Origin of the sequence: Paenibacillus sp. FSL R5-0713, from assembly GCF_037973325.1 — a bacterium.
In the GTDB taxonomy this organism is placed as follows: domain Bacteria; phylum Bacillota; class Bacilli; order Paenibacillales; family Paenibacillaceae; genus Paenibacillus.
Genome location: NZ_CP150229.1, coordinates 1499459 through 1960831 on the forward strand (window position 1 = coordinate 1499459; position 461373 = coordinate 1960831).

The 461373-nt window shown below is 46.0% G+C and carries 474 protein-coding genes, 7 tRNA genes, 4 pseudogenes and 3 riboswitches; of the genes and pseudogenes, 383 read left to right on the plus strand and 102 right to left on the minus strand.

Features of this window, described 5'->3' with window-relative positions; genetic code table 11:
* Positions 1 to 56: 56 nt before the first annotated feature.
* On the plus strand, positions 57 to 1613 hold the full coding sequence (locus MKZ12_RS06560; RefSeq protein WP_339259442.1) for a 2-isopropylmalate synthase: 1557 nt from the start codon (positions 57 to 59) through the stop codon (positions 1611 to 1613).
* 571 nt (positions 1614 to 2184) lie between these two features.
* Here the strand turns inward: MKZ12_RS06560 and MKZ12_RS06565 are convergent.
* Positions 2185 to 4143 carry an ABC-F family ATP-binding cassette domain-containing protein gene (locus MKZ12_RS06565; protein ID WP_339240314.1) on the minus strand — a complete coding sequence of 653 codons (1959 nt, stop codon included), beginning with the start codon at positions 4141 to 4143 and terminating at the stop codon, positions 2185 to 2187.
* A gap of 280 nt (positions 4144 to 4423) precedes the next feature.
* Between MKZ12_RS06565 and MKZ12_RS06570 the strand changes: the two genes are divergently transcribed.
* The 11 genes from MKZ12_RS06570 (at position 4424) to MKZ12_RS06620 (ending at position 12541) form a co-directional block, all read left to right on the plus strand.
* Positions 4424 to 5062 carry a 5-formyltetrahydrofolate cyclo-ligase gene (locus MKZ12_RS06570; RefSeq protein ID WP_339240315.1) on the plus strand — a complete coding sequence of 213 codons (639 nt, stop codon included), beginning with the start codon at positions 4424 to 4426 and terminating at the stop codon, positions 5060 to 5062.
* Between the two features lie 15 nt (positions 5063 to 5077).
* Positions 5078 to 5581, plus strand: a complete 504-nt coding sequence (gene moaC / locus MKZ12_RS06575) for a cyclic pyranopterin monophosphate synthase MoaC (RefSeq protein WP_223869015.1) — start codon at positions 5078 to 5080, stop codon at positions 5579 to 5581.
* Between the two features lie 37 nt (positions 5582 to 5618).
* Complete coding sequence (locus MKZ12_RS06580) at positions 5619 to 6104, plus strand: MogA/MoaB family molybdenum cofactor biosynthesis protein (protein ID WP_017690080.1); 486 nt, start codon at positions 5619 to 5621, stop codon at positions 6102 to 6104.
* Positions 6105 to 6306: 202 nt separating this feature from the next.
* Positions 6307 to 6555, plus strand: coding sequence for a twin-arginine translocase TatA/TatE family subunit (gene tatA, locus MKZ12_RS06585; protein WP_036611264.1), 249 nt, complete (start codon positions 6307 to 6309; stop codon positions 6553 to 6555).
* Between the two features lie 78 nt (positions 6556 to 6633).
* Positions 6634 to 7416 (plus strand): twin-arginine translocase subunit TatC, encoded by a 783-nt coding sequence (gene tatC, locus MKZ12_RS06590; RefSeq protein WP_339240316.1) that lies wholly within the window; start codon positions 6634 to 6636, stop codon positions 7414 to 7416.
* Between the two features lie 481 nt (positions 7417 to 7897).
* Positions 7898 to 8179, plus strand: coding sequence for a co-chaperone GroES (gene groES, locus MKZ12_RS06595; protein ID WP_153977313.1), 282 nt, complete (start codon positions 7898 to 7900; stop codon positions 8177 to 8179).
* A 73-nt stretch (positions 8180 to 8252) separates the two neighbouring features.
* Positions 8253 to 9887, plus strand: coding sequence for a chaperonin GroEL (gene groL / locus MKZ12_RS06600; RefSeq protein WP_094939589.1), 1635 nt, complete (start codon positions 8253 to 8255; stop codon positions 9885 to 9887).
* Between the two features lie 265 nt (positions 9888 to 10152).
* Entirely contained in the window at positions 10153 to 10584 is a 432-nt protein-coding gene (locus MKZ12_RS06605) for a hypothetical protein (protein WP_339259443.1), read from the plus strand.
* A gap of 7 nt (positions 10585 to 10591) precedes the next feature.
* A complete protein-coding gene (locus tag MKZ12_RS06610) occupies positions 10592 to 10834 on the plus strand; it encodes a hypothetical protein (RefSeq protein WP_339259444.1) in 243 nt (80 codons plus the stop codon).
* 227 nt (positions 10835 to 11061) lie between these two features.
* Positions 11062 to 12105, plus strand: a complete 1044-nt coding sequence (locus tag MKZ12_RS06615) for an NAD(P)/FAD-dependent oxidoreductase (RefSeq protein WP_339259445.1) — start codon at positions 11062 to 11064, stop codon at positions 12103 to 12105.
* Between the two features lie 88 nt (positions 12106 to 12193).
* Complete coding sequence (locus MKZ12_RS06620; RefSeq protein WP_339259447.1) at positions 12194 to 12541, plus strand: hypothetical protein; 348 nt, start codon at positions 12194 to 12196, stop codon at positions 12539 to 12541.
* Positions 12542 to 12665: 124 nt separating this feature from the next.
* Here MKZ12_RS06620 and MKZ12_RS06625 read toward each other — a convergent pair whose 3' ends face one another.
* Together MKZ12_RS06625 and MKZ12_RS06630 are read right to left on the minus strand one after the other, a co-directional pair.
* Positions 12666 to 13235 carry a hypothetical protein gene (locus MKZ12_RS06625; protein ID WP_339259449.1) on the minus strand — a complete coding sequence of 190 codons (570 nt, stop codon included), beginning with the start codon at positions 13233 to 13235 and terminating at the stop codon, positions 12666 to 12668.
* 400 nt (positions 13236 to 13635) lie between these two features.
* The gene (locus MKZ12_RS06630) at positions 13636 to 16755 is read right to left on the minus strand and encodes a glycoside hydrolase family 2 TIM barrel-domain containing protein (RefSeq protein ID WP_339259450.1); all 3120 of its coding nucleotides are present in this window, start codon (positions 16753 to 16755) and stop codon (positions 13636 to 13638) included.
* Positions 16756 to 16881: 126 nt separating this feature from the next.
* Here MKZ12_RS06630 and MKZ12_RS06635 point away from each other — a divergent pair, with 126 nt between their 5' ends.
* Positions 16882 to 17715: an AraC family transcriptional regulator gene (locus tag MKZ12_RS06635; protein ID WP_339240326.1), complete on the plus strand. Its 834-nt coding sequence runs from the start codon at positions 16882 to 16884 to the stop codon at positions 17713 to 17715.
* 5 nt (positions 17716 to 17720) lie between these two features.
* Here MKZ12_RS06635 and MKZ12_RS06640 read toward each other — a convergent pair whose 3' ends face one another.
* Positions 17721 to 19775 carry a helix-turn-helix domain-containing protein gene (locus tag MKZ12_RS06640; RefSeq protein ID WP_339259451.1) on the minus strand — a complete coding sequence of 685 codons (2055 nt, stop codon included), beginning with the start codon at positions 19773 to 19775 and terminating at the stop codon, positions 17721 to 17723.
* Between the two features lie 497 nt (positions 19776 to 20272).
* Here MKZ12_RS06640 and MKZ12_RS06645 point away from each other — a divergent pair, with 497 nt between their 5' ends.
* The 7 genes from MKZ12_RS06645 to MKZ12_RS06675 all read left to right on the plus strand — a co-directional run bounded on the left by MKZ12_RS06645 (position 20273) and on the right by MKZ12_RS06675 (position 26025).
* On the plus strand, positions 20273 to 21493 hold the full coding sequence (locus MKZ12_RS06645) for an amidohydrolase family protein (protein WP_339240328.1): 1221 nt from the start codon (positions 20273 to 20275) through the stop codon (positions 21491 to 21493).
* Positions 21494 to 21555: 62 nt separating this feature from the next.
* Positions 21556 to 22722, plus strand: coding sequence for a hypothetical protein (locus MKZ12_RS06650; protein ID WP_339259453.1), 1167 nt, complete (start codon positions 21556 to 21558; stop codon positions 22720 to 22722).
* A gap of 215 nt (positions 22723 to 22937) precedes the next feature.
* Positions 22938 to 23873, plus strand: coding sequence for a helix-turn-helix domain-containing protein (locus tag MKZ12_RS06655; RefSeq protein WP_339259455.1), 936 nt, complete (start codon positions 22938 to 22940; stop codon positions 23871 to 23873).
* A 31-nt stretch (positions 23874 to 23904) separates the two neighbouring features.
* Positions 23905 to 24393, plus strand: a complete 489-nt coding sequence (locus MKZ12_RS06660; protein WP_339259457.1) for a DinB family protein — start codon at positions 23905 to 23907, stop codon at positions 24391 to 24393.
* A gap of 187 nt (positions 24394 to 24580) precedes the next feature.
* Entirely contained in the window at positions 24581 to 24868 is a 288-nt protein-coding gene (locus MKZ12_RS06665) for a hypothetical protein (RefSeq protein WP_339240332.1), read from the plus strand.
* 154 nt (positions 24869 to 25022) lie between these two features.
* A complete protein-coding gene (locus tag MKZ12_RS06670) occupies positions 25023 to 25379 on the plus strand; it encodes a DUF3021 family protein (protein ID WP_339242952.1) in 357 nt (118 codons plus the stop codon).
* Between the two features lie 127 nt (positions 25380 to 25506).
* Positions 25507 to 26025 (plus strand): GNAT family N-acetyltransferase, encoded by a 519-nt coding sequence (locus MKZ12_RS06675; RefSeq protein WP_339259458.1) that lies wholly within the window; start codon positions 25507 to 25509, stop codon positions 26023 to 26025.
* Positions 26026 to 26060: 35 nt separating this feature from the next.
* Here MKZ12_RS06675 and MKZ12_RS06680 read toward each other — a convergent pair whose 3' ends face one another.
* Both MKZ12_RS06680 and MKZ12_RS06685 read right to left on the minus strand, forming a co-directional pair.
* A complete protein-coding gene (locus MKZ12_RS06680) occupies positions 26061 to 27305 on the minus strand; it encodes a hypothetical protein (protein ID WP_339259460.1) in 1245 nt (414 codons plus the stop codon).
* A gap of 14 nt (positions 27306 to 27319) precedes the next feature.
* The gene (locus MKZ12_RS06685; RefSeq protein WP_339259462.1) at positions 27320 to 27670 is read right to left on the minus strand and encodes a hypothetical protein; all 351 of its coding nucleotides are present in this window, start codon (positions 27668 to 27670) and stop codon (positions 27320 to 27322) included.
* 437 nt (positions 27671 to 28107) lie between these two features.
* Between MKZ12_RS06685 and rhaD the strand changes: the two genes are divergently transcribed.
* The 7 genes from rhaD (at position 28108) to MKZ12_RS06720 (ending at position 41329) form a co-directional block, all read left to right on the plus strand.
* A complete protein-coding gene (gene rhaD, locus MKZ12_RS06690; protein WP_339259463.1) occupies positions 28108 to 28953 on the plus strand; it encodes a rhamnulose-1-phosphate aldolase in 846 nt (281 codons plus the stop codon).
* A 326-nt stretch (positions 28954 to 29279) separates the two neighbouring features.
* Positions 29280 to 31097 carry an APC family permease gene (locus MKZ12_RS06695; RefSeq protein WP_339240338.1) on the plus strand — a complete coding sequence of 606 codons (1818 nt, stop codon included), beginning with the start codon at positions 29280 to 29282 and terminating at the stop codon, positions 31095 to 31097.
* A gap of 344 nt (positions 31098 to 31441) precedes the next feature.
* Positions 31442 to 32404, plus strand: coding sequence for a sugar ABC transporter permease (locus tag MKZ12_RS06700; RefSeq protein WP_339259465.1), 963 nt, complete (start codon positions 31442 to 31444; stop codon positions 32402 to 32404).
* Positions 32401 to 33222 (plus strand): carbohydrate ABC transporter permease, encoded by an 822-nt coding sequence (locus MKZ12_RS06705; protein ID WP_339259467.1) that lies wholly within the window; start codon positions 32401 to 32403, stop codon positions 33220 to 33222. Before MKZ12_RS06700 ends, MKZ12_RS06705 begins: the two co-directional genes overlap by 4 nt.
* 388 nt (positions 33223 to 33610) lie before the next feature.
* Positions 33611 to 34969 (plus strand): ABC transporter substrate-binding protein, encoded by a 1359-nt coding sequence (locus tag MKZ12_RS06710; RefSeq protein ID WP_339259468.1) that lies wholly within the window; start codon positions 33611 to 33613, stop codon positions 34967 to 34969.
* Between the two features lie 432 nt (positions 34970 to 35401).
* On the plus strand, positions 35402 to 40978 hold the full coding sequence (locus MKZ12_RS06715) for a 5'-nucleotidase C-terminal domain-containing protein (protein ID WP_339259470.1): 5577 nt from the start codon (positions 35402 to 35404) through the stop codon (positions 40976 to 40978).
* A gap of 132 nt (positions 40979 to 41110) precedes the next feature.
* Complete coding sequence (locus MKZ12_RS06720) at positions 41111 to 41329, plus strand: immunity 17 family protein (protein ID WP_339240345.1); 219 nt, start codon at positions 41111 to 41113, stop codon at positions 41327 to 41329.
* Positions 41330 to 41797: 468 nt separating this feature from the next.
* Here MKZ12_RS06720 and MKZ12_RS06725 read toward each other — a convergent pair whose 3' ends face one another.
* Both MKZ12_RS06725 and MKZ12_RS06730 read right to left on the minus strand, forming a co-directional pair.
* Positions 41798 to 44386 (minus strand): glycine betaine ABC transporter substrate-binding protein, encoded by a 2589-nt coding sequence (locus MKZ12_RS06725; RefSeq protein ID WP_339259471.1) that lies wholly within the window; start codon positions 44384 to 44386, stop codon positions 41798 to 41800.
* The gene (locus MKZ12_RS06730) at positions 44352 to 45581 is read right to left on the minus strand and encodes a glycine betaine/L-proline ABC transporter ATP-binding protein (protein ID WP_339240348.1); all 1230 of its coding nucleotides are present in this window, start codon (positions 45579 to 45581) and stop codon (positions 44352 to 44354) included. Before MKZ12_RS06730 ends, MKZ12_RS06725 begins: the two co-directional genes overlap by 35 nt.
* A 501-nt stretch (positions 45582 to 46082) precedes the next feature.
* On the opposite strand from MKZ12_RS06730, the gene MKZ12_RS06735 reads away from it, so the two are divergent.
* Complete coding sequence (locus tag MKZ12_RS06735) at positions 46083 to 46658, plus strand: GbsR/MarR family transcriptional regulator (RefSeq protein ID WP_339240349.1); 576 nt, start codon at positions 46083 to 46085, stop codon at positions 46656 to 46658.
* Positions 46659 to 46786: 128 nt separating this feature from the next.
* Here the strand turns inward: MKZ12_RS06735 and MKZ12_RS06740 are convergent, their stop codons facing one another.
* Together MKZ12_RS06740 and MKZ12_RS06745 are read right to left on the minus strand one after the other, a co-directional pair.
* A complete protein-coding gene (locus tag MKZ12_RS06740; RefSeq protein ID WP_339259472.1) occupies positions 46787 to 48412 on the minus strand; it encodes a helix-turn-helix domain-containing protein in 1626 nt (541 codons plus the stop codon).
* Between the two features lie 187 nt (positions 48413 to 48599).
* Positions 48600 to 49886, minus strand: a complete 1287-nt coding sequence (locus tag MKZ12_RS06745) for a DUF5050 domain-containing protein (protein WP_339259473.1) — start codon at positions 49884 to 49886, stop codon at positions 48600 to 48602.
* Positions 49887 to 50152: 266 nt separating this feature from the next.
* Between MKZ12_RS06745 and MKZ12_RS06750 the strand changes: the two genes are divergently transcribed.
* A complete protein-coding gene (locus tag MKZ12_RS06750) occupies positions 50153 to 51139 on the plus strand; it encodes a Gfo/Idh/MocA family oxidoreductase (protein WP_339261339.1) in 987 nt (328 codons plus the stop codon).
* Positions 51140 to 51142: 3 nt separating this feature from the next.
* Here the strand turns inward: MKZ12_RS06750 and MKZ12_RS06755 are convergent, their stop codons facing one another.
* From MKZ12_RS06755 to MKZ12_RS06765, 3 genes are all read right to left on the minus strand, one after another.
* Entirely contained in the window at positions 51143 to 51937 is a 795-nt protein-coding gene (locus MKZ12_RS06755; protein ID WP_339259474.1) for a MurR/RpiR family transcriptional regulator, read from the minus strand.
* A gap of 88 nt (positions 51938 to 52025) precedes the next feature.
* Positions 52026 to 52859 carry an ABC transporter permease gene (locus MKZ12_RS06760; RefSeq protein WP_339259475.1) on the minus strand — a complete coding sequence of 278 codons (834 nt, stop codon included), beginning with the start codon at positions 52857 to 52859 and terminating at the stop codon, positions 52026 to 52028.
* Entirely contained in the window at positions 52852 to 53757 is a 906-nt protein-coding gene (locus tag MKZ12_RS06765) for an ABC transporter ATP-binding protein (protein WP_339259476.1), read from the minus strand. Before MKZ12_RS06765 ends, MKZ12_RS06760 begins: the two co-directional genes overlap by 8 nt.
* 328 nt (positions 53758 to 54085) lie before the next feature.
* Between MKZ12_RS06765 and MKZ12_RS06770 the strand changes: the two genes are divergently transcribed.
* Positions 54086 to 55921: an HSP90 family protein gene (locus MKZ12_RS06770; protein ID WP_339240356.1), complete on the plus strand. Its 1836-nt coding sequence runs from the start codon at positions 54086 to 54088 to the stop codon at positions 55919 to 55921.
* The gene (locus MKZ12_RS06775) at positions 55921 to 56976 is read left to right on the plus strand and encodes a hypothetical protein (RefSeq protein WP_339259477.1); all 1056 of its coding nucleotides are present in this window, start codon (positions 55921 to 55923) and stop codon (positions 56974 to 56976) included. The genes MKZ12_RS06770 and MKZ12_RS06775 overlap by 1 nt, the downstream gene beginning before the upstream one ends.
* Positions 56977 to 57136: 160 nt before the next feature.
* Here MKZ12_RS06775 and MKZ12_RS06780 read toward each other — a convergent pair whose 3' ends face one another.
* The 4 genes from MKZ12_RS06780 to MKZ12_RS06795 all read right to left on the minus strand — a co-directional run bounded on the left by MKZ12_RS06780 (position 57137) and on the right by MKZ12_RS06795 (position 61835).
* Positions 57137 to 59344, minus strand: a complete 2208-nt coding sequence (locus MKZ12_RS06780) for a serine hydrolase (RefSeq protein ID WP_339259479.1) — start codon at positions 59342 to 59344, stop codon at positions 57137 to 57139.
* 51 nt (positions 59345 to 59395) lie between these two features.
* Complete coding sequence (locus MKZ12_RS06785) at positions 59396 to 60166, minus strand: DUF3169 family protein (protein WP_339240360.1); 771 nt, start codon at positions 60164 to 60166, stop codon at positions 59396 to 59398.
* A 1-nt stretch (position 60167) separates the two neighbouring features.
* The gene (locus MKZ12_RS06790) at positions 60168 to 60377 is read right to left on the minus strand and encodes a helix-turn-helix transcriptional regulator (protein WP_017690042.1); all 210 of its coding nucleotides are present in this window, start codon (positions 60375 to 60377) and stop codon (positions 60168 to 60170) included.
* Positions 60378 to 60539: 162 nt separating this feature from the next.
* Positions 60540 to 61835 (minus strand): MFS transporter, encoded by a 1296-nt coding sequence (locus MKZ12_RS06795; RefSeq protein WP_339259481.1) that lies wholly within the window; start codon positions 61833 to 61835, stop codon positions 60540 to 60542.
* A gap of 129 nt (positions 61836 to 61964) precedes the next feature.
* Between MKZ12_RS06795 and MKZ12_RS06800 the strand changes: the two genes are divergently transcribed.
* Positions 61965 to 63851, plus strand: coding sequence for an ABC transporter substrate-binding protein (locus MKZ12_RS06800; RefSeq protein ID WP_339259482.1), 1887 nt, complete (start codon positions 61965 to 61967; stop codon positions 63849 to 63851).
* Between the two features lie 62 nt (positions 63852 to 63913).
* Here MKZ12_RS06800 and MKZ12_RS06805 read toward each other — a convergent pair whose 3' ends face one another.
* Positions 63914 to 65407, minus strand: a complete 1494-nt coding sequence (locus MKZ12_RS06805; protein ID WP_339259484.1) for a serine hydrolase — start codon at positions 65405 to 65407, stop codon at positions 63914 to 63916.
* Between the two features lie 248 nt (positions 65408 to 65655).
* Here MKZ12_RS06805 and MKZ12_RS06810 point away from each other — a divergent pair, with 248 nt between their 5' ends.
* From MKZ12_RS06810 to MKZ12_RS06835, 6 genes are all read left to right on the plus strand, one after another.
* Positions 65656 to 66855: a DUF4367 domain-containing protein gene (locus tag MKZ12_RS06810; RefSeq protein ID WP_339240365.1), complete on the plus strand. Its 1200-nt coding sequence runs from the start codon at positions 65656 to 65658 to the stop codon at positions 66853 to 66855.
* Between the two features lie 393 nt (positions 66856 to 67248).
* Positions 67249 to 68436 (plus strand): alanine racemase, encoded by a 1188-nt coding sequence (alr, locus tag MKZ12_RS06815; protein ID WP_339259486.1) that lies wholly within the window; start codon positions 67249 to 67251, stop codon positions 68434 to 68436.
* 260 nt (positions 68437 to 68696) lie between these two features.
* Complete coding sequence (locus tag MKZ12_RS06820; protein WP_017690037.1) at positions 68697 to 68978, plus strand: ribbon-helix-helix protein, CopG family; 282 nt, start codon at positions 68697 to 68699, stop codon at positions 68976 to 68978.
* A gap of 3 nt (positions 68979 to 68981) precedes the next feature.
* Complete coding sequence (locus MKZ12_RS06825) at positions 68982 to 69332, plus strand: type II toxin-antitoxin system PemK/MazF family toxin (RefSeq protein WP_024630714.1); 351 nt, start codon at positions 68982 to 68984, stop codon at positions 69330 to 69332.
* Positions 69333 to 69566: 234 nt separating this feature from the next.
* Entirely contained in the window at positions 69567 to 71756 is a 2190-nt protein-coding gene (locus MKZ12_RS06830; protein ID WP_339259487.1) for an alpha-galactosidase, read from the plus strand.
* A gap of 469 nt (positions 71757 to 72225) precedes the next feature.
* Entirely contained in the window at positions 72226 to 74445 is a 2220-nt protein-coding gene (locus tag MKZ12_RS06835; RefSeq protein ID WP_339240369.1) for a Tex family protein, read from the plus strand.
* 180 nt (positions 74446 to 74625) lie between these two features.
* Here the strand turns inward: MKZ12_RS06835 and cmpA are convergent, their stop codons facing one another.
* Both cmpA and MKZ12_RS06845 read right to left on the minus strand, forming a co-directional pair.
* A complete protein-coding gene (gene cmpA / locus MKZ12_RS06840) occupies positions 74626 to 74769 on the minus strand; it encodes a cortex morphogenetic protein CmpA (protein ID WP_017690033.1) in 144 nt (47 codons plus the stop codon).
* A gap of 180 nt (positions 74770 to 74949) precedes the next feature.
* Positions 74950 to 75306: a hydrolase/acyltransferase gene (locus MKZ12_RS06845; protein WP_339259489.1), complete on the minus strand. Its 357-nt coding sequence runs from the start codon at positions 75304 to 75306 to the stop codon at positions 74950 to 74952.
* Positions 75307 to 75425: 119 nt separating this feature from the next.
* Here MKZ12_RS06845 and MKZ12_RS06850 point away from each other — a divergent pair, with 119 nt between their 5' ends.
* The 3 genes from MKZ12_RS06850 to MKZ12_RS06860 all read left to right on the plus strand — a co-directional run bounded on the left by MKZ12_RS06850 (position 75426) and on the right by MKZ12_RS06860 (position 76151).
* Entirely contained in the window at positions 75426 to 75887 is a 462-nt protein-coding gene (locus tag MKZ12_RS06850; RefSeq protein ID WP_036669054.1) for a SprT family protein, read from the plus strand.
* Positions 75888 to 75980: 93 nt separating this feature from the next.
* Positions 75981 to 76056 (plus strand) — tRNA-Asn (locus MKZ12_RS06855).
* A 6-nt stretch (positions 76057 to 76062) separates the two neighbouring features.
* Positions 76063 to 76151, plus strand: a tRNA-Ser gene (locus tag MKZ12_RS06860).
* A gap of 36 nt (positions 76152 to 76187) precedes the next feature.
* Here MKZ12_RS06860 and MKZ12_RS06865 read toward each other — a convergent pair.
* The gene (locus MKZ12_RS06865; protein WP_339259491.1) at positions 76188 to 76343 is read right to left on the minus strand and encodes a hypothetical protein; all 156 of its coding nucleotides are present in this window, start codon (positions 76341 to 76343) and stop codon (positions 76188 to 76190) included.
* 33 nt (positions 76344 to 76376) lie between these two features.
* Positions 76377 to 77075: a winged helix-turn-helix domain-containing protein gene (locus tag MKZ12_RS06870; protein ID WP_339259493.1), complete on the minus strand. Its 699-nt coding sequence runs from the start codon at positions 77073 to 77075 to the stop codon at positions 76377 to 76379.
* 127 nt (positions 77076 to 77202) lie between these two features.
* Here MKZ12_RS06870 and MKZ12_RS06875 point away from each other — a divergent pair, with 127 nt between their 5' ends.
* Positions 77203 to 77850 (plus strand): flavin reductase family protein, encoded by a 648-nt coding sequence (locus MKZ12_RS06875; RefSeq protein ID WP_339261341.1) that lies wholly within the window; start codon positions 77203 to 77205, stop codon positions 77848 to 77850.
* Between the two features lie 282 nt (positions 77851 to 78132).
* Positions 78133 to 78804 carry an MgtC/SapB family protein gene (locus tag MKZ12_RS06880; RefSeq protein WP_339259495.1) on the plus strand — a complete coding sequence of 224 codons (672 nt, stop codon included), beginning with the start codon at positions 78133 to 78135 and terminating at the stop codon, positions 78802 to 78804.
* Positions 78805 to 78870: 66 nt separating this feature from the next.
* On the opposite strand, the gene MKZ12_RS06885 is transcribed toward MKZ12_RS06880, so the two are convergent.
* Together MKZ12_RS06885 and MKZ12_RS06890 are read right to left on the minus strand one after the other, a co-directional pair.
* The gene (locus MKZ12_RS06885) at positions 78871 to 79767 is read right to left on the minus strand and encodes a Cof-type HAD-IIB family hydrolase (protein ID WP_339240373.1); all 897 of its coding nucleotides are present in this window, start codon (positions 79765 to 79767) and stop codon (positions 78871 to 78873) included.
* 4 nt (positions 79768 to 79771) lie between these two features.
* A complete protein-coding gene (locus tag MKZ12_RS06890; protein ID WP_339259497.1) occupies positions 79772 to 80548 on the minus strand; it encodes a DeoR/GlpR family DNA-binding transcription regulator in 777 nt (258 codons plus the stop codon).
* A gap of 306 nt (positions 80549 to 80854) precedes the next feature.
* Between MKZ12_RS06890 and MKZ12_RS06895 the strand changes: the two genes are divergently transcribed.
* From MKZ12_RS06895 to MKZ12_RS06910, 4 genes are all read left to right on the plus strand, one after another.
* Positions 80855 to 80926 (plus strand) — tRNA-Glu (locus MKZ12_RS06895).
* 106 nt (positions 80927 to 81032) lie between these two features.
* A tRNA-Lys gene (locus tag MKZ12_RS06900) sits at positions 81033 to 81108 on the plus strand.
* Positions 81109 to 81125: 17 nt separating this feature from the next.
* Positions 81126 to 81208 (plus strand) — tRNA-Leu (locus MKZ12_RS06905).
* 172 nt (positions 81209 to 81380) lie between these two features.
* Positions 81381 to 81806, plus strand: coding sequence for a helix-turn-helix domain-containing protein (locus MKZ12_RS06910; protein ID WP_339240376.1), 426 nt, complete (start codon positions 81381 to 81383; stop codon positions 81804 to 81806).
* 111 nt (positions 81807 to 81917) lie between these two features.
* On the opposite strand, the gene MKZ12_RS06915 is transcribed toward MKZ12_RS06910, so the two are convergent.
* The 6 genes from MKZ12_RS06915 to MKZ12_RS06940 are packed head-to-tail and all read right to left on the minus strand — an operon-like array spanning position 81918 to position 86701.
* Complete coding sequence (locus MKZ12_RS06915; RefSeq protein ID WP_339259499.1) at positions 81918 to 82901, minus strand: urease accessory protein UreD; 984 nt, start codon at positions 82899 to 82901, stop codon at positions 81918 to 81920.
* On the minus strand, positions 82795 to 83514 hold the full coding sequence (gene ureG, locus MKZ12_RS06920) for an urease accessory protein UreG (protein ID WP_017690021.1): 720 nt from the start codon (positions 83512 to 83514) through the stop codon (positions 82795 to 82797). Before ureG ends, MKZ12_RS06915 begins: the two co-directional genes overlap by 107 nt.
* Before the next feature lie 33 nt (positions 83515 to 83547).
* A complete protein-coding gene (locus MKZ12_RS06925; RefSeq protein ID WP_339259500.1) occupies positions 83548 to 84243 on the minus strand; it encodes an urease accessory UreF family protein in 696 nt (231 codons plus the stop codon).
* A 33-nt stretch (positions 84244 to 84276) separates the two neighbouring features.
* On the minus strand, positions 84277 to 85995 hold the full coding sequence (gene ureC / locus MKZ12_RS06930) for an urease subunit alpha (RefSeq protein ID WP_339240379.1): 1719 nt from the start codon (positions 85993 to 85995) through the stop codon (positions 84277 to 84279).
* Positions 85992 to 86381 (minus strand): urease subunit beta, encoded by a 390-nt coding sequence (locus tag MKZ12_RS06935; protein ID WP_339240380.1) that lies wholly within the window; start codon positions 86379 to 86381, stop codon positions 85992 to 85994. Before MKZ12_RS06935 ends, ureC begins: the two co-directional genes overlap by 4 nt.
* A gap of 17 nt (positions 86382 to 86398) precedes the next feature.
* Positions 86399 to 86701, minus strand: a complete 303-nt coding sequence (locus MKZ12_RS06940) for an urease subunit gamma (RefSeq protein ID WP_253431836.1) — start codon at positions 86699 to 86701, stop codon at positions 86399 to 86401.
* Between the two features lie 261 nt (positions 86702 to 86962).
* Here MKZ12_RS06940 and urtA point away from each other — a divergent pair, with 261 nt between their 5' ends.
* The 5 genes from urtA to urtE all read left to right on the plus strand — a co-directional run bounded on the left by urtA (position 86963) and on the right by urtE (position 91873).
* The gene (gene urtA / locus MKZ12_RS06945; protein ID WP_339259502.1) at positions 86963 to 88213 is read left to right on the plus strand and encodes an urea ABC transporter substrate-binding protein; all 1251 of its coding nucleotides are present in this window, start codon (positions 86963 to 86965) and stop codon (positions 88211 to 88213) included.
* A gap of 196 nt (positions 88214 to 88409) precedes the next feature.
* On the plus strand, positions 88410 to 89315 hold the full coding sequence (urtB, locus tag MKZ12_RS06950; protein WP_036610830.1) for an urea ABC transporter permease subunit UrtB: 906 nt from the start codon (positions 88410 to 88412) through the stop codon (positions 89313 to 89315).
* A gap of 21 nt (positions 89316 to 89336) precedes the next feature.
* Positions 89337 to 90428, plus strand: coding sequence for an urea ABC transporter permease subunit UrtC (urtC, locus tag MKZ12_RS06955; RefSeq protein WP_062833123.1), 1092 nt, complete (start codon positions 89337 to 89339; stop codon positions 90426 to 90428).
* On the plus strand, positions 90391 to 91200 hold the full coding sequence (gene urtD, locus MKZ12_RS06960) for an urea ABC transporter ATP-binding protein UrtD (protein ID WP_339259503.1): 810 nt from the start codon (positions 90391 to 90393) through the stop codon (positions 91198 to 91200). The genes urtC and urtD overlap by 38 nt, the downstream gene beginning before the upstream one ends.
* Entirely contained in the window at positions 91178 to 91873 is a 696-nt protein-coding gene (gene urtE, locus MKZ12_RS06965) for an urea ABC transporter ATP-binding subunit UrtE (RefSeq protein ID WP_339240386.1), read from the plus strand. The genes urtD and urtE overlap by 23 nt, the downstream gene beginning before the upstream one ends.
* Positions 91874 to 91902: 29 nt before the next feature.
* Here urtE and MKZ12_RS06970 read toward each other — a convergent pair whose 3' ends face one another.
* The 3 genes from MKZ12_RS06970 to MKZ12_RS06980 all read right to left on the minus strand — a co-directional run bounded on the left by MKZ12_RS06970 (position 91903) and on the right by MKZ12_RS06980 (position 93747).
* Positions 91903 to 92538, minus strand: coding sequence for a hypothetical protein (locus MKZ12_RS06970; protein WP_339259505.1), 636 nt, complete (start codon positions 92536 to 92538; stop codon positions 91903 to 91905).
* A 27-nt stretch (positions 92539 to 92565) separates the two neighbouring features.
* Positions 92566 to 92775 carry an XRE family transcriptional regulator gene (locus MKZ12_RS06975; RefSeq protein ID WP_339259507.1) on the minus strand — a complete coding sequence of 70 codons (210 nt, stop codon included), beginning with the start codon at positions 92773 to 92775 and terminating at the stop codon, positions 92566 to 92568.
* Positions 92776 to 93045: 270 nt separating this feature from the next.
* A complete protein-coding gene (locus tag MKZ12_RS06980; RefSeq protein WP_339259508.1) occupies positions 93046 to 93747 on the minus strand; it encodes an urease accessory UreF family protein in 702 nt (233 codons plus the stop codon).
* A 444-nt stretch (positions 93748 to 94191) separates the two neighbouring features.
* Between MKZ12_RS06980 and MKZ12_RS06985 the strand changes: the two genes are divergently transcribed.
* Positions 94192 to 94274 (plus strand) — tRNA-Leu (locus MKZ12_RS06985).
* A 147-nt stretch (positions 94275 to 94421) separates the two neighbouring features.
* On the opposite strand, the gene MKZ12_RS06990 is transcribed toward MKZ12_RS06985, so the two are convergent.
* Positions 94422 to 94901: a glutathione peroxidase gene (locus MKZ12_RS06990; protein ID WP_215076520.1), complete on the minus strand. Its 480-nt coding sequence runs from the start codon at positions 94899 to 94901 to the stop codon at positions 94422 to 94424.
* Between the two features lie 371 nt (positions 94902 to 95272).
* Positions 95273 to 95448: riboswitch (cyclic di-AMP (ydaO/yuaA leader) on the plus strand.
* Positions 95449 to 95563: 115 nt separating this feature from the next.
* On the opposite strand from MKZ12_RS06990, the gene MKZ12_RS06995 reads away from it, so the two are divergent.
* Both MKZ12_RS06995 and MKZ12_RS07000 read left to right on the plus strand, forming a co-directional pair.
* Positions 95564 to 95962, plus strand: a complete 399-nt coding sequence (locus MKZ12_RS06995; protein ID WP_339240389.1) for a hypothetical protein — start codon at positions 95564 to 95566, stop codon at positions 95960 to 95962.
* A 329-nt stretch (positions 95963 to 96291) separates the two neighbouring features.
* Complete coding sequence (locus MKZ12_RS07000; RefSeq protein WP_339259509.1) at positions 96292 to 96975, plus strand: HAD family hydrolase; 684 nt, start codon at positions 96292 to 96294, stop codon at positions 96973 to 96975.
* 135 nt (positions 96976 to 97110) lie between these two features.
* On the opposite strand, the gene MKZ12_RS07005 is transcribed toward MKZ12_RS07000, so the two are convergent.
* On the minus strand, positions 97111 to 98463 hold the full coding sequence (locus MKZ12_RS07005) for an Nramp family divalent metal transporter (RefSeq protein ID WP_339240391.1): 1353 nt from the start codon (positions 98461 to 98463) through the stop codon (positions 97111 to 97113).
* 329 nt (positions 98464 to 98792) lie between these two features.
* On the opposite strand from MKZ12_RS07005, the gene MKZ12_RS07010 reads away from it, so the two are divergent.
* The 8 genes and pseudogenes from MKZ12_RS07010 to MKZ12_RS07045 all read left to right on the plus strand — a co-directional run.
* Entirely contained in the window at positions 98793 to 99212 is a 420-nt protein-coding gene (locus tag MKZ12_RS07010; RefSeq protein ID WP_339259510.1) for an organic hydroperoxide resistance protein, read from the plus strand.
* Between the two features lie 217 nt (positions 99213 to 99429).
* A complete protein-coding gene (locus MKZ12_RS07015) occupies positions 99430 to 99675 on the plus strand; it encodes a zinc ribbon domain-containing protein (RefSeq protein WP_036610816.1) in 246 nt (81 codons plus the stop codon).
* 99 nt (positions 99676 to 99774) lie between these two features.
* Entirely contained in the window at positions 99775 to 100053 is a 279-nt protein-coding gene (locus MKZ12_RS07020) for a hypothetical protein (protein ID WP_253431871.1), read from the plus strand.
* 169 nt (positions 100054 to 100222) lie between these two features.
* Entirely contained in the window at positions 100223 to 100645 is a 423-nt protein-coding gene (locus MKZ12_RS07025; protein WP_339240394.1) for a thiol-disulfide oxidoreductase DCC family protein, read from the plus strand.
* 61 nt (positions 100646 to 100706) lie between these two features.
* Positions 100707 to 101570: a DUF6612 family protein gene (locus MKZ12_RS07030; protein ID WP_339259512.1), complete on the plus strand. Its 864-nt coding sequence runs from the start codon at positions 100707 to 100709 to the stop codon at positions 101568 to 101570.
* A 218-nt stretch (positions 101571 to 101788) separates the two neighbouring features.
* On the plus strand, positions 101789 to 102172 hold the full coding sequence (locus tag MKZ12_RS07035; protein WP_339240396.1) for a VOC family protein: 384 nt from the start codon (positions 101789 to 101791) through the stop codon (positions 102170 to 102172).
* A 160-nt stretch (positions 102173 to 102332) separates the two neighbouring features.
* Positions 102333 to 103550, plus strand: a complete 1218-nt coding sequence (locus tag MKZ12_RS07040) for a ParA family protein (protein ID WP_339259514.1) — start codon at positions 102333 to 102335, stop codon at positions 103548 to 103550.
* Positions 103547 to 104455, plus strand: a pseudogene (locus tag MKZ12_RS07045) (ATPase, T2SS/T4P/T4SS family); the annotation flags it as partial. The gene MKZ12_RS07040 and the pseudogene MKZ12_RS07045, both read left to right, overlap by 4 nt.
* A 21-nt stretch (positions 104456 to 104476) precedes the next feature.
* Here MKZ12_RS07045 and MKZ12_RS07050 read toward each other — a convergent pair.
* Both MKZ12_RS07050 and MKZ12_RS07055 read right to left on the minus strand, forming a co-directional pair.
* A complete protein-coding gene (locus tag MKZ12_RS07050) occupies positions 104477 to 105958 on the minus strand; it encodes a recombinase family protein (protein ID WP_339259516.1) in 1482 nt (493 codons plus the stop codon).
* 84 nt (positions 105959 to 106042) lie between these two features.
* On the minus strand, positions 106043 to 106645 hold the full coding sequence (locus MKZ12_RS07055) for a hypothetical protein (RefSeq protein WP_339259518.1): 603 nt from the start codon (positions 106643 to 106645) through the stop codon (positions 106043 to 106045).
* Between the two features lie 166 nt (positions 106646 to 106811).
* On the opposite strand from MKZ12_RS07055, the gene MKZ12_RS07060 reads away from it, so the two are divergent.
* The gene (locus tag MKZ12_RS07060; protein ID WP_339259519.1) at positions 106812 to 107150 is read left to right on the plus strand and encodes a LytTR family transcriptional regulator DNA-binding domain-containing protein; all 339 of its coding nucleotides are present in this window, start codon (positions 106812 to 106814) and stop codon (positions 107148 to 107150) included.
* Positions 107151 to 107348: 198 nt separating this feature from the next.
* Here MKZ12_RS07060 and MKZ12_RS07065 read toward each other — a convergent pair whose 3' ends face one another.
* Entirely contained in the window at positions 107349 to 107570 is a 222-nt protein-coding gene (locus MKZ12_RS07065; protein ID WP_339259520.1) for a helix-turn-helix transcriptional regulator, read from the minus strand.
* A gap of 101 nt (positions 107571 to 107671) precedes the next feature.
* On the opposite strand from MKZ12_RS07065, the gene MKZ12_RS07070 reads away from it, so the two are divergent.
* From MKZ12_RS07070 to MKZ12_RS07400, 67 genes and pseudogenes are all read left to right on the plus strand, one after another.
* Complete coding sequence (locus MKZ12_RS07070; protein ID WP_339259522.1) at positions 107672 to 107845, plus strand: hypothetical protein; 174 nt, start codon at positions 107672 to 107674, stop codon at positions 107843 to 107845.
* A gap of 522 nt (positions 107846 to 108367) precedes the next feature.
* Positions 108368 to 108595 carry a helix-turn-helix transcriptional regulator gene (locus MKZ12_RS07075; RefSeq protein ID WP_211081011.1) on the plus strand — a complete coding sequence of 76 codons (228 nt, stop codon included), beginning with the start codon at positions 108368 to 108370 and terminating at the stop codon, positions 108593 to 108595.
* A gap of 15 nt (positions 108596 to 108610) precedes the next feature.
* Positions 108611 to 109369 carry a phage antirepressor gene (locus MKZ12_RS07080; RefSeq protein WP_339259524.1) on the plus strand — a complete coding sequence of 253 codons (759 nt, stop codon included), beginning with the start codon at positions 108611 to 108613 and terminating at the stop codon, positions 109367 to 109369.
* A gap of 77 nt (positions 109370 to 109446) precedes the next feature.
* Positions 109447 to 109578, plus strand: a complete 132-nt coding sequence (locus MKZ12_RS07085) for a hypothetical protein (RefSeq protein WP_339259525.1) — start codon at positions 109447 to 109449, stop codon at positions 109576 to 109578.
* Positions 109571 to 109786: a hypothetical protein gene (locus tag MKZ12_RS07090; RefSeq protein ID WP_339259526.1), complete on the plus strand. Its 216-nt coding sequence runs from the start codon at positions 109571 to 109573 to the stop codon at positions 109784 to 109786. Before MKZ12_RS07085 ends, MKZ12_RS07090 begins: the two co-directional genes overlap by 8 nt.
* Positions 109776 to 110000: a hypothetical protein gene (locus MKZ12_RS07095; protein WP_339259528.1), complete on the plus strand. Its 225-nt coding sequence runs from the start codon at positions 109776 to 109778 to the stop codon at positions 109998 to 110000. Before MKZ12_RS07090 ends, MKZ12_RS07095 begins: the two co-directional genes overlap by 11 nt.
* 84 nt (positions 110001 to 110084) lie before the next feature.
* Positions 110085 to 110261, plus strand: a complete 177-nt coding sequence (locus MKZ12_RS07100) for a hypothetical protein (protein WP_339197778.1) — start codon at positions 110085 to 110087, stop codon at positions 110259 to 110261.
* A gap of 37 nt (positions 110262 to 110298) precedes the next feature.
* Positions 110299 to 110580, plus strand: coding sequence for a hypothetical protein (locus tag MKZ12_RS07105; protein ID WP_339259529.1), 282 nt, complete (start codon positions 110299 to 110301; stop codon positions 110578 to 110580).
* Positions 110522 to 111274, plus strand: a complete 753-nt coding sequence (locus tag MKZ12_RS07110) for a Rad52/Rad22 family DNA repair protein (protein WP_339259531.1) — start codon at positions 110522 to 110524, stop codon at positions 111272 to 111274. Before MKZ12_RS07105 ends, MKZ12_RS07110 begins: the two co-directional genes overlap by 59 nt.
* An 89-nt stretch (positions 111275 to 111363) precedes the next feature.
* The gene (locus MKZ12_RS07115; protein WP_339259533.1) at positions 111364 to 111765 is read left to right on the plus strand and encodes an HNH endonuclease signature motif containing protein; all 402 of its coding nucleotides are present in this window, start codon (positions 111364 to 111366) and stop codon (positions 111763 to 111765) included.
* Between the two features lie 3 nt (positions 111766 to 111768).
* Positions 111769 to 111927, plus strand: coding sequence for a hypothetical protein (locus MKZ12_RS07120; RefSeq protein WP_339259535.1), 159 nt, complete (start codon positions 111769 to 111771; stop codon positions 111925 to 111927).
* A gap of 29 nt (positions 111928 to 111956) precedes the next feature.
* Positions 111957 to 112187, plus strand: a complete 231-nt coding sequence (locus MKZ12_RS07125) for a sporulation protein Cse60 (RefSeq protein ID WP_339259537.1) — start codon at positions 111957 to 111959, stop codon at positions 112185 to 112187.
* Positions 112188 to 112228: 41 nt separating this feature from the next.
* Positions 112229 to 112402: a hypothetical protein gene (locus tag MKZ12_RS07130; RefSeq protein WP_339259538.1), complete on the plus strand. Its 174-nt coding sequence runs from the start codon at positions 112229 to 112231 to the stop codon at positions 112400 to 112402.
* A 1-nt stretch (position 112403) separates the two neighbouring features.
* Complete coding sequence (locus MKZ12_RS07135; RefSeq protein WP_339259540.1) at positions 112404 to 113588, plus strand: phosphoadenosine phosphosulfate reductase family protein; 1185 nt, start codon at positions 112404 to 112406, stop codon at positions 113586 to 113588.
* Between the two features lie 61 nt (positions 113589 to 113649).
* Positions 113650 to 114126: a hypothetical protein gene (locus MKZ12_RS07140; RefSeq protein WP_339259542.1), complete on the plus strand. Its 477-nt coding sequence runs from the start codon at positions 113650 to 113652 to the stop codon at positions 114124 to 114126.
* A 263-nt stretch (positions 114127 to 114389) separates the two neighbouring features.
* Positions 114390 to 114584, plus strand: a complete 195-nt coding sequence (locus MKZ12_RS07145; RefSeq protein ID WP_339259544.1) for a hypothetical protein — start codon at positions 114390 to 114392, stop codon at positions 114582 to 114584.
* Entirely contained in the window at positions 114577 to 115059 is a 483-nt protein-coding gene (locus MKZ12_RS07150; RefSeq protein ID WP_339259545.1) for a hypothetical protein, read from the plus strand. Before MKZ12_RS07145 ends, MKZ12_RS07150 begins: the two co-directional genes overlap by 8 nt.
* Positions 115056 to 115193: a hypothetical protein gene (locus tag MKZ12_RS07155; RefSeq protein ID WP_339259546.1), complete on the plus strand. Its 138-nt coding sequence runs from the start codon at positions 115056 to 115058 to the stop codon at positions 115191 to 115193. The genes MKZ12_RS07150 and MKZ12_RS07155 overlap by 4 nt, the downstream gene beginning before the upstream one ends.
* A 37-nt stretch (positions 115194 to 115230) precedes the next feature.
* The gene (locus MKZ12_RS07160; protein WP_339259547.1) at positions 115231 to 115668 is read left to right on the plus strand and encodes a hypothetical protein; all 438 of its coding nucleotides are present in this window, start codon (positions 115231 to 115233) and stop codon (positions 115666 to 115668) included.
* A gap of 18 nt (positions 115669 to 115686) precedes the next feature.
* Positions 115687 to 115962, plus strand: a complete 276-nt coding sequence (locus tag MKZ12_RS07165; protein WP_339259548.1) for a hypothetical protein — start codon at positions 115687 to 115689, stop codon at positions 115960 to 115962.
* Between the two features lie 59 nt (positions 115963 to 116021).
* The gene (locus MKZ12_RS07170) at positions 116022 to 116399 is read left to right on the plus strand and encodes a hypothetical protein (RefSeq protein WP_339259550.1); all 378 of its coding nucleotides are present in this window, start codon (positions 116022 to 116024) and stop codon (positions 116397 to 116399) included.
* A complete protein-coding gene (locus MKZ12_RS07175; protein ID WP_339259552.1) occupies positions 116392 to 116691 on the plus strand; it encodes a hypothetical protein in 300 nt (99 codons plus the stop codon). Before MKZ12_RS07170 ends, MKZ12_RS07175 begins: the two co-directional genes overlap by 8 nt.
* Positions 116688 to 116894, plus strand: a complete 207-nt coding sequence (locus tag MKZ12_RS07180) for a hypothetical protein (protein WP_339259554.1) — start codon at positions 116688 to 116690, stop codon at positions 116892 to 116894. Before MKZ12_RS07175 ends, MKZ12_RS07180 begins: the two co-directional genes overlap by 4 nt.
* Positions 116891 to 117346, plus strand: coding sequence for a YopX family protein (locus tag MKZ12_RS07185; RefSeq protein WP_339259556.1), 456 nt, complete (start codon positions 116891 to 116893; stop codon positions 117344 to 117346). Before MKZ12_RS07180 ends, MKZ12_RS07185 begins: the two co-directional genes overlap by 4 nt.
* Positions 117343 to 117753, plus strand: a complete 411-nt coding sequence (locus MKZ12_RS07190; RefSeq protein WP_339259558.1) for a hypothetical protein — start codon at positions 117343 to 117345, stop codon at positions 117751 to 117753. Before MKZ12_RS07185 ends, MKZ12_RS07190 begins: the two co-directional genes overlap by 4 nt.
* A complete protein-coding gene (locus tag MKZ12_RS07195; protein ID WP_339259560.1) occupies positions 117743 to 117940 on the plus strand; it encodes a hypothetical protein in 198 nt (65 codons plus the stop codon). The genes MKZ12_RS07190 and MKZ12_RS07195 overlap by 11 nt, the downstream gene beginning before the upstream one ends.
* Before the next feature lie 131 nt (positions 117941 to 118071).
* On the plus strand, positions 118072 to 118785 hold the full coding sequence (locus MKZ12_RS07200; protein WP_339259562.1) for a hypothetical protein: 714 nt from the start codon (positions 118072 to 118074) through the stop codon (positions 118783 to 118785).
* The gene (locus tag MKZ12_RS07205; RefSeq protein ID WP_339259564.1) at positions 118742 to 119572 is read left to right on the plus strand and encodes a DnaA/Hda family protein; all 831 of its coding nucleotides are present in this window, start codon (positions 118742 to 118744) and stop codon (positions 119570 to 119572) included. The genes MKZ12_RS07200 and MKZ12_RS07205 overlap by 44 nt, the downstream gene beginning before the upstream one ends.
* A 121-nt stretch (positions 119573 to 119693) precedes the next feature.
* Positions 119694 to 119987 carry a hypothetical protein gene (locus MKZ12_RS07210; protein WP_339259565.1) on the plus strand — a complete coding sequence of 98 codons (294 nt, stop codon included), beginning with the start codon at positions 119694 to 119696 and terminating at the stop codon, positions 119985 to 119987.
* Positions 119984 to 120346, plus strand: a complete 363-nt coding sequence (locus MKZ12_RS07215) for a DUF1064 domain-containing protein (protein WP_339259567.1) — start codon at positions 119984 to 119986, stop codon at positions 120344 to 120346. The genes MKZ12_RS07210 and MKZ12_RS07215 overlap by 4 nt, the downstream gene beginning before the upstream one ends.
* 334 nt (positions 120347 to 120680) lie before the next feature.
* Entirely contained in the window at positions 120681 to 121712 is a 1032-nt protein-coding gene (locus MKZ12_RS07220; protein WP_339259569.1) for a hypothetical protein, read from the plus strand.
* The gene (locus tag MKZ12_RS07225) at positions 121712 to 121951 is read left to right on the plus strand and encodes a hypothetical protein (protein WP_339259571.1); all 240 of its coding nucleotides are present in this window, start codon (positions 121712 to 121714) and stop codon (positions 121949 to 121951) included. Before MKZ12_RS07220 ends, MKZ12_RS07225 begins: the two co-directional genes overlap by 1 nt.
* The gene (locus MKZ12_RS07230; protein WP_339259572.1) at positions 121948 to 122256 is read left to right on the plus strand and encodes a hypothetical protein; all 309 of its coding nucleotides are present in this window, start codon (positions 121948 to 121950) and stop codon (positions 122254 to 122256) included. The genes MKZ12_RS07225 and MKZ12_RS07230 overlap by 4 nt, the downstream gene beginning before the upstream one ends.
* The gene (locus tag MKZ12_RS07235; RefSeq protein WP_190945479.1) at positions 122216 to 122674 is read left to right on the plus strand and encodes a sigma-70 family RNA polymerase sigma factor; all 459 of its coding nucleotides are present in this window, start codon (positions 122216 to 122218) and stop codon (positions 122672 to 122674) included. The genes MKZ12_RS07230 and MKZ12_RS07235 overlap by 41 nt, the downstream gene beginning before the upstream one ends.
* A 312-nt stretch (positions 122675 to 122986) precedes the next feature.
* Entirely contained in the window at positions 122987 to 123217 is a 231-nt protein-coding gene (locus tag MKZ12_RS07240) for a hypothetical protein (RefSeq protein WP_339259574.1), read from the plus strand.
* A gap of 133 nt (positions 123218 to 123350) precedes the next feature.
* The gene (locus MKZ12_RS07245) at positions 123351 to 123515 is read left to right on the plus strand and encodes a hypothetical protein (protein ID WP_339259576.1); all 165 of its coding nucleotides are present in this window, start codon (positions 123351 to 123353) and stop codon (positions 123513 to 123515) included.
* A gap of 6 nt (positions 123516 to 123521) precedes the next feature.
* Positions 123522 to 123680 (plus strand): DUF3797 domain-containing protein, encoded by a 159-nt coding sequence (locus tag MKZ12_RS07250; RefSeq protein ID WP_339259578.1) that lies wholly within the window; start codon positions 123522 to 123524, stop codon positions 123678 to 123680.
* 17 nt (positions 123681 to 123697) lie between these two features.
* Positions 123698 to 124090 (plus strand): terminase small subunit, encoded by a 393-nt coding sequence (locus MKZ12_RS07255; protein WP_339259580.1) that lies wholly within the window; start codon positions 123698 to 123700, stop codon positions 124088 to 124090.
* A complete protein-coding gene (locus MKZ12_RS07260) occupies positions 124077 to 125555 on the plus strand; it encodes a PBSX family phage terminase large subunit (protein WP_339259582.1) in 1479 nt (492 codons plus the stop codon). The genes MKZ12_RS07255 and MKZ12_RS07260 overlap by 14 nt, the downstream gene beginning before the upstream one ends.
* Complete coding sequence (locus tag MKZ12_RS07265) at positions 125549 to 125740, plus strand: hypothetical protein (RefSeq protein WP_339259584.1); 192 nt, start codon at positions 125549 to 125551, stop codon at positions 125738 to 125740. The genes MKZ12_RS07260 and MKZ12_RS07265 overlap by 7 nt, the downstream gene beginning before the upstream one ends.
* A complete protein-coding gene (locus MKZ12_RS07270; RefSeq protein WP_339259586.1) occupies positions 125740 to 127497 on the plus strand; it encodes a hypothetical protein in 1758 nt (585 codons plus the stop codon). Before MKZ12_RS07265 ends, MKZ12_RS07270 begins: the two co-directional genes overlap by 1 nt.
* A gap of 64 nt (positions 127498 to 127561) precedes the next feature.
* Complete coding sequence (locus tag MKZ12_RS07275) at positions 127562 to 127918, plus strand: hypothetical protein (RefSeq protein ID WP_339259587.1); 357 nt, start codon at positions 127562 to 127564, stop codon at positions 127916 to 127918.
* Positions 127919 to 127999: 81 nt separating this feature from the next.
* On the plus strand, positions 128000 to 128797 hold the full coding sequence (locus tag MKZ12_RS07280; protein ID WP_339259588.1) for a hypothetical protein: 798 nt from the start codon (positions 128000 to 128002) through the stop codon (positions 128795 to 128797).
* 14 nt (positions 128798 to 128811) lie between these two features.
* Entirely contained in the window at positions 128812 to 129786 is a 975-nt protein-coding gene (locus MKZ12_RS07285; RefSeq protein WP_339259590.1) for a N4-gp56 family major capsid protein, read from the plus strand.
* Positions 129787 to 129831: 45 nt separating this feature from the next.
* Entirely contained in the window at positions 129832 to 130164 is a 333-nt protein-coding gene (locus MKZ12_RS07290; protein WP_339259592.1) for a hypothetical protein, read from the plus strand.
* 43 nt (positions 130165 to 130207) lie between these two features.
* A complete protein-coding gene (locus MKZ12_RS07295) occupies positions 130208 to 130789 on the plus strand; it encodes a hypothetical protein (protein ID WP_339259593.1) in 582 nt (193 codons plus the stop codon).
* Positions 130789 to 132180 carry a hypothetical protein gene (locus tag MKZ12_RS07300; RefSeq protein ID WP_339259595.1) on the plus strand — a complete coding sequence of 464 codons (1392 nt, stop codon included), beginning with the start codon at positions 130789 to 130791 and terminating at the stop codon, positions 132178 to 132180. Before MKZ12_RS07295 ends, MKZ12_RS07300 begins: the two co-directional genes overlap by 1 nt.
* An 11-nt stretch (positions 132181 to 132191) precedes the next feature.
* Positions 132192 to 132572 (plus strand): hypothetical protein, encoded by a 381-nt coding sequence (locus tag MKZ12_RS07305; protein ID WP_339259596.1) that lies wholly within the window; start codon positions 132192 to 132194, stop codon positions 132570 to 132572.
* 1 nt (position 132573) lies between these two features.
* Positions 132574 to 132741: a hypothetical protein gene (locus tag MKZ12_RS07310; protein ID WP_339259598.1), complete on the plus strand. Its 168-nt coding sequence runs from the start codon at positions 132574 to 132576 to the stop codon at positions 132739 to 132741.
* The gene (locus MKZ12_RS07315) at positions 132722 to 134113 is read left to right on the plus strand and encodes a hypothetical protein (RefSeq protein WP_339259600.1); all 1392 of its coding nucleotides are present in this window, start codon (positions 132722 to 132724) and stop codon (positions 134111 to 134113) included. The genes MKZ12_RS07310 and MKZ12_RS07315 overlap by 20 nt, the downstream gene beginning before the upstream one ends.
* Positions 134113 to 134736, plus strand: coding sequence for a hypothetical protein (locus MKZ12_RS07320; protein WP_339259602.1), 624 nt, complete (start codon positions 134113 to 134115; stop codon positions 134734 to 134736). The genes MKZ12_RS07315 and MKZ12_RS07320 overlap by 1 nt, the downstream gene beginning before the upstream one ends.
* Positions 134737 to 134803: 67 nt before the next feature.
* On the plus strand, positions 134804 to 135316 hold the full coding sequence (locus MKZ12_RS07325) for a hypothetical protein (protein WP_339259604.1): 513 nt from the start codon (positions 134804 to 134806) through the stop codon (positions 135314 to 135316).
* A gap of 57 nt (positions 135317 to 135373) precedes the next feature.
* Entirely contained in the window at positions 135374 to 137092 is a 1719-nt protein-coding gene (locus tag MKZ12_RS07330) for a hypothetical protein (protein WP_339259606.1), read from the plus strand.
* 59 nt (positions 137093 to 137151) lie between these two features.
* Entirely contained in the window at positions 137152 to 137487 is a 336-nt protein-coding gene (locus tag MKZ12_RS07335) for a transglycosylase SLT domain-containing protein (protein WP_339259608.1), read from the plus strand.
* 12 nt (positions 137488 to 137499) lie between these two features.
* The gene (locus MKZ12_RS07340; RefSeq protein WP_339259610.1) at positions 137500 to 141102 is read left to right on the plus strand and encodes an LPD38 domain-containing protein; all 3603 of its coding nucleotides are present in this window, start codon (positions 137500 to 137502) and stop codon (positions 141100 to 141102) included.
* Positions 141103 to 141320: 218 nt separating this feature from the next.
* Positions 141321 to 142559, plus strand: coding sequence for an N-acetylmuramoyl-L-alanine amidase (locus MKZ12_RS07345; protein ID WP_339259612.1), 1239 nt, complete (start codon positions 141321 to 141323; stop codon positions 142557 to 142559).
* A gap of 12 nt (positions 142560 to 142571) precedes the next feature.
* The gene (locus tag MKZ12_RS07350) at positions 142572 to 142943 is read left to right on the plus strand and encodes a phage holin, LLH family (RefSeq protein ID WP_079351084.1); all 372 of its coding nucleotides are present in this window, start codon (positions 142572 to 142574) and stop codon (positions 142941 to 142943) included.
* Positions 142944 to 143007: 64 nt separating this feature from the next.
* Entirely contained in the window at positions 143008 to 143181 is a 174-nt protein-coding gene (locus MKZ12_RS07355; RefSeq protein ID WP_339259615.1) for a hypothetical protein, read from the plus strand.
* A 59-nt stretch (positions 143182 to 143240) separates the two neighbouring features.
* Positions 143241 to 143645 (plus strand): annotated as a pseudogene (locus tag MKZ12_RS07360) (CpaF family protein); the annotation flags it as partial.
* A gap of 40 nt (positions 143646 to 143685) precedes the next feature.
* The gene (locus tag MKZ12_RS07365; protein WP_339261344.1) at positions 143686 to 144429 is read left to right on the plus strand and encodes a type II secretion system F family protein; all 744 of its coding nucleotides are present in this window, start codon (positions 143686 to 143688) and stop codon (positions 144427 to 144429) included.
* 12 nt (positions 144430 to 144441) lie between these two features.
* Positions 144442 to 145311, plus strand: a complete 870-nt coding sequence (locus MKZ12_RS07370; protein WP_339259617.1) for a type II secretion system F family protein — start codon at positions 144442 to 144444, stop codon at positions 145309 to 145311.
* Positions 145312 to 145322: 11 nt separating this feature from the next.
* Positions 145323 to 145511, plus strand: a complete 189-nt coding sequence (locus MKZ12_RS07375) for a Flp1 family type IVb pilin (protein ID WP_339259619.1) — start codon at positions 145323 to 145325, stop codon at positions 145509 to 145511.
* Positions 145495 to 146169, plus strand: a complete 675-nt coding sequence (locus MKZ12_RS07380) for a TadE/TadG family type IV pilus assembly protein (RefSeq protein ID WP_339259621.1) — start codon at positions 145495 to 145497, stop codon at positions 146167 to 146169. Before MKZ12_RS07375 ends, MKZ12_RS07380 begins: the two co-directional genes overlap by 17 nt.
* 91 nt (positions 146170 to 146260) lie before the next feature.
* The gene (locus tag MKZ12_RS07385; RefSeq protein ID WP_339259623.1) at positions 146261 to 148378 is read left to right on the plus strand and encodes a hypothetical protein; all 2118 of its coding nucleotides are present in this window, start codon (positions 146261 to 146263) and stop codon (positions 148376 to 148378) included.
* A gap of 29 nt (positions 148379 to 148407) precedes the next feature.
* Entirely contained in the window at positions 148408 to 149439 is a 1032-nt protein-coding gene (locus tag MKZ12_RS07390; RefSeq protein ID WP_339259625.1) for a pilus assembly protein, read from the plus strand.
* Positions 149440 to 149455: 16 nt separating this feature from the next.
* Positions 149456 to 149965 carry a prepilin peptidase gene (locus MKZ12_RS07395; protein WP_339259627.1) on the plus strand — a complete coding sequence of 170 codons (510 nt, stop codon included), beginning with the start codon at positions 149456 to 149458 and terminating at the stop codon, positions 149963 to 149965.
* 156 nt (positions 149966 to 150121) lie between these two features.
* Positions 150122 to 151900 carry a DUF6382 domain-containing protein gene (locus MKZ12_RS07400; RefSeq protein ID WP_339259629.1) on the plus strand — a complete coding sequence of 593 codons (1779 nt, stop codon included), beginning with the start codon at positions 150122 to 150124 and terminating at the stop codon, positions 151898 to 151900.
* A 24-nt stretch (positions 151901 to 151924) separates the two neighbouring features.
* On the opposite strand, the gene MKZ12_RS07405 is transcribed toward MKZ12_RS07400, so the two are convergent.
* Together MKZ12_RS07405 and MKZ12_RS07410 are read right to left on the minus strand one after the other, a co-directional pair.
* A complete protein-coding gene (locus MKZ12_RS07405; protein WP_339259631.1) occupies positions 151925 to 152836 on the minus strand; it encodes a TIGR01777 family oxidoreductase in 912 nt (303 codons plus the stop codon).
* A gap of 156 nt (positions 152837 to 152992) precedes the next feature.
* Positions 152993 to 153460 carry a DUF2621 domain-containing protein gene (locus tag MKZ12_RS07410; protein ID WP_339259632.1) on the minus strand — a complete coding sequence of 156 codons (468 nt, stop codon included), beginning with the start codon at positions 153458 to 153460 and terminating at the stop codon, positions 152993 to 152995.
* A gap of 170 nt (positions 153461 to 153630) precedes the next feature.
* On the opposite strand from MKZ12_RS07410, the gene MKZ12_RS07415 reads away from it, so the two are divergent.
* Together MKZ12_RS07415 and purU are read left to right on the plus strand one after the other, a co-directional pair.
* Complete coding sequence (locus MKZ12_RS07415; RefSeq protein ID WP_149846393.1) at positions 153631 to 154737, plus strand: deoxyribonuclease IV; 1107 nt, start codon at positions 153631 to 153633, stop codon at positions 154735 to 154737.
* 43 nt (positions 154738 to 154780) lie between these two features.
* Entirely contained in the window at positions 154781 to 155674 is an 894-nt protein-coding gene (gene purU / locus MKZ12_RS07420) for a formyltetrahydrofolate deformylase (RefSeq protein ID WP_339259633.1), read from the plus strand.
* Between the two features lie 73 nt (positions 155675 to 155747).
* On the opposite strand, the gene MKZ12_RS07425 is transcribed toward purU, so the two are convergent.
* The gene (locus tag MKZ12_RS07425; protein WP_339259635.1) at positions 155748 to 156224 is read right to left on the minus strand and encodes a hypothetical protein; all 477 of its coding nucleotides are present in this window, start codon (positions 156222 to 156224) and stop codon (positions 155748 to 155750) included.
* Positions 156225 to 156656: 432 nt separating this feature from the next.
* Between MKZ12_RS07425 and tkt the strand changes: the two genes are divergently transcribed.
* From tkt to MKZ12_RS07450, 5 genes are all read left to right on the plus strand, one after another.
* A complete protein-coding gene (gene tkt / locus MKZ12_RS07430) occupies positions 156657 to 158699 on the plus strand; it encodes a transketolase (RefSeq protein WP_339240415.1) in 2043 nt (680 codons plus the stop codon).
* 268 nt (positions 158700 to 158967) lie between these two features.
* Positions 158968 to 159285 carry a pyrimidine/purine nucleoside phosphorylase gene (locus MKZ12_RS07435; protein WP_105408176.1) on the plus strand — a complete coding sequence of 106 codons (318 nt, stop codon included), beginning with the start codon at positions 158968 to 158970 and terminating at the stop codon, positions 159283 to 159285.
* Between the two features lie 188 nt (positions 159286 to 159473).
* Positions 159474 to 160829, plus strand: a complete 1356-nt coding sequence (locus tag MKZ12_RS07440) for a glucose-6-phosphate isomerase (protein WP_017689982.1) — start codon at positions 159474 to 159476, stop codon at positions 160827 to 160829.
* 176 nt (positions 160830 to 161005) lie between these two features.
* On the plus strand, positions 161006 to 161638 hold the full coding sequence (locus tag MKZ12_RS07445) for a YigZ family protein (RefSeq protein ID WP_253431918.1): 633 nt from the start codon (positions 161006 to 161008) through the stop codon (positions 161636 to 161638).
* Positions 161639 to 161643: 5 nt separating this feature from the next.
* On the plus strand, positions 161644 to 162252 hold the full coding sequence (locus MKZ12_RS07450) for a TetR/AcrR family transcriptional regulator (protein ID WP_339240417.1): 609 nt from the start codon (positions 161644 to 161646) through the stop codon (positions 162250 to 162252).
* 189 nt (positions 162253 to 162441) lie between these two features.
* Here MKZ12_RS07450 and MKZ12_RS07455 read toward each other — a convergent pair whose 3' ends face one another.
* Positions 162442 to 162843, minus strand: coding sequence for a secondary thiamine-phosphate synthase enzyme YjbQ (locus MKZ12_RS07455; protein ID WP_339240418.1), 402 nt, complete (start codon positions 162841 to 162843; stop codon positions 162442 to 162444).
* A gap of 499 nt (positions 162844 to 163342) precedes the next feature.
* Here MKZ12_RS07455 and cysT point away from each other — a divergent pair, with 499 nt between their 5' ends.
* The 11 genes from cysT (at position 163343) to MKZ12_RS07510 (ending at position 172376) form a co-directional block, all read left to right on the plus strand.
* Positions 163343 to 164158, plus strand: coding sequence for a sulfate ABC transporter permease subunit CysT (gene cysT, locus MKZ12_RS07460; RefSeq protein WP_017689978.1), 816 nt, complete (start codon positions 163343 to 163345; stop codon positions 164156 to 164158).
* Entirely contained in the window at positions 164155 to 164952 is a 798-nt protein-coding gene (locus MKZ12_RS07465) for a sulfate ABC transporter permease subunit (protein WP_339259636.1), read from the plus strand. Before cysT ends, MKZ12_RS07465 begins: the two co-directional genes overlap by 4 nt.
* 1 nt (position 164953) lies before the next feature.
* Complete coding sequence (gene cysA / locus MKZ12_RS07470; protein ID WP_339259638.1) at positions 164954 to 166018, plus strand: sulfate ABC transporter ATP-binding protein; 1065 nt, start codon at positions 164954 to 164956, stop codon at positions 166016 to 166018.
* 24 nt (positions 166019 to 166042) lie between these two features.
* Positions 166043 to 167107 (plus strand): sulfate ABC transporter substrate-binding protein, encoded by a 1065-nt coding sequence (locus MKZ12_RS07475; RefSeq protein ID WP_339240420.1) that lies wholly within the window; start codon positions 166043 to 166045, stop codon positions 167105 to 167107.
* A 157-nt stretch (positions 167108 to 167264) separates the two neighbouring features.
* Entirely contained in the window at positions 167265 to 167711 is a 447-nt protein-coding gene (locus MKZ12_RS07480) for a hypothetical protein (RefSeq protein ID WP_339259640.1), read from the plus strand.
* Positions 167712 to 167905: 194 nt separating this feature from the next.
* The gene (locus MKZ12_RS07485) at positions 167906 to 168700 is read left to right on the plus strand and encodes an MBL fold metallo-hydrolase (RefSeq protein ID WP_339240423.1); all 795 of its coding nucleotides are present in this window, start codon (positions 167906 to 167908) and stop codon (positions 168698 to 168700) included.
* A 112-nt stretch (positions 168701 to 168812) separates the two neighbouring features.
* Positions 168813 to 169682, plus strand: a complete 870-nt coding sequence (locus tag MKZ12_RS07490; RefSeq protein WP_339259642.1) for an RNA polymerase sigma factor — start codon at positions 168813 to 168815, stop codon at positions 169680 to 169682.
* An 18-nt stretch (positions 169683 to 169700) separates the two neighbouring features.
* Positions 169701 to 170282, plus strand: a complete 582-nt coding sequence (clpP, locus tag MKZ12_RS07495) for an ATP-dependent Clp endopeptidase proteolytic subunit ClpP (RefSeq protein ID WP_307538868.1) — start codon at positions 169701 to 169703, stop codon at positions 170280 to 170282.
* 228 nt (positions 170283 to 170510) lie between these two features.
* On the plus strand, positions 170511 to 170885 hold the full coding sequence (locus MKZ12_RS07500) for a GntR family transcriptional regulator (RefSeq protein WP_339242960.1): 375 nt from the start codon (positions 170511 to 170513) through the stop codon (positions 170883 to 170885).
* Positions 170886 to 170890: 5 nt separating this feature from the next.
* Positions 170891 to 171757, plus strand: a complete 867-nt coding sequence (locus tag MKZ12_RS07505; RefSeq protein WP_339261346.1) for an ABC transporter ATP-binding protein — start codon at positions 170891 to 170893, stop codon at positions 171755 to 171757.
* Entirely contained in the window at positions 171750 to 172376 is a 627-nt protein-coding gene (locus tag MKZ12_RS07510) for an ABC-2 transporter permease (protein WP_339259643.1), read from the plus strand. The genes MKZ12_RS07505 and MKZ12_RS07510 overlap by 8 nt, the downstream gene beginning before the upstream one ends.
* A gap of 92 nt (positions 172377 to 172468) precedes the next feature.
* On the opposite strand, the gene MKZ12_RS07515 is transcribed toward MKZ12_RS07510, so the two are convergent.
* Positions 172469 to 173890: a PLP-dependent aminotransferase family protein gene (locus tag MKZ12_RS07515; protein WP_339259645.1), complete on the minus strand. Its 1422-nt coding sequence runs from the start codon at positions 173888 to 173890 to the stop codon at positions 172469 to 172471.
* A 121-nt stretch (positions 173891 to 174011) separates the two neighbouring features.
* On the opposite strand from MKZ12_RS07515, the gene MKZ12_RS07520 reads away from it, so the two are divergent.
* Positions 174012 to 174950: an EamA family transporter gene (locus MKZ12_RS07520; RefSeq protein WP_339259646.1), complete on the plus strand. Its 939-nt coding sequence runs from the start codon at positions 174012 to 174014 to the stop codon at positions 174948 to 174950.
* A 64-nt stretch (positions 174951 to 175014) separates the two neighbouring features.
* On the opposite strand, the gene MKZ12_RS07525 is transcribed toward MKZ12_RS07520, so the two are convergent.
* The gene (locus tag MKZ12_RS07525; protein ID WP_339259647.1) at positions 175015 to 175584 is read right to left on the minus strand and encodes a TetR/AcrR family transcriptional regulator; all 570 of its coding nucleotides are present in this window, start codon (positions 175582 to 175584) and stop codon (positions 175015 to 175017) included.
* Positions 175585 to 175740: 156 nt separating this feature from the next.
* On the opposite strand from MKZ12_RS07525, the gene MKZ12_RS07530 reads away from it, so the two are divergent.
* Together MKZ12_RS07530 and MKZ12_RS07535 are read left to right on the plus strand one after the other, a co-directional pair.
* Positions 175741 to 177267, plus strand: coding sequence for an FAD-dependent monooxygenase (locus tag MKZ12_RS07530; protein ID WP_339259648.1), 1527 nt, complete (start codon positions 175741 to 175743; stop codon positions 177265 to 177267).
* Between the two features lie 40 nt (positions 177268 to 177307).
* Positions 177308 to 177487 carry a hypothetical protein gene (locus MKZ12_RS07535; RefSeq protein WP_339240437.1) on the plus strand — a complete coding sequence of 60 codons (180 nt, stop codon included), beginning with the start codon at positions 177308 to 177310 and terminating at the stop codon, positions 177485 to 177487.
* 114 nt (positions 177488 to 177601) lie between these two features.
* On the opposite strand, the gene MKZ12_RS07540 is transcribed toward MKZ12_RS07535, so the two are convergent.
* Positions 177602 to 178405 (minus strand): Cof-type HAD-IIB family hydrolase, encoded by an 804-nt coding sequence (locus MKZ12_RS07540; protein ID WP_192134328.1) that lies wholly within the window; start codon positions 178403 to 178405, stop codon positions 177602 to 177604.
* Positions 178406 to 178684: 279 nt separating this feature from the next.
* Complete coding sequence (locus tag MKZ12_RS07545) at positions 178685 to 179689, minus strand: lipoate--protein ligase (RefSeq protein WP_339259649.1); 1005 nt, start codon at positions 179687 to 179689, stop codon at positions 178685 to 178687.
* A gap of 189 nt (positions 179690 to 179878) precedes the next feature.
* Here MKZ12_RS07545 and cobD point away from each other — a divergent pair, with 189 nt between their 5' ends.
* From cobD to MKZ12_RS07600, 11 genes are all read left to right on the plus strand, one after another.
* Positions 179879 to 181069, plus strand: a complete 1191-nt coding sequence (cobD, locus tag MKZ12_RS07550) for a threonine-phosphate decarboxylase CobD (RefSeq protein WP_339240445.1) — start codon at positions 179879 to 179881, stop codon at positions 181067 to 181069.
* Positions 181066 to 181896 (plus strand): adenosylcobinamide amidohydrolase, encoded by an 831-nt coding sequence (locus MKZ12_RS07555; protein WP_339259650.1) that lies wholly within the window; start codon positions 181066 to 181068, stop codon positions 181894 to 181896. The genes cobD and MKZ12_RS07555 overlap by 4 nt, the downstream gene beginning before the upstream one ends.
* Positions 181897 to 181940: 44 nt before the next feature.
* A complete protein-coding gene (cbiB, locus tag MKZ12_RS07560) occupies positions 181941 to 182921 on the plus strand; it encodes an adenosylcobinamide-phosphate synthase CbiB (RefSeq protein ID WP_339261347.1) in 981 nt (326 codons plus the stop codon).
* The gene (locus tag MKZ12_RS07565; protein ID WP_339259652.1) at positions 182912 to 183574 is read left to right on the plus strand and encodes a histidine phosphatase family protein; all 663 of its coding nucleotides are present in this window, start codon (positions 182912 to 182914) and stop codon (positions 183572 to 183574) included. Before cbiB ends, MKZ12_RS07565 begins: the two co-directional genes overlap by 10 nt.
* 174 nt (positions 183575 to 183748) lie before the next feature.
* Positions 183749 to 183894: riboswitch (cobalamin riboswitch) on the plus strand.
* Between the two features lie 442 nt (positions 183895 to 184336).
* A complete protein-coding gene (locus tag MKZ12_RS07570; protein ID WP_339259654.1) occupies positions 184337 to 185335 on the plus strand; it encodes an ABC transporter substrate-binding protein in 999 nt (332 codons plus the stop codon).
* Entirely contained in the window at positions 185332 to 186378 is a 1047-nt protein-coding gene (locus MKZ12_RS07575) for an iron chelate uptake ABC transporter family permease subunit (protein WP_307414522.1), read from the plus strand. The genes MKZ12_RS07570 and MKZ12_RS07575 overlap by 4 nt, the downstream gene beginning before the upstream one ends.
* Positions 186375 to 187187, plus strand: a complete 813-nt coding sequence (locus tag MKZ12_RS07580; RefSeq protein WP_339259656.1) for an ABC transporter ATP-binding protein — start codon at positions 186375 to 186377, stop codon at positions 187185 to 187187. Before MKZ12_RS07575 ends, MKZ12_RS07580 begins: the two co-directional genes overlap by 4 nt.
* A gap of 45 nt (positions 187188 to 187232) precedes the next feature.
* Entirely contained in the window at positions 187233 to 188354 is a 1122-nt protein-coding gene (gene cobT, locus MKZ12_RS07585) for a nicotinate-nucleotide--dimethylbenzimidazole phosphoribosyltransferase (protein ID WP_339259658.1), read from the plus strand.
* Positions 188351 to 188911: a bifunctional adenosylcobinamide kinase/adenosylcobinamide-phosphate guanylyltransferase gene (cobU, locus tag MKZ12_RS07590; protein WP_339240453.1), complete on the plus strand. Its 561-nt coding sequence runs from the start codon at positions 188351 to 188353 to the stop codon at positions 188909 to 188911. The genes cobT and cobU overlap by 4 nt, the downstream gene beginning before the upstream one ends.
* Positions 188908 to 189798: an adenosylcobinamide-GDP ribazoletransferase gene (gene cobS, locus MKZ12_RS07595; protein ID WP_339259659.1), complete on the plus strand. Its 891-nt coding sequence runs from the start codon at positions 188908 to 188910 to the stop codon at positions 189796 to 189798. Before cobU ends, cobS begins: the two co-directional genes overlap by 4 nt.
* A 129-nt stretch (positions 189799 to 189927) precedes the next feature.
* Positions 189928 to 191472: a cobyric acid synthase gene (locus MKZ12_RS07600; protein WP_339261348.1), complete on the plus strand. Its 1545-nt coding sequence runs from the start codon at positions 189928 to 189930 to the stop codon at positions 191470 to 191472.
* Between the two features lie 265 nt (positions 191473 to 191737).
* Here the strand turns inward: MKZ12_RS07600 and MKZ12_RS07605 are convergent, their stop codons facing one another.
* Positions 191738 to 193438 (minus strand): methyl-accepting chemotaxis protein, encoded by a 1701-nt coding sequence (locus MKZ12_RS07605; RefSeq protein ID WP_339259660.1) that lies wholly within the window; start codon positions 193436 to 193438, stop codon positions 191738 to 191740.
* Positions 193439 to 193789: 351 nt separating this feature from the next.
* Between MKZ12_RS07605 and MKZ12_RS07610 the strand changes: the two genes are divergently transcribed.
* The 3 genes from MKZ12_RS07610 to MKZ12_RS07620 all read left to right on the plus strand — a co-directional run bounded on the left by MKZ12_RS07610 (position 193790) and on the right by MKZ12_RS07620 (position 196809).
* The gene (locus tag MKZ12_RS07610) at positions 193790 to 195187 is read left to right on the plus strand and encodes an L-cystine transporter (protein ID WP_339240459.1); all 1398 of its coding nucleotides are present in this window, start codon (positions 193790 to 193792) and stop codon (positions 195185 to 195187) included.
* 375 nt (positions 195188 to 195562) lie between these two features.
* On the plus strand, positions 195563 to 196246 hold the full coding sequence (locus tag MKZ12_RS07615; protein ID WP_339259662.1) for a queuosine precursor transporter: 684 nt from the start codon (positions 195563 to 195565) through the stop codon (positions 196244 to 196246).
* Positions 196247 to 196455: 209 nt separating this feature from the next.
* Positions 196456 to 196809, plus strand: a complete 354-nt coding sequence (locus tag MKZ12_RS07620; protein WP_339259664.1) for a hypothetical protein — start codon at positions 196456 to 196458, stop codon at positions 196807 to 196809.
* Between the two features lie 287 nt (positions 196810 to 197096).
* Here the strand turns inward: MKZ12_RS07620 and MKZ12_RS07625 are convergent, their stop codons facing one another.
* A complete protein-coding gene (locus tag MKZ12_RS07625) occupies positions 197097 to 198185 on the minus strand; it encodes a Xaa-Pro peptidase family protein (protein WP_339259667.1) in 1089 nt (362 codons plus the stop codon).
* Positions 198186 to 198456: 271 nt separating this feature from the next.
* Between MKZ12_RS07625 and MKZ12_RS07630 the strand changes: the two genes are divergently transcribed.
* Positions 198457 to 199671 (plus strand): PQQ-dependent sugar dehydrogenase, encoded by a 1215-nt coding sequence (locus tag MKZ12_RS07630; protein WP_339259669.1) that lies wholly within the window; start codon positions 198457 to 198459, stop codon positions 199669 to 199671.
* Positions 199672 to 200280: 609 nt separating this feature from the next.
* Here MKZ12_RS07630 and MKZ12_RS07635 read toward each other — a convergent pair.
* Positions 200281 to 201012 (minus strand): MBL fold metallo-hydrolase, encoded by a 732-nt coding sequence (locus MKZ12_RS07635; RefSeq protein ID WP_339259671.1) that lies wholly within the window; start codon positions 201010 to 201012, stop codon positions 200281 to 200283.
* 56 nt (positions 201013 to 201068) lie between these two features.
* Positions 201069 to 201611: a hypothetical protein gene (locus MKZ12_RS07640; RefSeq protein WP_339259673.1), complete on the minus strand. Its 543-nt coding sequence runs from the start codon at positions 201609 to 201611 to the stop codon at positions 201069 to 201071.
* A 103-nt stretch (positions 201612 to 201714) separates the two neighbouring features.
* Here MKZ12_RS07640 and MKZ12_RS07645 point away from each other — a divergent pair, with 103 nt between their 5' ends.
* The gene (locus tag MKZ12_RS07645; protein WP_339259675.1) at positions 201715 to 202578 is read left to right on the plus strand and encodes an SDR family oxidoreductase; all 864 of its coding nucleotides are present in this window, start codon (positions 201715 to 201717) and stop codon (positions 202576 to 202578) included.
* Positions 202579 to 202625: 47 nt separating this feature from the next.
* Here the strand turns inward: MKZ12_RS07645 and thrS are convergent, their stop codons facing one another.
* The 3 genes from thrS to MKZ12_RS07660 form a co-directional block, all read right to left on the minus strand.
* Positions 202626 to 204626, minus strand: coding sequence for a threonine--tRNA ligase (gene thrS, locus MKZ12_RS07650; RefSeq protein ID WP_339259677.1), 2001 nt, complete (start codon positions 204624 to 204626; stop codon positions 202626 to 202628).
* A gap of 473 nt (positions 204627 to 205099) precedes the next feature.
* The gene (locus MKZ12_RS07655; RefSeq protein ID WP_339259679.1) at positions 205100 to 206860 is read right to left on the minus strand and encodes a HAMP domain-containing sensor histidine kinase; all 1761 of its coding nucleotides are present in this window, start codon (positions 206858 to 206860) and stop codon (positions 205100 to 205102) included.
* Positions 206857 to 207618, minus strand: coding sequence for a response regulator transcription factor (locus tag MKZ12_RS07660; RefSeq protein WP_339259681.1), 762 nt, complete (start codon positions 207616 to 207618; stop codon positions 206857 to 206859). The genes MKZ12_RS07655 and MKZ12_RS07660 overlap by 4 nt, the downstream gene beginning before the upstream one ends.
* A 221-nt stretch (positions 207619 to 207839) precedes the next feature.
* Between MKZ12_RS07660 and MKZ12_RS07665 the strand changes: the two genes are divergently transcribed.
* Complete coding sequence (locus MKZ12_RS07665) at positions 207840 to 208940, plus strand: M23 family metallopeptidase (RefSeq protein WP_339259683.1); 1101 nt, start codon at positions 207840 to 207842, stop codon at positions 208938 to 208940.
* Positions 208941 to 209237: 297 nt separating this feature from the next.
* Positions 209238 to 209741: an N-acetyltransferase family protein gene (locus tag MKZ12_RS07670; protein WP_339259684.1), complete on the plus strand. Its 504-nt coding sequence runs from the start codon at positions 209238 to 209240 to the stop codon at positions 209739 to 209741.
* 133 nt (positions 209742 to 209874) lie between these two features.
* Here MKZ12_RS07670 and MKZ12_RS07675 read toward each other — a convergent pair whose 3' ends face one another.
* Positions 209875 to 210366 carry a DinB family protein gene (locus tag MKZ12_RS07675; protein ID WP_339259686.1) on the minus strand — a complete coding sequence of 164 codons (492 nt, stop codon included), beginning with the start codon at positions 210364 to 210366 and terminating at the stop codon, positions 209875 to 209877.
* A gap of 284 nt (positions 210367 to 210650) precedes the next feature.
* Between MKZ12_RS07675 and MKZ12_RS07680 the strand changes: the two genes are divergently transcribed.
* The 10 genes from MKZ12_RS07680 (at position 210651) to MKZ12_RS07725 (ending at position 220655) form a co-directional block, all read left to right on the plus strand.
* Complete coding sequence (locus MKZ12_RS07680) at positions 210651 to 211070, plus strand: hypothetical protein (RefSeq protein WP_339259688.1); 420 nt, start codon at positions 210651 to 210653, stop codon at positions 211068 to 211070.
* Positions 211067 to 212356 carry an ammonium transporter gene (locus tag MKZ12_RS07685; protein ID WP_339259690.1) on the plus strand — a complete coding sequence of 430 codons (1290 nt, stop codon included), beginning with the start codon at positions 211067 to 211069 and terminating at the stop codon, positions 212354 to 212356. Before MKZ12_RS07680 ends, MKZ12_RS07685 begins: the two co-directional genes overlap by 4 nt.
* A 149-nt stretch (positions 212357 to 212505) precedes the next feature.
* Positions 212506 to 213447 (plus strand): YwqG family protein, encoded by a 942-nt coding sequence (locus MKZ12_RS07690; protein WP_339259692.1) that lies wholly within the window; start codon positions 212506 to 212508, stop codon positions 213445 to 213447.
* A 391-nt stretch (positions 213448 to 213838) separates the two neighbouring features.
* Positions 213839 to 214297: a DinB family protein gene (locus MKZ12_RS07695; protein ID WP_339259694.1), complete on the plus strand. Its 459-nt coding sequence runs from the start codon at positions 213839 to 213841 to the stop codon at positions 214295 to 214297.
* 107 nt (positions 214298 to 214404) lie between these two features.
* Positions 214405 to 215361: an aminoglycoside phosphotransferase family protein gene (locus MKZ12_RS07700; RefSeq protein WP_339259696.1), complete on the plus strand. Its 957-nt coding sequence runs from the start codon at positions 214405 to 214407 to the stop codon at positions 215359 to 215361.
* On the plus strand, positions 215358 to 216092 hold the full coding sequence (locus MKZ12_RS07705) for a response regulator transcription factor (protein ID WP_339261349.1): 735 nt from the start codon (positions 215358 to 215360) through the stop codon (positions 216090 to 216092). The genes MKZ12_RS07700 and MKZ12_RS07705 overlap by 4 nt, the downstream gene beginning before the upstream one ends.
* A gap of 55 nt (positions 216093 to 216147) precedes the next feature.
* The gene (locus tag MKZ12_RS07710) at positions 216148 to 217281 is read left to right on the plus strand and encodes an ATP-binding protein (RefSeq protein ID WP_339259697.1); all 1134 of its coding nucleotides are present in this window, start codon (positions 216148 to 216150) and stop codon (positions 217279 to 217281) included.
* A 99-nt stretch (positions 217282 to 217380) separates the two neighbouring features.
* Positions 217381 to 218121 carry a hypothetical protein gene (locus MKZ12_RS07715; RefSeq protein ID WP_339259698.1) on the plus strand — a complete coding sequence of 247 codons (741 nt, stop codon included), beginning with the start codon at positions 217381 to 217383 and terminating at the stop codon, positions 218119 to 218121.
* Positions 218115 to 219983, plus strand: a complete 1869-nt coding sequence (locus MKZ12_RS07720; protein ID WP_339259699.1) for a PBP1A family penicillin-binding protein — start codon at positions 218115 to 218117, stop codon at positions 219981 to 219983. Before MKZ12_RS07715 ends, MKZ12_RS07720 begins: the two co-directional genes overlap by 7 nt.
* Positions 219984 to 220103: 120 nt before the next feature.
* Entirely contained in the window at positions 220104 to 220655 is a 552-nt protein-coding gene (locus tag MKZ12_RS07725) for a DUF2569 domain-containing protein (RefSeq protein WP_339259701.1), read from the plus strand.
* Positions 220656 to 220756: 101 nt separating this feature from the next.
* Here MKZ12_RS07725 and MKZ12_RS07730 read toward each other — a convergent pair whose 3' ends face one another.
* The 13 genes and pseudogenes from MKZ12_RS07730 to MKZ12_RS07790 all read right to left on the minus strand — a co-directional run bounded on the left by MKZ12_RS07730 (position 220757) and on the right by MKZ12_RS07790 (position 230948).
* On the minus strand, positions 220757 to 221215 hold the full coding sequence (locus tag MKZ12_RS07730; RefSeq protein WP_339240493.1) for a threonine/serine exporter family protein: 459 nt from the start codon (positions 221213 to 221215) through the stop codon (positions 220757 to 220759).
* Between the two features lie 18 nt (positions 221216 to 221233).
* The gene (locus tag MKZ12_RS07735) at positions 221234 to 221995 is read right to left on the minus strand and encodes a threonine/serine exporter family protein (RefSeq protein WP_339261350.1); all 762 of its coding nucleotides are present in this window, start codon (positions 221993 to 221995) and stop codon (positions 221234 to 221236) included.
* A 244-nt stretch (positions 221996 to 222239) separates the two neighbouring features.
* Positions 222240 to 222545: a hypothetical protein gene (locus MKZ12_RS07740; RefSeq protein WP_091015194.1), complete on the minus strand. Its 306-nt coding sequence runs from the start codon at positions 222543 to 222545 to the stop codon at positions 222240 to 222242.
* Between the two features lie 64 nt (positions 222546 to 222609).
* Positions 222610 to 223653, minus strand: a complete 1044-nt coding sequence (locus tag MKZ12_RS07745) for a S66 peptidase family protein (protein WP_339259702.1) — start codon at positions 223651 to 223653, stop codon at positions 222610 to 222612.
* Between the two features lie 97 nt (positions 223654 to 223750).
* Complete coding sequence (locus MKZ12_RS07750) at positions 223751 to 225085, minus strand: DUF4179 domain-containing protein (protein ID WP_339259703.1); 1335 nt, start codon at positions 225083 to 225085, stop codon at positions 223751 to 223753.
* Positions 225082 to 225597 carry a sigma-70 family RNA polymerase sigma factor gene (locus MKZ12_RS07755; RefSeq protein ID WP_339240499.1) on the minus strand — a complete coding sequence of 172 codons (516 nt, stop codon included), beginning with the start codon at positions 225595 to 225597 and terminating at the stop codon, positions 225082 to 225084. The genes MKZ12_RS07750 and MKZ12_RS07755 overlap by 4 nt, the downstream gene beginning before the upstream one ends.
* A gap of 222 nt (positions 225598 to 225819) precedes the next feature.
* A complete protein-coding gene (locus tag MKZ12_RS07760) occupies positions 225820 to 226347 on the minus strand; it encodes an ankyrin repeat domain-containing protein (RefSeq protein ID WP_339259704.1) in 528 nt (175 codons plus the stop codon).
* A gap of 32 nt (positions 226348 to 226379) precedes the next feature.
* Positions 226380 to 226784 carry an NUDIX domain-containing protein gene (locus MKZ12_RS07765; RefSeq protein WP_339242972.1) on the minus strand — a complete coding sequence of 135 codons (405 nt, stop codon included), beginning with the start codon at positions 226782 to 226784 and terminating at the stop codon, positions 226380 to 226382.
* 141 nt (positions 226785 to 226925) lie between these two features.
* Positions 226926 to 227414: pseudogene (locus MKZ12_RS07770) on the minus strand (GNAT family protein); the annotation flags it as partial.
* A 148-nt stretch (positions 227415 to 227562) separates the two neighbouring features.
* A complete protein-coding gene (gene flgB, locus MKZ12_RS07775; RefSeq protein WP_253432078.1) occupies positions 227563 to 227973 on the minus strand; it encodes a flagellar basal body rod protein FlgB in 411 nt (136 codons plus the stop codon).
* Between the two features lie 184 nt (positions 227974 to 228157).
* Positions 228158 to 228973 carry an adenosylmethionine decarboxylase gene (speD, locus tag MKZ12_RS07780; RefSeq protein ID WP_253432081.1) on the minus strand — a complete coding sequence of 272 codons (816 nt, stop codon included), beginning with the start codon at positions 228971 to 228973 and terminating at the stop codon, positions 228158 to 228160.
* 167 nt (positions 228974 to 229140) lie between these two features.
* On the minus strand, positions 229141 to 229719 hold the full coding sequence (locus MKZ12_RS07785; RefSeq protein WP_339261351.1) for a DUF1273 domain-containing protein: 579 nt from the start codon (positions 229717 to 229719) through the stop codon (positions 229141 to 229143).
* Between the two features lie 80 nt (positions 229720 to 229799).
* Complete coding sequence (locus MKZ12_RS07790) at positions 229800 to 230948, minus strand: RluA family pseudouridine synthase (RefSeq protein ID WP_339259706.1); 1149 nt, start codon at positions 230946 to 230948, stop codon at positions 229800 to 229802.
* A gap of 188 nt (positions 230949 to 231136) precedes the next feature.
* On the opposite strand from MKZ12_RS07790, the gene MKZ12_RS07795 reads away from it, so the two are divergent.
* The gene (locus MKZ12_RS07795) at positions 231137 to 231544 is read left to right on the plus strand and encodes a hypothetical protein (protein WP_339240503.1); all 408 of its coding nucleotides are present in this window, start codon (positions 231137 to 231139) and stop codon (positions 231542 to 231544) included.
* Between the two features lie 226 nt (positions 231545 to 231770).
* On the opposite strand, the gene MKZ12_RS07800 is transcribed toward MKZ12_RS07795, so the two are convergent.
* Positions 231771 to 232481 carry a GT-D fold domain-containing glycosyltransferase gene (locus MKZ12_RS07800; protein WP_339259707.1) on the minus strand — a complete coding sequence of 237 codons (711 nt, stop codon included), beginning with the start codon at positions 232479 to 232481 and terminating at the stop codon, positions 231771 to 231773.
* Positions 232482 to 232808: 327 nt separating this feature from the next.
* On the opposite strand from MKZ12_RS07800, the gene MKZ12_RS07805 reads away from it, so the two are divergent.
* The 5 genes from MKZ12_RS07805 (at position 232809) to MKZ12_RS07825 (ending at position 238802) form a co-directional block, all read left to right on the plus strand.
* On the plus strand, positions 232809 to 233498 hold the full coding sequence (locus MKZ12_RS07805) for a glycosyltransferase (protein WP_124113485.1): 690 nt from the start codon (positions 232809 to 232811) through the stop codon (positions 233496 to 233498).
* Positions 233499 to 233515: 17 nt separating this feature from the next.
* Complete coding sequence (locus tag MKZ12_RS07810; protein ID WP_339259708.1) at positions 233516 to 234505, plus strand: SDR family NAD(P)-dependent oxidoreductase; 990 nt, start codon at positions 233516 to 233518, stop codon at positions 234503 to 234505.
* A 63-nt stretch (positions 234506 to 234568) separates the two neighbouring features.
* On the plus strand, positions 234569 to 236095 hold the full coding sequence (locus MKZ12_RS07815; protein ID WP_339259709.1) for a nucleotide sugar dehydrogenase: 1527 nt from the start codon (positions 234569 to 234571) through the stop codon (positions 236093 to 236095).
* The gene (locus tag MKZ12_RS07820; protein WP_339259711.1) at positions 236082 to 236834 is read left to right on the plus strand and encodes a methyltransferase domain-containing protein; all 753 of its coding nucleotides are present in this window, start codon (positions 236082 to 236084) and stop codon (positions 236832 to 236834) included. Before MKZ12_RS07815 ends, MKZ12_RS07820 begins: the two co-directional genes overlap by 14 nt.
* A gap of 837 nt (positions 236835 to 237671) precedes the next feature.
* A complete protein-coding gene (locus MKZ12_RS07825) occupies positions 237672 to 238802 on the plus strand; it encodes a glycosyltransferase family 2 protein (protein ID WP_339259713.1) in 1131 nt (376 codons plus the stop codon).
* Between the two features lie 383 nt (positions 238803 to 239185).
* Here the strand turns inward: MKZ12_RS07825 and MKZ12_RS07830 are convergent, their stop codons facing one another.
* A complete protein-coding gene (locus MKZ12_RS07830; RefSeq protein WP_339259715.1) occupies positions 239186 to 239710 on the minus strand; it encodes a DUF5412 family protein in 525 nt (174 codons plus the stop codon).
* Positions 239711 to 240045: 335 nt separating this feature from the next.
* On the opposite strand from MKZ12_RS07830, the gene recQ reads away from it, so the two are divergent.
* The 6 genes from recQ to MKZ12_RS07860 all read left to right on the plus strand — a co-directional run bounded on the left by recQ (position 240046) and on the right by MKZ12_RS07860 (position 250004).
* Complete coding sequence (gene recQ / locus MKZ12_RS07835) at positions 240046 to 241926, plus strand: DNA helicase RecQ (RefSeq protein WP_339259716.1); 1881 nt, start codon at positions 240046 to 240048, stop codon at positions 241924 to 241926.
* A 521-nt stretch (positions 241927 to 242447) separates the two neighbouring features.
* Positions 242448 to 244490, plus strand: a complete 2043-nt coding sequence (locus tag MKZ12_RS07840) for a B12-binding domain-containing radical SAM protein (RefSeq protein WP_339259718.1) — start codon at positions 242448 to 242450, stop codon at positions 244488 to 244490.
* Between the two features lie 693 nt (positions 244491 to 245183).
* On the plus strand, positions 245184 to 246308 hold the full coding sequence (locus MKZ12_RS07845) for a GntR family transcriptional regulator (protein ID WP_339259720.1): 1125 nt from the start codon (positions 245184 to 245186) through the stop codon (positions 246306 to 246308).
* Positions 246309 to 246838: 530 nt separating this feature from the next.
* Positions 246839 to 248140: an ABC transporter substrate-binding protein gene (locus MKZ12_RS07850; protein WP_339259722.1), complete on the plus strand. Its 1302-nt coding sequence runs from the start codon at positions 246839 to 246841 to the stop codon at positions 248138 to 248140.
* Between the two features lie 74 nt (positions 248141 to 248214).
* The gene (locus MKZ12_RS07855; RefSeq protein WP_339259724.1) at positions 248215 to 249150 is read left to right on the plus strand and encodes a sugar ABC transporter permease; all 936 of its coding nucleotides are present in this window, start codon (positions 248215 to 248217) and stop codon (positions 249148 to 249150) included.
* Positions 249151 to 249167: 17 nt separating this feature from the next.
* Positions 249168 to 250004 carry a carbohydrate ABC transporter permease gene (locus MKZ12_RS07860; protein ID WP_091015157.1) on the plus strand — a complete coding sequence of 279 codons (837 nt, stop codon included), beginning with the start codon at positions 249168 to 249170 and terminating at the stop codon, positions 250002 to 250004.
* A 410-nt stretch (positions 250005 to 250414) separates the two neighbouring features.
* Here the strand turns inward: MKZ12_RS07860 and MKZ12_RS07865 are convergent, their stop codons facing one another.
* The gene (locus MKZ12_RS07865; protein WP_339259726.1) at positions 250415 to 251029 is read right to left on the minus strand and encodes a hypothetical protein; all 615 of its coding nucleotides are present in this window, start codon (positions 251027 to 251029) and stop codon (positions 250415 to 250417) included.
* A 287-nt stretch (positions 251030 to 251316) separates the two neighbouring features.
* Here MKZ12_RS07865 and MKZ12_RS07870 point away from each other — a divergent pair, with 287 nt between their 5' ends.
* The 14 genes from MKZ12_RS07870 (at position 251317) to MKZ12_RS07935 (ending at position 265141) form a co-directional block, all read left to right on the plus strand.
* The gene (locus MKZ12_RS07870) at positions 251317 to 251901 is read left to right on the plus strand and encodes an AAA family ATPase (protein WP_339259728.1); all 585 of its coding nucleotides are present in this window, start codon (positions 251317 to 251319) and stop codon (positions 251899 to 251901) included.
* Between the two features lie 11 nt (positions 251902 to 251912).
* Positions 251913 to 252191: a hypothetical protein gene (locus MKZ12_RS07875; protein ID WP_339259729.1), complete on the plus strand. Its 279-nt coding sequence runs from the start codon at positions 251913 to 251915 to the stop codon at positions 252189 to 252191.
* A 137-nt stretch (positions 252192 to 252328) separates the two neighbouring features.
* On the plus strand, positions 252329 to 253369 hold the full coding sequence (locus MKZ12_RS07880; RefSeq protein ID WP_339259731.1) for an iron-siderophore ABC transporter substrate-binding protein: 1041 nt from the start codon (positions 252329 to 252331) through the stop codon (positions 253367 to 253369).
* A 1-nt stretch (position 253370) separates the two neighbouring features.
* Positions 253371 to 254147 (plus strand): (2Fe-2S)-binding protein, encoded by a 777-nt coding sequence (locus MKZ12_RS07885; RefSeq protein WP_339259732.1) that lies wholly within the window; start codon positions 253371 to 253373, stop codon positions 254145 to 254147.
* A 45-nt stretch (positions 254148 to 254192) separates the two neighbouring features.
* Positions 254193 to 255920, plus strand: a complete 1728-nt coding sequence (locus tag MKZ12_RS07890) for a helix-turn-helix domain-containing protein (RefSeq protein WP_339259733.1) — start codon at positions 254193 to 254195, stop codon at positions 255918 to 255920.
* Between the two features lie 298 nt (positions 255921 to 256218).
* The gene (locus MKZ12_RS07895; RefSeq protein ID WP_339259735.1) at positions 256219 to 258993 is read left to right on the plus strand and encodes an S-layer homology domain-containing protein; all 2775 of its coding nucleotides are present in this window, start codon (positions 256219 to 256221) and stop codon (positions 258991 to 258993) included.
* Positions 258994 to 259319: 326 nt separating this feature from the next.
* Positions 259320 to 259628 (plus strand): hypothetical protein, encoded by a 309-nt coding sequence (locus MKZ12_RS07900; protein ID WP_339259737.1) that lies wholly within the window; start codon positions 259320 to 259322, stop codon positions 259626 to 259628.
* 250 nt (positions 259629 to 259878) lie between these two features.
* A complete protein-coding gene (locus MKZ12_RS07905; protein ID WP_339259738.1) occupies positions 259879 to 260208 on the plus strand; it encodes a hypothetical protein in 330 nt (109 codons plus the stop codon).
* Between the two features lie 442 nt (positions 260209 to 260650).
* Positions 260651 to 261160 carry a hypothetical protein gene (locus MKZ12_RS07910; RefSeq protein WP_339259740.1) on the plus strand — a complete coding sequence of 170 codons (510 nt, stop codon included), beginning with the start codon at positions 260651 to 260653 and terminating at the stop codon, positions 261158 to 261160.
* Positions 261161 to 261242: 82 nt separating this feature from the next.
* The gene (locus MKZ12_RS07915; RefSeq protein ID WP_339259742.1) at positions 261243 to 261692 is read left to right on the plus strand and encodes a hypothetical protein; all 450 of its coding nucleotides are present in this window, start codon (positions 261243 to 261245) and stop codon (positions 261690 to 261692) included.
* Between the two features lie 95 nt (positions 261693 to 261787).
* A complete protein-coding gene (locus tag MKZ12_RS07920) occupies positions 261788 to 262018 on the plus strand; it encodes a hypothetical protein (protein ID WP_339259744.1) in 231 nt (76 codons plus the stop codon).
* An 88-nt stretch (positions 262019 to 262106) separates the two neighbouring features.
* Positions 262107 to 262742, plus strand: a complete 636-nt coding sequence (locus MKZ12_RS07925; RefSeq protein ID WP_339259746.1) for an AAA family ATPase — start codon at positions 262107 to 262109, stop codon at positions 262740 to 262742.
* A gap of 105 nt (positions 262743 to 262847) precedes the next feature.
* Entirely contained in the window at positions 262848 to 263222 is a 375-nt protein-coding gene (locus tag MKZ12_RS07930; protein WP_339259748.1) for a hypothetical protein, read from the plus strand.
* 119 nt (positions 263223 to 263341) lie between these two features.
* Positions 263342 to 265141: a serine hydrolase domain-containing protein gene (locus tag MKZ12_RS07935; protein ID WP_339259750.1), complete on the plus strand. Its 1800-nt coding sequence runs from the start codon at positions 263342 to 263344 to the stop codon at positions 265139 to 265141.
* A gap of 188 nt (positions 265142 to 265329) precedes the next feature.
* Here MKZ12_RS07935 and MKZ12_RS07940 read toward each other — a convergent pair whose 3' ends face one another.
* Complete coding sequence (locus tag MKZ12_RS07940) at positions 265330 to 265716, minus strand: hypothetical protein (protein ID WP_339259752.1); 387 nt, start codon at positions 265714 to 265716, stop codon at positions 265330 to 265332.
* 115 nt (positions 265717 to 265831) lie between these two features.
* Between MKZ12_RS07940 and MKZ12_RS07945 the strand changes: the two genes are divergently transcribed.
* The 10 genes and pseudogenes from MKZ12_RS07945 to MKZ12_RS07990 all read left to right on the plus strand — a co-directional run bounded on the left by MKZ12_RS07945 (position 265832) and on the right by MKZ12_RS07990 (position 277654).
* The gene (locus tag MKZ12_RS07945; protein ID WP_339259753.1) at positions 265832 to 266290 is read left to right on the plus strand and encodes a tyrosine-type recombinase/integrase; all 459 of its coding nucleotides are present in this window, start codon (positions 265832 to 265834) and stop codon (positions 266288 to 266290) included.
* 345 nt (positions 266291 to 266635) lie between these two features.
* Complete coding sequence (locus MKZ12_RS07950; RefSeq protein ID WP_339259755.1) at positions 266636 to 267466, plus strand: phospholipase D-like domain-containing protein; 831 nt, start codon at positions 266636 to 266638, stop codon at positions 267464 to 267466.
* Positions 267467 to 267719: 253 nt separating this feature from the next.
* Positions 267720 to 268224 (plus strand): annotated as a pseudogene (locus MKZ12_RS07955) (diadenosine tetraphosphate hydrolase).
* 1015 nt (positions 268225 to 269239) lie between these two features.
* Positions 269240 to 269971, plus strand: coding sequence for a restriction endonuclease (locus tag MKZ12_RS07960; RefSeq protein ID WP_339259757.1), 732 nt, complete (start codon positions 269240 to 269242; stop codon positions 269969 to 269971).
* A gap of 127 nt (positions 269972 to 270098) precedes the next feature.
* A complete protein-coding gene (locus MKZ12_RS07965; protein WP_339259759.1) occupies positions 270099 to 271061 on the plus strand; it encodes a DUF4365 domain-containing protein in 963 nt (320 codons plus the stop codon).
* Between the two features lie 428 nt (positions 271062 to 271489).
* Positions 271490 to 272158: a hypothetical protein gene (locus MKZ12_RS07970; RefSeq protein WP_339259761.1), complete on the plus strand. Its 669-nt coding sequence runs from the start codon at positions 271490 to 271492 to the stop codon at positions 272156 to 272158.
* Between the two features lie 372 nt (positions 272159 to 272530).
* Positions 272531 to 273685 carry an HNH endonuclease signature motif containing protein gene (locus MKZ12_RS07975; protein ID WP_339259763.1) on the plus strand — a complete coding sequence of 385 codons (1155 nt, stop codon included), beginning with the start codon at positions 272531 to 272533 and terminating at the stop codon, positions 273683 to 273685.
* Between the two features lie 384 nt (positions 273686 to 274069).
* Positions 274070 to 274366: a hypothetical protein gene (locus MKZ12_RS07980; protein WP_339259765.1), complete on the plus strand. Its 297-nt coding sequence runs from the start codon at positions 274070 to 274072 to the stop codon at positions 274364 to 274366.
* 198 nt (positions 274367 to 274564) lie between these two features.
* Entirely contained in the window at positions 274565 to 275245 is a 681-nt protein-coding gene (locus tag MKZ12_RS07985; RefSeq protein WP_339259766.1) for a hypothetical protein, read from the plus strand.
* A gap of 192 nt (positions 275246 to 275437) precedes the next feature.
* On the plus strand, positions 275438 to 277654 hold the full coding sequence (locus MKZ12_RS07990) for an AAA family ATPase (protein WP_339259767.1): 2217 nt from the start codon (positions 275438 to 275440) through the stop codon (positions 277652 to 277654).
* A gap of 571 nt (positions 277655 to 278225) precedes the next feature.
* On the opposite strand, the gene MKZ12_RS07995 is transcribed toward MKZ12_RS07990, so the two are convergent.
* Positions 278226 to 278477 (minus strand): helix-turn-helix transcriptional regulator, encoded by a 252-nt coding sequence (locus tag MKZ12_RS07995; protein ID WP_310852334.1) that lies wholly within the window; start codon positions 278475 to 278477, stop codon positions 278226 to 278228.
* Positions 278478 to 278641: 164 nt separating this feature from the next.
* On the opposite strand from MKZ12_RS07995, the gene MKZ12_RS08000 reads away from it, so the two are divergent.
* Together MKZ12_RS08000 and MKZ12_RS08005 are read left to right on the plus strand one after the other, a co-directional pair.
* The gene (locus MKZ12_RS08000; protein ID WP_339259771.1) at positions 278642 to 278830 is read left to right on the plus strand and encodes an aspartyl-phosphate phosphatase Spo0E family protein; all 189 of its coding nucleotides are present in this window, start codon (positions 278642 to 278644) and stop codon (positions 278828 to 278830) included.
* A gap of 33 nt (positions 278831 to 278863) precedes the next feature.
* Positions 278864 to 279190 carry a hypothetical protein gene (locus tag MKZ12_RS08005; protein WP_339259772.1) on the plus strand — a complete coding sequence of 109 codons (327 nt, stop codon included), beginning with the start codon at positions 278864 to 278866 and terminating at the stop codon, positions 279188 to 279190.
* A 103-nt stretch (positions 279191 to 279293) separates the two neighbouring features.
* Here MKZ12_RS08005 and MKZ12_RS08010 read toward each other — a convergent pair whose 3' ends face one another.
* The 3 genes from MKZ12_RS08010 to MKZ12_RS08020 all read right to left on the minus strand — a co-directional run bounded on the left by MKZ12_RS08010 (position 279294) and on the right by MKZ12_RS08020 (position 285306).
* Positions 279294 to 280973, minus strand: a complete 1680-nt coding sequence (locus MKZ12_RS08010) for an ABC transporter substrate-binding protein (RefSeq protein ID WP_339259774.1) — start codon at positions 280971 to 280973, stop codon at positions 279294 to 279296.
* Positions 280974 to 281454: 481 nt separating this feature from the next.
* Positions 281455 to 283065, minus strand: a complete 1611-nt coding sequence (locus MKZ12_RS08015; RefSeq protein ID WP_339259776.1) for a response regulator — start codon at positions 283063 to 283065, stop codon at positions 281455 to 281457.
* 429 nt (positions 283066 to 283494) lie between these two features.
* On the minus strand, positions 283495 to 285306 hold the full coding sequence (locus MKZ12_RS08020) for a histidine kinase (RefSeq protein WP_339259777.1): 1812 nt from the start codon (positions 285304 to 285306) through the stop codon (positions 283495 to 283497).
* A 448-nt stretch (positions 285307 to 285754) separates the two neighbouring features.
* On the opposite strand from MKZ12_RS08020, the gene MKZ12_RS08025 reads away from it, so the two are divergent.
* From MKZ12_RS08025 to MKZ12_RS08045, 5 genes are all read left to right on the plus strand, one after another.
* Positions 285755 to 286612: an ABC transporter permease subunit gene (locus MKZ12_RS08025; RefSeq protein WP_179086446.1), complete on the plus strand. Its 858-nt coding sequence runs from the start codon at positions 285755 to 285757 to the stop codon at positions 286610 to 286612.
* Between the two features lie 16 nt (positions 286613 to 286628).
* Positions 286629 to 287501 carry a carbohydrate ABC transporter permease gene (locus tag MKZ12_RS08030; protein WP_339240582.1) on the plus strand — a complete coding sequence of 291 codons (873 nt, stop codon included), beginning with the start codon at positions 286629 to 286631 and terminating at the stop codon, positions 287499 to 287501.
* Between the two features lie 178 nt (positions 287502 to 287679).
* Positions 287680 to 288231, plus strand: a complete 552-nt coding sequence (locus tag MKZ12_RS08035) for a copper amine oxidase N-terminal domain-containing protein (RefSeq protein ID WP_339259778.1) — start codon at positions 287680 to 287682, stop codon at positions 288229 to 288231.
* Between the two features lie 93 nt (positions 288232 to 288324).
* On the plus strand, positions 288325 to 288945 hold the full coding sequence (locus MKZ12_RS08040; RefSeq protein ID WP_339259780.1) for a zinc dependent phospholipase C family protein: 621 nt from the start codon (positions 288325 to 288327) through the stop codon (positions 288943 to 288945).
* Between the two features lie 291 nt (positions 288946 to 289236).
* Positions 289237 to 289878, plus strand: a complete 642-nt coding sequence (locus tag MKZ12_RS08045) for a FusB/FusC family EF-G-binding protein (RefSeq protein WP_339259782.1) — start codon at positions 289237 to 289239, stop codon at positions 289876 to 289878.
* 188 nt (positions 289879 to 290066) lie between these two features.
* Here the strand turns inward: MKZ12_RS08045 and MKZ12_RS08050 are convergent, their stop codons facing one another.
* Entirely contained in the window at positions 290067 to 290654 is a 588-nt protein-coding gene (locus MKZ12_RS08050) for an NAD(P)H oxidoreductase (protein ID WP_339261352.1), read from the minus strand.
* 246 nt (positions 290655 to 290900) lie between these two features.
* On the opposite strand from MKZ12_RS08050, the gene MKZ12_RS08055 reads away from it, so the two are divergent.
* From MKZ12_RS08055 to MKZ12_RS08100, 10 genes are all read left to right on the plus strand, one after another.
* On the plus strand, positions 290901 to 291299 hold the full coding sequence (locus MKZ12_RS08055; protein WP_091015098.1) for a helix-turn-helix domain-containing protein: 399 nt from the start codon (positions 290901 to 290903) through the stop codon (positions 291297 to 291299).
* Positions 291296 to 291790, plus strand: a complete 495-nt coding sequence (locus MKZ12_RS08060) for an NUDIX domain-containing protein (RefSeq protein ID WP_124113552.1) — start codon at positions 291296 to 291298, stop codon at positions 291788 to 291790. Before MKZ12_RS08055 ends, MKZ12_RS08060 begins: the two co-directional genes overlap by 4 nt.
* Before the next feature lie 509 nt (positions 291791 to 292299).
* Complete coding sequence (locus MKZ12_RS08065) at positions 292300 to 292815, plus strand: hypothetical protein (RefSeq protein ID WP_339259785.1); 516 nt, start codon at positions 292300 to 292302, stop codon at positions 292813 to 292815.
* A 28-nt stretch (positions 292816 to 292843) separates the two neighbouring features.
* Positions 292844 to 293707 (plus strand): DUF4085 family protein, encoded by an 864-nt coding sequence (locus tag MKZ12_RS08070; protein ID WP_339259786.1) that lies wholly within the window; start codon positions 292844 to 292846, stop codon positions 293705 to 293707.
* A gap of 33 nt (positions 293708 to 293740) precedes the next feature.
* Entirely contained in the window at positions 293741 to 294181 is a 441-nt protein-coding gene (locus MKZ12_RS08075; RefSeq protein ID WP_339261354.1) for an oxidoreductase, read from the plus strand.
* A gap of 421 nt (positions 294182 to 294602) precedes the next feature.
* Complete coding sequence (locus MKZ12_RS08080) at positions 294603 to 295151, plus strand: HAD-IIIA family hydrolase (protein WP_339259788.1); 549 nt, start codon at positions 294603 to 294605, stop codon at positions 295149 to 295151.
* Between the two features lie 21 nt (positions 295152 to 295172).
* Positions 295173 to 295646 (plus strand): NUDIX domain-containing protein, encoded by a 474-nt coding sequence (locus tag MKZ12_RS08085; RefSeq protein WP_339240596.1) that lies wholly within the window; start codon positions 295173 to 295175, stop codon positions 295644 to 295646.
* Between the two features lie 78 nt (positions 295647 to 295724).
* Entirely contained in the window at positions 295725 to 296588 is an 864-nt protein-coding gene (locus MKZ12_RS08090; RefSeq protein WP_339259790.1) for a phosphotransferase, read from the plus strand.
* A gap of 421 nt (positions 296589 to 297009) precedes the next feature.
* Positions 297010 to 297426 carry a MerR family transcriptional regulator gene (locus MKZ12_RS08095; protein ID WP_253432318.1) on the plus strand — a complete coding sequence of 139 codons (417 nt, stop codon included), beginning with the start codon at positions 297010 to 297012 and terminating at the stop codon, positions 297424 to 297426.
* Positions 297427 to 297456: 30 nt separating this feature from the next.
* Entirely contained in the window at positions 297457 to 298428 is a 972-nt protein-coding gene (locus MKZ12_RS08100) for an aldo/keto reductase (RefSeq protein ID WP_339259793.1), read from the plus strand.
* Positions 298429 to 298674: 246 nt separating this feature from the next.
* Here MKZ12_RS08100 and MKZ12_RS08105 read toward each other — a convergent pair whose 3' ends face one another.
* Positions 298675 to 299103, minus strand: a complete 429-nt coding sequence (locus MKZ12_RS08105; protein WP_253432325.1) for a hypothetical protein — start codon at positions 299101 to 299103, stop codon at positions 298675 to 298677.
* A 353-nt stretch (positions 299104 to 299456) separates the two neighbouring features.
* Positions 299457 to 300428, minus strand: coding sequence for a cation diffusion facilitator family transporter (locus MKZ12_RS08110; protein WP_339259795.1), 972 nt, complete (start codon positions 300426 to 300428; stop codon positions 299457 to 299459).
* A gap of 291 nt (positions 300429 to 300719) precedes the next feature.
* On the opposite strand from MKZ12_RS08110, the gene MKZ12_RS08115 reads away from it, so the two are divergent.
* The 10 genes from MKZ12_RS08115 (at position 300720) to MKZ12_RS08160 (ending at position 307884) form a co-directional block, all read left to right on the plus strand.
* On the plus strand, positions 300720 to 301397 hold the full coding sequence (locus MKZ12_RS08115) for a response regulator transcription factor (RefSeq protein ID WP_339259797.1): 678 nt from the start codon (positions 300720 to 300722) through the stop codon (positions 301395 to 301397).
* Positions 301394 to 302770 (plus strand): HAMP domain-containing sensor histidine kinase, encoded by a 1377-nt coding sequence (locus MKZ12_RS08120; RefSeq protein WP_339259799.1) that lies wholly within the window; start codon positions 301394 to 301396, stop codon positions 302768 to 302770. Before MKZ12_RS08115 ends, MKZ12_RS08120 begins: the two co-directional genes overlap by 4 nt.
* A 67-nt stretch (positions 302771 to 302837) precedes the next feature.
* Positions 302838 to 303968: an ABC transporter permease gene (locus tag MKZ12_RS08125; protein ID WP_339259801.1), complete on the plus strand. Its 1131-nt coding sequence runs from the start codon at positions 302838 to 302840 to the stop codon at positions 303966 to 303968.
* A complete protein-coding gene (locus MKZ12_RS08130) occupies positions 303965 to 304642 on the plus strand; it encodes an ABC transporter ATP-binding protein (RefSeq protein WP_339259803.1) in 678 nt (225 codons plus the stop codon). Before MKZ12_RS08125 ends, MKZ12_RS08130 begins: the two co-directional genes overlap by 4 nt.
* A gap of 126 nt (positions 304643 to 304768) precedes the next feature.
* Entirely contained in the window at positions 304769 to 305344 is a 576-nt protein-coding gene (locus MKZ12_RS08135; protein ID WP_339259805.1) for an NUDIX domain-containing protein, read from the plus strand.
* Between the two features lie 46 nt (positions 305345 to 305390).
* Positions 305391 to 305903, plus strand: a complete 513-nt coding sequence (locus tag MKZ12_RS08140) for a DUF4275 family protein (protein ID WP_339259807.1) — start codon at positions 305391 to 305393, stop codon at positions 305901 to 305903.
* A gap of 27 nt (positions 305904 to 305930) precedes the next feature.
* Entirely contained in the window at positions 305931 to 306524 is a 594-nt protein-coding gene (locus MKZ12_RS08145) for a DUF4304 domain-containing protein (protein ID WP_339259809.1), read from the plus strand.
* 40 nt (positions 306525 to 306564) lie between these two features.
* Positions 306565 to 307230 (plus strand): phosphotransferase, encoded by a 666-nt coding sequence (locus MKZ12_RS08150; protein WP_339259811.1) that lies wholly within the window; start codon positions 306565 to 306567, stop codon positions 307228 to 307230.
* Between the two features lie 24 nt (positions 307231 to 307254).
* Complete coding sequence (locus MKZ12_RS08155; protein ID WP_339259813.1) at positions 307255 to 307572, plus strand: hypothetical protein; 318 nt, start codon at positions 307255 to 307257, stop codon at positions 307570 to 307572.
* Between the two features lie 18 nt (positions 307573 to 307590).
* Positions 307591 to 307884, plus strand: a complete 294-nt coding sequence (locus MKZ12_RS08160; protein WP_339259815.1) for an RNA polymerase alpha subunit C-terminal domain-containing protein — start codon at positions 307591 to 307593, stop codon at positions 307882 to 307884.
* 18 nt (positions 307885 to 307902) lie between these two features.
* Here the strand turns inward: MKZ12_RS08160 and MKZ12_RS08165 are convergent, their stop codons facing one another.
* Positions 307903 to 308847, minus strand: coding sequence for a hypothetical protein (locus tag MKZ12_RS08165; RefSeq protein WP_339259817.1), 945 nt, complete (start codon positions 308845 to 308847; stop codon positions 307903 to 307905).
* A gap of 333 nt (positions 308848 to 309180) precedes the next feature.
* Between MKZ12_RS08165 and MKZ12_RS08170 the strand changes: the two genes are divergently transcribed.
* From MKZ12_RS08170 to MKZ12_RS08200, 7 genes are all read left to right on the plus strand, one after another.
* Positions 309181 to 309687 carry a DUF2569 domain-containing protein gene (locus tag MKZ12_RS08170; protein ID WP_179198456.1) on the plus strand — a complete coding sequence of 169 codons (507 nt, stop codon included), beginning with the start codon at positions 309181 to 309183 and terminating at the stop codon, positions 309685 to 309687.
* Positions 309688 to 309829: 142 nt separating this feature from the next.
* Entirely contained in the window at positions 309830 to 310444 is a 615-nt protein-coding gene (locus tag MKZ12_RS08175; RefSeq protein ID WP_339259818.1) for a histidine phosphatase family protein, read from the plus strand.
* 104 nt (positions 310445 to 310548) lie between these two features.
* Positions 310549 to 311205, plus strand: coding sequence for a pyridoxal 5'-phosphate synthase (locus MKZ12_RS08180; protein ID WP_339259820.1), 657 nt, complete (start codon positions 310549 to 310551; stop codon positions 311203 to 311205).
* A 78-nt stretch (positions 311206 to 311283) separates the two neighbouring features.
* A complete protein-coding gene (locus MKZ12_RS08185; protein WP_339259821.1) occupies positions 311284 to 311862 on the plus strand; it encodes a GNAT family protein in 579 nt (192 codons plus the stop codon).
* A 191-nt stretch (positions 311863 to 312053) separates the two neighbouring features.
* Positions 312054 to 313010: a radical SAM protein gene (locus MKZ12_RS08190; RefSeq protein ID WP_339259822.1), complete on the plus strand. Its 957-nt coding sequence runs from the start codon at positions 312054 to 312056 to the stop codon at positions 313008 to 313010.
* A gap of 297 nt (positions 313011 to 313307) precedes the next feature.
* Entirely contained in the window at positions 313308 to 314321 is a 1014-nt protein-coding gene (locus MKZ12_RS08195) for a phosphodiester glycosidase family protein (protein ID WP_339259825.1), read from the plus strand.
* The gene (locus tag MKZ12_RS08200; RefSeq protein ID WP_339259827.1) at positions 314318 to 315331 is read left to right on the plus strand and encodes a bifunctional glycosyltransferase family 2/GtrA family protein; all 1014 of its coding nucleotides are present in this window, start codon (positions 314318 to 314320) and stop codon (positions 315329 to 315331) included. Before MKZ12_RS08195 ends, MKZ12_RS08200 begins: the two co-directional genes overlap by 4 nt.
* Before the next feature lie 152 nt (positions 315332 to 315483).
* On the opposite strand, the gene MKZ12_RS08205 is transcribed toward MKZ12_RS08200, so the two are convergent.
* The 3 genes from MKZ12_RS08205 to MKZ12_RS08215 are packed head-to-tail and all read right to left on the minus strand — an operon-like array spanning position 315484 to position 318355.
* Positions 315484 to 316938, minus strand: a complete 1455-nt coding sequence (locus MKZ12_RS08205) for a PTS transporter subunit EIIC (protein ID WP_339259829.1) — start codon at positions 316936 to 316938, stop codon at positions 315484 to 315486.
* Between the two features lie 29 nt (positions 316939 to 316967).
* Entirely contained in the window at positions 316968 to 317474 is a 507-nt protein-coding gene (locus MKZ12_RS08210) for a PTS glucose transporter subunit IIA (RefSeq protein ID WP_339259830.1), read from the minus strand.
* The gene (locus MKZ12_RS08215) at positions 317471 to 318355 is read right to left on the minus strand and encodes a PRD domain-containing protein (RefSeq protein ID WP_339259831.1); all 885 of its coding nucleotides are present in this window, start codon (positions 318353 to 318355) and stop codon (positions 317471 to 317473) included. The genes MKZ12_RS08210 and MKZ12_RS08215 overlap by 4 nt, the downstream gene beginning before the upstream one ends.
* A 297-nt stretch (positions 318356 to 318652) precedes the next feature.
* On the opposite strand from MKZ12_RS08215, the gene MKZ12_RS08220 reads away from it, so the two are divergent.
* The 41 genes from MKZ12_RS08220 (at position 318653) to MKZ12_RS08420 (ending at position 344077) form a co-directional block, all read left to right on the plus strand.
* Positions 318653 to 319363 carry an AAA family ATPase gene (locus tag MKZ12_RS08220; RefSeq protein ID WP_339259833.1) on the plus strand — a complete coding sequence of 237 codons (711 nt, stop codon included), beginning with the start codon at positions 318653 to 318655 and terminating at the stop codon, positions 319361 to 319363.
* Positions 319364 to 319436: 73 nt separating this feature from the next.
* On the plus strand, positions 319437 to 319925 hold the full coding sequence (locus MKZ12_RS08225) for an isochorismatase family cysteine hydrolase (RefSeq protein ID WP_339259835.1): 489 nt from the start codon (positions 319437 to 319439) through the stop codon (positions 319923 to 319925).
* A 257-nt stretch (positions 319926 to 320182) separates the two neighbouring features.
* The gene (locus MKZ12_RS08230) at positions 320183 to 320710 is read left to right on the plus strand and encodes a GNAT family N-acetyltransferase (RefSeq protein WP_339259837.1); all 528 of its coding nucleotides are present in this window, start codon (positions 320183 to 320185) and stop codon (positions 320708 to 320710) included.
* A 187-nt stretch (positions 320711 to 320897) separates the two neighbouring features.
* Positions 320898 to 321362: an NUDIX domain-containing protein gene (locus MKZ12_RS08235; RefSeq protein WP_339259839.1), complete on the plus strand. Its 465-nt coding sequence runs from the start codon at positions 320898 to 320900 to the stop codon at positions 321360 to 321362.
* Between the two features lie 379 nt (positions 321363 to 321741).
* Positions 321742 to 322053 (plus strand): hypothetical protein, encoded by a 312-nt coding sequence (locus MKZ12_RS08240; RefSeq protein ID WP_339259841.1) that lies wholly within the window; start codon positions 321742 to 321744, stop codon positions 322051 to 322053.
* Positions 322040 to 322444 carry a hypothetical protein gene (locus MKZ12_RS08245; protein ID WP_339259843.1) on the plus strand — a complete coding sequence of 135 codons (405 nt, stop codon included), beginning with the start codon at positions 322040 to 322042 and terminating at the stop codon, positions 322442 to 322444. The genes MKZ12_RS08240 and MKZ12_RS08245 overlap by 14 nt, the downstream gene beginning before the upstream one ends.
* A gap of 1 nt (position 322445) precedes the next feature.
* Positions 322446 to 322949: a DUF4188 domain-containing protein gene (locus MKZ12_RS08250; protein WP_339259845.1), complete on the plus strand. Its 504-nt coding sequence runs from the start codon at positions 322446 to 322448 to the stop codon at positions 322947 to 322949.
* Positions 322950 to 322974: 25 nt separating this feature from the next.
* Positions 322975 to 323286 carry a hypothetical protein gene (locus MKZ12_RS08255; RefSeq protein WP_339259847.1) on the plus strand — a complete coding sequence of 104 codons (312 nt, stop codon included), beginning with the start codon at positions 322975 to 322977 and terminating at the stop codon, positions 323284 to 323286.
* Positions 323287 to 323303: 17 nt separating this feature from the next.
* A complete protein-coding gene (locus MKZ12_RS08260) occupies positions 323304 to 323474 on the plus strand; it encodes a hypothetical protein (RefSeq protein ID WP_339259849.1) in 171 nt (56 codons plus the stop codon).
* Positions 323475 to 323683: 209 nt separating this feature from the next.
* Positions 323684 to 324130 (plus strand): LytTR family DNA-binding domain-containing protein, encoded by a 447-nt coding sequence (locus MKZ12_RS08265; RefSeq protein ID WP_339259851.1) that lies wholly within the window; start codon positions 323684 to 323686, stop codon positions 324128 to 324130.
* Positions 324127 to 324537 (plus strand): hypothetical protein, encoded by a 411-nt coding sequence (locus tag MKZ12_RS08270; RefSeq protein ID WP_339259853.1) that lies wholly within the window; start codon positions 324127 to 324129, stop codon positions 324535 to 324537. The genes MKZ12_RS08265 and MKZ12_RS08270 overlap by 4 nt, the downstream gene beginning before the upstream one ends.
* A 15-nt stretch (positions 324538 to 324552) precedes the next feature.
* Entirely contained in the window at positions 324553 to 324951 is a 399-nt protein-coding gene (locus MKZ12_RS08275; RefSeq protein ID WP_339259855.1) for a hypothetical protein, read from the plus strand.
* A 40-nt stretch (positions 324952 to 324991) separates the two neighbouring features.
* Complete coding sequence (locus MKZ12_RS08280) at positions 324992 to 325384, plus strand: hypothetical protein (protein ID WP_339259857.1); 393 nt, start codon at positions 324992 to 324994, stop codon at positions 325382 to 325384.
* A 5-nt stretch (positions 325385 to 325389) separates the two neighbouring features.
* Entirely contained in the window at positions 325390 to 325737 is a 348-nt protein-coding gene (locus MKZ12_RS08285) for a hypothetical protein (protein ID WP_339259859.1), read from the plus strand.
* 372 nt (positions 325738 to 326109) lie between these two features.
* Positions 326110 to 326952 carry an adenylyl-sulfate kinase gene (locus MKZ12_RS08290; RefSeq protein WP_339259861.1) on the plus strand — a complete coding sequence of 281 codons (843 nt, stop codon included), beginning with the start codon at positions 326110 to 326112 and terminating at the stop codon, positions 326950 to 326952.
* A 42-nt stretch (positions 326953 to 326994) separates the two neighbouring features.
* Entirely contained in the window at positions 326995 to 327246 is a 252-nt protein-coding gene (locus tag MKZ12_RS08295; protein WP_339259862.1) for a hypothetical protein, read from the plus strand.
* A gap of 372 nt (positions 327247 to 327618) precedes the next feature.
* The gene (locus MKZ12_RS08300) at positions 327619 to 327804 is read left to right on the plus strand and encodes a hypothetical protein (RefSeq protein ID WP_339259864.1); all 186 of its coding nucleotides are present in this window, start codon (positions 327619 to 327621) and stop codon (positions 327802 to 327804) included.
* A gap of 53 nt (positions 327805 to 327857) precedes the next feature.
* On the plus strand, positions 327858 to 328370 hold the full coding sequence (locus tag MKZ12_RS08305; RefSeq protein ID WP_339259866.1) for a phosphoglycerate mutase family protein: 513 nt from the start codon (positions 327858 to 327860) through the stop codon (positions 328368 to 328370).
* A gap of 74 nt (positions 328371 to 328444) precedes the next feature.
* Positions 328445 to 328969 carry a GNAT family N-acetyltransferase gene (locus tag MKZ12_RS08310; RefSeq protein ID WP_339259867.1) on the plus strand — a complete coding sequence of 175 codons (525 nt, stop codon included), beginning with the start codon at positions 328445 to 328447 and terminating at the stop codon, positions 328967 to 328969.
* 16 nt (positions 328970 to 328985) lie between these two features.
* Positions 328986 to 329360 (plus strand): hypothetical protein, encoded by a 375-nt coding sequence (locus MKZ12_RS08315; RefSeq protein WP_339259869.1) that lies wholly within the window; start codon positions 328986 to 328988, stop codon positions 329358 to 329360.
* A 41-nt stretch (positions 329361 to 329401) separates the two neighbouring features.
* Positions 329402 to 329944 carry a GNAT family N-acetyltransferase gene (locus MKZ12_RS08320; RefSeq protein ID WP_339259871.1) on the plus strand — a complete coding sequence of 181 codons (543 nt, stop codon included), beginning with the start codon at positions 329402 to 329404 and terminating at the stop codon, positions 329942 to 329944.
* A gap of 20 nt (positions 329945 to 329964) precedes the next feature.
* Positions 329965 to 330630 (plus strand): Type 1 glutamine amidotransferase-like domain-containing protein, encoded by a 666-nt coding sequence (locus MKZ12_RS08325; protein WP_339259872.1) that lies wholly within the window; start codon positions 329965 to 329967, stop codon positions 330628 to 330630.
* Complete coding sequence (locus MKZ12_RS08330) at positions 330623 to 331516, plus strand: PhzF family phenazine biosynthesis isomerase (RefSeq protein WP_339259873.1); 894 nt, start codon at positions 330623 to 330625, stop codon at positions 331514 to 331516. The genes MKZ12_RS08325 and MKZ12_RS08330 overlap by 8 nt, the downstream gene beginning before the upstream one ends.
* A gap of 25 nt (positions 331517 to 331541) precedes the next feature.
* On the plus strand, positions 331542 to 332303 hold the full coding sequence (locus tag MKZ12_RS08335; protein ID WP_339259876.1) for an aminoglycoside adenylyltransferase domain-containing protein: 762 nt from the start codon (positions 331542 to 331544) through the stop codon (positions 332301 to 332303).
* 4 nt (positions 332304 to 332307) lie between these two features.
* Complete coding sequence (locus tag MKZ12_RS08340) at positions 332308 to 332562, plus strand: hypothetical protein (RefSeq protein ID WP_339259878.1); 255 nt, start codon at positions 332308 to 332310, stop codon at positions 332560 to 332562.
* Positions 332546 to 333544 carry a phosphotransferase gene (locus MKZ12_RS08345; RefSeq protein WP_339259880.1) on the plus strand — a complete coding sequence of 333 codons (999 nt, stop codon included), beginning with the start codon at positions 332546 to 332548 and terminating at the stop codon, positions 333542 to 333544. The genes MKZ12_RS08340 and MKZ12_RS08345 overlap by 17 nt, the downstream gene beginning before the upstream one ends.
* Before the next feature lie 48 nt (positions 333545 to 333592).
* Positions 333593 to 334432: a GNAT family N-acetyltransferase gene (locus MKZ12_RS08350; RefSeq protein WP_339259881.1), complete on the plus strand. Its 840-nt coding sequence runs from the start codon at positions 333593 to 333595 to the stop codon at positions 334430 to 334432.
* Positions 334433 to 334462: 30 nt separating this feature from the next.
* A complete protein-coding gene (locus tag MKZ12_RS08355) occupies positions 334463 to 335053 on the plus strand; it encodes an HD domain-containing protein (protein ID WP_339259883.1) in 591 nt (196 codons plus the stop codon).
* A 39-nt stretch (positions 335054 to 335092) separates the two neighbouring features.
* Positions 335093 to 335425: an HIT domain-containing protein gene (locus MKZ12_RS08360; protein WP_339259884.1), complete on the plus strand. Its 333-nt coding sequence runs from the start codon at positions 335093 to 335095 to the stop codon at positions 335423 to 335425.
* A 179-nt stretch (positions 335426 to 335604) separates the two neighbouring features.
* Positions 335605 to 335748: a hypothetical protein gene (locus tag MKZ12_RS08365; protein WP_181155325.1), complete on the plus strand. Its 144-nt coding sequence runs from the start codon at positions 335605 to 335607 to the stop codon at positions 335746 to 335748.
* Positions 335749 to 335855: 107 nt separating this feature from the next.
* A complete protein-coding gene (locus tag MKZ12_RS08370; RefSeq protein ID WP_339259885.1) occupies positions 335856 to 336635 on the plus strand; it encodes a hypothetical protein in 780 nt (259 codons plus the stop codon).
* Positions 336636 to 336765: 130 nt separating this feature from the next.
* Positions 336766 to 337446 (plus strand): zinc dependent phospholipase C family protein, encoded by a 681-nt coding sequence (locus tag MKZ12_RS08375; RefSeq protein WP_339259886.1) that lies wholly within the window; start codon positions 336766 to 336768, stop codon positions 337444 to 337446.
* Positions 337447 to 337539: 93 nt separating this feature from the next.
* Positions 337540 to 337962, plus strand: coding sequence for a hypothetical protein (locus MKZ12_RS08380; RefSeq protein ID WP_339259888.1), 423 nt, complete (start codon positions 337540 to 337542; stop codon positions 337960 to 337962).
* A 27-nt stretch (positions 337963 to 337989) separates the two neighbouring features.
* Complete coding sequence (locus tag MKZ12_RS08385) at positions 337990 to 338568, plus strand: GNAT family N-acetyltransferase (RefSeq protein ID WP_339259889.1); 579 nt, start codon at positions 337990 to 337992, stop codon at positions 338566 to 338568.
* 142 nt (positions 338569 to 338710) lie between these two features.
* Positions 338711 to 339208, plus strand: a complete 498-nt coding sequence (locus MKZ12_RS08390; RefSeq protein ID WP_339259891.1) for a PH domain-containing protein — start codon at positions 338711 to 338713, stop codon at positions 339206 to 339208.
* Positions 339205 to 340767, plus strand: a complete 1563-nt coding sequence (locus tag MKZ12_RS08395; RefSeq protein WP_339259892.1) for a PH domain-containing protein — start codon at positions 339205 to 339207, stop codon at positions 340765 to 340767. The genes MKZ12_RS08390 and MKZ12_RS08395 overlap by 4 nt, the downstream gene beginning before the upstream one ends.
* 75 nt (positions 340768 to 340842) lie before the next feature.
* Entirely contained in the window at positions 340843 to 341619 is a 777-nt protein-coding gene (locus tag MKZ12_RS08400; protein ID WP_339259894.1) for a Cof-type HAD-IIB family hydrolase, read from the plus strand.
* Between the two features lie 109 nt (positions 341620 to 341728).
* On the plus strand, positions 341729 to 341899 hold the full coding sequence (locus MKZ12_RS08405; protein ID WP_339240672.1) for a YHYH domain-containing protein: 171 nt from the start codon (positions 341729 to 341731) through the stop codon (positions 341897 to 341899).
* A 35-nt stretch (positions 341900 to 341934) separates the two neighbouring features.
* Entirely contained in the window at positions 341935 to 342597 is a 663-nt protein-coding gene (locus MKZ12_RS08410) for an HAD family hydrolase (protein ID WP_339259896.1), read from the plus strand.
* A 297-nt stretch (positions 342598 to 342894) separates the two neighbouring features.
* Positions 342895 to 343419 (plus strand): NUDIX domain-containing protein, encoded by a 525-nt coding sequence (locus MKZ12_RS08415; RefSeq protein ID WP_339259897.1) that lies wholly within the window; start codon positions 342895 to 342897, stop codon positions 343417 to 343419.
* Positions 343409 to 344077 (plus strand): DUF3298 domain-containing protein, encoded by a 669-nt coding sequence (locus MKZ12_RS08420; RefSeq protein ID WP_339259899.1) that lies wholly within the window; start codon positions 343409 to 343411, stop codon positions 344075 to 344077. The genes MKZ12_RS08415 and MKZ12_RS08420 overlap by 11 nt, the downstream gene beginning before the upstream one ends.
* A 111-nt stretch (positions 344078 to 344188) precedes the next feature.
* On the opposite strand, the gene MKZ12_RS08425 is transcribed toward MKZ12_RS08420, so the two are convergent.
* Positions 344189 to 345349 carry a glycosyltransferase family 1 protein gene (locus MKZ12_RS08425; RefSeq protein WP_339259900.1) on the minus strand — a complete coding sequence of 387 codons (1161 nt, stop codon included), beginning with the start codon at positions 345347 to 345349 and terminating at the stop codon, positions 344189 to 344191.
* 427 nt (positions 345350 to 345776) lie between these two features.
* Between MKZ12_RS08425 and MKZ12_RS08430 the strand changes: the two genes are divergently transcribed.
* On the plus strand, positions 345777 to 346346 hold the full coding sequence (locus MKZ12_RS08430) for a hypothetical protein (protein ID WP_339240681.1): 570 nt from the start codon (positions 345777 to 345779) through the stop codon (positions 346344 to 346346).
* 27 nt (positions 346347 to 346373) lie between these two features.
* Complete coding sequence (locus MKZ12_RS08435; protein ID WP_339259901.1) at positions 346374 to 346658, plus strand: hypothetical protein; 285 nt, start codon at positions 346374 to 346376, stop codon at positions 346656 to 346658.
* A 153-nt stretch (positions 346659 to 346811) separates the two neighbouring features.
* Here MKZ12_RS08435 and MKZ12_RS08440 read toward each other — a convergent pair whose 3' ends face one another.
* On the minus strand, positions 346812 to 347585 hold the full coding sequence (locus MKZ12_RS08440; protein ID WP_339240684.1) for a sporulation protein: 774 nt from the start codon (positions 347583 to 347585) through the stop codon (positions 346812 to 346814).
* A gap of 184 nt (positions 347586 to 347769) precedes the next feature.
* Between MKZ12_RS08440 and MKZ12_RS08445 the strand changes: the two genes are divergently transcribed.
* From MKZ12_RS08445 to MKZ12_RS08545, 21 genes are all read left to right on the plus strand, one after another.
* Positions 347770 to 348210: a cupin domain-containing protein gene (locus tag MKZ12_RS08445; RefSeq protein WP_339259902.1), complete on the plus strand. Its 441-nt coding sequence runs from the start codon at positions 347770 to 347772 to the stop codon at positions 348208 to 348210.
* 19 nt (positions 348211 to 348229) lie between these two features.
* Positions 348230 to 348778, plus strand: coding sequence for a hypothetical protein (locus MKZ12_RS08450; protein WP_339259903.1), 549 nt, complete (start codon positions 348230 to 348232; stop codon positions 348776 to 348778).
* Positions 348778 to 349317, plus strand: coding sequence for a GNAT family N-acetyltransferase (locus tag MKZ12_RS08455; protein WP_339259905.1), 540 nt, complete (start codon positions 348778 to 348780; stop codon positions 349315 to 349317). Before MKZ12_RS08450 ends, MKZ12_RS08455 begins: the two co-directional genes overlap by 1 nt.
* A 45-nt stretch (positions 349318 to 349362) precedes the next feature.
* On the plus strand, positions 349363 to 349887 hold the full coding sequence (locus MKZ12_RS08460; protein ID WP_339259907.1) for a YfiT family bacillithiol transferase: 525 nt from the start codon (positions 349363 to 349365) through the stop codon (positions 349885 to 349887).
* Positions 349888 to 349921: 34 nt separating this feature from the next.
* Positions 349922 to 350437, plus strand: a complete 516-nt coding sequence (locus MKZ12_RS08465; protein WP_339240689.1) for a GNAT family N-acetyltransferase — start codon at positions 349922 to 349924, stop codon at positions 350435 to 350437.
* Positions 350438 to 350466: 29 nt separating this feature from the next.
* Positions 350467 to 350548: riboswitch (ZMP/ZTP riboswitch) on the plus strand.
* Between the two features lie 153 nt (positions 350549 to 350701).
* Positions 350702 to 351175, plus strand: coding sequence for a GNAT family N-acetyltransferase (locus MKZ12_RS08470; RefSeq protein WP_339259909.1), 474 nt, complete (start codon positions 350702 to 350704; stop codon positions 351173 to 351175).
* Between the two features lie 258 nt (positions 351176 to 351433).
* Complete coding sequence (locus tag MKZ12_RS08475) at positions 351434 to 351817, plus strand: VOC family protein (RefSeq protein WP_339259910.1); 384 nt, start codon at positions 351434 to 351436, stop codon at positions 351815 to 351817.
* Positions 351818 to 352036: 219 nt separating this feature from the next.
* Positions 352037 to 352756 carry a class I SAM-dependent methyltransferase gene (locus MKZ12_RS08480; protein WP_339240693.1) on the plus strand — a complete coding sequence of 240 codons (720 nt, stop codon included), beginning with the start codon at positions 352037 to 352039 and terminating at the stop codon, positions 352754 to 352756.
* Between the two features lie 69 nt (positions 352757 to 352825).
* Positions 352826 to 353551: an SDR family NAD(P)-dependent oxidoreductase gene (locus MKZ12_RS08485; protein WP_339259912.1), complete on the plus strand. Its 726-nt coding sequence runs from the start codon at positions 352826 to 352828 to the stop codon at positions 353549 to 353551.
* A 25-nt stretch (positions 353552 to 353576) separates the two neighbouring features.
* The gene (locus MKZ12_RS08490; protein ID WP_091033021.1) at positions 353577 to 354266 is read left to right on the plus strand and encodes a response regulator transcription factor; all 690 of its coding nucleotides are present in this window, start codon (positions 353577 to 353579) and stop codon (positions 354264 to 354266) included.
* Positions 354263 to 355261, plus strand: a complete 999-nt coding sequence (locus MKZ12_RS08495) for a sensor histidine kinase (RefSeq protein WP_339259913.1) — start codon at positions 354263 to 354265, stop codon at positions 355259 to 355261. The genes MKZ12_RS08490 and MKZ12_RS08495 overlap by 4 nt, the downstream gene beginning before the upstream one ends.
* A gap of 116 nt (positions 355262 to 355377) precedes the next feature.
* Positions 355378 to 356133, plus strand: a complete 756-nt coding sequence (locus tag MKZ12_RS08500) for an ABC transporter ATP-binding protein (RefSeq protein WP_339259915.1) — start codon at positions 355378 to 355380, stop codon at positions 356131 to 356133.
* Positions 356130 to 358055 (plus strand): ABC transporter permease, encoded by a 1926-nt coding sequence (locus MKZ12_RS08505; protein ID WP_339259916.1) that lies wholly within the window; start codon positions 356130 to 356132, stop codon positions 358053 to 358055. Before MKZ12_RS08500 ends, MKZ12_RS08505 begins: the two co-directional genes overlap by 4 nt.
* 194 nt (positions 358056 to 358249) lie before the next feature.
* Positions 358250 to 358789, plus strand: coding sequence for a CDP-diacylglycerol--glycerol-3-phosphate 3-phosphatidyltransferase (gene pgsA, locus MKZ12_RS08510; protein WP_339259919.1), 540 nt, complete (start codon positions 358250 to 358252; stop codon positions 358787 to 358789).
* A gap of 182 nt (positions 358790 to 358971) precedes the next feature.
* Positions 358972 to 361641 (plus strand): LuxR C-terminal-related transcriptional regulator, encoded by a 2670-nt coding sequence (locus tag MKZ12_RS08515; RefSeq protein ID WP_339259920.1) that lies wholly within the window; start codon positions 358972 to 358974, stop codon positions 361639 to 361641.
* Positions 361642 to 361776: 135 nt separating this feature from the next.
* A complete protein-coding gene (locus tag MKZ12_RS08520) occupies positions 361777 to 363849 on the plus strand; it encodes an S-layer homology domain-containing protein (protein WP_339259922.1) in 2073 nt (690 codons plus the stop codon).
* 156 nt (positions 363850 to 364005) lie between these two features.
* Complete coding sequence (locus tag MKZ12_RS08525) at positions 364006 to 364431, plus strand: GNAT family N-acetyltransferase (protein WP_339259924.1); 426 nt, start codon at positions 364006 to 364008, stop codon at positions 364429 to 364431.
* Between the two features lie 40 nt (positions 364432 to 364471).
* Entirely contained in the window at positions 364472 to 364906 is a 435-nt protein-coding gene (locus tag MKZ12_RS08530) for a GNAT family N-acetyltransferase (protein WP_339240711.1), read from the plus strand.
* Between the two features lie 291 nt (positions 364907 to 365197).
* Positions 365198 to 365620 carry a hypothetical protein gene (locus tag MKZ12_RS08535; RefSeq protein WP_338592731.1) on the plus strand — a complete coding sequence of 141 codons (423 nt, stop codon included), beginning with the start codon at positions 365198 to 365200 and terminating at the stop codon, positions 365618 to 365620.
* Positions 365621 to 365800: 180 nt separating this feature from the next.
* Positions 365801 to 367021 carry an RtcB family protein gene (locus MKZ12_RS08540; RefSeq protein WP_339259926.1) on the plus strand — a complete coding sequence of 407 codons (1221 nt, stop codon included), beginning with the start codon at positions 365801 to 365803 and terminating at the stop codon, positions 367019 to 367021.
* A 50-nt stretch (positions 367022 to 367071) separates the two neighbouring features.
* Positions 367072 to 368250, plus strand: a complete 1179-nt coding sequence (locus MKZ12_RS08545; protein ID WP_339259927.1) for a DUF4272 domain-containing protein — start codon at positions 367072 to 367074, stop codon at positions 368248 to 368250.
* Positions 368251 to 368400: 150 nt separating this feature from the next.
* Here the strand turns inward: MKZ12_RS08545 and MKZ12_RS08550 are convergent, their stop codons facing one another.
* Positions 368401 to 369441, minus strand: a complete 1041-nt coding sequence (locus MKZ12_RS08550; RefSeq protein WP_339259929.1) for a LacI family DNA-binding transcriptional regulator — start codon at positions 369439 to 369441, stop codon at positions 368401 to 368403.
* 524 nt (positions 369442 to 369965) lie between these two features.
* Here MKZ12_RS08550 and MKZ12_RS08555 point away from each other — a divergent pair.
* The 9 genes from MKZ12_RS08555 to MKZ12_RS08595 all read left to right on the plus strand — a co-directional run bounded on the left by MKZ12_RS08555 (position 369966) and on the right by MKZ12_RS08595 (position 382866).
* The gene (locus tag MKZ12_RS08555) at positions 369966 to 371348 is read left to right on the plus strand and encodes an extracellular solute-binding protein (protein WP_339259931.1); all 1383 of its coding nucleotides are present in this window, start codon (positions 369966 to 369968) and stop codon (positions 371346 to 371348) included.
* Between the two features lie 125 nt (positions 371349 to 371473).
* Entirely contained in the window at positions 371474 to 374398 is a 2925-nt protein-coding gene (locus MKZ12_RS08560; RefSeq protein ID WP_339259932.1) for an extracellular solute-binding protein, read from the plus strand.
* A 75-nt stretch (positions 374399 to 374473) separates the two neighbouring features.
* Positions 374474 to 375385: a sugar ABC transporter permease gene (locus MKZ12_RS08565; protein WP_091032984.1), complete on the plus strand. Its 912-nt coding sequence runs from the start codon at positions 374474 to 374476 to the stop codon at positions 375383 to 375385.
* Positions 375386 to 375388: 3 nt separating this feature from the next.
* On the plus strand, positions 375389 to 376252 hold the full coding sequence (locus MKZ12_RS08570) for a carbohydrate ABC transporter permease (RefSeq protein ID WP_017689719.1): 864 nt from the start codon (positions 375389 to 375391) through the stop codon (positions 376250 to 376252).
* Between the two features lie 11 nt (positions 376253 to 376263).
* Positions 376264 to 377730, plus strand: coding sequence for an NHL repeat-containing protein (locus MKZ12_RS08575; protein WP_339259933.1), 1467 nt, complete (start codon positions 376264 to 376266; stop codon positions 377728 to 377730).
* Entirely contained in the window at positions 377711 to 378331 is a 621-nt protein-coding gene (locus tag MKZ12_RS08580; protein WP_339259934.1) for a YIP1 family protein, read from the plus strand. Before MKZ12_RS08575 ends, MKZ12_RS08580 begins: the two co-directional genes overlap by 20 nt.
* A gap of 14 nt (positions 378332 to 378345) precedes the next feature.
* Positions 378346 to 380931: a DUF5696 domain-containing protein gene (locus tag MKZ12_RS08585; protein ID WP_339259936.1), complete on the plus strand. Its 2586-nt coding sequence runs from the start codon at positions 378346 to 378348 to the stop codon at positions 380929 to 380931.
* Entirely contained in the window at positions 380928 to 381827 is a 900-nt protein-coding gene (locus MKZ12_RS08590; protein ID WP_339259938.1) for a sugar ABC transporter permease, read from the plus strand. The genes MKZ12_RS08585 and MKZ12_RS08590 overlap by 4 nt, the downstream gene beginning before the upstream one ends.
* A 28-nt stretch (positions 381828 to 381855) precedes the next feature.
* A complete protein-coding gene (locus tag MKZ12_RS08595; RefSeq protein WP_339259939.1) occupies positions 381856 to 382866 on the plus strand; it encodes a carbohydrate ABC transporter permease in 1011 nt (336 codons plus the stop codon).
* A 142-nt stretch (positions 382867 to 383008) separates the two neighbouring features.
* Here the strand turns inward: MKZ12_RS08595 and MKZ12_RS08600 are convergent, their stop codons facing one another.
* Positions 383009 to 383275, minus strand: a complete 267-nt coding sequence (locus MKZ12_RS08600; protein WP_339259941.1) for a hypothetical protein — start codon at positions 383273 to 383275, stop codon at positions 383009 to 383011.
* A gap of 108 nt (positions 383276 to 383383) precedes the next feature.
* On the opposite strand from MKZ12_RS08600, the gene MKZ12_RS08605 reads away from it, so the two are divergent.
* Both MKZ12_RS08605 and MKZ12_RS08610 read left to right on the plus strand, forming a co-directional pair.
* A complete protein-coding gene (locus MKZ12_RS08605) occupies positions 383384 to 383926 on the plus strand; it encodes a hypothetical protein (RefSeq protein WP_339240729.1) in 543 nt (180 codons plus the stop codon).
* 94 nt (positions 383927 to 384020) lie between these two features.
* Positions 384021 to 384629 carry a DUF1349 domain-containing protein gene (locus tag MKZ12_RS08610; protein WP_339259943.1) on the plus strand — a complete coding sequence of 203 codons (609 nt, stop codon included), beginning with the start codon at positions 384021 to 384023 and terminating at the stop codon, positions 384627 to 384629.
* 27 nt (positions 384630 to 384656) lie between these two features.
* On the opposite strand, the gene MKZ12_RS08615 is transcribed toward MKZ12_RS08610, so the two are convergent.
* The 3 genes from MKZ12_RS08615 to MKZ12_RS08625 all read right to left on the minus strand — a co-directional run bounded on the left by MKZ12_RS08615 (position 384657) and on the right by MKZ12_RS08625 (position 387232).
* A complete protein-coding gene (locus tag MKZ12_RS08615; RefSeq protein WP_339259945.1) occupies positions 384657 to 385763 on the minus strand; it encodes an MFS transporter in 1107 nt (368 codons plus the stop codon).
* Positions 385764 to 385852: 89 nt separating this feature from the next.
* Entirely contained in the window at positions 385853 to 386383 is a 531-nt protein-coding gene (locus tag MKZ12_RS08620) for a TetR/AcrR family transcriptional regulator (protein WP_339259946.1), read from the minus strand.
* A gap of 78 nt (positions 386384 to 386461) precedes the next feature.
* Positions 386462 to 387232, minus strand: a complete 771-nt coding sequence (locus tag MKZ12_RS08625) for a DeoR/GlpR family DNA-binding transcription regulator (RefSeq protein WP_339240735.1) — start codon at positions 387230 to 387232, stop codon at positions 386462 to 386464.
* Between the two features lie 352 nt (positions 387233 to 387584).
* On the opposite strand from MKZ12_RS08625, the gene MKZ12_RS08630 reads away from it, so the two are divergent.
* The 4 genes from MKZ12_RS08630 (at position 387585) to MKZ12_RS08645 (ending at position 390997) form a co-directional block, all read left to right on the plus strand.
* On the plus strand, positions 387585 to 388550 hold the full coding sequence (locus MKZ12_RS08630) for a metallophosphoesterase family protein (protein ID WP_339259947.1): 966 nt from the start codon (positions 387585 to 387587) through the stop codon (positions 388548 to 388550).
* A 42-nt stretch (positions 388551 to 388592) separates the two neighbouring features.
* A complete protein-coding gene (locus MKZ12_RS08635) occupies positions 388593 to 389450 on the plus strand; it encodes a DMT family transporter (RefSeq protein ID WP_339259949.1) in 858 nt (285 codons plus the stop codon).
* A gap of 213 nt (positions 389451 to 389663) precedes the next feature.
* Entirely contained in the window at positions 389664 to 390212 is a 549-nt protein-coding gene (locus MKZ12_RS08640) for a nucleotidyltransferase family protein (RefSeq protein ID WP_339259951.1), read from the plus strand.
* A 53-nt stretch (positions 390213 to 390265) separates the two neighbouring features.
* Positions 390266 to 390997, plus strand: coding sequence for a YdcF family protein (locus tag MKZ12_RS08645; RefSeq protein ID WP_339259953.1), 732 nt, complete (start codon positions 390266 to 390268; stop codon positions 390995 to 390997).
* A gap of 126 nt (positions 390998 to 391123) precedes the next feature.
* Here the strand turns inward: MKZ12_RS08645 and MKZ12_RS08650 are convergent, their stop codons facing one another.
* Positions 391124 to 392476 carry a M56 family metallopeptidase gene (locus MKZ12_RS08650; protein WP_339259954.1) on the minus strand — a complete coding sequence of 451 codons (1353 nt, stop codon included), beginning with the start codon at positions 392474 to 392476 and terminating at the stop codon, positions 391124 to 391126.
* Positions 392477 to 392485: 9 nt separating this feature from the next.
* Positions 392486 to 392860, minus strand: a complete 375-nt coding sequence (locus tag MKZ12_RS08655) for a BlaI/MecI/CopY family transcriptional regulator (RefSeq protein WP_339240744.1) — start codon at positions 392858 to 392860, stop codon at positions 392486 to 392488.
* A gap of 167 nt (positions 392861 to 393027) precedes the next feature.
* Between MKZ12_RS08655 and MKZ12_RS08660 the strand changes: the two genes are divergently transcribed.
* From MKZ12_RS08660 to MKZ12_RS08745, 18 genes are all read left to right on the plus strand, one after another.
* Positions 393028 to 393549, plus strand: coding sequence for a hypothetical protein (locus tag MKZ12_RS08660; RefSeq protein ID WP_339240745.1), 522 nt, complete (start codon positions 393028 to 393030; stop codon positions 393547 to 393549).
* A gap of 117 nt (positions 393550 to 393666) precedes the next feature.
* Positions 393667 to 394557: a TIGR01777 family oxidoreductase gene (locus MKZ12_RS08665; RefSeq protein WP_339259956.1), complete on the plus strand. Its 891-nt coding sequence runs from the start codon at positions 393667 to 393669 to the stop codon at positions 394555 to 394557.
* 381 nt (positions 394558 to 394938) lie between these two features.
* Positions 394939 to 395940 carry a beta-ketoacyl-ACP synthase III gene (locus tag MKZ12_RS08670; RefSeq protein WP_339259958.1) on the plus strand — a complete coding sequence of 334 codons (1002 nt, stop codon included), beginning with the start codon at positions 394939 to 394941 and terminating at the stop codon, positions 395938 to 395940.
* Positions 395930 to 397222 (plus strand): ATP-grasp domain-containing protein, encoded by a 1293-nt coding sequence (locus tag MKZ12_RS08675; protein ID WP_339259960.1) that lies wholly within the window; start codon positions 395930 to 395932, stop codon positions 397220 to 397222. Before MKZ12_RS08670 ends, MKZ12_RS08675 begins: the two co-directional genes overlap by 11 nt.
* Positions 397219 to 398214 carry an NAD(P)-dependent oxidoreductase gene (locus tag MKZ12_RS08680; protein WP_339259962.1) on the plus strand — a complete coding sequence of 332 codons (996 nt, stop codon included), beginning with the start codon at positions 397219 to 397221 and terminating at the stop codon, positions 398212 to 398214. The genes MKZ12_RS08675 and MKZ12_RS08680 overlap by 4 nt, the downstream gene beginning before the upstream one ends.
* Positions 398208 to 399068 (plus strand): MBL fold metallo-hydrolase, encoded by an 861-nt coding sequence (locus MKZ12_RS08685; protein WP_339259964.1) that lies wholly within the window; start codon positions 398208 to 398210, stop codon positions 399066 to 399068. The genes MKZ12_RS08680 and MKZ12_RS08685 overlap by 7 nt, the downstream gene beginning before the upstream one ends.
* Positions 399065 to 400381, plus strand: a complete 1317-nt coding sequence (locus tag MKZ12_RS08690; RefSeq protein ID WP_339259966.1) for a F390 synthetase-related protein — start codon at positions 399065 to 399067, stop codon at positions 400379 to 400381. Before MKZ12_RS08685 ends, MKZ12_RS08690 begins: the two co-directional genes overlap by 4 nt.
* Before the next feature lie 37 nt (positions 400382 to 400418).
* Complete coding sequence (locus MKZ12_RS08695) at positions 400419 to 401357, plus strand: SDR family oxidoreductase (protein WP_339259967.1); 939 nt, start codon at positions 400419 to 400421, stop codon at positions 401355 to 401357.
* A gap of 60 nt (positions 401358 to 401417) precedes the next feature.
* Positions 401418 to 401564, plus strand: coding sequence for a hypothetical protein (locus MKZ12_RS08700; protein ID WP_339259969.1), 147 nt, complete (start codon positions 401418 to 401420; stop codon positions 401562 to 401564).
* An 18-nt stretch (positions 401565 to 401582) separates the two neighbouring features.
* Entirely contained in the window at positions 401583 to 402164 is a 582-nt protein-coding gene (locus tag MKZ12_RS08705; RefSeq protein ID WP_339259970.1) for a DJ-1/PfpI family protein, read from the plus strand.
* The gene (locus MKZ12_RS08710) at positions 402161 to 402694 is read left to right on the plus strand and encodes a GNAT family N-acetyltransferase (RefSeq protein ID WP_339259972.1); all 534 of its coding nucleotides are present in this window, start codon (positions 402161 to 402163) and stop codon (positions 402692 to 402694) included. Before MKZ12_RS08705 ends, MKZ12_RS08710 begins: the two co-directional genes overlap by 4 nt.
* A 39-nt stretch (positions 402695 to 402733) precedes the next feature.
* The gene (locus MKZ12_RS08715; protein WP_339259974.1) at positions 402734 to 403615 is read left to right on the plus strand and encodes a serine/threonine protein kinase; all 882 of its coding nucleotides are present in this window, start codon (positions 402734 to 402736) and stop codon (positions 403613 to 403615) included.
* Positions 403616 to 403707: 92 nt separating this feature from the next.
* Entirely contained in the window at positions 403708 to 404079 is a 372-nt protein-coding gene (locus MKZ12_RS08720; RefSeq protein ID WP_339259976.1) for a hypothetical protein, read from the plus strand.
* A 2-nt stretch (positions 404080 to 404081) separates the two neighbouring features.
* A complete protein-coding gene (locus MKZ12_RS08725) occupies positions 404082 to 404801 on the plus strand; it encodes a GNAT family N-acetyltransferase (RefSeq protein WP_339240765.1) in 720 nt (239 codons plus the stop codon).
* Positions 404798 to 405268, plus strand: coding sequence for a GNAT family N-acetyltransferase (locus MKZ12_RS08730; protein WP_339259978.1), 471 nt, complete (start codon positions 404798 to 404800; stop codon positions 405266 to 405268). The genes MKZ12_RS08725 and MKZ12_RS08730 overlap by 4 nt, the downstream gene beginning before the upstream one ends.
* Positions 405269 to 405337: 69 nt before the next feature.
* A complete protein-coding gene (locus tag MKZ12_RS08735) occupies positions 405338 to 405724 on the plus strand; it encodes a hypothetical protein (protein ID WP_339259979.1) in 387 nt (128 codons plus the stop codon).
* 244 nt (positions 405725 to 405968) lie between these two features.
* Positions 405969 to 406751: a glutamate racemase gene (murI, locus tag MKZ12_RS08740; protein ID WP_339259981.1), complete on the plus strand. Its 783-nt coding sequence runs from the start codon at positions 405969 to 405971 to the stop codon at positions 406749 to 406751.
* Positions 406752 to 406789: 38 nt separating this feature from the next.
* Positions 406790 to 407341, plus strand: a complete 552-nt coding sequence (locus MKZ12_RS08745; RefSeq protein WP_339259984.1) for a histidine phosphatase family protein — start codon at positions 406790 to 406792, stop codon at positions 407339 to 407341.
* 69 nt (positions 407342 to 407410) lie between these two features.
* Here MKZ12_RS08745 and MKZ12_RS08750 read toward each other — a convergent pair whose 3' ends face one another.
* Both MKZ12_RS08750 and coaA read right to left on the minus strand, forming a co-directional pair.
* Positions 407411 to 407773: a DUF423 domain-containing protein gene (locus MKZ12_RS08750; protein WP_307538348.1), complete on the minus strand. Its 363-nt coding sequence runs from the start codon at positions 407771 to 407773 to the stop codon at positions 407411 to 407413.
* A 66-nt stretch (positions 407774 to 407839) separates the two neighbouring features.
* Positions 407840 to 408769 carry a type I pantothenate kinase gene (gene coaA / locus MKZ12_RS08755; protein WP_339259986.1) on the minus strand — a complete coding sequence of 310 codons (930 nt, stop codon included), beginning with the start codon at positions 408767 to 408769 and terminating at the stop codon, positions 407840 to 407842.
* 194 nt (positions 408770 to 408963) lie between these two features.
* Between coaA and MKZ12_RS08760 the strand changes: the two genes are divergently transcribed.
* From MKZ12_RS08760 to odhB, 7 genes are all read left to right on the plus strand, one after another.
* Positions 408964 to 409752: a DUF3891 family protein gene (locus MKZ12_RS08760; RefSeq protein WP_339259988.1), complete on the plus strand. Its 789-nt coding sequence runs from the start codon at positions 408964 to 408966 to the stop codon at positions 409750 to 409752.
* 230 nt (positions 409753 to 409982) lie between these two features.
* Positions 409983 to 410492 carry an 8-oxo-dGTP diphosphatase gene (locus MKZ12_RS08765; RefSeq protein WP_339240777.1) on the plus strand — a complete coding sequence of 170 codons (510 nt, stop codon included), beginning with the start codon at positions 409983 to 409985 and terminating at the stop codon, positions 410490 to 410492.
* 26 nt (positions 410493 to 410518) lie between these two features.
* A complete protein-coding gene (locus tag MKZ12_RS08770; protein WP_339259990.1) occupies positions 410519 to 410884 on the plus strand; it encodes a nuclear transport factor 2 family protein in 366 nt (121 codons plus the stop codon).
* 241 nt (positions 410885 to 411125) lie between these two features.
* Positions 411126 to 411623: a GNAT family N-acetyltransferase gene (locus MKZ12_RS08775; protein ID WP_339240779.1), complete on the plus strand. Its 498-nt coding sequence runs from the start codon at positions 411126 to 411128 to the stop codon at positions 411621 to 411623.
* Positions 411624 to 412058 carry an NUDIX domain-containing protein gene (locus tag MKZ12_RS08780; protein WP_339259992.1) on the plus strand — a complete coding sequence of 145 codons (435 nt, stop codon included), beginning with the start codon at positions 411624 to 411626 and terminating at the stop codon, positions 412056 to 412058.
* A gap of 634 nt (positions 412059 to 412692) precedes the next feature.
* Complete coding sequence (locus MKZ12_RS08785; protein WP_339240783.1) at positions 412693 to 415566, plus strand: 2-oxoglutarate dehydrogenase E1 component; 2874 nt, start codon at positions 412693 to 412695, stop codon at positions 415564 to 415566.
* A gap of 5 nt (positions 415567 to 415571) precedes the next feature.
* On the plus strand, positions 415572 to 416843 hold the full coding sequence (gene odhB / locus MKZ12_RS08790) for a 2-oxoglutarate dehydrogenase complex dihydrolipoyllysine-residue succinyltransferase (protein WP_339259994.1): 1272 nt from the start codon (positions 415572 to 415574) through the stop codon (positions 416841 to 416843).
* 128 nt (positions 416844 to 416971) lie between these two features.
* Here the strand turns inward: odhB and MKZ12_RS08795 are convergent, their stop codons facing one another.
* The 4 genes from MKZ12_RS08795 to MKZ12_RS08810 form a co-directional block, all read right to left on the minus strand.
* Positions 416972 to 417952 carry an alpha/beta hydrolase gene (locus tag MKZ12_RS08795; protein WP_339259996.1) on the minus strand — a complete coding sequence of 327 codons (981 nt, stop codon included), beginning with the start codon at positions 417950 to 417952 and terminating at the stop codon, positions 416972 to 416974.
* 41 nt (positions 417953 to 417993) lie between these two features.
* Complete coding sequence (locus tag MKZ12_RS08800; protein WP_339240789.1) at positions 417994 to 418971, minus strand: type I phosphomannose isomerase catalytic subunit; 978 nt, start codon at positions 418969 to 418971, stop codon at positions 417994 to 417996.
* Positions 418972 to 419160: 189 nt separating this feature from the next.
* Positions 419161 to 419745, minus strand: a complete 585-nt coding sequence (locus MKZ12_RS08805; protein ID WP_339259997.1) for a class I SAM-dependent methyltransferase — start codon at positions 419743 to 419745, stop codon at positions 419161 to 419163.
* Positions 419746 to 420699, minus strand: coding sequence for a TIGR01212 family radical SAM protein (locus tag MKZ12_RS08810; protein WP_036610193.1), 954 nt, complete (start codon positions 420697 to 420699; stop codon positions 419746 to 419748).
* A 317-nt stretch (positions 420700 to 421016) separates the two neighbouring features.
* Here MKZ12_RS08810 and MKZ12_RS08815 point away from each other — a divergent pair, with 317 nt between their 5' ends.
* The gene (locus MKZ12_RS08815) at positions 421017 to 421217 is read left to right on the plus strand and encodes a hypothetical protein (RefSeq protein ID WP_036610190.1); all 201 of its coding nucleotides are present in this window, start codon (positions 421017 to 421019) and stop codon (positions 421215 to 421217) included.
* Between the two features lie 152 nt (positions 421218 to 421369).
* Positions 421370 to 422125 carry a tRNA (guanosine(46)-N7)-methyltransferase TrmB gene (gene trmB / locus MKZ12_RS08820; RefSeq protein ID WP_339240792.1) on the plus strand — a complete coding sequence of 252 codons (756 nt, stop codon included), beginning with the start codon at positions 421370 to 421372 and terminating at the stop codon, positions 422123 to 422125.
* A gap of 119 nt (positions 422126 to 422244) precedes the next feature.
* On the opposite strand, the gene MKZ12_RS08825 is transcribed toward trmB, so the two are convergent.
* A complete protein-coding gene (locus tag MKZ12_RS08825; protein WP_339259999.1) occupies positions 422245 to 424497 on the minus strand; it encodes a helix-turn-helix domain-containing protein in 2253 nt (750 codons plus the stop codon).
* Between the two features lie 408 nt (positions 424498 to 424905).
* Between MKZ12_RS08825 and MKZ12_RS08830 the strand changes: the two genes are divergently transcribed.
* From MKZ12_RS08830 to MKZ12_RS08840, 3 genes are all read left to right on the plus strand, one after another.
* Positions 424906 to 425811 carry an ABC transporter permease subunit gene (locus tag MKZ12_RS08830; protein ID WP_017689672.1) on the plus strand — a complete coding sequence of 302 codons (906 nt, stop codon included), beginning with the start codon at positions 424906 to 424908 and terminating at the stop codon, positions 425809 to 425811.
* Between the two features lie 30 nt (positions 425812 to 425841).
* Positions 425842 to 426771, plus strand: coding sequence for a carbohydrate ABC transporter permease (locus MKZ12_RS08835; RefSeq protein ID WP_339260001.1), 930 nt, complete (start codon positions 425842 to 425844; stop codon positions 426769 to 426771).
* Between the two features lie 100 nt (positions 426772 to 426871).
* Positions 426872 to 428425 (plus strand): extracellular solute-binding protein, encoded by a 1554-nt coding sequence (locus MKZ12_RS08840; RefSeq protein WP_339260003.1) that lies wholly within the window; start codon positions 426872 to 426874, stop codon positions 428423 to 428425.
* Positions 428426 to 428565: 140 nt separating this feature from the next.
* On the opposite strand, the gene MKZ12_RS08845 is transcribed toward MKZ12_RS08840, so the two are convergent.
* Positions 428566 to 429717, minus strand: a complete 1152-nt coding sequence (locus tag MKZ12_RS08845; protein WP_339240798.1) for a glycosyltransferase — start codon at positions 429715 to 429717, stop codon at positions 428566 to 428568.
* 50 nt (positions 429718 to 429767) lie between these two features.
* The gene (locus tag MKZ12_RS08850; protein WP_169478872.1) at positions 429768 to 430295 is read right to left on the minus strand and encodes a phosphatase PAP2 family protein; all 528 of its coding nucleotides are present in this window, start codon (positions 430293 to 430295) and stop codon (positions 429768 to 429770) included.
* Between the two features lie 711 nt (positions 430296 to 431006).
* Between MKZ12_RS08850 and MKZ12_RS08855 the strand changes: the two genes are divergently transcribed.
* From MKZ12_RS08855 to MKZ12_RS08895, 9 genes are all read left to right on the plus strand, one after another.
* Positions 431007 to 432245, plus strand: coding sequence for a glycosyltransferase family 2 protein (locus MKZ12_RS08855; RefSeq protein ID WP_339240801.1), 1239 nt, complete (start codon positions 431007 to 431009; stop codon positions 432243 to 432245).
* A 344-nt stretch (positions 432246 to 432589) separates the two neighbouring features.
* On the plus strand, positions 432590 to 433084 hold the full coding sequence (gene infC / locus MKZ12_RS08860; RefSeq protein WP_062833422.1) for a translation initiation factor IF-3: 495 nt from the start codon (positions 432590 to 432592) through the stop codon (positions 433082 to 433084).
* 24 nt (positions 433085 to 433108) lie between these two features.
* Positions 433109 to 433312: a 50S ribosomal protein L35 gene (gene rpmI, locus MKZ12_RS08865; RefSeq protein ID WP_017689665.1), complete on the plus strand. Its 204-nt coding sequence runs from the start codon at positions 433109 to 433111 to the stop codon at positions 433310 to 433312.
* Between the two features lie 88 nt (positions 433313 to 433400).
* Positions 433401 to 433760, plus strand: a complete 360-nt coding sequence (rplT, locus tag MKZ12_RS08870; RefSeq protein WP_017689664.1) for a 50S ribosomal protein L20 — start codon at positions 433401 to 433403, stop codon at positions 433758 to 433760.
* A gap of 582 nt (positions 433761 to 434342) precedes the next feature.
* Positions 434343 to 435383 carry a BMP family ABC transporter substrate-binding protein gene (locus tag MKZ12_RS08875; protein ID WP_339240803.1) on the plus strand — a complete coding sequence of 347 codons (1041 nt, stop codon included), beginning with the start codon at positions 434343 to 434345 and terminating at the stop codon, positions 435381 to 435383.
* 185 nt (positions 435384 to 435568) lie between these two features.
* Positions 435569 to 437107 (plus strand): ABC transporter ATP-binding protein, encoded by a 1539-nt coding sequence (locus MKZ12_RS08880; protein ID WP_192134643.1) that lies wholly within the window; start codon positions 435569 to 435571, stop codon positions 437105 to 437107.
* Entirely contained in the window at positions 437100 to 438179 is a 1080-nt protein-coding gene (locus tag MKZ12_RS08885) for an ABC transporter permease (RefSeq protein ID WP_339240805.1), read from the plus strand. The genes MKZ12_RS08880 and MKZ12_RS08885 overlap by 8 nt, the downstream gene beginning before the upstream one ends.
* Positions 438180 to 439142 (plus strand): ABC transporter permease, encoded by a 963-nt coding sequence (locus tag MKZ12_RS08890; RefSeq protein WP_339240807.1) that lies wholly within the window; start codon positions 438180 to 438182, stop codon positions 439140 to 439142.
* A 216-nt stretch (positions 439143 to 439358) separates the two neighbouring features.
* A complete protein-coding gene (locus MKZ12_RS08895; RefSeq protein ID WP_339260004.1) occupies positions 439359 to 439748 on the plus strand; it encodes a hypothetical protein in 390 nt (129 codons plus the stop codon).
* A gap of 6 nt (positions 439749 to 439754) precedes the next feature.
* On the opposite strand, the gene MKZ12_RS08900 is transcribed toward MKZ12_RS08895, so the two are convergent.
* On the minus strand, positions 439755 to 440201 hold the full coding sequence (locus tag MKZ12_RS08900) for a GNAT family N-acetyltransferase (RefSeq protein ID WP_339240811.1): 447 nt from the start codon (positions 440199 to 440201) through the stop codon (positions 439755 to 439757).
* A 600-nt stretch (positions 440202 to 440801) separates the two neighbouring features.
* On the opposite strand from MKZ12_RS08900, the gene ilvB reads away from it, so the two are divergent.
* The 4 genes from ilvB (at position 440802) to MKZ12_RS08920 (ending at position 445967) form a co-directional block, all read left to right on the plus strand.
* On the plus strand, positions 440802 to 442553 hold the full coding sequence (gene ilvB, locus MKZ12_RS08905) for a biosynthetic-type acetolactate synthase large subunit (protein ID WP_339240813.1): 1752 nt from the start codon (positions 440802 to 440804) through the stop codon (positions 442551 to 442553).
* Positions 442550 to 443032 carry an acetolactate synthase small subunit gene (gene ilvN, locus MKZ12_RS08910; RefSeq protein WP_339240815.1) on the plus strand — a complete coding sequence of 161 codons (483 nt, stop codon included), beginning with the start codon at positions 442550 to 442552 and terminating at the stop codon, positions 443030 to 443032. Before ilvB ends, ilvN begins: the two co-directional genes overlap by 4 nt.
* 261 nt (positions 443033 to 443293) lie before the next feature.
* Positions 443294 to 444286 carry a ketol-acid reductoisomerase gene (gene ilvC / locus MKZ12_RS08915; protein ID WP_192134654.1) on the plus strand — a complete coding sequence of 331 codons (993 nt, stop codon included), beginning with the start codon at positions 443294 to 443296 and terminating at the stop codon, positions 444284 to 444286.
* Positions 444287 to 444425: 139 nt separating this feature from the next.
* A complete protein-coding gene (locus MKZ12_RS08920; RefSeq protein WP_339260005.1) occupies positions 444426 to 445967 on the plus strand; it encodes a 2-isopropylmalate synthase in 1542 nt (513 codons plus the stop codon).
* A gap of 225 nt (positions 445968 to 446192) precedes the next feature.
* Here the strand turns inward: MKZ12_RS08920 and MKZ12_RS08925 are convergent, their stop codons facing one another.
* Complete coding sequence (locus MKZ12_RS08925; RefSeq protein ID WP_339260006.1) at positions 446193 to 447173, minus strand: aldo/keto reductase; 981 nt, start codon at positions 447171 to 447173, stop codon at positions 446193 to 446195.
* A 234-nt stretch (positions 447174 to 447407) separates the two neighbouring features.
* Here MKZ12_RS08925 and leuB point away from each other — a divergent pair, with 234 nt between their 5' ends.
* From leuB to abc-f, 11 genes are all read left to right on the plus strand, one after another.
* Entirely contained in the window at positions 447408 to 448493 is a 1086-nt protein-coding gene (gene leuB / locus MKZ12_RS08930; RefSeq protein WP_339240821.1) for a 3-isopropylmalate dehydrogenase, read from the plus strand.
* Between the two features lie 278 nt (positions 448494 to 448771).
* Positions 448772 to 449311: a peroxiredoxin gene (locus MKZ12_RS08935; RefSeq protein WP_091032840.1), complete on the plus strand. Its 540-nt coding sequence runs from the start codon at positions 448772 to 448774 to the stop codon at positions 449309 to 449311.
* Between the two features lie 357 nt (positions 449312 to 449668).
* Entirely contained in the window at positions 449669 to 450085 is a 417-nt protein-coding gene (locus MKZ12_RS08940) for a hypothetical protein (RefSeq protein WP_017689649.1), read from the plus strand.
* 449 nt (positions 450086 to 450534) lie between these two features.
* Positions 450535 to 451641 (plus strand): PAS domain-containing sensor histidine kinase, encoded by a 1107-nt coding sequence (locus MKZ12_RS08945; RefSeq protein ID WP_150364819.1) that lies wholly within the window; start codon positions 450535 to 450537, stop codon positions 451639 to 451641.
* 121 nt (positions 451642 to 451762) lie between these two features.
* Positions 451763 to 452728 carry a MoxR family ATPase gene (locus tag MKZ12_RS08950; protein WP_339260008.1) on the plus strand — a complete coding sequence of 322 codons (966 nt, stop codon included), beginning with the start codon at positions 451763 to 451765 and terminating at the stop codon, positions 452726 to 452728.
* A gap of 4 nt (positions 452729 to 452732) precedes the next feature.
* Positions 452733 to 453848 (plus strand): DUF58 domain-containing protein, encoded by a 1116-nt coding sequence (locus MKZ12_RS08955; protein WP_339260010.1) that lies wholly within the window; start codon positions 452733 to 452735, stop codon positions 453846 to 453848.
* Entirely contained in the window at positions 453845 to 455158 is a 1314-nt protein-coding gene (locus tag MKZ12_RS08960) for a hypothetical protein (protein ID WP_339260011.1), read from the plus strand. The genes MKZ12_RS08955 and MKZ12_RS08960 overlap by 4 nt, the downstream gene beginning before the upstream one ends.
* A gap of 83 nt (positions 455159 to 455241) precedes the next feature.
* Positions 455242 to 456198 (plus strand): aldolase catalytic domain-containing protein, encoded by a 957-nt coding sequence (locus MKZ12_RS08965; RefSeq protein ID WP_339198382.1) that lies wholly within the window; start codon positions 455242 to 455244, stop codon positions 456196 to 456198.
* A gap of 290 nt (positions 456199 to 456488) precedes the next feature.
* On the plus strand, positions 456489 to 458615 hold the full coding sequence (locus tag MKZ12_RS08970; RefSeq protein WP_339260013.1) for an EAL domain-containing protein: 2127 nt from the start codon (positions 456489 to 456491) through the stop codon (positions 458613 to 458615).
* A gap of 161 nt (positions 458616 to 458776) precedes the next feature.
* Positions 458777 to 458847: transfer RNA gene (locus MKZ12_RS08975), tRNA-Gly, on the plus strand.
* Positions 458848 to 459363: 516 nt separating this feature from the next.
* Positions 459364 to 461256 carry an ABC-F type ribosomal protection protein gene (abc-f, locus tag MKZ12_RS08980; RefSeq protein WP_339260015.1) on the plus strand — a complete coding sequence of 631 codons (1893 nt, stop codon included), beginning with the start codon at positions 459364 to 459366 and terminating at the stop codon, positions 461254 to 461256.
* Positions 461257 to 461373 lie beyond the last annotated feature (117 nt).

Consider the following 461373-nt stretch of genomic DNA (forward strand, 5'->3'; position numbering starts at 1 on the left):
TATGGCTCGTGGATCGTAACAAAAATGAATATAAAATTTGATGGAGGTTGATGAATATGACAACGATTAATAACAAACGCATGATTGAGATTTTTGATACAACGCTGCGCGATGGAGAACAGGCACCGGGAGCGAGTCTGCAACCCGAGCAAAAGATCGAACTGGCACACCAACTGGCATCTCTGGGGATTGACGTCATTGAGCCTGGATTCCCGATCTCCAGTCCAGGTGAGTTCGCGGCGGTTCAGGCGATTTCGAGACAGTTGCAGGACGTGGAGATCTGTGGATTCGCGCGTGCGGTCAAAGGTGATATTGATGCAGCCGTTCAAGCAACAGCGGATGCAGCACGGCGCCGAATTCACCTGTTTATCTCTTCCTCGGATATTCATATAGAGCATCAGCTGCGCCGTCCGCGTAGTGAAGTGGTGGCTACCGCTCGTGAGATGGTATCTTATGCGCGTCAGTTCACGGACATCGTAGAGTTCACTGCTATGGATGCGGCTCGTACCAAGATGGACGATCTGATTGAAATGGTTGAAGTCGCTATTGAAGCTGGAGCGAGTATTATCAACCTGCCGGATACCGTTGGTTATGCTCTTCCACATGAGTATGGTGAGATGTTCCGCCGGGTACGTGAGGGTGCAAGAGGCGGCGATCAGGTTCGCTTTAGTGCACACTGTCACAATGATCTGGGTCTGGCCGTAGCCAATAGTTTGGCTGCAATTGCCAATGGGGCTTCCCAGATTGAAGTGACGATTAATGGTATCGGAGAACGGACGGGGAACTGTGCACTGGAAGAACTGATTATGGCTCTGGAGACCCGGGGAGATGCAATTGGTGCAACGACCAACATTAAGCTGAACCAGCTGTATGAGACTTCTCGTCAGATTAGCCGTGCCATGCACTTCCCGATTGCATACAACAAACCGGTGGTGGGACGTAATGCATTCCAGCATGAATCCGGCATCCATCAGGATGGTCTGCTGAAGAATCGGAGCACTTATGAGATTATGGACCCGGAAGCGCTGGGTATCCCTCGCAGCATGATTATTCTGGGCAAACACTCTGGTCGTCACGCCCTGAAGGATCGGGTTCGCAAATACGGTTTTGAGCCGGATGAGCAACAAATGGAGCAATTGTATGAGGTGTTCAAAGAAACCGCAGACCAGCAAAAAGTGGTCAGTGACGACCAGTTGCTGCAGATGGTTAGCCAGACCATGAATATTCCCGCACAGGATTATGAGCTGGTTGAATTGCAGGTGACGGCGGGCAGCATGACAGATCGAATGGCCGCCGTTCGTATTCGCACAAGTGCTGGAGAACAGTCTTACTCTGCCGTTGGCGGGGGTCCAGTGGATGCGACCATTCGTGCGATTGGTCAGAGTATTTCGGATGACATTGCTTTTGTTGATATGGAGATGCATGCCTTGAGCGGTGGAGAGGGTGCAAGTGCGGAGGCTGTAGTTACCGTGGAGCGTGCAGGACGTGAGTTCCGGGGAACGGCAACACATAATGATATCGTCATGGCTGCCGGTTTGGCTTATGTGGCGGCTTGCAATGCTGCTGGGCTGAAGGCGGAGCCTTCCGAACATCATGAACAAGCACACGCGTAGATCATCTGGGTCAGATCGTATGTGCAGCAGGGCTAGTACCCATCGCGATTCGATTTGATCTACATTGCATCATGTGAGTAAACAACGAGCAGGCCTTGAACGACAGAGGTCTGCTTTTGTCTTTTTATGGAGGAAGTATGAAGAGAGGGAAAGTCTATTTGTCAAGGTGTGACTATAGTTATCCACATATCCAGTGAAAATTGTGGGTAACTGGGATAAAGTCAAACCAGTGCAGTTTTCGAAACGAAAAGGGTTTAGGGGATAGAACGACTCCATACTATCCACAAACTTGTGGATAACGTGGATAACTTGGTGGATAAATATGGTTTTTGTGTATAAAAGGCTATTCTACCGCTGTATAATTAAGGTTATTAATGTGCTTGCTATCTTGCTTTGCTGTGGATAAGTATGAAAGATGGGCGTATAAAAATATTTCTCCTCATTCGAGTGAATTTGACAAAATCCAAAACAAGTCACCCCAACTTAAACAAAAAGCTGATCCCAGTAAGGAATCAGCCGAGGTACAACTATATTTGTAAGGACTTGTTCAAGCCATGTTTCTCAATTTGGGCTATTCCATAGCTAGTTCTTCCCACTCCTCATACGCCTTGGTGAGCTCTGCTTTGCGCTCCTCCGATTGTTGCTGGAGTTCTTGCAGCTTCATATAATCCTGGTAGATTTCAGGCAGAGCCATCTGCTCCTCAAGCTCTGTAATTTTTGTTTCCAGTTCCGCGATCTGTTGTTCCAGAGCTTCCTGCTTGCGTTGCCGGTTACGTTCTTCACGCTTTGCTTGTTTTTCCGCTTCGAACGAAGCCGCTCCAGATTTTTCGGTTGTTGCTGTACTCGGATCGGATTTGGAAGAGTTCTTGGATGAAGCTTGACGTGCCTCAGCAGCTTCGCGTGCGATGTCCTCAAGCTCCTGTTTCTTCTCCACATAATCATCATAATTTCCGAGATAGTGTTCTGTTCCACCTGGATGAAGCTCGACAATGCGCTCGGCCATTTTGTTGAGGAAGTATCGGTCATGGGAAATGAACAGCAGGGTACCTTCATAATCCATTAACGCCGCTTCCAGCACCTCTTTGGCAAACAGGTCGAGATGGTTCGTAGGCTCGTCCAGAATGAGCATATTGGCTTCCTTCAGCATCAGCTTGGATAGAGAGACACGTGCTTTCTCGCCGCCGCTGAGGGAAGAGATTTTCTTGAGCACATCGTCACCGCTGAACAAAAAGTTCCCCAGTACGGTACGAATACGTGCTTCTTCCATCCCCGGATAGGCACTCCACAGTTCTTCCAGAACCGTGTTGGACGGATTGAGCCCCGTCTGTTCCTGATCATAATAGCCAATCTGGACTTTCGTTCCCCATTGGATATCCCCGGATACCGGACGTAAACTTCCGGTGAGACACTTCAGCATGGTGGATTTGCCGATACCGTTTGGACCGATCAGAGCAACGGTTTCCCCGCGCCGCAGATCGAAGGATACATTGCGGAACAATGGAGAAGCCTCGTCATAAGCGACAGACAGTTGATCCACACGAAGCACTTCTTTGCCAGACATCACGGCTGTTTCGAAGGAAAAATGAGCTTTTTTCAAATCTCCCATCGGCTTATCTAGGCGCTCCATTTTTTCGAGGGCCTTCCGGCGACTTTGAGCCCGTTTGGTCGTCGATGCACGTACAATATTTTTCTGGACAAAATCTTCCATCTTCGAGATTTCACCCTGTTGTTTCTCATATTGCTTCATCTGCGTCTCATATTCGGCAGCCTTGAGTTCCATATAACGGCTATAATTGCCCGTATATTTTTTGGAGCGATGCCGTTCGATCTCTACGATGGTCGTTACGAGCCGATCGAGGAAGTACCGGTCATGGGATACCACGAGCAATGCGCCTGAATAACCTCTCAGATAATCTTCCAACCAGGTGAGGGTGGCGATATCGAGATAGTTGGTAGGCTCGTCCAGCATGAGCAGATCGGGTGCCTGAAGCAAAATGCGAGCAAGTGCAAGGCGTGTCTTCTGCCCGCCGCTCAGCGTAGCAATGGGGGTATCCGGCGAAAATTCCCCGAATCCCATCCCGTGCAATACGCTGCGAATGCGGGTTTCCATCTCATAACCGCCATGGTCCTTGAACCAGTCGGAGCGTTTCGCATAACGTTCCAGCAGGTCCGCGTACTTTTTCTCGTCTTCCATCTGGGCAGGGTCGGCAATATCGCGCTCCATCTGACGCAAATCGGCTTCAGCCTGTGTCAGGTGAGCGAACACGTTCATCATTTCTTCCCAGATGGTGCGATCGGATTGCAGCCCGCTATTCTGAGCCAGGTAACCCAGCGTCGTTTCTTTGGATTTGAAAATCTGTCCCCCGTCATAAGACATTTCACCAGCTACAATTTTGAGCAAAGTGGATTTTCCTGCACCGTTTACACCAACGAGGCCGATGCGCTCGCGTTCTAATATTTGTAAGTTCACGCCGTCCAAGATTGGATCGACACCAAAACGTTTGATAATTCCGGATACTTGCAGCAGCATAAAATTAAGTTCCTCCATAGGTCCAGTTCTTGATATGACAACTATATCCCAGTTTACATGAAATACAGAGCAATTGCACCGATTGGGAACGCATGGGGCATGTAGTCTTTTTGATCAATCAATGATAAACTGAAAGAAGGCATGTTATTACATGAGGATTTTGCAGAAAATGAATCATTTTAACCTTTTCAACAAGATGACAACTGGTCATAACATATAAATTGTTTTTCAATGAGCGCTTTTTTGTACCTTCCCTATCAACAGGAGGTTATTCAAGGATATGCAGGATCATGCGGAACTGAAAAGCCAGCTTCGATCCAGACTGAGACAGAGCCGTGATCTGATGGATGCGAGCATGCATCAGCAGGCGATGACTAAGATTAACGTTGGAATGAGGCGTGAGCTGGATCGCCTTAGACAGGCCAAGAGTAAGGTCATGAACAGACCACTCGTCATATTCAGTTATCTGTCCTATGGAAGCGAAGCATCCACAGCTTTTCTTTTTCAAGAGGGCTGGAATCATGGAGATGTGATGTATGCACCGAAAGTGTTGGCGAACCCACCTCGAATGGAGCTACGGCGAGTGACCGGAGAACGGGATCTGGAGCCAGGCATATGGGGGATACCGGAACCTAAGGATTCCTGTGAAGTTCTCAAGCCTGAAGATTGGCCGGATATCGATCTCGTACTGGTACCGGGGCTTGGTTATGATCTGCATGGGGGGCGTATTGGTTACGGTGGCGGTTATTATGATCGTTTTGCCGAGACGCTTGCAGCAACATGTGTGATGACGGGCAAGAAACCTTTGATGGCTGCGATGGTATTGCCGGGTCAGTTACAAGAGGAGATCCCGATGGACCTGCTCGATCTGCGGATGGATCTGTTGATAACAACCGAAGGTATATTACATATCGAATAAAGGGTTGTGATGTGATTGAGTTCAGAAGTGAACAACGGCCAGGCTTCGGGTGGAAAACTGACCCATTTTAATGAACAGGGGCGGGCCCGGATGGTTGATATTTCGGGTAAGGAAATTACCGTGCGTACGGCTGTGGCCGTAACCAAGGTGACGATGAATCCAGATACACTGGAAGCGATTCGGGAGGGCCGAATCGGCAAAGGTGATGTTCTGGCTGTGGCTCAGATTGCCGGGATTCAAGGCGCGAAGAAAACGTCGGACTGGATTCCGATGTGCCATCCGCTGGCACTGACGGGTGTGGATATTCGTTTTCATGATAACGGAGTGGATGAATTACACATTGAAGTTACTGTCAAAACCGAAGGTAAGACGGGTGTTGAGATGGAGGCGCTCACGGCTGCCTCGGCTGCAGCACTGACGGTCTATGACATGTGCAAGGCCATGCAAAAAGATATGATTATCGGTCCAACCATGCTGAATTCCAAGAGTGGTGGCAAAAACGGTGATTACAGCCGATAGACAATATTTATTTTCATAGAGGAGAAGGGTGATCTTTATGGTGTGGAGAACAGCAATCCTGACAGCCAGTGACAAAGGAGCCCGCGGGGAACGTGAGGATACGAGTGCACAAGTCATTCGGGAGCTGGTGGAAGAAGAGCTGGGTGGTCAAATCGTGGAGTACCGTATCGTTCCGGATGAACCCGATGAGATTATCGCGGCTTTGATTGAGATGACGGATTATTTTCACGCCGATCTGGTGCTGACTACCGGTGGAACGGAGCTGGCCATTCGTGATATTACTCCAGAAGCGACCCGGCGCGTAATTGAACGGGAAGTTCCAGGGATGGCAGAGGCCATGCGGTACAGTGTAATGAGCAAAAACCGTTCTGCCATGCTGTTCCGTGGGGTCTGTGGCATTCGTGGTCGCACGCTGATTGTCAATCTCCCAGGTACGCCAAAGGGTGTGCACGAACATCTGGCTGCCATTATGGATCAGCTTCCGGAAGCGCTGTTGATGGTTACGGGTCAGTTCAAGCAATAAGCGAGTACGGACTCTCGTGCATGATATCCGATTAGACATAAACCATTGTTCAGGTAATATCTCTTATTTGTGAATATTGCGGGTTATGTAAGTGGTTACATCTGTGGTATGATGGGCTTAAATTAAGAACGACGCAGAAGACATCTATGAACATCTGGCCGAATATGCGCATCTTTGAAGCTTGAGACGAGGAGGAATATCAATGTTAAGTTCCATTGGACCAACGGGTTTTATTTTGCTGGCCGTGATTGCATTGTTGTTGTTTGGACCCAACAAACTTCCGGAACTGGGACGTGCAGTTGGGCGTACCTTCCGTGAATTCAAAGAGGGCGCTCGCGAGATTATCTCTGAGGATGACTCGTCCAATCGCAAAGAGCAGGAGAAGGCAAAACCACTGGCGGCTGAGAGCACACCTGCAGACAAGCCTGCTGATAAACGCCTGCCGGAATAATCTTGACGGCAATGAAAGAGAAATCCCTTCCTGCCGGAAGGGTTTTGTATTTTAAGCTGGCAATAATGGGGGGCAGGCATGACGCAGCAAATGGAAGAAATGTCGATTACGGAACATCTGAGTGAGCTGCGGAAGCGGCTGATCTACGTATTAAGTATTTTTGTGCTGGGACTGATTGCAGGATTTTTTGTAGCGGACCCGGTATACCAATATCTGACCAAGTCAGAGTCGGCCAAAGGTTTTGTATTGCATGCCTTCTCGTTCTGGGACGGGATTGGCATTTACATGAAGATTGCGGGTTTATTTTCACTTATCATTACGCTGCCGTTTACGGTGTATCAGATCTGGAAGTTTGTTAGTCCGGGGCTTAAACCGCGCGAACGAAAAGCAACGCTGAAGTATGTGCCTTATGTATTTCTGTTATTTCTTATAGGGATGGCTTTTTCGTATTATGTTATATTTCCGATGGCACTCGCCTTTACAACAGCGATTACGGAGAAGATGGGGCTTGTGGAGACCTACGGGATGAAACAGTATTTCAGCTTCCTGTTTGGCATTGTGCTGCCTGTGTCCCTGTTATTCGAGCTTCCTTTACTTATTATGTTTCTGACAGGACTGCGGATTCTGAATCCCATTCGTCTTCGCAAGATGCGCAGAGTTGCTTATTTTGTCCTGATCTTCATTGCAGTGGTGATTACACCTCCAGACTTCATATCCGATCTGCTGGTGATGATTCCCTTGCTTCTGTTATATGAAATCAGTGTGTTATTATCCGCAATTGTATACCGCAAGCAGCTTGCGGCCGATGAAGAGATCGAATCCCGTTACGTCCGTGCCGAGGATAAGAAGCATGCAGGTTAGAACATAAGATGGTATCAAAATGGAACACAGGATATCTCATTCATTGTGGCTGGTATATGACTGGTATGCGTGTGAGTGAGGATGATCAGTAACTGTAATGTGCCCGGAGAAGACGGTTTGTTCTTTTCCGGGCTATTGTTGTAGATTGTTCCACAGCTAGGCAGGACAAGCAGGCATATTATGTTCAACAATGGATACAATGGGAAAGGGACTGTCTGCTAACGTTGCAGAAGGGCTCAAGAATTTCGTAAAATAAGAATAGTGAATTTCCACATAGAACCAGGCACAGCCAGTGTACTTTGGCTATGTTCGTGTAAATTCAACGTAAATTCTCACAGGAATTCGTCAAAAGGACTTGAAATCATGCTTCAAGTTGAGTATCATAAAGTTGGTTGTTAGCACTGAACACTGTCGAGTGCTAATACATATGGCTACAACCTACAATGTAACGTTATATAATTTCAAAAGGAGGCTATTTTTCATGATCAGACCTTTAGGTGAACGCGTATTGGTAGAACCACTGGAGCAAGAGCAAACAACTTCTTTCGGGATCGTACTCCCGGACTCCGCCAAAGAAAAACCGCAAGAGGGTAGAATCATTGCAGTTGGTGCTGGAGCATTGAAAGACGGCGTACGTGTGGCTCTGGAAGTGAAAGAAGGAGATCGCGTTATTTTCTCCAAATATGCCGGTACAGAAATCAAGTTCGAAGGTAAAGAATATTTGATTATGAAAGAAAGCGATATTCACGCGATTCTCGACTAATTCAAATTTAATCGGATAACCGAACCATATAGCAATACCATTTTCCAACAAAAACTAGGGAGGTTTTCTTAACATGGCTAAAGACATTAAATTCAGTGAAGACGCTCGTCGCTCCATGCTTCGTGGTGTGGATGCATTGGCTAATGCAGTAAAAGTAACACTCGGTCCTAAAGGCCGTAACGTGGTTCTGGAGAAAAAATTCGGAAGCCCGCTCATCACTAACGATGGTGTAACGATTGCTAAAGAAATCGAACTGGAAGATGCATTCGAGAACATGGGTGCACAACTGGTTAAAGAAGTAGCTACTAAAACCAACGATGTTGCCGGTGACGGTACTACAACAGCAACTGTACTCGCGCAAGCGCTGATCACAGAAGGTCTGAAAAACGTAACTGCAGGTGCTAGCCCAATCGGTATCCGTAAAGGGATCGACAAAGCGGTTAAAGCTGCGGTTGCTGAATTGCAATCCATCTCCAAACCGGTTGAAACCAAACAATCCATCGCACAAGTTGCAGCAATCTCTGCAGCTGACGAAGAAGTAGGCGAACTGATCGCTGAAGCTATGGAAAAAGTAGGTAAAGACGGCGTTATCACTGTAGAAGAATCCCGTGGATTCGCTACGGAGCTTGAAGTGGTTGAAGGTATGCAATTCGACCGTGGATACATCTCTCCTTACATGATCACAGACACGGACAAAATGGAAGCTGTGTTGGACAATCCGTACATCTTGATCACAGACAAAAAAATCTCCAGCACGCAAGACATCTTGCCATTGCTTGAGAAAATCGTTCAACAAGGCAAACCGCTGGTATTGATCGCTGAAGATATCGAAGGCGAAGCACTGGCTATGCTGGTTGTGAACAAATTGCGTGGTACATTCAATGCTGTAGCTGTTAAAGCTCCAGGATTCGGTGACCGTCGTAAAGCAATGCTGCAAGACATCGCTGCCCTCACTGGTGGCCAATTGATCACGGAAGAACTGGGTCTGGACCTGAAATCCGCTGTTGTGGAACAACTGGGTACAGCTCGTCAAATCCGTGTAACTAAAGAAAACACAATCATAGTTGACGGTGCTGGTAACAAATCCGATATCGATGCACGTGTTAGCCAAATCCGTACACAACTGGAAGAAACAACTTCCGAGTTCGACAAAGAGAAACTGCAAGAGCGTCTGGCTAAATTGTCCGGCGGTGTAGCAGTAATCAAAGTCGGTGCGGCTACTGAAACAGAATTGAAAGAACGCAAACTTCGCATCGAAGATGCCCTGAACGCAACTCGCGCTGCGGTTGAAGAAGGTATCGTATCCGGTGGTGGTACAGCGCTCATGAACGTATACAACGCGGTTGCAGGCGTAGCCCTGTCCGGTGACGAGCAAACAGGCGTAAACATCGTCCTGCGCGCTTTGGAAGCACCAATCCGTACAATCGCAGCTAACGCTGGCGAAGAAGGTTCCGTAATCGTGGAACGTCTGAAAAAAGAACAAACTGGCGTAGGCTTCAACGCTGCGACTGGCGAGTGGGTTAACATGATCGAAGCAGGTATCGTTGACCCTGCGAAAGTAACACGTTATGCATTGCAAAACGCTGCTTCCGTAGCAGCAATGTTCCTGACTACTGAAGCGGTTATCGCTGACAAACCAGAACCAGCAGGTGCTGGCGGTGGAATGCCTGACATGGGCGGTATGGGTGGAATGGGCGGCATGATGTAATAAAGGTGTAAAAACCTTAAATGCATCATGTGCCTGGCAGAGCGAATTCTCGTTAGATGTAACGAGAATTCGTGAAGCAGCCAATATTAGAATGATAAATAAAACAATGACCACTTCTTAATATCTATTAAGGAGTGGTTTTTTGTGTTGTTGAGTATTTTCATAATAAGTCACTAGCATTTACCTTATATATAGTTCCTATTGCATAGGAGATATTTACAGTTGTATGATGAAGGTTAGTATTGAGATTTGGGGGCCATATATCATGAAGCATATTAGAAAAATGATAGTGGCAGTTCTTGTTTCTGCTGCGGTTATCATCTTAATCTACAATTTCACTTCCCAAGATGAAGAGAGATTCGTAAAAGCGAATGAATCTATAAGTACTTCATTAACAGTAATCAATAATGAGGATTTCGCGGGTACTGCAAATATGCATCGGTTTGATATTGCAGCAGGATCTGCATTGGTGAAAGTGAGTTTTACAAACACGGGTTCGAAACACTTTACGTTCACCATTAATGAAGGATCGACTAGTGGAGCGAAGATCTTGTCTGGCAGTATTCCGGCTGATGGAAAAGAGCATACATATTATAGTGACAAAGCGCTGTCGACGGGTGGGTATTATGTGAATACCTCTTCTGCACAAGTGATGTCTGGCATATTGAATGTTTCTCTGGAAACAAACGCTAATTAAGGAGGAAATGATTTTGAGAAAGGGTACGAAATGGACATTGTTGATTCTGGGCTTGATGCTCGCTGCAATATTTATCAACTTCTTCATGAATCTATATAGCTTTGCATATGCACTGATTACGGTGCTGCTACTTGCTTTTATGGGCTGGGGATTCTTAGCGAAGTTAAAGAACGATGTCCGTCAGCACGAAGATCACCATAGAAGAGAGCACGAGTCAGCGATGGATGACATTGACCGATACACCAGGTAATAACTAACGGGTAAACAAAATATCATCATATTTAGGTTCAAAGTTACGCTAGATCGAACCCACAGCTGAAATATGTAAAGGCTCCCGCGAGGGAGTCTTTTTAATGATTTTTTGAAAAAAAGGCAGTGATGATTTCTTCACTTGCTAAACAGCCAACTCTTAAGTAAAATAAACATATGAATAAGTGCTCATATATTAATACATAAATGATATTGGAGATGATTCATATGTACGATGCATTGGTTATCGGAGCTGGGCAAGCAGGATTGGCAGCAGGTTACTATCTTCAGAGGTCGGGCTTAACCTTTGTAATCGTTGACGCTGCTTCATCTGTCGGGGAATCTTGGCGTAAACGGTACGATTCCTTGCGTCTTTTTACTCCACGAATGTATGATGGGTTACCGGGAATGCCGCTTGGTGGAAACGAAAATGATCTGCCAAGCAAAGATGAAATTGCAGATTATTTTGAAAGTTACGCCAAGCAAATGCATCTTCCCATAAAGTTAAACTGTTTAATCTCCCGTCTCTCCAAGCAAGATGAGGTGTACTATGCTGAAACCAATGATGGAATAATTGAAGCGCGCAATATTATCGTTGCCACAGGGCCTTTCCAGACCCCAAATGTTCCACCTTTTGCAAAATCATTCTCCGAGAATATAGTACAACTTCACTCATCCGAATATCGAAATAGCTCTCAATTGCACCCTGGGACAACAGTAGTGGTAGGCGGAGGCAATTCGGGTGCTCAAATCGCCGTAGAGTTAGCAGCAGATGAACAACAAACGGTATACATATCCATAGCTCGAAATTTTACCTTTAGGCCTTTGCATATTATGAAACGAAGTATATTCTGGTATTTCGAAAAGCTCGGAATAGTACGTGCAGGTGCAGATCGTAGGGTTGGAAGATGGTTGCGAAATCAGCCAGAGTACGTCTACGGTTATGAGTTAAAAGAATTAATGTCTCAGGGAAAAGTTAATGTGCGCCCACGTGCTGTAAATGCAATAGATGACCGAATCCTGTATGAGGATGGGAGTGAGACACAAATAGACAATATGATCTGGGCGACTGGATTTAAGCGAAATGATAGTTGGATCGATATCCATACTGCTTTTGATTCCAAAGGTGAAATGATACACGAGAGAGGCGTATCACCGGTTGCTGGACTGTACTATGTTGGACTACCTTGGCAAACATCTCGGGGCTCAGCACTGTTGGGATGGGTCAAGTACGATGCTCAGAAGATCATTAGTCATGTGATTCAAAGGTAAGACACATTATACTGGAGCAGATGCTGGGGATAATTAGGCAAATATCACATCTCACATTTTTGGGTATATTCCTAAAAGGAGGGATTTTATGAAATTATATAAACTGCCAATGATTCTTTGTATTATAGTGCTTGTATCTATTGTCTCAGCTTGTGGTGCGGATGATATCATCCGCGGAAAGAGCGATAACTGGAATATATCTCTTCAGAGATCGACAGGGATCTATACGATAACCTACATCGGTGATGAAAAGCGTATAAAAGATTTTGTGTTTGACCTTACGGGCAACAATTTATCACAACAGGGGAAATCACTTGATGAAGAAGGGGTACCGTTCACGATGTCGGGAACAATAACTGAGACGGAGAAAATGAAAGATCCGATTACCTTTAAAATGAGTTGGAACAATCAAAGCGAGACTATAACTTTTGAGTAAATCTCGCATGGCGGAGGTGTTCATCATTGGTTTGGTGGCAACCACTGAGTCAATCTATAGTACATAGAACATATCACCCGATAGGCCGTTCCTTCATGGAGCGGCCTTTTTACTCCAATGCATCTCACTTCGCAACAGTTATTTTAAAAGTAGATTGTTCATGATCCTGGATGCTGAAGCGATATTCTAATCCATTTCGAACTGCCACCCCATCAAAATCTGACTGATTCACATCGCGATCCAATAGACCGATATCCTGAATAACATCTTGTGCATCGTTATACGTGTACTCACTATTGGTTGTGAGAATGAGCGTGGCCATAGCGGTCAAAAAAATTCCACCCGTTGGTTCTATGGTATCACCAGTATCATATAACGTGACTTCCTGTAAGCTCTCATCTGCATTCACTACACCAACCAGGCGCAATTCGTCATTGAACACATACTCGAAAGTGCTAGTAACCTGATTGGAAGACTCTTTCATATTCAAGCGGGTAATACTTAACCCATTCAGTCGGTATTTGCCCACGGCGCCATTAAACTTGTTTTTAAACTCTTCGGTAGTCATGTGGAAGCCTGAGGGACTCGTCTGATTTGCAGCTTCCTGTTCTTTGTCTGTGGTAACATTACCTGAATTTCGTTCCACTGTCTGATCTTGTCCAGTCTGAGCGGAGTTCGAAGATAAAGTCAGCATGCCATATAACCCTATTGAAGCCATTCCGAAGCATAGCACGGATAGAATAGTATGTCTTATCGTTATCCGGTTATGTTTGCGCATGGAGAGGATCATCAAAACAAGAAATCCCAAGAAAGGAAGTAAGCCAAGAATAAAGATGACTGTAAAAAGGTATTGCACATGCTCACCTCGTAGTAGACGGGTATTTGGAATAGTACTGTATCAAATGCTTAATAAGTGTGTCTCAACATCTGTGGCCCAAAATGATATATGTAGAATTGGGCCTATTCCAGCGGGCACAATTCCATTTGCGCCTCATTCATTATAATGGTTCCATCAAAAAGTTCAAACTTCCAATGCTCACTGTCCCCAACAAAAAAAGCACTGCCGGCATACTGCCAGCAGTGCTTGCTTGATGTTATACAGGTCTTACCGTAAAGGTGAAGGAATACGCGCGGTTGGCCGGCAAGGTGTATTCAGCGTGGGTACGTGCGCCCCAGCTATCATCCCCGCCGACACCCATTTGTTTATAATTAATGCGGGCGACAGTCTGTGTACTCTGAGGTAATTTATACACATGATCATTGGCTTCGAGTTCCTCAGGTGTCCACGGCAACGCATTGATCTCAAATGGTATGTTGGCTTCAACGTGCAGGCCACTTTGACCATCCGTTGACGTGATTTCAGCAAAGCGTACATCGGTTTTGTTACCACACTCTTGTGGTTTCAGGTATGGAACGAATTGATCTCGAACCGCACCTGTGTAATAGCCGAGACGTGCACTGGTTAGGCGGTCTGCGTAATTGTCATGCGGGCCTCTGCCGTACCAAGAGATTGTATCCAGGCTGTTACTCAGTTGCAGCAACATGCCGAACTCTGGTAGATCAGGTAGGCCCTCGCCTGGAATAAGCGTTTGACTGATTTCCAATACACCATCCATATCAATACGGTACGAGATGGACAACGTACATCCCGGATGTTGATCCCACGTATAATCGGTCGTCACGAGAATGCCTTGTTCGTCTGAATGGTGTTCAAAGCGAATTAATCTACTGGTAGCGTGAGCATCTCTCCAGAAAGCAGAACGCATATTCAGCTTGTTCCCCATATCGTTGTCTGTCATGGCTCTCCAGAAATTCGGCCGGATCGGTGCCAGCAATTGTTCCTGATTGTTGATCTGATAAGACGTTAACACGCCAGTAGTCGGGTTAAAGCTCAACGTGACTTGCCCTGTAGCTACTTTCAATTCATCTTGCAGTTCCTGTACCTGTGGTGAATTGCCTTGTCCTTGGTGTACCGGTTGGATTGGACGCAGTCGCGGAGATACCACGAACTGATCCCAGGCAATTTCGTGACCGACTCCTGCCCATTTGGTTGCGACTTTGGTTACCAGAGATACAGTCAGCACCGCTTCCTGGAACAGATCGGATGATGGCGTGTAAGGGATACGCACTTCAGCCGATTCGCCTGGAGGTACCGCAATATCCAACCTGCCGTTCTCAACGGATACACCATCGTGTGTTACTGTCCATACGAGCGAATATTCGCTCAGATCCGTGAACAGGAACTGGTTTCGGATGTGCAGCAGGCCATCTTTGACGTTAATGGCTTCCATACGAACGTTCTGATAACATTTCTTCACTTCTTCCAGCTTCGGTGTAACCGTCTTATCGGCCAGAATCAGTCCGTTTCCGCAGAAATTGCCATCATGAGGGGATTCGCCGAAATCTCCGCCGTATGCGAGATATTCTACTCCGTCTGCCGTCGTGGTACGAATGGACTGATCGACCCAGTCCCAGATGAATGCACCTTGCAACACATCATATTTATCGAACAGATCCCAATACAGATGCAGTCCGCCGCAGGAGTTACCCATGGCATGGCTGTATTCACAGATAATATAAGGTTTCTTCGGTCCTTGCATGCGAGCATAATTCTCTACATCCTGAGGACTGATATACATCGTCGATTCAATGTCGCTTGCCGAATCGGAAGGGCGATAATGGAAAGTCCCTTCATAATGAACGAGACGGGTCGGATCGACTTGTTTGAGATAATCGTACATGGCGATGAAGTTATCGCCGCCGAAGGACTCGTTACCCAGAGACCAGATAATCACGGACGGATGGTTTTTGTCCCGCTGGAACATCGAGTTACAGCGATCGATGACGTTGTTACGCCATTCCGGTTTACTTGCCGGGATATTGTTCTCATTCATTTCCTTTTGCCCATAGTACCACGTGCCGTGAGTCTCCAGATTCGTTTCATCAATGACATAGAGGCCATATTCATCACACAGTTCGTACCAGAGTGACTGATTCGGATAATGGGATGTACGCACAGCGTTAACGTTATAGGACTTCATCAGCTCGATGTCACGGATCATGTCTTCCCAACCAATGGCTCGACCGGTATCCGGGGAAAATTCATGACGATTCACGCCCTTGAATACAATGCGTTTGCCGTTGATTTGCATCAGGCCATCCTTGAGTTCAAACTTGCGGAATCCGATCCGGCTGCGGACAGCCTCCAGTATTTCGCCCGATTCATTCTGAATGGACAGCACAAGTGTATACAGATGAGGGGTCTCGGCGCTCCATAGAAGCGGCTTCATAACCTCTGTTGACAACTGGAATGAAAGTTCATCCTCACCCTGGAAATTAACCGCCGCAGTAAGTGGTTGCTTCAATACAGTCTGCTGTTGTGCATCATAGAGCTGTGCCTGAAAGGACAACCCGGCAGCAGTCTGCACCGCGTTATGATTGAATAATTTTACATCCAGCAGCAGCTCCGCATCCTGATAGGCATCATCCAGTTCAGTGCGAACAAAGAAATCGGCGATCTGAACCGGTGAAGGTGAATGCAGGTATACACCACGGAATATGCCACTTAGCCGCCAGAAATCCTGATTCTCCAGCCAGCTCGCATCACACCATCGATATACCTCTACAGCCAGCTTGTTTTCACCTTCCGTTAGATATGCAGTGATATCGAATTCTGCGGGTGTGAACGTGTCTTCGCTATAACCGACGAGCTCCCCGTTAACCCATACATAAAAGGCGGATTCAACGCCCTCAAAGTGCAGCAGGACAGGCCGGTCTTTCCAGTCTGCAGGAACAGTAAACGTACGGATGTACGAACCCACCGGATTATAAGTCGTTGGTGCAAAGGGTGGCTTCAATTCAGGCTCACGCTCGACCCACGGATACGTCATATTTGTATATTGGGGATAATCGTAACCTTGTAGCTGCCAGTTGGAAGGAACGGCGATCTCGTCCCAGTCACTGGCATCATAGTTGTTCTCATAAAAGGAAGAGATCCGTTGCTCCGGTGTCTCCGCAAAGGCAAACTTCCACTGACCATTCAGTGATGCGTACCATGGCGATGCGCTGGATTCATTGGATAACGCTTCTGCTACCGATGGAAACGCTACCATAGACGCATGTGCGGGTAGACGGCCTACTTGAAAAGTCTCGGGATTGTTGTTCCATTCCGGGTATCCATTTGCCGGAGGGGTGTATACCAGTTTGTTTCGCATAACAGCAACTCCTTCTGAAATGTTATAATATTGTCATTATAGAATTGAATGATGACTTAGAGAATAAAGAATATTGCCCATATATATCACAATATGAAACTAACGATGGAGAAAGGGGTGTACTGGATGGATACCCGGATTTTTTTTGGTAAAACAGAAGAAGCTGCTCGTCTGCCGATCTATATGACCACGGTTGGTTACTGGGAACACCAATATGAAACCGAGCGTCCAGAGGGATTCCCGGATTATCAGATCCATCAGATTATTCATGGCCAGGGGAGACTGATTATACAGGAAGAAGAGTATATCGTCGGCCCGGGAGACGTTTTCTTTCTGTATCCTGATATTCCGCATCGATATATGCCCATCAGTGATCGTTGGGAGCTGGCTTGGGTGTCGTTCCAGGGGAGAGAGGCCAGCCAGTTATTATCTTACGCGGGGATAACCGGTTCAAGCGTGTGCAGACTCAGAAAAGCCACGCTGTTACGTGGCCTAGAGCAACTTCTGGTTAGAGGAGAGCATGGGGATACGACGGATTACGCAGATTACGATGTGGAATGCTCCAAACAATTATATGCCCTGCTGCTGGATCTAAAGCCAATGCTCATCGCTTCCGCCAATTATAATGATGAACTGGAGCGATTGAAGCCTGTGCTGCGTTATATTGCAGAGCATCTGGATCGTTCATTGTCGCTGAAGGAACTGGCCGATGTGGCTGTAGTATCTCCCCAATATTTGTGCAGGCTGTTTCAGAAGGCGCTCCATATCAGACCTGTATTTTACGTGAACCAGGAACGGATCAATCGGAGCAAACAACTTATGTTCAGTGAGAGAGAGCTGCGAATCTATGAAGTGGCTGATCGAGTGGGTTACGAGAACGCCAGTTATTTCTGTGCGATGTTCAAACGGCATACAGGTATGAGTCCCGAACGTTTTCGCAAACTGCATGGACTGAATTGATGAAGTTACAATTTTGATGCTCCACCTGCCCTAGGGGCAACAGAGTACACATCACTTAAATGACATGCCAGATACACCTTCATCCAACCCTCGGAATCGTTCAGATCCACGCGTAGAATCTCCTCTATTTTGCGCAGACGCAGGTACAGCGTATTGGTATGAATATGAAGACGTTCGGCTGTGACTTGCACAGATCGATTTGCGGCAATGTAGGTTTTGAGTGTGAGTTCAAGCTCTCCTGATTTTTGCTGTTGAAGAGGCGACAGAATTTCATGAATATAGTTCTCAATATCAGACGGTTCCTGATTCAGAAACAGCCGATTGATCCCGATTTCTTCGTAGAGCATCAGGCCCGCTTTGTTTTGTTTCAGCAAAAAGGATAACGAGCGTGTAGCCTCGTCATTGCTTTTGGACACGTACTCAAGCCCTTGATAAAGTCCGCCGATACCGATAGATAGGGCAGGGGTTTTGGAGGTGGTCCATTTCTCTACAGCCGTTTCCAACCTGCTGATGATCCAATGTCTGACCTTGGGCTCGGGTGCCGCAGCCAGAATCGTAATTTTGTGATGTGCACTGAACAACAGATGTTCACGGGTGCCTAGTTCCTTTTCGATAAAACCAATCAATTTGCGCACCCAATTTTCAGTGGTCTTCATATCGGGATGTTCCCCATAGAGCTGCAATTGTGCGACGAACAAGGACTGATGAGCTGGCAATTGAAAGCTGGAAAGTCGTGCCTCCAATTGCTGTGGATCTCTATACTGCACCAGATCGCTGAAGAAATCCTGGTTTTTTCGATAGGACATTTCGGTGAGGGAGTAGGTGTTCATCATCTCCAGCATGACAATAGCTCCGCCTTGTTCCAAAATCACATGATCCAGCTGACCTAATGGATGATCTAATTGGATGGCAAAACAGCCAAGCATCAGTGATCCATTCACAATCGGATACAGGTAATAATCGCTTTGATCCGTTCCCCCAGATAAGGTGATGGGGTTAAATTGACTGTCCAGAGCAGTGTAGATATCTAGCTCACTTAACAAGACACTTTCTGGGAGAACGGGGTACCAGTCATTTCTGGCCATGTCCACATAATAGGTAGGAAGCTTCAACATCGACCCAACCGTCTCAATGATATGTTCAAGGCTCACATGTTCAATGGAAAGGGCCGTGAATTGATTATGAATTTCATTGCGGCTAACGAGATATCGGTTCGTTTCCAGCAGTTCTGAATACATGGTGGCATTGGAGATGGCAATGGCTGCCTGATCCGCGAATCCCTGCATCACATTCAGATCATGTGGGGCAAATCGTCTGTGTTGTTCAAATTGGTATACCAGCATCACTTCGATTTTATGGGTGTTCATCGTCACAGGAACGGCGATAAGCCCTTTCGCCATAACACCATCAGGCAATGAACGTACAATGATATCCGCATTCTCCTGACTGACATTGCCCATATCCTTAAAGGCATCATCCGGTGTGCTGTACATTCGGCCAATGCCTTCCTCGTATACTTTTCCCGTAATGCCCTCATCTAGCTCGCCCTGATATTGATACACACTATCCTGAAAACCGACCTTGGCTCTAGGGATCATCTTGCCAGAGTCGGGATCAACCATCATGAACAGTCCACAGGAAAGAGAAGGGATGACATGCAGTGCATTCTCCATGATTTTGAATAACAAGTCGTTCAACTCCAGGGAACAGGTCAGCTCCCGCAGTCCGGTCAACCATCGATCATTGTGTGCACGTTCCATCTCAATCTGCTGCTTCAGCAGTCCTTCCCGAATCAAGGACTCCAGACGTTCACTTTGTAGCAGGGTGAGTTGTTTCTGGGTATCGATCACCACACGAATGTTGATATTGGACAGGAAATCAAACGTATACCTGAGAATCTTCCAGGATGGCTCGATCTGTTCTTGATCTGTATATTCAGGTACCTCTCCTTCGCGCAGCCAGTTATTCCATTGGAAATCGTATTCGTCCTTCATCCAGATTCCGTACGAAGCAGATCCAAAGACCTGAACCATAAATGAGCGAACCGCTTCATGAATCATAGCAAACGTACTCCTTTCGTGTTTACACGGTGGCAAATGCTTACATATATAACATGACCTTCACTATGCTGTGTAATTTATATTCGATATTGTGTATATCACCATAATAAATATCAAAATGCTGTTGTTATCAACAATGACATTATACATTTGCAACTTATATAATGTCATTAACTTTAACACTATACAATTTTATCGTAGTACAGCAATAGAGCTATAAATCAAACGTGTACACGTAATATTGAAGTTCAACTTAACTTTTTACACGAGAACGGAGAGTACAGAAATAACGTGAAGAAGCAAAGCGTTCGCCTAAAAGCTTTCTGAAAGAAAGCTGCTTCGGAAGCATACGCTATCCCCGGATTTTCCCTTTGGAGAAGGGAATCAAAAAAATCTGGGGATAACAGCGATCGGAAGGTTATTCTGTCATCGGAGTGGAAGTGTAAATATTCTTTAGTTGAACTTGCAACCAAGTCTGAAAATGAGGTGGAGTACAGATGAGTCAAATTACTGCTTTTGTAGGTGCATTGTTGATTGATGGACAAGGTGGAGAGCCTGTTTCCGATAGTGTGGTCCTGGTTGAGAACGGGAAATTCATAGCTGCGGGTGCGAAGGCGACCGTTCCAGTTCCGGAAAGTGCCAAGCTTGTTGATGTAACAGGCAAAACGGTGATGCCCGGATTAATTGATGCACATGTCCACGTGCACGGGGCCAAAAACTTGAATATGGCTGCGGTGGCGCTGGAAGCCAATGAACTTCAGATGGGGAGAGCACTTCAGGATCTGCCGAAACTGATCAACGCGGGCTTTACAACCGTCAGGGATGTAGGCAGCCACGTTGCTGTGTACATTCGTGATCTGATTAAGGAAGGTGTGGTGAAGGGGCCGCGAATTAAAACATCCCGTCATATGCTCTCTCAGACGGGTGGACATGCAGATATTCATATGATTCCAACGGAACTGAATATGTTTACCGTGTGTGACGGCGTTCCCGAAGTGATTAAGGCAACACGTACGCAGTTCCGTGAAGGGGCAGATTTCATTAAAGTGTGTTCCACAGGCGGGGTGCTTTCGGAGAAAGATGACCCTCGCTGGTCGCAATTCCGCTTGGATGAGCTGAAGGCGATCGTGTATGAAGCGGAAGCGGTACAGTCATATGTGGCTGCACATGCGCAAGGTACACAGGGGATCAAAAATGCGCTGGAAGCGGGCGTGCGCACGATTGAACACGGAATCTACATTGATGAACAAGGTATTGGCATGATGCTGGATCAAAAGGCGGTTCTGGTTCCAACGTTGGCCATTGTACATCGGATTATCAAAGAAGGGCATAAATACGGTGTTCCCGAATTTGGCATCCGCAAAGCCAAAAGTGTATATCAGGAGCATATTGAGAACATGATTATTGCGCGTAAGGCAGGCGTAACCATTGCAGTAGGGACAGATTTCTGCACGTGTGCACCTGTTGAACATGGCGGGAATGCACTCGAACTGCGATTGCTTGTGGAAGATGTTGGATTTACGCCGATGGAAGCGATCGTGGCTGCAACACGAGATGCAGCAAGAGCGATGCAGATGGAAGCGGAGATCGGCACGATTGAGCCGGGGAAAGCTGCTGATCTGCTGGTATTAAATATGAATCCGTTAACGGATATCGGACTGCTCGAAAACACAGAGAATATCGAACAGGTCTATTTATCAGGTGAACGCTTGAAATAAGAAAGAGAAAGATGGTTCTGCGTGTACTGCACTCACAACATAGAGAATGGGGAGAAGCCACCATGTTTAGTCAACCGATATATATCGCCACGGTATTACTTGTTATTTTAGCTATAGGGGAACTGGTTTCGATCTGGTCCAAAGCACGAATTCCTTCCTTGCTTGTGATTCTGATTGGATATTTGCTGCTGAACTGGGCGGGGTTATTTCCCAAAGGAGTAGTATCGAGCTCCGCTCTCACTGCGTTCGGGGCTCTCATGGTGGCTCCGCTGATTGTACACATGGGCACATTAATACCGCTGAAGTTAATACGTTCCCAATATAAAGCAATACTGATCTCTTTGTTCGCCTCACTCACGGCGACAGGTCTTATCCTGTTAATCGTATCACCGTTCTATGGTTATCCTACCGCTGTTGCCGGATCAAGTCCGGTTGTCGGTGGCATTATCTCATATCTGATCACAACGACGAAGTTGCAGGAGATGAACTTGGGGCATCTGATTACGATACCAGCCGTTATTCTGGGAATTCACTCTCTCGTGGGAATGCCGATTGCAACCAACATGCTGCGCAGATATGCGCTGAAACTACAGAAACAGGGTGCTTTTGAGAACAGGGTTGCAGGCGAATCCAATGTGAACATTAAAGAAGCGAATGCCAAAACATTCCTTCCACAACGTTTCCAAACCGCACCTATTCTGCTGTTGCTTTTGTTCATTATGGGCAGTCTCTCCATTTATCTAGGCAATGTAACCGGACTTAGCTACAGTATCTGGGCTCTGTTGCTTGGGGTGCTAGGACATCTGATTGGACTATTCCCATCTCGTATTCTGGATAAAGCAAGTACATCGGGGATTGCCATGACAGGTCTGATCGTAGTCGTGATGACAAGTATGGAGTCGATCACTTTCGATGCGGTAGTTAGTTCCATTATTCCGGTGTTATTCATTATCGCAATCGGTGTAGTTGGGGTGCTAATCGGTGGATTTGTCGGTTCCAAGCTGTTCAAATGGGACCCGCTCAAAGGTCTGCCTGTAGCACTGACCGCACTATTCGGTTTTCCGGGGGACTATATTATCTGTGAGGAAGTAAGCCGTTCGGTTGGACGTGATGAAAATGAACGCAAAGCCATCCTCGATGAGATTTTAACGCCAATGCTGGTGGGGGGATTCACAACGGTCACAACAGCATCTGTGCTAATTGCGTCCATACTGATCAAGACACTTTAGAAAAATTGATGTTCTTTTCATCCCAATTTCAGTTTCTATTAAGGTTACGGAGGTAAGATAAGTCTTGTAAACCCCTTCTCGTGTTAAATAGATGTGTGACTGGCCCTATCGGATTGTCCTCCGGTAGGGCACTTTTTTTCTTCATTTGTGCGGTTGATGGTATGATAGATGAATACATAATGTGTAACCAACTCTAGTGATCGGAGGATTGCATAGTGGATCACAGCTTGCACCCGTTGTTTAAGCCGATTCAGATGAATGGAACGTATTCGAACAGTTATTATGTTGAGAAAATACCCGCCACCGGCTTAATGGCATATGTGGCCTGTTATTGGGAATCAGGATCTCTTTCAAGCACACGCAGGGATGTTGCTAAGGGAGCAGGTCGAGATCAGTCGGTGATATCTGTACCTGCCCGAGTATTGCCTGATGGTTGCACGGACATGCTGATTACATATGATCCCGTCCGTTCAAAGTACGCCTATGCATATTGTGGCAATTATACACAACCATTCACTATACCTGAGCCATCTGATGATGGTCCTCCTGCTGGAGATTATACTTTTGGTGTCCGGTTCTTCCCAGGTGGAGCGCATGTCTTCCATGGCATGCCTCTGGAGTGGTTTACGGATAAGCGAGTTGCCCTACAGGAATGTTGGCCGGAGGGGCTGAACGAGCTTCAGGAACGGATGGCTGAAACGAATAGTTTTGCAGAACGGGTAGAGGTCATGAACGCATATTTGAATCCGTTGTCCGTGCAGACCAACACAGCTGAGAACGATCTGATGAAAAACGTGTTGCACCGTATTTTTATAGATGGGGGACGTATGAGTGTCCAGGAGCTGGCAATGCGTGAAGTGATCAGTGAACGGCAGTTGCATCGCAGATTCTCGGAATGGGTCGGAATCAGCCCCAAGCGATTAAGCGAGGTGGTTCGTTTTCATCGTGTACTGAGCGATATTCATCAGGGGAACACGGCAGACTGGGCCATGCTTGCCCAGAATCATGGTTTTTTTGACCAAGCCCATCTGATTCGGCAATTTCGCAAGTTTTATGGAGAGACTCCGTTGACGGCAGCCAGAGAGCATGGCAGGATGTTGTCCGATTTGTACAATAGATCTGTAGAGTCTTCAGTTATACTAAGATCATGAGTGAGAATAAAAGATAAGGGAGACATCATATATGAATGGAACATTGCAGATTCGGGATCATTTGTTAACTGAACTGGAAACAGGCGTACGGACAGGGGCTTCGTTAATTCGATTGATCCGTCCGGAGGATTGGTCGTATCGTCCACAGGAGAATATGCGTTCATTGGTGGAGCTTGTACATCATTTTATCCAGATTACCGCATCGGACCTTGCCATCATGCAGGAAAAAGGTGAAGCTGAGGTTGGACTGGTAGAGAATAGCCTGTCGGGGACTCAGGATATCGAGAAGCTTGAAGCAACATTGTGGAGTAATTTCGAATCCTACAAAGCCTATATCACGGGATTAAGTAAAGAAGATTATCTGAACCGCTCTACCAAAGCTTTCTATATGGAACATGGTCACTTGCAGGCACAATGGCAGATTGAAACGTTAACGCATGTATTCCATCACCGCTCGCAGCTCTATAATTATCTGAAGCAGCAGGGCCATGAATTAAATTTCTTCATGCTGTATGCGTAGTTAAATCTGTAATATTAAAGTAAGAGTAGTTGGCTCCATCGGACGTTCCGGTGGGGCTTTTTGCGTACAGTGGTCTATTAATCTATGAAGTCTATCAAAAATGGACACTATGACAAGGGTATTCACCGTTGCTTTAATAGATTTCAAACATAGAATAACGTATCAAAGCAAAAGGAGGTGATTTCAAATGGCCATCCTTTTACCGCAACAGATTTACAATCTGGATCCAAGTGTGGGCAAGTCGTACTACGAAGATCTGACTGGAGGAACCAATGCGAGTATTACGGTTAATAACTTTGGTCCGTTCGCAGTTGACCTGGTTGTTACTCGTGTGAATGCACCGGTAATCACGTATTTGATCCCTGCTGGCAACAGCCTTACACTGTCTGTAGATTTGCTGCTCGTCGCTGCGTTATTGACCAGTGCAGCTGGTGCATCTACGGGTACGATTCAAATTGCAACATCTGATTTCTAATGATGTAATGTACTTGTTGAACCTCTGTCGGACATCTTGTCGACAGGGTTTTTCTTTTTTTTGGTGAATAAACATAGATTTAAAGTAATATGGACTATATAAGTTCAAATAATGAACTAATTTTTCTTCAAGAAAGAAGGTTAGAATCTTGGTTATGAAAGCACTCTTAAGAGGTGGAATACCATTCGTCATTATGAGCGTTATTGCTCTATTACTTTATTCTCAAGGGAAGTTTTCTGATGCTAAAGGTACATTTGTTGCAAGCCTAATCGCTCTTTTTATCGGTGCTGCATCCGTTATCTATAACATAGAACATTGGAGTTTGACTAAACAAAGCGCTGTTCATTTTATGGTGATGGTTGTAACAATTTATCCTATCCTTATATTAAGTGGCTGGTTTACGATTACATCTGTAGCCGATGCATTTATAATTTTTTTGATTTTTATTTTTGTTGGGCTCATTCTATGGTCTGCACTGTTTGCGTTAGCCAAAATTTTTTCTTGGTCATAATAAATACGTATTACCTTTAAACTTTAGTAGTGCTTTATACAGGTTTGTTTACTTTGGCAGTTATTCGATTAATTTAAGGTATAGACGGCACACAGTCTTGTGTTGGCATACAGGAGGTTAGTCGATAATGAACAGAACCATTTTATTTGAAACCGAACGGCTGGAGTGTGCGACGTGGAACGAAGGGGATCGTGCACTGGCATTTGCGCTTTGGGGTGATCATGAGGTTGCCAAATGGATTAGCAGCAATGGATCATTGAGTGAGGATGAAGTAGAAGCGAGATTAACACAGGAGATTCAAAGGCAACAGGAAGCGGGGGTGCAGTATTGGCCTTTCTTTGAGAAAGAGTCGGAGGTGTTTGTTGGTTGCTGCGGTCTGCGTCCGTATTCGCCAGAAGAGGATATCTATGAACTGGGATTTCATCTAACCCGGGATCACTGGGGGAAAGGGTATGCGCAGGAAGCTGCACAGGCGGTGATTAATTATGCGTTTGACGAAAAGAACGTGAAGGCACTGTTTGCCGGACATCATCCGGATAATGAAGTGTCACGTCATATCTTGATCAAGCTGGGATTCGAATATACAGGTGATGAACGCTATGAACCCACCGGAAATATGCATCCATCATATATGCTGCGAAAATAAGAAACCCCTGACCAATGGAGGACAGGGATGGTTTGTTAGGCGATGCTGAATAATACGGTTTTGGTTCCCACAAGTGTAGAGCCGCTGTTCACAAAATAATAGTTGGAGGCGGTATCCAGTGTTAAAGGTCCTGTCCAGGTAATCGTCCCAAATTGACTGCTGAATATGCCTGTTGGCGGGACGTCACTCAAGGCGAGTGTAACTGTCACATTGCCATTAATTGTGGAATTGGTAATGTGAGAGTATCCTCTAACGTTAATGGTACTGTCTGACACACTATCTACCATACGTTGAATATTCAAACCGGTATGGACCATGGTGTTGATGCGACTGTGATACAGGTACGTGTTCAGATTGCCCATATGACCGGATTGTACGATATTACCCACGACTCTGGCATTGAGCAGTTGAAACTCAATGGTTGTGAACGGGTCAACCGGAGCAACGTTCTGGAAAATGACATCACCGCTTATAATGGCCCCGTCAGTATAGTTGGTGTGTGTGCTGACGGACGTGCCGTCATTAAACGTTCCTATGACCGTAACAGGACGAGCATCAAATGCAGGTCCTTGAACCAGATAGACATCTTCCGCAGCCTGGCTCGTTTGGATCGTGACGTTGCGGGGGATGGAAGAAGCAAAGTTGGCCAGATCAGAGTTGCCCAGTTGCCATGGACCTAGACCCAGAAGCTGCACATGCCTTGCTGGTGGAATGACAATATCCTCATTGAAGGATGAATTGCCAGCAATGAGAATAATTAGACGGGCTCTCATGCCAAAAGTAACCGCAAGTGGACTATTTGTCGCTGCATCAATAGCTGCCTGGAGAGAATTAAAGGGATCAAAAGGTGATCCGGTGCCCGGTCCTGGAGCACTCGAATCAGCCCAGTAGATCGTCTGTCCCCACTCGAAGTTGGGAGTTCCGCCTTCAGCACCAAGTAACTCAGAAGTTACCAGTCGGTGGGCAGCGACCAATTGTCCAGTGTTATTTTTACCCCACATGGAGATTTCCGTTGAGCTTTCTGCCAAGCCGCTGGTAGTGAAAACAAACTCAAAGCCATTCAGGTTGGCATAGTAGTTCCGGGTGGCAACTGTATTGGGGCCAACTGTTATAGATTCCAATACATATAACGTCCGTGTTCCGTCCAGGACATATCCTTCGATAAGAACATTTGAGGAGTTAACTGGATCGGCATTATCAATTTTGATCGTTACTGTCTGGGTGGCCCTTTGTCCAGTAAATACAGTGTTGTCAATTGGACCAGATGAGATTGTAGCCATTATAATTCCCCCTTTTATGGAGATAGTTCTTTTGAAACAATGCGTTGTGCGGTAACGATTTGCCCAGTGTTGTTTTTGCCCCATACTGAAATTTCGGTTAGCGCAGCCGCACCTCCACCCGTGGTAAATACATATTCGTATCCATCCAGGTTGGCGTAATAGGTTTGGGAAAAGACTTGTCCGGGATTCAGATTGACCGATTGTTGAACATACAATGTCCGCGTTCCATTAAGAGAATAACCTTCAATGAGTATATTGGACGTATTAATGGAATCAGTGTTGACCATTTTGATGGTGACTTGTTGCGTAGGCCTGCTGCCACCAGAGAGGTTATTCTCGATTGGGCCGGTAGAAAGAACTGCCATAGGTTCATCTCCTTTTTTATGAATGTCTTTTCCTGAGAAAAGCTAGAATAGCATATGCTAGAATAGACAAAATAGTTTGGACTGAGAGACATATGTACTGAAAGTAAAGAAGATACTGAACCCCTGTCTCAAGAGAGGATGTATGTTTTCATGCTTTTTTTATTTCGCTTTCAGCTTCTATTAAGGTAGCGGAGGTATGATAGCTCTTGTAAACCCCTTCTCGTGTTAAATAGATGTGTGACTGACCCCGCCGGGCGCCGGTGGGGTATTTTTTTGTTTTATTTTCAAATAAACAAAACTAAACAAAAATAAATAAAAGATTATTTCTTTGTTTGTTATTGACTATCAAAGATAAACAAAGGTATAATGAATGTGAAAAAAGGAACTTACTATGTACGTGGCAAGCATATGATTTTTAATATAAGGAGAGATTGATCATGAACGTGACCCTTACCAACGTCAACACACAGGCTGCAGGTTTCGATATTCCATTTGTTCGAGAGATGGCGGAGATTACACAACATATGTGGAAGAATGGCTGGGATGAGCGCAATGGAGGCAATGTCAGCTATCTGCTGGAGGAAGAGGAAGTAGCACCATATATCGATATCCATCATGTGATCCGCAAGATCAAACCAGCATTTTCGGTGCAGGAGCTGGCAGGCAAGTATTTTATCGTGACAGCATCGGGTAAATATTTCAAAAATGTACTCGCTGATCCGGAGAGTAATCTAGGGTTGCTGCGTGTATCGCAAGATGGACATGAGCTGGAAGTGCTCTGGGGATTGAAGTCGGGGGCGAATCCAACCAGTGAATTACCTACGCATTTCATGAGCCATATTGAACGTTTGAAATTGGACCCGAACCATCGGGTGGTCATGCACAACCATGCCACTCATGTATTAGCCATGACGTTTATCCACGAATTGGATGAGGCCAAATTTACGAAGACTCTCTGGCAGATGTGCACCGAGTGTGTAGTTGTATTCCCGGATGGCATTGGCATTATTCCATGGATGATTCCTGGATCGAACGAGATAGGCCGCGAAACGGCGGAGAAAATGAAAGAATACCACGCGGTCATCTGGCCGCAACATGGCATCTTTGGAACAGGTACAACGATTGACGAGGCTTTTGGTCTGATTGAGACGATTGAGAAGGCAGCCCAAGTGTATATGCTGGTTGCTGGTCACGAGATTCGGCAGAGAATTACGGATGAACAACTGATCACCCTGGCGCAAGCGTTTGGTGTCACTCCTCGTCCCGGCATTCTCGGCAGCTAAATATAAGCTGAATAAAGAAGCTGCACAGGTCTGGACAAGGCAGATGCAGGGAAATTACATTGCTGTACAGTCAACGTATAGATCAAGGAAGTGGTCTTTGGTTCATTGAACCGAAGGTCATTTCCTTTTTTTTGACGAACAAACGTCATTTTGGTTCAAAAAAGTTCAAATTGCTGAACAAGAATGGCTTTGTTATCGATTATTGAATCGTAGAATGCATTATCACGCGCTGGCGAAATTCGGGTGAAATGACGTATTGTCAATGGCTCTGCGATTTTGCATAATAACAATGCTTCACAGATGAGAGATGGAAGGAAGTTATGATCATGCTTGGCAAAATGAAGAGAATCTTAATAGGCAAGCCAATGAAATCGGCTGAACTGGATGGAGAAAAATTGGGGAAATGGAAGGCGCTCGCCATCCTGTCCTCGGATGCCCTATCGTCCGTTGCCTACGGTACGGAACAGATTTTGCTGGTGCTCGTTGCGGCCGGATTCGCCGCCCTGTGGTACTCTGTTCCAATTTCCATCGCCGTGCTGGGATTACTCGTCATTTTAATTTTTTCCTATCGCCAGACGATATTTGCTTATCCAACAGGGGGCGGCGCTTATATCGTAGCCAAGGATAACCTGGGTACAACATCCAGTCTGATTGCCGGAGGATCTCTGCTGGTCGATTATATTTTGACCGTTGCGGTAAGTTCGTCCGCAGGCACGGATGCGATTACATCGGCTTTTCCTATGCTGCATGACTACAGTGTTGTGATTGCACTCATTATGATTGTTTTTCTAACCATTATGAATCTGCGGGGAGTGACGGAGTCGGCGTCTGTGCTGGCGATCCCCATCTATCTGTTTATCTTTTCGATTGCAATTCTGATTATCTCGGGTGGAATCAAATTTCTTGCCGGGGGCATGGAAGCAGCTGCACCAGAATTCGGAACAAGTCTATCCCATGTGAGTATGTTTCTGTTATTGAAAGCATTCAGCTCCGGATGTTCGGCCTTGACTGGCGTGGAAGCGGTAAGTAACGCGATCCCGAACTTCAAGCAGCCAGCCGAGAAAAATGCCGCGGGTACATTACTGCTTATGGGTTGTATATTAGGAGCCATGTTCATCGGTATCACCTTACTCGCTTATGGGTACGGAGTGAAGCCTGATCCCAAAGCAACGGTCATTTCCCAGATTGCTGAAGCGACGTTTGGCAGGGGCACGATGTATTTTATCATTCAGGGTGTAACAGCATTGATCCTGTTCCTGGCTGCCAACACAGCATATTCGGCTTTTCCGCTGCTATCCTTCATGATGGCAAAAGATAAATTCATGCCACATGCATTTATGGTCAGAGGAGACCGCCTTGGTTTCTCGAACGGAATCATTTTTCTTAGTGTGATGTCTGCCTTACTGGTGGTTGGGTTCAAAGGAAATACGGAAAGCCTGATTCCGCTCTATGCGGTAGGGGTGTTCATTCCATTTACCCTGTCACAACTCGGTATGATGATTCGTTGGATCAAAGTCAAACCATCTGGCTGGCAGATGAAACTGCTCGTGAATACGATCGGTATGCTGACTACATTATCGATCACCCTGATCTTTATTTTCACCAAGTTCACGCAGACATGGGTCATTTTTATCTTTTTGCCGGTTGTTGTCTATGTGTTCATGCGTATTCACCGTCACTATTGCAACATTGCCGATGAGCTACGAATTGACATTCAGGTGGAAAAACCAGCCCACAAAGGCAATACCATCATCATTCCCGTTGCTGGCATTACCCGGGTCGTCATGAATACGATCAGTTATGCGCAGACGATGTCGGATCACGTGGTCGCGCTGTACATTGGATTCGATGATGAGGCGATACGCAAGATGGAGCAGAAGTGGGAAGAGTGGAATCCCGGTGTTCGTCTGGTCGTGATCAAATCGAGATACCGCAGTATTATGGGGCCGCTGAAGAAATTCATTGATACCGTGGAGTGGAAAACGGCCGAGACCGATCACATCACCGTATTGATTCCGCAATTCATCACCAAGCATTGGTGGCAAAATGTACTGCATAACCAGACCAGCTTCATGATCCGGGCCTATCTGATCAATTACAAAGACGTGATTGTCACCACGGTGCCCTATCATCTGAATCGTTAACTTGAACAGCTCATCGCTTCATCCCGTTTGAAAGATTTACAGATTATTGTAAAATGAGTCACGTTCTTTAATAGGTATACGTTCATATTCCATTAACACATCGAACCGCAAGGATATCTCCAAAAAGGGGAGTACTTGCGGTTTTTTTGTCGTGTAATCCGGTCTGGATACCGCTTTCGGAAGGATGCACATTTGCGTAAAGTCCCTTGTCCATGATTAACGTTACGTTGATTCAGAATGAATTTTGCTGTGACATTCGACTCTTACACTAGATAACGTGGTGCTGAAGTGGATGTAACCTTTCACACACACTGAATGCGTGAAACAAGGGGGAAGAAAATCCGATGAGTGAGCTTGATAACCGGATCAGCTTGCCCGCGGCCAAACGGCGTGTATCAGGTACGAGTGAGCGCCGGGCAACCGCGCTGCGTGTGCAGCGAATGCGGGAGAATCTGCTGGCCTATGGTTTCCTGGCACCATCGCTGCTTTTGTTTGCAGTGTTTCTGTTTTACCCGATGTTTAAGTCCGTGTACCTTAGTCTGCATTCCACAGATCCGACGGGGCAGATTGCAGCTTATGTAGGAATGGATAACTTCAAGGCGGTGTTCCAATCGGGGCTGTTTATGCAAGGCATGAAAGTGACATTACTATTTGTCCTGTTTACAGTACCTACGGGTATGCTGGCCGCTCTGATTCTGGCTGCACTGACTCACAACCGTTTCAAGGGTATGCGTGTATTCCAATTTGTGTTCTCTCTGCCCGTGGTATTATCCGTCGGTTCGTCAGCGGTCATCTGGAAGTTTCTATTCCATCCGACCCTGGGCATGCTGAATTATCTGCTTGGCAAAGTAGGCATTGACCCAATCCCCTGGCTTACCAGCCCGGACTGGGCACTGATTTCGATCTCCATCATGACCATCTGGATGAACCTCGGATTTAACTACATTATTCTATCCAGTGGTTTGGCAGGCATACCGGATGAGATCTACGAGAGCGCCAAGATTGATGGTGCAGGAGCAATGCTTACGTTTCGTAAAATCTCGATGCCGCTACTGTCACCAACGTTATTTTTTGTTACGGTCGTATCGATCATTGGCGCTTTTCAATCGTTCGGTCAGATCAACATTCTAACCCGGGGTGGCCCGATGGACAGTACGAATGTGTTTGTCTATTCCATCTATCAGGAAGCCTTCGTTAATTTCCGCTTTGGTACAGGTAGTGCACAGGCACTGATCCTGTTCGTGGTAATTATGCTGCTGACCCTGATCCAGTTCAAATGGGTAGAAAGGAAAGTGCATTACCAATGAGTGCGAGATGGACAAAAACGCTGTTGTACGGAGCACTGACCATTTGTGCGGCACTGGTACTGTATCCGGTGATGTATACCTTTTTCATGGCTGTCATGACGCCAGAAGATGCGAGCGCTTATCCGCCGCATATTATTCCAAATTCCATCGATCTGTCCAACTTTAGCGAAGTATTCGATATTGTTCCGATCGGTCGATTTATCGGCAATACCTTCCTTGTCGCAGGACTGACGACACTTGGTCAATTGATTACAGCGAGTATGGCCGCCTATGCTTTTGCGAAAATGCAGTTCAAAGGCAAAAATGTCATCTTCAGCATGTTTGTCGCAACGATGATGATTCCATGGGAAGTGACGATGATCCCGAATTACCTCACGGTTCGCAGCTGGGGCTGGCTGGATAGTTACCAGGGGCTTACGGTGCCATTTCTGGCGACAGCGTTTGGTACATTCCTGCTCAGACAGTTCTTCATGCAGCTGCCCAAGGAGTTGTTTGAGGCAGCTAGGATCGACGGTTGTGGTCATATTCGTTATTTCATATCGCATGTTCTGCCTTTGTCCCGACCGGCACTTGGAACACTGGCAATCTATTCATTCTTAAGCATGTACAATTCATATCTCTGGCCGCTGCTGGTGACCAATACACCGGAGATGAGAACCGCACAGATCGGGATCTCGATGCTGGAGTTCCAGGAATCCACAGCGTGGAATCTGGTATTTGCCGGAACCGCAATGGTGATTCTACCATCCGTACTACTCCTGATCTTCGGCTTGAAACAGCTTGTCCGCGGAATGGCCGCAGGCGCGTTGAAGGGGTAAGGAGATAGTATTTCACAAGTATTCAAGTGAATGGAATATCTGAAGGTTTTGATCTTAAGTTTTTAATCTAAAGGTTCCGTATTAAAGATTTTGATTTAAACCTTGTATCTTCGTACAAGGTCTTAAGGGTTGGATACCAGGAGCGAATAAATGAGGCTCGCATTTTCAATAAGTCTCTTGAAGAGCTGCAAAAGTAGTGAAGGAGAAGAATCGATTCTGAAGAAGCGAAGCGTTCGCCTTTATCACCGGATTTTCCCCTTTGAGAGGGGGAATGAAAAAAATCCGGGGATAACAGCGATCAAAAGAACGATTCATATCCGGAACGGCCATCTTGCAGCACCTATGCACTTATGATTGCGCGAGCCATATAAAAGGAGAGCGATTTCGGTTGAAAAAAAGAGGAACATTTGCATTAATGCTGGCAGCACTCATGTTGGTTATCTCAGCTTGCGGAACAAAAGCGGAAACAAGTAGCCCGGCGAGTGGAGCTCAAGCAGAAGCGGCTGCCGCCGAAACAACACAACTGACGTGGTGGCACTCCATGTCTGGCGCAGGGGAGAAAGCCATTAATCAGCTCGCCTCTGATTTTAACGCCAGTCATCCGGACATTCAGGTGAAGCCCATCTATCAAGGGAAGTACGATGAGAGTCTGAACAAACTTAAAGCATCCATGGGCTCGGACAGCGGTCCTGACATTATCCAGGTCTACGAGATTGGCAGCAAGTTCATGATTGATTCAGGCATGATTACGCCGGTACAACAGTTCATCGACAAGGATCAGTTCGATCTGTCCCAACTGGAACCAAACATCATCCGATATTACACGATTGATGGCATATTGAATGCCATGCCGTTTAACACATCCAACCCGATCCTGTACTACAACAAGGATATGTTCAAAGCAGCAGGTTTGGACCCGGAGAGCCCGCCGAAGACGTATGAAGAGTTTGAGCAGGCGGCGAAAGCATTGGCGAAAGACGGCAAGCCAGGTGCGTCCATGGCGATCTACGGCTGGTTCATGGAACAGTTCTTTGCAAACCAGAATGCAGATTATGTAAACAATGGTAACGGTAGAACCGAAGCAGCTACAGAGTCTCTGTTGAATTCCGAAGCAGGCGTGAAGACGCTAACGTGGTGGAAAAAGATGATCGACGAGAAAACCCTCTCCAATCTGGGGCGTAGCACAGACGATACAACAGCAGCATTTACCGCTCAGCAGATTGGTATGACTCTGGATTCCACGGCGGGCCTGCGCAAAATCGTGGAAGGTTCAGGTGGCAAGTTTGAACTGGGAACAGGCTTCCTGCCTCGTCCGTCAGATGCCAAAGAGGGTGGCGTTGTGGTTGGCGGAGCAAGCCTGTACATCATGAACAACAAATCGGAAGCGCAACAGCAAGCAGCATGGGAATTCATCAAATATTTGGCTACACCAGAGGTACAAGCGAACTGGAGCGTTGCGACAGGATATTTCCCTATTACGACAGCGGCCTACAATGAGCAAGTATTAAAGGATAATATGGCGAAGTACCCGCAATTTCAGACAGCCGTCGATCAATTGCACGCTTCCGCGGATTCGACAGCAACATCCGGGGCATTAATGGGTGTATTCCCTGAAGCGCGACAACTTGTCGAAGGAGCGATTGAAACGGTTCTGAATGGACAAGGTACACCGCAAGAAGCATTGGATGCAGCGGCCAAACAAATTACGGACAAAATTGCGCAGTATAACAGTACGGTGAAGAAATAATTGTAGACTAACTCAAAATAAAGATGCGGCGATCATTCCTGATCGTCGTGTCTTTATGATTTTATGAATTTTAACCAGTGAGACTTAAGTTGGACTTTTCTTGATGTATGGAGTCATAGGTGTTATCACAAAATGTCGAAAGAAGATATGCTTTACACTTTTTATGTTAGTTTAAGTTACGCGAATTAGTTTTTTATGCACAGTCATGGTAGATATAAGGTTCGAAAAGTCACAATTAGTACCCGTTATTAGTCCTATATGAAAGAGAACGATGTGATTTTGTTTATTTTTGTAATGTATATGTTCTATTTTCTTTCATAACGAAGAAATATTGTTTACACAGGTCGCTTATTCAGTTATCTTATATTTGAACTAATGTACAAGCTGTCTGAACAAATGATTGAAAATTCATAACATGGGGGTAGGAGAAAGATGCAAAGTAAGCAAATAAAGAGTTGGCTTCGATTATTCTTAGCTGTGGTGCTGTTGATTACCGGAGCTATACCTGCTGGCTTATTCAACAGTAAAGCCGCCGCAGCTGACGAGCCATTAACGGTTACACAGGCGCTCGCTCTTGGTTCGGATGATTCAACCGCTACAGTTGAAGGTTATGTTGTAGGGACCTACAGCAACGGTCCAAGTGTAAATTCGAATCCACCCTTTACTGTAGACACCAATTTTGCTATTGCGGATAGTCCAACCGAAAGAGATATTAGCAAAATGATGCCTGTGCAGGTACCCACATCTGTTCCTCGTAGCACGTTCGGACTACTAAGCAATCCCTCCTTGTATCAATCCAAAGTGCGTATTAACAACGGTACGTTATCTCAATATTTCACTTCTAAAGGTATACGCTCCGTTGCATCAACAACCTTTCAACTCATTGATGAGACACCCGAAACGGAAGTAGCCAATGTTACAGCTAACCCATCTTCAGGGGAAGTTCCGGCAGGAACACAGGTGGCCCTAGGAACAACTACAGTCGGTGCTGCCGTATATTACAAGTTAAATGATGAAAATGCTTTTCTTCCTTACACAGTTCCCATTACGGTAAATGATGCCATACACATTGAAGCCTATGCACATAAAGAAGGCTTGCTAGATAGTGCAATTGCTTTGTTTAATTACACCATCGTGGACAATACGCCGATCTCAATCTCTGATGCCAGAAACAAACCGGAAAACACTTCAGTTACCGTTCAGGGGATTGTCACCTATCGAGAGGAATCCGGAGGGATGGCAAATCTATACATTCAGGATGAGAATGCCGGTATCGTCATTCGGGGCACGGATTCAACTGTGGAGCCCGGTGACCGGATAGAAGCATATGGTCCGCTCACCATTTATAACGGTCTGCTCCAGATCGAGAAGGATAAAGCAGGATTTCCAGGCGGATATATCAAGATTTTAGACAAAGCACAAGAAATTCCTGAACCGCTTGTATTGACCTCCAAGGATTTTACACCTGCTGAAGGCGGAGGTAAGGGTGCGGGCGGCATTTATGAAGGAATGCTTGTCGAAGTTCATGGGGTTACAGTGACAAGAAGCAGTAGTTCCACCTTTTTTGCGACAGATGTCGATGGTGGAGAGATCACGATCTATGCCAAGAATAGCCCCACTGCACTATCAACAGGCAAAACATACGAAAAAGTGACAGGTGTCATGACTTACCACACAAGCTATGGACTGGAACTAATCCCGCGTACAGCAACAGATGTTGTCGAAAATCTGCTTTCTGTTAAAGCTAGTGTTCCGTCGGGTGGTATTGTCAAAGGGTCAACCGTGACCTTATCCTCACCAACAGCAGGAGCGGAAATTTATTATTCGGTTGATGGAACAGAACCAACCCAAACATCTACACTGTATACTGGCCCGATCACAGTAGACGAAGATACGGTTGTTAAAGCGATCGCCGTATCAGGCGGCAATACAAGTCATGTATATAGCTTTACGTACACCGTTCTTCAGGAACTGGACAACCTGAGAATTCACGATATACAAGGCGCATCTCATAACTCCCTGTATGATGGTCTGGCTGTCCAGAATGTTGAAGGTATCGTGACTCATATTGTCAATGCAAGTTCGTTCTATATGCAGGAGATCCCTGGCATGGAAGATGACGACACTAAAACATCTGAGGGTATCCTTATTTATAAATCCACTCATGGCATGGCGGTAGGCAACAAAGTCAGCGTATCCGGTCAAGTGAAGGAATATGCGACAGCAACGACCGAGCTGGCGACAACAGAAATAGTGGCTACAGCGATTACGGTGGAGGGTGAAAATCAGACACTGCCTGAACCTGTGATCCTTGGGAAGGACGGACGAATGATCCCTAACGTCATTGATTCGGATCAGTTCGGTGAGTTTAATCCGGATGTGGATGCAATCGACTTTTACGAGAGCTTGGAAGGCATGAGGGTGCAACTCGATCAAGCCACGATTGTCGGTCCGTATTCAAGTGAGCCAGGGCTGGCAGTCGTAATCGATAATGGTCCGAACAATCCGTTACGAACACCTGCAGGAGGCGTCATTCTGACAGGAGATGGTGTAGAGCCGTTTGAGAGTTCACTTAATCCGCAACGACTGTTCATCAATAAAAAACCATCCCAAGCGGTCAAAACGGGAGACAAGCTGGATGGCTCTGTGAAAGGGGTTATGACATACTCCAATGGGAACTTTAAAGTGATTCCTGAGGGTAATCTTCCGGCAATCACACCGAGTTCTCTTGCACAAGCCATAACCAATATTCAACCTACGGATGACAAATTAACGATTGCAACGTTCAATGTAGAGAATTTCAGTCAAAAGGATGCGGCTAGAGCGGTTAAAATTGGCGGTATTGTTGTAAATAATCTGAAAAATCCAGATATTATTGGCATTATGGAAGTACAAGATAATGATGGAGCAACCGACAGTGGAAACACTGCTGCGGATGCGAGCTTCCAGACTTTAATTGATGCAATTGCTGCCAAAGGTGGTCCCACGTATAAATACACAGATATCGCTCCGGAAAATAACAAGGATGGCGGAGCACCAGGTGCCAACATTCGAGTTGGGTTCCTATATAAGGAATCACGAGTGTCCTTGAAAGAAGGAATTAAAGGTAATGCGACAACAGCAATTCAGGTAGGCGCTGACGGCAGTCTCTCCAATAACCCGGGTCGTATTGCACCAGGGGATGAGGCGTTCGCCAGCTCCCGCAAACCGCTTGCCGCTGAATTCGAATTCAATGGTGAACGTGTAGTGGTGATTGCCAACCACTTCAATTCCAAAGGCGGAGACCTGAAACCGTTTGGAAGCATACAGCCTGCCACTCGAAGCAGTGAAGTTCAACGTGCGAAGCAAGCTGCGCTGGTGAATGGCTTTGTGAAAGACTTACTGGATAAAGACCCAGAGGTAAATGTTGCTGTTCTCGGTGATTTCAATGACTTCCAATTCTCAAATACCTTGAACATTGTTGAGGGTAATGAACTGGACAATTTGGTAAACGAACTGCCAGAAAACCAGCGGTACTCCTACATCTACGACGGCAACTCTCAGACGCTGGATCACATCCTGGTGAGCAAAAATCTGACTGAAACGGCAGCCATCGAAGTGGTGCATGTGAATGCAGATTTTGAGGCAGCGGATGGACGGGTGAGTGACCATGATCCACTGCTCGCACAATTAAGTATTGGAGAGCCGGTGGAAGAAGGGGACTTCAACCTGCGCGTACTGCACACGAACGATACCCATGCGCATCTGGATAACATTCCGCGCCGAGTTACGGCAATCAAGGAAGCACGCAATGATAACACGTTGGTGCTGGATGCAGGGGACGTTTTCTCAGGCACATTGTACTTCAATCTGTTTAATGGTTTGGCTGATCTGGAGTTCATGAACATGATCGGATACGATGCCATGACCTTCGGTAATCATGAGTTTGATAAAGGTCCGAGCGTACTGAAAGAATTTATTGAGAAAGCAGAATTCCCATTCGTGAGCGCCAATATTGATTATTCAAAAGATGCGAATTTGAGTGGTTTGTACAACGATAACATCGGGAATCCGGGTGAAAAAGCCGAGATCTATCCGGCGATTATTACGGAAGTGAATGGTGAGCGAGTTGGTATTTTTGGACTGACGACACCGGATACAGTATCTCTTTCTTCACCGGGAGATGACTTGAAGTTTGTAGATTATAAGGCAAGTGCACAAGCAACCGTACAGATGCTGCAAAATGAAGGTATCAATAAAATCATTGCTTTGACTCACTTAGGCTACTCAGAGGATCTGAAATTAGCTGAGTCCGTAGAAGGAATCGACATTGTGGTAGGTGGGCATTCACACACCATTCTGAAAGAACCGATTATGGTGGGCAGCCAGGATGAGCCGACATTGGTTGTACAAACTGGTGAATATGACGTGTCTCTTGGTCAATTGGATGTTACGTTTAATGAAGCAGGTATATTGAAAAAGTGGAACGGCAAATTGCTGAGTCTGGATGCAAAAGATGCTAACGACCAATTCGTCTATGCTGATGATGTGGAAGCCGCAAACAAGCTGAAAGATTATGCGCCTCAGTTGGAACAATTCAAGAAAACGGTTATCGGTAAAACGAATGTCTTCCTGGATGGAGAACGGGGCACTGTGCGGAAACAGGAAACCAATCTAGGAAACCTGATGACAGACGGCATGCTGGAAAAAGTGAAATCCATTGTAAAGGAGAATGATGTCAAAGGATACGTCGCGATCCAGAACGGCGGCGGCATTCGAGCTTCATTCCAGACAGGCGATATTACGCTGGGTAATCTCTTGACTGTGATGCCATTCGGTAATAACCTGTCTGCGTTAAAAATGACAGGTAAGGAAATCACAGCTGCGCTGGAAAATGGAGTAAGTGGTGTGGAAACAGGAGAAGGGCGCTTCCCGCAAGTGGCAGGTATGCGGTTCTACTACGATTCCACGAAACCGGGCGAAAAAATTAATGCTACGACCAACACCGTAACCCAAGTGGGTCAACGTGTGGTCAAAGTTCAGATTAAAAATGCAGATGGTACGTACTCGGATATCGATCCGAACGGGTATTATATCGTTGCTACCAATTCATTCATGGCTAACGGTGGAGACTTCTATCGTGCGATGAGAACGGCGAAAGATGATAATCGATTCTACGAATTAAATCTGGTCGATTATGAAATCTTCCATGAACATCTGGACCGTGTAGGTACAGTTGATCAAAAGACGGAAGGACGCAGTACGGATCTGAAAGGCACACCACTTCCTGGAGACGGAAATGGAAGCAATCCTGGTAATGGTGGCGGCAATAATGGCAGTAATCCGGGCAGTGGCAACAGTGGTGGAGGGTCTACAACACCTACTCAGCCGGTAACTCCAACCACACCGACTACGCCAACCAACCCTACGAACCCTACTACGCCAACCGTTCCTGGTAATGGAGGAGGTACGAATCCAACCACTCCGGTTGTAGACCTGAAAGATATCGGTAATCACTGGGCAGCAGCTGCCATTGAGCAGGCCATTTCCCGGGGAATTGTGAACGGGTATCAGGATGGTAATTTCCGTCCAAATGCACCAGCCACACGCGCCGAATTCATTGTTATGCTGGCAAGAGCATTTGAACTTCCGGCCAGCAACAAGGCATTGACGTTTAAAGATGCTGCTGGCATACCTGCGTGGGCGCAAACCTTTATTGCCCAGGCAGTGGAGCAAGGCATCATTAGCGGGTATACGGATGATACCTTCCGTTCATCGGGCAAAGTATCTCGTGTAGAAATGACGGTTATGCTTGTCAGAGCACTCGGTCTTCCGGTATCGTCCAATCCGGCATTGAGCTTTGCGGACGCAGATAAAGTACCAACCTGGGCTGTTCCATATATCGCTGCTGCTTATGATGCAGGACTGGTGAAGGGAGCAGGGCAAAATAGATTTAACCCTCTCGCTGAAGCAACACGTGCGGAAGTGGTGACCTTGTTATTGTCGGCAATTGAATTGCAAAAGCAATAAACGCATATACAGACGGTTTAGAACAGCTCGCAGGCTTCCATCTGCGAGCTGTTTTTTTACTAATTAATGCCTGTTAATTTTCACCAAGCGAAGGTATAGTAGACAGGATTATATTGAAGGAGTGTTGACGAAATGCAAGAACAACCCGTATTAATCGCACTATTTGCCATCGCGGCAGGAATTTTTAGTTTGCTCGGTGGGATCAACAATTGGGACTGGTTTATGAAGAGCTTTCGAGCAGGGATTTTTGTGAAGACCATTGGACGGCAGGGCGCAAGAGTGGTATATGGTATTCTCGGTGTTGTCATGATTGTCATTGGTGTATTACTGTTACTGATTGATAAAGTGTAGGAATAGAAAAGGAAAGAATAGAAAAGAAAAAATTTGTAGAGCCTGAGTACATAATTCAGTTATACAGCCTTTAATGTAGAAGGTAACAATTAGTACGTCTAGCTTTATGCTTGAGATTTTTGAGACTAGTTAGGGTGTGTAGATTAGTATTTTAAAATGACTTGAAGCCCAAGCCTTTATACTCTTGGGAAAGGGAGTTAATTCTCTAAGGGACTCAGGACGCCTTATTTCGCCTTCAGCTTTTCTTTTTACAAAGTAAGGAACATCAGGCACGTTATTTACTGGAATCTCTAATAAAAACAATGCAAATGACTGTTTTATTCTGATATAGGGTGTCTCAGGTTCTTTAGATTACTGGAGTCACTTGATATTCTTGAATAAGGCGTCTCCGATTCGTTACTCAAAAAGACCACCGAAAAATCTCGGTGGTCTTTTTACCAAATTCAGGTTTAACCATCTCAATTTGGTTTAATTATCTTTTAAATCTTTAACGGAGTCGATATTCATGTAAGTTGGAACAACCAGTCCTTGTTTGACTCCAGTCATGCTGACCGCAATATCGTCAATCTGGTCACCATAAGTTTCCCAGTAGTCACCGTGTGTCAATGGGAGCCATACCGCTGGAGAAGCATCGATATCTCCTGCAGCCAAGCCTGCCCACATTGGTCCGGCTTCGACTTGAAGCGCTTTGACATTGTAACCAAGATCATTCTCAAGAACATACTTTATCAGGTTGGTACTTGCAATCTCGGAATCCCAGGCAACATATCCAAGACTGAAATTATCACCATTCACTGGCGTCAAACCTTCAGTCCATTCTTTGATCTGGTCTGGATGTTTTTCAGCATAAGTCTTGGCAGCCTGTTCAGGTGAAACGCCATCTTGAATATCAATCATGATCTCACTCATTTGATCTGAATTCCATTTGAAGCGAGAGAGGAATTCGTAGGCAACCGGATGAGCTTCCTTGATTCCTTTGCGTCCTACCGTGTGAACTTCTTCTGCATCCCCGAAGATTAAGTCGGGATCATCCAGATATTTCAGATCATACTTGTTGAACATCCAGTGAGGCGTCCAGCCTGTAACAATAATCGGTTCTTCGTTCTTATAGGCTTTGTCCAGCGATGCAGTCATTGCTGCTCCAGAGCCTTCAACCAGATTCCAGTTGGACAGTTCATAATTTTCAATCGCATTTTTGGTTGCTTTCATCAGACCTGCACCCGGGTCGATCCCGACGATCTGGTGATTTACCTCTTCGCCTACATTGGCATTAGCCGTTGGTGTTGAGGCAGAGGCACCTGTCTCCAGGTCCGCAATGGAATTTACTTCAGTCATGTAACTAGGAACCACGAGGCCTGTACGTACACCCGTCATGTTGGCACCCAGATCGTCGACCTGATCTTTGTAACGTTCCCAGTAGTCAGCGTGTGTCAATGGCAACCAAGCTGCTGGAGAGGCATCTACATCGCCTGAGGCAACACCTGTCCACATTGGCCCAGCTTCTACTTGCAGAGCGTTAACTTTGTAACCAAGTTCGTTTTCCATCACATATTTCAGCAAGTTGGTACTTGCGATTTCGGAATCCCAAGCCACATAGCTTAGTTTAAATGCATCACCGTTCACGGGAGTCAGACCTTTGGTCCACTCAGCAACTTGATCAGCATGCTTCTCGGCATATGCTTTAGCTGCTTCTTCAGCAGAGGTACCTTCCTGAATGGCAGTCATCATTTCACCCATTTCATCAGATGTCCACTTAAATCGGGACAGGAATTCATAGGCAACAGGGTGATCTTCTTTCAGACCTTTACGGGCGATGGTATGAATCTCTTCCGCATCACCAAAAGATTTCTCTGGATCTTCCAAATATTTCAGGTCATATTTGTTGAACATCCAGTGCGGAGTCCAACCTGTAATGATGATAGGTTCTTCATTTTTGATTGCTTTGTCCAGTGTGGCTGTCATAGCTGCACCAGAGCCTTCAATCAGAGTCCAGTCAGTCAGCTTGTAGTCTTCAATCGCTTTTGCAGCGGACTTCATGATACCCGCCCCTGGATCAATACCAATTATCTGATAATTAACTTCTTTACCTACAGCGTTGGCTGCTGAATTGTTGCCACCAGCTGAAGTTGTGCCACCAACGAAGTATTGTGAGAAACCAGCGACAAGCACAAGGAATGTTGCTGCAGCCGTGATCCATGCTTTTTGCTTTGCTGTAACGCGTGAGGTCTTTTTGCGACCTGGCATAAACAGATTTTGTGTAAAACGGTCCAATACAATCGCGAGTACAACAACGGCAAGACCGGCTTCAAAACCTTTACCGATTTGCAGCTGTGTTACCGCACGATAGACTTCCGCACCAATACCTTGTGCACCGATCATGGATGCAATAACAACCATGGACAATGACAGCATGATCGTCTGGTTAATACCGGACATCACGGTAGGCAAAGCGAGTGGAAGCTGTACTTTGAACAACTTCTGCATGGAGGTTGAGCCGAATGCATCGGCTGCTTCAACCAATTCGCCAGATACTTGTCTGATACCCAGATGAGTCAGACGAATCGTTGGTGGAATCGCAAAAATAACGGATGCGATAACACCTGGAACGACACCAAGGCTAAAGAATGTAACCGCAGGCAGCAAGTAGACAAATGCAGGCATTGTCTGCATGAAGTCAAGCAGCGGTGTGATTATGCGTGCTGCAGTTTTGCTATATGCCAGCCAGATTCCGACCGGAACACCAATCAGAATGGAGATTAATCCTGAAGTGATAACCAGGCCGAGTGTGTCCATGGATTGGGACCAGTACCCAAGGTTATCTACCAGCAAGAATCCAATCACCGTAAATAGTGTCAATGGGAGGCGACCTACGAGGAACGCTAGAACACCCAGTATCGCAATGAACAGAAGCGGATGGGGCAACATGAACAGCCCGGAGAAGAATCCGACTACTGCCTGAATAACAACAGAGATTACATTAAACAATCCGGAGAGCGAGGAGCTCATCCAGTCAACGATGGATTCAATCCACGATGCTAGTGGTATTTTGGGAATCATTCACAAGTTCCTCCTTTACTGCAACTTCACCGCTAAGTGCACCCAGCAGGGCACCGCGGACGATAACACCTTGCAGACGGCCGTTCTCACCAACAACAGCGAGAGGCACATGGGCTGAACTTACCATTTCGAATAATTCATGAATCAGGGTCTCAGGCGCAACAGTAGGCCCGTCTGTGATCAGAATGTCGTTTAATACTTTATTTTCGCGCATCGCACGGGTAGCATCTTCAGCTGTGATGACACCAAGCAGTTTTTTCGAACGGTCAATGACAAACAGGTTGGAAATTCCGCGTTCGCGCATTAATTCGAGGGCAACACGAGGACCACGATCAAGTGTAATCGTTTCAGGGCGACGCATTACGTGGGATGCTGTAAGGACCTTGGACAGATCCACGTCTTCGACGAAGCGGGCCACGTATGAGTTGGCCGGTTGAATCATAATCTCTTCCGGTGTACCAATCTGCACAACTGCGCCGTCTTTCATGAGGGCAATACGATCGCCGATGCGCAGCGCTTCGTCCAAGTCATGGGTAATGAAAATAATGGTCTTTTTCATTTTATCCTGAAGCTCGATCAACTCATCTTGCATATCACGACGAATCAATGGATCAAGTGCACTGAAGGCTTCATCCATCAGTAGTACTTCCGGGTCATTGGCAAGTGCACGCGCCAAGCCGACACGTTGCTGCATCCCGCCACTGAGTTCATCTGGCATTTTGTCTTCCCAGCCTTTCAGGCCAACCAGCTCAAGTGAGGTTTTTGCCTTCTCCCGGCGAACTTCCTTATCTACTTTTTGTATTTCCAATCCATACTCCACATTATCAAGAACGGTACGGTGCGGGAATAACGCAAACTTCTGGAAGACCATGCTAATCGTTTTCCGGCGCACTTCGCGCAATTGTTCTTTGTTCATCTTGCGTAGATCCTTACCATGGACCAGAATTTCTCCGGAGGTTGGTTCAATCAGACGATTGAACATCCGAACCAGTGTGGACTTACCACTCCCGGACAGCCCCATAATAACGAAAATCTCGCCTTCCTTAATATCCATGTTGACCCGGTTGACACCAACCGTTATCTGTTTTTCTTTGGCCAACTTTTCTTTACCCCAACCTTGCTCCAGTAATTGCAGACCTTGCTCGGTTTGGGGCCCAAACAATTTACTTACGTTTTTCACTTCAAGTATGGTCATGTTTTCACCCCTTCTGATGTGTTGTGCACTTCGAACGGCTTTCAGCATCCATAAGCCCATACACTTATGCGCCCAGCCACGAAATCCGGTAGTTGTTGCTTCGCTTCCCGTCTTTCTGGGTAACGAGTTTAATACTAACAATACTTAACCAGTATATCAACCGAATAAACAGTACATAATGTTTGTACAGTAAAAACTGTACAAAGTTTTTCGTCCAAATACTCCGTCATTCTCCTTATTCTGGCTAATAAGGCAGCTTTACATTTGACAATGCTTTTCCTACAATAGAAAATGAGCTGAATTGAAGCTGAATTTTTTGGTTAAAAGATAGTCATAGGCAATTGTAGCCTGGTAAAGTTCCCATTTTCATACATTGGGTGAATGAAAGCCCTCTGGCATATATGATGTCCGGCCGAGAGCTTTCCCATGTAAGCAGGACTTTTAAAGTGTTGCAATGATTTCGCCAAAGACTGTGGAATGTTCAGAATGGAGGTTGCAAGCATGGGCTTGGACCATTTACAAGAGGAACAGCAGGCAACCGTGCTGAAGATTCGTAAGCGCGTTATTGAAGCCATTGGACGTAATATGGATCTTTACGGGGTTACGCTGTCTACGGGGCACTTATATGGATTGCTATTTTTTGCAGACAAACCAATGACCCTTGACGATATGGGACGGGAAATGGAAATGAGCAAAACGAGTATGAGTACAGGTGTACGAACACTGCTGGATTTGAAAATGGTAAATAAAGTGTGGAGCAAGGGCTCCAGAAAAGACCTATATGAAGTGGAATATGACTGGCATCAGACGTTTACGGATTATTTTGCGATTAAATGGAGAAAAGCCGTGGAGAGTAACCTTCAGGTTCTACGCAAATCGATTGAAGAACTGAATCGACTAGTTGAAGATCTGGATGAAGAGACGGATGTTGAACTAATCCGGACCCTGATGGAAGACAAACATAAGATTTTGCAAGCGGAAGCATATTACAAATGGTTGGATCGATTGATTGATACCATGGAAGATGAAGAGATATACAAGCTGGTTCCGAAGGAAGAGATCAAGGAACATCTATAATCACATGCAAAGGGCCCTTTCCGTTAGAGGAGAGGGCCCTTTTGGCTTGTGCAATATCTTACTGAATTATAATGAAGGAACACGATGTAAAAGATAACTTTGCCCATCGTATCGACCTATGTTCACATTTAATGTCCAATCAGACCTGCATGAGGAAAGGCTACAGGCTGCTGTGAAATCTGTTGCAGTTCATTCAGTATCTGCATTTGGCCACCTGGAGTCCAGCATAACTGATGCCAATTCGAGATATCATGAACGTTACCTTGTAACACGGCAGGGGAGCGATTCCAGGATGCCGTTTGCTTCATGCGCCGGAACACCTTTTCACTGGCAGGCTGAAGCGAAGCGCGGTGAATCAACAGGTAATCCGTGTCCAGCACGGGGATACTATCTGCTGCATAATCATTTCTGGAATTTTCGGGAGATATAAGCTGGGCAGGGTGCAGTCCCAATTCTGCATACAACAAGTGATTTAATGGATGCTCGCCAGTTCCTTGTAAGCGAATGAACTGATTCGTTACCTCCATCAGAGTCAACCGTTTTTGTCGAAAATAAGGTTGTAGGTTCAATCCTGCTTCAAGTTTGCGAAACTCAAGTTCCTTGAAATTCAGCAACGCTTGTTTCTCGCGTCCGACCAGTTCGGCTATGCGAATATGGTTCTCTTTCCAGTCATCCGTGGATTCCAAGATGACGGTGGGTGCAATATTTTTCAGGCGATCGTAATAGGACTTATGGTAAAAGTCACCGATGATCAGGTCTGGCTTCGCCTGCCGAAGTTGATCTAATTGTCTGGTTAATTGACGTTCATGTTCATATTCATCCGATTCCCGGTCAAGAACTCCTTCCAGCACAGCTACAGGGCGCAATCCAAGCGAAGTCAGATTCTGATCGAATCCCATGTTGGATACCGTAGCTAAGCGAAGTTGATCTTTTTTCATATATACGCTGGGGGCAATCCCCAAGGTTTGTTTGAATTTGCGGCTAAAATAATACTCGTTGCCATACCCTACAGATACTGCGACGTCTTTAAGAACACAGTTTTCTTCGGTCAGCTGTTTTTTGGCTTCATCTATCCGTAAACGATTGAGATAATCGGTCGGCGACATGCCTTTGGCTTTCTTGAAACTGCGTGAATAGGAGCTGGGTGTGAGACCGGCAATCTTCGCAAGCTGATCCATGCTGATTCCTTCACTCATGTAGCGTCGCATATACATAATACTGCGTTCCAAGGCAGGGTCCACTTTCTCATGATTGGCTTCCAGCCGGTTCTCCGAGAGAAACTGTAGCAGTTCATGCAATTGGCTATGTATGCTGATAAAGTGATCTGGCTGACAGCCCCGATAGGTCTCATACAGTTGTTCCAAACGTGATACAGCCTGCTGCTCGTGACGAACTAGCAACCTGCCTGTTTGCCAATCCAGCGGAAAGCCAGGTGAAGAGGTCATTTTCCACTCGCCTCTCACTTGCTGCAAACGAACGGTATCCATGCTTAGCAAAATACATTCGGTCACCTTCGAGCGAGCAGCGGCCTCGATGGTTGTACCTGGCTTCAGTACATATATGCTGCCCGCTTGAGCCGGATAGGCTGTATCATTCAGGACCAGAACACCGTCTCCTTGTAAAATAAGACAGAGCATGGGCCGGGACACCGTCTTGCCTTGCACACGGAAATTCTCCCCGCGACGCATACGGCACATGGAGGAGAGGAGCGGTAGAGATGAGGCTTCAGCAATGAAGGGAAACTGTTCAGTCATACGGACCATCCTTTTGTCTTATTTTCTTAATGATAACAATTATCATTCTCATATGGAAGATGTTTTTTTCAAATAGTTTTCGACAACCAAAAAAAGGATTACCAAGAGCCACTAGGGCTGCAGGGTAATCCTTTTTGTTATGGACAAGTCCGTAGAATGAGCTACATGCTTGAATCAACAGGATATATTAGTATGGTGTCACTAATAGAATATTGTCCAGGAAAACGTCACTCATGACTTTTTTGCCTGTTCCGCCCGTTTGCACATGATACAAGCGATACTGATCTTTGGCATTGATGTAGAACAGGCCTGCAACATCATCTCTGATATGGAATGCATCCCATTCGTCACTGGTAAGTTTGGTTACCTTGAGAGCAGTATTGACTGAATAGAGACCATTGTTGCCCGAGATGTAAGCAGCCGTAGGTGTACCATTGGTCAATTGATTCGCAACATACGTTACATTGTTCAGGTTCAGGTTGGCGGACTTGGTTACTTTGTTGCCGGAGACCGTTTTGGCATAAGCCTTCTTGTCTGCATCAATAAGGACAACCTTATCTGTACCTAGAGCACTTACTTCCCGAACGCTTTTACTATGAAGCTGAAGTGTTTTGGCTGAAGTTGTTAACGCAAACGCTTTGCCTTTGGCATAATTGTAATCCTTGTTACTGTCGAGCTCGATTCCTTTGTTATACACGTAAAGATTGTTACCCCAACCACCGGAGTATACTGCATTCACATCCAGTTTGGCTTTGGGATTAACCGCAGTGGCCTTGCCCGTGTTGTAATTCACCTTATACATGACAACAGCATTGGTAGAGTAGTACTGCTCATATGGGTCTGTATTGACCATGAGTTGCAGTTCGTTTTTGGCCAGATTCGTAAAATAACGACCTTCCACTGCACCTGCGGCAATTCGCTGCACAGCTCCAGAACCGTTGGATGTTTTGGACACGATCCACGTGTTTCCATTAACCAGTGCGTTATAGTAAACCCGCCCTTTGGTTACCACGAGAAACGGAAAGTCGGTATCAGCCTTGTCCGCAATCTTGGTAACAGCTGAAGCGTCACTATTGCCATTAGCGCGATATATCGTGCCTGTAGCATCCAGATAATAGATGAATCCATTATCCGTATAATAGCTGAGCACATCTGTTGCAAATGTCTCTGCCGCATCGCTGGACCCGTCATTCGGAACCCGAAGCAATGTTGTGGAAGAAGCAGTCTGGGTGTAGTAGAGATAAGAACCTGCTGCGAGCAAGTCCACCCCTTGGAAATCAATTAATACTTCTGTTGTATTGCTTCCATCCGCGGATACTTTGTACAAAACGCCGTCGGACTCATAATACACAGTGGATTGGCTAAGTGAAGCTGCCTGGGCTTCGCCCCCGCCTCCAAATGCCACTGCTGCAATGAGTGTAAATAACAGCGATGTACAGATGATGCGTTGTAAATATGTATACCCTGTTTTCATGCTTTCCTCGTCCCCTTCGTTCTATATGTATGTCGTTAATTTCTTATGTTATATCGGTAAACTATGGAAGATATGTTAGATCTCAAACATGAAAAAGGAAGCGAATGAAATTGAATTTCATACACATTCAAACCTGAAATGGAATTGCGAATGATGCTGCCAATCCGGCTCCAAAGCATTCTCCGCCTGACTTGATCGTGATAACATAACATTTAATCAGCGAAGAGAGTCAACTGACTAATCAACGACAGGAGCGAAACGATATGATGAATATAGCAACGATCGGTACAGGGTCCATTGTGGATGCCGTTCTATCCGCGATCAATGAACTGGAAGATGTCATTTGTACAGCGATGTACTCCCGGAAGAGAGAGACAGCACAGGAGCTTGCGAGTAAATATAAAGTAAATACAATCCATACGGACCTGGGGTCACTATTTGCAGATGCAAATGTAGATCTCATTTATATTGCTTCACCAAACAGCATGCACTACGAACAGGCCTATCAGGCACTTCAACACGGCAAACATGTCGTCTGCGAAAAACCGTTCACGTCCACGCTTCAGGAAGCAGAGACGCTGGTTGCACTTGCAAAAGAAAAGAATCTGTTACTGTTTGAAGCCATCTCGAACATTCATCTGCCCAATATTAAAGTCATACAGGAGCAGCTGCCAAAGCTTGGCCCAATCAAACTCATCCAATGTAACTACAGTCAATACTCACGAAAATACAATGATCTGCTTGCAGGGGGAACGCCGAATGTATTTAATCCACAATTCTCTGGCGGAGCGCTGATGGATATTAATATATATAATCTTCATCTGGTCATGAATCTGTTCGGCAGTCCGAATACCGTATCGTATACTGCGAACCAGCATGCAAACGGCATTGATACGTCAGGCGTTGTCGTTCTCCAATATCCGGAGTTTATTGCGGAATGTGTGGGTGCCAAAGATACAAGCAGCATGAACTTTGTGCTTATTCAGGGAGAGAAAGGGTATCTTCAGGTTGTCGGGGGAGCAAACGGTTGCCGGGAGATCAAGCTTCAGATCGGGAATGAGTCTGCTGAGGCGTATAATGCCCAGACCAAATCCAATTGGCTCTACTACGAGTGGGAAGTGTTCAGGGACATCCATGCAGGTGGGGATTACAACCGGTGTTATGAACTGCTCGAACACAGCCAGTCTGTGATGAGTGTGCTCATGGGTGCGCGTAAGGATGCCGGAATTGTATTCGCAGCAGATCAGCGTTAATCGTTAATACGTGTCACTAATGCTGCTCATGTACAACATGTCGAAAATATAAAGTACCGAGACCATCGAAGACATTTTGGACAGCCTTAATTGTTCATTGTATCCGTAAGCGAGTAACGTTTCGTCACAATGTTTGGACAGGGTTGAATGGTTGCTGCCCGTGACCGCGATAACTTTCATCTGTTTGTTGCTCAGCACTTTGGCCGCTTCAATCATGGATTGGTTCTCACCTGTGTGTGATATAACAAAAGACAGCGTCAGGCTGTTGGGATTCATCGTATTCAAGTAATGCATGTTGGCATTATTGTGAGCAATTGCAGATATGCCGAGTTCATTCCATTTGGCACAAGCCTGTTGAGCTAGATAATAGTTCATATCACTACCATAGATATCGATGCGTCCAGATTCTTTGACCCAGTTAGAGATGCGCAGCAAAACAGGAGCGTTTAACATCCGGCGTGTATCCTCCAGCGCCTGCTGGTACAGGTAAGGAACCGAGTCGATGGCAGCAAGCACGTTGCCTTGTTCTGCAATTGGACAATCCTGCGTCTGCAACGCGGAAGGCATCTGTTGATATTCAAGAGCAAGCTTTAACTGGAAGTCTGGGTACCCTTTGGTACCCAGCTTTTTGCATAAGCGAACAATGGTGGATGAGCTTGTATAGGTCTGCTGAGCCAGTTCATGGGCTGTAGAATCAAATACAACTTCGGGATTGTTCAGGATATAGTCCACAATATGCCTCTCCTGTGCCGTTAATTGTGAAGCATATTTTAATTTTTGAAGCAGTTTGGATTCCATGCGGTTGTTCCATTCCTCTCTATAATCATCCCAAAGCATATATCTCTTCATCATAACCTGCGTTTATTGATTTCTCAATCTGCACATCTCAGATCTGACTTTCCGCCAGTTGCTGACGACTATTCCATTGGGTGACGAAACGAAGAAGAACCATACTCATGAGCAGGAGCAATGCACCGATCAAGAGTAACATCCAAGGACCGATCAGCAGCATGCCACTGGCTTGACCAGCCACTAAGGCGATCAGGGGAAGGACAATCAATCCGCCGAGCTGATAGGCTTCCTGGAATCCGCGAACCTTGGCCGAGATCAATACGTTTAATAGAATGACCATAAGACTGCAAGCCGGAACAACCCACACCACAAGTATGATCCAGTTCAGATTGGGAAACATCAACGTTCCAAACATGGGGTACATCAGAATATTGGCAATGATTCCATAGATCAGGAAAGTAACCCAGGATAATAGAAGGGAAGGGATTAGGGCAGCCAACACTTTGCCTTTGAAAAGTGTGTCCATGCTGATCGGTGTGAATAATAAACCTTCCAGTGTCTTGCGTTCCTTCTCACCAGCGAAACTATTGGCCGTCAGAATACTGGAGGCCATCACCGGAATGATGAGAAACAAGGGCGCAAACATATACATGGCTAAATAATAAACAATACGATGATTATCTGTAGGCATGGAAGCAAGCTGAGGAATCTGTCCGCCATGGGTTAATGCATCCAATGATTCGAGCAAAAAGCTGATGTTGCCCAGAGAACGAAGTTCCATTCTGGAGGCCGCCCACAGAAGGGCAGAGGGCATGATAATTCCGATAATCAGTGGAACGATCAACATGGGCAACCAGAGCTGAACGCTGGCTGTGACGGACCGGATATCTTTACGGATCAGTGCACGTATGGCTTGGCGATTATTCATGGTGGTGTGCCTCCCTTATGGCAAAATAGATACTCTCCAGATCACTGCCCGTGATGCGGGCCTGATAGACTTGACCAAGCTCCGTTAATTGCCTTAGCAGTAATGGAATATCTTCACGAGATGTAAGCTGAAATGTCGCTTGATGTGCAGAGATTATTTCAGGTGTGTAGTCAGTTGCTGTGTTCCATCCATCGGGCATGTCGGCTTCGACTTCGAGCTTCGGAGTGGACAGGTACCGGCTAACAATCTCCTTTTCCGTGCCTTCCTCAACGATGCGCCCCTTTTCCAGGAAAATATAACGATCACAGACGGCTGACAGTTGGGACAGCACGTGGGATGAGACCAGAATCGTCATCTTTTCTTCCTGATTTAATTGACGGATGATACGCAGTACCATCTGGATTCCATCCGGATCCAGGCCATTGGTGGGCTCATCCAGAAACAGGATGGAAGGACGATGCAGGAGTACTCGTGCAAGGCCCAGGCGTTTCTTCATGCCTGTGCTATAAGTGCCGACCTTTCGATGCTGATAATCCTGCAGCTCGAACAGAGTTACAAGCTCGTCGATACGTTCCTGGGCATGCTTCAGGCCAAAAACATCTGCGAAGAAAGTCAGATTGTCACGGCCACTCATATTTTCATATAGTCCACTTTGTTCGGTAAGGGTGCCACATATGGCCAGTACTTTCTCGGCCTCACGAGCGGTGTCCAATCCGTTAATGGTTACCTGTCCACTGGAAGCACCCAAGACCCCATTCATGATGCGAATCAGTGTGGTTTTGCCCGAACCGTTAGGGCCAATTAACCCGGTGACACTGCCTTGTTGAACTGTGAAACTGACATCATGCAGTGCTTGATGTACCTTGAATTGCTTGGATATGTTGCGTGCTTCAATCATCTATATTCACCATCCGATCTGAGTTTGGAGATTATACGTGCAGTAGGCTGATATCGTTCAAATGGACGACAAAAAAGATCTATTCCTGCTTCAATAGTCCCGAATGTAGGGTGCATATTTACCCTGAAGTCTGGCTGAAATCGGGTCTCAGGTTTGTTTTCACTATGGCGTGTAACATGTATCCTTATTTTAGGGTAGGACATCCGTTTCATTGCTATTCATAATGTGGTAATGAATTGAATTACATATGAATTCGTCTAACACATCCATATGAATACATCATATGGGTACATATAGTGTTCTGGACGTAGAGGAAGGTGAGTGACTCATGGCAGCATCCAATGAATATCGTTTTCAAGTGAACCTGAGCGGGATGATTCAGATTTTATCCAACCATCTATATAGTAGTCCCAAGGTGTTCTTGCGTGAACTCATGCAAAATGCAACAGATGCGATCACGGCACGCAAGGAAGTGGAGCCGGGATATCAGGGCGAAGCAAGGATTGAGCTGACAGGAACCGGTGATCAATTGACGATGATGGTGGAGGACAACGGAGTTGGCCTGACCGAAGCGGATATCCACGAGTTTCTGGCGATGATTGGACAATCCTCAAAGCGGGGGCAGCAGGCACTGCTGGATGGCGAGACATCGTTTATTGGACGTTTCGGTATTGGTCTGCTCAGCTGTTTCATGGTAAGTCATGAGATCGTTATGCTGACTCAATCGATTAAGGGTGGTCCCTCGATGGAGTGGAGAGGTAAGCCGGATGGTACATATACGATTAGACAATTGGACACACAGTTGTCTCCCGGAACGAAAGTATATCTGCGTTGTACACCGGATGCAGCACATTATTTTGAAGCGGAGTATGTGAAAGAAGCTTTATTTTACTACGGCGCTCTGCTTCCTTATCCAGTCACGTTGATACATGATGGGGTGCAGTCTGTTGTCAATCAGGATTCTCCGATCTGGCTAACACGCCCAGAGCTTGCCCGTTCTTGCCGAGCGGAAGTGCTTGCTTTTGGTGAACGTCTGCTTGGGGAGAAGTTCCAGGATTTCATCACGCTGACAACGGCTACGGGCCGTACGGGAGGCATTGCGTATGTGCTGCCACATGCAGTGAATCTGAATGCCAAGCGTTCTCACCGAGTGTACCTGAAGCGAATGCTGATCTCGGAGAAAGCCGAGAACATTTTGCCGGAGTGGGCGTTCTTCGTGAAATGTCTGATCTGGACCGATGAGCTTCAACCGACGGCGTCAAGAGAACATTTCTATGAAAATGAAAAGCTGGAAGAAGTGCGCTCCGAGCTTGGAGACGCTCTGCGTACGGGGCTGGCTGACATGGCTGAGAATCAGACCGAACGCTTGCAGAAGCTGATTCGTCTGCATGCTCTTTCGATGAAGGCGTTGGCTGTTCAGGATCAGGCGTTCTACGCGATGATTCACCGCTGGCTGCCTTTTGAGACGACGAGAGGACACCGGGAATTGGGTGAACTGATTGATGAAGGGGATACGCTGTATTATACCGGCTCCATTGATGAATATCGTCAGATACACCATGTGGCTTCAGCACAGTCCATGCTGGTCGTCAACGCAGGTTATATCTACGATAAAGAACTGATGGCGATGCTGCCTGTCATACTGAACCATGTACAGACCGAGCGAATTGAGCCAGATGAAGTATCGATGACATTCACGGATGTTGCACCGGCTGAACGTAACCAGTACTATGATGCGCTACGGTTGGCAGATTCGGCATTACAACGTTTCCGCTGCCGGGCTGAAGTGAAAGGTTTCAAGCCATCGGATCTGCCGGTGTTGTTTACCCTTTCGCAGGAATCATCCACGCTGCGTGCGTTGGAAAAAGCAAGCGAAGAGAGCACTGACTTATTCTCCTCTGTTCTCGGTTCGTTGTCGGCAGGCATTAATTCGGCAGGGTACTCGACGTTGTATCTGAATGTAAACAATCCCATCATTAAACGGGTGCTGACTTCACCGGATAATCAGATGACACCGATTGCTATAGAAATGTTGTATGTCAACGCACTGATGATGGGCCATTACGCCATGAACAAGCAGGAACTTGAAGTATTGAACCAGGGAATTGTACGGTTTATTGATTGGGGTTTACGCGCAAATATGAATCATGAGGGAGATGCCTGATGAAGACAGAGATGGATTTTGAAGATTTGATGGAAGAGGCCTATCAACTGCCTAGTGGTCCTGCGAAGCTCGGTTTTTTGGAGGAAGCAGCGCGGGTAGCCGATGTCAATGGTATGGTTGAGGAGGCGTACGAAGCACGCTCCGAGATTGTGGATGTAGCCACCTTCTGTGGATATCCGATGAAAGCTTTGATCGCTTTTTCCTGGCAACTGGGCAAGTTCGATCAGCAACCAGAGCTGTATGATGAAGAGACGTTATTGTGGTCATATAAATGGATTCTCGGTAAAATGCCCGATTTCCCTGAAATCTCACGCGAGAAGATTATGGAGCTGTTGGAGGACTTCGGAGCACGGTTCAAGTCTTATGGTTACAGTGAGCGTTCTTACTGGTACTATCGTTTCCGCATCTTTATGGATTTTGGAGAGCTGGAGGAATCAGGGCGCAGTTATGACAAGTTCAGAACATTGGACCGCGACTTCATGAGTGACTGTGAGGCATGTGAGCAGGATGAGATTATGCGTTATTTTATGTTAAAAGGAGACGACGAGAAGGTGCTGGAATTGGCCAAGCCTATTCTCAAAGGACGCATGAGCTGTGCGGAGATTCCGCATCTAACGTTGTCGGAAATTCTGATGCCGCTATATCGTCTGGGGCGGACGGAGGAAGCCGATAAATATCAGGTCAAGGGATACCGCTTGATCAAAGGTGAGAACGATTTTGTGCAGAGTTTTTCCGAGCAGATGGAGTATCTCACACTTACGAATCCGGCCAAAGGCATTGATGTCCTCGAAGAAACACTGGTACTCGCAGCCGATCATGAAGATGCATATGCCAAAATGTTGTATTATGCGAAGGCAGCCCCGTTATTGCGGCGTTGGGCTGAAGAAAAAGAGTCGGATGGGTATCGCATGCGCTTGCCAGCATCCTTCCCGTATGAAGGCGATCCCGGCGACTTGCTCAAGTTGGCTGATTACTTTGCGGAGCATGCTCAGACCGTTGCAGCCAAGTTTGATCAGCGTAACGAAAACACACATGTATCCTCGTTGATTGCGTAGAGACGGTTATAACTCCGTAACATATAATAAATTTACTAGTAGCGATAACGTAAGAAAAGTAACGAAACAGGCTTGTTCAAGAAGGTTTATATCCTTCTGAACAAGCCTGTTTTTCATTTATAAGCATGATAAATCTTATCAATATGAAGATACTTTGTTCTTATTGTGCCGATACTTCAGAAGGGATCGTCGTTGGTGAAGGAACCGTTGCAATTTCTGATGTATCTTCTGCAGGCTCTGCTCCTTCAGCAGGTTCGGCTTGCGGCTGCTGAGCAGCCATTAACTCAGCGACGATGCGATCTGTCGGCTGTGTGATTAAAGCATACATGATAGCAGCCTCTTCTTGACGAATCAGAGGTTTGCGAGAAAGGAAATCAACGGAACCATCCTCCATCACCTTCACCTCAGGTCCATGGATACCAAGCTTCGCCATCATCTGAACAGCAGGTACAGCCCATGGATCTGTGTGCCCTGCAAGTTTCACATCATTGAAAAGTTCGCTAGGATATTGCAATTGCATAATTCTCCACATCATGACCATGGCTTCCTGTCGGATAATCACTTGATCCGGCTTAAACTGCTGTTCGTTCGTGCCCGTAATCATACCCAATTCATATCCAAGTTGAATATATCCGGCTGCTGCATGGTTTGCCCAGTCGGTGCCTGCAGGTGGCGTTGTTTTGCTGGGCTTCAATCCACTGAGTTTAAGCGTATTTTCAATGAATTCAGCTCGTGTCACAGCTGTCTTCGGTTGGAAAGACTTGTTGGCATCATTCTCATAATATCCAAGAGATTGTATGGCATAGATTGCTTCAGCGTAGGGACTATTCTCACGAACATCCCGGAAGCCCGCAGGCTTTTGTCCTTTTTTCTCATAACCCATAGGGTTAAGGTAAGGTTCTTTCAGGTAGGTGGTGCCATCTGCATTTTCTTTGAATGCTGTGAATTGACCGGTCAATTCGTCTTTGAAAAGATTATCTTCCACTTGAATCAGATTGCGTTGGCCCAGGAATACATCGTTAATGCTCAGATGTCCTGGCTTATCGTCGCCACCTTTCAGAGAACTTACAATCGTGCTAAGTCGAAGGTCTGCGTACAATCCGGTAAAGCGTTGCAGCTCAGCTGCGGATTGCGGCGTGTAATCCTTGAACTGCACTGGCTCTGCATATTGCGGGAAGAAATTCTGGATGAATGCCGGGTAGAACAGATTACGAAGTGCTCCATTTTGATTATAGGTCAGGAAGACGCCTGTGTTTTGCTCAGGAATAAAAAATAGATAAGAGCTGAATCCTGTCAGGTCGCCTGCTTTGGTAATCACGCTGGAACTGCTTCCTGCCCCGGGAAGCTGAAACGGTGCTTCGAACCCGTAAGTGGTATCGGGCAGTAATGGATGAATGGAGGAACGATACTGCTCCATGCTTTTCACTGTAGATTCCTTGAGAATACGCTTGCTATCCTTTACGCCATCATTCAGAAACGCAATCATGAATTTTCCGATATCCTCAGTAGTAGACAGCATGCCACCTTGAGGCATTGGTGATGGAGAGAGGGTATACAGATCAAGCGGGTTGTGTGCCGCATCATAGCCTACAGCAAGTTGCTTTTGGAACTTTTCGTCCAGCATGAAACTGCTGTTATTCATTCCTAGTGGTTTGAAGATATGCTGCTGCATATAGGATTCAAAGGGCTCTCCGCTAACATTCTCCACAATCATGCCGAGCAGCAAAAACGAGAAATTATCGTACATGTAGGCGCTGCCAGGCTCTCGAACGACGGGAGGCATGTGTTGCTGAGCGTAATCCTCCATCGTTATGTATTTGTCAAAATCAGTATGGATGTCTTCCTGCTGCGGATCACGGATCTCGAATCCGGTCGTGTGTGTGAGCAGGTTCTCCACAGTTACAGGTTTGTCAAAAGGATTATCGAATTCGAGCCCTTTCACATAGGTTTGAAAATTAGCTTGCAGGTCAACTTTGCCTTGCTCCGCCAGCTGCATCACGGCTGCTGCCGTGAATGTTTTGGAGACAGAGGCTACACGGAAGGCCGTATTTTTCGGATCAATAGGCGTTTTGTTCTCCTGATCAGCATAGCCGTATCCTTTTTCCGCCAGCACTTTACCATCCTTCACAACAACAACGGAGGCTCCAACATAATGAGCTTTTGCCTCAGCGGAATCAAAGAATGAGTCGAGAAATGCTGTAGCTGATTCGCCTGTCAGCGCTTTCGTTTTCCCCTGTTCAGCAGTTACTGGAGTCGCGGTCTCCGCCTGGACTGCGGGTACCCATAGACTAAGAGACAGAACAACAGCCATGAAAGCTCCGATTAGGGAGGTGAACCTGACGCGGGTCTTTCGTTTGGATAGATGCATGCAAACACTCCTTTTATGAAAATATTTACAAAATAGTTACTTATCCATGTATTACTGATTACTTGCACGATAGGTTTCACGATAATAGATTCCAATGTTGACAATCCAGATGACGGAGAGCATTACAATTGGGAATGGAGCAAAGCTAAAGAGGGCTGAATATAACACCATGGAGACCATGCCGATCCCAAGCAAAATGTTCATCATCAGGAAAGAACGATAGGCTGCACGGTATACGATCCATTTCTCACCTTCATCCAGTTTCTCGAAATGATCCTTCTTCATGTTACGTGAATTCAGATCCAGTGCGCGATCAGGGAAATAGCGATTGTATCGCTTCACAGTCAGTGTTTGCAGTATAACGACGATGATAATAGAGATACACGCAGCAAAGAGATTCATGAGGTTAAACAGTTCGGGAAAATTCGGCATGTTTCTGTTGGAAGCGTTTAAGGACAGAGCAAGTGCGATCCAGGTAAACGCAACAATAACGCTCAATCCGCTGAGAATCATCGCTTTTCCGAGGGAACGCTCAGCGGGAGAGATGAGTGAGTCAGAATCTCCATACACCTCATCTTCCGTTGGAGGCACAGATGGCGTACGAACAAGACTGAGCGTGTTCCACAACATCATAACCACCACTGAAGCAGCCAGTAATGCAAATAAAAGATCATAGTCATAGTAAACGGACAACGTCCAATTCAAATTAGATGGAATTTTGTTGATTCCGCTGGCTCCGAGAAAACCGACTACAGCACCACCTGCCGCATACAACGGAAGACGCATCTTGTTCTTTTTGGACGGGGAAGTTGTTCTGTTCATCTTAATCTCCACCTTTCAATTCAAAGATTTTTTCGACAGGTTCACGAAAGACATGGGCTATTTTTAATGCCAGGACGACAGATGGAGAGTAATCTCCGCGTTCAATCAGGGCAATGGTTTGACGGGATGCGCCGATGAGTTTGGCTAATTCCGCTTGGGACAACCGGTCTCTTGCCCGTAACTCCCTAACATGATTGTGCAATTCTTCCACTTGCTCACCTCCATGAATAAAATGTACATGATATTTCACTAAATGTAAACTATAATATACAAAATGTTAATAATAATTTACTTGTATGCGTTGAGTTTGGACATGAAAAAGAGAGCCTGCCATGGCTCTCTTAGTGATTATGTTGTTGCCGAAAAAGTAATATCATGATGCCTCTGCACACGCCAGATGTTGATGCTGTTCCTCTGTCTTCCGAAGTGACATTCGGAAAAAGACAAGTGCTGCAAGCCCCATGAGTACATACAGAACAGCCATTACGTATGAGGGCAGGAAGGCTCCGATGGTTAACCCGATACTTCCGAGTAGTGCTGCCACGTTATAGCTCAACCCGTCAGCAGCCATGTAGGCAGCCCGGTCCGAATCTGGCATCATACCGGCTAGCATGACCTGACGAACAGGGGCGTACATCAATTCTCCAATGGTCAGCAATATAGCGGATGATATAAGTAGCCAAGCCCAGTTGCTGAAAGCAAGAACGGCGAAACCTGCGGTATACAGGCACATACCGACAGACATGATCGCTCGGGACTGGAAGCGGCCCATCCATCTAGAGAATGGGATTGCAACCAATGCAACCAGTACAGTGTTGATGATCATAATCAGGCTGAACATACGCAGACCAGAGATATCTGAGCCGAACAGTTGGGCGGTGAATTCACTTTTTAGACGAACCGCAATATATTTATCCAACTGGAATTCCAGGGAAACGGCAAGGACCGTAGCCGTGAAAAATACCATGAAACGTTTGTCCTGAAAGACCGCCCAGTACGTTTTCAGTATGTTCCTCTGGATGGGAGCATCGGATTCCAATGGTGTGGTGGATGGACCGGAATGATTGGATTGATCTCCATGATTGAGTACGCGTTTTTCCATTGTTTCCCGAATCATAAAGACTAATATAAACAGCGTAACCATACTTTCCAGGCACACGAGACTGAATAATAAGAAACGAAAAGATTCGAAAAATAGCCCGCCCAACAGTGCGCCAAAGGTTACAGCAACGTTTGTTGTCCAATATTGTAACCCATATACATAATGACGTTCATGTTCACTGCTCACGTCGACAATCATGGCATTCGCAATCGGCACTGTGATCCCTGAACTTAGACTGCTGAGCAGAAACATGAGACAAGTGACGATGATCGAATCCATCCACGGCGAGTTGGCGATAGCCAAACAAAGTAGAGCCACGACCTGCAAAGTTTGTGCAATCACCATTAATTTCTTCCGTCCCATTTGATCCGACCAATATCCTGCCCACAAACCCACAATCATGGAAGCCGCAATATTGACCGTCAGCAATAACCCTGCCACACCTGCGCCAATCTGAACACTCAGATAGATCGCCATGAATGGAATGATGGACTTCTGAGTCAGATCGGTGAAAAAATCTGTAATGATACGTATTCGGATGTTAGGGTGCAGATCGGCGTATTTCATAAATTGTTCTTCTTCCTTCCCACTGGTCATGTTGATGTTACTGAGTATAATGTAGGAAAACCTGAAGAAAAACTGTAGAAGCATCCGGGTGGATTTCGTATTTTAGAATGAGAAGAAGGAAGGGCATATATGGACGTATCAGAACATTACATTCAACTGCGGTTGAACTTCCCACATGTGCATGATGAACAAGAAGTACATACAACGGTAGGTGAACTCGCTGATCTTTTATGTTGCACCATGCGTAATATGAACCTCATTATGAACAAATTCAAGGAGAACGGATGGGTCAGGTGGAACCCACAGCGTGGCAGAGGCAAAAAATCGATGCTGTTATTTTGTGTCCCTTTGCTTACTGTGGCGCGTAAACGGTTCGACGATCTACTGAATGGCAACAGGATGGAGGATGCCTATGAACTGGCCGCCACCTTGCCAATTACGATGCGAGAACATTTGATGCAGCAAATGCAGACTCAATTCGGCCTGCTTTCGAATGAAGGAGACAGAGGCCGGGTGGATACATTGCGGATTCCGCAGAATACACCTTTTAAGACTCTCGACCCTACGCAGACGGGGATGTGGGGAGAAGTATTCATTATTACAGAGGTCTTTGATCGTTTGGTTCGTTATAATGGGGAACGCCAAGTCTGCGAACCGAGTCTGGCTATGGCATGGGAGAGTGATGCGGATGGAAGGGAATGGACCTTTTATCTGCACAAAGGCATACCTTTTCATCATGGAAGGATCCTGGATGCAGAGGACGTCAAGTTTACCTTTGATCGAATTATCTCTAATAAGAGTAACCCGTGCAGGCCGCTGTTTGGTTCCATTGAGAGCATAGAGGCGTATGACCTGTTGACTGTACGTTTTGTGTTGAATAAGCCCAACTTCATGTTCCCGGATCTGATGAGCAGTATGTGTGCATCTATCCTGCCTAGAGATGTGGAGATGAACCCGCTTCATCCGATTGGAACAGGACCTTATCGATTGACTCGTCATGATTCGAAGCTGCTTGTACTTGAGGTATTTCTGGCCTATTTCAGAGGGCGTGCTTATGTAGATCGCGTTGAAGTATGGCAGCTTCCCCACTCGACAAAGGCGGAGTCCATCATCAAGCATGATTTATTTCCGGATGCGGAGCCTCGTGCAGTGCAGCATGAGATACAGGGCGGGGTGTATATGACGTTTAATATGCAAAAGGAAGGGCCGCAGCATGATGTGAATTTTCGCCGGGCTGTTCAACAGTTATTGAATGCACATGAGCTGTCGGAAGCGCTCGGGAGCACAAACACACAGGCTGCTTACAGTTTGATTCGAGGACGAGTACAGGAACAGCAACCAACAGTGGGTGCGGATCAAGGGGAGTTATGGAAAAAGCAATCGGAACAATCGAATTTTTCTGTCACACCTATACCCGCACTTTCCGTGGAGACCTCACTGGCGCAGGCCGCGGCATTATTACGTCGTAGCTCATACCAAGGGCAGAGTTTAAGTCTATGGGTGGAAGAAGGAGAGAAGATGGAGGCAGACATGGTCTGGTTTGCAGAGAGATGTAAACAGATCGGCCTACATATCAACATTATGCCGGGAGATCCGGTCCATGCAGTCTATCAAGATGGGTTCAGGGACTGTGATCTGATCTATACAGGAGAAGTCTTCAATGATCATGTCATGCTGAGCCTCGTGACGATGTATACCTTCCGGAACACGTTATTCCTGATTGCGATGAATGATTACTGGAGACATGAACTGGAACAGGAATGCGGACGTGTGGTGATGATTCAAGAACCTGAGGAGCGGTTGGGAAGATTGATTCAGCTGGAAGATCGACTGATACAGGAGGCGTTGCTTCTGCCCGCGTACAGCTTCAGGGAAGAACATGCCCATCATGATTCGCTGCGAGATTATCGTGTTGCGGGGTATGGTCTGCCTGATCTGCGCAGACTGTGGGTGAAAAGAAAGCCTGGTGCCGAGCAAGAGGATGGGAGTTATCCGGTGTATATTCCGTTGTGGTAGGTATGGATGGTTACCTACCACAACGGAAATGAAGCAGATGTTCGTTCACCAGTTCAGATCATTTACGAAACCCTGTTGAATTCAATCGGTTTTGTACCCGGTTCAAGCAACAAAGGAATGGAGATGGATTGAGCAACTTCTGATGATTCGTTCAGGGTGAACGTATATGTGACCTTCAGACCGAATGTGACCAGTTCGACAGAGAACGTATCTTTTCCGGTGTATTCCATGGGCATTTCGAGGGCGTTAAAGGTTGCCTGCAACCCGTTCGTTGTTTCCTGAATAGACATCTCGCCATAACCAGGATGCGTGTAAATACCCGCATAAGCGGTGTAAGGTCGATCACAAGGTATGATGAGAGGTTCTTCCATTTTTTCTTCAACGGCAGTGTCTGCTTGAATAGGCACTTCCAAAGGATTCTCCGGATTAACCTCCGTTTCTTCTGATTCTTTCCCCATTAATATGCTTAATTTGGAACTCCAGTTGACAGGCTCAAGCCCAAGCAGTCGGTCCATGATATGAAAAGCAACCGTATACGGAATTATACTTCCGTTGGTATTGCTCAGAACCACGATTCCAATCTGCTCCTCTGGCAAAAAGGCAACTTGTGATGCAAAGCCATCAATAGCCCCACCATGATGAATCATGGCATGTCCACGATAAGGCTCAATCATCCACCCGAGACCATATGTACTCACAGGTAGCTCTTGGCTTATGAACGGCGAATCACTAGTCATCTGAGGACTATGCATAATCTTCATCTGTTCCTTAGAGATCAGTGACGCTCCTTCCCATTGACCTTGTTTCAATTGGAATTGAAGCCATGCGATCATATCGACTAGATTACTGTTAATGGAACCAGCAGGTCCTATGGCATCAATGACACGAAATGGTATTCTCGTATTCTGACCCTCTTTCTCTAGGTAAGGGTAAGCATAGTCTGACTGGAGTTGCATTTCTTCAACTGAGAACAGACTTGAGTTCATCCCGAGCGGATTAAATAGGGAATTTTGAACCATCTGCTCCCACGAAGTTTCATTGAGCTGTGCAACAAGGTAACCGGCTGTCATGTACATCAGGTTTTGATACTGCCATTTGTTACGGAAATCTTGATTTGGCTCCAGATACTGTAATGCGTGTACAAGTTCTTCTCTTGTACGTGGGGAGTTGTACCATACCAACTCATGCCTTGGAAGACCGGAACGATGACACAACATGTCGCGAATAGTTAGACGTTCTGTTGCGACCGGATCGAACATTTTGAAGTCTTTCATGTACGACTTCACGGGGGCATCCCAATCCAGTATTCCTTGATCAACCAGGAGAGCCGCGGTTGCTGCAGTAAAGGCTTTGGTACTTGAACCGATGGCAAACAACGTATTAGGGGTAACTTCAAGTTTGGATTCCAGGTCACGATAACCGTAGCCTTTTTGCCAGATGACCTCATCCTTATGGATCACAGCCACCGCTGTACCGACACCATTCCATAGTTGAAGTTGATCATCAATGAACTCATCCAGTCCTTCCAGTGATGTGCGAAGCTTTGTTCTTGTCATATCCTTCCCTCCCCATAGTCAATAAAACGAATAATTCCCTACAATTCACTATGCCTTTTCTGGATAAAGTTAACATCCTACCCGAGACTGATTTTGCGTAGCAATGCCGTATTAACCGACTTCACCGATTGCTTGTCAAACTAGTCCGCATATATCGAACAAGTCCCTCATAACATGTACTAATCAAGTAGGGGTTCTGCTGCAAGCACAATCCTGAAGTGAAAACATGTGCTAAAGGGGATGATGTCATGCGCCGAATATCATGGATGCTTGCCATGGTATTGGTCTTATCGGCCTTACTTGCCGCCTGCGGGAAGAAGGATGCGGCAGCTGTGGTCAAAGATCTGAACGAAGTCGTAGGAGAGATGGAAAGTTACCAGGGGGCAGGCGTGATGACGCTGCATACCGGAGATGCGCCGCAGCAGTACAAGGTCGAGGTATGGCATCAGAAGCCTTCCTATTATCGTATTGCATTAACGAATGCCAAAAAGGATGTAACACAGATTGTACTGCGTAACGATGAAGGCGTGTTTGTTTTGACACCGAGCCAGAACAAAAGCTTCCGTTTTCAGAGCAATTGGCCGGATAATCAAGGACAGGTATATCTCTATGAAACATTGATTCGGAGCATTACGGGGGATACAACCCGCCAGTTTGCGGATGAGAAGGAGAGCTATGTATTTGATGTAGCTGCCAATTATAATACACATGCACTTGTCAGACAGAAAATCTGGCTGAACAAAAGTGATTATGCACCTAAACAGGTGGAGGTATCCGACTCCAATGCCAATGTTGTGGTCGATGTGAAATTTGACTCCTTCAAATTCGGGACTGAATTTGAGAAAGATGCCTTTGACATGCAACGTAACATGACAGCCGGTACTGAAGAAGGCGGCAAGACAGGAACCGACTCCGGTGTGACTCCTGTGGAGCAAACCGGTAATGAGGGCGGCAAAGAACCAGCCAATCCTCAGACTGCGCCTGAACCAGAAGGAGCTGTCACTGATGGACAGACGGGTGTGGGTGGGGACACAGAGCAGCAAGGTACAGAGGGGGCCGCAACAGGTCAGGAAGGCGAAGAGCCAACACTTGCTGAACCGGAAGGGGCAGACAGCTTCGGCGTAATTCAACCAACCTATGCACCGGAAGGCGTACAGCTCAAGGATGATCAGATCCTGGAAGAGGCAGGAGACTATTCGGTCATGCTTCGTTATGAAGGAACCTATAATTACACGATATTCGAAGCCAGACCTCAGGATCGAGCTGTATCGCTTGCTCCATCCAGTGTAGTGGATCTTGGATTCACATTGGGAATGATCAGCGGAGATGCATTGAAGACTCTGACATGGATGACAGATGGCATAGAATATCGGATCACCAGTGCAGACCTGCCTCAGAACGAAATGGTACGCATTGCAACATCAATGCAGGAAGAGTCAGGCAAATGATTTTTGCACAAAAGAACGAATAGTTGCATAAACATAAGGAATGCTAAGAAGCATCGGAGACCCGTTCTCCGGTGCTTTGTTTGATGAGAGACAGGTATTTATCTGAAACCATTTTTCCTGCTCCATCATCCAATAATGCAAAATGCGCTTCTATGCAGAGGGAACCGGGTAAATAATCGATATAAGCAGCTCTTTGATGGGGTGAAAAGTGAAATTATACCCTGTCAATCTCGCTTATCGGTCTTCTTCTGTATTCACATTGGTTCCTCAAACGGCGCGCCTTGCACCTGTTTTTGAATGTGAAACTTCGGTTCATTTGACAGTCACATGCAGGAGCATTACGATGGAGTCTGACGTGAGCCGGATTAAGATGATTAGAGAAGGTGACTTAACGTGCAAGGACAATATCGGCCGACCCAAGCGGACATCAATTTGGATCATTTGTGTACTAACGTAGAAGCTTTCCGCAAGGCATTGCCTCAGGGCATGAAATTCCTCGCCTGTGTGAAGGCCAATGCTTATGGGCACGGAGCGGTGGAGATGGCCAGAGAACTGGAACGAGTGGGTGTGGATTACTTAAGTGTTGCTTTTCTTGACGAAGCTCTGGAACTGCGACAACATGGGATTACGATTCCAATTCTGGTGTTGGGTTATACGCCGCCTGAAGGGATCGCTGCTGCATGGAAACATGATGTGACCATCACGCTGTTCAGCAGGGAAGTGCTTGACGCCATTCGACATTTGGATGCGAGCACATTCGCTAACAAGCTGAAGGTTCATATTAAAATTGACAGCGGTATGGGCCGATTAGGTCTATTACCTGGCGATGAGGCATTGGTTTTCATCCAGGAAGTAGCTTCGCTTAATCAGGTGATGCTGGAAGGCATGTTTACCCATTTTGCCAGAGCGGATGAAGAAGACAAAACCTATACACTGGAGCAGTATCGACGGTTCCAAGGCGTGGTTCATGCGCTCAGGGATCAGGGATGTTCCATCCCGATTATACATACGGCGAACAGCGCCGCTGCCATTGATACACCTGAATTGTCTTATGATATGGTACGTGTGGGAATAAGCCTGTACGGACTGTATCCTTCGGCTGAGGTGAATCATCAGGTGGTGAAGCTGTCCCCGGTATTGACGCTGAAGACGAAAGCGGTTCTGGTCAAAACACTGCCACCCCATTGGGGGATCAGTTACGGAACCCGTTATTTTACGCAAGGGTACGAACGAATAGCGACCCTGCCAATCGGATATGCAGACGGATACTCAAGAATGCTGACAGGTAAAGCACAAGTGCTTGTACGCGGCAGCCGCGTCCCTGTCGTCGGTACAATCTGCATGGATCAGTGTATGGTGTCGTTACAATCTTTCGCAGAAGAAGCGGAAGAAATTCAAGTCGGCGAAGAGGTTGTCCTCATCGGTCATCAGTCTGGTGGCGTTATAACCGCAGACGAGGTGGCATCCCAGCTCGGTACGATTGCTTATGAAGTGATTTGCATGATGGCGCACCGCATTCCACGGGTATATACCCGTGGGGGAGCAGTAGTCGCCAAAATTAATCCACTTTTGACATCCTGACAGGTAAACTGGACGTCATTACCAATAAACTTTTTTTCAGAACAGAAGGAAAACTGTCGGAGCATCTCGAATGTTGTATGACAGTGAGGATTTAATTCCTGAATTGAGATGTTTGGTCTGTACGAATATTGTTCCCCGTGTTTATAATGGAGTACAGCATACTTGATATACTCGGGGCATATATATTCCTTTGTATAAAAGTTCTGGAAAAACGTAATACTGGTTCACAATGGCGAAAGGTTTGTGGGGGTGGAAGAAAGGTGGCCAACTTGCAGAACACCAAGCGGATCATGATCAGTTTACCTGATTATCTTTTGCAGGAAGTGGATGGCATCGTAGCGCTGGAGAATTCCAACCGCAGCGAATTGATTAGGCAGGCTATGAAGCTGTATTTAACGGAGCGTAAGAAACGTTACATCCGTGAAACGATGCAGCGAGGGTACATGGAGATGGCAAAAATTAATCTGACCATGGCATCCGAAGCCTTTCATGCGGAGGAAGATGCGGACAGCACTCTGGACCGCTTAGTTAGCGGGGTGTAGACATTGATCGTAAAACGTGGTGACGTTTTTTTTGCGGATCTTTCTCCCGTTGTCGGTTCCGAGCAAGGTGGAGTCAGGCCGGTTCTGGTGATCCAGAATGATATCGGCAACCGGTTTAGTCCAACTTGTATTGTGGCGGCTATCACCGCCCAGATCCAGAAGGCAAAGCTGCCAACGCATGTTGAAATTGATGCGGCGGCTCATGGCTTTGACCGGGACTCGGTTATTTTGCTCGAACAAATACGGACGATCGATAAGCAGAGGCTGACTGACAAGATTACCCATCTGGACGAGGAGACCATGAAATTGGTCAACGAAGCCTTGCAGATCAGCCTGGGATTAATCGATTTTTAGGCAGTAACCAGCGTCTTGTACGCTGATCTGCTGTCCGTTGGCAATGGATGTTCCTGTAAGGGAACACACTGAATTCAGACTGTAACCAAAAGAGCGTATGACATCCTTCGGGCTGTTGTACGCTCTTTTGATTAAAGCTTGATGAAAGCGTAGAACATTGGCGATCTTTTCGCTATAATGAAACCTGAGAAACCGTTTACCCGAAAGACCTATATATAGAGGTGGAGGAGACATATGAGCATTTACATCAATCAGGAGAAACTTCAGTTTCATTTACAGACCCGTGAGGCCAGTTACGTATTTCAGGTACTGCCTTCAGGATATTTGGTGCATTTGTATTATGGCAAAAAATTACGCGAGACCGATCTGAGCTGGTTGCATGTACGGACAGAACGAGCATCCTTTAGCCCTAACCCGGTGCCAGAGGATCGTACGATCTCCTTCGATACGTTGCCAGTGGAATTGCCAGTGTATGGCACGAGTGATTTCCGTAACCCTGCAATCCAATTGGAACTTGAGAATGGCTCAACGGTTTCGGAGTTTACGTATACAGGTCATCAATTGGTCAAAGGAAAGGCAGCGCTTACCGGACTGCCAGCAACATACGTTGAATCCGATGACGAAGCAGAGACGTTGGTTATTGAGCTGGAAGACCGCGTCGCTGGTATCAAGATCGAGCTTTCTTATACAGCCTTTACGGCATTTAATGCAATTACACGCTCCATGCGTATCGTGAATGAGAGCGCTACCGCTGTGAATGTGGTGCGTGCGCTCAGTTCTTCTGTCGATTTCCCGCATGCGGATTATGAATTGTTGCAATTGTCAGGGGCTTGGACACGGGAACGTGATATCGTGCGCAGACCGCTTGCGTCAGGCCTGCAAGGCATCGAGAGTCGTCGCGGTTCAAGCAGTCACCAGCAAAATCCATTTATTGCGCTGATGACACCAGGTACGGATGAAGATCAAGGTGAAGTCTACGGATTCAGTCTCGTCTATAGTGGCAGCTTCACCGCACAGGCTGAAGTGGATCAGTTCCACACCACCCGTGTATCGCTTGGGATCAACCCGTTCGAGTTCAGCTGGAAGTTGGAGCCACAGGAAGCTTTCCAAACACCGGAGACCGTTATGGTGTATTCGGCTGCAGGTTTGGACGGCATGTCACAGTCCTACCACGAATTGTATCGGGAGCGTCTGGCACGTGGCAAATTCCGCAATGCGGAGCGCCCGGTACTGGTTAATAACTGGGAAGCGACTTACTTTGGTTTCAATGCGGACAAGATTGAACAGATTGCTCGCGCTGGGCAGAAGCTGGGTATTGAGCTGTTTGTTCTGGATGATGGTTGGTTTGGACACCGGGACAGTGATAACTCCTCGCTGGGTGACTGGATTGTCGATAAAAACAAATTGCCACAGGGGCTGGATGATCTGGCAAACCGCGTAACAGGTCTGGACATGCAGTTCGGACTGTGGTTTGAGCCTGAGATGATCTCACCAGACAGTGAGTTATATCGTGCGCATCCGGACTGGTGTCTTCATGTTCCTGACCGTCGCCGGACAGAAGGACGTCAACAATTGGTGCTCGACTTCTCTCGTCAGGATGTACGTGATGAGATCGTGCGCATGTTAACAGACGTACTTGGTTCTGCACCAATCACTTATGTGAAATGGGATATGAACCGCAATATGACGGAAGTGGGTTCCGCATTGCTTCCGGCAGACAGACAGCGTGAGACTGCGCACCGTTACATGCTTGGATTGTATGACGTTATGGAACGAATCACTTCGGCGTTCCCGAACATTTTGTTTGAGAGCTGTTCAGGTGGTGGTGGCCGCTTCGATCCAGGTATGCTCTATTACATGCCACAGACGTGGACGAGTGATAACACGGATGCGATATCCCGTCTGCGGATTCAATATGGTACCAGTCTTGTGTATCCGGTGAGCTCCATGGGATCGCATATCTCGGCGGTACCGAATCATCAGGTGAACCGGATCACTTCTCTTGAGATTCGGGGACATGTGGCGATGTCGGGCAACTTCGGGTATGAGCTGGACCTGACGAAATTCACGGAGGAAGAGAACGACATCGTGAAAGCCCAGGTTGAGCTGTACAAGGAGATCCGTGGAACGGTGCAATATGGAACGTTCCGTCGCTTGCTCAGTCCGTTTGAAGGCAATGAGACGGCGTGGATGTTTATTGCACCAGACGGAAGTGAAGCGGTTGTATTCTACTTCCGTGTGCTCTCCGAGCCTAATGCGCCACTTCAGCGCCTGAAGCTGAAAGGATTGGACCCGAATGCGGATTATCGTCTGAAAGGCGGATCAGAGACCTTTACCGGCGATGCCTTGATGTATGGCGGTATTTCGGTAGGCAGTGCATCAGGAGACTATCTGAGCGAACTGTTCCGCTTTGAACGCGTCTAGATAAGTGAACTACAATTTATTTACACGGGTACTACGATGACAGAATAACCTTCCAATCACTGTTATCCCCAGATTTTTTGATTCCCTTTCTCAAAGGGAAAATCCGGAGATAAAGGCGAACGCTTCGCTTTTTCAGGTTTTTTCTGTCCTCTCCGTCATAGTGTAAATGAGTAGTTTCACTTATTAGATTGCTATTGTATATAGAGTTTTTAAACAAGGGAGGATCGAGGAGCGTCGTGATGACGTTTTTCGGTCTTTTTTTGCCGTAATGGGGAAGGCTGGAGGATGACATCATTCTGTCAGAACTTGTATGCTTGCGGATTGATGGAAATCTGGATGTGATTTTGTGATAATATAGGATAGAGTGGAAAAAACAAATGGTTCAACTATACTGTAATTACAGCAGCAAAGCTGCCCTGAAATGATTGTAACGAACGATTCAGATTCAGGAAGGAAAGAGGGATTTATTTTGTCTGAACAGGAAACGGTTCTGGAACCCAATGAAGAAACAATAAAGGCAGAACGCCATGAACGAATCATCAAACAGGTAGCCAAGGAACTGTCACTGTCCTTGAAGCAGGTCCGTACGACATCGGAGCTTCTGGACGAAGGCAATACGATTCCATTTATCGCCCGCTACCGTAAAGAAATGACTGGAGAGCTGGATGAGAACCAGCTGCGATTGATTGAAGAACGCATTGTCTATCTGCGCAATCTTGAGGATCGCAAATTGGAAGTCATCCGTATTATAGAGGAACAGGGCAAGCTGACCGGAGAACTGAAGAATTCCATTACCCAGGCTGTGAAGCTGCAGGAAGTGGAAGATTTGTATCGTCCGTTCCGTCAGAAACGGAAAACGCGTGCAAGCGTGGCTAAGGAAAAAGGTCTTGAGCCCCTTGCTGTATGGATCTGGGGTCAACCGAAGCAAGGCAATGTACTCCAGGAAGCTGCGAAATATATCAATGCTGAACTGGGCGTAGAAGATGCGGAGTCGGCACTTCAGGGAGCCAAAGACATTCTTGCTGAGAACATCGCAGACGATGCTGCCATTCGTGCATGGATTCGTCGGTACACCTTGGATCACGGAATGCTGACTTCAGAAGCGAAGGATGCTCAAGAAGAGTCCGTGTACGAGAATTATTATGATTACCGCGAACTGGCCAAAAAGATGCCTCCACACCGAATTCTCGCGATTAATCGCGGGGAACGTGAGAATATTCTGAAAGTTGGCCTGGACGTACAGGCAGAACCGGCCCATCGTCATATGGAAGGACAGATCATTCGTGGTGCTTCTGCCGTGCAGGATATCCTGCGTGATGTGATTGAAGATGCATACAAGCGGCTTATTGCGCCTTCCATCGAGCGTGAAGTTCGTGGAGAACTGACGGAAAAAGGCGAAAATCAGGCCATCTCGGTATTCTCGGCCAATCTGCGTAATCTATTGCTTCAACCACCGATTCATGGCAAACGTGTGCTGGGTGTCGATCCTGCCTATCGTACGGGCTGTAAACTGGCTGTCGTAGATGATACGGGCAAGCTGCTGGAAGTGGCTGTGACCTATCCAACGCCACCACACAACAAGAAACGTGAAGCTGCGGAAGTATTCCACCGCATGATCAAGCAATATGATATCGGACTGATCGTCATTGGTAATGGTACCGGATCTCGTGAAACGGAGCAGTTTGTTGCCGAGATCATTCAGGAGAACGGTGATGAAAGTCTGGTGTATCTGATTGTTAACGAAGCAGGGGCGAGTGTGTATTCTGCATCCAAACTGGCCCAGGAAGAGTTCCCGGATCTGGATGTTGCGGAGCGCAGTGCAGCTTCCATTGCACGCCGGGTACAAGATCCGCTTGCGGAGTTGGTTAAGATTGATCCAAAAGCTATTGGTGTGGGGCAATATCAGCATGACGTTTCCCAGAAGGTTCTGGAAGAAAGCCTGAAGGCTGTCGTCGAATCTGCAGTTAACCATGTCGGTGTGGACGTGAATACGGCTTCACCTTCGTTGCTGTCATATGTGGCTGGAGTTAACGCTACGATTGCCAAGAACATTGTGAAGTACCGTGAAGAGAATGGCCGGTTTACGAACCGCCGTCAGCTTCAGAAGGTGCCGCGTCTGGGTGCCAAAACCTATGAGCAGTGCGTAGGCTTTATGCGGATTGGTGAGGGTGAGAATCCATTGGATCGTACACCAATTCACCCGGAGTCCTACAAGGTTGTGGATCAGCTGTTTAAGGAGCTTCAGGTTGCACTGGACAAGCTCGGTAGCAAGGAACTGTCGGTGTTACTGTCCGAGCAACAGCCGGAGCAACTGGCTGTGAAACTGGACGTAGGTGTGCCTACATTGCGTGACATTCTGGACAGCTTGCAGCGTCCGGGTCGTGACCCGCGTGAGGAGATGCCGTTGCCAATCTTCCGTACAGATGTATTGAAAATTGAGGATCTGGTGGAAGGCATGGAGCTGCAAGGTACAGTTCGGAACGTTATTGATTTTGGTGCCTTTGTTGATATTGGGATTAAGAGTGATGGGCTTGTCCATATCTCACAGCTCAGCAACGGATATGTTAAACATCCGATGGATGTTGTATCTGTCGGGGATAATGTAACGGTGTGGGTCATGAATGTGGATACCAAAAAAGGGCGTGTCGGCCTTACGATGAAGAAGCCTGCTTCTGCGCAACAGTCTTAATAAGCAACAGAATTGGAGAACAGCCTTCCCTGAACAGGGAAGGCTGTTTGTTGTCGACAGTAATAGTCCCGTTGTCCGTTCTAATTCCTCTGATAAGTACGGTGGGAATATGTGCATTTTCTTAAAGTGCGTGTTCTAAAGGCCATCCTTCATAATCCAAAGCAGACTTTAGGAAACCTTTTAAAGTTCGTTCTCTGCACTGCGTGGTGTGCCATTTGCTGGTTTGTTGCGATAAAAGAACCAGCATTCGTTCAGCAACTTGATTTGGCGGCTATCCTTTTTGTGAAATGCACGCATCAGTTGATTGCAAAGCCATTGAGGCAAGGGTATCTCCTCCTCTTGCATAATTCATCTGTACGTTAGCATATGTGGCAATAGCCTGGACTGTGCGGCTTAAGTGAGGAGCTCCGCCAAATCATTATCTTAATCGCCAAAAAGCACAATTCCCAATGCTGGGAGTTGCGCTTCTTGAACTTGTCATTTTAAAATGATACCTCAGATGAATTAGAGAGCTTCCATCTCTTCTTCATACCATTGTTCCAATTGAGCCTGGAGCGCCCGGATTTCAGTAAGCAAGGAAATCAAGGGATAATGGTTCTCACGTAGTACTGCAAAAGATTCTTCAAGCGCATTGATATAATCAAGGCCGCCGATGATGGTAAGATTTTCGTTCAGAAGATCGAGGTTGTCACATTCGGCGATTGCCCAAGGCAGGACAGGGACATCTGCTGCCGTGAGTTTATCTATCTCCTTGTGAAGGCGCAGATTGAGCGCGCTAAGTTGATAGGCGTAATCCGCCGGCATTTCCACGAACTGCAATTGTTGTTCCTGCTGCAGGATGACATAGCGCATTGTAGGCATAACGAGTAATAATCTCCCCTCATACATTCTACTTGACAGTGTAGCCTACGAAACGGTTAAAATTCAAGTATTATGCCGGAAAAACAAATGCTCCGAGGGGGTGCAAGGAGAGGACACCGATGGAAAATGAGGAGTTGCAACAGTGGATTGAACAGGTATCACTGGATCATTTCGGAGTACCGTTCACCCATGAAGCGTTGTTTAACAGTCGTCTGACCACGACGGGAGGGCGTTATATGCTCAAAAGTCACCGGATTGAGATCAATCCGCATCAACTCGAAGCCTACGGGCGAGATGAGGTTGAAAAAATTATCAAGCATGAGCTGTGCCACTATCATCTGCATATTCGTGGACGCGGCTATCAGCATCGTGACCCGGAATTCAAGGCTTTATTGCAGAAGGTGGGCGGTTCGCGTTACTGTCAATCTCTGCCTGATGGCAAAGGCAGAAAGCCGCTACCTTATCGTTATAAGCTGGTGTGCAAGAGCTGTGGTACGGAATATTTGCGCAAACGGAAAATAGATCCGAAGCGTTACCGGTGTGGTCGTTGCGCGGGAAAGCTGGGCCTTCAGAATATCTGATGTGAGTATCATTCAATGTATTGGAGAAAGTGATGGAAGGCATGTTGACTTGGATTATTAATCATGATAAATTAATCTTATTCAAGTTAATTTTCCCTGATAGCTCAGTTGGTAGAGCACTCGACTGTTAATCGAGTTGTCACAGGTTCGAGCCCTGTTCGGGGAGCCATTTCTTGGAGAGATACCCAAGTGGCTATAAGGGGACCCTCTGCTAAGGGGTTAGACTGCGTAAGCGGTGCGAGGGTTCGAATCCCTCTCTCTCCGTTCTGAATTAAACTTCTCTGCAAAGGGATGAGAACCCTAAAGGTTCGTCGGAGCATAAGCTTCGTTAGCAATACTCCGCAGTCTCGAACGAAGTGAGAGTATCCCTCTCTCTCCGTTCTGATTCAACCCAAAATCCCCTTCACATTTGACCGGATAACGGTTCAGTGTGAAGGGGATTTTTTGCGTTCTCATCTTGGAGTATCCTTCGTATATTTTTCTGTATCGCTAAAGTGAAATATCCAGCACCTCGTATAAACCTTTCTTGCCTGCTTCCGTTACTTCGACAGAGCGACTTCCTGTTTTTTGACGAATCCAGTCCAGTTCCGATAATCGATGTCTGAGTTGTTCCCCAAGCATGCCTGAGAGATGATGACGGCGTTCGCTCCAATCCAGACATTTGCGAGCGATGGCACGGCGTGATCCTGGCTTCATCTGAAGTTTAATTCCAAACGTAGTGAACCACTGTGTTCCTTTCTCTGTAACTTGATAATCCTTGCTGTGTGCCTCTTCGGGCTCTTCAAGATAACCCTTCTGTAGTAAGGCTTCACAGAGCGAGATTCCTAATTTCCCGGCCAGATGACCATAACAGGTCCGTGCATGACTCAGTTGTTGAAGCTGATTGGATTGTTTGAGAGAGCGGATCTGTACAGGCGGAGCAATACTGGCCATGGTTTCAATCAGATTAGCAATTTCCTTGTTTGCAAGACGGTAGTATCGGTGACGGCCTTGCTGTTCAACTTCCAGTAATCCTCCCTCTACGAGTTTGGCGAGATGACTGCTTGCCGTCTGGGGCGTGACACCTGCCATATGAGCAAGCTCTCCTGCGGGCAACGCCCGGCCATCCAGTAAGGATGACAGAAAAATGGAGCGACTTGGATCAGCGATTAACGACGCAATAACAGTGATATTCGGGTATACATTCATACTTCGATCATATCTGAACTATTACTGTATTACAATTCGGTTGTATCGTCCCATACGGATCAGACGAAGCTTATAAACGAATGGATTGGAACAGGAGAGGTACAAAATGAACAAGGTGAACAAGATAATGAAACCGGAGGCTGCTACTGGGCAGCTGAACAAAAATTCCACAGTGGTACGACATGAAACGATTAATCCCAGTATTTTATATTATGGTACCCCTGTATTGCTGCTAAGTACATTAAACGAGGATGGGTCAACCAACGTGTCTCCACTGTCCTCATCCTGGGCGCTGGGGGACTGTCTGGTGCTAGGTATAGGTACACAGGGGAAAGCCTATGAAAATCTGATTCGACATCCGGAGTGTGTGATTAATTTACCAGATGCGACCATGTGGAGACAGGTTGAGGCATTAGGCCGTTATACGGGAGTTAACCCGGTTCCTGAGGAGAAAAGGCAGATGGGCTATGAATATTGTCATGATAAATTCACTGTAGCTGGACTGACATCCGAATGCTCGGTTCAGGTGGCTCCAGATAAAATAGTTGAATGTCCGCTCCAGATTGAAGCGGCTGTACAACACATACGCATTCCCGAACATACACCGTTCATGGCGATTGTGGAAGTGAAAGCGTTGAAGGTACATGTGCACACACGACTGATATCTGGACCAAACAAAATTAATCCAGAAGAATGGCATCCGCTGATCTATAATTTCAGACATTATTACGGATTGGGAGAGAGACAAGGGAGCAATTTTCGGTCAGAGAATTGACCAGAGTAAAGGCTTTTTATTGTATAAGATGAATTAATCATTTACACGATAACGAAGAGGACAGAAAAAAACTGAAGAAGCGAAGCGTTCGCCTTTATCACCGGATTTTCCCTTTAGAAAAGGGAATCGAAAAAATCTGGGGATAACAGCGATTGGAAGGTTGTTCTGTCATCGTAGTGCCAGTGTAAATAATCTTTAATTCAACTTATGTAGTCAGTGAAAGATTGGGTAATAGTAAAGATAGCAAATGTAAGCATATACATAGTAAAAGAGGTGATGTGCATGGAATTGGAATATTTGATGCGTGTACTCATAGCTGGAATATGTGGTGTGTTAATCGGATATGAGCGCAAGAATCGAATGAAAGAGGCGGGAATTCGTACTCACTTTGTAGTCGCTGTCGGCGCGGCCCTGATGATGATTGTATCGAAGTATGGATTCCAGGATCAGGCGGGCTGGGCCAATCTGTCGCTTGATCCATCAAGGATTGCGGCACAGGTCGTTAGCGGTGTGGGGTTCATTGGAGCAGGCATGATCTTCACACAGCGCCACACGGTCAGGGGATTGACCACAGCGGCTGGCATATGGGCTACGGCAGGCATGGGACTTGCTGTCGGTTCAGGTCTGTATTGGACAGGTGCAGGCGTGACACAGCTTATTGTCGTAGCACAGATGTTACTGCATAGGCCCACACGCTGGCTGGTATCCGCTCGAACAGAGACGTTAACCATCCATCTGCAGAATGAGGGAGAGGCCCTGAAACGTGTTTTGGCACTGCTGGGGCAAGAGAAGATCTCGGTCATCGGATTTAAGACAGAACAGCATTCAAGCACAGACTCCATAGAAGAGACTGTGCTTGAGTTCACGTTGCAACTGCCGGGTTCATATCGGGGCGAGCAACTGATTATTTTGTTACAGGACGTGCCTCACGTTCGATCTGCTGAGTTGAAATGAAACGAAGAGAAGCTGCATGGATCTACAGGCGACCATGCAGCTTCAGTATTTAATTCCGTTGCGGGATTACTGTCCTTCTCCAACAATCGTTTCCGGACGGGAGACCGGTCTACCTTCAAGCAGGCACTCAATGGCATGTGCAACGCCGTTCTCCACATTGGTCAGCGTTATGGCTTTGGCTAATGCCTGGATTTCGGGTTCGCCATTACCCATGGCGATGCCGAGTCCTGCCATTTTTAACATGGAGACATCGTTGAAGTTATCCCCGATCGCTGCTGTATCTTCCATGGAGATGTTCAGGTGAGCCGCCAGTTTGGTGAGAGCATTCCCTTTGGATACGTCCGGGTGCTGCATTTCGAAGTTGTGCTCAAAGGATACAACCATAGCGACATCCGTTCGGGAAGCGAAGTGTTCTCGTCCTGTTTTTACTTTGTCCGGATTCATGGAGAAGGCCATAATATTATAGATATAGGCTTCTGCCGGAATTTCGAGGTGGCTGTTTACCCGGTGGTAGTCTTTTTTTTGATAATGTTTCTTAATGCCCCGAATCATGCGTGCAATGTCCTCACCAGGGTTCGAACCAAGAACACGTTCCATCTCTGCGAGCAAGGTTTCATGACTGCTAAGTGGGGCATAGATGCCTTGTTGCGTTGAAGCTTCATAATAGACATCATGATCTTCCAGCCACTGCATAACGGAAGCAGCTGTGTCGCGCTCAAGCGGAAGATGGAATAGACGTTCACCGTCTGCATCATGAATCGTCGCTCCGTTAGAGCCGATAATTGGGGTTTTGATCCCGCCTTCGCGGCTGATGGTCACCACATCGGAATAGACGCGTCCTGTAGCAATGGTAACTTTCATACCGGATTGCTGGGCCTTTTGGATGGCTGCGGCATTCTCCGGGCTAATCTGGCTATCTCTGTTCAACAAAGTTCCATCTAAATCTGTGGCAAATAATTTCATATATTTACAACTCCTTATCATCTGTAGGTTCAGGAATGAGAATCTCAACCTGTTGTTCGGCTAGAAAAACAAGCCATTCTTGGGTTGGCCATTGATCCGTAATCAATACATCCACCAATGACCAGTCAGCAAAACGATAACCATATCGTTTATCAAACTTGGATTGATCTGCAAGAACAATGACTTTCTTGGCAGCTTTCATCATTTGGTGTTTAATTTTACCTTCCTCTTCGGAAGCACTGAAGCCGTCCATGGTGATACCGCCAATTCCGATAAAGGCTTTATCTACATAATAGTGGGAAAGTGTCTCGATCACAGAGGTACCATAGACATAACGTTGTTCCTTATCCACTTTGCCACCGAGCAAACGAATCTGGACAGCCGTGTGATTGGAGAGAAGATCAGCGGAATGAATCGAATTGGTAATGACGGTACAGGATTTACCGTTCAAATTCTCGGCACAAGCCTGCACGGTCGTGGAAGAATCCAGAATAATGATCTCGCCTTGTCTTACTATAGCGGCAGCGAGTTTGCCAATGGCTCTTTTTTCCTCAGATACATCGAGTAAACGGTCTTTGTAGGATCTGAACTTTTGCGGAGGAGGGGGGAGAATTGCACCGCCACGTGTTCGAATGATGGCATCCTGTTCCTCAAGCTTGATCAGATCCCTGCGAGCGGTATCCCGTGATACATCAAACAAAGTGACAATATCATCAGCTGAGATGCGATTGTGTTTGTGAAGATGTTCAACAATGAGCTGCATTCGTTCTTCTTGAAACAAACATGTCACCTCCAAGGGTATGGATGACCGTACTTATCATGATACTTTAATTATAAGTATTCCTAATGCGATTTGCAATATTATAAGTCAACGTAAGGTTTTGTAAGTTTTTTGATGAGGAATTTACTTTTTCCCCGTACAGGTGTGACATTGGCGTGCATGTGGAGGTCGACTAAAATGCTCTATGAAGAACAGTTTGAAATGGACAAAAAAGCCTGAAAAATAAATTTTTAAAAAAGTATTGCAAGTTTAAATTGTCCTGTGGTATACTCATTCTTGTCGCCAAGAAAGACAACTTGTTATTAAGGCCCGTTGGTCAAGGGGTTAAGACACCTCCCTTTCACGGAGGTAACAGGGGTTCGAATCCCCTACGGGTCATATCTTCACCACCTCATGAGATTTATATTTTCGATGAGAAATCCTCAAAGTCAATGCTCTTATAAACAAGAATGAAGCATGGCACATCCGGTGAAGTTTACAGCAAGAGCCATTAGCTCAGTTGGTAGAGCACCTGACTTTTAATCAGGGTGTCGAAGGTTCGAGCCCTTCATGGCTCACCATTTTTACAATTGAATATGCGGTCGTGGTGGAATGGCAGACACGCTATCTTGAGGGGGTAGTGGGTGTATACCCGTGGAGGTTCGAGTCCTCTCGACCGCATCACAGCAATAACGTTATAAGATAGACTTTCATGATCATTCATGGAAGTCTATCTTTGTGTTATACGCTATACCTTATCCTGTTCCAGGTATATAAAGGCTGAGCATTCAGGAATAATGTGGTATAATTCAAGCAGATGAGTTGATTATTACGGTTGGAAGGCGGTTCTTGTATGCAGTCGATCTATGAGCGAATTGAACACCTGATTGCCGAACGAGGAATGACCAAGAAGGCTTTCTGCCAACAGCTGAAGATTAGCACAGGCAATCTGGGTGACTGGAAACGTGGCAAGTCTATTCCGAGTACGAATAAATTAATTGAGATTGCTTCGTTTTTTGATGTGAGCCTTGACTGGCTCATGATTGGTCGTCCATCGAAGGAAGCGATGGTTCGGGAAAAACGGGAGGATTATTTTTTTGACGTTTTGCGGCAATTGAATTGCCAGGAAAGTGAATTATCGACTGTGGAACAGTCTTTTATCAGCGAATATATTGAATTCACCCGTTACCGCAAATCCAAGGAAAGCAAAGACGCAGGAGACTATCGTTATAAGTCTGAGAACAGATCAGAGATTAATTCTGAAGAGAACGAAGCGTAACTGATATGAGCAGCATCCATAGACTGAATGAACAAAAACCTCTGGACTAATCCGAACATACGCGGAGATAGTTCAGAGGTTTTTTGTATTAACCATGCATGTTTCATGCTCTTATTTACGAAAGACAAGAGTTTCTTTGCCTAGCAGTTGGGGGCGGAGTGTGTTCCAGATCTGAAGACACTGCTCCTGAAGCTCCCAAGCGGCCATGCCAAGAAGTCGAACACCGATACCCCCAGTTGCCAGCAAGCTCGCACCTGCGAGCATCCGTCCATCGGGTGGCAGCGCGGATCTGACTTGTTCCAACTCCGCAGTGCCAAGCCCCGGAGCGATTATCCACAATGCAGCGGTATGTGTGTAGTGAAGGAGAGATGCTGAGTGTTTGGGGTCATCGGTTGCCGGTTCGAGTCCGAAACGATCCCAGACAGCCAGTTGCTTACCTTGCCATATCTCCGTCAAGCTGCGGTAGCGTTCGAACTGGAATGCTTCTCCCCGGTGAATCCGTCCGGCAGACCAGATATCTGCATAGGCAAGAATGGCCTGTTCATCCAGCTCAAAGGTTACTGCGAGTGAAGAAGAACTCCCTTTGAAGGGAATGACGCATTCCGGGAAGTATTCCAGCGTAGCTCCTTTTCCCAACCGAAAGTGATGATTAACGGATGAGGGAATGGAAGGTGTGGGATGAAGTCTGGTCGCTGATGTGCTGCTCAGCATGACATGTGTGCCTTCACCTAATTCCCACTCGGAATGATAATGATCCCCGTTAAGGACTCCGGGAGAGACGTCTGATGTGTACACGCATAACTCGGTTCCGCCTCCAGGAGGCCGAAAGGATCGGCTAAACCGGAGAGGGGCGCTGTAATAACGATCGGTCATAACCGTCCGCTCGCCTTGAAAGGCAAAGGTGGCCCGAAGCTCGCTGCGGCGCGTGACAGGCTCACCTGTACTTTCGTTCCGATTCACTCCTGTCCCGGTGGGCACAGAAGGTGAATTAATGTGAGTGAGTGCCATGTTCATGGCTGTGTGAATGCAGATGTGCAGCGGAAGCATCGTCATCCATGTATTGATGTTCGAGCCAGTGGACGATCTCGGATACACCTTCACCGCTCATTAGATTAGACATGACATAAGGGCGGCCTTCGCGTACCCGCTCGGTATCATTTTTCATCACTTCCAGGCTTGCTCCAACGTAAGGGGCGAGGTCGGTTTTGTTGATCAACAGCAGGTCTGAACGCGTGATGCCAGGTCCGCCTTTGCGCGGGAGTTTCTCTCCTTGGGCAACGTCAATAATGTAGATGAATACATCAGCGAGTTCTGGACTGAATGCAGCGGAGAGATTGTCACCACCGCTCTCGATAAAGATCAGTTGCAGATCCGGGAAACGTTCAATCAACTCGTCAACTGCTTCGAAATTCATGGAAGCATCCTCACGAATAGCCGTGTGCGGGCATCCGCCTGTCTCTACACCGATAATACGCTCTGGTGCCAGTGCATTCTGACGCAGCAAGATCTCGGCATCTTCCTTCGTATAAATGTCATTGGTGATGACAGCAAGGCTATAACGTGTACGCAGTGCCTTGGACAGCTTCTCGACAAGGGCTGTTTTGCCTGAACCTACCGGTCCGCCAATGCCAATTCGCATCGGACGACTCCGATCAAATGCCTTACGTTCCCACTCCGGATGATGCGTATGATTAGCTCCTCCACACATAACAATTCCTCCTAAGTTAGATAAAAGTTGTAGTTAAGACATAAACAACCGTGCGGGTAAGGTCTCATGCCGCATGGCGTAGATTTCCTGGGCGATTCCGAAGCTGTGCATATCTTCCGGGTCATTTTCCCGAATGAGTGCCCATTCTGCTTCGATATCATCGAGCAGCTTCTGAATCAACATCTGCGCCTCGGTTTGACCGATGGGCAGAAGGCGAAGTGCACTGTTCACATAAGCGTTAACTGAAGTATACAGATGCCCGGTAACGGCTTCATCCAATGCAATCTCCAATTGATAGTTGATATAACCGTGAATGGTCGTAATACCGCAATACGCGCCGTGTTCCCGTATGGCCTCATCAATCAGGGTGAAGTCCATCCAAGGATAGAGTGAACGGGCCAACTTGAGTAGTCGCTTTCCCATTTTGTGGCCGCTTTCCCTGAGTTCCCGAGGGGAGCGCTGGGCGTGGACACGTTTGTCATACAGGGCAAGTAGAGCGGCATCCTGCTGATGTATTGCCTGATAGACGCCTTTGATGGCAAGACCATCTAGTCTTACAAGACTGGAATGAAGCTGACTGCGAATAAACTGTTCGAGCTGCGCAGTATTTTGTACCGTGCCATCATGTGTATAAGCCTCCAGACCGAAGGAATGGGAGAACCCGCCGATGGGCAGGGCTGAATCCAACAGCTGAACGTAACGGAGCAGCTTCGTGCCACTATTCATCATGAGTGCCCCCTTATCAGCTAATCCGTATTCAGATCAAAACATAAAGTAGCGCTGTGCCATAGGCAACTCGTCTGCGGGTTCACAGGTGAGCAGTTCGCCGTCGGCGCGTACCTCATAGGTTTCGGGATCGACCTCAATGACAGGGGTGACGTCATTGTGGATCATGTCTTTTTTGCTTACCGAGCGGCAGCCTTTAACAGGTTCAACCCGCTTTTTCAGTCCTAATGTCTCCTTGATTCCCGCATCTGCTGCGGCTTGGGAGACAAAGGTGATCGATCCGCTGGCAATGGCGCTTCCATAGGCTCCGAACATCGGTCTTCCAAATACTGGCTGAGGGGTCGGGATGGATGCATTGGGATCACCCATCTGGGCGAATGTAATCATGCCACCCTTGATGACAATCTCGGGTTTTACACCAAAGTAGGCCGGTTTCCATATGGTTAGATCGGCCAGCTTGCCGACTTCCACCGAACCGACGAGATGTCCGATTCCATGGGCGATCGCCGGATTGATGGTGTATTTGGCGACATATCGCTTGATCCGATCGTTATCGGAAGGTGAGTCTGGGTTGAGTTCAAGTTTGCCGCGCTGTTTCTTCATCTTGTCGGCTGTCTGCCAAGTGCGTATAATGACTTCGCCCACTCGGCCCATGGCCTGTGAATCGGAACTGATGATGCTGAACACGCCAAGATCATGCAAAATGTCTTCGGCCGCAATGGTTTCGGGACGAATCCGCGAATCGGCAAAAGCGACATCTTCCGGGATGGAAGGGTCCAGGTGATGGCACACCATCAACATATCCAGGTGCTCTTCTACAGTGTTGCGTGTGTACGGTCGTGTTGGGTTGGTGGATGAGGGGATAACGTAGGACTCCCCAGCGGCCCGAATAATGTCCGGTGCATGTCCGCCACCAGCGCCTTCCGTGTGGTACGTATGGATTGTCCGGCCATTGATCGCGGCCAGTGTGTTTTCGAGAAATCCGGTTTCGTTCAGTGTATCGGTATGGATAGCGACTTGAACATCATGTTCACCGGCGGCAGTCAGGCAGGCATCGATAGCGCTCGGAGTAGTACCCCAATCCTCGTGCAGCTTCAGACCGATTACACCCGCTTCAATCTGTTCGATTAAAGGTGCAGTACTGGAGCTGTTGCCTTTGCCGAGGTAACCGATGTTCATGGGAAAAGCTTCTGCGGACTCCAGCATCCGGTGAATGTGCCAGGCCCCTGGTGTGCAGGTGGTGGCTTTGGTTCCTGTTGCTGGTCCTGTTCCGCCGCCAATCATGGTTGTTACCCCGGAGGATAATGCAGTCTGAATCTGTTGTGGACAGATGAAATGAATATGGGTATCAATGCCGCCAGCGGTTACAATCATGCCTTCACCAGCAATGATTTCGGTGGAAGCGCCGATGACCAGCGCGGGGTGAACCCCATCCATTGTATCCGGATTACCGGATTTGCCAATGGCGCAGATGTGACCATCCCGAATGCCGATATCCGCTTTTACAATGCCCCAATGATCAATGATGATGGCGTTGGTAATAACGGTATCAGGAGTACCGTCACTGCGCAGGGCAGAGGTGGACTGGCCCATCCCGTCGCGGATGACTTTGCCACCCCCGAACTTGCTCTCATCTCCGTACACAGCATAGTCATGTTCGATCTCTGCCCATAGTTCGGTATCTGCGAGTCTTACGGCATCACCGGTTGTGGGTCCGAACATCGAAGCATATTGCTCGCGACTCATTCGTTTCATGAAGGCTCACCTCTATCCTGTATGGGAGGGGAGAACGTCTTCAGGAATGCCTCCAGTTTCTGTGGATCGGGTTGTTGATCCGCTGAGCCTTCCGTTAATCCATTGAATCCGTGAATCTGGCGTTTGCCGCCAAAAGTCGTGAGTTCGACGGGTTTCTCTTCACCAGGTTCGAAACGGACGGCGGTGCCTGCCGGAATATGCAGACGATGTCCAAAAGCTGACGTGCGATCAAAGTCCAGTGCGGCATTAACTTCATAGAAGTGAACGTGAGAGCCGACTTGGACGGGACGGTCGCCGCGGTTCAAGACAATCAGGCGTAGAGTCGGGCGATCCGGATGACAGATGATATCGTCATCTGGCTTCAAGCGATATTCACCAGGAATCATGGTTTCTCCTGCCTTTCTCAGCGTATAGGTTCATGCACGGTAACCAGTTTGGTACCGTCAGGAAATGTGGCTTCTACCTGTACTTCAGGGATCATATCAGGAACGCCATCCATACAGTCTTCGCGTGTCAGGATGGTACCTCCGTGTCTCATTAAATCGGCAACACTCATTCCATCCCGTGCCCGTTCCATGAGTTCGGAGGTCAATAAAGCGATGGCTTCGGGAACATTTAACTTGAGTCCGCGTGCTCTTCGTTCACGGGCGAGGTTAGCGGCCACGGTAATCAGGAGTTTTTCCTTTTCCTGTTCAGTCCAGTGCAAGGCAATCCGACCTTTCGCGTATAGAGTCTGATATATTCGTGGAACATATTGTATGTTAAATATACTCACACAGGGTGAACCCTTTGTCAATAAGCTTCAAAGCTTATTAGCAGCATGCATGAAATGAGTAGGCATAAAATAAAATTATGTAAGCTATATTGACATGAAGAGTGTAACACTCCATAATTTGGATCAACGAACATTTCGGGTGTAAATGACCTTAATGTTCGGCAATAGACTAAAAAAAGGGAGTGTAGGCTATTGAAGAAGAGGTCGGTCAAGTTATGGAGTGTTTTGCTCGGTGCGGTCATTGTCATGACGGGATGTGTGGAGGGTGCTGCGCCGCCTGAAGCCTCAGGTTCGGGTGGTACAGGAGAGCCGGCTGCATCCAATGATACGATTAAAGTTGGCATTCTTCACTCCCTCAGCGGAACGATGGCGATCAGTGAGGTATCTGTTAAAGATGCCGAGATGCTTGCTATTGAAGAGATTAACGCCGCGGGCGGAGTTTTGGGTAAGCAGATCGAGCCAGTAATTGAGGATGGCGCTTCGGATTGGCCTACTTTTGCAGAGAAGGCTGGAAAACTGCTGCAACAGGATAAGGTCGCTGCAGTATTTGGCGGTTGGACCTCTGCAAGTCGGAAGGCTATGCTCCCGGTGTTCGAACAGAACAAAGGTCTGTTGTTTTACCCGGTACAATATGAAGGATTGGAATCGTCGCCAAATATTTTTTATACAGGAGCAACAACCAATCAGCAGATCGTTCCATCCGTAACCTGGTTACTGGAGAACAGGGGCAAGACGTTTTATCTGCTCGGTTCGGATTATGTTTTTCCGAAAACGGCCAATCAGGTCATTAAGGCACAACTCGCAGCAGAAGGCGGCGAAGTGGTGGGTGAGGAATATACACCGCTGGGACATACCGATTACAGTACCATCATTAGTAAAATCAAGGCTGCGAAGCCGGATATTGTATACAATACACTGAACGGGGATAGCAATGTGGCCTTCTTCAAACAATTGAAGGACGCAGGAATCTCATCGGATCAGATGACAACCCTGTCGGTAAGTGTAGCGGAGGAAGAAATCCGTGGTATTGGCGCAGACGTATTGAAGGGGCATCTCGCTTCGTGGAATTATTATCAGACAACGGATACACCTGAAAATGCCACATTTGTTGCCAAGTACAAAGAAAAATACGGTGCTGATCGGGTGACAGCAGATCCGATTGAAGCGGGATATGTGGCAGTTTATCTCTGGAAGGCAGCGGTGGAAAAAGCAGGATCAACCGACGTGGAGAAGGTTAAGGCAGCTGCGAAGGGTCTGGAGTTTGATGCACCGGAAGGTAAGGTGACTGTGGATGGAGAGAATCAGCATATCTACAAAACCGTACGGATCGGTGAGGTACAGGAAGATGGACAGTTCAAGGAATTGTGGAATTCTGGTGCGCCTGTCAAGCCGGACCCTTATCTGAAAACGTATGAATGGGGAGCTTCCCTTAGCGCCAAATAACATAGAAACCCCGTAATAAACATAGATAACTCGCTTCAAAGCAGCCGAAACAGAAACGAGGGTGTGACAACACATCCTCTAACCGTATCGCGGTAAAGCGTTGATGTGATGAGTGTATGTATTGGATGTGTAGTGACTGAGACGGATTGAAATCATGCGCATTAGCGAGAGTCACGGTATGGAGGAGGGGATCGCGATGGATATGTTTATCCTGCAGATGTTCAATGGTCTGAGTATCAGTTCAATTCTATTGTTGATTGCACTCGGTCTGGCGGTAACGTTTGGGTTGATGAATGTCATCAATATGGCTCACGGTGAACTGATCATGATCGGTGCATATGCAACGTATGTAACACAAAATCTGTTCATGTCCTATGCTCCAGCGGCGTGGTTTGGTGCCTACTTTGTTGTGGCTTTGCCGATTGCGTTCATTGTAGCTGCTCTAATTGGCTGGCTGCTAGAAGTCGTACTGATCAGGCATCTATATGGTAGGCCGCTGGACAGTCTGCTTGCGACATGGGGCGTAGGGATGATGCTGCAACAGCTGGCCCGCACGATATTCGGAGCGCCGAATGTGGGGGTATCCAGTCCGGCTTGGCTCAATGGGGGATTGGCGATCTCGGATGGCATTGTATTTCCGTACAAGCGAATTTTCATTATCGCATTGGTTGCGGTTGTGCTGTTGTGTATGTATCTCTATATCTATCGAACATCATCCGGAAGACGAATGAGAGCTGTGATGCAGAATCGGAGTATGGCAGGATGCCTTGGAATTTCGACCCGGCGGGTAGATGGCATGACCTTTGCCATCGGTTCGGGCATCGCGGGTATTGCTGGCTGTGCATTAACGCTCATTGGTCCGATTGGCCCTTCCCTTGGCACGTATTATATTGTGGATGCATTCATGGTCGTTGTTCTGGGTGGCGTAGGGAAATTGGTCGGAACCGTGTGTGGTGCACTGGGAATTGGTATGTTCAACACGCTGTTCGAAACGTATACCTCTGCCTCCATTGGCAAGGTGCTGGTATTTGTGTGTATCGTTGCTTTTCTGCAATGGAAACCACGTGGCCTGGTTGCAATGCGTACACGGAGTCTCGATTAACGTGAAGAAGGGGGTTAGTTCATGTCGGCATTACTCAAGACTGGCAGTCTGAAAATGAGGATCATCTGGGCGGTTGTGCTCATCATGATGTGTCTTGCTCCACTGATCTCCACGGAGTTTCGTCTGAGTCTGTTAGCCAAGTTTTTGGCGCTGGCGATCCTGGCCATTGGTCTCGATCTGATCTGGGGATATGGGGGTGTGCTGAGTTTAGGGCACGGTGTGTTCTTTGGACTGGGTGGTTACGCGATGGCAATGTATCTGAAGCTCCAGGCCAGTGGAGCAACGCTTCCTGACTTCATGGGATGGAGCGGTCTCAGTGGTCTGCCCTGGTTCTGGGAACCATTTCGCTCTTTCCCCGTGGCCCTCCTATTGGGGATAGCCCTTCCGGCATTGCTCGCCTTTGCTCTGGGGTGGTTTACGTTCCGTAACCGGATCACTGGTGTATACTTCACTATTCTTACACAAGCCTTGGTTCTCATTACGGTGACATTATTTGTTGGTAAACAGGAATGGACGGGTGGGACGAATGGCATTACCGGATATAATTCAATCTTTGGTTTTACACTTCATTCGGCCGGAACCACCATTGCTCTCTACTATATAACCCTTGCTGTTCTGGTGATTGCTTATGTGCTCTGTCGTCGGATGGTGAACAGTCGGTTCGGCCAAGTGCTCGAAGCTGCGCGTGATGGAGAAAATCGGGTGCGATTCCTCGGATATGATCCGGCAGGATATAAAACGCTTGCTTTTGCTTTTTCTGGTGCGCTTGCAGGCATCGCGGGCATGTTGTTTGTTCTTCAAGTCGGTATTATCTCGCCATCCATGATGGGGATTGTGCCCTCCATTGAGATGGTTTTGTGGGTTGCGTTGGGTGGTCGCGGTACGCTTATCGGTGCAGTCATCGGAGCGGTGGTACTGAATGCAGCCAAAACAGGTATAAGCGAGGCTTACCCTGAAGGATGGTTGTTTGTCATTGGTGGGCTCTTTGTAACGGTAGTTTTGTTCATGCCGAACGGTATTGTGGGTGTGTATCGTCATGTTGTTCGCTTGCTGAAGCGGAGAGGAGAGAGTGCGCATGTCCAAGTCACTCGGGAAAAACCTGAAGTCTACTAAGGATTCGGCAGTCCTGGTAGCTGAGGATATTACAGTGGCCTTTGGCGGGTTCGTTGCTGTCAAAGGCATGAATCTGAAGCTGCATGAGCATGATCTGCATTTTCTGATTGGACCGAATGGTGCAGGGAAAACGACGATGCTGGATGTGATCTGTGGTAAAACCAAACCGTTGTCCGGCTCGGTGAAGATGGGGGATGGCGCGGACTTGACGAAACTGAGAGAACACCAGATTGTTCGCAAAGGTGTAGGACGCAAATTTCAGGCGCCATCAATCTTCGCGGGTCTGACGGTGCAGGAAAATCTGACGCTGGCAGCGGAGACTCGACGTTCCCCTTTGCAAGCCATCGGTATTCGTCGATATGGGAAAATGAGTGCTGCCATGGAGCATGTTACCCTCCAGATTGGTCTGCAAGATCGCGTTGAGACTCGTGCAGGAGCGTTATCGCATGGGGAGAAGCAGTGGCTGGAGATCGGCATGTTGCTTCTGCAGGAGCCACGTGTGTTGTTGCTGGACGAACCAGCCGCAGGCATGACGGATGAAGAAACGCACAAGACAGGGCGACTCCTGCAAGAGATTGCGCGTGAACGCTCGGTTGTGGTGGTGGAGCATGATATGGAGTTTGTGCGAGAGTTCGCAGCCAAGGTAACGGTAATGCATGAAGGGAAACTGCTGAAGGAAGGTACAATGGCGGAGGTGCAGGCAGACCCGAAAGTGGCAGAAGTGTACCTAGGCAAAAGGAGGGATGACCATGCTGTCGCTGCAACGAATTGAATCCGGCTACGGGGAGAGCAATGTGCTCCGCGGTGTGAACCTTGACGTACAGCCTGGACAGGTGGTGTGTCTGATGGGGCGTAACGGTGTGGGTAAAACCACGTTGATGAAAACATTAATGGGGCTGCTCAAAACACGCAAGGGCAGTATTCAGTGGCAAAATCAGGAGTTATGCACCTTGGACACAGCCAAGCGGGCAAGGGCAGGGATCGGTTATGTACCTCAAGGGCGGGAGATTTTCCCGCAGCTTACGGTGAAAGAAAACCTGTTGCTTGGTCTGGAGACAAGTGCTCCGGGATTAAAAACGTTCCCGGAGGATGTGCTTGCGATGTTCCCGGTGCTTGCTACGATGTATGGACGGCAGGGCGGGGATCTGAGTGGTGGACAGCAGCAACAATTGGCATTCGCCCGGGCATTGGCTTCACGTCCGGGGTTGTTACTGCTTGATGAGCCGACAGAAGGCATCCAGCCTTCTATCGTGGAGGACATTCGGCAGGTTATTCTGCAGCTCAAGGCGAAGGGAGACCTCTCTGTTCTGCTGGTGGAGCAAAGTATTGATTTTGTAAGGAGTGCCGCCGATTATATCTATATCATGGACAAAGGCACCATCACCCTGCATGGGACACCGCAGGAACTGGATATGTCGCAGTTTGAACATCATCTGTCCGTGTAGTGTTAATTAGCGTGTTGAGTAGTTAGGTTTCAGGAACGCTTGTCCAGGATATTCGAGTATTTCGGATATAACCGCCGGATGCATTCAGGACAGATATCATGGGTGAATTCGGCGTGGGTATGCTTCTCCAGATAATTCTCAACGGAGGTCCACTGTTCCTCTTCGTCCTTGATTTGTTTGCAGACAGCGCAAATAGGCAGCAGTCCACGCAATGTGCGCACTTCAGACAATGCCTTCTTCAATTGGTGTTCTGTCTTCCTCTGTTCGGTAATATCCATGTGTGCAATCAAAGCTAGATCGGTATCCAGAATTGTATTCGTGTGAGACAGAGGGGTGAGTTCCACGCGAAACCACCTCTCTTCGTTGTATACAGTATACACGCAGATATCATATGTATGATTTCGATTAAAGGGTATTCCGCGTTCTTTCAAATTCTGTGCGACAAGTGCCGTGTTTGTGTTCTTGCTTCGTATTGCCCAGGCTTCCGTCAGATGCAGGTAATGTGCATGATTAATATTCGCATCCGGGTATGGTGGTGATTGGCCGAGCCCCTGTTGCCAGGCGCGGTTACAACTGTGAATGATCCAATTATGATCAACGATGATGAGTTGGTGACGTATGGACTGGAACGACAGTCTCTCCAGATCGGATGTAACATGTCTCATGGATGGGACCCTCCTTTGACAGAAATCTTATCTCAGTTCATCTGGAATATCCAAAATATCAGCGACCATGTGCCTGAATCGGGTTGCTTTGCGTGTGCCGTGAATGAGATTGGATAAACGGTAGGGTGGGATGCCGTGCTGTTCGCAAAAGGCCTTCTGGTCCATTTGTAGTTCGGTTAGCCGTCGTTTGATGGCCCATCCGAACGGAGTGACTGGTTTTTTCTTGTTCTTGTTCAAAAGGGTTCACCCCTGGTTAGAATGTAGTATTCAGTCGCCCTTTCTTCATGTAGAATATATAGAAATGCGAGCTGTATATTTCATTATATACGTAAATCCGTCATCTAACAATTAAAAAAGACGGAAAAAAGTGTATTTTGTGATGTTAAATGGCGTAAATACGTTAAATAAACAAATAAAATGACAAAAAACACGTCGGCAAGGAGGTTGCCGGCGTGTTTTTTAGTTTGTTTGATGAAGGGAAGGGGGCGGGTTTGTGGAGCAAGAGGACTAGGCTCTGTAGGCATGAAGTCCAGCTCCAAGCATATGGAAACTGGGGAAAAATGATTTCATGGACATCGAGGTTGGCTGTGCCAGTCCATCCGCAGCCGAGGCGCTTACGGTATTCCATTCAGTCTCCAGATCTGTGGCCAGGCGTACCATCAGATCTTTGGTTATATCGTTATTCAGGGGAATGACTTTGGAGGCTTCGGTTATGCAGGCATTCATGGCTGAATGCAGGTAACCAAGGACCGCTTCCTCGACCGGGATGTCGAGGTGGTGGTTAATCCAGGCGTGAACAGTGGAGAGGCAGCCAACCGAATCATATTTGGCGAAGATCTGTTCGAGCTGGCTAAAATCAATCCAGGGGTGCAGAGCGCGTGCCAGTCTGATCAATCGTTTTCCCATGGCGGCAGCTTGTTCTCTGAGATCTCCAGGAGTTCGCTGAACATGGACCAGTTTATCGATCAGAGCTATCCGCCATGTATCCTTGTGATCTGCTGCGGTATAGATGCCTTTGATGGCCATGCCTTCAAGACGAACAATGCTGGGATGCAACTGACAACGCATGAATGATTCGAGATCTTCAGCATTACGAATGGTACCCTCCCTGATATGGATATCCATGCCGAAGGAATGGGTAAACCCTCCAACCTGAATAGAGGAATCAAGCAGTTTGACATAATCGAGCAGCTTATTCCCACGGTTCACAATCATTCGCCTCCTGTGTTCGTTAAATGTCATGTTAAATGACATTTATATTCCTTTTTGCTAACTTTATGTTTGAAAATCCGAATTATATGATAGTTATCATCCCATAAACGTCCGCTTTTTGTCAATAGTATCCGTTAAATTTAATGAATAGATTCTGATATTTAATATTTGTGTCATTTTATATAACTTATTATGTTATTTATGTGACGAAGTGCAGGGAGGACTATATATAAGAAAGGACTATATATAAATGAATCAACAAGATCGGCTCTTACCGAAAAAGAGGGGATCAAATCTAATAATATGCACTTCATGGGTAAACATGACGAGAATATGCGTTTTTTGAGGAAAATGCCTAGCTAAAAAAGAAGGTTTAAAAAATACTTTACTTTTATTTCAGAACCCTGTATAATCAATTCTGTTGCCGATTATTTACGACATGCGGTCGTGGTGGAATGGCAGACACGCTATCTTGAGGGGGTAGTGGGCGTATGCCCGTGGAGGTTCGAGTCCTCTCGACCGCATCATATGAACGATGAAGAAGAAGCTTTCCATTAATGGAAAGCTTCTTTTTTTGCCTTTTTGAACAGTCTGGTACCAGAAGTTGAAAAAAGGCCATCCATTACCGGGGGTAATGGTGCTCTACCTTCCGGCTAAGGGTGGCCGATGTACTATTTTTGCAGTAAGTTCTTGATATCTTCTTCAATCTTGTCAGGTGTTGTTTTGGGAGCATAACGTTTAACTACCTGTCCGTTCTGATCCACAAGGAATTTGGTGAAATTCCATTTGATTGCTTTGGAGCCGAGCAGGCCGGGTGCTTCTTTGCTAAGGTGTTGGAAGAGCGGGTGAGCACTTGAGCCATTCACATCAATTTTCTCAAACATAGGGAAGCTCACGCCATAATTCATCTGACAGAACTCCGCGATATCGTCGGAAGAACCTTTTTCCTGGGCAAACTGGTTGCTTGGAAATCCAAGGACTTCAAATGGCGCATCCTGGAACTTGTCTTGCAGTTCTTGCAGACCTTTGAATTGAGGTGTAAGTCCGCATGAGCTTGCCGTATTCACAATCAGTAACACTTTATCACGGTAGTCGGACATTTCAACTTCTTGACCGCGAAGGGTATTCACTTTGTAATCGTAGACTGTCATCTCAATCGCCTCCATGATATCATCTGATACCTTTCATTATATTGGTTACAATTAAATAATGCAAAACTAATATGATGTTAAAAGAATCAAAACTGGCAAGTTGTGCAGAATGCGTGAATGAATTGCGAAGTGATTTACGCCAGAGTGAGAATTAGATAGCCTTGACGAGGTGGATAGCGTATAACCGTATTGTAAGCGTTATTATATATGAATAATGGCGAAAATCTGCCGATTCGGTGATCTGTCCGGACTTTACACTGCCATGGCACGGGTGTATGATTCATATCGTAATTTCAATTTAAAACTAAATTGTACCTGAAAAACGAAACAAACGATAATATCGCTCGATCTTAACTTAAGATATACGAACGATGTTTTAATCGCTGAGTTTCCATTCATTCATGAATGGGAAACGGGGGAACCAACGGAATGCGCTGTCCAGGACAGTAGGCATTCAAGGGGTGAATTTTCCGGTGACAGCCGGAAATAGGGCGACTCTCGCGCCCGAATCCGTCAGCTAACCTCGTAAGCGTTAAAGGGAGAGGCAACAAGCCGTACGCTGGTTCATGGCGTTTTCGCCATGGATTCTTTAAGAAGCGTTCGGGAGGCCTTGGTCCCCCACGCTTCTTTTTTGTTGTCTTTTCACGCCAAGGGAGGAACGAATGATGGATACTGAGATGATCTTAGTGACTGCTCCTAATGAAGCAGGACGCAAATTTATCAAATTGCTGATGTACAAAAAAATGCCGTTTGCCGTTCTAACCAACAGTGCAGGGGAAGAGCGCAGACTCCGTAGAATCGGAGTAGAACATGTCATTCGCATGAATACGGCTGCAGCTCAAAAATGGTTTTTGCCGCAGGCAAGCGTTGGTAACGTGTTTATTTTCGAGAACAGCCTGAATCTGACCTGTCGTTATTTACAGATCTGTCGATCGTGGACATCAAAATCCCTATGCGTCATTACGGAGCAAAGCCATCCGAAGGGGATCTATCGGGGAATGGGTGCAGACCGGATTGTATATTCACTCAATGGGGAAGTCGGCTTTCTCCTCAATGGGTAATGTCATAGCTTGAGATTGCTCAGGTGTAAGGTGCCTGTTATAATTGAATGTATCGATAAACGGAAATTTGAGGAGACTCGTGCATGATGGTGAGTCTTCTTTTTTATGGTTTTAAAGGTAGTTCAAAAAGTCCGCTTTTGATTACGAAGGATGCCTAGCGGCATCATCAGCATCGAATATGAAATTCAGCCGAAATGTCCGTTGCTCACGTAGTTTTCCCTACGCTCCGCTACTCCATTTCTAGCTTCATTCCATCTTCTCGATACTGAAAACCAGACTTTTTGAACACGAACTTTTAGATTGCCTGTGGCTTACAAGGAGGAATTGGCGTGCCGGATGTGGGTGGATTGAAGTGGTTGTTTTTTGATGTTGGAGATACGCTAGTGGATGAATGGGACCCCGTTGATGATATTATCGGACAGTTCGTTCGCGAAGCCGGTGCTTTGGGGTATCCGGTGAAGATTGAGGCGGTACGTGAATTGTTCGCGAACTGTTATCAGAAATATGAACAATGGCCCATGAGAGTGGCAATTCGCACATTCATTGAAGATGAAGGACATCAGAAACAGATTCAGGACAAGCTGAAGTTTAAAAAAGATCTTGAACGACCTTTTCCTTCAGCGGATTCCGTTCTTCAGCAGTTGTCGCGGTATTATCGCATTGGCATTATCGCCAATCAGAGTCCTGGAACGGAAGAAAGACTGGAGAGTTACGGACTGCGAAAGTATGTTGATGTTCTGGCATGCTCGGCTGAAGAAGGGGTGTCCAAGCCAGATCCAGAGCTGTACGCTGTAGCCCTGAAACAGGCGGGTTGTGCACCGGAGGAAGCCGTCATGATCGGGGATCGGATTGATAACGATATCATTCCTGCCCGGAAGCTGGGCATGCGTACGATTCGAATTATGCAGGGGTACGGAAGATTCCAGCCAGACCGATCGGATGACGAACGTGCGGATTGGACTGTGGATTCATTGGATGAACTCCTGCCTTTACTGGTGCCGGATCAGGAATAGATGATTATTTGTTAGAGCTCGGAGTTTTACTACAAAAAGAAACACCTCGCTGTACTGCAATAATAAAGGCTGATCAACTTGGTATTGAATACCGGAGTTGATCAGCCTTTTTGATGTTTAGTCGATATGACGAGATTAGAATAACCGGATCGTCTGAATGATCAGATATACATTCAGCACAACGATAATTGCGGCAATGACCCATGAGATGATTTTGAGCCACAATTTGTTAGCGAATGCACCCATGCTTTTTTTATCACTCGTGAACATGACCAGAGGGATTACCGCAAAAGGTAATTGAAGAGACAGTACAACCTGACTCAAAATGAGCAGTTCTTCTGTGCCGTGTTCTCCTGCAATTGCTGTGACAATTACTGCCGGGATGATGGCGATCAGACGTGTGACCAGTCTGCGCAGCCAAGCCGGAATCCGAATGTTGAGGAAACCTTCCATAACAATCTGCCCTGCGAGTGTACCTGTAAGGGTAGAATTCTGGCCTGATGCTAACAGCGCCACACCGAACAGGATACTTGCGATTGTAGTCCCTAATAGGGGGGTGAGCAAGTGGTAGGCATCGGAGATCTCGGCAACCTGCGTCATGCCGGCACTATGGAATACAGCAGCTGATACAATCAGGATGGCCGCATTGATGAACAAGGCGAGTGTTAGCGCGATTGTAGAGTCCATGGTCGAATAACGAATCGCTTCTTTTTTGCCCTGTGGTGTCTGTTCGATCTGACGCGTCTGCACAATGGAAGAATGCAGATACAGATTATGCGGCATCACGGTTGCTCCTATAATACCAATGGCAATATAGAGCATGGCAGGGTTCTGCAGGATCTCCACATTTGGGACAAAACCATGGAGAACACCGCCCATATCCGGTTTTGCCAGGAACAGGTCAATCCCGAAGCAGAGGGCAATGGTGGCCATCAGCACGATGACGAGTGTTTCCAAGGCGCGGAAGCCTTTGTTTTGCAGTACAAGAATCAGGAGTACATCAACGGCGGTGATGATAACTCCGTACAACATGGGAATGTTAAATAAGAGCTTTAATGCGATGGCAGAACCGATGACCTCAGCCAGATCGGTAGCTGCAATGGCCAGTTCACACAGAATCCATAACATGACGACAACGGGCATGCTGAAGCGTTCGCGGCAGGCTTGGGCCAGATCCCGTCCAGTGACGATGCCAAGCTTTCCTGCCAACGATTGAAGTACAACGGCCATCATGTTCGAGAGTAAGATGACGGATAACAAAGTATACCCGAACTGCGATCCGCCTGCGATATCTGTTGCCCAGTTGCCGGGGTCCATGTAACCTACGGCCACGAGATACCCTGGCCCTACAAAAGCGAGAAATTTCTTCCACCATGCCGCATTCTGCGGTACTTTCATGGAACTATGTGCTTCTCCGAGTGAAGGGGCTATGCCTGCAGTAGACAATGATTCACTTGAAGGAGCGTTGAATGGATTTTTTTTACTCATACGTTTATCACCTGACTCTTTGGAATAGTGATGCGGGACGAACCGCTCAAGATATATCTAAATTTTTATGTTTATTGTTACATTGTACTCCTTCAATAATTTTTGTCTAGTGCAACTTTTATGTATTAACACAAAAAATATGTTCTAATTTGAAAATGCTCTTTTGTATATTACCCAACCCCGGAAAAAATACAGATATGTGGATAAGATGCATGAAAATAATAAAGATGTAAAAGCTGATAAAGATATAAAATGCGTTTCAAATTGAGCCAGAAGTTTAAATTGAATTGAAGGCATTTAAAACTATACGGATAAGGGAGAGATTCTGAATGGAAGCTTTATATACAGCAGTAGCGACAGTTAAAGGTGGACGTACAGGTTCGGTCACTTCTTCGGATGGCATGCTTAAACATGATCTGAAAATGCCCAAAGAGCTTGGAGGTTCCGGTGGTGAAGGTACCAACCCTGAACAGCTCTTCGCCGCTGGATATGGAGCATGTTATGAAAGTGCCCTTGCCAATGTAGCGCGCAAAGCAGGCGTGAAATTGGAGGATGTGGTCGTTACAAGTAACGTATCCATTGGTAAAGACCCTGCGGATGACGGTTTCCAGTTATCTGTTCGCTTGGACGTGAGTATGCCTGGTGTGGACCACAGTCAAGCAGAAGATCTGGCTCGCAAGGCACATGATTTCTGTCCATATTCCAAAGCGACACGTGGCAATATTGATGTTGTATTAAACGTAGTCTAAGATCTGACTCCCCCAATCAAAGGGGGACATATAGAGCAGGGTATCCCAGATACCTGATGTTCGTTCGTTTGAGTACAAAGCCCTGCTGGCCATCGGCAGGGTTTTGTGTTGATTATAATATAAGGGCAGGATGCAGGAGATCAGATGTCCAATCGCGTACTTTTTACATAATTGCACTCCCACTTCATGCTACACATTCCATAAAGGGGGAACGAAGATGAGTATTGAAGAGATGATCGAGCGCCGATTTGTATGTACAAAATGCAGGGGCACGGATTGTAACATTAAGGAAGTTTCCATGTCAGGAGCAGGCCTGAGCAAGATGTTCGATATACAGCATAACCACTACCTGTTCGTGGCTTGTGCTTCCTGCGGCTATGTTGAAGTATTTGATCCGGATGTTTTGAAAGGTAAAAAACAAGGGCAGGTAGGGACGATTCTGGATATTCTGTTTGGCGGGTAGACATGCGCGAGTTGACATTGAACTGAATTTTCTTTAATATAACTTAGTACTGAGTAGTGTCATTGCATGAACCAAATTTGAATTAAACAGGTGATATCCATGTCTTATAGACCGCGTATTGCAGATTTAGAACTAGCTTATGGTAACAAGGAAGACGGATTGTACGAATTCAAAATGAATTTGGTAGACGGTACAAAATGCCGTGTATTCTACTCCCGTTCTCCGGAATGGAAGATGACCAATATCAGCCGTCTGCAGAAAACGCCTTGTCCAGTATGTCGCAAAGATTTCATTTGCAAATGTATGGACCAGTGGGCAAGTGACCTGCATCAACAAATGATCGATGACCAATGGATGGAAAAGGCAATTGCTGAGTAATTGTCGGACAAGATACGAGCGTGGGCACAATGCCTGCGCTCTTTTTCTTTATACTTCCTAACAATGCGTGTTCAAAAAGAGCGGTTTTCAGTAATATTTTTAGAATTAGGAAACAAGATTGCTCAGATTGGGTAAGTTACTCTAACCGCAACAATAGGAGGCAGCCAATATGACAGCAAATCAAACGGATGTGCATCAGGGACATCCCATCGTACTGGTGGATGGCGTCTGTCACTTCTGCCAGGGCTTAACCAAATGGATTATCAAACGTGACCCGGAAGGGAAATATCATTTTGCTTCGCTCCAATCGGATGTGGCCAAGGAACTGCTGGTAAAGGGTAACCTGTCGACAGACAGTATGGATACTTTTGTTCTGATTGAGAATGGAAAATACTATACACGTTCAACGGCCGCACTGCGATTGGCTAAAGGTCTGAAGTTTCCTTATCCATTGTTATATGTGTTCATTATTGTACCGAAATTTATTCGCAATGCAGTCTATAACTGGGTTGCTCGCAACCGTTATCGCTGGTTTGGCAAGGATGAAGCATGCATGTTGCCTACCCCGGAGATCAAAGATCGATTTTTATGATTAATAACGGAAATAATTGGGTAATGACTACAGATCATATCTAATTTGGGAGGACAACAACTTGAAGAAGTGGACTACATTATTTATCGGGGCATTATTAGCAGTAAGCTTGGCAGCATGCGGTAACGACACAGATAATACAGCAACGCCGCCAGCCACTAACAACGAAACATCCAACGAGGGCAATACACCTGCAGAGCAGGAAACAAAGATCCCTACTTTGGACGAACTGATTACCAAAACCAATGCAGCAACGAAAGAAATGAAAAGCTTCACAACTGAAGCAAACATTGATCAGAATCTGAAACTGGATGCGGGTGAACAGTCCCAGGATCAACAGGTTAAAACATCGCTCAAGATGGATATTATCAAAGATCCAATGATGATCTATCAAGAGATGAAAATGGAAATGTCGGGACAGGAAGCCCAGAACGTGAAGCAGTATATCACTTCGGATAAAATCTACTCCCAAGTTGGGGACCAATGGGTTGCGATTCCTGAAGCTCAAACTGCTGCATTAATTGAGCAGATGAAAGCAAGCATGAATCCGGAAGGTGAATTGGAGCAATTCAAAAAGATCCAAGAAGATACTGAAGTAACCGAAGAAGGCGACAATTATGTGATTAACGCTGACGTATCCGGTGATAATGTAAAAGAGTTGGCCAAATCCGTAATGGAGCAAAACGGCTCGGATGCCCAGATGCAAGCGATGCTGGATCAGATGAATATCACCAGCATGAAGATGAAATACATGATCAACAAAGAAACGTATTTGCCGGCAGGTACAGATGTAGCCATGGTCATGGAGATGGAACAGAATGAACAGAAAATGACGATGGACATGAAGATGACCAGTACATTCTCCAACCATGATCAAGTGGAAGAGATCAAGATTCCACAAGAAGCATTGGATAGCGCGAAGTAAATTGGCTGGCACAACTGCCCAAATGAAATGCTGAAGAACATAAGAAGCGATGGACGTACATCCTTGTGTACCGTTTACGCGCACCTCTGAATTAGATCTGTGTGAGCCACGAGGTTCACCGGATTCAAGCAGGGGTGTTTTTCTTTTTAAAAGAGAATATGTTCAGGCGTCAAGGTGTTATAGTATAGTCATAATGAAGCAGAGAGGGGAGACAAAAGATGATCGAATATGCACACATTCACCATGTTAGTCTGGCTGTACGAGATCTGGAAGTCGCGAAAAAATTCTATTCGGGGTTACTGGGAATGCAGGAGATTGAACGTCCGGCTTTTCGCTCCACAGGTACATGGTATGCCATCGGTAGCCAGCAGCTTCATCTGTTACAGCACCCGGAGGGTCACACGTTACGTGAGGCTGGGATTGATACAACGGACGGCCACTTTGCGATCTGGGTGACCAGTTATTCAGGGACTATCGCTTGGCTGGAGCAGCAGGGAATTGAGTACGAAGCCAGACCTGATAGTGTAGCGGGATTCGCGCAGATTTTTGTACTTGATCCCGACCGTAACATTATTGAGTTCGATTCACCCTATGAATCCTAAGGATGAAGGGTTAGAATTAATCCCTTGCTCCACCAGAAATTGTATGCTATATTATCCATACATTCATAGCACGTGACGGAAGCACCGTCCATATACTGCATATTCATGCGGTTATTGGGCGGTGCTTTTTTGTGCTTTCTGACAGGGAGGGAAGGGGAATTTGATTGTACTGAAGGTTGTTCTGGTTTCGAAGGATAGAGATTACATTAGCGCATGGCTGGATTTTGTGCAGGGGAGCTCGTCTGGTTTTCATGTTCGTTTCACGGCATTCTCCCAGGGGGATTCCTTCAGGGAGCATATGAATGAGCAAGAAGGTCGGGAATTACCGGATCTGGTTATTGCGGAACCGGAGTTTCTGAATGACTGGCTGAATAACGGGGGAGAAGGATCAGGTGTACCTTGGCTGATGCTTAGTGAAGGCATGGAAGAGGTGGATGAGGCCAAGCGGCTGTTGAAGTACCAACCTCTGCCTGCTTTGCTGGATGCTGTGATGCATGCCTGCCGGCAACCACGCCGCAAGAAGGTGCATCTTCCGGGACAAGAAACTCTCTCCATCGGTGTAGTATCCGCTTCGGGTGGAAGTGGCAAAACGGCGGTAGCCCTGCATATGGCGAAGCAACTGGGACTTGCGGGATATGCTGTTCTTTATCTGAATCTGGAGACGTTGGATAGTACGCTCCCTTTTCTGGAAAAGGGACTAACTAGAAGTGGGCAGCGCCAGCCTGATGCGGAGACGGGATTGTCACGCCTGTTATACGATCTGAAGGTGGGCAGAAAGGAATCCGGCAAGCAGTTACAGGCGCTATCGAAGGACGTGGATGGATATGTGGTCCGGCATGAAGCATTGAAATCCGATGTGTTCTGGCCATTATCGAATCGTAAAGAATTGTTGCAAATGACTCGTGAGGATACGTCGAATCTGCTTCGTTATTTAACCGATAGCGGACAATATGACATGCTGATTCTGGATGGGGACTCAGGTTGGGATGGGCGCAGTGAAGGGGTGCTGGATACAGCAGATGCATTTGTCTGGTTGGTTGAGGATGATATATCTGCCATGCATCGATGGGGACAATGGTTGCAGCATGCTGAGCGAACGAAGCCGGAGGTGTATGAAAGTATCATGGACCGATCACGTTTTGTAGTTAACAAATATCGGGACAATGTTATCAATGCACTTCCACGCCCTGATCTGCATCTGGATGCAGTGTTGCCCTATATCCCTTCTTGGAAACAACTCAGTCAGGAGGAAGTCCTGCTTAGTTCACCGATCTTCCAACGTGAAGTGAAGAGATTATGTGCCATGCTGGTACAAGATGGCGAAGAAGAATTGAAGCAGACGGGACGAATTCAGAAGCAGGATCGGTGGGCACTATGACGGATTCAACCCGTAGAATACTGGATCGTGAAGAACAGTTTCAGATGATGCGCAGGGAAGTCAGAGCTGGGCTCGATTTAACCTCTTCAGCAGGAGATGATGAACTGTGGCAAGGGATAGAACGCAAAGTTCTCACCGACCCGAAGCTGGATGATCTGACCTCAGGAGAGCGTCACACGCTGGTACAGCGATTGTTTGACTCCTTTCGTGGATTGGATATTTTGCAGCCACTTGTGGATCATCCCGATATTACGGAAATTATGATCAATAGTCACAAGGAGATTTTTGTGGAGCAGGAAGGTGAAGTCAGCCAGATCACCCTTGAATTTGAGTCCAGGGAACGGCTTGAGGATATTATTCAGATGATTGTGTCTGGTGTAAACCGGATTGTGAATGAGTCTTCGCCAATCGTAGATGCCCGTTTAAAGGATGGTTCACGGGTCAATATCGTGTTGCCTCCCATTGCCTTGAAAGGCCCCACGATGACGATTCGTAAATTCCCCAGTGAACCGATGAAGATGTCCGATCTGATTGAAAAGGGAGCCCTGCATGAAGAAGCGGCAGAATTATTGCAGCAATTGGTACGGAGCAAATATAACATCTTCATTGGAGGGGGGACCGGATCGGGAAAAACGACCTTCCTGAACGCACTATCCCAGTTTATCCCTGCCGATGAGCGGATTATTACCATTGAGGATTCGGCTGAGTTACAGATTGTTACGGTACCCAATCTGGTGTCACTGGAAACGCGGAATGCCAATACCGAAGGCAAGGGGCAGATATCCATTCGGGATCTGATCAAGTCTTCCTTACGGATGCGTCCGAATCGGATTGTGATTGGTGAGGTAAGGGGCGCAGAAGCGCTGGATATGTTACAGGCTATGAACACTGGCCATGATGGAAGTCCATATAGTACATAATGGTAGTCAATTAAACTTAATGTCCTCAATATCGGCTTTGAAGAATTTGTTCTTAACGCCCTTGACATTTGTTTCTGGCGTATTCAGAACAATTTTTTCAAATACCTCATAGACCATTGTCTTCTTCTCTTCATCATCCATGTGCTTCCACAATGTTTGAAGATCTTCCAGAACAGCCGTGTCTGGCATAACCGAAAGTGAGTTCTTCACGCTTGCCAGCTTCTTACGTGCTGCTTCCTCGGCTGCATCCTCCTCAGCAATCTTTTTACGAATTGCATCTTTCCCGATCAGCCCCTCAACAAACATGTACTGCCATTTCTCTCGGCGTTCAGCAATACGATTAATCTCACGGCGTGCTTCAGCAGCTTCATCCTGTTTATCCGCAACCGCTTGTTCCATGCCTGCCGCGATCTCCCCAGCAGTTTTCATATCCCATTTAATTTTGCTAATGTACTCCATGACCAAATGTTCCACATGTACTTGGCGGAACGTAGGCATGTCACACGACTTGTTGGAGTGCTTGTTGGAGCATATATAATATGGCGTCCGTATGGTTCCTCTAGTGGTTGATCTCGCTGTTGACATACGTCCAAACATAGCAGCGCCACACCGACCACATCTCAACACACCACTAAACCAATACGTCAACACTCGGCTATAACCGCCTTGGGTACGTCTTTCCATAAGTTCCTTCGTTTGTTCATACTCGACTTTAGTAAATATAGGTTCATGTGATCCATCACCATAAAGACACTTCACTCGTTTGTCCCGATTACCATTCGCATAGTTTCCGTCAGATGTTTTTGATCCCAGCCGCAGAATTCCCGCATAGTATGGGTTTTCCAGTGTGTACGCTGCTGTAGCTGATGTCCACTCTTGCCCACGGCGAAGCTTGCCTTCACGGTTCAATTTCATCGCAATGGCTTTATATCCCATGCCTCCCATGTACAGATCACGTGCATACCGAATAAGGGAAGCTTCTTCTGGGATCAGTTCCTCATTCTGGGTATAACCATATGGAATAACGCCACCAGGTCGACGACCTTCAATGATCATTTGCTCAACGCCGAACCGGACACGCTCTGAGATCGTCTCACGTTCCCACTCAGCCATCGCACCAACGAGCGTGATAAAGAATCGCCCCATGGCCGTGGTCGTCTCAAACACCTCTGTGGAGCTCTTAAACTTGACTCCGTATTGATCAAAGCGTTTCAGTAGACCGTGCAGATCGGCAACAGAACGGGTGAGCCGGTCCAGTTTGTACACCACAATGACGTCAAACTGCTTGTCTTCCATATCCTGAAGCATACGCTGCATCTCAGGCCGATTGAGATCCTTGGCAGATTTACCTTCATCTATGTAGTAATCATGCACAGACCAGTCCTGAGACTGTATAAAGCTTTCCAAACGTGTACGTTGTCCTTCTATAGAGAATCCGTCTTCAGCCTGCATGTCAGTAGATACCCGGATGTATATAGCTGCTTTCATGATGTGTCCTCCTGTGAACATTGATAGTAAAATTGTAATCGATATGATAGAAAAAAGCACCCAGAAGGGTGCCGATGCTAATGATTATTGATCTATAGAATTTTTATTTGAAGTAAATAGAGATGCGATTGACCCCAATATAGAAGCTATTGCAATGAGAGTAATATAAATTGCATACACAAATGCTGCTGCAGCAATTAACCAGTTAAGGAAAGGGATATCCTGAACCCAATCAATAATATTTGCTATCCCTTGCGTCAGACTATTAACTGCTGGACGCGGATCATAAAGCACATAAACGAAGAAAATCATCTCAATTAATATAACCCAGTATTTAAAATTCAACGCCTTGTATGTACTAAAATCATAATTCTTCTCTGCTTCCTTTTTGGCAAGCACAACTCCCCATATTTCGTTAAAGAAAAGAAATAGTCCACCAATCAATGCTAGATGCCATTTGACCTCTCCTTCACCAACGCCCAGTACAGTAAAAGCTGTGAATGCAGCAAATAAGTAGTGTGGCAAGAGAGACAATACGTTAGCAATAGCGATACCGGCACGTTCATTAAATAAGAGAGCGATGATTACAATTACGATCTTCTCAACAATCTTCCATAAAAAAGAAAAAACCAATATCATTGCTGCGATAGAATAAAGTAGGTACAACCAATCCCAACTCCAAGACATTTACATTCTCCTCGTTTAACTCCGCATCGGCTGCGGTAATGGTTCTATATATGTAAGCAAAACTTATTATATCATTTCCCGTTATTTCCTTGGTATATTTTGCCCGGTGTTTCCATGTCTTTCATCCATTAATATAGATGAATAGCATCTAGAGAGGGGAACATCATTGGATATTATCGGAGTTAAAATGTACGGCAGACAGGACGATGATTCAGATTTCGTTCTGTTTAACCTGGAGAAAGACGTTAATTTTATTGAGCCTCTTCAAATGACATCTAATTCTGCAAAAACATTAGCGTTTCATACCGCATGCGGTTCATATATTGCTATCCACCTTATGCGAGACGCGAAACAGGCTTATAAGCAGTATGGGTTTGATGCATTCGACAGTTCAACCATAGTAAATCTTGATCGTATTAAGAGAACTGAGAATGTAGATAATGGCGGGATTGTCTATTTTAAAGATGGTTCACACGTTAAAGTACGAAAAGTTTTCAAAAAATGACCTTGTCAAGCACCCCTTAACCCCATTAAAGGTGCTAAATTACTCCAAGATTCGACAACATGTGACATGCGATGTTTGATATAGTATGGGTATCAACTAAATCGATATTCCACAAACTCGTTGTTAATCGATTTTTTGGTACTACTTAGTTCGCTACATAGCGAACTTCTGCCCCGGTCGGAGTGACAGAAACGTCACTCAATCGCTGCTGACTTCGATACGCTCGTATAAATCATCAATATAGCAACCAACTGCCGCGGCAATGGTCATCGCGGTTGCTAATGACATTATTCTCCGATTAGTGGCGTATTCCGAAACGGAAGACTTGGGAATACCGGTTACATCACTTAACCACTGTTGAGAACGTCTGATTTCGCGTAATCTCTTTGTCAGCAGGCAACGACCAGGTTTATAAACCATGATCATGCCTCGCAGTATATTTTTTTATCTTGTAACAGAACACACGTTCCCTTAAAATGAATATTACCAAAAGGCAACCACGAAAACGGGAGATGGTAAATATGGATAAACGGATGATTTTTGATATAACAAAAGGTTCGTTATTAGAACTTGGTGTAAATCCAGATATTATTGTTGAGAAAATTGCAAAGATGGATGCTAGAGAAGTAAAGCCTGTTTATGTCAAGGGTTACCTCACTCTGATTCATGGCCCAAAGGGCGTTTCTTCTTCATAGATCTCTCTAGCCTAACGAGTCCAATGAATCTTTTAACATCATCTTCTTCGAGTTCAATGCCATCTACCTCAAATCGTATGTTCTTCATAATCTCCTCATCAGTCAGGTTCAGCGAGTCGATCAATGCTCTTGACGGCTCCGATAGAACCTGTTTTTTCTGATCAGTTCTCCCCAATAAGTAATCCACTGAAACTTCTAGAAAATCTGCAATCTTATTTAATGTTTCGTTATCTGGTTCACGTGATCCATTTTCATAACCAGAGTATGTCGTTCTAGCCATTTTCAATAATTTAGAGATCTCTTGTTGCGTTAATCTTCTTTCTTTCCTTAACTCCAACAGTCTTTCGCTAAGCAACTACTCCACCTCACTTCTATTCAGTATTATAACGACGCGAAATGAATCACAATACATCCTGCTTCAAATCTCGTCATGAATTTTAAAAAGACTGTTGACATGACGCAAAGTGCGTCATATAATCAAAACATAGCAACGACGCAAAACGCGTCAAGGAGGTGAAACATATGCGCCACTGGCTAGTACAAATGCGTAAGGCTAAAGGATTAACACAAAATGACGCAGCCAAGCAGTCTGGTATCTCCCGTAGTTATTACGCCGAGATTGAACAAGGACGCAAAGATGCGAGTGGACGAGCTGCTAAACTGATTTCGGCGACATTAGGATTTGATATGAACCTTTTTTTTGCAGATGTTGGACGCGAAACGAGTCAAAAACCAAAAAAAACAGCTTAAAAGGAGACAAATAAAATGAATCGAGTAATCCCTTTTATGTACGGTGCCGCAGAAGTCAAAACAATAAACATCAACAATGAGCCTTGGTTCCTAGCGAAAGACATATGTGATGTGGTGGATATTAAAAACACGGCACAAGCACTTGATGGATTGGATGAAGATGAAAAGCTGGTATATGCAGTACATATATCAGGTCAAAGCAGAGACTCTTGGTTTGTAAACGAGCCTGGGCTTTACACCTTGATTATTCGGAGCCGCAAACCAGAAGCGAAACAATTTAAACGCTGGATTACACACGAAGTAATCCCATCCATCAGAAAACACGGCGCATACATGACAGAAAGCACCATCGAAAAAGTCGTCACTGATCCCGAATTCCTCATCAAGCTTGGTCAGACATTGAAACAGGAACAAGAAGCGCGCCGAGTGCTTGAACAACAAATACAACTGGACAAGCCCAAGGTGTTGTTCGCTGAATCTCTCCAAGCATCAAGCGATTGCATCCTCGTTGCGAATCTCGCCAAGATGTTGAAACAAAACGGAGTAGACATCGGACAAAACAGATTGTTCAGATGGTTCCGCGAGAATGGGTACCTTGGTAAGCACGGAGAACACTGGAACATGCCGACCCAACGGGCAATGGATCTGAAATTATTCGAAGTAAAAACAACAGTGATGAATAGACCTGATAAAGACCCGAAAATTTCAAAAACAACAGTAGTGACTGGCAGAGGGCAAATGTACTTCTTGAACAAACTTAAACCCGGAGCATAAGTAAACACAACATGCAGATATGTATGTAAAGACAAGCCCTATATATTGTACACAAAATATCGGAAGGTGGCGACAGTATGAACGGATACAATCCTGGCATGTCAGACAAAGCTTGGCGGAAGGTGCATGAGATGGCCATCCTGCTAAACCGGAAGTACTGGAAAGAGATCCAAGCAGAACGCGAAAAGGAGATGAAGAAGAATGCCTAACTTAAAACTGGTTGGTACGAAGAAAGACAACATGATCCCGTTCATCAGCCCAGCGGTATCAAACTGCGGCTGTGGAAGTCCGGCTGAATACGAGGTGTACGAGGGCAAGGATCGGCAGCCACATTGCAGGGGCTGCATGCTTGAAGCGGTAGACAACAGAATGTTTATCACGGTTCGGAAAATTGGAGGATACGACGATGCCAGCTGAGGGACTTCGAAGCAATGTTGATCCAATGACAACTTATATCGTGTCCACGCAAGGCGGCAGAGTGTTAGAGCGTCAGGCATTCGACTATGAGGACCTGATACGTGACCTGTACAACAACCAGCATGTACCCGTGAAGATCTGGACGCAATCCGAATACGATGCGGAGATAGAAGGATTGAAGCAGGCAATTGAGGAGGAACGAAAGACAGCGTGAAACAACAGACATTCAAGAGTGTGGACGACATCCTACGGCATTACGGGTGGGAGGCTCCTATTAAGGTAGTGGAGGTGAGAAAGGATGAAGGTTCCACCAACAGATCGAAAACACTTCGAGCAGCTGGAGCAGATCGCAAGCCAGAGAGGGACGCTGACGGAGACGTTGAAACGAGTGTATCAGATGAACAGCGCCATTGCCCTTAGACGAGAAAAGGCCGCCGTAGCATCGGCAGCCTTAGAAAGACGATTTGCAAATTGAATTACAACTAATATACCACAACGAAAGGAAGAATGGAATGCCTACACAATACAGATACATCCCACAGCATAAGAAAGGTTACTTCTTGGACAGAGTAGCTCAGCCAACAGACGACTATATGCAAGCCTTGCGCCTGTCCCGTAGAGAGGATATGGAGCACTGGTTGACAACACGACATTGCCCGGACATACCACAGAACTTCGTTATTCGCACATTACGTGGAGAATGGGAACTATTGGACTTGGAGGAGGTGGAGGTAGATGGATGCACAGGAGATCATGAAGCGACTCCAGGAACCATTCCCGCCGGAGGAAATTGAGTGGCGAGTTGGTTCAACCAATGGAGATAAGACGAAAGGTATTGCCTTGGCCTATGTAACCAACCGAGCCATACAGAACCGACTTGACGAGGTGTTCGGCGTGTTTGGATGGCGCAACGAATACCGCGAGTGGAAAGAGAAGAGTCAATTGTGTGGTATCAGCGTAAAGGTTGACGGTGAGTGGATCACCAAGTGGGACGGTGCAGATGACAGTAACATGGAAGCCGTTAAGGGCGGATTGTCTGATGCTATGAAGCGTGCGGCATATCAATGGGGAATCGGCAGATACCTGTACAAGCTGGAGAACATGTGGGTTCCAATTAAAGCAGCTGGACGATCACATGTACTTGTATCCGAACCACAGTTACCTTCATGGGCGTTGCCGGAGGGATTCCAATACAACGGGAAGCGACAAACCGCTGACACTCCATCACCACAAGAAGAACGGAAAACAGAAGCGCCGAAAAACAATACTGCGAATAACAACGATGATAATACAACCACAAGCATGCTTATAAGCGCCGCACAGATCAAATACAGCCATCGGTTGAAGAACGATAAACGGATATCAGACGATGACTTTAAACTGTTGGTCAGTCAGGTTGGAAACGGAAAAGATAGCATCAAGGATCTGACCAAGAAGGAAGCCAGTGTGCTGATCAATCAATTGAACGAATATCCAGCAGGAGCGTGACCTGATGAGATACCAAGACACCCTATTCTACGACGATGGCAGCCCAATCATCTCAGTAACAGACGGACCATTCGGAGAGGAGATACAACATGCTGGCACGCAAGAAAAAAGAAACGATGCCATGGCGGATGAACCTGTTCGCTCACCACAACCGGAAAGAGCAGCCTAAAGCTAAGAGAGAGCGCAACACGGACCCAGAGTACATGACGAAGGAAAAGGTACGGCAGGCAGTAATCGAGCGTGAGGGAGGTAACTGGTGCGTCCTGAGTGGCGTACCGGGACCCGGACTTGAGTTACACCGCATCGTGTACGGATCGCAAGGCGGAAAGTATGAGCTAGACAACTGCATCCTGCTGAGTCCTGAAATGCATCGACTGGTACACAGCAGCAAGAAAACATGGATGCCCATCTTACAGGACCATGTACATTGCATGAAACTTGGCATGCCGGAGAAGTCACCAATACAACGCATAACCCACAGGGAGGAATAGAAGATGAAAGTAAAAGATTTGATTGCAAAATTGGAGCAGCAGAACCAGGACGCTGAGATTATCACGATCACTATTGTAAGTCACAACGATTGGGAGTATACATCTGAGCCAGTCATAACAGCATCAAACCCTGGATTCAACGAAAAAGTTTGGATTAATTAATTTTAAACCATCTAAGGGAGGATACACCCATGATAGGCAAAGCGAATTCAATCAAAACTAAACTGGTCGTTCCTTATTGGGAAAGTGTGTTTGGGACACTCACATTAAGAAAACTGGATCGAGTTATCAATGAAGAACTAGAAAAGTTGGGTGATGCACAGGTGGTTGATATTCAGTACAAATATCAAGTTTTCACGAACGGTGAAGGTGTAGCGGAAGAGTACGAAACGGCATTAATCATATACCGCATCAACGAATGAAAGGGTTAGGGGTCATCCCCAGGAAGGGAGTACAGACACACATGCTTACAGAAAAACAAAAAGAGGAAATTCAATTGATGCGTGAAGAGGGTGGCGATCTTTCAAACTTTGTACGCCAGCATGTATTGAACCCGAACGGATGGATCGTGTACCACTCAGTTAATGGTCTAGCGCTGGATACATTTATCAGAGAGCTATATCGGGTTGGTGAGTGATATGGACAACTACAAAATGAAATCCACGGCAGCTATAGCGGCGATCCTTTCAGCTTATACAGACGAAAGTGAACCAGGCGCGTGGGTTGCAGCATACAGCGGCGGAAAGGACAGCACAGTGGCTTTTGATCTGTTGGTCAAGGCTCTGCTTATGCTCAAGCGCAACAATCCAGCACTACTGACACGGACTGTATACCTGACCACGGCGAATACCGGGCTGGACTTTGTAACCGACCCACTCAAGCAATCGGAGCTGGCGAAGATCAAAGCACTGGTAGAGCGCGAAGAACTGCCGATTGAGATTGTGGAGGTACAGGCCGCTCATGACAATAGTTTCATGTTTTTGACTGTTGGGAAGGGATACCCGTTACCGAAAAGTCGCATGAGCAGATGGTGTACTGGAAGACTTAAAATCGAGCCAAGCCAGAAGGCACATAAGGATATTGCTCCAGTGCTTACATTGACCGGAGTGCGGTTGTCGGAGTCAGCAGAACGGCGGCGCAATATTGAGGCACGCCAGGAATCGGAGTACCGAAGTAATACAGAACTGATGCCGATTGTTAACTTCACTTTGGACGATGTTTGGTCATATCTGGTTCGTGAAGGAATGGCATGGGGTGACGCTGAGGAACTGGGACAGCTCTACAAGGATGCAACAGGCGAATGTGGCTTGCGGCAACGGAAGGCCGGAGCTGACGAGAAGACAGACGATCCATGCGGCGCGCGCACAGGTTGCATCATCTGTCCAGTAGTCAAGATTGACAAGAGTTCGCAAGAGTTCGCAAAATCACACCCTTGGTTGCAACCATACGTCGACCTGCGGAACCTGATGATCGAGATGTACAAAGATCCGCGCAATAAGGCGGGCCGAATGCGCTCAGGAAAGGTCCTTGAGTACGGACAAGGTACATTTACCATCAAGGCGAGAATGGCGCTGTATGAGGCCGTCAGACAGGCTGAGTCAGACAATGAAGAGTTAGCCCTGAGATATGGAGCGGAACCACAAAAGCTAATCTACAGCAAGGAACTGGACGAATTGATTCAGCAGCAATGGCAGACAGACATGGATGAACATCCGTGGTTGGAAGATGCGGACGAGATTGGACTGTTTTACGAGACAAAAATCAAAGGACTGGCGAATGGATACCAGCTTGTATGGAACATCCATTATGACATGAGCAAGTGATATCAAAGAGGAAGGGGCAGAGCCTCTTCCCACCACATACCACATAAAGGAGCGAATGAGAATGGGATTAGATATTACAGCTTACAAACGATTGACGAAGGTGGAGAACCCGCAGTTGGACGAAGACGGGGATGTATTTGATTGGAATACCCAATGGCGAACAGACGGAAGCATGCGTTGGTCTGAACAGCATTGGCCTGGACGCGCAGAAGGTGTGGATTTCGAAACGGTCTATACATTTGAAGATAGTACCGGATTTCGCGCCGGAAGCTACAGCGGGTACAACTGGTGGCGGCAGAAGCTATCTGAATTTGCAGAAGGAGATGCATTCCGAGAATTGATTGAGTTTTCGGATTGTGAAGGAGTTATCGGATCGGTTGTTTCTAAGAAACTCGCTGCCGACTTTGCCGAATTTGAAAATGAAGCCAAAGAATACGCTGGGAAGATAGAAACCGGAGAATATTGGTTCAAGATGTACGGGATATGGAAGGAAGCATTTGAGATGGCAGCGGACGGCGGCGCAGTAAATTTTCGATAATTTGAGGGTTTAGGCCCACCAAAGGAGAGAAAACATACATGTCATTCCCGATATTGTGCGATGACTGCGAACGGAAGCAGAACCGGATGTTCAGTCGGTCATCTAACAAAACTGAGAAGTGCAAGCGATGCAAGGAGACATACTCCACACGGGAACACGAAACATATTGCGATGAATGTTCCATAGAACACAACATGTGTAGAGACTGCGGGTGTAAATGCGAACTTTGAGGCTTCGGCCTCTAACCAAGGAGGGATATACAGATGCGAAAGTATCACAAATTGCTGGCAACAGTTAGTGCATTGTTGTATACAGCATCTATTGCTACAGCAGTTGAAAAACAATATTTACTGGCAGGAATTCTGGTTACATTGAGCAGCGCATTCATGATCGGAGCAGTTTACGCACAACGGATTTATATAAATTGGGTTTTGGGGAGGAAGAACAGTCATGAGTAAGCAGGAAGAAATCAAACAAGCGTTGGCGGCAGCTACACCGGGTCCGTGGTTGCTGGAGGAAGGTTGGAACGATAATCCAATGATGGTTATGCGTCCAGATCGGAAAGTGCCGGTTGCTGAACTAGCATTCCAAAATTACGAGAATGACGCCAACCTGATCGCCAAGGCTCCTGAATATATCGCTTATCTGCTGGCAGATAATGAACGGTTGGAGCAACGGAATCAAGAACTGGATGGATGGGCTACAGAAGGATTCGAGGAAAATCAGAAGTTGGTAGATGAACGGGATCGGCTTCGAGAAAGATTTGAAGAGGAAAACAGCAGGCACACCAAAGCCATCAGGCTACTCATGCACGTAACGGACATTTTGAGTATGGGAAGGACACCAGATAGGGCTGGAGCGGCTTTACAGGAGATATATAAATGGCTGCACGAGAACAATCCGGTGGGTCAGGAAGGAGAGGGGAACCAATGATCAAGAAATGTCCGAAATGCAAAGTGAAGATGACGTATGAATGGTCAGATTCGGACGACATGGGCGGTATTGCCGAATGGCTTGAATGCCCTTCTTGTGGAAAAACAGCGAAATTACCGAATGCTAAGGGTTGAGGCTTTGGGCCTCTCCCTACTAAGGAGGATATAACACATGACACAAACAGCGTTGACCCGGGAACAAGTGTTAGGCGTTCCTCCCGGAATCGAGTTGGACGTAATGGTGGCTGAACATGTATTCAGATGGCGCCGTATCTCAGGCCCTACACACGACTATGATGGACCTGTAGAACACGGAGATGTATTGTTCCCTCCGAGTGTATCGACGAATGAAGCTTATCAGATGATGCCGGCAAAAGGGAGCATACCATTATCGTATTTTGTAAATCGGCATTGGTCTACGGATATAGGCGCAGCTTGGAAGGTGCTTGATACATTCAAAGTTCATCAAGTAACAAGGAACGAAGGTGGATTCTCTCATTCTGACCTTAAATACAGAGCAATCATCGGTAAAAATCAGCACGCAGCATACGGTGACACTGCACCTGAAGCAATATGCAAAGCTGCGTTATTGGCTGTACTGGACTTATAACATAGGAGGGATAGACGGATGAATAAAGCAGGATTGTGGATGGTGTACGACAATGAGGCTGGTCTTGTATGTACAGGGAATTACGATGTATGCAACAGCATTTACGAAAAACATGTAAAAGAAGTAATGGATTATGTTCAAAGAGAAGGCGAGTTCTCGCTTGGACTTGATGACACTGTGATTTTAGCGAGAGTCGAGAAAATGATTTATCCCGATGAAGTTGAGGAAGGCGTGTATGACTGGAAAGAAGAGAACGATGTATTTACGGCCGAAGGCGACCAATCGACTGAATAATCTAAGCGAAGCGAGGCCGGATCAGGTCTGGTCTCCCCAAATAGGAGGATATACAAGATATGAGCCAGTTCAAAAACAAGTACAGAAAAATAAGAAGTCAATTCAGTCACGATCTGCTTAAGGCAATGCAAGCAAACGCAGCCTTGGCAATGCTCTGCATCGTTACGTATGAAGCCAGTAAGCACAGATCACATATTATGAAAATTTGGTCAATGAGCATTAACCATCCAAGTTTCCAAGAGGAGTACAAAGCGAAATTGATAGGAAAACACTTAACGGGAGATAACGAAATATTCAGATCACTACATTTCGCATTACCAGAATTAGCAAGCAAGTACAGATGGAAAATACCTCGGGATATGGCGTTGGGCGATGCATACGGCGTCGCATTGTCAGTTCTTCGGGCTCCCAAGGAAGGAGCGGATAAGCATGAGTAAAAACGTATTGTTCGATGCATCAAAAGAAATAATCTGTGCCACTGCTGAACACATGAACAAAGAGGATCGGTTAACAATAATTGCACCATTATCCGGTAACGCCAGTGTACACGCACCATCAAGGAGTGGAAAACACAAGGGATACCATCGCATCAAGTGTGAAATATGGATTCCTGAGGACGCTATAAAGGGCGAGGACGCGTTAACAGACTTCGGGGCATTCATGATGCTCAGCTTACCTAAAAATCGCGTACAACCGCATTTGGGTGGGGAAGGAGCGGATACAGAATGATAGAGTGGCGAAAATACGACAAAGGTAACGACCAAATGATCATAGCTGATGAAGAATACCTTGTGACTGATGGTAAACGCATTAATTTTTTCAAATACACTCGCTTTGGAGAGGGATATGAGTGGACTGATTCGGTCGGTTTCCCTATCAACGGCGTAACACATTGGGCACCTATCAACCTGCCTGGGGAGGAAGAAGCATGAGAGAGATCAAAGTGCGTGGCCTGAGCGTTGAGGAACTTGTTGGAGATGATCAATGGATTTACGGATTCGGTGTAGATTTTGCTGATATGGTCGATGGGACTACAGAAGCATATTTGTATACTACACATGGAGTGTACCAGGTTCACACTGAGTCGGTTGGGCAGTACACCGGACTAAAGGACAAGAATGGAAAAGAGATATATGAGGGAGAAATATGCAAATGGTTTGATCGAACCCATGACTGGTATCGCAACCCAGATGGTTACCCAGGGAAAATCATCATTGACACTGTAGTCTTCAGTAATGGGAGTTTTAGAACGAAAAAATACGAGGAATTGCTTATCAACCAAGTCATGACCGAACGTCTAAATAAATTAGAAAAGTCTGAGTTTGAGGTCATCGGCAACATATATGAACACCCACACTTACTAGAGGGTAGGGATGAAGCATGAAACTGGCATTAGCATCGGCTTATAACCGTAAACACGATAAATACTTTAACAAACTTGGTATAGGGGTTTCTCGCAGGACTAAAAAATACATTAAGAACTTCTGGCGGAATGAATTTGAAATATACAAGAAATCTGAGGATTATCTCCTCTCGCTTCTTCCGGACTGCAAATGGTGTAACGGCGGCGGCACAATTCGTGAAAGCTTCTGGGACACAGGATACGCTTGCCCAGACTGCAGAGGGACAGGTAAGGACGGATGGCAGTACGACAAGCAAGGGAAGATGGTCATGATGAAAGAGTTCAGCAAACCGAGCAATAACGCAATCAGATTGAAGCGTAAGGGTGTTTTGAAACAGTGGGAGGGTAGGGAGTCTATACCCAAGGAGGATACAAAGGATGGCAGCTAACAACGTATATCTACACTCACAGTTGATGTTTTGGGACGACGAATTGGCCCGGGCAGTGTCTGATCTGCATCACGCAGAGAAGTATGACGACCGTGGAGCAATCGAGTGGCACGAAGAACGGGTACGGTGGGCAAAGATGAAGATAAACGATATACGGGACAGCATGGGAAGTAAAAAAGGAGCTTAGGTGGTGGCCTTATGGACGGATGGATCAAACTCCATCGCAAGATAACAGAGAGCGCGATATTCTCCGACCCGGATCTGCTGCGGCTATGGATTTACTGTCTGTCCAGGGCCGCTTATAAGGAGACAACTTGGGTGGTAGAGAAGCAGGAAGTTTTGCTTCAGCCAGGGCAATTCGTAACCGGAAGATTCGCACTTCAACAGGATTATAATGCAGGCGTTGCACCAAGAAAAAAAATCAAGGATACAACGCTGTGGAGCTGGTTAAAGCGATTGGAATCATTCGGCAATCTTGACATCAAATCATACAACAAATACAGCGTAGTGACGGTGGTTAACTGGTCTGAGTATCAAGAGACTTTGACAACAGAACCACAACAGGATGACAACAAACTGACAACAGAACCACAACAAACTGACACAAACAAGAAAGTAAAGAACTTAAAGAATGATAAGAAAGAAAAGAATAAAGAGATTACTCCCAAAATTCAATTTGCTGAATTCGTTTCAATGACTCAAGCGGAATACGACAAATTGATTGAGGGTCATGGTGAACAACAGGTTAAGCGAATGATTGAAATACTGGACAACTACAAAGGCGCAAACAAGAAGAAGTACGCCAGTGATTACAGAGCCATTTTAAACTGGGTTGTTAATCGGGTCCAAGAAGAGGAACGGAAGTTAAAAGTTATACAAGGAGGCGGTCAAAGTGGAAGGTCGCGGATCAATGAACGGAATTTTAGCCAGGATAGAGCATCTCAGAAGCCAACAGAATACAGCGGGACTCCAGGAAGTAAAAGAGTCATTGTTCCCGACGACTTTGAACAGCAGCTCCGGAACTTCGAATGAGGGATGTCCCAAGTGTCACCACACTGGAACGATAACCAATCTGCGATGGGTGGAGGAAGAAGGGTACAAACGGGCAGATGGTAAGCCTATGAAGCGCCAGGCGACAACAGTAGAACTGTGTGACTGCTTTTACGAGCGACAGTTTAAGAACTACAACCCAACGGATGGACTGGCTCCGGATGAAAAAGAATACACCTTCAAAACGGCTGTGATCGACAAGGAGAATGAAACGCAACTCAAGATGGCAATAGACTTTGTGCGAAACATTAAGGACCACATGGACAAAGGAAGTTGGATGTACATCTTTGGTGACGATCGCCGGGCAAAGGAGAAAAATGTATCAGCGTTTGGAACTGGCAAGACATATCTGATGGTGTGTATAGCCAATGCTCTGGCACATCGGCAGATCCCGGGAATCTACGTGACGGAGGAAGATATGTTCTCAGCGATCAAAGAAACATACAACAGAAACAGCAAAAAGACAGACGAAACGGAGTCAGAGGTGCTGGAACGATTCCGCAAGGTTCCTATCTTGATGATCGATGACATATTTACTGCACAGTACAAAGATTGGGCAGAGGACAAGTTGTTCAGCATCCTGAACGGCAGAGAGCGCGAAGGCAAGATAACCATCATGACGAGCAATTATGAGTTGGACCGGATACCAGACAGGCTGCCTATCAACGGAGCAAAGCTGGTGAGCCGGATCAAGGGCAGAATTGGTGAACGAGAGATTGAGATGATAGGCAGAGACCGCAGGCCAGAGAAGCACAACCAATCGGCATAAGGGAGAGGGAAACGGTGAAACAGCCAATCGACGACTACGACCTGATAGATGTGGACTATGAAGAGTTCTTACGCCGGGGTAGAGAAGCATTCGAGAAAAAAGAAATCGAGGAGGAAGCAGCATGAAAAAGAAGCATTGGACATCAGGCGGACAGATCAAGGAGCGGAAACAGACGAAGCATGGCAGACAGAAGGGTGAGCATTACAAGACATACGTCAAAACACGAGTAGAGCCAGGCCCGGACTTCGTGATGGCAAGCCTGGACGTACCGCTTACACCAGAGCAGTCAGACAAGATTATGGAGTTGTACGACTACGGTTGGCTCCGGTCAGACATCGCCAAAGAGGTCGGCGTACCCAAGACACGCGTTAACCATGAGCTGATTGTGAAACGGAGAGGAGGTGGTGCAGCTTGAGGGGCAACAAGTACGGCGCCAAGAAGACAGTATCTGACGGGATCACCTTCGACAGCAAGATGGAGGCAGAGCGGTACCGGATGCTAATGCTGTTAGAGCGTGGCGGCGTGATCAGCGAGTTGACCCTGCAACCCATATTCCAACTGGTGGACCCCTTCACCAAGATGGGCAAAAAGAAACGCGGTATCAAGTACACAGCGGATTTCATGTACAAGCAGGATGGTCAGACGATCGTGGAAGACGTGAAAGGATTCGCAGCCCGAGACTTTTCGTTGAGACGAACCCTGTTCGATGCCAAGTACCCGGACCTGATTTTAAAACTGGTGACCAAGACAAACGGAAGGTGGGAAGAGAAGTGAGTAAAATCTGTCGGTACGTACACGTGGGAGACGGATGGGTACTCCTCGACGAATCTGGGGCGTGTAGAGGGCGTTTGATAGAGTTGGACAGACAAATACTAGGATCGACACAAAAACTTCTCTATGAGCCAACAGGGTGGTTTAAATTGGATGGGTGGAAAGTCGGGAAAAGAGAAACGAGATCAGAAATTGCATGATCGGAAAAGTCAAATGTGACATGTAGCAGATAAACCACAAAATATTGTGTAAAACGGCGAAAAAAGTACTTTTTAACCACAATATGTGCTATAATAAGATATATCATTATTACTATCGGAAAACGGGGTGTATGTAGGTGGAAAAGCAAGAACGCATTGAACAATTACGGTATGAGTTGAGCATTGAAAAGCAACGTGGGGCCATGGCAGATGCGGGTAAGATCGTAGATATCGAGGAAGAAATTGCATACTTGGAGAAGCAAAACGTGGAAGAGTCTCAACAACAGGTCGCCTACATCATGGACAATATGGATTTGGACGGCGTGACCATGCGTGACATGTTTAAAAACGACACACCAGAATCAGCAGAATCAGCATATCAAGTGGTTCGTATCGTGGTGCAGAACACATTGTTAGAGCGTGATGAACACTGGATGGTTCAGATCAAGGAATTACAGGAACGTCTTGCAGCAGAAACAGCAGCGAAAGATGCAGCGCTGGCAAAAGCGGATGAAGCAGGAGAAGCCAATGCCAAACTGGTGACAGAATTGCGTGATGTAAGGTCTGAATTACTTGATATGGAGAGCAAACGTGATGCGGCTGTTGCTCAACTGGAAGAGGTTAAGGCTGAGGTAAGACAGAAAGAAAGCCATATCGATGATCTACGCCAACAGATTGCAGTAGGAGCGGTACAAGCCACTAAGGTAATTGATGTTGGTGACACTATGGCAGCATGGAAAGAGCAGAAGAAACGTGAAGAAGAAGCCAAGCCAGCCATCTACGATGTCGAGTGGGTAGACAACAAGCGCTCCATGAAGAGAGGTAAGCTTGCTGCAACGGACGAAGTAATCACCTTCAACTACCTCGAAGCTGGGAAGTACCGGGAGGTGAGCGCCGAAGAGGCGCCGCAATTTCGAATCACCGAAGAACCCCAACGTGTTGATGAGGATCTGGCACAATCTAACCACGTGGAAGAGAGCGGCGAACTAACGCCTCCCTGGGGATATCCCGAAGAAGACACGACGGAAATCACAACCAACGGACTGGCTGAAGAGCAGCTGGCAGGAAGTGGTACTGAGGAAGCAGAGGGAACAGTTACGCGAGCAGAATTTGAGGAGCTCAAAAGACGCGTGAGTCAACTGGAAGCACCACAAGCGGAGGTAGCGTAATGAACGAAGCGATGATTGCTGTGATTCATGACCACATGACGAAATTGTTTGACCCAGAAGACGAGTGCTTCGCGTACGATCTAAGCACCACGGACGCAACCGAGCTTTTCACATCTATGATCCAAGCGGAAGCATTTCTGTTCAACGAATTAACTAAACAAAAGAAAACATTTCTGGAGTACACACATATGGCTAATCAATTAGTCGTGCAAGACTTGATAGAGAGCAAGGGTGCATGATCTACCATCGCAAAGCAGAAACCGTGAGGGCGATCCGTTTAACGGATTACTCTCCGGCTTTAATTGAGCAGATCCAGGAGTTTACAGGTGGATTGGTACAAAAGGGTCGAGTGATGCAGAAAGTATCACAGCCGTACCTTAGCGTGGTTGTGGAGAAGAATTACTTCAAGGTACTGCAAGGTAGCTGGATCGTACACTCACCCGAAAAGGGATGGAGAGTATACCGGCATCATGAATTTATCCAAGAGTATGAGGAGGGAGAACATGGACAACAATCAGGTGATCAAGCTGCTGACGGATTATAGATCATACAAATTCGCATTGAACAACCTTGGCGGCATGGCGGTAGACAGTGAGATGCAGTGGATGTTCAAGATGGGCATATACGACGAGCGAGTCAGATCGCGTCTGAGCAACCAAGACAGAACCAGTGATCAGGGGCGGTACTCTCGTATCGTCACATTGCTGGAATCGGCTGTAGACTTTGTGCTGAGCGACGATCAGAAGACGATCATCCAGCTCAAGTACATGGAACGCAACAAGATGAACCTGAGCGAGATTGCCGACAGACTGCATAAGGACCGCAAGACGGTATCCACACAGCACAAGAAGGCGCTGAACAGCCTGAGCAAAGCAATGGTGCCGCTCAAGCAGGATTACATGGAGATCACCAACCTTGATCACATGTTCGACCCGGAGTGGGTTTACAAGGAACCAGCGTGATTCCCCATTTTTTACCCACGAATTACGCATTATTTCCCACAAATTCCCCATCGGAAGTGATAAAATACTAGCATAAGGAACATCTGATAAGCGCCGATAGCTATTTGCGCAGTCGTCGTTTACAACGTTCCTTCCTTGCATGCCAAAACTAAGATGTGGTGGCGGAAGATAGACGCTAGGTGCTGTGAGACTGTTACTACGGTAGGCCAATAACCTGCTAATGTCAGAGGGAATACAGTCATGCAGGGGTGGAAGTCCCTTGCCCACATCAACAATAACATCGTGTATAATAACCCCAAAGGAGGGAATGCGATGGAAAACATTGATTTAAGTCAATACCGAGTCAAAGAGGTAATACAACCAGAAATTGAACGAGATGCATTGGATGATAGGATGGATCAAATATATCCAATACTGCAAGACCGAAGCATCCCGGAGAAAAATAAAGAATTACTCCAGCAAGAATACAATCAACTCATGGACATGAAGACCAAGAAAGTATTAAGCGGACCGCTACCTAAGTTGGTGCTGGAAAGAAAATAAGAAACGAGAGAGTGACGGTCAAGCGCCGTTGCTCTTTTTGTTTTTGCCGAAGGCCATCGAGTCCGACCGAATCACCTAGCGAAGCGGCAGCCGGATAGGGTTGGGTCATTAAGAGGAGGGGGTAACAAGAAGCATGGACAAAGAGAAGGTTATACAGATGTGTCAAAGTCAGATGCAAGATATCGCAACAAGGCTGGGCAAGAACATTTCATACGAAGCCAAGGCAGCGCTTATTCAAGCAAGATCAACAGCGTTATTGGCATTAGCTATAGCGACACAGGATAGGAAGGAGGGATAACACATAGTGAAGTTGACGAGAACGATAGCGTTGATGGAACAATATGAGAAATGCCCTAAATGCGGCAACTCTTATGTAGCAAACGGTGAAGGCAAGTTGATCGTGGAAGACACAACATTCCATCGCAGCTGTAAGTGTGGGTGGGAAGTAACTATCGAGGAGTAGAGAGGAAGGTGATACCCATGGCATTGTCAGAAAAGCAAATGAATTTCGTTAACGAGTACATGAAAGACATGAACGGAACAGCCGCTTATCTGCGTGCCGGGTACAAATGTACCGAGGAGGCCGCAAGACGTGCAGCAAGCCGTTTGTTGACAAATGTTGACGTAATGTCCGAAATCGGACAAAGAACGGACAAAATGCAGGAAGAATCCGGTATGAGTGTCCAATGGGTGCTAGACAAGTATAAGGACATTATCATGAACAACCTGACAGAGGACCCTGCTGTTGCTAAAGGAGCATTGGACAGCGTGGCTAAACACTACGGGATGTTCAAGGACAAAGTGGAACACAGTGGTGAGCTGAGCTTTAAAGTTACATTGCCGAAAGGGTTTGGTGACGATGCCGACGATTAACATCGATTTAACCGAGCTGCCGAACCTGACGAATGATCGATTCTATCCGCTCTATACGAATACGGATCGGTACTTGGTGCTCATGGGTGGCGGCGGTTCGGGTAAGTCGGTGTTCACGGCTCAGAAGATCCTGCTACGTATGGTAACTGAGCAGAAGCACCGCATATTAGTATTGCGTAAGGTAGCCAAGACACTGCGTGAATCCGTGTTTATGGAGCTGAAGAATGCGATACACAGATGGGGACTGGAGAAGCTGTTCAAGATCCCGAAGGGCACAAGCTCAGAACTGCATATCAGCTGCGTGAACGGGAATGAGATCCTGTTTGCAGGGCTGGACGATGTAGAGAAGCTGAAGTCCATTTCAGGCGTAACCAGCGTGTGGATGGAAGAAGCAAGCGAGTGTTCACCCGAGGACTTCAGGCAGCTTGACATTCGTCTCCGGGGCAGGACGCAGAACTACAAGCAGATGATGATCACGTTTAACCCGATTGATATTAACCATTGGCTCAAGAAGGAGTTCTTTGACCAGCCGAAGCCGAACGCAACGACGATACACAGCACGTATAAGAACAACAAGTTTCTTGACCAGGAAGCCATCGCAGTACTGGAGGCATTCAAGGAGACTGACCCGTACTTCTATCAGGTGTACGCGCTTGGTGAGTGGGGTGTGCTTGGTAAAACGATATTCAACGCTCAGAAAGTATCTGAACGTATCTCATACCTTCGTGACCATGATCCTGTGGTGCAACGAGGGTATTTTGTTTACGACAAGGATTCAGCAGATAAGATCATCGATAGCTCCATTAAGTGGCTGGCTACCGAGGACGGGTACATCAAAGTGTTTGAGAAGCCTCAGTCCTATATCCCGTATGTGCTTGGCGGTGATACCGCTGGTGATGGGTCAGATAACTTTGTCGGCCAGGTCATCAACAATGTGACAGGCAAGCAAGTGGCAGTGTACAAGAATCAGTTTGACGAGGATCTGTATGCGGAGCAGATGTACTGCCTGGGCAAGCACTACAACAATGCACTGGTAAGTATTGAGACCAACTTCAGCAGCCATCCGGTCAAGGTGCTTTCACGACTGGGTTACACGAACCAGTACGTCAGAGAGCGTGAGGACACGTTTACGGGCTCCGTGGTTAAAGCCTATGGATTTGTCACAGGCAAGCTTACAAGGCCGTCAGCAATCGCTGAGTTGGTTACAGTGGTACGTGAGTCGGTACATTGCATCAACGACATTGATACGTTGAATGAGATGCTTACCTTTGTCCGCAGCGAGAAGGGGAGACCACAAGCTCAGGAAGGCGCACACGATGACTTGATTATGGCGCTGGCAATAGCGTATTACAGCCGAGGACAGCAGGATGACAAGGTGCTGCAGAAGGCAATAGAAGCAACCGTGACCCCGTTCCCATTCCGGACGGACACAGAAAGCACAGGAGGTGGATATCTGGAATGGTAGACGATGCAATCAAACTGGGTGAGCTGCTGAGGCTGCCGAACCTTGAGCAAGAGACGATCACGCTGATCAACGGCAAGATGCGTGAAATGATTGGCGACATCAAGCCGCTTACACCAGCACAGAAGCAGGATATTCAGAGTCTGATGGATGAGTGGACCGGCGGTAAACAGGGAGGTGAGCAATAGTGAAGGATGCAACGCTGGATAAGCTGGCAGGCGAGATGCAGAAGCAGTATCAGGATGGGCTGTCATACAAGCGTAGGATGGGATTCCTGGACAAGTGGCCTGAGTACGAGCGGTTCAAAGCAGGTGACCAGTGGCCTGCGGCTACACAGCGCACCAAACATTTGCCGCGTCCGGTATTCAACGTTATTAAGATGATCGAGACGCACAAGGTCGCTACCGTCATGAGTGAGCAGATCAAGATGGTGTACAGCGCTCAGGAGATCGTAGAAGACAACCAGATGGACGTAGATGTGGGTGAGCTGTTCTCAAGGTACTCCGAGGCAACCTGGGAGCGTATCAAGCAGGACGAGCTCAACGAGGAAGCGTTGGACATTGCAGCCAACACTGGCACATGCGTACTGCACTATTACTGGGACAACAACGTCAAAGGCGGGAAGGCATATCCTTGGGTTGGAGAGATGGAGGGCGAGGTTCTTGATCCTATCAATGTGTTCTTTGGTAATCCCCAGCAACGTAATGTGCAGAAGCAAAATTATATCATTATCAGTAGCCGTGAACTGGTATCCAGTGTTAAAGATTATGCCAAGAACAATGGAGTCAGCAATGCGATGCTTGGTCAGATCAAACCGGACAAGGAGACGACAGATCAGGGGTATGACATGGCGAAGGTGGAGCTAAACGACACCAGTAAGGTGACTGTGCTCACCAAGTACTGGAAGGAAGACGGCAAGATCATGTTTGCCAAGACGACCTGCGGTATCACCCTCAAAAAGCCAACAGACACAGGCCTCAGCCGCTATCCTATCGCAGTCATGCAGTGGGAGAGACGGAAGAAGTCTATTTTTGGTATCGGTGACACGGAGGGATTGATTCCGAACCAGAAGGCAGTCAACATGCTGGTAGCCATGCAGATCCTGTCTGTGCAGCTTACAGGTTGGCCGAAGATGGTTATAAGACCAGGGTCAGTCGATCAGTCGAAGATTACCAATGCGCCGGGTGAGATCATTCAAGACAACTCAGCACCAGGCACGGGTGATGGTGTGAAGTACCTGAACCCGGGTGCAATCAGTTCCAGTGCTGCCAACTTGGTTGAAGCAATTCTTAGTTACACCCGGCAAATGACTGGAGCAGACGAAGCAGCCACAGGCTCAGCGCCATCAGCGCAGTTGAACGCCACGGCAATCATGCTGCTGCAGAAGGCTGCTGCCATACCGATTGAGTCAATCAAGCGGCGTTTCTATCGTCTTATTGAGGATGTTGGCCGGATCTGGGAGGACTTCTTCAAGGTGAAGTACAACCTACCGCGTCAAGTGAAGCTGAAGGATGATGACGGTGAAGAGTATGCACAGATGTTCAACGGTTCGCAGTTCCAAGACACTGATCTGAACCTGAAGATTGATGTCGGCCCTAGCTCAACATATTCCGAATCCCTGGTACTCAGTAGCTTAAATGATGCACTTAACCGAGGAAACATCACGTATGAGGAGTTCTTAATGTTCGCGCCACGCAATGTTGTTCCGTTCCGGGACCGTCTCATGAAGAGAATGGAAGAGAAGAAAGGCATCGTGGGACAAATTGAGCAGTTTGTATCCAACATGCAGCCGCAGGAACAGGAGATGTTTGCGAGTATGACGCCTGAAGAGCAATTAATGCTGATTCAACAGGCTGTATTGCCTCAGCAACAACCGCCACAAGCTATGCCAATGCAAACTGGGCTACCAGCACCGCAGGCCATGGCGCCTACGGGAGTCTATTAGGGAGGTGAGACGGGTTCATTAGTTTACAGGGGGAAGAAACTCTACAAAACAGGAGGTTCTTACAATGACAAAGGTAAACGTACAGCCCGAAGGACAGACGAATGGTGATCAAATGACGCAGTTTACAGAGGTAGCCTGGAAGAAGTCGGCAACATATTCGTTTGATATGAAGCAGGATCACTTTTATTTGCTCAACCAAGGCAATGAAGTGGTGGAGGTGAAGGTCGGAGGACAGACGCGGACCATTGATCCTGGTGAATCGTGGGGCGAGGAACTGGAGTACAACAGCTTTAGCGTCAAGGCACTGACCGATGATGACGATAGAGGCGCACAATTCCATGCGATTGCCACAGTCTATGGTATTCCGGGCATTGACCGCATCAAGGGGCTGCAAGACGACTTCAATAACGCGAATAAGTAAAACAACGGGCTTCTGCTGAGACTGCAGGGGCCCTTTCTATATACAATTTTGCTCCTACCATAGAGCAGGGAGGTTTCACAAATGAGCGAATTCGCCAACCATAGCGAAGAGATTGCACCAGAAGCACAAGAAACGGTCGAGCAAGTGGCCGACACGCAAGTTGAGACACAAATAGAAGGGCAAGATTCCCCACCACAGGAAGAGCCCAGAGGGATAAAGGTCAAGTACAACAAGGAAGAACGCTTTGTGCCAGAGGATGAGGTACCGAATTGGGTTCAGAAAGGTTTGAACTACGACAAGATATCCGAAAAAGCCCAGCAAGCCGAGCGTTATCAGGAAATGCTTGATCGCACAGCTAAATATTACGGGTACCCCGACTCAGATTCTTACATGCAAGCATTGGAACAGGCCGAAATGGAGCAAAGGATCCAGGAAGAGGCAGAGAAACTGGGCGTTGGCGAAAATGTCATCCGTGACCACCTACAACCGCTGAACCAGAAGGTTAGCGAGTACGAAAAGCAACTAAACGAGTTGAGGGAAGCGGACTTGGTTCGCAAGGTAGAGTCGCAGATCCAGAGCATGGAGAACGACACAGCCAACTTCCCTGACTTTGGCAAATACAAGAACGATGTAATCAACATGGCTGCATCCAACGGCTACTCGCTTGACGTGGCTTACAAGATCGTTACATACGACGAGCGCGTCAACACGGCCAGGGCGCAAGCCGAACAAGAGGCAATACGAAAACTACAACAAAACGCGGATAGCTCAACCGGTTCTCTCGGTGCTGATGCGCCTGACCCACAGGGTGGATACATGAGTATGACCCCGGCAGAGCGTAAAGCATTCAGGGACAGCAGGCGGGGCCGCGCAATCTAAGGAGATGACTATTCATGGCAACATTAGTACAAGGATATAACCCAACCACAGGCGTAAACGCATTGACAGCAGAACAAGCAGAGTTTTACCAAGACGAATTGCTGGAACGTTTGATTCCGGAGCTACAATGGACCAAATTCGGTGAGAAGAACAAGAACATTCCGAAGCGTAAGGGTGCAACGACCAGCTTCCGCCGCCTGAACTCCTTGGCTGTAAACACCACAGCGTTGACCGAGGGTGTTACTCCAGACGGTGTGAACTTGGACATCGTGAAGATTACAGCGGTCATCCAAGAGTACGGCGCTTGGACAAAGATCTCTGACTTTATCGATATGACAGGTCTGGACCCACTGTTGCAAGAGGCATCCGGTTTGATGGGGGAAAACGCGGGTGAATCGATTGATACCATCGTTCGTGATGTTGTCGCAGCAGGTACAAACGTGTTCTATGCAAACGGCAAGACATCTCGCGCCAACCTTTTGCCAGCGGACAAGATCACTGCACTGGACATCCTGAAAGTACGCCGGACCATGAAGCGTAACAAAGTTAAGCCGATCCGCTTGCCGAACGGTGGTTCTGGATATGTGGCAATGGTTCATCCTGACGTTGCACTGGACATCATGCAACTGCAAGAGTGGAAGGATCAGAACACCTACGTGGACACCAAGAACCGCGAGGAAGGTATCTTGGGCAAGATGTATGGTATTTACTTCATGGAGGTAGATAACGGCGTTAAATTCGCTTCTGGTTCGGCTGGTGCACCTGCTGCCAATGATGCGTACGCTACAATCTTTCTTGGTCGTGGTGCTTACGGCTTGCCGGATATCGAGGGTTCCATGAAGCCTGAGATTATCGTTCACCCTGCTGGTTCTGGCGGTGTCGCGGATCCACTGAATCAATTCAACACTGTCGCTTGGAAATGCGCGTTTGCCACGGTTCGTCTGCAAGAGTTGGCTATCGTGCGTTACGAGTCTGGTGCAACTGTATAACATACGGAGCCTTCGGGCTCCTTTTAATTTGAGGAGGAAACAATAATGGCAGCAGCTAAAGAGGCAGAGAAAACACCAGAACAAATGCAAATGGAAGAGAAAGCATACGAACGTCAAGCAGCAGAAGCAGAGAGAAGTGTACTGGAGCAACTGAAGGCAATGCCTAAAGTGACTATTCTGATCCCTGATGATCCCACTAACCCGGATGACAAGGTATTGCCTATCGGATTCAACGGCGTCATTTACACGGTGCCGCGCGGTAAACCAGTAGAAGTGCCGCAGGCTATTGCAGAGATTTACAACTATTCCTACACGATGACACGTGAGGTTAACCAGCGTATCGAAAACAGCACCAAGAAGGAAATCAAAGGCATGTGACAAGGCCCCATAGGGGCTTTTTCCTGTTTGAAGGAGTGATAATGTGAAACTACAGGAGATTCTTGAAGAGATTAGTGAGAAGTACCCGCATAGCCTGTCCAATGATAGTGTGATCCGGAAGATTAACCAGGTGCAAAACGAACTGTTTCGTACCACAGCAAAGATAAAAACCATGGCGATATACCACCTGAAAGAAGGCATCTTCGCTTACACATTGCCTTTCCCTCGCACTTCGTTGTCGGATGTGGTCGTACAGGGTCAGGAATACATGTACCAGGACAGTAAGAAATCAGCGAATGAACCATTTTACTATTTCGTGGGTTCGAATGGTCTTGGTATATATCCCACACCTGATAAGGATGTTGAGAATGGCCTGTCGCTGTTCTACTACAGGTATCCAAACCAACTGGTGTCTACCAATCTGGACGCTGTTCCTGAGCTTGACCAGGACTTCCACAGCCTGTTGATTTATGGTGCGTTGGTACAAATTGCTGAGAACTACAGTGATGTGGCAATGGTAAATAACTTTGCTTCACGGTATAACGGGCTCATGGATGAGTTTAAGAAAGCTGATGATGAAACCCCGGATTACCCTGTTATTGAAGATGTTATGGGGGTGTGGTAATGAGTCAATCATCAGAGAAAATTGCACAACAGTATATCGACGGTGGCGTGGTTCCGGCTGATTTGGTGTCACAGGACGCAGCAACCAAAGTGTATGTGGATGATCAAATGGAAATTAGAGATGGGCGCATTGATGCAACCGAATCACAGATTGCCACCAACAAGTCTACTATGGATACGCACATTGCGGATACAAGTGTACACGTGACGACAGCAGAGAAGCTGGCTTACAACAATCACATTGCCAACACAGACATCCATGTCACGACTACGGACAAAACCAATTGGAACAGTAAGGCACCGGGTTCCACGGCAACGGATCTACAAGCCCACGTAGGCAACAGCGTAATTCATACAACGCAGGCAGAGCATGACAAACTTGCAAATATCCAAGCTGGCGCACAGGTTAACCAGAACGCATTCTCGAAGGTAAACAGCTTGTCAGCCGCATCGACAACAGATGAATTTTTCATCGTCGGTGATATTGGTATCACAGTTACAACTAATCCAATTACAAAAGAGGTACGTATCACAGCGACAGGCTCAGCCACCCCAGGTGCGCATGCTTCTACACACATCACAGGCGGTACTGATGTGATCGCTGATGCTGTAACCAATGGGAACTCCGGGCTCATGAGCGGCGCTGATGCTCAATTCGTGAGAGTGGACGGTGAGACCAAGACAGGCGCACAAACCAAAGTGGATACCCACGGCAACCTAACCTCAGCACACGGAGCCGTTAGCGCTCCCACAGCAAGCAGATTGATCATTCGAGACACAGCAGGCCGTGCACAAGTAGCAGCACCAAGCGCGGCAGCAGACATAGCAAGGTTGGATACAGTAACTGGCCAGGTAGGGACGTTGTCGGACTTGCAAACAACCGCCAAAGGAAACACAGTTGCCGCCATCAATGAGGTTTTTCAATCTGGCGTTAGTGCGAAACAAGGCGTCGTGGATGCCATTAACGCCAAAGGTGGTAGTGCATCCACAAGTGACAGTTGGGCGACACTCGCGTCAAAAATTCAAAGCATCAGCACTGGCAAAAAATTTGCATCTGGTACAATAACCGCGAGTGCAACCACCAGGACATTCACCCAGCGTAATACCAGTACATCAACACGTAGGTTTGTTGAGATATCAGGACTCGGATTTCGGCCCAAAACGATTATTCTTCGGTTAGGTATCCTTTCTAACGTTGTTGATGGCGCGTTTTTACAGCTATCGCCAATAGGGGGTGCTGAAGAATACGGTGTAATGAATAACGGTGACGTGCCAAGAATTTACGAATTGTCGGGATCAGGCACTCGTACAATAGATGGTTACATTAACGATTCTGTAGCGTTGCTTCCCGTAGCATCAAGCGGTGAATATGCCTATTATGCATATGAATAAGGAGGTATATCATGAATATTGGGAGACGAATTTATTACGATAAAACAACTGGAGAAGTGATATTTAATACGGGAGAACGTTCCGGGTATGTTGTGGAGACGACAATTGATCAAGACTTCTCTACGTATACAGCTTTATTGGAACGTTCTCGTGATTCGGTGGGTATGGTTCAACTGGAATATGGTGATTATGCTTCTGATTTTACGGAGGGTGGGATTGTAAGTCGAATCAATTTGGAAACATTAAAACCTCTATTTACGTATCCCGACCCATCACAACCAGATGTTCCGACGGACCCACTAAAACCGTTAAGCGAAGAAATTAAAGAAATGAAGGAGCGACAAGACATCATGCAGGACGCCCTGGACGCGCTACTAATGGGAGGAATGTAATATGTTTCGATACTTAGCTCAACGTATTATTGATGGAGCATTGCAATATGATGCTGTAATAGCACGCTATCCGAACGGAAAAATAGAAGTGGATGATTATCTTACAACAAAGGGGCGGGAGGATCTTATCCCTTCGGAGGTACCAACAGATGGAACCATGGATCAGTAAAATAAATAAAGTGAAACCGGTTGTAAACACACTTGCTGACGGATTAAACCAATACAATGAGTCCATCGAAATCAAGGATAGTCAAGCGACATCCGTGGTTAATATGGACTCATTGTTGTATCCGACATTACAGGTCTCAGATGGACACACGATGTATAGTCTCCATGTTGGTTATATCAACCGCATTTTTAAGTTTCAGGGAGCGATATATTGTTGCACTAGTAGAGGTGTTTATAAGCAAACAGGCCCATCTTGGACTGTAGTTTACGACTACGGTACACATGATAACGGACGTTTGTGGGACACAGCAATATTCTTTGATGGAAGTAGACTCTATTTCGTTGACGGATCACTACAGTTGAGGCAATACGACGGTAATAACATTACAACAATATCAAGCGCCCCATCGGCCAGTCGATTTATGACCACCCATGCAAACAGGTTTTTCCTTGCTAATTTAAACGACAACCTCTTATCCTATTCTGGTTTAAGGGATGCAAATGATTGGACGAGCACCAATAAGTATACAGGCACTGGGAAAATAACGGTGGAGACAGCAGACGGAGAAAAACCTACGGGGCTGACTACGTTTGCAAACCATGTGATCCTATTCAAAAAGTGGACACTGCATGAGCTATTCGGTGAGGATTCAACCAACTTCCAGATGCAGAACCCATATGGCGTAGGCTGTATTTCAGACCGTAGCATTATTCAAACCAATGACGCACTTTTCTGGCTTGCTACAGAAGGCGTGTACATGTATATGGGTGGCGCTGCCCCAATAAAAATTAGTGATCCTATTCAAAAGTACATCAGTCAGATTAATTTACAATATGCTCAACATTGCGTTTCAGGATATGACGGTAGATTCATATACCTCACATTGGTAACTGGCGAATCAACTGTCCCTAATATCACCTTGAAATACGACACACAGAACCGTTCCTGGTGGCCACTATCGTTTGTAGCGACATCGTTCTTCCTGGACGGACAAACATTCTACTTCGGTACACTGGACGGACGTATCATGCGGCAAGGTGGCACAACATACAACAATACTCCTATCACGTGGTCATACGAGACAAAGCCTATCAGTGATGGTGACGAGACCGTGCACAAGGCCATACACCGCATTTGGATTGTGGCGGATATCGAGGTTGGGTCAACACTTAAAGTTGAGTATGCAGGCGGTACAGAAGGCGGTACGTGGAATCAGGTGTACAACAACACCAATGGATCGGGCCAGATCCAGAGCATCAAGATACCGCTGGTCGTGCGCACACCTGAAACATGGTTCCGGCTGCGGCTTAGCGGCACGGGCAAAGCGAAAATACACCGGGTCATCCGGGAGGTAACAAGGAGGGGTGCCTGATGGCATCGTTTGAACTACCAAATGTGGATGGACTGGAATCCATAGAGCAGCTGAAGAACGTTGTCGGTAAGATGACCAAGGAACTCGGCTGGCTACTGAATAACCTGGACACCAAGAACATGAACGAGATCGACGGTGACATTCTGGTGACGGGTACTGTAACGGCGGGCAAGATCAATGTAAATGAACTGTCAGCCATCAGCGCGAATCTGGGGCACATTACAGCGGGATTGATTGAAGCGGTACAAATCTTCGGATCGTACATTGCAACACGGCAGAACGCCTACCCAAGGTGTGAGATGAGCGCTACAGGGAATGTGTTTGCTGCTTATTTAAATGCTGCGAATTATATTGCTATCGAGCCGAATTACGGTGGAGCACCGTCGTTGACATTTTGGCAGGGTGGGTCATTAAAGGGACGAATGCATACGATCTTGGGATACCCTGAGTTCCAGAGTTTAAGTTCAATGAATATTGAAGCAGCAGGTACGATGTTCCTGAATTCTCCCCGCATTCAACTGGCAGATTGGTCTAATTTGTACAGTAACAGATTAGGGAGGACGCTTGCTGACGATTTAACAGAGATATTCCTCCGACTTGAAGCGCTGGAAGATGGACCATAATAATTAATGTTAACGGTCTGCGAAAGCTGTGGTATATTGGTGAAAAATGGTATAAGGGAGAAATGACATGAAAAAGTATGTTGCCGGATTCCTTGCTGGTGCCTTATTCACTCTTGCAGGCGCAGCTTTCGCGGACGATATTCAGTCTTTAATTGGTAAAAAGATTCAGGGTGAGGCAGTCGTGGAGTTGAATGGACAGGCCCTGGACACTGCGATCATCGTTGATGGCAAGAGCTATGCACCGGTTCGTGTGATTGGTGAAGCGGCTGGATATGATGTGAGCATGCAGAATAAAAAAATCATCTTAGACGAGAAAACATCCAGCTCACCGACTGTGACAATACCCGGGAAGGGGCAGAACGTGGAAGAACAGACAGCAAAATTGAATGATCGTATTAAAAATGTAAAAGAAGTAATCTCTGGTATTGATATTAAAATAAATGCGATTAAAGAAATTATGGCAGCGCCAGAATATGTAGAACGGGATGAGTCATCTCTTCTTAAATTTTATGAAGACAGCAAGAATCGTGAGCAATCTCTGTTGTCAGAACTCGAATCACAGCTTGCTACACTTAAATAATCTATATCAAAAGGGACTCCATCCGGGGTCCTTTTTCTATTGCAAAGGAGTGAGAACATGATCCAGACCACAGGTACCGTGGTAACGCCCAAGAAGAAGCAGAATCAACTTGCTGCACCTGTTGCTGCTGTACAGGGCATGGTTACTCCAAAGCCTACACCAACCGTTTCTACCTTGACCACTCCAGGAATGGGCAACGGAGGAGCAAACTACAACACAGGCGACCAAGCCATGAAATTACAGATTGCGCAGAACCAAGCTAAGATCGGCACTGATGCAGGATACAGGGATAACGAAATATCCCGAGCGTTACAGGTCATACAGAACCGGCAGGCGCAAGGACAGGACACATCGGCACAACAAAAGTACCTGACAACGAACCTTGGTTATAAACCACCTGGAGCGGCAGCAACGCCTAATCCAACAGCAGTAAATACACCAAGTACTAATACTCAAATGACCAACACTCAGCAGGGTATGGATCTACTGAGCCAAATGCGTGCTATAGCGAACAGGGAGCAAACACCATTTAGCTATGACCCGAACGCCGATCCGCTCTATCAGGCAGCGCTGAAGCGTGCTCAGGCGAACATTGATAGCGGGAACTCAGCTACTCAGGCCGAGCTCAACCGCCGCGGCATCCTGAACAGCACTATAACCAGTGACCGGATGTCTGAGTTGGCAGCACAGGAAATGGGCCGCGTAGAGACGGACGTCATGCCATCACTGATGCAACAGGCATACCAACAGTACATGGATCAGGAAGCGTTGAAACAACAGCAGTTCGGTAACCTTGGTGCCCTGTCACAAAGTTACCTGAGCGAGGATCAACGTCAGTTTGGCAATCGTGTAACTGAGGGTGAGTTGACTGGTAACTACATGCCAGAGGGTGCACAGAATGCGATTAACAGTATCCTACAGTTGAAACAACAGGCTGAGACCAAGGGGATTACAGCACAAGAGCGTGCGAAACTGAGCGCTCAGGCTGATGGTTATCGGGCACAGTTGTTGTCCATGGGTATTGATCCAGCCGCATACGCATCCGGTGTTAACTACAACACAGCACGCACGAACAATGCTGGGATCAGAACACTGGGCGGTCAGGCGATGGATCTCAACAATAAACAGGCTAACCTCGGCGCGGCTGGAGCGTATATGGACGCTACAGGCAGAGTGGTTACACCACAAAGCGACTGGAGCGGATTGGCACGTCAGGCATCGAATCCGAACGCACCTCTTACTATGGCAGGACAGAACCAAGCGTTTAATCAGCAGCAAGTTGGGATCGATAATCAGTTCCGTGCAGAACAATTTGCTTACCAAAAAGCACGTGACGCAGTGGCAGATAGTCAATGGAGCCAGCAGTTTAATCAAAACGCTACTCAGTTTGGTCTCAACTATGCTCTTCAGCAGTTGCAACAACAAGATGACTCAGCGTATCGAAATGCGATGCTTAGTATTAACCAGGACGAAAATTCCCGCGCATGGCTCGGTCTCCAAAGTACACCAACAGCGGAGTATAGCGGCATGAGTGCCAATCAAGTTTTAAGTGCGTTACAGTCTCAATACGTAGATGCTAATGGTAAGTTCGCAGCGCCAAAAGACACAGCGACCAAAGAACAGATTTACCAGCAAGTAGCTGGTTATGGTCTACCAGCCGGACAGGATGATCAAATATTGTTATCGATGGGGCTTACTCAAAAAGACATTCAGGATTTCGATAAGAAATATATTCCAACAACTTCAGGAACCGGAGCCGCCGCAGCGGGAAAGTAGCTAGCCCCACTGCGAACGGGACTGGTGGGGCGCTTTCGTACAACAATTATTACAAAGCAGTGAAGGACGCAAAGGCCAATCCGAACAACTACGCCACAGCAAGTGCGGCGGTTAGTAACGCCATTAAAACTTTGGGATACCCAGATAGTTGGTTACAACCAGCGCTTGAGTTGGTAGCCAGGGAGTCCAGCTTTAACTCTAATGCTAAGAATCCTAAATCTTCTGCAGCCGGGTTATTTCAGTTTTTGGACAGCACCCGTAAGAATTACGGCGGTAGCTCAGTAAACTGGAGTGATCCAAATCAGCAAGCGTTACAAGGTTTGAAATATGTAAAAGATCGCTATGGCGACCCAGTTAAAGCACTCCAATTCTGGGATAAAAATAAATGGTACTAAGGAGGAAGACGCATGGCGACAAGGCTTGAACAATTCAGCGAGGAGCAACGCAAAAAGGCGATGCAGATACGGGATTCAGCGCTTAATGGCACATTGAACATGAGCCAGCCAGCTGCACCTGTAAACCCTCGTACACTGGCTGTACAGAATTACATTGCCAATCAGCCGTCTATGAGAGAGCTGCAGTCATCCTTGCCGCCTGCGCTTACTCAAGTTGGACCGAATAGTTACCTAAACTCCACGCTTGGAAGGTCACTGGCAGGGGATCCTCAAGCACAAAGCACGATTCAGAAGTCTACGGGTATTTCGGTACAACCTAAACCGCTGTCTCAATACGAAATTAATAAAGAGAAGATTGCAAAGGATGCTGCGAATAACAAATTCATTGATACATTCGTTGCTCCCTTCTCCAATCTGATGAATGAGGCTGCCTATAATAATCCTGTAGGTAACTTCATCACCCGGTTGGGTGGTGCTGCTGGACAGGTTGCTACAGGTACGCCAAGTATGGCACCCGGCGATACAGGCAACCGTGCGGCTAACTTTACCGCTGACTTGTTGGGTGGTGCTATTGGGTCCGTTACCAACCCGGCCACCATTGGAGCTCCTGGCCTTGGCATGCTGTCCAGTACCAACCGCGGGTCAGATATGTTGGTAAATAGTAACCTCGGTCAACGGGCTATCGGCAAGCTGGCACAGGGTCCGGCCAAGTTTATGTCTCCTGATAAAGCAACGAAACTGACTACTGGAGCAGTGCGAGAAGGTATTGCTGGAGGATTACAAGGCGGCACAGGGGCATGGGCGCGTGGCGAGGATCTTGGTGGCATAGCAACGGACACGTTACTTGGAGCTGGTCTGGGCGCGGTTGGTGATACCTTGCTCCAAGGAGCTGGAGCAGGCTTTAAAGCACTTCGCAATCGTTCCAGTAGCGGCAACCTGACTGGAGCCCTTCGTGAAGTGGGAGAAGCTGCACAACCGGGTCTGGGCGTGTCTGGTCTAGGCAAGAACAGGGACCCTTATGCATCTGCTGCACTGACAGATACCAAAAGCCAGATTCGCTCAAGAAGCAGCATTGAACTGGGCACACCGGGAGGACTGGCTAACCGCGCATATACAGCACTGGTGGATGATCTCAACCCACTCAGACAGTTTGACCGACTGGTGGAAAAGGTTATGGGACGTAGCCTGAACGCTTCTGAGAGCACGCACAAGCTTGCTTTGGGATCACGCGGTGCGGATATGACAGCGCGCCAGATTGTAACGGACGGTCTGGTAGACAGTTCAGGCAACACGGTGGGAGCGTCTTTAAAAGAGGTACTGGAACAGCTTCCAAAAGGCAAGTTTACCGATTTCGAGGATTATCTCATTAATAAACACGCCATCACTCGTTTTGATCGCGGGGAGAAAGTATTTAAGGATAGTTTGAAATGGACTCCTGAAACGGGGCAGGCCAAGATTGCGCAATATGAAACTCAATTTCCTGAGTTTAAACAGATTGCAGATGAACTGTATGAATTCAACAACAATATGGTGGAGAAGTGGCTGGTAGAACCCGGTATCATTTCACCTGAACAAGCTACCGCATGGCTGCAAGCAAACCCATACTACGTACCGAATAAGCGGTTCTTCTCGGAACTGGAGAAGACAGGCAAACAAATTGGTGGGGCGAAGGGAAAGGGATTTGGCGGTAAGAACCCAGTTAAAGGATATCAGAAAGGCGGATCACAGCGGCAGATTATCAGCCCGATTGAGGCGACGATTGAGAACGTGGACGCCTACGTCAAATCAGCAAACCGTAATAAGGTAATGCAACAGTTCGTGAATAACATCAAGCAAGCGCCGGATGATTTCAAACAGTTTGCAGAAATTGTGGAACAGCCTGAAAAGCTTGATGACATCACGAAACAATTGCTGGATTCAGACGGATTGGAAGATATTCTATCTCGGTTCAGCGACGACTTCAATAAAGCTATGCAGAATACCAAACTGGACAAGGATAATATCGTTCGTGTGCTGGTAAATGGTGAACCGGTGCATGTGAAAATTAATGATAAGAGTCTGCTGCAGGCAGTAACGGCATTAGGTCCGGAGAGTGGCGGTATGCTGCTTGACGCTATCGGATGGGTCACCAATAAGATGAAAATGCTGACTACTGGTGCGAACCCGATCTTTAACCTGACGCGTAACGTATTCCGGGATATCCCACAGGCATATGTCACATCGAAGTCTACGGGTAATCCGCTGCGCTTCATTGGTGACTTGGCTTCAGCTTCCCTTGAGGTAATGCGAGATGGTGACTTGTACGCGCAGTTTAAGGCGCTGGGCGGCGGCCATTCTTCTGCTGTTGCTGCTAACCGGAATCTGTTGGCACAAAGTAAACGAAATATCTTGCCTCAGCCGGCATTGAAAAACGCTATACCAAAGGCATGGAATGCTATGGAGAATTTGATGAATGCGGTGGAGACGGCACCAAGACTGGCGGAATACAAACGGTTGTCCAAGAACGGTCAAGGCACCAAGGATGAACTGCTGAACGCGATCTATGAAGCTCAGGATCTGACCACTAACTTTAAACGACGCGGCACCCTGGTTCGTGAATTGGATAAGGTGTTCCCATACATGAATGCGGCAATTCAAGGTATGGATCGGTTTGTCCGGATGTATAAAGATAACCCGGTACAGGCTGGCATAAAATCTGTTCTGGCCATCACGATTCCTTCATTAGTTGCTTATGCAGTGAATCATGATAACCCAGACTATCAGAAGCTGAGCAACCGCATTAAAGACCAATTCATCTTAATTCCAAAGGGAGACGGGACATTTATCCGAATCGCGAAGCCGCAGGAGTTGGGAGTGCTGTTCGCTGATATTCCTGAGCGCCTAATGCGGAAATTTCAAGATGAAGATCCGGCAGCCTTCAGAGAGTTTTCGGATACTCTACGGAATAACTTCCTTCCTCCAGGCGTTCAGTCATTGACGAAGAAGGATTCAAACATCCCGGACAGACTTCTGGGTGACACCATCTTTGGACCAATGACCCAAGTTGCTGCCAACCGAAACTTTGCAGATGCACCAATTGTGCCGGGATACTTGTCCAGGTTGTCACCAGAGTTGCAATCTGACGCACGCACAAGTTCGCTTGCGAAGTGGATTGGAGAGAAGACGGGGCAGTCACCGAAGGAACTGGATTACCTCATGCGGCAGTATACTGGGGTTCTGGGTCAACTTGGTTTGCCTGCACTATCTCCTGCAAATGAAGGTAACAACATTGTCCAATCGGTGGGAAATGCCTTTGTGCAAAATATGACTGCTGATCCGGTGTACAGCAATGATATAACGAAAGAATTCTACAACTATAAGGACCAGTTGGATCAAGCTAATGTCGATAAAGAATTGCGGGAATTCCCGGCTTGGTACAATGATGACATGAGGAAACAGTTTAATCGCATCAGCAAGGACATGGGATCACTTCGCAGCGAAATGCGTGCACTGGAAGGCAATACAACGCTGGATAAGAAACAGAAGCGTGAGCAGCTACGTACCATGCAACAACAACTCAACACACTGGCTCAGCAAGGCGTTGATCTCGCAAAAGGAACTGTTCCATATAAGTGATTTTGTGGTAAAATGTAATTGTATCGCTTAACCGCATACACCCTAAAAAGGACTCTGGGAAAGCCTCCCGGGTCCTTTTACTATTCGAGGTGACAATATGATTGAAATGGACGAAGACGAGTATCAGGAGTCGGTCGTATCTGACGACACCCTGCACCTTGTATCTATATTCTGTGGTCCCGAAGTAAGGGACAAGTTACTCTATCGGAGAGTGGACGATGTACGACTTCATAGTGGATTTGATTCACACATTATTCAAGAACGGCCTGACCCTAAGCTCATTGGGTGCGGTCGTTTTTTTGATCCTAAAACAGCGAAAAATGAAGGCTCAGCTGCGGAAGTTCCTGCCCTGGATGTTTCAGGATGACAACGAAATCAAGGCGTACATGGCGAATCAGATCGTCATTATGCGTAATCAGGAGATCATTATGAGAGGAATGGGATTGGAGCCATGGACTGCGACTATTTCAAGCGAAAAACCGCAAGCTACAGCGAGTCTATCAAGCAGATTCTACTTATCATCCTGGGCGATTACTACTTATGCCCTGCTTGCAAACAAATACACCATACGGAGGTACTCAAAGATGGCGAAAAAACGAATAGTCATTGATGCTGGACACGGAAAACAGGACCCGGGCGCAGTCGGGCCAACAGGGAAGAAAGAGAAAGACTTTAATCTGACAATGGCAATTAAACTGGATGCATTGTTGAAAGGGAATCCGAACCTGCAGGTCAACCTGACACGCCGCACTGACGTATTTCTGGAACTCAAGGAGCGCGTAAACGTGGCTAACAAGATGCCTGCAGATCTGTTCATCTCTATCCACGCCAATGCTGCGTCATCCTCTGCCAATGGTACAGAGACATTCTACAACCGGACAACAAGTGCACCATTGGCAGGAGTGCTGCAACGCCACATGCTTGCTGCTACAGGATTCCAGGATCGTGGCGCACGTTACGGAAACTTTGCAGTAATTCGTGACACCAAGATGGACGCGGTACTACTGGAGGTTGGGTTCATATCCAATCCGGAGGAAGAAAAGAAACTGTTCGACGATGATTTCCAGAACCGCGTGGCCCTGGCGATTGCTCAAGGGATCTGCGAGTACTTGGGCGTTCCATTCGATATTCAAGCACCTGTGTTGCCCGGACAAGAACCGGTTAAAGTCACGCCTTACCCAGAAATGAGTGTTACTGTTCATACTGCTGCCGGTTCGACGTACACCGGATACAACGTGAAAGGCACAACATGGGTACCATCCAGACCGATTGGTGAGTTGATTGGTGGTCGCATCGGCTACACCAAAGGCAAAGTAACGATTAACGGTGAAGCAGTAGAGACGATGAACATTGATGGTGTGGGATATGTTACGGCCCGGGACCTGACGAAGCTATTGGGCGCACGAATCTTTTGGGATAAGTCCACGCCAAGTAAAGTAGAAATATACCCTAAATAAGGAGTGACAGACATGGAAGACATTATGGTAAACGCAAAACCTTATATTGATACCATTGTAAATGCATTGTTTGGCTTGGTTGCGATTGTAGTCATTGGAGCCATTAACGTAATTAAAGTGAAGGCAAAGGCATACTACGAGGCCAAAACAACCACAGAGGACCGAGATAAGCTGCACAAGATTGGAGCTGAAGCATTCGCGTGGGCTGAGACAATCTACAAGACATATGAAGGTGATCGGAAGCTGAGCGAGGCGTACACTTATGCGAGTGAGAAACTTGCGGCACTGGGAATCTCCGTTACTGGTGATGAGATCCGGGCATCCATTGAAAAAGCATACATTGACTACAAAGCTAAAAAGGCTGGTGGAAAGATTGCCAGCTAAGAGGAAAGGCCCTGCTATTGCGGCAGGGTCTTTTTGCTTTATAATTAACCCTGGAGGTGAGACGATGAGAAACATTACAGCTCAATACATATATTTCGATGGCCCTAAGAAGATTGAAAAGGCCATCTTAATGCAAACGGAATTAACAGATGATGCAGAGGTAGAAAAACTGATTCAGCAGGAAGCGGAGAAAATTGCGAAGACGACAGTTAAGATTATGGAGATTCGCGAAGCTTAACCAGAACGCACCCACCAATTGGTTGGGTGTTTTTTTGTTATGTGTACCATATTGTATTGGATGGAAGCTTATCAACTGGGCACGCGAACACCATCTCGGACATGATTAGCAGACTGGAAACGATGGTGCTCAGTGGTGCGGATCTCCCCATTGCGGTTGTAAGGCAGCAGATTAGTTCAGCAATTGATATTTTTGTACATCTGTCCCGGCTACGAGATCGCTCACGGCGGGTGACAGAGATTAGTGAAGTGATTGGCATGCAGAACGGTGAGGTTTTGCTGAACCCACTGTTTCGTTTTCAGGAGCAAGAAGAGCGTGAAGGCAAAATTATTGGTGGACTAATACAGGTTGGAAAGTTGAATCAGGTGGATAAAATTCAGATGGCTGGGCTCGGAGAATGGCTGGATGGATACATAGAACAATATAGTACGGAATCGGATTCATCAGATAACAACGTGAATTAAAGTTATTGGAAGGTGATTACTGTTGGGTGAAGCCAGACAGATGTTGACGGATTACACCGTATATACACTTTCCCGGAGACAGCAAATGGTCTGTATGCTGATTAGCGGTCTGTTGTTTTTTGGCATCGGAATTCTGTTCTACCATCACTGGTTGGCTGGGGCAATCCTGGCTGCAGGTTGTATATGGGTACCAAAACATTGGACTAAAGTGCTGCTGGAACGAAAAAGAATGACACTCAGTTTACATTTTAAACAAGCATTATATGCATTATCTTCGGCACTTGCCGCCGGAAAATCGGTGGAAAATGGATTCAAGGAATCCGTAGAGGATCTGCGAATGTTGAACCCGGAAGCAGATACCGATCTGATTCGTGAGTTCACGATATTGCGAACACGGATGGAGTATGGACAACCGATTGAAGAGGCACTACAGGACTTTTCGGATCGGGCACAGATTGAGGACATTACGAACTTTGCAGATGTGTTCATTACTTGTAAACGAACGGGCGGGGATCTGGTTGAAGTCGTGCGCCGCACCTCGGCTGTTATCGGGGAAAAGCTGGATATTCAGCAGGATATTATGGTCGCAGTGGCACAGAAGAAATTTGAATCCAAGGTCATGTTTGCAGCTCCATTTATTTTTTTGATATTTCTCAATCTGACCGCCAAGGACTTTATGGAGCCATTATATAGCGGGATGGGATATCTCATCTCTACTGGTGCACTTGCAGTGTTGGCCTGCTGTTATCTGTGGATTAATCGCATTATGGATATCAAAGTATAAGGAGCTGAAACGATGCTGCTTCCCGTTATAGTCGCAGGGATGCTCGGAGCGGGATGGCTGGTACTGGATCGAACCCGGGGACAGACCTACCGGCATCTGCGCAAACTGGATATGGAAGGATTACGACTGAAGAAATTGCATGGCCCATTCCTGTTCATACTGGACAAGTTCGAGATTGGACGCAGATTGCCTGTGCTCATGTTTCGGATGCAACATGCCATTCAGAAAATGTATGGCATACAGCACAGTGGGGAGAAAACGATGCTCTATTGCGCTGAAATGTTAACCTACACGTGGCTTATGTTACTGGCAGGTTGTTTGTTAACACTTGTTGGAGATATGGGCATTGGAGGTATGGTGGGTGGACTGGCATTAGGAATAGCTTTACCTTTTGCACTCTATAAAGACCTCAATACCAAGGTCCAGCGGAGAGATCAGGACATCCTTATGGAGCTGCCCGAGCTATTGAACCGAATTGTTCTATTAGTAGGCGCCGGGGAGACCGTTCAGCGTGCCATCGTCCACTGTGTCACAAGCCAGGGGGAACGAGATCATCCGCTGTACAACGAACTCAGAAAAACCGTGGGAGATTGGAATAATGGCTACTCGTTTCAACAATCATTTGAACAGTTCAGTCGCCGCTGCGGTGTGCAGGAAGTGACGATCTTTACAACAACGGTGCTGCTGAATTTCCGGCGTGGGGGAGGTGACTTTGTATTGGCGCTGCGGGATCTGTCACATGTGTTGTGGGAGAAACGCAAGGCTGTCAGTCGGGCGAAGGGAGAACAGGCTTCTTCCAAACTGGTGTTTCCGATGGTACTTATCTTTTTTACAATTGTGGTCATGATCGGGACACCTGCTTTTATGATGATGAATATGTAGGAGGAATTGGGATGATGGAAGTATTGAAGAACAAGGTCAACGCATTTTGGAAGGAAGAGGACGGACTCGGCACGTTGGAGCTGATTCTGATCATTGGTGTTATTATCATTATTGCTCTGTTATTCAAGAACCAAATCAAGACGTTAGTTGAAAGACTTTTGAAGAATGTTAGTGATAGAAGTAATGAATTTTTCGAATAACAAGTTCAAAAAGGAAGAAGGGAGCTTCACCGTTGAAGCCTCCCTGGTCTTCCCTGTTGTGCTGTTTATTTTGGTGTTACTGCTATTCTTCACCATGTACATGTATCAAAAGACATTCCTGAATCAACATGCCTATGCAGCTTCCGAACGTGCAGCCTACAGTTGGGACAACAGTCACAAACAGGCGATGACGGGTGAATATGTTGCTGGGGAACATGACAATCTGTACTGGAGACTGACGGATGATCGGATGCTCGGAGCACTGTTTGGCTGGGCGGGAGCGGACAACCAGGTTAGCGTTTCAATACCTGCTGGTGAAGGCGGAAGTCTCTCGGAACAGAAATTGGCACAAGCAGTTCAACATATGCCCTCAGCCATGAAAGGTACGATTGAGTATCAGAATTCTCTGATTCAGCGGAAAATAACGACCAAGCTGGAACAAGTGATTTCTTTGCCTCTTCCTTCCTTTTTGTTTGATTCAGGTAACCGGGTTCTAACTCAAGGATCATCTGCAGTTGTTGAACCGGTTGAATTCATTCGAACGGTAGATTTGGTCCGTTATTACGCAGCCAAGTTTAAAGGCAAGGGTGGTACGGCGACCAGTACAGCGGCAGAGGCCGGACAGGTTGTGCAGCATTTTGGCAAAAGCAAAAAATGAGAAAAGGAGGAGGGCGGAGCTGTTTAGAAAAAAAGACGGTGAGTTGGGAGCCGTAACCCTTTTTTTAATATTAATATTGGCGGGAGTTTATATGTTTGTCGCCATATTTATTGATTATGCTCGTATTGCTGCCTTCAAGGTGCAGACCGAACGAATGACTCATGCTGCAATGAGATCGGTCATGTCAGCCTATGACACCTCCCTGCGGGAGTATGGTTTATTCGGGTATGGTGACAGCAGTGGGGATGCGATTATGGCGAAAGTGCTGAATGATAGTGTGAAGCCCTCGTCTGTAAAAGACAAATTTCCCATTCTGGATATCCAGTGGGATACAACTTCGCTGAGCATGGAGCGTGAACTGGGCAGATACGATATATTTAATCGTCAGATTCAGGAGGATATGAAGTATCGGGCTCCGGTTGATTTTACCCTTGAAGTGATCAATCGGTTCAAACCGATGTCAGACGAGATGAAGGAAGCCGCGCACACGGTAGACTTGCTGAAGAAATTACAAAAGTTATATGACAAACGTGAAGAGTTGTTGGATGAGGCCATTGCCAATCAGATGGAATCGGCAGAGAAACTGAAGAATCTTCCGAAGTTGATCATGGACCCGCCTTCACAGGCTATCTACGATGAGATGCTGGAAGATACACCAGAGACTGCTGCCGAGGCAGCGGCACGTTATGCGGATTATCTGAACAAGCAAAGGGCGGACGAGGGATTGCCGTTCAGAGAGCAACAATACATATTGGAACTGGCTCGTTATCGGACGGGTGTTGGGAATGTGGTCACGGGCATCAGCATGATCATGCAACCGGCGTTACAGGCCCATCAAACGAAGCTGGAGGAAGCACAGGCCAAGATCGAGGAAGCACGCAAGATCAATGAGGAAATGAAACGTGTGATCGCGGAGGGGGAGAACCGTTCGGAGAACGCCAGTTACGACAACGTGGGCAATTCGAATCTGCCTGGAACGAGCCCTGCATCTACAGGATCGGGCACTGAAGCCAAGAGTGCACGTTCTCTCGCTTCGGAGCTTGTGAGGGCAGATAGCCTGTTTGATCAGTTGAAGGCACGAGTGATTTCCCAGAACTCGGACTTCTCTAACGTCAGAAGAGACAACATGGAATTAAATTCACAGCTTCGCAGTGTCACGGGTATGAGCGGTGTTCCAATTAAACCCGCGGTTAGACAGGCAAGCCAGATAACAGAACGATACATGGATACTTATGTGCGCAGCGGCCCTGCCAACCTCATCGAACAGAGTAAACAGCAGCTGGAGAGTGGTCGTGGTTCGGACGCCCAACGTAAAGCAAATGATAAGGAATCCAAAGTGAAATTAAAGGAAGTAAAACGAATCTTGTCGCAGATTCAGAGTGGAAGTTCAGGTTCCATGGACGCTTTCAAACAGCTGGAGGAGTATTACAACGCTAACATTGCGTTTAACGAGGCTAGTCGTGAGGAAGCCAAAAAGGCAGAGATTGCTGGTGATCCCTATGACTCTGGTGGCGATGCCATGAAGGGAATGGACAGTTTGTTTGGCGGGATGTCAGGTCTCCTGGATAGCCTGGGTGATGAATTGTTCCAAAATGAATACGCTCTAGCCTATTTCAATTCCATGGATTTTGGTCAGTTATTTACCTGGACTGAAGGTGGTGGAGATGCGGGTGATGTTCTCAATTTGGAGAATCAGGAACTGGAGTATATCGTATACGGGTTTCATAATCCATCGGGTAACATCGCTGCGGCATATGCGGAAATCTTCGGGATGCGCCTCGCTATTCGAACCGCAGAAGGATTAATTGAACACAGCAAGTTGGGAAATCCACTTTTGGTGTTATCGGCAGCCATTTTATATGGAATTACAAACGCTATTGCGGATATGGTGAAACTTGCAAAAGAGGGCAGTGTGGAACTGTCCAAATATATCAAAGTCAAATTGACGTATAGGGACCATCTTCGATTGTTCCTCTTGATGCACAGCAACAATGAACGCAAAATGTCCAGAATGCTGGCGTTAATTCGATTGAATACGGGTGTGAATACGGATGAAAAACAGACGTACGCTTCGGGTAACATGCGAAGTAGCATCAAGCTGTGGTTTTTGCCAGGGGTGGTTAGAAGCATAGGTGCAGTTATGGGTAGTGAGGATCAGGTTGAAGGTGGGCGATTTTTCATTGAGCGGAAGGCGGATTATTCCTATTGAGTGATCGGGATTGTTTCGGTGGAGGGATTATGGATAAGCAGCAACGATATGAAAAAGAAAACGCACAATTACAGATTCGTTTAACCAGAATAATCAGATTGCAACGTTTGAAGTCTCTGAATAATCACATATGTTCTCCGAAAAAGGAACAGGGTAGCATGGTTCTGGAAGCCTCACTGGTGTTGCCTGTCTTTCTGTTCTTTATCATGTTTCTCATCTTCATTGTGCAAATGACTTTAATCTCCACAGCGCTACAGAGCACAGCAGGGGAAGCGGTGAAGCAGTTATCAACGAAAATATATCCTGTTTCCCTTGCATTCACACCTTCTGATTCTGCCGGTAGTGAAGGCTCTGGAGGAGGGTGGAAGATACCGGAGTTGTCTCTGACGGAATGGGCAGAAGGTTATGCTTCTTCTCTGCCCGAGCCATTAAGTGATTGGGTACGTTCAGCAGCGGCTAGTGGTGAACAACCACTACAGGAGATCAAGACATCCGTCTTGGAAACCGTGCTTGATCCCACGGTAAAACCACTGCTTCAACCCTTTATCGAGCCAACTCTACTGAATATGGAACGGGTTCATGTGAATGGGGTTTCCATACCTGATCTCAAAAACAAAACTAATCCATATTTCCGACTGGAACTGAGTTATGAATTGCCGGTAAAAGTCCCCTTTCTCAGTAAACCGCTTCGGATTCAGGCTGCTGCGGCAGAACGGGTATGGATCGGAGATACCGGAGAAGGGGCAGATGGTAGCGCAGGGAGCGGGGATACTGCCGGTTCAGCAACAGTATTGTCTAAGCCTGACCCGGCTTACATAGGCAACAATGCAACGATCAAGGTGAAGGTAGAACCAGGAGCGAGCGCGAATTTAACGATATTTTACAAGTCAGGTGAAAGTTCTGCGAAGCACATCGGATGGGCCACCGCAGATGAGAATGGAATAATTGAATGGACCTGGTTTGTTGGCACTCGGACAACAGAAGGAACATGGAGTTTTGTTGTCGAGACAGGAGACGGTACCAAGACGGAGACTACGTTTAACGTGGCCTCCAGAAAATAAGGAAGGGGATGATAGAGTGGAGTGGTTCTACATTGCCTGTGGCATATACATTATTGCAGCTTTTATTACTGACATACGATCCATGAAAATTCCAAATCGATTAACTTTACCCGTGACTGTTGCAGGTGTACTGGCCCATATCATATGGGGAGGTTGGGATGGGTTCTTATTCTCGGCTGCTGGATTTGCAGCAGGTTTTGGTATTTTGTTTCTGATGTATGTCATTGGCGCAGTAGGGGCAGGAGATGTGAAATTGTTTGGTGCGATTGGCGCATGGACGGGGTTTGCTTTTGGCATTCATGTGATTATTTACTCTGTTTTGTATGCAGGAGCTATTGGTTTAGTGATACTTCTATTCCGCAAGGACTCAGCGAAACGAATTCGTGGCATGGCAGGCAATCTTGCCGGTTTTTTCATGCTTGGTTCCCTCAAGCTGCTGAACACAGAGAAGACATTAAAGTTTCCATTTATGCTGGCCGTATTGCCTGGATTTATCACGGTGCTTATTTCAGGACTTTTCCCTTGAGTGAAGGAGTAAAGAAGTTTTGAGAGTAACAGTGATAGAAGACGGCACTTCAATTGGAGTGGCAGAGTGTAACATATTGTAACTCAACTTAGATCAACTAAACTTTTTACACTTTCTTTAGTTGATCCTATATAACAATGGAAAGAGAGGATTGGCATGTATGGATTAACGAGAGATTTTATTCGTAACGGCGGAGCGTTTATGGTTTTGGAGAAAGAGGACGGACTACGAATGGAGGAATTGAGCCGGGTACAGATGGGCATGCTGTCCTCCAATCAGATTCCGCGACTTCTTCCTGTTCATATTCGGGAAGTGGACCGAAATGTAACTTTGCAGTACGACATATCGGGGTACAAGATGTTATCCCAGATGTTAAAGTCAAGCAAAATCAAGTTGCGTGTTCTATATGGTCTGTTGTTCCAGCTAGCCGATGCCTTCACGGAATGTCGACAATATATGCTGGAGCCCCGTAAATTATTGATTCAGGAGGAGTACTTGTTCATCAACGGTTCATTCGAACAGGGTGAGCTTGGCATAGTCTATGTACCAATCATGGATACGGTTGAATTTGATCCAACGCCTCAGCAATTCCGTGAGCTGGTAATCAGGCTGATGGCCCATGTACAGGAATTGCAGGGTGAAGGCATTCAGCGTGTTCTACAGTTGTGTGACAATGAACGCTGGGATATCAGACAGCTGCGAGAGCTCTTGCTGGAATTGTACGCGGACGAGCAAGAGAATGGAGGAAGTGCAGCATTTCTTTCGTCCAGAACATCGGAAAACGTCAATGATCTACGAGGTAATTTTCATTCGTCAATTACTGGGCGGGATAACAGGCAATCCACTAGTAATTCTCGTCCAGATCAACCTGGTGCGCCTGTTCAAAAGGTTGCTGCGGAGCCCGTGCTAAATTTCCGTCAGACACAGAAAACGAGTGAATCCGAGGTTGAAGACTTTCCGATGAGATCTCGAACCTTTTCAGGCAGGCGCTCACCTGAACAATCTTCATTGGAGAGTTCAAACAGCATGGATAAGAGACGAAGTAACCCGCATAATTCTGATTCGCTAGAGTCCGTTGATATGGAAGTAGAGGAAAAGCCTGCAACCTCCAAAATAACCTATGTCATATTGGGCTGCATGGTAGCCATGGCATTGGTATGGAGATTCATATACATGGAGCAACCGGGACAGACGCAGATGATCCTGTGCATGGTACTGAGCCTTGGTTTGCTTGGTGTAGCAGGATGGACTTGGAAGCGTAAGGGAATCACTCATAATGAACCAGAAAATAAGCGGACTTTTTCATTCAATTTAGGTAAGAACAAAGGGAAGCAGACGGAAGAAGAAGAGGAACCGTTTCAGGAGAGTTGGCGCTGGAATACAGCTGAAAGGCCGGTGGAACGCATAAACCAAACGATTGCATCCGCGTCAGAAGGTGGTAGTGAGCATTCCCATTATCAAAGCCTGCATATGACACCTGAACACTCTGATCCACCGTTCGTTCAGCGCCATGTGGAATCGGTAGCTTCAACTTCAGAGTTAATCCGGCATGATACAGTTGCGGAAGCAACCGTGAATCTGCAGAATCTGACCAAAGGTAACTTTAATGGGGAAGGGCCGGTGAAAGCGTCTTATTATCTTGAACGAAGATCGGGAAGCAGTGACCAACATGAACGGATGGATGTGCAAGGAGCATCTTTTGTCATCGGAAGATCAGCCGACATGGTTCAGTGGGTCGATACAGCGACCGGTGTGTCCCGTGCTCATGTGGAATTGAGCCGGAACAAATCGGGCTATGTCATTAAGGATCTGGGTTCAGTGAATGGAACTATTCTTCAGGGTAATATTCTTGCTCCTTATAAGGAGTATCCCTTGGCGGATGGAGATACATTTACATTGGCGGAATCTGTCTACATTTATCGGTCGGTTGGATAAGCAAAGATCTGTCCCGCAGTTGTATTAATCAGATAATCCACGATGCTTCAAGTCTTCCAGCGCTTGAGTTAACGTAGGGAAGGTGAATTGGAATCCGTGGTCGAGTGCTTTTTGCGGAATGACTCTCTGCCCTTGAAGCAAAACAACGGATAGTTCACCAACTAAGGTTTTAATTAAGAAACCGGGTACGGGGAACCAGTGAGGGCGATGATATACCTTGCCCACCGTGCGACCGAATTCATCATTGGTGACAGGGTTCGGGGAGGAAGCATTGACCGGACCTGACACTTGTTTATTTTGAATGCTAAAATCAATGAGTCTTACGATATCCATAATGTGAATCCAGCTGGTCCACTGTCTGCCACTGCCGATCTTGCCGCCAAAACCCAGCATATAAGGAAGTTTCATCAATGGAAAAGCACCTTTTTTATGACCGAGAACCAGACTCACCCGGATTTTAACGAGTCTTACATTTTTGATTGCATCTGCAGCAACTTCCCACTGTTCCGAGACCCGGGATGGGAAATTCATGGATTTTTGCGGACTGCTTTCATCAAAGGTTTCGTTCGGTGAGGTTCCATAGATGGCCATGGCAGAAGCTTGAACGACCACTTCCGGCTTTTGCTCCAGGGTTTCTACCAATCGGGCTACCCGCGCTACGGTCGTTACTCGTGATTCAACAATCTCCAGCTTTGCCTTGGTTGTCCAGCGTTGATTCAGCGTTTCTCCAGCAAGGTTAACGAGAGCGTCCATACCTTCCAGCAAGTGAGGTTGTTCTTCGACTTGCTCCCATGATATATATGTAAGATTTTTACTTGGATTATGCAGGTCAGGCAGTTTTCGTGTAATAACTTTCACATGGTGCCCGGCTTGCAGCCAGTAATCTACAAGTGCTCCTCCCACAAATCCGGTACCTCCACAAATGGCAATTTTCATATCAAACATCCTCTCTATATTTCACTGCCCTGATATACACCCATGAATCGACAAACAGCCCCGTACGGTAAGCAATGCTTGTTGGGAACGACTTACCTGACGGAGCATATCTGTACATTAACCAAATCTATATATGGCTTAACTTATCTTTGTACTTTATTTAATCAAATGTTGATAAGGGGAATAATCGATTTTGTTTTTCTCCAAGAATTTTACCAAAAACTTATTATCCCGCTTCGGGGTGGCAATAATGTATCCTTTGATACAATGATCTCTCGATACTTCCGTGGCGTTGTCTTCAACTGCAATTTTACCGATCTCTGCAGCAATGGAATGTTTGGCGATGTCACGAAATGGCCCAGGTACAGGCTCGACCAGCTGATCCAAAAAAGCTTTGGCTTCATCCGTCCATAAGTGACGGCTGGTTTCCACCCAATAATTTTGCCAGTCTAGTTTGGACTTTCCGTCTGCTTTGGGTAGCACTTTCAAAAACTTGCGCATCATGAAAAATCCACCGATACACATGCTGCCAAGCAATAAAAAAGTCCAGAATGCGATCGTATTCATAAACCAGTTGCTGGGGGAACTGCTGGTCAGTATCATCGTGTAGGAGTCGAAAATCATTGCGGAGTCACCTCGGTTCATTGATTTTCACGGAAAGACGGATTCCGCCTACCCATGTTCCATAAATTAGCTGTCAAAAATAGCCTCTATCCCGAATTATAGCGCATTTCTAGATTTATTTCGATAATCGCGTTAGAATAAGGGATAATTCAGATTAAGGGGGATCAATAATGCTGAAAATCGGCTCCCACGTGTCCTTTTCGGACAAGGGATTATTGAGTGCAACGAAGGAAGCGTCCTCGTACGGTTCCAGTTCGTTTATGATATATACGGGTGCACCACAGAATACACGTCGCAAGCCAATTGAATCCATGTATATTGAAGAAGGTAAGCTAGCCATGCAAGAGGGTGGAATGGAAGATATCGTTGTCCATGCACCGTACATTATCAATCTTGGCTCATACAAAGACAACACGTATAGACTCGCTGTAGATTTCCTACAGGAAGAGATCCGTCGTACACATGCCATTGGTGTCAAAAACATCGTATTACATCCCGGCGCTTTTACAGATAAAGATGCCCATTATGGGATCGGACGGATCGCAGAAGGGTTGAATGAAGTGCTGGAAGGTGTGAAAGAGACAGATGTGAACATCGCTCTGGAAACCATGGCTGGCAAAGGTACGGAGATGGGTCGCAGTTTTGAAGAGATCGCCCAGATTATCGAGAAAGTAACGTATAACGAGCGCCTGACAGTGTGTATGGATACGTGCCATATTCATGATGCCGGATACGATATCGTTAACGATTTTGACGGTGTATTGGAACAATTCGATCGCACGGTAGGACTTGACCGCATTGCCGTAATGCATATTAATGATAGTAAGAATGCTGTGGGTGCGCACAAGGACCGTCATACTCCAATTGGCTCCGGCTGGATTGGGTTTGAAGCAATTAACCGCATTGTTAACCATGAGAAGCTTCAAGGACGTCCATTTATTCTGGAGACACCTTGGATTGGCAAAGAGGCCAAAACACAGCGCCCAATGTATGAGGTGGAGATTGCGTTGCTTCGTGGGGATGTTGCCGGTCGATTCGGCCAGGAATTCCTGACAGAAGTAGAACAATTGCAACACTTTTTCAAAGGTAAAGAGATTGAGTCCCGTTCGTATATTCTGGATGTGTGGACGCTGCTCAAAAATGATGCCAAAGCCAAAAAGGCAGACCCGCGTGAACCGCTGGAACGCCTCTATGACATGGTGACTGAAGCTGCGTTGTTCCCACATTTGAATGAAGAACAACTGAATCATCGCTTGATTGCATGGCTTGCGGGTTAACCCCGCAGGTCATGGCTTATATTGAAGGAGGAAGAATAACCCGATGGAGATCCACGCTAAACAAGTACGCCCTGATTCTAAAAACCGCGCCGATCGTGCGCGCATGCTCATTTCCTGTCCGGATGGTCCAGGAATTGTAGCTGCGGTATCTCATTTCCTGCATCAGCATGGAGCAAATATTGTTCAGTCGGACCAGTACACCATGGACCCTGCTGGCGGCATGTTCTTTATGCGGATTGAGTTTGATCTTCCGCAATTGTTGGTCAATTTGCCGGAACTGGAAGCAGACTTTGCAGAAGTGGCAAGCCGTTTTCAAATGGAATGGACGCTATCAGCGGTTAGCCGCAAGAAGAAATTAGCTATCTTTGTATCCAAAGAAGATCATTGTCTGGTGGAATTGTTGTGGCAATGGCAGGCAGGCGATCTGGATGCAGATATTGCGCTTGTGGTCAGCAACCATCTGGACATGAAAGAATATGTAGAATCATTCGGCATTCCATATCATCATATTCCGGTTACAGCAGATACCAAGAAAGAAGCGGAACAGCGTCAACTGGACGTGATCGGCAACGATGTGGATGTGATCATTCTGGCTCGTTACATGCAGATCATCTCTCCAATGTTCATTGAGCACTATCGCAATCGAATCATTAATATCCATCATTCATTCCTGCCCGCCTTTGTGGGTGGTAAACCGTATGCACAAGCGTATAACCGTGGTGTCAAAATCATCGGTGCGACAGCGCACTATGTTACGGAAGAACTGGATGGCGGCCCGATTATTGAACAAGACGTGCAACGTGTAAGCCACGGGGATGATGTCACCGAACTGAAGCGTATTGGACGTACCATTGAGCGTGTTGTGCTTGCACGTGCCGTGAAATGGCATGTTGAAGACCGGGTTCTCGTTCATGAAAATAAGACGGTTGTATTTTAAGTTTATACTTTAATACTGTGCAAGGTTGATTCGGAACCACATAACAGATTGAGTAAAAAGCGACCCCATTCGTTTACGAACGGTGAGTCGCTTTTTTCGCGCTGATATACTTTCCGCACAAGCCGAGCACAATACCGAATAACAGATGTCCGATTATCCAGTAGATAATGGCTGTTATATCGTAAAGGTCGGGTACACGTGAAGATAGTTGAGAGAGCGGGATGTAGAGCAGGGACGATCCAGCTCCAATCAAGAGTCCTTTGAACATCGGGTGACCTGAACGCCCTACCCACCATAGATAGAAGATGCCGATGAACACGGAAACGACGAGATGCAGAGAGAATTCAATCCATTCGGGAAGGGTTGGCGGAAGTCCAGGTACAAAATCAATATTCAGAAGCAGGGTATATACCTTTTCACCTGTGTAAAACTGAACCAACTTGAGAAAGAACCCAAGGACAACACCCGAAACCATACCTGTTAAAATACCCGGGAACCAGGGTAATGAACGATTTGAGTACCTAGTAGGGGGAGCAGCGGGCACAGACATGATAACAAACCTCCTATGATTGATGCTTACTTTGAAAAGTAAACCACAGTCCCGCTTTCGAATCCATATTCAGGATATGTTATGTAAATTTAACTTGGATATCTAAAAAGTGTATGGTTTTCGTGTTAAAGGTTATACTTCATGCGATGGATTTGCGAGGCTTAATAGGTCTGTTTATGGAATTTAATGCCTTGTCCTGATACGGTTTTTGCTTGATTGGCAAGGGGTTATTCATCACAAACAACCAATTTTTCACGAACTTCTAAAAGAAGGTTATGGAAAAGCTTCACGCCAAGTGATACAATACAAAAGTGAATAAGTCAAAATGAAACACTCAAGCGGATTCACTTATTGTGAAATTCGGTTTGCTTGTATGATGAGAGGGATTCGCTTGCGCACCCGACTTATCTAAAGACATGAGGAGGACAAACCATGACTGACAAGAACGAAGCGATTCAAAAGGATGAAAATACTACAATCGACAACCTGTCGATTACGACCGTACGTACTTTGGCGATTGATGCAATTGAGAAGGCAAATTCCGGACATCCGGGTATGCCTATGGGCTCCGCTCCAATGGGGTACCAACTTTTTGCAAAAACGATGACTCATAACCCGGACCACCCAACTTGGGTTAACCGGGACCGTTTTGTCCTGTCTGCAGGACACGGCTCCATGTTGCTGTACAGCTTGCTGCACCTGAGCGGATATGATCTTCCAATGGAAGAACTGAAACAGTTCCGTCAATGGGGAAGCAAAACACCGGGTCACCCGGAATTCGGACATACTGCAGGTGTTGATGCAACTACAGGCCCACTGGGTCAAGGTATTGCAATGGCTGTAGGTATGGCGATGGCTGAAGCTCAACTGGGCGCAACTTACAATAAAGATAAGTTCAACGTCGTTGACCACTACACTTACGCAATCTGTGGTGATGGTGACTTGATGGAAGGCGTATCGCATGAATCAGCTTCCCTGGCTGGACGTTTGCACCTAGGCAAATTGATCATGTTGTTCGACTCCAATGACATCACACTCGATGGTAAATTGGATCTGTCTTCTTCCGAAAGTATCGCGAAGCGTTTTGAAGCTTATGGCTGGCAAGTGCTGCGCGTAGAAGATGGTAACGATCTGCCTGCAATCGAAAAAGCAATTCAGGAAGGTCAAGCAGATACACTGCGTCCTACACTGATCGAAGTTAAAACGGTTATTGGTTATGGTAGCCCGAACAAACAAGGTAAAGGCGGCCACGGCGGTACTCACGGATCTCCACTGGGTGCAGACGAAGCCAAATTGACTAAAGAGTATTACAAATGGGTTTATGAAGAAAACTTCCACGTACCAGCTGAAGTTCGCGATCACTTTGCACAAGTGAAAGATCGTGGTATCTCTGCTAATAAAGCTTGGGACGAGAAATTTGCCGAGTACAAAAAAGCATACCCTGAGCTGGCAGCTCAATTCGAAACAGCGATTAACGGCGACCTTCCAGAAGGATGGGACCGTGATCTTCCTAAATATGCAGCAACAGACAAAGCGCTCTCCACTCGTGTAGCATCCGGTAACGCTCTGAACGGTCTGGCACATAACGTGCCACAACTGACAGGCGGATCTGCTGACTTGGAAAGCTCCACAATGACTCACTTGAATAACCTGGAGAACTTCACACCTGAAGATTACTCCGGCCGTAACATCTACTTCGGTATCCGTGAATTCGGTATGGCTGGAGCAATGAACGGTATGGCACTGCACAGTGGTGTGAAAGTATTCGGAGGTACGTTCTTCGTATTTACCGATTACCTTCGTCCGGCTGTTCGTCTGGCTGCCCTGATGGGATTGCCTGTAACGTATGTTCTGACTCACGACAGTATCGCTGTTGGTGAAGACGGTCCTACGCACGAACCGATCGAGCAACTGGCATCCCTGCGTATCATCCCTAACCTGACGGTTATTCGTCCGGCTGATGGTAATGAAACTTCGGCTGCTTGGGCTTACGCGCTTGAGAACAAGAGCAATCCGGTTGCACTCGTACTCACTCGTCAAAACCTGCCGATCCTCGAAGGTACCGTTGAAGGTTCACGTGAGAACGTGAAACGTGGTGCTTATGTTGTGTCTGATGCAAAAGATGGCAAACCGGTAGCACAAATCATCGCTACAGGTTCTGAAGTGCAATTGGCTGTTAAAGCTCAAGCAGCACTTGCAGAACAAGGCATTCAAGTTCGCGTAATCAGCATGCCAAGCTGGGATCTGTTCGAGAAACAGGACAAAGCTTACAGAGAGTCCGTTCTTCTTCCGGATGTTAAAGCTCGTCTTGCCATTGAAATGGCTTATCCAATGGGCTGGGAGAAATATGTTGGAGATCAAGGTGACATTCTCGGAATCAGCACATTCGGTGCTTCCGCGCCTGGCGACCGTGTTATCCAAGAGTATGGCTTTACAGTGGACAACGTGGTTAGCCGCGTAAAAGCATTGCTGTAATAGAGGTTGTTCAAAAAGTCTACTTTTGATTACGAAGGATGCCTCACGGCATCATCAGCGTCGAATATGGGATTCAGCCGAAAAGTACTGAAAACCTGACTTTTTGAACACGCACCTATAGTTTCATAAGCGCTGCTATGGTTGGGAGGGCACCATGCTCTCCTGATCCATGGCAGTAAGTTATTTCCGCAGAACATGGGCGGTAACTCATTATCGCCCTGATCTGTTTTGCCTTTTGTTTTCATTAACTTCAGGGGAGCGGGTACGCATGTCACAATTCGATCAAGTCAGTGTAGTGAAAGAGGCCAACATTTATTATGAAGGTCAGGTAACCAGCAGAACGGTTATTTTGGGGGATGGCAGCAAAGTGACTCTGGGCATCATGCTTCCAGGTAGTTATGAATTCGGTACGGATTCCCGTGAAATTATGGAGATTCTATCCGGAGATCTGAAAGTATTGCTTCCCGGAGAAGAAGAGTGGCAAGAGATTCAAGGCCAAGCTACGTTCCACGTGCCTGCCGAATCCAAATTTAAACTGGAGATACGCAGCGTTACTGACTACGTCTGCTCGTACCCGGCGGAATAACATAAGAAGGGTAAGCAGAACCGCAACCTGCGGATTCGGTTTACCCTTTTTGCTTCTTGAATACGAACGACAAAGTTCGAGCGGCAAGCTTGTCAGCCCCGTGGATTTGAAGTATCCTTAAGGCAAGTTGTTTAGAATGGAATACGGAAAACACGCACTATAACCGAAATCAGGAGGTATTTGAGATCATGGCAAAAAAAGTGACATTTGACTATAGCACAGCATTGCAATTTGTAAATCAGCACGAAGTGGATTATTTCGCAGAACCAATTCGTTTGGCTCATGAGCAGCTCCACAACGGAACAGGAACAGGGTCCGACTATCTGGGCTGGATTGACCTGCCAACGGCTTATGACAAAGAAGAGTTCGCCCGCATTCAAAAAGCAGCTGCCAAAATCCAAAGCGATTCCGAAGTACTGATCGTTATCGGTATTGGTGGATCTTACCTGGGTGCACGTGCAGCGATTGAAATGCTGACACACTCTTTCTATAACAACCTGCCAAAAGATAAACGCAAAACGCCTGAAATCTATTTTGCAGGAAACAATATCAGTTCCACATATGTAACTCACTTGCTGGATCTGGTTGAAGGCAAAGATTTCTCCGTAAATGTTATCTCCAAATCCGGTACAACAACAGAACCGGCAATCGCTTTCCGTATCTTCCGTGCAGCATTGGAAGAGAAATACGGTAAGGAAGAAGCACGCAAACGCATCTATGCAACAACAGACAAAGCGCGCGGTGCATTGAAAGAACTGGCGAATGCTGAAGGGTATGAATCTTTCATTATTCCGGACGATGTAGGTGGACGTTACTCCGTTCTGACAGCTGTAGGTTTGCTGCCTATCGCAGCAGCGGGTATCAGCATCGAAGAAATGATGCAAGGTGCGGCTGACGCATCCAAGGAATACAGCAACCCGAACGTAGCAGAGAACGAAGCATATCAATATGCAGCTGTTCGTAATGCATTGTATCGTAAAGGAAAAGGCACAGAGATTCTCGTAAACTATGAGCCATCCCTGCACTTCGTGTCCGAGTGGTGGAAACAGTTATTCGGAGAGAGTGAAGGTAAAGACTACAAAGGGATCTACCCAGCATCTGTTGATTTCTCTACAGACTTGCACTCCATGGGTCAATTCATCCAGGAAGGTAGCCGGAATATCTTCGAAACCGTGATTCAGGTTACTGAAGTTGCAGAACATATCTCGATCAAATCCGATCCGGATGACTTGGATGGTCTGAACTTCCTTGAAGGTAAAACGATGGACTTTGTTAACAAAAAAGCATTCCAGGGAACACTGCTTGCACATACAGATGGTCAAGTACCAAATCTGATTGTGAACATTCCAGATATGACTCCATATTCTTTCGGATATCTGGTATACTTCTTTGAAAAAGCATGCGGCATCAGTGGCTACCTGCTGGGTGTCAATCCATTTGACCAACCGGGCGTGGAAGCGTACAAGAAAAATATGTTTGCATTGCTGGGCAAACCAGGCTTTGAAGAAGAGAAAGCAGCGCTTGAAGCGAGACTTTCCGAATAATTCATCGGTCTGCTCATATAGTTAAATAAGCTAATGTAAATCTATCCGGGGATGACTGTTGAGTGTAATGCAGGGTTCCCGGATATAGATAACCAGGGCAGTTCGTCCGCGTTCACGCGGGGAACTGCTTTCTTGTAAAATGGGACTCAGGAAAAGACTAGAAAGTTGGATTTGGGATGATTGAACGTTATCGCACGGTTCGAGGACCGGGCAATCTGGAAATTGTAATCAAGAAGTCGCGATTTATCGGACATATTATGCCGGTCACGACAGAGGAAGAAGCCGTTGCCTTTATTGATGATATCAAGAAAAAACATTGGAATGCGACTCATAACTGCTCTGCGTACATGATTGGAGAGCGGGATGAGATCCAGAAGCAATCCGATGACGGGGAGCCTAGCGGAACAGCAGGGAAACCCATTCTTGAAGTAATTAAAAATCAGAAATTAAAAAATGTGGCAATTGTGGTTACACGATACTTTGGGGGAATCATGCTTGGAGCCGGAGGGTTAATTCGGGCTTATACGGATGGAGCTGTAGCAGCCATTGAAGCCGGAGAAGCCATTACCAACGTGCTGCATCGTGAAGTGTTTGTTGAACTGGATTATACATGGTTGGGTAAAGTGGAAAATGAGTTAAGGAGCCGGGAAGTCCGTACAGGTGAAACTGGATTCACCGATAAGGTTACGTTGACTTGTCTTCCGCCGGATAGTGAAACCGAGGCTTTTGTAGCCTGGATCACGGATTTGACGCAAGGGCAATCCCGGATCACGGAGGGACAGCGGCTTTATTTTATTGAAGGGGAATAAAATATATGGCTAGAAGAGCAGTCGAACAGGAGTTGTCGAGGGAGCGGATACTGGAGGCGGCGAGGCACCTTTTTATTACCAAAGGATACCGCGCCATTTCGATGCGAAGCATCGGCCAGCATCTAGGCTATAGTCATGGGTCGCTGTATTATCACTTTAAGGAAAAGGCAGAGCTGTTCTATGCCATCGTGGTTGAAGATTTCAATTATCTGGGGCATTTGCTGCTGCAAGCTATGGTCAGGCCGGTTCGTGATGATGTGAGCAAGGTAGAGCACATTATGATGGAGTTTATTCGTTTTGGTCTGGAGAATCCCTATCAATACGAGATTATGTTTATGATCAGGGACGAAGAACTGTTGTCTTATTGTCGTACCGAACAGGGACGCTGCTTCGAATTATTTGCATCGATTATAAGGCAGTATATGAACGAAGCGAACTGTACGGAAGAGGATATTCAAAGGGTACCGCGTACGCTATTTTTGGCTATGCACGGATTCATTTCTTATTACATTCAGGACCGTTTAACGTTTGAGGAGATTGAATCGTCTGCGCTGTCTCATGTCAAAGTGCTGTGCCGCAATCTGGGTCAGCAGCCTGAGTCTGGCGTCCAATAATGGCGCAATTGTTGCACCCCTACACTTCAGGGCGGTGATTTGTCATAACTTTAATTCTTTATCACATTGTCTCGCGAAAGTTAATGAGCGCAGAAGACCAAGTCAGGCGGCTCCGACCCGGTAAGAGGGTGGACCGCCTGTTTGTGTGTGCAAAAACGAAAGAACAGATGCAGGCCTGTTCGCCTGGAACTAGCCTTCCATGATTTTGAGAAAGTACTCCCGCTCACGTGGTCCATCGAATTCGCAAAAATAAATGCCTTGCCAGCGGCCAAGCAGCAACCTGCCTTCGTGAATAATCACCGTCTGTGATGGCCCTGTTGTGATTGATTTGAGGTGAGAGGCTGTATTGCCTTCGGCATGTCGGTACTTGGGATGCTCCCAAGGATACACTTCGTCCAGACGTAACAAGACATCGTGTTTTACATCCGGGTCTGCATTCTCGTTGATGGCGATACCCGCGGTTGTATGTGGGCAGTAGATGAGCACCGTCCCGTTCTGCACACCACTACTCTGGACAACCTGCTTCACGTCCCGTGTGATATCCTTCATTTCATCTCGTGTGGAAGTGGATATATTCTTCGTATATAACATGTTTAATCACTCCTTATCATCTCTGTTCTTACCCTCGATTGTACCTTAACCACTACATACCAAACAAACCACATATGTAAGGTGAAAAAAGAAAATCGCCTCATAACGGAGAGGACAGAAATAACCTGAAGAAGCGTAAGCTAAAAGCTTTCTGTAAGAAAGCTGCTTCGGAAGCATAAGCTTCACCTTTATCACCGGATTTCCCCTTTAATACAAAGGGGATTAAAGAAATCTGGGGATAACAGTGATCGGAAGGTTGTTCTGGCCTCGCAGTGTACAGGTGCGATTATAATTAATTGATCTTATATCTGGCCTAATTATATTCAATAAAAGCATTGACGATTAGCACTGCAAACTGGTAAAGTATCAGAAAAGCAAAACCAAGTAGACTAATGGGAATAATAATAAAGTAATATCATCCAACTTAGGAAAATGTCGTATTGAAGCCAGGAAGACTGCCGACCGGAGCTAAAGCCGGAGGCTGGGAGGGAACGCAGCAATGAATACCGTTCTTCGTCATAAGGGATGGACTTGGGGATTCCGCAGTACCGTATTGTTATATTTTATCGTACTTATTGTACTTCCAATCATCGGTGTGTACGTCAATTCCTTCTCTGAAGGATGGAGCAACTTTGTTCAGAGCATTATGGACCCCATCGCGTGGAAAGCCGTACTGCTGACGATTCGGTTGGCCGTGATTGCTACGCTGATTAATGTGGTTCTGGGCACAATGATTGCCTGGGTGCTGACAAGGTATCGCTTTGTAGGCCGATCGTTTCTTAACAGTCTGGTTGATCTCCCGTTTGCACTGCCAACAGCGGTGGGCGGTTTGATGATTATGCTGCTATTGGGTCCGGTCAGTGCCATCGGGAAACTGGCAGAATCCATGGGGTTTGAGATTGTATTTCACCAGCCCGCAATTGTTATCGCGATGACTTTTGTCACGTTTCCGTTTGTGATCCGCGCGGTGCAGCCTTTGCTGGAAGAAATCGATCCTTCCGAGGAAGAGGCCTCGTACACAATGGGGGCATCCAAGGCTCGCACGTTCATGCAGGTTATTCTGCCATCCATGGCACCTGGCATGATCAGTGGAGGGATGCTCGCTTTCTCCAGAGGACTGGCTGAATTCGGGGCTGTCGTGCTGGTGGCTGGTAACATTCCGGGAAGAACACTGACTGCTTCCGTATTTATTTACGGGGAGATTGAAAGTGATAATCCCACGGGTGCCGCTGCTGTATCCGTGTTGCTCCTAACGCTCTCCTTCCTGATCCTCTGGCTGATCAATCTGGTGCAGATGCGGGGGAGAAGACGATGAGACGACTCTTAATCGGATTGACGTTTGCGGTATTTATCGTACTGCTGATCATCCCGCTTGGACGCATTTTTATAGGTGCATTTGAAGACGGGGCAGGTGGATTCCTGACGGGGCTGATGCGCCCTGAGGCGTTACATGCTTTGATGATGACCGGACTGGTGGTCCTGGTGGTCACCCTGTTAAATACATTGTTTGGCATCATGATGGCTCTGTATCTGGTTCGTGCCGGATGGTTGAGTGAACGGATAAAAGGGCTGCTGAACAGCATTGTAGACCTGCCTTATGCTGTATCTCCTGTCATTGGCGGTTTGATGATTGTGTTGATGTTGGGACCTAACAGCATTATGGGCGCTTTTTTTGAAGGGATTGGATTCAATGTGGTCTATGCCTTCCCGGGTATGGTGATCGCAACGTTATTTGTTACCTTTCCACTAATGGTAAGAGAGGTTATGCCTGTCCTGCAGGAACTTGGTTCTCAACAAGAGGAGGCTGCTTCTACACTGGGCGCCTACGGCTGGAGAACGTTCTGGAGTGTGACATGGCCTTCGATCCGCTGGGCGGTAGTGTATGGTCTGGTCTTGACGGTTGCGCGCTCACTTGGGGAATTCGGTGCAGTGCTGGTTGTATCCGGTAATATTATGAACAAAACGCAGACAGCAACAACCCTGGTGTATCAGGATGTTGAGAATTTTAATGTGGCTGCCGCAAATGGTGTTGCATTGGTGCTGGTCACCTTCTCCGTCGGGCTGCTGCTCATGATGGAATGGGCCAAGAAGCGAAAGGAAGTGCATTGATATGCATGTAGAAGTCCGTGATCTGAACAAACATTTCGGTGATTTTCATGCGGTAAAAGATGTCTCATTCGATATTGCCAAAGGCCATCTGATCGGTCTGCTTGGACCCAGCGGAGGCGGGAAGACTTCCATTCTGCGGATGCTTGCGGGTCTGGAGAATCCAGGTTCCGGAGAGATTCGCTTTCATGGGAAAGTCGTGAACCATCTGCCTCCACAGGAGCGTGGAATCGGATTTGTATTCCAGAACTATGCCCTGTTCAAACATATGACGGTATTTGAGAATATTGCTTTTGGACTCAAGGTCAAGAAGACACCGAAGGCCAAGATCCGTGATCGGGTTATGGAACTTGTTGAACTGACCGGGTTAAAAGGTTTCGAACAGCGCTATCCACATCAGTTGTCTGGTGGGCAGCGTCAACGTGTGGCTTTTGCCAGAGCACTCGCCCCGGAGCCGCAGCTGTTATTGCTAGACGAACCGTTCGCGGCCATTGATGCCAAGATCCGTCAGGAACTGCGTTCATGGTTACGGGAGCTCATCGAGCGAGTGGGAATCACTTCGATCTTTGTAACGCATGACCAGGATGAAGCGATTGAAGTGGCGGACGAGATCATGATTATCAGCCAGGGTCGTCTGGAACAGAAGGGCACACCTTGGGATATCTACAAAAATCCGCAGACACCGTTTGTCGCTACATTTATCGGGGAGTCTACGGTTGTGGAGGATGCTTCCCAGTTGAAAGGATTCGAACATGCCGTTGAGGGTAAACACACCAAAGCGCTAATTCGACCGGAGTATATTGAGGTCGGCTTGAAAAACGAGTTCACCATGTTGTCTGCAACGGAAAAAGGGACAGTCAAACATCTTCATTTCCGCGGCAGTCAATGGATGGTAGAGGTGGACGTACAGGGGCACAAGTTAATCACCTATCGTTCTCTGGAGAAAACGACATTGGAGATTGGTCAACAAATTCGCGTTCTTGTACACCGTGCATACCTGTTCAATGACTCCAACAGTTGGGTGGTTGAGAACCGACTGAAGGAAGATCCGATGCCGGTGATGATTTAGTCAAGTGGAAGAAAGGGGCTGCCCATGCAGATGAGGAAGAAGAAAGTCATACTCTTATATGTTGCCCTCATGCTTCTGCTCGTCTGCATGACCGCTGGATGCAGCAAGCAGGAGGAGTCAAGCGAACAGAATGAGCCCGCTGGTACCGATTCATCCAATACGCTAGTGATCGGTGCTTATAGTGTAGCAAAAGACGCTGTAGGCGAGTTGTTGCCCAAGTTCCAGGAAGAGTGGAAGGCAAAGACCGGACAGACGATTAACTTCCAGGAGTCCTATGAAGCTTCGGGTACACAGGCAAGAGCCATCGTGGGTGGATTCGAGGCGGATGTGGCTTTGCTTGCGATGGAGAGTGATATCGACAAGCTGGTCAAAGCCGATCTGGTTAGCCCTGATTGGAAACAGACCCCTCATGAGGGCATGATTACCCGTTCGATTGTTGTGCTGGGCACCAGAGCTGGCAACCCGCTTGGAATTCATGATTTTCAGGATTTAACCAAGCCGGGAGTGAAGGTACTCTACCCTAATCCAAAGACATCCGGGGGCGCACAATGGGACATTAATGCCATTTATGGTGCCGGATTGAAACTGTCGGAGGAGCAAGAGGGGAAGAAAGATCCTGCCGCAGCCAAAGCTTTTCTCGAACAGGTACATCGTAACGTTGAGTCATTGGACAAGAGTGGGCGTTCTTCGATGGCGGCTTTCGAATATGGCGTAGGTGATGTAATCGTCACATATGAAAATGAATTGCTTGCCCGGATCGCCAAAGGTGTAGATTACGACATCGTTATTCCGAAAAATACGATCCTCATTGAGAACCCGGCAGTCGTGGTGAATAAGTATGCCGACAAACATGGGAATCGTGAACTGGCTGAAGCCTTTGTCGCATATTTGCGTACACCGGAAGCACAGCAGATTTTCGCGAAGCATGGTTTTCGTTCCGTAGACCCGGATGTATTTGCACAGACGGAGTCGACATTCCCAACACCTGAAGGGTTATTTGATATCAACTATCTGGGTGGATGGGACGAGGTACGCAGTACGCTGTACTCCAAACGTGGCGTGTGGTATCAGGTGCTTGCGGGATTATGAGTATTGCTGATGTAATCGAATAGATAACCGAGCATGTGGATACTAAACCTTCATTTCAATGGAAGTAGAGATGAAGGTTTTTTACTGCCAATAGGATATAATAGAGGTATACTGAATCATGATTGTTACATAGTACTAACAGGAAGGCGTGAATTGGATGAGTTCAGAGATTAAATTATCCCAAAGTACAGCGATTCGACTGGAGCAGGCCCGCGGTAAGGGGATGTCCGAGGAAGATATTTTAAAAGCCATTCAAGCCAAAGACGTTTCCGCTTTTGACGCAGTGTCTGAAGAGGAATACCGATATAGTGAATTTTTCTCGTATGCGGACGAGCACGGTGAAAATCTGGAGACAGCAGTGAAAGACGGCTACCGGATTACCTTTAACACGCGTGGTGGGCTCGGAATTTGGTTGGAAAAGGCCTTTAAGGTGCAGCCAGAGAAAGACTTCACGGTGGGTGAAGGAATCGTTACCGGATTACAGTTGAAACCGGAGCAGGCAGAGGTGCTGGCGAAGCGACTTGCGTCGAACTGGGTGATTACGGAGTCGAAGGATGTACCTGCGGGTAAGGAATTGACATTGAAGCTGCGCGCACTGGTGTAGTTCGAGCATTGAATTCATATGAGTTGAACGCTCCCGAATGGAGCGAAGCACGGAGATGAAGTCTGACGGTGAACAGTCAGACCACAGACTGTCCTGAATTGCAGTGCATAACTGCTGCGGGATGGTCTTTTTTTTGCAAAAATAGAGGTGCACGATTACAATTTACATATCATGAATTCAGGGGGGAATGCAGATTGAATCAGCTAACATTTCTGGGCACTGGCGATGCGATGGGCGTTCCACGTGTGTATTGCGATTGCGAAGTGTGTACAGAGGCGAGGCTTACGGGAGAGAATAAACGGAAACGTTCCTCTGTTCTGATTGACTATGATGGCGATGGTGCGAGTGAACAATTCATGATCGACTGCGGGCCGGACTGGAGATCACAGATGGAGGATCAGGGATTGCGTATGGTGCATACGCTGCTCATCACGCATGCCCATTTTGACCATATTGGAGGATTGCCGGAATGGGCAGATGCGTGCCGCTGGTTGGGTGTAAAGGGACGTTTGTATGCACCACGTGAAGTGATATCCACCATTCAGGGACAGTTTCCCTGGTTGGGGCGTCATATGGACTTTCTGGAAACGGATGATGATATTGAACTCGGGGGATGGAAGGTGAATTCCTGGAAAGTGTGCCATGGGCATAACGGGTATTCGTACGCGTATCGGCTGGATCGGGTTGGGTATAGCTGGGCGTACTGTTCAGATGCCATTGACCTGAAGGAATCCGAGAAAGAGCCGCTACACGGATTGGATATGCTGGTGCTGGGAACAAGCTTTGTACATGAACATGCGGAATTCTCCACACGTTCCGTGTACGATATGCGCGAGGCACAGGAGCTGCTGCGGGAACTGAAACCGGGTCATACCTATTTTACACATATGTCCCATGACGTTGATGTACGCCAGAATTATAATCTGGATCAAGGCATTACGATTGCTCTTACCGGGATGAAAGTGCCGCTTGGAACCCTTCGTACTTAAAAGTGGGAGCAGGGAAAAAATGATTTTAGAAGAGCGTATCCTTTGGAGGAGGTTCTTCGTTTACATAGTGTGAGTCACAATAATCAGGAACCAGCAAAGGGGGGCCCCCGATATGGCCTTTGTGAAGTCCGTGAATTGCCGCATGAACAGACCACAAGAGGATGAACTAAAAAATAAACCTGATCTGGAATCCGGTGATATCGCCGGACATCCAGTTAACCAGGACATTCATGCCGTCTTAACCGACCTGATGGGTCCGTTATATGCGTATTGCTTATCCCTGACCAGATCTGTACCCGAGACCGAGGACTTGGTTCAGGATACCTGTCTCAAAGTATTGTCGTCCACGGCGGTGCAATCTTCCGAGACGACGAAAGAGATGAACTGGGAAGCTTATCTGATCCGAATTGCTCGCAACAGCTGGATTGATATGCTTCGGAAGCAACAGAGATTGCATTCCATATTGGATGGCTTGAAGCCTGTTATGCGAGAGTTCGCAGAGGAAGAGCATTTTGAAGAGCTAGAATCTGCTGTTCAGTTATTAATTAGTGAATTACCACCCTGGCAGCGAGCCATATATGTATTGCGTGAATTAATGGGTTATAAGGCGGCAGAGACTGCGGATATGCTGGAGACGACAGAAGGCGCTGTGAAAGCAGCATTAAGTCGTGCCCGTTCAGCCATAGCTGAGGTGAGGCACAGGTTGGAACAATCGGACGCTGAATTGAAGTATGAAGAGGGCGCAGTGGAGGACAATCAACAGGAGCTGCGCAGCTATCTGCTGGCATTCCGCACGGGAGATACCGCGCGCATCATTGATCTGTGCCTGAATCGGACCGATGATCCGATGGCTGTGGCCGGCAGCATTTTGCAGCAGACTCTGCCGTCTCCATCCATGCAGCCAGTGATGTACGGGTACGCCGCTTCCGGAACGAATGCGATGTCGTATGGAGGTGGGTACACGGTCAACATGGTTGCCTAAACCAAGGAGGCGACACACATGAATGTAGTACCCTATGTAGTGGAACAGACCGCTCGTGGTGAGCGGAGTTATGATATTTATTCACGTTTGCTCAAAGACCGAATTATTATGGTTTCCGGGGAGATTGAAGATCAGATGGCAAATGCCATTGTGGCTCAGTTGTTATTTTTGACTGCCGAGGACCCGGAGAAAGATATTCAGATGTACATTAACAGCCCTGGTGGGTCGGTGACCGCGGGATTTTCGATCTATGACACGATGCAATTCGTGAAGCCGGATATCTCCACGATCTGTACAGGTATGGCGGCAAGCTTTGGCACAATATTGCTGGTGGGTGGAACAAAAGGTAAACGTATGGCATTGCCAAACAGTGAGATCATGATCCATCAGCCACATGGCGGTACGCGAGGGCAGGCGTCGGATATGCTGATTCATGCTAACCGCATCATTCAACATCGTCAACGTCTTAACAAGCTGTTAGCCGAACATACAGGACAGTCGATTGAGCGGATTGAGAAGGACTCAGATCGAGATTATTTCCTGACTGCTGCTGAAGCAGTCGAATATGGATTGGTGGATAAAGTCATATCCAGCTCATAACAGTAGCCCGGAGGGTCATGTGACCTTTCGGGCTTGATTAACCAAGAGGACGAACAGGAAACTGACGTCCTCTTTTTTGTCGTCCAGATTTGCCAGCCCATGTCTATGGATCGAATCAGAATTGAGAATAATGTGAAAAAAGATTGACCATCGGTAGGTATAGTGTGTATATTATATATACACACTATACCTACCGGAAACTATTCAACATCAATGAGGTGAGGAAAGATTAACATTTTAATATCGAACGCATCGAGCGATCCGATCTATATGCAGATTTTAACTCAGATCAGACAGAGCATCTTGAGCGGAGAATTGGTTGCTGGAGATAGTCTTCCTTCCATTAGGCAGCTCGCCAAGGATCTGCAAGTCAGTGTTATTACAACTAAACGTGTCTATGAAGAGCTGGAGAAGGAGAAGCTGATCGATTCAGTTGTAGGAAAAGGTAGCTTCGTATCTGGAGTCAATCAGGATTTTATTCGGGAGCGACGGATGAAACAATTAGAAGAGAAAATGCTCGAAGTAATTGGGGAGAGCAAAAAACTGGGTATGAGTGCACAGGATGTAATCCAACACTTTACATTGTTGTATGAGGAGGAGTAAGCATGATGAACGCCATCGAATTACGTAATGTAACCAAAACGTATCCCTTATTTAAAGTGGATAATGTATCTCTGGATGTCAAAAAAGGATATATCACAGGACTCATTGGCCCCAATGGGGCGGGAAAGAGTACAATTATCAAAATGATCACGGGGCTGATTGGTCCCGATAAGGGAAGTGTCCGAACATTGGGCAGCGAGATGTCCAATCATGAAGTTAACATCAAGCAACGCCTTGGCATTGTGTCTGATGAATGTTTTTACTATGAGCATCTAACAATCCGTGAAATGACACAAATGATCGCTCCTTTCTACACTAAATGGGACGATAAAGCGTTTAATGGCTATCTGGATCAGTTCGAACTATCTCCCAAAAAGAAGATCCAGGATCTTTCCAAAGGCATGAAGATAAAATTTTCTCTTGCCGTAGCTCTGTCACATGAAGCAGATCTGCTGATTATGGATGAACCGACATCTGGGCTTGATCCTGTGTTTAGGCGGGAACTGCTCTATCTTCTTGCGGATATGATACAGGACGAGACACGGTCCATTATTTTCTCTACGCATATTACAACCGATCTGGAACGTATTGCAGACTACATTACGTTTATTCATCAAGGAAAACTGGTGTTTAATGAAGCCAAAGATGATGTGTTGGAAAGATATACGATTGTAAAAGGGGATATGGATCTGCTTGATTCCGACATTCGGAAACATTTCATTGGAATACGCGAGACAGCCGTTGGTTTTGAAGCGTTGTCGGACCATAAGGCAGAGGCGGAACAGTTGTTTGGCAGACTTGCTCTTTTACAAAGACCTACGTTGGAAGACCTCATTTATTTTACCGCGAAGGGAGGACGCAAATATGCTTAATCTACTTCGTAAAGACTTCATTGTACTGAAAAGTTCGCTATGGACGATTGGATTATACCTTGTGGTGTTTAGTCTCGCATTTATACCAAAGAGTGAAATGTCGATGTATTTTGTAGGCATCTACACAGCTTTTGGATCGGTCATGCTGGCAACCATGATTGATATCAAAAACCATAATCATAAATTTTTGGTTACGCTCCCGATTAGCCGCAAACAGATTGTGAAAGCCAAGTACCTCTCTGCTATAATCTATACAGTATTCGGGGTGCTCGCCTCGTATGGAATTCACAAGCTTGTGAAGCTAAATTATCCTGAACTGAACAAACCGAATTTTTCACTAATGGATATTGTCATTTCGGTAGGTATGGTGCTTTTGCTAGTCTCCATATACATGCCTCTTTTCTACGGACTTAGCAAAAAAGGGGCAGGCATCATCAATGCGATCTTTATGCTCTGCATGATTATACTGGCGCAACCGGTTGCTTACCTTATGAGTGTGGCGAGCGAGAAGGGCGTGATTACCACGTCGACAATGACATTGGTTTTCGTAGGCATTATTGGCTTGTTTTCTGTGTCCTATCTCATTACGATTCGCTTGTTTGCAAGAAAAGACCTTTAAGCGCAGAGCGGATACGTATAGAAAGTATAAAAAAAGTAAAGTCGCCATAAGGCGACTTTTTTGATGTGGCTCATGTTCAAGGAGATCAAACTTTACATTTCGTTGGCTAGCGTAATAAGCCTGTTCATGCCTTCCCGAATCTGCTGCTCATGTGCATAAGAGAAGGACAAACGCAGCTTGCGACTGGCTGAATGATCCGAAGAATCGAATACGGTTCCGGGTACAAAGGCAACGGATTGTTCCATGCATCGGTGAAGCAGTCTTCCGGTATCCACGCCCTTCGGAAGCTCCACCCAAAAGTTGAGTCCGCCCTCGGGTCGGGTCCACGTCCAGTCCGTTTCCAGCAGATATTGTTCCATCACTTCCATACGTAGTTGAATGGCGGTCCGCAGCTTGGACAGATGCTGATGCATACGTTCTGACTGAAAATAACGGAGAAAAAGCTTCTGATTCAGGAGAGGCGATCCGTTATCTGTCAGTGATTTTACGGCCTGTAGTCCTGGCATGAAACGCTGACGGCATATGATGGCTGCAATCCGCAGCCCGGGTGCAACATACTTGCTATAACTGCGAATGTACAAGGTGTGTCCGGTGGTGTCATAGGTGAAAATGGGTGCAGGAGGTTTCTCCTTAAAATAGATATCATAGGTGCTGTCGTCCTCAAGCAGAAAACAACCGTACTGTTCTGCAAGTTCGGGTAACTGTTTGCGCTGTTCTACTGGAACATTCATGCCGGTTGGATTCTGAAAGGTCGGTGTCATATAAAAGAGGCGTGGCTTCTCACTCTTCATCAGATGTTCGATCTGCTCCAGATCATAACCCTCGGGATGAATGTCGGTGAAGACAAGCCGGGCACCTTGTTTGCGGAAAATCTCCATTGCCGGTCCATACGTAGGCCGTTCCATCAAGACCCGATCTCCGGGCTTGACCAGTGTCCGCGAGATGACGTCAATCGCTTGCTGGGCACCCGATGTAATTAACACCTCGTCTGCGGAGAGGTAGAAGCGTTCCTTGGTTGTCAGATGGCTTGCCATCGCACTACGCAATTCCAGATCTCCTTGAATCGTGGAGTACGTTCCAAGCAGACGTGGATATTGATCCAACAGATCGCGCATCAGTTCTCCCCAATACCGATTGGGAAGCAAGGCGGGATCAATCAATGATTTGGAAAACTGGAATTCGGCTTCAAGCGATTGTACATGTGCGAGGGAGTCCCAATGCAACCAGGCAGACACGGCGGGATCATCCGCCTGATCTGTTACTGAGAATGGAGTTGCTGGACTCACATAATAGCCGGACTTGTCCTTCACATAAACATTCCCGCGCTCCTTTAACTCCTGATAGGCTTTGAAAACGGTCAGCCGATGTACGCCGAGCAGCTCGGACAGGCTTCGTACAGATGGCAGTTTTTCATGTTCAGCCCACTCTCCCGCTTCAATACGTACAACGAGATAATGGATGACTTGCTCATATAATTTCAGGCTGTTATCTGTCATCATCAAGGTTTTGCCCATCCGGCTCACACTCCTTTGTGAACTCTATTGTAACAGCTAATAGGCGCCAACTGTTCTGTTTTATTCATTCTGTTCTATAGACCATGAGATATGATGAAGAACAGATAAAGGAGTGGTTATCATGGTGGGGATTGCATTTACGGTTATGTGTCTTATTTTCGGTACAACGTTTCTGGCTATTAAAATTGGAGTGGAGGCAGGCATGCCGCCTTTTCTGTCAGCTGGACTGCGGTTTGTAATCGCGGGAGCGCTGATGTTTGCATGGATGAGGATGAAGGGCAAGGTGAGCTGGTCCCTGCTGTTCCGCAAGGAGATGCTGCTGACGGGAGCAGGTCTGACCTTCGGCACCTTTGCCACATTATATTGGGCTGAACAGCATGTGAGCTCGGGTGTGGGTGCCATTTTGTCAGCGACAGGGCCGCTTATGATTATGTTGATGCAGACGGCACTGTTACGGCAAAAAACATCTGCTCGTATGATGGTGGGCTGCCTAATCGGGTTCACCGGTGTGGTTCTGGTTGTGCTGCCAGGTGTATCGCTTGGTGCAGGTTCCCTGTTCATGTGGGGCTGTATTGCGGTATTGGTGGGGGAAGTCTGTTATTCGGCAGGCGCATTGTACTCAAAAAAGGTCATTCATCAGTTCAAGGAGGCTAGTCCTGTAGCCATTAATGCGGTGCAGATGATGTACGGGGGATTGCTGCTAACTCTGCTCTCTGCTGGAACGGAATCGTGGAATATGTCTGTTCTGGATTGGGTGCCTGCTGTCTCGTCGGTCATCTATCTGACGGTCATTGGCTCGATGGTGGGACATAGTCTGTTCTATTGGATCATGTCTCGTACCAATCCGTTATTCCCGGCAACCTGGTTATACATCTCACCGCCCATCGCCGTTGGGCTTGGCGCTGTTGTCTATGGTGAGCATGTCAGCTGGATTACGTGGATCGGTGTGGTGCTGGTCATTTCAGGTCTGCTGGCGATGAATGAAAAGGTGAGCGGCTGGTTGAAAAAAGGAAAGCGTGCGAGGGTGACAGTGCAGGCTTCCGAAACTGTTTTAAAATAGGTAAAGACTAATAGTATGCAGCTCAATCTCAAAATTAGTTCTTGATTTTAGGTTGAGCTGTTTGTTATTCCAACATAATGTTCTCGTTAACCAGTTGGTAGTAGTATTCATCCATTTGTTCTGCTGTAACATTTTCTTCGAAATGTTGTATCCACCACGTCACAAGTAAACGAATTACCCCCGAGTGAAACTCGGCTACCAGTTCTATGGGAAGTGAAAATTGTTTACCTCTTCTCTTCAATTCCAGAAAATCTCTTCTGAATATCTCTCCGATAAAATGTATGAAAAAGTTGTTAAAGCTCCCATCCTTCTGTTGGTTCTGCACGATGGTCTCCAGTACATTGCCAAACAAAATTTTAGATACGCTTTGCAAAGGCTGCTGTAGTCGATCTTCTACATTCATTTGTAAATAATCCCGAAGGACCCAAGTTAGGGTGGAGGACAGTAGAGCAAATTTATCCTTAAAATGTTTGTAAAACGTGGTCCGGTGAACCATAGCTTTGTCACATATTTCATTAATCGTGATGTTGCTGAATAGCTGGCCTTTCTTGCATAACAGATCGAGTAGCGCCATTGTTAACAATTTATGAGTTCGGGTAACTCTCAAATCCACCTTTTTACCAATCATTTTCATCTACATCATTTCCTTATTGTAGTTTAGCTATATAGTATCCTGATATTGATTCTTACTTGATAGGAGATTTCGAGTGTATATTGGTATTATAAGTAATTTTTTGATATAGCTACAAGTATGGATGGATTATAATGGATTAGAGAGGATGAAGTGGCGATGTCCGACATGAAAAAAGCTGTAGTAATTGGGGCAGGTATTGCAGGGTTAATCACTGCAAGGATGTTATCTGATTATTATGATGAAGTATGTATCATTGAGCGAGATGAATTGCCTTCTGAGCCGGCGAATCGGCAGGGTGTGCCTCAATCCTTTCATCCACATCGTGTATTACCGCGCGGCGGACTCATTTTGGAACATTACTTTCCCGGATACAATGATGAATTGGTCGCACTTGGCGCCATTCCTTCACAGGAAGAGAAAGTTGTGATTGCCAATCGCTACGGTACATTGGTGAATAAGGCGAATGCTGCTTCCTCATTCAAAATTGCATCGAGCAGTAGAGCCTTGCTGGAATGGGTACTGCGTCAGCGAGTCCGGAACATAGATCATATAAGCTTTTTAACGAATACAGAAGTTACGGGATTAATGGCATCAGAAGATCAGCGTTCCATTACAGGTGTGTATACCAAAGAAAGAGGCCGGGATCATCAGGAAGAAATGCTTGCAGCGGATATGGTTATAGATGCTGCGGGACGTTCTTCTAAATTAATTAGATGGCTTGGTAAGATAGGGCTGTCCGTGCCTGAGCCGGAAGTACTAAAGGTGTCTCTTGGTTACAGCACTCGCTATTATAAGATACCACCCTCTATTCAAAATAACTGGGCAACGGTCATAACAGAATCCGATCCTGCGCAAGGAATGCGTGCAGGCATGTTGTGGCGCATTGAAAATGATATCGCTGGACTATTACTGTTTAACGCAGGAGGAGATGAATATCCTTCAACCCATCCAGATGAATTCCAAGAACAAATCAAGCTTCTGTTTGCTTCGGATGATAACATAGCGTTGATAGACCAGCTGGAGCCTTTTCAAGGACCGCGGGGATACCGTATTTCCGAATCTGTCCGTCAACATTTTGAACTCATGGAGAATTGGCCCTCCGGATTACTCGTACTTGGCGATGCATTTTGCAGCTTCGATCCGATCCATGGCCAAGGCATGACGGTCGCTGCAATTGAAGCCGAGACCATAGGGAAATGTTTGGATGAGCAGCGAATGCACCCTGAGCCACAGTTTGAACGCCAAGTACTGCATCGTATGCAGCAGGCCATTGAACCGGCCTGGTGGCTTAGTTCTGTGGCTGATCTGCGTTGGAAAGGGGTCGTACATATCGGGCCTTCCCGAATGAAAGGGGTCGCTTTTGCGCAGAAATATATCAATTTGTTCAACAAGCAGGCCATGAAAAAGGCGAGTCAGGAAAACAATAAGCATCTCTTTATTTTGCAGTTCCTGATGAATGCTTTAATTCTTCCGCCAAGAGAATTTTTTAAAGCGGACGTTCTGAATATGATCCTGAATGATAACGGTTCCGAAGAAGAATTGGAGTTAAGAGCAGAGCTTGGTGTACAGGATCCTGAGCGGTTTCAGCAAAGAATTGATGAGCTCCTTCCGTCTTTTCAGTTGGAGCCTGATGGCCGAATCAAGAAACTGCTGGAGTCTATTCAACATGCCTTGAGCAAGTAAGCAGTTTAAAAGTGGGGGGGAGCCGGGAAGGAGGCAAAACATGAAACAAATCATTCTTAATTTCTTAGCTAGCATTGTAATCTCATTCATTGTATTTTTTATTGTTTTGTTTTTTGACGATGTCCCAGATACAGATCGTGTCATCTTAGCTATGGCGATTACGATTTCACTACAGTTATCCCTGATCACCGCATTATTGCTCTCAAAACATAAAAAATAACAGAGAAAATATACCCAATATAATCTTATAAATAGCAAAATGACTTATTTTTAAACATCAAAAAAACAGCCCTGCACAGTGAAATTCACTGACCGGGCTGTTTGTTGACCTTATCTACTCTGCGTTCAATACAAACTTCTCAATAACCTCTTTTACACCGTCTTCGTTATTACTTGCGGTAATGTAGTCTGCCAGCTCTTTCAACGCAGGGATGGCATTTCCCATCGCTACGCCAAGACCAGCAACTTCAAGCATCTCATGGTCATTCCAGGAGTCGCCGATGGCAATACACTCGCTGAGCTGGTGACCAAAGTGGTCAGCCAGGAACGTAAGGGCGTGGCCTTTGGTTCCTTCATTGTGCATAATCTCGAGGAAGTAAGGTTTGGATTTGGTAATATGCACTTGTGGTCCGAGCAATTCACGCAGTTCAACAGCAACCTTATCCAAGTAGTCAGGCTCATCGATAATAAGCAGCTTCGGTGTCTTCTGTTCGATGACTTTGATGAAATCAGATTCGATATAATATTGGGTGCCGTTTAGTTTGGCATAATCACGCAGCTTGTCGTTTTCCTCACGAGCATACAGCTTGTCGTCAATATATGTTTGAAGGTGGAGATTGTTCTCCAGGCAGTAATCATACAATTTGCGGGAAGCTTCCTGTGGAACGTAACGCTCATAAAGTACTTTTTCGTCCAGCAGGTTTTTCACCAAAGCGCCTTGATACGTAATAATTGGCACGTTAAGTCCGGTTTGACGAGCGAGGGCTTGTGCGGAAGCATAAGCACGTCCAGTCGCCAGCGTTACCGTTACACCATGGGCAACGGCTTGTTCCAGTGCAGTCTGTGTAGCAGGGGTAACTTCCTTGTTGTCGTTGATCAGGGTGTCATCAATGTCGATTGCAATCAATTTGTAGGTCATCTGTGTTTCTCTCCTTTTTTATCTGTATCTATACTAACGAACGAAAAAATAAGTTTTACACGAGGCCACTCCGAATACAGATTCATCTTTCGATCGCTGTTATCCCCGGATTTTTGATTCTATTCCCCTAAGGGGAAATCCGTTGATAAGCGTATGCTTCCGATGTAGCTTTTTTTCAAAAAGCTTTAAGCGAACGCTTCGCTTCTCCCGATAAATTCTGTCTTCTCCGTTAACGTGTAATCTTAGACTCCATTCTAAAACTATACTTCCATCTAAATCTTACTCTTCCAGGAAAACAAGGCCAATAAAGTCTTCCAGCTCAAGGTTGCCGAAGTAATGTTTTACATCCAGGCCCTCAAGTGCAGTACGCACCTCGGATTCCTCATAACGCTTGCCGCGCAGCATATTTTCGATATCCGCCACATCGCCTACACCGAAGAAGTCGCCAAAGATTTTGATATCCTCAATGCGTCCATCCTTGATGTTCATGCGCAGATCGATGATGCCGACAGGGAATTTGCGAGTGTGCTTCACATTGCTTTCCGGAGACAAGCCATAGTTCCAGTCCCAGTTGTTATAACGCTCAGCAGAGATTCCCTTGATTTTGTCCCAGTCCTTCTCAGTGAGCGTGTACTGTGGAACGTCCTTAGGCTCCATTCTGAAAATGTGACGCAAAAGCTCATCACGGAACTGCTCGATCGTCAGGTTGGTGTCAATCAGATCCCGTATGTTGGCGACCCGGCTGCGCACGGACTTGGTGCTCTTGGATTTGAATTTCTCGGGATTGACGTTCAGGGAAGCCTGAACATGCTCCAGATTCAGATCAAACATCAAGGTGCCATGACTGAACATGCGCCCACGTGTGGAAAACTGAGCGTTGCCCGAAATTTTCTTTTCGCCCACTTGCAGATCATTACGCCCGGTCAACTCGGCATTTACACCAAGCTCGTGCAAAGCTTCAACGACAGGCTGGGTAAACTTGCGGAAATTGTGGAAGGATTGACCGTCATCCGCTGTAATAAAACTGAAATTCAGGTTGCCCAGATCGTGATATACCGCTCCGCCGCCCGAAAGACGACGAACCACCTGCACACCGTTATCCTGAACGTACTCGATATTAATTTCTTCAATTGTATTTTGGTGCTTTCCGATGATGATTGACGGACGGTTAATGTAGAACAGCAGATAGCTGTCATCCTCCATCGGCAGATGCTTCAGAATGTACTCCTCAATCGCCAGGTTTACAGAAGGATCTGTAATGCCCTGATTGTCTACAAACAGCATGGTCATTCCTCCATTAATGTATGTGAGGGATTGCTAGTCCCTTATGTAGTGAACCTTGTATATCAAAAGGAACCGAAATTCCTCTTCTATTGTAAACGAATTATGGTTGGGACACAAAGAAAACAGGATTGACCCACACCTCCGGTGCCATCCATAATAAAAAGGACATACAGAAAGGATGACGGAAGAATGACCGGTTATATCGAAGTGTTCGGACATGGCGGGGACGTGGAGACGGCTGCGTCACGATTTGGAAGGGAAGCCGCTGAATTTCTGGATTTCAGTGCTAACATTAATCCGCTCGGTCCGCCCAGAGAAGTGCTGGAGTCTATACAGCAAGGGTTGCAGTCCGTGATTCGGTACCCCGATCCGGGGCATCGTAGATTCAAAGCACTGCTGAGCGAGCGTCTTGGTGTGATGCAGGAGCAGATTTCCGTGGGCAATGGTGCAGCCGAAAGTATGGCGCTCATCCTGCTGGGGCTTGCCCCGCGCAAGGTGGGTACGGTGGAACCGGGATTCTCGGAGTATCGGGCGTTGGCAGAACAATTCGGTGCCGAGGTTGTGCATACAGAGGGAAGAGAAGAGCTGGCGTGGCGAGCGGAACCCGAGGACATCGAACAGCTCATGGAAAAGGTAGACCTGCTCTTCCTCGGTCAGCCCAACAATCCGAACGGTGTACAATATCCGCTTGAGGTATTGCAAAGGCTTGCCCGCAAAGCGGAAAAAACGGGAACTGTCCTCGTCATTGATGAGGCATTTATGGATTTTATCCCGGTAGCCCGGCGTCAGTCCCTGGCAGCACATCTGAGCGACTATCCCAATGTGATCATCATTCGTTCGATGACGAAGTTTTATGCCATTCCGGGCTTGCGTCTAGGATATGCTTTGGGCCGTGCGGAATACATTCAGGCAATGACGAAGAAACAGGTGACCTGGAGTGTCAACGGTCTGGCGCTTATGGCAGGTGAAGCCTGTCTGCGCAGTGGAGAACGGTACGAACAGGAGACCATTTCACAGATCACGCGGGAACGGGAACATCTCATCGCAGGATTGCAGACGTATGGATGTGCGATCACACCGGGAGAAGCGAACTTTATTTTGGCACGTGTTCCAGTGCCTTGGACAGCAGCATCCATGCAGGAGGCGCTGGGCCAAAGGGGGATCTTGATTCGCAGCTGTGCGATGTATCCGGGACTTGATGAAGGCCATGTACGTTTCGCGGTCAAGGATGCAGACGCCAATGCCACATTACTCGAAGTGCTGGGCAGCGTGCTGGAAAGCAAGGGAGATCCGAATGCTGATCAGACCTCCATTCATGAATCAAGTCAGCAGGAGCAGACGAAAGATTCGGAACAGGAACAGGGAGGGAAACGGCAGTGACACTCCCGTTTTATAACTACTTCGCGAATGGAAAAACAGACGAGAATGAATATGCCGCCTCTTCCTGGCCGGGACTAAACATATCTGCATATGAACGACATATCAAAGCACAGAGCCCAATGGCTGCCCAAGCGTTGTCGAGTGCGGTATATGGCGGTGGGATGCTAGAACTGGATCGCATATTTAATATCTATGTGGACAGGCATTACCGTTGTGATGATCCGCCGCGTGATATCGAACAAGCACTGAACGAATGGCATGAGCCAGAAGATCAATGTGCCGGATTGTTGACAGCGGTAAGGCTGGAGCATACCTCCATTCAGGAATTTACAAGTGATGAATTTGGTCTTCTGTGCTGCACCACTGCGGGGGTATCGAATGCAGCACGCGCGGGTTCGGAGAGAACGGTATTTGATGCAGCGGGAAATAAGAAGATGGCTTCCGACATGAAGCATTCTGCTCCTTCAGCACGGAATCTAACGAAGCAGCCCTATGTCCCAGGTACAATTAACATCATGCTCTGGTTGAATGGACGCATGACCACCGGGGCGATGGTGAATGCGGTGCAGACGGCGGTGGAAGCCAAAGCGGCAGCGCTGGCGGATGCAGGTGTTTTGGATTCGGAGAACGGGTTGCCCGCCACCGGCACCACAACTGATGCCATTGTGTTTGCAGTACGTCAGGCAGTGGAGGAACCACAACCGATGATCACTTATGCCGGGACGGCGACTACGGCGGGGGCGGCGATTGGCAGATTGGTATACGACACGGTGACGGAGAGCCTTCAGGCCGGACTGTTATGGAAAGAGAGGATCAGGCACAAATGACTTTTGAGATAGAGCATCTATGGACCTGGCCGTTCTGGACAGGCATGGCTGGAGCCTGGATTATTATACTGGCGTACCTGTTAGACCGATGTATCGGTGATCCGCGCTGGATTCCCCACCCGGTGATTGGCATGGGAAAAGGCATCTCGGCGTTGGAGCGTGTTATTCGCTCGCGTGTGAACACAGATTCGGGGCTGAAGAGAGCAGGGCTGTTGTTCCCGCTTGTGGTTGCGGGGGGTTCTTTTGCCATCACTTGGGGACTTGTATATGTGCTTGGATTGATTCATCCTGTCATTGCGGCGGCAGCTGAAGTGGTGCTCATCGCAACGACCATTGCTTCAAAAGGGCTGAAGGATGCAGGTATGGAAGTGTATCGTCATCTGAAGCATCAGGATTGGCCGGCGGCCAGACGTTCACTGAGTATGATTGTAGGACGTGATACGGCGCATCTGGATGAACCGGAGGTTGTGCGGGGAACGGTAGAGACGGTTGCCGAAAATATCGTGGATGCCATTGTATCCCCGTTATTCTATGCGCTTATTGGAGGCGCTCCGCTAGCCATGGCTTATCGTGCCGTCAACACACTGGATTCCATGGTCGGATATAAAAATGACAAGTATCTGCATCTTGGTTGGGCCTCGGCCCGTCTGGATGATGTGGCGAACTGGATACCCGCCCGGCTCACCGCAATGCTGTTAATCGTGGGTGCCTGGGTCATGAAATTTGATGCCAAAGGAGCAGCACGGATGGTCGCTCGGGATGCAAGACTGCATCCAAGTCCGAATAGCGGGTTTCCCGAATCAGCAGTGGCTGGAGCACTGGGCATCCGACTTGGCGGACATAACGTGTATCACGGAGTTGCTTCGTTTCGTGCCTATATGGGCGAGGCCACACGGCCGATGGAAGCCGAGGATATTGTGCGAACATCACACCTGATGTTCTGGTCCGCAGAGGCTTTTGTGGTACTTAGTGTGTTAATATCGCTGGGTGTGTGGCTGGCAGGAGGGACGCTGTTATGGCCCTAAATGAGGGGAATGCAGGCAAGGACGTACATACGGATCAACCGGCTTCAATGAAACGAAACATTCTGTGGGTCCGTCACGGGACAACGCTATGGAATGTGGAAAAAAGATACCTGGGGCATACCGACATCGGTCTGCTGCCAGATGCCAAAGAAGAACTGGCTCCGCTTCATGAACAATTGAGCCGTGTTTCGTGGCACGAGGTATATTGCAGTGATCTGCTGCGCTGCCGACAGACGCTGGAACAGATTCTTCCTGATGCCGGCGGAAAGGTGAAGTTCGATCAGCGTCTGCGGGAAATTGATTTTGGACAGTGGGAAGGGCTAACATATGAGCAGCTCAAGGATAACCCTGAGTACCGAAACTGGATTGATGCGCCGCAGAAGGTCACTCCGCCTGATGGGGAATCGTGGCAGAAGTTTACGGAGCGAATGGATTCATTTCTCCAAGAGATGTTGTTGAATGGTCGGCCTTCAATGCACGTTGATGAGGGACGGGTACCTACCATAGTTGTGGTTACGCATGGTGGTGTCATCCGATATGCCTTGTCCCGTCTGATTGCCGGGCTTGGGTTCTGGGATACACATGTCGTACCGGGACAGGCGATTCAGGTCCAGCTTGATCGACAGGGAATCAATGGTTTGGTAGCAGAGTGACTTTTCCGCCAATCGGGTTGTAAGGATGTACAATATACCCTATAATCACAACAGAAGTGTGACTTCAGCATGGATACAGATACGGTGCAGGCTGTGAAGGCAAATGCGTATATAACATGCAGAAATTACATGACAATGATATACCATATCAGCGACCAAGGGTCCCGCGTGTGAAGGCTGTTTTCATGGCAGAGTAGTACGAGTCGTGAAACACACAAGGGTGAAATGGGGAAGCCGGTGCAAATCCGGCACGGTCCCGCCACTGTAAAACAGGATGATTCCTGTAAGTCAGGTTACCTGCCCTGGACGTACAAACCGGTGTTCCTTCGAGGAAAGGACAGCGTTTCGGGCTATTCTATGCGCATGGACAACCCTTGGTTGAACATGTACAGATCGCCATATGCGAGACGTCATCCCTGATCCTGGACGTAAGGATTAGGGATTTTTTATTGTTCATGTAAGATAAACCGAACTTTTACACGTTAACGAAGAGTGCAGAACCGATCTGAAGAAACGGAGTGTTCGCTTAAAGCTTTCTACAAGAAAGCTACATCGGAAGCATACGCTTATCCCCGGATTTTCCCTTTCGAAAAGGGAATCAAAAAATCTGGGGATAACAGCGATCGGAAGATGGTACTGCAATCGGAGTGGACTTGTGTAAATTGATGGATTTTACTTGTACAGGAACACCAAGGCAAGGGTAGTAAGAGTTCAAGCATGTTGCAAGAAAATAGTACAGATAGAGAAGGGGAGAATAACAGAATGAATATCAAGAATTGGAAAAGCGTAGCGTCCCTGCTAAGTGCAGCGGCACTCGCACTGGCTTTGGCCGGATGTGGCAATGCAACAACGAATGAGGGCACAGGTACTTCACAGCAACCGGCACAGGAACAGTCCCAAGGCCAGCCGCAGACGGACCTCAAAACCCAATATCCACTGACCGTTACGGATGCAACGGGTGAATCGTTTACTTTTGAAAAGGCGCCAGCCAAAATTGTATCCGTGTCACCAGCTGAGACAGAGTCCCTGTTTGCCCTTGGATTGGATGAACAGATCGTTGGTGTATCCGACTATGATGATTATCCTGAAGCAGCAACAACCAAAGCGAAAATGGGCGGCATCACCAAGCCCAACGAAGAGTCCATCATTGCATCTGAAGCCGACATTGTCTTTACAGGTATCTCGATGAGTGAGGATGCCGTGAAGAAGCTGCGCGAACTCGGTATTACCATTTTCAAAACGGATCCTAAATCCATTGACGATGTGATGAACAATATCGAAACCTTCGGTAAAATTACCGATCATCAGGAAAAAGCACAAGAAATCATCACTCAGATGAAACAGGACGTGACGGATGTAACCGAAGCGGTGAAGGCAGTTAAACCGGAAGAGAAGAAAAAAGTATACGTTGAATTCTCCCCAGGTTGGTCGGTAGGTAAAGGTGAGTTCATGGACGAACTGATCACTGTAGCCGGAGGAACCAATATCGCTTCAAACGAAGAAGGCTGGTACCAAATCAATGAAGAAAACGTGATTGCCTCCAACCCCGATGTAATCTTGTATGCCAACGATGTAATTGATGAAAACTCCAAAACACTGGATCAGATCATCAAGGCGCGCAGCGGCTGGGATCAAATTACGGCTGTGAAAAATGACGCGGTTATTGGCCTGGATGCCAACCTGCTGAGCCGTCCGGGTCCACGGGTAACTCAAGGGTTGAAAGAAGTAGCCAAAGCGATCTACCCTGACTTGTTCCAATGAGTAAAAAGCTGATCCTGTTCGGAACGACGGGCATGGTGCTGCTGGTGCTTACCGTGCTCATCTGCACGGGCATTGGTTCAGTAGCTTTGCCAATTCGGGATATTGCCGGCATCCTGATTCACAAAATTCCCTGGGTGGGCGACTGGATTACACCGGATTGGAATAAGGCAGCCGAACAGATTATCTGGAAAGTGCGTTTTCCGCGTGTACTGCTTGCTGTGCTCGTGGGGGCTTCACTGGCTATTGCGGGTGCGGGCTTCCAGGGTGTGCTGCGTAATCCGCTGGCCGATCCGTTTACACTCGGTGTATCATCCGGTGCGTCGGTAGGGGCGGCTTTCCTGATTTTCTTCGGATTGCAGTACGCACTGATCGGAATCTGGACGTTACCTCTAATTGCGTTTTTGACGGGTGTAATCACGTTATGGTTTGTGATGGCACTAGCTCGTGAAGGGCGTAAAATACCAACACACAGCCTCATTCTGGCTGGTGTGGTCATGCAAAGTTTCCTGGGAGCAGTTGTTTCCTTCCTGTCGACCATGTCGAAACAGACGATTAATGAAATTATATACTGGACGATGGGAAGTCTGGCATTACGCGGGTGGTCGTATACGGCCATCCTTTTCCCGTATTTTCTGCTGGGGCTGGTCTTTCTCTGGAGCCGGGCACGTTCGTTAAATGTGCTTGCGCTGGGAGAACGTCAAGCCGCACATATCGGGATCGGCGTTGACAGGCTTAAGCTGTCCGTGTTGGCAGTCGGCACACTGCTGACCGCAGGGGCTGTCTCGGTATCCGGTGTCATCGGTTTCGTTGGATTGGTGATCCCGCATATGTTGCGGCTGCTGGTGGGGCCGGATTATCGACTGCTGGTACCTTTGTCTGCCATTGGTGGAGCGATCTTCATGGTGTGGGCCGATACCATCGCAAGGTCGTTGCTGGCGCCCACTGAAATTCCGCTCGGGGTGGTCACCGCCTTTGTTGGTGCGCCTTTCTTTGCTTACCTGCTGCACCGGAATAAAAAGTTGCAGAAGGGGATGATGCCATGAATTCCAGTACCGGTTCAAACTCAACTTCACTTATTTCCATTAAGGGAGCAGGAAAGTCATATGGTAATCATCAGGCATTGCGTACTGTAGACTGGCATGTTGGTGAGGGTGACTGGTGGGGCGTTGTTGGTCCAAACGGCAGCGGCAAGTCCACCCTGATCCAGCTTATTGCCGGAACGGAACAGTTAAGTGAAGGTCAGATCCATATCGATGGTCGGGATATCAGCTCATACAGCCGTAAGGACTTGTCACGCATGATTGCTGTATTGCAGCAGAACGGTTTGCCACCTATCTCCTATCCCGTACGGGACGTGGTGGAGATGGGGCGATATCCTTACCAGAACTGGCTGGGGCGGGAAGCGGGTGATGGGGCACTTGTGGTAGACAGGGTACTTGAAGATCTGGGATTGACGGAGCTCGCGGACAGACCTCTGGATGCACTCAGCGGCGGACAACGGCAGCGGGTCGCACTAGCAAAAGTCATGGCTCAGGAGCCACGGTTGTTGCTGCTGGACGAGCCGACTACGTTTCTGGATATTAAATATCAATTGCAATTCATGGAGTTGTTATCGGCCTGGCGACAGAGAAATAACATTACGATTGTAGCTGTGCTGCATGATCTGAATCTGGCCGCATTATTTTGCGATCACATTCTGGCGCTGCGTGAGGGCATGGCGGTGGGAAAGGGCACACCTCATACGTTAATCAACGAAGAGAATATTCAGGACATATTTCGCGTCAAACCCGCAATTGTCTCCCATCCCGACCATGCCATACCTCAGCTGCTGCTGCGGCGGAACATCGATTAATTGAAGCGGGGCAACCCATATTTTGATGAAGGAAGTGCTGGTTGTATGAATAATGAACAGATGTTGGAGCAAATAACCAAAAGGATTACCGCTCCTGATCAGGAAGTGGCAGCAGAAACCTCTGCGCACGTGGATTCGTTAACGAAGCCGCCAGGGAGTCTTGGCAAATTGGAAGAGCTGGTAATCCGCCTGGCTGGCATGACGGGTAATGCACGTCCGCGTTTTGATCACAGGGCGGTCATTGTCATGGCAGCAGATCACGGCGTAGTGGAAGAAGGCATCAGTGCTTTTCCTGCTGAAGTAACCCCGCAGATGGTCATGAATTTCCTCGCTGGGGGCGCAGCCGTGAATGTGCTTGCACGTCATGCAGGTGCTGATGTGATCTGTGTGGATATCGGGGTGAATGCCGATCTTGAACATCCGAATCTGCTTTCCCGTAAAATTCGCAAAGGCACGGCCAACATGGCCCGAGGCGCAGCGATGACACGGGATGAGGCAGTTCGGGCGATCCTTGCAGGAGCCGAAGTTGTATCGGCAGAGGTAGCGAAGGGAACACAGCTGTTTGTCACCGGAGAGATGGGAATCGGCAACACCACTGCAAGTGCTGCGGTAATGAGCGCACTAACCGGAGTTGCCCCGGCTGCTGCCGTGGGGAGAGGTACCGGCATTGATGATGCTGGCTTGCAGCGCAAAGCCGCAGTAGTCAGCCGGGCACTTAGCGTAAACGCTCCGAACCCGGAAGATGCACTGGATGTTCTATGCAAAGTGGGTGGACTGGAGATTGCCGGACTCACGGGGGTTATCCTCGCAGCAGCTGCTCATCGTTGCCCGGTTGTTGTAGACGGGTTCATCTCTACGGCTGCGGCGCTAGTTGCGAGACAACTTGCACCGCTGAGTACCGCTTATATGATCGCTTCTCATACTTCACATGAAAATGGACATGGAGCGCTGCTGCGTGAACTGGATCTGAAATCGATGCTGGATCTGGACATGCGTCTGGGTGAAGGCACAGGTGGTGTGCTCAGTCTTCATCTGATTGACGCAGCATGTCTTATTCTGAACGAGATGGCGACCTTTGCAAGCGCGGGTGTCTCGGACGGGACAAGCCCTGCTTCGGACTCCGCTGCGTCGGATGACTCATCCGTGCAAAGAGAGGATTCCCGATGAGCGTACTGGTGACGGGCGGGGCACGCAGTGGCAAAAGCTCCTTTGCCGAACGTCTCTGCATGCAGCGTTCCTCGGAGGCCTGGTATGTGGCGACAGCCCAGGCGTACGATGATGAAATGCGTGAGCGTATCGCCATGCATCAGCAGCAGCGCGAGGCATCGGGGTATCTGTGGCATACGATGGAAGAGCCGATGCATCTGCCTGCTTTGATTAATCGCATGGGTGAAGGGCACACAGGGACTTCTGCACCCACCATTCTGGTGGATTGCCTGACGCTTTGGCTGACGAATGTTTTGTTAGCACATGAGCATGACGAGAAGCAGGTGTTACAGGGACATTTGGATGCGCTGGTTGAAGCGATTCGAATCTATCCCGGTTTGCTCGTTCTTGTTACAAATGAAGTGGGGGACGGGATCGTACCGGAATATGCCCTTGGCAGGAAATATCGGGATCTGGCCGGTGTATTGAATCAGCGCATTGCGGCGATATGCGGTGAAGTGTTTCTGGTGACCGTAGGCATTGCGACTGAACTGAAAAGCAAGGAGTATCGCTTATGAAGGATGGCACGCCTGCTCCTCAGCGCAAACATGCCGCGGCAGCCGCTTTTCAATTTTTGTCCCGTTTCCCTGTCAAAATGCACATCGATTTTGTCCCGCCGCTGCTGCGTGAAAGTGTTGTTTTTTATCCGCTGGTCGGTGCTGCAATCGGTCTGTGTGTCTGGCTCGCGGGAGCCTTAAGCGGTGCACTGCTTCCCGCCTTTCCGGCTGCCGTCCTGACCTTGACGCTATGGGTGTGGCTCACTGGTGGGCTTCATCTTGACGGATGGATGGATACGGCAGATGGTTTGCTCAGTTATCGTACTCGTGAGCGAATGCTGGAGATTATGAAGGACAGCCGTGTGGGGGCCATGGGTGTGATCGCCTGCGTCTTGTTGCTGATGATGAAAGCGGCGCTGATCGCCGATTTCATTGCCCGGGGCCACTGGGTGTATGGTGCGCTGTTGATCCTGCCCATGATCTGGAGCCGCTGGTTCATGGTGTATGCGATGTCTGCATGGCCGAATGCGCGCGGAGATGATGGACTTGCCGTATTGTTCAAAGGACTCGGTGAGCGGAAAGAGGTCCAGCGTGCACGCAGCTCAGCCGTGGGGCTGACCTTGATCGCAGTGGCAGTTACGTTTGCCGCGGTGTGGCTTTTCAAGCCGGATATGGGGATTGCAGATGCAATGCTGAGTGGTCTGGGAACACTGCCATGGTGGCTATACCCGGTGACGGCCGTTATTATACTGCCTGTGGCGTGTTATTACATCGGCCGATTCGTGGCTGCGCGGATCAGTGAACGACTCGGCGGTTTAACCGGGGATACGTATGGTGCCATGAATGAGCTACTGGAGGCGGCTTTGTTGACCCTGCTGAGCGTGCTTCAAGGACTGTTCTGGCTTTAACTTTTGAAGTGTGAAGCAGTTTGGAGAGCGTTACGCATGAGGTTGGCAGCAAGGTGATCTGGAGATAACACGTAGACAGGGGGAGAGATCGTGGAGGGTAAGCTTGTACAGCAAACAGCGGCAGTACTCATGCTGCAAGGAACGGCTTCCGATGTGGGCAAAAGTGTCATCACAACGGCATTATGCCGTATATTCAAGCAGGATGGCTTCAAGCCAGCCCCGTTCAAGTCACAGAATATGGCGCTGAATTCCTATGTGACGGAAGATGGCAAGGAGATCGGTCGGGCCCAGGGGGCGCAGGCCGAAGCCTGCGGTATTGAGGCGACAACCGATATGAACCCGATCCTGATCAAGCCGGTGCGGGACATGCATTCGCAGATCGTGGTACACGGTGTACCTTTTGCCCAGATGAGTGCTTCGGACTACCGTCAGCATTTCCTGCCTGAAGCAAAGCAGACGGTTATGGATGCGTTGAACCGGCTACGGGACACTTATGATATTGTGCTGATGGAAGGGGCGGGCAGTCCTGCCGAGATCAATCTGAAGGATCGGGATATCGTCAATATGAATCTGGCAGGTTGGGCTGATGCACCGGTAATTCTGATCTCTGATATTGATCGGGGCGGGGTATTTGCTTCCATCGTTGGCACACTGGAGCTGTTAGAGCCGCATGAGGTCCAGCGTGTGAAGGGTTTTATCATCAACAAGTTTCGCGGCGATCTGTCCCTGTTGCAGCCTGGACTCGATTGGCTCGAAGAACGGACAGGCATTCCAGTATTAGGTGTATTGCCTTACATAAGAGATATTCAGATTGAAGCGGAAGATTCAGTGGTGCTGGACTCCATGCGTCATGGGAAATTCGGCAAAACCGAGCTGGATCTGGCGGTGATCCGATATCCGCGAATTTCCAACTTTACAGACTTCGATGCCCTTTCCCGTGAGCCGGATGTGAATGTGCGTTACGTGACATCGCCAGAGGAATTGGGCAGTCCGGATGCCATTCTTCTGCCGGGTACGAAGGATACGATAGGGGATCTGGGATTTCTGCGTGAGTCTGGTCTGGAGCAGGCAATCGCCAGCCAGACCGAGCGTGAGCATGTCCAGCTCGTAGGCATATGTGGCGGATACCAGATGCTGGGACGTCATCTGAAGGACCCATTTGCTGTGGAAGCAAATCAGATTCAGGAAGCGAAGGGACTTGGCTGGCTTCCGCTATCGACAACGTTTCTTCAGAACAAACAGACGGTTAGAGCTTCCGGTCGAGTGCAGCCTGATCATCCTGTTCGTCTGTATAGTGAACAAGATGCAGCTAACGCTTCATTACCTGTAAACGGATATGAGATTCATATGGGTGTTACGGAGTGCCACGAGCCGGAGCATGTCACCGGATTGTTTGAAATCTCCCATCCAGGTGGTGAACCATTCCATGAAGGCTGGGGCACAACGGATGGCAGGGTGTGGGGAACTTATCTACATGGTTTGTTTGAAAGTGATCAATTCCGACGTTCATGGCTGAATGGTTTACGTGTTGGAAAAGGACTGGTTCCGCTTCAGGAGACATACAGTGCGCATGAACGTAAAGAGATGGAGTTCGATCGGGTAGCCGAATCATTGCGTTCGGCATTGGATATGCAGCGTGTGTACGAGATAATGGGTATTAAGTTACCGGAGTGAGCAGGAGAACAGAGTCAACAGCCGATCTGAGCGAGAAAACATCAATTGATATATCAATATGGGAATGTGATTAATACGCTCAGGTATTGATTATGAAATGGATTAAATGCATTTGTTAATCGTCATAACACAGTTCTTATACAACAATACCCCCATGTCCGACAAACCGTTCTCTGGAAACGGAATGTTAGCGGCATGGGGGTATTGTATATCCTATGATTAAACAAGGTTTAAATCAGGTGATGATGGGTTAATGGTTTACCTGTTAGTTTATTTTGAATTTCTTCATGGCGGATTGCAGCTCTACAGCTTGTTCATGCAGATGGCGAACCGTATCCGAATGTGAATCCATCTCGCTGAGTTGATGATCTGCTGTTGAAGCAATCTGTAACATGCTCTCACGGGATTTGGACGTAATCTGTGCCGTTTCTTCAACGGACGCACTTACTTCTTCAGCACCAGCGGATACTTGTTGTGTCGAAGCAGAGACGGTCTGAATGGTCAGATTGACGTTCTGGATCAATTCATTCAGTTGCTGGAAGGCTGAGCCTGCTTGTTGAACAACAGTTGTACCTGAACCAATCTCCTGGGTAACACGGTTCATGGCATCAACAGACCGTTCAGCGTCTTCTCGAATGGTGCCCAGATAATCCGAGATTTCCTCTGTGGCTGTTTTGGATTGTTCGGCAAGTTTGCGAACTTCTCCGGCAACGACAGCGAATCCGCGGCCATGCTCTCCGGCACGTGCTGCCTCAATGGAGGCATTGAGTGACAGCATGTTGATCTGTTTGGTGATTTCAAAAATGGAAGCAACAATGGTACCTACGGCTACCGAACGTTCATTCATGGTCTCCACATACCGCAGTGATTCACTTGCTGTCTGGCCTACACGTTCCATCTGCTCAACGGCATTCTGAGCCAATCGGTTACCGTTAACTGCTTCATTGGCTGCTTCCCCAATCTGCTCGGATACTTCGGCAGAAGATGAAGCAATATGCATGATGCCCTGCGTAATTTCCTCCATGGCTCTGGCGTTCTCGGATGCGCTTGACGCAATGCTGATGCTGCCTTTCTCTGCATCTTCTGCAGAGCGGCTGGAGTTCCGTACCATACCGGACATCGATTCAACCCGTTGAAGCAGGTCATTGGAGCCTGACACCACTTCATTGGACGTGGACAAGGCACGGCTGATCATTTCTTTCAGATTATGTGTCATCGTCTGGAAGCTTGAAGCGAGCTGGGCAATTTCATCTTTGCCTTTGATCTGGAGTTCAGCGGTCAGATCACCTTGGGATATTTGTTTACTATGTTGGACAAGCTTGATGATCGGTTTGGTTACTCTTTTGATCATACTAGTGGAGATCAGCCAACCGAGCACAAAGACTAATGCTGTAATCCCAAGACATAGCCAGAAAATCTGGGTAATCTTATCCTGAATGAATTGGGCGTCCATGCTCACAGCCATAATCATATTACTACCTGCAATTGGAATGAATGCTGCTTTATGTACACCAAAGGAATCCGAATAGACTTCGCTGATTACCATTTCTTTGCTCTCGATGGCTGTGTTCATTGCTGGCTCTACAGTGATCTCATCCTGGGCTTTCATACCTGAGGAAGAGTTGGCTACAACGACTTTGGCTGAGCCGTCCTGAATAGCAACAACGTAAGCCGCATCTAGATTATGTTCTTTTGCTTTTTCGGCCAGATACGATTCCACGGTCATGGCAGCACCTTCTGAACCGGCTCCGCCACTCTGTACCTGTAGGATTTTGGAGGCAGAAGTATTCTTGTATATATCCTGAATGGACGTGTTTAGGACTTTGTCGAACTGCGGTAGAACGTAACTTTGAATAATATTCATCGACACGGCATAGAAACTAATACTGAACAACAGAGAAGCAACCAGCAGAACGAGGAACAGGGTGCCTCTGATTTTACCGGCAACGGTGCGATTACGAAACATATGATCATCCTTTCACGTCAAGTTCATTAACATTATCGCTTTTCCGTACTCATAAGACCTATCTACCAATGAAGAAAGACCTAAATTATATGTTGAGAAAACTTGGGAATAAGCGGATATACCTATATTACAAAATTAACCGGAGGTTGAATAGAACAATTTTCACGAATTGGTGTATTTTTTTCAGAAATTGATGAATCTGTTACATACATATTACATAATATCAATTAATACCTACCAGAATAGTTTGTTATATGGTATATTGTAAAATGTCTTGTTGGAAGTACAAGAAATAGAAGAGAAAATCGGATATGTTCCGGTTACACACATGCCTGAGGAGGATTTAAAGAAATGGATACTTTTCTAATCATATTGAATGTAGTGGTGATGCTTGCTTTACTTGGCATCCTCTACTGGATGCAGAAAAAGCATATCTCCTTTACGAAACGCGTATTTGCGGGTCTTGGACTGGGGGTTGTGTACGGGGTTATTCTTCAATTGGTGTACACATCAGGTTCTGATGTAGTTACGAAATCAGTCGATTGGTTCAATCTGGTCGGTTCAGGATATGTTCGTTTGTTGCAAATGGTTGTGATTCCATTGATCATGGTGTCGATCATCTCAGCCATCATGAATCTGAAGGGCAAGCAAAATCTCGGTAAGATGAGTGTTTCCATCATTGCCATTCTGTTGATCACCACAGCGATTGCCGCAGGGGTCAGCATTGTAACGAGCCTTAGCTTTAACCTTACTTCCATTGAAATTGAAGGTGGAGATCGTGAGATCGCCCAGGGTCAGAAGATGGAGGAACGTCTTGTTGATGTGAAGGATCAGACCATTCCGCAGCAAGTGCTGGAATTTATTCCTTCGAATCCATTTGCAGATATGACAGGAGAACGTCGTACATCCACACTAGCGGTCGTTATCTTCTCCGCGTTCATCGGTGTAGCTGTACTTGGACTGGATCGCAAAAAACCACAACAGGCGGAAACATTCCGAGGTATGGTTAATGCCGTATACGCGGTGGTTATGCGGATTGTAACATTGGTGCTCAGGCTTACGCCATACGGGATTCTGGCCCTTATCACCAAAGTGACGGCGACCACGAATCCGGATGAAATTCTCAAGTTGATCAAATTCGTCATTGCGTCCTACGTGGCCCTCATCGTGATGTTTATCATTCACCTGATCATCATCTCACTGTCCGGGTTCAACCCGATTACGTATGTGAAAAAGGTTCTGCCAACACTGGTATTTGCCTTCACATCCCGTTCAAGTGCAGCGTCGATCCCGCTGAATGTGGAGACACAGACGAAGAAACTGGGCGTATCGGACGGTATTGCGAATCTGTCTGCAAGCTTTGGTGCTACAATTGGGCAAAACGGCTGCGCCGGGATTTATCCGGCCATGCTGGCGGTGATGATTGCTCCAACGGTCGGCATCGACCCGCTGAGCTGGGACTTCATCGTGACGTTGATCCTTGTTGTTATGATCAGTTCGTTTGGTGTGGCAGGTGTTGGCGGCGGGGCAACGTTCGCTTCCCTGATTGTATTGTCCACCATGAACCTGCCTGTAGCTTTGGCAGGATTGCTGATCTCTGTTGAACCGCTGATCGACATGGGTCGTACAGCGCTTAACGTGAACGGGTCCATGACTTCTGGACTTGTAACCAGCAAAATTTTGAAAGAAAATGATCATGACACATTCAATGATCAGAGCCGTGAGCTGGATTCAGCTGTTCAGGCTTAATAGACTGGATTGGATAGAGGCTCGTGGAAAGATAGCTAGAGCCTTTTGCAAGCCAAGTGAGAAAAGCCGTCCTTCGGAGGAATCCGGAGGGCGGTTTTTTTTGTAGCCATCACATCATCAAACCTGTGCATGTTGTGTGAATCCGTATACTTTTTGATGCTCGTGGTAAGAGAGATGGAGGTAGGAAAAGCGTAGTATGGTCGAGAGGAACACATGGAATATAGGAGGGTCGTAGTGACTCATGCACACTTGGAGTTATTTAGTTCTGTTCATGGGACGAGAAATGTGATAGAGTATTCATGTTTTGGCCCTGAGCCAAACCGCGGTTCGTAACCATCCCGCGTAATCAAAACTAGGAAGGCAGTGTATGTATTTATGTTTAACTTAGGGTGGGGAGCGGTTTTCGTTCTCGTAACTTATGGATTTTTCCTGTTGTGTTACCGCTTGTTCGGTAAAAAAGGTCTCTATGCCTGGATTGGTGTGGCTACGGTTATAGCCAACATTCAGGTGACCAAAACGATAGATATCATGGGCATTGTACTGACGCTTGGCAACACGATGTATGTCAGCATGTACCTGACCAGTGATCTGCTCAATGAGAAATATGGACCAGGTGAAGCGCGCAAAGCTGTATGGTTCGGATTCTTTACGCTCATCATGACCACGGTTCTGATGCAGATGGTGTTGTTCTTTGAGCCGGCACCGACGGACTTTGCACAGGATTCGATGAAAACATTATTCGGTCTGCTGCCACGTCTGGCTCTCGGAAGTTTGACCGCCTATTTCATCAGTCAGTTCCTGGATGTACGATTATATTCCTGGTTACGCAAGGTGGCCCCAGGGCGCAATCAGTTGTGGATTCGTACCAACGGCAGTTCGATCATCAGTTCATTTGTGGATACACTGGTGTTCTGCACAATCGCGTTTGCGTTCATCTATCCTTGGGATGTATGGCTGGAGATCTTCCTGACCACGTATATTATCAAATTTGTATTAACTGCGGTTGGAACACCGTTCCTGTATGCTGCACGCAGCTTTAAGTTTAAGGAAGAAGTTTAAAGAATATTCAAAGAGGATCACTTAAAATCACCCTTTGTGCAGTCCATTATAATTCGGACTCTGCAAGGGGATTTTTTATAGAAAACACATGTCCCCGAAACAAGATAAACCCTTTTTACATTATTATGAAAAAGTTATAATATAAACAACCTGTCGTTATGAGCATGTATCATTATCCAACGATGATATCAACCAAAGGGGAATCGCATATGTACTCTACACTGCGTTATACACTGGAAAGCAATGGCACAACCTACGAGAATGATAGCATTAATGCCTCACTATTGGTGGATTTGATTACCAATCTGGAATTGCAGGAATACGTAGTACTTGTACCTTCGGAGCTGGTGGAGGGAAGTATGTATTTGCAGGCTGCTGCGCTTGAGGAACCAGGGCACATGGTGGCGGAGATTCGGTTGCAGGAAGGTGAGGACGGTTTCCGTCATTACGGCTGCAAGACGACAGATGCGACTGGAATTATTCAATGGTTTCTGGATTATTGGGGGAAGCAACAGCTGCCACAGCTGGAATCCTGGCAGGATATCACGCATGAGTTTAACTAATGATGATTGAATGAGCAGGAATAAGATCACATAGAATGCAGACGAAGTAATTTAAGAATATGCTTCGTATAAATAAAATCCCGCAACCCATGATATCATGGATGTGCGGGATTTTGCGTTCGCGATTGTACTTGCTACTCTTTCTGTATATAGGCCTGAGGCGTACGCCTAAGGAGTATATTATTTTGAAGATACAGCTCAGCGCAGTTTCGTGCAGTGCGGTTCATGATGCAAGATCGGCTGAACATAGATGGATATGGTGTTGTTTTGACATAGATCCAATTGGATTAGTCGCTAAGGATTTGCAATTCTTTTGGATATGTTGTCAGAACTTCGATACCCGTCTCGGTCACAATCACATCATCTTCGATACGCACGCCGCCTGCTGCGGTATATATGCCCGGTTCAATCGTGAATACGGTACCTTCATTCAGGATGTCCATATTCTCTCCATGGAGAGAAGGATACTCATGTACGTCAATACCCAGTCCATGTCCTACTCTATGCATAAAGCGCTCGCCGTATCCTGCTTCTTCCGTGACCTGACGTGCCGCACGATCCACTTCTGCGCAGGTGATGCCGGGTTTTACGATTTGGATAGCCGCTTCGTTCGCTGCGAGCACCGTGTTATAGATGGTTTTGAGTTCAGGTGAGATGTCACCAAAGGCAAATGTACGCGTGATATCCGAAGCATATCCTGCAGCATACACACCCATATCAAACATCAACAGGTCACCATGTTGCAGTTTCCGTTCACCCGGTGTCCCGTGTGGCAGACCTGTTTTGGGTCCCGTGAGCACCATGGTATCAAAGGAAGGGCCGTCAGCTCCCAGTTTTTTCATCTGATACTCCATCTCGGCGACAAGTTCAATCTCGGTTACGCCTGTGCGAACATGAGAGAGGCCTTGACGGAGAGTTTCTTCAATCAGATGAATGGCATGGCGAATGCGGGCGACCTCATCGGGTGTTTTTTTCACACGTAATGTGCGAAGCAACGGGCCTACATCTTGGAAGCTGGCAGCACCAAGAGCGGCAGTAAGCTGCTCATAACGTGCGACCGTCACGTATTCTTTTTCAAGACCGACTCGGCCCAAGCGCCCCTGATAACGATCAAACAAAGCATACGGATTATCCGTATCCGTGTGAGTTGCAATGTTGGATACCGAAGAAGCGGCTGCCGCAGCTTCAGCGTCAAGTGCGGGTACAATCAGCAGGGGCTCTTCGCCGCGTGCGAGAACCAGACCAAGGAAGCGTTCATTTGGATTGCTCGCAAATCCAGTTAAATAGTAGATATGTTTCGGATCTGTGATCAGCATGGCGTCCAATCCTTGCCCGGACAGATCGGCTTCAAGACGGGATAAAGGGTTTTGATTCATAAGTGTAGTTGTCCACCTTTCGATTCTTACTATCTTTCTATTATAAAAGAATATGATGGAATTCCAAACTGTAGTGATTTCAGATCGGTTGAATCCCTTGAATTCTTCGTTTGAGCGGCTGGTGTGAAGGGTAATACAGGGCGAAACCGCTGTACATGAATAATAGCATCACAACTATAGAGAACAACATAAAAACAACAGATTAACCATACGTTGAGGTTTAGCTTCGTTATTTTATACAAAAGTACGATCTGCGAAGGGAGATGTAATCATGAATAATCGAGGAACCGTTCCACTGTATGCTTCATTATTAAGTGTGGCACTGTTAACAGCATCATGCTCTTCAGCCGATCCCTCTGTTAGTGGAACAGAGCAGACGTCGTCTCAGGGACAGGGAACCGGTCAGGGACAGACAGCCAATGGAGGCAACTCCGGTTCGAGTGGAAGTGAGGGTGGAGCGCAGGGAGAGGCGGTTATTCCGTATCAGGCTTCCGTTCTGGTTGAAGGATTGAATGCACCCTGGGAGATTGTAAGTGTGCCTGATGGTCGGATGTTTGTAACGGAGCGCCCTGGTGCAATTCGGATTATTGAGGATGGAAAACTGGCCCCTGAACCATTGATTGAATTCTCAGCTCCGTTTAATGAAGAAGGTGAAGGAGGGCTGTTGGGTCTTGCAGCTGATCCGGACTTTGAGGAGAACGGTTATTTGTATGCGTACCACTCCTATCTGGAAGGCGACGACATTGCCAATCGGGTGTTACGCCTCAAGGTGACTGAGGGGAAAGCCGTTATAGACAAAGAACTGCTTGGTAACATTCCAGGCGGAACGAATCATAATGGTGGGCGGATCAAGATTGGCCCGGACAAGTTGCTCTATATCACGACAGGTGAGCGGTATGAACCGGAACTGTCACAGAACAAAGATAGCCTTGGGGGTAAAATACTGCGGATTGGTCTCGATGGATCGATCCCTGCAGACAACCCGTGGCCGAATTCACCTGTGTACAGCATGGGGCACCGCAATGCACAGGGACTGGCCTGGAACCCGGACAACGGTTATCTCTATGCGACTGAGCATGGTCAACGTAATCATGATGAGATTAACCGGATTGTAGCGGGTGAGAATTATGGCTGGCCCGAGGTGGAGGGAGACGACGATGACAATGGTGCATATCAGGCTCCACTCGCACATAGTGGGAATGATACGTGGGCGCCGTCTGGTGTAGCTTTTGTTGAAGAAGGACCTTGGGCCGGCTCACTGATTGCCGCAAATCTGCGTGGAGAGCAGTTGCTGAAGATTACTCTTTCGGAAGACGGTACACAGGTGGAGAAGGTGGAACCGATCTTCGAAGATGAGTGGGGACGGATTCGCAATGTGAGTGCTGGAGAGGACGGAAAGTTATATGTGCTTACGAACAATCGGGATGGACGAGGATCGCCACGGGATGGGGATGACAAGCTGATTGTACTTACCCCTGAGAGTTGATTTATTCTAACGAACCTGACACACCTAAAATAGAGGTTTAATGGCGTTTGTAGAATGTAACGAACCTCAGCCACGTTATATCGCCAAAATTCACTCGAAACCTGCGGGAAAATCAACGAAATGAGTAAATAAGGTGTCTGGAGTTCGTTAGAAAATCTTGACACTCAAAATACTGCGTATAGGGTGTCTTAGATTCGTTACAAAACAGCTATAGCGTTTAGAGTGTGCCCAATTCATTAAAGGTGGGACTCTGTCAAAAATCAGACACTCACGTTACGGATTTTTCGGTGGATTGTTTTGCCAAACGGGAAGGAGAAAGATTCTGTGACATGCGTGGTGAAATATAGCGGTGTAATATAAGATACTGCGTGCATATCGTGCGCAATAGGATCTGCCATACGTCAATACCAGTATGGAAGTAGATGTACATGCTTAATTAATCAAAGGAGCTGTCCCGTCAAATTCATGACTTATGGGACAGCTCCTTGATTGTAAAGGATGTGTCATCCTAATCCTGAAGAGGGTACAACGTAGGTGTGCCACACCAATCTACAAGATTTAAAAGGATGCGTTATGGTCGCCAGAACATTCACAGTTCCGCGTTCTTATTTATTCTGCGCTCTCCGCAAGTGTGGCAATACGCTGAGCCGGATCATTGGTGTACTCTCCGCCGTGATAACAGAGAACTTTATCAAGTTTAAGGTCTGTCAGTTTCTTCAAGCTTCGGAGTGCTTCAGGCATGTCCGGTGTCGCAGGTGGAGCAGGGCCAACGAGTCCATCATCAACCACACGAAGTTCATCGGCAGCAAGCAGGAACTGCTGCTCTCCGAAATACAAGCAGATATGACCTGGGGTATGTCCAGGTGTATGAATGACTTGTGTGCCTCCTTGCAGAGGTAACAGGTCTCCGTCTGCGAGCGTTCTGCTGATGTTCACTTCGGGCAGCTGCAAGAGAAGTTGGTCTGCCAGTGCCAGAACGGGCGCAGGCAGCAGAGCACGACGTTCAGGAGTGAACTTGATCAAAGGTTTCTCACCAGTTAGATATGGAATCTCATCGGCATGTGCCCAGATTTCCAGATCGGGGATAGCATCCAGAAGAGCGCCCAGATTACCGATATGATCGATGTCCTGATGTGTAATAATCACACGTTTGACGTCCGAGAGTTGTACGCCCTCTTGTTCCAATGCGGATTGAAGTTCGGCAAATTGGCCAATCATGCCCGTATCCACCAAGGTCACGCCATCTTCATCACGAAGCATGACGGGGAATATGGGACTGTTCCCGGAAGGTGTGGGAATCTGAAGATGTAGCACAGTAATTGAAGTTGTTGAATGGCTCATGGTAATCCGGACCGTAGTCCGGTACACCTCCTTTTCTTTTTTAGCGATAATTGTTGTTATTCAGGGCGATTATATTTTAAGTGTTTTCTATATTTTTTGACCGTATGGAGCAGTGATTCGAACGTTTCTTCTTCATTACTGCCATCCTTAATGATGGAGACAAACGAAAAGTTATCATGAACAAGTTTGTTCCTTGTCTGAAATACCAGACCAAGGGCTTCAGCGAAGTGTTCTTTTTCGGATTCCAGAGCAATGAACTCTTTACTCAGTTCAGCTTGAATGATCTCCATGTTGGAGCGTGCCCGATAGGCAGGAGTTTTCATCAGCTGGGTCGAATTAAACTTTTTCTGATATACGTGTCTGTACAGTTGATGTAACATCTGTTCAATGATGGCGCATAGTTCGATAACCAGTGAAGCATATCTTCGGTTTTTGCGTTTTCGGGTGAACTCACGTGTTTCTTCTTTGTCCAAAATACCGTATTTTTCATACAGCGTTGAATCAACGTTTTGCAAGATCTCCTGATATTCCTGTTCGAGTAGTGCGATTTCAAGTTTGGCTTGTTTTTTAACTTTTTTGAAGTCATCTTTGGTCAGCATACTTGTCCTCCCATGGAAACCGAGATGTGATCCTATCATTATCTCATATTGTCCGTCGTCGCGCCTCTAATTTCGGAACCTTTGGTTCAGAAGGGAAGTACTCATGTCCATTCAGACAGCAATTGTAACAGGGGCCAACTCAGGTATGGGTTTGGCAACCACCATTGAACTTGCAAAGCGAGGATATCACGTAATTATGGCATGCCGCAGTGAGAAGCGCGGACAGGATGCTCTTCAGGAGGCTGTGCGTCAGTCCGGTTCTTCTGCAATTGAATTGATGTTATGTGACCTCGGCTCACTAGAAAGTATACGCCAGTTTGCTCGCACATTCCGCGAGCGTCATGATCGCCTTGACGTTCTGGTTAATAATGCGGGAGTGGTGATGATTAAGCGGAAGGAAACCTCAGATGGGTTCGAACAGAGTATCGGCATTAACCATCTGGGTCATTTTCTGCTGACTTTGCTTTTGATCGAACCTCTAAAAGCTGCAACGCAGGGACGGGTTGTAAACGTGTCGTCAGGTGCATACAAAGCCGGCAAAATCCACTTCGAAGATCCACATCTGCACAAAGGTTATAATCCGATCAAAAGCTATGCCCAATCCAAATTGGCTAATGTGTTGTTCACTCGAGCGCTGGCCCGTAAACTGTCAGGTACCTCGGTTACGGTGAATTGTCTACATCCTGGTGCTGTGGGCACGAGTATTGGTGTAGATCGCAATACCGGATTTGGCACACGCATTATGGCGTTTGTAGGCAAGCTTCCCTTTTTTCTGTCCCCTGAAGAAGGGGCGCGAACGGCTGTTTATCTGGCTACAAGCCCAGATGTTGTCGGCATCACCGGGCGTTACTTCTATCAACAGAAAGAGCAGCAGCTGAAGGCGCATGCCGTTGATGATACTTCAGCTGAGCGTTTCTGGACGTGGAGCGAAGAACAGGTCGGGCTAAAGCCTGATGAGAAGTTGTAATTCAACACAAGCTGATGATTGACCAATGAATCAGGTCGCATTAACTTTTATATTTTTGCCTTCACAGTTTGTTGAACCAGTTCAATAAAAGCTTCAATACGTTGAATGCCTTGATCTCCCTGACCGTATGCACGGACAGAGGCAGATGAGGCATTTTTCTCATTCTCACCAAGTACGAGCGAATAAGGTACTTTTTCCATCTGGGCTTCACGGATTTTGTATCCAAGTTTCTCGCTGCGCAGATCTGTTTCTACCCGAATGCCCGCAGCCCGGAGCTGGCTCTGGACTTGGAGCGCATAATCTGCGTAATGATCCGATACAGGCAGCAGCTTCACTTGCACAGGTGCGAGCCAAAGTGGGAACGCTCCTGCATAGTGCTCAGTCAGGATACCGATGAAACGATCGATGGAACCATAGATGGCACGATGGATCACGACTGGACGGTGCTTCAGGCTATCCTCACCAATGTAAGTGAGGTCGAACTTCTCCGGCATTTGAAAATCAAGCTGGATTGTTCCGCACTGCCAGCTGCGCTTCAGTGCATCAAGGATATGAAAGTCAATTTTCGGTCCATAAAAGGCACCGTCTCCTTCGTTAATGCGATACTCCACGCCCCGGCGATCCAGTACATTTTGCAATGCACGTTCCGCCTGATCCCACAGTTCTTCCGATCCCATGGAATCTTCCGGTCGAGTGGATAACTCAATCTTATATTCGAATCCAAAGATATCATAGATACGGCCGATCAGTGAGATCGCCTGATTAATCTCGTCCTCGATCTGCTCTGGCATGACGTAGAGATGCGCATCATCCTGGCAGAATGTCCGCACACGCATCATGCCATTCAGGGCACCTGAGAATTCATGACGGTGAACTTGACCGAATTCCATCATGCGAATTGGCAATTCGCGGTAGGAATGGAGTGTATTTTTGAAGATCAGCATGTGCCCGGGACAATTCATTGGTTTCAGTGCAAACGTTGCATCGTCCACTTCCGAAAAGTACATATTGTCCTTGTAATGCTCCCAATGGCCGGATTGCTCCCACAGCCGGTTGTTCATCATGAGCGGAGTCCGTACTTCCTGATAACCTTCCTGTAATTGCAGCTCACGCGAGAATTGCTCCAGTTCAGTACGAACAGTCATGCCTTTAGGCAGATAGAAGGGCATGCCGGGCGCTTCTTCGGAGAACATGAATAGTTCAAGCTCTTTACCGAGTTTGCGGTGATCCCGTTTTTTCGCTTCTTCGAGCATGTGCAGATGTTCATCCAGCTGGGCTTTGTTTGGGAAAGCAGTGCCGTAGATACGTTGCAGCATCTTATTATCCGAGTTACCCCGCCAGTACGCACCAGCCACATTCAACAGCTTGAACGCTTTGATCCGGCCAGTGGATGGGAGATGGGGACCGCGACACAGATCGAAGAACTCTCCTTGATCATAGATCGAAAGCTCGGCGTCCTCCGGCAAATCCTGAATGAGTTCAAGCTTGTAGGGGTCCTGGATTGCTCCGAAGATGCGGAGGGCTTCCTCCCGGCTAACGACCCGCCGACTGATCTTATGATTCTCCTGAATGATTTTGTTCATTTCCCGCTCAATGGCAGCCAGATCACTGATGGACAAGGCATGTTCCAGATCAACATCGTAATAAAATCCATCCTCAATGACTGGGCCGATACCCAGTTTCACTTGTTCTGCACCGTAGATGCGTTTGAGCGCCTGTGCGAGCACATGTGCTGCGCTGTGACGGTAACGATACAGGCCTTCCGCACTGTCCAAAGCAACAATGACGAGTTCGCAATCTTGCTCAAGCACCCCATCGAGATCGATATTCTGACCATCTGCAATACCTCCGATCGCCTGTTTTCCAAGACTTGTGCTGATGGATGAGGCAACTGCACCCACAGTGATGCCTGCTTCGTAAGAACGAACATCTCCACCTTGCAGACGGACCTTAATGGATTGACTGGATGGTTGCAGATCATTGGCTTGATTGTTAATTTCGTTACCTGATTTGTTGCTTGCGGAGTTACTGTTTTCCTGTTTGCTCATGTGAACCACTCTCCATTTCATCAAATGAAAGCGCAAAAAACACCCGTCCCGGAAAAGGGACGAGTGCGCTTGGCTCGTGGTTCCACCCTAATTTGGTTATGGTGCACTCTGTTCTCGGCCAGCCGCCGTGAACAGGAAACATCATAACCCTCATTGGAATCCGCTATCGGGGATCAGGCGGTGAACTCTACTGGCAACAAGCCGAACATTCCAAGGGGAGTCCGAGATGCTGAGGTTCGAGTTCACGGCTGCAGAGGGGTAATTCCGGTCCGTTCGCTGAAGAAGGTTTCACCAATCCCTTCTCTCTCTGGGCAGCACGCAAACGAAATCTTGTCTCTGGTCATCGCCAAATATGTTAGATTAACTCATTAAAGTTATCCTGAAATGTGTTGCATTCAATATCAATATATGGGAACAGGTGTTATTGAGTGTCGATTATATAGACTGAAAATGGAAAGGTCAAGCGGAACATTTTAATTCGTTACGGACGGCCCATCCCATACTAAACGAATGATCGTTCCTTCACCAGGGGTGGACTGTACCTCAATATGCCCTTTCATCGCCTCAATCAACCCTTTGGTTACGGCCATGCCCAGCCCTGATCCAACGTCCGATGTACCTGTATCTGTACCGCGATAATATCGTTCAAATAACTTCCATACCGTCTCGGGGTCCATGCCTCGTCCATTATCGGCAAACTGAATACTGAATGCATCTGCATGTTCACCAGAGTGCACACTGACCACGAGGATGGACTCGGGTGGATTATGAAGAAGGGCATTGGCGGTCAGGTTATCCACAATTCGTTCAAACGAAGGGATATGGACAAGTCCATACACAGGCACTTCGGAAGGTTGGAATATGATGCGACCTTCCCCATAAGCCGGGTTTCGTTCAGCGCGTTGGATCAGATCACGGAGTAACGTATTTACGTCAGTCTCTTCCACCACAGGTTGATATCCGCCACTGCGTAATCGATAGGTCATGGCAAGGTCATTGATAAGCCTGTCCATATACATGGATTTATCGAGCATAATGCCTGCAAATTCCCTGACTTCTTCCACGGTCCAGCTATATTTATCTGCTTCAAGCATATGGGCATACCCCTGGATGGAGGATAGAGGCGTCTTCAGATCGTGAGTTATGCCAGCAATCCATTCCTCCCGAAGTGAATCGGTCTGTTTCCGAAGTTCTTCATCTTGCTTCAACGTGTAGGATAGGGCCTGCATGGAGCGAAGCACTTCAGCATACACGTTGTATTTGCGCTTCCACTTACCGTTACGACGCTGACTGCGAGGCACTCCGAAGGCTCCGGTAGGTTCCTCGTAATGACCTCGCTCAAGACGCTGTAACCATTGGAGCATATGCAGCATGGGCGAGCCGAATCGGTTGGCATACCAGAAGGCAAGCAAGATAAGCAGAATGATGATGGACACGATCAATATAACCAATGCCGGTTCCAGAATAAAACGGTAGGGATTCGAATTCCCTGTACCATTTGCCTCGCCAGGGATGCTAATCAACCAAGTGGTTCCATTCTTCTCATCGTACCATGTAGCAGTAGACTTGCCTGATCGACTTGGATAGCGAATCTGCAAGACCAACTCCTGAAGGGTGTATTCGCTTGGTACACCCACAGCTGGTTTGTTAAAGGAGGAGAGTTCTCGTCCTGACGCATCCAATACTTGAAGATAGGCATGAGCAGCAAGAAGGGCTTCCTGTCGGCCCGGTTGAAGAGTAAACTTCCCGTTGGTCAGAATGAGGTCTGAACGAATATTATTGATGAGCGATTTGGCCGGGTTACTCTCCCCATACAACAAAGTGAAATTCTTCCCGTTTTTCTCCCGGATGAGTATGACAATCTGATAAGGGAAAGGCTTTTGATTTTCCCAATATGCAATCAATTCTCCCGGTTTATAGTGAGTAGGAACATCGGCGGGTGCGTGATAATCATCAATGACGTTGCCTTGTTCATCCAACACTTGGAGCCAGCCTTGATATTTATCCACTTGCTTTAACAACTTGGGATCATATTTGATGGTATTGTCTGGCATGAATTCTGCTGTATTAATCAATTGATCCAGACCGTTAAGCGCAAAATCATCCACCAAATTCACTTCATTAACCTTTTGCACGACCCAGTAAGTGGCTACAGACCCAAGAAGAATGATCAGAATGACGGCTCCCGCAAGCATCCCGATAAACCGGGTCATTAATCTGCGACGAATACTCATGGGCGTGACACATGTTCCGGCTGAATGAGCTTGTATCCCAGACCTCGGACGTTAACGAGATACACTGGATTGGAAGGATCTGCTTCAATGCGTTCCCGAATGCGGTGAATATGAACCATCACGGTATTGTCATCACTGATGGCCTCTGAGCCCCAGACCCGCTCATACAGATCTGACTTGGTGAAGATGCGATTGGGATGTTTGCAGAAAAAGAGCAGCAGTTGAAACACAAGCGCCGGACAGGATACGGATTCTCCTTCAACTCGAAGCTCAGCGGCCCATTCCAGCACCTGAAATCGTCCAAAGTCGTAAACACCTTCCGGCATGCTTGGAGATGACGTATTTACGTTCGATGGGATGTGCTCCGAGATGGCAGCTGTTTTTGAAGGCAAATAACGCTTCAGTAAGGATTTAATTCGTGCAACGACTTCTAGCGGATTAAAAGGTTTGGCCACATAATCGTCGCCACCAACAGCGAATCCCGTTAATTTGTCGTAATCGGTTGTCTTGGCCGTCAGGAACAGGATGGGCGCATCGGTGACCTGCCGTAGAAAAGGACAGATTTCCAGTCCGCTTTTGCCAGGGAGCATGATGTCGAGCACGATGCAATGATACGTCTTGTTGTTGCAAGCCTCAATGGCAGCTTCACCTGTTGTTACGGTGTCGATATCGAGAAACTGTTCTTTGAGCAGAACGGTTTTGAGCATATGCAGAATCGCTTGTTCATCATCTACAAGCAGTATTGAGACGTTATCCATAGTTAGAAAATGACCTCCTGGTACTTCCGTTGTGTGTATTGATAATCATACCATCCTATGGGGATGTATAGCGTACATGCTATCTTAACGGAGTCTTAATTATGCAACCTAAGAAGACATGGTGAGTTTAACTACTGGTAAGTTGGGGTTAGACGAAGGATAAGACTCATTCTGTACACTTAACTGGAAAGTATAATGAATTAGCAGAAGGGATGTTGAAAATGAACTGGGAAGGTCATATGAAAACAGAGCAACAGACACATCAGATCGTTAAGCATAGAAAGGGCTGGAAGGTCCTTGCAATAACCCTTGGAGCTTGCGTGATATTGTCTGCTTGCGGCAATGGCAACGCGATTACTTCCGACCAGGCGGAGCAGCAGTCAGCCGAACAGGCGTCCAATCATGAAGCGAGCGAGAACACCAATCAGGAGCAGAACTCCACTTCAGAGGTGAGCGCAGTGGTTACACCGGACAATTTCATAGATACGTTGATGAACGGTTCAAAGGATGCAATCTATAGCCAGTTTTCCCCGGAATTGAAGGAAACGGTAACGCTTGAGCAGTTTAAAACGACCGCTGATCCTTTTCTGGAGGGTGTTGAATCGTGGGAGCAAGTGGTAGACGCCGAAATGAATCAATTAACCGAGGTTGCCTGGAAGGATCAGACAGGGACGAAAGGAATTCGCGCCTATTTTTCCGACGAAAATCTGATTGAGGGTCTGTCAATTCAACCGTTGGAAGCTCATGAAGACACAGATGACAAACTCACCAAAACCGAGTTCCAATTCCCGATGAAGGGGGAATGGTATGTATTCTGGGGAGGTCAAGATGTAATGTCGAATTATCATTATGAGCATGAAACCCAGCGCTATGCACTGGATATCGTTCGGACAAAAGAACAATCAAGTTATCATGGTGATGCTAAGGAAAATGAAAACTACCATGCTTTTGGTGAACCACTCTATGCTGCTGCGGATGGAACGGTCGTCGAAATCAAGAACGATATTCCGGACAATGTACCGGGTGTGATGAATCCGGAAGAGCCGGCGGGTAACTATGTAGTTATTGACCATGGCAACGGTGAATACAGCATCACAGCACATATCAAGAAAGGCAGTGTTTCGGTCAAAAAAGGAGATAAGCTCAAGCAGGGAGACCCTATCGGTGAGCTTGGCAATTCGGGTAACTCCAGTGAAGCCCATCTGCACTTCCAGGTATCGGACGGCCCCGATCTGTTCACATCTCGCTCGATGAACATTCGCTGGGCTGACCAGAGTCAGCAGTTAACTCGTGGCAACACCATTCAGGGACTTCCAGAGTAATTCTATATATAAGTTAAAGCATTTAATTTACACTTAACTACTACGCGGACAGAACCATCTTCCGATCGCTGTTATCCCCAGATTTTATTGATTCGCTTGTATAAAGGGGAAAATCCGGGGATAAAGGCGCACGCTGCGCTTCTTCTGATTAGTTCTGTCTTCTCCGTTGTCGTGTAAATATTTACTTAAAAATATAAAGATTTCTCTGTCAGAATGTTAGAGGTGACGAAAACTTCTCTTCTCCATTATAATATCCTCTATGATTATAGAACGATCTGAAATGATGGAGGAGTATAGATGAAGCTGGAAGATGTGCAGATTGAATATGCGCGCCTGGAGGACTTGCCGAGGATTGTAGAAATTTATAATTCCACCATTGAAAGCCGTATGGTAACAGCGGATTTGGAACCGGTGACAGTGGAGCAACGTGTTCCGTGGTTCGAGGACCATTCACCGGATCATCGTCCTCTTTGGGTGATGAAGCAGGCAGGTCATGTGGTAGCTTGGGCAAGTCTCAGCTCGTTCTATGGACGCCCTGCGTATAATGGAACGGTGGAAGTCAGTGTATACGTGGATCAGCAATGCCGCGGAATTGGGGCTGGTGGACGTTTGCTTGAAACGGTATTTGCGGCTTGTCCTGCACTTGGAATTACGACCATTCTCGGATTTGTCTTCGGGCATAATGAACCGAGTCTGGGATTGTTGCGCAAGCATGGTTTTGAACAGTGGGGATATTATCCCGAAGTGGCCGTGCTGGATGGTGTGAACAGAGATTTGGCTATACTAGGCAAAAAAATATAAGTGTCGTTCTAATTCCGTAACATAATTTATACGGAACATAAGAACACTGAAGATAACCTCCAACCTATTTTATAGGATTGGAGGTTTTTTTGTCGTACATATATTCTTCACTATGTGAAAGTGTAGCTAGTGCTTATACGCCAAGTTGATGCTTAATCTCTTGAATCTGTCCCAGATGACGTTCCTCATGATAACTTGCGAAGTCAATCCATTGGGTAAGATCCATCTCACCGAATACGGGATGAGGAAAGGACTTGCTGCGCAGCAGATCAGGATCGTGATCCAATGCAAAGTTATTTAACGCTTGGTGAGATTCGTCCAGATCGGTGCGTACGTCTTCGAGTGCTTCAGGCGCTGCTGGAGGCTGAAGATGGGGTGGTGCCTCGACGGAGCGGCTGCGGTCCAACGATAGTTCATATGGTTTTTTGTCCACAGACACCATCTGTTCCTTTTCGAGTGCAAGGCGGGCTTGCTTTCCAATTACATTTTCCATCAGATTCAGATGACGAAGTACTTGCATAATACTCCATTGTTTGGGTGAAGGCTTCCGGTTCAATTGTTCTTCTTCGAGCCCCGAGACGGCTTCCCAGATTTGGCTGCGTATATCGTCATTACGAGTAAACATCGTGTAATCCTCTCCTTAAATACGTTTTCTGTGATGAGGGTGTCTGTGTATGTTCATTACCCCAAATGTGGATGCTTATTCTATAAGCATAGGGGATGGAATAAGTGAATGCGAATCCAGGAAAGATTCGCCTTGTTAGATGTATTATGTACCCAATAAAAAAAGCCGTTCTCTCTGAACGGTTCATTTCAATCTATGCCAAGTCCAAAAAAAGATTGACGGGCAGACCCCGGCAAACTATAATCGGTACAAGTAACTTGATATGTAAGGAGTCCTGACATGATATGTTAGTAATCGACGAGGTTTATCACCACACAGCATTGCAAATATCATCGTCCGATTTATTGTACCTTATCGAACGGCTGAAGGTCAAAAAAGAAAATGAGATTCAAACGCTCAAGCAGAAGATCGAACAGTTCGAACAAAAGCGTCGAGCGGAAGAGGTCGCTTATCAATCGTTATCGACCGTGCGCAAATGGTTTGCGGGACGCCCTGCAACCCATCATCAGGCGGTGGAATATATGGTTCAGGTGAAGGAACGTTTTCGCAAGATGGAACAGATTCGCAGACGCATACGTGAATTGGATCAGATCGCAGAACGAATCAAGCATCCGGACAGCATTGAGCGGGACGAGATTGAGCTAGCGCCCGATACCATCCGTGAGCTCAGACAGCTTAGTGAAACGGAGGATGTACAAGCATGACTTTGGAAACGTTAAGCACCGGGGTCGATACGGTCTGGGTCGTACTGAGTGCAGCGATGATTTTATTGATGGAGGGTGGATTCGCCCTGCTCGAGGCTGGCTTTGTTCGTTATAAAAATAGTGTGAACATTATTATGAAGGTTTTTGCTGACATTACAATTGGAACGTTGCTGTTTTATGCCATCGGTTTTGGACTGATGTATGGTTCGGACGTTGGTGGTTTTGTGGGAGTAACGGGATTTTTCCTGAATGGGGATTTGTCTCATCTGGACGTACCGGTATCGCTGGAGACATTCTGGTTGTTCCAGGCTGCTTTTACGATTGCTGTTATCTCCATCGTTTCAGGAGCGGTAGCTGAGCGGATCAACTTCCGTGCCTATCTACTTTATATCATATTGATGACGGCGATCATCTATCCAATTGGTGGACACTGGGCATGGGGCGGCGGTTGGCTTAGTCAGCTGGGGATGCAGGACTTTGCCGGTTCGGCTGTCATCCATGCACTCGGCGGATTCTCGGCACTGGCTGCTGCAATTATCATTGGTCCGCGTAAAGGGAAATACACGCCTCTTGGCGTAAGTGCTATTGCACTTCCGAGCAATCTGCCACTAGCATCTGTGGGTGCATTTCTGTTATGGTTCGGCTGGTTTGGCTTCAATGCGGGTAGTACGCTCAGCGCCACGGATGTAAGAATTGGTCACATTGCGATTGTTACGATGTTATCCGCGGCTTCGGGTGGTGCAGTTACGTTGCTGTACACGTTATTCCGCTTCAATCGTTCAGATGCACCCTCGGTCATTAACGGTTCGCTTGCGGGACTGGTCGGAATTACGGCAGGCTGTGCTTTTGTTGGTGATGTAGCCGCGATATTCATTGGGGCGGTATCCGGCTTATTGATGATGGCTGCCACCAACTGGCTGGACCGTCGGCAGATTGATGATCCAGTTGGTGCTTTCCCGGTGCATGCCGTATCCGGAATGTGGGGCACGATTGCTGTAGGTCTGTTTGCCACGGATGGTGGATTATTCATGGGCGGCGGCTGGAGGCTGCTGGGTGTTCAGGCACTTGGCCTTACAGCCCTGGTTATCTGGGGGTTCGCCATGACCTGGATCGGGTTAAAGTTGATTGGCAAAATTGTGCCTGTACGATCGACAGAGGAAGAGGAAGATCTGGGTCTGGATATCAGCTATCATGGTGTGATGGCAGCTCATCAAGCCCATGAATTCCTGGACGGTGAGGAGCATATGCGTGCTTACCAGGAACAGTCCTCTGATCCAAATCGTTAAATGGAATATAGGATAAGGAAGTAGACTGACAAGCAATGTCAGTCTCTTTTTTTGCTAGAAGCAGGGAAAGACGTCCGGGCGGAAGAATATACAGGTGTGAACCTGAATATGTCTCAGCATAGGTGTATTGTCAAAAGGGGAGGATCTATATGATTAAGCCAGAACAATGTGAACGTCTGACCAGAAAAGCCCGTAAAACACTTGAGGAGTATGGTTTGGGAGTTGCTGCCGATCTGCTGTTGTCCTCAAGCCGCTGGGGAATTCGCCTCGATGTGTCCACACTGGACGAATATCGCAGGACAGGAAACTCACGTGTGGGTGGACATCCGGATTTGCCGAGTCACATGGAATGGCCCGTAACAAAAGAAGGCATTCCAATGACTTTCCTGGCCCAGTTAAACCTGGTGGATTTGTCGCCATATACGCCGAATGATGGGCGCGGGACTTTGCCTGAACGTGGAATGTTATACTTTTTCGTTGGCACGGACGAATCTGCTTGTCCCATTGAACATCGTGTAATTTTTGAGCCAAGTTCTCATAATCTGATAAGGCGAGAGCCAGAAGGGGATACCGCGCTGGATGGAGCACCGTTTGTTGCACATTCGGTGACTGTGCTGCCTAATCTTGAGTTTCCTACATATGCATATATTGACACCGCCGCACTGAACGAGCTCTCGCCATCTCTGCTTGAGACCGATGAGACCGAAGCGGAAGTAAGTCTGTATGACCGATACCTTGAATTCGAGTCGAGCTGGAATCATCCAAGTACGCTGAACTGGGGTGGTATGTTTGGATATCCTGATGGGCAGCATCCGGATGCCGAGCATCGGGCCTTATTACAGATCGCACTGGGGGAAGAATATGATTATAATGAGCAGGCGTGTGAAGATAAGCTGACCAAGCATTACGGCGGAGATGAGGATCGGACATGGCAGGAATTATCCGATACGCTGCTGCTGTTGAAGATAGATACACATGACGCCATAGGTTTTCAATGGTGGGATTGCGGGGAACTGCAATTTTTCATTCGCAAGTCTGACCTGGAGGCTGGACGGTTCGAACATACGTATTGTTCGTTATACTCAAGTTGAGCAAAGATTTGAACTCATATAAGCAACAAAATGTCCTGAATCCCGTCTATAAGAAGGAGGAAGGACTTTTTTGTTCGTAGATTGTTATATAAATTGAACTAAAGAATATTTACACTGCACACTCCGATGACAGAACAATCTTCCGATCGCTGTTATCCCCAGATTTTTTAAATTCTTTTTATAAAGGGGAAATCCGAGGTAGCGTATGCTTCCGATGTAGCTTTCTTGCAGAAAGCTTTTAGCTCCGCTTCTTCAGATCCTTTCTGTCCTCTCCGTTTTGTGTATATGTTTTGTTCAATTTATATAGATTTGGGGTATATATTAGGGAGGGATATCTTGGTTGATAACAGAACATATGTTCTGTATAATGGAGTAAAAAGGAAGTGGGCTGTTGATTCAATCTGCGTTCAAACATATTGACGTGGCTGTAACATCGTTGATAGATATATGTGATCAGCTGTCGGAAGAAGATTTGGCTTTGACTCCAATTGAAGGTAAACGGCCTATTGGAGAACTACTGGCTCATCTGTCTATGATCTGCCGAGCGGATGTGTATATTTCGGAAGGTGCATCGAAGGAAGAAATGGCTCAATTCTATGCTGAGAATCAGGTGTATTCGCTCCGTGAGATCAAGCAGGCTCTGATCGATAACCAGATGTATCTATACGAACGATACAGGCAGTTTAACACGGAAGAGTTACTGCATGTGACGAATTCATATTGGGGAGCATCCTATAGTCGGCTGGAGTGGTTGCTTGAGATTATGGGACATGTATACCATCACCGAGGACAACTGTATACGATGCTGACCCTGACAGGCAAAGAACCCGAATCAGTTCTTTTTAAATAGAAATGAGTAGAATACATACTAGCATGTTATAGGAAACATTACGGGTTAAAGTAAGAATAGACCGACGATACTGCACGTTATACGTGAAATAACGGAGGATTCGGGACGTGGAACAACACAATACATGGGATGCATCGATGAACAATACGTTGATTGACAGGTTAAAACAGATTCCTGAACTTGGTCAGGCTACGCAGATGGAACCAGTTATGAAGGGGTATTCAGCGGATGCCAAATTCAAAATGTTTGTCCCTGGCCAAGGCCATGTGTTGGTGAGGGTATATGATGTTGCTGAGGAATGGATGAAGCAAAAGGAATATCAATGCTTGAAGATCATGCAACAATTAGGTGTACTATGTCCAGCAACGTTCGGCACAGGTAGATTGGATGAGAAGAACGGTTATATGATTCTTAGCTACATTGAAGGCGAAGGTGCGTCCGAGAGACTGCCTCAATTGAATGAACAGCAGCAGTGGGCCGTTGGCTTGGAAGCAGGAGCACAGTTAAGGCTGATTCACCAGTTGCCGATGGAGGAACAGGTCGAATCATGGTACACACGCAAGAGCGCGAAGCATCAACGTTACATGGAGCGCTATAAACAGTGCCCTATCGTGATGAAAGAGGATCAGGCTATTCATACGTTTATCGCAGACCATCTCGATTGGATGAAAAATCGTCCAGATGGATTTCAGCATGATGATTTCCACCCGAGCAATCTTGTCGTTAAGCAGGATAAGCTCGCAGGAGTAATTGATTTTAATCGTTATGATCAAGGTGATCCCATTCATGAATTTTTGAAGCTGGGTTTGTTTGCTTCGGAGATCAGTATTCCATATTCCATAGGTCAGATTCAGGGTTACTTCGATGGCAAAGAACCGAATGAGTTATTCTGGAGATTGTATTCACTGTATACGGCTATGGCACTAGTGTCTTCTGTGGTATGGATTCAGCAGGTGAAGCCGGAAGAGACACATGAGATGATGACCAGGATCGAGCGTGTCCGTGAAGATCATGATGATTTTCGCAGTTTCATCCCTCGGTGGTATACTTTGAACAGATCATGAATTATGGAAGGGAAAGGAATAATGCCGTGGCACAGCCAGCAACCATTCTGCTTGTCGATGATGAGCAGGAGATTATTAAACTGATGGAAATTTATTTTGGCAACGAGGGTTATCGGATTCTCACCGCGAATGACGGGCTTGAAGCGCTAGAACAATTGAAAAGAGAGTCGATTGATCTCATTATTCTGGATGTCATGATGCCGAATATGGACGGAATAGAAGCTTGTATGAAAATTCGGGAAGAGCAGAAAATGCCAATTATTATGCTGTCCGCCAAAAGCATGGATATGGATAAAATCACAGGGCTAAGCATCGGTGCTGATGATTATGTAACCAAACCGTTTAACCCGCTTGAACTTGTCGCACGGGCGAAATCTCAGCTGCGCAGGTATCATACCTTCAATGAAGGTCGGGAGAACAAAGAGCACGAGTGGATTATTGATGATCTGGTCATTAATACCGATACACATGAAGTCTGGGTGGATGAGCAGCCGGTTCGTCTGACTCCGCGTGAATTTGCTGTTCTCGAATTACTGGCACGCCATCAGGGCTCAGTACTCAGTATGGAACAGATCTATCGTCAAGTCTGGAAAGAAGAATTCATGGAGTCGAACAATACCGTCATGGTGCATATTCGCAAGATTCGTGAGAAAATTGAACTCGACAGCAAACATCCCAAGTTCATTCAGACCGTATGGGGTGTTGGTTATAAAATGATCAAACCGCAATAAACATGTACATCCACAGGATGTCATGTGATATGAACACATTCAGGGAGTTCCGACTATGAATTCAAAGTTGATTAATACAGTCCGATGGAAATTTATCTATGCATTTTTGCTGAGCGGCATATTAACTGCAGTTATGTTGTACGGGGGCAGTCAAGTGGGGCAAACCATCTTGGAATCTCAGACGTATCCGAATTATTCCATTCCGGCCCAAGGGATCAGGTGGTTGGTGAATAATATCGGTTCGGTGCCTTTAATGATTGTGGTAGGTGTGCTTAGTTTTGTGCTGTTTTTTTTCCTGTTCTCTCGCAAGGTGATGCGGGTTCTGGACGAAATAACGGCAGGAATTCAGGAAGTTGCCAAAGGCGAGTTATCACATCGCATTGAAGTGAAGACCTCGGATGAATTCGGAGTGGTGGCTGCAAGCATTAATCAGATGGCTGAACAATTGCAGTTATCGCTTCAGGAAGAACGTAATGCAGTTGCTGCCAAAAATGATCTGATTACAGGGATATCACATGATCTTCGTACACCGCTCACTTCTATTCTGGGATTTCTGGAGTACATCGAGAAGGATCGCTACCAGGATGAGATTGAGATGCGCTATTACGTTAGCATTGCCTATGAGAAATCCCTGACTCTTCGTAAGCTGATCGATGACTTATTCGAATATACGCGTGTTAGTGGCGGGAGTCTTCCATTGTCTTTGCAGGCGTTGAACCTAAATTCGTTTCTGATGCAGTTGGCTGAAGAGTTTGCTCCCATGCTGGAGGATGCTGGGATGACCTACAATTTTGTTGGCGGGCAAGAGCCACTATGGATACAGGCTGCTCCGGGGGAGCTTGTAAGAGCGTATGAGAATCTGTTCAGCAATGCTATAAGATATGGTTCGCAAGGGAAACGAATGGAGATTGGAATGGCTCTTGAAGGTAAGGAGGCTGTAATCCGCATCAGTAATTATGGTGAATCGATTCCGGCACAAGATCTGCCCCATCTATTTGAACGATTCTATCGTGTGGATAAATCCCGCTCCCGTGAAACGGGAGGCACGGGTCTCGGCCTGGCGATTGCCAAATCGATGATTGAATTACATCGAGGAAGTATCGTTGCCTATAGTGAAAATGGCAGAACAGATTTTGTTACCCGATTCCCTGTCACGGCTCCTCCCCCAAGTAATTACTCAGAGGAATAATAATTAAGAATTTGGTAAGAAGTTAACTACTTCCTCATTAAGAAATATTCGGTATTCTACCTCTATTACCATATTGTTGTATAGAGGAGGATACCGAATATGAAGTCCCGATTCAGTACTGTAAGACTAAGATACATATACATTGGAGGAGCAAGCGCGTTACTGAGCGCAGCCCTCCTTTTTGTCGTCTATCACATGCTGCGATTTGCGCATAACCATGTCCTTCCTGATACAGCATGGATAACGCGTATGATGAACTGGGGAATCAACCATATCGGAACAAAGCCGTTCTTCATCTTCATTGGGGGAGCTTTGTTTGCGATCTTTTTCTGGATTCGATCCCAGAAGATTGCGGAAGATCTCAGTCAGCTTGCACGCGGAACAGCCGAACTTGCGTTGGGCCATAACCCTGGAAGAATTGATGTTCTCAGTGGTGGTGAACTAAGACAGATTGCTGCCAATCTGAATACGATTGCGTCTCTCCTGCATGAGGAAGGGCTGAACATACCAGAACGGAAACATGAGACAAGAGAGATAGAGGGGGCGTCTATATACAATGAGCAACACGATCTAAAGCAACATGTGGAAGAAGACAAGGAGAATGCTCAGACTAGTTCTGCACAGGTTGACTTACCGATAAAGCTTACCCTATACGGCGTCCGTTCCTCTCTGGATGAGATCATCCAAGGGCGCTGTCAGGACGAGGTAGAAGTTCAGCATTGGGTCAGGTTGGCGTATGAACAGACATTGCTGCTTCAACATGCTCTGGAGAGTACACAACGGGATGGACTGGAACGCGGAGTTTCAGATGAACAGGTACACAAGGAGCCTGAATGTTGAAGCACAGGGGCAAGAGATGGACGTATTACGTATTTGATGCAGCAGTGGTTGTAGTTGTGATGTTGGCGCTTTTCTATCTCTATCTGATTACTTATGGTGAAGGAGTGCTTCGCAATCGTCCAGAGGCTATGCAGGTGGCCGCTTCAACCATGATTACGAATGCAGAGGGAACCGAAATTTCGAGGTTGCTTACTCAGACCAAAGGGTATTCGGAATATGCTGAACTGCATGCCATGCCGGATTTATTAAAGATGGCTTTTTTGGTTACAGAAGATCGACGTTTCTACAACCATGATGGACTGGATTTCATCGGTCTCGGCAGGGCCATTGTGCAAGACATTATACATATGAATCTGAGTCAGGGAGGAAGCTCCATCACGCAGCAACTGGCAAGAAATCTGTACTTAAATGGGGATAAAACGTTGAATCGAAAGGTGAATGAGATGTCGATTGCGATGGCCCTTGAGAAGAAATACAGCAAGGATGAAATTCTGGAGATGTATCTGAATCAGATCTACATGGGACGCCAGCAGTATGGTGTAAAAGCGGCAGCCTGGCGGTATTTCGGTATGAAGGATCTGCATCAGTTGGAATTATGGCAGATGGCTACATTGGCCGGAATGCCCAAAGGTCCGTCTATATACAATCCAGTAGATCAGCCTGAACTTTCCAAACAAAGACGTGCCGTTATCCTTGGACTCATGCATGAACAGGGACTAATTACACGAAAGCAGATGCTTGAAGCTCGTAGCGTAGATTACACGCCGCCTGAAACCGTATTGAACACAACAACTTCATCGGGCTTGAGCGAGCCCGCATATGTGTCTGCCGTGGACGCTGTGATTCAGGAGGCTTCTCGACTCACAGGCAAAAGTGAAGCAGAAATTCAATCGGCAGGTTGGATTATTCAAACCGGGCTGGACCAACAGGCGCAACGGGCGATGGAAGAAACATTTGCAGACACGACCCGATTCCCCGATGATCGCCAAGACGAGCAGGTCCAGGCAAGTATGGTGATTATCGACCAGCATAACGGTGAAGTAAAAGCGATGATGGGTGGACGTAATCCCTTGAAAGGGGGCATCAACCGGGCGATTATGGATGCCAGGCAGCCAGGCTCTTCTTTCAAACCGATTATTGCTTACGGCCCTGCATTGGAGTTGGGGAAGTTCAAGCCAGAGAGCATACTGCCGGACAAACGCTTGAGTTATGGCAACTATCAGCCCAGCAATCTGGGTGGGCGTTACAGCGGTTCAATATCGATGTCCCAGGCCCTGCAAAAGTCCATCAATGCCCCAGCCGTATGGCTGCTTCATGAAACCGGACTGAAATACGCACATCAATTTGCGGCACGACTCGGTGTTGAACTGGGGCAAGAAGATCTGAACCTCTCGATTGCCTTGGGCGGAGTGCATCAGGGGGTGTCTCCAATGAAGATGGCGCAGGCCTATACCGTGTTTGCGAATAATGGCAAGTTGAACACAGCCCATCTGATACGCAAGATTACAGATTCCCGTGGACGAACAATCTATGCTCATAAGTCGGAAAATAAGCAGGTAATCTCGTCTAGCACGGCGAATGCCATGACCAGAATGCTGCAAAATGTAGTTAGTCAGGGAACAGGGAGTCGGGCACAGTTAGGTCAGCACAAGGTAGCAGGTAAAACGGGAACGACTCAGGTTGCATTACCAGGTGTGGGAAGGGAGGCCAATCGGGATCTGTGGTTTGTTGGCTACACGAGTAACTGGACTGCGGCGGTCTGGATGGGGTTTGATCATACGGATGCAGAACATTATATGAGGTCAGGAAGTGGTGCTGCAGCGGATTTGTTCGCAACGGTAATGAAACGCGCAATGCAATAGACATCAAGTGAGGGCGAGCATAGGCCACATGCTCTGTTCGTCCTCTAAAATATACAGAATCCAGATTGTAATATATAATATGTTCTCTTATCTAACGTAACGCGTAAACAGGAGGATGACATGGACCATAACTACAATAACTCGGATAAAGATGCGGATATGAACTCGCTGCAACCCAAAACCGGTATCAGACCGGAACGGCCGGGTATCTCCGGATTAGGTGGATGGCTTATTTTAATCCAGATCAGTCTTTGGCTTGCCCTGGTGTTTCTTATCTCGGATGTATCGCAGGTGAATGTCATCATGGACCCTGCCCGATGGGAAGTCGGCCGTGGTGTTGACCCGCAGATCTACACGGAGACGATTCGTCCCCTCCTATGGTTTGGTTTCATTAGCAGCACCATTCTATTGATGATCGTAATCGTGAATCTCATTCTTTTATATAGGCGGAAGAAACAGTTTCCACGCATGATGATGGTGATGTATCTGATGAATGTAATCATAAGCATCGTGACCTGGATTCTGATTGCGCGAAATGAAATCCCAAGAGAACAGCATGTGCTTGATGCAACTCCTGCTTTTCAGCTGATCGTACGATCTATTCTGACGTGCTGTATCTTCATCCCGTATTTCCTGAAGTCGGTGCGTGTGAAGAATACGTTTGTGAAGTAAAAAGGATGAATTGGAATAGTATACGGCAGGCCCGTTAGCATACAAGAGATCATCCTGTATACTAACGGGCCTTATGTGTGTTGAAACTATGAAAAGAATAATCATTTTGATGATGATTTTGTCCGCAGTGAGGCGGGAATTCGGCGTATCATCTGGTTCAACACCTCGGATAACACCAGGCCTACGGCAATAGCACCGGATAACATGAGTGCTTTGGCGGCCATCTCCATGGCGGCACTATAGTCATTTTGCACAAAACTCCGCATCGCATTATACGCCAGCCCACCAGGAACCAGAGGAATGATGCCTGCAACGCTAAAGATGATAACGGGTGCACGAAACATGCGAGAGAATACCTGACTGATGACCCCGACGGCTATGGTCGCTGCAAGGGTAGCAGGCACCGCATCCGCTGCATATTCAAGCACGATATAGATCATCCAGCCGATCATGCCGACAAATCCGCCGTGGAGCAGCATGCGCCGTGGTGCGTTGAAGATGATCCCAAACGCGGCTGATGCGACAAAACTGGTTAAGGCTTGTTCAATAAAATGGAGCATATCCTGCATTCCTCCGTCTTACATAAAAAGTGAAAATACAACTGCAATGCCGGTACCTATGGCAAAGGCGGTCAGAAATGCCTCGGCTCCCTTGGATAGTCCGGAGACGAGATGTCCGGCCATCAGGTCACGTACAGCATTGGTAATCAGCAGCCCCGGAACCAGCGGCATAACCGAACCAATAATAATTTTGTCCCGTTCATGGCCCACTCCCATATAGATCAGGAGAAACGCGAGTAAGCCAATAACGAAGGATGCTGTAAGCTCGGCAAAAAATTTGACCCGTACCAGCCGGTGAAAGGCAATAACGGCTGCATAACCTATGCCCCCGCAGATCAGCGCAGGAAGAAAGTCGCTCCAGCCTCCGCCAAACATAATGGTAAAACAACCACTGGATAACGCCGCGGCCGTAAGCTGTACAGCCGTTGAGTAGGAGGAAGGCTTGCCTTCGATCTGTACCAACAGTTCATGGGCTTCCTGCGCGGATAGCTCACCATGTCCAATACGGCGGGAGACCGCATTCACCTCGGATACCTTATCCAGATCCGTCGTACGCTCGGAAATACGAATCAGCTTGGCGGGTTCGGTTGCATCAACAGAGAAGAAGATGCCTGTAGGCACTACGTAACTGTGTGAATGGGGTAAACCGAGCGCTGCGGCCATACGTTTCATCGTATCTTCCACACGGTAGGTTTCACCACCACTTTGCAGCATGATTTTGCCTGCGAGCAGACAGATTGCAATTACGCGGGATTGTTCAGTAGGGTTGTTGCCAATCATACCCGTCTCGACTTGTGATACGGGTGATGAATCATGACGTATGTATTCCAACCGGATCAAGCTCCGTTTCATAAGTGATATGGGGTGGTGCGACACCATTGTATCATATTTCACACGCCCGCAAGGAATCATACCGCACCATCGCCAAGACCATAAAAAAGCTTCGTTCCCAAGACTTGAAGATCTCAGGAGCGAAGCTTCTTGGAACAGGTTCGGATATAAACGGATTAACAGGAACAATATCCTACATCAACAGGGTAATAACCAACAATTCATACAGCACAAGCGGCAAAATCGTAGGTCCAAACAACGCGCGCGGTTCAGGATATCCATGCATCGGGGTAACCTGGAGATACAAAATCCCCCGGTCTGCACTGATGATGACACCTTCCCACACTTGACCATCGATATTCTGGACTTGTACCTTCTTGCCTATATGCTGTCGGGCTGTATGATGAAGCATATTCCGCACACTTTGCACGGATTGAAGCATCGGTTGATTGGCTTGATACACGACACGCATGGATGGCGTGGATGTGGATTCAGACATGATGCACAACCCTTCCTCAAAATAAGTTCTTACTTCAAGGTATGCATCTGCCTACAAAGGGTGATTACACAAACGCCATCTCCAGGCTCCCGCGTCCATTTTCATAGGCGACTTTGCCCAATGCTCCATTCACAAAGGTTAACTGGGGCGGCATATGACCAAGATCCACGTCATACAGTACAGGAACATCCAGATCCCCAATTGCAGCGGATAGGGCATCCGTGAAATTGAAATCCGCTGTATCGGAATAACCCGCAGGTCGGCCGAACATGAAACCTTTCACGCCTGCAAACCAGCCAGCCTGTCTCATCTGCCACAGATGACGGTAAATATCCCCTGCGCTCATCTCACAGCTCTCCAGATACCAGATGGTTCCTTCTTCTGCACAATACTGATCCAAAAACGATTGCATGGGTGCATACGGGGTGCCGATCAGACAGGTGATGGTATCCATACAGCCACCGATCAGTCGACCGGAGAACGATACAGCGGTAACTGCATCTTCCGAATGGCCGAGCTGTTTCCAGCGTGAGGGTGTATCCAGGTTAAATCCAGGTAGTTCCATTTTCCATTCCGATTGATAATGCGTGGAAGACGATTGTGTAATCTGTCCGCCGTAAGGGGTCTGTAATACATCGATCCAGCGCGCAGTTACGGGATCAAGGGCGTGTGATCTTAAATCCACATAATTGGTGCCGTGCGCTGTCGCTGTGCCGGTGAGCAGGGTGTATGCGAATAAAAAGGTGCTGATATCCGAATAACCCATGACCCATTTGGGCGGCAATGTTTTCAAAGTTTCCCAATCCAGCAGGGGCAGGATATCCATGAGAAACTCCCCGCCCCATGGAGGGATAATGGCTTGAATAGTCGGATTGCGAAGAAATTCATTCATCTCTTCGGCGCGTTGCTCTTTGGAGGCACTCACACATTTGATGTTCTGGCGGAGCGATGGGCTTTCTATCACGCCAAAACCAAGGCGCTCCATGTTGCGTTTACTCTCCTCAAGATAATGGTGCAAGGATTCGCCTACACCGCTGGAGGGTGCAGCTACACCGATGGTATTTCCCGGAGCGAGTGGCTGCGGATAACGGATGGAACGTTGATTCATATCTAAACACACCTTCCCTATGAACATCATTGCTCGTAATAATGAATGTTTCCATTATATAGAATATTTGCGATAATCACAGCCTATGGGTAGAAAATTAAGGATTAACAGGAATGTCCAATGAGAAGGGAGACTTTACTTTCATCGGATAGGTGGAGATGTTCATCTTCACTTCCCCTTTTAAATTGGCTCCATTTTGGATAGTAGAAGAAACAATCGTATGACTGTCATCCGTCCCATCCCCACTACTCCAACTGGAGCCAGGAACTTCATATGATTTCCCTGCACTATCTGTAACTTCCCTGAAAGTGAGAACGAATCCACCTTCCATCCTGCCAGCAACGGAAAAATCAATAATTAGATCTTTGCCTTCGACCTTGCTGCCTACCATCTTCAATCCAGGTGGTCCACCTGTGATCCGGTGTGAATTCAGATTAAGGGTGAAATCCAACTCATCTTTATCCAAACCGGAGAAGCCAGATCCCTGTAACGTCAACTTTTTTGGTATGGAGAAGTACATGCTTTCGAAGTAAATGGAACGTTCATCCTCACCGGTTGAGGTATCCGTTCTCCACGCGCGCCCTTGCTCATCAACCAGTTGAAGATCGCTGAGGCCAAATACCTTCTTGGTATTTTTAGGATCAAAATTCACATCAAGCACAAGACGTGTTGGATACAGAGTAGCTTGTTTCACATCAATACGCTGTCCATCCACTGTTAACGTCTGATTCACAGGAATGACTTTTTTCATGCCTTTGGTAAGATTCTTGTCTACCGGGAACGTTATTTTCCACTTTTCTGCACGCGTTGTATCTCTGGACTTAAACACGACGCTTAGCTTCTCAGGAGGAGAGGCTTCATCTGTGAAAATGACGTCAATCATATTCTCATTCACATTCTCGTCTGGAGAAGGTGTTGGATAAGAGTGAGTAAACGCAACAGGCAGATCTTTCCCGTTCTCATCGAGCAGATCGATATCATAGTTGAATTTCTGGGGTTCTTTCATGCCTTTCATCGTGTAAAAAATGACCATACGTGACTCGTCTGTGATAATGCCTTCAACGGTCAAGGAAGTACCATCATGCTCGTCGGTGACACCGACCTTCTGCAAGAGAGACTGATCGATCGCCATCATTAATCCTTTGTCCTGGCGAATCATGCTCACAATGCCTTCCATGCCAGGCAATTGCTCCACAAAGGATGCAAAAGCGGGAGAGACACGGATACATCCCGTAAACAGCAGGATGAGGGCAGCAGCCGAGATGGAGCTCATATACCAGCGCAGCCGGGACTTTCGCTTACGGGCAGCTTGGCGAATTCCCGCTTGCACAGCCTGGGAGGCAGCATCCGGTACTGGCATGGTTTCGTATTCCGTCTTACGAGCATTCAGACGTTCTTCCAATGCGTCGAATGATTTTTGTTCATCCGTCATGAAGATGCATCTCCTTTCATTTCAAGTTGATCCCGGAGCTGTCCGAGTGCCCGATGTAATCGGGATTTGACGGTTCCGGTCGGGATTTCCAGAATATCAGCAACTTCGGTTAGGGAGAAACCTTCAAAATAACTCAGGATAATAATCTGTTTACAATCCCGATCAAGGTTGGATACGGCGGCAGCAAGATCAGGGTCGGCAGGACGATCCCAGCTGCTGGGTTCATGAATCGCCGTATCGGGGCTGAAACGGCTTTTGCGTTTGCGTTCGTCTGCGCAGTAGTTGAGCAGAATGCGGATGAGCCAAGTGCCAAAGTAGGATGGCTCTTTTAATTTTTTGAGTTTACGAAATGCCCGGAAGGTTGATTCCTGAATGGCCTCCAGTGCATCACCTTGGTTGTGCAGGTAGGCATAGGCGATGCGGTACAGTCGACTATGATGCAATTCCATTAAGGCTGCAAAAGCCTCGGCATCCCCTTTTTGTGCGGCGATAGTGAGCTGAGTAGGGGTCACATGGCTCCTCCTTTCATGGTTGTGTTGAGTATTAGACCGTGTAAGGTGTCAAACGGTTCTTGTTTTCTGAAAAAAATATGATGTATTGTGATTTCTATAGAAGTTGAACTACATATGTATACGAGAACGTAGAGGACAACACAAATAACCGTCAGACCTTCTCTTTGTACTCCAAAAAGAGTCCTGACGGTTATTCATGTTATTGTCCAAGCTAGCTAAACATTATTGCTGCTGAGCTGCAACGGCTGCTCGCAGACATGAAGCTGTAGACGTATTACCGCGTTCAAGTGCAATGTCCAATGGGGTCTGACCCGCTGAGTTCAGCGCATGTGGATCTGCACCATACTGGATTAACATCTCGATAAGTTCGATCTGATCCGTATGAAATGCTGCCGAGTGCAGTGCATATTGTCCATCACTGTCCAAAATGCTCGTGGATGCCCCATGTTGAAGCAAAAGGCCGATTACTTCGGAAGAACGTTCCCCCGCAAGAGCAGCATGCAGTGCAGTATTGGACGGAATAAAGGAAATTTTGGAATGAGACAGGGCGTTAACATTGGCTCCATGCTCCAGAAGAACACGAACTGCTCCTGCTTGTCCATAATGAGAGGCATACCCCAGCGGAGTTAACCCATCCTGATTCTCCGTATTGGTGAGTTCCGGCTGAGAAGCGAGAATTCCAGCAATGGATACCGCATCTCCAGCCTGTGCAGCCTGAAATAGTTGATTCATCTGTTCTGCATGATCCATAAGGATTACCTCCATCTGATGAGATAATTTAATTACAGGGATTCATTATATAGCTTCTTCACAGCTTCCAGCCCAGGTACGGCAAAACAAGCGAGTGGAGAAGGCAGATCATGGAGCGGGAACCAGCCGATCTCACCGATGGCTCCGCCTTCTTCCAGATTACGAGCATGGCCGCCAATCACCTTGGTGGAATAGAGCACGGATATCCAATGTTCCTGCTGTTGTGGCTGGATTGTCTCCGCCGTGCAGAGCAGGCTGTCGATGGCGATATCCAGGTTCACTTCTTCCTTGATTTCACGGATGACGGCTGTCTCCAGGGACTCATAGGGATCTACTTTCCCGCCAGGAATACTCCAGGTGTGCTGTTCAGGCTGGCGGTTCCGCCAGGCGAGAAGCACTTCGCCCCGATCATTCAGGATGACCGCGCCTACGCCAATGCGAGGTGAAAAATCAGCAGCTCCCCTATTTCCGGATTCGGCAGCAGGGGCAGAACGATTAGATCCGAACGACAATGGAAGCCCAGACTGTGCCGACCATTCTTCCGCAAGGATACTCATCGAGATCAGGTCATAATGCATGCCATCCCGCAGAACTGCAGAACGCTGACGCCCCTCTTCCCGAAATCCGGCTTTTAGGTATGCGCGTCTCGCGGCTTCATTGTATTCGATGACTTCCAGCGCAATCCGGTTGAGGTTCAATTCATGGAAGCCATATCGGAGAATCAGAGCGAGGGCATCGCTGCCATATCCTTTACCCCGATCATTTTCTTCACCGATGCCAATGGCCAGACGGGCGGAGCGATTGTTCCATTCAATCCGGTAGAGGGCGGTGAAGCCAATGAATCGATTTCCCTCCAGTGTACGTAATGCAAATTCAAAGCCGTTGTCTCGACGGACAGAGGAGGAGCCTGTCTCATCCGGCGTTAATGGAACAGCAATATCGGTATCCATGTTGCGCAAATATTCGTAATCGTCCGTGAAGCGGGAGAGACGCATGCAATCTTCCGGGCATGGGGCTGCGAGTCTGACTTTGGAACCTTGAAAAGCATTTAAATGACGTGGAGCCATGTTGCACCTCTTTTGTTCGATATGAAATCTTTCATTTCATTCCATTATACTACGAACAGGAGCGGATACCGAAAAATGGCACTAAACCGTCTACATTCATTGAAAAACAACAAAAAAAAGCAGCCATTTCGGGCTGCTTGTACATTCATTATTTCAGATCATTCAATAAATTCTTCATTTTTTTGTAATGTCCACTGACCCGGTCAACCATGTAGTTATACATGAGTTGGTTCTCTGAAAGGTCCGCCATTTCCTTGTCAATGTCAACGTTATTGTTGTTATTGTTCATCGTGGTTTCGTTGTTCTCGACAATTCGGTACTGTACGATGGAAGAATGGGGATCACTGACAGGGAAGTGTTTTTCATGAGTCCGCTTCATGGCGAGCTGATCTGTTTTGCCATTCTCAACGATCCGTCTCAGCTCTTCCTGAAACTCTACCGTTTTCTTTTTGTAGTTAGGCGTGTCTGCATTGGCTATGTTGTTGGTAATGGCATTGTGCTGTGCAGTAAGCGCTTGTAACAGTGATTCGTTACGTCTTGTGGTATTCGTTTCGATCACAGGCTCAGTCTCCTTCACTGCATATTAATACAGTTACTCCTATAATAAAAAATAAAGTTGCACACTGTCAACATAACATAGAAAAAGACAAGCACATGCCGGAGGCTCTTGAAGAGAACCTTACCTTCATGAAATCTTGTCTTAGACCTTGGCTGGCTTTCTGGATCAGCCTTCGAGCAGACTTTTAAGTGGGACGATTCATATTTTTGCCGTAATAGATCTCGTCCATCTCCAGCTTCAGCCACTCCGTAATCTCCTGTTGTTCCTTTTTGCTGAGCTTATCCTTGGTGTACCCAAACAGATAATTATCGAGGTCGAATTCCTTCAGCTTACATTTGGTGTGGAAAATATTCTCCTGATAGACGTTCACGTCAATCATGTCAAAGCTGTTCTTGATCTCGTCGGGAATATAATTCTGAATCGAGCCAATCTCATGGTCAATGAACAGCTTGCGTCCACTGGTGTCCCGCGTGAAGCCACGTACCCGGTAATCCATCGTCATAATGTCTGTATCAAACGAGTGGATCAGATAATTAAGCGCCTTGAGCGGTGAAATCTCACCGCAGGTGGAGACGTCGATGTCCGCACGAAAGGTACTGATGCCTTCACTAGGGTGAAACTCTGGGTAGGTGTGCACCGTGATATGACTTTTGTCCAGTTGCATAACGACGTTATCGGGCAGAGGGCCGGGAGATTCATCGAGTGATTCTTCGGGGATCTCCACAATAGGACCTTCCGAGACAAGGATCGTCACACTGGCACCTTGAGGCACATAATCCTGCTTAGCAACATTTAACACGTGGGCCCCGATGATGTCGGAGACGTTGTTCAGAATCTTGCTTAGCCGGTCGGCGTTATATTGTTCATCAATATATTCAATGTAAGCTTCGCGTTCGTCTTTGGTTTTCGTATAACAGATATCGTACATATTGAAGCTCAGCGACTTGGTCAGGTTGTTAAATCCATGCAGTTGAATGCGCTGCTCTGGCGTAATTGTCATGGTTGCAGTTCCCCTTATCCCATACGACATATCATCGCAGTTATAATACTACTTATACCCAACCTGACTCCAAAAAAAACATATGTACGTCATACGGAATGTTAATCTCCTCTGATGATGGATGTGAACGGATGGACCTTGAACGGTCTGCATTGATCCAGCATGATTCAGAAGGAAGAATCGTCGAAGTCTACAATATCGTTCATGCGCTCATCTTCAGCTACCGATTGGATATCCTCTGAAGTGACACTGATGATCGTATAGTCCTCATTCTGCTGTTTCTTCACGGCTTTTTCCTTCACAAAACGGGGACTGCCTTCCCCGGCATCTTCATCATAAACGAGCAGAAGACCGTCGCTTTTACGCAGCAACAGGTCATCCCGGGCAGTGAACTGCCACGGTCCAATATAAGGCTGATTGCTAATCGCACCGTAATAGTCCACACCCGAGAGGATGGAACGGTAATACTCCTGCTTGTCTTCTTTCCATTGTTCCTCGGGGTTCTGAAAGGCAGTAATGATCGATAGTTTCAGATGTGGATACGTCTTCTTCAGATCAATCACGACTTCGCATGCCCACAGATCCACACCGTATTGTCCCGGCGTCAGCACCCATTCCAGACCATCCTCGACAATAGGCGTTAAGCGGGATGAGATAGCCTTTTTGATAAAAGGAATACCTTCATGCTTTTGTCCGAAAATTTGCAATTCATGTGCCCGGTAACCGGTAATCAACAGATTTTTCAGTGTCCGTTCCTCCTTTCAGGCATGATCAATGGATCAGTGGAATTTTCTATATTTTCTATAGACACACACTAAAGATGCAGTTATTTCGCAGGTGGAGCATCTGCACGGAACGGATACAGGAATGGTTTCGGAATATCCGTTTCAAATGACATCAGCTCATCCGTTGTCGGATGAATAAATGAGAGTATACGTGCATGAAGTCCGAGACGGCCGAGGTCTCTTGTGCGTGCGCCATATTTTCGGTCACCGGCAATCGGATGTCCGAGATCTTCCATGTGCACACGAATTTGATTTTTGCGACCTGTCTCCAGACGTACTTCCAGCAGAGAGAAGTCGCGGTTCGACTTCAGACGTTTGTAATGCGTGATCGCATGTTGTCCATCATTCGGACGAGAGCTGGAGTACATTTTCAGTGTTTTGGTTTCCTTCAGCCAGGAAGAGATGGTGCCTTCTTCTTTGGCTACTGCACCTTCAACAAGGGCAACGTAGACACGGTCCTGCACATTTTCTTTCCAGTTGTTTTGCAGTTTCTGCTGCACCTCTTCACTTTTGGCAAACATCATTACACCCGATGTATCCCGATCCAGACGATGGACGACAAAGATCCGGTTCAGCGGATTGGTGCGGCGTACATGCTCTGTCAGTTGGCGATAAGCTGTCAGATCATCCGTCTTGTCAGCGGCAATGGACAACAGTCCGGCTTCCTTGCGGATCACGATGATATCATCGTCTTCATGCAAAATGTTAATACCCGTCAAGGATGGAGCAGCGACTGCACCTTCTTTTCGGATGTAGACAATCTGACCTGGCGTCAGCGCTTCATTAAACTTGGTTACAACCTTCTGATCCACGGACACCTGTCCACGACCCAGAATAGACTTCACCGCGTTCCGTCCCGACTTCAAATGCTGCAACAGGAAGTTCAGCAGTTCGTCCGGTTCGGTGACTTTGTACTGGCGTGGTGGTTCCTGCTTGCGATAATAGGCATTGCCCGGGCGCTTGGAAGCACTGCCATTTTTGGATTTGTTACCTCCGGCTTTCTTCGGTGCGGCTGATGATTTGGCAGCTAGTTGTTTTTTATTCTCCTCCGTATTGCGTGATGCGGAAGCACCTGATGATTTTGCAGATGAGAAGTTAGACTTGCCGGAACGTGCTGTAGATGAACCTGCGTATGATTTTCCCTTGGCCGAGGCCGATGTTTTGCCTGTTGGACGTTTGCGTTTATTCATGAATAGTAATCTCCTTCTGAACAGCCTGTACCGCTTGTGTGCATACGATCCGTTCATTTCGTTATGCAGTCCAATATACCATTAACAGTCGACAAATAAAAATAGGTTCATGAAACTGCTATACATCCAATCCGAAGAGTTGTGAGATTCATAGGATATGGTATCCCATAGCATTGGAGGTGTTACTCATGGGCGTGTTTCTCGATATGAGAACTTCGATGAACTCGGGAACTGTTGGACAGCCCGGTTTGTCGCTGTCAGAATCCCCGACAGCTTTTGGCGCGATTGGTCTGCAGACTCAAGGCGTGGTGAATCCCATTATTACGTTGAACGGAACAGTGGGGGTTACGGGAGAACTTGGAGATACCTTTGTGGTGGAGCTGGTACGGGGATTCGTATATGATCCATTCTATGTCATCTACCGTGCTGAAGGGACGATTGGACAGAACGGCGGTGCCGAATTTCATTCGTTCACAGCTCAGGACCTGTCTGCACCACCCGCACTGGAAAGTGTGTATACTTCGTTCATCTCGGGGGTGTCCACAGCAGTAAGAACCGGGCCGGAGATGTTATACGGTATTGCAGCCACTGGTTAGTTGTGAAAGGCGTAATATCAATAAGCAGAGTGCTCGTCATCGCTTATGTTGACGGCAGAGTTCGTTTCATTTCCCAGAAACCAGAAGTAGAAGGTCGTGTCGCAATATATCTCGACTAGCGCTCAGCATGAAACCCCTGGCTTAAGGAGCCGGGGGTTTTTGTCATACAAATGTCTGTACAGTCAAGGCGGATCACTCATCTGAAGGGTGGAGGTGTCCAGGGGGATCAGTTGGCACGCCCTTTCAGAATGATGTTGTTGGCTTTGCCGAAGTCAATGGCGACTTTGCCGGCGAGTGCAGCTGTACGCTCAGCCAGAACAACCGCGTTGACACCACAGGAGAAGAGAGCGACATCAAAGGTATCTTGATTCGTCTGAATCCACTCGAGTGTTTCCTGCATGTGATCATAGCTGTCGAAGGGCAGCGCAGTCACGATGTTTAAATGATACGGCTCACGTTCGAGCGTAGCACGCAAGGCTTCGGTCTCACGGGTAACGAGAAGCACACGCTTGCCTGCAAGCATCTGCCAGAAACGCGGATTTTGTGCCAGCTCCCGATTGACACAGGCATGACAAGTCCGTGAGGGAGAGATGCCAAAGTGGGCAAACACCATATCGGTCAGAGGTCGTTTGAGATAATCCGGCGCGTTAATGGTACTGTCACCGCGGGGAAGAACGCCGACGATATCCGCCCGTTGCAAGGAAGCGGCAACTTCATCCCGGAGCTGCGGGTTGGGAAGACGCAATCCCTTTTGTCCTAAATTGGCTTTCTTGGCCCAACGCTCCTGAAGGACACGTTCCGTGGTCCATACGGTTTCTTGAGACATGACGATATTCTCGCCATCGCCGACACGTACAAGAGAGAGCGGACGCTGTTCAAGAAGCGCCGTTTCAAGCTGCTCAAGCACACCTTCCAGTTCAAGATAGATCGAATCCATTCAGCGATTGCCCCCTTTGAAAATAGAACTGCTCTATTCTATGTTGCGACTGGAGCAACGATATGTACGTTCGACCCGCAGGGCTTCATCTTCAGGCGTATATGAATCTATTTATATGAAAGTCAGTACATCTGTCGGTACCGCTTCTATTAACGTTTCATACGTTATAGAGTGCTGGATTCCAAAGGAGATGTTGCTTGGAAGAGATATGAATGTGATAGATGTGGCTCATTGAGAGACGGCATAGAGAGAGACGACATCAATACTATGAAAACGGTCTGTATGCTGTAAAAGGATCATGCAGTAGCGTTCATGAGGAGGAATGTTATGTCCAGGAAAGTTGTGATTGAGATTAACTTCAACAATTACGGGATGGACCCGCAGCGATTGACGCGGGAGTGGCTGGAACGTCGAATGAGCATCTTCCGCACGTTCACATTGCATTGCCTGAAGGCACAGACGAATCAGGATTTCCTGACCGTGGTGAAGCTGTCCAAGGAATCGGGGGAGTTGATGCAGGAGATTCTGGCAGGTCAAGAGCCGCTCCCTTCCAATATCCGTTTTGGAACAAATATTGAAAGTGTGCGTGCCATTCTGGCTTTTGCTGAAGGAGCAGAGGATATCTATATTGCCCGTCTGGATTCGGATGATCTGTATCATAGAACCTTTGTTCAGCAACTCTACGATATTCAGCCACAGCCGCAGACGATGGCATTGATTAACCAGAACGGCTATCTCTGGGATAGCGTGAACAACGAAATGGCACCAGCGTTTCATCGTTCTCCGCAATTCTATGTCTACCTGTATAAAGCAGCGGAGTACGCATCCGGATACCGGGTCAAGCTTCCGGGCAGAGGTACACATGGCAATGTCATAGACTTGCCGCATGAACTGCTTGCTCCGCGCAATTATGTCAACATCGTACATTCAAACAATACTTCAGTGAAAAAAGTACCACCAAAAGACCGATTAAGCCGGGATGAGATGGCCCAGGTATTACGCGAATTCATGATCTGATCAGGGGGGATTCATCGATGATTCAAGGACAAACGATTCTGATCACCGGAGGAACAGGCTCCTGGGGTCAAAAGCTGACCGAGGTGCTGCTGGAACAGGACCCGGCTGAGATTCGCCTTCTGTCACGCAATGAATATGCCCAGATTGCAATGCAGCGTGAGTTCAACCATGACCCGCGTCTGCGATTCATCATTGGAGATATCCGGGATTATCGGGCAGTGGAAGATGCATGCAGGGGCGTGGATGTGCTTTTCCATTTGGCTGCGCTGAAGCATGTTCCGGTCTGCGAGGACCAACCGGATGAGGCGTTCAAGACCAATGTGCTCGGTACACAGAACATTATTCGGGCTGCGATCCGTATGCAGATTCCCAAAGTTATTGATGTGTCCACGGATAAGGCGGTAGATCCGATTAACGTATATGGCATGACGAAGGCTTTGGGTGAAAAAATGATGATCCGTGCCAATTGGCTGAGTGAAGGGACCCGGTTTGTCTGCATCCGCGGCGGTAATGTGCTTGGAACCAGCGGAAGTGTCGTGCCCTTGTTCCGTCGCCAGATCGATGAAGGCAAGAGCCTGACCATTACAGACAAAGGCATGACCCGCTTTTTCCTTACACGTACCGAGGCCATACATTTACTGCTTAAGGCCGCTGAGGCAGCCGTGGGCGGGGAGACGTTTGTGATGAAAATGAAAGCTTGCAAGATGACGGATCTGGCTTCCGTCATGTTGGAACAGGCAGGTCGTCCATCCTTCGATTACAAGGTGACCGGAATTCGTCCGGGCGAGAAATTGCATGAAGTGCTGATCTCGCCCTTTGAAGCACCGCGCACTCGTCAATACGATGCACAGTATTATGTGATCCTGCCGGAGCACCAGGACAAGGGACTGACGGATCAGTACAGCAGCCTGTCTCATGTGAACTTCACCGAGTATCGTTCAGACAGTGCCATGATGAACAAACCAGCGATTGCCCGTTTTTTGCGTGCAGGCGGTTATATCGATTAGGGTGTGTCTCAAAACGGCTTCAATGGAGTTTTCAGACACGCCCAGTGAAGGGAGGCGGAGCATTTGGAGTTGGAAGGAATGGAAGAGAATCATCAGCATGAGCAGCACGAAGGAAAAGAAGAATTACAGCCACCGATCCCAATACAACCTATTCATGATCGCTCCTTGAAAGCTGTTGTCATCGGTCTCGGTTATGTAGGTTTGCCCATGGCCATCGAGATGGCCCAGGCAGGATATCGGGTTCACGGGATCGATATCGATACCTCCAAGGTAGCCAAGCTGCGTGCCGGACATTCGTATGTTATCGGTATAGATGATACAGTCCTGCAGTCTCTCATGAAGGCAGGTTTGTTCACGGCCAGCACGGATTATACAGCAGTGGCACAGGCGAATGTCATTATAATCTGTGTGCCCACTCCGCTGACTGCCGAGCATCAACCGGATATCTCGTATATTGCGTCTGCGGTGGATGGCATGACTCCATATTTGCAGGAGGGCAGTCTTGTTATATTGGAAAGCACGACTTATCCGGGCACGACGGAAGAAGTCGTGAAACAACCGATAGAAGTGGCAAACGGCTGGCAAGCAGGAGAACAGTTCTACGTTTGCTATTCTCCCGAACGGGTAGATCCCGGCAGTGTGCATTATGGTGTGAAAAATACGCCAAAGATCATTGGCGGCTCTACGCCTGCCTGTCTGGAGTATGGTGAACAGTTCTACGGCTCGTTCCTCAACGAAGTTGTTCCGGTCAGTTCAACGACGGTAGCGGAGACGGCGAAGCTGTTCGAAAATACATTTCGCAGTGTCAACATTGCACTCGTCAATGAGCTGACTCCGGCCTGTGAACAGATGGGCGTGAACATCTGGGAGGTGCTGGGTGCGGCGGCCACCAAGCCGTTTGGTTACATGCCATTCTATCCCGGTCCAGGCATCGGCGGCCACTGTATCCCGATCGATCCCATCTATCTGTCCTGGGCGGCAAGCCGGCAAGGATCAGAGCTGCAATTCATCCAGCTGGCAGATGCAACCAATCGACAGATGCCAGAGAACGTAGTGAAGCGTTCAGCAGAATTGCTCGAGCAAAAGGGGATATCTCTGCGGGGCGCGCGCGTTGTGCTGGCGGGTATGGCTTATAAAAAAGACATCGATGACTTGCGCGAATCACCTGCGCTGGACGTCTTTCGGCTGCTGAGCGCAGCGGGGGCAGAAGTCGTTTTCACCGATCCGATGGTGCCTGTCTTCCGCAAGGATGATGGCACAGTGCTGCACGCTAGTCCGGCGGTGCCGGAATTGTGGGCATGGGCTGACTTGGTGATCATCACAACGGATCATACGGGATTCAATTATCAGGAGATGGCGGATCATGCGAAGCTGATCTTCGATACACGCAACGCAACGGCCGGATGCCACGGAGGAAATATTGTGGTGTTGGGCCAGCCTGTGCGGCCTGAGGTGAAGGGGGTACGCGAGCAACAGGAGAGTATAGCATCGGTAGGACAAAAAGAAACGGCAGTCGAGGATGGTGCAGCTCACCATGAAGTTGCCATCGGCCCCGACGAGGATCAGGGAGACGCCCATGGCAAATCATGATCGTGTGAGTGAACGTTACTATGGCGAGATTAACTCGGAAGATTCTCATGAAGCAACGAGAACGCGTATCCACTGGATGTGCCGTGAGGCGACAGGCAAACGCATTCTGGATGTCGGGTGCAGTCAGGGGATTACCTCAATTCTGCTGGCACGTGAAGGATTTCGTGTCACTGGCATTGATCTGGAGGAAGAGAGCATTCGGTATGCACAAGAAGAGCTTGCCAAAGAGTCCAGGCCGGTCAGGAATAATGTGGATTTTCGGATGCTGGATATTACGCAATGGAAAGTCAGAACGACTTTTGACACGGTACTACTGGGAGAAGTACTGGAGCATTTTGCTCATCCAGAGACGTTATTGATTCAGATTCATCGGCTGTTGCAAGAAGAGGGGACGCTGGTGGTAACCGTGCCATATGGATATCATCCGTTCTATGATCACAAGCAGACCTTCTATGCAGGAAATCTGGCGATGTGTCTGATGCCCTATTTCGAAGTCTTGAAACTGGAAGTTCATCATAAATATCTATGTTGCGTGGCCCGCAGACGGCGGAGTACACAGCTTCATATGTCGCCAACGTTAGATCAACTGATGGAGTGGATGGAGCTGGATCATGCACATTTTGCCGAGGTGGAACAACAGCATCTCCGCGTAATGAAACAACGCAAGAAGGCACTGGACAGTGCGGTGGAGCAGGTGAAACGTCTTCGTCGTCAGGAGAGCGGGGAAGGGCAGCAGTAAAGGTGGGGACTGAGATAGAGACAGCGGCAAGGGGAAGGGAGGAATAGGGGCTAAAGCTAAAGCCAAACCCAGACCCAGACCCAAAGACACTGATGCTGAAAATGTATTGCAAGTAACTGCAAGGTAGAGGTAGGTAGGGATACTGCAACTGTGTTACGAGTAAATGTAAAGGCAAACGTAAATTTTATGACTAGAGGAAAATTCCTGCCTGAGTAAATGTGAATAGGAGGGTGCTCTGGAGCATCATTGCGGTTCTTGTTGTGAAGGAGACTAGGGCGCTCCTGCTTAGAGCAAAGGGCTGGTCTCGAAAGTTCCCCCTACAGGCTTCCCAGAGCAATTATCAGAGCACTTAACTAGATAATTTCAATTCCTCACTGTTGTTTAGTGTGACGGAGAGCTAGAGCTATTCTACGTTCTAATTCTAACGAATCTCACACGCCTTATTTCGATGAATTAGAAGAGATGAGAAGTGTAACGAATCTGAGCGATGCTATTTCACCTAAAAGGTGCGATAAACAACGAATGGATGCCTAAATTTCGGAAATAGCGTGCGTCAGATTCGTTACATTTTCCAAGTGGCTGAAATATACCATATAGCGTTACCTCAGTTCGTTAGCCACAGTGAAAATGAAATGAATCCTTTATTGAACTTTGAGATTTGGGAGAATGAGCGGGGAAAACAGTCGCTTGTAATGATAGCGCTGATAATCTTGGATTACGAGTTACTTGCAAGTTTGAAGAGGGAATTGGGGTGGCTTAGTACCCTTACCTAGCCATTGAAAAACAAAACAGTTATGACATTTCGCAATACGCGTACGACAGGAAGGGGCTCAAAATGTGATAACCATCAGTCTGTGCATGATTGTGAAGAACGAGGAACGCATGCTAGCGCGCTGTCTCGACTCGGTTGCTGGCATCGCTGACGAGATCGTCATTGTGGATACCGGTTCATCAGATCGCACGATGGACATTGCTGCGCAGTACACCAACCAGGTCTACACGTATGAATGGAAGGAAGACTTTGCAGCAGCGCGGAATGAGTCATTCGCCAAGGCCACGCAGGAGTATATCCTGTGGCTGGATGCGGACGATGTGCTGCTGCCCGCGGAACGGGCGAAGCTGGAGGTGTTGAAGCAGCAGCTTCCGTCTGAGGGGGAAGCGGCGGCTGTGATCTTGAACTACACGCTGGCCGAGGGGCCGGAGGGGAGTCCGCTTGTGACGGACCGACGACTTCGCCTGGTTAAGCGGGATGCCGGGTGCCGCTGGCATGGCCGGCTGCACGAGCAGCTTAGCTTCCCGCGGGGCGAGGTCATTACGGCAGACATTGCCGTCACGCATCGCCGCGAAGCGGGACATCATTCGGCGCGAAACGTGCGCATTCTGCGCAAATGGATCGCCGAAGAGGGCGTAGCCCAAGGTCGCCTGCTGTTCTATTATGCAGGCGAATGTTATGACCGCCAGCAGTATGCGGCGGCGGCACGCGGGTACGCGAAGCTGCTGGAGCAGCCAAGCGGGTACCGCGAGGATCGCCTGATTGCATGCGCGAGGCTGGCGGAATGTTATGAACGACTGGGCGAGACAAGCCGCAAGCTGGGGGCATTGCTGCAATCGTTCCAGTATGATCTGCCACATGCCGATTTCTGTTGCGCCATTGCTGCCTGTTTCCATGAACGGCATGAACCCGTCTCGGCGATCTACTGGTATATGCAGGCGGTCGATGTGAGCAGCCGCGATCCAGGTCTTCGCCCGGTGCCTGTCGCCTGTCGCACCTGGTTGCCGCATGCCCGGCTCTCCCTTTGTTATGCCCATCTGGGCAACTGGGAGCAGGCATTGATGCATAACACCAAAGCCCGTGAGTATTTGCCCAACGATCCAGGGCTGCTTGCCAATCGGCAGAAACTCGAAGTAGTGGTGCGCAAAGAGATGAAGGAACGGGAAGAACGTGGTGCAGAGTCACCTCGTAAGTAAGGAGACGAACTGGGGCAGATGAGGACTGAAGCGTTTGAAGCGGGGAAAAGGAAATAAGGCAAATAGATTGAAGCATAAGTGAAAGAGCAGAAGCAGAATGATAGATAAATTATAATGCTGCCATATGTTTTAAGTCCGATAGATACGAATTGTTAATGAACAAAAGAAGCCCCGCTTAACCGAAAGAGTCGGTGAGTGGGGCTTCTTACGCTTCGCGTACCCCAAAAGTATCTCCAATCATGATGTAATGTAAGTAAGCATTTTTTGGGGGGTTCACAAGCCTTCCACAGCGTAGAACTTCTGGTGTGCGATGCAGTGAAGATTACGCATCAAGATGAGAGTTGAGTATTCAGGGCCGTCATATTAGCTGCTAGTACGTTGTTTTACTTTTCCGGTGCCAGGCAGCGCACATACTGGTCTTTCATCCGTAAGCTTTTGCACGCCCAGCCCCGTCCATCATATATTTCATCATCGATATTGAGGGTAATGTTCTCATCCGTGTATTCATTCCAGTTTTCAATCCGGAGTGTGTTTTCACTTTCCCATTCAAGATGGTTATTCCCATGGTGCTCGGCACGATAGATCGTTTTTACCGTGGAGTCCTCTGGGGCATCCGTTTTCTTCACATCGACCCAGATCGTAACGCCGCCTGCCGCACCACCGTAAGGTACGCCGTAAATCTCGGCAGTATATTCACCGTTTCGCGAAGGCATGGAATAACTCAGATCTCCCAGCTCGGAACGGTCAAATGTGGAGAAGTATGGACGGAGCCAGAAGTACAGGAATACGGAAGCAAAAAGCACAAGGATCAATAGTGTAAATGTAGTGAGAATTGGGTGTCGACGTATCCATGACTTTGATGGTGATTTGTTTGAAGGATTAATTCCATGAGGATGTTGTTGTTTCATAATAAATTACTCTCCTTTGAAGGTGTTGGTTAGGAACAATAAGGAAATCGATATGTAGATGTAGATATGCCAAGGTTCTCTCTTTAAGCTATTTGTTAATTGATGGTAACACATTATGTTATTGATTAAAGCAGGTTCGAGCATTTTACAGTAAAACGCGGTTGCTCATTCGGGGCTGGGCCGTTAAACTAAAGGGAGCGGCGTTTGCTTGACGGACAAGTCATGAGAACGCCATTTTGTTGTCAAGGATGCGGTATATGAGCCGCTTTCGGATGTCAGAATCGGATCGGACCAAGCTGGTGGAAGAACACCGGTGATAAGTAAGGAGTCTTTACATGAGTGTGCAAACACCTACTATTGAAGAAGCGCAGGGTCTCCTGCAAAAATATTATGGCTACCCCGACTTCCGTGAGGGACAGAAAAAGATTGTAGCCAGCCTGCTCGAACGTGAAGATACGCTCGGCATTATGCCAACCGGGGGCGGTAAGTCGATCTGTTATCAGATCCCCGCTCTGTTATATTCGGGTCTGACACTAGTTGTCTCCCCGTTGATCTCATTAATGAAGGACCAGGTCGATGCGTTGACGACCGCCGGAATTGCTGCCGCGTATATTAATAGTACACTTAGCGGCAAAGAAGTGAATGATCGCATCCGCGCGGCGCAGCGCGGTGAGCTGAAGTTGCTCTATGTCGCGCCTGAGCGACTGGAGCTGGATTGGTTCCGCGAGGAGATGGGCTATTTGCCTATCTCGTGCGTTGCTGTGGATGAGGCCCACTGTGTGTCTCAGTGGGGACATGATTTTCGGACAAGCTACCTGGCGGTAGCGCCGTTTGTGGACAGTTTGCCGGAGCGGCCGGTGGTTGCGGCCTTCACGGCAACAGCGACGCCCGAGGTCATGGGCGATATTCTGCGGCTGCTGCGTTTGCAGGACCCGCAGACGTATGTGACCGGACTTGGGCGGGATAATCTGGCGTTTAGCGTGCTTCGCGGCGAGAGCAAGAAGGACTTTGTCCTGAATTATGCGCGCGAGCATGCCAGCGAGCCTGGAATTGTATATGCCGCCACCCGTAAGGACGTGGATGATCTGCATCAGCGTTTGTTGCAGGCGGGATTGCCAGCTGGACGCTACCATGCCGGCATGACGGACGATGAACGGGCCCAGAGCCAGGAAGCTTTTTTGTACGATGATATCCGAGTGATGGTGGCAACGAATGCGTTCGGGATGGGGATTGATAAATCGAACGTGCGTTACGTAATTCATAACAGCATGCCGAAGAACATGGAGGCATATGTACAGGAAGCCGGACGTGCAGGCCGGGACGGAGAGCCCAGTCAGTGTATTCTGCTATTTGGGGCACAGGACATTATCACCCAGAAGTTCCTGATTGAGCAGAATCCGATGGAGGGCGACCGCAAACAGAACGATTACCGGAAGCTGCAACAGATGGTGGATTACTGTTACACGACGCGTTGTCTGCGCAGTGCGCAGCTGGATTATTTCGGTGAGGTGCATGACGATACACCTTGCGGCATTTGCAGTTCCTGTACGGACGACCGCGAGCTGGTAGATATGACGATTGATGCACAGAAAATATTCAGCTGCATTCACCGCATGCGTGAACGGTATGGTGTATCGCTGGTCGCTTCGGTGCTCAAAGGCTCCCGTGCCAAAAAGGTGCTCGATTACGGCTTCGATTCCCTGCCAACCTACGGTGTGATGGGAAATCGCACAGAGCGCGAGATATCGGAGATCATCAACGTGATGGTATCGGAAGGATATCTGATGCTGTCCGAGGGGCAGTATCCGGTCGTTCGTTTGCAACCACTTGCGGTGGAAGTGCTGAAGGGTCAACGTGAGGTGATGCAGCGTGTCGTGCGCAAGACAGCGGCGGCGGCTTCGGGTACAAACTATGGTGGACGTCGTGGACGCGATGCGATGCCATCTGCGGTTAACGAGACGGTATTTGAACAACTTCGTCTGATCCGTCGTGATCTGGCGGCGAAAGAGCATGTGCCGTCGTACATTATCTTCAATGACGCGACCCTGCGCGAGATGAGTGTGGTATGTCCACAGACGGAACGTGACATGCTGGATATCAAAGGGGTCGGTGAAGTCAAGTATCGCAAGTACGGACTTCCGTTCCTGGAGTTTTTCCAGAAGCAATCGGGCGAAGAAGTGGATACGGATGATGATGCATTTTACGAGTTTGAGTAGTATGCAAAGGTATAATCAGATATGAGCAAGTTGGGATGAAGTGTGAATTGTGGTTATATTCGCGCTTTCAGGTCTTTGAGGCTCAGGTGCGTAAAGCATAAATGATTGTAGAGGTGCTATATGTCTATCCAGAGGATATCTTCAAACCTGTCGAAAGCCGGAGCGCAATTAAGTTTGAAATGAACTTGGACTATAGTGTGTCTCTGTATTGTGGACAAATTAAGGTGAATTGTCTTTCAAAGGGTGGACATTGGCGTTAGGAATGTCTGAAAGTAGCATGTACAATATGTGGTTTTATTTATTTGGTTGCGCACTGTATGTTGTGTTTTTGGTTTGGCGGGGTGTATATGCTTTTTGAAAAGAGTGTCCACTCTTTGAAAGACAAAAGTAGAAAATGTCCATGAGACATGGAATGGCTAGTTCAAAGAGGTTTGCATGAACAGCATCCGGGGCAGGATGGCTGTGCAGCTTTACTTTTACCAAAAAATATGGTCTGGGTGTCCAGGCAAAGGTTGTGAACCATGAAGGTTATTCTTTCTACATTAAATGCAAAGTACATCCATACCTCCTTGGCCTTGCGTTGTCTGAAGGCGTACAGTGAGAAGGATTTTGATATTGACCTGGCGGAGTATACGATCAAAGATCCAGTCATGAACATTGTGTCCGATCTGTACCAGCGCGGCGCGGACGTGATTGGGTTCTCGTGTTACATCTGGAATATCGAAGAGACGATAAAGGTCATTGATAATCTAAAAAAGGTTATGCCTGACGTGAAAATTTTGCTGGGCGGGCCGGAAGTGTCCTACGACACGGAATATTGGATGAACCGAATTCCCAATGTCGATTTCATCGTGATGGGTGAAGGGGAAGAGACGCTGCATCAGCTGTTGATGGAGCTGGAAGGAAGCAAGAAGTTCCACTTTGTCTATGGACTGGCGTATCGCAAAGGGGAAGAGGTTATTCTCATGCCAGGACGCCCGAAAGCGGATCTGAACGATCTGCCGTCACCGCACCGATTTGAAGAGGATATTCCCGACCTCGGGAAACGTGTGGTTTATTTTGAGACCAGCCGGGGCTGTCCGTTCAGTTGTCAGTTCTGTCTGTCCAGTATTGAGGTCGGCGTGCGGTATTACGATATTGAGCGGACCAAGTCGGATATTCTGTACCTGATTGAGAAGGGTGCGAAGCTGATCAAGTTTGTGGATCGGACGTTTAACATCAAGCGGGATTATGCACTCGAAATGTTCAAATTCCTGATTGAGAATCATCAGGGGACGGTGTTCCAGTTTGAAATTACGGCGGACATTATGCGTCCCGAGGTACTGGATTATCTGGCAGAGAATGCGCCGCCGGGCACATTCCGCTTCGAAATCGGGGTTCAATCCACGAATGATCCGACGAATGAACTGGTGAAACGTCGCCAGAACTTTACCAAGCTGAGCCGGACCGTCAACAAAGTCAAAGCCAGTGGAAAAATCGACCAGCATCTGGATCTCATCGCCGGACTGCCGGAGGAAGATTACAATACGTTCCGCAAGACGTTTAACGATGTATTTGCCCTGGGGCCGGAAGAACTGCAACTTGGATTCTTAAAAATGCTGCGTGGTACGGGCCTGCGTCTGGATGCGGAGAAGTATAACTATACGTATATGGATCACGCGCCGTATGAGATTTTGGGTAGTGATGTGTTGCCGTTTAGCGACATCGTACGCCTGAAGCGGCTGGAGGATGTATTGGAGAAATACTGGAACGCACATCGGATGGACCATACGCTGAAGTATCTGATGGAGCAGGAGTTCAACTCGCCGTTTGATTTCTTCCAGGCGTTCGGGGATTACTGGGAAGGTCAGGGTTGGCAGAAGATCGGGCACCAACTGGAAGATCTGTTTACTCGTCTGCACAGCTTCCTGGAGTCGCGAAACACGCCGCATATGGAAGTCGTGCTTGGCCTGATGAAGCTGGACTATTTCCTTGGCCACAAATATAAACCACGCAAAATCTGGTGGGAAGATCCGCTCCAGAAAGACCAGTGGGCGGGTTATATGAAAACGTTGGCTGAACGTCCGGAAGACGTTCGTCTGCCACGTGTTGCCGGTGCCGCTGGCACGGCATGGCTGGAAAGCAGCGGCACGGGTGCGAGTGCCGCTGTGGGAAGTTCGGCCGCTGCCGGAGAAGACTTTGCCGCAGATGCGGCGGGTGTGATCGGCAGCGAAGCCGGGGGTGCAGCGTCGCTCCCTGCGGGCGACGCAACAGAGTCCGCCGCGGATGGAGCGGCGGACGGGGAAGACGGCAACGCTTCGCGTACGTTGCCGATGACCTCGGCCATGACCGCACAGACGGTCATGGGTGCCCGTGCTTTCGCCGACCTTGGTCTCGGCGAAAAGGAACTGCAGAAGCACACCGTACTGGATGTGCTTCCGTTCCGGCTTGAGCGTGTGCTAGCTGGCGCCAGCCCGCTTGCCGCGAAAGGCCGGACGCTGCTGGTCGTTGTGTACCAGCAGCACGAAGGGCAGCAGGCGCAGTATTACATGCTGCCGCTGGGAGAAGAAGCCGCTGCCATGTAGGTGCAGCGACCTTCCACAAGCTGCATGGCCAATTGGCATCATGCAGAAGGGAGAGGTGCCACGGCTTCGCGGTCGTGGCACTTTATTGGCAGACATCACGGCTATGCGCGGGTGATGCCTGCATTGATGAGCACCGCGTCAATGAACGTGGTGCATCCTAATAAAGTGCTTGCACCCATCGGGCGCAGCACCTCACCCTTACGCGGCTTGCCGTTGCATAAGCCGCGCTCTTGCTTTACTTTTACAGCATGATATGTTTCCAAAAGCATCGGAAGGTCATCTGATTCCCAAACGGGATGAAGAATGATCTTCTTTTTTTGTTTGCCAGTTACATAGAATCACATGTCGAATTCAGTCAAAGGAGTGTTTCGTATGAATGATAAGACCAGAACCGAAGAGACAACCACTGTATCTAAAGGTTCAGCTGACTCACTACATGTCCATATTCCCTATAACGCTGTACATATTCAACACATTCATCAGATATAGGGTAGACGAATTTAGAAATCCATTCGGCGAAGCTAAACCTAGAATTCCACGATAACCTTCAGCATTGACGCCTGTACAATCATCAAGCCTCTAGGATGCACTCGACCTTCTTCAAGGAACACCACAATCCCATCCACTAACTTTGCGAATTACTTCTTGTGTAATATACTTAGTATATTAATATTATGATGTCAGGGTGGTTTTGTGGAATTGCATTTATACGAGCAGATATATAGCTATATTGTACAAGAGATTAAAGAAGGTCGCTTAAACGAAGGTGACCGGGTCTCTTCTGAAAAAGAGCTGGCTGAACAATTTGGCGTCAGTCGTATTACATCTAAAAAGGCTTTGGAGAAATTAGCAGATTCTGGGGTTATTAAACGAATACAAGGAAAAGGTTCATATGTGGCCGATGGTATCATTGGAGGACAAGAACCGAAGCATTATTCAGAGGTAAGAACAACTTTGGTTCCTGAGGACGATAAGCGGGTGATCGGGTTTATTATACCGAATTTTTCTGACGAGTTTGGCCTGGAACTTCTTAGATCGATGGAAAAGCGGAGTGCTGAGCATAATTATCAACTCGTTATCAAGCGAACTTGCGGAGATCGGGATGAGGAAAAACGTGCGATCGACTTATTTATTGGTTTAGGCATCAAAGGATTAATCGTGACCCCCATTCATGGTCAACACTATAATTCTGAACTGCTCCGACTTGTATTAGATCGGTTTCCAATTGTTTTGGCCGATAGATATCTAAAAGGAATTCCGGTTTGTTCGGTATATACAGACAATAAGAAAGCAGCCATGGATCTTACGCGTCATCTGATTAGCAAAGGTCATAAAAAAATTGCCTTTTTATCTCCGCCGGAAGAGAACACTTCAACATTGGAGGAAAGGCTGCTCGGATATACGTTTGCCTTCACCCAGGAAGGAATGAATTTGAACAAAGATTATGTATTGACGAACTTGAAGGGCACCCTTCCCAAGAACATAAATGGAACAGCGATTGAAAATGATAAAGAAACAGTAAAGCATTTTTTGAAAAAACACCCTGATGTAAAGGCATTTGTCGCATCGGAATTTCTAATAGCTACCATGCTGGCTCAAGTCATCCACTCGATGGGGAAATCTCTGGAGGAATTCGAGATCGTTTGTTTCGACTCCCTGAACGATCACTTGGGTCAACCCATCTTCACTCATATTAAGCAGGATGAGAAGCAGATGGGTGAATTGGCAGTGGACATGTTAATCTCTCAACTGCATGGAACAGCAGTTCCCGAGCTGAACATTATTAACCATCGTATGGTTGTGAAAAATAACGGATAGGGTTTATTCAAGTGCATTTAAACCAAAGCAAGGATATTGTTCAAAGTGTCGAGAAGTCCCGATGGGCTTTTCGGCACTTTTTTTGATATCAGACATATCAAACTTCCAAGCAGGGACCTTCCTGACCTGATATCGCAAGAAAAACCTCGTTTTGACGCAGTCTGTCTTCTATGAAGTATGTGGATAGGCGTTTTTCTTATGGTTAAGCATGTCTCACATTAGGGAATTGGTTAGGGGACCGGAGGTTAACCAACCTTGAAACGTCGCTCTCTACATCTAAATTATAGCCATACATCATGAATAGTGATGTCGTAATATTGCAATTGACATGTTTTATAATGTCATATTAATATACTTAGTATAACTAGTGGGCTCCTATAACAAATTCACGGTGTTCATCATTTTCTGATTTTATAGTTCATATCACCAGAGTTGTTAGCGCTTACATAAGTTGTGGATGATCAGAAAATGAAGTGGATTCTATAGGAATTCAAGTTAAACGAATTCATTTAACTTAAGGGGGACTTTGAATGAGGAGATCCAAAAGATTCGCATTTCCAATTCTTGTTTGCTTTCTGGTTATGTTACTGCTTGTAACGGCTTGTTCAACGAAGGGAGGCTCTGGTGATCAGGCCGGAGAGGGGATTACAACGGTTACGATGTGGCATGGTCTTACCTCCATTGATTTAGATAATATGAATAAAGTCGTGAAGGCATTTGAAGAGAAAAACCCTACGATCAAAATGAATTTGGTTTATACAGAATCTAACGAGGGATCCGACCAGAAGCTGCTGACTGCAGTCGCAGGCGGCAATCCTCCTGACGTTGCACTTTTCGATCGATTTAAGGTCGGTACTTGGGCTGCGCAAGGTTCTCTGACTGACTTATCCTCGATGGCAGCAGAATCCGGAATACGTAAGGAAATGTATTATCCATTTGCATGGGAGGAGTCCAGTTATCAAGGAAAGCTTTATGCAATGCCGATGGATACGGACTCTCGCCTGCTATTTTACAATAAGGATCATTTCACAGAAGTAGGGTTGGATCCCAACAAACCACCACAAACGATCGCCGAGCTTGAAGCGGCCGCCGATAAGTTAACCATCAAGGAAGGTAAACGTTTCAAACGGATCGGGTTCATCCCATGGTATTCGCAAGGCTGGCTGTATACTTGGGGATGGGCATTTGGAGGAGAATTCCAGGACGCTGCCACCGGCAAAATTACCGCAAATGATCCTAAAGTCGTGGAAGCATTACAATGGATGACCGACTTCGGTAAAAAATACAATGTCGAGGATATTGCCGGATTCACAAGTGCAGCGGGTACGGAGGAAATGGATCCGTTCATTTCCGGTCAAGTCAGCATGAAGATAAGTGGAAACTTTACGGTGAAGGGTATCGAAAAATTTAAGCCGGATTTAAACTACGGTGTTGCACCCATACCGACCCCAACAGGTACTAATTTTACGACATGGTCGGGAGGCGGGTCCGCTATTATCCCTAAAGGCGCCAAGAACGTTGCTGCTGCTTGGGAATTCCTCGAATTCTTAGGGAAAGAAGAGGGGCAAACGTTATTAAACGCTGACTCTCAAATTTCCGTTATTGATTCGGTTAACGACAAATACGGTTACAAAGACGATCCGATTATGAAGGAATTTATTAATATTTTGCCCAATTCACACAACCGCCCAGTTATTCCTGAAGGACAACTGCTGTGGAATGAGTTAGCTTCCGCTACGGAAAAGGCTACCCGCGGTAACGGTACTCCGAAAGAGAACCTGGATAGAGTAACAGAGACGGTTAATAAGGCTTTAGAAAAATACGACAAATAGAGTGCTCGGTAGGCAAGGGGAGCGAACTCTCTCTCCTTGCCTATTCATGAATGACAATTGGAAGGAGAATGTACATGGCGAAACTGGCCGATCCAGTTCAAGTAAAAGCAATTCCATCGGCAAGGAAACGAGCACTCCACAGAACTAACGCGATTGGGTGGCTATTTGCTTCACCTTGGGCTATAGGGCTGCTATGCTTTTATGCAATTCCCATGCTAATGTCCATCTACTTCAGCTTCACTACTTACAGCATTCTGCAGCCTGGTGAATTTGTCGGAATGAATAATTATAGAGATCTTTTTCATGATCCTCTGTTTTGGAAATCCATATACAACACGATTTATTTTACGGTATTTTTTGTTCCATTAAGTATATTTTTCGGTGTGGCACTCGCTATGATGTTGAATATGAAGGTTAAGGGTATGGCTGTATTCAGAACGATCTTTTTCTTACCTACTCTCGTGCCACAAGTAGCTCTGGCTGTTCTGTGGATGTGGCTGTTACATCCAAACTTCGGATTGGTGAACGGGATATTAGCGAATATAGGTATCGATGGACCCGCTTGGCTTGGTGGTGAGTCATGGTCCAAGCCCTCTCTCATTCTGATGTCGCTTTGGGGTATTGGGCAAGCGGTCGTTATCTACCTTGCTGGATTAGGAGACATTCCTGAGGAGTACTATGAAGCGGCGCAAATCGATGGAGCTAACTGGTTTCAGAAAACGAGAAAGGTAACCCTGCCTTTGCTCACTCCCGTTATTTTCTACAACCTTGTCATGGGAATGATTGGTGCATTCCAACAGTTTACTCTTCCCTATACGTTGACCAAAGGGCAAGGAACTCCTGCAAATTCCATGACTTTTTACGTCATGTATTTATATGAGAACGGATTCAGGTATTTCAAAATGGGTTATGCCTCCGCAATGGCCTGGATCTTATTTATTATCGTTATGGCATTAACCGGAATTATTTTTATTACTTCTAAACGCTGGGTTCATTATCAGGGGAAATAAGGAGGAGGAAGTAAGGGATGAATCCTACCGCTATCAAAAGAATCAATCGTGCGTTAGCCTATGTATGTCTAATTGTTGCTTCTGCATTTTTCATGATTCCGTTCATTTGGCTGCTTTCGACTTCTCTTAAACCACTCACACAAATCTTTACATTCCCACCAGAGTGGATTCCGCGTCCAATTCTGTGGAGTAATTATTCCCGTGCTGTTGAGTATATCCCTTTCTGGACATATCTGAAAAACACGGCGATTATAACTATCGTTAGTACGCTTGGTGTGATCATATCCTGTCCCTTGGTTGCCTATAGTTTTGCCAAGTTAGAGTACCGTGGGAGAGGTTTACTTTTCTTTGTTACCCTTGCTGTTATGATGATCCCCGGACAGGTGACCATGATTCCTCTATTCCTGTTGTTTACTAAATTAGGTTGGGTAGGGACACCTCTTCCACTGATTGTACCCCAATTTTTTGGAGTACCCATTTACATTTTTCTGTTGCGGCAATTTTTCATGGGACTGCCTGATGCCCTGCGCGAAGCAGCCCGCTTAGACGGTGCTAGTGAGTTCCGCATATATTTACAGATCATGTTTCCACTAGCCAAATCCGCCGTATTAGCCGTGGCATTGTTTCAATTTATGGGGAGCTGGACTGATTTCATGGGCCCCTTGCTCTATTTAACCAATGAACCATCTTACACGGTTTCGCTCGGATTGCAGCAATTTCAGAGTCAAAAGGGGTCCGAATGGGGTCTTTTAATGGCCGTATCCACCTTGATGACATTACCTATTATCGTTCTGTTCTTTTTTCTTCAAAAGACGTTTATTAGCGGTATTACCTTTAGTGGTATAAAAGGTTGAACAATCATACAGGGCGGAATATCAGCGATCGAGCAAGTGTCTGGGAACTATGGATACGGATGAGCGACAGCGCATATACTCGGTAGATTTTGCGACATGGATCTGCTGTTATAGACCCACAGCTCGTGTGGCTACTACCATAAGTCGTAAATGATTAGCATAGCCCCATTGTTAAAATTGTAAAATCAAAAGAAACCGTTCCTTGGTAAATGGGTGTGCGAGCAACCATTTACCAAAAGAGACGGTTTCTTTGTACATTCAACATATTATGAATTAACTTTACTTGCCAACCAATGAAAAAAATTATTTCCATTATACAATTGTATTTTTTATTATCCAAAATGGATGGGGAAGAGTAACTGTTGGGAGTTGTTTCGACTCAAATTAATCATGCTATAGCTGGTGGTCTGCTATTGAACTTGCTGTATATTATACTTGTCCATGACAGAGTTACGAAATGTTTCGTATTCTGATAACGCTTGTGCAGTGGAGGATTGAGGTACACTATATTGAGTTATCCCTTCCAAGCTGAATTTGCCTAAATTATCGTTGATTAATCCATAATCACCAAAAGTATTTTTCATCAAGAAAAGTACACTTGTATCGCCTTTCTGTAGTTCCGTATAGTCATTAACTGTGTACTTGACGTTTCCTTCCAGACTGATGGGTTCGATGATCGTTAATTTGTTTTGATCTGAAGGGAAATCATCGGGCTTTTTCAATATCTTATCAATTTTTATATTCGTATTGGTGTGAAAAGATTGCATGGTTCCATCATCAAATGCAGTTATGATATGCTCGCGATCTTTGAAATTTTCTGTTGCATAACCAATGACGATCAGTTCAGCGAATGCATCCAGCTTATCTATTTCATGAAATGTTAGGGAGTTAGCTGAAAGGTTGACGACATTATGAATGGGAACGTCCCGTTTCGATTGACCATTGACGTAAGCGATTGCACTGACAGAGATAGCTAATAATACGAATAAAGAGACTAGTACAATCTTCTTTTTGAAAAAAGACATGATCTCATCCTCTCTGTTAGATTGGTATATTGAAAGCATTTAGCATCATTTCTACTATACACATATCTGAAAATTATTGTAAATTAATTATACATACCTGGTTTAATGAAATGAATGAGGCCAATGGTTACTTTATTGATATAAAGGAACGTGAAGACATTACGGAAGAATGGAGAGAGTTGTAATTTGACCGAATAGCATAACACCCATTTTAGATAAAGCCTCCCTAAAAAAATATGGCTATTACTCGTCCATTCGTTCAATTTTAATAGACAAGGGTGATTAATGTGGATAAAGGACTCATTATATTTCTAAACGGAACATCAAGTTCGGGGAAAACAAGCATCGCGATGGAAATGAAGAATCAAGGAGATATTCCATTTCATCATCTATCTGTAGATCAATTTCTGCATAATTATGATCAATTCATAGATACTACATATCCAGATATTAAACCAATAAGAGAAGTGGAACACCATGTGATGACAGATATCCTGTTTGAGCCCATCAACTCGTTGTACTGTGCAACCATTAAACTGTTTTCGGAGATGGGCCTGAATGTCATCGTGGATACAGTCATCAGCAATGACAAGTGGTTTAACGAGTTTTATGATTTATTATCGGATTATCCGGTATTGTTTGTAGGTGTACACTGCTCCAAAGAAGAACTTACCAGAAGAGAGCAGAGAAGAGGAGATCGCGCGATTGGACTTGCCCATTCCCAGTTCGACTACGTCTACTCCTATGATGAATATGATCTGGAAATGAATACGGAAGAGCTAAGTTCAGCTGCATGTGCGGAAAAGATACTAGATTATATAAAGTCTGATCCAGACCAATCGGCATTTAAGAAATTAAACAGAAGAGAGTGAAGGATAACGCTATGAATCCAGAAGATCATATCCAACACATGTTACAGTCAATCATTGAACAAACACAATCCATCATCAACGATAGTCGTAAACAATCCTTTGGTTCATTGGAATATTTCCTGGGACATATTTTGGAGTATCGGGTTAAAAAACAATACATGACAGATGAGTGGCATATTCGCACACCGCGCTGGCTGGGGGAGTATGGAAATACACCGGAGGAAGAAGAGCTTCTTTCAGACATCTTCCGATTGCAAGCATACATTGCAGAAAAGTTAAAGGGCGGATAAGCGACTCGCGATGTCGCATTAGTCCGACTGAAATGTCGCAAAAGTACATGGTAACACGATACGGAGATCGTATATACTCTCTTTATGTTTCGATAATGAAAATCATTATCAGTACTATACATAAGGGGGATTTACAAATGAAACAAGGAACAAAGGGGCAAGCGGCTGGTAACAAAGCCTATGCTGCTCACAAATCACGATTATTCATGGGCTTGATGTTGGCCCTTATTCTAGTCCTGACGGCTTGCGGTGCCGCAAAAGGTACAGATAGCGGTAAGCAATCTGCAACAACACCAGCGGAGACACCTGCGAATGCAGAAACGCAGACGGACGGAGCTTTTCCCGTAACGATCAAGGGTATGAAGGGTGACATCACTCTAAACGAAAAACCACAGAGAATTGCAATTCTCGATGTTAAATTTCTGGATCAAATGTTAGCGGTTGGCGAGAAGCCAGCAGGTAGTGTTATCGCTGGAGGTAATACGGATTTTCCAGAATATTTAGGAGACCAACCAAATGGCGTAGAAGTTCTGGGTACACGGGACGAGCCGAACCTGGAAGCCATTGTTGCACTCGACCCGGATCTGATCATCATGACCGACTTCCAGGAGAAACAGTATGAAAGTGTAAGCAAAATTGCACCTACCCTCGTACTCGATTTCTACGAAGACTGGCGTGATACGTTAGCTACGGTTGCCCAAGTTACAGACAAGCAGGACGAGGCAGAGAAAGTGCGCACAGCGTATGAAGACAAAATTGCCGGGCTGAAAGCACAATTGTCAGAGAAGCTGGGCGATGAAACGGTGGCGATCATTCGTCCACGAAAAGAAGGCATTCGTGTTCACGGTATTGAGCATCGCATCGGCGGTATTATGTACAATGACTTGGGGCTGAAAATGCCTGCTCTGGTACAGGAGATTAATGAAGATGGTTCCGTAGAAATCTCGATGGAAAAAGTGCCTGAGATCGGGGCAGATCGTTACTTTGTCCTGTCGGATGAGCTGTTTGCGGCAGAAGCCGAAGCTATGTTGACTAATCCCGTATGGAAGTCCCTTGATGCTGTTAAAAATAACCTTACGTATGACGTAAACTCAACACTTTGGATCGCTTATTATGGACCGCTTGCGATTAATCTGATTGTAGATCAGGCAGCGGAAGCCCTGCTCGGATCGAACTAATATGAACCGATATCTCTCGACAGACGTATGGAAAGAGACGGTAGAGGATCATTCGATTTTGCTTGGTGAGCCGCCTGAACATAGTGTCCGTACCATTGCTTTAAGTGAGTTGCATGACGAAGAGGCGTGTCGAGAGTATATCCGCTGGTTTCAGAACTATATCGATGCGCCTGACATGAAAGTCGCAGCCTCCATGCTAGCCAAGCGGCTTGGCTATCTATGGACGACTCCGCTCGTGACCGCGATGACGTTTCATCATCAGCATGTAACCTTTCAGCTAGAGAACAGCTTTCTCTATCATCCGAAGCTCGAAGAGCATGAGGGCGGTACACGATTTCCTTTTCTGGCGGTGAACGGGCTTCAGGCTGAAGAACTGTCTGGAGACAGGAACGTATGGCGGGAAAAAGCGGTCCAGGAGATGTTTGCAGTACAGCTGACACCTCTGTTAAAGGCTCTCGCTGCGATTGCACCTCTTTCAATGAGCATTCTCTGGGAGAATATTATGGTACGTATCGGCCGATTATTCGCTCCGGATGAAGCCGAGACGGAGCAGGAACGTAAGATCATCCGAGAGGACTTTTCTTATCTGACGCAGGTGGCATCCGGGGAGGTGTTTGGTGAGAGGAAGAATCCATTGACCCGCTTCACCGAGTGTAAGGACAATGTGCATGTTGCCAAAAGCGAGCGGATCACCTGTTGTTTCTATTACCAGATGTCAGGGGAATATTGTCTCAAATGTCCGAAAATTGACAATGAGAAAGAATCTCAATTAAAATGACAACAGCAACAATTTTACCATTGCTATTGTCAGGAGATGAGAGAAATGCCGCTGCAAGAACAGACAAGTCTATGGAGTGATACGACGATCAAGATGCTTGACGGGTATAGCGGTACTTTGCAGACAAGCAGTGTTCTTAGCGAAACCGAATTAACCTCGAATGTGTTGCTGCTGGCAATAGGCGGGGAAGGGGAGCTTGCAATGAATGGTGAAGTTTGCCACATTGGAGCTTCTTTTGCTTGTCATGTGGCGAAGGGAACATCCGTTACGCTGACGGCCAGATCAGACGAACTTTATTATATCGTGATTAGGTACAAGGCTTCTTCCCTGGAAGGAGCCTCCCATGCGTTGCCCTCGTATCGCAAACATCCGCTGCAAACTTCGTTTATTCAAAATCCTGTGACGCAAGCGGAATGGATTCAGAATGCGGAAAAAATCGTTGCCAAATGGCGTCGCGGCGAAGGGCTGGAGCGTTTTCATGCCAATGCATTGCTTCAGGGGATGATCTACGAACTGATCATGGAGTATGAGCGTGGTCAAGGTGGAGCAGAGTCCGACATGGTGGATGTGGTCGTGTCCTATATATCATCGCATTATCGCCAGAATCTGGAGCTGAAAGAGCTGGCAGCCCTCGCTGGATGCAGCGTAAGGCAGTTGCAGCGACGTTTCAAACAAGAGAAACAGCTCGGGCCGATGGAGTACGTCATCCAGTTGCGGATGGAGAATGCATCTCGGATGTTACATCATACGGATGCTTCCATTGGGGAAATTGCTGACAAAATGGGCTACCGCGACATGTATTATTTCAGCAGGGCGTTTAAGAAATATTATGGCGTTCCTCCACTGCGTTATCGACTTGCTGCCGCTTCAGAATTAGATAAAAACTATGCTCAAGCCTTACTGCGGAATCGCACAGCTTCTTCGTACGAGTCGGCCCAAGGTCCGGTGATCTGCCATATGCGAGGTGAATATCAAGTTACTGAATCACCACAGCGTATCGCCGTACTGGATGTTCAATATGCCGATCATTTGCTTGCGCTTGGGTTGTCTCCAGTAGGAAGTGTAGGATCGGGAAGTGCGGTGGTCAATTTCCCTCAATATATTCGAGCAGGACTTCAGGGTACCGAATTACTCGGAACGTATGAGTATCCTGATCTGCTTGCTTTAGAACAATTGTCACCGGATCTGATTATTTGCACCGAGGTGCATGATCAGCATCATGAACGGTTAAGCCGGATTGCTCCAGTGATTATGTTCAAGCGTAATGAGAGCTGGCAGACTATACTGGGCCTTTTCGGTGAACTGACAGGCAAGCGGGCAGAGGCCAAGCGTATACTTGCGGATTATCATCGACGTACTGCTTTGCTGTCTGAAGAACTGGCTCCGGTACTGGCAGGTAAAAGTGTGGCCCTGATCCGTCCGCTCGACTCTCTCGTTCGGGTTCACTCTGCCGCACATCGTACAGGCGCTGTGTTGTACCGTGATCTGGGTCTGCCTGCCCCGTTATTTGTATCCGATACTGCCGACACGGCCTATCATATCTCGGTTGATAGACTACCGGCTGTACAAGCCAGTCATTACTTTTTGCTCAGTAATGAGCTTATGCAGGATGGGATATCCGCGACAGAACGGCGTGTGTGGGGGATGCTCGGTGGGGGAGAAGAGCAGCGAGTGCATTCGGTGGATGCGGCAACCTGGATTGGTTGTTATGGGCCGACAGGGATCAATGGGATTGTGGATCAGGTGGAGAAGGCATTGATGGGATTTACATAGAGCATTTACCCTAATCGGGGTTCTAATAACTATTCTAAAGACTATAGACAGGTCATCTATTCTCTCCGTAAAGAGGATAAGTGACCTGTTTTTAGTTTTAACGAGTTGGAATAGGACGAAAGTTCTAAAGATAGTTCTTAAAGCACAGGAATTATTTTCAATAATGTTGCAAAATGGATTTTGTCTATGTAGCAAAGGTTTTATAAGGGTTTCAACTAATTCCAGTATTAATTAATGCTTATGTTTCAGCAATAGTGAGATTCTCAGGATTAAATCTAAATGATGGGGAGAACAGTCGATGAAGAGCTTATTGCGAAAAATGTTGGTCCTGGTCACCATTGCATTAACCTTTCAGGCAGGATTCGGTAATTACATTACGCCGACAACCTTTGCAGCAACGGGGCCTGTGTTAACTTTAACTGGAGGTTCTGCTTCATTCGTTGCTGGAGATAATACGTCCTCAACTCCGGTTGTGATCGACTCTGGCATAACGGTAACCGCGGATAGCACCACAACCCTTGAAAGCGCAACAGTAGCGATTACAGGTAATTTTCATGCTGGAGAAGATATGCTGATGTTCTTTAATGACGGGTTGAACAAGGGAAATATTACAGCCAGTTATAATGCAGCTACGGGTGTGCTGACGCTGACATCATCGGGCAGAACGGCAACGCTGGTGCAGTGGCAAGCCGCTTTGAGATCAATAACTTATACTAATACAGCGATTACGCCAAATACAGCGACACGTACGGTTAGCTTCACGGTGACGGATGGTGTGGATGCAAGTAATACGGCGACACGAATTGTAACGGTTGCAGCTACGGACCAGACACCACTCGTAAGTACGAGTGGTGGTTCGACTAATTACATCTCCGGAGCTTCGACTCCGGTGTCTATCGACAGCGGTCTAACCGTATCCGACCTGGACAATACCACCTTGGCAAGCGCAACGGTTAGCATCATGATGAATTTCGACGCGGGAAAAGACGTATTGGCTTACACCAATGATGGGGCAAGCATGGGCAATATTACGGGGAGTTATAATGCATCTACTGGCGTACTGACGCTGATATCATCAGGGGGGACCGCAACGTTGGCGCAGTGGCAGAGAGCGTTGAGAGGAATTTCGTTTTCAAGCACGAGCGCCACACCAGGGCAACGCAATATTAGCTATATCGTAAGCGACGGAACAAAGACAAGCGTTGCTGCTACACGTCCTGTAGAAGTGACGGTGATCGCGCCTCCGATGCTGACTACAAACAGCGGTTCGACTTCATTCGTTGCTGGAGATAATGCGTCCTCAACTCCGGTTGCGATCGACTCTGGCATAACGGTAACCGCAGATAGCAACACTACGCTTGCAAGCGCAACAGTGGCGATTACAGGCAATCTTCATGTTGGAGAAGATGTGCTGATGTTCATTAATGACGGGTTGAACAAGGGAAATATTACAGCCAGTTATAATGCAGCTACGGGTGTGCTGACGCTGACATCATCGGGCAGAACGGCAACGCTGGTGCAGTGGCAAGCCGCTTTGAGGTCAATAACTTATACTAATACAGCGATTACGCCAAATACAGCGACACGTACGGTTAGCTTCACGGTGACGGATGGTGTGGATGCAAGTAATACGGCAACACGAATTGTAACGGTTGCAGCTACGGACCAGTCACCAATTGTGAAAACGAGTGGTGGCTCGACTAGTTACATCTCTGGAGCTTCGACTCCGGTGTCTATCGACAGCGGTCTAACCGTATCCGACCTGGACAATGCAACCTTGAGTAGCGCAACGGTTAGCATCACGAGCAACTTCGACGCGGGAAAAGACGTATTGGCTTACACCAATGATAGAGAGAGCATGGGCAATATTACGGCAACTTATAATGCTCTCATGGGTGTGCTGACGCTGACATCTGCAGGTGGAACCGCAACGTTGACGCAGTGGCAAAACGCATTGCAAGCAGTTACTTACAATAACACACAAGTCTCTGCAAATATGACAACGCGCACGATCAGCTTCACCGTAAGCGATGGCAACAAAATGAGCAGCATCGCAACAAAGAGCGTTACCTTGCAGGGATTAAGCAATTTAAAGACCGCTACGAATACGTTGAGCGTATCGACCGGACAAACGGTTTCTGTAGCGATTACAGCTGTTTTCTCAGATCAGTCGCAAAAAGATGTGACCTCATTGGTAACCTGGATTGTTCGCAATCCGTCAATAGCCGAGGTTAACAATGGAAGGGTTACAGGTAAGACAGCGGGCAGTACTGTCGTCAGTGCTGTCTATGGAACCCAATCGGTAGATATAAACGTAACAGTAACTGGTACGCCAGTTTCGGGGTCAGAATCCTCTCCAAGCAGTTCAACCAATACAAGCACTTCAATCGATAGTAGTACTCCGGCTAAAACGGAACCTTCAATACCTCCTGCTAAGGAGAACAAGCATTTTCAAGCTCTTGTTGAAACCGATCGGCTCGTAGCTTTTATAAAAGGAGCATTGGCTGGTAACGCAGTCGCAGTAACCTTCCAGGATGCAGCGTCCCACTGGGCTTCCAAAGATATTTTGTCCGCTGCCAAGATAGGTATAATCAATGGGTATCCTGATGGCAGATTCAAACCGGATGCTTCTATTACGAGGGCAGAGTTCAGCACACTTCTTGTTAAAGCATTTGCCCTGCGTTCAGGAAGCGGAACGTCTGAGTTACGGGATATTCAAAACTCCTGGGCGCGAGACTCTATAGAAATTCTTGCTTCCAATGGAGTTATCAACGGTTACTCTGATGGGACGTTCCACGCTGATTACAGGATTACACGAGCCGAGATGGTTGCAATGATCTCGAAAATCCTGATTGTCCAGAATAGTGCTTCTGGAGATGCCACTACATTCGTTGATGTAGCACCCAAGCATTGGGCGAAGGAAATCATTGAAGCGGCTGCAACGGCGGGATTACTCGAGGGCAAGAGCCCGAATCGGTTTGAACCGGACGCTAATCTCACGAGGGCAGAAGCCTTAACGGTGATCATGCGCATGCTGAGAGAGAATCCAACGATAGATCAATTGCTGGGTTAACTGTGAAATAACTCATAACTTCTAAGCTGAGTGAACGTAAGACGAAGATTTCCCCCTCATTGTAACAGGTGTATAGCTATAACCTGCTATAGTGAGGGGGCATTTTTATGTGTACCGATTCTCAAAAGGACTATGAAGTTAAAATTTAAGGCAGCCAAATGACCTAATTGAAATAACGAGATTAAAATATTCAAAAATGATAACGAAAATAGTATATAAAGACTAAGAAATGTATCCTTGAATTATTAATTAAAGAAGTGTGATACTTTACATAGAAATAGAAGATATATCTTAATATACATTCAATTTAAAAGGAGAGAATGGATATGAACAACATAAACTCTCATCATTGCAACCTAAATATACGGTATGACCTGCCTGATGAGGTATGGGCTAAAGTTGCTAAAGTATATGAGCGTATGCCAGGGTGGATGGGTTATAACAGTGGAATTCCACATTGGTTTGGTACTGATGAGGATGAAGTCTTCGTTGAAGCATCCGTTGAGTCTAGTGGGTTATCCTTTTATGCGCAGATGAATAGCGAGGATTGGACTTCTTGGATAGAAGCATTTAAGTTGGAAGCGTCAAAAGTGTTGGGCTTTGATGTTGGTGAACCTGAAGATGGATATGTGTGATAAATGTTATTTAATTGTGGATGTCCACGGTAAGGGTGGATGACATCGGCGTCTGGATGAATAGATCCCAATTATCAATGGTAAGCCCATTCAGTGGCATGATAACTCAACCAAGCTGTGTGAAATCTATAGTGAAGCATTTAAGATGGAGGATCTAAACCAATAAAATGATCTAAAAAGGATAAAAAAAATGATAAACTCTATTAGCATTGATGAACGGAACGGGGCCACATTTAATGAAGAGATCGTTATGAATCCTACATGGCTAGACAGTTTGCGTTTTTTGAAAAAACTCGACGGAGATAAATTTACATTAGTTTTTTTGGAGGTTTCAGACACAGATTCAGCATTAGTTGGAGGCGGACCGGAATATTTTGTTGTGTCCATTACAATGGATGATAATACATATACGCTTATGAACGATAAGCAGGGAAACGGTGAAATTTCTTTAGTGATTGGTGGTCAGTTAGGCATTTATTGCGATAACATTTGTATAGAATTAATGCCCATGCTTGAAGTACTAAAGTATTTTTATGAAACCGGGAAACTACATGAATCACATCAATGGAAACAAGAATAATATGTGAAATTGTATTAAAAGAGTTGGAGTAGGTGAGTTCAGTAGTGGAGAGGAAATTCAAAAGTCATTTTTTTTATATTGTGCTACTGTCAGTTCCATTTGTAGTATTAGAGAGTTTACTTTTATTAAAATATCCTAACACCGGATTAGGCAGGATTATAAGCTTGCCCATGACCTTTATGATGAATGGTGTGATTATTCTGATCTCATCTAGTTTAGTTTATTATTTGCTTAAATACACCAGATTTAGAATTGTTGGGCGAGTTATTCTAGGATTAACGATATGTTTAACTCTTATCTTTACAGTATGGTTGTATCCGCAGGATTCATCCAAACATATTTCAAAAACTATAGTAGAAGATATTAAGAGTTTATGTAGTAAATAAGAAATTTAATTTTGAAACAGATAAAATCAATTTACTAAGATATTGGATGTGACTGTATGAATCATGAACTATTCAATAAAATCAATGGATATTTAGAAGGGGTAAGTAATTTAATTACTCACTTCGGAGGATGTTATGGGCACGAATATCAGTTTATAAAAATTGATTCGCCAACAGAACGAGCAATAGAACTTCATAATACTAATAGTAATTTAAAAGATCACAAAGATATTAAATATGTAGGACTAAGCGAATTAGATGATTGGAAGGATGAGATATTTAATATTACCGCAAGATGGTTTTTCTCTTTATTTCGCTTACAAAATTTTGGCGTAAGTGTTGAATATCCGGACACTGATGGAGAAACGCCTGCAGAACGAGATAAAGAGTCAAATAACGTGAGTAATAAACTGATTAAACTGTTGGAAGAATTCTTTGAAGGGTCAAATGTTAAAGCTTATAGACTGGTAACAGAGATTGAATGGAAAGATGAGTTTGATTGGGAACAGATTTATTTTTCCATAGGTAATGAAGTATATGTCTTAGATCTATATCAGTGGGGTTAACGGATTGAAAGATTAGCTATTGCACTTGAGCTTGCAAATATAGATCTTAAAAATATAGAAAAAAACTAAAGGAGTTCCCGAATTGAAAAATCAAAAGCATTCAATGATTTTAATATTTTTTTTAATGATACTAGCCCTAAGTGGTTGTATTTCATACAGTGTAAAGACGGATGAAATTGTTGAGGATGGGTTGAACATAAACTCGATTACAATTGGACTGGGAGAAAGCGAAGAAGATGCAGGTATAACAGTCGTAACATACAATTTTATTCTTCGGAATAGAACCAATACATCAATAATTATAAAAACAGTTGAACCGATCTTAAGTAAGGATATTCAGGAGCGGTTAATAGATACAAATATTAAATTGGACATAAATGAAAAAATTGATGGTGATACTTCGGAAGCACTGACAGGTACTTTTAGAATAGATACCGAAGGGCTTGATAAAGAAGGAATCATGAAATTAAACATTAATATTAAAGAATTTAATATAGCAATTGAACAAGTCGTAGGAATAGACGAACCTTAAGGCTCATCAATATCGGATAAAGTGTTTATGTTGTGGGACAGGCTTCCTTTTTGCTGTAAATAGTGGTGTTTCCTTTAAAGGAGGATCTTAAATAATTGAGAAAACGGCATTCTATTGATAAAGCGGAGTGGTCTGAAACTAGAGAGAACCACTATCACAAAGACTGCAAGGATAAGGCATTTGAATTTGGCGATAGACTCATCGAAGTGGATGGCACGGTTTATTTGAAACGAAAAGAAGTCCAAATTAAGGTGATAAAACCTCTTAAACGAAAAACGTTTTGGTATGAAACATGGCTGAAGATCAAAGAAATCTACAATGCATAGTCTAATATGAAATTCAACATGATCGCTTAAGAGCCAGTGAAGGTTGATTAATCATTTTGTGAGTAATATCTGGAGGTAATATATTTCAATGACGATAATTTGTCTCGAAGGTGCCAGTTCTGTAGGTAAAAGTACGACTTGTCAGCAGTTCGCTACACAATATGATGCATTTATTGTTCCAGAAACAGGGATTCTTTTTGAAACTCCTCATCTTGAAGGTAGGGAACTTATGATGTGGTTACAGGAGAGACAAATTGAAAGATGGCATATAGCATATGAGAAGAATCAACAACATGATTACGTGATTTTGGATGGCGATGTATTTAAGATCTGGTACAGCTGGATATATGGTTATGAGCACCTATCTTTAGATGAAACAGCGAACTTTTTTAGAGAGAAGTTATTGGAGAATGAAATATCATTACCGGATGCTTATGTACTATTCTGGGCGGAAGAAGATGAACTGCGCAAGCGAAAGGAGATGGATCAGACACGATCCAGAAGAAATTTTGATAAACACCTACGTATGGTTGAACCTCAAATGAGATACTTTCATTATCTTAATGAACTCGTACCAGGATATGTGGGAATTCATAAAGCAGAGTCTATAGCAGATAATGTACATCATATTGTAAAGCATAGCGAGACATTACCGCACATAAAAAAACGAGAGATCGAGATCTTTGATAGAGTAATTAATTTCTACAAGAGTACTACTCCTTAAACTCAGTGTGGCTTTTGATATCAGATACCAAAGCTACTCTAACTGTGTCTTGGATAACTGACTCAATACTGCGATCAAAGGAAAAAGGAATATGTGAGGTGAGTTATGGGCGTAAGAAAAAAATATAAACGTAAAATCGTTCGCTCCAATCGATTATTTTATTGGTATGTTGAACCGGATTTTGACGATGAAGGGCTAATCAAATTACATATCGTTTCTGAGGATAAGAAGTTAATCGTCACTTATGAAGTGGGACAACACAGTATTAAGAACAAGACCCCATATATAGTCATCATTGGAGAAGAATTCGAAGGCTGGACAACAGAATATATAGGATACAGAAGAGTACTAACACCGAAATGGAGCGATGAGATCATCACGCCAAAGTTGATAGGTGAAATGATTGATTGGTGCCTCTTGAAAGACAGAGAAATAAACATCGTTAATTGGAAAGGCGAAATTCTCCGACCTCTCTCCTGAATGGAGTGTAATTGCATTTGAGAATAATTTAGATTCATGTGGACTCATTTGAAAACGCATACGTGAAAACAAGAATATGTAATTAACATTTTAATATAAAAGGAGAGAAGCTAAAGCAGATGAATCGTGGACATCACACGGTAAACAAAGTAATCGCTTGTGTTCTTTCATACATATTTATCATCATGGCAATAGCAGTACCTGCCCACGCTGATGAGAAACAGGTTGAGACTACACCATCCAGGATTCCTTTATCCAAGTTAGAGGAAACGATTGATGCTTATGTTGCGTCGTACGAGAAGTATACCGCTGCCGTTTCGGTTGTGGCTATTAAAGACGGTGAAACCATTGTGAATAAGGCATATGGTTACTCAGATATTGAGAATCAGCGAAAGGCGGATACCTCTACTGTTTTTGAATGGGCTTCCATCTCTAAACTGTTGGTCTATACGAGTGTGATGCAACTTGTCGAACAAGGAAAGCTTGATTTGGATACGGATATCCAAGAATATCTGCCAGATGGATTTTTCAGAAAGTTGAAATACGATGATCCAATTACCCTCTTGAACCTGATGCATCACAATGCGGGTTGGGAAGATCAAACAGCGGCTGGGGTGTTGTATTACTCCGAGAAAGAAACGTTAGAATTAGGAGAAACGTTGCGTAAAAATGAGCCGAAACAGATCTATAAACCGAATAGCATAGTGGGTTATTCGAACTACGGCGTTGGTCTAGCCGGTTACATCGTGGAAGAGATAAGTGGACAACCTTTTTATGAATATGTTAAACAACATATTTTTGAACCGCTTCATATGAATGACACTACGGTTCATCCAACGGGGCAAGATCGTCCAGATATCGTGCAAAGAAGGAATGAGGTTGAAGGGTATACGAAAGAGTTGAAACCAATCCCTCAGAACAGAGGATACGTCACCTTTTATCCTGCCGGGGCAGCGATGGGGACAGCAGAAGATTTAGGCAAATTCCTTGCAGCGTTGATGCCAGTAGATGATAGTAATGTATTATTTAAGAACAGGGATACGTTAAACGAAATGTTGTCAACAAGTCTATATTATGAAGGTACTTCTACTCCGCGATTTGCGCATGGGTTCGTTGAGATGGAATACTGGGTGCCTACATTGCTGCACGAGGGGAATTTGAAAGCATTCTCCAGCAAAGTTGTCTTTGATCCCGAATCTAAATTTGGGGTGGTGGTCATGACAAATCAGTCTTTTGAAGAAGTTTACGGTTATGGACTTATTAAAGAGATTTTCGGTGATAACGTCAATTCTAATAGAGTTACTTCGGAGGGGGGAGGATATTTTCAATCCGCACGACGGGCAGCATCTAGATTTACTAATTTATTTACGGCTCTTGATATAAGGAAATTCACAAAAGCTGAATTAAGTAGTTCTTATCATGTTGTCGAGCATGATGGGGTTGTTGATAAAATTTCCTTTACTCCTTACATTGATTACTTGCCTGTTTCGAATGTAAAGGTGAACTTGATTAAAATATCTTTTATTCCTGCTTTGATTGCCGCCATTTTCACTTTAATTGCTTTGATCGGCTATGTAATCCGGATGCTTTTTAATAAACTAAATAAACGAAGAAATCCTAACACTAATTTTAATAAATATCATCTTGCAATTAACTTTGCAGGTGTGGCACTCCTTCTTAATCTTTTCATCTTACAAACGAAGTTGAGGTTTCCAAATTATCCTGCTTATTCTTCGTTACGGATCAATTTAATGTTTAACCTACTTTATGTAGTTCTAGCAGTGGCGTATCTTGGCTTGCTTATGTTCAAACTGCGGAAGAGCAGTTACATCAAAAAGCAAAAGATGATGTACATTATGTCAGGCATTTCGGCTTTCATCTTAGCTGCTTTTATAGTGGGGTGGAATTTGTATGTTTAGAGTGGTAAACGCTGAATGTATATTTTCAAGCATTACAATTGCTCGCGGATGACTTCTATACGTAAGTGATATTTATAAGTGGGGTCAATTATAAAGAGTAAAGGCAGCAGTTCCTTATGTGGGACTGTTGCCTTTGTGTTTGATGCTCTTTGGCAACTTGTGCCTCGGCATATTGAAGGAGATCAAGATCATCCTATTTTTTTAACTCTCAAAATAAATACTTTAAAGAAACTGTAAATGATCACTAGAATATTCAATAATAGTAGACCTATATATCCATCTGTTAACTTTGTACGTTCAATCCACTTGTTCACTAACTCTCCAGAGAGAGCTTGTTTTCCTAAATATTTATTTATATCATTCGGATGGATTTCATCCATATATATAAGTGGAAACTCCATGCTGTTGGAAGAAGCAGCTAGCGGCGGATAGAACTCTACCCATTTCTGACCTGCCCATCTATCATACTTATAATGCAAGTCTGCGCTGGATTCAAGATTATCCCACCTGAGAAAACTCAATATGATTAGGATACAAAGTGTAAAGACGCTAAATATTAACTTCTTGGTATTCAAAATATACCCCGTCCTTATGTTGTAATACGAACAGTATCGTTGCATTAAAAAACTTCATTATTCGTATATTCTATCAGCATTTTCCGTTATCTGTAAGTAGATTATTTCATTCCGTATGAATGGTAGTAAGGCATCCAACCCTATACATAAGGCCATATTGTTTCTGACCTATTCTTCCGGGCTTCGTGTAGGTGAAGTTGTGCGTCTGCGTTGCAGCGATCTGGATATTGAAAGGCAGACACTCATTGTCCGACAGGGAAAGGGTCAAAAGGATTGGAGAACGCTTCTTTCAAGCCTTGCCTGGGGTATGGTGCAGAAATACATAGATGAATACAGACCCAATCGTTGGCTGTTTCCGGGGCAATCTTCTGATCGACATCTTACTGAGCGGAGCGTGCAGAAGGTTTTTGAAGAAGCTAGACAACGTGCAGGAATTGTGAAAAAGGTAAGTATTAATGCGCTGAGACACTCCTTCGCCACTCATTTGCTGGAAAACGGGACAGACCTGAGCTACATTCAGGAGTTACTTGGTCATACGAGTGCACGTACAACTCAGCGATATACGCATGTTTAGTACGAAAAATATCCAGCGCATTCAAAGCCCGCTGGATCGTATGGATTTGGGAGAGTAAGTACTAGGCTACTCATCTCTTTTTTTATCGGATTTTTCTACGCAAATGTAACATTATGGGTTATCATATACGTAGTTCAGCTAATGGACAGGATGCGTGGTATTCACGAAGTACATAAATTAGATGTTATAGGAAATCAGTAAAAAGTAAAATCAAAAGTATTTCGTTCTCTAGTTTCTTGAAATTAAGGGGAAAAATAGCTTAAATGCATAAAAAACCAAATAATACTGAGAAGTTTGATTTTTAGACTTCCATCATCGATCATAACTTATTATAGAGGAGAAAAAATGAAGAAAGAAATCTCATTTACACAAGGTAAAGTAATCTTTTTCAAAGAATCTAATTTTTGGGCTGAATTATTAAATAGATGTGGAAAGGAAACAAAAAATATCTATATAGCAACATACAATTTTAACTTTAGAGATAAATACGAAAGAAGCTTTTATAGGCAGCTATCCAACTTTGCAAATCTAGGCATTGATGTTAATTTGCTATACGCTAAAATGACGTTCTCTTCCGAAGACAGATTAGAGATAGAGGATATATTTAAGAATTTTGTATTATGTGCCGAACTTCCAACAAATCATTCAAAGCTTTTTATTGCTGATGATTTCGCTTTTATTGGTTCTGCCAATTTTAGCTTTGGTAGTAATAATAATTATGAGAGTGGTGTTATTTTTAACGATGAGAAAATCATATCTGAACTAAGAAAATTTTATTGTGAGGAATTACTTGATAAAAGCGAATTCACGAATATCCCGGAGTGTTTCGATCCGTTTGATTTTTTGCCAGGTATATTACAAGCAGTCGAAGATATGAGGAAAATCGAAACAAAAAGTGACTTACACACAGGAAATATTCCTCAATTACGTTTTTTAGACGATTTGGAAAAGGATTTAGAAAAAATCGGCTACCCGATCCCTGTATATTTTGACTGGTGGCCGCTTTATTTGCAAATTCACGAGGAAAGATTCGTTCCTGATGATACGGCCTTTAATGATTTTCAAATATATCTTAATGAAATATCTTTATATTTAAGTAATGTAATTTCTTTTGTTAATGAGCAATATCAGAGTATTGGCAGAATTGAATTAATGAAAAAAATCGAGAAAATATAAAAATGGAATGGGGCAATGACGTCTAATACATTTATAACTGAGAACGACATTGAACTCTTACAATTATTTCGAAGAAGATACTGACATCCTATGACATAATATTCAAGCAACGGCTCCGATGGAGCCTTGGTCTGTTGTATGGATTTCGGAGAGGCATCTCGGCAGACAACCCCTTTGGGGTTCATGAATACAGGAACGTTAGATGAAATTACGATGCAAGTTTTTATCAAAATCCAAAACTATGAGGTGCATAATGCCAAGACTAATTACATTGGCTGATGGAAGATCAGTAGAAGTTGAATGTGTAAGCTGCGCATTGACAAGTGGTTTGATTTCTTCAACAGGTGGAGTAATTTTGAATCAAGCAACTTTCATGTCCATCAAGATATTGCTTACCCAATTAAAGGATTAGTTATATTAGCTTCAAAGAGGCATTTTTACTGTATGGATGAATTAACAGATGAAGAGCAATTAGAATTTATTTCGTTAATCCATAAGCTCAGAAGTGAACAAAGAAAACGATTGGGAATTGATAAGGTCTATTATTTTTATAATGAAGATACAACACATCACTTTCCTTTATGGATGGTTCCTAGATATGAATGGATGTACCAATTTGGAAATTCAGTAGAATCATTAAGACCGGCATTATTACATGCAAGGATAATACGAATGACGATGAGAATATGAAGTGTGTAGAAGAAGGGGTTAGCATACTAAGAGAGGGAATGAGGGATTTTGTGAGTAACTCAAGGTAATCTCATCTAACAATGTTTTTCATGCATCGGGCTGACGCCTCCGGTCTGGCAGAGGAGTAATCGGGGAAGTGGATGCAACCAGATAACCCTGCGAGGCTAAGTCTTCGACCCGGCTCCGGTTGGTCGCCTTAAGCCTCTCGGGTTTTGAACACAGGAACGTTAGGTGAAAGACAAAAGCTAAAATAAAAGTGGTGACACTGGATCGAGAAAAAGATTGTCATACAATCAACAGGAATTTCTTTAACTAAAGGTGTCTTTGGTGCTCTTCCATATGTAGGAACTTTACTTAATGAAGCTGTTTTTGATAACCGTGCACGTATTAAGCAAGAAAGAATCAATCATTTTATTAAAGAATTACAAGAATACCTATCAAGAGAGAGAAAGCAAGATGAAGTTAATTTTAATTACATTAAAAGCGAAGAATTTAGCGACTTACTTGAATCGATCATAGTGAAGATTTCTCAGAATAAATCAGAAGAAAAGGTTCATAGGTTTATAAGAGTACTTGTAAATCAAATGACTACCCCATATGAGACTGAATATATTGAAACATTCTTAGAAATCGTTTCAAAAATCAATGAGAAGCAGATTGAAATATTAAATACTTATAGAAAAGCTTACTATGAGAGATTAAACATGACAATGAATCAGCGGATAGAAAGATTTTGAATGACAATCCTATAGCAGGGGCAATGGATTTAGGCATCATAACTATTATAAGCTTGAAAGACATATATATAAATTTTACGTTCAAGACTTAGTATCAAAGAGCTTACTTCTCGATGACAGTATGAATAGATATGATACAAGGCCATATGACCTTCTTGAAATAACAGAGTTTGGAATAGAATTTTTGAGATTTATTGAAAGCAGTAATTTTTGAATTTTTTTATAGTCCATCGCCTAACATAATATTCACGCTGCGGACATTCGTCCTTGATCCGGCATTCGCCGGGTCGTGAATACAACAACGTTAGGTGAAATTATTAAAAATATATAATAATGGAGCGATCTTATGTCTAAAAATAAAATACAAGATAAGGGTAAGAAATTTGAAGAATTAGTCCAATACGTATATCAATCACTTTTATTTCTTGAAGGCAAAGAAATAAGAGTATCGAGAGATATAAAAATTTTAGGTAAGTCAGGAGTAAAACATCAAATTGATGCCTTTTATGAATTTGATTTAATCGGCGTTAAGCATAAAGTTGCCATAGAATGCAAAAATCATGGGCGACCAATTAGCAAAGGAAATGTGCAAGAATTTTATGGTAAATTAAACGATCTTGATAACTGTATAGGTATTATGGTCTCTTCAAGTGGGTTCCAAGAAGGTGCTGAAGTAATTGCGAAATATTATGGAATTGAAATATTAGCTTTGGGTGAACTTCCATTGTTGGCGAAAGTAGTTGCAGCGAAAATTGGTATAATATTACCAAATGAAAAGGTTTTAGGCCAGCCCTTTTGGACTCTTATGGAAGAAAAGAATGAACAAGTGACCGGTACGTACGTGATTCTTCCTCACGAAGAAGAAAAGTATTTTTATTTATTCACGTCTAAAAAGACTGCTGAAGCAATTTGTGAAGAAGTTGGAGGAGTAGTAAGAGGAGTCAGTCAATTACATCTTAAAGTTCTAGTTTCATTTGCTGAATACCATAAGCTGAAATTTATGTTATTTCCTTATGATGAACAAATGGCACTTAAACTTGAGAATAATGATATTGAAAAGTATTTTATACATAAATGAATTGGATAGTGATTATTGAAATGAAATAACTTCACCTAACATAATATTCACGCTGCTGACATTTGTCCTCGGTCCGGCATACGCCGGACGCTCAGCATACGATGAGTCGGGAATACGGGAACGTTAGGTGGAAAAATCAATCCAAGGTAGTGAAAATCTATTAGGATTTAGAAAAGAGGTCTTTATGAGAGACGACGAACTACCGAATTATTCTGAAGCTGAGTACTTAGGTGACCTAGGTGTAAGGATAGTAGACGAAATAGTTAGTGATAAATTGAATATGATTTTTAGAAGAAAAGAACAAAAGGATATCGGTATCGATGCGGAAATAGAGATTGTTAGTGAAACAAGAAAAGGAACAGGTAGATTGCTTGCTTTGCAAATAAAATGTGGTAATAGCTTTTTTGAGGAGACTAATGAAAGTGGATATATCTTTAGATTTTCTAAAGCTCAATACAATTATTGGAGTAATTTTTCAATTCAAGTGATTATTATATTATGCAATCCTGATACACGCGTAGCATATTGGGAATCTATGACTGCAAATAGTATAATTCATCTAACAAAATCATGCAAAATAACAATACCGTATAATAAAGTTTTAAGTCGTGAATCTAAATATTCTATAGAAGAATTGGCGAACAGAAAACAGGATAGTGATATTGCTGAATTAGCTCTATTTAGATTGCTGCATGATAAGTATATTGGTAGGATAAAAATTGCTCCAATTGCTGAAGAGCCTAGAGATTTCCAAGGGTTGTCTTACATTGTAAATATAGATGAAGAGATTTTTATGGTGGGGATGCATTATGATAGGTATGGAAAGATAATAGCAGAAGATTTAAAAAAATTTAAACCGCTTTATGAACAGAATATGAGAAGTATGGCTTGGGATATATATCATAAAGAGGCTAAACTATTGCTATTTATAATCTCGAAGTCAAAAGCAGCTTTAGAATTGAGTAATGAAGTAATAGAATACATTCAAAGTCTTAAATTTATCGAGATGAGTAGAGCAGTATATAGTGATTTTATAATACCTAGTGTTACTGAGTTAGATGAAAGTAATCAGGAAATATATTTTTACTAGTAAGGTTGTATTGTGTTGCTATAAGTGAGTTCTTCTCTTGATAGTATTGTTGAGAGTATAGGCAGACAATCGAATGAACTCTACATAGTCAATATGCGGAACGTTGTACGAAAACCAATAAAATAGGTGATGAAGTAAACTGATGAAGATTGTAGATAGTGAATATATTATTTTGAAATAAAAAATAAACACAATTTTAAAAAATGTATTGTTAGAGCTCATTTTACATTATGTGAGAGGGCCTCTAACTATAAGCTGATTACTTCACCTAAATGATATTTGCGCTTCGGACATTCGTCCTTGGCCTAGCACACGCCGGACAACCGACATGCGTCGGGTCGTTAATAAAGTGAACGTTATTTGAAACAACTTGAGTTAGGTTATGAAAGAATTAGAGAGGCAGAATTACTAAAGGAGATGGAAAGCAAGTGACAACAACTATTTTTGACATATCAAATAGCAAAAAATATTTTAACACTGAACGGCATTATTATAATAGTCTAGTTGATAATTGTGTAGAATTGCTTGATGAGCTTCTTATCCTAATAGATGCTACAAGCGATCTTAAACAACTTGAATACAGATATTCTAATATATTGGTAATTCTTCGTTTCATAGATGTTGAGTTTAAATACCTACAACACATTGTCAGCCAATTAAGAACAAACGGCAGTCAAATAAAACCCGTTGAATTTCTGATGCATCTTAAGAATTACTTAGTTCACGTAGATAGTTTTATCGACTATTTAGATGGTTTTCTTGAAGTATTAAGTGAACAGGCTAATATTCATTATCGGTTTGATCGAAAATCAATTGCAGAATTCAATTTAATTAATGAAATTAGAAATCAGATCCATCATGAGAGTTTACCAACAGTGGATTACAATCATGAATCCTACGCACCTGCACATAGTGATGTAGCACCAAGAGCTGCAGTTTTTGAAATTAGATTACGATGGCCTATGACTAAACAAGAAGTATCATCGATTGACTTAGAGACATTAATAAAAACCACAAAAAACGCTCTATTGATTAAGTTTGGATCTATCGTTTGTTCATTGCTTGAAGAGGTTAAAACCAAAAATAGTAATATATAAAACGATTTGGAAGTTAATTCGTTTATACAAAAATTGATTATTTGAATATGAAAGAGAATTTTTACTGGTAGTTCGAAGAAGACACTGACATCCTATAACATTATGTAAACGCTTAGGAGACTAGCGGCTCCTCTGTCCGCCCGAAGGGGCTAGTCAGCTAAGCTGAATCAGGCGGACATATCCGCACCGACTAACCGCATCGTGGCCGCTCCTGATGGTCGCTTAAGTCGGTGGGACGTCGTGGATAAAGGAACGTTATATGTAATCGAGCAAGTATAAACAATACTTTAAATTTTAACTTGTTATCATAATATATTTATGTGAAGACATTATCTCGTCAGTAGTTAAATGACAATACAGAGGTGAAGTGATTTGAAATCAACAGTAAGGGCACTGCTGCAAAGAGGAGTTCCAAGTGATTTTGCAAATAATATTGCATCTATTGGTTATACACTTGATAAGTTAAAACAAATTAACACAGAAAAGCTAGTAGAAATGGGCTTTAGTCAAGAAACCGCAGATATTATTAATAAGGAGAAGAGACCACCCATTCCTTCAAATGTATTGAATAAGGTTTTATATGAATCAAATTACTCATGCTGTATTTGCAAAAAAAATAAGGAGATTATTGTTCACCATATTGTGCCTTGGGAAGAATCAAAATCTCATCATGAAGATAATCTTGTGGTGCTTTGTCTTGAACACCATGGCGAAGCGCATACAAAACATGAACTAAGCTTAAACTTAACAAGAGAACGACTTTTACATGCAAAGAGACAGTGGCTTGAGGAAGTCAAAGAGATTAATAAGAACCTTATACTTGATTTACCAAAACCCGCTTTTTCTTTTTTTGATTATTTCAACATTAATAGACTTTGTGAATTATTCGAACAAAGAGGTATAAATCTTTGTGAACTTTCGAATTATGATTACTTATTTGATGCTGGATTTATCAACAAAGATGGATCTTTTAAACCTATATTAAAATGGAACGTTTCTTCAAGAGACATAAAATACTATTGGATCGGTTTTTTTGAAGGTACTTACATTAATAGGTATATAAAAGATGGGTTTCAAAGTTTATTAAAAAAAATGGATCCGATTATTCTTAATGATATTTGGAATAAGAGCCAAATTGAAGCATTGATTACACCAGGTGTATTTTTCGTAGTTCAAGGAGCTTTCTATTTCAAGAATATTTCGGGAAAATATGGAGGTATTGGTCAACAAACTAAAGGATACAGAAGAGCAAATGGTATACGAATAGAATTTGAGTTTGATAGTTGGTATTGCAATTCTTCTAGTTCAAAGTCCCACCTTTCGGGGAGAAGTGTAATAACGGCATATTGTATATCTAGGTCAGTTATAAAATCAGAAAACGAATTGATAGTATTTTGTACAGTGCTTGCGATTGGTAACGGATTTGAAAATATTACTAATGGGAGATCGTTTATATCACAATATGTCTATAAAGATGAGGAAGAGGAATTAGACGAAATGGATTTTGATGAACATGAAATAGAATAGACAAAAAAATTCTTTTCAAATCATGATTGCAGTTCATGAAGGCTCGACTACATATAACATTATATTCAAGAGGCTGGTCGGCTGGCGCCTTCCCTTGGTCCGCCCGTGGCTTTTCAAGAAGTGGAGCCAGACGGGGAAAATCCTACGAACCTAACCGCGTCGCGGCCGCCCCCGTTGGGGCTTAAGTTTCTCGGTTTCGTGAATACAGGAACGTTAGACGAAATTTACTTAAAGAGGAGTACAAAATGAAAAAAAGTTCTAGTTCAATTGCCTTAATCATCTGCTGAGAAAACACTACTCAATAAGTATAAAAAGCTAATTGGAAATAATAGAATTAAACCTCAAAGATTAATCCTCGATGAGATAAATAATGTTTACATTGATTTGGATGGGTATGAAAAAGATCAATATGCAATTGAAATATATGCACATATTGGATCTCTCAAAGCAGGTCAGAGAAAGAAAATTGCTACAGATATTTTAAAGCTTAGTTTGATAGATGTTCCAAATAAAATACTAATTGTTCATAGTGATGTAAAGAATTGGTTGGATAAAAATTCGTCGATAGCAAGTGCTGCAAAAAAACACAATATTAAAATTGAAATTGCTATTTACTCAAAAACAATGGAAACTAATATAAGAAGGACACAGAAAAAACAAGATAGAAGTGCAGTGTTGTAAGTAAATCGGAGAAGAGTGAACTTTGTCTAAAAAAATATTTCACACATCGAGCCATTCGTCCCTCGGTCCAGCTCGAGTTAGGAAGAGGATTCGAGGATGCAATATGCAGTTGCAGGAAGTGGATTTAGTCGGACACGAACAACTACCTAAGTTAATACAGGAATAATATATAAAATTAAACATAAGTAGGTGGGTAAAATGAGTTCAAGTTTTATAAATGAGCGTAGTGCTGAGTATATTTTAGTTCCTAAGTTTGTTGAGCATTTAACACAGATAAGTACAAAAATCACACCTATCTTTTTTTGGGCTACAAGGGAAGGAGCAACTCACTCTAAAAGCTCGTTTAAAGATAAAAAACTATTAATAGCGGCTATGTATGCTAGAAGGCCAAAAGTGTATAATTTATTAGATATCGAACTGAAATTTAATGAGGAGTTATTTTCGCGCGCAGAATATCTAAATAAGAATGGTATATCTGTTTTTGCTGGAGCTCCGTTGGTATCTAGATTTGAAGAATTAAATTTCGATGCCTCATGTATATGGTTTAATTTAAAACCCAATGAAAAAAATAAGGATATTGTATTGCGAGTTAATAGTGTTGATGGAAGCATTTATAATTCAAAAAGTTATAATAGTTTAACAGGAGTTAGTTCAAGTGAAATTGTAGATATCATCAAAGGAATATCAAAGGAATTTACTTGGAGTGAAGCAATTGAAATTATTAAGAATAACAAATACTACAATATTCACTCAAGATGGTTTTTAACTGGTGGATACAAGCCAGTTTACTTTATAATAGATGTTTCGGAGAAGTGTGGACAAAATGTTCAAGCATTTTCCCCGCTCCCTCGGTCCAGCAGAGGAATTTTAGATAAGTAAAGGCAGCATGATACACCTATCATCCGCCAGGCGACATAAATACCTGAAAGTATGTGGAATTCTCTCAATGACAAAATTAAAATAATAGGTTCAAAGAACCGAAAGTTAAATGGAATGATCTATTCATACTGAGAATTCGTTTTTTAATATTTCACCAAAAAATTGGAAAAAATATGGAGAGGGTGAAAAATAATGATTAAAGAAATTTCGATTAAAGAAATAGCAACATATGATAATGCAGGAGTTGTCTTTAATGAATTAAAGAAAGTTAATTTTTTGTATGGTTCTAATGGGAGTGGCAAAACAACATTATCAAATTCTATTAAAAACTTTGAAAGCCTTCCCGGATGTAATATTGTTTGGGTATCTCAACCGTTAAAAACATTGGTGTATAATCAGAAATTCGTTGAAGAAAATTTTCATCAGGATTCGAACATAAAAGGAATATTCACATTAGGTAAAGAGTCAACTGAGATAAGAAACGAAATTGCTGAAAAGAAGAGGCTAGTTGATAAATTAGATGAAGAGATTCGGAGAATGCGTACTAACTTAATCAATAAAGAAGAAGAATATACCTCGAATGAAAATGAATTTATAGATGATTGTTGGGAATTGAAAAGAAAATATGATAACGAGTTTTTGAAAGCTTTCTCAGGTGTCAGAAATAATAAAATTAACTTTATGAATAAATGTAAACAGTCGCATTCAATTAATGGAATATTATATGATGTTGAAAATTTGCTCGCTCGTTCAATTAAATTATTCAATGGAAGTTTAGTGAAAATTCCAACTATACAATCAGTAAATAATGACGAACTAAATGTTACTTGTTCAAGTGAGATATTCAAAAATCAAATTGTTGGTAAGCAGGAGATTGATATTGCTGCATTCATTTCTAGACTAGCTATAAGCGATTGGGTAAAAAGAGGTTATGATCATGTACATAATTCAGAAGGTAAGTGTCCTTTCTGTCAACAGTCTTTGCCGAATGATTTTTTGAATCAATTAGAAGAGTATTTTAATGAGACTTATGAAAATGAAATGAAGAAATTAAAGCAGTGTGTTGATCAATACATGGAATTGTATAGTACTCTTAAAACTTCAATTCAGGATCTATTGGAAAAGGAATTGCCGTATATCGATAAAGAGAAAATTAATCAACAGTTTGAACTAATCAGATCGAAGAATGAAACTAATCTTGAATTGATTGAACAAAAACAAAATGAACCGAGCAAGGGAATGACACTAGTTTCTGTTGATGAATTTGTAAAAAATATCAATCTGGAAATTGAGAGGGTAAATCAGGAGATTCAAGGACATAACAAGTTGATTGATAATCGTGCTCAGGAAGAACAATTACTAAAGGATCAGATATGGAGATTCATAGCAAATGAGAATTTGCATAATCACGAAAAATATGTGCGCAAAGAATATAGCATTAATAATGCGATAAGAGGCATAAAAGATAGGATTACGTTAAAAACATCTGAGAAAAAAAGATTAATTTCAGATGTTGAGGGTTTGGAGGCTCAAATCACTAGTGTAATTCCATCCGTTAATGAGATGAATCGTTTGTTGAAAGCATATAATTTTACAAATTTCAAATTTGCGCATACACAAACTCAAGGTAATTATCGATTGGTACGATCCACTGGAGAAGATGTAAATCAAACGTTAAGTGAAGGAGAAAAGACATTCGTAACATTTTTATATTTTATGCATTTATTGAATGGAAGTAATAACAGAGATCTTATTACAGAGAATAAAGTCGTTGTGATAGATGACCCAATTTCAAGCTTGGACAGCAATGTGTTATTTATCGTTAGTAACCTCATCTTGAAACTTATTGATGATTGTAGGAATAATAAAAACAATGTTGTTCAAATATTTGTTTTAACTCATAATGTCTACTTTCACAAGGAAGTAACTTTTCATAAAAAGCGATCGAAGGGCGGAAAGTTGCATGATGAAACATTCTGGATCATTAGAAAAGTTAATAATATTACAGAGGCTAGACCCTACGATACAAATCCAATCAAAACTTCATATGAGTTAATGTGGCAGGAACTTAGATCAGCAACACAGAGTAGTTCTTCAACTACGGTTCAAAACTTGATTCGTAGGATTATTGAAAATTATTTTAAAGTATTTGGAAATTTTAGTGAAGATGATATACTGAATAAATTTGATGAAGAAGAAAAGATAATATGTAAATCGCTTTTATCCTGGGCTAATGATGGGTCTCATTTTGCAAGTGATGATTTGTATATTGAGCATCCAATAGATACAAATGCTATGTACCTGAATATTTTTGAAAAAATATTCAAGGTTACAAATCATCATGCACATTACACTATGATGATGGGTAGTGAGGTTAGAAATGAGATTTCTCAAGCAGAGGTATCATAAATACATTTTCACAATAAAAGAAGGATTTTTAGTGCAACATTCTGCTGAATCAAATTGTTTGTGTTACCATCTAACTAACATTGTTAGGTAGGTGATTATTCCGAACTAGTCTTGCCCCAGCTTTAGTTCATTAGCAGTCATGAAATTTCAGGAAGAAAGCAAACCAATGAGCAAGGAGTTCATGTTCTTGTTAAACTGGAGATACTAGAACTCATATATCGTCAAAGTAGATATCCACTCATGAATTATGCTCTAAAGCTTGGTGGCGAGCAAAAATTTTGCTAGGTCTGCCATAGTCATACAGTGAATCAACCTCCATCTAAAGATAATCATTGAAAAATCCAGTTACAAGACTCTTGTGTAACTGGGTTTTTGTGTAGGAAGAAATCTCCCAAGGGGATGTATTGCACTTGCGTTCAAAAAGGTAGGATTGGAATAACTTTAGGTATACCACCTCAAGAAAATGGAAACCTATTGTTTTTTAGCACATAGTGTCCCCGAACCGTCTTATTTCTATGCTTTTCTGAAATTATCTTGATGAGCATTTACAATGTAATCTTCATAACCTAATTTACTCACTTTCTTCACCAAGCAAATACCCCACAGAAATCTCCAAAGCTTTCGCTATCATCACCACTTCATAGTCTTGAACAAGACGATATTGACCCTCCAAACGTGAAAGACTAGTCTGACTGATATCCAAACCCAATGTTTGCAATCTGGCGAGGAACTCTCGTTGTTTGATGCCTTTACTTTTACGAATAGCTACGACTCGGGAGCCGATGATGTTTTTATCACCAGGTGGTTCTTGTCTATGCTTCATTATGTCCCCCCCTCATTTCAACCAAATTGTATGAGAAATAATGGTTGTTTTAATGCGGATATCGAATTAAAATAAAATAAACCGATAATCGCATTAAAATTGACTGCTCATGTCTAGTCTTAACAAGACATTATGTAGTTTAGACCCATCAGAGAGGTGCATGTATGAGCCGGTTGCTTGACTTATTGGAAGAGGAACGGCGCAAGCTTAATCAGCTTGGTGAGGCATCCTTGAAGCAAGCGATTCCGTTGTGGGACAATCCTGCGGTTCAGGAGCAGAGCCGGAGGGTGGATGAACTGGTGGCCCAAGTAAGTGAAATGAAAGCGAGGCATAGCCGAGTTGTACGGCAATGAGCGAAGTACATAAAGCGCAGGGGAGGAGAAGCAATGGATTTTCCACCGTGGATGCAGCGAGCAATTCAGGCAAGGCTGGATGAGGTATCTTCCCGGATCGAGCATGATCCTGCACTGAGTCGTGTACGTGGGGAAACAGAAGAAGCGTTCGAATCTTTGTTTGATGGCAAGGATATCGAGCAGACACCTGAATATACTGAGTGGGAGAGCCGATACATTGTCAGTAAAGGAATAGAAAATGAGCGGTTATACATGCAAGGGCTGAGGGATGGGATTCAGCTCACAGTATCCATACTGGGCCAGTCAATGCCGGAGGAGACCAATACGAAGGCTAATCAATTCACTAACGCGAACTCATAGTCAGGGGAAGCGGCCCCGATCTTAACTTAAAAAACCCAGCCGAAGCGGTATGTTACACGCTTCGGCTGGGTTTTTAACGCTCTACTTTTCCAAAATCCAATTCTTACTTCGCACTCACCGATTTAAACCAATCATTCACTTCTTGCGTGATCTGATCTCCGCCATTGGATTTCCAGTTGGCGACGAATTGGTCAAAGGCATCAATTGGCAGATTGCCGTAGATGATTTTGTTGAAGGTTTCCATCTCGGACTGACGGAGCAGGTTCCATTTGGATACCATGGTTGGTGTTGCAGCGCCAGTGAAATAGTTTTGTTTACGGATGTCGATCTGGGACATCACGACTTTACCTGCATACCAGTTTTCCGGTTTACGGAATTCGGCCATTTGTTTCTCGTAAGGTGTTTCAGGCTTCTCGCCGTTGGCCAGCTTCACGAGTGTTTTCATGTACAGATCCGGGATACGTGCTGGACCGGTCAGGAAAGGGAATTCGTTGGAGAAGTCTTTGATCTTCTCTTTGTCACTGGTCGGTTGTCCGTCAATGATATCCCAGTCGTAACCTTTGGCGAAGCCGTATTCATACTCACTGCCCGCTTTCGGGTTCGCAAGATTATCCAGCAGGTAGTTGTAGTACAGGAAGATGGCTTCTGGATGCTTCGCATCCTTGTTAATCATGATACTTGCGTTGACACCAGAGTTCTGCCACTTTGTACCGATCTTGCCGTCTGGACCAGCTGGAACAGGGTAAGCTTTATACTTAGAGCCAGGTACGTTCTTCAGCAGGTCAGGTGCAGGCCAGTCCGGTACCCAGTTGGCGCCAGGCAGAATGCCCGCTTTGCCAGCTGTCCAGCTTTCAGCGGATTTGCCTTCGTCCCACAGAGCGGAGTCAGCGTGGATATAACCTTTATCCATCCATTCAGCCAGCTTGGCAAGGGCTTGTTTGGCACCCGGGTTAACGGAGCCGTACTCGAGGTTGCCGTTCGCGTCTTTGTTCCATTGCTCCTCGATTGTGCCGTATGCACCGAACAACCAGTCGAGCTGACCCATCCAGGTGTTGGTGTTATTTTTCAGTGAGATTGCCAGCGGGAATACTTTGTCTGGAGACAGACCGTCCGGGTTCTCGTTTTTGAATTTGTCCATGATGTTCTCAAGGTCTGCGATGGTTTTTGGAGCTTCCAGGTTCAGCTTCTCCATCCAGTCCTCGCGGAGCCAGAGCAGCGTATCGTCGTTATCGGTGTACTCCATGATCGGCATGTTGTATTTCTTGCCGTCCTTGGTGAACGGATACCACAGTTCAGGATGTGCTGCTGCGTGATCTTTCAGGGTCTGACTCGCGTACTTGTCGAACAACTCATCGATGGCGATGAATTGACCGGAGTCGATCAGTTGATTGGTCAGTACCGCATTGGTGGGTACAGTGACGAAATCAGGCAGCTTCTCGCCAGAGGCGATTGCCAGTTGAAGCTTCTGTCTGTATTGATCGTCATTGGCCGGATACCAGGTATCTTTATGCTTCATACCCAGCGTTTCGAGCATCCAGCGATCGTGCACGTTATTTTCTTTGGTATCTCCTTGCACGTATTTCTTCGGCATTAATACCGAACTGAACTCGATAGGTGGATCATATTTTCCTTTGGCAAAGGCAGCTTCTGCTTCAGCTGAGCCGACTGTTCCCGGCGTAGTATCGGTACCATTGTCACTGGCTGTCTCGCCACTGCCGCACGCAGTGATCGTGATGAGCGCGATAACCATGAGCAGTGACCACCATGTTTTTAATTTGATCATTGTTCAATCCCCCTACGGTGTATGATCTTTATAAATGCGTGTTCAAAAAGACCGGTTTTCAGTACCGAGAAGATGGGATGAAGCTAGAAATGGAGTAGCGGAGCGTAGATAGAGCTACGTGAGCAACGGACATTTCGGCTGAATCCTATATTCGATGCTGGTGATGCCGCTAGGCATCCTTCGTAATCAAAAGCGGACTTTTTGAACAACTTCTACAATGTAACTGTACCAATTTGGGCGGGAGGGCATCTATATGAGTTTGTTAGTTTCCATAGGACTCTATTAGTGAATGTGCAAATGAAGTCCAAAAAATTCGGTTTTCAGTACCGAGAAGATGGGATAAAGCTAGAAATGGAGTAGCGGAGCGTAGGAAAACTACGTGAGCAACGGACATTTCGGCTGAATTCCATATTCGATGCTGATGATGCCGTGAGGCATCCTTCGTAATCAAAAGCGGATTTTTTTAACAACCTCTAAGATGTTATTTATGCTGGTCTCTGTATTCTTGCGGCGTAACGCCGAATTGACGCTTGAACACTTTGATAAAATAAGCCGGGTCCATATAACCAATCTCCATGCTGATTTCATACACTTTTTTGGTGGTCGTCACCAGCTTGTGACAGGCCCGATCCATACGCAGGCGCGAGATATAATCACTAATACCTTCGCCCGTTTCGATTTTATAGATCTTGGACAGATGGGTTGGGTGCAGGTTCACATGATCTGCAAGCACACGCAAAGAGACATCCAGATGCAGGTTCTTATCTGTAAAATCCTGAATCTTCTTCACATAATCTGAACGAATGTCCTTGATCTCGTTGGACGTGCCTTCCTTGAGTTTGCCCAGCAGGCTGAGTGACCATTTCCGCAGTTTGCTGATGGTAGCGAAGACTTCGCCACTTTGTAAATCCTCGACATCATTTCCCATTAAAGTGGTCAGAGTCAGCTTGTTTCGGTGAGCAATATTAGTGAACGATGCTGTAATGAGGAAACCTGCCTCCATGCAGTGCTCCCAGGATTCCGACCATTTCTCATCCAACTCCGCGCAGACTGCGAGGATTTTCTCTTCGGCGGCATCCCACTGTCCGCTTTCCAACAGACTAATGAAGGTGGGCGGGGTGTATAACACGTCCAGTGGACCTTGGGCCGCAGGTGTCTCGACATCGCTAACGCGCATGACAAATTCGCGTTCGTCGCCGACGATCTGCCGGAAATAGGCCGAAGCCTGACGGAAACGATCGTAAATCTGTTCCGGGAAGGTGAACCACTCAGTGATAACGATGGAGAGGGAGCCTTTCAGAAACTGTTTTACTTTGGATTGAAGCTGAATCGATAACTTCTCCAGCATGGTTTCTTTGCCAATATAACCTTTCCGTTCTTTCAACTGAAGCAAAAACACCAGATATCCGTGCTCCTCCTTCACGCCCCACACTTCCATAAACTCACCCATTATCTCTTCCGCCATATTGATGATCGCATATTCGATCAAGGTCTGATCATTGCTGTCATAGTGTCCGAATTCTTCTTCCAACCGTACCAACATTAACGCGGCATCCCCGGTGTGAAAAGGGAGATCGTAATTGGCGAGTTTCCGCTCCCATTCGGCAGCGGCGATTCGTTGTCCCTGCAAAGCCCCTAGGAGCAGTCGTCCTCGCAAATGGGGGAGATTCTCTCGCAATGTAAACTGCGTTCGTGTCAGTGAACTGACAAGTTCCCATTCGTTGTTCAATTGATCAATGGCCTTCTGAACAGCACCCATTAATTCATCATCAGTGGGCGGCTTCAGCAGATAGTCTACGGCTTCGAACTGGATGGCTTTTTTGGCGTAATCGAATTCGGAATACCCGGATAACAGGATGCATTTTATTTTTTTGTCCCGGATGCGGATACGTTCGATCAGTTCTATGCCTGTCATTTCGGGCATCTGGATGTCCGAGATCACGATATCGATGGGGTGGGTGTCGATCATTTGTAGTGCTTCGTGTGCCGAGTATGCTTTGTGCACATGTTCGATCCCGAGCGTATGCCAGGGTTTGGTCATGGACAGGTTATCGACCCAGTGTGCTTCATCGTCTACGATCATCATTTGCATGTTGTAGTGTCTCCCTTGGTGGTATATAGGTCTTAAAAGTTAAAATCAATGGATGCTTCTTGTGAACGAGGTCGCTACGGATTTGAAGGGTTCTTTCGATCGCTGTTCAAGCCCCATTTTCTGAATTAGATGATTATAAGGTTAAAATGATGCTTGAAAGGCGAACACTTCGTTTCTACAGAATCCCTTCAATCCTTCGCTTTGGTTCACGTAAAGTCTAACCCTTTATTTTAAAACGAGCCCTATATAAAGGTTGAATTTGTAATAAGGGCGAAGGCTGCGATTCTTGTGCAGCCTTTTTAGTAGTTAGTAAAAGTCGCACAAGAGAACACTTCCGAGCACTTCGTTTCTTCAGGTTTTTTCTGTCCTCTGCGTTATCGTGTAAATGGTTCGTTCAGAATCAAATATCAACTTATCGTTCGTATCGTATCAATTCGTATCTGTATTACCTTTATCGGAATCGGTATCCTCTTTTGATATCTCCCAGATGATTTCGGTTCGGAATCCGCCAAGTGGGGATGGGCCGAATAGGAGGTAGGAATGGCTTCCGAATGTGTGTATGATTCGTTGATTCGTATTCCAAAGGCCGCAGCCCATTTCTTCCTGTAACGGTTCCTGCATCTTCAAGTTCAGCGCTTCGTACTGTTCCGGGCTTAGGCCTGGGCCATCGTCGTCGATGTATATTCTGCCAAAACCATTCTTGCGCTCCCCGGTAATTCGGATTTCCCCGGATGAATAGGACTTCGCCACACCATGTATCACGGAATTCTCGACCATCGGCTGAAGCATTAATCGCGGTACCGATTGGGCAAGCATATCCTCAGGGATATCAATGTGATATTCAATCCGGCCATTGCGCAGCTTCTGAATGTCCAGATAGTTGATCAGCAACTTGATCTCTTCCTGAAGCGAAGATGTCTCTTTTTCCATACGGGTGGTATAGCGATAATACGCACTAAGGTTATGCGCCATGGAGACCACGGCTTGCTCGTCCTTCATCTGGGCCATGTTGATGATATAGCCTAGACAATTATATAGGAAATGCGGATTGATCTGTGCTTGTAATTGCTTTAGTGTAGCTTCCCTGGCTCTAATCTTCTCATGGAACACATTCTCGATCAGATCCTGAATCTGATGGGACATATCGTTGAATCGGCGGAAAAGGAATGAGAATTCATTCTGGTTTTTGCTATGCAGTCGAACAGAATAATCGCCTTGCTCGACGCGGCGTAAGCCTTTGATCAGCTGTTTGATCGGATACTGGACATTTCGGTACAGCAGGATGGAAGCCGAGATGCCCACCACGAGTAGCAAAATCATACTGGTGTAGAACAGATTCTGACTGAGCGAGATGGGTTTCAAAATCTGATACAGCGGGATGACGTCAACCAGATGCCAATCCAGATAGGTGGACTTCACGGAGCTAACCAGATATTTCTTTCCGTTCAGTTCGACCACGTCCTGTGTAGTATCCTCCGGCGAGTGCGTATCCAGATACTGAGTAAGTGCTGCGGATAACTGCTTGTCCGCGCTGCGATTCAGAATGGGTGCATTTCCTTTGTGATATAAGAAAGGATCGCCTTGTCCGCCTGCTTTATACGTATCCAGCATATTCTGAATGTTCTCATAGCTGAAGCTGGCTTCAATCACCAGATTGCTTCCCGTGAGCATTCCAGGTTGGGCGAGGGAGTCTGTAAAGAACCAATAGAAGGATTTCATCTCATCCTGTGATTCGGCACTTTGGTCCCCATAGGTCCATTGTCCGCTCATATTTTTTTTCAAATAGGCTTCATCATATCCTGTAGTTCGGTTGTAGTTGGCGATGACATCCTCATTCTGCTGTGAATACACCGCATATCGGGTAGGCCATATATCGGTAACGCTCGTCTGAAGCGTCATCTTCTCCTGAATCACATAACGGGTCTGCATCCGGTCATATCGATCATCCCACATGTTCAGGCCGTTGAATGCTCTGACATTCGGATCACGGGAGAGAATCAGGCTGAAATCCATCATCTGATTGATGCGGGAGTCGATCTGACTGGACAAGAACGTGAGCTGTTTCGTGTTGGAGATTTGCAGTTCTTTGCTGACGACATCATAGGTGACGTTATTCGAGTAGGTGTACATGATCAGAATGGGGATGAATAAGACCACAATTAACAGATTTATTTTGGCGAATAGACTGAATCGGGATCGGGTCTTACCTTGAAAAGGCATGAAGCGCTTCCATATATACATACAAAGTCTCCTTCTAATTCGTGTTCAGATATATAGGTTAAACCCTTCATTTACACAGTAACGGAGAGGACAGAAATAACATTAAAAAGCGAAGCGTTCGCCTTTATCACCGGATTTTCTCCTTTAGAAAGGGATCAGAAAAATCTGGGGATAACAGCGATTGGAAGGTTATTCTGTCATCGGAGTGTCCGTGTGAATCATCTTTAGTTCAACTTATAGATTCCTAACAAAATACTATCAAGCCTAACAATGTTATATAGCAGACCTCAGTATGGCTTGATACTATTTATATCAGAGAACCCCATCACACACAAAAACTTTTTTTGGGAACAGGAGCAGTGCTATGGAGGCTAAATTGGAGGGTAAGCGGGTCCCGCAGGCAAACGTTGGGAACAAGCTGGAGAAAAAGAGAAAAAAACGCTATAAACAGCCATGGATTCTGCACTTCATGGTGTTGCCGGCAGCCATTATGGTCTTTATATTTTCATACATTCCGATGTCCGGGATTTTGATGGCATTTCAGGATTATAAACCTGCACTGGGATTTTTCAATTCCGAATGGGTAGGACTGAAGCACTTCAGGTATATGTGGGAAAATGATTATTTCCTGCAAATTACGTGGAACACGCTATTTTTTGCCTGTACGAAGATTGTCATGAATCTAATCATTCCGTTTGTCTTCGCCTTATTGCTCAACGAGGTACGGAAGATGGCACTGAAAAGAACGATTCAAACGCTTGTGTATCTGCCACACTTTCTGTCTTGGGTAACGTTATCCGGTATCCTGATCGACATTCTGGCCCAGACGGGTATTGTCAATCAGTTCCTGGTTTCGGTATTCGGTATCAAGCCGATCTTCTTCCTGGGGGATGGCAGCTGGTTCCGATTCACGATTATTGCGAGTGATGTCTGGAAAGAGTTTGGTTTCAACACGATCATCTTCCTCGCGGCATTGTCCGGCATTAACCCGGCACTTTATGAAGCGGCTGAGGTGGACGGCGCAGGACGCTGGAAGCAAACGATGTATATTACCATCCCGGCTCTTATTCCGATTGGGATCGTCATTGCAACCTTGGCACTGGGGAATGTGCTTAACGCCAACTTTGACCAGATCTTTAACTTATATAGTCCGTTGATTTACCAACAAGGCGATATTATCGATACGTTTGTGTATAGAGAAGGTCTGCTTAGTGGGCAGTTCAGTTTCGCTACCGCTGTGAATCTGTTCAAATCGGTCATCAGCCTGATCCTGATTGTGATCTCGTACCGACTGGCTTACCGATTCGCCGGATACCGCATTTTCTAGAGAGGAGGACAAACGAATGTATCATAAAACGATGCCTTACCGCATATTCAGCATATTCAACAATGTGTTACTGACCCTGCTTTCACTGCTCTGCTTGCTGCCTTTGTATCACTTGCTCATGGTATCTCTTAGCGCATCTGCACCTGCGAATGCTGGTCTCGTCACGTTCTGGCCGATTGGATTTACATTGGAGGCGTATGCAAAAACGTTTGCCAATACGAACTTCCTCTCCTCCTTGTGGGTGTCCGTCGAGCGGACGGTACTGGGTACAGGACTTGCGTTAATCGTTAATACGCTTGCAGCCTATGCGCTTTCCAAAGAGACACGGGTGTTCCGCGCACGTAACATCTATCTGTGGTATTTTGTCATCACGATGCTGTTCAGCGGTGGTCTTATTCCGGGGTATATCCTGATTCTGAAGCTGGGTCTGATGAACACATTGTTGGCCTTGATCCTGCCTGGATTGGTCGCGGTGTTCAACATCATTCTGTTGCTGAATTTCTTCCGTACCGTTCCGAAGGATCTGGAGGAAGCTGCATTTATTGATGGCGCAGGACATTTCCAGACGTTTATCAAAATCTATCTGCCGGTCTCCGTGCCTGTTATTGCAACGGTTTCACTCTTCATGATGGTTGGGCATTGGAACGCATACTTTGATGGGATTATCTACATCCGTGATGCGGAAAAGCTGCCACTTGCGACATTCATGCAGACAATCATCGTGCAGGCCGACATGTCGAAGCTTGATCCAGAAGCGGTGAAGAACCTGTCCCAACGGACGATTCGGGCTTCGCAGATCTTTATCAGTGCACTTCCGATCTTGTTAGTGTATCCGTTCCTGCAACGGTACTTTGTTACTGGGATCGTGGTTGGTGCTGTTAAGGAGTAGTTAAATGTAAGGGTTAGAATAGGGCTGTGAAATAGGAGTCACTGAACTGGGGAAGGCCAGGGAGGTGGCTTCTTTTTGGTGTATGGAATAGAAGTATATTACCTTTAATTGAATAAAATGGTACTATGAGAGTTGATTAAGAGCATGAGTCATTTATCAATAGGAGGATGTGGACAAAGTGAAGAAGATTATAGTTGTTACCCTTGCTTTGACGTTATTGAGCGTATCCATGACTTTTACAGCCACAAGCGCACCGAAAAAGATCAATATATTACTTAATGAAAAAGAACTAAAGACTCAAGCAGGCGCTGAAGCTCCCAAGAAATCAATTGAAGTTATGGTTAACTTGGAAACATTTCAATTAGTAGAGGCCAATGATTATATCATCTCTGACGGCCACATACTCGTTTCGCCAGCCTATATTACGAAGGTACTAGATTTCGATGTGCCTGGTAAAGGGATATGGTGGGATAACGAAGCCAAAAGTGTAATATTTGCATATGTCGACAAAGATGATTATCCAAAACCAAGGTTAACTTTTAAGGTGGGAGAAAGCTCTTTTATCGAGTTCGACAAGCGAATTGAACTAAAGAGTAAAGTATTAATGGTAGATGGAAGAGTTTATTTGCCGTTAAGAGCAATTAGTGAAGCATATGGTAAGGAAGTTCAATGGGAATCCAATAACAGCAAGAACATGGTTCGAATAACTGCGAAGAATAACTTGCCATGATTTTTATGCAGAACAATAGGTTTTGAAGCGATTTCGTTAAACTGGAAACTTCCAAGCTCGATCTCAAATATTCGTTGAAGGGTAGGAGGGTATATGGGTTCAAGAATAATGCATCTGATAATTGCAAATAGAATTGCTGATAGCCTATCAGTCAAAGATAAGACGCCTTTTTTACTTGGAAGTATCGCTCCGGATGCTGTTTCATCAAAAGATTCGTCACATTTCTTTGCTGGTGAAGTACAAGACTTTTCAAGGAACGTTGACTACAAAGGCTTTATACATAAATATAGATCGCAAGCAGAAGACTTATATGTACTTGGTTATTTTACACATTTGATTGCTGATGATATTTGGTTGAAAGGTTTCAATCTGCCTTGGTTAAAAAACAGAATGGATGCAGACGCTGGATTATATAAACTGTATCATAATGATTTTAGAATATTGAATGGGAAGTTATTAAAGCATTATGGATACACAGATGAATTAAGAAGGTCGCTGAATTACATTTCCACATTGCCTGAATTAGATGAGGTTAAATCAAAAGATGTTGAAAAATTCGTTCCATATGTATTGGGTGATATGGAATATGATAACGCAATATTGAATGAAAATCTTAATGTTTTTACGTTTAACCAGATCGTTGGATACTTAGAGACATCAGTCGATATGGGAATATTGAATATGAGGTACGTAAAGATAAAGTATAATTTGTAGGCTATATTTCTGGAAAGTGGAGATCGGAACGATGCCCGTTGCCCATACACTCCCAATCCTGTTATAATTTCGATATATCTATCGTATTGGGGGTTATGACGTGGCAATATGGATCATGCCGGATTGCTCGTTCGCTAGAAAGCCTTACGCAAAGCCTGAATAGGGGCGGACTTTGTGTAGGGCGCGACAAAATGAGATCGTTTGCCCTGGAATCAACATCAACATAACGGTTCATCCCGCAGGCTTTGCACCTTACTTTATTTTCCTAATAAAACTAAGGGGCTGAAAGCCATGCAAACACCATTTATTCATAATCATCAATTCAATTATATTCAAAAACAAGCTGATTTCCTGCTCAAAACGCTGCGCTCGGTCGTGGACCCCAAAGTATTGGATACGGTCCGTTATACCGTCAGCACGAATGCCGTTGGCATCTTCGATGATCTGACGTCGGAACAAAAGCAACTGCTGGAGCAGTTATCCACGTATGAGACGACACATGAGTTGCAGACCTATCTGAACCAGCTGGAAGCATATCTGATTCCATTTCCGCAAGTATCCGCGAAGCAGATTCAGAAGCTGTTTCCCAAGGTAAAGAAGCTCAAAGTGCCGGATCTGGAATCCATCGATTACGCACGTACAACTTATCTGAGATGGACCGACATTGCTACCGATCGCTTGTTCATCGTGTATCCGCATGAAGGCAGATTCCTCGGAATTGAGGGACGGCTTACAGCCACGAACAAGAAAGGGTATTGTATGTTCTGTCATCGCCATCAGGAGCTCGGATTCTTCAACGTGAAGACCAAGAGTTATACGCCGGACAACATTTCTTCCGTGGCCCAGTACGTATGCATGGATAACACAGCTTGTAACCATAGCATCACCGATACTAGTATGTTGGAGAAGTTTCTTCTCTCGACCGTAAAATAATGCAAGACACACAGACAGGGTCGCTCTTCGGAGCGACCTGTTTGCCGTGTTCAAGCGTAGTTGTTCTCTTACCGTAAACGCAAGAGGTCATCGTGATGGTTAACGTGATTTTTATGTTCACAAAGAAGGCTTCAGGCCACAGAAATTAAAACAGATCTTCAGACTTCATATCGGGGTTGTAATGCCCTTTAAAGCGTCGAAGGATCGTTGGCATAATTCAGTCCCAGGTTATGTGCATGGTTCAGTAATGCCTCATAATGCTCAGGCTTGGATTCCAACGTTTCATATAAAAACTCAACCCTGGATCGGGACACGCCGCAGTAATCGGCAATACCTACATTGAGCAGATTGGCAATTGATTCACCATAGTTGCGCTTGTGCATCTGTTCTTCCGTCACACCTGAAAGAGAGAGCCACAATATTTGCTGATGAGGAAGTTTGTTCTTTCCATATGCAAACCCGTTGTTCATGACACGATCCACATAACCTTTCAACATGGCTGGCAAATGCCACCACCAGAGAGGAAACACAAAAGCCACAGCATCGTGCTTCTTCAAACGCTCCATCTCCGTTTCAACCTCTGGTGAGAACACCTGATTTTCTTGAGTATAGTCGGGTTCATCCTTTTCACGAAGAATCGGGTCGAATCCAATTCCATGCAGATCCAATATCTCATAACCGTGACCAGCCTCGGTAAGCCCTTTTGCAAAACGTTCAGCTACCTGGAAGGTCAACGAATCTTTACGCGGGTGGGATACTACAACGAGTACGTTCATCTTATCTTTCACTACCTTTCTGGATTGCGGTCTTGTAGCCATAAATCAATGGCTGATGCTATTATAAACAGGTATGAAAACATCTGGAAGTACGCACTTTGATGTTCTATAAGAAGAATAAAGTGCCATAGGAACATTGAAGTACCCTAAATGCATGCCTCGAAATGAGCTTAATAATAGAAAAAAGAACAGCAAAAAGATTATGTTTTCACTTAGGATACAGCCTGATTATGGAGGGGTTCAAAAATGACGGAACATGGAGAAACAAGTGCTCCAAAGAAATATAAAGTAGGCGTGGAAGCGGCTTTGGAAGTGATGGGTGGGAAGTGGAAGCCTTTGATTATCTATCACTTGATGACTGGACGGAAACGCACGTCAGAGCTTCGACGATTGATACCGGACATTACGCAGAAGATGCTGACAACACAGCTCAGAGGTCTCGAAAAGGACGAGATTGTGCAGCGCAAGGTATATTCGGAAGTTCCTCCCAAAGTGGAGTATGAGTTAACCGACTACGGCTGGGGACTTAAGCCTGCCCTGGACCATTTATGTTATTGGGGAGAAGATCATCTGGACAAAATCCACGGGGATAAGTTTAAAGTGTTGGAGGACTTTGATTCCGAAGAGAAGGGGGCGGGAAGATGAATGGTGCGGAGCACGCGAAACAGGCAGTGCCCTTTCGTTGTGAAGGCGTGGCTGTAGTTCTGTTGAAGAAGAGCCACGATCAATACCGTGTACTGATGTTAAAGCGGGCGGGTCGGATGTTGCATAATGAATGGTGTTATGTTGGCGGCGGGATAGAGAAGGGCGAGAAGGCATGGGAAGCTGCACTGAGAGAAGTTCACGAGGAAACAGGCATTACGAAAGTCCGGTTGTATTCTGCCAATCAATTTGAACAATATTATTCACCCAAGGAGGAGTATATCTATACCGCTCCTGTTTTTGTAGGATACGTGGATGAAAGCCAGCCTGTCCGATTAAATCATGAACATACCGAGTACCAATGGATGACGTTTGACGAAGCTAAAGACAATGCGGCATTGCCCGGAATTGATGATATTTTGCATTTTGTTGAAAAGCATTTTGCCAGAAAAGCCCCTTCCAAGTGGCTTCGAATTCATGGAGAGAATGATTAGGAGGTAGAACTCATCACATACAAGACGATTTATCCAAGAGCATGGTTGAGCCTACTATGTATGTTGGTCATGGAAGCAATACTCCTCAGGGATGGTATGTACGATAAAAATGGGATTTGGAAGTACTCCCTGATCGCTCTATTGACCTATATTCTGGTTTATATCGTTTTCCTGATCTGGCGGTTATTTTTCACTAAACCCAGTATTACGCTGGAAAGCGATCATGTGATTTCTACGAAACATCAGAGATATGATGCATCTCAGATTGAGTGTATTTTTATGAATTACAGACGGATTGGCATCAAACTCTATGGTAAACGGTTAGTGCCGATGGATCTATGTTTTTATTTTCGACGAGGTCAGGAGTCCGTAGGGGTAGAAGCTGTGCATAAATGGGCAGCGCGAAACGACAAAGAAATAAAACACAGATTTTTTCAAACCTTGGCGTAGACCCGTGCGTCTGTTGAGTATAAGGAATGGTTAAGGCTGAAGATAGGGGAGGCGTAGCGATGCAAACCATAGAGCAATTTCTAACGAGTGATTGGTATAAACAGGTAACAGCTGAAATCATTCAGCTTAAACCTCAGGTCCAATTTGTCGAGCATGCCAGTTTCGAAGCATCGTTGCTGATGGATTCATTTAAAGAACGGAAATATGTACTAGAGGGTTTCGGTGTTTCGGCTCCAACCGAAGAAGAGTGTATACAGTGGATCATGGAGCAGATGGACAGAGACAAGAACCATATCATGTCCTATGTTCTAGCTCGATTAACATTCAGTGAACAGTTGGAAGATGATCCAGATGGAGAATTTCCAGAAGGCGAGGAGCTTGAGGCAGGAAATCGATCTGAAGTGGTCGAGGTATTAGGTTTTACGAGATCTGTTATCGCTAACACCATCATTGAATATGATATGGTCCAAAATCATCCGAAACAATTAACAGCGTTTTTTAAACGCACACATATTCCAGGTGCAGCTAATTTCTCGTCACAAATAAAAAAGCTTTACGCTTCAATCGCAAAGTAGATTCTAAAAATCAGCAGGAGAGGTGCATATGAGATTTTTAACGAAAGAATGGTATGAGCTGTGTCAGCAGACACATCTTCATTTTGGTATAAGAGTACATAGCGGAGCGTATGAGTTCGATGAAAATCTATTTTTAAGGCTATATAAACGAAAGGAAAAAGCGCATGTGGAGCAGGAGCGAGAGCTATATAACTTGGACCCGCGTTTCATGCTGGAGCATGATGGTCAGGTCATGACTCGTGTAGAGAAGGCTTTTAGCGGGGAAGAGATAACGGAAGAGGATCAGATGGTATTTCGCATGCCGCCGGAACAAAGAGCGCATATCGAGAAACTTATTGCAGAGTATGATGTACGCCCTCCGTTTGATGAGAAGAAATGCAAAGAAGAGTACAAAGAATCAATGGAATGGAATTTTCGATATAAGGCAGAGAATTTGCCACAGAAAATCGTTGAACAAATTGCGGATATCCGTGTGTTTACGTTGGGCTACTGTACGAGAGAAGTTATGCTACAGCTAAAGAAACAGAGCGCAGAAAATAGGAGAGAGATGGAGCGTGTATCGAATGAATACCGGGAAGTTATTATAGCACAGGATATTCCGGAAGAAATTCGTAACCGGGTTCAATTTCATGATTGTACAGTGACGGAACTGTTGACAGGGGATGAAGTGCTCATTCGTTTTGACACCCGCGGGGGCTTCACCAATATAAATAAACTTACGCTAGTTGCACCCGAAATCATCAAGCAAGACGGTGGAATTGTAGGCACTTACTGGCTGTATCAGGAGCTGTATCGGATCGATAACGGATATGAGCTTCATGTTCTATTTGATGGAGAGAATATGTCTGAGCTAATTGTTCGCTGTACCGACATTCTTGTAGAGGAAGAATGAGAGAGAACACCAGAGGCTGAATATGGAGGGAATATAGTGAAAATAAGCACCATAGAAACCAAATTAGCTTCAAGATACGACGAGTTTGATCCTGAACAGGATGGGAATAAAAATACGAGATTTGCTGACATCATAATTGATGGTACATCGCTCTATCAAAGGCTGAAAAAACATGATCTGATCCCTTGTCTGGGATGGGGAAGCAATGAATATCAGAGAATTCTTATTGATTATTTTTTACTTAAAAAGCCACATGAATCCCTGCATGATAGATATCCGATTTTAGTATGTCCCTGGTGTGGGGATGAAGAATGTGGGTTTATTTCTGTGAAGATTGATAGAGAAGATGATGTGGTGATCTGGAGAGATTTCATATTGAATGACAAGAAACTGCTGGTGGGCCCATTTAATTTTGATTGGGAAAATTATAAAAAAGCCATCGAAAGTACGTTTGGTACGGCGGGAATTCAGTAAGGGAAAATAGTGATATCCCTAAACATATTGAAATTATATTAAAAGTACTAGGCACCATCATGGTGATCCTGGGGTTTATATGGTTTTGGTTTTCAGAAGAGTTTTACAACTTAGTTTTTTGACAGCAAGGAGTTGAGCACCATTTTCGAATTTATCTGGGCTATAGTGATCTCAATTATAAGTATTATTGTAGTTCTTATCTTTGCGGCAATCATACGGTATGCCGTAGATTCATCCAAAACATCGAAAAAGTTGGATGAATTAATTAAAGAAGTACACTATCTTAAAACTGAAATCAAAAAACAGCAACACCATAAGCAGCAAGATAATAGCAAGCATATTTTTGACGAAAAAGTATAGGGAAATAATTTTAGATCAGAGGCGAGAGATACAATAATATGTTCTCAGAAAGGAACAGACCATGATGAAAGCAAATGGGAATGTACAAGCTGTTTTTATAGACAGAGATGGAACCATCGGTGGTACAGGTCATTTTATTCATCCGAGAGATTTCAGATTATACCCCAATGCTCAAGAAGCCATTATGTGTTTGAAACGAGAAGGAATTATGGTACTGGCGTTTACGAATCAATATCGAATCTCACGTGGAGAAGCAAGTGTTCAGGATTTCGAAGCGCAATTTCGCGAGTACGGATTCGATCACTCCTATATATGTCCGCATGAGCAAGAATGCAGTTGCCGAAAGCCGAAACCCGGGATGCTACTGCAAGCTTCCGAGGAGCATGGTCTGGATTTATCCAAATGCATAGTCATTGGTGATGTGGGAGATACAGACATGCTTGCTGCCCATGCCGTAGGAGCAACCAAGATCATGGTGAGAACAGGCTGGGGGGAATCTTCACTAACCCAATTTAGAGACAAATGGTTGGAGACCGAACCTGATTATATCGCAGAAGATATTTGGGATGCCGTACAATGGATCATTCATGGAAGGGAATCCAGAGAATAAAAAAACAGGAGGTAACTGTGTATGGGCATGTCAGACTATTACAAAAACCTCAGGGACAAGATCGGCAACGAGCTTATTTTTATGCCGGGTGTCGCTGGAATTATCCGAAATGAACAAGGGGAGATCCTGTTCGGTCGTAAACATAACGAATCAACCTGGGGCTTGATTGCCGGAGCCATTGAGCTTGGTGAGACACCGGCGCAAGCGATGGTGAGAGAGGCACTGGAAGAGACAGGTCTAGTTGTTGAACCTGAGAAGGTTATCGGGGTATATGGTGGTGAAGAGCAACGTTTTACTTACAGTAATGGTCATCAGGTCGAATATTTAACTATCGTATTTGAATGCAGGATCCAATCTGGGCAACTCATGCCCGATAATGAAGAGATGAAGGAGTTGCAGTTTTTCCCCGAGGATCAGCTTCCACCCGTGGCAAACCAGTATCCGGATTATATTTTTAGTTCCAAGCAAGAAGAACGAGCCCATTTTGAAAGATAACCCACTGTGCAATTCGAAGCTAACCTCGCCGCATGTTTACCAAATGAATCAAGATCCTAGTTATATGAGGAGAACTATATGTTAATCAATCCAACGGTAAATGAGATCAATAACTTATTCAAGATACATCATATCAACGAAGTGATCACTGAAATTCAACGTTTGTCAGGTACCACCGCTGGACATGTTTATCGGTTGAGTACAAGTCTGAATAAGCACTATATATTAAAATCAGATGAACCTGAACAGATTCACATCGCCCAGCAGTTTTTGGAGACGTATAAGAATTCTTCGTTATTGCCTGAAGTTTTGTTGACTGCTCAGGACAACACTTATCTAATTTACTCCTATATTGAAGGCACAACCCATTTCAACCGTGGACTGAAGAAAGAATGGTTAACTCGTCTGGTGAAAGAGCTGTTCAATACCTATGTGCGTTCTACAGATACGAAATCATGGGGCAGAATGGAGTTCCCGCAGAGGACATGGAAAGAATTCAATCAGATTAGTGTTCAGGAAGCAAAGATGAATATCGAAAGTGTTTTAACGACAGATGATTATCATCTGGTTCAATCCAAAGTGGATCGTCTCTTTCATGAGGAAGAGGAGAGGTTTCTTTTACATGGAGATACGGGGGTTCATAATTTTGTATACGATCAAAATGAACTCATCGGCGTTATTGATCCCTCTCCAATGGTCGGACCTATCCTCTATGATTTCTTGTATGCGTTTAGCTCTTCGCCAGATGATATCAACACCGAAACCTTATTTGCTGCGTTTGAACTTCTGGAACAGGTGGAAATGGACAAATCCAGATTGATCGAGGAAGCTCTGATTCATCTCTATTGCCGAATTGGGCTGAGTAACAAACATCATCCGGATGATCTGCCTGAATACTTGAAGGCATGGGATGGATGGAAGCGATTATGTGAGGAACTCTGAACAAGCAAAGTTTCTACAGCTATCACGGAATGCCTTAGTTCAGACTAAACGATATCGTATCGGATCAAGGAAAAGGTGGCAAGTGCGCCATACGTGTGTATCCGCCTACAAGGAACAATTGAATTTTGATCAAGCCCGGGCACTCTATGACACCCAACGATTGAAGTAAGTGAAACAACCCCAGCATCTCCAGGTTCTTTTCCTCCGTATTTCTGCTTTCACCGATCTTCTCGGCATATCTCCTCTAATCGTTACTTCCCAGTACTGAAGCGTGTGTTATGTCCTGCATTTGTTGAAAATAGTGATCAGTTGAATTATTTTTTTGAAATTTGTGCTTGCCTTAATGTGAACATGAAGCTTTAGGATGTAAAAGAACCGGCCAAATGCATCCAAAAATGAACATAAAGGAGGAGTCAGCATTATGGCTTTTTCGATAAAAGAAGCTTCCGAGCGGCTGGGTTGTCCTGCACATAAAATTCGTTATTACGAGAAGGAGGGACTACTCCCTTACATTAGGCGGGATCAACATGGAAATCGGATGTTCGAGGAAGAACATTTGGATTGGATGAGATTGATGTCTTGTTTCCGGGCAACGGGTATGAAGGTATCTACATTGAAACATATGGTTAGTCTGGCGCTGGATGGTGATTCAACAATTCCACAACGGAAAGCGATACTTCACGAATATAAAGAGGAATTACATCGCCGCCAAAGTGAAATTGCCGAGGCACTTGCAGCGGTGGATAACAAATTGACGATCTATGAAGACATAGAGACAGGAAAGCTTCCTTCAGAAAGCAAGCTGCTAGACCAAATGGAAAGCATCGGCAAAGACTAGACTAATACTAACGGACGGAGAGATGGAGAAATGAAGCAAAGAGTGCTGGGAAATAGCGATATCGTCGTATCTTCGATTGGATTGGGAATAATGGGCATGTCTCCAGGGATGTACGGAGAAACCAATGATGAGGAGTCAATAAAGACCATCCATCACGCGCTGGAAATTGGCGTTACACTGCTAGATACAGCTGACGTGTATGGTAATGGTCATAATGAAGAACTACTGGGGAAAGCGCTGAAGGGGCGTCGCGATCAGGCGATTATTGCTACCAAATTCGCGTATACCCCAAATTATGAGACGTTGAATGGTCATCCAGATTACGTGAAAAAGGCTGTAGAAGCAAGTCTTCGCCGGCTGGATACCGAATATATTGATCTGTACTACCAACACAGGGTAGATCCTCAGATTCCGATTGAGGAAACCGTTGGTGCGATGGCCGACTTGGTTAAAGAGGGAAAAGTCCGCTGCCTTGGCTTGTCGGAAGCATCGGCTTCCACCATGCGCCGGGCACACGCCGTTCATCCGATTTCTGCGTTGCAGAGCGAATATTCCCTGTGGAGCCGGGATATTGAAGACGAGATTCTACCGACCGCGAGAGAACTGAATATTACACATATTGCATACAGTCCATTAAGCAGAGGGTTTATCTCAGGTGAGATACGGAAATTCGAAGATCTGCATGTTAATGATCTGCGCAGATATATGCCGAGGTTTCAAGGAGACAATTTTGCCAAAAATATAGAAGTTGTGGATAAAATCAAAGAGATCGCGATGGAGAAGGTGTGTACGCCTGCACAATTGGCTTTAGCTTGGACAATGGCTAATCACGCATTGCCGATTCCGGGAACGAAGCGAATCAACTATTTGGAGGAAAATGCGAACGCTGCAACCATTGAACTGACACCGGATGACTTAGATCGCATTGAAAAGGTAAGTCCTCAAAATGAGGTTCATGGAACACGTTATATGACAGAAATGATGACGCAGCTTAATGGGTAAAAATGTCCATATAACTTATTATTTCATGTGAAGTAGTTGCTCAGCAAAAATACAAATATGGAATACAAAAGAGACTCTCCTTTAGTGAAAGTCTCTATTTGTATTCATCTCCAATCGTTCTTCATTTATTTCAGAGATAACTTATATACAAAAATAATGGAGTCCCACTTAAGATAATAGTTATTGGGGTAGGGCGGTTCCTTTATCAAAAAAATATTTTCGTTAATTAAATGATTTAAATCGATCTTACTCGTTCGTAATATTTATTGTCTTATCTGTAATAGTCTTACCGTCACTCCCTAATGCTTGAACAGTCATGTGGTGATGCACAGACTTACCTGCAATATTCCAAGTTATTTTCCAACCATCGTTCTCATTGGTATCGTATCCGATCAGTTCTCTTTCTCCCCAAGTCTCTGTTCCTGTTGGAACGGCCCAGAAAAGAAGTGTTTCCGCGTTGGTCGCCTCTACTGTGATATTTATCTCTGTGCTATCAGTAGGAAGTATAATCCAACCTTCTTTTTCGGGAAAGTTAGTCTCAACATTCGTAATAATGGGCAAAGCTTCATTTGTTAGGATAACTTCAGTATCATGATTTTCAGCAGGAGCTTCTGAAGCACAGGCTGTGAGAAGAAGGAAGAGCAGAAGAGACGGGAAAAATGGTCTATTTGTCATGATTATTACCCCTTTCTATTCCTTCAAAGTAATGCTGTCGCAGTCGGTTTGACAATTATATATACCATTGATGATGATGTTTTGTAGTCTATTGTTTTCTCTTAGCTCCTGGTAGTTAAGAAATAGAAGAAGCGTTACCAGTACAAGGATCACTGAAATGAACTTACGGAAGTTTCCCATGAGTAGATATAACCTCCTCGTTATATTAAGAAAATGACGGTGTAAAACCGGTTAATTCGATAATGCTATGTGTATTACATAACACCTGAAAGGCATTAAAGTTACGTGGAAAATGAAAACAGGACTATTCCACTACCGGGAATAAGTCCTGTTTTTATTTACAGCTATTCATATCAATGGTGATGATGGGCGTGAGCATCTGGTTCGTCGCCCTTGACGGTACATAGTACCGAGGTATCATGCAGATGTTTCTCAGACTCCACTTGGAGCGTCACATGTTTGATCTCTTTATGCTCCAGCATATGTTCAATCTTTTGAACCAGGATCTCGGATGCATAGACATCCATCGTTCCATCTACGACGATATGAGCAGTCAGTGCGTTCAGGTTACTGGTAATGGACCAGACATGCACATCGTGTACACCTTTGACACCATCCACTTGTTTAATGGTCTGCACCAGGTCATTCACATCTACATTGGCCGGCGTGCCTTCCATCAAGATATGCAGAGATGATTTGGTGACATAGAACCCACTACGCAATACCAGTGCCGCGACAATGACACTCGCCAATGGATCGGCCCAACCCCAGCCAAAGAACATCATGAGCAGTGCCGCCGCAATGGCCCCAACCGATCCCAGCATGTCGCTGATGACATGCAGATAAGCACCGCGCATGTTCAGGTTATTCTCCGTATCGCTACCACGCATCATGATCCAGGCTACCAGAATATTGACCAGCAATCCGATGACGCTGATGATTAACATGCCTACGGTTGCGACTTCTGGCGGGTTAATGAATCGACCAATGGCTTCGTAGAAAATGTAGAGCGCAATGGCGATTAACGTAATTCCGTTTAAGGTGGCAGCTAAAATCTCGAATCTTCTGTAGCCGTACGTTTTGCCCGTATTCACGGCTTTTTCACCAAACGTGAACGCCAGCAAAGCGATCCCGAGTGCAATGGAATCGGACAACATATGGCCTGCATCCGAAATAAGTGCGAGACTGTTGGTAATAAATCCACCAATGGCTTCAACAATCATATAGACGGTAATAATAATGAAGGAAAACAACAATACTTTTTTGTTATTGGTGGTGTGAGCGTGATCGTGCCCATGGTTATGACTGTGTTGATGTCCAGACATATGAAATCCTCTCCTTTGGAGCGAGGCTCCATTATGTAATATGAATTCTAGTGTGACTATAAATGAATCTTTAGCAAAGGTTACCCACTAACAAATGAATATATGAGCGTTCGTTCATATGTTATGGTTTTATTATAGTTGCGCCTCATAGTAGTGTCAACCAGATTTAAGGAAATGTAAACATACCAAGGTATCTCCGTGCACGTGCTGGCGAATGAGATTGCTTTTGTGCTACCATCTGTGCAGGATCATAGTGAGATGTTCTCGCTACATAGAAGGGCGGACAACGATATGAAACATCTGCTGCTGGCAGACGATGATGCAAATATTCGAGCACTCCTCCGGCATGTCATGACCAAGGAAGGCTATCGGGTACATGAAGCACAGGATGGACTGGAAGCGGTCAAACTGATGCAAGAAACGCCGATCGATCTGGCGATCCTCGATGTCATGATGCCTGGCATGGACGGACTAGAATTATGTGATTACATTCGGCAGCATTACGACATTCCGATTATGTTGCTGACGGCACGAGATCAGCTATCTGACAAGAGAGAAGGTTATTTGAAAGGAACGGATGAGTATGTGACCAAGCCGTTTGAACCCGAAGAACTGGTTTACCGGGTAAAGGCGTTATTTCGTCGATACCATCGCACATCCAGCGATATCATCCGCATGAACCGGATCGTGATCGACCGGAACAATGTGGAGGTTACGGACGGGCAATCCATTCTCTTTTTACCAATGAAGGAATTCGAATTACTCTCACAGCTTGCCCAGTTCCCGGGACGTTTGTTCTCTCGGGATGAACTCATTCGACTTGTCTGGGGAGCGGATTACGAAGGAGATGACCGTACTGTTGATGTACATATTAAGCGACTCCGTGATCGGTTCGCTGATTATACGGACGATTTTGTGATCCAAACGGTGCGGGGCATTGGTTACAAAATGGAGGTGAAAGCACCGTGAGGACCTTGTATGTCCGGGTATTCCTTATTACGGTGGCAGTAATTGTGGTCAGCGGCATGCTCGGTTTCCTTTTGTCGAATATCTATTATCATGCGAAGCTCAAGGACTTCAATGATGAGAAGCTGGTGGGCATTGCAATGCAGATGAAACAATTTGTGGAGCAGCAACCGGACACAAAGGAGCAGTATTTGAACAATGCCGCCGATCTTGGATACGAAATCTATGTGACGGATGGAAAAGGCAACGACCAATTCTACGGCCGCGAATTCCGTGAGAAGGATCTGGACAAGCAAGCAGTAGATCTGGTGCTGAATGGTGAGGTTTATCATGGTGTCGCGCAGTTTCCAAGTAAACCGTTCATTACCGGTTTCTTCGATAATCAATTAAGCAACACCGTGGGTGTTCATTTACAGTTGGGCAATACCAATTACGCTCTCTTTATGCGCCCGGATGTAATCCTGCAGTTCGGTGAGCTGCGTATCTTTTTTGCCCTGATTGGTGCATTTACCATAGGCATTAGTATCTTGATCTTTCTGATCAGTACCCGTTATCTGGTCAATCCGATTGAACGTCTGTCCGAGGCGACCAAGCGGATTGCACAAGGAAAGTATAATCTGAAATTGCCTACTGCACGGCGTGATGAGATTGGTCAACTGGCTCAGCATTTCATGACCATGAGTCGTGAATTGGAGAGAGTGGATCAGGCGCGGCAGCAGTTTGTATCCAACGTATCTCATGAGATTCAATCCCCGCTGACCTCCATTCAGGGGTTTGCCCAGTTGGTGGCAGATCGGGATCTGCCTGAACAGGAACGGGAGCACTATGCGTCGATCATTGAGGAGGAGAGCCGTCATCTCTCCTTGTTGAGCAAGCAGCTGCTTCTCCTGTCCTCTCTGGAACAAGGCAACGAAGATCTGACCAAAGTGGAGTTCTCTCTGCGGGATCAATTCCGGCAAGCGGTTCAGGTGCTGCAATGGCAACTGGAAGAAAAAGAACTGCTGCTTCGGATTTCGGTGCCCGAATCCATCCAGCTGATTGGCAATGAAGTGCTGCTCATGCAAGTCTGGATGAATCTTCTCGGTAATGCGGTGAATCATCTTCCACAAGGAAGAAGCATCGAGATTCATGCCAAGCAGATGGATAACCAGTGTGTGATTCAGATTCGGGATACAGGGGACGGCATTGCTGCGGAGCATCTGCCTTTCCTGTTCGATCGATTCTATCGGGTGGACCGTGCGCGGGAACGTTCTTCCGGACGAACCGGGCTTGGACTTGCCATTGTGCAGAAAATTATCCGAATCCATGACGGTACAATTGAGGTTGCCAGTTCGCCAGCGGGTACGGTCTTTACCGTGACACTTCCGCAGATGTAATCTGTTATTCATTTTCCGTTCATTTTCGCCTCCTATACTTGGGTTATCAAGAGGGAGGTCACACAACATGTACTTGGCTATTCGGGAAATGAGGTATGCCAAAGGGCGGTATGCCTTAATTGCTACAATCATGGTGCTGGTTTCATTTCTGGTACTGTTTGTTACAGGTCTTGCACAGGGGCTGGCGTATGATAACGCAGCTTCGGTCAAAAATATGGCAGCAACCCACTTTGTGCTGGAACAGGATTCGAATCATCGGTTTACCCGTTCACAAGTGGATCAGGATCAGCTTGATCAAGCTCGCTCCGTAGTGGGGAAAGAGAACGCTGAGCCGCTCGGTGTGAAAATGACAACCGTCAGTCCAATGGGCGACACGAAAAAGATCGATGTCACGTTGTTCATGGTGAATCCGGAGGGCTGGCTTGCTCCAGCGGTTACCGAAGGAACTCCGATTACGGATCAGACCAACGGGCAGGTTGTGGTGGATCATAAGTTAGCTGAATCTGGTGTGACGATTGGCACCGTTCTGGTCGATCAAGCTTCGGGGATGAAGTGGACCGTTGGCGGATTTGTACAAAATGAGTCTTTCAGTCACTCTCCGGTCGTGTTCCTGAATGAAGAAGAATGGCATACGCTTCAAGGAGGGACACGGACTACACAAGGTTCGGCCGACACCAATGCCAATGCTCCGATATACAATGCCATTGCGGTAAAGGACGCGGGTGAGCAGGTAGACGGACTAAGTGCTGCAATGCCTAATACGGAAGTCATCACGAAGTCGGATGCCGTATCGGCCATTCCTGGATATAAGGAAGAGCAGGGATCGTTGCTCATGATGATTGCTTTTCTATATGTCATCTCAGCGTTTGTACTTGCGGTATTCTTCTATGTCATCACGATTCAGAAAACAAGTCAGTTCGGCATATTGAAAGCAATCGGAACGCGGAATGGATATCTGGCGGGTAGTGTTTCTTTACAAGTATTCATTCTATCGGTTGGTAGTCTGGTCATTAGCGTACTGTTGGTTCGACTGTTTGAGTCCATTCTGCCTGCATCAATGCCGTTTCAATTAGGTTTATCCACCCTCGCACTGACCTGTGTATTGTTCATCCTGATGTCTATGGCGGGTTCATTATTTTCAGTGTGGAAGGTTACCAAAATTGATGCGCTTGATGCGATTGGGAGGACTGCAGCATGAGAAACCGATTGGTATTACAGGGAATTACCCAGACCTTTGAAGATGGTGGCAGTAAACGCACGATTCTGGATAAGCTCGACCTTGAGGTGGCCGAAGGGGAACTTGTGGCTGTGATGGGGCCTTCCGGCTCGGGCAAAAGTACATTCCTGTCCATTGCTGGCGCACTTCTTGAACCAACGGAAGGACAGGTTCTGTTGGACGGGGCTTCTATTATGGGCAAAAGCAAACAAGATATATCCGATGTACGGCTTCAACAGCTTGGTTTTATTTTCCAAAGTGCCAACCTCATTCCTTACCTGAAAGTAGAAGAACAACTGATGGTGGTCGCGAAGCTCGCCGGAACGGATAAAAACAAGTCGGAGAAACGAGTGGATGAGCTGCTAGATACGGTAGGGTTGACCCATCGGCGGAAGGCATATACGGAAAAGCTGTCTGGTGGGGAGCGTCAGCGGGTCGCTATTGCACGGGCGTTGATGAACGATCCGGCTGTCCTGCTCGCGGATGAACCGACAGCTAGCTTGGATGCGGAGCGCGGGCTGGATATTGTCGCCATGATTGCACGGCTTGTGAAAGAGCAGGGCAAGAGTGCAGTGATGGTTACGCATGATGAGCGGATTTTGCCGCTCTGTAGCCGGGTTCTTTTTTTGGAAAAGGGAAAGCTGGTACAGCATTAGACATTAGGTAAGTTTGTCAGGAATGGAACAATCTGATGTGGTTAAGGACGAGAAGGTCATGTATTCCCTCAAGGGGAAGGTGGCCTTCTTTCTTCATTTTCATCTATAATTGGGAGAAGTATATAAATGAGAGATTTTATTTTACATAGAGAGGAACGGATGCGGTTGAGCAGCTTGAATGCAGAACAATTCCCGGCACTTACTACGTCGATTCATTGGGGCCTTATTGAGGCAGAGTTCAGATTAAATGACATCGTGGATGAAAAGCTGGTGAGCAATATTAGTATCATTCCATTTGTCGGGGATCAATGTGTTGTTTTTCAACTGGATAATGGAGACTGGGAGCTGCCTGGGGGGACGCTTGAAGCAGGTGAGCCGTATATGGACGGACTGAAGCGCGAACTGATGGAGGAACTTGGGGCAGAAATGCGATCCTATCAGATTTTTGGTCAATTCTATTGCACATCCAGTGCGTTGGAGCCATATCGACCGCATATCCCGCACCCCCATTTTGTAAGAATCATCGGTTATGGAGACGTTGAACTTGTAGCTGATCCGCTGAATCCAGAGGATGGCGAGCAGGTAGTTGCGGTGGAGGTTGTTGAGATCGACGAAGCGATTCGGAGATTCCAGAAGCAGAACAGATATGACATTGCTGAGATGTACCAACTGGCTCATATGCTGCGAAAAGAAGCTGAATAGTCAGGCGAGGGCCAGGTATTTTAATTCCAGATAGCATACGGAGGTAATGATGATTCGAGATAAAATTAACGAGCTGCTGGATACTTTACCCGAATTGGAACTGAACCGAGCATATTGGGGAATTGAGCGTATCCATCAGGAATATATGTTCAAGAAGAACTTGCAGGATAAGAGAGTTATCGTGTCCGAACTGTACGAGGAATCCGAAGGGATTGTAAAGCAATGGGATAGCGTGTTTGCCCATAATATCGATGATATGGTCAAAGAGTCTATCCATTATAGCGAGTACAAGTGGCATATGTTCAGTTATGAACAACAGAAATGTCTGACACATGATGAAGCACGAGATGCTTTTGATGCCGAGCAGAAAGATGAAGTATATGTGATGTATGAAAGTGGTGGTTGGGTACTTTTATACGAAAATGCGAATCGGATCATTGCAGCGGATTTTGATTCGGAGCAAGATATCTATATTTTCGACAGGGCGTTTACATGGACGTACGTGTATACGCATGAATCCATGTGTGGCCCTTATTTTTATAAAACAGAACAAGCATGATTTTGAACAAAAGGGGAGTGATATCTTATGCAGGAACTGTTTAAGAAGATCATCAACACAGACGTCAAACCCTTATTGGCCAAACATGGCTATTCCAAAAAAGATCTGAATTTCTACAAAACGGATGACAACCTCATATACAAGTTCAACGTCCAGAAATCAAAGTATAACAGCAGTAGGCATGTGCAGTTTTATATTAACTGTAGTGTCCATTCCACCGAGCTTGCGGAGTTGCAGTCCGTTGCTTTGAGTGGGGCCATATTGGAGAACAAATCGCATTTTACTTGCCGGATCGAGGAAATAGTCCCATCCGCCCCAGACCACTATTCCCTAACGCCTGATGTTGATCAGGACGCTTTATCGAAAGAACTGGTTTCACATTTGGAAGAGGGTATTTCATTTCTACACTCGCTAACAGGGGCCAGAGATATAGTCCATTATTATATGGCGAAGACAGCGCTACATTTAAGTGAAGAAACTTTCCGCTTCCTGCTACAAGCCGGCGATACGGAAGAAGCCAAGTATTATTTACAGCAACTACATGCCAAATACGGAGCCGAAAAGCGTTGGACGATATTTGAAAAGAAATATGCAGCCATTTTTGCTGAGTACGGTTTGTAAGCTTTGCTCCAGACAAATAGCCAAAATGAGGGGATGACATATGAATGATACTCAATATAATTTGAATTTCAATAAACTGTGTAGCGAATTACAGCTTGGTGAATTGATCAGTTCGCCCAAACCAATCTCAGGTGGACTTCTTCATCGAATGTACAGCATTGAAACGACGCAAGCTAATTATGCAGTTAAGGCATTGAATCCACAGATCATGATAAGACCTTCTGCTGTGCAAAATTATATGGATTCAGAAAAAATAGCATACGTGGCAGCTGAACATATCCATGCTCAACCTGCAAAAATGTTAAAGGGCGCTTCTATGCATAACATTGATAATCAATTCTATCTAATATTTGATTGGATTGAGGGTCAATGTTTGGAACAAGATGAAGTCACGATCAATAACAGTTCTCTGATGGGTACGATCCTTGCAGATATCCACAAAACGGATTTTAGACAACTAGAATTGGATAGTTCACAGGTAACTAATCCTAAAACAATAGATTGGATGTTTTATCTGAACAAAGGAAAGAAAGAGAATATAGAATGGATTGAGATTTTGGATTCCAAGTTGGATAAGCTGTATAAGTGGAGCATGAAGGCTAAGCGTTCATCTTCTATGCTAGCATCGGATAGAGTGATTAGTCACAGAGATTTGGAACCTAAGAATGTGATGTGGAGACAAGGCAAACCTATTGTTATCGATTGAGAATCGGCAGGTTATATCAATCCGATGCATGATCTGGTAGAAACAGCTGTGTATTGGTCAGTAGATAGCTCGGGAAATATCAATAAGGGGAAATTCTTGGCTTTTATAGGTGGATATAAGAAGCGAGTGGGCAGTATAACAGCCAATTGGGAAGTGGTTCTGGATCATGGTTTTGCTGGAAAGTTGGACTGGCTCGAATATAGTCTTAAACGGTCACTGTGGATAGAATGTACGGACATAGAGGAACAGTCAGTAGGAACATCACAAGTCATTTGCACGTTGGAGGCTTTAGAACAATACGAAAGCATGATTTCAGATATGAAGAACTGGTTGAATATTTAATTCAGGAGAGATGCCCACATGGCAAACGATAAAGGAACACTCAGAACATGCGAACAAGGACATTCGTATTATAAAAAAAGTGATTGTCCAACCTGTCCAACGTGCGAAGCTGAACGTAAACCGACAGAGGGATTTCTAGCCTTGCTGTCCGCTCCCGCCAGACGTGCCTTGGAGAATGAAGGCATAATCACGCTACTGCAACTTGCGGAGTATACGGAGAAAGAGATCCTGAAGCTGCATGGAATCGGGCCATCTGCCATACCTAAACTGCGAAACGCATTGGAAGAAGAGGGATTATCTTTTAAGAAGTAACCCCTTCACTCCGTTCCTTTAATCCGAACCAGAAGCATAAGTAATCTCCTCTATCGTTACCCGATACAACAAGTTACCTTCACTGAGTAGCAGACGATGTTGGCGAAAATCCTGCCTTGCCTGCTTGAAGGACTTACCATCTCCATTTAGCAAATCAATCTTCTGACCTTTGCCCAATCTTCCGGGCTTCTCTAGTTTCTTAAGTACAAACGTCCCATGTTTACCGTACCCGGCATCGAACAAGAAATGATAACCATCCGTACTGAAGCCGGAGGAACCGGAGATGTTTGGATTCATGAATGTAACGTTGGGTTCACGGGTGCCCCCTGAGATACAACCGAGTTCAAAATCGGTATAGAAGTAGAACCAGACCTGCTTCTCATTCACCACATTGAGTGCGTAACAATCCGCAATGTCAGCTTCACGATTTTCATATCGTTTATTCCCGTGCTCATCCCAGGCCAGCAGACCATATGATCCAATCGGATCGCTCCAACCGTAGTTACCAAATACCCCTTCATCAAAGTAACTGGTCCAGATCGTTCCCTTTTCTGTGACCTGCACACTTTGGATTCCGTCTCCCAACAAAAACTCGCGAATGGTATTTCCGTCTAAATCACACACTTTGGCGTTCAGATCAACCTGTTCATTTCCGTAATTCGTACAGCGTGCTCCAACGAGCAGCAGATGATCATGTAATGGTTGTACGTAATGATAATTAAACGTCTGTCCCCAAATGACAATTTCCTCGATGGTCTGATCTGTCACAATAAGCACTTTGTACGTATAGCTTTGGTTCAATTTACTTTGGACGAACATACCTCGTTTTCTTTTAGGGATCTGATTTATCAGCAGCACATAGACAAGGCCATCACCGCCCCACTGGGTGGAAACGATATCGAAGCCTTCGACATAACTTGAAATATCGGCAAAAGGCAAAAGGTTTACTTTGGAATTGGACATATCCATATCCTCCTTTTTGGACGTCAAATGCAGAGTCACCATCTGCATCTGTATAAGAGCATTATGACGTACACGTACTAAACTGAACATGGCGGAAGTATAGCGAAGGTCTTCTTTGGCTTTCTTGACACACGTAGTACAATAAGGAAGTTGTGTAAAATTCTATATAAGAGGAGGATGGGGAGATAGCTATAAGAAGTGTGACAATACATACAACGCACGTGTAGTAAGGGGAAAGAAGTACCCATAGATTTGATTTGTATGAGTACGATTACGAGGAAGACTCATCTCAGAAAAACTAAAAAACTAAAATGTATAAGGAAGTGTTACGAAGTGGAACCACATATTCAAGAGCAAAAGACAGACTACCGTCCATTAGGCGTATCGGGTTTAGGTGGTTGGCTGATTCTCGTCCAGATCGGATTATTTCTTACGTTGATTTTCCTGGCGCTCCAATTGGTTCTGTATTGTTTGCCCATGCTTACCACAGAGACTTGGGAGTTGCTAACTTCGGAGCAATCTGCATATTATCACCCGCTATGGGGACCGGTCGTTATTTTTGAAACGGTATATAACGCACTGTTTTTAGTGTTTAGCATATATACCATCATTGCTTTGTATAGTAAAAAATCGATCTTTCCTCGTCTTATGATCATGTTTTATAGTGTCAGTCTAGCCGTTAGTGTCATTGATTATTTATTGTTGCTTCAGATTCCGATGGCGAGAGAACTTGAGGATGGAAACTCGTTAAGAGATATTGGCAAGTCGGTACTTACTTGTGCGATCTGGATTCCTTACTTTATCAAATCAGAGCGAGTTCATAATACATTTGTAAGATAAATGGGTTGCAGGAAATGCCCGATTTTGGATAGAAGCTATCTGAGGTCGGGTTTATTTGATTCTATTGAAAAGTTCTGTAAACGTAAAGTAGGTATGTATGTTAAGGAATCTGTTTAGTGGAATCTGAAAAGGAGGAGAGAGCTTGAAAATTTATCTGGTAAGGCATGGGATGGATGAGGAAGGCTATCGAGGCGGATGGAGTGAGCGTGGACTCACGGAACAGGGGATCAATCAATCCAAGAGGCTGGGAGAGTATTTGCATCTTCATGCTGAGGAGTACAACATACATACCATCATGAGCAGTGATCTTCCTCGTGCAGCACAGACAACACGAGAAATTGAGAAGAGATTAAACATGCAGGCTAGCTTAAAGAAAGATTGGCGGGAGATGAATAACGGAGAGTTGGCAGGTATGCTTCATAAAGATGCGGAAGTGCGTTATCCAGGAGTGTATTTCAACACCCTTGAGATGCATTCCCCTTTTCCGGGAGGAGAAAGTCCAAGAGACTTTTATAGCCGGATAAGCACCGCCTTCGAGAATCTTTTCAGAGGTCTAGAGGAGAATACACTCAAGTCCAATGTTCTGTTAGTTACTCACGGCGGAGTGATTAACATCCTGTACTATCTGCTTGAGAATCGGGAATGGAGCAATCAGTCCAGCTTTTATCCCATGGGCAACACCAGTGTACATACCGTTGAAAAGGGAAGGCATGGTTGGAAACTAAGTAGTGCAAATGCATTAAGTCATCTAGAGTAGTTGTTTATTAGATCCAGAGCTGATCAGTCGACATAATCAGGATGTACAGACTCATAGGTCCCAATGTATTACAATGGTATAAAATAGCAAACGGAGGCGATGACATGAGTAATCAACCCATTGAACTGCTACAACATTTGAAGTCGTTATCTGGACCATTTCCAACGTGGGATATGGGGCAGTTGCCGGAGCGGCCAGGGAAGCTATTTTTGGAGTGGTTGAGATTGGCGGTTGAGAACGAAGTGAAAGAACCTCATGCCATGACGATCTCCACCGTGGATCACGACGGTTATCCTGATGCGCGGGTGTTGATTTTGAAAAACGTAATCGACGAAACGTTCTATTTTGCCTCCAGTTCGGAGAGCCGAAAAGGGCAGCAGTTGAAGGAGAACCCTCATGTGGCTCTCACCTTCTACTGGCCTTCCCTGGGAAGACAGATTCGGATAAAGGGAATTGCTGAGGATCAAGGAGATCAAGCGGGCGCTGATGATTTCCGCAAGCGTTCAGCTGGAGCGCGAGCAGTTGCCATGACAGGGCATCAGAGTGAGGTTTTGAATAGTGAGGAAGTGCTGGATAATGCCATTGAAGCTCAGAAAGAACGTATCCAACGTGACCCCGATGTCGTTACATCTCATTGGCGTCTATATGCTGTGAATGCACAAGAGGTGGAGTTCTGGCAGGGAGATTCAGAGCGCAAGCATGTGCGAGTCCAATATGTGATGCAAGATGGGCAGTGGAAGACACGCAGATTGTGGCCTTGATTGTATAACAGATGAGTAGGCAGCGCGGATCGAACGGTTATGGATTTCTTTTCTTAACAATCTCAGGGAGGCGAATCTATGAAAATGATTGAAAGTTTCTTCGAACCATTTCCGGTGTTGGAGACCGAAAGGACGATACTCCGGCGGCTTACCTATGATGATCTGGATGATATGTATAGTTATTGTGTTGTACCCGCTGTCTCGGAGTTCACCACGTGGGACGCGCATCAGAGCAAAGAAGATACCAAAGCTTTTTTGGATTTTGTCATGAGCCGGTATGATGTGAATTTAATAGGCCCATGGGGCATTGAAGATAAACAAACCAAGAGACTGATTGGGAGTTGTAACTATCTAGGGTGTGATAGCGATAACAGGAGAGTCGAGTTGGGATATGTGTTATCTGATCAATATTGGAATCAAGGCTACATGACCGAAGTAGTGAAACGAATCATCCAATTTGGATTTGACGAAGTGGGATTGGAACGAATCCAGGCTCAATGTTTAGTGAAGAACACGGGCTCCGCGAAAGTCATGGAGAAGGCAGGCATGCAATTTGAAGGTGTGCTGAGGAAATACATGAAGGTAAAAAATGAACTTCAGGATCTGAAGATGTATGCCATTGTAAAAGAAGACTTTTATACTAACATTGACATATAATAAAGATGCTATATTGTTTAATCCAATAATCATATGACAAGTGTTGGCCCGTTCCTGTCGTTAAGGAAATGGGTTTTTATTTTTTTAACAACCAACGTACATAATGTCATATCGTGAACCTGATGCCATCCGCTATACTCTTCAAGTTATCCAAATGTGGATTGAATGAAGGAACCAGGAGGTACAACGAATTGACAGCCAAAAACAAATATAAATCACTCGAACTTGAAACACCCGGCGTATATGAGCTGGAAGGGCTTGAAGTTGGAGTGACATCGAACTGTAATTATAAATGCGACTATTGCTGCGCCTACAATCGGGACGATGGAGCGTGCATCGGTAGTCAGGAAGTCATCCGTATTATTAGTGAGCTTCCTCGTCTTAAGCGCGTGCGATTGTCCGGGGGCGAAGTTACCCTGAAATACCAGGATTGCCTGGAGATCGTGACGTACTGTGCGGCACATGGCATCGATACACAATTGAACAGTAATGCCAGTCTGCTGACAGAAGAACGGATTCTCGCGTTGCGTGATGCAGGCTTGTCCAACATTCATATCTCGTTCAATTATACGGATGCGGAGTCGTATGCTGCGTACTACCGTGTGCATCCTCGCATGTATGAGAGACTGGAGCAGAATATCCGTTTGTGCACGGAAGCCGGTCTGGAGACGGTACTGGAAACGTTACTGTTTGAAGGGAATCAAGCGAACATGCAGGCCATTAGCGATAAGGTGTATGATCTGGGTGTGCGCATCCATGAGATCCAGAACAGCATTAAGATGCCGCATACCGACTGGAGCCAGATTGTATCCAAAGCGTCTCTCATTCGATCTGTAACGGAATTAATTGAGCATAAAAAGCCAGATACAACGCTCTATTTCACCTGTATGGACCGGTTTGCGGAACAGTTGAATTTGCGGGAGCAACCGGGCGTGTATTTCTCTAATTGCGTGGATGGCACGAAACAACTTCACTTGCACGGCAACGGAGATATTCTCATCTGTGAGTTATGTCATCCTGTCGTCATTGGCAACATCTATAAAGGAACGTCGTTGAAGGATATCTATGCCCAGCAGCCACCAGCGTTAACGGAATTCCTGAAAAAGCGGCCTTGTCCCGCATATGATGCTCTATTTCCATACGTATAACAGGAAGCTCTGACGAAGATGTTTTGATCTGTAAGCTGAACGAAACATCTATACAATAACAGCGACATTTAAGGTTATATAGATTAAAAATCAAGGTGATCTGCTTTCCTCATTGGGAAAACGGATCACCTTATTTTATTGAACTATTCATTTACACAATAACAGCGATTGGATGGTTGCTCTGTCATCGTAGTGTCAGTGTGAATATTCTTTAGTTCAAGTTATTTAGTTTCAGATTCATTTAAGCTCCCCGGCCTAATATGGCCTTAAGAACTTAGATGAAGAGGTGAGCTTGACATGATGAAGATCTATCAGAAACCAACCCGGAAAGACCCCCATAAAAGACCGATCTCCCCTAGAAAGCGAAGATGGCTCATCATCACACTTGTCCTTGTGCTCGCAGTAGGTGGAATCCTGTACAGCTTGGCTGACCGTTACCTGATCCGGCATGTGCAGGTGGTTGTAGCGGATGAGAACACAGCAACGGCAGCAACGGGCAACACGAATGATTCCACCAGTACTCCGACCACCGCAACTAAAGTGAATGCAACGTCAGATGATTGGAATTATTCGAGCGATGATATGGAGGTCCATATTGATAAGGTACAGTCAGGATCTGGCTCGGATCAAATTACGTATTATGTCGCTGATGTTCAGCTAACGGATGCAAGCAGCCTGAGAACAGCACTGGCGGATAACAGTTTTGGAACGAACATTACCGAGAATACGTCAGAGATTGCCGCAGCCAACAATGCGATCTTTGCCATTAATGGTGATTATTATGGATTCCGTGATGATGGTGTCATTATTCGAAATGGAACATTGTACCGGGACAGCCCAACACGGGATGCACTGGCCCTGTTCAACGACGGAACGATGAAAACATATAACGAGAACGAGATTTCTTCCTCGGAACTGCTGAGCGAAGGTGCCACCAATACATTATCCTTTGGACCCATTCTGATTCAGGATGGCGAGATTGTCAGTGATTTTAGCAGTGTAAAAATTGACAACAACTTCGGCAACCGCTCCATCCAGGATGCGAATCCAAGAACAGCAATCGGCATGATTGCTCCGAATCATTACGTCTTCGTGGTGGTGGACGGGCGGCAGGACGACAGTCGTGGCATGACCTTGGCAGAACTGGCCGATGTCATGAAAGGCCTTGGAGCAACCGAAGCCTACAATCTGGACGGCGGCGGTTCATCCACGATGTATTTTATGGGCAGAGTCGTCAATAATCCACTGGGGCGCAACCAGGAACGTGGCGTAAGTGACATTCTATATCTGACGGAGGGACAAGGATCATGACGATATTAATTCCATCCTATGAACCCGATGTGCGTTTGCTGAATCTCGTTCTGCAGTTACAGACATTTAAGCTTGGACCTATTGTGATTGTGGATGATGGCAGTGGCCCGGGTTACCGTGGGATTTTCGAGACGGCAGAAGCCTATGGCTGTACGATCCTGACACATCCCGTCAATCTGGGGAAGGGTAGGGCGTTGAAGACAGGCTTTCAGTATATTAAGGAGTATGGGCCTCAGGGTGGTGTAGTGTGCGCGGACAGTGACGGACAGCATCTGCCACATGATATTAAGCGTATCTTCGAAGTGCTGCTGGCACAAACGACACCCGGAATTGTACTCGGCAGCCGTCGCTTCAGTGGTAAGATTCCAGCACGGAGCCGTTTTGGCAACACCGTTACACGAGCGGTCTTTTCCCTCACGACAGGTACCAAAGTATATGACACACAGACGGGTCTGCGCGGTTTTCCCTACGCCATGCTGGACTGGCTGAACCAGATCCCCGGGGAACGGTTTGAATACGAGATGAACATGCTGTTAAGTGCACACAAGGAAGGGTACGAGATTACGGAGGAGTTTATTGATACGGTGTATCTGGATCACAATGAATCCTCTCATTTCCGCCCGCTGGTCGATTCGTTCCGAATCTATAGGCCCATCCTGATGTTCAGCACATCTTCGTTGCTGTCTGCTCTAATTGATTTTGGACTACTATTCGTCATTCAGTATTTCAGTCACAATCTTTTTCTCTCGGTTGTTGCAGCGAGACTATTTAGCTCACTCTTCAACTACACGATGAATCGGAAGTACGTATTTTCAGCTGGACGAACCTCCAAGGTTCGGCAGTCTTTGCCCAAATACTTCTCACTTGTCCTACTGGTGCTGTTATTAAACTACGGTTTACTGTATTTTTATAATGAAAAGCTGATTATTCCGCTGCTCGCAGCCAAGCTGTTAACTGAGGTGTCCATCTTTGTATTCAGCTATTGGGCACAGCGCAGATTTGTCTATTAACACAGAGAGAGTGGGCATACAGCTTGCTCTCTTTTTTTCAATCAAAACCGTTTCAAAAGAATATCCCGTGCTTCTTGATTAACCAAAAATGGACGAGAACAGGGGGGGAATATCCTTGTTCTCGGCCGTTTAAACCCACAGGAGGACGAGCGTTACATCAGCTTCTTAATCTCATCCTTCAGGATTTCAGACTGAGTGCCGAAGATAACCTGCACAGCTCCACCACCGAGCCTCATGACGCCGGAAGCGCCAAGCTGTTTGAGTGCCCGATCGTTGACGGCTTTGTCGTCCCTAACAACTAGCCGGAGGCGAGTGATGCAGGCGTCAATGCTCTCGATATTATCTGTTCCCCCGATCTCGGCAAGCACCTTACCAGCCTTGGTGTCGGCAGACGCTGCCACGGCGGAAGTATCAGTGGGGGTATCGGCATCATAAGCGTCATCTTCGCGCCCCGGCGTTTTCAGGTTGAACTTGACAATCATGAACCGGAACAGGAAATAATAGACGACCGCAAATGCGAGTCCGACCGGGATCATGATCAACGGATTGGTTGACAGCTTCATGTTCACAAGGTAATCGATCAGACCTGCAGAGAAGGCGAAGCCCAGCTTAACGTTCAGCAGGTACATGATCAGGGCTGCTGCACCGGTAAGAATAGCGTGCACTACATACAGCAGAGGAGCCGCGAACATGAAGGAGAACTCGAGCGGCTCGGTAATACCCGTTAAGAATGAAGCGACCGCTGCTCCGATAAAGATCGAAGCGACCATTTTGCGCTTTTCAGGCCGGGCTGTATGAATCAAGGCTAGCGCCGCTGCCGGAAGAGCGAACATCATAATCGGGAAGAAGCCAGACATGAACATGCCTGCCGTAGGGTCTCCGTTGAAGAAGCGGGTCAGGTCGCCGTGCACGACTTCCCCGGCTGCATTGGTATAATCTCCAATCTGGAACCAGGCGATGGAGTTGAGGACATGATGCAGACCGAGCGGGATGAGCAGGCGGTTGGCGATCATGAACACCATGGAGCCAACGCCGCCAAAACCTACAATCCAGGCGCCGAAAGCACCGATGGCATCCTGAATCGGGCTCCAGATCATGCCGAACATAATGGCCAACACCAGCATGGAGCCGGCGGTCACCATCGGCACAAAGCGTTTGCCGGAGAAGAAGCCGAGCCAGTCAGGAAGCTTGATATTATGGTATTTTTTATACATATAGGCTGCAAGCAGTCCGGCAAATATCCCGCCCAATACGCCCATATCCAGCTTGACATCGTCAGGAATATAGCCGAATACACTTGGAACGGCTCCCAGAATCCGCGTCAGTACCATATAAGCGATCAGGGCTGAAAGCGCGGCGACCGCATCCCCCGCCAGTCCGATTGCCACCCCAATGGCGAAGATGAGCGCAAGGTTGCCAAAGATCGCCCCCGCTCCCTCATTCAGGAATGGAACTACATACTGATTAAGAAATCCCCCGATCACGGGACCGAGCGGAATGTCCTTTTCATAATTAAGAAGACCGAGGCCTTGAAGAATACCTGCTGCAGGCAAGGTTGCTACAGGAAGCATCAGGGATTTTCCCAGCTTTTGCAGTGATTTCAGCATATTGTTCTTCCTTTCTTTTTTGATTTAGGTTATTTGGATAAGCTGACTTTCATGATCGTTCCCATGCCTGCTTCTACGCTGCCATACCCCGGGTGCGACTCCCACGGCTGTTCAGCTGCATTCGCAACGATGACAGGGGTGATGACCGGATAACCGGCGGAAGCGATCGCATTCAGGTCAAATTCAATCAGAGTCTGACCGATAGTGACTTGATCCCCGGTCTGCACTTGGGGTGTGAAACCCTGTCCTTTCAGGCTGACAGTATTCATACCGATATGCAGCAGCAGCTGCAGCCCGGAAGCATGCTCAATCATTAAGGCATGGTGCGATTTGATCAGGTGCACCACAGTGCCGTCGATAGGGGCGACCAGCCTGCCCTCCTGGGGAATCATTGCGACTCCCGGTCCCATAATTCCTTGCGCGAACGCTTCGTCAGGCACTTCTTCCAAACTGACGCAGGTTCCGGTGAGCGGGGAGGCGACGGATATTGTTTCAGATGTTTTGGCAGATTTGTTGTTTTTCCATTTCCAGATCATTGTGTGTTGTCCTTTCTGTTGTTGGTTTTGGCATGGGTTTGAAAAAGCCGGTATAGATGCATTGTGAGAAAAGCCGTTTCTTCCTCAGGCACTTCTGTACCCAAATCCTCGGCCATTACAGCGCTTAGTTTTGTGGCCAGCTGGTATTCGGACGTATATTCATTTTTCACATATTGTGCGAAGGTGGGGGCCGTCATCGGTTGCTGATACAGGCGTTCCATGGAGAAGCGCAGGTGTATCATGAGTCTTGCCTGGCTAAGGCTGCCCTGATCAAAGCGAACACCACCCTCATCTTCAATAATCGACTGAAGTTTGCTGATCACATTGGATACCTTAACCAACTGTCCGACAGGGACGTGATTTACGGAGGAGTACACATGGTATGTCAGGAACCCGGCCTCATCCTCCGGTACCTCTACGCCAAAGGCCTCTCCGATCATGGCCGCCGCTTCCGAGGCAATTTCGAATTCTTTCGGAAAACTGAGCTTTGTCTCCGTAAGAAAAGGATTCAGAATCTCCATCCCGTTGCGGATACGATATAAGGTGAACTGAATATGACTCGGAAGAGCAAGGTAGATCTTGTCATTCAGCTTGCCGGGAAACTGATCAGCGATGAGACGGATAATTCGGTCAGAGATGTCGATGACATTGGGGTCCAGATCCTTTATCAGCTCCTGCGCCTGCCCCCACTCCTCCCGGTCTTCCAGCCGGAACCTTTTCTCAATCCGCGGATCATCTGTCTGAACGGTGCTTTCCGCCTTGAACGCAAATCCCAACCCTTTGCCAATCAGTACGTACTCCTTGGTATTCTGGTGCGACCGGGCCAGAACAATATTACTGCCAACGACCCGCTCCACCTGCAGAATCATTCCTTTACTCACGGTTCACCGCCTCCTCATTTCTAAAGTTAACGCTTTCATGCCTCCGGAACGCAAAAAGAGCCAAGAAGCGAGTATAGTCTCATGTTCGCTTCTTGGCTCATGCCCTCTGGGGTGGTAACACGCCAATTCATTTTATGTTTTCATCAGAACGTTCTTCCTACATAATATAAAGCTGATCTGCCACCGTCAACCATTAATTTTGTCATCCAACTGTTCGTCGTTTAATATAGGGAATGTGTAAACGAAAAGGTACCTGCCGTAGTTGGAGCCAATTCTAACATGAATAGGAGTATGCCTATGTATCTTCGAAGTGTAGAACTCATGTCGACCAAGATTGAGAATCGGAACCAATATCCTTTTGACATCCCCGCGATACGTTCGTTGGAACGTTTGGAGCTCACGAATAACATTACTTTTTTTGTAGGTGAAAATGGTTCAGGGAAATCTACGCTGCTAGAGGGCATCGCTCATCAATGTGGATTCAATACCGCAGGGGGCGGCAGGAATAATACCTATGAGACACATGCTTCGGAATCCTCGCTCGGGAATTATCTCAGGCTGGCATGGTTGCCCAAAATAACGAATGGTTTCTTCATGCGCTCTGAATCGTTCTATCAATTCGCATCACATGTCGATGAGATGCCGGCATCGCTTCAATATTATGGCGGGCGTTCATTGCATGAACAATCGCACGGGGAGTCTTTTCTCAGTCTGTTCGTCAATCGCTTCAGTTCCAAAGGCATCTATCTGCTTGATGAGCCCGAAGCCGCTTTATCTCCTGCTAGGCAGCTCTCTTTATTGCGTATCCTTCATGATCTGTCAGGCACTTCGCAATTCATTATTGCGACGCACTCACCCATTTTGCTGGGGTATCCGGGGGCAGAGATTTTAAGCTTTGACGATAACCATATTCAAGAGGTAGTCTATGAGGATACCGACCACTATCAGATTACCCGCAGTTTCCTGGAGAACCGCGACCGGATGCTGAATGAACTATTCAAGGATTAAGTTAAGTTATCCGTGTAAACAAGGGAAGATATTGAATCATGCGACATTAAATTTATTGTTGAGGAGAGATTAGATGAAAGTAGGTTTGCTGATTATTGATATGCAAGAGAGTATTGTGCGGAAAAAGATGGACCAGACTTCGATAGACCATGCATGCGAGTACATTAATCATGTTGCAGGTGTGCTGCGCACGAATAATCATGTGGTCATTCACGTACAGGATGTGGAAGGGATGGAAGAGGCGGCGCCAGATGAGTATCGCATTATTCCCGAAGTGGATGTGAATGAGAAGGATATCACGGTTACGAAGGAAGCATCCAATGCCTTCTGGCAGACTGATCTGGAGCAGGTGTTGAAGAGTCATGGCATTGAACTAGTGATCATCGCCGGCTTTGCCGCAGAGGAATGTGTACTATTCACCTACAACGGAGCGATGGAGCGAGGTTTCCGGCCGGTGATGTTGCAAAATGGAATTCTAAGCACACATCACGAAGCGGTGACTTCAACGTACAGAGACCGCAATGTGATCTCATATCCTGTGGTTGATTATCTAATCCATTAAGGGTTGGCTACATGCCAGAGGATAATTGGTGGAAAATAAAGATAAGATTGATAATGGGACTCTGAAGGGAGTCTTTTTTTTACATATGTGCATGTCGACCGTGAATGTATGGTTACTCTATGGTTTAAACCAAACTTTGCCTATATCTGCTAGGATTGAAACGATATATTGAGAACAGGGCGCAGCAAGCGCTTTGTGGATATCGGGAAAGTCCTGTATGGGTCACGAACCAACTGATTAACTAAGGGAGATGTGGAATGAAGATGAATGTGCAAATTACGCGTATTTTGGCAGAACAAAAGGAATTGTTTCTCAACCTGTTCAACTTGTACTTATATGATCTGTCTGAATATTCTGGCGAAGATCTACTAGAAGAGGGGAAATATGATCCAACGAACACCTATTTATATCTGGAACGCGATGAATTATATCCGTTTTTCATTCAGTATGAGGGGAAGGTTATTGGATTCGCACTGGTATGCTCACCTCCATATGTGCCGGAAGATGTGGATTATACCGTGCAGGAGTTGTTCTTGGTCCAAAAATATCGCGGGCAAGGGCTGGCAGCACAAGCGGTTGACTTGGTTTTTGCTCAATTTCAGGGTAGATTCAAAGTAGAACAGCTCGCTAACAATGCGACAGCAGTTTCATTCTGGAAAAAGTATTATGAGCACCATCAGATCGAATATACCGAGTCTGAATATAACATTGAGATTGACAACATCGCTGGTAGCCACCGGATTTTGTCCCAGACTTTTGTGCGAAGAGGCAGAGTTTCTGAGTGAATGAAAGGTTTTTTGAATGTAATGTATTTTTTTAAGGTCCGATTTGCTTCTCCTGCGTTGAGAGGTGGATAGGATCTTTTTCAATTTCCATTTACCAATACATGGGTTATGATGAATTAAGAGGAGTCTACGGAAGTGATTGTTTAAGGGGGCAGCCAGAAGTAACTAAACAGAGAGGGGCAGAGGCATGACTAGTCGTATTGTTGTTACCGGTGGAGCTATTATTCGAGATCGTATGGGAAGGGTTCTGCTGCAAAAGAGATCTGATTATGGAGATTGGGGATTACCTGGTGGTGGTATGGAGCCAGGTGAACGAATCGAAGAAACCATGATTAGAGAAGTGAAAGAGGAAACAGGGCTTGACGTTAGTTCTTATAAATTGGCCTCCATCTACACGGGCGAGAGAATGCACTATACGTATCCGGATGGAAATGAAGTAGTGTTTGTAATGTTTTTATTTGACGTTATTGCGGAGTTGGAAGGAAAACTCTGTGATGACCAGCTGACTCTTTTATTTGAAGATGAACAAAAGGAATCATTACAGCTTGTTTTCAGATATCTTGATGAGATTGATATTGCCACAATTAACAATGTGCAGAAGCCTATATTTGTAGACTTGAAGCAAGGAGCGACTAAATTGCTTCGCGAGTGATCGCGATAATAGAATAGTTCAGATAGAGAAAGAAAGGAGCTTTTACATTGCCTTGGCCTATGGTCCATTTTGCAATTGCATCGGAATTGATATCCAAGCCACCCTCTGAATTGTTATTGGGAAGCCTAGCTCCTGATTCCATCCATGTAAGAACTAATCTTCGTACCGAAAAGGCAAAAACCCACCTCATGCCAGAGGAGGGAAGGTTTGCAACAGATGAAGAACTTAAAGCTTTTTTTGAGTCCAACAAGAAGTTAGCTTATAGTGATCCCAAATTCATGCAATATCTGTGCGGTTACATCGCCCATATCTATACGGACCGCGTATGGACATTCGATATATATATCCTGCATATGAAGTTCACCCCAATGGAAGAAACGTGTATACGAAGGATGTCACGAAGCTTGAATTTCTGATTTTACGGAATTGGGACAAGGCCAGCGATTGGTTAAGTGAGCTGAACGTGGGAAAAGCATATGATTTAGGCGGATTGCTGGAAGCTGAGGTGTATCAGTATAGGGGAGAGAAACTTGAGTTTTTAGCTAACCCTGACAACGAACACTTGGGTGACTTAAATATTTTATCCATGGAAGCTATGCAAGAGTTCATATATACAACAGGATTAGCGTTAAAACAATTGTATACGAAATGGGATGTTTATAAGGATTTACGCAGCAGTGTGTGTAAGTAAGGGAGGGATATACCTGAAGGTATACAGGAAACAACTCCGCAAAATTGTAGTGAATGATACACTGTTCCTGTACGTTGTGGATGAACAAGCATATGATATCGTCATTCGGGTTTATTCGAATTCGCTTAAATCCACATTCGTAGAGTTCGATGTTGCTTGGGAAGATACATGGGATATATTTGTCCATGAACCCAGACTGATATCCAACCTTATTCAATATGCAATAAGACAAGGGTGGGACTACCAACAGAAGAATAACAAAATGAGATTCAAAAACGCGAATAGCATTGTAAGAATTTTAATGGCAGAGAATCTGGACCAAGCTTTTAATAATGCTAGTAAGATCAAGTTTATTGAACGCAGGTACATGTTGGACGAGAAGGAGAAGTGACGTGCCGAACATATATAAGGGAAGATATTCAGCTCAAATTGATGGAGAATTTGTTGTATTTATCATCGGAATGAGGATTAATCGTCTGTGGGCTATACATAAATGGCTGCCTGTTTTACGATCCATGGGGCCGATGATTAAAGAACTCTATATGAATCCGGAGACCGGATTTCTGAGTACAGAGTATTTTATAAGCTGGCGTGGGGTGACGCTACTCCAATATTGGCGATCTTACGATGAATTGGAGAAATACGCACGGGGCGGACTGCACTTGGAAGCCTGGAAAAGATTCAACCGCTCCATTGGTTCCGATGGAACAGTAGGGATCTATCATGAAACATATAAAGCTCAGTCGGGTTCCTTCGAGACCATATATGTCAATATGCCCCAATTCGGATTAGCTAAAGCGTCTGAACACGTGCCTTCGACGGGCAAGATGGAGACATCCAGACGCAGAATGGGTGGAGAGAATGACCCGGCCGTGGATACACCAGAGAATCCTTAAATTAGTGAATAGAGAGGAGCATGTTATGAAGGCTAGACTTCGGCCAGAAGATATATATTCCAAGCAATTAAGCTGGCTGTGTATTGAACCGATGCTTGTTTCCGTGCGGGGCAGAGATATGGCCGCCAAAACAGAGATATACCGACAGTTACATGAGGGGCAACAAGCTTTATTTTTGTTCTATTCCTATCACAATCACACGAAGAGTCTGGCAGAATTTTATTGGTTTTCGGCGTATAACATCACCCAGATCAAGAGTTGGAATGGGATTAAAAATGGGATGCGGTTTTTTCATTTAGATGAGATGGTGAATGTACTGGATCAGATAGAAAGCTGATTACGGATCACAATTGGGTGGATGAAGTGTGGCGTGAGGTGCTGCCAACCGATCTGGAGAAGGACCCGATCCTACTTCTGAGAACAGAAGCATTATATGCTAATTATCAAGCCGTGGCACAAGAAGCTATTACACACATGAACGAGATGATCCTGCAAAATCAGGAGATGTATCTGGAGATCGATTAACATTAACCTAGCACCATTATATGAAAAGACTAACTCATGCCTTGAATGCTCCGGATGAGTATATAGAAGAACTGCTCCCATGGAGTGGTTCTTTTTGGTATCTGTGCAGTGCCGATGCAACAAACTTGCAAAATCCTGCAACAAAACGCAATACAGTGGGATTGTCGTAACTATGCTTGTAATATGAGTTGTGAGAGGAGGGCCAACACATGAAAGTCATTTTTGAAGAGGACACGTCAGTTGAAAAAAGGGTAGCCAAGGTCATTACACATCCAGAGGAAAAGTCGAAGTGGGATCGTATTCAGCAGGCGATCTGCGAATCAGAAACTCAATTAACGGTCATCCATGCCAAGAATAATCGCAATATGCAGATCCAATTGAGCTCGGTGGTTGCCTTTGAATCAGAGGATCGGATGTGCTGTGTCCGGGTGATCTCAGGGGAGAGGTATTTGCTTAATAAACGTCTGAAATTTGTAGAAGAGGATCTGGGTGACGTTCATTTTGTGAAAATTAATAATCAAACGATCATCAATACACGATACATCACCGCATTCTCTGCAACAGACCATGCCCGAATTAAGGTAGACCTGAGCGATCGCTCCAGCTACTTTGTCAGTCGATTTTATATTAAAAACTTTAGGGGGAAATTATCATGATGACTCAACTTAGACATTCTTTTTTTCAAGTATTCACGATGATGACGCTATGGATCACACTCTTGGCAACCGTATTCTTTGGTGATCTACCCATTCAGATGTCCTATTTATGGAACATAGCGGGTATTGCTCTCATTGCAGCTGTGTTGTTTGGAGTGATGTATAACATACTGTGGAACCATTTTACGTTAAAACCGGTATGGAATATCGTTATTTCTTCCACATTCAATATTGCTGGAGGTATGGCGATGGTATGGTTATTCTCGGTAGATATGTTCCAGTTCATCGCTCCCTGGTTCCCCGGTATGTGGTTATTATCGATCGTGCTGCACATCATCGCTTTTTATTTTTATGCTAGAATAGATAGCAGGAAAAAAGCGGAAGAGTTAAATAACATTCTCAAGTAGGCAGGGAGTGCACGTATGAACGAGGAAGAACTGTTGCAGCTGTACGGATTGGAACCAGATGAGCTTAACCGGAAGGACATCCGACAGCTGCTACACCAAGAGATAGAGAATCGAAACTTAGAGGATAACGAAGTTCTAAAACTATTGTGCATTATGTTGTTCTGTATCGGAAATGTAGAGGACACCACGCTGATCTGGCAGGCTAAACAAAAGAATCAGGATACGAGCAGTTATCTTGATGTGCAGTTATTATGTGGTGCAGGGTACGAGGAGACATTGATTTACCTGGAAAAGATGGATGGGGAACAGGCACATAAGGAATTGCTGTACCTTAGACAGTGCGAGCCGTATGATTTTGTTGATTTCTCCAAAGTGGAATGGGTCTCGAACTATAAACGATATTACGGTGTTTGAGGATAAACGAGTTAACGGACATATTGGAAGGATGGGGAGTATGCCAAGTTTGCATGACAACATCATATTAAGCTACGAAGTAGATTTAGAGAACGAAAGAATCAGGATGCGTACTCGTTCAAGTCATGCTGTGCCGAAAAATATGGATGTCTTATTCTCTGGTGTAATGGCCCATGCGTTCGATACGCCACTGCATGGCAGCATTATTTTGGATCTGGATGAGTGGGATCTGGAACATTTTATCCCATATAATCGCGAATTGTTAGAGTCGGGGAAGGGCTACTGCTGGCCTGTCAGTTATGATTCGTATGACGAATTGCATACCCGGCTGATCGAGGAGAAATACAAAGTACATGGTGATCTCATCCTCGTATGGATTGAGTGGTTGGGTTTTGGCGAAGAGCGTAGAGATTTCTGTTCAAGAAATGGGTGATCAAGATGAAGCCTGAATACACGCAACATGGTAGCAAGAGGAAGACAGGACTAAGAACAGGCATTGTTGTATTTGTTGTTCTGCTCGTTATTCTAGTCATGACCAATCCAAACGAAGAGGATTTTGTTGCCTGGCTCTCAAGTGAACATGGCATCCATGCTTCGTATAATGTGAATGAAGGCAGTACGTTTACGCAGACGATCAACGGTGACGAAAAGAGACTTCATTACAAAGGTGGACATATACGCCATATGGGAATCTTTTCAACGTATAGTTATCTTTTCTCGGATCATGAAGAAAAAGAAATCCTGATTGAAGCGGTCGGCATAATGAACATGCTATGGAATCGATAGTTAGATTCACTATGGACAGTTAAAAAAGTTAGGAAAAAGTTCTGCTGATATCCACGCTCTATGCATGATGTAACTTGTGCAGAGAAGCGTGTTTTTGGCGTGAGATGCCTTATACGTTGGAATGGCTAATTTCGTTCGTTCGCAAATCCCACATTATGGGTTATGATGTACCTTGAGAGAAAATTTTACATTGATAGGAAGTCTTCTTATGGAATTTACGAATGCCCGCATGCGTTATTTATACGAGTTTTGGAAAAAGAAAGAAGATGGCGATTCTGCGCAATGGGTTGTTGCAGATATTGATTAATAACATAATGACTGACATATGGAAGATCTATATCTTCACATTCACAGAACATAAAGGGTGATGCAATGATGACAAGGCGATTAATACTGATTGAAGGCTTACCAGGTTCAGGCAAGTCAACGGTTGCCCAAATGGTATCCGAAATTTTAAAGGGACAAGGCAAAAAGGTACAACTATTTCAGGAAGGGAACCTGGATCACCCTGCTGATTACGAAGGTGTTGCTTTTTATGATGCTGGAGATTTTGAGGTTTTATTGAAAAAACATGAAGAATACAGAGAGGTTCTGGAAAGCAATGCGACTGCCTATGGCGATGGTTTTCTGATTCCTTATCGTAAGATGAGAGAACAATGGGGAATAGAGCTCCCTGATCACATTGTACAGGATATTTTCAGCCGAGATATTTACGAAATTTCTTTTGAGCAAAATGTGAAGCTGATCACCGAGAAGTGGCAAGATTTTGCCCAAAACGTGCTAAGCACGAATGATGATTACATCACGATATTTGAGTGCTGTTTTATCCAGAATCCACTGACCATGGGTCTCGTAAAATGCAATCAAACCAAAGAGCAGAATATGCAGTATGTATTGGATTTGGGTCGTATCATTCATGCTCTGAATCCGCTTCTCATTTATATCGACCAGAAAGATATATCCTTTACCTTTGATAAGGCAGTTCGTGAAAGACCGAAGGAATGGTCAGAAGGTTTTATTAACTATTATACGAATCAGGGTTTGGGGCAAGCGCAAGGTTATCAGGGTGTTCAGGGTACGGTACAAGTTTTACAGGAAAGAAAGAGGCTGGAGTCCGAAATCTATGACTTACTTCAGATGGATAAGGTAGGGCTGGATAACTCGGATTACGACATGGAGGTTTGTAGGCGCAAACTGGAAAAAATTCTGGAGTAACCTTACGAAGCTAAGAAATCGAGAGCAGGTGAACAAAACAACATGAAAAAAACGTTATTTGAGCTTGTAAATGAAGTCGAAGATGAAGTGACCTTTATGGTTTTCCTACAACAATTAAGTAAGGATCGAGAAGGTCATGCAGATGAATGGCAGAATGATTCAATAGCGTCATTTTTGGAAGCGGCAGCGGATTGGGGACAAGCGTCGATAGATGGATTAAGCCATTACGAGAAGCCGGATAACCCATGGAAGAGATGTGCTCAGATCCTGTATATGGGCAAGATTTATGAGTAATATCAGACTAGATTGCAACGAGTGGAGGAAGTTAGTAACATGATGCATATTCATCTGACAGAAGAAGATTACTGGCAAATGAACAAATTTGCGATGTTTAAACTGTAAGAGAAAGGTGTGCTGATCGCTGTATGTGTGCTGCCTGTGGCTATTGCCATCCTATTTAGACAACTTGATTTTTCATAGAAGTGGAAAGGTTTGGAAAGCTTCAATGAGACAAAACAATATTTCTTTATTCTCATTAATAAGGCAAGTGCACATGTGATTCCGAAACGATCTTTTGAAACGGAGGCGGAAGCAGTTCGGTTTGCAGAACAGGTCAGAACATATATGAAAACTGCTCAGCATAATACATAACGGAGGTTTATTTTCATGCTCTTGTTGGAAGTAGCATTGATTGTCGTAACAGCTTTATTGTTAGGGATTGGTGCAAAAAGCAAAAGGAAAATTTTGCTTAAATGGGGTATAGCCAGTTTGATTTTATTGCTCGGACTCGTTATTTTTTCATTCATCATGGGATTTATAGATGGAGTGTCCGATGGATGGTCAGCAAGATGAGTATCTAAGAAAACAAAAATAATTAGTTGAGAAGCTTGAGGAATAGAGGGCTTATGGACATTACATTTATTCGTCATGGTCATGGTGAACACTTGTTAGATTATCCTAATCAATTAAATTACCTGCATCCTGGTCTCACTGAATTGGGAAAACGTCAAGTTATAGCGTTACGTAAACAAGTGAATTTATCGCCTGAAGACACCATCTTGGTTAGTCCAACGAAACGTACTATTGAAACAGCGCGCCTGCTAGAACCAAAAGGCAATCTTATGTTCAGCCCGTTGGTTGGCCCAAGAATGTTTCCTCAGAATCCGGAGTTTGTTCCTTTCATCTGCGATCAGATCTATTCCAAGCAAGAACTCAGCCATCAATACACTTACATAAAAATGCTTGATTTGGGGCTGGATTGTTGGAAGGAAAGCATTAATCAGATGGATGCATATCGATTCAAGATATTAGCTGAACAGCTTCTGGAGTGGTGCAGGAAACAGAGGGCAACACGTTTGTCATTTCACATGACGGTACAATATCGAACTACAGGATGTTACTCGGAGAACAAGGGTTAACCAAAAGTGATTTTCTTGGTGAGGCCGGACAGTACACAATCCGAAACGTTTAACGATTTAAAGGAGATCATGTCATGATACATTTTCCCAATGTAGAGACTGAACGTCTGTACCTCAGAGAATTAACCTTAGCAGACCGGCAGGATGTGTATGAACATTCTGCTAAACCGGATGTAACTCGATTTATGGATATTCAGCCTTGCCGCGATGTAAAGGAAGCAGAAGAAATCATACAATTTCACATTGAAGATTCAGGTTGCAGATATGGTCTATTCCATAAATTAGATGGCGAATTCATAGGTACAGCGGGGTTTCACTGTTGGAATACGGATTCACCGTCGAAGGCAGAGATTGGCTTTGACTTATCCCCGGACTATTGGGGACTAAGGTTGATGCAAGAAGCTTTAACCGCAATGTTCGAAATTGGCTGGAACGAGATGAATCTTGATTTTATTGAAGCGACTGTGGAGCAGGCAAATATTCAATCGCAGAGCTTGTTAGAAAAGTTAAACTTTCTGAAGTCCACTGAGTTAGTAGACAATCTCTTCTATTACACTTTACAGAAAAAATATGTTGGGTCTGACATAGACCCCTTTTGAGCAAGGGAGGATTTAAATGAAATCTGTTCCGTTCTCTATACTTTTAGCTAGTGCCATTTTGGGTATCTGCTTTATCATTGGCTGTATAATTTTAACCACTCATGAGAGAAATAGTGAACTCACTCAGGCAGTAGAGCAAGTAGTACCAAACGATAAAGTATTATTGACGATGCAAGAAACTGCCGAGTATCTGAGTATGACTGAAGAACAGGTGATGAGTATTATTAAGGCGGAACAAGGAAGCTTTACCGTATCAGGTTTCTTTGATGGGAAAATGTTCCCGTTCATTAAGGTTCAGGATCAATTTTTTGTGAGTAGAGTTGAGTTGGACTTGTGGGTTCAAGAAGCATCTGCAAGCCACAGAAGATATATTAACGGGCTGATGCAGTAGTCTATGGGAATGGTGGCATAATCCTAAGGAGATGAATTCACATGGAATTCGTGGGACAGGAAATTAAAATAACTACAGTTACAGAACAAGACCTCAACTTCATAGGTCAACTTGAATGTGACACAAGCGTATGGAGCTTCGAGGAAACTGTTGAAACAGATGAGGAAAAGGTCCGTGAGAAATATCGCAGCCATTTTGCTGTCGCAGATGAGAAACCGTATGCTTATGATTTCGTTATACGGCGCGTGAATGATCCAGAGGATACATCCATTGGTATTGTTCAGATGTGGAGTTACGTGGATCACCGAAAAAGCTGGGAACTTGGATTCGCTGTACTTTCGGAATACGCAGGTAGAGGATACGGGAGTGAAGCTACCCGACTTTTGCTACATTTTGCATTTCAAGAGTTACAAGCTCATAAGGTTGTCGGCATGTGTAATTCACAAAACGTCCGCTCAGTAGCACTGATGCAGTATGTGGGTATGACACGGGAGGCCGTCTTCCAGGAAGAACTATGGTGGAACAAACAGTGGACAGACCAGTATTTCTTCTCAATTTTGGAAAGAGAGTTTAAGCCAGTCTAATAGATACGGGAGGAAATCAGATGACTACGTTGGTTCTGCTAAGTGATTTGGTGTTCGAATCTAACGATAAATTGAATCAGAAAATACGAAGCTTATTCCACAGTGAACAGCCTTCCATCGGCTATATACCATCATGTTCCGACGCGGAGCGAAGGTATTTTGAGCACACTAGACGTTACTATAACCAAATAGGAATAGATAACATTCAATATTATGATCTTGATCTGCAGTACGAGGAGAACACATTTGGCTCTATTTTCGAGTGTGATGCGATACATCTATCCGGCGGAAATACGTTTTATTTTCTAAGTCTATTACAGAAGAGAAATGTGCTAGGTTTGCTGCGTTCCTATGTGAAGAGTGGTGGCATGCTGATTGGGGTCAGCGCAGGCAGTATTCTTACTACACCTACGATAGAGATCGCTGGGCATGGGGAAGATGCAGATGAGAACAATGTAGATCTGAAAGACATGAAAGCACTGGGTTTTGTCGATTTTGAGTTTGCACCCCACTGGGATGGTTCGGAAGATGCTTTGGATTCATTAAGAGAGTATACCCGTGTTAACCGTACAGCTGTATATGCGTGCCAAGATGGTGGCGGGCTTGTAGTTGATGGTGAAAGCGTAGAGTTATATGGAAATGTGCGTCTCGTAGATTACAGAGAAAGTGGGTCTTTTGATGAGTGATGTTACGGTCTATCATTATGATGCTTTCTCCACAGTTCCCGGTCAAGGTAACCCGGCAGGAGTGGTCTTTGATGCTGATCATTTCAGTGAGGCGGAGATGCAGCAGATCGCTTATCAAGTTGGTTTTAATGAGACGGTATTTGTGTTGAAATCTGAAGTAGCTGACGTCCGATTACGTTATTTTACGCCGGGTCATGAAATTAATCTGTGTGGACATGCCACAATGGCATCCCTGTATGGATTAAAGACACGTGGTATGCTGGGTGACCGAGAGTTAATCACGATTGAAACCAATGTAGGCATACTACCTATTCGATTTGAGCGAAATGACAACATCATTTACATGGAGATGAAACAGGATCATCCGCAGTTTATACCGTTCCAGGGGGATATTGAGAAGCTGGTAAGCGCCATAAACCTCACTCTGGATGAAGTGGATCATTCTATGCCAATCGTTTATGGAAGTACAGGAGCCTGGACATTACTAATCCCCATTCGTGATTTGAACTCTTTTATGAAAATGAAACCGGATTCTCCCCTTTTCCCAGGAATATTAATTGAGAATCCCAAAGCTTCCTTACATCCCTTTTGTTTCGAAACTCGTGATTTCGATGCGATGATGCATGCCAGACATTTCTCTTCACCTTTCTCAGGTACGACGGAAGATCCAGTGACTGGAACAGCCTCCGGGGTGATGGGTGCTTATTATTTAACCTATGTGAAACCGGAGATCGATGAGGTACAGTTTGTGGTAGAGCAGGGGCATGAGATTGGAAGAGATGGAAAGGTTCAAGTGAGCGTAATTCGGGATGGAGAGGATATGGATGTCAGAATGAAGGGGACAGCTGTTTTTGTGCGTGAACTGAACGTTGAATTGGATACCTGATCTATACATAAGGGAGTTGCTTCTGTTGAATGAAAAGACGGTTTTGGATAGCGTTACTCGTGTCTTGAAAGAAGAATTAACGGATGCCTTGGTGGGAATCTATCTACACGGCTCTATGGCCATGGGATGCTTTCATCCGAATCAGAGTGATATCGATATATTGGTCGTTAGCCGGGAAAATCAATCTGCCGACACCTATCGAAGGATTGCACAAAAGTTAATGCAGATTGAAGATGAGATGCGCATTACGAAAGGGTTTGAACTCAGTATCGTACTGGAATCCATGGTTGTTGCTATGCCTTACCCTACACCTTTCGAATTTCATTATTCTGCTTATCACCGGGAGAAATATCGGACGGATGAGCAATATCTATGTGGTGGATATGAAGATCCAGATCTGGTAGCACATATGGCGGTCATCTATGATCGAGGTATTGTGCTGGATGGTACACCCATTAAGGATCTGTTCCAACCGGAAAATCGTGAACATATGATTGCATCAATTACATCGGACGCGAGTTCAGCTTTGGAAGAAATTGTGGACAACCCAGTTTACTATGTACTGAGTCTGTGCCGTGTTCTTTTGTACGTGAGAGATTCAGTCAGTCACTCCAAACGAGAAGCAGGAGAATGGGCGCTCACAGAGCTACCCTCTAAATACAAGGATGTCATCTCACAATGCCTTGCGAAGTACAATGGTGATCTGGAGAAGGTGAATTTGAGTGAAGCCTTACTTCTGGAGTATGCGGAATATATGTTGAATCAGATCCAACTGAAGGGAGATTAACATTTTGCAAATTTTTGATATTCGGCAGAAGCCGGAGGTGTTACAAGAAGCAGTACAGTATTTCTGGAAACATTGGGGCCAAAGTCTGGGTGGACAACTTCAAAACCATGCATTGAGTGAGGTAAAAGCAAAACGGTATAACAAGCTCTATTTGTGTACTGATCTGACCGATTTTTATGAAAGAAATAATTGGGACTATATCAGTAGAGGTTATCTGCTTGATGATGAAGAGACGAGAATCTATGAATATCAGATTTGACGAAATCCTTTCTCATTATTTCAAAGATACCGAGTATAGCTTGGGAGCCGTTCCATTTGGCTTGACGAATATGACCAAGATTCTTGTAATAGATGGACAGAGGTTTATCGCTCGTATCTATAACAGACATCTCAAAACGATCGATGGAATTGAACTTGAATGTGAAGTGACGGCTTTCCTTGAAGGCACCCCTTCTTCGTTTCAAGTCCCTCGCTTTCATAGGACAATAGATGGCCAAAACTATTTATTATTAGAAGACGGGACGCTTGCGGCTATTACTTCCTTTCTGGAGGGTACAGTACCCCAGTTGCATAGCGTAGACAGATCTATGAAGTTTGGGCAGTTGGTGGGAGAGTTTTCAACACGAATGCAGAGGTTCCCAATAGGCAAGCAAGTATACAGGGGGATTTCATTTACTAAGATGTACGAAATTCATCCGTTAGCTAACCAGCAGTCGATTAAGGCTTTTTACAAAAATTCACCTTTTGAATTATCAGTCTCAAAGGTTACCTTTTACCAGAAAATGATTAGAGAAATTGAGAGTTCCGAACTTCAGCTTGAGGTGTTACCACAACAGTTGGTTCATCATGATTTGTTAATTTATAATTTGCTCACTCAGAATGAGGAGATCACTGGTGTACTAGATTTTGATTTTATGGGTATGGATGCTGCGTTTATGGAATTCACAATTAGCTTTAACCATGTGGTTCAGGAATCCCAAGGATCATTGGAAATAATCGAGTCCTTTCTTCAAGGATACGGCAGTGAACGCAAGCATTTAGTGCTTGAGTTCGGTTATCTCCCTTTACTTACAAAAATCTATTATATAGCAGTACTTCATTTCTATATTGGTCAGCATTATGCCGGAGCAACGATTGAACACAACTTCACGTTTATGATTGAACAGTTTGAGAGGAACATGAATTGGCTAGAAAAGCATAATCTTGAGATTCAAGAATTGCTTAACAAATACTTGGTCTGATTATAATTGTAATGATTCCTGAGCTGTTGTTATAGGAGAAATAAACCTATGATTACCGAGATTAATAAACATGATTTCCACAAAGTAAAACATCTCACGGACTCGTGCCAGAATATTGAAGTAAAGGCGGTTGCGTCTGGGTTGAATCCGGGAAGGATCTATGTAGATGATGCGGCGAATATAACAGCAGCACTAATTTGGATACATGGACAATCTGGTTTTCAGTTGATCGGAGATTCTCGAAGTGAACCCTTTCTGAATGAATTGAACGAGTACATGCGGGAAAGTATCGAACCTGAGTTGTTGAACTTACATATTCATGGTGTTGAAATTGGTGTGGTGGACGAAGCCTGGGAAGATGTTCTCCAGCACATCTCTGGGAAAAGAGAGTTCTTCAGTGACATTCAGCATGTATTCAAATTGAATCCAGATCACATAAGTCATCAAATTCCTTTCGACATATGTGCTTCTCGGGACGAAGAAGTCAGAATTATCAGGATAGATGAAGTGATATTAGGAGAGAAAAGATATAACAATTCTGCATTTCTGATGGACAAAATCTCTCACTTCTGGACTACAATAGATGATTTTTTACAATATGGCTTTGGCTATATTGCAGTGCATAATGATGATATCGCGAGTGTTTGCCTCTCGGCTTTTATCGCAGATGAGACACATGCGGTTGATATTGAAACGGTTGAAGACTATAGAAGAAGGAATTATGGTGCGATGGTGGCAAAAGCTTTTGTAGAAGAATGCAACCGTGTAGGCATACATCCATATTGGGATTGTTCACCGGACAATGCGGGTTCCATTCGTCTGGCGCAGGGTGTGGGAATGTCACTGGATTTTAACTATAGAGTTTACTGGTACGATCTATCCACGTAGATGGGGGTCAGATATGAAGGAGGATGTGCTATGAGCGAATCATTACAGGATCAGATTCAATTTCTCATTGAGATTGATAAACTCAAAACGATTGAACGAAAGACGAGAATTATGCATGATGAGAGACTTGAAAATGATGCAGAGCATTCTTGGCATCTGGCAATGATGGCTTTGGTTTTACAGAGTCATGCCAACACGGATGTGGATATGCTCAAAGTCATTAAGATGCTTCTCGTTCATGATCTGGTTGAGATCGATGCCGGCGATACTTTTGCCTACGATACGGTGGGGTATACGGATAAATATGATCGTGAACTCAAAGCGGCTCATCGACTGTTTGGTATGTTGCCTAAGGAACAGGCTGAAGAACTACTCCACTTATGGTTAGAGTTTGAAGCAAAACAGACGTCTGAAGCACAATTTGCCTCATCTCTCGATCGATTGCAGCCTATTATCCACAACCATCAGAATGAGGGAGATACATGGCAGAAATATAACATTACAAGTGAACAGGTGTTAAACAGAAACCGTGAGATTGCGAACGGTTCCGAGACATTGTGGGAGTATGCGCAGCAGCTTATTCAGAAATCCGTGGATCAGGGAATCTTGACCAAATCATAAGTTTACGCTCTAACGTACGCACTTTGAAGAAGGGGGAGTATGATGACGCAGGACTTTTATTGTGATGAGGTGCTGAGTGGTAAAACGCAAGTTAAAGTTGTCATGGAAACCAATAACGTTATGGCTTATCATCACACTCGGCCCTACTACAAGCATCACATTGTTGTAATTCCCAAGATGCATATTCAGTCCTTCATTTCAGAAGAGGAAGAGAATAATAATGAGTTACTCTTAGAAATGATGCAAGTCATTAAAAAGGTAGCTGCTGACATGTTAGCTCAGACAGGCTCATCGAAGATTGTAACTAACTTGGGCAGTTATCAAGACTCGAAGCATCAGCATTGGCATATAGTCAGTGGTGAACGAACTTAGGAAACGGTAGACCGGTTTATAAATCTTCCACCTTTCATAAAGGGACGTGGAGGATTTTTTTTGTTTTGAATCAATAAGCATACCGAATAACCTTTACATCCACCATAAAAGTTAACTGAGGGAAAATATGCTAGAATAGGAAGTGATAATTTAATAGGTTCATAGGAGGAATAACAATTATGATTACAATGTTTCTAATGTTGATTAATGTGTTGTTATATGGACTCGGTGTGTATGCGCTGATCCTGTTTATTAAGCTGGCCCGGCGTGGGATTCAGGCACTGGATATCTACCTGTATGAGAAACGCGGCGAACGTTTCTAACGTTCACTATCTCACACTCGAACAGAATTATCATTTTTCTCTCAGTGTTTTATCTCTCCTAATCTAGTATGATTAACGCATCATTTCAGTAAAGAGAGGTTCACGACATGGAAGCTTTTTTAGAGCAGATTAACGAGTTAAACGAGCTTCAGAAGAACTTGGTTAGCCTACATCCTCTGTTTGCAGAACATTATCCAGTGGTTGTCGCCTATGAAGCTTTATTATATATCTATGATTATTCGTCCAAGACGCAGCAATATGAGTGGATAAAGACGGTGCCGGACGATTTATATATTCCAGATGAATGCCTTGCAGCCATGCCAGTCCCTCATATGGATGGACGAATGTGTGCAATTGTAACGGACGCAGCGTTCAAAGATCTGGAGCAGAAAGTCTATCTGTTCCACGAATATGTTCATTGTTATGTGTACGAGAAATATGATGAACGGATCGTGGACCGTCTCCAGATTAAACATAAAATGACGCAACTGAAGCGTGTGACATGGGAACTGGATTATGAATTTCCATATGAAGATGCAGTCGTTGTGGAGCGGATTAACGCATTGTTGTCTGCTTTGAAGAGTAAAGACCTAACACAAGTATACACAGCTAGAAAGGCGTTGTTTACTTCATTAACTGAAGAACAAGCTGAGTACTGGAGTTGGTTAGAGTGGAACGAGGGTTACGCGCGTTATATTGAGAATCTGATTCGGGCAAAATTCGGACAGGAAAGCAATCATATGGGAGACACAGCCCCGTTTAACCGCTTGATGTTCTATGAATGTGGGTCGGAATATATTAGTCTGCTTGTGAAGGAGCACCCGGAGTACCACACGGATCTGGAGCAATTGTTTGATCGAATGCAAGCGGAGAGAATACAGGATTAATCACGTATCTACGGTGAAAAGGTGAAACATAGCGGAGTCACACTATTCCAGTGATCTGTACGTTCCACCAGTAGGTATATCGTTTTTTTAATTAATGTAGAATACTTCCCGATAAAAGGAGATCAACTCTATGCCGCTACCCATGGTTCATCTCAATATTGCTAATCGGATTGCTGACTCGCTGCAAATGCAGGCTGATCGAGGTTCATTCTATCTGGGGAACATCGCCCCGGATTCCATACATATGCGTGAAGGCACAACCAGAGAGGATAAGGAATACACCCATTTTAACCCGAAAGATGATGGAGATTACGTTGGAGGGCTCCACGAACGCTACTCATCCTATATGCAACCACTCATCGATGAAGGATGGAAGTGGTTTGTGCGGGGGTACTTTATGCATGTGCTAACGGATTATTACTGGTTCCGCAGCGTGCATCCTGAATTTGTAGAACGGGTCAACAAGGCAGACTTATCCATAGGTACGAGTAGATCCAAGGAAGAACTGGCGCGTTTATACTATCAGGAGACGGACCAGATCGATTTTAATCTCTATCAAGGTTCGAGTTGGAGCGAAGAGGTGTGGCAGCTGCTCGACAGTTCACCAGGTTATGACATGATGGATCGCTTAACTGCTGATGAGATTATCCGTTGGCGGGATCACACGTTTTCTTTTCTTAATGGGGAAGAGCCGGGAATAACTCCTGAGTTCATTACGGGTGAGAGAGTTCAGGTATTTGTGGAAGAGACCGTAGAGCGACTGAGCACTTTGTTGTCTTCATGGGACCCTGAGTTACTTAACTGGATATGACAAGTTGAGTGCAATTGAGTCATTAGAACTGTATTTATTACTTCTCTGTTCATCACTTGTATTTAACACGAAGTCAGGGGGGGGGCACGCAGTATGGTGAGATATGTAGGAGTGTTGCTCGTAGTCGTCATTGCCACGATCATTGCAGGGTGCAGTCAACCGAATGAATCGAACGCGGAAGAAGGGCTTCCTGTACTAATCATTTTAACGTGTAATCCCAACCTCACCTCAGAACCATGCCAAGATGTTGAGTTTGATCGACCTGACGAGATTCGGATCATGATGGAAGCCATACATAAAGCTGAAAGTTTGCCGGGGAATCTGAATTATGGCACGCAGTACAAGATGAGTATTAATAATGCAGATGGTTCGGTTACCCGGTATGATTTTTCATTAGGAATGGATCCCAAAATGCAAGGACTGTTAGTAAACGAGGAAGACACGCATACTGGATATAGCATTGCTCTTGAGGATGCGAATCAACTAAGAAGACTGATTCAGCGACGTACAGATTAAGAAGGTATATGGAACGGAGAAGAACCTGTGGATGACAAAATTACTATTGAACCATTGACACGATCGGACGCAGATGGAGCGTATCAGGTATTCGAGACAACGATCCCGGCAGCATTTGAACAGGAGGGCATAGGCTCGCTACTGGATGATATCCAGGATGAAATAGCACATAAGAGAGCATTAATTCACACTGCATTGCAGCCAGATCATAACAAGGAAGCGAATATATTTTTCCTCGTGGCCAAAATGGGTAAGTCCATTGTAGGCACAATCTCGTATGGACCTTGTGGTGAGGAGATTCGAGAATGTACAGAGGGCAGGCTGAATGATATTGGAGAGCTGGGTAGCCTTTACGTGATGCCCGAGGTTCAAGGGAAAGGGATTGGTTCGGCGCTCATAGTCGCACTGGTTACTGAGCTTCAGCGGCGTGGAATCAAACAATTCTGCCTGGATAGCGGCTATCAAATCGCACAGAAGAAGTGGCAACGCAAATTCGGTGAACCCTATGTCGTAATGAAGAACTATTGGGGTGAAGGAACAGATCATATGGTTTGGCTATGTAAAGTACAGGATTTTATAGAGGTTGTTCAAAAAGCCCGCTTTTGATTACTAATAAAGAGATGACGACTTGTATTGCAAAGGAGTCATCTCTTTTACTAACGGAATCTTTCTGCATCGATCGTGGACGATTGTTCGTACATTGTATCATGTGTGTTTTTATGTACCCGAGGTAAAAAGGAGTGAACATATGTCAATACAGTGGAATACACCCGAGCAAAGGCTGTCCCCTCATGCGGTGAACTTGTGGAGAATTAGCGCCATCCTATGGAATATGATAGGTTTCCTGATCCTTGCCGTACTCCTAATACTCGACTCCATCTATGGATGGAAGACGTGGATTGGGTGGTTGTTGTGGGGCGTTACGGCCATATCGGTGCTCTATGCAGTGTGGGATATTTTCATCCAGCCTGCATGGTTATATAAGCATTGGTACTATGATGTGAATGAGGAGTTTCTGCAATTGAAGCGCGGGGCGCTAACCAAGGTACATCAGATTATCCCCATGGCGAAAGTGCAATCGGTTACAACAAATCAGGGACCTTTGATGCGAAAATATGGACTCTATTCCGTATCGGTTGGCACGATGGGGTCATCGCATGAAATCCCGGCATTGCCGGAGGAAGTCGCGTTTGCGCTCCGTCATCAGATTGCGTCCTATGCACGTATTAATGAGGTGGATGAATGATCGATATGAAGCGACATCATCCATTAACCATGCTGTGGAGTCTGTGGAAACTGGTGAAGAATTCGTTTGCCATCATCCTGTTTTTGTTTGTTTTCCGTCAGGGATCAGAGTCCCAATGGCTTTTCTATGGTAGGATCGCCTTTTATGCAGGTATCTCCATCGGCATCGTGTCAATCATCTGGAAGTGGTTTACTTCTCGCTATACAGCAGACGATAAGGCCTTTCACATATACAGTGGGGTGTTCAACCGTACTCGAAGAACGATACCGTATACCAAGGTCCAGAACGTGAACCGGCATACCACATTGTTCCATCGGTTGTTCCGCGTGACGTCGATCCGATTCGAGACAGGGATTAAGGGAGAAGATGCTACCTTTCAGTTACACGTTGTTTCCCTTTCCGAAGCGGAGCAGTTGGAGAAAATTGTAGCGGGTTATATCGCAGAAGATGCAGATACAGTAGAAGCAACAGAGGAACTTGATACGTTTGACGCAGTTAAGGCAATGGAAGACGAAGAGGCGCAATCCCACTCTGTTATAACCGATCAAGCCATGTCTCTGCCTGCAAAAGAGAAACAGGAACGGGTTGTTCATTATCATTCGACCCGCAAGGATATAATCAAAGCGTCGTTTACCTCGCTCAGCTTTCTCGTACTGATTCCAGTCCTGGGCACACTTTATTCCTGGGTGAAAGATTTCTTCCCCGATGAAGAAGTAACGGAAAGTTTATTGTTAACCTGGCTTGATTCCTGGTGGATTGCCGGTTTGATGATTTTGGTTTTATTAATCATATCTATTGCTCTGGGCATAGTCAGAACCTTCGTAAAGTATGGGAATTTTCAGATCACTTCGGATGCCAAGCGGATCTATATCACGAAGGGCATGATGGAGCAAACGTCATTTTCAATCCTGAAAGAACGCGTTCAGGCCGTAAAAATTACACAGTCTCCGATGAAAAGGTTGCTTGGATTAGCAGAAGTAGAACTCACCACTGCGGGTAGTTTGGGGGAATCTGAGCAGGAGGTGAACTCGCTCTATCCCTTCTTGCCGGTGAAGCAAGCCTATACCATGATTGAGGAGATCCTTCCGTCCTATCGGGTGACGCAGAAGATGGAAAAACTTCCACGAATATCACTATGGCTGCGCCTGTTCAAACCAAGCTGGGGGTGGATTGTGATCACAGGTATACTGTGGTACTTCAAACCATTGGTGTTTGGGCAGAAGCATGCCTGGTGGATGATTTCGGCGATTCTGCTCGTGTGGATTGCAACATGCAGGGTGATGGACTTTTTCCACACCCGATACATTCTGAATCAGAATTTCATTCAACTTCGAACAGGTGCGCTCACTTCAACACTTTTCATCTCCAAACGTGAGAAAGTCATCGAAGTACAGATCACCCGTAACGTGTTACAGCGCTGGTTCGGTGTGGCTTCCATTCACACGGTAAACCGTGCCAAACCTGTCCTGCATCATCATGCCCATGACATTCCCCTGGAAACAGCGGAATCATTTCAATCCTGGTACATGGGACGTACCCAAGATGTTCAGACCCGGTAAATCGCAAGAGCAAGTGCAGGAAGACCGCATCAGGTTATTCTGTACTTGCTCTTTTAATAGAGGAGGAAGGATATTTTGATGAAAGCTGTGTTCTTTGATGTGGATGGAACATTGCTGAGCGAAATAGATCGGAGTTTGTCACCGCGTACAGCAGAGTCGATCCGGGAATTGATTCGTAAAGGCGTTCAAGTCGTACTTGTAACAGGTAGACCCTATAATCTATGCGAAGAATTCAGAAATCTCGGAATTGAGACGATCATTTCGGCTAATGGGGCATTGATCAAAGCAGGTAATGAAGTGATACATAAGTCTGTACTTTCTGCACAGATGGTAAGAGCATTCAGTGAGTTTGCCGAGTTGCAGGGGCACAGTATTTCATATTTTACAGAATCATTTGAGACGAACGGGTTGTGTACAGCAGATGGTCGTGTTACTGATGCCTTAAGAGATACGCTTGGACTCATGGTTTCCCCGGAGAAAATCAGCACGTTGGAACAGGACGTATATTGCATCTGCTTATATGCGGATGAAGCGGAGACGGAGAAATTCCAATCCAGATTTCCTTCTTTACGATTCGTGAGATTCCATCCGTATGTAGTGAATGTGCTGGAAGCAAGCGAAGTCAGCAAATCGATAGCCGCAGAGAAAGTTCTCGACTACCTGAATATATCCAGAGAGGAGACGATGGCCTTTGGTGATGGGGAAAATGACGTTGATCTCCTAACGTATGCGGGAATCGGAATTGCGATGGGTAATGGCGGAGAACGAATTAAACAAAGCGCCGATTATGTCACCCTGCGGGCAAGTGAAGATGGGGTCACCCATGCATTGAAGCAATTTAAGATTTTATGAGAGTGGATCGGCTAAAAAGATGAAGGATATCCAAATTGTGGATTTTCGTGTAGAATGATATAGCACATATTAAGCCCTAAAGCATAGGGTGTTGATCGAAGGGTGACTTATGAAAAAAGTTGTTATCGTAATTCTGTCTCTTGTCGTACTTGTTGGTGTATCCTCTTCCGCTTATGCTCATCCAGGCAGACTGGATAAGAACGGTGGACATAACTGTTCAGCCAAATCCAAGCAAAAGGGTCTGTGCAAGGGTTATCACTACCATAAAAAGAAAAAATAAGCACTGCTTTACATTCTTGAACAGGGGGAAGAGGAATGAATCATATTAAAGCCGTTATTTTTGATTTGGACAATACAATTCTAAACAGAACGATGACCTTTGACGGATTCACGCAACGTTTAATGAACACTTATTTTGGTCACCTTGAGTCAACTGAAGAGATAAGCAAGCGAATTATTGAACTAGACCAGGATGGTTATAAGGACAAACCCCTCCTGTTCAACGAATTGTTGCATGAATTGCCATGGGCAGAGCATCCGCCACATGCAGAACTGATGGAGTTCTACGGCAGAGAGTATGTACGAAGTTCAGTTCTAATGGAACAGGCGCGAGAAGTCGTTCAGCATCTGCGGGGGAAATATCAAACCGGGTTAATTACCAATGGGCAGACTGATATTCAGTATGGGAAAATCGATCAACTCGGTATCCGGGATGACTACGACCATATTATTGTTTCCGAAGAGGCAGGAGTCAAAAAGCCTGATCCACGCATCTTTCAGCTTGCACTTGATCATTTCGGTCTAACCCCAGAGCAGTGCATCTACATTGGCGACCATCCGGTGAACGATATTCAAGGAGCAGCAAGCGTAGGTATGAGCACCATCTGGATGAAGGTCAACCAACCTTGGCAGGACAGCATCATGATTAGTCCTTTACATATGATTGAACATCTAAGTGAGCTAAAGAGACTTCTTTAGAAGAGAGTTTTATAAATTGAATATAACATTTACACAAAACGTAGAGGACAGAAAGAATCTGAAGAAGCGGAGCTAAAAGCTTTCTGAAAGAAAGCTACTTCGGAAGCATACACCTCGCCTTTATCCCCGGATTTACCCTCTAGGGAAAGTAATCAAAAAAATCTGGGGATAACAGCGATCGGAAGGTTGTTCTGTCATCGGAGTGGCTAGTGTAAAAATACTTTAGTTCAGTTTATATGGACAAGTAAATTTCAATATCACAGTTTCGAAAGCGAGGAACATATGGAGATTAGACAGATGGCTACAGCGTTTTTGAGCAATGGCTCAGACATGCTGATGATGAAGAAGGCGGGTAGCAGATTATTTGATTTTGAATTTTGGGGCGGTATTGGCGGGCATCTGGAGCAAGGGGAACTGAACGCACCCATGACCGCCAGCTATCGAGAGATTGAAGAAGAGACCGGGTTCAAGCCAGAGGATATCGAACACTTTCGACTTCGAACTATTCTGTTAGAGATTAGCGGTGGTGAGATTTGGCAGCAGTTTGTCTATTTTGGAGAGACGAAGCATCGACATTTTGTGCCCTCCGATGAAGGGGAGTTATTCTGGATCCCACTGGATGAGGTACTGGATTTACATGCGTCTATTCTGGTCAAAGCGACGCTTAGGCACTATTTACAACATCCGGGAGCAGAAGACATCTGGATTGGCAACGTTCAGATTGGAACAGACCTAAAGAGCACTCCACAGGTCATATGGAACAGAATACAGGAAACGAAATCATTTGAGCCAAAGGGGGTTATCGATAATATTGAAACATAGAACTGGAAGAAAAAAATGGAGATGGATAAATTACCTGTTGATCACTGTACTGATTGCTATCATTCTTCCGAGTAGTCATGTAGAGGCAGACAGCACGATTACAGTGAAAACGAAGGTCCAATATTACAAAGGACAGCCATACATACATCTAACAGGTGGAAAGAAATCTGTGACGGATAAGTTGAACAAGACGTTTAAACTCCACGCAGTGAAAGCAGCTCGCCTGGACAAAGAAGAAAAGCAATCAAACAAAGCTTATTTCTACACTACCATGGCCAGTGTAAAATACAATGCAAAAGAAAAGTTGTCTGTAGTATATGAAGATCATGTATACACTGGCGGAGCACATGGAATGGATGCGACAACATCATATAACTATGATTTAAGAACAGGGGAAGAACTGAAGCTAAGCGAGTATGTTAAAGATGATATTCAGATGGAGAAGGTAGAGAGATCCATCTCCAACAGTCTATTAGCCATGTATAATGCTGGAGTTTCTATTTTTGAAGAGAATATTTATGATTTTCAGCTTGATCAAACATCTGAATTCTTTTTGTATGACAAAGGGATTGTCATCCGATTCTATCCTTATGAGGTTGCACCCTATGCTAAAGGATTTGTAGATATCAAAGTCCCATACACTAAATTCAACCAATAGATATATGCAATAAAAGACATGATCCAGTTCAATGAGATCATGTCTTTTTATATCAATATCGTAATATCAATACATAATATGTCTTTAACGAATGAAGTCTTTACGACCAGATCAGGCTGTAATAATCCGATCTTTCGTTTGTCTGTTCCGATGTTCTATAGCTTCCTCATAATTCACGATCAATGTATCAAAAATATGCTCCCACGACCGCTGTTCAGCCAGCTTTCTGCCTTCCAGTCCCATCATCCTCAATTGGTCCACGTGATTTCCCCAGAGACATATCTCCCGAATCAGTGCATCAGCCTGACCTGGCTCGAACAATACTCCATTACGGTGGTGGGATACCAGATCCTTTACACCTCCGGCATTGGCTGCCACCACAGGAAGCCCTGAAGCCATCGCTTCCAGCACCACATTGCCAAATGTCTCCGTAGCGGAAGGAAACACAAACAGATCTGCCGAAGCATACATAACAGCAAGTTCTTCTCCATGCATATAGCCTGTAAAGGTGACATTTGGTGGGGAGTGCAGACGCATTTTGGGAAGAGATGGGCCGTCACCAACGATAATCCAGTGTACACGGGACTGCATCTTCTGGGGCAACTGTTGCATCGTAGTCGTGAGCGTAGCGATATCTTTTTCCGGGGCAATGCGTCCAACGTAGAGTAAAATAAGGGGAGCAGTGATGTGGTATCGTTCACGGATATCCGAGCTGCGTTTATCAGGGGAGTACAGGTTGCAATCAATTCCGCGAGACCAAAGCTTCAGACGCTGAATGCCTTGGACTTGAAGGGTGTTTATCGTTTCCCGAGATGGGGCAAGGGTTGCATCACAGGTGCGGTGGAACCATTGGATATATTTCCAATAGAGAGGGATCATACTTTTCAACCGGTAATATTCGAGGTAACGATCAAAGTGGGTATGGTAGGAGACAACATGTGGAAGGTGATGTTTGAGCGCATACCTCAGGCCAAGCAGCCCCATATTAAAAGGCGTGGCGATATGCAGCAGATCGGGTTGAAAGGTTTGCAGCTGCTTATGAGTGTCTGTTCTGTTTGGTAGTGCAATGCGGCATTCAGGATACAGAAAAAAAGGGATGTTGGCAACCGATCGGACTTGAGTCTCATGGCTTCCTTCAATGATGGAGTTCGGAGTAAACAGCAGATGTTCAATTCTTCTGCGGTTCAGATGGTTACTCAAGCGGTGGAGCGTGCCAGCAACACCATTGGTTTCCGGAAGATAGGTGTCTGTGAACAAGGCCAGGCGCATCATTACCCCTCCCATGACTCGTGATGCCAAGATCATAACAGCGGAACATTTTCCCGAGGTCAAGTGCATGTTAACTTGACGATATTCCCTGTAAATTTGATAACAGGATAGACATACTAACTACTATAGGTTCAACTTATATAATGTATTCTGCTATGATGTAATAACGTGTCGGCGTAGTTGAGCTTGATATTTACACGATAACGGAGAGGACAGAAAAAAACTGAAGAAGCGGAGCTAAAAGCTTTCTGCAAGAAAGCTGCTTCGGAAGCATACACTTCGCCTTTATCACTGGAGTTTCCCCGTTAATAAAGGGAATGAGAACAATCTGGGGATAACAGCGAGCGGAAGTTTATTCTGGCCGCGTAGTGGTCCAGTGTAAAAAAATCGTTTAACTATTCAGATAGAGAGATACAGGAGGCAGAGAAAGATGAACAAGTTACAAGAAGAACTGCAGGAGTTGTTACCACTCGATCAGTTTGAAGAGATGTCAGGTGAAGAAGTGGTGGGGAGTGTTGCCATGGACCTTTATCGGGCTGAATTCGCAACGATTCGAGAGAGTGGGCCGGAACTTCCGCAAGTATTGCGAGATATCATTCTAATCATCGATCTGGATACCGAGCTGTCCATGAACGGTATGACCGGTTTCCTTGAGAATGCCAGCGGGCAGTATCTGAGTGAGACGATAACAGCTATGGAACGGATCGGCAATGATGCAGATGCCGTGATCCTGAAGAAGATAGAGCAGATGTTGTCCGAAAGCGGCGTAACGAACGGGCAATTGCGAGATAATGTGAATGGCCTGTCTGAAGATGACATTACAACAAGCCTGCAAACGCATGGGGAACAGATTCATGAGGTATTGCAGGAGATTGAATTGGAAGCCGCGAATTTAAGCATGCAAGCAGATAACGAGGAAAGCTTCGACTTGCTGTATCAGTATGTGGATGCCAACAAAGGTCTGCTGAAAAAGGAGATGCAGCATTTCTTGTCTAATTGAATGGGAAGAGGGGGCGAAATGACAAACATGAACAAAAGATTAGCAACGGAATCCGTTCTGGTTACCCTGTTATTCATCATCGGTTTTGCAGCTTGGAATGTTGTGCAAGGCATGATCATGACCATGAATTACGCACCTGATCTGACAAGCACCGCTTCTTCCGTTACCCCATTGCAATCCAAGGTTGCCTTTGGAACTATGGTTCGATGGGATACAACATCCATGATTATTGCTGTTGCCGGGTTCATTTTGCTCGCCGCTGCATATTACGGTCTTCGATCAGGAATGCAACGCTGGACACAGCGTTCCTGAAGGTGTGTCCTCGTAAGCTACATGTCTGTCCCATGTTCCTTAGCTGTCTTTGCACGGGGAGAACTTCGAAGTCTTATTACCCGGAAAACCAAAAACCGTCCTTCATCAGATTTATCTGATAGAGGACGGTTTTATTTTTTCACAGACTACAGACTAGATATGTTTGGAAATAACCTCTTCCAGTCCTTGAGCGACAGAATGTGCACCCCGTGCCAGATGCCTTTCATACAGATGCAAGCGGACAAAACTTTCATCCGTCCCCATGGCTTCGGAGAATATTCCACTGAGCCCACGAGCACGGCGGTCGATCTGTAATAACAGTTCGAGCGAATCGCCCATTGGATAGAACAGGACTTCCAACTCATCCAGATGTCCACGGAACTTGTTTGTTGGTACATATTCGAATTCCTGCACAAATGGCAGATTTCCGCCAAGCTTCGGCGCATAGTCGTTGGTGACTTCACGCAGCTTGAAGCCAAGAATATCGATCGCATCGAGCACAGTATTCATGTCTTTGCTAGGAACAACATGCAGTCTGTCACGGTCTGATGGGTCCACCGCGCTTGAGATATCGAGCCCCGTTTCTACCCAAACTTCTGCACGATGCAGTGTAATTGGCAGATTTTCTGGCAGGTCAAATGAAAATTCTTTCTCCAATTTGGCTCCAGGCTGTAAAGTAAAACCTTCGGTGAGCAGGTATTTGGCGATAATGGCTGTTTCTTTTACTTTGCGATCATCGTGCTCCCGTATGTAATGGGTTTTGATTGAAAGATAGATTCGATCTACGTTCTGTTCCACATCTCCACCTTCAATGTACACAACCCCCGAGATGATTCCTCCAGGCGTGACTTCTGGGGTATGCAATTCCGTATTTACTTTGGCTGCTCCAACACCTACACTGGCTAACATTTTCTTGAAAAATGACATGCGCTCAACCTCCAGATCAGATGGTTTTATTATTGGGCATACATACGACTTCGACCTTAATACGGAAGCTGGGAGAGAAGCGTTTCAAATTTTGGCAAAGATATTCGCATATTCAAACAGGAGATTCGCTTAGTCGATGTCGAATGTTAGATTAAAGGGATTTTTTGTCAGGAGATGAAGACAATTGAACACAGAATTTTCAGAACAGAAATATGGTGAGACGGGTGTCAAAACCAGCTTTGAGCAGATGGCGAATGGGGAACAGAAATATAAAATGATATCCGAAGATGGCAGTTATTATTGCAGAACCGTTGCTTCTTCCCAGGGAGCATGGCAAAACAGTCATGTACATATCAGTCTAACGGAGTTTTATGTGGTGCAATCCGGATGGATTGCTTATGCCAGTTATGGAGACGATCAGGTGTTTTCCATTCGAGTGATGCGTGAAGGGGAGCATATTTTTGTCCAACCTGGAGTGCACCACAATATATATATGTCTGCACATAGCACGATCCATACAATCAAACATGGATTGAATACATCCAGTGATTGGATGGCATCACCTGAGTTGGATAGGTTAACTCAATCTGTAACAGAGAAGGAGCTGCTCCAGAAGTATGATTAACCAGACGGGAGGCAGACAGATGCGTAAAAGAACAATATTTTGGATTACGGGAATAACGATCATATTCTTGGTGACTCTGCTCATCTATAGCTATGTTATTCCAAGTGTGAATGCCAAAGATGTTGTGATGGCAGGTACCATCAGGCAGATTGATACGGATGCAGTTGAGGTAGAGTTAGAGATAACGCGAAAAAGAGAAGACAAAGATCAACATATGGTGTATCCCGTTGTCCCGGGGTGGGGAGGAGCCACATTCACTGAAGAACAAGATAATGCGTGGTACGTGCCTTCGTCTGTTGGCAGCTCCTATCTTGATCAAGTCATTCTGGAAGAGTATCTGAAGGTGCAGGGGAAAACGAGGAAATCAGCTGAGAATCTGATAGGGTTTGCAATCCCTGATGAGATGGGGAGTTACAAGTTGAGGTTTACGCTCAGATCCTTGGATGGAACGACTCAACCGCTTGAAAATCCCATCGTGTATTATGTTCACAACGAGCAGTTGTTGGGGAAGGATCTAAGTTGGGTTACGGGTGAAAATCTGGAGATCATTAAGGAGTATGCAGAGTGATGAGTGTATATGAATCAAACGGAATCACCGTACGTTTCTTGGAAACAGAAGATGAACACCAGCTGGTGAAGTGGCTGACTGACCCGGAAGTCCTTCAATACTATGAAGGCCGTGATCGGCCGCATGATCTGGAGCAGGTAAGAGAGCATTTTTACAATCAGGATGATGATGCTACCCGTTGTATCGTTGAGTATGCAGGAAGTCCCATAGGATACATTCAGTTCTATAAGCTTGAGGAAGAAGAACGAACGGAGTATGGTTATGGAGACACGGATGAGATCATCTATGGAACGGATCAGTTCATTGGTGAGATAGATTATTGGAACAAAGGTATCGGAACATTGCTGGTACAATCCATGCTGGCCTATCTCATTCATGAAAAACAAGCCCGTAAAGTGGTTATGGACCCTCAATCCTGGAACTTGCGAGCGATATCCTGTTATGAGAAATGTGGTTTTCAAAGGATTAAGCTGTTGGAGAAACATGAGCTGCATGAAGGGCAGATGAGAGACTGCTGGCTCATGGAATATGCACGTTAGAATATTAAGAGCTATTTTCATCATACAAACAAGGAGGAATAATGGATGGACGAACGATTTCCGATAGGCCCATTTGTACACACGGGTGAAGTTACTTTGGCACAGCGGGAGAAGTGGATTCAGGACATTGCTGAGCTACCTGAACGCGCGCGAGAAGCGGTAAAGGGGCTGAGTGAAGAGCAATTAAGTCTGCCGTATCGAGAAGGTGGATGGATGCTCAAACAGGTCATTCACCACATGGCAGACAGCCATATGAACAGTATGATTCGTTTCAAGTTGGCACTGACAGAGGATACACCTACAATTCGACCGTATTATGAAGAGCGTTGGGCTGAACTGAGTGATTCAAGGGACCTGGATGTTGAGTTCTCACTTCAAATTCTGGATGCGCTCCATCGTCGGTGGGTGGTTCTGTTAAATGCACTGACAGATGCGGATTATGCCAAACAATTCTATCATCCCTCATCGCAAGAAACGACGAGACTGGATTATAATCTGGGCATGTATGCTTGGCATGGCAAACACCATGTTGCTCATATTACATCGCTTCGAGATCGACTGGAAATTTAGTTAGGATAAATATCTTATTAAGGAGAATTTATTAATGACTGTACATATCAGATTATTAAATGAGAGTGATCCTGTAATTATATCCAAGGCGTTTCAGGAGCAGGGGTGGGGGAGATACGCTGAGCAGTATCTTCATTACTTGGCTGAACAACAGAATGGGGACCGTGTAACCTTGGTAGCCGAGTTGAATGGAGAATTTGCCGGATACGTGAATGTATTGTGGCATTCCAAATACCCTTCTTTCAGGGAACAAGGCATTCCTGAAATTAACGATTTTAATGTGCTGATCAAGTTCCAGCGCCAAGGTATTGGTTCACGGTTGATGGACCGCGCAGAGGAAGTTATTTCGGAACGAACGGATGTAGCAGGTATTGGTGTAGGCGTATTTTCCGATTATGGCAAAGCGCAAGTTTTATATGCCCATCGCGGATACATACCGGACGGTCATGGTGTTCACAGACACGATCATTACATTCAGCCAGGTGAAGAAACGATTATGGACGACGATGTTGTACTTTATCTTACGAAGAAATTAAGAGGCATACAATAGTGTGAGTGATGGATACTGGTTGTTAAATATCGATTGTGTGTGACTGGCGTAAACGTGGAGTGAACCACGAGGAAGCACATATATTATATGCCGTACGCCTGGGCAAAGTGTTTGATCTTTTGATCAAACACTTTATTTATTATTCGGGTACGAGAGGACGGGTGGCGGCAATGAAAATGGCGTTTGTTTTACTTGATGGAATGACAAGCATGGATTTGGCTGGATTCTATGAAGCTGTGATCTTTAAGGGGAGGGGGTGGCAAGATGACTATTCGTCTTTTTCAAACGATTGATCAGCCAGCAGTGCTGAAAATGATGACGGATCATAATTTTCAATTCCCTTCGTTTATACGCGAACAGTATCCTGCGCGCTGGGATTTATTTTTAAATATGATGGATGAACGGATCAGTGCTTATTATGTCATGGTTGACGAAGCAGATGTTGTCATAGGTCATGCTGGTTATATCTTTCAGCCTACGGTTAACCGATATGAAATCGTTGGCATTGTTACGTGTAAATCACACCTTCGACAAGGTGTAGCACGTACACTAATTACTGAAATATGCATGAAAATAGCTGGATTTGGATGTAGTGATATCATGCTTTACACACTTGATCATGCAGAAAATGAAGCAGCGCTCGTATTTTATGAACGAATGAATTTTCAAAAGGAAGGTATTGATATGAATTATTATACCTCGGGATTCCATAGGCTGGCTCTTGTCAAAACACTATAAGTAACTTCAAGAAATCCATTTTACTCAAAATCTGATCTTGATTTGTTAAGCTAATTTAACCTATCTGCATAGTGAAGGGGAAGCTCCTATTCTCCAAAGTAGGATCGCTACAACGGTCTGATCTGAAACTTCGATCAAAGCAGTGTAATGCCAAAGAAAGATAATGAAAAAGCTGTCCTGCATGTTATACTCTATTGGAAGTTGAAGAATGATAAGCAGGATGTTGAGAGATTAGATGATCAGAGGAGTGAATGATGCATGTTTAGCAAAGTTGGCCAGGTTATGTTGTATGTCAACAATCAAGATGAATCACTGGCATTTTGGACGGAAGTTGCAGGATTCCACATTGTGGATGAAGTAAACCTCGACGAGGGCATGAGATGGATTGAGATTGCGCCTACCCCAGATTCGCAGACGAGCATTATTCTCCATGACAAAGAGTTTGTCGAGCGGATGTCGGTGGGTGTAAATCTGGGCACACCATCATTAATGTTCTTTACCGAAAATCTGGATCAACTATATGCTGACTTGTCTGGAAAACATGTAACGGTTGGAGAGATTGTCGAGATGCCAACGGGGCGTGTCTTCAACTTTGCTGATAACGAAAAAAATTACTTTGCAGTCATGGAACGGGCGAAGTAAACTGTAACTCATAACTGCTACAATTGTTAGCGATCGACATCCAAGTCGGTCGTTTTTTTGTTGGAAAAATCTTATATTTCAAAGTAGAAAAATACAAGAAAAATAGAGGATTAATGGTTAAAAATGTTATAATAAAGTGTAGCTGATTTAATGAAAATGACGAGGAATGAATGGTCTGAACTGAAGGTTCGGGTGGAGGATTTAAGGAGGAATGTGGTAGTGGAAAAAACGATTAAAAGTGTACAGGATCTATATGATATGCTCGATGCAGACTTCAGATCTGCCAAGCAATTTTGGGAGCCTTTCTATGAGGATCGGAACAGACCCATACCCTTTTTCCCAAACAAACCGGATGAGAATCTGGTAGCGCATGTGAACGCAGGTTTGCTGGCAGGTGGCAAGGCACTGGAACTGGGTTGTGGTCCAGGCAGAAATGCATTGTATTTGACCCGCCAAGGATATCAGGTAGATGCTTATGATCTTTCCAAGACAGCTATTGCCTGGGCTAAGGAGAGGGCGGCAGAAGAGCAACTGGACGTACATTTTGAATGTCGCTCCGTGTTCGAACTGGCCCCGCAGCAAGAATATGATCTTGTCTACGACTCGGGTTGTCTGCATCATCTGCTACCTCATCAGCGGATTCCTTACATAGAGATGATTCACCAAGCGCTCAAGCCCGGAGGATACTTTGGGATGAGCTGTTTTGCTCCTGGTTTTGGCGGTCAAGGTGGGCCGGAGAGCGTCATGGATGATTGGCAGGTATATCAAGAGAAGTCGATGAAAGGCGGACTGGCCTTTACGGAGGAAAAGCTCCGTTATTTACTACAAGATCCATTTGAATGCGTGGAATTACGTCCTATGAAGGCGATGGGCCAGGATGAGAATTGTTTTGGATTACCCATTTTGTGGGTGACCATGTGGAGAAAACCGGGCGTGTAGTTATAGAGTTATAAAGTCATAGGGTGGAGTTTAACTAATACTGCATTGAGCGAGAGAAGGCGGGGGAATATGAGACAGAGGTATTTTATCATTACAGGTACATCCAAAGGAATTGGCAAACAGCTCGCGGAGTTGTTGTTAGCCAGGGGAGACTGGGTCTATGGCATTTCACGCGGGCATTCGCACGAGTTGGAATCAAGCGAGGAATGGAGCGGGCGTTACCATCATGTTCAGTACGATCTAGCCGACCTGACGGGGATTGATGATATGGTTACACGTGTATTGGACGAAATCCCTTCTCAGGAAGCTGATTGCATTGGACTCATTAATAATGCAGCGATGCTGGAGCCTCTAGGACCCATAGAACAATGCAGTGCGGCAGAGATAAGTCAGAGTCTTAACATCAGTCTTGCAGCGCCAATGATACTGAGCTCATCTTTTATTCAACAAACCAATCACCTGTCCGCCAGACGTAAAATTGTTAATCTCTCATCGGGTTCGGGAAGTTATCCCGCGCCTTCAATGGCAGTGTACTGTACATCCAAAGCAGGCCTGAACATGTTCACCCAATGCGTATCTTTGGAGCAAACGGGTCAACAGAATCCTGTTGAGATCATTGTTTTTGATCCGGGGATGGTCGATACAGAGTTACAGGCTGCTGCACGAGGCAAAAGTACAGAGGAGTTTGCGCTTGCAGGCATGTTCAATCAAGTGTATGAAGCAGGCCAATTAAGATCGCCACGAGACGTCGCGATACAGTTGATCGAGCGGATGGATGGACACAATCAACCTTAGAAGAACAGAAACGTGGTGAACTCTCTTGTTTAAAATTATGCTCATTGAAGACGACGAATCGTTATTTAATGAAATCAAGGAACGGTTATCCCAATGGTCGTATGACGTGTATGGTGTGCAGGACTTTGGCAAGGTATTGCAGGAGTACAGCGTAATTCAGCCGCAATTGGTCATTATTGATATTCAGCTGCCCCAATATGACGGGTTCCATTGGTGTCGGATCATTCGTTCGCATTCCAATGTGCCGATTATCTTTTTGTCCTCACGGGATCATCCTGCGGATATGGTCATGTCCATGCATTTGGGTGCAGACGATTTTATCCAGAAGCCGTTTCACTTCGATGTATTGATTGCCAAGATTCAGGCAACTCTGCGGAGGGTGTACAACTACAATACAGAGCATATTGAACTCCGGACTTGGCGCGGTGCTGCAATTGAATATGTGAAAAATACACTCACTTGCGGGGATGAATCTGTTTTGTTAACCAAAAATGAGATGTTCATCCTTAAAGTGCTGGTGGAGCACAAAAATCAGATCGTTACCCGTGAGGATCTCATCCGGAGCTTGTGGGATCACGAGCATTTCGTGAGTGACAATACGCTGACGGTTAACGTTAATCGGTTACGGAAGAAGCTTGAACCCATCGGCTTGGAGCGATACATTGAAACCAAGGTAGGTCAGGGGTACATGGCAACGGAAGAGGCAGAAGCATGAAGTACATACGAGAAAGGGCTAGTTGGTTATGTCTACTGGTAAGCATACAACTTATTATTTTATTGGTAGCTTACCTGGACTCGTCCATTCCATTCCAATCTGTGGTGTATATCGTAGTGCTGAATGTGGTGGTCTGTCTTGTTTTTATCTGGGCGAGATATCTGAAAGAGACTCGTTTCTATAAAAAGTTGAGCACCTGGGATCATACCTATGATCTGGGAGAACTCGACATCGCCGAAAGTCCATATGAGCAGATCGTACATGAGGCCCTCAGTTCCCAGACACAGCGATATCGTAAGGAGTCGTCACATCATTTTATCGCTCTGGAACAGGAGAAGGACGAGATGTTGTCCTGGATTCATGAGGTGAAGACCCCACTGACTGCGTTGCAACTGATGATCGAGCGCTTGCCAGATGATAAGCTACGGAGCCAAATGACATATGAATGGTTACGAATCCATCAGTTGCTGGATCAGCAGCTTCATCAGAAGCGGATTCCGTTCATGCATAATGATCTGTTCATCGAAGAGACGGAATTTGAACCGATATTGAATAGTGAGATTCGAGCACTGAGATCGTGGTGCATATCCAAGGGGATTGGCTTTGATGTGTCGTTGATGGTATCGCGTGTGCTCACAGACAGCAAATGGTTAGGCTTCATCCTCCGGCAGTTGTTGAGCAATGCGGTGAAATATAGCGATTCATCGGACATCCTCATTGAAAGTCGGGAACAGGATGGACATGTCATACTGATGATTAAGGATCACGGGCGAGGGATTGAGGCTCAGGATCTGCCGCGTATATTTGATAAAGGATTTACGTCTACCCGAGGCAGAATGGATGGAGCGGCGACTGGGATGGGGCTGTATCTGGTTCGTCAGGTCGTCCAAACCCTTCATATGCGCATTCATGTAGAGTCTTCTCCTGGCGAGGGCACTACCGTCACACTTACTTTTCCGCGAAAGAACGACATGGTGCATCTTGCAGGCGTGTGACAATAATGTCACATGCTTTTTGGTTTTGTTCGGTGAATCACACGATAACACTGCACATCCCGCCTATGATATAGACATGGGCATTTTGCAGAAGTTCAAAGAGGAGTGAGTGGGATATGTGGATACTGGAAGCCAAAAAAATTCATAAAGTCTATGGTAATAAACTGAATAAACAGGAAGTGCTGAAGGGGATTGATCTCGGGGTAAGCAAGGGAGAGTTTGTCGGTATTATGGGGCCATCGGGTTCGGGTAAAACGACACTGCTTAATGTACTTTCCTCCATCGATCGGGTGAGCCAGGGCACGATTGATATTGAGGGCAAGGAATTCACCGGAATGAAGGAGAAACAGCTGGCTGAGTTCCGCAAACATCATCTGGGCTTTATTTTTCAGGAATATAATCTGCTGGATACCCTTACGGTGAAGGAAAATGTATTATTGCCGCTCTCGATCACGAGTATTCCAAAACAGGAGGCACACCGGAAGTTTGAACAGATTGCCAATGAACTGGGCATCTACGAATTGAAGGATAAGTATCCATCCGAGATTTCAGGTGGGCAGAAGCAGCGGACTTCAGCAGCACGAGCATTTGTCCATGAGCCAAGTATCATCTTTGCGGATGAGCCAACCGGAGCGCTCGATTCCAAGTCTGCCTCCGATCTGCTCGGCAAGTTAAGTGAGATGAACAGTACCCGAAAGGCAACCATTATTATGGTTACCCATGATCCGGTTGCTGCAAGTTATTGCAGCAGAGTGATCTTCATTCGAGACGGTCAGATCTACACCCAGCTGAATAAAGGAGACGAGTCCCGGCAATCGTTCTTTAATGACATTATCAAAACCCAGGGCGTATTGGGTGGTGTGCAGCAATGAGCTTGAATTATATTATCTTCCGTAATCTCAGGAAAAACTTGAAGAATTATTATCTCTATGTATTTGCGCTTGTGTTCAGTGTGGCTTTGTATTTTTCCTTTGTGACGTTACAGTATGATCCTTCCATGGATGAGGTAGCTGCTTCAACAAAAGGTGCGGCAGCCATAGGCGCATCTTCGGTATTATTAATCGGTATTGTCGGTATTTTTCTGTTATATGCCAATACCATTTTTATTAAGCGACGCAGCAAAGAAATTGGATTATTTCAGTTGATTGGACTGACGAAGGGCAGAATTTTTGGTATTTTGAGCGCCGAGAACAGTATCCTTTATTTTTGCTCCATGGCCATTGGTGTGTTGATTGGTTTTCTTGCGTCCAAGCTTGTATTGATGATATTGTTCAAAATTCTCGGTGTGGATGCGATTACCAAACTGTACTTTTCTCCGATGGCACTGCTGCAAACGGTGATCGTCTTTACGATCATGTATCTGCTCATTATGCTGATGAATTATATCTTTATCAAGCGCCAGAGTATTCTCTCGCTCTTTCGGGTGTCATCCACTTCGGAGCAGCAGGTGCAGAAGATGTCGTTTGGACAGATGATTGTTGGCGTCTTGGGCATTGCCCTGATGGTGTATGGATACTTCGTGTCTGCTCGGCTGTTCAGTGGTGAGGCAATGGATATGCAGCAGTTGATGTATACGATGATCCTGATTCTGTTCTCGGTCATACTGGGGACATACCTGTTCTATAAGGGGTCGGTAAGTTTTATCTTTAATCTGATTCGCAAAAGCAAAAACGGCTACCTATCCATTTATGAGGTGTTATCGTTATCTTCAATTATGTTCCGCATGAAGTCCAATGCCTTGCTGCTCACGATTATTACAACCGTATCTGCGCTTGCGATTGGCATGTTGTCACTCAGTTACATTTCATATTATTCGGCAGAGGCTCAGGCTAAGGAAAGTTTGCCGGAGGATTTCTCTTTTGCTCAGGTGGATGTGAAAAGTCGTTTTGTAGCGGAGTTGGAACACAAACAGATTGCTTATGAAGAGAAGCATAGAGAGCCTATCTATATTGAAATCGATGCACAGGAAGTGATGGATGACTCCGCAATGGAGGAGCTGTTGTTCAGCAGTGTGCTGAGTGACAACATGGTAGATAACATTGATGTGCAAGCAGGTGAAGTGGTCTTCATGGGATATGGAAATGCCATTCAGCAGTTAATTTCCATTCAGGAGAAAGGTCCAATCGTCTTGCACGGGTTGAAACATAGGCTGGCACAACAACTGATCGGAACAACTAAACAAGGCGTCCTTCCCACGTACTATACTAGGGGCACGCCTGTAGCGGTCGTGGATGAGACGGTATATCAGCAACTGAAGCAGGATATCGATCCCGAGCTGCAGAAAGTCGAGTGGGCTGACTACTATGGTGTACGTATTGTGAACGAGGGGCAGGCTGAAGATGCCTATGCCGTATATAAGGAGCAGCAGTTGGAAGCCCCAAGTTTCTCCCAGGTTGAGTTCAGAAATAACCAACGTAACACGATGGGCCTAATTATGTTCATTGTTGGATTCCTCGGTTTGACGTTTTTAATTACATCAGGATGTATCCTGTACTTTAAACAAATGAATGAGAGTGAAGAGGAGAAGGGCAATTATACCATTCTGCGAAAGCTCGGATTTACGCAAGGCAATCTGTTGCGTGGCATTCAGATCAAGCAGTTGTTTAACTTCGGTATTCCACTCATGGTAGGATTGAGCCATAGTTACTTTGCCGTGAAATCAGGTTGGTTTTTCTTTGGGACGGAGCTGGCGACACCTACGGTTATTGTCATGATAGTCTATACATTGTTATATTCGATCTTTGGTCTGTTGTCTGTGTGGTATTATAAACGGGTGATTAAGGAAGCTTTGTAGAATTGGATCGGGCGTATGCTGATATAACAAAAATAGTTTGAGTAAAGGGCAGCTGTAATATATACAGACTGTTCTTTTTTTCTAAGTACATTACCTCGTGAAAAAAGGATGATAATGGAATTGAGTCGAAATGATGATAGAGTCACGGAATCTGATCCACGGATAACATTTGAATCGAGGAGAGGTGATGTTCAATGAATTATGCAAATAAAATCACGTTGGCAAGAATTGCGTTGATTCCATTGTTTATGCTCTGTTTCCTTAATCAGAGTAGCTTGTTGTTTGCACTTATTATATTTGCAGTAGCGGCAGGTACGGATAAATTGGATGGGTATGTGGCGAGAAAATATAATCAAATCACGAATCTGGGGAAGCTTCTTGATCCGCTGGCGGATAAACTGTTGATTGCGGTAGCATTAATCCTGATGGTTCAGGAGAATATGATCAGTTCATGGATTGCTGTAATCATTATTGGGCGTGAAATAGTCATTACAGCGTTACGAATGGTGGCAACGGAGCAGGGCATTGCTCTTGCAGCCGATCGATATGGCAAGATCAAAATGGTGCTTCAGGTGGCAGCGATTATTGCAATTTTGTTGAACAATGTTCCGATCAGTTTGCTGACTGAGGTGCGGGTTGACCTAATTCTATTATGGCTGGCGGCAGGTGTTACGCTGTTATCGGGATTGAATTATATTGTAATGAACTATCAGTTGCTTCGGACAGAAAAATAGAATCGGATAATGGTTGATAATCCGAATGTTACCCTGTACTTCATGTACAGGGGTTGTTTGTCGTTGATTTCCGTTCAAAAATATGTGGGGCATAGTCATGGTTCCTTGTATACTTAGAATATCTGAATATACATAAAATGAATCGGAAAACAGGCACAACGGTGCTGATTCAGGAGGATCTCATGCAACAGGAACATACCGCTGGTCACCACGGGGACTGGCTTCAATTTATGATTTTAACAACCAAACTGGAACTTCCACCTTTGCCAGCGGACACAATGGAACGTCCACGGCTAAGTTTGCAACACGAAGAATTGTTCCAATCCAAAGTCACGTTGTTGACTGCCCCGGCGGGTTCAGGGAAGTCAACACTTTTAGGTAGCTGGGTGAGAAGTGCAGCTATTCATGCAGCCTGTGTCTGCCTGGATGATAAAGATCAGGACCCGCTTCAGTTTTGGCTCTACATTATTCATGCACTGGATCGCGTGAGTAAGGGTCTCTGCGGGGATGTACTGCCGCATTTTTTGCAACGGTACCCGGTAGATCCCAGGTCGGCATTGATATTATTGCTGAACCGTGTTGCCCAGACCAATCAACATGCGCTACTCATTCTGGATGACTATCATGCAGTTACCCAGCCGGAGATTCATGAACAGATGCAGTACTTTATTGAAAATCTTCCGCTATCCATTCATCTGGTCCTGTCTAGTCGCACATATCCTCCGTTCATGCTTGAAAAGATGCGTCTGAGAGGTGAGTTGAAGCAATTTACACTTCAGGAACTGGCATTTACGCCAGAAGAGGGCATTGAATTTTGCCAAGAGATCATGCATCTGGATATTACCGGGGGAGATGCGCGTGGATGGGTACAGCAGACAGAGGGTTGGGCTGCCGGTTTGAAGCTGCTCGCTTTATCTCACGCATGGGGTGGAAATGCTTCGGTCAGCCCTATGAATTCGATATCATCACCTCTGTCTCGTGAAGATTATGGAACAACTGGCGAGAGAACGATTTCGGATTACTTGCTCGAAGAGGTATTCCAGCGTCAGTCACCGCAAATGCAGCAATTTCTTCTCCGAACAGCGATCACGAGAAGAATGAACAGCAGTCTATGTAAGGTATTAAGTAATATGCAGGAAGCTCCGCAATTGTTAAGGCAACTGGAGAAGGAGCATCTTTTTCTTGTTCCACTTGATCGGGAAGCACACTGGTATCGTTATCATCATTTGTTCTCTGCATTTCTAAAGCGTGAACTGGATCGTTGTGGCACAGAACAAGTAAATGAATTACATGCTCTTGCTGCAGTTTGGTATGAGCGACAAGGGTACACGGCTGAAGCGTTGGATCATTATATCCTCGGACAGCATATGCAGGATGCAGCGAGACTGCTGGAAGAGTTGTTCGCCCATTTTATTATGGGAGAGTGGTGGACGCTCCGGCGATACTTTGATGTTGTGCCACTGGAGATCGTGAAATCACGTCCCAAATTATATATGTCTTATCTGTTCCTTGTTGCACGTGAAATGCCTTATGGACAGATGGTGAAGCAACTTGATGAACTGGAACATGTGATCCGGGTGCATCTTCAAGGGCAGCTGGAACCAGAGATTATCGAGTATTTGTTGCAAGTTATATGTGTAATGCGAGCTTATATGGCCTATCTGAACAGAGATTTGGAGGGGTTGGCTCATTATTTGGTGTCCTATATTGATCAGGGATATCCCGATGATATTGCCTTTCAGTATATGGACTATGACCGGAGAGAGAGTATGCGCCTGCGCAGTTTTCATGGTGTTAATGGCTACTTGAGGCGTGGGGAAGCTTGCTTCGGGGCGATTACGGAACGTTGGTATGCTGAACATGCCTACGTGACGTCCTATTACGGTGTTGGATATGGTGAGATTTTAATGGAACAGGATCGAATTGTAGAAGCGATAAGTTATGCGGACCGAGCGCTTGAAGTGGCTTTGCAGATCAAGGTGGCTGCGCTGCTCGTTCCTGCGTATGTACTCAAGGCCAGACTTGAACTTACAATGGGCCGACCTGAAGAAGGTTTGAAGCTGCTTCAGCAGGTATCAGGTTTATTATCTGTGAAGGACATGGAATACTGGCAGCCAGTACTGGAAGCACATCAACACCGAATTTTAATTGAAATGAGTCCGGTGGAAGCGTCCCATACCATTCTGACTAAGCCTGCAAACGAAGGAGATGCAGCTGTTGAGATCAGCTGTGATCAGATCTTTCGATCCATGGTTCGCATACGTGCGATGATCATCCTTGAACAGTATGATCATGCACGAGAGGAATTGAGACGAATCCGTAAACTGGCTGAAGAACGGGACTTGCTTGCTGAACAGGTAGAGTGTGCTCTGCTAGAGTCAATCATGCTGCAAAAGCAGGCATCTACAGATGCCGGTGTTGTGGCGTTATCCCGTGCTCTGGTGCTGGGAGGACCCGAAGGGTATATCCGTTCATTTGTTGCTGAAGGTGAACAGATGAAGCGGCTGTTACAGGACTACCTGTCTCTGCGTCGCACGAAGGCAATACACGATGATGGTGTGAAAATGGCTTATGTGAAACAGTTATTGTCTGCTTTCGCAAGAGACAAACGGTTAAGAGGCCTCTCATCTGTAGGAGAGGCGAAGCTGGATACAAAGGAAGTGGGACTCAGCCCGATGGAGCAAAAAATATTCGGTCACATCGCTGAGGGCATGACCAGCAAACAGATTGCTGCCGAGTTTGGCATTTCACCCGGAACCGTTAATACACACATTCGCCGAGTGTTCGCGAAGTTGGGTGCGAGTAGTCGTACTCATGCTGTACAGATTGCGGAGCAACGGGGATTGTTATGATGTAGTGAAACGATGTCTACTCTTTTGTAGACTGTTTTCGAGTTAAGGTCTCTCCTACAATGAAGATAATCAAATAACGCTGACGAGTCTTTGCTGACACCAGAGTTATGTTCACGTGGGAGGTAACGTTAAGAGATGTCAACACGAATAACCAAACGTAAAGTTCATACGAAAAATAAGATCCGTAAGGTCTCGCCTTATTGGGCAGCCCTTCTGTCTTTATCTGTCATTTCTGTTCCCGGGACAGTGCATGCAGCGACTGATGCAGTAAACATTCGGGATTTGCAGCAGGCAGCACCATGGGCCAAGCAAGCTATTGAAAGGGCTGCCGAGCAACAGATGATTCTGGCGGACAAAGCAGGGAATTTCAACCCGAGCGCAACGTTAACAAGAGGCGACCTTGCGTATACGCTGGCTCAACTATTGGAGTTGAACGTGTTGTCCTCAGTCCAGCTTCCAGATCTGTTATTCAGGGATTTGGATCATAACGCTGAGAATGGAACCTATATTCATGCCCTTCAAGTGGCAGGAATTATGAATGGTTATCCCGATGGTACGTTTCGTCCTGCCGGTCTGGTAACGAGGGAAGAGCTGGCAACGACAATTATTCGGGCTCTGAAGGCTAAAGGATATGATCAAACATTAAATTTGACCAAAGAGTTGTCATTTAAGGATACTTCCGATATTAGTGCCTGGGCATTGCCTAGTGTACAACAGGCTGTTGAATTGGGAATCTTGAAAGGGGACAATGGGAATTTTGCGCCGAAGCGTTCTACCTCCAGACAGGAAATGGCTGTGATCGCACTACGCACAACTGAAGTCATTCAAGTGCTTGATGAAGCTGCGAACCAAGGGGGTACCAACTCGGAATCCAATCCTGATGAGCCAGGAAAGGGAATTGAGGTGCAGGGTACAACTTCAGGCGGCAATAGCGCAGGGAACGGTACAGGGAACGCAAACAGTAATTCCGGGGTGACACCAGGGAATGGAACTGGAAGTACGGGTGGAGGAGGTGGATCTGCGCCAACTACGCCAACGAATCCTTCCACTCCGTCCAATCCAGGTACGGGGAACAGGGCGCCACTGGTTAGTAGTGGCGGTTTGCCTGATCAGGAACTTACACTAGATCATGCCGCATTGGACTTGGATGTCTCCACGTATTTTAGTGATCCAGATGGTGATGAATTGCAATTCAGTGTCATAACCGGAGATGCAACCATCGTTTCCTCTACTGTCGTAGAAAAAGTGATTCGACTTGTTCCACAGGCTGCTGGAGAAACAACGTTGACGATCAAAGCAGCTGATGTCCAGGGTGCCAGTGTCACGGCACAACTCAACGTTAAGGTACAGGCCAATACGATAAGTTGTCAATTTCCTGATCCATATTTGGCTGGAGCTATTGCGTATTGGTTGCAAAAGGATGTGGATGATCCACTGACCAAAGATGAATTGGTGGAAGCTCTCATTCAGACCAATGGAGGATTGTATGCCAGAAATGCGGGCATTTCCGATCTGACAGGTGTCGAGATATTCAAAGGGCTGAACGTAACTGAAATCGACCTCTCTGGAAATGAAATAAGCAAAGCAGATGCCTCTGGATTTGATCGCTTGAATTGGCTTGATTTATCCGGTAATGAACTTGCGCAAATTAATGTGACAGGACTGGATCAGCTGGAGTATCTGAATCTTGCGAATAATCGACTTGCTTTATTGGATGTGAGCGGACTAGACTCCTTGCAAGAACTGGATATGAACAGTAATGAGCTTGTTCATTTACCCGTTGGAATTGCTGGATTACCTGATCTGCAATACCTGGATGTGAGTAACAATCCCATAACACTGAGAGAAGAGCCTGACTTCACACTGCATCACACGTTGCTGCAACGTTTGGACAGGTATGACTTCGATGATGCGTCTCCTGTATTGGTAGAGGCACCTGCGGGTAATACCGCTTATGTTCATGGGGATGAGGTTGAGATTGACCTGTCCTTTATGTTTGAGGATGAAGATGACGTTAGATCAACTCTCACACTAGAGGCTGACTCCCCTGATCCACAACTGGCAGATGTCAGAATGATTGGACAGAAACTATACGTTACTGCACTGGGGACGAGTAGTGAGCCTATTCGGATTGAGGTGAAAGCTACCGACCCTTTGGGCAAAACCGGTGTAGGTCACGTGTACGTTGATCTGAGAGGAATAGAGTAGCGTAACTTAGAACAGCATATGTGAACTAATGCAAGTTACATCAACGTGCCTTCCTATATGGAAGGTTCGTTGTTTTTATTTTGTGTGAGATAACTTTATGTTAAAATATGCAAGAAATGAATGAGGCTGTGAGTAATGATGATAGGGGAGAAGAGGATGTCTAAAGGAAATATCAATCCAAGTACTTCAGAGGATTCAGATTATGTTCGCCAGCAACTTGTTGCATTTAATGCTGCACATGTGGGCGAGGAATTAAGGCATCGTTACGAGGAGTTGAATTTCAATATCCAAAATGAGACTGGCGAGATTGTTGCAGGTGTGATTAGTACACTTTGCTGGAACTGGCTGGAGGTTGATATTCTCTGGGTCGATTCTGAACAGCGGCATCGGGGATATGGTTCACAGTTGTTGCTTGAAGTCGAGCGAATTGCACGAGAGAAATCTTGTGATTTTATCATGTTAAATACCTTTTCCTATCAAGCACCAGAATTTTACAAGAAGCACGGATACCAATTGATCACAACGATCGAGAATGCACCGACTGGACATAGTCATTATTATTTTAAGAAGGACCTCACGTAAGAGAACATACGCGAAATAGGATAAAATCAGGAGGATGACGATGGTTACCATTAAAGAAATCGGACTTGAAGACTTACCATCACTAAGCCAGCTATACAATGAGTTGATGGGAACGCCTACCAATGAGCAGCAGATGAAAAAGATGTTCCATTACATACAGCAGAATCCCCATTATCATGTGCTTGGTGCGTTTTACAATGGCAAACTGGTTGGGTCCGTTATGGGGATTGAGTGTATGGATCTGGTGGGTCCATGCAAACCATTCATGGTTGTGGAGAATGTGATTGTATCGGATCAGGTGCGCAGGCAGGGCATTGGGCAGAGATTGATGCTCCAGATTGAGCGTATTGCCAAAGATCTGGGTTGTGGTTACATGATTCTGGTGTCTGGCGATCAGCGCAAGGAAGCGCATATATTTTATGAGAAGCTGGGTTTCAAGGATGAGAAGGTTCAGGGTTACCGGAAGCATCTTTAAAAAACCATTCAAGAGGTTGTTCAAAAAGTGCAATTTTGATTACGAAGAATGCCTGGTGGCATCTCAGCATCGAATATGGAATTCAGCCGAAATGTCCGTTGCTCACGTAGTTTTCTCTACGCTCTGCTACTCCATTTCTAGCTTCATCCCATCTTCTTGGTACTGAAAACCGCACTTTTTGAACACATAATTCAAGTGAGAATATTTTACACAAGTGGAAGGATTACTTAAGGAACATGGCGAATAAGGCATAGTCTTAACAAATGAAACGAATAAGAGGGAGGCACTCTCGTGCTCAAAAAATGGGCTAATGTTTTCATGATTCTGAGCCTGGTATTCGCCGTATGTTCCCCAACCTCCTATGCTGCCGCCAAAACGGTTAAGGTCACCGTGACGTTGGTGAGCGCAGAGCTTGTCGAGAACAACTCTGTCGGTAATGAATGGGCCATCGGAGCAAGTGTGAATGGAAAAGATCTGGAAGAGGGTTCATCGGTCACCTTAAATCTGAAGTCTACAGGTACGTTGAAACTGGAGGCCATCGCTGAAGAACAGGACAAAATTCCCGATTACGGGAGTAAAAGTACCAACGTCAAACTATCTTCGTTCTCCAAGTCAACCAACAAGACGCTTTCTGTGGTGGTGACCGAGAACAGAGGTCGGTATTCTGGTAACACAGCGACCTGGGCGTTCAAATTTAAGATTAGCAAGAAGTGAATAGGTACCAACCGTGTGATAAAAGGGAGCCGAGCTCTCTTTTTTTATTGTGTAGATAATCGGTGATATGAAGAAATAAGAACGTTTCGAGCCACGCTGATCTTTGTTAAACTAATGAAAGTAATAGACAAAAATTGAAGATGAAATATTCAAAATAATACATAGGAGGTTAACACAATCATGCGTATCGTAGATAACATTAAAGTCTGGGGGGAGCCGCTGGAGAACGCCGTAAGTCAGGCGGTGACTTGCTCGCAATATGGAGATGTCTTGGGTGTGGCTCTGATGGCCGACCACCACAAAGGTTACTCGCAACCCATCGGTGGTGTTGTCGCTTATCGGAATATGATCAGTCCGTCAGGTGTCGGATATGATATTGCCTGTGGTAACAAGGCTGTGCGCACCAACCTGATGTGGGATGATATTCGGGATCAGATTGTGACGATTATGGATGACATCAATTCGAATATATCTTTCGGCGTGGGTCGTAACAATCCAACACCCGTGGATCATGAACTGTTCGACGACGCGAGCTGGAAGCTGTTTGATACCATTGAACCGGGATTACAGCATAAGCTGAAGACGCTCGCACGCAACCAACTTGGAACCGTAGGCAGTGGCAATCATTTCGTGGATATTTTTGTAGAAGAGGCCACGGGAAAGGTGTGGATCGCGAATCATTTTGGCAGCCGCGGGTTCGGTCACAAAGTGGCGAGTGGGTTCCTTAACCTGGCCGCAGGGCGTCAGTTCAGTGGCAAAGCGCCGGGTGAATCCATGGATCAACCGCCTACGTTGTTTAACCTGAACAGCGAAATGGGTGATATGTATTGGGATGGAATGACTCTGGCGGGCAGATACGCTTATGCAGGACGTGATTATGTCATTGAACAGGTGCTTGGAATTCTCGGGGCAAATGCTGAATACACCGTGCATAACCATCACAACTTTGCCTGGAAAGAACAGCATATGGGTGAAGAGGTCGTCGTGGTTCGCAAAGGTGCAACGCCACTGGCACCTGGGCAGCTCGGTTTTGTCGGAGGTAGTATGGGTGATATCTCGGTGATTGTGGAGGGGATCCACAGCGAAGAGAATACCGAGTCATTCCGCAGCACCGTACATGGGGCAGGGCGCACGATGAGCCGAACCCAGGCGGCTGGCAAAATGAATTACAAGCTGCGCACACGCATGGGCGGTGAGATTAGCGAAGCACAGATGCATGAGGCGATTCGCGCCTATGGTGTGGAACTGCGGGGAGCGGGCACGGACGAAAGTCCGTTTGTGTATAAGAAACTGCAAGACGTACTGAACGCACATGCGAATACGCTGAAAATCAACCATCTGCTACGTCCCGTTGGTGTCGCCATGGCCGGAGGTAATGAATTCGATCCGTATAAGGATTAGTCATATATGTTCAACTGAACATTTACACGAAAACGGAGAGGGTGAACTTCATGAGAAATTGTGCAATATACAGCTCTCAGTTTGACCTGGATCAGCTGTTTGAAGTGATTCAATCCATTTATCCTGAGGGTACGATTAAACGCAGGGAAGACAAGACCCATATTCAAGTGACTCAGAAAAAATGGCTGAGTAAAAAAACCAAAGGTTTTAATATCATGACCAGCCAGACACATCCTGAGGAATTTACGACCATGATTCAGGGGATGCTTGGATTTTTGAGTCAGATTGAGGGGCGCAATGCTTCGCTCCAGGAAAAGGTATTGATTAAATGTTCCACACTGAACATGGTGATTGGTATTGAGACAGAAGAGGATATCTCGGAAGAATTCTTCGGCGAATTGCTGCGCTTGGCGGATGCTCTGGATGCCGTCATTTTCTGGGGAGGAGGATCTCTGCTGAATTCACATGGCCAGTTATTGCTGGACGTGAATGGAGAATCTGAGGTGGAGGATTACACGGTGACAGCGCACACCAGTTTCCTGGACGATGCTGGAACCCAGACAGAGTCTGCAATTCAACGTAAAGCCCGTTCAGAGCAACGGTTGACGGAACAAGGCATTCCTTATAATGCGAACTTGCCTGCAAGGGCCGGAGAAGAGCATACCACCATTCGGAGTAAAGAGGAAGTCGCGCGCCGTGCGGTTGCCTTGTGTCTTGCCGCGCTGAAGGGAGAGTGTCTGGGAGCAGGCGAAAGCGCGGACGATACCGCAGCTCTGGTTCAGGAAGTGATCGACAAGTATGAGGCGGACTCCTTTTTTTCACCCATAGAGAAGAAGTTTATCGACCAACACGGAGCGGAGCAGCAGGAGATCATCGCCTTCTCTTGGGGATATGAGGCGTACCACGTCATGTTGTGGGCGCTTGGTTATGTGGAGAAATTGGGTGCACCAACGGAGTTGTGTAACGTAGGGAAGGATGTCGGTTATTTGCAACAGAAGGACAGCTTTGCCGACTTTCTCTCCGGTGCATCTCTGCGTAGCAAGAGCGAGATTCTGGATGAAGCAGATCTGATCTACCGTTATAACTGGGTGTGTGTGGATAGTCGTGTCAATGACAAAACACCTCCCGCCGGCTTGAATGGTGGAGTGGCTTATGAACGTCACCGTGCTTTGAACTGGCTGATCTGTTATCTGGATCAGGAGTGGGATGATGTGCGTACAGATACGTAGAACACAACATACAACAATGCAAATACCCCGATAGCCGCTCAAATACGGTTATAGGGGTGTTTGGCGTGTGGTTCTGTGTGGACACAAACTTTATTCCATGCATGCTTCAATATGTGTATTCACACATATTTACCACCATATATTCTGCTTTTATCCGCTATGCCTGCCGAACTGTTCACGGATGATGACGTCAGCAAGAATCAACTTTTTCTCGACGTTGCTTTCTGGATTCGCTATGCGCCATAACATCTGATCCACCGCACGCGCACCGAGCAATTCCTTGTTCACATTGACTGTAGCCAGTAATGGGATATGGTCGTATAGATTATCAAATCCCGTGACAACGCACTGATCGGGTACACGAATCCCCATACTCTCAAGGGCTTCTATGGTATATAGCCCATAAAAATCATTCGCACATACAAACACTTCAGGCAGATTATCCTTATGGATTACCGAAGTGAACGTCTGGCGGAACTCATCCAATGCCTGATTGCTCAGCTCGGGAATCTGACTTATTTCCATCCCATGGCCCATAAGTACAGAAGTGTATGCAATCCAGCGTTCATAGAAGCTTTGAGCATCTCCGATATTTCCAACGAACTGGAAAGTTTTGAAGCCCTTGCGGAGCAAATAGAGCATGATCTCCCGCATGGATGCAAAGTTATCGGTGAATATGCTGTCACTGTGAAAAACAGGGTCCAGATGATCGACCATGACAACCGGAATACTGAGCCGCTTGATTTCAAGCAGAATCGGGGTCGAGATCGAGCCAACGGTAATGATTCCACGAATGGCATCCGGGTTGAGTAGGGTGAATAGCTGGTCTGCTGATGGTTCCGTCAAGGTTAGAATATTAATGCCTTTTTGGTTCAGCTTGGAAGAAATCCCGTTAAAGACGGGTCCCCAGTATACGGAGTCCTGATTTTGGTATCGAACATTGGGAAACAAAATCAAGATGGTACCGCTTGAACGTGTGTTTTTAGAGTCATGTGATTCACTGTTGTGAGACAGTTCACCAGACAAGAGGCTGTTATCTTTGAAATACCCAAGTTTGCCAGCGGCCTTGAGAATGACATCCCTCGTCTGATCGCTGACTCCCGATTTTCCAGACAAAGCTCGTGACACCGCGAATTTCGACAAACCTGTAAAATGTGCAATCTCCTGAATTGTTACCTTCGTTTTCATCATACCATCCTTACACTCGTAATTCTGCCGTATTCCTTGTTTGGAGCGATATCCAACTGATTCTAGTATAGCATGATGTATTTCTCTTAATCTAATAACGGACAGAGAATTCAAAATGTTAGAGAAGCACAGCATTTCAGGATACGCAATCCACGTGAAGATAAGCACATTTTCAGATAGAATGACGAATTTTGTCTGTAAAATTATTATTTTGTTATTATTTAAAAATAACAAAATAATAAAAGTTATATTTATGATTTTAATAAGGTGTACTTAGGAATAAGGATTTTAGTAAGCGTGAAAACAGGGTTTTAACCATATTATCAGCATTTTATCAGAATAAATAGAAAATGTTAACAATAAAAATGTTGACGCTTACATTTTGCTGTGTTAAATTTTGTTTGTCAAAAACAAACGATAAAATAACAAATGGTGGTGGTTGTTTATTTTTGATTGGTTTCTGAGTGGGGTTAGCGATTTAGGGTGAACCATGATTGGTATACACATTCGGGGAGGTTGTTAAAAACATGATTAGAAGATGGAATGTTGTACCTCTGATGTTATTGGCCGTGATGCTTTTTGTATCCGCTTGCAGTGTTGGGGGGACAGCACAGACGGGAAGCGAAACAGAGGGAACAACGAACTCAGGTAACAGCACCGAAGTCGCTGAAACAGAGAAAGAGGACGTAGTGGAAGAAGCTGTGGCAAATGTGCCTGATCTGGGTGGACGTGTCATCAAGGTTGCTGCCTGGTGGGATCTGAAACCGGCGGGAGAGACCGCCTCCGATAAGGCCAGACTCGATAAAATTGCAGAGGTCGAGAAGAAATACAACGTAAAACTGGAGTTCGTCAACGTACCTTTCGAAGAATACATGAACAAATTTACCACGTCTGCACTGGCCGGCGAACCATTCGCCGACATCGTTCAGATGGAATACAAATCCGCACTACCCGCCATCCTCAAAGGGCAACTGTTGCCCCTCTCCGAATTCACTTCACCTGAGAACAACATCAACCAGGAAGCAAACCTGATCACAAAGTTTCCTGCTATTGCAGGCAATGAATATGCCTTCGAATCACCAACCAGCATTGGTCTGGGACTTCACTATAACCGAGACTTGTTCAAAAAACTGTCATTACCTGATCCACAAGAATTGTATAACCAGGGCGAATGGGATTGGGACAAATTCATGGAACTCGCCAAGCAGGCAACCAAAGATACCAATAATGACGGCAAAACAGATGTATATGGATTTTCTGGCTGGGCCCTTGATGTCGTTCGCCATTTTACCGCTGCAAATGGTGGAACCATCGTGGATGATGCCAATAGCAAGGAAGGATTATCTGATCCGAAAACGATTGAAGCAACCGAATTCGTTAAACGCCTGTATAACGTGGAAAACGTCGTGAAGGTCAAAACCGGTGACAAAACCAACTGGGAGGAGAGCAACACTTTTAAGGATGGAGACGTTGCTCTGTTCACTGCTGCTGAATGGCAGTTGGGCGATCTCACCTTTGCTGTCGGTGTTGTACCCATTCCGAATGGGCCACAGGGCAGCAAAGAGGTAACGTATGCAAACAACGCGGCATCGGCAAAATTCATTCCAAAAGGTGTGGAGGATCCAAAGATCGTCTACCAAATCTATGAAGAGACCTTCGACATCCCGCAGATCGAAGAGTATCCAGGTCAGGACTATCTGGAAAGTCGTTATACCGACGAGAAGGATATTGCCATCATTCGCGAGCACATCGCTGGAACAGGCCGTATCTTGCTGGATGATGCCTACACGGGATACCCTTTCGGGGATTTTGTGAACGATATCATCAAGGACAATGCTTCCGTCACAGCAACAGCTGAGAAATACAAAGCACAGGCGCAAGCTGCCATTGATAAACTCGGCAAACAATAACAACACTTATCACCAGCAAACGATTCAGGCAGGGGCTCGTGTCGGCAATGTTGCACGGAGCCCTTTTTTCCTGAACCACCAAATCGGCTTTGCTGGCATCAGCCTTGATGAGGAGGACTCGCAGGATGGCTGGAATTCTACAACGTAAGACATGGATATTCTCCACAGTGATCATCGTGGCGGCAGCTTGCATCATTCTATATGTAACTTCCGGCGCTGATGAGGGTGCAGACGTTCCACCTGGCAGTCTGCCTGCCATTGAAGTGGATGCGATCTTGCAGCAAACCCGGCAGAAGAAGGGATACGAACAGTATCGCTCTGGAACAGACCAGGCTTCACAGCCAAGTGTGGACATCACCATTGAAGCGGGAGATTACATAAGAGCCGAAGGTGAAGACGTCCGCAAACTCACTAATTATGAGGGAATGGATGGTGTATCTCTCCATACGGGAGAGACCGGACAAGTGGATTGGATCATTAACGTGCCGGAGACCGGGCTGTATAACCTGTCCGCAATCTATTATCCCGTTGAAGGCAAGAGCTCAGCTATTGAACGTGCATTGTACATTGACGGTGAACTTCCTTTTGCGGAAGCCGCCTATTTGCAGTTTGATCGGGTATGGGCCAATGAGAAAGATGTTGTGGAGCAGGACAATCAAGGCAATGACCTTCGTCCGAGACAAGTAGAGCAACCACGCTGGATGGAAGAAACGTTTCAGGACTCCGACGGGTACGAGCAGGCTCCATTCAAGTTTTATTTGGAAAAAGGGGAACACACCCTAACGCTAAAATCTTCGCGTGAACCCATGGTGATTCGGTCCATACGCCTTTTCAATGAGAAGACAGCCGTTCCTTACGCAGAGACTGCGGGGGCACAACAGTCGGATTCCTCCGGGCAGCCGAAGGATGTCCTTATTCGCATTGAAGGAGAAGCCGCTATTGCCAAATCTTCACCTACGTTATACCCGACGAGCGAAAGGTCAAGTTCTGCAGTATCTCCTTACAGTGCTTCCCAGGTACGCATCAATACGATTGGTGGCTTTAACTGGCGTCTGCCAGGACAATGGATTGAATGGGAAGTGGATGTGCCGGAGAGCGGACTGTATCATATCGGTTTTACCGCACAGCAGAATTTTGTCAAAGGCATCTATTCTACTCGCAAACTGACCATTGACGGTGAAGTTCCGTTCGCAGAGATGGCCCAAGCGCCTTTTCGTTATCAAAGTGACTATCGCATTGACGTCATGGGTGGCAAGGAAGCATACAAGTTTCAATTGGAAAAAGGAAAACATGTGCTGCGGCTGGAGAACAGCCTGGGTGATTTTGCGCCCCTCATCCGAAATGTGGAGGACAGTCTGTACAACTTGAACTCCATGTACCGGCGCATTCTGATGATTACAGGTACCAAGCCCGATGAATTCCGGGATTATCGGGTGGAACAGCAGATCCCGAACCTGCTGGAAGTGTTCAGTGGGGAGAGTAAACGACTCAAAGACGTGGCCGCACAGCTTCGTCTTCTATCAGGACAGTCCAGCGATCAGGAAGCACTGATCAAGACGATGGCGCAGCAACTGGACGAGATGATTGACAAGCCAAATACCATACCAAGAAGGCTTGGAGCATACAAAACCAACACAGGGGGTCTCGGCACATGGGTGCAGCAGGCACGAGAGCAGCCCCTTGAGATCGACGCATTGTACGTCACTTCCATCGACCAAGATATTCCCGGAACAGGCATGGGGCCAATTGCCAAGCTCGGTCATGAAGCGAAGATATTCTATCATTCGTTCTTCATTGATTATAACCAGATCGGCAATGTAGCTACATCAGAAGATCAGCGCACCGTAACCGTCTGGATTGGCAGCGGGCGGGACCAGGCGAATACGATGAAGGCGATGATTGACAAGACATTTACACCAGACAGTGGCATTAACGTGAACTTGAAGCTGGTCAACATGGGAACCTTGCTGCCAGCGACCTTGTCGGGCGAAGGACCCGATATTGCCATGCAGATCGGCAATGATCTGCCCGTGAATTTTGCCATGCGGAATTCGGCTGTAGATCTGACGCAATTCAGTGACTATGGCACCGTAGAGCAGGAGTTCAGGGAAAGTGCAATCGTACCGTATGCCTATGATTCAGGCGTATATGCCTTGCCGGAGACGCAGACCTTTAACATGCTGTTTTACCGTAAGGATGTGCTCGAAGAACTGGGACTTGAAGTGCCTCAGAACTGGGAGGATGTCGAGGCGCTACTCGCGATTCTGAGCAAAAACCATATGGAATTTGGCATGCCGGTTGTGACCCAGGCCAATATGCAGGGTGTCAATATTCCACCGAACTCGCAGTATGCCACAATGCTGCTTCAGAACGGAGGCGCCTTCTATCGGAACGATGACAAGGAGTCGGATCTGGATTCCCGGATCGGGATTGAGACCTTTAAGCGGTGGACAGAGTTCTATACCGATTACAAGCTGGAGCGGGAATATGATTTTGCCAACCGTTTCCGGACAGGACAGATGCCTATTGGGCTAACGGATTACACCATGTACAACCAGCTGTCCGTATTTGCACCAGAGATTCGGGGATTATGGGGATTCGTTCCTGTCCCGGGAACCGTTCAGGCGGATGGAACCTTGAATCGGGACGTACCGGGTGGAGGCAGTGCAGTCATGATGCTGGAGGGTGCCAAGGATCAGGATGCGGCGTGGGCGTTCATGAAATGGTGGACCAGTGCACCGATTCAGGCGGAATTCGGACGGGAGATGGAAGGTCTGATGGGTGCGGCGGCTCGTTATCCAACGGCCAACATCAAGGCACTGGATTCCCTGCCGTGGCCTGCCGAGGATTACGCCAATCTGAAGGCGCAATTTGAAACGGTGAAGGGTATTCCCGAAGTACCTGGTGGTTATTTTACAGGCCGCCATCTATTCAATGCATTTTACAAAACCGTTGTTGGCCAAGTGGAAGCCAGGGAATCCATCATGGATTATACCCAATATATTCAGGACGAGATTCGAGTGAAGCGTAATGAATTTGGTCTTCCGTAAGCAGAGGGAGGGTTAATCGTGCCACAAATATCACTCCGAGACGGACAAAACAGTCCTCCTGAGAAAGCGTCAAGGATGGGCATGAAATCGTGGTGGAGCTGGAAGCTCCAGGAAATGAAGGCCAGCAAACATTCCTATGTTCTGCTTGCACCTTATATGCTGCTGTTCGTCATGTTTACCGTGATTCCGGTTGTCATCTCGATCATACTCAGCTTCACCTACTTTAATATGCTGGAATTCCCGCGTTTCATTGGCTGGCAGAACTATACCCGCCTGTTTCTGGAGGATGATGTATTCCTGATTGCGATTAAGAATACGTTGTTGTTCGCCATTATTACCGGGCCGATCAGTTATATTGCCTGTTTTGTCTTCGCGTGGATCATTAATGAGTTAACACCGAAATGGAGAGCGTTCATGACGTTGATCTTCTACGCGCCCTCCATCTCGGGCAATGTGTATTTTATCTGGCTCATGATTTTCTCGGGAGATCGTTATGGTATTGCCAATGGGCTGTTGATCAAATGGGGTTTTCTGCTGGAACCGATCCAGTGGCTGAAGACGGAAGCCTATATTATGCCCATCCTCATTCTCGTGCAGTTGTGGCTGAGTCTGGGAACCGGATTTCTGGCATTTATCGCGGGTTTGCAGACCGTGGACCGGACGTTATATGAAGCGGGCGCGGTGGATGGGATCAAAAATCGCTGGCAGGAGCTGTGGTACATTACCTTGCCTTCGATGCGTCCACAGCTCATGTTCGGCGCGGTCATTCAGCTCACAACTTCGTTTGCCGTGGCTGATGTGTCGATTGCACTGGCCGGGTTCCCAAGCGTGAACTATGCGGCAGAGACGGTGGTCACCCACTTGATCGACTTTGGTACAACGCGGTTTGAGATGGGATACGCATCGGCGATTGCGACCGTGCTGTTCATGATCATGGTGGGCACCAACTTGCTGGTACAGAAACTGCTTCGAAGGGTGGGAGAATAACCTATGGCTGCAATTGCAACAGGAAAAAAGCGGGTGAATCGCTCGCTATCAGGAAGTCTCTCCCTGTTTGCCCTTCTGCTCGTATTTGGTGCCTTCATGGTGCTGCCGTTGATCTATGCGATCAACAATGCATTCAAACCATTGGATGAGATTTTCACCTTTCCGCCAACGCTGTTTGTCAAAAATCCCACATTCAGCAACTTTACAGATCTGCTGAATCTGCTGAGTGACTCGTGGGTACCGTTTTCACGCTATATATTCAACACGGTATTTATTACAGGTATCGGAATTGTAGGTCATGTGCTTCTGGCTTCCGCAGCCGCCTACCCGCTTGCGAAGCACAAGTTTCCAGGCAAAGTATTCATGTTCCAAGTGGTCGTACTATCACTGATGTTCACACCGGCAGTTACGGCCATTCCGAACTATATGATCATGTCATGGCTCGGATGGATTGACACGTACTGGGCTGTTATTATTCCGGCATTTGCCTATTCACTTGGGTTATATCTGATGAAACAGTTCATGGAGCAGATCCCGGATGCACTGCTGGAAGCGGCCAAGATTGATGGTGCCAGTGAATACCGGATCTTCTGGTCCATTGTTATGCCCAATGTGAAGCCAGCCTGGCTTACATTGATCATTCTGCTGTTCCAGATGTTATGGGGCAGTGATGGCAATGGGTACATCTACAGCGAGCAGCTCAAGACCCTGCATTATGCAGCAGGTCAGATTATTCAGGGCGGAATATCCCGGGCAGGAGCGGGTGCTGCGGTAGCACTGATTTTGATGAGTGTGCCGATCACGCTATTTATTTTCTCTCAGAGCCGAATCATTGAGACGATGGCGAGCTCGGGCATGAAGGATTAAGGGGGAACGATATGGCACGCACAGTGAAAAGATGGCTTGTTCTCCTGGCGGCAGTATCTCTGCTGCTGGTGAATGCCGTGCCTGCGGCGGCCTCCCCGGCGCCGTATGAGAGTTATAACTACAACTACTGGAAAGAGGCTATTCCTTCACCAGATGCCTATCTGCCCGAGCGCACCATTTCAGGCCGTGACCTCGGCATTAGTGAGTTCAAAGACCCCGGTGATGTGAACGTTTCTCCGTCCGGGTTGATCTACATTTTGGATAGTGGCAACAATCGAATTGTCGTATTGGACCCGGAATTTAAGTTGCTGCGCGTTATCGATGGATTCATGACAGAGGGCAGCAAAGAGAGCTTTAATCTTCCGGGCGGATTGTTCGTGAATGAAGAAGAACACATATACATCGCCGATACGGGCAACAGTCGAGTGGTTGTTTTGGATGGAGAAGGGATGCTGCTTCATATCATAACCAAGCCGGAGTCGGATATCCTGTCGACCCAATTCCAGTTCCAGCCCTTGAAACTGACGGTTGATCATGTAGGTCGCGTATATGTTGTGGCACAAGGGGTCTACGAAGGCATTATGCAGTTTGACGAGAGTGGGACATTTATCGGATACGTCGGTACCAACAAAGTGGAGCGGGACTACGGCGAATATATCTGGCGCATGTTATCCACCAAAGCCCAGCGTGCACAGATGGTTCTGTTTGTGCCAACAGAGTTCTCCAATGCGGATATCGACCCCAAAGGTTTCGTATATGCGACGAATATTGATCCAGGCTCGAATGAACCGATCAAACGCCTTAACCCGTCTGGCGAAGATGTACTGAAGCGGTTTGGTTATTACGACGTCAAAGGCGATATCCGGTTCCGTAACAATCCCGGTCCATCCAAACTGATTGATGTGAAAGTGCTCGGCGATGGCATGTACAGTGTACTGGATGCGACACAGAATCGGGTGTTCACGTACGACGATGAAGGTCATCTGCTCTACATATATGGTGGCAAAGGAAATCAGGTGGGCACGCTCAAAACGCCAGTTGCGATTGAGCAATCGGGTGAGCACCGCTTGGTTCTGGACCGGGGGAAGAACAATCTTGTTGTCTACGAGCCAACCCGTTTTGGTTCCCGTGTGAATGAAGCGGTCGCACTCCACTATCGAGGCGAGGACACGGAAGCCGTGAATATATGGAGAGAAGTGATTAAGCTGAATGCCAACTATGACATCGCCTATATCGGTATCGGCAAGTCCTTATTAATGGAGAAGAAAAACGAGGAGGCGCTGGGGTACTTCGAACTTGGGATGGATCGCAAGAGTTATTCTGTCGCGTTCAAGAGGCATCGGCGAGAGATGATGAAGGAACATTTTGGTACATTCCTGACCGCTGTAATTGCGCTGATTGTCATTCTGATCCTGACCCGGGTGGCGGCTAAATGGAGACGGAGGAGGCAGGTCGATCGTGAAGCAGGATTTCATTAAGTTTCCGCTGCATCTCATTTTTCACCCCATTGATGCATTCTGGGACCTCAAGTCGGTTAACCGGGGACGGCTGTTTGTTGCTTTGGCAGCACTTGCGCTTACCATTGTCATGATGATTTTACAAAAGCAGTACGCAGGCTTTCTCGTTAATTACATCGATCCCCGCACGATTAACAGCATCATTGAGATCGCCACAGTTGCGGTGCCTTTCTTTCTATGGTGCACGGCCAATTGGGCAGTAACAACCTTGATGGAAGGGGAAGGCAAGTTCAGGGAAATCGTTCTGGCAACAGGTTACTCGCTCATTCCGGTTATTCTGGTCTATGCCCCGATGATCGTGATTAGCCGGTTCATGGTGCAGGAGGAGACTGCTTTTTATTATCTGTTCAATAGCATCGCATTTTTCTGGTTTGTACTGCTTCTGTTCATTGGCATGATGACGGTACACCAGTACACGGTGGTTAAAACGATCGTTACGATGGTGCTGACACTCATTGTGATGGGCATTATTGTATTCCTTGGCGCACTGGTCTTCAGCATGCTGCAACAGTTGTACGAATTCGGTTATAACATCTACCGCGAGTTGATTTTTCGGACCTAAAGGAGGCGGCATCCGTGAACCAAAGGCAACGACTATATACGGTGCTGGCTGGTGGTGCAGCTGTAATCATGATTGCAGCCGGGCTGCTGTATATAAACAACAGGGGCATTCCTGCCGTAGAAGCTGCGGCTTATCTGGACACAACAACCAGAGCTATGCCTGTCACGGAGGAACCATTGAAGTTCCTTGTCGACTCTTCGCAGGGGGTGCCTGGTATGCAATTGGTAGCCGAAGATCAGGGCTTGGCTCTGTACTATAACGAGGAGACAACGGAAATTGCAGTACGTGACGGGAAAAGTGGAGAGGTCTGGTACAGCAACCCGAAAGAACGGGCTGAGGATGGTCTTGCTTCTGCGTATGAGAAAGAAGTGCTGTCCTCCCAGTTGAACGTGTCTTTCCGGGATTCGATGGGCACTTTGGAGAACTTTCCAAATTTCAGTTCGAGTATAAGCAACAAACAATTCACAGTGGGCCAGATCGATCAAGGGATTCGGGTCAACTATACACTGGGTGATACATCACTTGGGATTGATGCACTGCCGAAGTTGATTAGCAAACAGCGACTGGAGGAGAAGGTTCTTTCCAAGCTGGACGCTTCTGTCGCTAGATACACATCTGCCCGTTATTATCCAACCAAGAACAATCCGGATATTCTGGAACGGCTGGATGGACAGATTTCGAAGCAGCTTGTGCTGAACAAGATGTTGAGTGCATTTGAGACGGCAGGTTACACGGCGGACGATCTCGCTTATGACAATCAGGAGAATGGAGTCGAAGGCGGAGGTGTATCGGATAAGCCAAGCTTCGTGATTTCTGTGGAATACCGATTGGATCAAGGGGCGCTTGTTGTGACCGTGCCTCTGAGTCAGATAGAGGAAAGTGGGCAATACCGTATCCGAAATATTGATTTGCTCGCTTATTTTGGTGCTGCGGATACGAAAGGTGAAGGCTACATGCTGGTACCTGACGGTTCGGGTAGTCTGATCCACCTGAACAACGGGAAAACCCAGGAAGAGCAGTATGTACAGCGTGTCTATGGTGCAGACCCGAATGATAATTCGCTCAGTCGTCCTCAGGTTAGTGAATCCGCGCATATGCCTGTGTTTGGTCTGAAGAACGGGGAGAATGCGTGGTTTGCAGTCATTGAAAAAGGGGACGGCATAGCCAGTATCTCCGCGGATATTGGAGGCAGACAGAACAGCTACAACCATGTGCATGCAACCTTCTCGCTGCGGGGTGAGGATGAACTGGAGATGTACACCTCGCAGAAAATGCAGGAGATTCAACTGCTTGGCGAAGAGCCTTACCGTGGAGACATTCAGGTCCGCTATCATTTCCTTCATGGAGAAGATGCCAGTTACTCGGGAATGGCCCGCCTGTATCAACAGCAGTTAATAGAACAGGATGTGCTGAAACCCCTCGCGGAAAAGACAGCGTTGCCGTTTTATGTAGATGTGCTTGGTGCAGTGGACAAAAAGGCTTCGTTCCTTAGCGTACCCTATCGGACCACTTTAGCTATGACGACGTACGAACAGGCCATTGAAATGGCAGCGAAGTTACAGCAGAATGGTGTGAACCGTGTACAAATGCGGTATCAGGGATGGTTCGGCGGTGGTGTCAGCCATCATACGCCAACGCAGGTGAAGTTGGACAAGGAAGTAGGTAGTCGTTCCGAACTTCAGGCATTGTCAACTAAGCTGGAGCAGTCGGGTGGAGCTTTGTACCCGGATGTGGCTTTCCAGCATATTTATCACGATGATATGCGTTTTGCTCCTTCCTCGGATGCGGCGCGGTTTGTTACTAAGGAGACAGCAGAACTGTATCCATACAACTCTGCGCTTAATCGTATGGATCAGAGTAAGGACAGCTATTATCTGCTCTCAGCGGCCAAGCTTCCTTATGTGGTGAGTGAGTTTACTGATCAATTCAATCAACTGGACCTCGGTGGATTATCCCTTCGTGATCTGGGGCAGGTCCTGACTTCGGATTACCGGGATAGTCGGGTGATTCATCGGGAGACGGCAAAAAACATAGTGAAGGAGCAGCTGGGCAAGTTGGCACAGTCCTATCCGAACCTGATGGTATCCGCAGCGAATAGCTATGCTTGGGGTAGTGCCCAACATGTTGTAAATGTACCCGCAGGGTCAAGTCGGTTCAATATTACCGATGAAGAAGTTCCTTTTTATACGATGGTCATTCATGGATACATGAACTATGCGGCATCTCCAATGAACATGTCGGGGGATCAGGATCTCCGCAAACAGTTGCTGCGAAGCTTGGAGCTTGGAGCAGCTCCGTTTTTCCAATGGACCTATGAACCATCATCCAGGCTGAAGCTGACGAATTATGATTCGGCCTACGCAACGGAGTACAGTTATTGGGTGTATGACGCCATTGCTTTGTATAAGCAGGCCGAAGACGTACTGGGAGATGTGGTGAATGAGAAGATCCTCAGACATGAACGCATTCAGGAAGGTGTGGTCCGAGTCACCTATACTGGCGGTACAACCATTCTTGTGAATTACAATGCGGATGCAGTAACTGTGGATGGAACGACGGTTGGCGGGACGGACTATGTGGTGGGAGGAGTGAACCGATGAGAACCATTCGATTATCGCTGAAGTCACGGAGAGCGCTGCTTGGACTTGCCTTTATTTCGCCGTGGCTGCTCGGTTTCATCTTCCTCTTTGCCACACCGCTCCTGCAATCGATTCGGTTCAGTCTGAGTAATCTGTCCGTTGCTCCGGGAGGATACGTTCTGGACTTTGTTGGATTCAAAAATTTCAAGGATGCGCTTCTGGTTGATGCTACATACAACCGGATTCTGGTGGATTCCGTAGGAGCGATGTTGCTGAATGTGCCGATGATTCTGTTCTTCAGTCTGTTTACAGCAACACTGCTTAACCAGAAGTTCAGAGGTAGGACGATGGCACGTGCGATCTTCTTTCTGCCGGTTATTCTGGCTTCCAGTGCAGTTGCAGCAGCAGAGTCTGCGGGATTAATCAATCTAATGGGGGATGCAAGTGCTGTCGATGCGGCCGCTGATGGTGGTGCCTCGTTCAATGTGGTATCCATTGTGCGGATGCTGGCGGATGTGGGATTGCCAATGGCCTATGTGGATTACATCGTTGAAGCCATCATGCGGATCTATGAGATTATTAGCAGTTCGGGTGTGCAGATTCTGATCTTCCTCGCCGCGCTGCAATCGGTACCGGGATCAATGTATGAGGTTGCGAAGATCGAAGGGGCGACAGCCTATGAATCGTTCTGGAAAATAACATTTCCCATGGTCAGTCCATTGATTCTGACGAATGTCATCTATACCATCATTGATTCCTTTGCCGGAAGTCCGGTCACGCAGGCGATCTATCAGACCGCATTCAAAACCCAGAACTTTGGCTTAAGCTCGGCGATGTCCTGGCTGTATACGCTGGTGATTGGCCTTGTACTGATCGTAGTGGGCTGGGTACTGTCACGGCGTGTTCATTACAACTGACAGTTCACATTGAGGGAGGTTTCAGATTATGGCTGCATCAGGGACAGATCGCATGGTGGTAGTTCCGAAGCAGAATTACCACATGCAGCGGGTGCGAAACAAGACATCGGACCTTCTCTATTCCATATTCAGATATGCTTTGGTCATTGGTATTTCATTTATTATTTTATATCCGTTATTTCTCAAAGTGTCAGTGGCGTTCAAGGATAAGCAGGATATCTACAATCCAACGATCTATATGATTCCTCAGCACGTTACATTGGATAATATTCGGCTGGCGGCACAAGTGATGGATTACCTGCCTCTGCTGGCGAACACGTTATTGTTCGTTACCATTACAACGCTTCTGACAGCCATATCCTGTGCACTTGCCGGATACGGCTTTGCCCGGTTTTCTTTTCCAGGTAGCAATGTGCTCTTTGTACTGGTGATCCTCACCATTCTGGTGCCAACAAGCACACTCATGGTGCCGATGTATCTGCATTTCCGCAGCTTTGACTTTATGGGCATCATCCAGTTGTTTACCGGAAAGAATGGCATTAATCTGCTGAATACGTATTGGCCTTCCGTGATTACGGCGGCAACAGCGGGAGGGCTGAAGGCGGGGTTGTTCATCTACATCTTCCGACAGTTCTTCAAGGGCATGCCGAAAGAGATTGAGGAAGCCGCCCTGATTGACGGCGCTGGTGGCTTCAAGACGTTTGCCCGTATCATGTTGCCCAATGCCATCTCACCACTGATTACGGTCATTCTGTTCTCCTTTGTGTGGCAGTACAACGATACGTTCTATTCGGCATTATTCATGAGTGAAAGTCCACTGATCTCACTGAAGGTGGCTTCCTTGCCTGCTCAGGCGAACCAGTTGATTCCGCAACTGATGGGCTTTGGTTCGAACTCGGGCATTAAGGCCGATCCGAACTATGTGGCCATGATTGTGCATACAGGTATTTTGCTGGCGATTGCACCGCTGATTATTTTGTATCTGTTTGTGCAGCGTTATTTCGTGGAGAGCATTGAGCGCTCAGGTGTAGTGGGTTAAGGGGAGCGTTGAATTGAGATGAAAGAAGCGTGGGTATTCGCTGTAACAATTCATGCGAATACTCACGCTTCTTTCTGGTTGGGTACATATGTAAATGGAGCTGTCCTTTGGAGGAACATTATAATCTGTTTCGAACCAAAATCTAGTTTGCCGGTTGCAGCATATCTCGGATATTGGGATATAAATTCACACTGTTCGTGAATAAGATATATGATTGATTAACCGTACGGATCAGAATCCTCTCGCTTGTGCCATTAACCGGACCGATCCGAATGGCGGATGGTTCGCTGCCACCGTACGTATCATCCAGAGTGACCGATGAGATATGTGCGATGGGGATTTCGATTTTGGAGAACTGCCAGCGGATGACCAGTTTATCTTCTATTTTTTTCACGTTAACGCCAAACATAGGTTGATCTCCTCCTGTTGTAATTCATATCATTGTAGTAATCTCGTATGTCCAGTTTATCATATTATGGATAAAATTACCTTATTAATAATGAAGGGAGTGGAAGGGTTGAACGACTGGAATGCCTATCATTATTTTGAACAAAGTCTTGGTCCTTTCAGAAATCTCTCCAGCCTGTCTGCGGATGAAGCAGAAGCAGTAACTCAGCAGATCCGTCTTCAGGGAAGGAACTTTGCCAGTCGGCGATCCGCAGATTACATGGCCATTCGCAGAATGCTTGAGCATAGAGCTTATGAGCAGTTTGTTGCCAAAGGTGGAAAGCCGCTGCAATCATATCCCCATTACCTGACGCTTGGCGCATGTGAATGGTTGTCGTCCTGGTATTCAGAACCTGATCATGTGCTCATTCCGTGGGGTGATCTTCCTGTCGATGTTGTGAGTTTTACCTACGGGGACTTGTTTCCAACAATGAGGTTTGACGATGCTAAACCTTATCGTAAGCAGATTTATACCAAAGATGAAATCATCGAAGTGATCCAAACCTATGGTTGGCCTCAGGAATGGAACCGTCAGGGCGATAAGGGTCCGGAACGTTATATTGAGGTGCAAGTGTGGGACGAGCGGTTCATCCAATCGTACACACGGGTGTAAGATAACGGGGATGGATACAGGATTAACCATGAGACATACCGAATACAAATAGAGAAATGAGTCAGCTTAAACTCCAACACAAAGGGTGTGCCACATGACGAATCTATTCGAACATTGTTCAGGTCAGACTTTATCTGCCAACCTGGGATGGCTGAACGAGCCAGCAGATTGGTCCATTGAAGACGGCAAAGTAACGATAACCGTTTCGCCAGTCAGTGACTTTTTCATTGATCCGGGAGGTGACCCGGTGAAAGCCTCAGCTCCATTTTTACATACGATAATCAAGGGAGATTTCAGCATCGTCACTCAAGTACAGGTGGACATGAAAGAACAGTATGACTCGGGCTGTCTGATGGTAATGGTAGACGATACGAATTGGGCTAAAGTCTGCTTTGAATTTTTTGAAGAACAGCCGTCCATTCTCAGTGTTGTGACCCGTGGTAACTCGGATGATTGTGTATCATCCTCTGTAGATGTCAGCAAGCCTTATCTGCGTGTAGCCCGTGCAGGCAGCAGCTTTGCTTTCCATTATTCCCAGGATGGTGAGAAGTGGAAACTGGTACGTTATTTTGGCCTTGATTGCCCCGAAGAGATCAAAGTTGGCATCGTGGCCCAATCCCCAATCGGGCAAGGGACCACAGTTACTTTTGTAGATGTACGGCTTCAGTATGGACTGACCGGAAGTGTACGCCGAGTAGAATAAAAAACGATCAGAACGTTGTTCTGTCATTTATTTCACTCGAATTAACAATCCGAACAGCCCGAGTACAGCAAAGGCCAGAAATGCCGTTGTATTGGAGAACACTTCAATCGTGTAACCTGCCATGGATGAACCGAGGAATTGCCCAGCACCCAGCGCGAGAAAGGCAAGACTAATTCCGATGGATACATTGGGACTGAATAGTCGCGTTGCCCAAACGATAAATACACTGGTCAGGAAAATATATGTGCTGCCAAATATGATCGCAGAGATCAGGCTTGCCGCCATGGATGGAAGCAGGATTACCCTCAGCGAGATAGCCAATAAAAGTATACCTATCCGGTAGGACCACCCAATCTCAATACGTTCAATAATGCGTCCGGCGCATCCGCCGAGTATCCCCATAACCCCCATCACAATCCAGAACAACACGGCTTCCGAATCGGAGGCCCCTTTCTCGTCCGTGAGGAAGTTTCGGGCAAAGGTCCAGTAGATTGCGGAACTAACACCTGTTAACAGACAAGCCATCAGAAGAGCAGACCCGGGTCTGGTTGGTTTCATACATGTCCAGAGCGACTTGGTACAAGGCAGTGTCTTGGTTGCCGGAATGACACGTCTGTTCCACAGCAGAACCACAACACCGATCACGGCAAACAGGATGTAGGTTAGACGCCAGTAATCCGTGAACAGCCAGTAGAGTGGACCGGATATAACAATTCCGAAGCTGGTCCCTGTATTAATCCAGCTGTTGCCTCTGGCTTGCAGATCCGGTGCAAGTTCCGCATTAACCGTGTTACCAAGTGCCGGAGAGGCCCAGCCTGTACTTAAACCGGCTAGAAATACACTAAATGCAAGAACCCATGCATTCTGAGACAGGGCAATGCCGGTTAATCCGAGCACTGCGCTGATGCCTGCCAATTGAATGACATAATGGTGCCCCTTGTGATTAATCAACAGGGGTGCCGTTAGAAGGGACAGACAATAGGCAATATACGTTCCAGAGTTAATCGCCCCAGAGGCTGCGTCATTCAAGTGTAAGGCTTCCGAAATTTCCGGCATAAACAATCCATAACTGAATCGCCCGAATGCATAACATACAGCGATAAGTGCAATGCCTGGAAAGATAATTTTTTTCATAAAATCCACCGCCTTTTTAGATAGAACGATCATTATATTTTCACTTAAATAAAAAAGTGAGTTGAACTACTAACTCACCCGGAATAGGACTACTTGAAACTGGTTTGCGTCATATGGATCAATTCTCGGCAGACGTCATTTACATTTTCTGTCTCAGCAAGTGCCGTAGAACCCTCCAGCAGCAGGGCGAATCGTATCAGATCTCGATCACTTGCAGCAGGCGCCAATGTTTGGATTAACGTTCTCATATGTCTTTTATGTGCATTCACTGTCTGGACGATGATATGGTCTGCATGACCTCCGAATTCTTCTTTGGCGCGTAAGAACAAGCAACCTCTTGACTCGTGTTCTTTCAACCAAGTTGCATGTCCTTCAGCCAGATTGAGAAACATGGGTTGTTCTTTATTGTTTGCATATTGCCTTAACTGTTCCAAATAACGCTGTTCGCGCCGGAGGAGCACCTGAACGATAAGGTCATCCTTGGATTCAAAGTGGTTATATAACGTCATGATGGCGATTCCGGCATCTGTGATAATTCGCTTCAATCCAATGGAATGGAAGCCATGAAGATAAAATAATTCTTCAGCCACGTTCAAAAGCATTTCTTTTTTGCTGCTCATAATCAGGAATGTCCTCTCTTGAAAATAGGATAGAACGATCATTATACCTTATAAAGGTATAAAAAATAGCTCACACTGTCAAATCGTGTGAACCGTTTCAATCTCCATTTGATGTAGGGCCTCAATCCATTCTGTCGAACATTCGGAGTCTGTAATGACCATTGATACGTGATTCATGGGGGAGATCTGTGCAAACGTGGATCGACCAAATTTGGTGTGATCGGCTACCAAAATGGACTCTTCTGCTCGTTCCATCATTCTGCGGGAAACAAGTGCTTCTTCCAGCAAATAGTCTGTTACACCATCCATTAACGAAACACCGCCGGCAGAGATGAATGCTTTGTTTACTTTGAACTGACTCAGCAATTCATGTGTGACTGGCCCCGTGGAAGCTTGCACCGCTGAATTGATTTCACCTCCAGCAAAAATGATTTTACCTGCAAAACCTTCCAGCGCACAGGTGAGGATTGGAACTGAGTTGGTGATGACAGTCACCTGTGAACGATTTCTTAGTTGACGCATGATCTCCAGTGTTGTTGTGCCATTGTCCAACATCACGGTTTCACCATCTTCAATCAGAGCGGCAGCTGCAATGCCGATGCGCTGTTTCTCACTCATCTGAAGCTGCGCACGCTTTTGAAAAGGGGCTTCGATCATTCCTGAACGTACACGAACAGCTCCGCCATAGACTTTACGCAATTCGCCTTCCTTTTCGAGTCGATCCAGATCACGTCGTATGGTTTCTGTAGATACCTGAAACAGATCTGCCAAAGCCTGAACCTGAACTTTCCCTTGGGTAGCCAAACGGGTAAGAATAGTGTTTTTGCGCTCTTCGTACGTTAGAGACATACGTTGTCGAACCTCCTGTATTGCGTATACATATGTATTTTAAATTTATAATTCGTGTAGTCTTGTGGATTTATGTTGATTTATATAGTTTAAAAGGTCAAGCAAAGCTTGTCAATTTACCGAACGTGTACTTTAAAAGAAATAAATTGCACCGTCTAGGATCTTGATTATTTTGTTATCCAAGACATGGGACAGAGATGTGATGATGAAGTTAATGATGTATTGACAGTACTATCATGTGAAGATAAGATCATATAAAACAACATAATGTCACAAGAAACAACATACAGAGTGTAACGAGATCATAATTATATAACATGTATTTTTACTTACTAATGAGGGGGTCAAAAGAGTGAAGCGACAGCTGACTTTTCAAAAAGATGGAACGTTTAAAATTGTGCAGTTTACAGATCTGCACTGGAAAGACGGTCGTCCTGAGGATATCAGAACCCGGAAGTTAATGAATACCGTTGTTCAAGCGGAACAACCCGATCTGGTTGTGTTTACAGGGGATGTGATCTATACGGGGCCGGTAGATCAGGGGAAAAAGGCATGTGAGCATCCGGAGCAGGCTTTCCGTGAGGCCTTAGCAGTTGTGGAAGAGTGTGGCATTCCGTGGGCATTTGTGTACGGCAATCACGATACGGAAAATCGGATTACTCCCGATGGATTAATGGATGTCATTCAGGAGCATGAGTATAACGTGACAGAGCCTGGTCCAAGCGAGATTGCAGGGATGAGCAATTACACGCTGGAGGTAGCCGATCCGGATGGGAGTCCGGCTGCAGTATTGTATTTCCTCGATTCAGGGAGTTATTCCACAGTTGAGTCTATTCCCGGCTATGACTGGATTCAGCCCAATCAGATCCAGTGGCTGATGTCTGAATCCATACGCGTCAATCCCGGCCGCAGCCGCGGAGATAAGCTACCCGCCTTGGCGTTTTTTCATATCCCGATTCCTGAATACCAGTCCATGTGGGACACGCAGATCTGCTATGGCAGCAAGTACGAGCCTGTCTGTTCTTCCCAAGTGAACTCGGGGCTGTTCTCAGCACTGCTGGAGATGGGCGATGTGATGGGAACCTTTTGCGGACATGATCATGTGAATGATTTTCACGGGAATTACCATGGCATTCGTCTCTGCTACGGGCGTTCGAGTGGGCACAGTACATATGGAAGGGAAGGCATGCTGCGCGGAGGACGCATCATTCAGTTGAAGGCGGGACAACGCAGCTTTGATACATGGCTTCGTCTGGAAGACGGCTCTGTCGTGAAGGAGCAGCCAGAACATCAACCTGGGAGCGCTTCAGCACAATAGATTATATAAAAGAGTGATGGAGTAGAGAGGAACGTTTTGATTATGATTTTACCTATAATGCTGGTACTGGCTTCCGGGATGGCTCATGCCGTCTGGAGCATGTTTACCAAGCGCAGTCTGAATAAAAGTGTGTTTTTGTGGTCCATCATGATGATTCCAACGATTATATTGCTTCCTGTACTCATTGTGGAATTGGCACGTGAACCCTTATCCATGGCAGCCTATGCGCTACTGATTCTGTCGATGGGCTTGCAGGCATTGTACTCTTGGCTGTTGTCTCAGACCTACGAACTCGGCGATCTATCTCAGATCTATCCGATTATGCGGGGAACGAGCACCTTATTGGTACCTCTAATCGGAGTTACTTTTCTGGGCGAAACCTTATCATTGTACGGCTGGATCGGCATTGCGTGTATGCTCGGCGGATTTACGGTGCTCAGTGGTGCCGGAAGCAGAGATGTTAATACGGGCTCGCGTGTAACGGGATTGAAGCCGGTTTTGATGGCTTTATGTGTAGGTTTATGTACAACCAGTTACGTGTTCGTGGATAAGCTGAATCTGGAACATATCTCACCCTTATCATTACTTGAAGTGACCAACATTGGTTTTGTCGCCGGTTTAACCCCTGCGTTGCTGGCTTCTCGTCAACTGCGTCAGGAGTGGAAGGTGAATCGATCGACCATTATGCTTGGCGCGTTACTGAATCCGGGCTCGTATCTGTTGTTTCTGTTTGCGTTACAGCAGGCACCGATGGCAAGACTGGGTCCCCTTCGGGAAGTAGGAACGATATTTGCAGCCTTCCTCGGTATTTTACTACTGAAAGAACAGCAGGGGAAAAAGCGTATTCTCTGTTCCGTCGTTATTTTTGCCGGCATTTTGCTAATTGGGATGTGGGGCTGACTAAAAAAATGAATCAGATTTCTTCATGCAATCCCCTCAGGTGAATGACCTTAAGATGCATCTGTTCAGATGACACTTAGGTGACCGCCTGAGGGGATTTGTTCATTTTATCGGAGACACCCAAACATGATATATTGGATGCAGGCACAGTAAGCAGGTAGAATAGATTGAGGGAGTGAGTAGAGCATCGGGAGTAAAGAGAAGGACCACTTGTTGCATGAGGAGAAATTCATCCGGGCAATTGCGGAGCACGAGCAATTAATGCATGACCTGCGGAGAGTCCGAGGTCTCCATTTGCCACAATGTTACATAGGTGCAGGATATATTCGCAATTATATCTGGGATATTCTCCATGGATATGCTGTTCGAGAGCTGCATAGTGATATTGATGTTGTCTATTACGATGCGCAAGATCTGCGAGAGGAACGAGACATACAGTTGGAGTGTCAGCTTCGTGAGTTGACAGGCAATGCCAAGTGGTCGGTCAAAAATCAGGCCAGAATGCATCTGCGCAATGGCACAGATCCTTATCTTTCTACTGAAGATGCTCTTCGCTATTGGCCAGAGATTGTGACTGCCATAGGGGTACAGTTGGATGAAGAAGATCGGGTTAACATCTGCGCTCCTCATGGTCTGTGTGATCTGTATGCGTTAATGGTTCGTCGAAGCCCGTTCTTCACGGATGCTGATTATTATAATCAACGCGTACAGAAGAAGTGCTGGCAACAACAGTGGCCCAAACTAACGATAATAACAGACTGAAAGATAAGTGATTTGCGGAAGTGCAGGTACAAGAAGGAGTGTCTACGGAATTGATGAAAAAGTTCTTACAGAAAAACGGACTGATCATTGATCTTGTCCTGTTGGCATGTTTTGTAGCTTTTCTGGTCTTTTGGGGCCAGAGGTTTGCGGTCATGTTTTTCGGAATGATCACGGTGGCTTTTATCGTGCTAAGACGGATTGACTATCAGAAGCATGTTATTCTGAAACGGATTATCCTTACCGGATTTGGTGTGGTTGCCGTCTCCTTTGTCATTGTTGAAGCACTTGTGTTCACACAGCTTGGTGCGAATGATCCGGAAGAAGCGGACTATGTCATTATTCTGGGTTCAGGCATTCGGGGAACGGAATTGTCATTGACCCTCAAGCAAAGGTTAGATGCCAGTCTGGACTACATTCGCAGTCACCCTCAGACGCCGGTGATTGTATCGGGTGGACAGGGACCCGGGGAATCGATTCCCGAAGCGCTTGCCATGAAAAACTATCTGATTGAACAGGGGATTAACCCCGCCCAAGTCATTATGGAAGATCGCTCGACGAGTACACAGGAGAATCTGGCCTTTTCCAAAAAAATCATTCATGAATCCGGATTGGAGCACCCCGAGATCATGATTGTCACCAGTGACTATCATATGTTCCGTTCCAAATATATCGCTGCCAAGAACGGGTACGCGGCAGAATACGGTATATCGGCCCCGTCACCGGGATATTTGAAGCCGGTCAACATGATCCGTGAATATTTTGCTACGATCAAAACGTTTATCTAATATGCAAAAAGGACGAAGCGTAATACTTATGCTTCGTCCTTTTGCATATATGGGTGTACTTGTTCCTTAAAATACTTATGCTTCGTCCTTTTGCATATATGGGTGTACTTGTTCCTTAACGTTGTGTTACTTCTCTGAAGGAACAAGTACAGCTTCAGAAACCTGATCCGCAGGCGCTACCATTTCAGAAGATGAGGCAGGAGAAGGAACGGTTGCAGCCTCGGAAGGGAGGGCTACCATCTCAGAAGATCCAGCAGGAGAAGGAACTGTGGCTGGTTCTACAACTTGAACTTCAGAAGGTTCAGTAGTCGAAGGAGCTGGTATATTTTCTGAAACTTCATCCTCAGGGATAGCCACGATTTCAGGCGTTTTGGAAGCAGCGGGAGCAGTTACAGCTTCAGAAATTCCGGATTTAGATGGAGAAGCTGCGATTTCAGGAGTTTCAGATACGGTAGGAACAGGCACGGCTTCAGTAGCCTTGGCCTCTACTTTAACCGTATGGTTTGATGCCCATACTGCGGTGGATGTACTTACTCCTGTAATAAGCAATAGGGCCCCCATACTTAACATCCAGTGTTTCTTGTTCAGTTTCTTCACGTTAAACATGTTCATCAATCTCCTTTTTAATTGTTTGCCTTCACCCGACAGGGATGAACAAAATTGAGCAGGCATATTCTTGGTTCCCGCCATCACATTTAAAATTGTCTCACCATATTGTCTTCGTTCTTCGTGGGACATCTCTTTCACCACATCTTCATCACAGGCTAATTCGCTCCAGGTATGAATGTCCCGGCGAATCATATGAATCAGGGGATTGAACCAGTGCAGGGCACTAACCCCCAAGGTCAGAGCCTTGACCCACAGATCTTGATGTTTCAGATGTACCAACTCATGATGAATCACCATCTTGATGTCCATCTTTACCGTATTTTCGGGTGGAAGATATATGGTTGGTTTAAACAAGCCGACCAGTATAGGGCTCCGTACTGCCGTGCTGTGAGCAAGCGTGATATTGCGTTGGAGACCCAAAGCCTCTTTGATTAATGGCAGCTGTATAGCGGCTTCACTATCATAGAGAACTGGTATACGTGTGCGTGATAGTTCATTCAAAAATCTCCGATAACAGTACACCTGCCATGCAGAAAAACCGATGACGCCAATGCCCCATATGCATAACAGGGACCAGGCTGTAGTTACAGAAATGGTTTGTGCCGAGATAAATGTCCCTGCAAGTAAGCTTGTAGATGTTGCATGCTCCATACTCGGTACAGTTGATGTAGGAGGGAATGCAAAACCCAAAAGCCATGAAAGGCCAAGGGATACCGGGAGCAGATAGAACAAGAGAGCCATTTTACCGAGTCTGTAGAGCCACTTGGTCGGAAAAACAGATACAGGTATGAGTCGCAGTGTCAACATACATATGGCAACGATACTTCCAGCCACGGTCAGGCTGCACAGAATTTTAAAAAAGATGTTCATGATCTGCACCTACTTTTCCGAAAGCCATTTTTTCAGTTCTGAAATGTCATCGTCTGAAAGCTTATCGCCGTCATACATGGCCGAAACCAAATTCTTGACAGAACCTTGATAAAGCCCATCAAGCACGTGCTGTGTTTCCTGTAGTTTATAGTCTTCTGGTTGTAGAAGAGGTTTGTAATCATTGATTCTTCCACGCCTCGTCACGGTAAGAGCGCCTTTATCCACCAATCTGGACAGAAAGGTAGACATGGTCTGCGCTTTCCACGCTTTCCCTTTCTCAGCGAATATGTCTAATAGCTCTGTCGAGGTGACGGGTGGATCGCATGACCATATAACGACCATTAACTCCATTTCTGTTTCGGATAATTTTTGAATCTGGTTCACAGTGAACACTCCTTAACATCGTTATGCGTCCATAACGAGCATATTACTACACTACGTAGTACGTATAAACTACTACAACTTGTAGTGGATAGTCAAGTTATCCTGATAGATGATTGCCAAACCATGTTATAATATAGGTCATTAATAGAAGAACGATGTAGGAGTGAATGATCATTACAGCATATCAATTACCTGCTCTCTATGAGCAGAAGCGAGTTTCAATGCAAGAAATGGAAGAGATTGTACGCCTATTGGCCCAAGCCCCGCTACTATATGATGATGGAGAGAGCATTCAGGTTCAGGACTATCTGGAAGGATTGGAAGTCGAACTTGAGCATGAGGTACGCCTTGCTGTGACTGAATTGTATGCACTGGCTGTTCAGGCCTGCCGCGTCTTCGCTGATCCATTGGCGTACGAACAACTTCAAGATGCGCTTGGGTTACAGGCTGAGTTATGGCAGGAGGAAGTGCTTACTCTTGCGAAGTGGATGGACTGGCTGAAGCAGATCAGTGAAGGAAAAAGAACACTGCCCGAGTACAACTTTACAGCCATGCTTGGGACTTTGCCGGACGGATTCATGATCCATGACTTTTATGATGAGCTCAGATATCAACTGGAACAAAACCCTGCAAACACATGGGCTATCGAAGAGCGGGATCGCTTGTACACGGCGCTGGGTGCGAATTAAATCAAACCAACGGGTCACCAGCGGTGTTTAATCTAATATCTGTATTTTGCATGCATAGAAACAGGTTGATCTATCTCTTGCGAAATCTTTACCCAGTATGGGAAATGAGGGGATACCGTGAAAAAGATTGTATTAGCTGGTGGAACGGGTTTTGTTGGACAGGATTTTGCCCAAAGGTTCAGGAAGCTGGGTTATGAGGTGCTGATTATCTCGCGTCAGCCCGGTCATATTGCCTGGGAGGATCGTACAGGGATCATAGAGGCACTGGAAGAAGCAGAGATGTTGATTAACCTGGCAGGTAAATCGGTGAACTGCCGTTATACGGATGAGAATCGCAAAGTCATTCTGGAATCCAGAACGCGTACAACACGTATTCTCGGGGAAGCCGTCCTGGCTTGTAAACATCCTCCCGAACTATGGATTAATTCGAGTACGGCGACCATATACAGACATGCTGAAGATCGTCCCATGACGGAAAAAGAAGGCGAGATTGGCTCTGGCTTCTCGGTCGACGTTGCCAAAGCTTGGGAACAGGCTTTCTTTGAATTCAGTTTGCCGTCTACACGTCAAATTGCACTGCGAATTGCGATTGTGCTGGGCGAGGGCGGCGTGATGGTGCCCATGACGAACCTGGTCCGTTTTGGCCTGGGAGGATCTCAAGGTGCAGGAACACAGCAATTCAGCTGGATTCATATCGAGGATCTGTTCCGCATGGTGATCTATTTGCAAGAGCATCCGCACTTAAATGGTGTGTTCAATGCGTCCTCTCCGCATCCGGTTACAAATCGGGAGCTCATGGCACGTCTGAGAGAACAGATGGGTGTTCGGATCGCGCTGCCCTCTCCTCGCTGGATGCTTGAACTGGGCGCACGATTCATCAAGACCGAAACAGAGCTGGTTCTCAAAAGTCGATGGGTCATTCCTGAGCGACTGGAGAGGGAAGGCTTCACTTTCACCTACGGAACGTTAGATGTCGCTCTTGCCGAGATCCTGAGTAAGAAGAAATAATATTTCATACAAAAGAAAACACAACAGCAAGGGCAGAGGCATCTGCCCTTTATTATATATTTTAAGGCTTCTATCAAATGGCGTTTCGCCATTTGAGGTTAAGGACTCATTTCATTTATATATGTTCAACTAAACATTTACACGATAACGGAGAGGACAGAAATAACTTGAAGAAGCTAAGCGTGCGCCCAAAAGCTTTCTGAAAGAAAGCTGCATCGGAAGCATCGGCTTATCCCCGGATGTTCCCTTTTTAAGAAGGGAATCAAAAAAATCTGGGGATAACAGCGATCGGAAAGTTGTTCTGTCATCGGAGTGTCTGTGTAAATACTAATTAGCTGAACTTATATATATCAGTCAGATGAACAGAAAGAGGTTGGGGAAATGCAACTTAGAAGAGTGAGGATTGCGGGAACAGGGAAGTACCTGCCTGAACAGGAAGTTACCGATGAGGAACTGGATCGCCGCTTGGGCGTGCCTGCAGGCTGGGTTAGCAAAGCCACAGGTGTAGGTGTACGCCATTATGCTTCGGGTGAAGAGACTTCCTCCTTCATGGGCGCGCGGGCTGCTGAAGCTGCACTTGCGGATGCAGGATTACAATTCAGTGATATCGACTGCCTGGTGTGTACCAGTGGCACGAAGGAACAACCGTTGCCTAGTACGGCGGTGTTTATCCAGCAGGCCATGGGGCAGCAAGATTCGGGCGTACCCGCCTTTGATATGGATGCAACCTGCCTGAGTTTCCTGAACGGACTGGATGTGATCTCCTATATGGTAGATGCCGGACGTTACCAGCGAGTACTGCTCGTAGCCACCGAGATTGCCTCAGCGGGACTAAATTGGTCGGATAAAGAGAGTGCGGCCCTGTTCGGAGATGGAGCAGCCGCCGTTATTATTGAGCGTTCGCCTGAAGGGTCATCCTCACAGATTGTACATGCTTCCCTTCAAACCTACAGCCGAGGTGCTCGCTTCTCGGAGATAGCAGGTGGCGGTACACGGCAGCATGCTTCGAATTATAATGCAGATCAGCCTGAGCCTTACCTATTTCATATGGATGGACAGGCCATCTTCCGCATGGCTTCCAGACTTTTACCCGGATTCATTGGTGGTATGTTGCAGGCGACCGGGAATCGGATGGAGGATTTCCAATTGGTGATTCCCCATCAGGGGAGTGCCATGGCGATGAGACTGATCCGCAAAAAGCTAGGCATTGCTGAAGATCGGTTTATGGACATCACACGAAATCACGGCAATACAATTGCGGCATCGATCCCGATGGGTCTGCATGAAGCGATTAGACAACAGCGGATTCAGCGGGGAGATCGGGTGTTGATGATTGGCACGGCTGCCGGATTATCATTGGGAGGACTCATTTTTGACTACTAGATCTGGGGAAACCGGACATCGTACAGCTGCTTCTCTTCGTGTGCTGCTTACAGGCGGAAGGGCTCCCGTTACGCTCGATCTGGCACGTATGCTTCATCGTGCAGGCCATCGGGTCTATGTTGCGGAGAGTGTCGTACGGCATCTGACCAGATCATCCCGTGCAGTGGAACAGTACGCTGTGGTTCCATCGCCGCGTCATGACACACGTACTTATCTGGCGGAACTGGAACGGTTGGTACAGGATTGGCAGATCGACCTGCTGATCCCCATGTGTGAAGAAGTCTTCTATGTTGCTCAAGGGGCAGACAGACTGCGTGCATATTGCCGTGTTCTGGTTACAACCATGGAGCAATTACATGAGCTGCACCATAAATATGATTTTATCCAGCTTGCAGGGTCACTCGGTCTTTCAGTTCCGGATACGCGCCTGATCAACAATCAGCAGGAATGGATGGAAGCTCAGTCTGTTCTGGGAGAATCAGGAGATTGGGTGTGGAAACCGGTGTATTCCCGCTTCGCAGCCAAAGTTCGCATGCCTACACGTTTGATCGATGAGGGTACGGGCGGGACTGAGCAAGAAGGACACATAAGCAAAAAGAAGCATCGACATTTACGTAACGATCCTCCGGAAGAAGGGGAATTATCCTCTGCTTCCCCTTGGGTTGCACAGGCCTTCATTCCGGGTCAGGTGTTGTGTACATACAGCATAGCCCACGAAGGACAACTGGTTGCGCACGCCACCTACGATAGCCGCTACCGCACAGGAAGCGTGGGGGCCAGTGTATTTTTTGAACAGGTGGAACATGAGGGTGCCCTTGCGTGGGTAAGACAATTCGTTGAAGGAACGGGGTTTAGCGGACAGATTGGGTTTGATTTTATAGTGGTTCAGGATGGGCAACTGTATGCAATTGAGTGTAATCCGAGGGCAACGAGTGGGATTCATCTGTTTCACCCCGGAGATGACTTGGTGCGTGCACTGACTGAACCGGAGACGTTGGTCAAAGAAGGAAAATGGATCACGCCCGCAAAGGGTAGCAAAGCCATGCTCATGCTTCCCATGCTGGGAAGCGGAGTACAGCAGATCTTCGGCAAAGGCAATTTCCGTGCATGGATAGCTGCCTGGCGTGGAGCCAGGGATGTGGTCTATATGCGGCAGGATACCCAGCCGTTATTTGAACAATTCGCGGTAGTGCTGGCCGCCTGGCGTCTGGCAAGATCACAGAAGATCTCACTGACTGAAGCTTTGACTCACGACATAGAATGGAACGGTGAACAACAATGAAGAGAGCATTGGTTACAGGAGCTACGGGATGTCTGGGCAGGCACCTCGCGATACGGCTTGCAGAAGACGGATGGGAAGTCACGGGCATGGGCCGACAGCCCAAGGTTGGTGCAGAACTTGAGTCGGCAGGAATCCGATTCCTTAATGGAGATATACGGGATGAGGCTACAGTAGACGAAGCGTGTAAGGGGCAGGATATGGTATTTCACTGTGCGGCTCTGTCATCGCCATGGGGCCGATATCGTGACTTTTATAGCAGTAATATGGAAGGAACACAGAAACTCATGGATGGCTGCCTGAAAAATGATGTACAGCGATTCATACATGTCTCGACTCCAAGTGTATATTTCAACTACATACCACGATTTAACGTACATGAAAATGACCCGTTGCCATCCAAACCAGCGAATCATTACGCAGCCACGAAGCTTCTCGCTGAACAGGTCGTAATGGAAGGGCATAGAAAGGGACTTCCGTCGGTCATGATTCGACCGCGAGCGATCTTTGGTCCGTATGATCAGACGTTATTTCCCCGAATTGTCGCGGCCAATGCGAAATCCGGCGTGCCCATGATCGGTGGCGGACAGGCTTTAATTGATCTGACCTGTGTGGATAATGTGGTGGACGCCCTGTTATTGTGCCGTGATGCACCGGACGAAGCGCTCGGCAGAGCGTACAATATCTCCAATGGCGATCCGAGGGCGTTTAATGAGTTGGTGAGCAGCTTGTTTGGCATGCTGGACATGCCTCTGCGTCGTCGAAACATTCCTTATCAGGCAGCATATGGCGTTGCAGCATTGCTCGAGCGTGTTCATGGCTTTATTCCTGTGCTGGGTGAACCTGTGTTGACAAGGTATACCGTTGGCTCCTTATCCATCCCGCAGACATTGGATATTACGGATGCACGGGAGCGATTGGGATACGTCCCTCGGGTGTCTATTGAAGAAGGTTTACAACAATTTGCAGACTGGTGGAGGGCTGAATCATGCTGACGACAACTCCGGTAGAACTATATCTGGGTGCGGCAGGTTACTGTACACATCCAGAGTTTCTGACGCTGCGCGGTGGTCGGTTGAAGCCGGTGCCTTTCCCGGCAGGTTTTGCCTGTATCATTCATCCTGTACATGGCCCAATCCTGCTGGATACGGGATATAGCTCCCGCTTTTTCAAGGAAACGGCTCATCTGCCCAATGCACTGTATCGTCATATTACACCGGTTGTCTATCGTGAAGAGGATAGTGCCGTTCATTTTTTGGCTGGGCTTGGGCTGAAAGCTTCGGATATCCGGTATATTATCCTCTCCCATTTTCATGGCGATCACATCGCAGGTGTACGAGATTTCCCGGAGGCACAATTCATCTATTTGCCGAGAGCTTATGATGCTGTGCGCTCACTCGGTCCGATTGCGGCTGTGAAGGCAGGTTATCTGTCTGGATTGTTGCCTGAAGATTTTGTAGCCAGATCCTTGCCTGTTACGCGTCAGCCGGAGCGGTGGACAAGAGCGGGAGAATCGTTCCCTTATGATGAGGTTTACGATATCTTCGGCGATGGCAGTCTGCTGGGGGTGGAGGTATCCGGTCATGCGGAAGGCATGATGGGACTTCTGTTGCGTACAGAAGAACATGATTATTTCCTGTGCGCGGATGCAGTGTGGTCGAGTCGGGCTTTTCGTGAACAGCGCAGGCCTCATGCGCTCGCGGGTATCATTATGTCTGATCGACAGGAATACCACCGTAACTTTGACAAGTTGGTTCAGCTGCATCAGCAGTTTCCCGACATTCGGATAGTGCCGAGTCACTGCCGAGATGTGCTGGACGCTTGGGGCACAGGAGGGCTGAAACGATGAGCAATACCCTTCGTATTGTAGTACATTATGCGCTTGCACGCGGGCTGCGAACATGGAAAACGCGGGAACAACTGGAGCGCTGGCAAGAGCGTCGGATTATTCGACATGTCCATCAGATCCGCGCCCGATCTCCGTTTTACCGAAAGTGGTGGGGTGGCGTGGACGCATCCTACTGGAGAAGCTTTCCGATGATTGACAAATCAATCATGATGGAGAACTTTGATACACTGAATACGGTAGGCATTACCAAGGATGAAGCGTTGGCTCTAGCAGGTGAAAGTGAAGAAACGCGTGACTTCAAACCCTCCATTCAGGGAGTGACTGTTGGATTGTCCTCGGGTACGTCAGGGAACCGGGGAATATTTCTGGTAAGTGATCAGGAGCAGGATGCGTGGACGGGCACGGTGCTGGCCAAGTTGCTGCCTGGTGGGCTGTGGAAACCTGCGAAGATTGCGTTTTTCCTGCGGGCCAACAGTAATCTGTATGAATCGGTGCAGCGAGGCAAGTTACAGTTCCAGTACTTTGATCTTCTGGAACGTGTGGAGACCTTGGTGAGACGGTTGGAAGAATACCAACCTACCGTCTGGGTGGCTCCCCCATCCATGCTGCGTCTGTTGGCGGACGCCTATGTGGCGGGTCACCTGGCCGCTGTACCGGATAAAATCATCTCGGTTGCCGAGGTGCTGGACCCCCTGGATCGCAAGGTGCTGGAGCAGGTCTTTGGACAGACCGTTCATCAAGTCTACCAGTGTACAGAAGGGTTCCTGGGAGCGACCTGTCGTTATGGCACACTGCATTTGAATGAGGATATAGTCCATATTGAAAAAGAGTACATGGACCCGGCCACCCGCCGGTTCGTGCCCATTATTACGGACTTCTCCAGAACATCACAGCCGATCATCCGGTATCGGCTGAATGATATTCTGACCGAGGCGGCGACGCCATGTGCCTGCGGTTCTCTGTTTACAGCGATTGAGCGGATTGAAGGCCGCTGTGATGACACGCTTTATTTTGAACAACTGCATACGGGTGTGTCTGTACCGTTCTTTCCGGATTTCGTTACTCGCGCTGTCATTGCGGCTTCGCCGGATATTGAACATTATCGTGTGGTGCAACGTGGGGACGGGACGATGGAGGTATCACTAGTACTTGGTGGAAATGCAGCAATGGAGCAAGTAAGGGCTGATGTGTTGCATGAATTGAACAAGTTGGCAGGCAGGATGGATTGTACTTTACCGGAGGTGAGATTCGTTCCGTATGCGTTCAAACCAGGGGTCACCAAGCTACGCAGGGTGGAGAGACAGCTTGATTGAGTTGGTGAGAAAATATTGGGGGAGAGCAGGTGGCTGCATGACAGTGGTGACATATAAGATAGGAGATGGACAGCAACGGATGCAGACAGAGAATCATAGAAATGAAGAAACAAAGGAAAAAAGAATATCAACATCCGGTGCATATGATCCCGTGGCTCTCATTACAGGCACATCCAGTGGCTTCGGTATGTTAACGGCCATTACTCTTGCCAAGCAGGGATACCTTGTTGTTGCCACCATGCGTGACCTGAACCGAAAAGAAGAGTTGGTCAGACTTGCAGGAGAGGCAGGCATAACAGCACGTTTGGTGTATGAGCAGTTGGACGTTACGGATTCTGAATCGGTGCAAGCAGCTATAACCAAAGTCGTTCTGGATTATGGGCGCATCGACATACTGGTGAACAATGCAGGATTTGCGGTTGGCGGGTTCATTGAGGAAGTATCGATGGAGGATTGGCGGAGCCAGATGGATACGAATCTGTTTGGGTTAATCGCTGTGACACGTGCAGTCCTGCCTGTGATGCGTGAACAGAAGCAAGGTCTAATTGTTAACTTGTCCAGTGTCAGCGGGTTGTCGGGTTTTCCGGGTTATGCTCCATATGCTGCCTCCAAATTCGCTGTGGAGGGATTCTCGGAAAGTCTGCGGCATGAGATGTCTTCGTTCGGCGTTCGCGTGGTATTGGTTGAGCCAGGTGCTTATCGTACGCCGATCTGGAATAAAGGTCTGGGTGAGATACACCGGAGCGAGGACTCTCCGTATAAACATAAGCTGGATGCGGTCCTTCGTTATTCCCAACATGCAAGCGAGACGGCACCTGACCCACAGGAGGTAGCAGATCTGATCGGACGAATTGCACGGATGCGTGCACCAAAGCTTCGATATGCGCTGGGCAAAGGATCGCGTGTGCTGATCATAGGTAAAGCATTGCTACCGTGGAAGTGGCTGGAATGGATCATTGCCCGTGGATTAAAATAGAGATTATATACTTCAGTATCCATTCACAATTGCGGCTATTTCCAAGAGAGGGGTGGATTCGTGTTTGAAATCATTGTTGTTATTCTGCTTCTTGTGATTGTGGGCTTGCTCTTGCGAATCAACAGCAAGCTGCCGGAACGTGATTGGGTGAAGGAAGCGATGGAACGGGATCGGAATCAAAAACATAACCAGAGTTCTCCAAATTAAAATAAGCGGAGGTTGCCAATGAAAATTGCATTCGTTTTGTTTGATGGACTGACTTTCCTTGATTTTGCTGGGTTTTATGATGTGATCAATCGGTTGAATTTCTTTGAACAAACCAAAGGAACAACATGGGAAACCTGTGCAATAACAGATCAGGTCACGGATGAGTCTGGTTTAACAATGAAGGTGGATCGAGTGAAGCCTGACCTGTCGGAATATGATCTCGTGTTTGTCCCCGGGGGCATGGGAACGCGTAAGCTGCGATACGACGAGGCATTTGTAGGCTGGTTGAAACAAGCGGAGTCTGTTCCTCTGAAGGTATCCGTGTGCACAGGCTCTCTTCTGCTGGGAGCGGCTGGATTTTTGTCTGGTAAAAGAGCGACGACACATCCGTATACCTATGATCTGCTTCAGCCGTACGTTGCTGAGGTTATTCAGAGCCGGATCGTGCGGGATGGAAACGTAATTACAGCCGGTGGAGTAGCCACGTCCATTGATCTGGGAATTTATGTTGTTGGGTTGCTTGCAGGACAGGAAGCGGCAGCAAATGTGAAACTCCAGATCGATTATCCTTATGAAATGGAGGGAGTGGTCGAAGAATGAACGAAAATGGAAAGCAAGAAACCTATATCATGCGCAATATTAAGCGGGATGAAGCAGATGTATACTGGCCGTTTCGACTGGAAGCATTGAAAACACATCCTGAAGCCTTCGGGGCTTCCTTTGAATTATCCATTCGGATTCCCATGAATGAAGTGCAGGAACGCATACATAACGAGCCCGACGATTATATCCTGGGCGCATATACAACAGAAGGAACACTCGCGGGAATGATGGGTTTCAAGAGAGAATATGGCCTGAAGCTCAGGCACAAAGGCATAATCTGGGGCGTCTATGTTGCTCCGCCATATCGGGGAAACGGTCTGGCATCGCAATTGCTCCAGGAAGTCTTGGAACGGGGAAGATATCTGGAAGGCATCAAGCAAATTAATCTGAGTGTGGTAACGACGAATGAATCAGCCAGACGCTTATACGAGCGATATGGATTTGAAGTGTATGGCATTGAGCGTAACGCACTGGAGGTCCATGGTCAGGGATATGATGAGGCGCATATGAATTACTTTTATACGTAGCATTCAATATGAAGAAGATATCACAGCAGGAGGTGTCCTATGACAGGTCAAGTTGAACTTGAGATCGACGGTATTTCCTTTGTCTTGAAAGAGTCTCACTCATTTGATTGGTTACGGCCCCTGGGTACGGTCTTTCGCGTATTCGATCAGCAGGATTCAGGAAATCTCTCCTTCGGTATCGTGCAAAAGGATGGAAAGAGGTTGTTCGTAAAGTATGCGGGAGCACGTACCATTCATGCGAATCATACGGGAAGTCCCCCGGAAGCCATTCGTAATCTGAAATCATCTGTTTCCGTCTATGAAGATTTGAAGCATGACACGTTGATCCGACTAACGGATCATTTTGCAACGGAGCAAGGGTATGTCTGTGTATTCGATTGGGTGGAGGGGGAGAATCTTCATAACCACTGGAAATTTCCGCCTCCGGCCAAATATGAAGATCCTCGTTCCCCCTACTATCAGTTCAGACAACTTCCGGTGAAGACAAGGATTGGCGCGATGGAGCAGATTCTTGATTTTCATATCGAGGTGGAGCGGAGAGGGTATGTGGCTGTTGATCTGTATGACGGCAGTCTGATCTATGATTTTGACAAGTACGTCATGAAAATTTGTGATATAGACTTGTATCGGAAGGGCTCTTTTACCAATACCATGGGGCGTATGTGGGGATCTTCCCGTTTTATGTCTCCAGAGGAATTCGAGCTGGGTGCACTCATAGATGCGGTTACCAATGTATTCAATATGGGAGCCATGGCATTCGCGCTGCTGGGTGGGGAGAAAGACCATTCATATGATAGATGGGGTGCCGGAGAGGCTTTATATCAGGTTGTGATACGTGCAGTCAGCGCAGATCGTTCCCAGCGGTATGCATCGATTGCAGAACTCGGTGAGGCATGGAAAGAAGCTGCAATGCAAAGGTAAGGAGCGCGTATACGAATTATTCGCAAATATGCAAAATCCATTCGTATGTGTGTGATAAATACCGTATAATGGAAATTATTAAGGGGGTGCAGATGATGTGCAGATATGCCATGACAGGACCATACAAAGACATCTATGCATGCTTCAATTGTCGCAAATCATTTAAACAAGTTTCCAGATACGACCTTCGCCCTGAAGTTGTGGAACAACTCGAATATAAATGTCCACAATGTGCTGCGTCTATGGTTAGCATGGGACAGGATTTCCAGGCGCCCAAACAAAATGATAGCAAACAATGGACCAAAGTGATGATTCTGTATCGCCATGGTTATACCTTTCATAATTGTGGATGCGGGGCTGGATATCGGCCGTCAGATTTACGTGAATTACCCGATTTTCTGGATCAGCAGGAAGCAGGTAAAGGCAGTGAAGGCAAACGATTATTGCAAAGGTTAACTTCATAGTTATGGCTCCTACATCGAACCTGTCGTCTATGGAAATGTTGAAGATACAAGCGAGCACGTTATATACAATCAATGAGCAGCAGCGTCTATTAAGCATTAACGAGCCGGGTGGTGGGCAGGCTCCAGCCATATTTATCGGATTGGCTTCTGCCGGTTCACTGATCTATTACCACGAGCAGTTACCGCCGGATCTGATGGATGAATTGAGTAAGGAATGCGAGCTTCCATTGGATATTCCGAAATTGATTCGAAAGGTGCAGACCTTTGAGCCAGTTAACCATGTGTGGATGGGACCAGCCTATGTCTTTCCTGAGTCATCTGACGAATGGAATCGGCAGGTTCAGTTGATTGGTCAGGAGCAGTGTAATTTGCTGGCAGAGCATTTCCCTGAATTAACAGATCTCTTGCATGAAAAATGGCCTGTTTCGGCTTATGTTATTGATGATTCTGCTGTGGCAGTGTGCTGCTCCGCACGGATTTCCGAACATGGGGCGGAAGCAAGTCTCTATACGGCACCTGGTTATAGAGGACATGGGTATGCAGCGGAGACGGTAAAATGCTGGCAGTATCATGTCAAGGAACGTGGACGCATGCCAATCTACAGTACATCTTGGGATAATCTCGCTTCACAGCAAGTTGCCCGTAAATTGGGATTAATTCAGTTCGGTGTAGATTTCAGTATCACAACTGTGGAGTTGAGGAAGGGCTGTGATGTTGGATGATCCGCACTTTCCTACAAAAGGACCTTCAGTATGTCATTGAAGCGCATATCCGAATCTACCGAGATGAGTATAATTATGATTATAGCTTTGCTGAATTTATCACCCATGCGGTGAATTCGTTTGGTTGTTCAGGCAATCACGCGAGGGAGATGTTATGGGTTATGGAGTTAGATCAGATAGCTTCCGGTTCCATAGGACTTACTCAGGTGAATGAACATACGGCTCAACTGCGCTGGTTTCTAATTGAACCGGAAGCGCGTGGTGCAGGGTGGGGCAGGAAACTGATCGAACAGGCAGTTCTTTACGCAAAAGAGCAGGGCTACACATCTATCATCCTGTGGACCAACGAGTCTTTGGATGGAGCACGCAGATTATATCAGTCCTTCGGATTTAAAGTGATGGAAGTTCGTCAGCAGATTCTGTCAGGCCAGGAGCTTGCCGAAGAAAAATGGGCACTTGCTCTATGATTGGGACTGCGATTTAAGCATTACAGACAGCTTCCGGTTGCGTTAACTCGTTGTGAAAGGAGTGGGCCAGTGAATCGCAGAAGATGGATTCTGGGTTTGTTATCTGGATGTATTGCACTGACGGTAACGGCGTGCTCGACTCAGACGGAAGAACAAGTATTATCAGCAACCATTGAAAGCAACCTGCAGCAGATGGTTAGTGACCCTCTCCTGCTGACCAGCAGCAATCCCAATGATTACATTGCTGGTAACCCGGAGGTTTACAGGGACATCTTGAATACGGGTAAGGAAGGATCTCTTCTCCTGTTACAGCAACTCGAATCCAGTTCGGAGAACGGTCTCAAGGAATGGATCATGGCTCAGGCAAGTAGCGAAATGCTTGGAGAGCACAACCCTGTAGAGACGTGGCATAGTGGCAAGGACTGGCTCAGGCAGTATAAAATAAACGTAGAATAATGGTTCATCATCATCCCTAGTACCTGACTTAGCGGAAGTAATGGAGGGGACGGAATCGATTCTGAAGAAGCGATAGCGTTCGCCTTTGTCTCCGAAGAACGATCCGTAACCGGGAATGATTCCCGCAAGTCGTCAAGCACTGTAGTGTGTGATGAGCCGGAAATACAAACCTCACCTCCAGTCAGCATGAGCAGCATTGAGAGGTTCTTGGAACCCGAAATAATACATTATAGAGGTGAAATCCTTGAATAAGAAAATTGCTTTTTTTGATTCAGGCATCGGTGGTTTGACCGTTTTGCATAAGGCATTACAACAGTTTCCCGAAGAAAAATTCCTGTATTACGCGGATACCTTGCATGTCCCGTATGGAACCAAATCTGCGGATGAGGTGAGAGGACATATTTTTGATTGTGTGGAAGCCATCGTTCAGGAGGATGTCCGAGCAATCGTAATTGCTTGTAATACTGCAACCAGTTTGGCTGTTAAAGATCTGCGCGCCAAGTACGATATCCCGATTATTGGTATGGAGCCTGCGGTGAAACCAGCCGTGGAGATGAATCGTGAGAGTGGGAAGAGAGTGCTTGTATTTGCCACTGCCCTCACCTTGAGCCAAACCAAGTATAACGAACTGGTATCGCGTGTTGATGATCACCACAGTGTGGATTCCATTGCGCTGCCGGAACTTGTGGAATGGTGCGAACAGCTGGATTTTGATCCGGGCAAAATCGCTGATTATTTCCGGCTCAAGCTGGCAGATCTCGATCTTCAGGTGTATGGCACAGTGGTGCTTGGCTGCACGCATTATCCATTCTACACGTCCATTCTGCGCACGGTTCTGCCAGATCATATACAGATTATTGATGGCAGTACAGGCACCGTGAATCATCTGAAGCAGCGGCTTGGATTGGTGGCTCAGCATGGAGAGAGAATTGGGGAACAGGTCACTTTCCTCAGTTCAGCAGGCCGACCGGAAGAGCAGGAGAAGATGTACAGGGCACTCCAATATCTTGAGAAGAACTCCATGTAGGTTACTCCATGTAGGTTACACCATAGGAGGTGATCGCTATGCAGTCCATTTATCTTATCCGTCACGCCAAGGCCACAGGGCAGGAACCCCATGCAGAGCTTACAGATGAAGGGATCAGGCAAGCCGAAAAACTTGCAGATATCTTGGCTGATCAATCCATTACGTATATTGTTTCCAGTCCGTGGAAAAGGGCTGTTCAGACGGCTATGCCGTTGGGCATGGCAACGCTGCAACATATACATACGGATGAACGTCTCCAGGAGAGGGTACTTAGCTCTTTGGATCTGCCTAACTGGATGGATGTACTGAAACGTACATACGATGATGTGGATTTGGTGGAAGAAGGCGGGGAATCTTCCAGAAACGCGGCTGCAAGGGGGCTGGCGCTTCTGGAAGAGTTGTGGAGCAGACCTGAACAGCATGGGGCCGTGGTTACACATGGGAACTTGTTATCACTGCTTATTCGTGAGTATGAACCATCCTTTGGCTATGAAGAGTGGGCCAAACTTTCGAACCCGGATGTGTATGTATTGGAGAAACAGCGGCCAGAAGCAGGGCAGTTCACCATTCGCAGAATCTGGACAGATTAAACAGGAAAAGAGTGCTCCAGCGATAGGATATCAGCCAGAACACTCTTTTCGTTTATTCATAGGGGATGCTTATAGGGCGGCAATCATGATCATAACCCATCCAGCCAAAAATGCGACTCCACCAAGTGGCGTAATGGCTCCCAATTTGCGAACACCCGTAACACTCAAAGCGTACAGGCTGCCAGAGAACAGGATGATGCCGGCGAACATCAGCCATCCGGCAAGCATGACGAGTGAAGAGGATTCGAGACGGTCTGCCAGCAGCCCAATCAGGATGATCCCCAGCCCGTGGATGAGGTGATATTGAACACCGGTTTCATAGATTTTGATCATGTCAGCGGATAATTTGCGCTTGAGCGCGTGTGCGCCAAAAGCACCCAAAGCAACAGCCAGGAACATCATAATGCTGCCGAGTATAATCAGGGTTTGCAATGTGTTTTTCTCTCCTTTTAAGGGTAATTAGTTATAACATCAAGGTTTATTTTGCACGAGTGTTGTTTAGAGTTTGCGCAATTGAATCTGCCCAATGGAGTGATCGGCTTCCTTTTTTAGAATCAGTCTGGCACGCCCTTTGGTTGGCAAAATGTTCTCATGCAGGTTTTTGGCATTGATATCCTGCCAGATCTGGTTGGCGGTCCGCACGGTTTCTTCTTCATCAATATTGGCGAATCGTTGATGGAAAAAGGAATCCGTGTCCTGGAATGCCGTATTGCGGAGCAGCTTGAAACGCTCAACGTACCAGTGTCTTATATGCTCTTCTTCTGCATCAATGTAGATGGAGAAATCGAAGAAATCACTAACCAGCAAAGGCGTTTCTTTTTTGACCTGAAGTACATTGATGCCTTCAATTATGAGAATATCCGGTTGACAGATCTGCACCTCTTCTCCTTGAATGACATCGTAGGCGAGATGAGAATACACAGGTGCTTTCACTTCGGGTTTGCCTGATTTCACATCGCCCATGAACTGAATCAAGGATTTGATATCATAGCTTTCCGGGAATCCCTTACGGTTCATGATGCCCTTCTCTTGCAGCACGGCATTGGGATATAAGAAACCGTCGGTTGTGACAAGGTCAACCTTCGGGCTATTCTTGCCTCGGGCGAGCAGTGCCTGAAGCAAGCGGGCCGCTGTACTTTTGCCCACGGCAACACTTCCCCCGATTCCGATGATGTAGGGGGTGGGGAGCGCTTCTTTTTTCATAAAGGAGGCCGTTAGTCGATTCAGCTCTCGTGAAACTCTTGCATATAGGTCAATAAAGTGGGTGAGAGGCAGGTATATATCTTCGACTTCTTGAATCGATACCTCTTCATTCAATCCCTTTAACTGTTCTAATTCGGCTTCCGTCAGTGGAAGAGTGGTCTGATGTTCTTTAAGTTCAGCCCATTCCTTGCGGTTAAACTCGATGTAAGGAGAGTATAAATTCATGAGATCCCGCTTTCTGTATGTAATATAATTGTGGACACAACCTTTAGTGTACCAAATTTCAGGAAACTGACAACACCTTTACATTGTCCGTTTCATAATGCCTTTCGTGAAAATGGAGCGAAAATCAACTTATAGGAAAGTTTAACCCAATTTATGTTAAAGTCAACGTATACCATGCGGAAGGGTGACAGCATATGATCATATATGAGAGAGAGCATGATTTTGTTTTGACCGCACAGCATGAGCATGGATTAGTAGCCGGAGAGATGGCTTCCCACTGGAAGAAAGAATTACTAGCCGACGCTGCACATCGGGATGAATTGATTCTGGCGGCGAGAGAACATGACCGGGGCTGGATTGAGTTGGATGCTGCTCCGTTCTGGAATGATTATAGCCAATCACCATATTCGTTTCGGGATTTTCCTTTGCGTCCGCGTTTTGTATTCTACCATAAAGGGATTGAAGAGGTTTGTCAGAAAAACCTCTACGCCGGATTATTGTGCAGTTTGATGTATACGGAGCTATTTCAAAAGAATCTGGGTGCTAATGCTCAGGATGATGAAGACATCCGAACTTATCTCCAGCAAGAACATGAACGTCAGCTGAATTGGCAGAAAGAGCTTGGCGGTGATGCTGAAGCATTGAAACAGAGGATGCAAAGCGATGTGGAAATCATGCTTTTCTGCGATCAGCTCAGTTTGTTTCTATGTATGGAGGAACCTGGAACACCTGCTGCGCGTTATGATTTTTTTGCAGAAGGGCTTAGTTGCACGTTTGATGCCTGTTCCAGACAACCGATTCAGGCAGAGTGGTTATCCAATGAAAAAGTAGGCCTGTCTTTTTTTCCGTTTGATGAAGACTTTACGGTCGTTTTGCCTTATAAATCGGTGCCGAAGGCAAGTATCCGCAAATTTGGTATGCAACAGGCTTATCGCCGGGCTGAGTGGAAGGAACGTCGTGTGTTAATTACGGATTTGAACTGAGAACTGGAAACGCCAAGCTAGGGGAATGAGCAACATAGAATATCACAAAACAGGCGGGCTTCTGATGTACAGGGTGTCCGCCTTTCGTATGCATATATATCATCATGGAATGTACTGTGAGATCAGTGAAATTACTAATAAATCAGCGTGGGAATAAAGAAGGAAAACACAGGTTATTCCCAGAAATGTTAGTGTACAGCAGAAAAGTGCATGTTAGCAGGAGGACGAATATGAACACCAGAATAGAGATATTAACGATGTGTATGGTATGGGACAAAGTGAATGATCAGGTGTTATTAATGAATCGGCCGGATCGCAAAGGATTTCCGGGATACATCGCTCCTGGGGGAAAGGTAGACTTTCCGGAGAGCATTGTGGATGGTGCTGTGCGGGAGGTTCTGGAGGAGACGGGTTTAACGGTCAATGAGATTACGTATAAAGGACTCGATGAATTCTGTGATCCCGAACAAGGATTACGTTACATGGTATTCAACTATTTGGCGACTTCATTCGAGGGACAATTATTGCAGAATCCGCCCGAAGGCGAACTGTTATGGGTGCCTATGAAGCGGGTGTCCGAGCTGCCTATGCAGGACTGGTTCGCTGAACGTCTCCCACGATTTTTCCAAAAGGGTACGTTTGAGCGGAGTGTGATCTGGGAGAAGTCATCCGGACGTACGCTGCAAGAGACATTTATGTTGTATAGCGATTCCGCTCTTGAACAGCGTGGGGTTCGATAAAATCAACGTGAAAGGGAGAGAAGATCATGGGATACCAGCATGCCTTAGAAGGATACATTGCAGCGACGAATACACATCAGTTTCATGAAGTGAGCAAATGGTTATCGCCAGATGCCGTATATTGGTTTACAGAAACGTCATGCACTACTCCAGACGAAATCCGGGCTTATTTTGAGAACGCTTGGGAAACAGTCCAGGAAGAAGTCTACAGTGCTGAAGAGGTTAAGTGGATTACGACTAGCAAAGATCAGGCAGTTTGTATTTATACCTACCACTGGAAGGGGATTTATCAGGGAGAGCCGGCTTATGGAAAGGGGCGGGCAACGAATGTATTTGTTGCTGGGCTTGATGGGGAATGGAAATTAATCCATGAGCATTTAAGCTTGGGTTAGAATAAAATTAATGCCTCATAATGTATCATCCATATCTATATATTTATATCCAAATATTATGGTATAATGAAGGTTACTATTTTTATGGGAGATGACTAGCCCAGGAGAAACAGTGCGTGTTTAATAGATTGAGTAAACTAGTTTGTTGAAGTAAGCATGATATATTTGTAGATTTGCCATACATAGGCTTCTGCAAACAGAACGAGAATGAATATTGTACGATGAAAAGGTGGAGATTGGCATGAAATTGTCGTTCCGGATTTTGGATTGGGAAGAAGAGCGACCATACGAACTTTTATTGATGGCTGATCCTTCAAAAGAAATTGTTGATGAGTACCTGAGTCGGGGTGTTTGTTTTATTGCTGAGTATGAAGGAGAGATGGTTGGAGAGTTCGTATTGCTCAAGACTCGTCCGGAGACTGCCGAGATAGTTAATATTGCCGTACAGGAAGAACTGCAGGGACAAGGTGTAGGCAAACACATGATTAAGGAAGCGATGGAAGCTGCACGCAGATTAGGCTGCCGGATTCTCGAGATTGGAACAGGCAACTCCAGCTTTCATCAATTGAAGTTATACCAACGTTGCGGTTTCCGCATTATCGGGGTTGATCGTGATTTCTTTGTGAGGCACTATGAGGAAGAAATTATAGAGGATGGTATTCGTTGTGTGGATATGATTCGTATGGCCATAGATCTGGATGCTGTTACAGAGGATGAAGACGAAAGGAAGAGTACTTAGGTGAATCGGTATACACATATTGGCGTATATGGCTTGGTCACTTGGGAGCAAAAAATCCTGTTGATTCATAAGGCACGGGGAGCATATCAGGGGCAATGGGATTTACCGGGCGGAAGGCTGGAGTTTGGTGAGCATCCAGAGGCAGCTCTTCATCGTGAGATTGAAGAAGAGACCGGCCTGACCGATCTACAAGTAATGATTTGTTCTGCGGAGTCTAAGGTTGTGGAATGGGTGCATCAAGGTGAGCCGGAAGAGCTGCACCATATCGGGATGCTGTACGATGTTGTTTTGACCGCAGCTTGTCAGCCGGATCAGATCAAAAAAGCACCCGATGGTGAAGATTCGTTAGGCGCGGATTGGTTTACACTGGAGCAGACTGCTGATCTTTCCCTAACGCCGTTTGCAGAGTATATGATTAGTAAAAGAACACCCTGATGCGCATCATCAACTATATTGTTAACTCAAATTGGCTATATCCAAAGAAGCTGCTCGGATCATTCATGTCTGGGCCAGCTTTTTTAGTGGGTCTCCTGAAGAAAAAACCAATTATTTGTTGAATGTCATGTCAATTGGTTAATGTTTAACTTGACGGTTTGTTTTTGAACATAATGGACCACAATTCAATTAAGGAGGTAAAATGGGAGATCATATGCCTATTTTGTTATAATTAAGCGTTCGTTGTTCTAACCAAATTGCTCGATGAATTTTGATTCATCTAATTTATGCATCAATTGAGCTAAAAATAGGAAATGCTCCTGAGCGTAAAAGTTTATAGAATAGATATTAGAACACGGACTTCACTTGAAGAAGAGGAGAAAGTGTAACCTTCGAACGGATCAGGACAGTATTCGACATCTGTGCGACGGTATATACAATCATTGTTCTACTTTGATTTTGAAAACGCAGACAAACCTTGACGGGAGCGTCGGACTAACGTTACTACCACCAACAGCACGATTATTGGACTTCATGAAAAATTTCGCTTAAAATGTTGAACGAACGCAAATTACGGCTTAGTCAATGATTTCCGTCAAAAACTTATGACTAAATCAAGACGGAGGGAACGTCGATGACGATCGTGGAAGGCAACAAGAAGCCCTGGGAAAGTTACTATGGCCCCAATATGGGATACGTACAGGAACAATATGAATTATTTGCTCAAGACCCTGGTTCGGTTACACCGGCCTATCGTGAACTATTTGAACAATGGGGTGCACCGCCAATGTCTGGCAAGGATGCACGCACAACCTCGAATTCCGGCAACGCCCAATCGGCTTCCGGAAGCGTGGACATTCAATTATTACAGAAAGCGGTTACAGCAGGTAAGCTGGTATGGAATATCCGTACGTATGGTCATCTTGCTGCAGACATAGACCCGCTTGGAATCAGTGAAGATACAGATACATCTTTGCTGGAACCTCAGCATTTTGAATTAAACGAAGAAGATCTGAAAGCTTTGCCTGCTTCCCTGATCTGGGAAGGTGCAGATGGACAGACCGCAACCGGTTGGGATGCAATCCAACGCTTGCGTCAGATTTACACTGGACCCATGGCCTATGAATTCAGTCATGTGCACGAAGTTCAAGAACGTGAATGGTTGAATCGCCGTGCGGAATCCCGGACTTCACCAGCTCCACTTACCCCGAAAGAACGTAAGGCTTTGCTGGAACGTTTGGTTGAAGTTGAGCAATTTGAAGACTATCTTCACAAAACATTTGTTGGACAGAAACGTTTCTCTATCGAAGGTAACGATGTGCTTGTACCGATGCTGGACGAAGCTGTCCGTATCATGGCAGAAGCCGGATCAAGCCACATTCTGATGGGTATGGCCCACCGTGGACGGTTAAACGTACTTGCCCATGTATTAGGCAAACCGTACAGCAAAATTTTCTCTGAATTCCATCATGCTCCGAACAAAGACCTGGTTCCATCGGAAGGTTCGACGGGAATCAACTACGGTTGGACGGGGGATGTCAAATATCATATGGGTGCGAACCGTTTTGTAAAAGACGGGGAAACTGTGCAGGCTCGCCTTACTCTGGCGAATAACCCGAGCCATCTGGAGTACGTCAATCCGGTTGTACAAGGGTTTGCACGTGCGGCTCAGGATGACCGTCGTGATCCTGGATATCCGAAGCAGGATGTAACGAAGGCGGCTACCATTTTAATGCATGGTGACGCCGCATTCCCTGGAGAAGGGATCGTTGCAGAGACGCTTAACTTCAAAGCTTTGCCAGGATATCAGAATGGCGGAACCATCCATATTATCGTCAACAATCGTCTGGGCTTCACTACAGATAGCGGTGATTCCCGTTCAACATACTACGCAAGTGACCTTGCTAAAGGGTACGAAATTCCGATTGTTCACGTGAATGCGGACAATCCAGAAGCTTGTATTGCAGCCATTCGTATGGCAGCAGAGTATCGCAATCGTTTCAAAAAGGATTTCCTGATCGACTTGATCGGTTACCGTCGTTACGGCCATAATGAAACTGATGATCCCGAAACGACTCAACCTATCGTTTATGACAAGGTGAAAAACCATCCAACGGTAAGCCACCTGTATCAGGATCTATTGAAGCAGGAATCGGTTATCGATGATGCGTCCATTACGAGCATTCGCGATGGAGTAACGAACAAATTAAAAGAAGCTTATGACCAGATGAAGAAAAATGAAGTACATGAATATTACCAACGGAAAATCAGTGAGCCGGAAGCAGTTACAATTACGCCTACTGCCGTACCATTGGAGAATCTGCGCAGCATTAATGCGGACCTGCTGAAATGGCCTGAGAACTTCAATGTTTATCCGAAGCTACAGCGCATTTTGCAACGCCGGAGCACTTCCCTGAACGAAGGGGAAAAAGTGGATTGGAGCCTTGCGGAGACACTCGCATTTGCAACCATTCTCGCTGATGGCAAACCAATTCGGATTAGTGGACAGGATGCCGAGCGCGCTACATTCGCTCATCGGAATCTGGTACTGCATGATTCGGAGAACGGAGCCAAGTTCTGTCCGTTGCATCACTTGCCACAGGCAAGAGCATCCTTTGCCATCTATAACAGTCCGTTGTCTGAAGAATCCGTTGTTGGATTCGAATATGGATATAACGTATATTCACCAGATACACTGGTCATCTGGGAAGCTCAATTCGGGGATTTTGCCAACTGTGCACAGGTTATTTTTGACCAGTTTGTATCCGCAGGTCGTGCCAAGTGGTCTCAAAAATCCAGTCTGGTGATGTTGCTTCCACATGCGAATGAAGGTCAGGGACCTGAGCATACAAGTGCTCGTCTGGAACGCTTCCTTCAGTTGTGTGCAGAAGACAACATGACGGTTGCCAACTTGTCGAGTGCTTCCCAGTACTTCCACTTGTTGCGTCGTCAAGCTTCGTTGACTGAAACGGAAGATGCCCGTCCACTTGTGATGATGTCACCGAAAAGTCTCATCCGGAATCCGCGTGTTGCATCACCGGCAGTGGAATTCAGTGAAGGCAAATTCGAACTTGTGCTTGAGCAAGCTGGGCTGGGTACGCAGCCGGATCGTGTGGAGCGCATTATTCTGTGCAGTGGCAAGATTGCCATTGACCTGGAAGATGCTTTTGAAAAAGATAAAGCAGATTGGTCATGGCTTCACATTATTCGAGTGGAACAGCTGTATCCGTTCCCGGCAGAAGAGATCAAACGTATCCTCGCACGTTTCAGTAATGTAAAAGAACTGGTATGGGTACAGGAAGAAAACAAAAATATGGGCGCCTGGACTTACATGGAGCCTCGTCTTCGCGAAGTTGCTCCGGAAGGCACAACCGTTAGATACGAAGGTCGCCCGGAACACGCAAGTCCTTCCAGCGGTTATCAGCTTGTGCATAGTATGGAACAGCAACAGATTATTACATCTGCGTTGAAACAAACGACGAAGAATAATATTCCACTGGGGAGGTAAGAGCTGTGAGTGAAATTAAAGTACCTGCAATGGGTGAGTCAATAACTGAGGGAACTGTATCCAGATGGATGGTTAAAGAAGGGGAAACCGTTAATCAGGGTGATGTGCTTCTTGAACTGGAAACGGATAAAGTAAATATCGAGATCAGCGCAGAAGAAAGTGGCGTGCTGGAGAAGATCATTCGTCAGGAAGGAGAGACGGTAGAGATCGGTGAAACGATCGGTACACTCTCAGCTGGCTCTGGAGGAGGAAGCGGTGCACCCGCTTCCGAACCGGCAGCGGCAGAAGAGAAAAAGGCCGCTACTCCTGCACCTGAAGCACCAACACCAACAGCACCTGTTGCGGCGGCACCGGAATCATCCGACAGCGCCAAAACGGCTTCGCCGTCCGCTCGCAAGCTTGCACGTGAACGTGGTATCGAGTTGGATCAGGTTCAGAGCAAAGATCCAATTGGACGGGTATACCAGGATGACGTGAAGAGCCATAACAATCAGGCACCTGCTCCGGCAGCTCCACCTGCCAATAAAGCTCCTGCGGCACCAAGTGCTCCGGCAGCTGGAAGTTCCACGTATACCAAACCAGTGGAGCGTCAGCGGATGTCTCGCCGTCGTGCGACCATTGCCAAACGTCTGGTAGAGGCTCAGCAGACTGCAGCTATGTTGACTACGTTTAATGAAGTGGATATGACTGCGATTATGGATGTACGTAAACGCCGTAAGGACAAGTTCAAAGAGAAACATGAGATTAACCTCGGGTTCATGTCCTTCTTCACCAAAGCAGTTGTGGGAGCTCTGAAAAAATTCCCTACAATTAACGCAGAGATTGATGGCGAAGATGTTGTACTCAAAAAGTATTATGATATCGGCATTGCCGTATCTGCGAAAGAAGGACTGGTTGTACCGGTTGTACGGGATGCCGATCGTCTGGGCTTTGCCGAGATTGAGAAGAGCATTGCGGACCTGGCATCCAAAGCTCGTTCCAACACACTGGCGTTATCTGATCTGCAAGGTGGAACGTTCACCATCACCAATGGTGGAACATTCGGATCCTTGTTGTCTACGCCTATTCTGAATACACCACAAGTAGGTATTCTGGGGATGCATAAGATCCAGCTTCGTCCAGTGGCGATTGATGCAGAGCGGATGGAAAACCGTCCGATGATGTACATCGCGTTGTCTTACGATCACCGGATTATCGACGGCAGTGAAGCTGTACGTTTCCTTGTGACCGTGAAAGAACTGCTTGAAGACCCGGAATCACTGTTGATTGAAGGTTAATCCATAACGTTCAAGGCTATTATTCATATCGCTTAACAAGAAACCCCTGAATTGGAGCGCAGCGTGAGCTGTACATCCGATTCAGGGGTTTCTTTAGCTATTGATAATATTGTATTGTTCCGGCTCTATTATATAGAGTCAGCTGTTTCAGTAAGGCTCACAGGCCTATCGTGTGTATTCGAGCTAGGGGTATTCCGCTCTAGCCAGTCTACAACATGCTGAGCCACTTCTGTTCGGTTGATCTCATGCAGCATTTCGTGGCGTCCACCCGGATACAGGCGATACTCAATATTCTCCAGTTGAAGCTTCTTGTACTGGGAGACCAGATTAAGAACACCTTTGCCATGAAGTCCAACGGGGTCCTTTTCACCTGAGAACAGATATACGGGTTTGTGTTTAGGTATGCGCTCCATATTGTGTGGAAGATGGACTTCGAGCAGCAATTTGAAGAAGTCGCGGAAAAAGCCTGCTGTACAGACTGCCCCGCACAGGGGATCATCAATGAATCGCTGAACCTCTTGTGCGTCCCGGGACAACCAATCAAACGGTGTCGTTGCAGGGCGGAAAGAGCGGTTAAATCCACCAAATACAATCGCGTTGAGCAGCATGCTGGGATGAGTATCCCCCTGAATGCCGCATTGCAAGAAGGCCAGCTTCTCTCCAAACCGTAGCAGACCGCGTCTACCATTCGTCCCGGATAGAATAAAGGCATGGTACTGCTCATGACCAGCGTACATGAGATGTTGTACCAAGAATGAACCCATGCTATGTCCCATTAGAAACAAGGGCACCCCAGGATTCTCCTTGGCGGCTACCTCGCCGAGATTAATCATATCACTTGCCATCCAGCGGAAGGCATCGACACCAGCATTGCCGAGTAGCTTGGCATTCTCCACAGTTTTGCCATGACCCCGATGGTCATTGGCATAGACCGCATAGCCATTTTCAGTAAGAACGCTGGCAAATTCCGCGTATCTGGCGGCCGTCTCGCCCATGCCATGTGCAATTTGCACTACACCCTTAACGTCGCATTCCGGATCGGGAAGCCAGCGGTACACATGAATACGGGTACCTTCACTAGCAACCAAGGCAAAGGTAGATTCCTGCATCTCGTGTAATTCCTCCTTCACAGGTTACATATGAGCTTGATTTATGGCAGATAAGAGCGAAGAACAGTAGTATTCCCGTTTAAAGTATAAGAACCCAGATTGGCTGGCAAGAGATAACACTGTCCAGCTTTCAATTCAATGCTGTCTGATTCAGCATGTGCCCACTCCAAAGTGCCTTCTCCTTCACAGACAACGAGAATCGTGAAGCTGTCAGGATTTGTGGAGAGTTCCCAACGTTCAGTTACAACCCCTTTTTCCACCACAAAATAAGGACATTCCGCAAGCTTGAGCCATTCACCAGGAGTAGCGTTATTGGTTTTCATTGTTGAAGCACCTGCACCCTCATAGGCGGTGACATTCAATGAGTCTTCAACATGCAACTCACGTGGTTTGCCATCCAGTCCAGGACGATTGTAATCGTAAATCCGGTAAGTTGTATCCGAGTTTTGCTGAATCTCAGCGACAACAACACCTGCACAGAGCGCATGTACGGTTCCGGCAGGGATAAAGAACGTATCACCAGCTTCTACAGGTACCTGACGAAGGGTATCCATCACCGTGCCATTTTCCAATGCCTCTTTCAATGTTGCCCGATCCACGCCTTCATTCAGGCCGTAGATGATGTGCGCGCCCGGTTTTGCGTCGAGTACATACCACATTTCTGTTTTACCAAGCTCGCCAGGAGGAAGTGCCTCATACTCGTCTGTGGGATGAACCTGAACGGACAGGTCATCGTTGCAGTCAAGCAGCTTAATCAGAAGGGGGAAACGACCGCCTTTTTCGGAAACGCCTTTGGTTCCAAGCCATTCGGTGCCCAGTTGTTCACGAACTTCATCCAGACCCTTGCCAGCTAGTGCTCCATTTAATACCTTGGTTGTACCGTTTGGATGATCGGCTATCATCCAGCCTTCTCCGATATGTCCTTCAGGGGGCGTAAGGCCGAATTGCTCCAGCGCACGACCGCCCCACACACGTTCTTTGAATTCAGGTTGGAATTGTAATGGGTATGGCGTAGACATCAGTAATCTCTCCTCTAGTATATGAAATGGTGGATCGCTTTAATCAGTCATGGGCATGTAATCGCCATGAACAAACAAGTGAATACGTTTGCATATGTAGATTTAGAACACAGATCGCAGGAAGGAGAAGCCGTTAACAGCTCACCTTGCGATTGTGTCTAGTTTATTGTATTTGGTGAACAAAGGAAATTATTTTTTCTCAATGCCGATCAGAAAAGGAGAAGTTTCTCGCTGTAATTGGCGATACAGTACAACCTGTGCCTGTTCTACCGGCAGGGAAGAGGACCACTCCAACACGGCTGATGCTTCCTGTGCGCCTCCGTCATGACCGGGGTAGAGCACAACTGTAATAATGCCGCGAGTACGTAATAAAGCGAGTGCGGCCTCGAGTGCAGCAATTGTACTGTCAGTCTTGGTTATGATGGAGGAATCTGCATTTTCCGAAGGCAGATATCCCAGATTAAACATGACTGCACCAACCGCACCAAGCCATGACTCCGGCACGGCTTCTGACATTCGATCATGACTTAGTTGAAGCATGGAGATGGAGCCAAGCTTGGCTTCGTCGTTTTGTTTTCGAATCCGGGCCTGTGCAAGCGTAAGGGCTTCATTTTGAATATCGAATCCAATGACTTGACCACGTTTGCCTACTTGTTGTGCCAAAAATAGTGTGTCTGCCCCAGTACCAACCGTTGCATCTATGGCCAGATCACCTGGCTGCAGACGGGAAGCAATCCACTGATGAGCACAGCTGAGAACCGAAAGAAAGCCCATCTATGCTCGCCTCCAATACTTACCCTGCCATGAATCCCGCTCTCGCAGCTCACGATCAATGGAGTTCAATACTTCCCATTTGTTCATGGACCACATTGGTCCAATCAGCAGATCACGCGGTGCGTCGCCTGTAAGGCGGTGTACGATCATTTCTGGCGGGAGCATCTCCAATGTATCTACGATCAGCTTGATATACTCGTCTTGATCGAGAAAACGTAAAAGACCGGCTTCGTATTGCTTTACCATTGGTGTTTTACGCATCAGATGTAACAGGTGAATCTTGATGCCCTGTACATCCATATTGGCTACTGCCCGTCCTGTGTCCAGCATCATCTCATGCGTTTCTTGAGGCAGACCGTATATGATATGTGTGCACACACGTATATTTCGTTTGCGCAGTTTCTCAACCGCTTCTTCGTAACACTTCGTGTCGTGCGCCCGATTAATCAATGTTGATGTGGAATCGTGGATCGTTTGAAGCCCCATCTCAACCCACAAGTATGTGCGCTCGTTCAGTTCAGCCAAATAATCAACAACGTCATCTGGCAAACAATCCGGGCGCGTGGCGATGGACAGACCAACAACACCTGGTTGCTCTAAAATTTCTTCAAAATACTCGCGCAGCTCCTCAACCGGAGCATATGTGTTCGTATAGGCTTGGAAGTAACCAATATAATGGGCTGTAGGCCACTTGAGGTGCTGTTTATCTCGAATTGTATTGAATTGGGTGACCAGATCTTCACGTCTGCTGCCAGCAAAATCGCCTGATCCGCGCGCACTGCAGAAGGTACAACCACCTTTGGCAATGGAACCGTCACGGTTGGGACAGGTGAATCCAGCATCCAGCATCACTTTGAAAACTTTATTGTTGAATTGATCTCGCATCTCATAATTCCAGGTATGGAATCGTTTATCTCCCCACAGGAGAGGGGACTGTAATGCAGGTGCATTCATCTTCAAGGTACTCCTTTGGCTGTCTAATTACAGTAATCATACGTGAACAAAAGAAGAAGCGCTATGCGATTTCCGTCATAGACGATGGGTAGCGATTATAGGTGTCTTCATGAACTTTTATCATTGTATCAAAAAACTAAAAAAAAAGGGAACCAAAACGCAAAATAGGCCGTAAAATCAAGGTTTTCTCCTTGCTATAGTTTACACCTTATGTTATATTTAAATCAGCGTCAGACACCATCTAATGGGTACTATTCATCATAGCATTTGAATCAATGTTGACGTCATGGACCATACTATACCGTGAGGTGATATGAATGAATTCCCAAGTAAAAAACAATGAATTGAATCATGTATCTGTTGAATTGACGGCAGAGGAAGCACTGGCTTTAACGGGTGTTCGTTTTAATGGAAATCCGAAAGTGAAAGCGGCTGCAAGACAAAAAGTTCGCGATGCTTTCGAAAAGACATTTGATTTTTCACACCAAGATAAGGTAGACTATGAACTACTAAAGTAGTTGGACCCCAATTCCAAATAAATCGAAGAGGGAATCTTTGAGATTTGCCCAAAGTGGCAGATCCGAAGATTCCCTTTTCATTGCTCTTTACAATTTGCCAGTTCTTCGGCAAAATAGGTCTGAGACAAGTATGGGACAAACGGAGGAATAAAATGCGTTTACGTGGCAGAAAAGGGATAAGAGAAAATCTGGAGCAACAAGTTGATCTTGTTGTACTGGACCCCAAGCAACATAAAGGAAAATGGTCTGAACTGTTTGGCAATAACCATCCGATCTTCGTGGAATTTGGTATGGGTAAAGGTCAATTTATCAGCCAAATGAGTTATAAATATCCGGAATTTAATTTCATCGGTATTGATATGTATGATGAACTGGTTCGTCGTGCCAGTGAGAAAGCTCGGAATGCGTGGAGCCAGGCAGATGTGGAGACACCACCGAACCTGAAGCTTGCGCTGGCAAACATTGAACAGATCGAGGAAGTTTTTGAACCGGAAGAACTGGAACGCATTTATTTGAACTTCAGCGATCCGTGGCCAAAAGCAAAGCATGCACGTCGCCGGTTGACGCACCCGCGCTTCCTGAAGAAATACACGGAATTGCTTAATGCAAAAGGACAGATTCATTTCAAAACCGATTCGGAGACGCTGTTTGATTTCTCACTCAACGCCATTGCCGACTTTGGTCTGCAAATGACGAATCTGTCTTTGAACCTGCATCGCGATGGACTTAACGAAGAACATGTGATGACCGAGTATGAGCAGAAATTCATGGGCAAAGGCATGAACATTCACCGGGTTGAAGTGATTGTGGGTGAAGAGGCACTGCGTGAGTATCAGCAGACACGTCTGGACAAGTATAAAGTTCGCGAAGCGACAGATGAGTCTGGTGAAGGTCAGGAACAGGAATAAAATCGAAATCTAACTTAAACTCATTAAAGAAGAGCGACACATGAGGGGAATGGTTCATTCTCATAGGTCGCTCTTTTTGGCGTTGTGAAGTGCTCCTAAAAATCACGTCTGGGATGATTTCAAAAGTTCTCTGAATGAAACTCTTTGCGGCGATAATCGTTCGGTGTAACACCGTTGAACTTTTTGAACATGCGATAGAAATAGGAACTGTTGGTGAATCCGGTCCTCTCGGCAATATCGGCAACGGAGTTCTCTGTCTCTACCAGCAGATGTTGAGCCTTGGCTATGCGGGTTTCATTAATCACGTCCGTTAACCCTTTCAGGGTGAGCTGTTTGTAGAGCCTGCTTACATAGATGGGCGACATGCTAAGCTCATCTGCAATAGAAGTTAGACATAGGTTAGGGTCCGCATAGTCCCGCTCAATAATGCCGTTGATTTTGCGAATCAACTCTTCGTGCTTCAGTGTACGTTTCTCTTCAACTTTGGAACCAAGCTCATCAAACATACGATAGAAGTGTTCATGCACTTCACTGATGTCTTCCGCTTCTTTCACAGGCAGCATGAGTCCATCTGATACTGAATCAAGCGTGAGTTGATTATTTTTCTTAAGGGTATTTCGTACATGATTGAGTGTCATCGTCAGATGGGATAAGGCCAGCTGGAAGACGGTGAAGGGATAAGCGGCTGTTTCACCGACGATATCTGCATAGACTTGCTTGGCTTCTTGCGTCTTGCCTGTCATTAGATGATCGACAAGCTGTCTTTCCTTACCTGCCGGGAATGCGTACTCCTTGGCGTGATAAGCCATAATGTCAGAAGTATAGATCAGACAGCCGGGTCCCATGAACAAACGATGCAGTGAAGCTTCGGCTGATCTGGTGTAGGAAGCAATACTGTCTTCCAATGAATCTTCCTCCGTGCCGATCGTACAGGAGATGGAGCATTTCAGATGGGTCATCACAGCAGCCTGCATCATGCGCAGCAGCTCTTCTATCCGGTTGTTAGCAGGTTGCTCAAGTTCCTGGTATTCCGCTTTCTCGTTGAAAATGAGTGTGATCAGATCACCGCCCATATCCACAGCTTCCGCATTATAGTGGAGATCGGCTGTCTCGGTGCAAATGTTCATCATGGCGTATTTGACAAGCTGGGTCTCATCACGATACGTTTCGCAGAATTCCGTAAAATGATCAATACGCAGCAATACGAGTCTGGAAGCACGCTGAACATCAATGGAGGAACCGTAGAACTTCATCCGTTCTTCCAACATACCTCCAGTTACTGTTTCACGACCCTGCAAGGCCCCACGCAGAAAATCCTGCCGTAACAGATGAAGACTGCCACGTCGCTCTGCTTCCATCACACGTAAACGAACAAGCACCTTATCAATAGGGTGATATAGTTTTCGGGATACAAGGTAAGAGAGCAACAACCCTGCGATGAGAAGTCCAACACAAAACAGAACGGTATGTGTACGCATACTCCGTATATCTGAGGTAATCAGATCATACGGTGTTATTCTCACATAACGCCAGCCCAGATCATCGGGAGCGGTATAGGTGATGAGTGATTTTTCTCCGTCGACCTTCTCGGTAAAAAAAGCGGAATGCTCCGCATCCTGCATAATTGGCTTCATAAAAGCTTCACTGGAGAGATTTTTCATCAATGAACGATCACCAAAGTCGGATAATAGATCCCCATTCTCATTCACGATAAAGGTCTTGCCTGGTTGATCCACAGCATTCATGTTCGGACTGAGCCAATCATCCTTGATATTAACGATGACAGCATAGTTTAATTTCGCGTTGTCATTGATCGTGTCGTAACAGAGATAAGTGTAGCTGTTGACCTCTGTTTCTTCAGTAGAGCCGACCTGATATGTACGCGGGATGGGAACAAAAGGTTTATAGTCATGGAAGCGTTGGAGGATGCTTGTAATCCCCTGATCGTCGATCTCCGAGACGGACTGCTGCCCATTACGCACGTTGGAACTGATAAAAAATTCATTGCTTTTAGAGTTATATACATAGATAGATTCGATAAAGGGAAGGGACATGCGGTAGTTGTCGAGCTGCTCCATCGCCGATGTAATCTCATAGATATTCGGTTTGGAATAAAGCAGTAATGATGAGATGGTGTAGTCCTGATAAATCTGATATGACAATGATTTCGCAGTCTCGGTCATTTTGGCTACTTCACGGCTGGTTTGTGTAAGGCTGTTCATATCAGTACGATACACTTGGCGAAGAGCAATCCGATTATAGTTGACATACAAAATAGAAGAAGCCACAAGCAAGGTGGCGACGGTACTGATAATAATGCCGATCAGAATCCGTGTGAAGACCTGCTGACTGTCCTCTGAACGTTTACGCATTCTTTTTCCCCCTTGGACCTCCTGTTATGGGTGGAGAACGTAGAACTTCATATACATACGCCAGACTTCATACCTGGATGAGCAGAAGAACAAGAGTATCTTGAATTATATATTATGTATGCGTTTACATCAACGCTGGACAGGGTGTTTTGCCTACTTTCTCTACATAAAGTTCAACTTTCGCAGGATTGTTCACCAGTTGCAGCCTATGCACGATATCAACATTTGTGAACGGATGCGTGTGGATGTCTGTTCATTTCATGGTTCGTTCGTTTTGTTCATAGTTTATTTCGCAGAATCGTTCATTTTCTGAGGGGAAGCTTCAGTATCCGTGAGCGAAGGGAGCATCTACAATAAAAAGAGAGCTCCACCACGCAGCACCGCAAGAAATTCGGGAGGGATCGAGCCATGCTCAAAGAATTGAACAAAAACAAAATTATGTTTCTGATGCTGTTGCCCACGCTGATCTTTTTTCTGATTAACTCGTATTTTCCGATGGTCGGTATCTATTATGCGTTCACCCGGTATGATTTTGAAGGCGGACTATTTGGCAGTCCATTTGTCGGTCTGGAGAATTTTAAGTTCCTATGGCAATCCGGAATGCTGCTGAAGCTCACAACCAACACTGTGGGTTACAATCTCGCCTTCATTATATTAGGAAACGGACTGGCGATCTTCTGTGCGATCATGCTTAGCGAAATCCGGGGCAGGTTATTCAAAAAAATTACGCAATCCGTCATGTTCTTGCCGTACTTCATCTCATTTGTACTATTAAGTGTAATCGCTTACAACATGTTCAACTATGAGTCGGGTTTTGTGAACACGGTGCTCAAACGTTTCGAGGCTGGACCGGTGGATATTTATAATACACCTTGGATATGGGTATTTTTGATCATCATCTTTTATCTGTGGAAGAATCTCGGATACAGCATGGTCATCTATCTAGCCGCCATAACGGGGATCAGTGACGAGTATTATGAAGCAGCCCGAATCGACGGGGCCAACATTTTTCAGCGGATCTGGTACATTACGGTACCAATGCTGAAGCCAACCTTTGTCATCCTGCTGTTATTCTCGCTTGGCAGCATTATGAAGGGGCAGTTTGACCTGTTCTATCAACTGATTGGTAACAATGGGGTGCTGTACAACGCTACAGATATTATTGATACGTATGTGTATCGTTCACTGAAAGTAACGTTTGATATCGGGATGGCAACGGCTGCTGGTCTGTATCAGTCCTTGTTCGGGTTCATTTTGATCATGACCGTCAATTATATAATCCGCAAAGTAAATGAGGACTACGCCTTGTTCTAGAACGCCCCCAGGGCAGAAGGGAGAACGATCATGAACACGCCAATGAATACTCGCACGCGTACGAATACACGTCTCAGAGATTCGGAGTTTACTTTCATGTTTCAACTGATTTCCTATAGCTTCATCATCATCTTATCCATCATGTGCCTGTTACCTTTTCTGCTGATTCTATCCGGTTCGTTTAGCAGCAACGAATCCATTGTAAGGGATGGCTATCACCTCTTTCCAACGGACTTTTCCCTGGAAGGTTACAAAATGGTGTTCAAATTCCCGACTCAGGTACTCAAGGCTTATGGGGTAACCGTTTTTACAACGGTGGTGGGGACCACGCTAGGGCTGTTTCTCATCACGATGGCCGGCTTTGTGCTCCAGCGTAAGGACTTTAAATATCGGAACACGTTCTCATTTTTTATCTACTTCACAACGTTGTTTGGTGGGGGACTTGTGCCTTGGTACATTATGCTGGCGAACTACTTCAACCTCACAGATACGTATACCGTACTGATTTTCCCGGGGTTGATGACACCGTTCCTCATTATCTTGATGAAAAACTTCATTCGTTCGGCTGTGCCGGATGAGTTGATCGAGTCAGCCAAGATTGACGGAGCTAACGACTTCCGCATCTATTTCAGCATTGTGTTGAAACTGGCGATGCCTGGGATTGCTACTGTAGGTCTGTTTCTGGCATTGGGGTACTGGAATGACTGGTTTACCTCATCGCTCTTCATTAACAATCCTGATATGTACCAACTGCAATTTTATCTCTATAACACGATGAACACGATTACTTTTATTGACCAGATGGCGATTGGCACAGGAATCACGCTTAGTCAGGATGTGCCTACGGAATCAACCAAGATGGCGATGGCGATCGTTGTGACGGGACCGATTTTGTTCCTGTATCCGTTTGTACAACGTTATTTTGTCAAAGGACTTACCATTGGTGCAGTGAAAGGTTAGAACGTGAACACGCTCTGGATATCAGGCTGCTAGCATCATCTTCAGTCTGAAACATGGCGAGTCTGCGCTAACATATAAAGGTTCACCACAAAAAGGGAGGATGCGTATGCGTAAAAAAACAATTCGGCACCTGTCTCTGGTACTTGCCCTGATGTTGTTCGCCGGGGTGCTTGCCGCATGCAACAATGGTTCGGGGGGATCGGCGCAAGGAAGCGAGCAAGGGGGAACATCCGAGAATAAAGGTGATAAAGTAACACTGCAATTTTACATGCTTGGGGATGCTCCGAAAGATCTGCCTGTCATTGAATCCGAGATTAATAAGCTGGCTGAGGCTGATCTGAACGTCAATGTGAAATTCAACTACACCTCCTGGACCGACTGGGATCAAAAATATAAACTGCTGCTGTCTTCCGGACAGCCGATCGATCTGATCTTCACAGCGGATTGGACATTCTACCAGTCCTATGCCAAGAAGGGAGCGTTTCTGGCACTGGATGAAATGCTGCCTAAAGCAGCACCAGCGCTTAAAGCTCATGTCCCTGATGACATGTGGGATGCTGTCAAAATCAATGACAAAATCTATACGGTTCCATCTACTTGGATTGAGTATGTAACCGAGGGGATTGCGTACCGCGAGGATTTGCGCGAGAAGTACAATCTTCCGAAGCCAGAATCGCTCGAGACACTCGAAGCGTATCTGGAAGGCATTAAGGCCAACGAACCCAATATGATTCCGATCGCGGATAGCAATGCCAACCATACGCACGGTATCCGTCAACTGACATCCAAGCTGGTGAATACAGCGGGTCAACTTCCATATGGATTGGATATTATGTATGACACACCTTCGACCGTGACGTCCTATTGGGGATCGGCACAACATCTGGAAGACCTGAAAACATACAAACGCTGGATGGACAAAGGATTCTTCCCGAAAAACGTACTGAATGTAAAAGATACTTCCAACTCATTGCTGCAAAATGGAAAAGCGGCTGTTGTTCTGTCCGGGGAGAACCCTAACAAATTTAATGCAGATGTTATCAAGGTGCAGTCTACGCATCCAGATTGGAAACTGGCTTATTTCCCTTATCCGAATGCAAAAGGGTTTGCACAACCTGTTCACCCGATCCACAATGGGTTTGCGATTCCACGCAGTAGTAAGAACCCGGAAAAAGCATTGGCATTTTACGAAAAGCTTGTGACAGACAAACGCTATAATTGGTTGACTGAATACGGCGTGGAGGGCAAAAACTTCGAGGTAGATAATGGATACTACAAAATGGTGGGGGATGCACAAACGAACGGCTTCCCGCGTGAGGGCATGAATGGCTGGGCTTGGCGTAATCCGGAATTTATGCTCTATGATAAAACCTTTGATGATGTCCTGACTATGTTTGAGGATCTGGACAAAATCAAAAAGCCAGATATTTTTACCGGATTTGCGGAAGACTGGACTCCATATCAAGCCGAGAAAGCTGCATTGGAGCAAGTTGAGAAACAATATTTGTATCCGCTTAATGTGGGTTTGGTGGCAGACGTAGAGGCTGGGTTGAACACATTTATGGAGAAGGCAAAACAAGCGGGATTAGAAAAAATTCAGTCAGAATACACCAAACAGTGGCAGGAGTACTTGAAATCAGCAGGCATTCAGTAAATTTGTACTTTCCTTCATACAGAAAAGGTGCCTTCAAAGTCGAAGGCACCTTTTCAATGTGGTTGCAGGTTTGTTTGAAGCCGCCGCTTAAAGGCGTAATTGGACGAGATATGAGGGAAGCAGCAAATGTTCGGATAAATTCATATATGGGCCTCTTCTGCGGATGAAGGACGAACGTCCTCCAACAGATCGAGAATACTTTGAGCGCTCTCCATTGGATGAACCTTGGCAATTTCCGCCAGATGACGTTTGCGTTTACGTACGACATCCGGATAGTGGTGCAGCAGTTTGTTCATCCATTTAATAACTACGTCAGACGAAGATATGGGTTCTCCCAACCCTCTAGCGGTAAAATAATGGACGTTTTCTTCTTCCTGACCAGGTATAGGATTGTGAAACAACATCGGAATTCCTTTGGCTAAGCCTTCGCTGCATGTCATTCCTCCAGGTTTGGTGATCAGCAGGTCGGAGACTTCCATCAATTTGTCCACTTCGTTGGTGTACCCGATAATATGAATGTTCTCTTTGCGATACATCGGGTTCTGTTCCATGCTGATCCGTGCTTTATCATTGCGACCCAGACAAAAAATAATCTGAATATCTTTATGCCACCGTGTCAGCAACGGATGGACCAGCTCGTCGCTGAGCATGCCCCAACCACCGCCCATTACCAGTACAGTGGGCATATTTTTGAGGTTGAATCTGCTTCGGATCTCTTCTCGTCCGGGATGTTCCCAGAAGTTCGGATGCACCGGAATGCCGGTGACTCGAATTTTGTCTATAGGTACGCCACGAAGCAATAGTTTGGACTTAACCTCATCTGAAGAAACCAGATAAAGGTCTACTTCACGGTTAATCCATGTTCCATGTGCATCATAGTCGGTGATGACTGTGCAAAGAGGAATCTGTGCACCCAGACGTTTCAGTCTGGCTATGACAGCACTGGGGATCGGATGGGTACAGACAATTGCATCGGGACGTAACTGGCGCACAACGCTGCGTGTATGGGTATAGAACAGCTTGTGCAATGCGAGTGTTGTCAGCCGATTCAATGATTTTTTATATTGGTGTCTGTATACGTATCCGACAAGTTTGGGTTGGTTGGTAACCGTTTTTTTGTATGCTGTTATAATAAGAGGTGCAACCTTGGGATTTAAGAAACTTCCCAGTTCCAGCACTTTCGTCTGCACATCTGACGAGAGCTTTCGCAGATTGCTGGACAGTGCATAGGCGGCTTGAGTATGACCCGTACCAAAGCCTTCAGATAATAGTAATACTCTTTTTTTCTCCACGCTTACTTCACCTGTTCCTGCTAGGTTTTTCTGAGTCTAACATATCGGCTTTAAGACCAGAATGCAACTGTTGCAAGTGCGACTAAAGTACCTATTGTGGCACCTGCCAGAACATCGGAAGGGTAGTGTAATCCCAGATAAATGCGAGAGAATCCGACAATAAGAGCCACAGGCAACAATATTAGCAATAAGATCGGATCAGTGGTCATAAATGGAACAGTGACCGAAAAAATGGCAGTTGTGTGTCCTGATGGAAACGAATGGTCCGTCAGGGGATTCCGAAATGTAATTGTATCCGGCAAGGCCAGATAAGGTCTAATGCGGGGATACAATTTTTTTGCGATGGCTACAGGAATGTGGCTGACCGCAAGAGCGATGCAAGCTTGGAGTCCTGTTGTGCTCCATGGAGCCGGAGCAAGCAGCCAGATTAACAAAGATACTGCAATAGAAGAAGTTGCTCCACCCAGATGGGTGAAATAATACAGCCAAAAATTCATAAAACGGTTATGAAGTCGGCCGTTGATCCACATAAAAACATTTCGATCATAATCTTGAAACTTTAAGAATAAACGGCTCATATTGGCCTCCTGCCAGTCAGGCCGCCTGTAATGGCGGCATTATTTCCGGTCATTTTCTGCATCCGGTTTCGTCCTGATTAATATATAACCGTTTTTCATGAACTTGAGGTTATTTCAGGTATATGTTTATCATATTTTTAAATGTTGTCCTTTTCAAGAAGAACCCATGTAAAGAACGTAAAATTCATGTTAAAGAGTGGATATATACCCATCTTAACTTTTTGACTTGGGTTAGCCAAAAAAGATACAATGATTCAACATGGCTGAAATGAGGTAAAAAAAATGTGAGTTTTGGTTTAAACTTTTTGAGGTCTGTTTGCGTTATTTGTTATAGAGCCTCTGACGAAGAATAACATGCTGATGAAAAAAGCAGGGACTTTAGAAATAAAAATCAAGTAAACGGCTGAAAATAAGATATAACAGGCATGAATGCGAGGTTGTGGTATCACGAAGTGTCTATTCAGCGTTTAAAGATCACATTTCTCGTTCAGAAAGTGGAATTGGGGTTTTGACAAATGACTGAAAAGAATACAGAATCGATAAAGCAGCCAACTGATAGCAACCAAGCTTTGAAACATTGCCTGATAAATTCACGTATTACACAAAAGAACAGGGTCATATTCTGCACATTACAAAAAAAATAAATTGCAGAATCAGGAAGAGAAATGCTTAAGTAAACTGGGTTTGAAAAAAAGGGGGTAACAGAGAACGATGTTGGACGCTATATTCGTCACGATGCAGGTCATTCTGGCACTGCTAGCCGTGTACCAATTCACGTTTTCGCTGTTCGGTCTGATTAAGAAAAAGAAAAAGAAACATTATCCAGCCACAAAATCATTCGCTGTACTCGTCGCAGCACACAATGAGGAACAAGTCATTGGTGCCTTGATGGAGAACTTGAAACAACTTGATTATCCGGAAGATCTGTACGATGTGTTTGTCATCTGTGACAACTGTACGGATGGAACGGCTCAGATTGTTAGAGAACATGGTTTGAATGCCTGCGTACGTACTAACGCTGATCTAAGAGGTAAAGGGTATGCCATTGAATGGATGCTTAAGTACCTGTGGAAATTGCCACGTCAGTATGACGCAGTTGTTATGTTTGACGCCGATAACCTGGTTGACCGTAACTTCTTGCTTGAGATGAATGATGACTTGAACAATGGTTCACGTGTTATCCAAGGATATATTGATACGAAAAATCCGGAGGATTCCTGGATTACTGCAGCTTACGGCGTATCTTACTGGTACATTAACCGTCTGTGGCAGCTGTCTCGTCATAACTTGAATATGGCGAATTTCCTCGGAGGAACCGGAATGTGCTTCGAAACCAACCTGTTGAAGGAAATTGGCTGGGGCGCAACAAGTCTGGTTGAGGATCTGGAGTTTACGATGCGTAGTGTTCAACGTAACGTGTATCCTGTTTTCAACTATGACGCCAAAGTATTTGATGAGAAGCCATTAACATTCAAAGCTTCAGCGAGACAACGTCTGCGCTGGATGCAAGGTCACTTTACAGTTGCACGTAGATATTTCTTCCCGCTGCTCTGGCAGTCCATTAAGGAAAGAAGCCTGGTGAAATTTGACCTTGCCATCTATGGAGCCAATGTCTATGTTGTGTTGCTTACGTTCCTGATGACGGCTGTGATGTGGGTAGACATGGCCATATTCAATGGTCCGCACATTGCGAATATTTATGGGTACTTCCCGTTATGGGTTGGATTCGTCGCTATTGGTCTGAATATTCTGACGTTCCTGTTATCCATGGCGCTGGAGAAGGTTACCTTTGCCAAAGTTTATCTATATCTGATTTTGTTCCCAATTTATCTGCTGTCTTGGTACCCGATTACGTTCTACGCTTTCTTCACGCAGAACAACAAACAGTGGAGCCACACCCAACACACACGTGTTGTGCGGCTCGATGAGGTGCAGAGCAAACAAGGATAAGGAACATGCATACGAGACTTTGTCGACATTGGATATAACAAATGTATAATTCAGAAAAAAAAGTTGTGAAGATGTTGACAATGTATTTCGTGGATGTTATAGTATTCAAGTGCTTTAAAACGGATTCAAAATGAATAGCAATGGAATCACAAGTAGAAGTCCGACTTCTCACCTGATCAACACTATGTTGGCTGGTCAACGATCCCAATAATTTATGAAGTGTATACTCATGAAGAATTGTGTTGATTACAGGGATGTCGGTAGCTTGACCGGCATCCCTTTTATTTTTGTGTAACTGGATATTCAAAATGACCTGGAGGTGGACGGTTATTAGTAAAGATCACATGATTAATGATGAGATTCGGGCGAAGGAAGTACGCCTTGTCGGAGCTGAAGGAGAACAAATTGGGATCACGCCCATTCGCGAAGCACTGCAAATGGCGATTGACCTGAATTTGGATCTGGTCAATGTGGCACCACAGGCTAAACCGCCGGTGTGTCGTATTATGGACTATGGCAAATTCCGCTATGAGCAACAAAAGAAAGAAAAAGAAGCCCGTAAGAACCAGAAAATTGTTGACATTAAAGAAGTATGGTTCCGTTCCAATATTGAGGAGCACGATTATCAAACGAAGCTTCGTAATGTAGTTAAGTTTTTGAACGAAGGCGACAAAGTGAAATGTTCTGTTCGTTACCGCGGACGTGAAATTGCACATGCCGCGATTGGTCAACGGATTTTGGAGCGCGTTAAGGTAGAAGTTGCAGAACTTTGTACTATTGAACGTCAACCGAAATTGGAAGGCCGCAGTATGATCATGATCTTGGCTCCTAAAGCCTGATAACATTGGAGGAGGAAACACAAAATGCCTAAAATGAAAACACACAGCAGTTTGAAAGGACGCTTCAAAATTACCGGTTCCGGTAAAGTCCTTCGTTACAAAGCTCACAAAAACCACTTGCTTTCCCACAAATCTAAACGTGCTAAGCGCGTTCTGAACGGTAACCCAGTTATGGCTGCCGGGGATGTTAGACGTTTGAAACAAGGTTTGGCTAACTTGAAAGGCTAATTCTAATTAGTACATTCCGTATGGGGGATCGGCTACGGCCGTACACATACCACGGATACATTTATATTTATTTGGGAGGTTCTTTAATATGGCAAGAGTAAAAGGCGGTTTTGTAGTACGTCGTCGTCATAAAAAGGTTTTGAAACTGGCAAGAGGTTATTTCGGTTCCAAACACCGTATCTTTAAAACAGCTAACGAGCAAGTAATGAAATCCCTGGTATACGCATACCGTGACCGTCGCAACACGAAACGTAACTTCCGCAGACTGTGGATCGTTCGTATCAATGCAGCAGCACGTATGAATGGTTTGTCTTACAACAAACTGATCCATGGTTTGAAACTTGCTGGTGTAGACATGAACCGCAAAATGTTGGCTGATCTGGCCGTTAACGACATCAATGCGTTCAACTCTTTGGCTACTGTAGCTAAAGGCAAAATCAACGCTTAAAATTGTATGATACAAGCCGCCGTACCTATATGGCGGCTTTTTTTACGGCTTGGAAGCAATCCGAAGGTGAATCTCTGAATGAGTAGAGCGAATAGGCTATGGTCTGGCAGGGAACAATGAAAACCAGATAACCGGTGAATAACAGTCCGTGGAAATACATAAAATACGAACGGTGAAATAATACAAACGAAAACAGGTAAATTCCATTCCTCACTAAAGTTCACGATATGTTTTTGTTATATAACATCACATCGTTGTAACGTTAGTGTGTTAAAACGCTAAATTATTAAGCGTTTTCAATAAAAAAAGAACAAAAATATGTGATATTTGGTGATGAAACATCTGGATTTTAACACTGGTTGATTGTATAATCACCTCTAGTAGGCTAGTCCTAAATTTTTCTCTCCATGTCATAATGTTCGGTTTTTCGACAGATGATAGAATGCTTCAAGGGTGAGAATGCGCTTTTAATGTCGAAGAAACCATACATTCTGCATAAAAGTCATTCCTGCTATCTGTTAACCGTTCAATTGTAGGCTGGATTGGAATGAAGGATATATCATTAAGGGGGAAAAAGAGAAAATGAAAAAGATGCTCAGCTTGTCTTTGGTAATGTTGCTGGCGGTATCGGTTATGCTCGCAGGTTGTGGTAGCAAACCGAAAGAAGAAACAAATGCCGGAGGAGATACAGGTGGCACATCCACTGAAGCGAAATCCGATCTCAAAATCGGTATGGTTACTGACGTAGGTGGAGTTAATGACAAATCCTTTAACCAATCCGCTTGGGAAGCACTGCAAGCGACTGAAACAGAAACAGGTGTAGCCGTTAAATACCTGCAAAGTAAATCCGATGAAGAGTACATTCCGAACTTGAACGAATTCGTTAAGGGTGGATATGATCTGACTTGGGGTATCGGTTTCCAATTAGCTGATGCAATCAAAACGGTTGCTGACCAAAACCCGGATGCCAAACTCGCGATCATTGACAGCGTAGTGGATTCTCCTAATGTTAAGTCCGTAACTTTTGCTGAAGAAGAAGGATCCTTCTTGGTTGGTGTTGTTGCTGGTCTGACAACAAAAACGAACAAAATTGGTTTTGTAGGCGGTATGGAAAGCCCACTGATCAAAAAGTTTGAAGTAGGATTCAGAGAAGGTGTAAAAGCAGTTAACCCTGATGCTCAATTCATTTCTAACTACACAGGTGCATTTGATAAACCAGATTTGGGTAAAGCAGCAGCAGCAACACTTTACAATGAAGGCGTAGACATTATCTTCCACGCTTCTGGCGCAACTGGCAACGGTGTGTTTAACGAAGCAAGCGCACGTAAAAAACAAGGTCAAGATGTTTGGGTTATCGGTGTCGACAAAGACCAATCTCTTGAGTTTGGTGATGAGATTACTTTGACTTCCATGATCAAAAAAGTAGACGAAGCGGTTAAACGCGTAAACCAAGAAGTTGTTGATGGTACATTTGCTGGCGGTTCTGAGAACCTGACACTGAAAGAAAACGGTGTAGGTATTGCTGATACTTCTACTGCTAACGTATCTGCTGATATCCTTGCTAAAGTAGATGAGTACAAAGAAAAAATCATCAGCGGCGAAATCAAAGTTCCTACAGAGTAATTTTGGTCTTAGTCAAAGATGAATAATCATTGAGGCCGGTCTAGACCGGCCTTATGATTGCAAAAACAGGAACATTTGATCAAGTCATCATAACAATTGTACAAGGTCACTGTGTATCAACGCTCCGGGTAGGAGCTTTTCTTTCGTTTGCGGAACCACACTATATCAGTTATAAGGGTGATTACATGGGTGCAGCAACCCCCGTCGTTGAGTTAAAACAAATTACGAAGCGTTTCCCAGGCATTGTTGCCAACGACGCTATCAGCCTTCAGCTTCGTAAAGGCGAGATCCATGCGCTACTGGGCGAAAACGGCGCTGGTAAGTCAACGTTGATGAATATTGTATTTGGTCTCTATCAGCCAGATGAAGGTTCCATTGAAGTGAATGGCAAGCCTGTCATCATCGACAGCCCTAACCGAGCGATCGATCTTGGCATCGGCATGGTGCATCAGCACTTTAAGCTTGTACAGCCGTTCACGGTAACAGAGAACATTATTTTGGGATCTGAACCAACGAAGGGTCTCAATATTAATTATAAAAAAGCAGCCGCTGAAGTTCAGCGTCTATCCGAACAGTATGGACTGAAAGTAAATCCTCATGCCAAGATTCATGATATCTCTGTCGGAATGCAGCAGCGTGTGGAGATTGTTAAAACATTGTATCGTGGTGCGGACATTCTTATTTTTGACGAGCCTACAGCCGTATTGACTCCTCAAGAAATCAAAGAACTGATGATCATCATGAAGAAGCTCGTCGCAGAAGGCAAGTCAATCATCTTGATTACGCACAAATTGAAAGAGATTATGGAAATCTCCGACACCGTAACGATTATCCGTCGGGGGAAAGTCATTGATTCCGTCAAAACTTCGGAAACGAACCCGAATGAGCTGGCAGAGAAAATGGTGGGGCGGAATGTCACATTCAAAGTGGACAAAAAACCGGCTACACCTGGAGCCAATGTGCTCGAAGTTAGCAAACTAACTTCCAAGAACAAAGAGGGTATTGCAGTTCTGAACCAACTTAACCTGAACGTACGTGCTGGAGAGATTGTTGGTATCGCAGGCGTGGATGGTAACGGTCAAAGTGAACTGATTGAAGCCCTTACCGGACTTCGTAAAGTCGACAGTGGTTCAATTCTTTTGGAGGGCAAGGAGCTGTCCAATCATTCTCCGCGCCATATCTCGGAGTCGGGTGTAGCCCACATTCCGGAAGATCGACATAAACACGGACTTGTACTTGATTTTTCAGTGAGTGAAAATATCGTTCTGGAATCGTACTATAAGGCACCATACACTCGTAAGGGGTTCCTTAACTTCGATGCCATCAAAAAGCAGGCGAAGCGGCTTGTGGAGGCATTTGACGTGCGTACACCAAGCATCGAGACCAAGGCCCGTTCCTTGTCTGGAGGAAACCAGCAGAAGGCCATTATCGCACGTGAGGTGGATAAAAATCCTGAATTGCTTATCGCTGCACAGCCAACCCGTGGCTTGGACGTAGGGGCTATTGAGTTCGTGCAAAAGCAGCTGATTGCACAACGCGATCAAGGCAAGGCTGTTCTGCTAATTTCATTTGAACTGGATGAGATTATCAATGTATCTGACCGAATTGCTGTCATCTATGAAGGCCAGATCGTTGGCGAGGTGCTGCCGGAAGAAACCAATGACAGGGAGCTCGGCTTGATGATGGCGGGCAGCACCCAAAAGAGAGGTACTGCGCATGAATAACGTATTGAAATGGTTTACCCGAGATTCATTTATTTTGCCTGTAGTCGCCATTATTATGGGTCTGATACTCGGTGGGGTTGTCATGCTGATTGGTGGCTACAATCCAATTGAAGCCTACGGCGCATTGTTCACCAAGGTATTTGGAGACATGTACAACTTTGGTGAAGCGGTACGGGAAATGACACCGTTAATTATGACTGGACTTGCATTTGCATTTGCATCACGTGCAGGGTTGTTTAACATCGGGGGAGAAGGCCAATTTCTCGTCGGTATGACTGCTGCAACCTTTGTAGGTGTTAAATTTGCAGGTTTGCCAATCTACCTTCATGCGCCACTGGCTTTGATTGCTGGTGCATTGTTTGGTGGTCTGTGGGCAGCTATTGCTGGTTATCTGAAAGCATCACGTGGGGTCAATGAAGTTATCAGCAGTATCATGTTGAACTGGATTGGTCTATATCTGGCGAACCTTATCGTACGCCAATTCTTGTTGTTGAAGGGCGAGAATCGCTCGGTCGATATCAGCGAATCGGCTTCGATCAGTCTCACATGGTTATCTGAACTAATGGGTAACTCCCGTGTGCACATGGGGACATTGATTGCTCTTGTGATGGCTGTGCTCTTCTATATCTATATGTGGAAAACTAAACAAGGTTTCGAAATTCGCGCGGTAGGTTACAACCCGAATGCGGCTGAATATGCAGGTATGCATGTTAACCGGAATATCGTAAAAGCAATGTTTATCAGTGGTATGCTTGCCGGTCTTGGTGGTGCATTCCAGGTTCTTGGTGTGTTCCATTACCAGACTGTAATGTCGGGTTCACCAGGTACAGGTTTTGACGGAATAGCAGTTGCCCTGATTGGTTTGAATCATCCGTTTGGGGTGTTGTTGGGTGCAGTGTTGTTTGGTACCCTCACGTACGGATCTGCAGGTATGAGTTTTGCTGCGGATGTTCCGCCTGAGATTATTCGGATTGTGATCGGTTCGATTATCTTCTTCATTGCGGCACAAGGCATCGTGCGCTGGATACTCAAACCGTTCTATTCGAAGCGTAAGAAAGAGAAGGTGTTGTAGATGGACTTGTTGACAATTGGGCAGATTATCAATACGACGCTTGTCTTTGCTACGGCATTGATTTTTGCTTCACTCGGCGGAATTTTTTCGGAAAAATCAGGTGTTACGAACCTTGGACTTGAAGGTTTTATGGTCTTCGGTGCCTTTGCGGCTGGAATCGGGGCGCACTATGCTCAAGAAGCGGGTATGGGCGGAACGACATCGGCTTGGATGGGGGTTTTGCTCGCGATTGTACTGGGCGTACTGGTATCGTTGATTCATGCCGTTGCGTCTATCACATTTAAGGCAGACCAGATTATCAGTGGTATTGTCATTAACTTTTTGGCAGCAGGAAGTACGTTGTACTTGGTTAAGCTGTTGTTCGAAGGTTCTGGTGATTCACCATTGGTTCAAGGCTTCAGCAAATTTGATGTGCCATTCTTGAAAGACATTCCGTTGCTTGGAGAAGCTTTTTTCAAGAACGTATATCCAACGACATATCTGGCCATTCTTTTCGTATTCCTGACGTATTACATTATGTTTAAAACACCATTTGGTCTGCGTCTTCGTTCAGTTGGTGAACATCCAAGTGCGGCTGATACGGTTGGTGTTAAAGTACGTCGTTATCGCTATGTTGGCGTTATGATCAGTGGTGCGCTTGCAGCCATTGGTGGTGCTGCAATCACGTTGACGACAACGGGTACATTCTCACACAATACGGTTTCCGGCCAAGGTTATATTGCCATTGCAGCCATGATCTTTGGTAAATGGAATCCGATTGGTGCGTTTGGTGCGGCTGTCTTCTTTGGATTCTCACAAGCGATTCGTAACTATGTGCAGTTGTTTGAATGGTCACAAAGTATTCCCCAGGAAATTATTTTCATGTTGCCATACCTGCTTACCATCATCGTTCTTGTTGCAGCGGTTGGACGTTCTTCGGCTCCGTCTGCACTCGGTGAAGCATATGATCCGGGTAAAAGGTAACGACGTGCAACATATTGATTTACTTTCCAAAAGCTTGATGGAAAGGTCCGCCATGTGCGGGCCTTTTTTGTTTTTATGAGCTTCGGCAGGCCGCTTTTTCACGTTCACTTTGGTTCTCGTGCAGATACCCATATTTTCAGGTAGGGACAAAGAAACAGGCGAATTCAGTGATGGACGAATACACTGTTTTGAACGATCCGAGGAGGAGGGGAAAGTATGAAACAACAAGTTACGCGTGATGAAGCGATGAAATTAATAGGCAAAAATATTGTTGCAATCAAAAAAGACGGCACTCGGGTTACGGGAAAGCTGTTGAAAGTATCCGGCAACAAACTGGTACTGAAGCGTCTGAATGGCAAAAAAGTACGCACAAAAGCGATTTTGCCATTGGTACTGTTTGATCTGCTCGCTATTGCCACACTGCCTTATGCTTATGGACCTGGTCCCGGCTTTGGTCCCGGATATGGACCTGGCCCGAAACCGGGTCAGGGATATGGTCCAGGCTACGGGCCGGGTTATGGACCAGGAGGACCTGGTGGCGGTTTTGGCCCAGGGCCTGGGTTCGGTCCTTATGGACCAGGACCACGTCCACCAGGATTTTTCTAGGGGATTCTATAATGTTTTTTCCAATTCGTAGCAGCGGCTCATCATGATGTATCGAATCGCACTGTACCCATTTTTTTGATAAAACTGAAGCCCTTTGGTATTGCCTTCATCCACCATCACTTTCGATCTTCGACATCCCCGGGATGCCGCAAAGCTCTCTGCTTTGAGCAGCAAAGTTTGGCCGTAACGTTTGCGTTGTTCTTTCAGGCTAACAGCCATCATATCGACATAGAGCAGTTCCCCATGCATGAGAAAATGGATGAATGCCACAGCAGCTTTATCTGGCTCCGGCGAGACAACAAAGGTCATGCCCCTGTTCATTCGCAGGGGTATTTCTTTGCGGATTTTGTTAATTTCTTTTTCACTCATGTGAGAGAGAGGCACAAGTTGAGTGTCAATCAGCTTCATGATGGCGCCATCATCCAGCTTGGATGTGCGTTGCCGAATCACCATACGGAGCCTCCTTTCAGGACCAGTCGCGCTGCTCGTATATCCTATGCCCGAAGCAAGATAAAAGGTGACTGAATGAAGCGCTGGGATTAGGGCAACCTTAAAGGTTGAAGAGGGAGGGAGAAAGGTTCTCTGAATTTTTATGCAAAACAGGTATTGACTTATCGGTTGGAGGAATCATATAATGTTCCTAACATTTAACGAGAATATTTCATCGGCTATGAAGAGGACGAAGTTTTAAGGGCTCTTTTGCTCAGAGAGTGGCTGGAATTGCTGAAACCACCACCATTATCCCTTATATACGAGCTCACCTCGGAGCTGTTTTCCTGAAAAGCACTGGATGTCACTCCTTTCGCGTATTAGGGAAAATCGTATGTCTGCGTTACAGACAACAGGTATGGGAAACGACTATGTTCGTTTGAGCTATTCGTTTTGTTGTACCTGGTAAGGTCCGTTATTGCGAAATTTCGGGCAAAGTTGGGTGGTACCACGGAAGCGATAACCTTTCGTCCCTCGCAAGCATGAACTTGTTTGCAGGGATGGAAGGTTTTTTTTGTAACTTTAAATGTCAGAATGGTGTAAATTTCGAGAGGAGGATGACTGATGGGAGCTCAAATTCCAGAAGTACGGTCAACAGATGAATTACGTGAAAAATGGATGAAGCCGGAGGTCATTAGCGGATCCGAAATTCTGCTGAGAAGCTTGTTACTTGAAGGTGTTGAGTGCGTATTTGGTTACCCGGGCGGCGCAGTGTTGTACATTTACGATGCGATGTATGGTTTCGAGGATTTCAAACACGTTCTCACTCGTCACGAACAAGGAGCAATACATGCAGCTGACGGATATGCACGTGCAAGCGGCAAAGTTGGTGTCTGCATTGCTACTTCCGGACCAGGAGCAACGAATCTGGTTACGGGTATTGCAACAGCGTATATGGATTCAGTACCACTCGTAGTCATTACGGGGAATGTTATTTCGAGCCTGATCGGGTCAGATGCTTTCCAGGAAGCGGACATTACCGGGATTACAATGCCAATCACCAAACACAGTTACCTGGTGAAAGATGTAAAAGATCTGTCCAGTGTAATTCATGAGGCATTCCATATTGCCAATACCGGTCGTAAAGGTCCTGTCCTGATCGACATCCCGAAAGATGTATCAGCGAACAAAACATTGTTTGAACCGACAACTGAACCTGTTATATTGAGAGGGTACAATCCACGGACAGTACCAAACAAACTGCAGGTTGACCGTTTGGCCCAAGCCATTCAGGAAGCAGAACGTCCAATGATTCTGGCTGGTGGCGGTGTGGTGTACTCGGGTGGACATGAAGAACTGTTCGAGTTTGTTGAGAAGACAGGCATTCCAATTACAACCACTCTCCTTGGTCTGGGTGCATTCCCAAGCGGTCATGAATTATGGACGGGTATGCCAGGTATGCACGGAACGTACACTTCCAATCAGGCTATTCAAAAAGCGGATCTGCTGATTAATATTGGTGCTCGATTCGATGACCGGGTAACAGGCAAGCTGGATGGATTCGCTCCACATGCCAAGATCGTTCATATCGATATCGATCCGGCGGAGATTGGTAAAAACATTGCAACTGATATCCCAATCGTGGGTGATGTGAAGACTGTGCTGGAAATAGCTAACAAAGAAGTTGGACGTGCCGAGCGTGCAGATGCATGGAGAGACCAGATCAAACAGTGGAAGCAAGAGAAACCTTACAGCTATACGGATTCAGACGAAGTGCTGAAACCCCAGTGGGTTGTTGAAATGCTGAATGATACAACCAAAGGTGAAGCGATTGTAACTACGGATGTGGGACAACATCAGATGTGGGCAGCACAATATTACAAATTTAATCAACCGCGTTCATGGGTAACTTCAGGTGGTCTCGGAACGATGGGCTTTGGATTCCCTTCTGCCATTGGTGCTCAGATGGCCAATCCGGACAGACTCGTAATCTCGATTAACGGTGATGGCGGAATGCAGATGTGTTCCCAAGAACTCGCGATCTGTGCCATTAACAATATACCGGTTAAAATTGTAATCATTAACAATCAGGTGCTCGGAATGGTCCGCCAATGGCAGGAGATCATCTATGAGAACCGCTACAGCCATATTGATCTGGCAGGAAGTCCGGATTTTGTAAAACTGGCTGAAGCATATGGCGTAAAAGGATTGCGTGCAACGAATAAAGAAGAAGCGGCACGTGCTTGGCAGGAAGCTCTGGATACACCAGGCCCAGTCGTTGTAGAATTCGTGGTACGCAAGGATGAAAATGTGTATCCGATGGTTCCGCAGGGAGCAACAATTGATCAAATGCTGATGGGGGATGCTGAGGAATGATTAGACATACGATTTCAATATTGGTTAACGATCAGCCAGGCGTCCTTCAGCGGGTATCGGGGTTGTTCGGTCGACGCGGATTTAACATTGAGAGTATTACAGTGGGTCAATCAGAAGAACCCGGACTCTCCCGGATGGTTATTGTCACCATTGGTGACGATAAAACGCTGGAGCAGATTGAGAAACAATTGTACAAAATCATCGATGTGATCAAAGTGGTTGATTTCAGCCTGAAACCGATGGTAGCCCGTGAACTTGCCCTGATCAAAGTTAAAGCAGAGCCTTCCGAGCGTCCTGAGATTCTGGGTGTGGTAGAAACATTCCGCGCATCCGTTGTAGATGTTGGTCCAGGCAGCCTGATTGTTCAGGTGGTCGGAGATACGGACAAAATTGATGCGATGATTGAATTGCTCAAGCCATACGGCATTCGCGAATTGTCCCGTACAGGCATAACTGCATTGGTACGCGGCAACGCATAAGGCTATAATGAATGAAAAGGGACGACGGTGAGCTAACATATATAGTTGATCTTATGTGAAAGTGTCAGTCCCTTACTAGTTGCAATATAACATTTTAGTGATGTAACGCTTGAAAAGATAGATACATTCCCGCATTAATGGGCGGGTGTCTGAACGGATCGATCAGACCTGAGACGCTTTGGACACTTCAAGCGAGTCGGTCCCTTGAGACACCCGCTCATTAATGAAGGGTTCTTTACAATAAAAGGAGGACTTATAAACATGCCAGTAACTACTTATTATGAACAGGATGCAGAGCTTAACGTATTGAAAGGAAAAACGATTGCGGTAATCGGTTATGGTAGCCAGGGCCACGCCCAAGCCCAAAACCTTCGTGATAGCGGATTGAACGTGGTCATCGGACTTCGTGAAGGTAAATCCTTTGACTCCGCAAAAAATGACGGATTTGAAGTTCTGTCCCCGGCTGAAGCAACAAGCCGTGCAGATGTAGTTCAAATCTTGCTTCCTGACGAAACTCAAGCTTCTGTATACAAAAACGAAATCGAACCAAACCTCAAAGAAGGCGCTGCACTGCTCTTCTCCCACGGTTTCAACGTTCATTTTGGTCAAATCGTTGCTCCAAAAAACAGCGATGTATTGCTGGTAGCTCCTAAGTCCCCTGGTCACATGGTACGTCGTACTTACGTGGAAGGTTTTGGTGTACCGGGCTTGATCGCGATCGAGCAAGATGCAACGGGTAAAGCTAAAGAAATCGGTTTGGCTTATGCTAAAGGTATCGGTTGTACACGCGCAGGGGTTATTGAAACTTCCTTCCGTGAAGAAACAGAAACTGATTTGTTCGGTGAGCAAGCTGTTCTGTGTGGTGGTGTAAGTGCATTGGTAAAAGCGGGATTCGAAACTTTGACAGAAGCGGGTTACGCTCCTGAAATGGCATACTTCGAATGTCTGCACGAACTGAAGCTGATCGTTGACATGATGTATGAAGGCGGACTTGCAAGTATGCGTGATTCCATCAGTAACACAGCTGAGTACGGTGACTATGTAACTGGACCTCGCGTTGTAACGGAAGATACGAAGAAAGCAATGAAAGAAGTGCTGACGGATATCCAACAAGGTAAATTCGCACGTGACTTCATTCTGGAGAACCAATCCGGTCGTGCATTCTTGACAGCAACTCGTCGTAACGAAGCTGAACACCCAATCGAAGTGGTTGGCGGACAATTGCGTGAGATGATGCACTGGATCAAGAAGTAAGCATTAACTTTTAGAACATGCACTTTAAGGTATTCAAGTAAACTTAGAGCTTTAACTGGGAATAGCGGCCGTGCTTATGCGTGAGCCGCTATTGCTGGTTCAGAGAAACATTATAATACAAGTACAGGAGGTGCGAAGCGTGCGTAAAATCTATGTATTTGACACAACGCTGCGTGATGGAGAGCAATCCCCGGGAGTCAATCTGAACACTCGTGAAAAGGTGGAAATTGCCCATCAGCTCGAGCGGCTTGGCATTGACCGGATGGAAGCTGGTTTCCCGGCGGCATCTCCAGGCGACCTGGCAGCTGTCAATGCAGTAGCAAAAGCAGTTAAAAATGTTACCGTAATTGGCTTGTCCCGTTCCAGAGAGCAAGACATTGATGCGGTTAAGGAAGCACTTAAAGGTGCACAGGACCCATGTATTCACGTTTTTCTGGCAACTTCACCTATTCACCGCCAACATAAATTGCGTATGGACAGAGGGCAGGTACTGGATACAGCTCGTTCCGCGATTCGTTATGCGAAGAAAACATTTTCGAAGATCGAGTTCTCACTTGAGGATGCAGGTCGTACTGAATATGATTTCCTCGTGGAAATGGTGAATATGGCTGTTGAAGAAGGCGCAGCCGTAGTGAATATTCCGGACACGGTGGGTTACCTCAGTCCATATGAATACGGAAACATTTTCAAACATCTCAAGGAGAATGTGCACGGGATTGAAAAGGTACAGCTGAGTGCCCACTGTCATAATGACCTGGGTATGGCGACGGCCAATACACTAGCAGCCATCCTCAACGGGGCCGATCAGATCGAAGGTACGATCAATGGCATTGGTGAACGTGCAGGTAACACGGCGATCGAGGAAATTGCTATGGCGCTGGAGACACGTCAGGAATTTTTCCAGGCGAAAACCTCGTTGCAGTTATCTGAAATTGCACGGACCAGTCGTTTGGTTAGCCGTTTGACAGGTATGGTTGTGCCAGGAAACAAAGCCATTGTTGGGGCGAATGCCTTTGCACATGAATCCGGCATTCACCAGGACGGCATGCTGAAGGAAAAAACAACGTACGAAATTATGACGCCAGAGTCCATCGGTTTGAAGGAAAGCAAGCTTGTACTGGGTAAACATTCCGGTCGTCATGCCTTCCGTGAGCGGTTGATCGATCTTGGCTATGAGTTGGAAGAAGAAGCATTGAATCGGGCATTTGCCCAGTTCAAAGAGCTGGCTGATAAGAAAAAAGAAGTTACTGACGAAGATCTGCTTGCCGTAATTGAAGAGAAATTGCAGGATGCACCCGAGGTGTATAAACTGGAATCGATCTTTGTTACGTACGGAGATGAATCGGTACCAACAGCCAAAGTCCGCATTGCAACGCTTGACGGGGATACGGTTGAGAAGCAGGCGGAGGGTAATGGATCGGTAGATGCGATCTACAATGCGATTGATCAAGTAAGTGGGGAAGACGTAACGTTGTCTGACTATTCGATCAAATCGGTAACACATGGCAAGGATGCATTGGGTGAAGTACATGTTGTGCTGACTCAAAATCAGGTTTCCGTACAAGGACGAGGTGTAAGCACAGATATATTGGGTGCAAGTGCACGTGCCTATGTAGACGGTCTGAATCAATTAATTGAGAAACGCAAGACATACACAAATCGTGTAAATGTGAACCTGTAGGCTCCGTTCCGGTGCAGCAATGTACGCTGACAGGAAGATGTATCTCATTTCGAATGGATATAGAAGATCGTTCGGCCTGCTATGTTCCGTTCAGTGAGGTACGTAAAGAGTCTGACTCTCCTATGGAGGGTCAGACTCTTTTGCTTTTAATATATATAATTAGGGCAGGTCCACACGGTGTAGTTTCTACGGTGACCTCGTGCATTACCATACGCTATCAAGTTATTACCACGCGTATGCATTAGGTGCATGTCCACCTGGACCTGGGAAAATCTCATCCAGACGTTTGAGCACGGCTTCATCCAAAGTCACATCCAGACATTTGAGTGCGGTCTCAAACTGCTCGAGTGTACGCGGTCCAATAATTGGAGCGGTTACTGCGGGATTGGCTGCAACCCATGCCAAAGCCACCGTATCCTGTGGTTCACCGAGATCACGACAGAGCGCTGCGAAGTCTTCAAGCTGAGTCTGTTGCTGCTCAATTCGTCCCGCGATGCCGCCACTGCGTGTCCCTTCCAGCTTCTGCAGAGCATTACGTCCCAGTAACCCACCATCAAGCGGACTCCATGGAATGACGCCGAGGCCCAGTTCTTTGGCAGCAGGCAGTACTTCCAACTCAGGAAAACGACAGTTGAGGCTGTATTTATGCTGTTCGGAAACAAGGCCAAGGAAATGGCGGTTGTTGGCTTCGCTTTGAGCGATTGCAATCTGCCATGCAGCAAAGTTGCTTGACCCTACATAACCGATTTTACCTTGATGAACGGCATTCTCAAATGCACCCCACAGTTCATTCCATGATACAGCTGGGTCAACATGGTGCATCTGATACAGTTCGATATGATCGGTCTGCAAGCGGCGGAGGGAACCCTCCAGATGCCGTCTGATTTTATAGGCAGAGAGGCCAGCTTCGTTGTTGGGGCCATCTGTATCATCATGCATGGAGCCATAGACTTTGGTGGCCAAAACTACTTTTTCACGTCTGCCACCGCCCTGATTGAACCAGCGTCCGATAATTTCTTCGGTAAGCCCAGAATTTTCACCCCACCCGTAGATGTTAGCGGTATCAAAAAAGTTTACCCCTGCATCGAGTGCTGCGTCCATAATGCGGAAAGCTTCTTTTTCATCTGTAGCAGGCCCGAAATTCATGGTACCGAGACAGATTCGACTGACCTTGAGGCCTGATTTACCCAAATACGAATATTGCATGTTGCTTATCCCTCCTGCGTACCTGATTTGAATTCAGCTATATTTTACCCTACCGGGAGGGTCAGGAACAACTTGTGAAAGTTAATCTCTATCGGCTTATAGGTAAAATCTATTAAAGTCATAGATTGTATATCTTGGTCAAATGACCTTGGAATATGATACAAAAGAGAGAGTTAATATGAGACGTTACTTTATGAATAATTAATGAATGAAATATAAGGAGTGGACAACCCAATGGCAGACGTGAAAAAAATTGCAGTTATTGCAGGTGACGGAATCGGCCCTGAAGTCGTAGCTGAGGCTGAGAAAGTTCTTAAACGTACGGAGGAAGTATTCGGTTATCGTTTTGAGACAGAGCATGCCCTGTTTGGTGGAATCGCGATTGATGAGAAGGGTACACCTCTTCCAGAAGAAACACTGAGCGTGTGTAAAAGTGCAGATGCAGTCCTGCTTGGAGCGGTTGGCGGTCCAAAATGGGATAACAACAGCAAGGAGCTTCGCCCGGAAACAGGCCTGCTAGGTATTCGCAAAGCACTCGGATTGTTCTCCAACCTGCGTCCGGCTGTCGTATTTGATTGCTTGAAGGATGCCTCAACGTTGAAGCCGGAAGTACTTGAAGGTACAGATCTGATGGTGGTACGTGAATTGACAGGTGGTATCTACTTCGGTGAGAAGTTCAGACGTGAAAGTGCACAGGGTGAAGAGGCCGTAGATACTTGTGCATATAATGTAACAGAAGTGGAGCGGATCGTTCGTCAGGCATTCGAAATTGCGCAAGGACGTCGCAAAAAGCTGGCTTCTGTAGACAAAGCCAACGTATTGGAAACTTCCCGTCTCTGGCGTGAAGTTGTGAATCGGGTAGCACCGGATTATCCGGATGTTGAACTGGAGCATGTGTTGGTAGACAACTGTGCGATGCAATTGCTTCGTCGCCCAGCCAGCTTCGATGTTATTGTAACGGAAAACATGTTCGGAGATATCTTGAGTGATGAAGCAGCGATGCTGACGGGTTCCATCGGTATGCTTGCATCTGCATCACTGGGAGAAGGCAGCTTCGGACTCTATGAGCCGGTACACGGTTCTGCACCGGATATCGCAGGTCAAGGCCTCGCTAATCCGATTGCAACCATTCTCTCTTTGGCGTTGATGTTCCGCACAACCTTTGGTTATGCAGAAGGTGCGGATGCCATTGAAGCAGCTGTGTCGAATGTATTGAACGCAGGACACCGCACGAGTGATATTGCTGTAGACAAGAGCACAGCGATCAGCACGACCGAAATGGGCGATTTGATTGTAGCGGCTATTCAGAAACAGGCGTAATTATATTATCAAGAACATGGCAGCCCTTTGTTTCCAGTTATGGAATGTACAGAGGGCTGTTCCTTTATGATTTTTGGCACGAAAAATCCTTATTTATAATTATTATAAAAAAATAATGGTTATAATCTTGACTTTGGGAAGTCCGGATGATAACATTTTACTTGTACTTGTTATCAAGTATCAAATCATTTTAATTACAGGAAAGGCGTTCGCGTTTTTCTTGATGATGAGCAATCCATATGGATGCTTACATAATCCCAAAGGAGGAATTTTTAGTTATGGCAGAACGTTTGGTTGGTAGACCAGCACCGGATTTCGCAATGGAAACAGTATCGGGAGATGGACAAGATTTTGGTTCCGTTAAACTGTCCGATTATCGTGGCAAATGGCTTGTATTCTTCTTTTATCCTTTGGACTTCACATTTGTGTGCCCAACTGAAATTACAGCTTTGAGCGTTGCTTCCGAGCAATTCAAAGCTTTGGATACTGAAATCCTTGGCGTGAGCGTAGACTCCGTACACAGCCACAAAGCATGGATCAACACACCTGTAGATAGCAATGGTCTGGGTCAGTTGAACTTCCCGCTGGCTTCCGACATCACGAAGCAAGTGGCTAAAGATTACGGCGTTCTGATCGAAGAAGAAGGCGTAGCATTGCGCGGCCTGTTCATCATCGATCCAGAAGGCGAATTGAAATATCAAGTGGTTAACCACAACGATGTAGGCCGTAGTGTTGAAGAAACACTTCGCGTACTGCAAGCACTGCAATCCGGCGGATTGTGTGCAATGAACTGGAAACCAGGCGACAACAACCTGTAAGGCCAGGTTAACTTGAACGGTTTTTGTTCAAGCCCTCATCCCGTTAGGGATTGAGGGCTTTTTGCACCCTTTTGCCAGAAGTTATCACGAAGTTAATCAAAAGTGTTTGAACAAGCAGCTAAGCGTGTTAATAATATATTAGAAGAAAGTCTTCTTTTTATTTGTTGAAAGAGGAATTGATGGCCTTTAAGGCGAATAGGGTATGGAAACCCGGTAAATATTCCGGTGCTCTGCATTTATAATCTGTACATGAATGTGATACACTGATGGAACTATTCCTTTTCGGAAGTGCTGGAAGTGTACGGGATGCATTTTAACAAAAAAAGTCCCGGCACGTAATAAGGAGGGTGAACAAAAATGAGTTACTGTTGTGGGGCAAGTATGGTTGGAACGAAGGGCACGCTGAAGCATTACCGCACCCAGGTTCATAATGTTCCCCTGCTGTTTTGCCCGGTGTGTCATCGGGTTGAGGTGCATTATAAAGTGGAAAACGAATATGAAATTCTCGCCGAATATGCGCATGGAGACGGTGCATCCGAGATCGACTTTCAAGATTATGTTACAGAAGATGAGGATGCCATTTTCGAAAACTGTGTAAACCGTGAGAGCGAGGATGCCATGGTCATTGTGCAGCGCCAGATTGATATGGCTCTGGATTTGCTCAGGCTCGCCAAAGAAACCAAAGACGAGAAGTGGGAAAGTGAACTTAAACGTCGATTAGCTGTGATGAGTCAGCGCAGACTGAAAATTCAGCATAATAAGACCGGACTATAGATGAATTTGGATATATCACAAATTAAAGATATTAAAAACGAAGCTGATTTGCCTAAGGGGTGAAACGGCTTCGTTTTTGTGCTGTTGTTCTGGAACTAATTCGAGGTTTTTTTTAAAATAATTTCCATTCGACACTTTCTCCGATTGACTCTCTTCTATAAACTTGTCTATGATAAAAGCAGACTTGCAAAAGAGGCGGAGCAAAAAAATGTTCGTGTTTGGGAATAGGAGAAGGTCGGAATGGAACAAACGTATATGATTTTCCGGATCGAGTGTTGGTTACCGGGAATAGACCAGCTTGAGTTCCGGACATGCCATCCATATTTTCGGCTCAGCCCCCCAACGAAAGGGCACCGGTAATGAAAAATAAAATCGGCCCTTCCTGTTTCTGTGATGATATGATGTCCGAATGGCAAGTTTATCATTTACGTGAAAAGGAGGAACCTGACATGATTAGTGAATTTCAGGATACAGTGCCTCAACCAACGGATGGATTCCCGCCTGTGCATCTGGATAACAACAAGTACGAGAATGTACTGGAACATCTGGATAGCGGTATTATGTTGTTTGACAGTCACGGTGTATTGACGTTTATTAACGTTCAGATGGCAAAGTTGTTGGAACTTCCGAGAAGTCTGTTGAGCGGCTGCACCCTGATGCAAATGCTGCATCATCCGCAGATGAGCCGATTCAAGAAAAAGAAAATTTTACGTATTTATCGGGAAACCATTTTTCATCGTAAGCGCTATCATGAGTTGATCGATGAATACGGCAGGCATTGGCTGGTTACTGTAACGTACGGTGATCAGATGGATGGCGACTTTTTGTTCAGCGTCAAAGATGTATCTGATTATAAACAAATCGAACAGACCGCTTATCAAAATGACAAACTTGCGATGCTGGGGCGGATTTCAGCATCTATTGCTCATGAAATTCGTAATCCGTTGACTGCAATCCGTGGGTTCATCCAACTGCTCAGGCCCCATTTGCTGCAGCTCGGCAAAGACGAGTACGCGCGAATCATACTGACGGAGATTGATCGGGCGAACGACATCATCTACGAATTTTTGAATTCTTCCAAGCCATCGGCTCCACAGAAGACCGTGATGTCTGTCGACTCTTTACTCAAAGAGGTGGTCCTGCTGACAGAAAGCGAAGGTTTGATGAAGGGATGCGAGATCGTTCTGGATGAAGGGGATGCCCCGCTGAATGTGTCCATTGATGTCAAACAGATTAAGCAGGTTATTTTGAATATGGTGAAAAATGCAATGGATGCGATCGAGGAAGTCGGTGAAGAACATACCGGTCTAATTCGAATATCTACTGCCACGGAAAACAAGTTCGTGCAGATCTCCATCGCGGATAATGGTCATGGGATGGACCATAATACGCTTGTACGTCTGTTTGATCCATTCTTCACGACCAAGGAGAGCGGAACGGGACTTGGACTGTCAGTAAGTTACCGAATCATCAAGAACCATGGAGGTACCATCTCTGTGGATAGCAAAAAAGGCGAGGGTACGCGGTTTATGATTATGTTGCCTTTGGTATTTTGAGAAGTGCGGGGAGTCAAGGAGTCGGCCATCTGCCGACTCCTTTGTTTTATGTTGCCAATTAGGGTTATAGTTAGTAATGAATGCGAATACATAAGCTCCATAACGGAAGGATGAGATGCAGATGGAAATCCAAGGAATGGAACGAATGAATCAACAATTGATGGATCACGTGGGAAAAGTAATTGTGGGAAAAGAGCATACCATAGAGCTGGTGATGACCGCGATTATAGCGTCAGGACATTTACTGCTGGAGGATGTACCGGGTACCGGGAAAACGATGCTCGCCAAATCGGTGGCCTCTTCATTGGACTGCACCTTCCAACGGATACAGTTTACACCAGACTTGCTGCCCTCTGACTTAACAGGAATTCACTTTTTTAATCAAAAAGAAGGTGATTTTGAATTCAGACCGGGGCCCTTGTTTGCCAATCTTGTACTAGCCGATGAAATTAACCGGGCTACACCGCGTACGCAATCAAGCTTGCTGGAGTGCATGGAAGAGCGCCAGATCAGTATCGACGGCTCAACGAGACAGCTGGAACGGCCATTTATCGTTATCGCCACCCAGAACCCCGTAGATAATCAGGGAACTTTTCCGCTACCTGAGGCTCAGATGGATCGTTTTATGATGAAAATTCGCATGGGTTATCCAAGCAGTGAAGAGAGTGTAGAAATCTTGAGACGTACGGTAGCCAGACGCTCTGTTGATGATCTCACAGCAGTGATCAGTCGTGAAGAACTTTTGAAGGCGCAGGATACGTATAAAACCGTGCAAATCAACGAAGATTTGCTACGATATATCATTCAGTTAACGGAAGCGACAAGGCAACATCCTGAGCTCTCACTTGGCGTAAGTCCACGCGGGGCTCAGGCATTACTTAAGGCAAGTCAGGCATGGGCTGCACTGCATGGCAGAGACTTTGTTTTGCCTGATGATATTAAGGTTCTGGCGGTACCTGTGCTGGCCCACCGACTTGTATTTCGTAACCGGATCAGACAACAAGAAGGCTTGGCGGAGCGTATCATCCAGGAACTTCTGAATCAGACAGAAGTGCCTACGGAGAATCTCGCTACAAGCGGGCGTTAATCTTATGGCATTATTATGGCTTGTCCTTGTTGGAGGCATTGTCGTTGTTATACATGGTGTGTGGTTCGGACGACCTGCACTGCGAAAGCTCAAGTACAGTAGACAATTCAGCAAGCTGCGTTGTTACGCTGGAGATGAACTTGAGATGGTGGAGACGATATCGAATGAGAAGCGAGTCTCCGTACCGTGGCTCAGACTTGAATCGATGATGCCCGTGTCGTTTGTATTTCGTTCCGGCTCAGGTATGGATATTAGCCAAGGCGAAATCTATCAGAACCACAAGAGTATTTTTACGTTGAAACCGTTTACTCGTATTACGCGCAAGCATCCTTTTACATGTACTCAGCGTGGGATTTATCCATTAAATACAGCAACGATGACAGGTGGGGATCTCTTTGGCGTGTGGCGTTCCACCAAACCGATTCCTTTGCAAATGTCTATGGTCGTGTATCCTTCATTAGTGAATGCAGAGGATCTTCCTGCAATTTATCAGGTATGGCAGGGAGAAGTGGAAGTATCACGATGGATCGTTGAAGATCCTTTCTTGATTCTGGGTGTTCGGCCTTATGGCGCAGGTGACCCCATGAATCGCATTCACTGGAAAGCGAGTGCACGTACAGGTGAATTACAAGTCTACAAGCAGGGATGGACAGCTGATCCGCAATCCTGGATTATAGTCAATATTCAGGAATCTGCAGATATGTGGAGTGTTGTCACTCGACCCGAAAAGATTGAACGGGCACTCCGTTACGCTGCCACGGCTGCAGTGGATGCTATCGGTAGAGGGCTACCGGCAGGCTTCGCCCATAATGGTTATCATGTGGGTGGCGGCCGCGATACACTTCGGATTGAGCCAGATTATGGCACACCCCATCTGGAAAGATTATTGGAAGCTATGGCGGAGACAGAGCTGAAATGCATGGTACCCATGGAGCAATTCCTGAATGATGAAGTGCGGTTGAATGAAGAAGCACAACAAATCCGTAGCTATCTGCTGATTACATCCTATGTATCTGCCGCTATGGAGCATGAGATTGCACGTCTGCATGAACAAGGGCATCGTGTGACGATTCTCCCGGTAGAAGACGTAAAGGGGAATACGAAGGCGGTGAGTGCATGAGCAGCAGACAGGCAGCGACGACCAAGGGACTCATAGCGATGTTTGCCGTCTTGATGGCTGGTATATACCTATTTCCGATATTTACACTCGCTTCATTCTATGCCATGGAACATTTGCCGTATATATTATTCATCCTGGTTGTTCTCGTGGGTTGGTTGGGACAATTCATTCAGTATAAAATTCCGGGTTTTAGCGAGAAAAGTACATTTATTCGTGGAGTAACGGCACTTTTCGTAGGATTTTTCTTCGGACTCGTTGTAGGAATGAGCCTCATTCTCCCGATGCCGGATATCATCACATTGATACTGTGTGGAGTCATCTCGGCTTATGCAGGTCTGACCTTCCAGCCAGTCTTTCATTCTGTATTGTTATGGCGTTTGCAGATTATGGGTGTAATCAGTGCGATTGTACTTATGATTGCTTCGAATTCATTGGAATTCATGCAGCCGATACGAACCTATACCCTATGGATCTATATTGCGGGAGTGATCAGCTTTGCCTTTTGGCTGGTTGGACGATATATGCTGCAACTGGACCAGGCAATGCTCAATGATGGCAAGAGAAGATTGGTTTTACGAGATTTTGCACGTGCGAATCATCAGCGGTTCATGTGGATGTTTATTGTCATCGTCGCGATCGGTGCTTTCCCAAGTCTCGCATCATGGCTGGGACCGCTACGTGACCGCTTGCTCGCATGGATCAGGGGATGGTTTGGCCCGATATCCGGCGAGGAGCCACGATTGCCAATGGACACTCCTGATCAGCAGCTAAATCTCCCGAATGACTGGAGAGAGCCCCCATCCGAGCCCTCAGTCTTCTGGAACATTCTGGGGTGGGTAGTGATGTGTGCTGTAGCAGGAGCAATCCTGTGGCTGCTTCTGAGGTTGGGACGAAAAACGATAAACAGACTCATGGAACGATTCAAGGGAATGTTACAACCTGGTGAAAAGAAGGCAGAACCACGAACGGAGTATATCGATGTGAGTGAGACACTTGATGCGCCAGCAAAAGTTCGGAAGAATTGGTTTCGGAGAAAAGAAGTGGTACCTGCTCAGGAGACTGAACGTGTTCGGTATTACTATCGGACTTGGATCGATAGAGCTACTCATCGAGGAGTGGGAATACAGGGGACGCATACTCCGCTCGAGGCTGCACAGACCATTATTCAGAATGGTGTGAAGCTAGAGGAAGATGAGCTGTCTGCGAGACTGCCAGATGCGTATAACAGCGTGCGGTATGGAGGAAAGGTTCCAGATGCATCAGATATGGTTGAGATTGATCGAATCTGGAAATCTTATCGAAGTAAATAAGTCCGGAATCCCTTTACTTTTCTTGTCACGTTCAAGTATCATGAGAGGAATACACAAGTTGGTCAGAAAAGGAGCAGACATTAATGAAGACAAATCATTGCAAAATTGTAGATTGTACGATCCGTGATGGCGGATTGGTAAATAATTGGGACTTTAGCGTGGACTTTGTTCAACAGCTGTATGCTGGGTTGAATGAAGCTGGCGTTGATTATATGGAAATTGGATACAAAAACTCTCCGAAGTTACTGAAAGGTGCTGAGGAAGCAGGACCATGGCGTTTCCTGAATGATGATTTCTTGCGTAAAGTGATTCCTCAAAAAGGCAATACCAAACTGTCTGCACTGGTTGACGTTGGACGTGTGGACGAGAATGATATCTTGCCTCGCAGTGAGAGCATGCTGGATCTGATCCGGGTTGCCTGCTACAGCAAAGATGTAGATAAGGCGCTTGCGCTGGTTCAAACATTCCATGATCGTGGATATGAAACTACACTTAATATTATGGCACTCTCTAATGTTATGGAGAATGAGCTGCTCGAAGCATTTGAATTGATCAAAGAAAGTACTGTGGATGTTGTCTACATTGTCGATTCTTACGGTAGTCTGGATCATAATGATGTGAAATATCTGGTAGAGAAGTTCAAGACTCATTTGCCTAACAAACGTCTTGGTGTTCACACACATAATAATATGCAGCTTGCGTTTTCTAACACATTGGTTGCGGCGGAACTTGGCGTTGAGCTGCTTGATGCCTCTGTGTATGGTATGGGACGCGCGGCAGGAAACTGTCCAACCGAATTGCTGGTAGCTCATCTGAAAGGAACTAAATACAATCTGCGTCCAGTACTTGGTGTATTGGAACAGTTGATGGTTCCACTGAGAGAAAAAGAAGAATGGGGTTACATTCTGCCTTACATGATTACAGGGGCGTTGGACGAGCACCCACGTTCAGCGATGGCGATTCGCTCATCGGAAGACAAGGATAAGGTCGTTGATTTCTATGATAAATTAACAACGCCAGAAGTGAATTTTGATAAGTAATATAGTCTGATATACAGTTGCAAATTAGGAAAACATGGACTCTAACTGGAGATCCATGTTTTTTTAGTTCTTAATGCCTTGTTTTTCTCTATATTTATGAATAAATATTCCTAGGAGTGACTATTTTTTAGTTCACGTATGCAGATTTAAATGTTATTATGTACCAGATAGCATGTGTATGCATGTGAATTGAACGTTGGTTAATATGTTTTTTTGTCGAATCATGTAGTAAGCTGTTGAGTTTGGTTAATGTAATTCAGGATAGGTGACCCCGGGAAGGAAAACACGGCATGAAGGTTAATCTGCAAGATCAGAGAAAAATAATTTGGGTCGCTGTTTGCGGCTTATTGTGTTTCCTCGCAAGTCAATGGTTCCGTTCCTCTTCAAGCTCTGATCTGACCCTATCGGGTTACCCGGTTTTGACACTCTTGGGTGGATTCGCTGCGGCAGCGGCCTGTATCGGTATCTACAATCAAAGCTGGTTGTTTCGGACACAGAAGCTAACTCTTCGGAGAACATTATTGACAACACTCTTTTTATTGATTGGTCTGTTTGAACTGGTTCATATCGTTTCATTTGCAGAAGAGATTCCAAATGGAGCCATGATGGAATCAGAGTTCTCCTTAATGATGTCAACCATGGGATCTTTGGTGTGTTCAGTAGGTTTGCTGCTCGTATATACCCTAAATGAGAAAGAAATTGCATTACCACGAAGGTTCTTGCTCTTCAGTGGAACATTGGGTGCCTTTGTTATTTTGTACATATTGGCGATTCAGGAGTGGAGCATGTTGCCAAATATGCTTGATGGGGATGTGCTTGGTGGAATCTTCACCCGGGTTCATTTTATGGTCGGGTTGCTCTATGCCATTATTGCAGTTCTTTTGTTTGTACAATGGAAAAAATCCAAAGATGGTGATGTACCAACCATTCTATGCGGCATCTTATGTTTCTTTTTTGGAGAATGTTATTTTGTTTCAGCAACGGGGGTGAATGATCTCAATCTGCTGCTGGGGTTGCTGAGTAATTGTATGGCATATTTTTTCATTCAAAAAGGACTGTATACGTCCGTAGTGGACACACCTTTCCTGCAACAGCAGGTCGCGGAGGCCAAGATGAACTATATTGCTCATCATGACGATGTAACAGGACTTCCAAATCGTCGTCGGCTTTCACAACGATTGAAAATAATGATGGATGATGCCGTGGTCGAGGAACAGCTTGTTGCTGTACTGGTCCTGAATATTAACCGGTTCAAGACCATTAATGATTCGCTCGGACAGCAAGCAGCTAACCGTGTTTTGCGTCAGGTAGGTCAACGACTGAAACATTCGTCACTTCCAGGAGAAGAAGTCTTTGGGCTGGGAAGAGATGAGTTTGCGTTGACAATGACAGATTTCAGTTCAACCAATACGGCGTTGCGACGGACAAGATCCATTCTTCAACTTTTTGAAAAGCCCGTTTTGGTTGATGGCAATGAGTATCACCTTACCCTTGGAATCGGTATGGCCATTTTCCCGCATGATGGTGAGTCGCCACAGGAGATCATTCAGAATGCGGATACGGCTCTGCACAGTGCCAAGGAACAAGGAATGGAACTGAATCGTTTTGCCCATGCGATGCAGATGAAGGCACAGGAGCGTTTGCAGCTTGAGAATGATCTGCGCAAGGCGTTGGATCGAGGTCAGTTCTACCTGGTCTATCAGCCGCAGGTTAATCTGCAAAGTGGTCTGATCGTGGGTATGGAAGCATTGGTTCGTTGGCAGCATCCGCAGCGAGGCTCGGTATCTCCGGCGGAATTTATTCCTCTGGCAGAAGAAAGTGGGCTCATTGTGCCTCTTGGCGAATGGGTGCTTCGTGAAGCGTGTGCACAGAACAAACAGTGGCAGGAAGCTGGTTATCGTAAGCTGTGTGTTTCGGTGAATCTGTCGATGAGACAATTCAGGCATTCCCATTTGTTGGACAATATCAATGGCATTCTCAAGGAGACAGGACTAGAGCCCGTATGGCTTGAACTGGAGATTACAGAGAGCATGACATTTGATAAAGACCGATCCTTCGAACAGTTGCGCAAAATCAAAGAAATTGGTGTGCATATCAGTATTGATGATTTTGGAACGGGATACAGCTCGTTGCACTATCTGAAGGATCTGCCGATTGATCGGCTCAAGATTGACCGTTCATTCGTTAATGAAGTCATGGAGGACAGCAATAACGCTGCGATTGTATCTACCATCACTTCAATGGCGCATCATTTACAATTGAAAGTGACTGCCGAGGGCGTGGAGAACGAAGACCAGATGATCTTTCTCCGCAATCAGCACTGTCATGAGGCTCAGGGCTATTTCTTTAGCAAACCGATTAAAGCCGCTGAATTTGAAAAGCAGTTTTTGAGAGATGTGGATAAGCCCACAGGATAGGGAACAGCGGGGGCGCAAGAGTGCTCCTGCTTTTTTAATGTTGATACGTAATGAAAAAAATGGAAAACATGACTTGCATGCTATAAAGGATCATGGTATATTATTATTTGTAAAATCACTGTTAACTTCCTAAAGAACTTAACAATTAAATCTTCATTCATGCGGGTGTAGTTCAATGGTAGAACTTTAGCCTTCCAAGCTAATAGCGTGGGTTCGATTCCCATCACCCGCTTAACGAAGCAAAACCGAAGTCCTTGCGATGCAAGGGCTTTTTTTCTGTCATAAAAGAAACTTTTGAATAAAAGCAATCATCAGAAGACTGCATGTCATCAGATTGGTGAGTAGTATGTATTCTTTCAGAATAATTTATAACCTTTGCTTTTTTACAATGATCTGGTACAATAACGGAGAAATTGATACTACACATGAATGAGAGGTAACCATACGTCCCATGAAGTAAAACACATGAATTGACCCCAGTTAACTGCAGACAGTTTTATGACGCAGTCAGCCAGAGCGGCTGAGCAATGAGGGGATTCGTGTGTCCAAATTCAGCTATGGGATCAGGTATGGAACAAGTAGACCTTGGAGGTTTACGTGTACCCTGTGTTTGGGGTTTCTTTGTTCATGCCGTAGCTTACCTTAGATCTGTCTTTGAATGCTTGATCCAACCCTGAATTGCCAAACCGCCGGCTGATGCCAGCGGTTTTTTTGTTTAGCAAAAAGGATGCAGGAAGGATGAGGCCTCATGATGACATTGGTACGCTTACATGAAGTATCAAAAGAATGGAACGGCATTGAATTGTTTACAGGATTGAATTTGGAGATTAATGAGGGCGAGCGACTTGCCATTCTGGGTCGTAACGGATGCGGCAAGACGACGTTGTTACGAATCATTTTGGGAGAAGAGCACGGTGGTGGACGGATTGAACGGCATATTCCGCAGCAGGATTGGGGATTCATGCGCCAGCGCTCGGAGATTGAGACGGGCATGAATGTATTGGATGCGGTCCGGCGTGAGAGCGGTCAGATCTATGAAGTGAAACGGAGTTTGGAAGAACTGGAGCAACGTTTGAGCATTAGCACTGAAGCGGATGATGAGCTGCTTGCAGCCTATACGCAAGTGATGGAGCAATATGAACAGCTTAACGGCTACATGTGGGAGACTGAAGTAGAGAAGGTACTGACACGTCTTGGACTATCCGCAGAGCATTGGAACAGACCCTATCATTCTTTGAGCGGTGGACAAAAAACAAAGGCTCGCCTGGCAGGACTTCTTGTCAGCAAGCCCAAATTCCTGATCCTGGATGAACCGACGAATCATCTGGATGAGGGAAGCATGCGCTGGCTTGAAGAGTGGTTATCCTCATACGAAGGTACGCTGTTATTTGTATCTCACGATCGAACCTTTATTGATGAGGTAGCATCAGGAGTGATTGAATTCAGTGCAGATGCCCTGACCAAATACAAAGGCGGATACTCCGAATACAAGCTCCACAAAGAGCGTGAATTACGGGAACAGGAAACGATCTACCGCAGGCAGGAGCTGGAGCGTAAGGCTTTGGAAGAAACGATTCGAAACTACCAGGAATGGTTCCATAAAGCGCATAATTCAGCGACCGATGTGGAGGTGAAGATCACCCAGAGCTTCTACAAGGCCAAAGCCAACAAAAATATTTCACGTTACCATGCAAAACAAAAACAGCTGGAACGTTTGGAGCGGGAACGGGTCGATAAACCTCGTGAAGCTGCAAAGTTGAACATGGAATTGCAGATGAATCCACTGGCTGCACGACAGCTTGTTGCCCTGGATGAGGTGAGTTTTTCATATACGGGTAACGAGCCAGTGCTTCGTAACCTTCGAATCACCGTTGAACGCGGAGATCGGCTTGCAGTACGAGGTCCTAATGGAACGGGCAAGACGACACTGTTAAAGTTGATGATTGGTGAGCTGGAAGCGTCGCAGGGCAAGGTAACACGGCATCCACAGCTGAAAATCGGATACTTTTCACAGGAGCTGGAAGGGCTTCCCGAGAGTTTAACATTGCTGGATAGTTTGCTTACCCTCCCATCCATGACACAAAGTGCGGCACGTACCATTCTGGGATGTTTCCTGTTTTCAAGGGATGACGTGTTCAAGCGTATTGGGGATTTGAGCATGGGGGAAAAGTGCAGAGTGGCATTTCTGAGACTGTATTTTGGTGGAGCGAATCTGCTGGTGTTGGACGAACCGACGAACTATCTGGACATCGATACCCAGGAAGTCATGGAGAATGTATTAAAACAGGCTTCAGGTGCTTTGGTACTTGTATCTCATGACCGGATGCTGACGAAGACACTTGCGAATCGATTGTGCGATCTGGAAGCTGGGGGCACAGCAACCCTGTTTGAAGGAGGCGTGTCGGATTGTGAGCAGTCCAGCAAACTTCGGGAGCGTGCGCTGGAGACACGGGAATCCGATGACGAGCGGTTGCGATTGGAGATGCGCCTGTCGGAGTTGCTGTCTCCTGTGAGCACTGCTGGAAAAGACAGTCTGACACAGCCCGAGCATTCGAATGAGCGAGCAGTCGAGGCAGCTGAGATTCGCAAAATCCAGCAGCGTCTGAAACAATTGAAAGATAAGGGCGCAAGCATAAATTAGAACATGGACGGCTTGCTATTTCGATCTATTTTGCATATAATTATGAACGATCATCGATGATTACATCGATATAGGGTATGTGTTCAAAAAGAGTGGTTTTCAGTACCGAGAAGATGG

What these genes read in the sequence shown, in the direction of transcription:
- MKZ12_RS08730 (WP_339259978.1), top strand. Translation starts at nt 404,798, where the DNA reads ATGATCCGCACTTTCCTACAAAAGGACCTTCAGTATGTCATTGAAGCG.
- MKZ12_RS08155 (WP_339259813.1), top strand. Translation starts at nt 307,255, where the DNA reads ATGCATGATCTGGTAGAAACAGCTGTGTATTGGTCAGTAGATAGCTCG.
- MKZ12_RS08045 (WP_339259782.1), top strand. Translation starts at nt 289,237, where the DNA reads ATGCAAACACCATTTATTCATAATCATCAATTCAATTATATTCAAAAA.
- MKZ12_RS08405 (WP_339240672.1), top strand. Translation starts at nt 341,729, where the DNA reads ATGAAAAAAGTTGTTATCGTAATTCTGTCTCTTGTCGTACTTGTTGGT.
- MKZ12_RS08960 (WP_339260011.1), top strand. Translation starts at nt 453,845, where the DNA reads ATGAGCAGCAGACAGGCAGCGACGACCAAGGGACTCATAGCGATGTTT.
- MKZ12_RS06665 (WP_339240332.1), top strand. Translation starts at nt 24,581, where the DNA reads ATGGCCATCCTTTTACCGCAACAGATTTACAATCTGGATCCAAGTGTG.
- MKZ12_RS07325 (WP_339259604.1), top strand. Translation starts at nt 134,804, where the DNA reads ATGAAAAAGTATGTTGCCGGATTCCTTGCTGGTGCCTTATTCACTCTT.
- MKZ12_RS08515 (WP_339259920.1), top strand. Translation starts at nt 358,972, where the DNA reads ATGCAACAGGAACATACCGCTGGTCACCACGGGGACTGGCTTCAATTT.
- MKZ12_RS07230 (WP_339259572.1), top strand. Translation starts at nt 121,948, where the DNA reads ATGATCTACCATCGCAAAGCAGAAACCGTGAGGGCGATCCGTTTAACG.
- MKZ12_RS08000 (WP_339259771.1), top strand. Translation starts at nt 278,642, where the DNA reads ATGAGCCGGTTGCTTGACTTATTGGAAGAGGAACGGCGCAAGCTTAAT.
- MKZ12_RS06780 (WP_339259479.1), bottom strand. Translation starts at nt 59,344, where the DNA reads ATGCATCTATCCAAACGAAAGACCCGCGTCAGGTTCACCTCCCTAATC.
- MKZ12_RS08710 (WP_339259972.1), top strand. Translation starts at nt 402,161, where the DNA reads ATGAACGAAAATGGAAAGCAAGAAACCTATATCATGCGCAATATTAAG.
- MKZ12_RS08650 (WP_339259954.1), bottom strand. Translation starts at nt 392,476, where the DNA reads ATGAACATCTTTTTTAAAATTCTGTGCAGCCTGACCGTGGCTGGAAGT.
- MKZ12_RS06660 (WP_339259457.1), top strand. Translation starts at nt 23,905, where the DNA reads ATGAATGGAACATTGCAGATTCGGGATCATTTGTTAACTGAACTGGAA.
- MKZ12_RS07995 (WP_310852334.1), bottom strand. Translation starts at nt 278,477, where the DNA reads ATGAAGCATAGACAAGAACCACCTGGTGATAAAAACATCATCGGCTCC.
- MKZ12_RS07075 (WP_211081011.1), top strand. Translation starts at nt 108,368, where the DNA reads ATGCGCCACTGGCTAGTACAAATGCGTAAGGCTAAAGGATTAACACAA.
- MKZ12_RS07265 (WP_339259584.1), top strand. Translation starts at nt 125,549, where the DNA reads ATGGTAGACGATGCAATCAAACTGGGTGAGCTGCTGAGGCTGCCGAAC.
- MKZ12_RS07100 (WP_339197778.1), top strand. Translation starts at nt 110,085, where the DNA reads ATGAAGGTTCCACCAACAGATCGAAAACACTTCGAGCAGCTGGAGCAG.
- MKZ12_RS07400 (WP_339259629.1), top strand. Translation starts at nt 150,122, where the DNA reads ATGTATGGATTAACGAGAGATTTTATTCGTAACGGCGGAGCGTTTATG.
- MKZ12_RS06925 (WP_339259500.1), bottom strand. Translation starts at nt 84,243, where the DNA reads ATGATGAATAGTGGCACGAAGCTGCTCCGTTACGTTCAGCTGTTGGAT.
- MKZ12_RS07445 (WP_253431918.1), top strand. Translation starts at nt 161,006, where the DNA reads ATGATTGAACGTTATCGCACGGTTCGAGGACCGGGCAATCTGGAAATT.
- MKZ12_RS08485 (WP_339259912.1), top strand. Translation starts at nt 352,826, where the DNA reads ATGAGACAGAGGTATTTTATCATTACAGGTACATCCAAAGGAATTGGC.
- MKZ12_RS08955 (WP_339260010.1), top strand. Translation starts at nt 452,733, where the DNA reads ATGGCATTATTATGGCTTGTCCTTGTTGGAGGCATTGTCGTTGTTATA.
- MKZ12_RS08465 (WP_339240689.1), top strand. Translation starts at nt 349,922, where the DNA reads ATGACTGTACATATCAGATTATTAAATGAGAGTGATCCTGTAATTATA.
- MKZ12_RS08080 (WP_339259788.1), top strand. Translation starts at nt 294,603, where the DNA reads ATGATGAAAGCAAATGGGAATGTACAAGCTGTTTTTATAGACAGAGAT.
- MKZ12_RS07960 (WP_339259757.1), top strand. Translation starts at nt 269,240, where the DNA reads ATGTCTAAAAATAAAATACAAGATAAGGGTAAGAAATTTGAAGAATTA.
- MKZ12_RS08365 (WP_181155325.1), top strand. Translation starts at nt 335,605, where the DNA reads ATGATTACAATGTTTCTAATGTTGATTAATGTGTTGTTATATGGACTC.
- MKZ12_RS06765 (WP_339259476.1), bottom strand. Translation starts at nt 53,757, where the DNA reads ATGATTGAAGCACGCAACATATCCAAGCAATTCAAGGTACATCAAGCA.
- MKZ12_RS08265 (WP_339259851.1), top strand. Translation starts at nt 323,684, where the DNA reads ATGAAAGTCATTTTTGAAGAGGACACGTCAGTTGAAAAAAGGGTAGCC.
- MKZ12_RS06935 (WP_339240380.1), bottom strand. Translation starts at nt 86,381, where the DNA reads ATGATTCCTGGTGAATATCGCTTGAAGCCAGATGACGATATCATCTGT.
- MKZ12_RS08830 (WP_017689672.1), top strand. Translation starts at nt 424,906, where the DNA reads ATGCTCAAAGAATTGAACAAAAACAAAATTATGTTTCTGATGCTGTTG.
- MKZ12_RS07390 (WP_339259625.1), top strand. Translation starts at nt 148,408, where the DNA reads ATGGATAAGCAGCAACGATATGAAAAAGAAAACGCACAATTACAGATT.
- MKZ12_RS07245 (WP_339259576.1), top strand. Translation starts at nt 123,351, where the DNA reads ATGGACAAAGAGAAGGTTATACAGATGTGTCAAAGTCAGATGCAAGAT.
- MKZ12_RS07330 (WP_339259606.1), top strand. Translation starts at nt 135,374, where the DNA reads ATGATCCAGACCACAGGTACCGTGGTAACGCCCAAGAAGAAGCAGAAT.
- MKZ12_RS08725 (WP_339240765.1), top strand. Translation starts at nt 404,082, where the DNA reads ATGGCTCCTACATCGAACCTGTCGTCTATGGAAATGTTGAAGATACAA.
- MKZ12_RS07910 (WP_339259740.1), top strand. Translation starts at nt 260,651, where the DNA reads ATGAATCATGAACTATTCAATAAAATCAATGGATATTTAGAAGGGGTA.
- MKZ12_RS08785 (WP_339240783.1), top strand. Translation starts at nt 412,693, where the DNA reads ATGACGATCGTGGAAGGCAACAAGAAGCCCTGGGAAAGTTACTATGGC.
- MKZ12_RS08395 (WP_339259892.1), top strand. Translation starts at nt 339,205, where the DNA reads ATGATCGATATGAAGCGACATCATCCATTAACCATGCTGTGGAGTCTG.
- MKZ12_RS08055 (WP_091015098.1), top strand. Translation starts at nt 290,901, where the DNA reads ATGACGGAACATGGAGAAACAAGTGCTCCAAAGAAATATAAAGTAGGC.
- MKZ12_RS08415 (WP_339259897.1), top strand. Translation starts at nt 342,895, where the DNA reads ATGGCTACAGCGTTTTTGAGCAATGGCTCAGACATGCTGATGATGAAG.
- MKZ12_RS06705 (WP_339259467.1), top strand. Translation starts at nt 32,401, where the DNA reads ATGAGTGCGAGATGGACAAAAACGCTGTTGTACGGAGCACTGACCATT.
- MKZ12_RS08885 (WP_339240805.1), top strand. Translation starts at nt 437,100, where the DNA reads ATGAATAACGTATTGAAATGGTTTACCCGAGATTCATTTATTTTGCCT.
- MKZ12_RS08745 (WP_339259984.1), top strand. Translation starts at nt 406,790, where the DNA reads ATGCAGTCCATTTATCTTATCCGTCACGCCAAGGCCACAGGGCAGGAA.
- MKZ12_RS06615 (WP_339259445.1), top strand. Translation starts at nt 11,062, where the DNA reads ATGTACGATGCATTGGTTATCGGAGCTGGGCAAGCAGGATTGGCAGCA.
- MKZ12_RS08235 (WP_339259839.1), top strand. Translation starts at nt 320,898, where the DNA reads ATGACTAGTCGTATTGTTGTTACCGGTGGAGCTATTATTCGAGATCGT.
- MKZ12_RS07370 (WP_339259617.1), top strand. Translation starts at nt 144,442, where the DNA reads ATGCTGCTTCCCGTTATAGTCGCAGGGATGCTCGGAGCGGGATGGCTG.
- MKZ12_RS07880 (WP_339259731.1), top strand. Translation starts at nt 252,329, where the DNA reads ATGAAACAAGGAACAAAGGGGCAAGCGGCTGGTAACAAAGCCTATGCT.
- MKZ12_RS08100 (WP_339259793.1), top strand. Translation starts at nt 297,457, where the DNA reads ATGAAGCAAAGAGTGCTGGGAAATAGCGATATCGTCGTATCTTCGATT.
- MKZ12_RS07290 (WP_339259592.1), top strand. Translation starts at nt 129,832, where the DNA reads ATGGCAGCAGCTAAAGAGGCAGAGAAAACACCAGAACAAATGCAAATG.
- MKZ12_RS07300 (WP_339259595.1), top strand. Translation starts at nt 130,789, where the DNA reads ATGAGTCAATCATCAGAGAAAATTGCACAACAGTATATCGACGGTGGC.
- MKZ12_RS07315 (WP_339259600.1), top strand. Translation starts at nt 132,722, where the DNA reads ATGGAACCATGGATCAGTAAAATAAATAAAGTGAAACCGGTTGTAAAC.
- ilvC (WP_192134654.1), top strand. Translation starts at nt 443,294, where the DNA reads ATGCCAGTAACTACTTATTATGAACAGGATGCAGAGCTTAACGTATTG.
- MKZ12_RS07850 (WP_339259722.1), top strand. Translation starts at nt 246,839, where the DNA reads ATGAGGAGATCCAAAAGATTCGCATTTCCAATTCTTGTTTGCTTTCTG.
- MKZ12_RS08500 (WP_339259915.1), top strand. Translation starts at nt 355,378, where the DNA reads ATGTGGATACTGGAAGCCAAAAAAATTCATAAAGTCTATGGTAATAAA.
- MKZ12_RS08565 (WP_091032984.1), top strand. Translation starts at nt 374,474, where the DNA reads ATGGGCATGAAATCGTGGTGGAGCTGGAAGCTCCAGGAAATGAAGGCC.
- MKZ12_RS08540 (WP_339259926.1), top strand. Translation starts at nt 365,801, where the DNA reads ATGCGTATCGTAGATAACATTAAAGTCTGGGGGGAGCCGCTGGAGAAC.
- MKZ12_RS07525 (WP_339259647.1), bottom strand. Translation starts at nt 175,584, where the DNA reads ATGAAAATGATTGGTAAAAAGGTGGATTTGAGAGTTACCCGAACTCAT.
- MKZ12_RS06715 (WP_339259470.1), top strand. Translation starts at nt 35,402, where the DNA reads ATGCAAAGTAAGCAAATAAAGAGTTGGCTTCGATTATTCTTAGCTGTG.
- MKZ12_RS08165 (WP_339259817.1), bottom strand. Translation starts at nt 308,847, where the DNA reads ATGTCCAATTCCAAAGTAAACCTTTTGCCTTTTGCCGATATTTCAAGT.
- MKZ12_RS08010 (WP_339259774.1), bottom strand. Translation starts at nt 280,973, where the DNA reads ATGATCAAATTAAAAACATGGTGGTCACTGCTCATGGTTATCGCGCTC.
- MKZ12_RS07860 (WP_091015157.1), top strand. Translation starts at nt 249,168, where the DNA reads ATGAATCCTACCGCTATCAAAAGAATCAATCGTGCGTTAGCCTATGTA.
- MKZ12_RS08775 (WP_339240779.1), top strand. Translation starts at nt 411,126, where the DNA reads ATGAAATTGTCGTTCCGGATTTTGGATTGGGAAGAAGAGCGACCATAC.
- ilvB (WP_339240813.1), top strand. Translation starts at nt 440,802, where the DNA reads ATGGGAGCTCAAATTCCAGAAGTACGGTCAACAGATGAATTACGTGAA.
- MKZ12_RS08020 (WP_339259777.1), bottom strand. Translation starts at nt 285,306, where the DNA reads ATGTATATATGGAAGCGCTTCATGCCTTTTCAAGGTAAGACCCGATCC.
- MKZ12_RS08600 (WP_339259941.1), bottom strand. Translation starts at nt 383,275, where the DNA reads ATGTTTGGCGTTAACGTGAAAAAAATAGAAGATAAACTGGTCATCCGC.
- MKZ12_RS08545 (WP_339259927.1), top strand. Translation starts at nt 367,072, where the DNA reads ATGAGAAATTGTGCAATATACAGCTCTCAGTTTGACCTGGATCAGCTG.
- MKZ12_RS07735 (WP_339261350.1), bottom strand. Translation starts at nt 221,995, where the DNA reads ATGATTGGCAACAACCCTACTGAACAATCCCGCGTAATTGCAATCTGT.
- MKZ12_RS07450 (WP_339240417.1), top strand. Translation starts at nt 161,644, where the DNA reads ATGGCTAGAAGAGCAGTCGAACAGGAGTTGTCGAGGGAGCGGATACTG.
- MKZ12_RS07490 (WP_339259642.1), top strand. Translation starts at nt 168,813, where the DNA reads ATGGCCTTTGTGAAGTCCGTGAATTGCCGCATGAACAGACCACAAGAG.
- MKZ12_RS06910 (WP_339240376.1), top strand. Translation starts at nt 81,381, where the DNA reads ATGCAGTCGATCTATGAGCGAATTGAACACCTGATTGCCGAACGAGGA.
- MKZ12_RS07505 (WP_339261346.1), top strand. Translation starts at nt 170,891, where the DNA reads ATGAACGCCATCGAATTACGTAATGTAACCAAAACGTATCCCTTATTT.
- MKZ12_RS07175 (WP_339259552.1), top strand. Translation starts at nt 116,392, where the DNA reads ATGAGTAAAAACGTATTGTTCGATGCATCAAAAGAAATAATCTGTGCC.
- MKZ12_RS08695 (WP_339259967.1), top strand. Translation starts at nt 400,419, where the DNA reads ATGACAGTGGTGACATATAAGATAGGAGATGGACAGCAACGGATGCAG.
- MKZ12_RS08300 (WP_339259864.1), top strand. Translation starts at nt 327,619, where the DNA reads ATGCTCTTGTTGGAAGTAGCATTGATTGTCGTAACAGCTTTATTGTTA.
- groL (WP_094939589.1), top strand. Translation starts at nt 8,253, where the DNA reads ATGGCTAAAGACATTAAATTCAGTGAAGACGCTCGTCGCTCCATGCTT.
- MKZ12_RS08375 (WP_339259886.1), top strand. Translation starts at nt 336,766, where the DNA reads ATGCCGCTACCCATGGTTCATCTCAATATTGCTAATCGGATTGCTGAC.
- cobD (WP_339240445.1), top strand. Translation starts at nt 179,879, where the DNA reads ATGACCGGTTATATCGAAGTGTTCGGACATGGCGGGGACGTGGAGACG.
- MKZ12_RS08125 (WP_339259801.1), top strand. Translation starts at nt 302,838, where the DNA reads ATGTACTTGGCTATTCGGGAAATGAGGTATGCCAAAGGGCGGTATGCC.
- MKZ12_RS07110 (WP_339259531.1), top strand. Translation starts at nt 110,522, where the DNA reads ATGGATGCACAGGAGATCATGAAGCGACTCCAGGAACCATTCCCGCCG.
- infC (WP_062833422.1), top strand. Translation starts at nt 432,590, where the DNA reads ATGATTAATGATGAGATTCGGGCGAAGGAAGTACGCCTTGTCGGAGCT.
- MKZ12_RS08280 (WP_339259857.1), top strand. Translation starts at nt 324,992, where the DNA reads ATGCCAAGTTTGCATGACAACATCATATTAAGCTACGAAGTAGATTTA.
- MKZ12_RS08015 (WP_339259776.1), bottom strand. Translation starts at nt 283,065, where the DNA reads ATGCAAATGATGATCGTAGACGATGAAGCACACTGGGTCGATAACCTG.
- MKZ12_RS06870 (WP_339259493.1), bottom strand. Translation starts at nt 77,075, where the DNA reads ATGAATGTATACCCGAATATCACTGTTATTGCGTCGTTAATCGCTGAT.
- MKZ12_RS08390 (WP_339259891.1), top strand. Translation starts at nt 338,711, where the DNA reads ATGTCAATACAGTGGAATACACCCGAGCAAAGGCTGTCCCCTCATGCG.
- MKZ12_RS08720 (WP_339259976.1), top strand. Translation starts at nt 403,708, where the DNA reads ATGATGTGCAGATATGCCATGACAGGACCATACAAAGACATCTATGCA.
- MKZ12_RS08555 (WP_339259931.1), top strand. Translation starts at nt 369,966, where the DNA reads ATGATTAGAAGATGGAATGTTGTACCTCTGATGTTATTGGCCGTGATG.
- MKZ12_RS07620 (WP_339259664.1), top strand. Translation starts at nt 196,456, where the DNA reads ATGTACTCTACACTGCGTTATACACTGGAAAGCAATGGCACAACCTAC.
- MKZ12_RS07580 (WP_339259656.1), top strand. Translation starts at nt 186,375, where the DNA reads ATGAATTCCAGTACCGGTTCAAACTCAACTTCACTTATTTCCATTAAG.
- MKZ12_RS07055 (WP_339259518.1), bottom strand. Translation starts at nt 106,645, where the DNA reads ATGTCTTGGAGTTGGGATTGGTTGTACCTACTTTATTCTATCGCAGCA.
- MKZ12_RS07935 (WP_339259750.1), top strand. Translation starts at nt 263,342, where the DNA reads ATGAATCGTGGACATCACACGGTAAACAAAGTAATCGCTTGTGTTCTT.
- MKZ12_RS07405 (WP_339259631.1), bottom strand. Translation starts at nt 152,836, where the DNA reads ATGAAAATTGCCATTTGTGGAGGTACCGGATTTGTGGGAGGAGCACTT.
- MKZ12_RS07025 (WP_339240394.1), top strand. Translation starts at nt 100,223, where the DNA reads ATGACAGCAAATCAAACGGATGTGCATCAGGGACATCCCATCGTACTG.
- MKZ12_RS07455 (WP_339240418.1), bottom strand. Translation starts at nt 162,843, where the DNA reads ATGTTATATACGAAGAATATATCCACTTCCACACGAGATGAAATGAAG.
- MKZ12_RS08305 (WP_339259866.1), top strand. Translation starts at nt 327,858, where the DNA reads ATGGACATTACATTTATTCGTCATGGTCATGGTGAACACTTGTTAGAT.
- MKZ12_RS07675 (WP_339259686.1), bottom strand. Translation starts at nt 210,366, where the DNA reads ATGTTTACTCGTAATGACGATATACGCAGCCAAATCTGGGAAGCCGTC.
- MKZ12_RS06775 (WP_339259477.1), top strand. Translation starts at nt 55,921, where the DNA reads ATGAAGACAGAGATGGATTTTGAAGATTTGATGGAAGAGGCCTATCAA.
- MKZ12_RS06745 (WP_339259473.1), bottom strand. Translation starts at nt 49,886, where the DNA reads ATGAAAACAGGGTATACATATTTACAACGCATCATCTGTACATCGCTG.
- MKZ12_RS06580 (WP_017690080.1), top strand. Translation starts at nt 5,619, where the DNA reads ATGGTGTGGAGAACAGCAATCCTGACAGCCAGTGACAAAGGAGCCCGC.
- MKZ12_RS06730 (WP_339240348.1), bottom strand. Translation starts at nt 45,581, where the DNA reads ATGACCATACTTGAAGTGAAAAACGTAAGTAAATTGTTTGGGCCCCAA.
- MKZ12_RS07345 (WP_339259612.1), top strand. Translation starts at nt 141,321, where the DNA reads ATGTACGACTTCATAGTGGATTTGATTCACACATTATTCAAGAACGGC.
- MKZ12_RS07190 (WP_339259558.1), top strand. Translation starts at nt 117,343, where the DNA reads ATGAAACTGGCATTAGCATCGGCTTATAACCGTAAACACGATAAATAC.
- MKZ12_RS08945 (WP_150364819.1), top strand. Translation starts at nt 450,535, where the DNA reads ATGATTAGTGAATTTCAGGATACAGTGCCTCAACCAACGGATGGATTC.
- MKZ12_RS07760 (WP_339259704.1), bottom strand. Translation starts at nt 226,347, where the DNA reads ATGGATCATGCAGAACAGATGAATCAACTATTTCAGGCTGCACAGGCT.
- MKZ12_RS08940 (WP_017689649.1), top strand. Translation starts at nt 449,669, where the DNA reads ATGAGTTACTGTTGTGGGGCAAGTATGGTTGGAACGAAGGGCACGCTG.
- MKZ12_RS07745 (WP_339259702.1), bottom strand. Translation starts at nt 223,653, where the DNA reads ATGAATCAACGTTCCATCCGTTATCCGCAGCCACTCGCTCCGGGAAAT.
- MKZ12_RS07945 (WP_339259753.1), top strand. Translation starts at nt 265,832, where the DNA reads ATGAATGGTAGTAAGGCATCCAACCCTATACATAAGGCCATATTGTTT.
- tatA (WP_036611264.1), top strand. Translation starts at nt 6,307, where the DNA reads ATGTTAAGTTCCATTGGACCAACGGGTTTTATTTTGCTGGCCGTGATT.
- MKZ12_RS07365 (WP_339261344.1), top strand. Translation starts at nt 143,686, where the DNA reads ATGTTGACGGATTACACCGTATATACACTTTCCCGGAGACAGCAAATG.
- MKZ12_RS08345 (WP_339259880.1), top strand. Translation starts at nt 332,546, where the DNA reads ATGAATATCAGATTTGACGAAATCCTTTCTCATTATTTCAAAGATACC.
- MKZ12_RS07605 (WP_339259660.1), bottom strand. Translation starts at nt 193,438, where the DNA reads ATGTTTCGTAATCGCACCGTTGCCGGTAAAATCAGAGGCACCCTGTTC.
- MKZ12_RS08595 (WP_339259939.1), top strand. Translation starts at nt 381,856, where the DNA reads ATGGCTGCATCAGGGACAGATCGCATGGTGGTAGTTCCGAAGCAGAAT.
- MKZ12_RS07095 (WP_339259528.1), top strand. Translation starts at nt 109,776, where the DNA reads ATGCCAGCTGAGGGACTTCGAAGCAATGTTGATCCAATGACAACTTAT.
- MKZ12_RS08440 (WP_339240684.1), bottom strand. Translation starts at nt 347,585, where the DNA reads ATGTCATTTTTCAAGAAAATGTTAGCCAGTGTAGGTGTTGGAGCAGCC.
- thrS (WP_339259677.1), bottom strand. Translation starts at nt 204,626, where the DNA reads ATGAGCAAACAGGAAAACAGTAACTCCGCAAGCAACAAATCAGGTAAC.
- MKZ12_RS07015 (WP_036610816.1), top strand. Translation starts at nt 99,430, where the DNA reads ATGAGTATTGAAGAGATGATCGAGCGCCGATTTGTATGTACAAAATGC.
- MKZ12_RS08435 (WP_339259901.1), top strand. Translation starts at nt 346,374, where the DNA reads ATGAACAAAAGATTAGCAACGGAATCCGTTCTGGTTACCCTGTTATTC.
- MKZ12_RS08575 (WP_339259933.1), top strand. Translation starts at nt 376,264, where the DNA reads ATGGCACGCACAGTGAAAAGATGGCTTGTTCTCCTGGCGGCAGTATCT.
- MKZ12_RS06700 (WP_339259465.1), top strand. Translation starts at nt 31,442, where the DNA reads ATGAGTGAGCTTGATAACCGGATCAGCTTGCCCGCGGCCAAACGGCGT.
- MKZ12_RS07195 (WP_339259560.1), top strand. Translation starts at nt 117,743, where the DNA reads ATGGCAGCTAACAACGTATATCTACACTCACAGTTGATGTTTTGGGAC.
- MKZ12_RS07480 (WP_339259640.1), top strand. Translation starts at nt 167,265, where the DNA reads ATGAGTTCAGAGATTAAATTATCCCAAAGTACAGCGATTCGACTGGAG.
- MKZ12_RS07905 (WP_339259738.1), top strand. Translation starts at nt 259,879, where the DNA reads ATGAATCCTACATGGCTAGACAGTTTGCGTTTTTTGAAAAAACTCGAC.
- MKZ12_RS08460 (WP_339259907.1), top strand. Translation starts at nt 349,363, where the DNA reads ATGGACGAACGATTTCCGATAGGCCCATTTGTACACACGGGTGAAGTT.
- MKZ12_RS07350 (WP_079351084.1), top strand. Translation starts at nt 142,572, where the DNA reads ATGGAAGACATTATGGTAAACGCAAAACCTTATATTGATACCATTGTA.
- MKZ12_RS07610 (WP_339240459.1), top strand. Translation starts at nt 193,790, where the DNA reads ATGGATACTTTTCTAATCATATTGAATGTAGTGGTGATGCTTGCTTTA.
- MKZ12_RS06810 (WP_339240365.1), top strand. Translation starts at nt 65,656, where the DNA reads ATGCGCCGAATATCATGGATGCTTGCCATGGTATTGGTCTTATCGGCC.
- MKZ12_RS06685 (WP_339259462.1), bottom strand. Translation starts at nt 27,670, where the DNA reads ATGGCAGTTCTTTCTACCGGCCCAATCGAGAATAACCTCTCTGGTGGC.
- MKZ12_RS06725 (WP_339259471.1), bottom strand. Translation starts at nt 44,386, where the DNA reads ATGATTCCCAAAATACCACTAGCATCGTGGATTGAATCCATCGTTGAC.
- MKZ12_RS08620 (WP_339259946.1), bottom strand. Translation starts at nt 386,383, where the DNA reads ATGAGCAGCAAAAAAGAAATGCTTTTGAACGTGGCTGAAGAATTATTT.
- MKZ12_RS06675 (WP_339259458.1), top strand. Translation starts at nt 25,507, where the DNA reads ATGAACAGAACCATTTTATTTGAAACCGAACGGCTGGAGTGTGCGACG.
- MKZ12_RS07185 (WP_339259556.1), top strand. Translation starts at nt 116,891, where the DNA reads ATGAGAGAGATCAAAGTGCGTGGCCTGAGCGTTGAGGAACTTGTTGGA.
- MKZ12_RS08505 (WP_339259916.1), top strand. Translation starts at nt 356,130, where the DNA reads ATGAGCTTGAATTATATTATCTTCCGTAATCTCAGGAAAAACTTGAAG.
- ureG (WP_017690021.1), bottom strand. Translation starts at nt 83,514, where the DNA reads ATGTGTGGAGGAGCTAATCATACGCATCATCCGGAGTGGGAACGTAAG.
- MKZ12_RS08070 (WP_339259786.1), top strand. Translation starts at nt 292,844, where the DNA reads ATGAGATTTTTAACGAAAGAATGGTATGAGCTGTGTCAGCAGACACAT.
- MKZ12_RS06560 (WP_339259442.1), top strand. Translation starts at nt 57, where the DNA reads ATGACAACGATTAATAACAAACGCATGATTGAGATTTTTGATACAACG.
- MKZ12_RS07010 (WP_339259510.1), top strand. Translation starts at nt 98,793, where the DNA reads ATGGAAGCTTTATATACAGCAGTAGCGACAGTTAAAGGTGGACGTACA.
- MKZ12_RS07795 (WP_339240503.1), top strand. Translation starts at nt 231,137, where the DNA reads ATGGGCGTGTTTCTCGATATGAGAACTTCGATGAACTCGGGAACTGTT.
- MKZ12_RS08425 (WP_339259900.1), bottom strand. Translation starts at nt 345,349, where the DNA reads ATGATGCGCCTGGCCTTGTTCACAGACACCTATCTTCCGGAAACCAAT.
- MKZ12_RS08550 (WP_339259929.1), bottom strand. Translation starts at nt 369,441, where the DNA reads ATGATGAAAACGAAGGTAACAATTCAGGAGATTGCACATTTTACAGGT.
- MKZ12_RS07135 (WP_339259540.1), top strand. Translation starts at nt 112,404, where the DNA reads ATGGACAACTACAAAATGAAATCCACGGCAGCTATAGCGGCGATCCTT.
- MKZ12_RS07790 (WP_339259706.1), bottom strand. Translation starts at nt 230,948, where the DNA reads ATGAATAAACGCAAACGTCCAACAGGCAAAACATCGGCCTCGGCCAAG.
- MKZ12_RS07285 (WP_339259590.1), top strand. Translation starts at nt 128,812, where the DNA reads ATGGCAACATTAGTACAAGGATATAACCCAACCACAGGCGTAAACGCA.
- MKZ12_RS07865 (WP_339259726.1), bottom strand. Translation starts at nt 251,029, where the DNA reads ATGTCTTTTTTCAAAAAGAAGATTGTACTAGTCTCTTTATTCGTATTA.
- MKZ12_RS08225 (WP_339259835.1), top strand. Translation starts at nt 319,437, where the DNA reads ATGAAAGTAGGTTTGCTGATTATTGATATGCAAGAGAGTATTGTGCGG.
- MKZ12_RS08040 (WP_339259780.1), top strand. Translation starts at nt 288,325, where the DNA reads ATGGGTTCAAGAATAATGCATCTGATAATTGCAAATAGAATTGCTGAT.
- MKZ12_RS07305 (WP_339259596.1), top strand. Translation starts at nt 132,192, where the DNA reads ATGAATATTGGGAGACGAATTTATTACGATAAAACAACTGGAGAAGTG.
- MKZ12_RS08200 (WP_339259827.1), top strand. Translation starts at nt 314,318, where the DNA reads ATGACGATATTAATTCCATCCTATGAACCCGATGTGCGTTTGCTGAAT.
- pgsA (WP_339259919.1), top strand. Translation starts at nt 358,250, where the DNA reads ATGAATTATGCAAATAAAATCACGTTGGCAAGAATTGCGTTGATTCCA.
- MKZ12_RS07710 (WP_339259697.1), top strand. Translation starts at nt 216,148, where the DNA reads ATGAATTCAAAGTTGATTAATACAGTCCGATGGAAATTTATCTATGCA.
- urtE (WP_339240386.1), top strand. Translation starts at nt 91,178, where the DNA reads ATGCTGTCGCTGCAACGAATTGAATCCGGCTACGGGGAGAGCAATGTG.
- MKZ12_RS07320 (WP_339259602.1), top strand. Translation starts at nt 134,113, where the DNA reads ATGGCATCGTTTGAACTACCAAATGTGGATGGACTGGAATCCATAGAG.
- MKZ12_RS08205 (WP_339259829.1), bottom strand. Translation starts at nt 316,938, where the DNA reads ATGCTGAAATCACTGCAAAAGCTGGGAAAATCCCTGATGCTTCCTGTA.
- MKZ12_RS06640 (WP_339259451.1), bottom strand. Translation starts at nt 19,775, where the DNA reads ATGATTCATGAAGCGGTTCGCTCATTTATGGTTCAGGTCTTTGGATCT.
- MKZ12_RS08800 (WP_339240789.1), bottom strand. Translation starts at nt 418,971, where the DNA reads ATGTCTACGCCATACCCATTACAATTCCAACCTGAATTCAAAGAACGT.
- MKZ12_RS07120 (WP_339259535.1), top strand. Translation starts at nt 111,769, where the DNA reads ATGAAAGTAAAAGATTTGATTGCAAAATTGGAGCAGCAGAACCAGGAC.
- MKZ12_RS08935 (WP_091032840.1), top strand. Translation starts at nt 448,772, where the DNA reads ATGGCAGAACGTTTGGTTGGTAGACCAGCACCGGATTTCGCAATGGAA.
- MKZ12_RS06735 (WP_339240349.1), top strand. Translation starts at nt 46,083, where the DNA reads ATGGGCTTGGACCATTTACAAGAGGAACAGCAGGCAACCGTGCTGAAG.
- MKZ12_RS07410 (WP_339259632.1), bottom strand. Translation starts at nt 153,460, where the DNA reads ATGATTTTCGACTCCTACACGATGATACTGACCAGCAGTTCCCCCAGC.
- MKZ12_RS08875 (WP_339240803.1), top strand. Translation starts at nt 434,343, where the DNA reads ATGAAAAAGATGCTCAGCTTGTCTTTGGTAATGTTGCTGGCGGTATCG.
- MKZ12_RS07805 (WP_124113485.1), top strand. Translation starts at nt 232,809, where the DNA reads ATGTCCAGGAAAGTTGTGATTGAGATTAACTTCAACAATTACGGGATG.
- MKZ12_RS07385 (WP_339259623.1), top strand. Translation starts at nt 146,261, where the DNA reads ATGTTTGTCGCCATATTTATTGATTATGCTCGTATTGCTGCCTTCAAG.
- MKZ12_RS06760 (WP_339259475.1), bottom strand. Translation starts at nt 52,859, where the DNA reads ATGAATAATCGCCAAGCCATACGTGCACTGATCCGTAAAGATATCCGG.
- MKZ12_RS07415 (WP_149846393.1), top strand. Translation starts at nt 153,631, where the DNA reads ATGCTGAAAATCGGCTCCCACGTGTCCTTTTCGGACAAGGGATTATTG.
- MKZ12_RS07680 (WP_339259688.1), top strand. Translation starts at nt 210,651, where the DNA reads ATGTTAGTAATCGACGAGGTTTATCACCACACAGCATTGCAAATATCA.
- MKZ12_RS08285 (WP_339259859.1), top strand. Translation starts at nt 325,390, where the DNA reads ATGAAGCCTGAATACACGCAACATGGTAGCAAGAGGAAGACAGGACTA.
- MKZ12_RS07140 (WP_339259542.1), top strand. Translation starts at nt 113,650, where the DNA reads ATGGGATTAGATATTACAGCTTACAAACGATTGACGAAGGTGGAGAAC.
- MKZ12_RS07260 (WP_339259582.1), top strand. Translation starts at nt 124,077, where the DNA reads ATGCCGACGATTAACATCGATTTAACCGAGCTGCCGAACCTGACGAAT.
- MKZ12_RS07925 (WP_339259746.1), top strand. Translation starts at nt 262,107, where the DNA reads ATGACGATAATTTGTCTCGAAGGTGCCAGTTCTGTAGGTAAAAGTACG.
- MKZ12_RS08145 (WP_339259809.1), top strand. Translation starts at nt 305,931, where the DNA reads ATGCAGGAACTGTTTAAGAAGATCATCAACACAGACGTCAAACCCTTA.
- MKZ12_RS08590 (WP_339259938.1), top strand. Translation starts at nt 380,928, where the DNA reads ATGAGAACCATTCGATTATCGCTGAAGTCACGGAGAGCGCTGCTTGGA.
- MKZ12_RS08670 (WP_339259958.1), top strand. Translation starts at nt 394,939, where the DNA reads ATGCAACTTAGAAGAGTGAGGATTGCGGGAACAGGGAAGTACCTGCCT.
- MKZ12_RS08455 (WP_339259905.1), top strand. Translation starts at nt 348,778, where the DNA reads ATGAGTGTATATGAATCAAACGGAATCACCGTACGTTTCTTGGAAACA.
- MKZ12_RS07720 (WP_339259699.1), top strand. Translation starts at nt 218,115, where the DNA reads ATGTTGAAGCACAGGGGCAAGAGATGGACGTATTACGTATTTGATGCA.
- MKZ12_RS08315 (WP_339259869.1), top strand. Translation starts at nt 328,986, where the DNA reads ATGAAATCTGTTCCGTTCTCTATACTTTTAGCTAGTGCCATTTTGGGT.
- MKZ12_RS07545 (WP_339259649.1), bottom strand. Translation starts at nt 179,689, where the DNA reads ATGCTGTTTGTAGACAATCAGGGCATTACAGATCCTTCTGTAAACCTG.
- MKZ12_RS08685 (WP_339259964.1), top strand. Translation starts at nt 398,208, where the DNA reads ATGCTGACGACAACTCCGGTAGAACTATATCTGGGTGCGGCAGGTTAC.
- MKZ12_RS07855 (WP_339259724.1), top strand. Translation starts at nt 248,215, where the DNA reads ATGGCGAAACTGGCCGATCCAGTTCAAGTAAAAGCAATTCCATCGGCA.
- MKZ12_RS06630 (WP_339259450.1), bottom strand. Translation starts at nt 16,755, where the DNA reads ATGCGAAACAAACTGGTATACACCCCTCCGGCAAATGGATACCCGGAA.
- MKZ12_RS08520 (WP_339259922.1), top strand. Translation starts at nt 361,777, where the DNA reads ATGTCAACACGAATAACCAAACGTAAAGTTCATACGAAAAATAAGATC.
- MKZ12_RS06605 (WP_339259443.1), top strand. Translation starts at nt 10,153, where the DNA reads ATGAAGCATATTAGAAAAATGATAGTGGCAGTTCTTGTTTCTGCTGCG.
- MKZ12_RS06620 (WP_339259447.1), top strand. Translation starts at nt 12,194, where the DNA reads ATGAAATTATATAAACTGCCAATGATTCTTTGTATTATAGTGCTTGTA.
- MKZ12_RS08925 (WP_339260006.1), bottom strand. Translation starts at nt 447,173, where the DNA reads ATGCAATATTCGTATTTGGGTAAATCAGGCCTCAAGGTCAGTCGAATC.
- MKZ12_RS07280 (WP_339259588.1), top strand. Translation starts at nt 128,000, where the DNA reads ATGAGCGAATTCGCCAACCATAGCGAAGAGATTGCACCAGAAGCACAA.
- MKZ12_RS07515 (WP_339259645.1), bottom strand. Translation starts at nt 173,890, where the DNA reads ATGGGCAAAACCTTGATGATGACAGATAACAGCCTGAAATTATATGAG.
- MKZ12_RS08760 (WP_339259988.1), top strand. Translation starts at nt 408,964, where the DNA reads ATGATCATATATGAGAGAGAGCATGATTTTGTTTTGACCGCACAGCAT.
- MKZ12_RS08180 (WP_339259820.1), top strand. Translation starts at nt 310,549, where the DNA reads ATGAGTAATCAACCCATTGAACTGCTACAACATTTGAAGTCGTTATCT.
- MKZ12_RS06885 (WP_339240373.1), bottom strand. Translation starts at nt 79,767, where the DNA reads ATGAAATTATTTGCCACAGATTTAGATGGAACTTTGTTGAACAGAGAT.
- rplT (WP_017689664.1), top strand. Translation starts at nt 433,401, where the DNA reads ATGGCAAGAGTAAAAGGCGGTTTTGTAGTACGTCGTCGTCATAAAAAG.
- MKZ12_RS07570 (WP_339259654.1), top strand. Translation starts at nt 184,337, where the DNA reads ATGAATATCAAGAATTGGAAAAGCGTAGCGTCCCTGCTAAGTGCAGCG.
- MKZ12_RS08430 (WP_339240681.1), top strand. Translation starts at nt 345,777, where the DNA reads ATGAACAAGTTACAAGAAGAACTGCAGGAGTTGTTACCACTCGATCAG.
- MKZ12_RS07210 (WP_339259565.1), top strand. Translation starts at nt 119,694, where the DNA reads ATGAAAAAGAAGCATTGGACATCAGGCGGACAGATCAAGGAGCGGAAA.
- MKZ12_RS07685 (WP_339259690.1), top strand. Translation starts at nt 211,067, where the DNA reads ATGACTTTGGAAACGTTAAGCACCGGGGTCGATACGGTCTGGGTCGTA.
- MKZ12_RS08105 (WP_253432325.1), bottom strand. Translation starts at nt 299,103, where the DNA reads ATGACAAATAGACCATTTTTCCCGTCTCTTCTGCTCTTCCTTCTTCTC.
- MKZ12_RS06850 (WP_036669054.1), top strand. Translation starts at nt 75,426, where the DNA reads ATGGAAAATGAGGAGTTGCAACAGTGGATTGAACAGGTATCACTGGAT.
- MKZ12_RS08135 (WP_339259805.1), top strand. Translation starts at nt 304,769, where the DNA reads ATGAGAGATTTTATTTTACATAGAGAGGAACGGATGCGGTTGAGCAGC.
- MKZ12_RS06670 (WP_339242952.1), top strand. Translation starts at nt 25,023, where the DNA reads ATGAAAGCACTCTTAAGAGGTGGAATACCATTCGTCATTATGAGCGTT.
- MKZ12_RS07985 (WP_339259766.1), top strand. Translation starts at nt 274,565, where the DNA reads ATGAGTTCAAGTTTTATAAATGAGCGTAGTGCTGAGTATATTTTAGTT.
- MKZ12_RS06695 (WP_339240338.1), top strand. Translation starts at nt 29,280, where the DNA reads ATGCTTGGCAAAATGAAGAGAATCTTAATAGGCAAGCCAATGAAATCG.
- MKZ12_RS08850 (WP_169478872.1), bottom strand. Translation starts at nt 430,295, where the DNA reads ATGAGCCGTTTATTCTTAAAGTTTCAAGATTATGATCGAAATGTTTTT.
- MKZ12_RS07690 (WP_339259692.1), top strand. Translation starts at nt 212,506, where the DNA reads ATGATTAAGCCAGAACAATGTGAACGTCTGACCAGAAAAGCCCGTAAA.
- MKZ12_RS08065 (WP_339259785.1), top strand. Translation starts at nt 292,300, where the DNA reads ATGCAAACCATAGAGCAATTTCTAACGAGTGATTGGTATAAACAGGTA.
- MKZ12_RS07895 (WP_339259735.1), top strand. Translation starts at nt 256,219, where the DNA reads ATGAAGAGCTTATTGCGAAAAATGTTGGTCCTGGTCACCATTGCATTA.
- MKZ12_RS08795 (WP_339259996.1), bottom strand. Translation starts at nt 417,952, where the DNA reads ATGCAGGAATCTACCTTTGCCTTGGTTGCTAGTGAAGGTACCCGTATT.
- MKZ12_RS07625 (WP_339259667.1), bottom strand. Translation starts at nt 198,185, where the DNA reads ATGAATCAAAACCCTTTATCCCGTCTTGAAGCCGATCTGTCCGGGCAA.
- MKZ12_RS07105 (WP_339259529.1), top strand. Translation starts at nt 110,299, where the DNA reads ATGCCTACACAATACAGATACATCCCACAGCATAAGAAAGGTTACTTC.
- MKZ12_RS07750 (WP_339259703.1), bottom strand. Translation starts at nt 225,085, where the DNA reads ATGACGGATGAACAAAAATCATTCGACGCATTGGAAGAACGTCTGAAT.
- MKZ12_RS08825 (WP_339259999.1), bottom strand. Translation starts at nt 424,497, where the DNA reads ATGCGTAAACGTTCAGAGGACAGTCAGCAGGTCTTCACACGGATTCTG.
- MKZ12_RS07575 (WP_307414522.1), top strand. Translation starts at nt 185,332, where the DNA reads ATGAGTAAAAAGCTGATCCTGTTCGGAACGACGGGCATGGTGCTGCTG.
- MKZ12_RS07240 (WP_339259574.1), top strand. Translation starts at nt 122,987, where the DNA reads ATGGAAAACATTGATTTAAGTCAATACCGAGTCAAAGAGGTAATACAA.
- tatC (WP_339240316.1), top strand. Translation starts at nt 6,634, where the DNA reads ATGACGCAGCAAATGGAAGAAATGTCGATTACGGAACATCTGAGTGAG.
- MKZ12_RS06770 (WP_339240356.1), top strand. Translation starts at nt 54,086, where the DNA reads ATGGCAGCATCCAATGAATATCGTTTTCAAGTGAACCTGAGCGGGATG.
- MKZ12_RS06865 (WP_339259491.1), bottom strand. Translation starts at nt 76,343, where the DNA reads ATGAGAACGCAAAAAATCCCCTTCACACTGAACCGTTATCCGGTCAAA.
- MKZ12_RS06830 (WP_339259487.1), top strand. Translation starts at nt 69,567, where the DNA reads ATGAGCATTTACATCAATCAGGAGAAACTTCAGTTTCATTTACAGACC.
- MKZ12_RS06875 (WP_339261341.1), top strand. Translation starts at nt 77,203, where the DNA reads ATGAAACCGGAGGCTGCTACTGGGCAGCTGAACAAAAATTCCACAGTG.
- MKZ12_RS07440 (WP_017689982.1), top strand. Translation starts at nt 159,474, where the DNA reads ATGGCAAAAAAAGTGACATTTGACTATAGCACAGCATTGCAATTTGTA.
- MKZ12_RS07565 (WP_339259652.1), top strand. Translation starts at nt 182,912, where the DNA reads ATGGCCCTAAATGAGGGGAATGCAGGCAAGGACGTACATACGGATCAA.
- MKZ12_RS07820 (WP_339259711.1), top strand. Translation starts at nt 236,082, where the DNA reads ATGGCAAATCATGATCGTGTGAGTGAACGTTACTATGGCGAGATTAAC.
- MKZ12_RS08030 (WP_339240582.1), top strand. Translation starts at nt 286,629, where the DNA reads ATGTATCATAAAACGATGCCTTACCGCATATTCAGCATATTCAACAAT.
- MKZ12_RS08310 (WP_339259867.1), top strand. Translation starts at nt 328,445, where the DNA reads ATGATACATTTTCCCAATGTAGAGACTGAACGTCTGTACCTCAGAGAA.
- MKZ12_RS07510 (WP_339259643.1), top strand. Translation starts at nt 171,750, where the DNA reads ATGCTTAATCTACTTCGTAAAGACTTCATTGTACTGAAAAGTTCGCTA.
- MKZ12_RS08160 (WP_339259815.1), top strand. Translation starts at nt 307,591, where the DNA reads ATGGCAAACGATAAAGGAACACTCAGAACATGCGAACAAGGACATTCG.
- MKZ12_RS08140 (WP_339259807.1), top strand. Translation starts at nt 305,391, where the DNA reads ATGATGATTCGAGATAAAATTAACGAGCTGCTGGATACTTTACCCGAA.
- MKZ12_RS07225 (WP_339259571.1), top strand. Translation starts at nt 121,712, where the DNA reads ATGAACGAAGCGATGATTGCTGTGATTCATGACCACATGACGAAATTG.
- MKZ12_RS06795 (WP_339259481.1), bottom strand. Translation starts at nt 61,835, where the DNA reads ATGAAATACGCCGATCTGCACCCTAACATCCGAATACGTATCATTACA.
- MKZ12_RS06990 (WP_215076520.1), bottom strand. Translation starts at nt 94,901, where the DNA reads ATGACAGTCTACGATTACAAAGTGAATACCCTTCGCGGTCAAGAAGTT.
- urtB (WP_036610830.1), top strand. Translation starts at nt 88,410, where the DNA reads ATGGATATGTTTATCCTGCAGATGTTCAATGGTCTGAGTATCAGTTCA.
- MKZ12_RS08325 (WP_339259872.1), top strand. Translation starts at nt 329,965, where the DNA reads ATGACTACGTTGGTTCTGCTAAGTGATTTGGTGTTCGAATCTAACGAT.
- MKZ12_RS08615 (WP_339259945.1), bottom strand. Translation starts at nt 385,763, where the DNA reads ATGAAAAAAATTATCTTTCCAGGCATTGCACTTATCGCTGTATGTTAT.
- MKZ12_RS08115 (WP_339259797.1), top strand. Translation starts at nt 300,720, where the DNA reads ATGAAACATCTGCTGCTGGCAGACGATGATGCAAATATTCGAGCACTC.
- MKZ12_RS07085 (WP_339259525.1), top strand. Translation starts at nt 109,447, where the DNA reads ATGAACGGATACAATCCTGGCATGTCAGACAAAGCTTGGCGGAAGGTG.
- abc-f (WP_339260015.1), top strand. Translation starts at nt 459,364, where the DNA reads ATGATGACATTGGTACGCTTACATGAAGTATCAAAAGAATGGAACGGC.
- MKZ12_RS08150 (WP_339259811.1), top strand. Translation starts at nt 306,565, where the DNA reads ATGAATGATACTCAATATAATTTGAATTTCAATAAACTGTGTAGCGAA.
- MKZ12_RS07180 (WP_339259554.1), top strand. Translation starts at nt 116,688, where the DNA reads ATGATAGAGTGGCGAAAATACGACAAAGGTAACGACCAAATGATCATA.
- MKZ12_RS08230 (WP_339259837.1), top strand. Translation starts at nt 320,183, where the DNA reads ATGAAGATGAATGTGCAAATTACGCGTATTTTGGCAGAACAAAAGGAA.
- MKZ12_RS08005 (WP_339259772.1), top strand. Translation starts at nt 278,864, where the DNA reads ATGGATTTTCCACCGTGGATGCAGCGAGCAATTCAGGCAAGGCTGGAT.
- MKZ12_RS08570 (WP_017689719.1), top strand. Translation starts at nt 375,389, where the DNA reads ATGGCTGCAATTGCAACAGGAAAAAAGCGGGTGAATCGCTCGCTATCA.
- MKZ12_RS08255 (WP_339259847.1), top strand. Translation starts at nt 322,975, where the DNA reads ATGAAGGCTAGACTTCGGCCAGAAGATATATATTCCAAGCAATTAAGC.
- MKZ12_RS07145 (WP_339259544.1), top strand. Translation starts at nt 114,390, where the DNA reads ATGCGAAAGTATCACAAATTGCTGGCAACAGTTAGTGCATTGTTGTAT.
- MKZ12_RS07090 (WP_339259526.1), top strand. Translation starts at nt 109,571, where the DNA reads ATGCCTAACTTAAAACTGGTTGGTACGAAGAAAGACAACATGATCCCG.
- MKZ12_RS07425 (WP_339259635.1), bottom strand. Translation starts at nt 156,224, where the DNA reads ATGTCTGTGCCCGCTGCTCCCCCTACTAGGTACTCAAATCGTTCATTA.
- MKZ12_RS08660 (WP_339240745.1), top strand. Translation starts at nt 393,028, where the DNA reads ATGATCATTACAGCATATCAATTACCTGCTCTCTATGAGCAGAAGCGA.
- MKZ12_RS07635 (WP_339259671.1), bottom strand. Translation starts at nt 201,012, where the DNA reads ATGAGCCATTCAACAACTTCAATTACTGTGCTACATCTTCAGATTCCC.
- MKZ12_RS08970 (WP_339260013.1), top strand. Translation starts at nt 456,489, where the DNA reads ATGAAGGTTAATCTGCAAGATCAGAGAAAAATAATTTGGGTCGCTGTT.
- MKZ12_RS07080 (WP_339259524.1), top strand. Translation starts at nt 108,611, where the DNA reads ATGAATCGAGTAATCCCTTTTATGTACGGTGCCGCAGAAGTCAAAACA.
- MKZ12_RS08210 (WP_339259830.1), bottom strand. Translation starts at nt 317,474, where the DNA reads ATGATCTGGAAATGGAAAAACAACAAATCTGCCAAAACATCTGAAACA.
- MKZ12_RS07125 (WP_339259537.1), top strand. Translation starts at nt 111,957, where the DNA reads ATGATAGGCAAAGCGAATTCAATCAAAACTAAACTGGTCGTTCCTTAT.
- MKZ12_RS07615 (WP_339259662.1), top strand. Translation starts at nt 195,563, where the DNA reads ATGTTTAACTTAGGGTGGGGAGCGGTTTTCGTTCTCGTAACTTATGGA.
- MKZ12_RS08815 (WP_036610190.1), top strand. Translation starts at nt 421,017, where the DNA reads ATGAATTCCCAAGTAAAAAACAATGAATTGAATCATGTATCTGTTGAA.
- MKZ12_RS08950 (WP_339260008.1), top strand. Translation starts at nt 451,763, where the DNA reads ATGGAAATCCAAGGAATGGAACGAATGAATCAACAATTGATGGATCAC.
- MKZ12_RS08410 (WP_339259896.1), top strand. Translation starts at nt 341,935, where the DNA reads ATGAATCATATTAAAGCCGTTATTTTTGATTTGGACAATACAATTCTA.
- MKZ12_RS07810 (WP_339259708.1), top strand. Translation starts at nt 233,516, where the DNA reads ATGATTCAAGGACAAACGATTCTGATCACCGGAGGAACAGGCTCCTGG.
- MKZ12_RS07005 (WP_339240391.1), bottom strand. Translation starts at nt 98,463, where the DNA reads ATGAGTAAAAAAAATCCATTCAACGCTCCTTCAAGTGAATCATTGTCT.
- MKZ12_RS08275 (WP_339259855.1), top strand. Translation starts at nt 324,553, where the DNA reads ATGAACGAGGAAGAACTGTTGCAGCTGTACGGATTGGAACCAGATGAG.
- ureC (WP_339240379.1), bottom strand. Translation starts at nt 85,995, where the DNA reads ATGAAACGAATGAGTCGCGAGCAATATGCTTCGATGTTCGGACCCACA.
- MKZ12_RS08060 (WP_124113552.1), top strand. Translation starts at nt 291,296, where the DNA reads ATGAATGGTGCGGAGCACGCGAAACAGGCAGTGCCCTTTCGTTGTGAA.
- MKZ12_RS07725 (WP_339259701.1), top strand. Translation starts at nt 220,104, where the DNA reads ATGGACCATAACTACAATAACTCGGATAAAGATGCGGATATGAACTCG.
- speD (WP_253432081.1), bottom strand. Translation starts at nt 228,973, where the DNA reads ATGACAATTACGCCAGAGCAGCGCATTCAACTGCATGGATTTAACAAC.
- MKZ12_RS07900 (WP_339259737.1), top strand. Translation starts at nt 259,320, where the DNA reads ATGAACAACATAAACTCTCATCATTGCAACCTAAATATACGGTATGAC.
- MKZ12_RS07830 (WP_339259715.1), bottom strand. Translation starts at nt 239,710, where the DNA reads ATGAAACAACAACATCCTCATGGAATTAATCCTTCAAACAAATCACCA.
- cysA (WP_339259638.1), top strand. Translation starts at nt 164,954, where the DNA reads ATGCATGTAGAAGTCCGTGATCTGAACAAACATTTCGGTGATTTTCAT.
- MKZ12_RS07730 (WP_339240493.1), bottom strand. Translation starts at nt 221,215, where the DNA reads ATGCTCCATTTTATTGAACAAGCCTTAACCAGTTTTGTCGCATCAGCC.
- MKZ12_RS08380 (WP_339259888.1), top strand. Translation starts at nt 337,540, where the DNA reads ATGGTGAGATATGTAGGAGTGTTGCTCGTAGTCGTCATTGCCACGATC.
- MKZ12_RS08610 (WP_339259943.1), top strand. Translation starts at nt 384,021, where the DNA reads ATGACGAATCTATTCGAACATTGTTCAGGTCAGACTTTATCTGCCAAC.
- MKZ12_RS08130 (WP_339259803.1), top strand. Translation starts at nt 303,965, where the DNA reads ATGAGAAACCGATTGGTATTACAGGGAATTACCCAGACCTTTGAAGAT.
- MKZ12_RS07380 (WP_339259621.1), top strand. Translation starts at nt 145,495, where the DNA reads ATGAATTTTTCGAATAACAAGTTCAAAAAGGAAGAAGGGAGCTTCACC.
- MKZ12_RS08805 (WP_339259997.1), bottom strand. Translation starts at nt 419,745, where the DNA reads ATGGGCTTTCTTTCGGTTCTCAGCTGTGCTCATCAGTGGATTGCTTCC.
- MKZ12_RS07600 (WP_339261348.1), top strand. Translation starts at nt 189,928, where the DNA reads ATGCTGCAAGGAACGGCTTCCGATGTGGGCAAAAGTGTCATCACAACG.
- MKZ12_RS07705 (WP_339261349.1), top strand. Translation starts at nt 215,358, where the DNA reads ATGAATTATGGAAGGGAAAGGAATAATGCCGTGGCACAGCCAGCAACC.
- MKZ12_RS06845 (WP_339259489.1), bottom strand. Translation starts at nt 75,306, where the DNA reads ATGCCTACAATGCGCTATGTCATCCTGCAGCAGGAACAACAATTGCAG.
- MKZ12_RS07115 (WP_339259533.1), top strand. Translation starts at nt 111,364, where the DNA reads ATGCTGGCACGCAAGAAAAAAGAAACGATGCCATGGCGGATGAACCTG.
- MKZ12_RS06800 (WP_339259482.1), top strand. Translation starts at nt 61,965, where the DNA reads ATGGACGTATCAGAACATTACATTCAACTGCGGTTGAACTTCCCACAT.
- MKZ12_RS08840 (WP_339260003.1), top strand. Translation starts at nt 426,872, where the DNA reads ATGCGTATGCGTAAAAAAACAATTCGGCACCTGTCTCTGGTACTTGCC.
- MKZ12_RS07665 (WP_339259683.1), top strand. Translation starts at nt 207,840, where the DNA reads ATGAACTGGGAAGGTCATATGAAAACAGAGCAACAGACACATCAGATC.
- MKZ12_RS08110 (WP_339259795.1), bottom strand. Translation starts at nt 300,428, where the DNA reads ATGTCTGGACATCAACACAGTCATAACCATGGGCACGATCACGCTCAC.
- MKZ12_RS07160 (WP_339259547.1), top strand. Translation starts at nt 115,231, where the DNA reads ATGACACAAACAGCGTTGACCCGGGAACAAGTGTTAGGCGTTCCTCCC.
- MKZ12_RS08680 (WP_339259962.1), top strand. Translation starts at nt 397,219, where the DNA reads ATGAAGAGAGCATTGGTTACAGGAGCTACGGGATGTCTGGGCAGGCAC.
- MKZ12_RS08530 (WP_339240711.1), top strand. Translation starts at nt 364,472, where the DNA reads ATGGTTACCATTAAAGAAATCGGACTTGAAGACTTACCATCACTAAGC.
- MKZ12_RS08050 (WP_339261352.1), bottom strand. Translation starts at nt 290,654, where the DNA reads ATGAACGTACTCGTTGTAGTATCCCACCCGCGTAAAGATTCGTTGACC.
- MKZ12_RS07930 (WP_339259748.1), top strand. Translation starts at nt 262,848, where the DNA reads ATGGGCGTAAGAAAAAAATATAAACGTAAAATCGTTCGCTCCAATCGA.
- MKZ12_RS08810 (WP_036610193.1), bottom strand. Translation starts at nt 420,699, where the DNA reads ATGAATGCACCTGCATTACAGTCCCCTCTCCTGTGGGGAGATAAACGA.
- MKZ12_RS08835 (WP_339260001.1), top strand. Translation starts at nt 425,842, where the DNA reads ATGAACACGCCAATGAATACTCGCACGCGTACGAATACACGTCTCAGA.
- MKZ12_RS08350 (WP_339259881.1), top strand. Translation starts at nt 333,593, where the DNA reads ATGATTACCGAGATTAATAAACATGATTTCCACAAAGTAAAACATCTC.
- MKZ12_RS06880 (WP_339259495.1), top strand. Translation starts at nt 78,133, where the DNA reads ATGGAATTGGAATATTTGATGCGTGTACTCATAGCTGGAATATGTGGT.
- MKZ12_RS07670 (WP_339259684.1), top strand. Translation starts at nt 209,238, where the DNA reads ATGAAGCTGGAAGATGTGCAGATTGAATATGCGCGCCTGGAGGACTTG.
- MKZ12_RS07885 (WP_339259732.1), top strand. Translation starts at nt 253,371, where the DNA reads ATGAACCGATATCTCTCGACAGACGTATGGAAAGAGACGGTAGAGGAT.
- MKZ12_RS06805 (WP_339259484.1), bottom strand. Translation starts at nt 65,407, where the DNA reads ATGACAAGAACAAAGCTTCGCACATCACTGGAAGGACTGGATGAGTTC.
- MKZ12_RS07035 (WP_339240396.1), top strand. Translation starts at nt 101,789, where the DNA reads ATGATCGAATATGCACACATTCACCATGTTAGTCTGGCTGTACGAGAT.
- MKZ12_RS06570 (WP_339240315.1), top strand. Translation starts at nt 4,424, where the DNA reads ATGCAGGATCATGCGGAACTGAAAAGCCAGCTTCGATCCAGACTGAGA.
- purU (WP_339259633.1), top strand. Translation starts at nt 154,781, where the DNA reads ATGGAGATCCACGCTAAACAAGTACGCCCTGATTCTAAAAACCGCGCC.
- MKZ12_RS07660 (WP_339259681.1), bottom strand. Translation starts at nt 207,618, where the DNA reads ATGGATAACGTCTCAATACTGCTTGTAGATGATGAACAAGCGATTCTG.
- MKZ12_RS06645 (WP_339240328.1), top strand. Translation starts at nt 20,273, where the DNA reads ATGAGTCAAATTACTGCTTTTGTAGGTGCATTGTTGATTGATGGACAA.
- groES (WP_153977313.1), top strand. Translation starts at nt 7,898, where the DNA reads ATGATCAGACCTTTAGGTGAACGCGTATTGGTAGAACCACTGGAGCAA.
- MKZ12_RS07890 (WP_339259733.1), top strand. Translation starts at nt 254,193, where the DNA reads ATGCCGCTGCAAGAACAGACAAGTCTATGGAGTGATACGACGATCAAG.
- MKZ12_RS06625 (WP_339259449.1), bottom strand. Translation starts at nt 13,235, where the DNA reads ATGCTGACTTTATCTTCGAACTCCGCTCAGACTGGACAAGATCAGACA.
- trmB (WP_339240792.1), top strand. Translation starts at nt 421,370, where the DNA reads ATGCGTTTACGTGGCAGAAAAGGGATAAGAGAAAATCTGGAGCAACAA.
- MKZ12_RS08895 (WP_339260004.1), top strand. Translation starts at nt 439,359, where the DNA reads ATGAAACAACAAGTTACGCGTGATGAAGCGATGAAATTAATAGGCAAA.
- MKZ12_RS07275 (WP_339259587.1), top strand. Translation starts at nt 127,562, where the DNA reads ATGACAAAGGTAAACGTACAGCCCGAAGGACAGACGAATGGTGATCAA.
- MKZ12_RS07520 (WP_339259646.1), top strand. Translation starts at nt 174,012, where the DNA reads ATGGTGGGGATTGCATTTACGGTTATGTGTCTTATTTTCGGTACAACG.
- MKZ12_RS08320 (WP_339259871.1), top strand. Translation starts at nt 329,402, where the DNA reads ATGGAATTCGTGGGACAGGAAATTAAAATAACTACAGTTACAGAACAA.
- MKZ12_RS06565 (WP_339240314.1), bottom strand. Translation starts at nt 4,143, where the DNA reads ATGCTGCTGCAAGTATCCGGAATTATCAAACGTTTTGGTGTCGATCCA.
- MKZ12_RS07130 (WP_339259538.1), top strand. Translation starts at nt 112,229, where the DNA reads ATGCTTACAGAAAAACAAAAAGAGGAAATTCAATTGATGCGTGAAGAG.
- MKZ12_RS07255 (WP_339259580.1), top strand. Translation starts at nt 123,698, where the DNA reads ATGGCATTGTCAGAAAAGCAAATGAATTTCGTTAACGAGTACATGAAA.
- MKZ12_RS07065 (WP_339259520.1), bottom strand. Translation starts at nt 107,570, where the DNA reads ATGGTTTATAAACCTGGTCGTTGCCTGCTGACAAAGAGATTACGCGAA.
- MKZ12_RS06635 (WP_339240326.1), top strand. Translation starts at nt 16,882, where the DNA reads ATGGATACCCGGATTTTTTTTGGTAAAACAGAAGAAGCTGCTCGTCTG.
- rhaD (WP_339259463.1), top strand. Translation starts at nt 28,108, where the DNA reads ATGAACGTGACCCTTACCAACGTCAACACACAGGCTGCAGGTTTCGAT.
- MKZ12_RS08330 (WP_339259873.1), top strand. Translation starts at nt 330,623, where the DNA reads ATGAGTGATGTTACGGTCTATCATTATGATGCTTTCTCCACAGTTCCC.
- MKZ12_RS08195 (WP_339259825.1), top strand. Translation starts at nt 313,308, where the DNA reads ATGATGAAGATCTATCAGAAACCAACCCGGAAAGACCCCCATAAAAGA.
- MKZ12_RS08470 (WP_339259909.1), top strand. Translation starts at nt 350,702, where the DNA reads ATGACTATTCGTCTTTTTCAAACGATTGATCAGCCAGCAGTGCTGAAA.
- MKZ12_RS08705 (WP_339259970.1), top strand. Translation starts at nt 401,583, where the DNA reads ATGAAAATTGCATTCGTTTTGTTTGATGGACTGACTTTCCTTGATTTT.
- recQ (WP_339259716.1), top strand. Translation starts at nt 240,046, where the DNA reads ATGAGTGTGCAAACACCTACTATTGAAGAAGCGCAGGGTCTCCTGCAA.
- MKZ12_RS07050 (WP_339259516.1), bottom strand. Translation starts at nt 105,958, where the DNA reads ATGAAAGCAGCTATATACATCCGGGTATCTACTGACATGCAGGCTGAA.
- MKZ12_RS08295 (WP_339259862.1), top strand. Translation starts at nt 326,995, where the DNA reads ATGAAAAAAACGTTATTTGAGCTTGTAAATGAAGTCGAAGATGAAGTG.
- MKZ12_RS07070 (WP_339259522.1), top strand. Translation starts at nt 107,672, where the DNA reads ATGGATAAACGGATGATTTTTGATATAACAAAAGGTTCGTTATTAGAA.
- MKZ12_RS07150 (WP_339259545.1), top strand. Translation starts at nt 114,577, where the DNA reads ATGAGTAAGCAGGAAGAAATCAAACAAGCGTTGGCGGCAGCTACACCG.
- MKZ12_RS08290 (WP_339259861.1), top strand. Translation starts at nt 326,110, where the DNA reads ATGATGACAAGGCGATTAATACTGATTGAAGGCTTACCAGGTTCAGGC.
- cobS (WP_339259659.1), top strand. Translation starts at nt 188,908, where the DNA reads ATGAAGGATGGCACGCCTGCTCCTCAGCGCAAACATGCCGCGGCAGCC.
- MKZ12_RS07645 (WP_339259675.1), top strand. Translation starts at nt 201,715, where the DNA reads ATGTCCATTCAGACAGCAATTGTAACAGGGGCCAACTCAGGTATGGGT.
- MKZ12_RS07535 (WP_339240437.1), top strand. Translation starts at nt 177,308, where the DNA reads ATGAAACAAATCATTCTTAATTTCTTAGCTAGCATTGTAATCTCATTC.
- MKZ12_RS07540 (WP_192134328.1), bottom strand. Translation starts at nt 178,405, where the DNA reads ATGACCTACAAATTGATTGCAATCGACATTGATGACACCCTGATCAAC.
- MKZ12_RS08525 (WP_339259924.1), top strand. Translation starts at nt 364,006, where the DNA reads ATGTCTAAAGGAAATATCAATCCAAGTACTTCAGAGGATTCAGATTAT.
- MKZ12_RS07235 (WP_190945479.1), top strand. Translation starts at nt 122,216, where the DNA reads ATGGACAACAATCAGGTGATCAAGCTGCTGACGGATTATAGATCATAC.
- MKZ12_RS07990 (WP_339259767.1), top strand. Translation starts at nt 275,438, where the DNA reads ATGATTAAAGAAATTTCGATTAAAGAAATAGCAACATATGATAATGCA.
- MKZ12_RS08965 (WP_339198382.1), top strand. Translation starts at nt 455,242, where the DNA reads ATGAAGACAAATCATTGCAAAATTGTAGATTGTACGATCCGTGATGGC.
- MKZ12_RS07475 (WP_339240420.1), top strand. Translation starts at nt 166,043, where the DNA reads ATGCAGATGAGGAAGAAGAAAGTCATACTCTTATATGTTGCCCTCATG.
- clpP (WP_307538868.1), top strand. Translation starts at nt 169,701, where the DNA reads ATGAATGTAGTACCCTATGTAGTGGAACAGACCGCTCGTGGTGAGCGG.
- MKZ12_RS06740 (WP_339259472.1), bottom strand. Translation starts at nt 48,412, where the DNA reads ATGACTGAACAGTTTCCCTTCATTGCTGAAGCCTCATCTCTACCGCTC.
- MKZ12_RS08095 (WP_253432318.1), top strand. Translation starts at nt 297,010, where the DNA reads ATGGCTTTTTCGATAAAAGAAGCTTCCGAGCGGCTGGGTTGTCCTGCA.
- MKZ12_RS08085 (WP_339240596.1), top strand. Translation starts at nt 295,173, where the DNA reads ATGGGCATGTCAGACTATTACAAAAACCTCAGGGACAAGATCGGCAAC.
- MKZ12_RS07155 (WP_339259546.1), top strand. Translation starts at nt 115,056, where the DNA reads ATGATCAAGAAATGTCCGAAATGCAAAGTGAAGATGACGTATGAATGG.
- MKZ12_RS07740 (WP_091015194.1), bottom strand. Translation starts at nt 222,545, where the DNA reads ATGTCTGAATCCACATCCACGCCATCCATGCGTGTCGTGTATCAAGCC.
- MKZ12_RS06995 (WP_339240389.1), top strand. Translation starts at nt 95,564, where the DNA reads ATGATGGATACTGAGATGATCTTAGTGACTGCTCCTAATGAAGCAGGA.
- MKZ12_RS07310 (WP_339259598.1), top strand. Translation starts at nt 132,574, where the DNA reads ATGTTTCGATACTTAGCTCAACGTATTATTGATGGAGCATTGCAATAT.
- MKZ12_RS07340 (WP_339259610.1), top strand. Translation starts at nt 137,500, where the DNA reads ATGGCGACAAGGCTTGAACAATTCAGCGAGGAGCAACGCAAAAAGGCG.
- MKZ12_RS08770 (WP_339259990.1), top strand. Translation starts at nt 410,519, where the DNA reads ATGGGATACCAGCATGCCTTAGAAGGATACATTGCAGCGACGAATACA.
- MKZ12_RS07655 (WP_339259679.1), bottom strand. Translation starts at nt 206,860, where the DNA reads ATGAGTATTCGTCGCAGATTAATGACCCGGTTTATCGGGATGCTTGCG.
- MKZ12_RS08220 (WP_339259833.1), top strand. Translation starts at nt 318,653, where the DNA reads ATGTATCTTCGAAGTGTAGAACTCATGTCGACCAAGATTGAGAATCGG.
- MKZ12_RS08635 (WP_339259949.1), top strand. Translation starts at nt 388,593, where the DNA reads ATGATTTTACCTATAATGCTGGTACTGGCTTCCGGGATGGCTCATGCC.
- MKZ12_RS07800 (WP_339259707.1), bottom strand. Translation starts at nt 232,481, where the DNA reads ATGGATTCGATCTATCTTGAACTGGAAGGTGTGCTTGAGCAGCTTGAA.
- MKZ12_RS08855 (WP_339240801.1), top strand. Translation starts at nt 431,007, where the DNA reads ATGTTGGACGCTATATTCGTCACGATGCAGGTCATTCTGGCACTGCTA.
- MKZ12_RS08715 (WP_339259974.1), top strand. Translation starts at nt 402,734, where the DNA reads ATGACAGGTCAAGTTGAACTTGAGATCGACGGTATTTCCTTTGTCTTG.
- MKZ12_RS07165 (WP_339259548.1), top strand. Translation starts at nt 115,687, where the DNA reads ATGAATAAAGCAGGATTGTGGATGGTGTACGACAATGAGGCTGGTCTT.
- MKZ12_RS06750 (WP_339261339.1), top strand. Translation starts at nt 50,153, where the DNA reads ATGAATATAGCAACGATCGGTACAGGGTCCATTGTGGATGCCGTTCTA.
- MKZ12_RS08355 (WP_339259883.1), top strand. Translation starts at nt 334,463, where the DNA reads ATGAGCGAATCATTACAGGATCAGATTCAATTTCTCATTGAGATTGAT.
- MKZ12_RS07875 (WP_339259729.1), top strand. Translation starts at nt 251,913, where the DNA reads ATGAATCCAGAAGATCATATCCAACACATGTTACAGTCAATCATTGAA.
- MKZ12_RS08900 (WP_339240811.1), bottom strand. Translation starts at nt 440,201, where the DNA reads ATGGTGATTCGGCAACGCACATCCAAGCTGGATGATGGCGCCATCATG.
- cobT (WP_339259658.1), top strand. Translation starts at nt 187,233, where the DNA reads ATGAATAATGAACAGATGTTGGAGCAAATAACCAAAAGGATTACCGCT.
- cbiB (WP_339261347.1), top strand. Translation starts at nt 181,941, where the DNA reads ATGGCTGGAGCCTGGATTATTATACTGGCGTACCTGTTAGACCGATGT.
- MKZ12_RS08090 (WP_339259790.1), top strand. Translation starts at nt 295,725, where the DNA reads ATGTTAATCAATCCAACGGTAAATGAGATCAATAACTTATTCAAGATA.
- MKZ12_RS08270 (WP_339259853.1), top strand. Translation starts at nt 324,127, where the DNA reads ATGATGACTCAACTTAGACATTCTTTTTTTCAAGTATTCACGATGATG.
- MKZ12_RS08450 (WP_339259903.1), top strand. Translation starts at nt 348,230, where the DNA reads ATGCGTAAAAGAACAATATTTTGGATTACGGGAATAACGATCATATTC.
- coaA (WP_339259986.1), bottom strand. Translation starts at nt 408,769, where the DNA reads ATGAATTTATACTCTCCTTACATCGAGTTTAACCGCAAGGAATGGGCT.
- MKZ12_RS08370 (WP_339259885.1), top strand. Translation starts at nt 335,856, where the DNA reads ATGGAAGCTTTTTTAGAGCAGATTAACGAGTTAAACGAGCTTCAGAAG.
- urtD (WP_339259503.1), top strand. Translation starts at nt 90,391, where the DNA reads ATGTCCAAGTCACTCGGGAAAAACCTGAAGTCTACTAAGGATTCGGCA.
- MKZ12_RS07435 (WP_105408176.1), top strand. Translation starts at nt 158,968, where the DNA reads ATGTCACAATTCGATCAAGTCAGTGTAGTGAAAGAGGCCAACATTTAT.
- MKZ12_RS07840 (WP_339259718.1), top strand. Translation starts at nt 242,448, where the DNA reads ATGAAGGTTATTCTTTCTACATTAAATGCAAAGTACATCCATACCTCC.
- tkt (WP_339240415.1), top strand. Translation starts at nt 156,657, where the DNA reads ATGACTGACAAGAACGAAGCGATTCAAAAGGATGAAAATACTACAATC.
- MKZ12_RS07465 (WP_339259636.1), top strand. Translation starts at nt 164,155, where the DNA reads ATGAGACGACTCTTAATCGGATTGACGTTTGCGGTATTTATCGTACTG.
- MKZ12_RS06680 (WP_339259460.1), bottom strand. Translation starts at nt 27,305, where the DNA reads ATGGCTACAATCTCATCTGGTCCAATTGACAACACTGTATTTACTGGA.
- MKZ12_RS08185 (WP_339259821.1), top strand. Translation starts at nt 311,284, where the DNA reads ATGAAAATGATTGAAAGTTTCTTCGAACCATTTCCGGTGTTGGAGACC.
- ilvN (WP_339240815.1), top strand. Translation starts at nt 442,550, where the DNA reads ATGATTAGACATACGATTTCAATATTGGTTAACGATCAGCCAGGCGTC.
- MKZ12_RS07950 (WP_339259755.1), top strand. Translation starts at nt 266,636, where the DNA reads ATGAAGAAAGAAATCTCATTTACACAAGGTAAAGTAATCTTTTTCAAA.
- MKZ12_RS08690 (WP_339259966.1), top strand. Translation starts at nt 399,065, where the DNA reads ATGAGCAATACCCTTCGTATTGTAGTACATTATGCGCTTGCACGCGGG.
- rpmI (WP_017689665.1), top strand. Translation starts at nt 433,109, where the DNA reads ATGCCTAAAATGAAAACACACAGCAGTTTGAAAGGACGCTTCAAAATT.
- MKZ12_RS08645 (WP_339259953.1), top strand. Translation starts at nt 390,266, where the DNA reads ATGAAAAAGTTCTTACAGAAAAACGGACTGATCATTGATCTTGTCCTG.
- MKZ12_RS08880 (WP_192134643.1), top strand. Translation starts at nt 435,569, where the DNA reads ATGGGTGCAGCAACCCCCGTCGTTGAGTTAAAACAAATTACGAAGCGT.
- MKZ12_RS06650 (WP_339259453.1), top strand. Translation starts at nt 21,556, where the DNA reads ATGTTTAGTCAACCGATATATATCGCCACGGTATTACTTGTTATTTTA.
- MKZ12_RS08765 (WP_339240777.1), top strand. Translation starts at nt 409,983, where the DNA reads ATGAACACCAGAATAGAGATATTAACGATGTGTATGGTATGGGACAAA.
- MKZ12_RS07020 (WP_253431871.1), top strand. Translation starts at nt 99,775, where the DNA reads ATGTCTTATAGACCGCGTATTGCAGATTTAGAACTAGCTTATGGTAAC.
- MKZ12_RS08560 (WP_339259932.1), top strand. Translation starts at nt 371,474, where the DNA reads ATGGCTGGAATTCTACAACGTAAGACATGGATATTCTCCACAGTGATC.
- MKZ12_RS07640 (WP_339259673.1), bottom strand. Translation starts at nt 201,611, where the DNA reads ATGCTGACCAAAGATGACTTCAAAAAAGTTAAAAAACAAGCCAAACTT.
- MKZ12_RS08890 (WP_339240807.1), top strand. Translation starts at nt 438,180, where the DNA reads ATGGACTTGTTGACAATTGGGCAGATTATCAATACGACGCTTGTCTTT.
- MKZ12_RS07530 (WP_339259648.1), top strand. Translation starts at nt 175,741, where the DNA reads ATGTCCGACATGAAAAAAGCTGTAGTAATTGGGGCAGGTATTGCAGGG.
- MKZ12_RS06785 (WP_339240360.1), bottom strand. Translation starts at nt 60,166, where the DNA reads ATGAACAGAACAACTTCCCCGTCCAAAAAGAACAAGATGCGTCTTCCG.
- MKZ12_RS08625 (WP_339240735.1), bottom strand. Translation starts at nt 387,232, where the DNA reads ATGTCTCTAACGTACGAAGAGCGCAAAAACACTATTCTTACCCGTTTG.
- MKZ12_RS08495 (WP_339259913.1), top strand. Translation starts at nt 354,263, where the DNA reads ATGAAGTACATACGAGAAAGGGCTAGTTGGTTATGTCTACTGGTAAGC.
- MKZ12_RS08475 (WP_339259910.1), top strand. Translation starts at nt 351,434, where the DNA reads ATGTTTAGCAAAGTTGGCCAGGTTATGTTGTATGTCAACAATCAAGAT.
- MKZ12_RS07170 (WP_339259550.1), top strand. Translation starts at nt 116,022, where the DNA reads ATGAGCCAGTTCAAAAACAAGTACAGAAAAATAAGAAGTCAATTCAGT.
- MKZ12_RS06970 (WP_339259505.1), bottom strand. Translation starts at nt 92,538, where the DNA reads ATGAGACATGTTACATCCGATCTGGAGAGACTGTCGTTCCAGTCCATA.
- leuB (WP_339240821.1), top strand. Translation starts at nt 447,408, where the DNA reads ATGGCAGACGTGAAAAAAATTGCAGTTATTGCAGGTGACGGAATCGGC.
- MKZ12_RS07375 (WP_339259619.1), top strand. Translation starts at nt 145,323, where the DNA reads ATGATGGAAGTATTGAAGAACAAGGTCAACGCATTTTGGAAGGAAGAG.
- MKZ12_RS06610 (WP_339259444.1), top strand. Translation starts at nt 10,592, where the DNA reads ATGATTTTGAGAAAGGGTACGAAATGGACATTGTTGATTCTGGGCTTG.
- cysT (WP_017689978.1), top strand. Translation starts at nt 163,343, where the DNA reads ATGAATACCGTTCTTCGTCATAAGGGATGGACTTGGGGATTCCGCAGT.
- MKZ12_RS06755 (WP_339259474.1), bottom strand. Translation starts at nt 51,937, where the DNA reads ATGGAATCCAAACTGCTTCAAAAATTAAAATATGCTTCACAATTAACG.
- MKZ12_RS08360 (WP_339259884.1), top strand. Translation starts at nt 335,093, where the DNA reads ATGATGACGCAGGACTTTTATTGTGATGAGGTGCTGAGTGGTAAAACG.
- MKZ12_RS07355 (WP_339259615.1), top strand. Translation starts at nt 143,008, where the DNA reads ATGAGAAACATTACAGCTCAATACATATATTTCGATGGCCCTAAGAAG.
- MKZ12_RS07630 (WP_339259669.1), top strand. Translation starts at nt 198,457, where the DNA reads ATGAATAATCGAGGAACCGTTCCACTGTATGCTTCATTATTAAGTGTG.
- MKZ12_RS07715 (WP_339259698.1), top strand. Translation starts at nt 217,381, where the DNA reads ATGAAGTCCCGATTCAGTACTGTAAGACTAAGATACATATACATTGGA.
- MKZ12_RS08025 (WP_179086446.1), top strand. Translation starts at nt 285,755, where the DNA reads ATGGTGTTGCCGGCAGCCATTATGGTCTTTATATTTTCATACATTCCG.
- MKZ12_RS06720 (WP_339240345.1), top strand. Translation starts at nt 41,111, where the DNA reads ATGCAAGAACAACCCGTATTAATCGCACTATTTGCCATCGCGGCAGGA.
- urtC (WP_062833123.1), top strand. Translation starts at nt 89,337, where the DNA reads ATGTCGGCATTACTCAAGACTGGCAGTCTGAAAATGAGGATCATCTGG.
- cobU (WP_339240453.1), top strand. Translation starts at nt 188,351, where the DNA reads ATGAGCGTACTGGTGACGGGCGGGGCACGCAGTGGCAAAAGCTCCTTT.